Annotated in this window: 418 protein-coding genes, 4 pseudogenes and 1 riboswitch (1 of these 423 cut by a window edge); of the genes and pseudogenes, 246 read left to right on the top strand and 176 right to left on the bottom strand. The window is 63.3% G+C overall.

Going from position 1 to position 455,275, the window contains the following annotated elements; translation table 11 throughout:
- Window positions 1–1,109 carry the 5' portion of a PLP-dependent aminotransferase family protein gene (locus D0Y60_RS12940; protein WP_117370350.1) on the bottom strand. The gene continues 301 nt to the left of window position 1, outside the view, so 1,109 of the gene's 1,410 nt are visible here — the first part of the coding sequence; the start codon lies at window positions 1,107–1,109; its stop codon lies off the left edge, out of view.
- A gap of 155 nt (window positions 1,110–1,264) precedes the next feature.
- Here D0Y60_RS12940 and D0Y60_RS12935 point away from each other — a divergent pair, with 155 nt between their 5' ends.
- The 3 genes from D0Y60_RS12935 (at window position 1,265) to D0Y60_RS12925 (ending at window position 3,661) form a co-directional block, all read left to right on the top strand.
- Window positions 1,265–2,128, top strand: coding sequence for a DMT family transporter (locus D0Y60_RS12935; protein WP_117370349.1), 864 nt, complete (start codon window positions 1,265–1,267; stop codon window positions 2,126–2,128).
- Between the two features lie 122 nt (window positions 2,129–2,250).
- Complete coding sequence (locus tag D0Y60_RS12930) at window positions 2,251–3,270, top strand: GlxA family transcriptional regulator (RefSeq protein ID WP_117370348.1); 1,020 nt, start codon at window positions 2,251–2,253, stop codon at window positions 3,268–3,270.
- A 67-nt stretch (window positions 3,271–3,337) separates the two neighbouring features.
- Window positions 3,338–3,661, top strand: a complete 324-nt coding sequence (locus D0Y60_RS12925; protein ID WP_117370347.1) for a hypothetical protein — start codon at window positions 3,338–3,340, stop codon at window positions 3,659–3,661.
- A 54-nt stretch (window positions 3,662–3,715) separates the two neighbouring features.
- Here the strand turns inward: D0Y60_RS12925 and D0Y60_RS12920 are convergent, their stop codons facing one another.
- Window positions 3,716–4,021, bottom strand: a complete 306-nt coding sequence (locus D0Y60_RS12920) for a hypothetical protein (RefSeq protein ID WP_117370346.1) — start codon at window positions 4,019–4,021, stop codon at window positions 3,716–3,718.
- A gap of 173 nt (window positions 4,022–4,194) precedes the next feature.
- Between D0Y60_RS12920 and D0Y60_RS12915 the strand changes: the two genes are divergently transcribed.
- From D0Y60_RS12915 to D0Y60_RS12905, 3 genes are read left to right on the top strand one after another with little or no spacing between them, the layout of a single operon-like run.
- A complete protein-coding gene (locus D0Y60_RS12915; RefSeq protein ID WP_117370345.1) occupies window positions 4,195–4,956 on the top strand; it encodes an ImuA family protein in 762 nt (253 codons plus the stop codon).
- Window positions 4,871–6,394: a DNA polymerase Y family protein gene (locus tag D0Y60_RS12910; protein ID WP_117370344.1), complete on the top strand. Its 1,524-nt coding sequence runs from the start codon at window positions 4,871–4,873 to the stop codon at window positions 6,392–6,394. The genes D0Y60_RS12915 and D0Y60_RS12910 overlap by 86 nt, the downstream gene beginning before the upstream one ends.
- Window positions 6,391–9,657 (top strand): error-prone DNA polymerase, encoded by a 3,267-nt coding sequence (locus tag D0Y60_RS12905; protein WP_117370343.1) that lies wholly within the window; start codon window positions 6,391–6,393, stop codon window positions 9,655–9,657. Before D0Y60_RS12910 ends, D0Y60_RS12905 begins: the two co-directional genes overlap by 4 nt.
- A 2-nt stretch (window positions 9,658–9,659) precedes the next feature.
- Here D0Y60_RS12905 and D0Y60_RS12900 read toward each other — a convergent pair whose 3' ends face one another.
- Complete coding sequence (locus D0Y60_RS12900; RefSeq protein ID WP_117370342.1) at window positions 9,660–11,660, bottom strand: CocE/NonD family hydrolase; 2,001 nt, start codon at window positions 11,658–11,660, stop codon at window positions 9,660–9,662.
- Window positions 11,661–11,822: 162 nt separating this feature from the next.
- On the opposite strand from D0Y60_RS12900, the pseudogene D0Y60_RS12895 reads away from it, so the two are divergent.
- Both D0Y60_RS12895 and D0Y60_RS12890 read left to right on the top strand, forming a co-directional pair.
- Window positions 11,823–13,244 (top strand): annotated as a pseudogene (locus D0Y60_RS12895) (NAD(P)-dependent oxidoreductase); the annotation flags it as partial.
- A 59-nt stretch (window positions 13,245–13,303) separates the two neighbouring features.
- A complete protein-coding gene (locus D0Y60_RS12890; RefSeq protein ID WP_117370340.1) occupies window positions 13,304–13,675 on the top strand; it encodes a hypothetical protein in 372 nt (123 codons plus the stop codon).
- Here D0Y60_RS12890 and D0Y60_RS12885 read toward each other — a convergent pair.
- The 4 genes from D0Y60_RS12885 to D0Y60_RS12870 are packed head-to-tail and all read right to left on the bottom strand — an operon-like array spanning window position 13,672 to window position 17,620.
- On the bottom strand, window positions 13,672–14,790 hold the full coding sequence (locus D0Y60_RS12885) for a P1 family peptidase (RefSeq protein ID WP_117370339.1): 1,119 nt from the start codon (window positions 14,788–14,790) through the stop codon (window positions 13,672–13,674). The genes D0Y60_RS12890 and D0Y60_RS12885 overlap by 4 nt on opposite strands.
- A 1-nt stretch (window position 14,791) precedes the next feature.
- On the bottom strand, window positions 14,792–15,622 hold the full coding sequence (locus tag D0Y60_RS12880; RefSeq protein WP_117370338.1) for an ABC transporter permease: 831 nt from the start codon (window positions 15,620–15,622) through the stop codon (window positions 14,792–14,794).
- 11 nt (window positions 15,623–15,633) lie between these two features.
- Window positions 15,634–16,536 (bottom strand): ABC transporter permease, encoded by a 903-nt coding sequence (locus D0Y60_RS12875; RefSeq protein ID WP_117370337.1) that lies wholly within the window; start codon window positions 16,534–16,536, stop codon window positions 15,634–15,636.
- Window position 16,537: 1 nt separating this feature from the next.
- Window positions 16,538–17,620 carry an ABC transporter ATP-binding protein gene (locus tag D0Y60_RS12870; protein WP_117370336.1) on the bottom strand — a complete coding sequence of 361 codons (1,083 nt, stop codon included), beginning with the start codon at window positions 17,618–17,620 and terminating at the stop codon, window positions 16,538–16,540.
- 163 nt (window positions 17,621–17,783) lie between these two features.
- Here D0Y60_RS12870 and D0Y60_RS12865 point away from each other — a divergent pair, with 163 nt between their 5' ends.
- The 6 genes from D0Y60_RS12865 (at window position 17,784) to D0Y60_RS12840 (ending at window position 23,859) form a co-directional block, all read left to right on the top strand.
- Window positions 17,784–18,842, top strand: coding sequence for a spermidine/putrescine ABC transporter substrate-binding protein (locus D0Y60_RS12865; protein ID WP_117370335.1), 1,059 nt, complete (start codon window positions 17,784–17,786; stop codon window positions 18,840–18,842).
- Window positions 18,843–18,909: 67 nt separating this feature from the next.
- Window positions 18,910–19,764 carry a MurR/RpiR family transcriptional regulator gene (locus D0Y60_RS12860; RefSeq protein WP_117370431.1) on the top strand — a complete coding sequence of 285 codons (855 nt, stop codon included), beginning with the start codon at window positions 18,910–18,912 and terminating at the stop codon, window positions 19,762–19,764.
- Window positions 19,765–19,799: 35 nt separating this feature from the next.
- A riboswitch (cobalamin riboswitch) is annotated at window positions 19,800–20,033 on the top strand.
- 178 nt (window positions 20,034–20,211) lie between these two features.
- Window positions 20,212–21,249, top strand: a complete 1,038-nt coding sequence (locus D0Y60_RS12855; RefSeq protein WP_117370334.1) for an ABC transporter substrate-binding protein — start codon at window positions 20,212–20,214, stop codon at window positions 21,247–21,249.
- Window positions 21,246–22,274 carry an iron ABC transporter permease gene (locus D0Y60_RS12850; protein ID WP_117370333.1) on the top strand — a complete coding sequence of 343 codons (1,029 nt, stop codon included), beginning with the start codon at window positions 21,246–21,248 and terminating at the stop codon, window positions 22,272–22,274. Before D0Y60_RS12855 ends, D0Y60_RS12850 begins: the two co-directional genes overlap by 4 nt.
- Window positions 22,271–23,077 (top strand): ABC transporter ATP-binding protein, encoded by an 807-nt coding sequence (locus tag D0Y60_RS12845; RefSeq protein WP_117370332.1) that lies wholly within the window; start codon window positions 22,271–22,273, stop codon window positions 23,075–23,077. The genes D0Y60_RS12850 and D0Y60_RS12845 overlap by 4 nt, the downstream gene beginning before the upstream one ends.
- Complete coding sequence (locus tag D0Y60_RS12840) at window positions 23,077–23,859, top strand: class I SAM-dependent methyltransferase (protein ID WP_117370331.1); 783 nt, start codon at window positions 23,077–23,079, stop codon at window positions 23,857–23,859. The genes D0Y60_RS12845 and D0Y60_RS12840 overlap by 1 nt, the downstream gene beginning before the upstream one ends.
- Here D0Y60_RS12840 and phnF read toward each other — a convergent pair.
- On the bottom strand, window positions 23,856–24,599 hold the full coding sequence (phnF, locus tag D0Y60_RS12835) for a phosphonate metabolism transcriptional regulator PhnF (RefSeq protein WP_199564182.1): 744 nt from the start codon (window positions 24,597–24,599) through the stop codon (window positions 23,856–23,858). The two genes, D0Y60_RS12840 and phnF, sit on opposite strands and share 4 nt — an antisense overlap.
- A gap of 93 nt (window positions 24,600–24,692) precedes the next feature.
- Between phnF and phnG the strand changes: the two genes are divergently transcribed.
- The 14 genes from phnG (at window position 24,693) to phnN (ending at window position 36,933) form a co-directional block, all read left to right on the top strand.
- Window positions 24,693–25,172, top strand: a complete 480-nt coding sequence (gene phnG, locus D0Y60_RS12830; protein ID WP_117370329.1) for a phosphonate C-P lyase system protein PhnG — start codon at window positions 24,693–24,695, stop codon at window positions 25,170–25,172.
- Window positions 25,172–25,780 (top strand): phosphonate C-P lyase system protein PhnH, encoded by a 609-nt coding sequence (phnH, locus tag D0Y60_RS12825; protein ID WP_117370328.1) that lies wholly within the window; start codon window positions 25,172–25,174, stop codon window positions 25,778–25,780. Before phnG ends, phnH begins: the two co-directional genes overlap by 1 nt.
- A gap of 2 nt (window positions 25,781–25,782) precedes the next feature.
- Window positions 25,783–26,889, top strand: a complete 1,107-nt coding sequence (locus D0Y60_RS12820; protein ID WP_117370327.1) for a carbon-phosphorus lyase complex subunit PhnI — start codon at window positions 25,783–25,785, stop codon at window positions 26,887–26,889.
- On the top strand, window positions 26,886–27,770 hold the full coding sequence (locus D0Y60_RS12815) for an alpha-D-ribose 1-methylphosphonate 5-phosphate C-P-lyase PhnJ (protein WP_117370326.1): 885 nt from the start codon (window positions 26,886–26,888) through the stop codon (window positions 27,768–27,770). Before D0Y60_RS12820 ends, D0Y60_RS12815 begins: the two co-directional genes overlap by 4 nt.
- Entirely contained in the window at window positions 27,767–28,543 is a 777-nt protein-coding gene (gene phnK, locus D0Y60_RS12810) for a phosphonate C-P lyase system protein PhnK (protein ID WP_117370325.1), read from the top strand. The genes D0Y60_RS12815 and phnK overlap by 4 nt, the downstream gene beginning before the upstream one ends.
- 2 nt (window positions 28,544–28,545) lie before the next feature.
- The gene (phnL, locus tag D0Y60_RS12805; protein ID WP_117370324.1) at window positions 28,546–29,253 is read left to right on the top strand and encodes a phosphonate C-P lyase system protein PhnL; all 708 of its coding nucleotides are present in this window, start codon (window positions 28,546–28,548) and stop codon (window positions 29,251–29,253) included.
- On the top strand, window positions 29,250–29,864 hold the full coding sequence (locus D0Y60_RS12800; RefSeq protein ID WP_117370323.1) for a DapH/DapD/GlmU-related protein: 615 nt from the start codon (window positions 29,250–29,252) through the stop codon (window positions 29,862–29,864). Before phnL ends, D0Y60_RS12800 begins: the two co-directional genes overlap by 4 nt.
- A gap of 153 nt (window positions 29,865–30,017) precedes the next feature.
- Window positions 30,018–30,866, top strand: a complete 849-nt coding sequence (phnC, locus tag D0Y60_RS12795; protein ID WP_117370322.1) for a phosphonate ABC transporter ATP-binding protein — start codon at window positions 30,018–30,020, stop codon at window positions 30,864–30,866.
- 79 nt (window positions 30,867–30,945) lie between these two features.
- Window positions 30,946–31,851: a phosphonate ABC transporter substrate-binding protein gene (phnD, locus tag D0Y60_RS12790; protein WP_117370321.1), complete on the top strand. Its 906-nt coding sequence runs from the start codon at window positions 30,946–30,948 to the stop codon at window positions 31,849–31,851.
- Between the two features lie 80 nt (window positions 31,852–31,931).
- Window positions 31,932–32,888 (top strand): phosphonate ABC transporter, permease protein PhnE, encoded by a 957-nt coding sequence (gene phnE / locus D0Y60_RS12785; RefSeq protein WP_245409167.1) that lies wholly within the window; start codon window positions 31,932–31,934, stop codon window positions 32,886–32,888.
- A 9-nt stretch (window positions 32,889–32,897) separates the two neighbouring features.
- Window positions 32,898–34,400, top strand: a complete 1,503-nt coding sequence (gene phnE, locus D0Y60_RS12780; RefSeq protein ID WP_117370319.1) for a phosphonate ABC transporter, permease protein PhnE — start codon at window positions 32,898–32,900, stop codon at window positions 34,398–34,400.
- A gap of 97 nt (window positions 34,401–34,497) precedes the next feature.
- Complete coding sequence (locus D0Y60_RS12775) at window positions 34,498–35,205, top strand: DUF1045 domain-containing protein (protein ID WP_117370318.1); 708 nt, start codon at window positions 34,498–34,500, stop codon at window positions 35,203–35,205.
- Window position 35,206: 1 nt separating this feature from the next.
- Entirely contained in the window at window positions 35,207–36,340 is a 1,134-nt protein-coding gene (locus D0Y60_RS12770) for an alpha-D-ribose 1-methylphosphonate 5-triphosphate diphosphatase (RefSeq protein WP_117370317.1), read from the top strand.
- Window positions 36,337–36,933 (top strand): phosphonate metabolism protein/1,5-bisphosphokinase (PRPP-forming) PhnN, encoded by a 597-nt coding sequence (phnN, locus tag D0Y60_RS12765; protein WP_245409166.1) that lies wholly within the window; start codon window positions 36,337–36,339, stop codon window positions 36,931–36,933. The genes D0Y60_RS12770 and phnN overlap by 4 nt, the downstream gene beginning before the upstream one ends.
- Here the strand turns inward: phnN and D0Y60_RS12760 are convergent.
- Window positions 36,930–38,369, bottom strand: a complete 1,440-nt coding sequence (locus D0Y60_RS12760; RefSeq protein WP_117370316.1) for a deoxyribodipyrimidine photo-lyase — start codon at window positions 38,367–38,369, stop codon at window positions 36,930–36,932. The two genes, phnN and D0Y60_RS12760, sit on opposite strands and share 4 nt — an antisense overlap.
- Window positions 38,370–38,373: 4 nt before the next feature.
- Entirely contained in the window at window positions 38,374–38,739 is a 366-nt protein-coding gene (locus D0Y60_RS12755; RefSeq protein WP_199564172.1) for a YbaN family protein, read from the bottom strand.
- Window positions 38,740–38,881: 142 nt separating this feature from the next.
- On the opposite strand from D0Y60_RS12755, the gene D0Y60_RS12750 reads away from it, so the two are divergent.
- From D0Y60_RS12750 to D0Y60_RS12740, 3 genes are read left to right on the top strand one after another with little or no spacing between them, the layout of a single operon-like run.
- Window positions 38,882–39,694 carry an N-formylglutamate amidohydrolase gene (locus tag D0Y60_RS12750; RefSeq protein ID WP_117370315.1) on the top strand — a complete coding sequence of 271 codons (813 nt, stop codon included), beginning with the start codon at window positions 38,882–38,884 and terminating at the stop codon, window positions 39,692–39,694.
- Entirely contained in the window at window positions 39,691–41,589 is a 1,899-nt protein-coding gene (locus tag D0Y60_RS12745; RefSeq protein WP_117370314.1) for a flavohemoglobin expression-modulating QEGLA motif protein, read from the top strand. The genes D0Y60_RS12750 and D0Y60_RS12745 overlap by 4 nt, the downstream gene beginning before the upstream one ends.
- Window positions 41,590–41,600: 11 nt before the next feature.
- Complete coding sequence (locus D0Y60_RS12740) at window positions 41,601–42,647, top strand: glutathione synthase (RefSeq protein WP_117370313.1); 1,047 nt, start codon at window positions 41,601–41,603, stop codon at window positions 42,645–42,647.
- Here D0Y60_RS12740 and D0Y60_RS12735 read toward each other — a convergent pair whose 3' ends face one another.
- Together D0Y60_RS12735 and D0Y60_RS25025 are read right to left on the bottom strand one after the other, a co-directional pair.
- Window positions 42,648–42,863, bottom strand: coding sequence for a hypothetical protein (locus D0Y60_RS12735; RefSeq protein ID WP_245409172.1), 216 nt, complete (start codon window positions 42,861–42,863; stop codon window positions 42,648–42,650).
- Window positions 42,837–42,965: pseudogene (locus tag D0Y60_RS25025) on the bottom strand (DUF2934 domain-containing protein); the annotation flags it as partial. The gene D0Y60_RS12735 and the pseudogene D0Y60_RS25025, both read right to left, overlap by 27 nt.
- Window positions 42,966–43,847: 882 nt before the next feature.
- On the opposite strand from D0Y60_RS25025, the gene D0Y60_RS12730 reads away from it, so the two are divergent.
- From D0Y60_RS12730 to D0Y60_RS12700, 7 genes are all read left to right on the top strand, one after another.
- On the top strand, window positions 43,848–46,766 hold the full coding sequence (locus D0Y60_RS12730; RefSeq protein ID WP_117370311.1) for a monovalent cation/H+ antiporter subunit A: 2,919 nt from the start codon (window positions 43,848–43,850) through the stop codon (window positions 46,764–46,766).
- Window positions 46,766–47,104 carry a Na+/H+ antiporter subunit C gene (locus tag D0Y60_RS12725; RefSeq protein WP_117370310.1) on the top strand — a complete coding sequence of 113 codons (339 nt, stop codon included), beginning with the start codon at window positions 46,766–46,768 and terminating at the stop codon, window positions 47,102–47,104. Before D0Y60_RS12730 ends, D0Y60_RS12725 begins: the two co-directional genes overlap by 1 nt.
- Complete coding sequence (locus D0Y60_RS12720; RefSeq protein ID WP_117370309.1) at window positions 47,101–48,744, top strand: monovalent cation/H+ antiporter subunit D; 1,644 nt, start codon at window positions 47,101–47,103, stop codon at window positions 48,742–48,744. Before D0Y60_RS12725 ends, D0Y60_RS12720 begins: the two co-directional genes overlap by 4 nt.
- Window position 48,745: 1 nt before the next feature.
- Complete coding sequence (locus tag D0Y60_RS12715; RefSeq protein ID WP_117370308.1) at window positions 48,746–49,222, top strand: Na+/H+ antiporter subunit E; 477 nt, start codon at window positions 48,746–48,748, stop codon at window positions 49,220–49,222.
- Window positions 49,219–49,500, top strand: coding sequence for a K+/H+ antiporter subunit F (locus tag D0Y60_RS12710; RefSeq protein ID WP_117370307.1), 282 nt, complete (start codon window positions 49,219–49,221; stop codon window positions 49,498–49,500). The genes D0Y60_RS12715 and D0Y60_RS12710 overlap by 4 nt, the downstream gene beginning before the upstream one ends.
- A 5-nt stretch (window positions 49,501–49,505) precedes the next feature.
- Window positions 49,506–49,895 carry a monovalent cation/H(+) antiporter subunit G gene (mnhG, locus tag D0Y60_RS12705; RefSeq protein ID WP_117370428.1) on the top strand — a complete coding sequence of 130 codons (390 nt, stop codon included), beginning with the start codon at window positions 49,506–49,508 and terminating at the stop codon, window positions 49,893–49,895.
- Window positions 49,896–49,965: 70 nt separating this feature from the next.
- Complete coding sequence (locus tag D0Y60_RS12700; protein WP_117370306.1) at window positions 49,966–51,141, top strand: polysaccharide biosynthesis protein GumK; 1,176 nt, start codon at window positions 49,966–49,968, stop codon at window positions 51,139–51,141.
- 6 nt (window positions 51,142–51,147) lie between these two features.
- On the opposite strand, the gene D0Y60_RS12695 is transcribed toward D0Y60_RS12700, so the two are convergent.
- Window positions 51,148–52,638, bottom strand: a complete 1,491-nt coding sequence (locus tag D0Y60_RS12695) for an oligosaccharide flippase family protein (RefSeq protein ID WP_117370305.1) — start codon at window positions 52,636–52,638, stop codon at window positions 51,148–51,150.
- Window positions 52,639–52,727: 89 nt separating this feature from the next.
- Between D0Y60_RS12695 and D0Y60_RS12690 the strand changes: the two genes are divergently transcribed.
- From D0Y60_RS12690 to D0Y60_RS12645, 10 genes are all read left to right on the top strand, one after another.
- Window positions 52,728–53,666 (top strand): ATP-grasp fold amidoligase family protein, encoded by a 939-nt coding sequence (locus D0Y60_RS12690; protein ID WP_117370304.1) that lies wholly within the window; start codon window positions 52,728–52,730, stop codon window positions 53,664–53,666.
- A 177-nt stretch (window positions 53,667–53,843) separates the two neighbouring features.
- Window positions 53,844–54,566: a FadR/GntR family transcriptional regulator gene (locus D0Y60_RS12685; RefSeq protein ID WP_117370303.1), complete on the top strand. Its 723-nt coding sequence runs from the start codon at window positions 53,844–53,846 to the stop codon at window positions 54,564–54,566.
- Window positions 54,563–55,735 carry a PLP-dependent transferase gene (locus D0Y60_RS12680; protein WP_117370302.1) on the top strand — a complete coding sequence of 391 codons (1,173 nt, stop codon included), beginning with the start codon at window positions 54,563–54,565 and terminating at the stop codon, window positions 55,733–55,735. Before D0Y60_RS12685 ends, D0Y60_RS12680 begins: the two co-directional genes overlap by 4 nt.
- 37 nt (window positions 55,736–55,772) lie before the next feature.
- Entirely contained in the window at window positions 55,773–57,032 is a 1,260-nt protein-coding gene (locus D0Y60_RS12675) for a sugar ABC transporter substrate-binding protein (RefSeq protein WP_117370301.1), read from the top strand.
- Between the two features lie 89 nt (window positions 57,033–57,121).
- Complete coding sequence (locus tag D0Y60_RS12670; protein ID WP_117370300.1) at window positions 57,122–58,045, top strand: sugar ABC transporter permease; 924 nt, start codon at window positions 57,122–57,124, stop codon at window positions 58,043–58,045.
- A gap of 4 nt (window positions 58,046–58,049) precedes the next feature.
- Entirely contained in the window at window positions 58,050–58,880 is an 831-nt protein-coding gene (locus D0Y60_RS12665; protein WP_117370299.1) for a carbohydrate ABC transporter permease, read from the top strand.
- Between the two features lie 11 nt (window positions 58,881–58,891).
- On the top strand, window positions 58,892–59,959 hold the full coding sequence (gene ugpC / locus D0Y60_RS12660) for a sn-glycerol-3-phosphate ABC transporter ATP-binding protein UgpC (RefSeq protein ID WP_117370298.1): 1,068 nt from the start codon (window positions 58,892–58,894) through the stop codon (window positions 59,957–59,959).
- 107 nt (window positions 59,960–60,066) lie between these two features.
- Window positions 60,067–62,772, top strand: a complete 2,706-nt coding sequence (locus D0Y60_RS12655) for a DNA translocase FtsK (protein ID WP_117370297.1) — start codon at window positions 60,067–60,069, stop codon at window positions 62,770–62,772.
- Window positions 62,773–63,019: 247 nt separating this feature from the next.
- Window positions 63,020–64,063 (top strand): class II fructose-bisphosphate aldolase, encoded by a 1,044-nt coding sequence (gene fba, locus D0Y60_RS12650; protein WP_117370296.1) that lies wholly within the window; start codon window positions 63,020–63,022, stop codon window positions 64,061–64,063.
- Between the two features lie 221 nt (window positions 64,064–64,284).
- Entirely contained in the window at window positions 64,285–65,433 is a 1,149-nt protein-coding gene (locus D0Y60_RS12645; RefSeq protein ID WP_117370295.1) for an alpha-hydroxy acid oxidase, read from the top strand.
- A 7-nt stretch (window positions 65,434–65,440) separates the two neighbouring features.
- Here D0Y60_RS12645 and D0Y60_RS12640 read toward each other — a convergent pair whose 3' ends face one another.
- From D0Y60_RS12640 to D0Y60_RS12625, 4 genes are all read right to left on the bottom strand, one after another.
- Window positions 65,441–66,475: a histone deacetylase family protein gene (locus tag D0Y60_RS12640; RefSeq protein WP_117370294.1), complete on the bottom strand. Its 1,035-nt coding sequence runs from the start codon at window positions 66,473–66,475 to the stop codon at window positions 65,441–65,443.
- A gap of 2 nt (window positions 66,476–66,477) precedes the next feature.
- On the bottom strand, window positions 66,478–67,866 hold the full coding sequence (locus D0Y60_RS12635; protein WP_245409165.1) for a glutamine synthetase family protein: 1,389 nt from the start codon (window positions 67,864–67,866) through the stop codon (window positions 66,478–66,480).
- Entirely contained in the window at window positions 67,863–69,236 is a 1,374-nt protein-coding gene (locus D0Y60_RS12630) for an aspartate aminotransferase family protein (RefSeq protein ID WP_117370293.1), read from the bottom strand. Before D0Y60_RS12630 ends, D0Y60_RS12635 begins: the two co-directional genes overlap by 4 nt.
- Before the next feature lie 79 nt (window positions 69,237–69,315).
- Window positions 69,316–70,365 carry a helix-turn-helix domain-containing protein gene (locus D0Y60_RS12625; protein WP_117370292.1) on the bottom strand — a complete coding sequence of 350 codons (1,050 nt, stop codon included), beginning with the start codon at window positions 70,363–70,365 and terminating at the stop codon, window positions 69,316–69,318.
- Between the two features lie 262 nt (window positions 70,366–70,627).
- Here D0Y60_RS12625 and D0Y60_RS12620 point away from each other — a divergent pair, with 262 nt between their 5' ends.
- Entirely contained in the window at window positions 70,628–71,500 is an 873-nt protein-coding gene (locus tag D0Y60_RS12620) for a hypothetical protein (protein WP_117370291.1), read from the top strand.
- Here the strand turns inward: D0Y60_RS12620 and D0Y60_RS12615 are convergent.
- The 4 genes from D0Y60_RS12615 to D0Y60_RS12595 all read right to left on the bottom strand — a co-directional run bounded on the left by D0Y60_RS12615 (window position 71,497) and on the right by D0Y60_RS12595 (window position 75,763).
- Window positions 71,497–71,904: a DUF3307 domain-containing protein gene (locus D0Y60_RS12615; protein WP_117370290.1), complete on the bottom strand. Its 408-nt coding sequence runs from the start codon at window positions 71,902–71,904 to the stop codon at window positions 71,497–71,499. The two genes, D0Y60_RS12620 and D0Y60_RS12615, sit on opposite strands and share 4 nt — an antisense overlap.
- A 33-nt stretch (window positions 71,905–71,937) precedes the next feature.
- Window positions 71,938–73,170, bottom strand: a complete 1,233-nt coding sequence (locus D0Y60_RS12610; protein ID WP_117370289.1) for an AGE family epimerase/isomerase — start codon at window positions 73,168–73,170, stop codon at window positions 71,938–71,940.
- A 355-nt stretch (window positions 73,171–73,525) separates the two neighbouring features.
- A complete protein-coding gene (locus D0Y60_RS12600; protein ID WP_117370287.1) occupies window positions 73,526–74,824 on the bottom strand; it encodes a glycosyltransferase in 1,299 nt (432 codons plus the stop codon).
- Window positions 74,825–74,830: 6 nt separating this feature from the next.
- Complete coding sequence (locus tag D0Y60_RS12595; protein WP_158565477.1) at window positions 74,831–75,763, bottom strand: GntR family transcriptional regulator; 933 nt, start codon at window positions 75,761–75,763, stop codon at window positions 74,831–74,833.
- Between the two features lie 204 nt (window positions 75,764–75,967).
- Here D0Y60_RS12595 and D0Y60_RS12590 point away from each other — a divergent pair, with 204 nt between their 5' ends.
- The 10 genes from D0Y60_RS12590 to D0Y60_RS12550 all read left to right on the top strand — a co-directional run bounded on the left by D0Y60_RS12590 (window position 75,968) and on the right by D0Y60_RS12550 (window position 86,056).
- On the top strand, window positions 75,968–77,026 hold the full coding sequence (locus tag D0Y60_RS12590) for a spermidine/putrescine ABC transporter substrate-binding protein (RefSeq protein ID WP_245409164.1): 1,059 nt from the start codon (window positions 75,968–75,970) through the stop codon (window positions 77,024–77,026).
- 174 nt (window positions 77,027–77,200) lie between these two features.
- Window positions 77,201–78,001, top strand: a complete 801-nt coding sequence (locus D0Y60_RS12585; RefSeq protein WP_117370425.1) for an ABC transporter permease — start codon at window positions 77,201–77,203, stop codon at window positions 77,999–78,001.
- On the top strand, window positions 77,998–78,789 hold the full coding sequence (locus D0Y60_RS12580) for an ABC transporter permease (protein WP_117370285.1): 792 nt from the start codon (window positions 77,998–78,000) through the stop codon (window positions 78,787–78,789). Before D0Y60_RS12585 ends, D0Y60_RS12580 begins: the two co-directional genes overlap by 4 nt.
- Window positions 78,786–79,832: an ABC transporter ATP-binding protein gene (locus D0Y60_RS12575; RefSeq protein ID WP_117370284.1), complete on the top strand. Its 1,047-nt coding sequence runs from the start codon at window positions 78,786–78,788 to the stop codon at window positions 79,830–79,832. Before D0Y60_RS12580 ends, D0Y60_RS12575 begins: the two co-directional genes overlap by 4 nt.
- Before the next feature lie 17 nt (window positions 79,833–79,849).
- Complete coding sequence (locus D0Y60_RS12570) at window positions 79,850–81,142, top strand: glycosyltransferase (RefSeq protein ID WP_117370283.1); 1,293 nt, start codon at window positions 79,850–79,852, stop codon at window positions 81,140–81,142.
- Entirely contained in the window at window positions 81,135–81,497 is a 363-nt protein-coding gene (locus tag D0Y60_RS12565; RefSeq protein WP_117370282.1) for a cupin domain-containing protein, read from the top strand. The genes D0Y60_RS12570 and D0Y60_RS12565 overlap by 8 nt, the downstream gene beginning before the upstream one ends.
- Before the next feature lie 33 nt (window positions 81,498–81,530).
- Window positions 81,531–81,878: a cupin domain-containing protein gene (locus tag D0Y60_RS12560; protein WP_117370281.1), complete on the top strand. Its 348-nt coding sequence runs from the start codon at window positions 81,531–81,533 to the stop codon at window positions 81,876–81,878.
- Window positions 81,879–82,029: 151 nt separating this feature from the next.
- On the top strand, window positions 82,030–83,535 hold the full coding sequence (locus D0Y60_RS12555; RefSeq protein WP_117370280.1) for an aldehyde dehydrogenase family protein: 1,506 nt from the start codon (window positions 82,030–82,032) through the stop codon (window positions 83,533–83,535).
- A 282-nt stretch (window positions 83,536–83,817) separates the two neighbouring features.
- Complete coding sequence (locus tag D0Y60_RS24755; RefSeq protein WP_158565475.1) at window positions 83,818–83,979, top strand: hypothetical protein; 162 nt, start codon at window positions 83,818–83,820, stop codon at window positions 83,977–83,979.
- Between the two features lie 319 nt (window positions 83,980–84,298).
- Window positions 84,299–86,056, top strand: a complete 1,758-nt coding sequence (locus D0Y60_RS12550; RefSeq protein ID WP_117370279.1) for an ABC transporter ATP-binding protein — start codon at window positions 84,299–84,301, stop codon at window positions 86,054–86,056.
- A 25-nt stretch (window positions 86,057–86,081) separates the two neighbouring features.
- On the opposite strand, the gene D0Y60_RS12545 is transcribed toward D0Y60_RS12550, so the two are convergent.
- On the bottom strand, window positions 86,082–86,984 hold the full coding sequence (locus D0Y60_RS12545; RefSeq protein WP_117370278.1) for a LysR family transcriptional regulator: 903 nt from the start codon (window positions 86,982–86,984) through the stop codon (window positions 86,082–86,084).
- 268 nt (window positions 86,985–87,252) lie between these two features.
- Between D0Y60_RS12545 and D0Y60_RS12540 the strand changes: the two genes are divergently transcribed.
- The 9 genes from D0Y60_RS12540 (at window position 87,253) to D0Y60_RS12500 (ending at window position 102,617) form a co-directional block, all read left to right on the top strand.
- Complete coding sequence (locus D0Y60_RS12540; RefSeq protein ID WP_117370277.1) at window positions 87,253–88,758, top strand: leucyl aminopeptidase; 1,506 nt, start codon at window positions 87,253–87,255, stop codon at window positions 88,756–88,758.
- Window positions 88,759–88,779: 21 nt separating this feature from the next.
- A complete protein-coding gene (locus D0Y60_RS12535) occupies window positions 88,780–89,685 on the top strand; it encodes a proline iminopeptidase-family hydrolase (protein ID WP_117370276.1) in 906 nt (301 codons plus the stop codon).
- Window positions 89,686–89,699: 14 nt separating this feature from the next.
- The gene (locus tag D0Y60_RS12530) at window positions 89,700–91,361 is read left to right on the top strand and encodes an ABC transporter substrate-binding protein (protein WP_117370275.1); all 1,662 of its coding nucleotides are present in this window, start codon (window positions 89,700–89,702) and stop codon (window positions 91,359–91,361) included.
- Window positions 91,362–91,381: 20 nt separating this feature from the next.
- Window positions 91,382–92,398, top strand: a complete 1,017-nt coding sequence (locus D0Y60_RS12525; RefSeq protein WP_117370274.1) for an ABC transporter permease — start codon at window positions 91,382–91,384, stop codon at window positions 92,396–92,398.
- Window positions 92,398–93,369, top strand: a complete 972-nt coding sequence (locus tag D0Y60_RS12520) for an ABC transporter permease (protein WP_117370273.1) — start codon at window positions 92,398–92,400, stop codon at window positions 93,367–93,369. Before D0Y60_RS12525 ends, D0Y60_RS12520 begins: the two co-directional genes overlap by 1 nt.
- Window positions 93,366–94,325, top strand: coding sequence for an ABC transporter ATP-binding protein (locus tag D0Y60_RS12515; protein ID WP_117370272.1), 960 nt, complete (start codon window positions 93,366–93,368; stop codon window positions 94,323–94,325). Before D0Y60_RS12520 ends, D0Y60_RS12515 begins: the two co-directional genes overlap by 4 nt.
- Window positions 94,322–95,320 (top strand): dipeptide ABC transporter ATP-binding protein, encoded by a 999-nt coding sequence (locus D0Y60_RS12510; protein WP_199564170.1) that lies wholly within the window; start codon window positions 94,322–94,324, stop codon window positions 95,318–95,320. The genes D0Y60_RS12515 and D0Y60_RS12510 overlap by 4 nt, the downstream gene beginning before the upstream one ends.
- 453 nt (window positions 95,321–95,773) lie before the next feature.
- Window positions 95,774–100,882, top strand: coding sequence for an autotransporter outer membrane beta-barrel domain-containing protein (locus D0Y60_RS12505; protein WP_245409162.1), 5,109 nt, complete (start codon window positions 95,774–95,776; stop codon window positions 100,880–100,882).
- A 568-nt stretch (window positions 100,883–101,450) separates the two neighbouring features.
- The gene (locus D0Y60_RS12500; RefSeq protein WP_117370270.1) at window positions 101,451–102,617 is read left to right on the top strand and encodes a GGDEF domain-containing protein; all 1,167 of its coding nucleotides are present in this window, start codon (window positions 101,451–101,453) and stop codon (window positions 102,615–102,617) included.
- A 281-nt stretch (window positions 102,618–102,898) separates the two neighbouring features.
- Here D0Y60_RS12500 and D0Y60_RS12495 read toward each other — a convergent pair whose 3' ends face one another.
- Together D0Y60_RS12495 and D0Y60_RS12490 are read right to left on the bottom strand one after the other, a co-directional pair.
- The gene (locus D0Y60_RS12495; RefSeq protein WP_158565473.1) at window positions 102,899–104,260 is read right to left on the bottom strand and encodes an ATP-binding protein; all 1,362 of its coding nucleotides are present in this window, start codon (window positions 104,258–104,260) and stop codon (window positions 102,899–102,901) included.
- Window positions 104,247–104,924, bottom strand: a complete 678-nt coding sequence (locus D0Y60_RS12490; RefSeq protein ID WP_117370268.1) for a response regulator transcription factor — start codon at window positions 104,922–104,924, stop codon at window positions 104,247–104,249. The genes D0Y60_RS12495 and D0Y60_RS12490 overlap by 14 nt, the downstream gene beginning before the upstream one ends.
- A gap of 167 nt (window positions 104,925–105,091) precedes the next feature.
- Here D0Y60_RS12490 and D0Y60_RS12485 point away from each other — a divergent pair, with 167 nt between their 5' ends.
- The 3 genes and pseudogenes from D0Y60_RS12485 to D0Y60_RS12475 all read left to right on the top strand — a co-directional run.
- Window positions 105,092–105,493 (top strand): hypothetical protein, encoded by a 402-nt coding sequence (locus D0Y60_RS12485; RefSeq protein ID WP_117370267.1) that lies wholly within the window; start codon window positions 105,092–105,094, stop codon window positions 105,491–105,493.
- A complete protein-coding gene (locus D0Y60_RS12480; RefSeq protein ID WP_117370266.1) occupies window positions 105,490–106,260 on the top strand; it encodes a hypothetical protein in 771 nt (256 codons plus the stop codon). The genes D0Y60_RS12485 and D0Y60_RS12480 overlap by 4 nt, the downstream gene beginning before the upstream one ends.
- A 46-nt stretch (window positions 106,261–106,306) precedes the next feature.
- Window positions 106,307–106,408 (top strand): annotated as a pseudogene (locus D0Y60_RS12475) (AraC family transcriptional regulator); the annotation flags it as partial.
- A gap of 314 nt (window positions 106,409–106,722) precedes the next feature.
- On the opposite strand, the gene D0Y60_RS12470 reads toward D0Y60_RS12475, so the two are convergent.
- On the bottom strand, window positions 106,723–107,334 hold the full coding sequence (locus D0Y60_RS12470; protein ID WP_117370264.1) for a glutathione S-transferase family protein: 612 nt from the start codon (window positions 107,332–107,334) through the stop codon (window positions 106,723–106,725).
- A gap of 94 nt (window positions 107,335–107,428) precedes the next feature.
- Here D0Y60_RS12470 and D0Y60_RS12465 point away from each other — a divergent pair, with 94 nt between their 5' ends.
- From D0Y60_RS12465 to D0Y60_RS12445, 5 genes are all read left to right on the top strand, one after another.
- Window positions 107,429–108,148, top strand: coding sequence for a YafY family protein (locus D0Y60_RS12465; protein WP_117370263.1), 720 nt, complete (start codon window positions 107,429–107,431; stop codon window positions 108,146–108,148).
- A gap of 151 nt (window positions 108,149–108,299) precedes the next feature.
- Window positions 108,300–108,734, top strand: a complete 435-nt coding sequence (locus D0Y60_RS12460; RefSeq protein WP_117370262.1) for a GNAT family N-acetyltransferase — start codon at window positions 108,300–108,302, stop codon at window positions 108,732–108,734.
- Between the two features lie 382 nt (window positions 108,735–109,116).
- A complete protein-coding gene (locus D0Y60_RS12455) occupies window positions 109,117–109,749 on the top strand; it encodes a pyridoxamine 5'-phosphate oxidase family protein (protein ID WP_117370261.1) in 633 nt (210 codons plus the stop codon).
- 335 nt (window positions 109,750–110,084) lie between these two features.
- Window positions 110,085–111,236 carry a CaiB/BaiF CoA-transferase family protein gene (locus tag D0Y60_RS12450; protein WP_117370260.1) on the top strand — a complete coding sequence of 384 codons (1,152 nt, stop codon included), beginning with the start codon at window positions 110,085–110,087 and terminating at the stop codon, window positions 111,234–111,236.
- Window positions 111,233–112,369 carry an extracellular solute-binding protein gene (locus D0Y60_RS12445; RefSeq protein WP_117370259.1) on the top strand — a complete coding sequence of 379 codons (1,137 nt, stop codon included), beginning with the start codon at window positions 111,233–111,235 and terminating at the stop codon, window positions 112,367–112,369. The genes D0Y60_RS12450 and D0Y60_RS12445 overlap by 4 nt, the downstream gene beginning before the upstream one ends.
- 9 nt (window positions 112,370–112,378) lie before the next feature.
- Here the strand turns inward: D0Y60_RS12445 and D0Y60_RS12440 are convergent, their stop codons facing one another.
- Both D0Y60_RS12440 and D0Y60_RS12435 read right to left on the bottom strand, forming a co-directional pair.
- The gene (locus D0Y60_RS12440) at window positions 112,379–112,903 is read right to left on the bottom strand and encodes a MaoC family dehydratase (RefSeq protein WP_117370258.1); all 525 of its coding nucleotides are present in this window, start codon (window positions 112,901–112,903) and stop codon (window positions 112,379–112,381) included.
- A gap of 62 nt (window positions 112,904–112,965) precedes the next feature.
- Window positions 112,966–113,757: an IclR family transcriptional regulator gene (locus D0Y60_RS12435; protein WP_117370257.1), complete on the bottom strand. Its 792-nt coding sequence runs from the start codon at window positions 113,755–113,757 to the stop codon at window positions 112,966–112,968.
- A 158-nt stretch (window positions 113,758–113,915) separates the two neighbouring features.
- Here D0Y60_RS12435 and D0Y60_RS12430 point away from each other — a divergent pair, with 158 nt between their 5' ends.
- The 10 genes from D0Y60_RS12430 to D0Y60_RS12385 all read left to right on the top strand — a co-directional run bounded on the left by D0Y60_RS12430 (window position 113,916) and on the right by D0Y60_RS12385 (window position 123,312).
- A complete protein-coding gene (locus tag D0Y60_RS12430; RefSeq protein ID WP_117370256.1) occupies window positions 113,916–115,232 on the top strand; it encodes a sugar ABC transporter substrate-binding protein in 1,317 nt (438 codons plus the stop codon).
- A 127-nt stretch (window positions 115,233–115,359) separates the two neighbouring features.
- A complete protein-coding gene (locus D0Y60_RS12425) occupies window positions 115,360–116,256 on the top strand; it encodes a sugar ABC transporter permease (protein WP_117370255.1) in 897 nt (298 codons plus the stop codon).
- A gap of 13 nt (window positions 116,257–116,269) precedes the next feature.
- The gene (locus D0Y60_RS12420) at window positions 116,270–117,136 is read left to right on the top strand and encodes a carbohydrate ABC transporter permease (RefSeq protein ID WP_117370254.1); all 867 of its coding nucleotides are present in this window, start codon (window positions 116,270–116,272) and stop codon (window positions 117,134–117,136) included.
- A 3-nt stretch (window positions 117,137–117,139) separates the two neighbouring features.
- Window positions 117,140–118,237 (top strand): sn-glycerol-3-phosphate ABC transporter ATP-binding protein UgpC, encoded by a 1,098-nt coding sequence (gene ugpC / locus D0Y60_RS12415; RefSeq protein ID WP_117370253.1) that lies wholly within the window; start codon window positions 117,140–117,142, stop codon window positions 118,235–118,237.
- Between the two features lies 1 nt (window position 118,238).
- Entirely contained in the window at window positions 118,239–119,357 is a 1,119-nt protein-coding gene (locus tag D0Y60_RS12410) for a mandelate racemase/muconate lactonizing enzyme family protein (protein WP_117370252.1), read from the top strand.
- A 3-nt stretch (window positions 119,358–119,360) separates the two neighbouring features.
- On the top strand, window positions 119,361–119,690 hold the full coding sequence (locus D0Y60_RS12405) for an L-rhamnose mutarotase (protein WP_117370251.1): 330 nt from the start codon (window positions 119,361–119,363) through the stop codon (window positions 119,688–119,690).
- Entirely contained in the window at window positions 119,683–120,753 is a 1,071-nt protein-coding gene (locus D0Y60_RS12400) for a Gfo/Idh/MocA family oxidoreductase (RefSeq protein WP_117370250.1), read from the top strand. The genes D0Y60_RS12405 and D0Y60_RS12400 overlap by 8 nt, the downstream gene beginning before the upstream one ends.
- Window positions 120,754–120,766: 13 nt before the next feature.
- Window positions 120,767–121,216: a MaoC/PaaZ C-terminal domain-containing protein gene (locus D0Y60_RS12395; protein WP_117370249.1), complete on the top strand. Its 450-nt coding sequence runs from the start codon at window positions 120,767–120,769 to the stop codon at window positions 121,214–121,216.
- Between the two features lie 21 nt (window positions 121,217–121,237).
- Window positions 121,238–121,972, top strand: coding sequence for an SDR family oxidoreductase (locus D0Y60_RS12390; RefSeq protein ID WP_117370248.1), 735 nt, complete (start codon window positions 121,238–121,240; stop codon window positions 121,970–121,972).
- Window positions 121,973–122,034: 62 nt separating this feature from the next.
- A complete protein-coding gene (locus D0Y60_RS12385; RefSeq protein WP_117370247.1) occupies window positions 122,035–123,312 on the top strand; it encodes an L-fuconate dehydratase in 1,278 nt (425 codons plus the stop codon).
- A gap of 33 nt (window positions 123,313–123,345) precedes the next feature.
- Here D0Y60_RS12385 and D0Y60_RS12380 read toward each other — a convergent pair whose 3' ends face one another.
- From D0Y60_RS12380 to D0Y60_RS12370, 3 genes are read right to left on the bottom strand one after another with little or no spacing between them, the layout of a single operon-like run.
- Window positions 123,346–124,119 carry an anti-sigma factor gene (locus D0Y60_RS12380; RefSeq protein ID WP_117370246.1) on the bottom strand — a complete coding sequence of 258 codons (774 nt, stop codon included), beginning with the start codon at window positions 124,117–124,119 and terminating at the stop codon, window positions 123,346–123,348.
- Entirely contained in the window at window positions 124,116–124,682 is a 567-nt protein-coding gene (locus tag D0Y60_RS12375; protein WP_117370245.1) for an RNA polymerase sigma factor, read from the bottom strand. The genes D0Y60_RS12380 and D0Y60_RS12375 overlap by 4 nt, the downstream gene beginning before the upstream one ends.
- On the bottom strand, window positions 124,666–125,040 hold the full coding sequence (locus D0Y60_RS12370; RefSeq protein ID WP_117370244.1) for a hypothetical protein: 375 nt from the start codon (window positions 125,038–125,040) through the stop codon (window positions 124,666–124,668). Before D0Y60_RS12370 ends, D0Y60_RS12375 begins: the two co-directional genes overlap by 17 nt.
- A gap of 292 nt (window positions 125,041–125,332) precedes the next feature.
- On the opposite strand from D0Y60_RS12370, the gene kdpF reads away from it, so the two are divergent.
- From kdpF to D0Y60_RS12335, 6 genes are read left to right on the top strand one after another with little or no spacing between them, the layout of a single operon-like run.
- Window positions 125,333–125,422 carry a K(+)-transporting ATPase subunit F gene (kdpF, locus tag D0Y60_RS12360; protein ID WP_199564169.1) on the top strand — a complete coding sequence of 30 codons (90 nt, stop codon included), beginning with the start codon at window positions 125,333–125,335 and terminating at the stop codon, window positions 125,420–125,422.
- Window positions 125,423–125,438: 16 nt separating this feature from the next.
- The gene (kdpA, locus tag D0Y60_RS12355) at window positions 125,439–127,148 is read left to right on the top strand and encodes a potassium-transporting ATPase subunit KdpA (protein ID WP_117370243.1); all 1,710 of its coding nucleotides are present in this window, start codon (window positions 125,439–125,441) and stop codon (window positions 127,146–127,148) included.
- Between the two features lie 10 nt (window positions 127,149–127,158).
- Complete coding sequence (gene kdpB / locus D0Y60_RS12350; protein WP_117370242.1) at window positions 127,159–129,195, top strand: potassium-transporting ATPase subunit KdpB; 2,037 nt, start codon at window positions 127,159–127,161, stop codon at window positions 129,193–129,195.
- Window positions 129,196–129,197: 2 nt separating this feature from the next.
- Window positions 129,198–129,767 (top strand): potassium-transporting ATPase subunit KdpC, encoded by a 570-nt coding sequence (gene kdpC / locus D0Y60_RS12345; protein WP_117370241.1) that lies wholly within the window; start codon window positions 129,198–129,200, stop codon window positions 129,765–129,767.
- An 8-nt stretch (window positions 129,768–129,775) separates the two neighbouring features.
- Window positions 129,776–132,472 (top strand): sensor histidine kinase KdpD, encoded by a 2,697-nt coding sequence (locus D0Y60_RS12340; RefSeq protein ID WP_117370240.1) that lies wholly within the window; start codon window positions 129,776–129,778, stop codon window positions 132,470–132,472.
- Complete coding sequence (locus tag D0Y60_RS12335) at window positions 132,469–133,155, top strand: response regulator (RefSeq protein WP_117370239.1); 687 nt, start codon at window positions 132,469–132,471, stop codon at window positions 133,153–133,155. Before D0Y60_RS12340 ends, D0Y60_RS12335 begins: the two co-directional genes overlap by 4 nt.
- Here D0Y60_RS12335 and D0Y60_RS12330 read toward each other — a convergent pair.
- Window positions 133,152–134,171: a LacI family DNA-binding transcriptional regulator gene (locus D0Y60_RS12330; protein WP_117370238.1), complete on the bottom strand. Its 1,020-nt coding sequence runs from the start codon at window positions 134,169–134,171 to the stop codon at window positions 133,152–133,154. The two genes, D0Y60_RS12335 and D0Y60_RS12330, sit on opposite strands and share 4 nt — an antisense overlap.
- 281 nt (window positions 134,172–134,452) lie before the next feature.
- Between D0Y60_RS12330 and D0Y60_RS12325 the strand changes: the two genes are divergently transcribed.
- The 5 genes from D0Y60_RS12325 (at window position 134,453) to D0Y60_RS12305 (ending at window position 140,088) form a co-directional block, all read left to right on the top strand.
- Window positions 134,453–135,499, top strand: a complete 1,047-nt coding sequence (locus D0Y60_RS12325) for a sugar ABC transporter substrate-binding protein (protein ID WP_117370237.1) — start codon at window positions 134,453–134,455, stop codon at window positions 135,497–135,499.
- 80 nt (window positions 135,500–135,579) lie between these two features.
- The gene (locus D0Y60_RS12320) at window positions 135,580–136,398 is read left to right on the top strand and encodes an ATP-binding cassette domain-containing protein (protein WP_117370236.1); all 819 of its coding nucleotides are present in this window, start codon (window positions 135,580–135,582) and stop codon (window positions 136,396–136,398) included.
- Window positions 136,395–137,639, top strand: a complete 1,245-nt coding sequence (locus D0Y60_RS12315; protein ID WP_117370235.1) for a sugar ABC transporter permease — start codon at window positions 136,395–136,397, stop codon at window positions 137,637–137,639. The genes D0Y60_RS12320 and D0Y60_RS12315 overlap by 4 nt, the downstream gene beginning before the upstream one ends.
- Before the next feature lie 26 nt (window positions 137,640–137,665).
- Window positions 137,666–138,394, top strand: coding sequence for an SDR family oxidoreductase (locus tag D0Y60_RS12310; protein ID WP_117370234.1), 729 nt, complete (start codon window positions 137,666–137,668; stop codon window positions 138,392–138,394).
- A 62-nt stretch (window positions 138,395–138,456) separates the two neighbouring features.
- Window positions 138,457–140,088, top strand: coding sequence for an FGGY-family carbohydrate kinase (locus D0Y60_RS12305; RefSeq protein WP_117370233.1), 1,632 nt, complete (start codon window positions 138,457–138,459; stop codon window positions 140,086–140,088).
- Here D0Y60_RS12305 and treY read toward each other — a convergent pair.
- Window positions 140,085–142,685, bottom strand: coding sequence for a malto-oligosyltrehalose synthase (gene treY / locus D0Y60_RS12300; RefSeq protein ID WP_117370232.1), 2,601 nt, complete (start codon window positions 142,683–142,685; stop codon window positions 140,085–140,087). The genes D0Y60_RS12305 and treY overlap by 4 nt on opposite strands.
- 168 nt (window positions 142,686–142,853) lie before the next feature.
- Here treY and D0Y60_RS12295 point away from each other — a divergent pair, with 168 nt between their 5' ends.
- Window positions 142,854–144,365: a malonyl-CoA synthase gene (locus D0Y60_RS12295; RefSeq protein ID WP_117370231.1), complete on the top strand. Its 1,512-nt coding sequence runs from the start codon at window positions 142,854–142,856 to the stop codon at window positions 144,363–144,365.
- On the opposite strand, the gene D0Y60_RS12290 is transcribed toward D0Y60_RS12295, so the two are convergent.
- The gene (locus D0Y60_RS12290) at window positions 144,353–145,210 is read right to left on the bottom strand and encodes a LysR family transcriptional regulator (protein WP_117370230.1); all 858 of its coding nucleotides are present in this window, start codon (window positions 145,208–145,210) and stop codon (window positions 144,353–144,355) included. The genes D0Y60_RS12295 and D0Y60_RS12290 overlap by 13 nt on opposite strands.
- A 131-nt stretch (window positions 145,211–145,341) precedes the next feature.
- Between D0Y60_RS12290 and D0Y60_RS12285 the strand changes: the two genes are divergently transcribed.
- Window positions 145,342–146,538: a cyanate transporter gene (locus D0Y60_RS12285; RefSeq protein WP_117370229.1), complete on the top strand. Its 1,197-nt coding sequence runs from the start codon at window positions 145,342–145,344 to the stop codon at window positions 146,536–146,538.
- Window positions 146,539–146,589: 51 nt separating this feature from the next.
- Here the strand turns inward: D0Y60_RS12285 and D0Y60_RS12280 are convergent, their stop codons facing one another.
- Window positions 146,590–147,426, bottom strand: a complete 837-nt coding sequence (locus D0Y60_RS12280; RefSeq protein ID WP_117370228.1) for a bifunctional allantoicase/(S)-ureidoglycine aminohydrolase — start codon at window positions 147,424–147,426, stop codon at window positions 146,590–146,592.
- A 78-nt stretch (window positions 147,427–147,504) separates the two neighbouring features.
- Window positions 147,505–148,095 (bottom strand): ankyrin repeat domain-containing protein, encoded by a 591-nt coding sequence (locus tag D0Y60_RS12275; RefSeq protein ID WP_245409170.1) that lies wholly within the window; start codon window positions 148,093–148,095, stop codon window positions 147,505–147,507.
- 283 nt (window positions 148,096–148,378) lie between these two features.
- Here D0Y60_RS12275 and D0Y60_RS12270 point away from each other — a divergent pair, with 283 nt between their 5' ends.
- The 9 genes from D0Y60_RS12270 (at window position 148,379) to D0Y60_RS12230 (ending at window position 156,210) form a co-directional block, all read left to right on the top strand.
- On the top strand, window positions 148,379–149,296 hold the full coding sequence (locus D0Y60_RS12270) for a cation transporter (RefSeq protein WP_117370226.1): 918 nt from the start codon (window positions 148,379–148,381) through the stop codon (window positions 149,294–149,296).
- A 121-nt stretch (window positions 149,297–149,417) separates the two neighbouring features.
- The gene (locus D0Y60_RS12265) at window positions 149,418–150,176 is read left to right on the top strand and encodes an ABC transporter substrate-binding protein (protein WP_117370225.1); all 759 of its coding nucleotides are present in this window, start codon (window positions 149,418–149,420) and stop codon (window positions 150,174–150,176) included.
- Window positions 150,177–150,251: 75 nt separating this feature from the next.
- On the top strand, window positions 150,252–150,902 hold the full coding sequence (locus D0Y60_RS12260; protein WP_117370224.1) for an amino acid ABC transporter permease: 651 nt from the start codon (window positions 150,252–150,254) through the stop codon (window positions 150,900–150,902).
- Between the two features lie 3 nt (window positions 150,903–150,905).
- Window positions 150,906–151,565, top strand: a complete 660-nt coding sequence (locus tag D0Y60_RS12255) for an amino acid ABC transporter permease (RefSeq protein ID WP_117370223.1) — start codon at window positions 150,906–150,908, stop codon at window positions 151,563–151,565.
- Window positions 151,562–152,326, top strand: a complete 765-nt coding sequence (locus D0Y60_RS12250) for an amino acid ABC transporter ATP-binding protein (protein ID WP_117370222.1) — start codon at window positions 151,562–151,564, stop codon at window positions 152,324–152,326. The genes D0Y60_RS12255 and D0Y60_RS12250 overlap by 4 nt, the downstream gene beginning before the upstream one ends.
- 44 nt (window positions 152,327–152,370) lie before the next feature.
- Entirely contained in the window at window positions 152,371–153,741 is a 1,371-nt protein-coding gene (locus D0Y60_RS12245) for an aspartate aminotransferase family protein (RefSeq protein ID WP_117370221.1), read from the top strand.
- Window positions 153,742–153,751: 10 nt separating this feature from the next.
- Window positions 153,752–154,681: a 3-keto-5-aminohexanoate cleavage protein gene (locus D0Y60_RS12240; protein WP_117370220.1), complete on the top strand. Its 930-nt coding sequence runs from the start codon at window positions 153,752–153,754 to the stop codon at window positions 154,679–154,681.
- A 9-nt stretch (window positions 154,682–154,690) separates the two neighbouring features.
- On the top strand, window positions 154,691–155,188 hold the full coding sequence (locus D0Y60_RS12235; protein ID WP_117370219.1) for a GNAT family N-acetyltransferase: 498 nt from the start codon (window positions 154,691–154,693) through the stop codon (window positions 155,186–155,188).
- Entirely contained in the window at window positions 155,185–156,210 is a 1,026-nt protein-coding gene (locus D0Y60_RS12230) for a histone deacetylase family protein (protein ID WP_117370218.1), read from the top strand. Before D0Y60_RS12235 ends, D0Y60_RS12230 begins: the two co-directional genes overlap by 4 nt.
- Here the strand turns inward: D0Y60_RS12230 and D0Y60_RS12225 are convergent.
- Entirely contained in the window at window positions 156,207–157,160 is a 954-nt protein-coding gene (locus tag D0Y60_RS12225; protein ID WP_117370217.1) for a LysR family transcriptional regulator, read from the bottom strand. The genes D0Y60_RS12230 and D0Y60_RS12225 overlap by 4 nt on opposite strands.
- A 92-nt stretch (window positions 157,161–157,252) precedes the next feature.
- Here D0Y60_RS12225 and D0Y60_RS12220 point away from each other — a divergent pair, with 92 nt between their 5' ends.
- On the top strand, window positions 157,253–157,669 hold the full coding sequence (locus D0Y60_RS12220) for an acyl-CoA thioesterase (RefSeq protein ID WP_199564167.1): 417 nt from the start codon (window positions 157,253–157,255) through the stop codon (window positions 157,667–157,669).
- Here the strand turns inward: D0Y60_RS12220 and D0Y60_RS12215 are convergent.
- From D0Y60_RS12215 to D0Y60_RS12180, 8 genes are all read right to left on the bottom strand, one after another.
- A complete protein-coding gene (locus D0Y60_RS12215; RefSeq protein WP_199564179.1) occupies window positions 157,666–158,103 on the bottom strand; it encodes a pseudoazurin in 438 nt (145 codons plus the stop codon). The two genes, D0Y60_RS12220 and D0Y60_RS12215, sit on opposite strands and share 4 nt — an antisense overlap.
- A gap of 131 nt (window positions 158,104–158,234) precedes the next feature.
- Window positions 158,235–159,323, bottom strand: coding sequence for a sn-glycerol-3-phosphate ABC transporter ATP-binding protein UgpC (gene ugpC, locus D0Y60_RS12210; RefSeq protein WP_117370214.1), 1,089 nt, complete (start codon window positions 159,321–159,323; stop codon window positions 158,235–158,237).
- Window positions 159,324–159,333: 10 nt separating this feature from the next.
- Window positions 159,334–161,580, bottom strand: coding sequence for a glycoside hydrolase family 2 TIM barrel-domain containing protein (locus D0Y60_RS12205; protein ID WP_117370213.1), 2,247 nt, complete (start codon window positions 161,578–161,580; stop codon window positions 159,334–159,336).
- A 10-nt stretch (window positions 161,581–161,590) separates the two neighbouring features.
- On the bottom strand, window positions 161,591–162,406 hold the full coding sequence (locus D0Y60_RS12200; protein ID WP_117370212.1) for a carbohydrate ABC transporter permease: 816 nt from the start codon (window positions 162,404–162,406) through the stop codon (window positions 161,591–161,593).
- Window positions 162,403–163,299, bottom strand: coding sequence for a sugar ABC transporter permease (locus tag D0Y60_RS12195; RefSeq protein ID WP_117370211.1), 897 nt, complete (start codon window positions 163,297–163,299; stop codon window positions 162,403–162,405). Before D0Y60_RS12195 ends, D0Y60_RS12200 begins: the two co-directional genes overlap by 4 nt.
- Before the next feature lie 99 nt (window positions 163,300–163,398).
- A complete protein-coding gene (locus D0Y60_RS12190; protein ID WP_117370210.1) occupies window positions 163,399–164,664 on the bottom strand; it encodes a sugar ABC transporter substrate-binding protein in 1,266 nt (421 codons plus the stop codon).
- 134 nt (window positions 164,665–164,798) lie between these two features.
- Complete coding sequence (locus tag D0Y60_RS12185) at window positions 164,799–165,845, bottom strand: LacI family DNA-binding transcriptional regulator (RefSeq protein WP_117370209.1); 1,047 nt, start codon at window positions 165,843–165,845, stop codon at window positions 164,799–164,801.
- 249 nt (window positions 165,846–166,094) lie between these two features.
- Window positions 166,095–166,787: a fumarylacetoacetate hydrolase family protein gene (locus D0Y60_RS12180; protein WP_117370208.1), complete on the bottom strand. Its 693-nt coding sequence runs from the start codon at window positions 166,785–166,787 to the stop codon at window positions 166,095–166,097.
- Between the two features lie 130 nt (window positions 166,788–166,917).
- Between D0Y60_RS12180 and hpaR the strand changes: the two genes are divergently transcribed.
- A complete protein-coding gene (hpaR, locus tag D0Y60_RS12175) occupies window positions 166,918–167,418 on the top strand; it encodes a homoprotocatechuate degradation operon regulator HpaR (RefSeq protein ID WP_117370207.1) in 501 nt (166 codons plus the stop codon).
- Between the two features lie 18 nt (window positions 167,419–167,436).
- On the opposite strand, the gene D0Y60_RS12170 is transcribed toward hpaR, so the two are convergent.
- A complete protein-coding gene (locus D0Y60_RS12170) occupies window positions 167,437–168,843 on the bottom strand; it encodes a pyridoxal-dependent decarboxylase (RefSeq protein ID WP_117370206.1) in 1,407 nt (468 codons plus the stop codon).
- 346 nt (window positions 168,844–169,189) lie between these two features.
- On the opposite strand from D0Y60_RS12170, the gene D0Y60_RS12165 reads away from it, so the two are divergent.
- Genes D0Y60_RS12165 through D0Y60_RS12145 form a run of 5 tightly spaced genes read left to right on the top strand, consistent with a single transcriptional unit; the run spans window position 169,190 to window position 174,725 of the window.
- Complete coding sequence (locus D0Y60_RS12165) at window positions 169,190–170,446, top strand: Tm-1-like ATP-binding domain-containing protein (protein ID WP_117370205.1); 1,257 nt, start codon at window positions 169,190–169,192, stop codon at window positions 170,444–170,446.
- Window positions 170,443–171,087 (top strand): HAD-IA family hydrolase, encoded by a 645-nt coding sequence (locus D0Y60_RS12160; protein ID WP_117370204.1) that lies wholly within the window; start codon window positions 170,443–170,445, stop codon window positions 171,085–171,087. Before D0Y60_RS12165 ends, D0Y60_RS12160 begins: the two co-directional genes overlap by 4 nt.
- 12 nt (window positions 171,088–171,099) lie before the next feature.
- Window positions 171,100–172,458: an aspartate aminotransferase family protein gene (locus D0Y60_RS12155; protein WP_117370203.1), complete on the top strand. Its 1,359-nt coding sequence runs from the start codon at window positions 171,100–171,102 to the stop codon at window positions 172,456–172,458.
- Window position 172,459: 1 nt separating this feature from the next.
- Entirely contained in the window at window positions 172,460–173,743 is a 1,284-nt protein-coding gene (locus D0Y60_RS12150; RefSeq protein WP_117370202.1) for an aspartate aminotransferase family protein, read from the top strand.
- A gap of 4 nt (window positions 173,744–173,747) precedes the next feature.
- Window positions 173,748–174,725, top strand: coding sequence for a phosphotransferase (locus tag D0Y60_RS12145; RefSeq protein WP_117370201.1), 978 nt, complete (start codon window positions 173,748–173,750; stop codon window positions 174,723–174,725).
- A 34-nt stretch (window positions 174,726–174,759) separates the two neighbouring features.
- On the opposite strand, the gene D0Y60_RS12140 is transcribed toward D0Y60_RS12145, so the two are convergent.
- The 11 genes from D0Y60_RS12140 to D0Y60_RS12090 form a co-directional block, all read right to left on the bottom strand.
- Window positions 174,760–174,948, bottom strand: coding sequence for a hypothetical protein (locus D0Y60_RS12140; protein WP_117370200.1), 189 nt, complete (start codon window positions 174,946–174,948; stop codon window positions 174,760–174,762).
- 135 nt (window positions 174,949–175,083) lie between these two features.
- A complete protein-coding gene (minE, locus tag D0Y60_RS12135; RefSeq protein ID WP_117370199.1) occupies window positions 175,084–175,347 on the bottom strand; it encodes a cell division topological specificity factor MinE in 264 nt (87 codons plus the stop codon).
- On the bottom strand, window positions 175,344–176,159 hold the full coding sequence (minD, locus tag D0Y60_RS12130; protein WP_117370198.1) for a septum site-determining protein MinD: 816 nt from the start codon (window positions 176,157–176,159) through the stop codon (window positions 175,344–175,346). The genes minE and minD overlap by 4 nt, the downstream gene beginning before the upstream one ends.
- 28 nt (window positions 176,160–176,187) lie before the next feature.
- On the bottom strand, window positions 176,188–176,943 hold the full coding sequence (minC, locus tag D0Y60_RS12125; RefSeq protein ID WP_117370197.1) for a septum site-determining protein MinC: 756 nt from the start codon (window positions 176,941–176,943) through the stop codon (window positions 176,188–176,190).
- A 484-nt stretch (window positions 176,944–177,427) separates the two neighbouring features.
- Window positions 177,428–177,886, bottom strand: a complete 459-nt coding sequence (locus tag D0Y60_RS12120) for an RpiB/LacA/LacB family sugar-phosphate isomerase (protein WP_117370196.1) — start codon at window positions 177,884–177,886, stop codon at window positions 177,428–177,430.
- Between the two features lie 14 nt (window positions 177,887–177,900).
- Window positions 177,901–178,671, bottom strand: a complete 771-nt coding sequence (locus D0Y60_RS12115) for a triose-phosphate isomerase (protein WP_117370195.1) — start codon at window positions 178,669–178,671, stop codon at window positions 177,901–177,903.
- A complete protein-coding gene (locus tag D0Y60_RS12110; RefSeq protein ID WP_117370194.1) occupies window positions 178,668–179,441 on the bottom strand; it encodes a DeoR/GlpR family DNA-binding transcription regulator in 774 nt (257 codons plus the stop codon). The genes D0Y60_RS12115 and D0Y60_RS12110 overlap by 4 nt, the downstream gene beginning before the upstream one ends.
- A 59-nt stretch (window positions 179,442–179,500) precedes the next feature.
- A complete protein-coding gene (locus tag D0Y60_RS12105; protein WP_117370193.1) occupies window positions 179,501–180,445 on the bottom strand; it encodes a sugar-binding transcriptional regulator in 945 nt (314 codons plus the stop codon).
- 73 nt (window positions 180,446–180,518) lie between these two features.
- Window positions 180,519–181,454, bottom strand: coding sequence for a TIM barrel protein (locus D0Y60_RS12100; RefSeq protein WP_117370192.1), 936 nt, complete (start codon window positions 181,452–181,454; stop codon window positions 180,519–180,521).
- A gap of 7 nt (window positions 181,455–181,461) precedes the next feature.
- On the bottom strand, window positions 181,462–182,973 hold the full coding sequence (locus tag D0Y60_RS12095; RefSeq protein ID WP_117370422.1) for a glycerol-3-phosphate dehydrogenase: 1,512 nt from the start codon (window positions 182,971–182,973) through the stop codon (window positions 181,462–181,464).
- A 50-nt stretch (window positions 182,974–183,023) separates the two neighbouring features.
- The gene (locus D0Y60_RS12090) at window positions 183,024–184,574 is read right to left on the bottom strand and encodes an FGGY-family carbohydrate kinase (protein ID WP_117370421.1); all 1,551 of its coding nucleotides are present in this window, start codon (window positions 184,572–184,574) and stop codon (window positions 183,024–183,026) included.
- A gap of 779 nt (window positions 184,575–185,353) precedes the next feature.
- Between D0Y60_RS12090 and D0Y60_RS12085 the strand changes: the two genes are divergently transcribed.
- From D0Y60_RS12085 to D0Y60_RS12015, 15 genes are all read left to right on the top strand, one after another.
- Window positions 185,354–186,004 (top strand): DUF2291 domain-containing protein, encoded by a 651-nt coding sequence (locus tag D0Y60_RS12085; protein WP_117370191.1) that lies wholly within the window; start codon window positions 185,354–185,356, stop codon window positions 186,002–186,004.
- Window positions 186,001–187,542 carry a sugar ABC transporter ATP-binding protein gene (locus D0Y60_RS12080; RefSeq protein WP_117370190.1) on the top strand — a complete coding sequence of 514 codons (1,542 nt, stop codon included), beginning with the start codon at window positions 186,001–186,003 and terminating at the stop codon, window positions 187,540–187,542. Before D0Y60_RS12085 ends, D0Y60_RS12080 begins: the two co-directional genes overlap by 4 nt.
- 13 nt (window positions 187,543–187,555) lie before the next feature.
- Complete coding sequence (locus tag D0Y60_RS12075) at window positions 187,556–188,596, top strand: ABC transporter permease (RefSeq protein WP_117370189.1); 1,041 nt, start codon at window positions 187,556–187,558, stop codon at window positions 188,594–188,596.
- 119 nt (window positions 188,597–188,715) lie between these two features.
- Window positions 188,716–189,663 (top strand): D-ribose ABC transporter substrate-binding protein, encoded by a 948-nt coding sequence (locus D0Y60_RS12070; RefSeq protein ID WP_117370188.1) that lies wholly within the window; start codon window positions 188,716–188,718, stop codon window positions 189,661–189,663.
- A gap of 130 nt (window positions 189,664–189,793) precedes the next feature.
- Window positions 189,794–190,633, top strand: a complete 840-nt coding sequence (locus tag D0Y60_RS12065) for a DeoR/GlpR family DNA-binding transcription regulator (RefSeq protein ID WP_117370187.1) — start codon at window positions 189,794–189,796, stop codon at window positions 190,631–190,633.
- A 68-nt stretch (window positions 190,634–190,701) separates the two neighbouring features.
- Window positions 190,702–192,222, top strand: a complete 1,521-nt coding sequence (locus D0Y60_RS12060; RefSeq protein WP_117370186.1) for an FGGY-family carbohydrate kinase — start codon at window positions 190,702–190,704, stop codon at window positions 192,220–192,222.
- A gap of 13 nt (window positions 192,223–192,235) precedes the next feature.
- Entirely contained in the window at window positions 192,236–193,900 is a 1,665-nt protein-coding gene (locus D0Y60_RS12055; protein WP_117370185.1) for a glycerol-3-phosphate dehydrogenase/oxidase, read from the top strand.
- A gap of 91 nt (window positions 193,901–193,991) precedes the next feature.
- A complete protein-coding gene (locus tag D0Y60_RS12050) occupies window positions 193,992–195,692 on the top strand; it encodes a dihydroxyacetone kinase family protein (protein WP_117370184.1) in 1,701 nt (566 codons plus the stop codon).
- A gap of 311 nt (window positions 195,693–196,003) precedes the next feature.
- Window positions 196,004–196,831, top strand: a complete 828-nt coding sequence (locus tag D0Y60_RS12045) for a phosphogluconate dehydrogenase C-terminal domain-containing protein (protein ID WP_117370183.1) — start codon at window positions 196,004–196,006, stop codon at window positions 196,829–196,831.
- A gap of 123 nt (window positions 196,832–196,954) precedes the next feature.
- Window positions 196,955–197,896 carry a D-ribose ABC transporter substrate-binding protein gene (locus D0Y60_RS12040; RefSeq protein ID WP_117370182.1) on the top strand — a complete coding sequence of 314 codons (942 nt, stop codon included), beginning with the start codon at window positions 196,955–196,957 and terminating at the stop codon, window positions 197,894–197,896.
- A gap of 69 nt (window positions 197,897–197,965) precedes the next feature.
- A complete protein-coding gene (locus D0Y60_RS12035; protein ID WP_117370181.1) occupies window positions 197,966–198,604 on the top strand; it encodes a DUF2291 family protein in 639 nt (212 codons plus the stop codon).
- Between the two features lies 1 nt (window position 198,605).
- A complete protein-coding gene (locus D0Y60_RS12030) occupies window positions 198,606–200,150 on the top strand; it encodes a sugar ABC transporter ATP-binding protein (protein WP_117370180.1) in 1,545 nt (514 codons plus the stop codon).
- Entirely contained in the window at window positions 200,150–201,217 is a 1,068-nt protein-coding gene (locus D0Y60_RS12025; protein ID WP_117370179.1) for an ABC transporter permease, read from the top strand. Before D0Y60_RS12030 ends, D0Y60_RS12025 begins: the two co-directional genes overlap by 1 nt.
- A 2-nt stretch (window positions 201,218–201,219) precedes the next feature.
- Window positions 201,220–202,254 (top strand): Gfo/Idh/MocA family oxidoreductase, encoded by a 1,035-nt coding sequence (locus tag D0Y60_RS12020; RefSeq protein ID WP_117370178.1) that lies wholly within the window; start codon window positions 201,220–201,222, stop codon window positions 202,252–202,254.
- Window positions 202,251–204,113, top strand: a complete 1,863-nt coding sequence (locus D0Y60_RS12015; protein WP_199564166.1) for a hypothetical protein — start codon at window positions 202,251–202,253, stop codon at window positions 204,111–204,113. The genes D0Y60_RS12020 and D0Y60_RS12015 overlap by 4 nt, the downstream gene beginning before the upstream one ends.
- 3 nt (window positions 204,114–204,116) lie before the next feature.
- Here D0Y60_RS12015 and D0Y60_RS12010 read toward each other — a convergent pair whose 3' ends face one another.
- Window positions 204,117–204,833 (bottom strand): transcriptional regulator NanR, encoded by a 717-nt coding sequence (locus D0Y60_RS12010; protein WP_117370177.1) that lies wholly within the window; start codon window positions 204,831–204,833, stop codon window positions 204,117–204,119.
- A 150-nt stretch (window positions 204,834–204,983) separates the two neighbouring features.
- Between D0Y60_RS12010 and oiaX the strand changes: the two genes are divergently transcribed.
- The 3 genes from oiaX (at window position 204,984) to D0Y60_RS11995 (ending at window position 209,444) form a co-directional block, all read left to right on the top strand.
- A complete protein-coding gene (gene oiaX / locus D0Y60_RS12005; protein ID WP_117370176.1) occupies window positions 204,984–206,240 on the top strand; it encodes a 3-oxo-isoapionate-4-phosphate decarboxylase OiaX in 1,257 nt (418 codons plus the stop codon).
- Between the two features lie 3 nt (window positions 206,241–206,243).
- Window positions 206,244–207,545 carry a four-carbon acid sugar kinase family protein gene (locus D0Y60_RS12000; protein WP_117370174.1) on the top strand — a complete coding sequence of 434 codons (1,302 nt, stop codon included), beginning with the start codon at window positions 206,244–206,246 and terminating at the stop codon, window positions 207,543–207,545.
- Window positions 207,546–207,653: 108 nt separating this feature from the next.
- The gene (locus D0Y60_RS11995; protein WP_117370172.1) at window positions 207,654–209,444 is read left to right on the top strand and encodes a diguanylate cyclase; all 1,791 of its coding nucleotides are present in this window, start codon (window positions 207,654–207,656) and stop codon (window positions 209,442–209,444) included.
- Window positions 209,445–209,462: 18 nt separating this feature from the next.
- Here the strand turns inward: D0Y60_RS11995 and D0Y60_RS11990 are convergent, their stop codons facing one another.
- Entirely contained in the window at window positions 209,463–211,046 is a 1,584-nt protein-coding gene (locus tag D0Y60_RS11990; protein WP_117370170.1) for a Na+/H+ antiporter, read from the bottom strand.
- A 210-nt stretch (window positions 211,047–211,256) separates the two neighbouring features.
- Here D0Y60_RS11990 and D0Y60_RS11985 point away from each other — a divergent pair, with 210 nt between their 5' ends.
- The 6 genes from D0Y60_RS11985 to D0Y60_RS11960 all read left to right on the top strand — a co-directional run bounded on the left by D0Y60_RS11985 (window position 211,257) and on the right by D0Y60_RS11960 (window position 216,903).
- Window positions 211,257–212,258, top strand: a complete 1,002-nt coding sequence (locus D0Y60_RS11985; protein ID WP_117370168.1) for a LacI family DNA-binding transcriptional regulator — start codon at window positions 211,257–211,259, stop codon at window positions 212,256–212,258.
- 153 nt (window positions 212,259–212,411) lie between these two features.
- Window positions 212,412–213,446: a sterol desaturase family protein gene (locus D0Y60_RS11980; RefSeq protein ID WP_117370166.1), complete on the top strand. Its 1,035-nt coding sequence runs from the start codon at window positions 212,412–212,414 to the stop codon at window positions 213,444–213,446.
- Complete coding sequence (locus D0Y60_RS11975) at window positions 213,443–213,754, top strand: MocE family 2Fe-2S type ferredoxin (protein WP_117370164.1); 312 nt, start codon at window positions 213,443–213,445, stop codon at window positions 213,752–213,754. The genes D0Y60_RS11980 and D0Y60_RS11975 overlap by 4 nt, the downstream gene beginning before the upstream one ends.
- Before the next feature lie 99 nt (window positions 213,755–213,853).
- Window positions 213,854–215,059, top strand: coding sequence for an FAD-dependent oxidoreductase (locus D0Y60_RS11970; protein ID WP_117370162.1), 1,206 nt, complete (start codon window positions 213,854–213,856; stop codon window positions 215,057–215,059).
- Window positions 215,056–215,895 (top strand): sugar phosphate isomerase/epimerase, encoded by an 840-nt coding sequence (locus tag D0Y60_RS11965; RefSeq protein ID WP_199564178.1) that lies wholly within the window; start codon window positions 215,056–215,058, stop codon window positions 215,893–215,895. Before D0Y60_RS11970 ends, D0Y60_RS11965 begins: the two co-directional genes overlap by 4 nt.
- A 60-nt stretch (window positions 215,896–215,955) precedes the next feature.
- The gene (locus D0Y60_RS11960) at window positions 215,956–216,903 is read left to right on the top strand and encodes an MYG1 family protein (protein ID WP_117370158.1); all 948 of its coding nucleotides are present in this window, start codon (window positions 215,956–215,958) and stop codon (window positions 216,901–216,903) included.
- A 56-nt stretch (window positions 216,904–216,959) separates the two neighbouring features.
- Here the strand turns inward: D0Y60_RS11960 and D0Y60_RS11955 are convergent, their stop codons facing one another.
- From D0Y60_RS11955 to D0Y60_RS11945, 3 genes are all read right to left on the bottom strand, one after another.
- Window positions 216,960–218,306, bottom strand: a complete 1,347-nt coding sequence (locus tag D0Y60_RS11955; protein ID WP_117370156.1) for an amidase — start codon at window positions 218,304–218,306, stop codon at window positions 216,960–216,962.
- A gap of 168 nt (window positions 218,307–218,474) precedes the next feature.
- Complete coding sequence (locus D0Y60_RS11950) at window positions 218,475–219,365, bottom strand: DMT family transporter (protein WP_117370154.1); 891 nt, start codon at window positions 219,363–219,365, stop codon at window positions 218,475–218,477.
- A 166-nt stretch (window positions 219,366–219,531) separates the two neighbouring features.
- Window positions 219,532–220,857, bottom strand: a complete 1,326-nt coding sequence (locus D0Y60_RS11945) for an MFS transporter (protein ID WP_117370152.1) — start codon at window positions 220,855–220,857, stop codon at window positions 219,532–219,534.
- 275 nt (window positions 220,858–221,132) lie between these two features.
- Between D0Y60_RS11945 and cyoA the strand changes: the two genes are divergently transcribed.
- The 6 genes from cyoA (at window position 221,133) to D0Y60_RS11915 (ending at window position 226,489) form a co-directional block, all read left to right on the top strand.
- Window positions 221,133–222,239, top strand: a complete 1,107-nt coding sequence (gene cyoA, locus D0Y60_RS11940) for a ubiquinol oxidase subunit II (protein WP_117370150.1) — start codon at window positions 221,133–221,135, stop codon at window positions 222,237–222,239.
- A 114-nt stretch (window positions 222,240–222,353) separates the two neighbouring features.
- Complete coding sequence (cyoB, locus tag D0Y60_RS11935; protein WP_117370148.1) at window positions 222,354–224,357, top strand: cytochrome o ubiquinol oxidase subunit I; 2,004 nt, start codon at window positions 222,354–222,356, stop codon at window positions 224,355–224,357.
- Window positions 224,358–224,361: 4 nt separating this feature from the next.
- Window positions 224,362–224,985 (top strand): cytochrome o ubiquinol oxidase subunit III, encoded by a 624-nt coding sequence (gene cyoC / locus D0Y60_RS11930; RefSeq protein WP_117370146.1) that lies wholly within the window; start codon window positions 224,362–224,364, stop codon window positions 224,983–224,985.
- Window positions 224,982–225,380, top strand: a complete 399-nt coding sequence (gene cyoD / locus D0Y60_RS11925; protein ID WP_117370144.1) for a cytochrome o ubiquinol oxidase subunit IV — start codon at window positions 224,982–224,984, stop codon at window positions 225,378–225,380. Before cyoC ends, cyoD begins: the two co-directional genes overlap by 4 nt.
- A 2-nt stretch (window positions 225,381–225,382) precedes the next feature.
- The gene (locus D0Y60_RS11920; protein WP_117370142.1) at window positions 225,383–226,117 is read left to right on the top strand and encodes an SURF1 family protein; all 735 of its coding nucleotides are present in this window, start codon (window positions 225,383–225,385) and stop codon (window positions 226,115–226,117) included.
- Between the two features lie 75 nt (window positions 226,118–226,192).
- Complete coding sequence (locus tag D0Y60_RS11915) at window positions 226,193–226,489, top strand: antibiotic biosynthesis monooxygenase family protein (RefSeq protein ID WP_117370140.1); 297 nt, start codon at window positions 226,193–226,195, stop codon at window positions 226,487–226,489.
- Window positions 226,490–226,498: 9 nt separating this feature from the next.
- On the opposite strand, the gene D0Y60_RS11910 is transcribed toward D0Y60_RS11915, so the two are convergent.
- The 3 genes from D0Y60_RS11910 to D0Y60_RS11900 form a co-directional block, all read right to left on the bottom strand.
- Complete coding sequence (locus D0Y60_RS11910) at window positions 226,499–226,882, bottom strand: hypothetical protein (RefSeq protein WP_117370138.1); 384 nt, start codon at window positions 226,880–226,882, stop codon at window positions 226,499–226,501.
- 4 nt (window positions 226,883–226,886) lie between these two features.
- On the bottom strand, window positions 226,887–227,798 hold the full coding sequence (yghU, locus tag D0Y60_RS11905; protein ID WP_117370420.1) for a glutathione-dependent disulfide-bond oxidoreductase: 912 nt from the start codon (window positions 227,796–227,798) through the stop codon (window positions 226,887–226,889).
- A gap of 190 nt (window positions 227,799–227,988) precedes the next feature.
- Complete coding sequence (locus D0Y60_RS11900) at window positions 227,989–229,029, bottom strand: glutamine synthetase beta-grasp domain-containing protein (RefSeq protein ID WP_117370136.1); 1,041 nt, start codon at window positions 229,027–229,029, stop codon at window positions 227,989–227,991.
- A 332-nt stretch (window positions 229,030–229,361) separates the two neighbouring features.
- Here D0Y60_RS11900 and D0Y60_RS11895 point away from each other — a divergent pair, with 332 nt between their 5' ends.
- Window positions 229,362–230,369, top strand: a complete 1,008-nt coding sequence (locus D0Y60_RS11895) for a magnesium and cobalt transport protein CorA (RefSeq protein ID WP_117370134.1) — start codon at window positions 229,362–229,364, stop codon at window positions 230,367–230,369.
- A gap of 52 nt (window positions 230,370–230,421) precedes the next feature.
- On the opposite strand, the gene D0Y60_RS11890 is transcribed toward D0Y60_RS11895, so the two are convergent.
- From D0Y60_RS11890 to D0Y60_RS11840, 11 genes are all read right to left on the bottom strand, one after another.
- The gene (locus tag D0Y60_RS11890; protein WP_117370132.1) at window positions 230,422–232,377 is read right to left on the bottom strand and encodes a methyl-accepting chemotaxis protein; all 1,956 of its coding nucleotides are present in this window, start codon (window positions 232,375–232,377) and stop codon (window positions 230,422–230,424) included.
- Window positions 232,378–232,493: 116 nt separating this feature from the next.
- Complete coding sequence (locus D0Y60_RS11885; RefSeq protein ID WP_117370130.1) at window positions 232,494–233,387, bottom strand: DMT family transporter; 894 nt, start codon at window positions 233,385–233,387, stop codon at window positions 232,494–232,496.
- Between the two features lie 124 nt (window positions 233,388–233,511).
- A complete protein-coding gene (locus D0Y60_RS11880) occupies window positions 233,512–234,435 on the bottom strand; it encodes a LysR family transcriptional regulator (protein WP_117370128.1) in 924 nt (307 codons plus the stop codon).
- A 57-nt stretch (window positions 234,436–234,492) separates the two neighbouring features.
- Window positions 234,493–236,025 (bottom strand): ABC transporter ATP-binding protein, encoded by a 1,533-nt coding sequence (locus tag D0Y60_RS11875; protein WP_117370126.1) that lies wholly within the window; start codon window positions 236,023–236,025, stop codon window positions 234,493–234,495.
- Window positions 236,026–236,030: 5 nt separating this feature from the next.
- A complete protein-coding gene (locus D0Y60_RS11870) occupies window positions 236,031–236,963 on the bottom strand; it encodes an ABC transporter permease (protein WP_117370124.1) in 933 nt (310 codons plus the stop codon).
- 78 nt (window positions 236,964–237,041) lie between these two features.
- Window positions 237,042–238,136: an ABC transporter permease gene (locus D0Y60_RS11865; protein ID WP_117370122.1), complete on the bottom strand. Its 1,095-nt coding sequence runs from the start codon at window positions 238,134–238,136 to the stop codon at window positions 237,042–237,044.
- A 76-nt stretch (window positions 238,137–238,212) separates the two neighbouring features.
- Window positions 238,213–239,193 carry a BMP family protein gene (locus D0Y60_RS11860; RefSeq protein ID WP_117370120.1) on the bottom strand — a complete coding sequence of 327 codons (981 nt, stop codon included), beginning with the start codon at window positions 239,191–239,193 and terminating at the stop codon, window positions 238,213–238,215.
- Between the two features lie 51 nt (window positions 239,194–239,244).
- Window positions 239,245–240,135 carry a BMP family protein gene (locus D0Y60_RS11855; RefSeq protein WP_348627858.1) on the bottom strand — a complete coding sequence of 297 codons (891 nt, stop codon included), beginning with the start codon at window positions 240,133–240,135 and terminating at the stop codon, window positions 239,245–239,247.
- Between the two features lie 158 nt (window positions 240,136–240,293).
- Window positions 240,294–241,589, bottom strand: coding sequence for an amidohydrolase family protein (locus D0Y60_RS11850; protein ID WP_117370116.1), 1,296 nt, complete (start codon window positions 241,587–241,589; stop codon window positions 240,294–240,296).
- A 220-nt stretch (window positions 241,590–241,809) separates the two neighbouring features.
- Window positions 241,810–242,610, bottom strand: coding sequence for an aldolase (locus D0Y60_RS11845; protein ID WP_117370113.1), 801 nt, complete (start codon window positions 242,608–242,610; stop codon window positions 241,810–241,812).
- Window positions 242,611–242,765: 155 nt separating this feature from the next.
- A complete protein-coding gene (locus D0Y60_RS11840; protein ID WP_117370111.1) occupies window positions 242,766–243,662 on the bottom strand; it encodes a LysR family transcriptional regulator in 897 nt (298 codons plus the stop codon).
- 161 nt (window positions 243,663–243,823) lie between these two features.
- Between D0Y60_RS11840 and D0Y60_RS11835 the strand changes: the two genes are divergently transcribed.
- The 11 genes from D0Y60_RS11835 to D0Y60_RS11785 all read left to right on the top strand — a co-directional run bounded on the left by D0Y60_RS11835 (window position 243,824) and on the right by D0Y60_RS11785 (window position 256,951).
- Window positions 243,824–245,224, top strand: a complete 1,401-nt coding sequence (locus D0Y60_RS11835; protein WP_117370109.1) for a nucleobase:cation symporter-2 family protein — start codon at window positions 243,824–243,826, stop codon at window positions 245,222–245,224.
- A gap of 90 nt (window positions 245,225–245,314) precedes the next feature.
- Complete coding sequence (locus tag D0Y60_RS11830; protein ID WP_117370107.1) at window positions 245,315–246,178, top strand: xanthine dehydrogenase family protein subunit M; 864 nt, start codon at window positions 245,315–245,317, stop codon at window positions 246,176–246,178.
- Window positions 246,175–246,657 carry a (2Fe-2S)-binding protein gene (locus D0Y60_RS11825; protein WP_117370105.1) on the top strand — a complete coding sequence of 161 codons (483 nt, stop codon included), beginning with the start codon at window positions 246,175–246,177 and terminating at the stop codon, window positions 246,655–246,657. Before D0Y60_RS11830 ends, D0Y60_RS11825 begins: the two co-directional genes overlap by 4 nt.
- Window positions 246,654–248,960 carry a xanthine dehydrogenase family protein molybdopterin-binding subunit gene (locus D0Y60_RS11820; RefSeq protein ID WP_117370103.1) on the top strand — a complete coding sequence of 769 codons (2,307 nt, stop codon included), beginning with the start codon at window positions 246,654–246,656 and terminating at the stop codon, window positions 248,958–248,960. The genes D0Y60_RS11825 and D0Y60_RS11820 overlap by 4 nt, the downstream gene beginning before the upstream one ends.
- Window positions 248,957–250,132: a GTP-binding protein gene (locus D0Y60_RS11815; protein ID WP_199564165.1), complete on the top strand. Its 1,176-nt coding sequence runs from the start codon at window positions 248,957–248,959 to the stop codon at window positions 250,130–250,132. Before D0Y60_RS11820 ends, D0Y60_RS11815 begins: the two co-directional genes overlap by 4 nt.
- 399 nt (window positions 250,133–250,531) lie before the next feature.
- Window positions 250,532–251,455, top strand: coding sequence for an amidohydrolase family protein (locus D0Y60_RS11810; protein ID WP_117370100.1), 924 nt, complete (start codon window positions 250,532–250,534; stop codon window positions 251,453–251,455).
- A 16-nt stretch (window positions 251,456–251,471) separates the two neighbouring features.
- Window positions 251,472–252,419 carry an amidohydrolase family protein gene (locus tag D0Y60_RS11805; protein ID WP_117370098.1) on the top strand — a complete coding sequence of 316 codons (948 nt, stop codon included), beginning with the start codon at window positions 251,472–251,474 and terminating at the stop codon, window positions 252,417–252,419.
- A 192-nt stretch (window positions 252,420–252,611) separates the two neighbouring features.
- On the top strand, window positions 252,612–253,985 hold the full coding sequence (locus tag D0Y60_RS11800) for a UbiD family decarboxylase (RefSeq protein ID WP_117370096.1): 1,374 nt from the start codon (window positions 252,612–252,614) through the stop codon (window positions 253,983–253,985).
- 6 nt (window positions 253,986–253,991) lie between these two features.
- On the top strand, window positions 253,992–254,573 hold the full coding sequence (locus D0Y60_RS11795; protein ID WP_117370094.1) for a UbiX family flavin prenyltransferase: 582 nt from the start codon (window positions 253,992–253,994) through the stop codon (window positions 254,571–254,573).
- Between the two features lies 1 nt (window position 254,574).
- On the top strand, window positions 254,575–255,513 hold the full coding sequence (locus tag D0Y60_RS11790) for an XdhC family protein (RefSeq protein WP_117370092.1): 939 nt from the start codon (window positions 254,575–254,577) through the stop codon (window positions 255,511–255,513).
- A 685-nt stretch (window positions 255,514–256,198) separates the two neighbouring features.
- On the top strand, window positions 256,199–256,951 hold the full coding sequence (locus tag D0Y60_RS11785; protein WP_245409161.1) for a WecB/TagA/CpsF family glycosyltransferase: 753 nt from the start codon (window positions 256,199–256,201) through the stop codon (window positions 256,949–256,951).
- 4 nt (window positions 256,952–256,955) lie between these two features.
- Here D0Y60_RS11785 and D0Y60_RS11780 read toward each other — a convergent pair whose 3' ends face one another.
- From D0Y60_RS11780 to D0Y60_RS11770, 3 genes are read right to left on the bottom strand one after another with little or no spacing between them, the layout of a single operon-like run.
- Window positions 256,956–258,476, bottom strand: a complete 1,521-nt coding sequence (locus D0Y60_RS11780; protein ID WP_199564164.1) for a hypothetical protein — start codon at window positions 258,474–258,476, stop codon at window positions 256,956–256,958.
- Window position 258,477: 1 nt separating this feature from the next.
- Window positions 258,478–259,596, bottom strand: a complete 1,119-nt coding sequence (locus D0Y60_RS11775; RefSeq protein ID WP_117370088.1) for a cellulase family glycosylhydrolase — start codon at window positions 259,594–259,596, stop codon at window positions 258,478–258,480.
- Window positions 259,593–261,827 (bottom strand): GumC family protein, encoded by a 2,235-nt coding sequence (locus D0Y60_RS11770; protein ID WP_117370086.1) that lies wholly within the window; start codon window positions 261,825–261,827, stop codon window positions 259,593–259,595. The genes D0Y60_RS11775 and D0Y60_RS11770 overlap by 4 nt, the downstream gene beginning before the upstream one ends.
- A 192-nt stretch (window positions 261,828–262,019) precedes the next feature.
- On the opposite strand from D0Y60_RS11770, the gene D0Y60_RS11765 reads away from it, so the two are divergent.
- Window positions 262,020–263,375 (top strand): lipopolysaccharide biosynthesis protein, encoded by a 1,356-nt coding sequence (locus D0Y60_RS11765; protein WP_117370085.1) that lies wholly within the window; start codon window positions 262,020–262,022, stop codon window positions 263,373–263,375.
- Window positions 263,372–264,529 carry a glycosyltransferase family 4 protein gene (locus D0Y60_RS11760; protein WP_117370084.1) on the top strand — a complete coding sequence of 386 codons (1,158 nt, stop codon included), beginning with the start codon at window positions 263,372–263,374 and terminating at the stop codon, window positions 264,527–264,529. Before D0Y60_RS11765 ends, D0Y60_RS11760 begins: the two co-directional genes overlap by 4 nt.
- On the opposite strand, the gene D0Y60_RS11755 is transcribed toward D0Y60_RS11760, so the two are convergent.
- The 7 genes from D0Y60_RS11755 to D0Y60_RS11725 all read right to left on the bottom strand — a co-directional run bounded on the left by D0Y60_RS11755 (window position 264,442) and on the right by D0Y60_RS11725 (window position 269,793).
- Window positions 264,442–265,929, bottom strand: a complete 1,488-nt coding sequence (locus D0Y60_RS11755) for a hypothetical protein (RefSeq protein WP_117370082.1) — start codon at window positions 265,927–265,929, stop codon at window positions 264,442–264,444. The two genes, D0Y60_RS11760 and D0Y60_RS11755, sit on opposite strands and share 88 nt — an antisense overlap.
- Window positions 265,929–266,804, bottom strand: a complete 876-nt coding sequence (locus D0Y60_RS11750; protein ID WP_245409160.1) for a hypothetical protein — start codon at window positions 266,802–266,804, stop codon at window positions 265,929–265,931. The genes D0Y60_RS11755 and D0Y60_RS11750 overlap by 1 nt, the downstream gene beginning before the upstream one ends.
- A gap of 190 nt (window positions 266,805–266,994) precedes the next feature.
- The gene (locus tag D0Y60_RS11745; protein WP_117370080.1) at window positions 266,995–267,456 is read right to left on the bottom strand and encodes a hypothetical protein; all 462 of its coding nucleotides are present in this window, start codon (window positions 267,454–267,456) and stop codon (window positions 266,995–266,997) included.
- Window positions 267,457–267,699: 243 nt separating this feature from the next.
- On the bottom strand, window positions 267,700–268,128 hold the full coding sequence (locus tag D0Y60_RS11740; protein WP_117370078.1) for a DMT family transporter: 429 nt from the start codon (window positions 268,126–268,128) through the stop codon (window positions 267,700–267,702).
- On the bottom strand, window positions 268,125–268,607 hold the full coding sequence (locus D0Y60_RS11735; RefSeq protein WP_117370417.1) for a DMT family transporter: 483 nt from the start codon (window positions 268,605–268,607) through the stop codon (window positions 268,125–268,127). The genes D0Y60_RS11740 and D0Y60_RS11735 overlap by 4 nt, the downstream gene beginning before the upstream one ends.
- A 120-nt stretch (window positions 268,608–268,727) precedes the next feature.
- Entirely contained in the window at window positions 268,728–269,426 is a 699-nt protein-coding gene (locus tag D0Y60_RS11730; protein ID WP_117370076.1) for an LrgB family protein, read from the bottom strand.
- A complete protein-coding gene (locus D0Y60_RS11725) occupies window positions 269,419–269,793 on the bottom strand; it encodes a CidA/LrgA family protein (protein ID WP_117370074.1) in 375 nt (124 codons plus the stop codon). The genes D0Y60_RS11730 and D0Y60_RS11725 overlap by 8 nt, the downstream gene beginning before the upstream one ends.
- Before the next feature lie 221 nt (window positions 269,794–270,014).
- On the opposite strand from D0Y60_RS11725, the gene D0Y60_RS11720 reads away from it, so the two are divergent.
- From D0Y60_RS11720 to D0Y60_RS11695, 6 genes are all read left to right on the top strand, one after another.
- Entirely contained in the window at window positions 270,015–271,664 is a 1,650-nt protein-coding gene (locus D0Y60_RS11720; RefSeq protein WP_199564163.1) for an ABC transporter substrate-binding protein, read from the top strand.
- 17 nt (window positions 271,665–271,681) lie between these two features.
- Entirely contained in the window at window positions 271,682–272,749 is a 1,068-nt protein-coding gene (locus D0Y60_RS11715; RefSeq protein WP_117370070.1) for an ABC transporter permease, read from the top strand.
- Window positions 272,746–273,663: a nickel transporter permease gene (nikC, locus tag D0Y60_RS11710; RefSeq protein ID WP_117370068.1), complete on the top strand. Its 918-nt coding sequence runs from the start codon at window positions 272,746–272,748 to the stop codon at window positions 273,661–273,663. Before D0Y60_RS11715 ends, nikC begins: the two co-directional genes overlap by 4 nt.
- Entirely contained in the window at window positions 273,660–274,493 is an 834-nt protein-coding gene (locus D0Y60_RS11705) for an ABC transporter ATP-binding protein (RefSeq protein ID WP_117370066.1), read from the top strand. The genes nikC and D0Y60_RS11705 overlap by 4 nt, the downstream gene beginning before the upstream one ends.
- On the top strand, window positions 274,490–275,242 hold the full coding sequence (locus tag D0Y60_RS11700) for an ABC transporter ATP-binding protein (protein ID WP_117370064.1): 753 nt from the start codon (window positions 274,490–274,492) through the stop codon (window positions 275,240–275,242). The genes D0Y60_RS11705 and D0Y60_RS11700 overlap by 4 nt, the downstream gene beginning before the upstream one ends.
- Window positions 275,243–275,304: 62 nt before the next feature.
- Window positions 275,305–275,802 (top strand): hypothetical protein, encoded by a 498-nt coding sequence (locus D0Y60_RS11695; RefSeq protein WP_147324524.1) that lies wholly within the window; start codon window positions 275,305–275,307, stop codon window positions 275,800–275,802.
- A gap of 15 nt (window positions 275,803–275,817) precedes the next feature.
- On the opposite strand, the gene D0Y60_RS11690 is transcribed toward D0Y60_RS11695, so the two are convergent.
- The gene (locus tag D0Y60_RS11690; RefSeq protein WP_199564162.1) at window positions 275,818–276,381 is read right to left on the bottom strand and encodes a pyridoxamine 5'-phosphate oxidase family protein; all 564 of its coding nucleotides are present in this window, start codon (window positions 276,379–276,381) and stop codon (window positions 275,818–275,820) included.
- 130 nt (window positions 276,382–276,511) lie between these two features.
- On the opposite strand from D0Y60_RS11690, the gene gcvA reads away from it, so the two are divergent.
- Both gcvA and D0Y60_RS11680 read left to right on the top strand, forming a co-directional pair.
- Window positions 276,512–277,417 (top strand): transcriptional regulator GcvA, encoded by a 906-nt coding sequence (gene gcvA / locus D0Y60_RS11685; RefSeq protein ID WP_199564161.1) that lies wholly within the window; start codon window positions 276,512–276,514, stop codon window positions 277,415–277,417.
- Window positions 277,418–277,521: 104 nt separating this feature from the next.
- Window positions 277,522–278,226, top strand: a complete 705-nt coding sequence (locus tag D0Y60_RS11680; RefSeq protein ID WP_117370060.1) for an SDR family oxidoreductase — start codon at window positions 277,522–277,524, stop codon at window positions 278,224–278,226.
- Window positions 278,227–278,270: 44 nt separating this feature from the next.
- Here D0Y60_RS11680 and D0Y60_RS11675 read toward each other — a convergent pair whose 3' ends face one another.
- A complete protein-coding gene (locus tag D0Y60_RS11675) occupies window positions 278,271–279,038 on the bottom strand; it encodes an SDR family oxidoreductase (protein WP_117370414.1) in 768 nt (255 codons plus the stop codon).
- A gap of 221 nt (window positions 279,039–279,259) precedes the next feature.
- Here D0Y60_RS11675 and D0Y60_RS11670 point away from each other — a divergent pair, with 221 nt between their 5' ends.
- The 5 genes from D0Y60_RS11670 to D0Y60_RS11650 all read left to right on the top strand — a co-directional run bounded on the left by D0Y60_RS11670 (window position 279,260) and on the right by D0Y60_RS11650 (window position 285,587).
- Window positions 279,260–280,450: a GGDEF domain-containing protein gene (locus D0Y60_RS11670; RefSeq protein WP_117370058.1), complete on the top strand. Its 1,191-nt coding sequence runs from the start codon at window positions 279,260–279,262 to the stop codon at window positions 280,448–280,450.
- A gap of 182 nt (window positions 280,451–280,632) precedes the next feature.
- Window positions 280,633–282,855: a methyl-accepting chemotaxis protein gene (locus tag D0Y60_RS11665; protein ID WP_117370056.1), complete on the top strand. Its 2,223-nt coding sequence runs from the start codon at window positions 280,633–280,635 to the stop codon at window positions 282,853–282,855.
- Window positions 282,856–283,006: 151 nt separating this feature from the next.
- Window positions 283,007–283,360 carry a hypothetical protein gene (locus D0Y60_RS11660; protein ID WP_245409159.1) on the top strand — a complete coding sequence of 118 codons (354 nt, stop codon included), beginning with the start codon at window positions 283,007–283,009 and terminating at the stop codon, window positions 283,358–283,360.
- A 152-nt stretch (window positions 283,361–283,512) separates the two neighbouring features.
- A complete protein-coding gene (locus tag D0Y60_RS11655; protein WP_117370054.1) occupies window positions 283,513–285,081 on the top strand; it encodes a hybrid sensor histidine kinase/response regulator in 1,569 nt (522 codons plus the stop codon).
- Between the two features lie 83 nt (window positions 285,082–285,164).
- Complete coding sequence (locus tag D0Y60_RS11650) at window positions 285,165–285,587, top strand: globin family protein (RefSeq protein WP_117370412.1); 423 nt, start codon at window positions 285,165–285,167, stop codon at window positions 285,585–285,587.
- Here D0Y60_RS11650 and D0Y60_RS11645 read toward each other — a convergent pair.
- The 10 genes from D0Y60_RS11645 to D0Y60_RS11600 all read right to left on the bottom strand — a co-directional run bounded on the left by D0Y60_RS11645 (window position 285,584) and on the right by D0Y60_RS11600 (window position 297,951).
- Window positions 285,584–286,324 (bottom strand): response regulator, encoded by a 741-nt coding sequence (locus tag D0Y60_RS11645; RefSeq protein WP_281048140.1) that lies wholly within the window; start codon window positions 286,322–286,324, stop codon window positions 285,584–285,586. The two genes, D0Y60_RS11650 and D0Y60_RS11645, sit on opposite strands and share 4 nt — an antisense overlap.
- Window positions 286,325–286,718: 394 nt before the next feature.
- On the bottom strand, window positions 286,719–289,073 hold the full coding sequence (locus D0Y60_RS11640; protein ID WP_199564160.1) for a polysaccharide biosynthesis tyrosine autokinase: 2,355 nt from the start codon (window positions 289,071–289,073) through the stop codon (window positions 286,719–286,721).
- An 83-nt stretch (window positions 289,074–289,156) separates the two neighbouring features.
- A complete protein-coding gene (locus tag D0Y60_RS11635) occupies window positions 289,157–290,062 on the bottom strand; it encodes a UTP--glucose-1-phosphate uridylyltransferase (protein WP_117370050.1) in 906 nt (301 codons plus the stop codon).
- A gap of 4 nt (window positions 290,063–290,066) precedes the next feature.
- Complete coding sequence (locus D0Y60_RS11630) at window positions 290,067–291,074, bottom strand: glycosyltransferase family 2 protein (RefSeq protein WP_117370047.1); 1,008 nt, start codon at window positions 291,072–291,074, stop codon at window positions 290,067–290,069.
- Window positions 291,071–291,994, bottom strand: a complete 924-nt coding sequence (locus D0Y60_RS11625; RefSeq protein WP_117370045.1) for a glycosyltransferase family A protein — start codon at window positions 291,992–291,994, stop codon at window positions 291,071–291,073. The genes D0Y60_RS11630 and D0Y60_RS11625 overlap by 4 nt, the downstream gene beginning before the upstream one ends.
- Window positions 291,991–292,989, bottom strand: coding sequence for a glycosyltransferase family 2 protein (locus D0Y60_RS11620; protein WP_117370043.1), 999 nt, complete (start codon window positions 292,987–292,989; stop codon window positions 291,991–291,993). The genes D0Y60_RS11625 and D0Y60_RS11620 overlap by 4 nt, the downstream gene beginning before the upstream one ends.
- Window positions 292,979–294,196, bottom strand: a complete 1,218-nt coding sequence (locus tag D0Y60_RS11615; RefSeq protein ID WP_245409158.1) for a glycosyl transferase family 1 — start codon at window positions 294,194–294,196, stop codon at window positions 292,979–292,981. Before D0Y60_RS11615 ends, D0Y60_RS11620 begins: the two co-directional genes overlap by 11 nt.
- A gap of 11 nt (window positions 294,197–294,207) precedes the next feature.
- Window positions 294,208–294,984 (bottom strand): glycoside hydrolase family 16 protein, encoded by a 777-nt coding sequence (locus tag D0Y60_RS11610; protein ID WP_117370041.1) that lies wholly within the window; start codon window positions 294,982–294,984, stop codon window positions 294,208–294,210.
- 2 nt (window positions 294,985–294,986) lie between these two features.
- Window positions 294,987–296,102: an acyltransferase gene (locus D0Y60_RS11605; RefSeq protein ID WP_117370410.1), complete on the bottom strand. Its 1,116-nt coding sequence runs from the start codon at window positions 296,100–296,102 to the stop codon at window positions 294,987–294,989.
- A gap of 370 nt (window positions 296,103–296,472) precedes the next feature.
- Window positions 296,473–297,951 carry a lipopolysaccharide biosynthesis protein gene (locus D0Y60_RS11600; protein WP_117370039.1) on the bottom strand — a complete coding sequence of 493 codons (1,479 nt, stop codon included), beginning with the start codon at window positions 297,949–297,951 and terminating at the stop codon, window positions 296,473–296,475.
- A gap of 123 nt (window positions 297,952–298,074) precedes the next feature.
- Between D0Y60_RS11600 and D0Y60_RS11595 the strand changes: the two genes are divergently transcribed.
- Together D0Y60_RS11595 and D0Y60_RS11590 are read left to right on the top strand one after the other, a co-directional pair.
- On the top strand, window positions 298,075–299,034 hold the full coding sequence (locus D0Y60_RS11595) for a glycosyltransferase family 2 protein (RefSeq protein WP_117370037.1): 960 nt from the start codon (window positions 298,075–298,077) through the stop codon (window positions 299,032–299,034).
- A 24-nt stretch (window positions 299,035–299,058) separates the two neighbouring features.
- On the top strand, window positions 299,059–299,988 hold the full coding sequence (locus tag D0Y60_RS11590) for a polysaccharide pyruvyl transferase family protein (protein WP_117370035.1): 930 nt from the start codon (window positions 299,059–299,061) through the stop codon (window positions 299,986–299,988).
- Here the strand turns inward: D0Y60_RS11590 and D0Y60_RS11585 are convergent.
- Window positions 299,985–300,977, bottom strand: coding sequence for a glycosyltransferase family 2 protein (locus D0Y60_RS11585; RefSeq protein ID WP_117370033.1), 993 nt, complete (start codon window positions 300,975–300,977; stop codon window positions 299,985–299,987). The genes D0Y60_RS11590 and D0Y60_RS11585 overlap by 4 nt on opposite strands.
- A gap of 101 nt (window positions 300,978–301,078) precedes the next feature.
- Complete coding sequence (locus D0Y60_RS11580; protein ID WP_117370031.1) at window positions 301,079–301,402, bottom strand: exopolysaccharide production repressor protein; 324 nt, start codon at window positions 301,400–301,402, stop codon at window positions 301,079–301,081.
- Window positions 301,403–302,112: 710 nt separating this feature from the next.
- On the opposite strand from D0Y60_RS11580, the gene D0Y60_RS11575 reads away from it, so the two are divergent.
- The 4 genes from D0Y60_RS11575 to D0Y60_RS11560 all read left to right on the top strand — a co-directional run bounded on the left by D0Y60_RS11575 (window position 302,113) and on the right by D0Y60_RS11560 (window position 306,432).
- Window positions 302,113–302,790 carry a sugar transferase gene (locus D0Y60_RS11575; protein WP_117370029.1) on the top strand — a complete coding sequence of 226 codons (678 nt, stop codon included), beginning with the start codon at window positions 302,113–302,115 and terminating at the stop codon, window positions 302,788–302,790.
- 93 nt (window positions 302,791–302,883) lie between these two features.
- Entirely contained in the window at window positions 302,884–304,149 is a 1,266-nt protein-coding gene (locus D0Y60_RS11570) for a polysaccharide biosynthesis/export family protein (RefSeq protein ID WP_117370026.1), read from the top strand.
- A 10-nt stretch (window positions 304,150–304,159) separates the two neighbouring features.
- Window positions 304,160–305,413, top strand: coding sequence for an O-antigen ligase (locus D0Y60_RS11565; protein ID WP_117370024.1), 1,254 nt, complete (start codon window positions 304,160–304,162; stop codon window positions 305,411–305,413).
- A complete protein-coding gene (locus D0Y60_RS11560; RefSeq protein ID WP_117370022.1) occupies window positions 305,410–306,432 on the top strand; it encodes an acyltransferase in 1,023 nt (340 codons plus the stop codon). Before D0Y60_RS11565 ends, D0Y60_RS11560 begins: the two co-directional genes overlap by 4 nt.
- Window positions 306,433–306,436: 4 nt before the next feature.
- Here D0Y60_RS11560 and D0Y60_RS11555 read toward each other — a convergent pair whose 3' ends face one another.
- Complete coding sequence (locus D0Y60_RS11555; RefSeq protein WP_117370409.1) at window positions 306,437–307,279, bottom strand: MurR/RpiR family transcriptional regulator; 843 nt, start codon at window positions 307,277–307,279, stop codon at window positions 306,437–306,439.
- Window positions 307,280–307,440: 161 nt separating this feature from the next.
- Between D0Y60_RS11555 and D0Y60_RS11550 the strand changes: the two genes are divergently transcribed.
- From D0Y60_RS11550 to D0Y60_RS11540, 3 genes are all read left to right on the top strand, one after another.
- On the top strand, window positions 307,441–308,901 hold the full coding sequence (locus tag D0Y60_RS11550; RefSeq protein WP_199564159.1) for an MFS transporter: 1,461 nt from the start codon (window positions 307,441–307,443) through the stop codon (window positions 308,899–308,901).
- A 5-nt stretch (window positions 308,902–308,906) separates the two neighbouring features.
- A complete protein-coding gene (locus tag D0Y60_RS11545; protein ID WP_117370020.1) occupies window positions 308,907–309,584 on the top strand; it encodes an aspartate/glutamate racemase family protein in 678 nt (225 codons plus the stop codon).
- 164 nt (window positions 309,585–309,748) lie between these two features.
- Window positions 309,749–310,360: a TerC family protein gene (locus D0Y60_RS11540; RefSeq protein ID WP_117370018.1), complete on the top strand. Its 612-nt coding sequence runs from the start codon at window positions 309,749–309,751 to the stop codon at window positions 310,358–310,360.
- A gap of 67 nt (window positions 310,361–310,427) precedes the next feature.
- Here the strand turns inward: D0Y60_RS11540 and D0Y60_RS11535 are convergent, their stop codons facing one another.
- Window positions 310,428–311,129: a GntR family transcriptional regulator gene (locus D0Y60_RS11535; protein WP_199564158.1), complete on the bottom strand. Its 702-nt coding sequence runs from the start codon at window positions 311,127–311,129 to the stop codon at window positions 310,428–310,430.
- A 124-nt stretch (window positions 311,130–311,253) separates the two neighbouring features.
- Here D0Y60_RS11535 and D0Y60_RS11530 point away from each other — a divergent pair, with 124 nt between their 5' ends.
- From D0Y60_RS11530 to D0Y60_RS11500, 7 genes are all read left to right on the top strand, one after another.
- Window positions 311,254–312,768, top strand: a complete 1,515-nt coding sequence (locus tag D0Y60_RS11530) for an aldehyde dehydrogenase family protein (protein ID WP_117370014.1) — start codon at window positions 311,254–311,256, stop codon at window positions 312,766–312,768.
- 120 nt (window positions 312,769–312,888) lie between these two features.
- Window positions 312,889–313,839 carry a substrate-binding domain-containing protein gene (locus tag D0Y60_RS11525; protein ID WP_117370012.1) on the top strand — a complete coding sequence of 317 codons (951 nt, stop codon included), beginning with the start codon at window positions 312,889–312,891 and terminating at the stop codon, window positions 313,837–313,839.
- 70 nt (window positions 313,840–313,909) lie between these two features.
- Window positions 313,910–314,929 (top strand): ABC transporter permease, encoded by a 1,020-nt coding sequence (locus tag D0Y60_RS11520; RefSeq protein WP_199564177.1) that lies wholly within the window; start codon window positions 313,910–313,912, stop codon window positions 314,927–314,929.
- Entirely contained in the window at window positions 314,929–315,660 is a 732-nt protein-coding gene (locus D0Y60_RS11515) for an ATP-binding cassette domain-containing protein (protein ID WP_117370010.1), read from the top strand. The genes D0Y60_RS11520 and D0Y60_RS11515 overlap by 1 nt, the downstream gene beginning before the upstream one ends.
- A 25-nt stretch (window positions 315,661–315,685) precedes the next feature.
- The gene (gene kduI, locus D0Y60_RS11510; RefSeq protein WP_117370008.1) at window positions 315,686–316,528 is read left to right on the top strand and encodes a 5-dehydro-4-deoxy-D-glucuronate isomerase; all 843 of its coding nucleotides are present in this window, start codon (window positions 315,686–315,688) and stop codon (window positions 316,526–316,528) included.
- Entirely contained in the window at window positions 316,525–317,280 is a 756-nt protein-coding gene (gene kduD / locus D0Y60_RS11505) for a 2-dehydro-3-deoxy-D-gluconate 5-dehydrogenase KduD (protein WP_117370006.1), read from the top strand. The genes kduI and kduD overlap by 4 nt, the downstream gene beginning before the upstream one ends.
- 8 nt (window positions 317,281–317,288) lie before the next feature.
- A complete protein-coding gene (locus tag D0Y60_RS11500) occupies window positions 317,289–317,615 on the top strand; it encodes a cupin domain-containing protein (RefSeq protein ID WP_117370004.1) in 327 nt (108 codons plus the stop codon).
- Here D0Y60_RS11500 and D0Y60_RS11495 read toward each other — a convergent pair whose 3' ends face one another.
- Window positions 317,616–318,581, bottom strand: a complete 966-nt coding sequence (locus D0Y60_RS11495) for a sensor domain-containing diguanylate cyclase (RefSeq protein ID WP_117370002.1) — start codon at window positions 318,579–318,581, stop codon at window positions 317,616–317,618.
- 129 nt (window positions 318,582–318,710) lie between these two features.
- Window positions 318,711–320,459 carry a penicillin-binding protein 2 gene (locus tag D0Y60_RS11490; RefSeq protein WP_117370000.1) on the bottom strand — a complete coding sequence of 583 codons (1,749 nt, stop codon included), beginning with the start codon at window positions 320,457–320,459 and terminating at the stop codon, window positions 318,711–318,713.
- A 272-nt stretch (window positions 320,460–320,731) separates the two neighbouring features.
- Between D0Y60_RS11490 and D0Y60_RS11485 the strand changes: the two genes are divergently transcribed.
- Together D0Y60_RS11485 and D0Y60_RS11480 are read left to right on the top strand one after the other, a co-directional pair.
- Entirely contained in the window at window positions 320,732–321,400 is a 669-nt protein-coding gene (locus tag D0Y60_RS11485) for a DUF2161 domain-containing phosphodiesterase (RefSeq protein WP_117369998.1), read from the top strand.
- Window positions 321,401–321,472: 72 nt separating this feature from the next.
- A complete protein-coding gene (locus tag D0Y60_RS11480; protein WP_117369996.1) occupies window positions 321,473–322,528 on the top strand; it encodes a trifunctional transcriptional activator/DNA repair protein Ada/methylated-DNA--[protein]-cysteine S-methyltransferase in 1,056 nt (351 codons plus the stop codon).
- Window positions 322,529–322,535: 7 nt separating this feature from the next.
- Here D0Y60_RS11480 and D0Y60_RS11475 read toward each other — a convergent pair whose 3' ends face one another.
- From D0Y60_RS11475 to D0Y60_RS11415, 13 genes are all read right to left on the bottom strand, one after another.
- Window positions 322,536–324,080, bottom strand: a complete 1,545-nt coding sequence (locus D0Y60_RS11475) for an MDR family MFS transporter (protein ID WP_348627857.1) — start codon at window positions 324,078–324,080, stop codon at window positions 322,536–322,538.
- Between the two features lie 68 nt (window positions 324,081–324,148).
- Window positions 324,149–325,048, bottom strand: a complete 900-nt coding sequence (locus D0Y60_RS11470; protein WP_117369992.1) for a DMT family transporter — start codon at window positions 325,046–325,048, stop codon at window positions 324,149–324,151.
- Between the two features lie 39 nt (window positions 325,049–325,087).
- Window positions 325,088–326,434, bottom strand: coding sequence for an FAD-binding oxidoreductase (locus tag D0Y60_RS11465; protein WP_245409157.1), 1,347 nt, complete (start codon window positions 326,432–326,434; stop codon window positions 325,088–325,090).
- Between the two features lie 144 nt (window positions 326,435–326,578).
- Entirely contained in the window at window positions 326,579–326,968 is a 390-nt protein-coding gene (locus D0Y60_RS11460) for a DUF983 domain-containing protein (RefSeq protein ID WP_117369990.1), read from the bottom strand.
- Between the two features lie 150 nt (window positions 326,969–327,118).
- Complete coding sequence (locus D0Y60_RS11455; protein WP_117369988.1) at window positions 327,119–328,513, bottom strand: PLP-dependent aminotransferase family protein; 1,395 nt, start codon at window positions 328,511–328,513, stop codon at window positions 327,119–327,121.
- A gap of 123 nt (window positions 328,514–328,636) precedes the next feature.
- Window positions 328,637–329,893 carry an ABC transporter permease gene (locus D0Y60_RS11450; protein WP_117369986.1) on the bottom strand — a complete coding sequence of 419 codons (1,257 nt, stop codon included), beginning with the start codon at window positions 329,891–329,893 and terminating at the stop codon, window positions 328,637–328,639.
- A complete protein-coding gene (locus D0Y60_RS11445) occupies window positions 329,890–330,576 on the bottom strand; it encodes an ATP-binding cassette domain-containing protein (protein ID WP_117369984.1) in 687 nt (228 codons plus the stop codon). The genes D0Y60_RS11450 and D0Y60_RS11445 overlap by 4 nt, the downstream gene beginning before the upstream one ends.
- Before the next feature lie 2 nt (window positions 330,577–330,578).
- Window positions 330,579–331,043: a hypothetical protein gene (locus D0Y60_RS11440; RefSeq protein ID WP_117369982.1), complete on the bottom strand. Its 465-nt coding sequence runs from the start codon at window positions 331,041–331,043 to the stop codon at window positions 330,579–330,581.
- A gap of 78 nt (window positions 331,044–331,121) precedes the next feature.
- A complete protein-coding gene (locus D0Y60_RS11435) occupies window positions 331,122–332,876 on the bottom strand; it encodes an alkaline phosphatase (protein ID WP_117369980.1) in 1,755 nt (584 codons plus the stop codon).
- An 85-nt stretch (window positions 332,877–332,961) separates the two neighbouring features.
- Complete coding sequence (locus tag D0Y60_RS11430; protein ID WP_117369978.1) at window positions 332,962–333,621, bottom strand: class I SAM-dependent methyltransferase; 660 nt, start codon at window positions 333,619–333,621, stop codon at window positions 332,962–332,964.
- 5 nt (window positions 333,622–333,626) lie between these two features.
- A complete protein-coding gene (locus D0Y60_RS11425) occupies window positions 333,627–334,892 on the bottom strand; it encodes a DUF3419 family protein (protein ID WP_117369976.1) in 1,266 nt (421 codons plus the stop codon).
- Between the two features lie 211 nt (window positions 334,893–335,103).
- Entirely contained in the window at window positions 335,104–335,955 is an 852-nt protein-coding gene (locus D0Y60_RS11420; RefSeq protein WP_281048142.1) for a sigma-70 family RNA polymerase sigma factor, read from the bottom strand.
- A 213-nt stretch (window positions 335,956–336,168) separates the two neighbouring features.
- Window positions 336,169–336,474 carry an antibiotic biosynthesis monooxygenase family protein gene (locus tag D0Y60_RS11415; RefSeq protein WP_117369972.1) on the bottom strand — a complete coding sequence of 102 codons (306 nt, stop codon included), beginning with the start codon at window positions 336,472–336,474 and terminating at the stop codon, window positions 336,169–336,171.
- Between the two features lie 218 nt (window positions 336,475–336,692).
- On the opposite strand from D0Y60_RS11415, the gene mprF reads away from it, so the two are divergent.
- The 4 genes from mprF (at window position 336,693) to D0Y60_RS11395 (ending at window position 343,111) form a co-directional block, all read left to right on the top strand.
- Window positions 336,693–339,293, top strand: a complete 2,601-nt coding sequence (mprF, locus tag D0Y60_RS11410) for a bifunctional lysylphosphatidylglycerol flippase/synthetase MprF (RefSeq protein WP_117369970.1) — start codon at window positions 336,693–336,695, stop codon at window positions 339,291–339,293.
- Window positions 339,290–340,660 carry an AcvB/VirJ family lysyl-phosphatidylglycerol hydrolase gene (locus D0Y60_RS11405; protein WP_117369968.1) on the top strand — a complete coding sequence of 457 codons (1,371 nt, stop codon included), beginning with the start codon at window positions 339,290–339,292 and terminating at the stop codon, window positions 340,658–340,660. The genes mprF and D0Y60_RS11405 overlap by 4 nt, the downstream gene beginning before the upstream one ends.
- A gap of 317 nt (window positions 340,661–340,977) precedes the next feature.
- Entirely contained in the window at window positions 340,978–341,391 is a 414-nt protein-coding gene (locus D0Y60_RS11400) for a hypothetical protein (RefSeq protein ID WP_117369966.1), read from the top strand.
- A gap of 208 nt (window positions 341,392–341,599) precedes the next feature.
- Window positions 341,600–343,111 (top strand): DegQ family serine endoprotease, encoded by a 1,512-nt coding sequence (locus tag D0Y60_RS11395; RefSeq protein WP_117369964.1) that lies wholly within the window; start codon window positions 341,600–341,602, stop codon window positions 343,109–343,111.
- Window positions 343,112–343,166: 55 nt separating this feature from the next.
- Here D0Y60_RS11395 and dapB read toward each other — a convergent pair whose 3' ends face one another.
- From dapB to D0Y60_RS11380, 3 genes are read right to left on the bottom strand one after another with little or no spacing between them, the layout of a single operon-like run.
- Window positions 343,167–343,943: a 4-hydroxy-tetrahydrodipicolinate reductase gene (gene dapB, locus D0Y60_RS11390; protein ID WP_117369962.1), complete on the bottom strand. Its 777-nt coding sequence runs from the start codon at window positions 343,941–343,943 to the stop codon at window positions 343,167–343,169.
- 10 nt (window positions 343,944–343,953) lie between these two features.
- Complete coding sequence (locus D0Y60_RS11385) at window positions 343,954–344,988, bottom strand: ABC transporter ATP-binding protein (RefSeq protein WP_117369960.1); 1,035 nt, start codon at window positions 344,986–344,988, stop codon at window positions 343,954–343,956.
- Window positions 344,985–346,475: an iron ABC transporter permease gene (locus tag D0Y60_RS11380; protein ID WP_245409169.1), complete on the bottom strand. Its 1,491-nt coding sequence runs from the start codon at window positions 346,473–346,475 to the stop codon at window positions 344,985–344,987. Before D0Y60_RS11380 ends, D0Y60_RS11385 begins: the two co-directional genes overlap by 4 nt.
- Window positions 346,476–346,782: 307 nt before the next feature.
- Here D0Y60_RS11380 and D0Y60_RS11375 point away from each other — a divergent pair, with 307 nt between their 5' ends.
- Complete coding sequence (locus D0Y60_RS11375) at window positions 346,783–347,784, top strand: iron ABC transporter substrate-binding protein (protein ID WP_117370405.1); 1,002 nt, start codon at window positions 346,783–346,785, stop codon at window positions 347,782–347,784.
- Between the two features lie 5 nt (window positions 347,785–347,789).
- Here D0Y60_RS11375 and ugpC (D0Y60_RS11370) read toward each other — a convergent pair whose 3' ends face one another.
- The 5 genes from ugpC (D0Y60_RS11370) to D0Y60_RS11350 form a co-directional block, all read right to left on the bottom strand.
- Complete coding sequence (gene ugpC / locus D0Y60_RS11370; protein WP_117370404.1) at window positions 347,790–348,884, bottom strand: sn-glycerol-3-phosphate ABC transporter ATP-binding protein UgpC; 1,095 nt, start codon at window positions 348,882–348,884, stop codon at window positions 347,790–347,792.
- A gap of 76 nt (window positions 348,885–348,960) precedes the next feature.
- Complete coding sequence (locus D0Y60_RS11365) at window positions 348,961–350,310, bottom strand: alpha-glucosidase/alpha-galactosidase (RefSeq protein ID WP_199564157.1); 1,350 nt, start codon at window positions 350,308–350,310, stop codon at window positions 348,961–348,963.
- Window positions 350,311–350,450: 140 nt separating this feature from the next.
- Window positions 350,451–351,767 carry a sugar ABC transporter substrate-binding protein gene (locus D0Y60_RS11360; protein ID WP_117369954.1) on the bottom strand — a complete coding sequence of 439 codons (1,317 nt, stop codon included), beginning with the start codon at window positions 351,765–351,767 and terminating at the stop codon, window positions 350,451–350,453.
- A 28-nt stretch (window positions 351,768–351,795) separates the two neighbouring features.
- Window positions 351,796–352,668 carry a carbohydrate ABC transporter permease gene (locus D0Y60_RS11355; protein WP_117369952.1) on the bottom strand — a complete coding sequence of 291 codons (873 nt, stop codon included), beginning with the start codon at window positions 352,666–352,668 and terminating at the stop codon, window positions 351,796–351,798.
- 10 nt (window positions 352,669–352,678) lie between these two features.
- The gene (locus tag D0Y60_RS11350) at window positions 352,679–353,584 is read right to left on the bottom strand and encodes a sugar ABC transporter permease (RefSeq protein ID WP_117369950.1); all 906 of its coding nucleotides are present in this window, start codon (window positions 353,582–353,584) and stop codon (window positions 352,679–352,681) included.
- Window positions 353,585–353,767: 183 nt separating this feature from the next.
- On the opposite strand from D0Y60_RS11350, the gene D0Y60_RS11345 reads away from it, so the two are divergent.
- Window positions 353,768–354,802 (top strand): LacI family DNA-binding transcriptional regulator, encoded by a 1,035-nt coding sequence (locus D0Y60_RS11345; RefSeq protein WP_117369948.1) that lies wholly within the window; start codon window positions 353,768–353,770, stop codon window positions 354,800–354,802.
- Window positions 354,803–354,812: 10 nt separating this feature from the next.
- Here the strand turns inward: D0Y60_RS11345 and solA are convergent, their stop codons facing one another.
- The 6 genes from solA to D0Y60_RS11315 all read right to left on the bottom strand — a co-directional run bounded on the left by solA (window position 354,813) and on the right by D0Y60_RS11315 (window position 360,613).
- On the bottom strand, window positions 354,813–355,958 hold the full coding sequence (solA, locus tag D0Y60_RS11340; RefSeq protein WP_117369945.1) for an N-methyl-L-tryptophan oxidase: 1,146 nt from the start codon (window positions 355,956–355,958) through the stop codon (window positions 354,813–354,815).
- A 12-nt stretch (window positions 355,959–355,970) separates the two neighbouring features.
- Window positions 355,971–357,458, bottom strand: coding sequence for a histidine ammonia-lyase (gene hutH, locus D0Y60_RS11335; RefSeq protein ID WP_117369943.1), 1,488 nt, complete (start codon window positions 357,456–357,458; stop codon window positions 355,971–355,973).
- The gene (locus D0Y60_RS11330; protein ID WP_117369941.1) at window positions 357,455–358,231 is read right to left on the bottom strand and encodes an ATP-binding cassette domain-containing protein; all 777 of its coding nucleotides are present in this window, start codon (window positions 358,229–358,231) and stop codon (window positions 357,455–357,457) included. The genes hutH and D0Y60_RS11330 overlap by 4 nt, the downstream gene beginning before the upstream one ends.
- Before the next feature lie 11 nt (window positions 358,232–358,242).
- A complete protein-coding gene (locus D0Y60_RS11325; protein ID WP_117369939.1) occupies window positions 358,243–358,950 on the bottom strand; it encodes an ABC transporter permease subunit in 708 nt (235 codons plus the stop codon).
- Window positions 358,950–359,675 (bottom strand): ABC transporter permease subunit, encoded by a 726-nt coding sequence (locus tag D0Y60_RS11320; RefSeq protein ID WP_117369937.1) that lies wholly within the window; start codon window positions 359,673–359,675, stop codon window positions 358,950–358,952. Before D0Y60_RS11320 ends, D0Y60_RS11325 begins: the two co-directional genes overlap by 1 nt.
- 95 nt (window positions 359,676–359,770) lie before the next feature.
- Window positions 359,771–360,613: a transporter substrate-binding domain-containing protein gene (locus tag D0Y60_RS11315; RefSeq protein ID WP_117369935.1), complete on the bottom strand. Its 843-nt coding sequence runs from the start codon at window positions 360,611–360,613 to the stop codon at window positions 359,771–359,773.
- Window positions 360,614–360,784: 171 nt separating this feature from the next.
- Between D0Y60_RS11315 and hutC the strand changes: the two genes are divergently transcribed.
- The gene (gene hutC / locus D0Y60_RS11310) at window positions 360,785–361,540 is read left to right on the top strand and encodes a histidine utilization repressor (RefSeq protein WP_117369933.1); all 756 of its coding nucleotides are present in this window, start codon (window positions 360,785–360,787) and stop codon (window positions 361,538–361,540) included.
- Window positions 361,541–361,694: 154 nt separating this feature from the next.
- On the opposite strand, the gene D0Y60_RS11305 is transcribed toward hutC, so the two are convergent.
- From D0Y60_RS11305 to D0Y60_RS11295, 3 genes are all read right to left on the bottom strand, one after another.
- Entirely contained in the window at window positions 361,695–362,000 is a 306-nt protein-coding gene (locus tag D0Y60_RS11305; protein ID WP_117369931.1) for a hypothetical protein, read from the bottom strand.
- Between the two features lie 105 nt (window positions 362,001–362,105).
- The gene (locus D0Y60_RS11300; protein ID WP_117369929.1) at window positions 362,106–363,179 is read right to left on the bottom strand and encodes an ROK family transcriptional regulator; all 1,074 of its coding nucleotides are present in this window, start codon (window positions 363,177–363,179) and stop codon (window positions 362,106–362,108) included.
- A gap of 53 nt (window positions 363,180–363,232) precedes the next feature.
- A complete protein-coding gene (locus D0Y60_RS11295) occupies window positions 363,233–363,883 on the bottom strand; it encodes an SGNH/GDSL hydrolase family protein (protein ID WP_199564156.1) in 651 nt (216 codons plus the stop codon).
- Window positions 363,884–364,146: 263 nt separating this feature from the next.
- On the opposite strand from D0Y60_RS11295, the gene D0Y60_RS11290 reads away from it, so the two are divergent.
- From D0Y60_RS11290 to D0Y60_RS11270, 5 genes are all read left to right on the top strand, one after another.
- Window positions 364,147–365,223, top strand: a complete 1,077-nt coding sequence (locus D0Y60_RS11290) for an ABC transporter substrate-binding protein (RefSeq protein WP_117369925.1) — start codon at window positions 364,147–364,149, stop codon at window positions 365,221–365,223.
- Window positions 365,224–365,284: 61 nt separating this feature from the next.
- Window positions 365,285–366,778, top strand: a complete 1,494-nt coding sequence (locus D0Y60_RS11285; protein WP_117369923.1) for a sugar ABC transporter ATP-binding protein — start codon at window positions 365,285–365,287, stop codon at window positions 366,776–366,778.
- Between the two features lie 15 nt (window positions 366,779–366,793).
- Window positions 366,794–367,765, top strand: a complete 972-nt coding sequence (locus D0Y60_RS11280; protein ID WP_117369921.1) for an ABC transporter permease — start codon at window positions 366,794–366,796, stop codon at window positions 367,763–367,765.
- A 2-nt stretch (window positions 367,766–367,767) separates the two neighbouring features.
- Entirely contained in the window at window positions 367,768–368,718 is a 951-nt protein-coding gene (locus D0Y60_RS11275) for an ABC transporter permease (RefSeq protein ID WP_117369919.1), read from the top strand.
- 27 nt (window positions 368,719–368,745) lie between these two features.
- Window positions 368,746–369,402, top strand: coding sequence for an SGNH/GDSL hydrolase family protein (locus tag D0Y60_RS11270; RefSeq protein WP_117369917.1), 657 nt, complete (start codon window positions 368,746–368,748; stop codon window positions 369,400–369,402).
- Window positions 369,403–369,447: 45 nt separating this feature from the next.
- Here the strand turns inward: D0Y60_RS11270 and D0Y60_RS11265 are convergent, their stop codons facing one another.
- The 4 genes from D0Y60_RS11265 to D0Y60_RS11250 form a co-directional block, all read right to left on the bottom strand.
- Window positions 369,448–369,954: a DoxX family protein gene (locus D0Y60_RS11265; protein WP_117369915.1), complete on the bottom strand. Its 507-nt coding sequence runs from the start codon at window positions 369,952–369,954 to the stop codon at window positions 369,448–369,450.
- Entirely contained in the window at window positions 369,932–370,717 is a 786-nt protein-coding gene (locus tag D0Y60_RS11260; RefSeq protein WP_117369912.1) for a DNA-binding domain-containing protein, read from the bottom strand. Before D0Y60_RS11260 ends, D0Y60_RS11265 begins: the two co-directional genes overlap by 23 nt.
- A gap of 3 nt (window positions 370,718–370,720) precedes the next feature.
- Window positions 370,721–371,575 carry a DUF692 domain-containing protein gene (locus D0Y60_RS11255; protein ID WP_117369910.1) on the bottom strand — a complete coding sequence of 285 codons (855 nt, stop codon included), beginning with the start codon at window positions 371,573–371,575 and terminating at the stop codon, window positions 370,721–370,723.
- 68 nt (window positions 371,576–371,643) lie between these two features.
- Window positions 371,644–371,925, bottom strand: a complete 282-nt coding sequence (locus D0Y60_RS11250; protein ID WP_117369908.1) for a DUF2282 domain-containing protein — start codon at window positions 371,923–371,925, stop codon at window positions 371,644–371,646.
- Between the two features lie 223 nt (window positions 371,926–372,148).
- Here D0Y60_RS11250 and D0Y60_RS11245 point away from each other — a divergent pair, with 223 nt between their 5' ends.
- From D0Y60_RS11245 to zwf, 5 genes are all read left to right on the top strand, one after another.
- The gene (locus D0Y60_RS11245; RefSeq protein WP_117369906.1) at window positions 372,149–372,703 is read left to right on the top strand and encodes a sigma-70 family RNA polymerase sigma factor; all 555 of its coding nucleotides are present in this window, start codon (window positions 372,149–372,151) and stop codon (window positions 372,701–372,703) included.
- Window position 372,704: 1 nt separating this feature from the next.
- Window positions 372,705–373,340, top strand: coding sequence for an NrsF family protein (locus tag D0Y60_RS11240; protein WP_117369904.1), 636 nt, complete (start codon window positions 372,705–372,707; stop codon window positions 373,338–373,340).
- Window positions 373,341–373,363: 23 nt separating this feature from the next.
- Entirely contained in the window at window positions 373,364–373,564 is a 201-nt protein-coding gene (locus tag D0Y60_RS25280; protein ID WP_348627856.1) for a DUF6500 family protein, read from the top strand.
- A gap of 144 nt (window positions 373,565–373,708) precedes the next feature.
- A complete protein-coding gene (locus tag D0Y60_RS11235) occupies window positions 373,709–374,902 on the top strand; it encodes a serine hydrolase (protein WP_117369902.1) in 1,194 nt (397 codons plus the stop codon).
- Window positions 374,903–375,109: 207 nt separating this feature from the next.
- A complete protein-coding gene (gene zwf / locus D0Y60_RS11230) occupies window positions 375,110–376,567 on the top strand; it encodes a glucose-6-phosphate dehydrogenase (protein ID WP_117369900.1) in 1,458 nt (485 codons plus the stop codon).
- 24 nt (window positions 376,568–376,591) lie between these two features.
- Here zwf and D0Y60_RS11225 read toward each other — a convergent pair whose 3' ends face one another.
- Window positions 376,592–377,221, bottom strand: coding sequence for a TetR/AcrR family transcriptional regulator (locus tag D0Y60_RS11225; protein ID WP_117369898.1), 630 nt, complete (start codon window positions 377,219–377,221; stop codon window positions 376,592–376,594).
- A gap of 146 nt (window positions 377,222–377,367) precedes the next feature.
- On the opposite strand from D0Y60_RS11225, the gene D0Y60_RS11220 reads away from it, so the two are divergent.
- The 4 genes from D0Y60_RS11220 (at window position 377,368) to D0Y60_RS11205 (ending at window position 382,466) form a co-directional block, all read left to right on the top strand.
- On the top strand, window positions 377,368–379,404 hold the full coding sequence (locus D0Y60_RS11220) for an NADH:flavin oxidoreductase (protein ID WP_117369896.1): 2,037 nt from the start codon (window positions 377,368–377,370) through the stop codon (window positions 379,402–379,404).
- Between the two features lie 443 nt (window positions 379,405–379,847).
- A complete protein-coding gene (locus D0Y60_RS11215; RefSeq protein ID WP_117369894.1) occupies window positions 379,848–380,258 on the top strand; it encodes a DUF1236 domain-containing protein in 411 nt (136 codons plus the stop codon).
- Between the two features lie 127 nt (window positions 380,259–380,385).
- On the top strand, window positions 380,386–381,828 hold the full coding sequence (locus D0Y60_RS11210) for a sensor histidine kinase (protein WP_245409154.1): 1,443 nt from the start codon (window positions 380,386–380,388) through the stop codon (window positions 381,826–381,828).
- Window positions 381,825–382,466, top strand: a complete 642-nt coding sequence (locus D0Y60_RS11205) for a response regulator transcription factor (protein WP_117369890.1) — start codon at window positions 381,825–381,827, stop codon at window positions 382,464–382,466. Before D0Y60_RS11210 ends, D0Y60_RS11205 begins: the two co-directional genes overlap by 4 nt.
- A gap of 3 nt (window positions 382,467–382,469) precedes the next feature.
- Here D0Y60_RS11205 and D0Y60_RS24750 read toward each other — a convergent pair whose 3' ends face one another.
- The gene (locus tag D0Y60_RS24750; protein ID WP_158565471.1) at window positions 382,470–382,928 is read right to left on the bottom strand and encodes a hypothetical protein; all 459 of its coding nucleotides are present in this window, start codon (window positions 382,926–382,928) and stop codon (window positions 382,470–382,472) included.
- Window positions 382,929–383,150: 222 nt separating this feature from the next.
- On the opposite strand from D0Y60_RS24750, the gene D0Y60_RS11200 reads away from it, so the two are divergent.
- The 3 genes from D0Y60_RS11200 to D0Y60_RS11195 all read left to right on the top strand — a co-directional run bounded on the left by D0Y60_RS11200 (window position 383,151) and on the right by D0Y60_RS11195 (window position 384,782).
- Entirely contained in the window at window positions 383,151–383,909 is a 759-nt protein-coding gene (locus tag D0Y60_RS11200; RefSeq protein ID WP_158565469.1) for a DUF1236 domain-containing protein, read from the top strand.
- 93 nt (window positions 383,910–384,002) lie between these two features.
- A complete protein-coding gene (locus D0Y60_RS24745) occupies window positions 384,003–384,167 on the top strand; it encodes a hypothetical protein (RefSeq protein WP_158565467.1) in 165 nt (54 codons plus the stop codon).
- A 117-nt stretch (window positions 384,168–384,284) separates the two neighbouring features.
- Window positions 384,285–384,782, top strand: coding sequence for a DUF3597 domain-containing protein (locus tag D0Y60_RS11195; RefSeq protein ID WP_117369886.1), 498 nt, complete (start codon window positions 384,285–384,287; stop codon window positions 384,780–384,782).
- 59 nt (window positions 384,783–384,841) lie between these two features.
- Here the strand turns inward: D0Y60_RS11195 and D0Y60_RS11190 are convergent, their stop codons facing one another.
- Window positions 384,842–385,609, bottom strand: a complete 768-nt coding sequence (locus D0Y60_RS11190; protein ID WP_117369884.1) for an SDR family oxidoreductase — start codon at window positions 385,607–385,609, stop codon at window positions 384,842–384,844.
- 105 nt (window positions 385,610–385,714) lie between these two features.
- On the opposite strand from D0Y60_RS11190, the gene D0Y60_RS11185 reads away from it, so the two are divergent.
- Entirely contained in the window at window positions 385,715–386,134 is a 420-nt protein-coding gene (locus tag D0Y60_RS11185; RefSeq protein ID WP_117369882.1) for a helix-turn-helix domain-containing protein, read from the top strand.
- Window positions 386,135–386,224: 90 nt separating this feature from the next.
- On the top strand, window positions 386,225–386,719 hold the full coding sequence (locus tag D0Y60_RS11180) for a ferritin-like domain-containing protein (RefSeq protein ID WP_117369880.1): 495 nt from the start codon (window positions 386,225–386,227) through the stop codon (window positions 386,717–386,719).
- 287 nt (window positions 386,720–387,006) lie between these two features.
- On the opposite strand, the gene D0Y60_RS11175 is transcribed toward D0Y60_RS11180, so the two are convergent.
- The 21 genes from D0Y60_RS11175 to D0Y60_RS11075 all read right to left on the bottom strand — a co-directional run bounded on the left by D0Y60_RS11175 (window position 387,007) and on the right by D0Y60_RS11075 (window position 405,835).
- The gene (locus tag D0Y60_RS11175; RefSeq protein ID WP_117369878.1) at window positions 387,007–388,041 is read right to left on the bottom strand and encodes an ornithine cyclodeaminase family protein; all 1,035 of its coding nucleotides are present in this window, start codon (window positions 388,039–388,041) and stop codon (window positions 387,007–387,009) included.
- Window positions 388,042–388,415: 374 nt separating this feature from the next.
- Window positions 388,416–388,637, bottom strand: coding sequence for a hypothetical protein (locus D0Y60_RS11170; protein WP_117369876.1), 222 nt, complete (start codon window positions 388,635–388,637; stop codon window positions 388,416–388,418).
- A gap of 44 nt (window positions 388,638–388,681) precedes the next feature.
- Complete coding sequence (locus D0Y60_RS11165) at window positions 388,682–389,356, bottom strand: hypothetical protein (RefSeq protein WP_117369874.1); 675 nt, start codon at window positions 389,354–389,356, stop codon at window positions 388,682–388,684.
- A gap of 88 nt (window positions 389,357–389,444) precedes the next feature.
- Window positions 389,445–390,329 (bottom strand): hypothetical protein, encoded by an 885-nt coding sequence (locus D0Y60_RS11160; RefSeq protein WP_158565465.1) that lies wholly within the window; start codon window positions 390,327–390,329, stop codon window positions 389,445–389,447.
- Window positions 390,330–390,573: 244 nt separating this feature from the next.
- Entirely contained in the window at window positions 390,574–390,777 is a 204-nt protein-coding gene (locus D0Y60_RS11155; protein ID WP_117369870.1) for a cold-shock protein, read from the bottom strand.
- 206 nt (window positions 390,778–390,983) lie between these two features.
- On the bottom strand, window positions 390,984–391,895 hold the full coding sequence (locus tag D0Y60_RS11150; RefSeq protein WP_117369868.1) for an ABC transporter permease: 912 nt from the start codon (window positions 391,893–391,895) through the stop codon (window positions 390,984–390,986).
- Complete coding sequence (locus tag D0Y60_RS11145; RefSeq protein ID WP_117369866.1) at window positions 391,892–392,986, bottom strand: ABC transporter permease; 1,095 nt, start codon at window positions 392,984–392,986, stop codon at window positions 391,892–391,894. The genes D0Y60_RS11150 and D0Y60_RS11145 overlap by 4 nt, the downstream gene beginning before the upstream one ends.
- Window positions 392,983–394,500, bottom strand: a complete 1,518-nt coding sequence (locus D0Y60_RS11140; protein ID WP_117369864.1) for an ABC transporter ATP-binding protein — start codon at window positions 394,498–394,500, stop codon at window positions 392,983–392,985. The genes D0Y60_RS11145 and D0Y60_RS11140 overlap by 4 nt, the downstream gene beginning before the upstream one ends.
- A gap of 4 nt (window positions 394,501–394,504) precedes the next feature.
- Window positions 394,505–395,602 (bottom strand): BMP family ABC transporter substrate-binding protein, encoded by a 1,098-nt coding sequence (locus D0Y60_RS11135; protein ID WP_117369862.1) that lies wholly within the window; start codon window positions 395,600–395,602, stop codon window positions 394,505–394,507.
- Between the two features lie 23 nt (window positions 395,603–395,625).
- Window positions 395,626–396,996 (bottom strand): amidohydrolase, encoded by a 1,371-nt coding sequence (locus tag D0Y60_RS11130; RefSeq protein WP_117369860.1) that lies wholly within the window; start codon window positions 396,994–396,996, stop codon window positions 395,626–395,628.
- Between the two features lies 1 nt (window position 396,997).
- A complete protein-coding gene (locus tag D0Y60_RS11125) occupies window positions 396,998–397,657 on the bottom strand; it encodes a glutathione S-transferase family protein (protein WP_117369858.1) in 660 nt (219 codons plus the stop codon).
- The gene (locus tag D0Y60_RS11120; RefSeq protein WP_117369856.1) at window positions 397,657–398,502 is read right to left on the bottom strand and encodes an aromatic ring-hydroxylating dioxygenase subunit alpha; all 846 of its coding nucleotides are present in this window, start codon (window positions 398,500–398,502) and stop codon (window positions 397,657–397,659) included. The genes D0Y60_RS11125 and D0Y60_RS11120 overlap by 1 nt, the downstream gene beginning before the upstream one ends.
- Window positions 398,499–399,140 (bottom strand): Rieske 2Fe-2S domain-containing protein, encoded by a 642-nt coding sequence (locus D0Y60_RS11115; RefSeq protein WP_117370403.1) that lies wholly within the window; start codon window positions 399,138–399,140, stop codon window positions 398,499–398,501. Before D0Y60_RS11115 ends, D0Y60_RS11120 begins: the two co-directional genes overlap by 4 nt.
- 124 nt (window positions 399,141–399,264) lie before the next feature.
- Complete coding sequence (locus tag D0Y60_RS11110) at window positions 399,265–399,498, bottom strand: acylphosphatase (protein ID WP_245409168.1); 234 nt, start codon at window positions 399,496–399,498, stop codon at window positions 399,265–399,267.
- A gap of 135 nt (window positions 399,499–399,633) precedes the next feature.
- A complete protein-coding gene (locus D0Y60_RS11105; RefSeq protein WP_117369852.1) occupies window positions 399,634–400,338 on the bottom strand; it encodes a GntR family transcriptional regulator in 705 nt (234 codons plus the stop codon).
- Window positions 400,339–400,482: 144 nt separating this feature from the next.
- Entirely contained in the window at window positions 400,483–401,199 is a 717-nt protein-coding gene (locus D0Y60_RS11100) for an aspartate/glutamate racemase family protein (RefSeq protein WP_117369850.1), read from the bottom strand.
- A 1-nt stretch (window position 401,200) separates the two neighbouring features.
- Complete coding sequence (locus D0Y60_RS11095) at window positions 401,201–401,923, bottom strand: ABC transporter ATP-binding protein (RefSeq protein ID WP_117369848.1); 723 nt, start codon at window positions 401,921–401,923, stop codon at window positions 401,201–401,203.
- 3 nt (window positions 401,924–401,926) lie between these two features.
- Window positions 401,927–402,709: an ABC transporter ATP-binding protein gene (locus D0Y60_RS11090; protein ID WP_117369846.1), complete on the bottom strand. Its 783-nt coding sequence runs from the start codon at window positions 402,707–402,709 to the stop codon at window positions 401,927–401,929.
- Entirely contained in the window at window positions 402,706–403,677 is a 972-nt protein-coding gene (locus D0Y60_RS11085) for a branched-chain amino acid ABC transporter permease (protein ID WP_117369844.1), read from the bottom strand. The genes D0Y60_RS11090 and D0Y60_RS11085 overlap by 4 nt, the downstream gene beginning before the upstream one ends.
- A gap of 4 nt (window positions 403,678–403,681) precedes the next feature.
- Complete coding sequence (locus tag D0Y60_RS11080; protein WP_117369842.1) at window positions 403,682–404,551, bottom strand: branched-chain amino acid ABC transporter permease; 870 nt, start codon at window positions 404,549–404,551, stop codon at window positions 403,682–403,684.
- 96 nt (window positions 404,552–404,647) lie between these two features.
- Window positions 404,648–405,835, bottom strand: coding sequence for an ABC transporter substrate-binding protein (locus tag D0Y60_RS11075; protein WP_117369840.1), 1,188 nt, complete (start codon window positions 405,833–405,835; stop codon window positions 404,648–404,650).
- Window positions 405,836–406,060: 225 nt separating this feature from the next.
- Between D0Y60_RS11075 and D0Y60_RS11070 the strand changes: the two genes are divergently transcribed.
- On the top strand, window positions 406,061–406,783 hold the full coding sequence (locus tag D0Y60_RS11070; protein ID WP_117369838.1) for a GntR family transcriptional regulator: 723 nt from the start codon (window positions 406,061–406,063) through the stop codon (window positions 406,781–406,783).
- A gap of 176 nt (window positions 406,784–406,959) precedes the next feature.
- Here D0Y60_RS11070 and D0Y60_RS11065 read toward each other — a convergent pair whose 3' ends face one another.
- Window positions 406,960–407,268, bottom strand: a complete 309-nt coding sequence (locus D0Y60_RS11065) for an I78 family peptidase inhibitor (RefSeq protein ID WP_117369836.1) — start codon at window positions 407,266–407,268, stop codon at window positions 406,960–406,962.
- A 395-nt stretch (window positions 407,269–407,663) separates the two neighbouring features.
- Here D0Y60_RS11065 and D0Y60_RS11060 point away from each other — a divergent pair, with 395 nt between their 5' ends.
- Window positions 407,664–408,206 (top strand): flavin reductase family protein, encoded by a 543-nt coding sequence (locus D0Y60_RS11060; protein WP_117369834.1) that lies wholly within the window; start codon window positions 407,664–407,666, stop codon window positions 408,204–408,206.
- 261 nt (window positions 408,207–408,467) lie between these two features.
- Complete coding sequence (locus D0Y60_RS11055; RefSeq protein ID WP_117369831.1) at window positions 408,468–409,238, top strand: SDR family oxidoreductase; 771 nt, start codon at window positions 408,468–408,470, stop codon at window positions 409,236–409,238.
- 3 nt (window positions 409,239–409,241) lie between these two features.
- Here D0Y60_RS11055 and D0Y60_RS11050 read toward each other — a convergent pair whose 3' ends face one another.
- Window positions 409,242–410,717: an NAD-dependent succinate-semialdehyde dehydrogenase gene (locus D0Y60_RS11050; RefSeq protein ID WP_117369829.1), complete on the bottom strand. Its 1,476-nt coding sequence runs from the start codon at window positions 410,715–410,717 to the stop codon at window positions 409,242–409,244.
- 190 nt (window positions 410,718–410,907) lie between these two features.
- Here D0Y60_RS11050 and D0Y60_RS11045 point away from each other — a divergent pair, with 190 nt between their 5' ends.
- The 5 genes from D0Y60_RS11045 to D0Y60_RS11025 all read left to right on the top strand — a co-directional run bounded on the left by D0Y60_RS11045 (window position 410,908) and on the right by D0Y60_RS11025 (window position 414,258).
- Window positions 410,908–411,126, top strand: coding sequence for a hypothetical protein (locus D0Y60_RS11045; protein ID WP_117369827.1), 219 nt, complete (start codon window positions 410,908–410,910; stop codon window positions 411,124–411,126).
- A 23-nt stretch (window positions 411,127–411,149) separates the two neighbouring features.
- Window positions 411,150–411,851, top strand: coding sequence for a thioredoxin family protein (locus D0Y60_RS11040; protein WP_117369825.1), 702 nt, complete (start codon window positions 411,150–411,152; stop codon window positions 411,849–411,851).
- Window positions 411,852–412,035: 184 nt separating this feature from the next.
- Window positions 412,036–412,755, top strand: coding sequence for a polysaccharide deacetylase family protein (locus D0Y60_RS11035; RefSeq protein WP_158565463.1), 720 nt, complete (start codon window positions 412,036–412,038; stop codon window positions 412,753–412,755).
- A 217-nt stretch (window positions 412,756–412,972) separates the two neighbouring features.
- Complete coding sequence (locus D0Y60_RS11030; protein WP_147324522.1) at window positions 412,973–413,512, top strand: hypothetical protein; 540 nt, start codon at window positions 412,973–412,975, stop codon at window positions 413,510–413,512.
- A gap of 152 nt (window positions 413,513–413,664) precedes the next feature.
- Window positions 413,665–414,258, top strand: a complete 594-nt coding sequence (locus D0Y60_RS11025; protein WP_117369819.1) for a YqaA family protein — start codon at window positions 413,665–413,667, stop codon at window positions 414,256–414,258.
- A gap of 9 nt (window positions 414,259–414,267) precedes the next feature.
- Here the strand turns inward: D0Y60_RS11025 and D0Y60_RS11020 are convergent, their stop codons facing one another.
- From D0Y60_RS11020 to D0Y60_RS11010, 3 genes are all read right to left on the bottom strand, one after another.
- Window positions 414,268–416,268, bottom strand: a complete 2,001-nt coding sequence (locus D0Y60_RS11020) for an amidase (RefSeq protein ID WP_117369817.1) — start codon at window positions 416,266–416,268, stop codon at window positions 414,268–414,270.
- Window positions 416,269–416,438: 170 nt separating this feature from the next.
- A complete protein-coding gene (locus D0Y60_RS11015) occupies window positions 416,439–417,524 on the bottom strand; it encodes an extracellular solute-binding protein (RefSeq protein ID WP_117369815.1) in 1,086 nt (361 codons plus the stop codon).
- 59 nt (window positions 417,525–417,583) lie between these two features.
- Complete coding sequence (locus D0Y60_RS11010; protein ID WP_117369813.1) at window positions 417,584–418,606, bottom strand: agmatine deiminase family protein; 1,023 nt, start codon at window positions 418,604–418,606, stop codon at window positions 417,584–417,586.
- Between the two features lie 96 nt (window positions 418,607–418,702).
- Here D0Y60_RS11010 and D0Y60_RS11005 point away from each other — a divergent pair, with 96 nt between their 5' ends.
- The 9 genes from D0Y60_RS11005 (at window position 418,703) to ureG (ending at window position 425,453) form a co-directional block, all read left to right on the top strand.
- Complete coding sequence (locus D0Y60_RS11005; protein WP_117369811.1) at window positions 418,703–419,590, top strand: LysR family transcriptional regulator; 888 nt, start codon at window positions 418,703–418,705, stop codon at window positions 419,588–419,590.
- A gap of 311 nt (window positions 419,591–419,901) precedes the next feature.
- Window positions 419,902–420,750, top strand: a complete 849-nt coding sequence (locus tag D0Y60_RS11000) for an urease accessory protein UreD (RefSeq protein ID WP_117369809.1) — start codon at window positions 419,902–419,904, stop codon at window positions 420,748–420,750.
- A gap of 10 nt (window positions 420,751–420,760) precedes the next feature.
- Window positions 420,761–421,063 (top strand): urease subunit gamma, encoded by a 303-nt coding sequence (locus tag D0Y60_RS10995; RefSeq protein WP_117369807.1) that lies wholly within the window; start codon window positions 420,761–420,763, stop codon window positions 421,061–421,063.
- 20 nt (window positions 421,064–421,083) lie between these two features.
- The gene (locus D0Y60_RS10990) at window positions 421,084–421,662 is read left to right on the top strand and encodes a HupE/UreJ family protein (protein ID WP_117369805.1); all 579 of its coding nucleotides are present in this window, start codon (window positions 421,084–421,086) and stop codon (window positions 421,660–421,662) included.
- Window positions 421,663–421,664: 2 nt separating this feature from the next.
- Window positions 421,665–421,970 (top strand): urease subunit beta, encoded by a 306-nt coding sequence (locus D0Y60_RS10985; protein WP_117370402.1) that lies wholly within the window; start codon window positions 421,665–421,667, stop codon window positions 421,968–421,970.
- Window positions 421,970–423,682 (top strand): urease subunit alpha, encoded by a 1,713-nt coding sequence (gene ureC / locus D0Y60_RS10980; protein ID WP_117369803.1) that lies wholly within the window; start codon window positions 421,970–421,972, stop codon window positions 423,680–423,682. The genes D0Y60_RS10985 and ureC overlap by 1 nt, the downstream gene beginning before the upstream one ends.
- Before the next feature lie 11 nt (window positions 423,683–423,693).
- Window positions 423,694–424,158, top strand: coding sequence for an urease accessory protein UreE (ureE, locus tag D0Y60_RS10975; protein ID WP_117369801.1), 465 nt, complete (start codon window positions 423,694–423,696; stop codon window positions 424,156–424,158).
- Complete coding sequence (locus D0Y60_RS10970) at window positions 424,142–424,813, top strand: urease accessory UreF family protein (protein ID WP_199564176.1); 672 nt, start codon at window positions 424,142–424,144, stop codon at window positions 424,811–424,813. Before ureE ends, D0Y60_RS10970 begins: the two co-directional genes overlap by 17 nt.
- Window positions 424,814–424,841: 28 nt before the next feature.
- Window positions 424,842–425,453: an urease accessory protein UreG gene (gene ureG / locus D0Y60_RS10965; protein ID WP_117370401.1), complete on the top strand. Its 612-nt coding sequence runs from the start codon at window positions 424,842–424,844 to the stop codon at window positions 425,451–425,453.
- Between the two features lie 101 nt (window positions 425,454–425,554).
- Here the strand turns inward: ureG and D0Y60_RS10960 are convergent, their stop codons facing one another.
- Window positions 425,555–427,711: a S8 family serine peptidase gene (locus tag D0Y60_RS10960; RefSeq protein WP_158565461.1), complete on the bottom strand. Its 2,157-nt coding sequence runs from the start codon at window positions 427,709–427,711 to the stop codon at window positions 425,555–425,557.
- 27 nt (window positions 427,712–427,738) lie between these two features.
- On the opposite strand from D0Y60_RS10960, the gene D0Y60_RS24740 reads away from it, so the two are divergent.
- Window positions 427,739–428,602: a hypothetical protein gene (locus tag D0Y60_RS24740; protein WP_158565459.1), complete on the top strand. Its 864-nt coding sequence runs from the start codon at window positions 427,739–427,741 to the stop codon at window positions 428,600–428,602.
- A gap of 320 nt (window positions 428,603–428,922) precedes the next feature.
- Here the strand turns inward: D0Y60_RS24740 and D0Y60_RS10950 are convergent, their stop codons facing one another.
- On the bottom strand, window positions 428,923–429,741 hold the full coding sequence (locus D0Y60_RS10950) for an XRE family transcriptional regulator (RefSeq protein ID WP_158565457.1): 819 nt from the start codon (window positions 429,739–429,741) through the stop codon (window positions 428,923–428,925).
- Between the two features lie 12 nt (window positions 429,742–429,753).
- On the opposite strand from D0Y60_RS10950, the gene D0Y60_RS10945 reads away from it, so the two are divergent.
- From D0Y60_RS10945 to D0Y60_RS10920, 6 genes are all read left to right on the top strand, one after another.
- Window positions 429,754–431,499 (top strand): ABC transporter substrate-binding protein, encoded by a 1,746-nt coding sequence (locus D0Y60_RS10945; RefSeq protein WP_245409153.1) that lies wholly within the window; start codon window positions 429,754–429,756, stop codon window positions 431,497–431,499.
- Window positions 431,500–431,576: 77 nt separating this feature from the next.
- Window positions 431,577–433,421: an ABC transporter ATP-binding protein gene (locus D0Y60_RS10940; protein WP_117369789.1), complete on the top strand. Its 1,845-nt coding sequence runs from the start codon at window positions 431,577–431,579 to the stop codon at window positions 433,419–433,421.
- The gene (locus tag D0Y60_RS10935) at window positions 433,418–434,386 is read left to right on the top strand and encodes an ABC transporter permease (protein WP_117369787.1); all 969 of its coding nucleotides are present in this window, start codon (window positions 433,418–433,420) and stop codon (window positions 434,384–434,386) included. The genes D0Y60_RS10940 and D0Y60_RS10935 overlap by 4 nt, the downstream gene beginning before the upstream one ends.
- Window positions 434,383–435,336 (top strand): ABC transporter permease, encoded by a 954-nt coding sequence (locus D0Y60_RS10930; protein WP_117369785.1) that lies wholly within the window; start codon window positions 434,383–434,385, stop codon window positions 435,334–435,336. Before D0Y60_RS10935 ends, D0Y60_RS10930 begins: the two co-directional genes overlap by 4 nt.
- A gap of 36 nt (window positions 435,337–435,372) precedes the next feature.
- Window positions 435,373–436,671 (top strand): alpha/beta fold hydrolase, encoded by a 1,299-nt coding sequence (locus D0Y60_RS10925; RefSeq protein ID WP_117369783.1) that lies wholly within the window; start codon window positions 435,373–435,375, stop codon window positions 436,669–436,671.
- 15 nt (window positions 436,672–436,686) lie between these two features.
- A complete protein-coding gene (locus D0Y60_RS10920; RefSeq protein ID WP_117369781.1) occupies window positions 436,687–438,495 on the top strand; it encodes an aminopeptidase P family protein in 1,809 nt (602 codons plus the stop codon).
- Between the two features lie 3 nt (window positions 438,496–438,498).
- Here the strand turns inward: D0Y60_RS10920 and D0Y60_RS10915 are convergent, their stop codons facing one another.
- The 6 genes from D0Y60_RS10915 to D0Y60_RS10890 form a co-directional block, all read right to left on the bottom strand.
- Window positions 438,499–439,287, bottom strand: coding sequence for a MurR/RpiR family transcriptional regulator (locus D0Y60_RS10915; RefSeq protein ID WP_117370400.1), 789 nt, complete (start codon window positions 439,285–439,287; stop codon window positions 438,499–438,501).
- Window positions 439,288–439,349: 62 nt separating this feature from the next.
- Window positions 439,350–440,207: an inositol monophosphatase family protein gene (locus D0Y60_RS10910; protein ID WP_199564155.1), complete on the bottom strand. Its 858-nt coding sequence runs from the start codon at window positions 440,205–440,207 to the stop codon at window positions 439,350–439,352.
- Window positions 440,204–441,301: an ABC transporter ATP-binding protein gene (locus D0Y60_RS10905; protein ID WP_117369779.1), complete on the bottom strand. Its 1,098-nt coding sequence runs from the start codon at window positions 441,299–441,301 to the stop codon at window positions 440,204–440,206. The genes D0Y60_RS10910 and D0Y60_RS10905 overlap by 4 nt, the downstream gene beginning before the upstream one ends.
- A 5-nt stretch (window positions 441,302–441,306) precedes the next feature.
- Window positions 441,307–442,989 carry an iron ABC transporter permease gene (locus D0Y60_RS10900; RefSeq protein WP_117369777.1) on the bottom strand — a complete coding sequence of 561 codons (1,683 nt, stop codon included), beginning with the start codon at window positions 442,987–442,989 and terminating at the stop codon, window positions 441,307–441,309.
- Between the two features lie 123 nt (window positions 442,990–443,112).
- Window positions 443,113–444,132, bottom strand: coding sequence for an ABC transporter substrate-binding protein (locus D0Y60_RS10895; RefSeq protein WP_117369775.1), 1,020 nt, complete (start codon window positions 444,130–444,132; stop codon window positions 443,113–443,115).
- A 756-nt stretch (window positions 444,133–444,888) separates the two neighbouring features.
- Window positions 444,889–445,383 carry an Lrp/AsnC family transcriptional regulator gene (locus tag D0Y60_RS10890; RefSeq protein WP_117369773.1) on the bottom strand — a complete coding sequence of 165 codons (495 nt, stop codon included), beginning with the start codon at window positions 445,381–445,383 and terminating at the stop codon, window positions 444,889–444,891.
- 146 nt (window positions 445,384–445,529) lie between these two features.
- Here D0Y60_RS10890 and D0Y60_RS10885 point away from each other — a divergent pair, with 146 nt between their 5' ends.
- Window positions 445,530–447,914 carry a transketolase gene (locus tag D0Y60_RS10885; protein ID WP_117370398.1) on the top strand — a complete coding sequence of 795 codons (2,385 nt, stop codon included), beginning with the start codon at window positions 445,530–445,532 and terminating at the stop codon, window positions 447,912–447,914.
- Between the two features lie 63 nt (window positions 447,915–447,977).
- Here the strand turns inward: D0Y60_RS10885 and D0Y60_RS10880 are convergent, their stop codons facing one another.
- Window positions 447,978–448,460, bottom strand: a complete 483-nt coding sequence (locus D0Y60_RS10880; RefSeq protein ID WP_117369771.1) for an Lrp/AsnC family transcriptional regulator — start codon at window positions 448,458–448,460, stop codon at window positions 447,978–447,980.
- Between the two features lie 304 nt (window positions 448,461–448,764).
- Between D0Y60_RS10880 and D0Y60_RS10875 the strand changes: the two genes are divergently transcribed.
- The 5 genes from D0Y60_RS10875 (at window position 448,765) to D0Y60_RS10855 (ending at window position 455,014) form a co-directional block, all read left to right on the top strand.
- Complete coding sequence (locus D0Y60_RS10875) at window positions 448,765–449,898, top strand: PLP-dependent aspartate aminotransferase family protein (protein ID WP_117370397.1); 1,134 nt, start codon at window positions 448,765–448,767, stop codon at window positions 449,896–449,898.
- A 102-nt stretch (window positions 449,899–450,000) separates the two neighbouring features.
- Window positions 450,001–451,560 (top strand): ABC transporter substrate-binding protein, encoded by a 1,560-nt coding sequence (locus D0Y60_RS10870; protein WP_117369769.1) that lies wholly within the window; start codon window positions 450,001–450,003, stop codon window positions 451,558–451,560.
- 33 nt (window positions 451,561–451,593) lie between these two features.
- A complete protein-coding gene (locus D0Y60_RS10865; protein ID WP_117369767.1) occupies window positions 451,594–452,541 on the top strand; it encodes an ABC transporter permease in 948 nt (315 codons plus the stop codon).
- A 5-nt stretch (window positions 452,542–452,546) separates the two neighbouring features.
- Window positions 452,547–453,362, top strand: coding sequence for an ABC transporter permease (locus tag D0Y60_RS10860; protein WP_117369765.1), 816 nt, complete (start codon window positions 452,547–452,549; stop codon window positions 453,360–453,362).
- Window positions 453,363–453,370: 8 nt separating this feature from the next.
- Window positions 453,371–455,014 carry an ABC transporter ATP-binding protein gene (locus tag D0Y60_RS10855; RefSeq protein WP_117369763.1) on the top strand — a complete coding sequence of 548 codons (1,644 nt, stop codon included), beginning with the start codon at window positions 453,371–453,373 and terminating at the stop codon, window positions 455,012–455,014.
- 134 nt (window positions 455,015–455,148) lie between these two features.
- Here D0Y60_RS10855 and D0Y60_RS10850 read toward each other — a convergent pair.
- Window positions 455,149–455,275, bottom strand: a pseudogene (locus D0Y60_RS10850) (electron transfer flavoprotein subunit alpha/FixB family protein); the annotation flags it as partial.

The following is a 455,275-nucleotide window of genomic DNA, read 5'->3' as shown; positions in this document are numbered from 1 at the left end:
TCGGCCGTTTCGCGCCGCGCGCGCACCAGGCGGCGGCGCAGCTCCTCCATATGCTTGCGATAGAAGCCGCCGGCCAGCATATGGCCGATGATCTCGCTCGAAACCGGGCTCGGGCCGCCAAAATTGGTGGCGATCTGCAAATCGACCAATCCCTCGATCCAGTCCGCCCGCGCCGCGATATAGCCGCAGCGCACGGAGGCCGAGAGCGTCTTTGAGAAGCTGCCGATGCGAATGACATGGTGCAGGCCATCGAGAGCGGCAAGCCGTGTGGTCGGCTCCGGCTCGAAATCGGCAAAGATGTCGTCTTCCACGATGATCGTGTCGCTCGCAGCGGCCGCGTTCAGCAGACGGTGCGCGACCTGAGGCGAGAGCGTCGCGCCGGTCGGGTTGTGCAGCGCCGAATTGGTGATGTAGAGCCGGGGCCGCTCCGCCGAGAGCAGCGCCTCGAACGTCGCGACATCTGGACCGGCCGGTGTGTAGGGAACGCCGATCACCTTGACCTGATGGGCCTTCAAGAGCGCCTGGAAATTGAAGTAGCAGGGGTCGTCGATCAGCACGGTGTCGCCGGCGCGAAGCAGGAAACGGCAGAGGAGATCGAGTGCTTGGGTGCTGGTATTGGTCAGCATCAGCTGCTCGGGGCCGGCAGCGACGCCTTCTTCCGCGAGGCGGCCGAGCAGCAGCCGTCGCAGGGCGTTAGAACCGCGCGTATGGCCGTAATAGGCGAGCATGGCGTCGTCGGCGCGCGCCAGGCTGCGGATTGCCCGGCGCAGCGCCTCGTTGGGCATCCATTCCGCCGGCAGCCAGCCGCAGCCGGGTTTCAGCGTGCCGTCTTCGGCATCGAGCGATTGGCGCGATACCCAGAACGGATCGACCGCGCGCGCCTTCGGCGTTTCGGCTTCCGCCAGCTTCAGCGGCGGCGGGGAGGCGTTGGAGACATAGAAACCGGACCCTCGCTGCGGCCGGATCAAGCCTTCCGCCGCCAGCCGGTCATAGGCCTCGACGACCGTCGACGGCGAGACGCCCGTCGTGGCGGCGAGGCCGCGGATCGACGGCAGGCGATCACCCGGCGCGAGCGCGCGGCCGGCAATGCGGTTTCGGATGGTGGCCATCACCTGTTCGGTACGGCTTCCCCTTGTGGTTTCTGTCACGGTCTTGCTCAAGTGTATGGCTTCTGAAGCTAATACAGTTATTCAAAATTGTATTGTTTTGTTCCTGTCCCCGCCAGCCCCGCACGGGTATTTTCCCGGTAAATGCGAGGTGCGACATGAAAACATCCATGGACGGTTGGGGCAGCGGGCTCGCCGGCGTCATCATCTTCAGCGGGTCGCTGCCGGCGACGCGTATCGCGGTGGCGGATTTTTCGCCGCTGTTTCTGACCTCGGCGCGGGCCGTCATCGCTGCGCTGCTGGGTGCGGCACTGCTCGGCGCGTTGCGCCAGAGCAAACCGTCACGCGACAACCTCTTCTCGCTCGCCATTGTCGCGCTCGGCGTTGTCGTCGGCTTTCCGCTGCTGACGGCGCTCGCGCTGCAATATATCACGTCGGCTCACTCCATCGTCTTCGTCGGCCTCCTACCGCTGGCAACCGCGGTCTTCGCGGTGCTGAGGGGCGGGGAGCGACCGAAGCCGCTGTTCTGGCTATTCTCCGTCATCGGCAGCGCGACGGTGGTGGGCTTCGCGCTGAATTCCGGCGCGGAGGTCTCCCTGACCGGCGATCTCCTGATGGTGGCGGCGATCATCGCCTGCGGTCTCGGCTATGCCGAGGGCGCGAAACTCTCCCGCACACTCGGCGGCTGGCAGGTCATTTCCTGGGCGCTGATCCTCGCCTTGCCGCTAATGGCGGTCATAGCGCTTGCGACCCTGCCGGAAAGCTGGTCCGGCATTGCCGGCGGCGCCTGGGCGGGGCTGGCCTATGTCTCGGTCTTCAGCATGCTTATCGGCTTCGTTTTCTGGTATCGCGGGTTGGCTCTTGGTGGCATTGCGGCGGTCGGGCAATTGCAGCTGCTCCAGCCCTTCTTCGGCCTGCTGCTTGCTGCCTTCCTGCTGCATGAGCGCGTCAGTCCGCTGATGCTCCTGACAACACTCGCCATCGTCGCCTGCGTTGCCGGCGCGCGGAAATTTGCGCGATAAGCCCCAATCCGCACACAAACGCCGTGCAGGGAATGGAGCGGTGAGGCGAAATCTGCTATGGATAGCGTCGGCAGTTCTGGCGGGCGACGATCCTGTCCCCGCAGGCGGTCCGGGAGATGCGGATGACGGTGGATGTGCGGACATCGCGGGACACGGGCAACCATGCAGCGCCCAAGGCGTTGCGCGTCGGTTTCATCCTGTCGAAAAGCTTCACGCTCTCCGCCTTCGCGCTGTTCGTCGATACGCTGCGGCTTGCCAGCGACAGCGAGGATCGCTCCCGCCGCGTCAATTGCGACTGGGATGTCCTGAGTAGCACGCGTAATTTCATCTCTTCGTCAAGCGGCATCCAGGTCGCGCCGACCGCGCCCTTCGCCGATCCCGCCGCGTTCGACTACATCGCAGTGGTCGGCGGCCTGCTCAAGGTCGATGAGCCGATCGACAGCTATGCGCGCGCCTATCTGGCCAAGGCCGCCAAGGCGGGCGTCGGGCTGATCGGCCTCTGTACCGGCAGCTTCATCCTTGCCGAAGCGGGCCTGCTCAAGGGGCATACGGCCTGCGTGAGCTGGCTGCATCATCGTGAATTCCGCGCCCGTTACCCCGATATCGAGGCGACCTCCGAGCAGATCTTCCGCTTCGACGGCAAGGTCGCCACTTGTGCCGGCGGCAGTAGCGTCGCGGATCTGGCCGCAACGCTCGTGCGCCACCATGTCGGCGAGGCGGCGGAGCGCAATGCGCTGGAAATCCTGCAGATTCGTCACCGGCGCGACGCCACCGATCTCCAGCCGCGCAATCCGCTCGGGCTGGAGGCGCGCGACCGCCGCGTACATCTCGCCATCATGATGATGGAGCAGCATACGGAAGACCTGTTGTCCATCGACAGCATCGCCACCATGACCGGCGTCTCCCGCCGCCAGCTGGAGCGCCTGTTCGAGAGCGACATGGGCGCCTCGCCGAGTACGATCTACATGAAGATTCGCATGGCGGCCGCTTTCAATATGGTGGTGCGCACCAACAAGCCGCTGATCGAGATCGCACTCGAGACCGGCTTCGAGAGCCTGTCGCACTTCACCCGCCGTTTCCGCGCGGCCTTCGGCGATACGCCCTCGCAGATCCGCCGCGACGGCCGCCGCCAGGCGAGCTGATTTCGCCCTTTCCGGGAACCAAGACGCCCGCCATCCGTTCGGTCTCCATTCTGATAAGGAGACCGCAATGGCAAGCACTGACGTTCAATCCCAGATTTCCGCTCTTCGCGCCGAGATCGCCACGCTCCAGAAGGATCTCAGCGATCGCGGCAGCGAGGCCTATGAGTCGATCCGCGACCGTGCCGGCAATGCCGTGGATGCGGCCCGCCCGGCCGTGCGCTCGGCCACGAAATATGTGCGCTCCGAGGGTGCTGCCGTCGCGCAGGCCGCCCGCGAGCACCCAGCAGGTCTTTCGACCGTCGTTCTGGCCGCTGGTCTTGCCGGTGTCGTGCTGGGCTATCTGCTCGGCTCTCTCGAAAACGAGCCGCCGCGTCGCCAGCGCTGGTTCTGAATACCGAAAAGCCCGGCAATGCCGGGCTTTTTTAATGCCGCTTGATGGTCGAGATTAGCGGTGGCGCAGGCCGAAAAGGTAACCAATGAAGGCAGCGCCCGCGAGCGTGGCCAGCGGATTGGCCTGGATGGTCTGGCGCAGGTCTTCGCGCAGCGATTCCGCCTTGGCGACGGCAAGCTGGCCCGTGCCTTCGGCAATCAGGCCCGCGGATTCCTTCAGCCGGCTGATCTCCGATTTCAAAGCGTCGATCTGCTCGTTGATCGAGGCTTCCGCTTCGGCGGCGCGAACCTCTTGCGAAATGCTGTCTGCCGCCTCGACGACGCCAAGCGTGCGCTTTCCGGTGCTCTTTTCGTCAGCCATGGACATGTCTCCTGGATTGAATGGAATGGCAAAGGGAAGAACTTCCGCCGCGCCACTTGGTTCCCGCCCATGATTCAAACTGTGAACGTTGCAGCCGGCAGGAGCGATTGACTCTCTGTTCGTTTAGGAACAAAAAGAGAACATATATCCATCAACAAGGAGCCGCCCGCCAAATGTCCGCCTTCGCCGCCAGTGCTGTTGTCGCCGATCTGCGCGACCGCATCCGGCAGTTCGACGGCCGCGCGGCGCGCGACCGGGCGGTACTGCCCTTTGGTGTACCCGAGATCGATGAGCGTCTCCCGGGCGGCGGGTTGGCGCTGGCCAGCCTGCATGAGGTCTGCGGTGGCGGCAATGATGCCGTCGAGGGCGCTGCCGCCATGCTCTTTGCCGCCGGCATCGCCGCGCGCACGAAAGGGCAGGTGCTGTGGTGCCTGACCCGGCCGGACCTCTTCGCGCCCGCCTTAGCGCAAGCGGGGCTGGCGCCCGGCCGTGTCATCTATGTCGAGGCGGGTGATGAAAAGAGCCTGCTCCTCTGTTTCGAGGAGGGGCTGCGCCATGGCGGGCTTGGCGCTGTCGTGGCGGAGGTCGCGCGCCTGTCGATGACCGCTTCGCGCCGCCTGCAACTGGCGGCGGAGGCCGGCGGCACGCTCGGCCTTGCGCTTCGCCGCTTCCGGCATCGGAAGGAGGCGGCCGCTTTCGATCAGCCGACGGCCGCCGTGACGCGCTGGCGGGTGTCCGTCCGGCCGTCCCAGCCCCTTCCAGTTCCGGGCATCGGCCGGGCGCAGTGGTTGCTGGAATTGACCCGGTGCCGGGCGGGCGTCGCGGCGGAATTTGACGTGGAGGCTACCGATGGCGAGGGTTGTATCGCTTTTTCTTCCCGGCTGGCCGATCGATCGCCTGCGGCGCTCTCTCGGAGCCGCGGCGCCACCGGCTGACCAGCGGCTCGTTCTCGTCGGCCGCGATGGCGCCCGCCGCGTTCTCACCGCGGTGAGCCGGGTGGCGGAGCAGGCGGGCCTGCGCGTCGGCATGCCACTTGCCAAGGCCCATGCGCTGGTGCCCGACATTCTCGCCCTGCCGGCCGATCCCGCCGCCGATGCCGCCGCCCTCAACCGCCTCTCCCTCTGGGCCTTGCAGCACTATGCCCCCATCGTCGCGCCTGATCCGCCGGATGGGCTCGTCATCGACACGACAGGCGCAGACCATCTGCATGGCGGTGAGGAGCGCATGCTGACCGGTCTCGTCAACCGTCTCGGCGCTTCCGGCATTTTCGCCCGCGCGGCGGTGGCCGATACGTGGGGCGCCGCACATGCCGCCGCCCGGTTCCTGGCGGCACCCGTCTGCGTTATTGCGCCGGGCGAGACCGGCAGGATCGTGGCGTCCTTGCCGATCCCCGGCCTCAGGATCCCGCCGGAAACCGTGACCGGCCTGCACGTGCTGGGCTTTGCGACGATCGGCGAGGTGCTCGCCGTTCCGCGCGCCCCCCTCGTGCTGCGTTTCGGTGCAGGCCTCGGCCGCCGGCTCGACCAGATGCAGGGCACGATTTCCGAGCCCGTTGATCCCCTGCGCGACCCCGAACGCGTCAGCGTGCGCAAGGTTTTCGGCGAGCCGATCGGCGCGGCCGAGACCATCGCGCGCTACACGTCAGGCCTCGTCGGCGATCTCTGCCGGGCACTGGAGAAACGCGGTCTCGGCGCCCGCCGGCTCGACCTGATCTTCCACCGCGTCGACAATTCGCTGCAAGCCATCCGTGTCGGCACGGCGCGGGCGGTGCGCGATGAAAAGCGCCTCGCCCGGCTGCTCTGCGATCGTATCGAGACGATCGATCCGGGCTTCGGCATAGAGATCATGGAGCTCACGGCGACGCTTGCCGAACCGCTTGTTCTGCACCAAGCCGTCTCCTCGCTAATCGAGGAAGAGCAGGCCGATATCGCCAGCCTGGTCGATGTCATCGCAAACCGGATCGGTGCCCGCCGGCTCTACCGTCTGGCGCCGGTCGAAAGCGACGTGCCGGAACGCTCCATCCACCGCATCGCGCCGCTTGCGCCCGATGACGGTGCGACCTGGCCCGGCCGCTGGCCACGCCCGGCGCGGCTTCTGGCCCGCCCCGAGCCAATTGACGTCATGGCGCTGATGCCCGACCACCCGCCCGCCTTCTTCACCTGGCGCGGCGTGCGCCGGCGCGTGCAGCGCGCCGATGGTCCCGAGCGCATCTTCGGTGAATGGTGGAAACGCGATGCCGAGCTTTCCGCCGTGCGCGATTATTTCCAGGTGGAGGATGCGGAGGGCGAGCGCTTCTGGCTGTTCCGGTCGGGTGAAGAGCAGCACATTATCAACGGCGCGGGCCGCTGGTTCCTGCACGGGATTTTTGCATGACGCCGCGCTATGCCGAACTCCAGGTGACCTCGCATTTCTCGTTCCTGCGCGGTGCGAGCAGTTGTGCGGAACTGTTTGCCCAGGCCAGTGCGCTCGGCATCGAAGCCATGGCCGTCGTCGACCGCAACAGCCTGGCAGGCGTCGTGCAGGCCTATCGCGCGGCGAAGGAAAACGGCGTTCGCCTCGTCGTCGGCTGCCGGCTGGATCTCGTCGACGGCATGTCGCTCATCGTCTATCCGACGGACCGCGAAGCCTATGGCCGGCTCTGCCGCCTGCTCACCATCGGCAAGAAAAAAGCTGGCAAGGGGAAATGCCATCTCGACTGGCAGGATGTCGTCGAATGGAACGAAGGCCTGCTTGCTGTGCTGGTGCCGGACGAGGCAGACGACACCGCCGCCTTCCACCTGCGCCGCCTTTCGGAGACGTTTGCTGGCCGTTGCTACCTCGCCCTGACGCTCCGCCGCCGCCCGAACGACCAGCTGCGCCTTTTCGATCTCTCCAACCTCGCCGCGCAATACCGCGTGCCCACGGTCGTCACCAACGACGTGCTCTATCACGAACCCGCCCGCCGCCTGTTGCAGGACATCGTCACCTGCATCCGCCACAACGTCGTCATCGACAATGCCGGCTTCCTGCGCGAACGCCATGCCGACCGCTACCTCAAGCCGCCGGCCGAGATGCATCGCCTTTTCGCGCGCTACCCGGAAGCGCTCCAGCGCACGATCGATATCGTGGGGCGCTGTAGATTCTCGCTGGATGAATTGCAGTACCAATATCCCGAAGAGAAGGAATACGCGCATCTCACGCCGCAGGAGGCGTTGGAGAAATATACGTGGGAGGGGGCAAAAAAGCGGTATCCCAATGGGGTGCCTGATATGGTGCGCGAAAAACTGAACCATGAACTACAGCTCATACAAAAGAAGAATTATGCGCCGTACTTCCTGACGGTTAATTCAATTGTTCGGCAAGCACGCCAGATTCGCATTCTATGCCAAGGGAGAGGCTCGGCAGCCAACAGCGCGGTCTGTTTTGTTTTAGGGATCACTGCAATCGACCCGACTAAAAATGGCCTGCTTTTCGAACGCTTTGTTTCGGAGCAGCGCGGCGAGCCGCCCGATATCGATGTTGATTTCGAGCATGAGCGCCGAGAAGAGGTCATTCAGTGGGTCTACGAGACCTATGGGCATGATAGGGCCGCGCTCTGTGCCACGGTCATCCGTTATCGCTCGCGCGGTGCCATGCGTGATGTGGGCAGGGTGCTTGGCATGCCGGAAGATGTGCTTAAGGGGCTGTCGTCTCAGGTCTGGGGCTGGTCGAACGATATTCCCAAGGCCGAAATCAAAGACATCGGTTTTAATGTTGACGATCGGCGCATACGGCTTTTGGTCGAGCTTTCGCGACAATTGACCGGTGTGCCCCGGCATCTTTCCCAGCATCCGGGCGGTTTCGTGTTGACGCGCGATCGCCTGGACGACCTCGTGCCGATAGAGCCGGCAGCGATGGACAACCGGCAAGTCATCGAATGGGACAAGGATGACGTCGAATTTCTGGAGTTCATGAAGGTGGATGTTCTGGCGCTTGGCATGCTCTCCTGCATGCGCCGGGCGTTTGAATATCTGGAAGACCTGAAGGGTATCAGTAAAGGCCTGTGGAACATCGAACTGGACGACGATCCGACTTACGAGATGATTTCCAAAGCCGATACCCTCGGCACGTTTCAGATTGAAAGTCGGGCGCAGATGTCGATGTTGCCGCGACTAAAACCGAGAAAATTCTACGATATCGTCATTCAGGTCGCGATCGTTCGGCCCGGTCCCATTCAGGGAGACATGGTGCATCCTTATCTTCGGCGTCGGCAAGGTTTGGAGAAACCGGATTATCCGGATGATGATGGCTTGAAGGCGGTACTCGAAAAAACACTCGGCGTTCCCTTATTTCAGGAGCAAGCCATGCAAGTGGCTATCGTTGGTGCCAATTTTACACCTGGGCGAGCTGACCAACTAAGGCGCGCCATGGCGACCTTCAAGCACACCGGTGGCGTGGACAAGTTCCGCCAGGAATTGATCGATGGCATGACGGCCAACAAATATTCAGTCGAGTTCGCTGAGCGCATGTGTCGTCAATTGGAAGGCTTTGGTTCTTACGGCTTCCCGGAAAGCCATGCCTACAGTTTTGCAATCATCGCCTACGCTTCGGCGTGGATGAAATGCCATCATCCGGAAATCTTCTGTGCGGCTTTGCTCAACTCCCAGCCGATGGGTTTTTATGCCCCGGCGCAGATCGTGCGCGATGCGCAGGAGCACGGCGTTGAAGTGCGCCCTGTCTGCATCAACGAGAGCCGATGGGATTGTACCTTGGAGCCCATGGACGAAAAGGGGCGTTTTGCCGTGCGCCTGGGCCTATGCATGGTCAAAGGGTTGAACAGCAAGGCTTTGGAACACTTCTTTGCAGAACGGTCCGAGAGCCTTTTTGTGTCGGTGGATGATCTCTGGCGGCGTTCCGAGCTGCCGGCTGCGACGCTCGTTGAGTTCGCCGAGGCCGATGCGTTTCGACCTTCGCTCGGCTTGGCTCGCCGCGAGGCGCTCTGGGCGATCCGCGCGTTGCGCGATGAGCCGCTGCCGCTTTTCACGGCTGCTGCAAGGCGGGAAGAGGCGGTGATCGCGGAACTGGACGAGCCCGCCGTTGCGCTGCGCCCCATGACAGCCGGCAACGAGGTGGTGGAGGATTATGGCCATGTCGGCCTGACGCTGCGCGCGCATCCCGTCAGTTTCCTGCGGCAGGATTTAGAGCGGCAGGGAATCCTGTCCTGTCAGGTCGCAACGAACCTTCGGGATCGCCAGCCAGTCGCGTTGGCCGGTCTGGTGCTCGTGCGCCAGCGCCCGGGTTCGGCCAAAGGCGTCATCTTCGTGACGATCGAGGATGAGACGGGCATTGCCAATCTCGTTGTCTGGAAGAAGGTCTTCATGACCTATCGCCCGGTCGTGATGGGGGCGTCCATGCTGGGTATCAAGGGCTATATCCAGCGTGAAGGCGCGGTGGTGCATGTCGTCGTGCAGCACCTCACGGACCTGTCCGGGTTGCTCGCCAGCGTCGGTCGCCGCGATACGCCTTTTCCTCTTCCGCACGGACGGGGCGACGAGTTCCATCATGGCAGTCCCCCACACGATCCGCGCGGTGCACCGAAGCTTGCAAAGGCGCGCAATCTCGTCGATGGCTATGGCCATATCGACGAGATCCGCGTCAAATCCCGTGATTTCCACTGACCCTACATGAAGTCGCGCGGGATGGCCTTTTCGAAGGATTTTTCGAAGATCGGCTCTTCGCCCTCGAAGGCGCGGACATTCGCGGAGATCAGCCAGTCGGTCGCGGTACAGGCAATGGTCGCCGTCGAGACCGTGCGCACGAACCAGCCGGGGCGCTGCATGTCGCAGGTCCAGACGGATGTGCCGGTCATCGAGAGCGGATCGTTTTCGGCAATCGACCAGAGTTCGTCGCGCACCTGCCGGGTCGCAAGGCCCGTGCCGGGGTGCTCGTAGAGGCCGGTGTCCTCGTAGATCGTGTATTCGGTGAGGCCGTTCGTCAGGTCGCGTTCCACGCCGCGCGCCGTCTCGCCGGGCGCAAGCTCGGTGTATTTCGGCAAAGGATCAGGGTTCTGCGGCTCCGGGATGGCGATGACCTGATGGGCACCGAGCTTTGGCAATGCAAGTCCGAGTGAGGCGAGGTCGATCGTCACGCCGGCATCGACCGGCGGCGGCAGCACCATCGGCCAATAGGACGTCGAGAGCGACAGGCGGATACGGTGGCCGGGGCGGAAACGATAGCCCATCGCATCGAGCACGAGGCGGATGCGGACCTTCTCCCCCTTCGGCATGGCTTTGGGTTCGGCATTGCCGTCGCGATGGGCGAGGTTGACGACGCCGAAGGTGACGCGCGTCGCCGTGCCGTCGGGATGGATATCGACGATACGGGCGCAGAGATTGCCGATCTCGGCCTCGGTCGACAGGTCGAGTTCCAGCACGGGCTGGCCGAGGAAATCCTGCGCTTCGGTCAGCGGCGCGGTTTCGATCACGAGCGAGCCGGCATCGTCGAGGCGCTGGTCGAGCGCCATTTCGGCATCCGGCTTCAGCGTGAACCATTCGCCGGCCATGATGCCGGTGTCGAGCGGTGATTTCAGGTAGCGATCGTGGCCCGACGCGCCGGCAATCGGCATGCCGGGGGCAAGCGTGCCGTATGGCTCGACGTAGAAGGTTGCCATGTCGGGCGTCTCCCAGCGGTCCTTCGCCGCCCAGAAGCCGGGATCGAATTCACGACGCAGCGCTGGGCGGGCGGCATCCTGGATATAGGCGCGCACCTGCGGCGTCTTCTCCGCGCCGTTCTGCTCGCCGCGCAGCCAATGGTTCCAGAAGGCGATGGCTTCCGCATGAAAATCCGTGCGTGGCTTCGGCCAGGCGAAATGCGGGTATTTGTGGATCCAGGGGCCGATCAGCGCCTTCGCCTTGTCGCCAAGGCCTTCGACGGCTTTCAGCGGCGTACTGCGATAGCCGTCCGCCCAGCCGGCAATGACGAGGGCCGGAACTGGGAAGCCCGGAAAATCCTCGCAGATGGAGCCGTGCTGCCAGAAGGCATCGCGGCGCTGGTGCTGTAGCCAGGTCTCCAGGAAGAAGGGCTCGTTTTCCAGCCGCTCCAGCCACATCGCCTTCCAGCGGTCGCCAACGATATCGGGATCCGGCGAGCGGGACTGGTAGGCCAGCATGGTCGCGGCCCAGGACAGCTGGGCGGAGAGATGCGTGCCGTTCTTGTAGTGGATGTCGTCGTTGTAGCGGTCGACGGTCGAGGCGATGGAAATGACGGCCTTCAGGGCCGGCGGCTTGAGGCTTGCGACCTGCAGGCAGTTGAAGCCGCCCCAGGAGATGCCCATCATGCCAACCGAGCCATTCGACCAGGGTTGTGCTGCGATCCAGGCGATGAGCTCGCAGGCGTTGGCCAGCTCCAGCGGCGTGTATTCGCCGTCGATGACGCCGTCGGATTCACCCGATCCCCTGATATCGACGCGCACGCCGGCAATGCCGGCGGCGGCGAAGACGGGATAGGTCGATTCATCGCGCGGGCTCGTTCCATCGCGCTTGCGATAGGGCAGGAATTCGAACACGGCGGGCACGGGATCGGTTTCCGCGCCCTCGGGCATCCAGATGCGCGCGGCGAGCCGCGTGCCGTCGGCAAGCATGATCCATTCGTTTTCGATGGTGGTGAAGGCGCGAGATGTCATGGGCAATCCTGTTCTCGGCTCTTTATGGAGCGCGCCCCGAAGCCGGGCAATACGATGGTTTTGACCTTCCATGTCGCTTTTTGCTTCGGCTTGCTCCATCGGCAAAACTCGCCTACGAAAATGGCAGCGAGGGAGGGCGCCATGCAGGAAGATCATACGGTTTCGGACGGACGGCTGGATGACCCGCAGCGCGCCTATAAGATCCTGATCGCCGATCTCGTCGGCCTGCGCTTCGATGCGGAGGGTAATCCCGATCCGAGCGAGGTGCGCGCGCATATCGAGGCCAAGGGCGGCACCTTTCATGACGGTTCCTATCAGCGCGAGACCCTGCCGCCGGGCCTGCATTTCTTCTACCAGCCGGATCTGAGCGCCGAGGCCGAGATCATCGCCCAAACGGCAGACGGGCGCTACGACGCGCTGATCGCGGCGGCGACCTTCATTCCAAAGCAGGCGATCTTTCCGCTCGGCGGCGTGCGCATCGGTGCAGGCACCGGCAATATGGGCTCGGCCTCCTGGGGCGGCGGCAACGGCGAGGGCGGCGCTGCCCCCCTGATGAACACGCCCGGCATCAACAGCCGCGCCACGGCGCAGATGGTGATGAAGGCGATCCTGAAGGTGACGCCGGACCTGCCGGTCGCGCAGCTGCATGCGCGCGTGGTGACGGGTGATTTCGATACCGGCCGCGATCTCAAATCCTATCCGACCGCGAAGCTCGAGGGCCGCCGCATGGCGGTGCTTGGCTACGGCAATATCGGCCGCGAGGTTGCCCGGCTCGCCCAGGCCTTCGGCATGCTTGTGACGATCTATGCCCGGCCGAAGCACCGGCAATGGATCGAGGCCGAGGGTTTTGGCTACGCGGCCTCACCGGTGGAGGCCGCCGACGGGGCGGACGTGCTTTCCGTGCATATCGGCCTCGGCAGATTGGACGAGGCGACGCGGGTCTATGCTAATGCCGGCATCGTCGGTGAGGCGGTCATGGCGGAGATGAACCGGGGCGCCGTCATCGTGAATTACGACCGCGGCGAGTTGGTGGATACGGCGGCCCTCGATCGGGCGTTAGCCTCGTGCCAGGTGCGCCATGCGGCCATCGATGCCGACCTCTTCAGGAACGCGACGAGTGGGGCGCTGAGCGGCCCGATGCTGCCCTATCTCAAACTGGCCGAGCGGCATCCGGAAAAGCTCGAACTGCTGCCCCATGCCGCGGCCGATACGGATCATCCCTCGCGGGTGGCCGGCGCCTGCCAGGCGGTCGACCAGATCATAGACGTCATCCGTTTCCGGCGGGTGACGAACCGCAAGGGCGATCTTCCCGACGGTTATGCCGATGCCGGGGCGAAGGTGCCGCATGGCATTGGCCGCGTGACGACGGCAACGCTTGCTGCGGCGGCGGTCGATCCGCGTTTCGCCGAGCTCAACGGCATTTCCCGCGAGATCGCCGATACGTTCGAGGCGATCGTCGAGGCCGTGGACGAGGGCATGACACACCAGCCGGCGCACGGCGACGTCGCGGCGCTGACCCATCTCCTGTTGCGGCAGCGCCGGCTTCTCGAAGTCTTGGGGCTGGACGGTCCGGCGGAGGACTGAGGAACTTTCTTCCTGCCCGCAAGTTGTTTCCCTGAGAAGCAATTCAGGGAGTGTCCGCCATGACCCACCAGCAAGACGAACGCGGCGATCCGATCACCCGCACGCACGATCCCGTCCGCAAGGATTATTCCGCCCGCGAGACCCGGCAGGGCGGCCCCGGCCGGCCGGTGCTGAAAGTACTCGGCATCAGCCTTGCCCTGGCTGTCATCGCCTGGGGTGCGGTGGAAATTTTTGGCGAGCACATCGATCCCTCCGCACCGGTCGATGCGACGCAGACGTCGTCCACCACCAGCGGTGAGCCGGCGCAGGATACGATCGACAACAGCGTGCCCGGCGGCGGCGAGACGGTGCCGACGGACCGCTCGCCCACGCAGCAGTCCGGTACCGGCGGCGACAGCCAGCGGGTAACGCCTGATGGGACTGCGAACTAAACGCCCCGGCCATACTGCTGCATGACGGCCATCAGCGCATCGTGGTCGATGGCATCGACGCGCAGGCGGTCATGCGGGGTCCCGCCGGCACTTTCCGCTGCCAGCATGGCGTTGACCACCGCTTCCTCCACGCTATCGACCGCCGCCGCATAGACGGGGTCGAGATATTCGTCATTGACCATCTCGATATTGAGCCGCACCGGCGCGCGATGCGCCATGGGCTGCGGATTGGCGGTGGAGAAGGCAAGGAAGATATCGCCGGAATTGTTGCCGCCGGGCGTGCCGTTGCGGCCGATGCCGATCGAGGCGCGGCGGGCGAGGCGCTTCAGCTGGTGCGGCGCCATCGGCAGATCGGTCGCGATGACGACGATGATCGAGCCGCGCTCCTTCAGCTGGCTTTGCGGGGTATTGTCCATGAGGTGTTTGCCGACGGGCACGCCGCAGACCGTCAGCCAGTCGCGCTGGCCGTGATTGGCCTGCACGAGCGTGCCGATCGTATAGTCCCTGTCGCCATAGGAGACGACGCGCGACGAGGTGCCGGTGCCGCCCTTGAAGCCATAGGTGATCATGCCGGTGCCGCCGCCGCAATTGCCTTCGGAAACGGGGCCGCGCGAGAGGTTTTCCAGTGCTGCGCGGGCATCGGCCTCCGTCACCGGCATGCCGTTGATGTCGCTCAAGGCCCCGTCATAGGTCTCGGCAATCACCGGCATCAGCCAGAGGAAATCGCCGATATCGTAGGTCGAGGGATAGCGGTCCAGCATCCAGCGGATCGTCGCGTGATGGGTGATGCCCACGCCATGGGTGTTGGTGATCATGACCGGGCCGAGGAAGGTGCCGCCGTCCTCGATCCAGTGCGTGCCGGTCATCTCGCCGTTGCCGTTGAAGCGGTGCAGGCCGGCATAGACGGGAACGGGCGTTTCGCTTTCGCTGTGCGGCAGGATGGCGGTGACGCCGGTGCGCACCGGGAGCTTCCGGCCGGGCCGGGGCGTTTCCTCGCGGATGGTCTGGAAGCCGACGGCAATGCCTTCGACATCAGTGATGGCATTGAGCGGGCCGGTACGGCCGGTGAAGGGCAGGCCGAGCGCGCGGGCGCGGGGTTTTGTCGTCTGGGTCATGTTATTTCTGCCGGGAACGGAGGTAGAGGCCAAGCGAGGCGATGAGGAAGGAGAAGGTCAGCATCATCACGGCGATGGCGTTGATCTCCGGCTTGATGCCACGCCGGAGCATGGCGAAGATGAACATCGGCAGCGTCGTCACATCGACGCCGGCGATGAAATAGGTGATGACGAGGTCGTCCATCGAGATGATGAAGGCGAGCAGCGCGCCGCCGACGATGCCTGGCAGGAGCTGCGGAAACACCACCTTGCGGAAGGTCGTCCATTCGTTGGCACCCAGATCGGCCGAAGCGTTCTCCAGCGTGCGGTCCATGCCGGCGAGCCGGGCGGTGACGACGATGAAGACATAGGAGATCAGGAAGGTGCACTGGCCGATGATGATCGTCTTCAGGCCGAGATTGATGCCGGAATTGACGAAGAAGATCAGGAGCGCGATGCCGAGCACGATATCGGGCATCAGCATCGGCATGAACATGACGGTGCGGTAGAAACGCCTTCCGAAGAAATCGAAACGGTAGAGCGCAATCGCCATCGCGCTGCCGAGCACGGTGGCGATTGCTGTGGTGGAGGTCGCGATGATCAGGCTGTTCCAGAGCGCCTCGACCAGCTGGCTGGTCGATTCCAGATAGAGCGCGTTTTCCGAAATCTTCGTTTTGAAACCGAGGACCTGGGCGTACCATTCGGTGGTGAAGCCGGTCCAGGTCATCATGTTGACCGGGTTCGCGTTGAACGAATAGACAGCGATCAGCGCGAGCGGGATGTAGATGAAGGCGAAGAACAGCGCGGTATAGGCAATGAGGCTGCCGCGGGCGAGTGTGGCGAAAATCTTCATGGCCGCTCTCCTCAATGTCCGGTCGCGGGGTCGAAACCGCGACGGCCGGAAACGACGACGTGGATGAAGAGCAGCACCAGCATGACGGTCATCACCATCATGGCGAGCGCCGAGCCGAAGGGCCAGTTGCGCGCGGCGAGGAACTGCTGCTCGATGAGATTGCCCAGCATCATCACCTTCGCGCCGCCGAGAATGGCCGGGACGACGAAATTGCCGAGCGCGGGGATGAAGACGATGACCGCGCCGCCGGCAATGCCCGGTGCCGTCAGCGGCAGGATGATGCGCAGGAAGGTGCGGATCGGTCCGGCGCCGAGATCGAGCGAGGCGCGCACCAGCGTCCAGTCGAGTTTCTCGACGCTGGCATAGACCGGCATGAACATGAAGGGGATGAAGACATAGACCATTCCGAGGATGATCGCGCCGTCTGTGTAGATAAGGTCGAGCGGGCGGCTGACGATACCGGTGCCGATCAGCACCTCGTTGGCGAGGCCTGTCGGACGCAGGATGAGCACCCAGACGAACAGCCGCACGATCAGGCTGGTGAAGAAGGGTAGCGTGATCAGGAAGAGACAGAAATTTTTCCAGCGGTCCGAGAGTCGGCTGATGCAGAAGGCGGCCGGATAGCAGACGAGCAGCGTCGCCAGGACCGTCATCGCCGCGATCTTAAGCGAGCGCAGGAAGATCGCGATGTAGATCGGATCGAAATCCTCGAACATGGGATCGGCGAAGCCGAGGATGCGGCCGTAATTGTGCGGATACCAGGTCCACTCCACCCCGCCGTAGAGGCCGGGCGAGAGGAAGCTCGTCACGATCATGATGGCGAGCGGGCCGAGGAAGAAGACCGCCAGGAACAGCGAGACCGGTCCGAGCAGGACGGCAAGCTGGGCGCGACGGCGAAAGGCAATCGACGTCATGTCAGGCCGCCTCCGCCGGAAGGAGGTGCACGGCTGCGGGATCGTAGGCGAGGCGCGCGCGGCGCGTCTGCTCGATCTCGCCGACGAGGCTGCGGCGCATGGCGGGGATCTCCGCGATGACACGCCGGCCGGTTGCCGTGCGGCCGAACAGTTCGAAGGTCGAGCCGACGAAGACGATCTGCTCGAGATCGACGTCGAGGCTCGGCGTGCTGTCATCGGCTTGGGCGATGAAGAACTGCTCCGGGCGGATGAGGGCAGTCGCCGCGCCCGTTGCACCTTGCCGGCCATGGGAAATAGACAGACCGTCCCTGGTGACGAGCTGTCCGCTGCCGGCCTCGCCCTCGAAGAGGTTGCTGGCGCCGACGAAGGTGGCGACGAAACTGTTCTTCGGCTGGTCGTAGATGGCGCGCGGCGTGTCGAGCTGCTGGATGCGCCCGCCCGAGAGCACGGCGACGCGATCCGACATGGTCAGCGCCTCCTGCTGGTCGTGCGTCACGAAGATGAAGGAGATGCCGAGCTCGTGCTGCAGCGTCTTCAGCTCGATCTGCATGGACTGACGCAGGTTCTTGTCGAGCGCCGACAGCGGCTCGTCGAGCAGCAGCAGCTTCGGCCGGGCGATGATGGCGCGGGCGAGCGCCACGCGCTGCTGCTGGCCGCCCGAGAGCTGACGGGGTTTGCGGCCCTCCATGCCCTCAAGCCCGACCATGCGCAGCGCATCGCCGACGCGCTTTGTGCGCTCGGCTTTCACAACACCGGCGACTTCCAGCGCATAGCCGGTGTTTTCGCCGACCGTCATATGCGGGAAGAGCGCGTAGTTCTGGAACACGGTATTGACCGGACGACGGTAGGGTGGCCGGTCGGTCATGTCCTCGCCGTCGATCAGGATGCGCCCGCCATCGAGCTGGACGAAGCCGCTGATCGCCTGCAGCAGGGTGGTCTTGCCGCAGCCCGATGGCCCGAGCAGCGTCAGGAATTCGTTTCGGCTGACATCGAGGTCGATCGCGTCGAGCGCCGTCACGGTCTGGCCTTCCGGTGTGGCAAAGGCCTTCGCCGCCTTGTCCAGGCGGACTATGGAATCTCGCATCGTCGTTCCCCATTTATGTTATAAAAATAACGCTTGTGCGATTTAGATATTTGGATACCATTTGTTTATCCAAGTCAACGGCCGAAAGAAGCCGGGACGGGAAATGCGGCGCAAAGGAAAGCGCCGGGGCCACGACGGGCCGAACCATCAGAGGAGAATATCTATGCCGAAATCGCATGATGCCGGTCTGTCCGGCTTTCGCCGCGCCGCCGTTTCGCTCGCCGTGCTCATGGCCACGACGGGCATGGCCAGCGCCGCCGAACTCAACGTCTATAACTGGGGCGAATATATCAATCCGGAGGTTTTGAAGAAGTTCGAGGAGGAGACCTCGATCAAGGTCAACCTCTCGACCTATTCCTCCAATGAGGAAATGCTCGCCAAGATCCAGGGCGGCGCCACGGGCTACGACATCGTCTTCCCGTCCGTGCACATGCAGGACATCATGGCCAAGCTCGATCTTCTGGAAAAGACCGACATCAACAAATATGAGGGCTTCAAGAATATCGACCCGGCGTTCCTGCGCGCCAAGAGCGACCCGAACGGTGAATATTGCCTGCCCTATGCCTGGGGCTCGGTCGGCATCATGTATAACCGCAAGGTGCTCGGCAAGGATGTCACGGGCTGGAAGGACTTGATCGAGACGGTGAAGGCCAAGGGCCTGAAATTCACCCTGCTCGACGACATGCGCGAAGTGCTGGCGGTCGGCCTCATCCTGAATGGCCACAAGATCAATTCGACGGACCCGGCCGAGCTGCAGCAGGCGGCCGACACGATCATCGCCATGAAGCCCGATGTAGCGGCCTTCACCTATGACGAGCGCCCGATGGTGCAGGCGGGCGACGTTGCCGCCGGTCACGCCTTCGTCGGCGCGATGGTGGATATCTTCGCCAATGAAAAGGACCTGGGCTACGTGATCCCCGAGGAAGGGGCAACCATGTATCAGGAGGACATCTGCGTGCTGAAGAGCGCACCGAACAAGGACAACGCGATCAAGTTCCTCCAGTTCTACACGCGCCCTGAAATCGTCGCTCTCAACGTCTCGCAGCAGACCAACGGCACCGCCAACGTGCCGGCACGGGAATTGACCCCGGAAAAGATCAAGAATAGCAAGGAAATCAACCCGCCCGCCGAGACGATGGCGCGTCTCCAGATATTCGAGGATCTGGGCCCGGCCCTGCGTCAGGTGGACCGTGTCTGGACGCGGGTCAAGACGGCGCAATGAGCATGGTGTGAGTGCGGTTGATCCCCGCCCGTCTTTGGACGGGCGGGATTTCGAAGAGAGGGGCGACGTGTCGAAACGCATTCTGAAGCTCGTTCAGTCCGACGACCTCAGGCGGTCCAAATCCGACAAGCTGATCGCCCATTATATCGAGCGCAACCTCGCCGAGCTGCCCTTCGAAACGGCACGGTCGATCGCTCAGCGCCTCGAGCTTTCGCCCATGACCATTGGTCGCTATCTGCGCCGCATGGGCTTCGACGGGCTCGATGAGCTGAAGAGCGAGCTGCGCCGCGGCAGTTCCAACCCCGCCTGGCAGGTCAAGGGCCAGGTCGGCCGGCTGGAGCAGGATCGCAAGGACGGCAAGCTGCTCGCCGGCCTCATCCAGCAGCAGATCGATAATCTCGGCCAGATCTACGCCATCACTACCGCGCCGGAATGGCAGCAGACGATCGACGCGCTGATCTGCGCGACGGAGGTCTATGTCGCCGCCTATCAGAACGTGCGTGGCATCGCGCAATATTTTGCAAGCCAGCTCTCCTATACCCGCCCGCGCGTGCAGTTCGTCGATGGTGTGAACGGCACCTATGCCGAAGTGCTCGACGGATCCGTCGACGGGCGGCTGCTTTTTCTGCACGACGTGCGCCGTTTTGCCGCCAAGGCCCGGCCGCTGGCGCTGGAGGCCCGGCGCGCCGGCGTGAAGGTCGTGCTGCTGACCGACGAATTCTGCCCCTGGGGGCCCGAGGTTTCCGATATCTGCCTCATCGTGCCCGGCTCGCACGGGCCGTTGTGGGACGGTGCCGCGACCATGACGGCGGTCATGGATCTCATGCTGAGCAATGTCATCGTCGAGATGGGTGACGAGGTGAGCGAACGCGTCGACCGGCTGACGCACCTTCAGGACGTCTTCGGGGATTTCGAAAGCTGATTGTCGCCGTCACCTTGACGCCGCCGAACGGGGCGGACTAAGGATGGGACGACGGTTCCCCGACGGATGACTCCCAGGGGATTAATAGGGAACACGGTGCGGACGACCCAACAGGGACCCATTCCGTGGCTGCCCCCGCAACTGTAGGCGGATTGCCGCCTGTCCTCGTGACGCGTTTCGCGTCATGCCACTGCGCATTTTGCGCGGGAAGGCAGACAGGCAGCAGATATCCGTGAGCCAGGAGACCTGCCGTCAGAGCCGAGAGTGCTGTTTGTCCTGCACTCGAGAATCCAAGTCACGGGCGGGGAAGCCCGGAACAGGAGACGCCATGACGAGCCAGACTGCCGCCCGCGGCAGACCCCAATTCGTTTTCTCCCGACCGCATTCGGTGCGCCCTTCGTGGTCCATCGGCTGAGCCCGCACGCCTTCACTCTCCGGGAGAAATCCATGACCTTGTTTTCCGCGGCCCTGCGCGCCGCATCGCTCGTTTCCGCCCTTGCCGGCGCGGTGACCCTCATCGCCTCCGGCACGGCTCTGGCCGCCGAGACTCAATACCCGCTGACGCTGCAGAATTGCGGCCGTCCGGTCACCTTCCAGAAGGCCCCGACGAAGACCGTTTCGATCGGCCAGAGTTCGACCGAAATCCTCTACATGCTCGGCCTTGCCGACAGGGTGGTGGGCACCGCGCTGTGGGTCGGTCCGGTCCTCAAGGGCTATGAAGATGTCAACGCCAAGATCGACCGTCTGGCCGACAACGAGCCGAGCTTCGAAAGCGTGCTGGCCAAGAAGCCAGATATCGTCACAGTGCAGTTCCAATGGCAGGTCGGCCCGGAAGGCGTCGTTGCCAAGCCCGAGCAGTTCGAGGAACTCGGCATTCCCGTCTATACCTCACCGGCCGATTGCGTCGGCAAGGAGAACAGCGCGGCCAGCGACGGCGTGCGCCATCAGGTCTTCACCATGGAGCTGGTCTATCAGGAGATCCGCGAGATGGCGCAGATCTACAACATCCAGGACAAGGGCGAAGAGGTCGTTGCCGCGCTGAAGGCGCGTGAAGAGGCCGCCCGCGCCAAGGTCGCCGCCGCCAAGGACAAGCTCTCCGCCGTCTTCTGGTTCTCCAGCGCTGCCGATGCCGATCCCTACGTCGCCGGCAAGAACGGCGCGCCGGGCTACATTATGTCGGCGCTCGGCATCGAAAACATCATCAAGACCGAGGACGAATGGCCAACGGTCGGCTGGGAAACCATCGCCAAGGCGGCACCGACGATGATCGTCGCCGGCTCGATGGAACGCCGCCGGTATCCGCTCGACAGCCTCGAGGCGAAGCTCGATTTCCTGAAGACCGATCCGGTCGCGAGCCTGATGCCGGCAGTGAAGAGCAACTATGTCTTCGACATGGACGCCCAGGCGATGAACCCGACGATCCGTACTATCGAGGGCATCGAGCTTCTGGCTGATGCAATCGAAAAGGCCGGTCTCGCCAAGTGATCTCCGATCGCCCCATCCTGCTCCGGACGGGCGCCGCTTTCGCGGCGCTCCTCCTGTTGCTTTTTGCGCTCGGCGTCGGGGCCGCGGTCGGCGAGACGGCTATCCCGCTCGACGTCGTGGCGAAGACGGTGGCGAATCGCCTCTGGCATGCCGGCTATCCGCTGGAGCCGATCGACGAGGGCATCATCTGGAACTATCGGCTGAGCCGGGCGATGGTCGCGGCCTGCTGCGGCTCGGCCCTGGCACTCTGCGGTGTCATCCTGCAATCGCTGCTGCGCAATGCGCTGGCCGATCCCTACATCCTCGGCATTTCCGCCGGTGCCTCGACCGGTGCCGTCAGCGTGGCGATCCTCGGCATCGGGGCCGGCGCCCTGACGCTGCCAGCCGGTGCCTTCCTCGGCGCGCTCGTCGCCTTCGGTCTCGTCAGTGCGCTCGCCCTGCGGGCCGGGCGTGGCACGAGCGCGATCATCCTGGCCGGCATCGCCGGCTCGCAGCTTTTCAACGCGCTCACCTCCTTCATCGTCACCAAGGCGGCGAGCGCGGAACAGGCGCGCGGCATCATGTTCTGGCTGCTCGGCAATCTCTCTGGCGTGCGCTGGCCGGATGTCTGGCTGGCGCTCCCGGTGGCGATCCTCGGCCTTCTTGTCTGCTTGTGGCACGCCCGCGCGCTCGATGCCTTCACCTTCGGCACGGAATCGGCTGCCTCGCTCGGCATTCCGGTGCGCCGGGTCTATGTCGTGCTGATTGCGATTTCCGCGCTGATGACGGCGACCATGGTCTCCATCGTCGGTTCCATCGGCTTTGTCGGCCTTGTCATTCCCCATGCCGCGCGCATGGTCGTCGGCGTGCGGCATGGTCTGCTTCTGCCGGCCTCGGCGCTGATCGGGGCGATCTTCATGATCGCGGCCGATGTGCTGTCGCGTGTGATCATTCCCGGCCAGGTCCTGCCCATCGGCGTCATCACGGCGCTGTTCGGCGCGCCGGCCTTCGCGCTCATCCTCAGCCAGAGGAGATCGGTCCTGTGACGCTGTCCGCCAAAAACCTGCACTGGTCCGCCGGTGGCGCGACCATTCTGTCGGACGTCTCGCTCGATGTGCGCCCCGGCGAATTCCTCGGCATCATCGGCCCGAACGGCTCGGGCAAGACGAGCCTGATGTCGCTGATATCGGGGATCCGCAAGCCGCAGGCCGGTGCCGTCCTGCTCGACGGCAGGCCGCTTTCGGATCATGGGCGGCAGGCTATCGCCCGGCGCATCGCCTTCGTCGAGCAGCAGGCGGAAACCACCGAGCGCATCACCGCGCGCCAGGCCGTGGAGCTTGGCCGCACCCCCTATCTCGGCGCGCTCACGCCCTGGTCTCGGGCCGACGACGCCATCGTCGACCGGGCGCTGGAGGAGGTCGACATGGCGCATTTCGCCGGCCGGCTCTGGCACACGCTGTCCGGCGGCGAGCGCCAGCGGCTGCACATCGCTCGCGCGCTTGCCCAGCAATCGCCGACCCTGCTGCTCGACGAGCCGACCAACCATCTCGATATCGGCCACCAGATCAGTCTGCTCCAGCTGGTGCGCGAGCAGGAGCTGACGGTCGTCGCCGCTCTGCACGATCTCAACCACGCCGCCATGTTCTGCGACCGCATCGCCGTTATGCAGGGCGGGCGCATCGTGGCGCTGGGCACGCCGGCCAAGGTGCTGGAGCCGCAGCGCCTGCTGGAAGTCTTCGGCGTCACCGTGGATGTCGAGCGCGACGGTGCCGGCGGCTGCTTCATCCGCTATCGCCGCCCGGAGCCGCGGCCGCCACGGCTGAAACTCGTGGCGAGCGAGGGCAAGTGATGCACGGCACGCTTTCCAACGATCACCTGAAGGAAGATATCCGGGACTATTGGTCCCGCCGCTCGCAAACCTTCGATCTGGCCTTCGGCCACCGTATTCCCGAAGGCCCGGAATTCGACGCCTGGGTGGCGGCGATCCGCGCGCATCTGGGACCGGAGCCGCGCCGCGTGCTGGAGCTTGCCTGCGGCACGGGGGAGGTGACGCGGCTGCTGCTGTCGCTCGGCCACGAGGTGACGGCGCTCGACTTTTCCGAAGCGATGCTGTCGGTTGCACGCAGGAAACACGCGGGCGCCAAGGGCCTGCGCTTTTTGCTCGCCGACGCGGAAAACCCGATGGAGCCGGACGAAAGCTATGACGCGATCGTCTGCCGCCACCTCGTATGGACGCTGACGACGCCCGGACAGGCCTTTGCGGAATGGTACCGCATGCTGAAGCCCGGCGGCATGCTGCTGTTCTTCGACGGCGACTGGGCCGCCCCGACGTGGCTCGGCCGGCTGGCAAGCCGTGCGATCGCCATGCTCGATCGGCTCATCGGCACCGACCCGCATTATGACGGCGCAATGAGTGAGCGGCATTCCAGCATCATGCAACGCCTGCCCTTTGGCGACGGGCTGACGGTCGAGCGCGTTGTTCCCCTGTTAGAGGCGGCCGGTTTCCGCGATATGATGATCGGTTCCCACGCCCCCATCGCCAGGGCACAACGCCGGACGGCGGACCTGCGCAACACCCTGCGCACGCTGCTTTACCGCCGTTTCATCCTCTGCTGCCGCAAGCCTGTTTAGGCTTCCGGCTCCACTGTCAACTTGACGCGGTCGGCGGCGAAGCGGGTGCGGGAAAACTGGATCGGCGTCCCCGCAAGGTCGGTGTTGATGGCCGTTGCGACGAGGATGATCGCGCCGGGTGACAGCTTCAGGTGCCGGATAACCTCGCCCTCGGCGTGAATGGCCGAGATCTCCGTCGAGCGGCGTACATAGTCGCTCACTCCAAGCGCTTGGAAGGCCGCGGTGACGGAGCGGGTCTGCTCGAAAACCCCGCCGATCTTGCCGAAACGGTCGGCCGGGAAATAATGCGTCGCGCATGAGATCGGACGTTTGTCGGCGCTGTTGACGGTTTCCATGCGCACGCAGAGCGTGCCGATGGGGAGCCCGAGGGCTTCGGCCACGATGGACGGAGCAACCTCCGTTGCCGCCTCCAGCATCGTGTTTTCGATGTCGCGCGCCTGATTGCCGAGGCCTTGCGAAAAACGCGTGCGTTTCGAAATCGGAAAGCGTAGCCGGTCGCGCCGCTCGATGCGGGTACCGATGCCCTGGATGGGGCGCACGATGCCTTCCTCCGCAAGGGCCGCCATGGCGCTGCGCACCGTGTGGCGGTTGACGCCGAAGCGGGCGGCAAGCGTCATTTCCGGCGGCATCATGCCGGTTTCGTCGAAATCGCCGTTGTTGATCGCAAGGCGCATGCGGTCGGCGATCTGCCGCCAGAGGGCCACGCCTGATTGCCGTTCCACCATTTTCGCCCCCGCGATTTCACCCTCTGTCACACCCTTGTCATTCCGGCCGATTAAGACAAGACTTAGATGTTCGGTTGTCTAGATTAATAGACATTTGGAGATGAGGCAATGGCATCAGTGGAAAAAAGGACCGAGGCCGCCGCGAAGGGTGCGGTGGCGGACCGGCAGAGGGCGATGGGCCTGCTTGCGAAGGCGAGCCGAACGGAGTTGCAGGCGGCATTCGACGCGCTCGCAGACAAGCCGGTCGTGCAGCCGGTGCGTGGCCCGGAAACGGGGCTCGTCATGGTGCGTGGCCGCATCGGCGGCGGCGGTGCGCCGTTCAATCTCGGCGAGGCGACGGTGAGCCGCGCCAGCATCCGCCTTGCGGATGGCACGGTCGGCCACGGCCAGGCGCTCGGCACGGATGGTGTCAAGGCCCGGCTTTCGGCGATCTTCGATGCGCTCTTCCAACAGCCGGCGCACAGGGCTGAGGTGGATGCGCTGCTTTCGGCCATCGCGGCACGCATCGCCGATGAGGATGCCGAAAAGGCCCGTCAGACGGCGGCTACCCGCGTCGATTTCTTCACCATGGTTCGCGGAGAGGACTGATGTCATTGGATACGCTCGCCTTTACCGGTGGTTTTCAGGAGCCGGTCTTTGAGGCCCAGGCCGTCTTCCGCACGCTGATGGACTGCATGGCCCGTCCGGGCACGATCGGCCATATCGCCGCCACCGTCGCGCCCCCCAGGCCGATGGCGCCGGCTGCCGGCGCCATCGCACTGACGCTCTGCGACCACGACACTACTGTGTGGCTGACACCGGCGCTTGCCACCTCAGCCTTGCCGGGCTGGCTCGCCTTCAATGCCGGCGCGGTGCTGGCGGAGGAGCGCCAGAACGCCCGCTTCGCCTTCATCGAAAAGGGCGCGATGCTGCCGAATTTCTGCCTCTTCGCGCAGGGCACGCAGGAATATCCGGATCGTTCCACGACGCTGGTCGTCGAGATCGAAGCCTTCGAAGACGGCCGGCCGCTCGTCCTGAAGGGGCCGGGTATCCGCACGCAGGAAGAGATCGCCCCGGTCGGCCTGCCCGAGATGTTCCCGCAGTTTTGGGCGGAGAACCGCCAGAAATTTCCGCGCGGCGTCGATCTGATCCTCGTTGCCGGCGACAGGATGGTCTGTCTGCCGCGCACCACCGTCATCAGCGTGAAGGAGGCGTAACCATGTACGTTGCCGTCAAGGGTGGCGAAGCCGCCATCTCCAACGCCCACCGCTTACTGGCCGACCGCCGTCGCGGTGATCGTTCGCTGCCGGCCATCGGCATCGAGCAGATCGTCGCCCAGCTCGGCCTTGCCGTCGACCGCGTCATGGCGGAGGCTTCGCTCTACGACCGTTCGCTTGCCGCACTCGCCGTCCGGCAGGCGCGGGGCGACATGATCGAAGCGATCTTCATTCTGCGCGCCTACCGCACGACGCTGCCGCGCTTCGGCTATTCCAAGCCGGTCGAGACGGGAGCCATGTTCGTCGAACGCCGTGTCTCTGCGACCTACAAGGACCTACCGGGCGGACAGCTGCTCGGCCCGACCTTCGACTATACGCACCGCCTGCTCGACCCGTCGCTTCTGACGGACGAAGAGATCGATGCCCCGCTCGAGCGCGACGAGGCTGGCGAGCCGGTCATGCGCGTTTCCGACATTCTGGCCGGCGAGGGCTTGGTCGAGGATGACGGCGATATGCCGGATGGTCATGTCGCCGGCGATATTACCCGGGAGCCCTTGGAATTCCCGATGGCCCGCGATCTGCGCCTGCAGGCGCTCGCCCGCGGCGACGAGGGCTTCCTGCTGGCGCTCGGTTATTCCACGCAGCGCGGCTATGCCCGCACCCATCCCTTCGTCGGCGAAGTGCGCATCGGTGAGGTCGAGGTGGAGCTGGATATGCCGGAACTCGGCTTTGCCGTCTCGCTTGGCCGCATCCAGATCACGGAATGCCAGATGATCGCGCAGTTCAAGGGCTCGGCGAAGAACCCGCCGCAGTTCACCCGCGGTTACGGCCTCGTCTTCGGCCAGAGCGAGCGAAAGGCCATGGCCATGTCGCTGGTAGACCGGGCGCTGCGCGCCGAAGAGTTCGGCGAGGATATCGTCGCACCGGCGCAGGACGAGGAATTCGTCATCTCACATTCCGACAACGTTCAGGCGACCGGCTTCGTCGAGCACCTGAAGCTCCCGCATTACGTGGACTTCCAGGCCGAACTCGACCTCGTGCGCCGCATGCGCCGCGAATATGAGGCCGCGCAAAATACCGACACCGATCTTCCGGAGGCTGCAGAATGAGCACGGCAGAACTGGCAACCTACAATTTCGCCTATCTCGACGAACAGACGAAACGCATGATCCGCCGTGCGATCCTGAAGGCGATCGCGATCCCCGGCTATCAGGTGCCTTTCGCCTCGCGCGAAATGCCCATGCCCTATGGCTGGGGCACCGGCGGCGTACAGGTGACGGCGGCGATCCTCGGGCCTGAGGATGCGCTGAAGGTCATCGACCAGGGGGCGGACGACACCACTAATGCCGTCTCCATCCGTGCCTTCTTCCAGAAGGTGGCGAATGTGGCTGTCACAACGAAGACGCGCGAGGCGACGATCATTCAGACGCGCCACCGCATTCCCGAGGAGAAACTGACGGAAGGCCAGACGCTGGTCTATCAGGTGCCGATCCCGGAACCGTTGCGCTTTCTCGAACCGCGCGAGACCGAGACGCGCAAGATGCATGCGCTGGAGGAATACGGCCTCATGCATGTCAAGCTCTACGAGGATATTGCCCGCAACGGCCATATCGCCACGACCTATGCCTATCCGGTGAAGGTCGAGGGGCGCTACGTGATGGACCCATCGCCGACGCCGAAATTCGACAATCCGAAGATGCACATGTCGGAGGCGCTCCAGCTCTTCGGCGCCGGCCGCGAGAAGCGCATCTATGCGGTGCCGCCCTATACCGAGGTCGTCAGCCTCGATTTCGAGGATCATCCCTTCGAGATCCAGAGCTTCGACAAGCCCTGCGCGCTCTGCGGTGCAGAGAACGTCTATCTCGACGAAGTGGTGCTCGATGACAAGGGCGGGCGGATGTTCGTCTGCTCGGATACCGACCATTGCGAAGACCGCTGCGCCCACGGCCATCGTGGTCATCTCGCCTATAACAAGGAGGCTGCCGAATGACCGACATGCCGCTTCTCAAAGTCCGCGATATCTCGAAATTCTACGGCGCGCGCATCGGCTGCCAGAACGTCTCCTTCGATCTCTGGCCGGGTGAAGTGCTGGCGATTGTCGGCGAATCCGGTTCCGGCAAGACGACGCTGCTCAATTGCCTCGCCACCCGCCTGATGCCGACCTCGGGTGCGGTCGAGTACCGCATGCGTGATGGCGAAATGCGCGAACTCTCCCGCATGAGCGAGGCGGAACGCCGCTTCCTGATGCGCACCGACTGGGGTTTCGTGCACCAGAACCCGGCCGATGGCCTGCGCATGGCCGTCTCGGCCGGCGCCAATGTCGGCGAGCGCCTGATGGCCGTCGGCGACCGACACTATGGCAAGATCCGCGAGACGGCCGGCGACTGGCTGCGGCGGGTAGAGATCAGCACCGACCGCATCGACGACCAGCCGCGCGCCTTTTCCGGCGGCATGCGCCAGCGCCTGCAGATCGCCCGCAACCTCGTGACCGCACCGCGCCTGATCTTCATGGACGAGCCGACCGGCGGCCTCGACGTTTCGGTGCAGGCCCGCCTGCTCGATCTGCTGCGCGGCCTCGTCCAGGATCTCGGCCTCTCGGTGATCATCGTCACGCACGACCTCGCCGTCGCGCGCCTCCTGTCGCACCGCATGATGGTGATGAAGGACGGTCTCGTCATCGAGCAGGGCCTGACGGACCGTGTGCTCGACGATCCCCGCGAAGCCTATACCCAGCTCCTCGTTTCCTCGATCCTTCAGGTGTGACCATGGCTACCCCGCTCGTTGTTTCCGAAGTCGCGAAGAGCTTCACGATGCATCTTCGCGACGGCATCCGCCTGCCCGTCATGTCCAATGTGAGCTTCTCGGTGAAGGCAGGCGAATGCGTCGTGCTGGGCGGTCCGTCCGGCATCGGCAAGAGTTCGCTGCTCAAGATGGTCTATGGCAACTACGCCGTCGACAGTGGCCAGATCCTGATCGAGCACGGCGGTCGCCTGCTCGATCTCGCGATCGCCGATCCGCGCACCATTCTGTCGGTGCGCCGGGCGACGCTCGGTTATGTCAGCCAGTTCCTGCGCACCGTGCCGCGCGTCGCGGCCGTCGATGTCGTGGCCGAACCGCTCACGGCGCGGGGCACGTATGCGGCCGAGGCGCGGGAGATGGCGGAAGCGATGCTGGCGCGCCTCAACCTGCCGCGCGAACTCTGGCAATTGCCGCCCGCCACCTTCTCCGGCGGCGAGCAGCAGCGCGTCAACATCGCCCGCGGCTTCATCACCGATCACCGCATCCTGCTGCTCGATGAGCCGACGGCCTCGCTCGATGCGAAGAACCGTGCGGTCGTGGTCGGCATGATCGAGGAGAAGAAGGCCGCTGGCGTCGCGTTGCTCGGTATCTTCCACGACGAGGACGTGCGCGAGAAGGTCGCCGACCACATCGTCGACGTCTCCGCCTTCTCGCCCAGAAAGTCCGCCGCATGACCAAGCTTTCCGAAACGCCGCTGATCCATCCGACGGCCGTGGTCTCCGATACGGTTCTCGGACGCTACACGGAAATCGACGAGAACTGCCGCATCAGCGAGGCCGAGATCGGCGACTATTCCTACGTCATGAACGGTGGCTCCGTCTGGTGCGCGACGATCGGCAAGTTCGCCAATATTGCGGCGTCCGTGCGCATCAACGCGACGAACCACCCGATGTGGCGCGCGACGCTGCATCACTTCACCTACCGCGCCAACGACTACTGGCCGGATGCCGAGCCTGAGGCCGAATTCTTCTCCTGGCGGCGCGAGCACCGCGTCACCATCGGCCATGACGTGTGGATCGGTCACGGATCGACCATCCTGCCGGGTGTCACGATCGGCAACGGCGCTGTCATAGGCTCCGGCGCCGTCGTCACAAAAGACGTCGAACCCTACACGATCGTCGGCGGCGTCGCGGCGAAGGTGATCCGCGAACGGTTCCCGAAAAACATCGCCGAACGCATGGAAAAACTTGCCTGGTGGGACTGGGACCATGCCCGGCTGCGCGGGGCTTTGGACGACTTTCGCAAACTTGACGCAGAAGCCTTTCTCGTCCGTCACGACGGGTGAGAAAGCTCGTGCCGACGCCGGGAAACCAGGCCTGTGGACTGTTATTTTTCCGACATCGAACTGACATCGCTCCTTCATCAACAGCGTTTAGAGCCAGTCCCGAAAACGACAGGACCCGACCTTGGGCCGCAAGTTAAGGAAGAGGGATCCGCCATGTTCCGACTGAAGAATGTGACCCGCCGTTTCGGCACGCGCGTCGCGGTCGACAATGTGACTTTCGATATTCCGCAGGGCCAGATGGTCGGCGTCATCGGCCGCTCGGGTGCCGGTAAGTCCACCATGCTGCGCATGATCAACCGTCTTGCCGATCCGAGCGAAGGCACGATCCATTTCAACGACATCGAGGTCTCGTCGCTGCGCGGTTCCGCACTGCGCAACTGGCAGCGCGACTGCGCGATGATATTCCAGCAGTTCAACTTGGTGCCGCGTCTCGACGTGCTGACCAATGTGCTGCTCGGCCGTCTGAACCACCGCTCGACGGTCATGAGCATCCTGAACCTCTTCACCCGTGAGGAGCGCATCATGGCGATCGCAGCGCTGGAGCGGCTCGGCATCGAGCAGACGGCGCTGCAGCCGGCCGGCACGCTTTCGGGCGGCCAGCAGCAGCGCGTGGCGATTGCCCGTGCGCTGATGCAGAACCCGAAGATGCTGCTCGCCGACGAGCCGATCGCCTCGCTCGACCCGCTCAACGCCAAGATCGTGATGGACGCGCTGCGCGACATCAACGAGCGTGACGGCATCACCGTCGTCACCAATCTGCACACGCTCGATACGGCGCGCGCCTATTGCGAGCGCATCATCGGCATGTCCGGCGGCCGCGTCGTCTTCGATGGCCCGGCACGGGACCTCGACGCGGAGGCCGTGCGCACGATCTACGGCACCGGCGCCGATGGCGCAGAGATTGATGAAAGCCTCACCTCCACGGCGATCCGCAATCCGGCCCGCCAGGACAATATCAAGGAATCCGCCAGCCCGACACCGCTGGCACTGGCCGGGCTTTAACCCCGCCGGGATCGAACGGCCCGCGTGAAGGGCCATAAACTTCAAGGCACGGCAAAGCCGGCCAAACAGGAGAGAGATCATGCTGAAGAAAGTTCTTCTGGGCGCCGTCGCGCTCATCGCCCTTGCCGGTCACGTCCAGGCTGAAGACCTCAAGGAATTCCGCGTCGGCATCATCGGTGGCGAAAACGAAGCCGACCGCCTGCGCAACTATCAGTGCCTCGGCGATCACCTGAAGGCCGAACTCGGCTTCGAGAAGGTCTCGTTCTTCCCGGCCGCCGACTATGACGGCGTCATTCAGGGCCTGCTCGGCGGCACGCTCGACTATGCCGAACTGGGCGCGTCCGGCTTTGCCAAGATCTACCTCGCCAATTCCGATGCCGTCGAGCCGATCCTGACGACCGTCCAGACCGATGGTTCGACCGGCTACCACTCGATCATGATCGCCCGCAAGGACTCGGGCATCACGAATCTCGAAGACCTCAAGGGCAAGAAGCTCGGCTTCGCCGACCCGGACTCGACCTCCGGCTACCTCGTACCGCTCGTCACCCTGCCGGAAACGCTGGGCGCCCCGGTCAAGGAGTATTTCGCTGAAACCGGCTTCGGCGGCGGTCACGAAAACCTCGTTCTCGAAGTGCTGAAGGGCACCTTCGACGCCGGCACGACCTTCGGTTCGGGCGTTGGCGAGTGGAAGGACGGCTACACCTCCGGCAACCTGCACAAGATGGTCGAGAAGGGCATTCTCGACATGAACGACATCGTCGAACTCTGGAAGTCGCCGCTGATCCCGAACGGCCCGATCGTCGTTCGCACCTCGCTCGCCGACGAGACCAAGGCGAAGTTCAAGCAGTTCATGCTCGACCTGCCGAAGAAGGACGCCGCCTGCTTCGCAGCCGTCATGGGCGGTGATTTCACGTCCTTCACGGAAGTCAACGTCGACTTCTACAAGCCGATCATCGACGCCCGCAAGGCAACGATCGGCGGCTGATCGCCACCAGGCATCGGGCGCCGGCCGCTTCCCGGCCGGCGCCTTTTTGATTTCGACTTCGCGGCGGACAGACCATGGCCATGAACACGCTTCACGACGGTTTCAGCGAGAAGGGCGCGCTCATCGAGCAGCACTTCCAGGAGCTGACTGCGCGCCGCCGCCTCTACAGCTGGCTTGGTTTCGCCATTGTCGCACTCGCGCTTTCAGGCTCGCTCTGGTTTGCCAATGAGACCAATGCGGGAAAATTCTTCGACCGCTTGCCCTATCTCTTCGATTTCGTCGGCGACATGGTGCCGCGCGACGGAATGGAAGTGTTTCGCGCGCTGTTCGACCTTCCGTCGCCCTATGACGACGGCAGTTTCAAATACAATTATCCCGAGGGCCGACTCTATATCACCGAGAGCTTCTATGTGCCGGAATACTTCCACAAGATGCTTGAGACGCTGAACATCGCGATCTTCTCCACGGTCATCGGCATGGTCTTCGGCTTCCTGCTGTGTTTCCTCGCGGCAAAGAATCTCGTCGCAAACCGCCTGCTGCGCGGCTTCGTGCGGCGCTTCATGGAAATCCTGCGCGCCTTCCCGGAGGTCGTGCTCGCCGGCTTCTTCCTCGCCATCCTGTCGCTCGGCCCGTTGCCGGCCGTCATCGCCGTGTCGATCCACACCGTCGGCGCGCTCGGAAAACTGTTCTTCGAAGTCGTCGAGAATGCCGACATGAAGGCGGAGGAGGGGCTTCGCGCCGTCGGTGCGAGCTGGATCGAACGTGTCTGGTTCGGCATCGTGCCGCAGGTTCTGCCGAACTTCATGAGTTATTTCTTGCTGCGCCTCGAAATCAATGTGCGCGCCTCGACGATCATCGGCGCCGTCGGTGGCGGCGGTATCGGCGAGTTGCTGCGTCTGTCGATCGGCCAGAACCACCAGGCCAAGACGCTCGCCATCGTGCTCCTGCTGCTCATCACCATCATCGCCGTCGACCAGTTTTCCGCATGGCTGCGCCGCAAGCTCGTCGGCGACCAGGCCTTCCGGCTGGCCCAATAGGAGTGCGCCATGACGACCCTCAATTCCGCACAGATGGATGAGATCGCGGCACGTCATCCGGCCGTGTTCCACCGTTCATTCTGGCAGCGCTTCCGCGTCGCCATCATTGCCGGCGGCTTCGTGCTCTATGCGCTCTATTGCTGGTGGTTCTTCGCCATTGGCCACGTCCTGACCACCGCAAACTGGAACATCGCCGGCACCTATCTCGCCGATTGGGTCTCCTACGAGGTGCGCCCGGAAGTGACGATCGCGCCCGATGGCGCGATGAAGCTCACCTATCCGCGTTTCTCACCACTCGGGCCGAATGCCGAGCCCGACTGGGTCGAGATCGAGCGCGGCACGATGAGCCGCACCACCCCGGCCGCCGGCACCTCGGCCACCACGGCCAAGAAACCCGCTTCCATGGGTTTCATGGGCGAGGGCGCCGTTCTCGGTGGCTCGGATGCGGCCGCTGAAAGCATGGCGACGGCGACGATCCGCGAGGAAGAGGTCGTCAAGCGTGCGGTGATCACGCTCAATTCCTCGACAAGCGTCGAGGTCGTGCCGGATCGCGTGACCGTGCAGCATGCCGGAGAGACGCTGGTTGTCGATCTCGACAACGGCGCCATGGAGGTCGATGGCGCTCTTCCGGCCTGGGCGACGCAGAAGCGGCCGGGCGAAAAGATCACGCTCGCTTTCGGCTTTGCCGGCTGGGGCGAGATCGAAGCTGGCGATGTCTCGATCCGCAAACGCTTCCTCGGCTGGGCCAATTTCCTGTTCGACACCAACTCGCCGTTCCATGGTAAGTCGATGTCGGAGGTCTATTCGCTGATCGCCTCGGGCGACCGGATCGACCCGAAGCAGTCGAACCTCTCGCTCGCCTGGGACAACATCCTCTACAATGCCGAATGGCAGCATCTCGACGTCTGGACCAAGCTGCTCCAGACCATCGTCATGGCCTTCGTCGGCACGCTCTTCGCCATGCTGCTGGCCTTTCCGCTCGCGTTCATGGCCGCCCGCAACATCACGCGCAGCTGGCTGTCCAACCAGCTGACAAAGCGCCTCTTCGATTTCTTGCGCTCGGTCGATATGCTGATCTGGGCGCTGTTCTTCACCCGCGCTTTCGGCCCCGGACCGCTCGCCGGCATGTCGGCGATCTTCTTCACGGATACCGGCACGCTCGGCAAACTCTATTCCGAGGCGCTGGAGAATATCGACGACAAGCAGCGCGAGGGCGTTAAGTCCGTTGGCGCAGCACCCGTCGCCGTGCAGCGCTTTGGCGTGCTGCCGCAGGTCATGCCGCTCTTTGCCTCGCAGGCGCTTTATTTCTGGGAATCGAACACCCGTTCTGCGACGATCATCGGCGCGGTCGGGGCCGGCGGCATCGGCCTGAAACTCTGGGAGGCGATGCGGACCAATTCGGACTGGGAGAACGTCGCCTATATGGTGTTGCTGATCCTCATCGTCGTCTTCATCTTCGACGGCATTTCCAATGCGCTGCGCTCGCGCCTGATGGGCAAGCCGTCGCATTGATGTCGTTCTGGCGGCATGATGCTGCCACACGAATCCCTTCAAGCTCCTGCGTCGCCTCCCAAGGCGGCGTCAAATGACTTTCGGTAGGAATGAGCCTTTGCGTTACGCCCTGTATTTCACCCCTCCCGCCAGCGATCCGCTGACCCTTGCCGCCCAGCGCTGGCTCGGCCGCAATGCCTTTACTGGCGCCCGCCTGGAGCAGCCGGCCGTGAACGGTTTTGACGCCGAGGCGCTTGCGGGCCTGACCGCCGATCCGCGCCGCTACGGTTTTCACGCCACGTTGAAAGCGCCATTTTCGCTGGCCGACGGCCGCAGCGAAGCCGAGCTGATAGCCGAGATCGGCCGCTTCGTCTCGGAGATCGAGCCTTTCGACATCCCCGAAGTCATCGTCGGCCGTCTCGGCTCGTTCTTCGCGGTGGTGCCGGGCGATCACTGCGATCCCCTCCAGGCCTTTGCCGGCGAGGTCGTGCGTCGCTTCGAGCGTTTTCGCGCGCCGCTGAGCTCCGCCGATATCGCGCGCCGCAAGCCGGATGAGCTGACGGCGGACGAGCGCCGGAACCTCGTACAATGGGGCTATCCCTATGTTTTCGACGAGTTTCGCTTCCACATGACACTGACGGGGCGTGTTCCGGACGAGCGCCGCGGTGCCGTCGAAAGCGTGCTTCTCGATCAATTCGCCGAATTCCACGGCCGACCGCTGCCGATCCACGGCCTCGCGCTCTTCCGGGAACCCTCGCGCGGCGCTGATTTCACCGTCCATTCGCTCTTCCCACTGGGTGGGGCCGCCAACAGAAAGACCGCCTGACATGACCCGTGAAACCGTTCTTTCCAATGCCCGCATCGTGCTGGAGGACCAGATCCTCGACGGCACGCTGGTGCTGCGCGATGGTCTCATCGCCGATATTTCCGAAGGCCCGTCGGCGGCCGGCGAGGACATGGAAGGCGACTTCCTGATCCCCGGCCTCGTGGAACTGCATACCGACCACCTCGAGGCTCACTATTCGCCGCGCCCCGGCGTGCGCTGGGGCAAGACGGCGGCAATCCAGTCGCATGACGCGCAGGTCGTGACGTCAGGCATCACCACGGTCTTCGACTGCCTGCGCATGGGCTCGGATGCCGATGGCGGCTTCGAGAAGGGCGAGATGCGCGCCATGGCCGACGCTATCGCCGAGGCGCAGAACGAGGACCGTCTGCGCGCGGAACACCTCATCCATCTGCGCTGCGAGGTCTCGACCGACAATGTGCTCGATCACTATGAGGAATTCGAGAAGGACCCGCTGGTCCGTCTCGTTTCGCTGATGGACCACGCGCCCGGCCAGCGCCAGTTCCAGACGATGGAGCAATATGTGCTCTACTACCAGAAGAAGCGCGGCCTTTCCGACGCCGAATTCGCCGAATTCTGCAAGCGTCAGCAGGACCTGTCCGCCCGATACGCCAAGCCGCACCGCGACGCCATCGCCGCCTCTTGCGCGGCGCGCAACATCTCGGTCGCCAGTCATGACGATGCGACATTGGAGCATGTCGAGGAAGCCATCGGCTACGGCATCCGCCTTGCCGAATTCCCGACGAGCTTCGAGGCTGCCAAGGCCTCGCATGGCGCGGGCATGAGCGTATTGATGGGCGCGCCGAACATCGTGCGCGGCAAGTCGCATTCCGGCAATATCGCCGCGCGCGATCTCGCCGAGATGGGCGTGCTCGACGTGCTCTCCTCCGATTACGTACCCTTCAGCTTGATGCACGCGCCCTTCATCCTCGCCGACGAGGGCATGGATCTCACCAAGTCGATCGCTATGGTCTCCACGACGCCGGCGCGCACCGTCGGCCTCGATGATCGCGGCGCCATTGCCAGGGGGCTGCGCGCCGATATTGTGCGCGTGCGCCGCCCGTCCGGCGTTCCGGTCGTGCGCTCGGTCTGGCGGCAGGGCAAGCGGGTGGCATGAGGATGGACGGCGATATCGTCGCCAAGCCGGTCGCGGCCGGCACGATGGTGGTGGTTGTCGGCCCGAGCGGGGCGGGCAAGGACAGCGTCATGTCCTATGCTTTCAGACACTTCGTCGACGAGGCGCGGGTGAAATTCGTGCGCCGCGTCATCACCCGCCCGGCGGATGCCGGCGGGGAGGCGCATCAGGCTATCGATGCCGATGGATTTCGCCGCCGTCAGGCCGAGGGCGGCTTTGCCGTGTCTTGGGATGCGCACGGCCTGTCCTACGGCATTCCGCGCGAAACGCTCGACGACCTTGCCAGAGGCGTGACGCTGATCGCCAATGGCAGCCGCTCGGCGCTGCCGGCTTTCGCGGCAATCTATCCACGGCTCAAGGTCGTTGTCGTCACCGCGCGTCCGGAAATCCTCGCGGAGCGGCTTGCAGCGCGCGGTCGGGAAAGCGCCGAGGCGATTGCAAAGCGGCTCGATCGCGCGGTGCCGGACATCGTCGTGGCTTCCGATACCGTGGTCATCGACAACAGCGGTGCGCTTGGTGATGCGGGCGAGGCCTTCGTGTCGGTGCTCACGGCGGCGCTGGCGCCGCTGGATTAATCGTCCTTCAGCGCCTTATAGGCGCCAAGTGCCCGTTCGCGTGCCTTGGCATGGTCAACGAGCGGCCTGGGATAGGTTTCTCCGAGCACCACGCCTGCCTTTTTCAGCGCGCTTTCGGGCGCGTCGAAGGGTTTGTGGATGAAGGTGGCATCCAGCTTTTCCAGTTCCGGCACGAAGCGGCGCACATAGGTGCCGTCAGGATCGAATTTTTCGCCCTGCAGGATCGGATTGAAGATACGGAAAAAGGGCGAGGCATCGGCGCCGGAACCGGCAACCCATTGCCAGTTCGCCGCATTCGACGCGGCATCCGCATCGACGAGCGTATCGCGAAACCATCGTTCGCCGCGCCGCCAGTCGATCATCAGGTGTTTGATGAGGAAGGAGGCGGTGATCATGCGCACCCGATTGTGCATGAAGCCGTGTTGCCAGAGCTGCCGCATGCCCGCATCAACGATGGGATAGCCGGTTTCGCCACGCGTCCAGGCCTCGAACTCCTTTTTGCTGCCTTCCCACGGAAAGGCGTCAAAGCGATCGTTCCAGTTCTTCTCCGCCAGCGCCGGAAAGTGAAAATGCAGGTGGTGGCAGAATTCCCGCCAGACCAACTCCTTCCGGAAATGGATCACGTCGTCCGTCGGCGCCTTCAGGCCGCGCGTTGCGTGCCAGACCCGCGCCGGCGAGATTTCGCCCATCGCCAGATGCGGCGACAGCAGGGAGGTAGCATCAATGGAGGGATGGTCGCGTTTTGTCTGATAACCGTCGATAACGCCGTCGGCGAAGGTCTCGAGGCGCTCCAGTGCGGCCTCCTCGCCCGGCGTCCAGACCTCGCCGAATGTGGCCGCCCAGTCCGGCTTGCTGGGCAGCAAGTTCCAGTCATCGAGCGTTTCGGATTTCGGTGCCGGATGCAGAGTGGCAAGTTTTTCCGGCGCATCGACCGGCTCATGCGGCTCGCCGTCCCGCTCGAAGGCACGCCAGAAGGGTGTATAGACGCGGTAGGGCTTCTTCTCGCCTGTCAACAGGCGGGTCGGGTCATGCAGCAACTCGCCCGCAAAACTCTTCGCGGTGAGACCCCGCGCCTTCAGCGATGCCTTGATGTCCGTATCGATCCTGATGCCGGCGGGGTCGTACCGCCGGTTCCAGTAGATCGTCCCAGCGCCGGTTTCCGCAATCAGATCGTCCAGAACCTTGCCCGCTTCGCCGCCGCGTAGGATCAGCGGCGCTCCCAGCGCCTTGAGGGCCTTGCCGAGCGACGTCAGCGAATGGTGCAGCCACCAGGCTTGCGCGGCGCCGAGCGGGCCAGTCCCGTCGGCCGCTTCGCGGATATAGAGCGCTACGACGGGCCGGCCGCTCTCGGCGGCGGCGGAAAGGGCGGCATTGTCGTGCGTGCGCAGGTCGCGGCGGAACCAGACGATGACGGGCGGATTGCTTTTTTCCGTCATTATCTCATTTTCCTTTCGGCAACGGGCGGGTGAGGATGAACAGCGCGCTGCAGGACAGCACGAGGCCGACGATGACCGCCATCAGAACCGAAGGCTTGGTGCGATAGAAGAAGAAGGCGTAGCTTACGACGATCAGGCTGACGGCGGTGATCTTGGCGCGACCGGAAATCGCACCCTCGCGACGCCAGTTCGTCAGCGGCGGGCCAAGAGTCTTGTGGGTCAGCAGCCATTGTTCGAGACGCGGCGAGGAGCGGGAAAAGCACCAGACCGCGACGAGCAAGAACGGCGTCGTCGGCAGGAGCGGCAGGAAAGCGCCGACGATGCCGAGGGCCGTCATGAACAGGCCCGCCATCATGTAGATCGTGCGCAAAGGGGTCCTCGCCGAAAAACGCGTCGTCCGTTCAGATAGAGCGCTTTTCGTCTCCCTCCAAGGGGCAAGCTTCTTGCGGCCTTTGGAACGAAGATGATCGTGAGGCATTCCTGCCGCATCTGGGACTGGAGCACGGCGACGCATGTTGGACGATAGCGAATTTACCGGCGATCATGTGTGGTGGATGACCTCGCGCGGGGCCTCGCCGATCATCGGAACCGCCATCCACAACGGTCATGCTGTCAGGGAAAACCTTCTTTCCAGAATGGCGCTCCACGAGGACGGGCGGTTGCGCGAAGAAGATCCCTTTACCGCCGAAATCATCCATGACCTCGCCAACCGTATCGTCTTCCAGCGCTCGCGCTTCGAGATCGATCTTAACCGCGCGCGGGATGCCGCCGTCTATCAGCGGCCGGAGCAGGCTTGGGGCCTGAAGGTCTGGCGCGAGGCTTTGTCCGACGCCGATCTCTCCGAAAGCCTGGCGCTGCACGATGCCTATTACGGCATGCTGGAAAATTATCTGCGCGGTGTGGAGGCGCAATATGGCGCCTTCGTCGTGCTCGATATCCATAGCTACAACCATCGCCGTGATGGAGCCGCAAGCACGCCGACGGCGGCGGCGGATGCGCCTGATATCAATATCGGCACGATCTCCATGGACCGCGCCCGCTGGGCGCCCGTCGTCGATGCTTTCATGGATTTCTGCGCCGACTACGATTTCCTCGGCCGTCGGCTCGATGTACGCGAGAACGTCGCTTTCCAGGGCCGCGGCGAGCAGACGCGGTTCATCCATGAGCGCTTTCCGGCAAGCGGCTGCGCCATCGCCGTCGAGTTCAAGAAGATTTTCATGGACGAGTGGACCGGCGTGCCGGACTGGCAGGCGATCTCCGCACTCCGCTCTCTCATAGCCTCCTCGGTGCCTGTGCTTGAAAGCGCATTGCGGGAGGTCGCATGACCCCAGCGAGAGCGGCGCGCAAGCCGCGCACGAAAAACAAGGAAAAGACCCTTGTCGAGGACGTCATCGCGGCGCTGGAGGCCGGAAAGCCAGTGCGCCGTGAGTTCGATGGCGGGCGTTTGCATATCGACCGGCCGCAGCCTTTCCTCTGCGTTCATGTCGGAGATCCCGAGCGGCATGTCGTGGCGCGCGAGGTGGCGAGCGCCAATGCCTCCTATCTTCTCACGACCAGTATCGAGGACGCCGTCGAGCTGATCGCACCGATCGCCGCCGTCCTGCGCAAGACATTCGGCACGTTCCTGCTGATCGATATCGACGAACTCGAGCGCGACCGGCTGCTCTGCGATGACGCGCCCTTTCTGCAGCCCTTCGAAGTGACCCTTTCGGCGACACGCGGCTTGGCGGCTGACCGCGCGGTGAAGGCCTTCGAGGCGGCGGTGAAGGCCTTCGAAGCGCGGTTCCGCACGCCGCATATCGATCTCTGTGCGGCGCAGGAGGATCCCTGCGCCCGGCCGGAACTTCTGAAATTGCGCCTGCCGCTCGTCACCCTGCGTTTTGCGCCGATCTATCGCGTCACCGGATCGGAGGAGACCTATCCGGACCTGCGCGAGCGCCTCATTGACAACTTCCTCGATGCCGGCCTGCGTGCCGTCGCCGCCTTTCTCGAGGCCGATGGTTTTCCCAAGCCCGTCACCTACCGCGCGTTTGGCCGAAAGGCCTTTATCGACGCGGTGGAGCGCGCCGATCGGGGCATGGACGACGTCGCCTCCAGTTTCGATTTCCTGCTCTGCGTGACGCCGATCAATGCGAGTGCGGCCTGGCAGGAGTTCAAGGCGAACCGTTATGACAAGCCGCCGCGCTTTCTCTATCGGCCACTGAGCCTGCTGGTGGAGCGGGAAAAGCGCCGGCTCTATGCCATTTCGCTCGACCGCCTCGAAGACCCCGTCCTTCACCAAATCTATCGTGAAAAGCAGCAGGAACTCGACTTGCAGCTCACCCTCATCGGCCACCGGGAGAAGGCGCGCTTCGTCGAATTCGGCCGCGCCCTCTATGGGCCCGTCGAGCCCTCGCTGCTAAACGCAGCGCAGGCAGTTCTCGATGGGGCCGGGGAGGCGCGGCGCGTGCCGGCGCTCAAACCTGACGACGACGAGGTGGTCGACTGTTTTTTCGTCGAGCATCGGGCGCGCACGATGATGTCAGATTACCAGCGGCGCCATGATGGTTTCGACGCGGCGATCGAGCTGCGCGATGACGTGCCACCCGGCCTTCTGGTGTCCGGACCGCGGCTCCTCATTTCTCGCCGCACGCGCATGATGCGCCATCGCGTCGATGCCCTTCTCAGCCATGAGGTCGGCGTGCACCTTCTCACCTATTTCAATGGTTCGGCGCAGGGGCTGCGCGTATTCCGCACCGGCCTTGCCGGCTACGAGGGCATGCAGGAGGGGTTGGCGGTCTTCGCCGAGTTCCTGGCCGGAGGCTTTACGCCCGAACGGTTGCGGCTGCTCGCGGCCCGCGTCGTCGGATGTAATCTGATGCTGGCGGGCGCATCCTTCGTGGAGAGTTTCCGGTTTCTGACGGGGCGCTACGATATCGATGCGGAAACCGCGTTCGGCCTGCTACTCCGCGTTTTTCGCGGCGGCGGGCTGGCGAAGGACGCGATCTATCTGCGCGGATTGCTCTCGCTGCTCAGTCACCTGAAGGGCGGCGGCGCGCTTGATCCGTTCTGGATGGGCAAAATTTCCGCCGCAGATTTCGGTGTGATGGAGGAGCTGGGTGCCCGCGGCCTGTTGAAGGCACCGGTCCTTCGTCCGCTGTGTCTGGAAACCGAACGCGGGCGTGCAAGGCTGGAGCGCGCCCGAGCCGGACTGACCCCCCTTGCCATGCTCGAAGCTTGAGGAGAGCTACCATGCGTATCGCCTTTTTCGTCAATTCGATCGAAGACGAGACCCCGACCTTCACCACGACGTCTCTTGCCATGGCCGCACTCGCGCGCGGCCACGACATTTGCTACCTGACACCCGGCGATTTCGTGCTGCGGGCCGATGACAGCCTTTCGGTGCGCGGCCGCGTGCTGCCCGGCAAACGCTATAAGAAGGCCGAGAGTTTCCACGCTGCCCTCCAGGGCGACGAAGCGACGGTCGAGACGATGGATGTCTCCGCGGTCGATGTGCTCTTCCTGCGCAACGATCCGTCGCTCGACGCGGACGGACGCCCCTGGGCGGCGCATGTCGGGGCGATGTTCGGGCGACTTGCCGCCGCGCGCGGCACGCTCGTCGTCAACGATCCCGATGGTCTCTCGCTTGCGCAAAACAAACTCTATTTTCAGGGATTCCCGCAGGCTGTCCGGCCGCAGACGCTGATCTCCAAGAGCATCGAGGAGATCCGCGGCTTCATCGACCTGCACAAGGAGGGCGTGATCATGAAGCCTCTCCAGGGCTCGGGCGGCAAGAATGTCTTCAAGATCGGCTCGCCCGACGAGGCCAACCTGAACCAGATTTTCGAAGCGGTCAGCGGCGAGGGCTACCTGATCGCGCAGAACTATCTGGCGGCGGCGACCGAGGGCGACATTCGCCTCTTTCTGATGAACGGCCGTCCGCTGGAGAGGGACGGCACCTATGCCGCAATCCGCCGCGTGCCAGCCAAGGGCGAGGTGCGTTCGAACATCCACGCCGCCGGAACAGCGGTGAAGGTGGAGATAACACCGGAAATCCTGGCGATTGCCGAGATGGTGCGGCCGAAACTGGTGGAGGACGGCATGTTTCTCGTCGGCCTTGATATCGTCGGCGACAAGATCCTGGAGATCAACGTCTTCACGCCCGGTGGGCTGAATTCGATGTTTGACCTCTACGGCGTGGATTTCTCCGAAAACGTCATCGCCGCGCTGGAGAACAAGGTCACCCAGCGCGACGCCTATGCGGGCGCGATCGCCAACAGAATCCTGGCGACACTCTGATCAGATCGGCTTGCTGTTTACCGCCTTGACGGATTTCGTTTTCGCGACCGCCTTGGCGGCTGCGGCCGGTTTTTCGCCGTTCGCCGTTTTCTTCTTCGGCTTCGCCGCCTCGGCGTCTTTGCCCTTTGAAATCTGGATTAACGGCTTTTTTGCCGATTTCGCGGGCGTGGTCTCCGGCACGAGGGCCACCCGTTCGAATTCGTCGCGCTCACGCACGGCCTGTTCCCAATGCTCATTGTCTTGGCCATGGGGCCGGCCGGCCTCTTCCCAGATCGAATAGGCTCGTTTGCTAATCCATTCCTTGCGTGCATCCGTCATCGCGTATCCCCGTTTGAGAGTGAACTGATGCCGTGCCGGAATCCTGCGGCAATGCGGGCAGAAACCGGAACACGGAACTCGCTGGACGGCCAATCATTGGCAGGTCCAGATATTCGACGCACCTTTCGCTCCCGGGCGTAAGCCTTGCGGAGCAGGGCTGTTACATGCGATTCGCACCGATAGAATGCGCCCAAAGGCGAGGGGCATCAAGGCGCGCAACCCGCGACAACCTTTCCCGCAAGAGGAATGGTCAAGGAAATCCTTGCGCGAAAGCCGATAAATCGCCGGAATCTCGCAAAAGTTTTCCCTTGCGGGTGGACAGTGCCGATCCCGCCAACGTATTGTCCGGATAAGAGAATATTCAACCTGGACAACGGCATCGAGAGGCAGGGCGTTTGACAGCAACATGGCAGCAGCATCGACCGGTTCGTCGGGCTCTCGGCCTCTTTTGCACAGCGTTCACCTGCCTTCTTCTGTTGATAACCACGCTGCCGGCGCCATCTGCCGCAAGCAGCGCTGCGAAAGTGCTTCGTTATGGCACGCAGAAGCCGGCGGGTTACGTTTCTTCCACGAGTGAGCGGGATTGCCGCAAGCGTAGCAGCGCCGTCAAGGTTGCTCCCGTGTCGACAAAGGGCATCGATTTTGACTGTCCGCCGGGCGCCTTGGCGCATCGCTCGAAGTCTGTGGAGAGTATTGCCGTTGCCACGGTTCCGCCCAGCGGAGCCGGCAGGAGCGCTATCGAGACACGGGGGGCGCGTGCGCCTCCTATGGTTTTCGCCTGACGGCCGTATCGATCAGTGACATCGGTCGTGCGGCTTTCCGATGATGCCGGTTGACGGCATTGTAGAGATGCTCTGACGTTCGAAAGCGATCGATCAAACGATGACAGGTGAAATGATTCTCGTCCTGCTGGTCTGCCTTCCATTCGTGGGAAGCCTGGCTGCGGTCGTTCTGCTGAGGACCGATTCGCGCGTCCTTGCCGCACGTATGGCGGGCGCCGTGACCTTCGTCGCCCTCGTGCTGACGGCGGTGCTCTATCCCTCGGTGCGCGATGGCGGCAAGGTGCGACTCGACCTCGAATGGCTGCCGCAGCTCGGGCTGAATGTGACGCTGCGAATGGATGGGTTCGCCTGGCTCTTTGCGATGCTCGTCACAGGCATCGGTTTCCTCGTCGTTCTCTATGCGCGCTACTACATGTCCGAGGAGGATCCGGTTCCGCGCTTCTTCTCGTTTCTGCTTGCCTTCATGGGCTCGATGCTCGGCATCGTGCTCTCGGGCAACATTATCCTGCTGTCGGTGTTCTGGGAACTCACCAGCATCTTCTCGTTCCTGCTGATCAGCTACTGGCACAACAATGCCGCCGCCCGTGACGGCGCGCGCATGGCGCTCACCATCACCGGCATCGGCGGCTTCTGCCTGCTCGCCGGCCTGCTGGTGCTCGGCCATATCGTCGGCAGCTACGATCTCGATGTCGTGCTGGCCTCGGGTGACCTGATCAAGGCGCATCCGCTCTACCTTACGGCGCTCGTGCTCATCCTCATCGGCGCGCTGACCAAAAGCGCCCAGGTGCCGTTCCATTTCTGGCTGCCGAACGCCATGGCGGCCCCCACACCCGTCTCTGCCTACCTGCATTCCGCGACCATGGTGAAGGCCGGCGTCTTCCTGCTGGTGCGGTTCTGGCCGGCGCTGTCGGGCACGTATGAATGGTTCATGCTGGTCGGCATCGCCGGCATCAGCACGCTGATCCTCGGTGCCTATTTCGCGATGTTCCAGCAGGACCTGAAGGGCTTGCTCGCCTATTCGACGATCAGCCACCTCGGCCTTATCACCACGCTGCTCAGCCTTGGCAGCCCACTCGCGGCGGTCGCGGCGATCTTCCACATGATGAACCATGCAACGTTCAAGGCCTCGCTCTTCATGGCCGCCGGCATCATCGACCACGAGACCGGCACACGCGATATGCGACGATTGAGCGGGCTTCTCAAATACCTGCCGATAACGGGAACGCTCGCGATGGTGGCGAGTGCCGCGATGGCCGGCGTGCCACTGCTCAACGGCTTCATTTCCAAGGAAATGTTCTTCGCAGAAGCCGTGGAGACGCATGCCGATTCCGTGCTCGACCGCATCCTGCCCTATGTCGCCACACTGGCCGGCGCGTTCTCCGTCGCCTATTCGCTGCGCTTCATCCACATGGTCTTCTTCGGTCCGCCGCCGACCGATCTGCCGAAGCCCAAGCCGCACGAGCCGCCGCACTGGATGCGTTTCCCGATCGAGTTCCTCGTGCTGGCCTGCCTCGTCGTCGGCATCATTCCGAGCCTGTCGATAGGCCCGTTCCTGCATTCCGCCGTCATTTCGGTGCTCGGCGACCGTACGCCGGAATACAGCCTTGCCATCTGGCACGGCATCAATACGCCGCTGATCATGAGCCTCATCGCGCTCGTCGGGGGCGCGGCGCTCTATGTCGTGATGAAGGACTATCTCGCCAAATGCGACAACGGGCCGCCGCTCTTCCGGCATCTCGGCGGCCAGCGCATCTTCGAACGCGTCCTCGTCACCGTCTCCTGGAAATGGGCGCGCTGGCTGGAAAGCAATCTCGGCACGCGCCACCTCCAGCCGCAGCTGCGCCTCGTCGCCGCCGCGGGCTTCCTGGCCGGAGCCGTCTCGCTCTATCTTGCGGGCTTCTCGCCGAAGCCGCTGGCCTTCAAGGATGTCGATCCGATCTTCGCCGCCGTCTGGGCTATCGGCGCGTTCTGTGCGCTGGGCGCGGCCTATCAGGCGAAGTATCACCGCCTTGCGGCCCTGGTCCTGCTTGGCGGTGCCGGTATCACGACCTGCATCACCTTCGTCTGGCTGTCGGCGCCCGACCTTGCCATCACCCAGCTTGTCGTCGAGATCGTCACGACGGTTCTCCTGCTCCTTGGCCTGCGCTGGCTACCGAAGCGTTCGGAGAAGGTCGATAACTCCGTGTCGTTTTCTGCGCGCAGCCGTCGCTTCCGCGACTTCCTGCTCGCGATTTCCTGCGGCTTCGGCATGTTCCTGTTTTCCTACGCCATCATGACACAGCCGGTGCCGGATGCGATCGCCAGCTACTTCCTCGACAAGGCCTATAGCGAAGGCGGCGGGCGCAATGTCGTCAACGTCATCCTCGTTGATTTCCGTGGCTTTGACACAATGGGTGAGATCGCGGTGCTGGCCATCGTGGCGCTGACGGTCTTTGCACTGCTGCGCCGTTTCCGCCCGGCGCCTGATAGTATCGAAAAACCCGAGCAGCAGCGCATCCAGAACGCTTTCGATGCGGAGCGCCCCGAGCGTTCGGCGGGCGATACGGTGCGCGACTACCTGCTCGTACCCTCGGTCATCATGCAGTGGATGTTCCCGGTCATTGCGACCTTCGCGGTCTATCTCTTCCTGCGTGGCCATGACCTGCCGGGCGGCGGTTTTGCTGCCGGCATCACCATGGCAATCGCCTTCCTGCTGCAATATCTGGCGGGCGGCGTGCGCTGGGCGGAGGATCGGCTGCGCATCCTGCCGCTCCGCTGGATGGGCTTCGGCCTTATCATGGCGGCGGCCACCGGCATGGGTGCGTGGCTGCTCGGCTATCCGTTCCTGACCACCCATTCGCAATACATAGAGGTGCCGTTCATCGGCAAGGTGCCGGCCGCTAGCGCGCTGCTCTTCGATCTCGGCGTCTTTTCGCTCGTCGTCGGCGCGACGGTGCTGATCCTCATCGCGCTCGCCCACCAATCCGTACGCATGCATCGGGTCCGCGGTCTCGACGCCCCCAAGGCGGAGGAAAACTGATGGAACTCGTTCTCGCAATCGGTATCGGCATAATGACCGGCTCGGGCGTCTGGCTGATCCTGCGCCCGCGCACCTACCAGGTCATCATCGGCCTGTCGCTGCTTTCCTATGCCGTCAATCTCTTCATCTTCGGCGTCGGCGGCGTGAAATCCAACGCCGCGCCGCTGCTTGGCGAAGGCGTCGACGTCTCGACGCTGACGGACCCAGTGCCGCAGGCGCTGGTGCTGACGGCGATCGTCATCGGCTTTGCGACGACGGCGCTGTTCCTCGTCGTGCTGCTCGCTGCCCGCGGGCTGACCGGCACCGACCATGTCGACGGCAGGGAGCAGCCGAAATGAGCGGCTGGCAGCAACACCTCATCATAGCGCCCATTGTCATTCCGCTGATCGCGGGCGCGCTGCTCCTGTTCTTCGACGAGCGCCAGCGCGTCGTCAAGGCCATGATCAGCGTCGTCTCAACGCTGGCGCTCGCCGCCGTCGCCATCAACCTCTTCCGGTTGGCCAACGGTGGCGGCGGCGCAGGAGCTTTCGACGGCGTCTATCTCCTCGGCAACTGGCCGGCTCCCTTCGGCATCGTGCTGGTCGTCGACCGGCTCTCGGCATTGATGCTGGTGCTCGCCGCGATCCTTGCCATTCCGGCACTGGTCTACGCGCTCGCCCGCTGGCACGCCGCCGGCGCGCATTTTCACTCGCTGTTCCAGTTCCTGCTGATGGGGTTGAACGGCGCCTTCCTGACGGGTGACCTCTTCAATCTCTTCGTCTTCTTCGAGGTGATGCTCGCCGCCTCCTATGGACTTCTGATGCACGGCTCCGGCCCGATGCGCGTCAAGGCGGGCCTGCAATACATCGCCGTCAATCTTGCCGCCGCGCTCTGCTTCCTGATCGGCGTCAGCGCGATCTATGGTTCGGCGGGCACGCTCAACATGGCCGACCTCGCGCTACGCATTGGCGAAATTGAGGGCGAGCGGCGCATGCTGCTCGAGGCGGGGGCGGCCATTCTCGGCGTCGTCTTCCTCATCAAGGCCGGCATGTGGCCGCTGAACTTCTGGCTGCCCGGCGCCTATAGCGCGGCAGTCGCCCCGGTCGCCGGCATCTTCGCCATCATGAGCAAGGTCGGCATCTATGTGATCCTGCGCCTCTCGCTGCTCGTCTTCGGACAGGGCGAATCCGCCGGCCTCGGCCTCAACGTGCTGCTCTATGGCGGCATGGCGACGATCGCCTTCGGCACGATCGGCGTGCTCGCCTCGCAGGCGCTCGGCCGCCTGGCGAGTTATTCGGTGCTCGTCTCCTCCGGCACGCTTCTGGCGGTGCTCGGCCTCAGCAATGGCGAGGTCACGGCCGGAGCGCTCTTCTATATGGTCAGCTCCACACTGACGATCGGCGCCTTCTTCATGCTGATCGAGCTTGTTGAGCGAGGTCAGGACGCCGGCGCCTCGGTTCTCGCCGTCACCATGGAAGCCTATGGCGATGCGGACGAGGAGGAGCAGGAGGTCGAGATCGGCGTGACCATGCCGGGAACCATCGCCGTGCTCGGCACCTGCTTCGCGGCCTGCGGCATCCTCCTGTCGGGCCTGCCGCCGCTTTCCGGCTTCGTCGCGAAATTCGCCATGCTGACGGGCATGATCGGCATGGGCGCCAGTGCGGACCAGCCGGTTCCGGCCTCCGTCTGGTGGATTGTCGGCCTGCTCATTCTGTCGGGCCTTGCCGCGCTGATCTCAATGACGCGTGCCGGCATCCGTACCTTCTGGGCCTCGATGGAGGGCACGGTGCCGCGGGTGCTCGTCATGGAAATGGCGCCGGTCATGCTGCTGATTGCGCTGACCCTGACGCTCACCATCAAGGCCGGCCCGGCGATGCACTACATGGAAGAGACCGTGCGCAACCTGCAGCAGCCCCGCACCTATATCGATGCCGTGATCAATGCGCGTCGGGCCGGTGTCGCGGAGGCAAGCGGGCCGGATGGCGGGGGAGGGATCTGACATGCTGCCCTATCCGCTGCTTAGCGCCTCGCTCGTTGTCATGTGGCTCGCTCTCAACGGCTTCACGCTCGGGCACCTCATCCTCGGCAGTGTCGTTGCCGTCTTCGCCTCCTGGGGCATGGCCTCGTTGCGACCGGCAAAACCGCGCATGCCGAAATGGTATCTGCTGCCGAAGCTTGTCGGCATCGTGCTCTACGATATCGTTCGCTCGAACATTGCCGTCGCCTCGATCCTGGTCGCGGGGCGCGGGCGACGCTTCCGGTCCGGCTTCATCACCGTGCCGCTCGACCTGCAGAACCCGACGGCGCTCGCCGTGCTTGCCGTCGTGGTCACCAGCACGCCGGGCACCGCCTGGCTGGAATACAATTCGCTGAGCCGGACCGTGCTGATCCACGTTCTCGACCTTGTCGATGAGGCGGAATGGCAGGCCCTGATCAAGGGCCGCTATGAAGCGCTGCTGATGGAGATTTTCGAATGAGCCACACGATCCTCTCCTGGGCCATGGTGTTTGCGCAGATCTGCCTCGTCCTCGCGATGGCGCTCGCGGCTTTGCGCATGGCGCGCGGCCCCCGCGCGCAGGACCGCGTTCTCGCGCTCGACACGCTCTATGTGAACTCGATGCTGCTTTTGATGGTCTTCGGCATCCGCACCGGCAAGGTCATCTATTTCGAGGCCTCGCTCGTCATCGGTATGCTCGGCTTCGTCGCCACGGTGGCGCTCGCCAAATTCCTGATGCGCGGGGAGGTGATCGAATGAGCAGCATCGAACACGCCGCCGACCTGCCGGCTTGGGCCGCCCTTGCCGTCGCCTTCTTCCTCGTCGTCGGCGCCGGCCTGACGTTGATCGGCACGATCGGTTTCGTGCGTCTGCCGACATTCTACGAGCGCATCCACGCCCCGACGCTCGGCACAAGCTGGGGCACCGGAGGCGTCGTCATGGCATCAATGATCTTCTTCACGGTGCTTTCGACGCGGCCTGTCGTTCACGAGATTTTGATCGGTATCTTCGTGACCGTCACGACGCCGGTGACGTTGATGCTGCTCGCCCGCGCGACCCTGCACAGGGACCGGGCCGAAGGAAATCCGGATGTTCCGGGCGAAGCCCCAGCGCAGGTGTTGGTCGAGGACGGTGCGGCCACCAAGGCGGATTGACCCAATAATGCACGAAAAGTTGCTCGCCTGATTCCAGTAATATTAAGGCTATCGCGTATAACTTTTTGCCATGGACCACAGTCGCTCATTTTCCATCGACCGCGAAACGTCGATCTCGGGGAAGCCGATCCCGGGCGGCCGGGAGATCGTTATCCTGTCGTCGCATGTCTTCCTGGAAGGTTTCCGGAAAGCGAGCATCCATTTCGTGGCGCGCCGCTGGGCGGCGGCTGGCAACGACGTATTCTTCACCACGGTCGGCCATAGTGCGCTGAGCCGCTTCAAGCAAAAGGATCGCTACGAAGCGTTGCGCCGCGAACAGGGCAACCGTTACGCCGCCATCGAGCCGCATCTCTTCGCCGGAGCCTATCTGCCACCCCTTCACGCTTTCAGCACGGCGAAACCGATCGTCAATGCGCTGGTAAAGCCGCTCTTTGCGCTCTACGGCCGGCACCTGCCAGCCTTCGTAAAAGACAAGATTGAAGCCGCCGATCTCGTGGTGATCGAAAGCGGCACACCCGTCGTCTACCTGGATCTCGTGCGCCGTCTGAACCCAAGGGCAAAACTCCTGTACTTCTGCCGCGACTTGCTGCGAAGTGTCGGGGCCGCACCCTATCTGCGGGGGGGCGAGGCGCGGGGCATCGGTCTTTTCGACAGCGTCTGCGTTCCCTCGCGCCGGCTGGGCGAGATGCTGCCACCCGGCGGCAAAGTGCATTTCGTGCCGCAGGGCATCGAAGGCGAGGTGTTCGACCGCGCGGAGGTCTCACCCTATCCGGAGGGCAGCCGCAACGCGGTTGCAGTCGGTGATATGTTGTTCGATCAGGTTTCCGTCGCGGCGATGGCGGCCGCGGCACCCGAGGTCACCTTCCATCTCTTCGGCATTCGCTGGCGCGGTGATGCGCCAACCAATATCCGCGTGCATGGCGAACAGTCCTTCGAGACGCTGGCGGCGTATATCCGCCATGCCGATATCGGTCTGGCACCGTACCGAGTGAACAGCAGCGAGGTCTATCTCGCCGAATCGAGCCTCAAGCTCCTGCAATACGGCTATTGCTGCCTGCCGGTCCTTCTGCCCGACATCATTCCCGTTTCGCGCGGCAACGAGATCACCTATTCGCTCGAGGGGGAAAACGATTGGCGCGCAATTGTCGATGCAGCCCTCGTCTTGCCGCACCACCAAGCCTTTCGTGACGGTATCCTGACCTGGGAGGACGTGGCCCGCCAGACGCTTGCCACGGTTTTTGCTTGAACAGGATCAGTTGGACGCGAGGAGACTGACAAGGCGCCGGGCTAGCGGTCGCAATCGTCCAGGCACTTTCCCCTCGATCATGTCGACGATTCGACGCGCCTCCTCGATGGTAATCAGGCCGAACAGCCGGGCCGCGCCGGCATAGAAGAGCGCACCCAGTATAACGGCGACCGGCAGGCCGATCAGGCCCGGCAGGAGGATCGTCGTTGCGAAGGCGGCGAGGCCGCAGCCACTCGCTGCAAGCAGCGTGCGGAAAAGAGCCTCCCAGGGGACTGTGGGACCGCCGTGGATGCTGACGGCCATCAGGAGAAGGCCAAACGTCAGGCCTTCCGAGAGGATGCGTGCAGCCCCAGCGCCGAGGATGCCACCCGCGGGGACAGTGACGACCAGAAGCAGGAAGAGAAGGGCGGCGGAGACGAGCGTCACGCGCAGCAGGCGGCCGCCTTGTTCATGTGCGGCCAGATAGGCCCAGGGTACGACGGCGAGCCCCGCAGGCACGGAGGCCAGCATGAAAAGTACGGCAGCGCCGGCTGCAGGTCTGAATTCCTCACCAAAGACGATGGGAATGAGCTCAGATATGATCGCAGCGCCGCCAATGCCGAGCGGCATGACGAAGAGGGCGGTGAGCCGAAGGCTGTTGTGGTAGAGCGTATCCGGCGGGGCCTCGCCGGCAGTGCGTGCGGCGAGGCCGACAAGGAAGGCCGGCGAAAGCTGTAACGTCAGCTGGCCGACCAGTCCGGCGAAGACGACGGCGGCGGCAAAGTAGCCCACATCCGCATCGCCCAGGAAATAGCCGACGACGAGGAATTCGATACGTGTCAGAAGCACGATGTCGATTGCATCCGTCGTCCACATGCTGCGTCGGTAGCGGTGCATTTCGGGTGTCAACGCTGCGGAGTCGGAGGGTGTGCGGCGGTCAAGATGATGGGAGAGACTGAAGACCTGTGGGAGGTAGCGCGTCAGCATGCCCAGTAGCGCACCACCCGGCCCGACGAAGACCGCGCCGGCGAAGACGACCGGGACCTGGAGCAGGCTGCCGGCGGCGGTGGTCGCGGCGACTTCACCGAAATGGCCGCGTCCACGCGCGACGGCCGCGGAAAAGGCGGCCAGCACATAGGCGAGGAAAAGCAGGCTCGCGCCGATCCAGATCCACGGAGCCGGAGCGCCCGAGAGCCTGTGATAGAGTCCGAAAGCCAGCATGATCACGAAGGCGAGGGTGACGGAGGGCAGCAGGGCTGAAAGGGCGCGCCGAACGATCGGTGCCCAGGCGTCTTGGCCTGCCTCACGTGCCGCTGCGACGGAACGCAACACCATCTGCGGAAAGCCGCGGTCGGCCACGGCCGCCATGCACACAATGACCCACATGGCATAGGCGACGAGGCCCGAGCCGGCGGGGCCGAGCACGCGGGCATTGATGACGCTGACGAGGAAACCGGCAACCAGCGATACGAGCGTGGCTGCCAGGTTGAGCAGGGAGGAGCCGAGAACGCTGGTCATTCGCCCTTTTGCCACGAAAAGATAACTTTGAATTAAATAAAGCCCGTCATTGGTGAGCTATGATAAAATAAAGGTATTTGGGGGCGATCATGGAAAACCCGGTTCGCAAGGAAACATTCCTTGTTCCCGGCTATCAGCAGCGGACACTCAGGGAGATGTTCCGTCATCTGATCTGGCGTGTGATCGCGCCCTTGCCGGATAAATCTTATCTGAAGCTTAAATACTGGTCGATCAAGGGCGAATGGCCAGATATCGACGACCCTAAGACCTTCTGCGAGAAGGTGCAGGCGCGCAAACTCTATGACCGCAAGCCGATCTACGCCACGTTGGTCGACAAGGCCGGCGTGAAGCCCTTCGTCGAAGAGAAGCTCGGCCCCGCCTATGTCACACCGAGCTATTGGGTCGGAACCGACCTTGCCACTGTCGATTGGTCGACGGTTCCGCTGCCGGCCGTGGTAAAGCCGACCCATGCCAGCGCTCAGGGCCGTTTCCTCTATACGCAGGACGACATAAGCCGGCTGCTCGAAGACAATCCGGTGCCAGGCTGGTTGGCGCTCGATCATGCGCACTACAATCGCGAATGGGCGTACAGCCAGGTCAAGCCGCAGGTGCTGATCGAGGCTATGTTGGTGGTCGATGGCGGCGTGCCGTGGGATTATCGGTTCTTCACCTTCGACGGTGTCGTCTCGCATATCGAGGTGAACCTGCGCATCGACGGCAAGGGTTATGCCTGCCACTACACGCCGGATTGGCAGCGTCTGCCGTTCCACGACCCCGATTACCTGACGCCCTATCCGGGTGAGGTGCCAAAGCCGGCGCGCTTCGACGAAATGATGCGCATCGCGCAGACGATCGGCAAGGGCTTCGATTTCTTGCGGATCGACCTCTATGCCGCCGACGACTGGATCAAGCTTGGCGAACTGACGCTTTATCCAGGCGGCGGCTTCGAACGGTTCGATCCGCCGGAATACGATTGTCTGCTCGGCGACAAATGGACCCTCGGCTTCGAGATACCGAAGGTCGGCTGATCTGCAGGTTTCGCGCGAATTAAACAAGGGCCGGTCCGCGAGGATCGGCCCTTTGTTCGTTCATGGATGATCGATCTACTTGCGGATGATTAACCTCTTGACAGGAGGAGTTCGCCGCATAATGCTAAGATGTCAGACCAATTTGAGAAGCTGACACGAAACAGGGGAACTGGCGTCATGCCATCACAACCGAGCAGCAGGCCGCAGATCGCGCCTTTGCCGCCCATCGACCGCGCGCGGCAGGTGACGGAGGCATTGGCGTCCTATATCGACCGGGCCAGCCTCAAGGCGGGCGACCGGCTGCCGGCCGAACGTGAACTGATGGCGGCGCTGGTGGTCGGGCGCTCGACGATCCGCGAGGCGATCCGCCATTTCCAGGCGCTCGGCGTCATCGAGAGCCGCAAGGGCAGCGGCACCTATCTCCTGAAGCCGATCACCACGGCAACCGTGCACATGCCGCTTTCCTTCGATGCGGCGCATCTGCGCGACATCCTCTTGCAGACGCTGGAGGTTCGCCGCGGTCTCGAATGCGAGGCCAATATGGTGGCAGCCAAGCGCCGTACGGCCGAAGACCTCGTCATCATCGAGGAAAAGCTCAATGATATGGAGCGGGTGCACATCGCCAAGGGCACATCCGGGCCCGAGGATCTTGCCTTCCACCTCGCCATCTACGACGCCACGCACAACCCGCTGTTCAAGCAGCTTCTGGAACAAATGCGCGATGCCTTCGAGCGCTTCTGGGAAGAACCTTTCGACCGGCAGGATTTCGCCCGCCGTTCCTTCCCGTTCCACCGTACGCTCTTCAACGCGATCGCCGCGCAGGATCCCGAGACCGCGCGTATCGAGACGCTCAAGATTCTCGACGTCGTCGAGGAAGACATCAAGGAAATGTCCAAATGACCAACGGAGCCGATCCGTTCGACCTTGCCTCTCTCATCGTGGCCCATGACGAAGCGAACGCCTTCGAGGCGGTGGTGCCGCCCATCGTGCAGACCTCGCTCTTCACCTTCGGTAGCTATGACGAGATGGTCTCGGCCTATCGCGGCGAGATCGTGCGCCCGATCTATACGCGCGGCCTCAACCCGACGGTGCGCGCCTTCGAGGAGATGCTGGCCAAGCTCGAGGGCGGCGAGGATGCCCTGGGCTTTGCCAGCGGCATGGCGGCGATTTCCTCCACCGTGCTCTCCTTCGTCGAGCCCGGCGACCGCATCGTCGCCGTGCGCCATTGCTACCCGGATGCCTTCCGCCTGTTCGGCACGCATCTGAAGCGTATGAAGATCGAGGTGACCTATGTCGACGGGCGCGACGAGGAGGCCATGGAGAAGGCCATGCCCGGCGCCAAGCTGCTCTATCTCGAAAGCCCGACGAGCTGGGTGATGGAGGCACATGACGTGGGCGCGCTCGCGGCGATTGCGAGGCGTCACGGCGCCGTCAGCGTCATCGATAACAGCTGGGCAAGCCCGATCTTCCAAAGGCCACTGTCACTCGGCGTGGATCTCGTGCTGCATTCGGCCTCGAAATATCTCGGTGGCCATAGCGACGTGGTCGCTGGCATCGTCACCGGCTCGAAAGAGCTGGTCGGCCGCATCCGCTCGGAGGCCTATCCCTATCTTGGCGGCAAGCTCTCGCCCTTCGATGCCTGGCTCCTTATCCGCGGCCTGCGCACCCTGCCGATTCGCATGAAGGCGCATGAGGCGGCCGGGCTGGAGATCGCCAAACGGCTGCAGGTGCTCGATATCGTCGAGAAGGTCTGTCATCCCGCGCTCGCCAATCGCCTGCCGCCGGGCCTGACGGGCACGTCCGGCCTATTCTCCTTCATCTTCCGCGAGGGCGTCGATATCAGGGCCTTCGCCGACCATCTCAAGCTTTTCAAGCTCGGCGTCTCCTGGGGCGGGCATGAGAGCCTGATCGTACCGGGCGAGGTCGTTCTGGAGCAGAAGGCCCAACCCAATTCCGCGCATACATTCGGTATCGATGCGCGGTCCGTGCGTCTTCATATCGGCCTGGAGGGAACCGAGGCCCTGTGGAGTGATCTGGAAGCGGCGATAGCGGCCGCGACCGAAACCTGACGTCAAAATCCAAAGCAAACGAAAAGAGGGAACGACCATGAAGACACTTTTGACCGCAGCCCTGTTCACCGCGTTGATGGCGACGAGTGCGCTGGCCGACACGACGCTGAAGCTCGTCGAGGTTATCACCAGCCCCGAGCGTACCGAGACGCTGAAATCCATCGTCGGCAAGTTCGAGGCTGCGAACCCCGGCACCAAGGTCGAAATCATCTCGCTGCCCTGGGGCGAGGCGTTCCAGAAGTTCGCCACCATGGTCTCGGCCGGCGAAGTGCCCGACGTCATGGAAATGCCCGACACCTGGCTGTCGCTCTATGCCAATAACGGCATGCTCGAAAGCCTCGAGCCCTACCTCGCCAAATGGGAGTACACAGCCGGCCTGACGCCGCGTGCACTGGAACTCGGCCGTGACATCAAGGACACAGCCTACATGCTGCCCTACGGCTTCTATCTGCGCGCCATGTTCTACAACAAAAAGCTGCTTGCGGAGGCCGGTGTTTCCGAGCCGCCGAAGACGATGGACGAATTTGCGGAGGCCTCCAAGAAGGTCTCGGCCCTTCCAGGCAAATACGGTTATTGCCTGCGCGGCGGTCCGGGCGGCCTGAACGGCTGGGTGATGTTCGGCGCCTCCATGGCCGGCGACAACAAGTTCTTCAATGAGGACGGTACGTCGACCTTCAACAGTGAAGGTTGGGTCAAGGGCCTGACCTGGGTGATCGACCTCTACAAAAACGGGTATGCGCCGAAGGACAGCGTCAACTGGGGCTTCAACGAGATCGTCGCCGGCTTCTATTCCGGGACCTGCGCCTTCCTCGATCAGGATCCGGACGCGCTCATCGCCATTGCCGAGCGCATGAAGACCGAAGACTACGGCATCATGACCATGCCGAAGGGGCCTGATGGCAAGACCTTCCCGACGATCGGTTTCGCTGGCTGGTCGATGTTCGCCTCCAGCGCCAATAAGGACCTTTCCTGGAAGCTCATCGAAACGCTTGAAGGTCCGGAGGGCAATATCGAGTGGAACAAGCGCACCGGCGCGCTTCCGGTCCACACGTCTGCGGAAAAAGATCCCTTCTATGCCAGCGAGCAGTTCAAGGGCTGGTTCGCCGAGCTTGAGGACAAGGACGCTGTGCCGACCGTGATGCCGACGCATCTTGAGGAATTCGCGTTCTTTAAGGATTCGCTCGTCATCAAGACCTCGCAGGAGGCTCTTCTCGGCGACATCACCCCCGAGGAATTGGCCAACCAGTGGGCTGATTACCTGACCAAGGCACAGCAGAAGTTCCTCGCCAAGAAATAGGTCTGAGGAACATCCGGGCGGAGATACGAGGCTCCGCCCGGAAACATTCACGTTCTTGAAACGCCCCGCCACCTAACGGAAGCGAGACGATGACCCTTGCCGCCCATTCGCACGCCGCAAAACCGCTTCGAAAGCGGATCGCTGACGCGTCGGAACCCTATCTCTACAGCGCGCCCGCGCTGATCCTGATCATCGGCGTCATGCTGGTGCCACTGGTGCTCGGCATTTCCTATGCCTTCCGTGATATCCAGCTTCTGAACCCGTTCTCCGGCGGCTTCATCGGGCTCGACCATTTTCGTGCGCTCGGGCAGGACGAAGCCTTCTTCCGGGCCCTGCGCAACACGCTGTGGTGGACGGGTGCCTCCGTCTTCCTGCAATTCCTTTTCGGCCTGATCCTAGCATTGCTGCTCGACAAGCCCTTTGCCGGCCGCGGTCTCGTGCAGGCGCTCGTTTTCCTGCCCTGGGCGGTGCCGAGTTTTCTTGCCGGCCTCAACTGGGCCTGGCTGTTCAATCCCGTCATCGGCCCGCTGCCGCACTGGCTCTACGCGCTCGGCCTGCTGGATGCGCCCAACAACATCCTGTCCGATCCGCAGCTTGCCATGTGGGGGCCGATCGCCGCCAATGTCTGGTGGGGTATCCCGTTCTTCGCCATCACGCTGCTCGCCGCTCTTCAAGCGATCCCGCGCGATCTGTACGAAGCCGCGAGCATCGACGGGGCAGGGCCGGTGCAGCGCTTCCTGTCGATCACGCTGCCGTTCCTGGCGCCGACAATCGCCATCACCATCCTGCTGCGCACCGTCTGGATCTCCAATTTCGCCGATCTCATCGTCGTCATGACCAATGGCGGCCCGGCGGACCGCACCCAGATCGTCGCCAGCTACATCTTCACGCAGGCCTTCAAGCGTCTCGATTTCGGCTATGCCTCTGCCATCGCCCTCGTGCTGCTCGTGCTCCTGCTCGTCTATTCGCTGCTGATTGTGCTGCTGCGGCAGACGCTGCTCAACAAGGGGTGAGGACATGAGAAGCAAACCTATACTCACCGTCCTGCATCGCCTGGCGATCCTCGCCTATGTCGTCTTCGCGCTCTTCCCGCTGTTCTGGCTGCTGAAGGTGTCCGTGACGCCGAACGACCTGCTCTACAGTGAAGGTGTACGAATGTGGCCGTCGCGCACGACGTTCGAGCACTATTCGTTCGTCATCGCGCACAGTGCCTTCCCGACCTTCTTCAAGAACAGCCTCATCGTCGCCGGCTCCACCGCCGTCACGGTGACGATCCTCGCCTCGCTTGCCGGCTATGCGCTGTCGCGCTTCAACTTCCGGGCAAAATACTGGATCGTCGCGCTGATGCTGATCACGCAGATGTTCCCCTTGGTCATGCTGGTGGCGCCGATCTTCAAGATGCTCTCGCCACTCGGCCTGACGAACAGCCTCCCCGGCCTCGTCCTCGTCTACACCGCCTTTAACGTGCCATTCGCCACCTTCCTCATGCAGTCGTTCTTCGACGGCATTCCGAAGGACCTGGAGGAGGCGGCGATGATCGATGGGGCAACGCAGTTCGTCGCCTTCCGCCAGATCATCCTGCCGCTGACGCTGCCCGGAATCGCCGCCACGCTCGGCTTCGTCTTCACGGCCGCCTGGAGCGAACTGCTCTTCGCGCTGATGCTGATCTCGGGCAACGATGCCTCGACCTTCCCGGTCGGGCTTCTCACCTTCGTTTCGAAATTCTCGGTCGATTTCGGGCAGATGATGGCCGCGGGCGTGCTCGCGCTCATCCCGGCCTGCCTCTTCTTCCTGCTCATCCAGCGCTATCTCGTGCAGGGCCTGACGGCCGGCGCGGTCAAAGGCTGAAAGGTTTTCCCATGGCTTCCATCGATATCCAGACTGTCCGCAAAAGCTTCGGCGCCTTTCCAGTCCTGCACGGCGTCGACCTCACCATTCAAGACGGCGAGTTCATCGTGCTGGTCGGCCCTTCCGGCTGCGGCAAATCCACCCTGCTACGCATGATCGCGGGGTTGGAGGATGTCACGTCCGGCGACATCCAGATCGACGGCAAACGGGTCAACGATCTCGCGCCAAAAGACCGCGACATCGCCATGGTGTTCCAGTCCTACGCGCTCTATCCGCATATGAGCGTCGCCGACAATATGAGCTACAGCCTGCGCCTGCGCCGCTCCGCCAAGGAGAAAATTGCCAGTGCCGTCGGCGGGGCCGCCGTCAAGCTCGGGCTGGAACCGCTGCTGGAACGCCGCCCCAAGGCGCTCTCCGGCGGCCAGCGCCAACGCGTCGCAATGGGCCGCGCCATCGTGCGCCAGCCGAAGGCCTTCCTCTTCGATGAGCCGCTGTCGAACCTCGACGCCCGCCTGCGCGAGCAGATGCGCGCCGAAATCAAGAAGCTACACGGCGATCTTCGTGCGACGTCCATCTACGTCACGCATGACCAGATCGAGGCGATGACACTGGCGGACCGCATCGTCGCGATGCATGGCGGCATCGTCCAGCAGGTCGGCTCGCCGCTCGAACTTTATGACCGGCCGGCCAATCTCTTCGTCGCCGGCTTCATCGGTTCACCCGGCATGAATTTCTTCGAGGGTCGCTATCTCGTTTCCGGCGACCACGCGGATATGAGGCTCCCGAGTGGTACGACGCTGCCCATCCGCAAACGCGACGGTCTCGAATCAGGCTCGGCGGCGACGCTCGGCATCCGTCCCGAGCATGTGATTCTTGCCGATACCGGCGCGCTGGAGGCCGCGGTCGATCTCATCGAGCCGACGGGCTTTGGAATCATCATGCATGTGACGGTCCATGGCATCCCGATGAAAATTTTTACACAGGATCGTCGCATGCTCACTCCCGGCCCTGCCGTGCGCGTCGACCTGCCGCAGAACAGGCTTCACCTCTTCAATGGCGAGGGAAAACGGGTGGACTGAAACAGGATTCGGTAGACGATTTCGGTCGCGTCCAAAGACATTGTTAACCTTCATTTCCTAACCATCTACGCATCCCTATCGGCAATGATCGTCGAGTGTGCAGGTTCATGCGTATTTCCAGAACAAACTTCTATCCCGTCCTCGAAACCGAAGAGCAGAACGACGAGCAATCGGCGTACTCCTCCTATGAAAACAACGCCTTGCCGGAGATGGCGCCGGAAATCGAGGATTGGCACGCCGCGGATGAGCCGGTGGCGAACGACGAGGCCTATCATCCGCGGTTCCGCTCGCCGGCGCTGCGCAGCTACGATCCGGGCCAGTTTTCCGATGGCAGCTGGGAGAGCCATTTCTACATGGCCCCGAACGTTCGTTTCACCCGCACGCCCGACAAGGTCGCCGCCAAGATCGAGGAAGCTGCCGCCGAAGAGGCACAGCAGGCCCAGCCGGCCGCTGAAACGGTCGAGCAGCCGGTTCAGGCAGCGCAGCCGATCCTGACGCCGCAGCTCAGCCAGAGCGAATTGCTCCAGCGCCTGCGCGAGGCCCTCGAGGATCGCCGCCGACGCTCCGAGGAGCAGCAGGCGGAGGCCGCTGCTGTCGGCCCCGCACCGGCCGAACCCGCCCCGCCGCTCGTTCAGGCCGTGGTCGATGCCGGCACGAGCGGCACGCCCGCCAATTCCGCCGTGGTGTTCAAACCCAGCGCGCCGATCGTCCCGCGCATGGCCGCACCCGTCGTGAACGCCGCAAAACCCACCGTGAAGGCGGATGTCCGCGGCGCCATTGCCCGTTTTGCCAATCTCTCGGACCATGCCTTCTGGGAAACGTTCGTTCCCGACGAGGATGCCGTCGAGGTCCGGGTAAAACCTGCCGTGGCCGCAACCGTCGTGCGCATGCCGTTGCCGACACCGGCGCCTGTGGTCGCCCCGCCCGCGCCGACGCTGGTCGCCGAGGTGCGCGAAGAACCGTCCTCCATCGCGTCGCTCTTCCGCGTCGTCGAATGCCGTCCGGCAACGGTCCGCACTATCGTCGCCGAACCCGCCGTTATCGTGCCCGAGGTGAAGGTCGAGCCGGTTGCCGTGGTTCCGGCGCCCGTCGTCGAGCCGCTCGCTGAGGTCGTCCTGCCGGTTTTCGAGTTCAAGCCTGCGCCGTCCGCCGCCGTGTCGCCGGTTCCGTCCGCCGAACCTACGCGCGAAATGCCGTCTTCGGTGCTTTCCCGTGCCAAGCCCTTCCAGGTCACTATGGCAACGCCCGCCGGCGATACCTACGAATATCCGCCGCGTGACCTCTTGCAGGAGCCGCCGCGCACCGTCGGCTTCGTGCTGACGCAGGAACAGCTGGAACAGAATGCCGGCCTTCTTGAAAGCGTTCTGGAAGACTTCGGTGTTCGCGGCGAGATCATCCATGTCCGCCCCGGCCCGGTCGTCACGCTCTATGAATTCGAGCCGGCTCCCGGCGTGAAGTCCTCGCGGGTCATCGGCCTTGCCGACGATATCGCCCGTTCCATGTCGGCGCTTTCGGCCCGTGTCGCGGTCGTGCCCGGCCGCAATGTCATCGGTATCGAACTGCCGAACCAGACGCGAGAGACGGTCTATTTCCGCGAGATGATCGAGAGCCAGGATTTCGCCCGCACCGGCTTCAAGCTGCCGCTGTGCCTGGGCAAGACGATCGGTGGCGAACCCGTCATCGCGGAACTCGCGAAGATGCCGCATCTGCTCGTCGCCGGCACCACCGGCTCGGGCAAGTCGGTCGCCATCAACACGATGATCCTCTCGCTGCTCTACCGCTTCCGCCCGGAAGAGTGCCGCTTGATCATGGTCGATCCCAAGATGCTGGAACTGTCGATCTACGACGGCATTCCGCACCTTCTGACCCCTGTCGTTACCGATCCCAAGAAGGCCGTCATGGCGCTGAAATGGGCGGTGCGCGAAATGGAGGATCGCTATCGCAAGATGTCGCGCCTCGGCGTGCGCAATATCGACGGCTACAACACCCGTGTTGCCGCCGCCCGCGACAAGGGCGAGACGATCTCGATCAGCGTGCAGACCGGTTTCGACAAGGGAACCGGCGAGGCGATCAACGAGGAGCAGGAACTCTCGCTCGATCCGATGCCCTATATCGTCGTCATCGTCGACGAGATGGCCGACCTGATGATGGTCGCCGGCAAGGAGATCGAAGGCGCGATCCAGCGTCTCGCCCAGATGGCGCGTGCCGCCGGCATCCACCTGATCATGGCGACGCAGCGCCCCTCTGTCGATGTCATCACCGGCACGATCAAGGCGAACTTCCCGACGCGCATCTCCTTCCAGGTGACGTCGAAGATCGACAGCCGCACCATCCTCGGCGAGCAGGGTGCCGAACAGCTGCTCGGCCAGGGCGACATGCTGCATATGGCCGGCGGTGGGCGCATCTCGCGCGTCCATGGTCCTTTCGTCTCCGACGAGGAAGTCGAAAAGGTCGTGCTGCATCTCAAGGCCCAGGGTCGTCCGGAATATCTGGAGACGGTGACGGCCGACGAGGAAGAAGAGGAAGAGGAAAAGCCGGCAACGGGCGGTGCCGTCTTCGACAAGGGCGATATCGCTGCCGAGGATGGCGATGATCTCTACGAGAAGGCCGTCAAGGTCGTGCTGCGCGACCGCAAGTGCTCGACCTCCTATATCCAGCGCCGCCTCGCCGTCGGCTACAACCGCGCCGCGTCCCTCGTCGAGCGCATGGAGAAGGAAGGCCTCGTCGGCCCGGCCAACCATGTCGGCAAGCGCGAGATCATCTCGGGCGAGCGCGGCAGCTTCCAGGCGCCGGAACCGGCCGAAGACGACTGAGATTTTCTCCCGAGGCGATTGCCCGATTGTTGGGCATTTGTCGTACTTATTTGAAATGGATAGATTTTCCGGATCCGGCCTGCGCGAGCGGGCCGGATTTTTACCCTGTCCACGAGAAATTTATTTCGCTTATGCCATTTAATCGATTTGCCTTACACTGTGGTCTTTGAGGGCTGTTGCATATGGCGGACTGTTCTGTGAATAGTGCCGCCAACCCGTGAAATCAGCATCCTAAAGGAGGACAGGAATGGCATTGATCACCATGCGGCAATTGCTCGACCACGCAGCGGAGAACGACTACGCACTGCCGGCCTTCAACGTCAACAACCTGGAATATGTCCAGGCGGTGATGCGCGCAGCCGATGCGACGGACTCCCCGGTGATCCTGCAGGCCAGCCGCGGTGCGCGCTCCTATGCGGGCGATGCGTTCCTGCGTCACCTCATCCTGGGCGCGGCCGAAGAATATCCGCATATCCCGGTCTGCCTGCATCTCGACCACGGCGACCAGCCCTCGACCTGCATTTCGGCGATCACCAATGGCTTCACCTCCGTCATGATGGACGGCTCGCTGCTCGCCGACGGCAAGTCAATCGCCAGCTACGAATACAATGTCGACGTCACGGCGGAAGTCGTGAAGATCGCGCATGCGGCCGGCGTTTCGGTTGAAGGCGAGCTTGGCTGTCTCGGTAACCTGGAAACGGGCGCCGGTGAAAAGGAAGACGGCCACGGCTTCGAAGGCAAACTGACGCGCGACGAACTGCTGACCGATCCGGACCAGGCGCTCGACTTCGTCTCCAAGACCGGCGTCGATGCGCTTGCCGTCGCTATCGGCACTAGCCACGGCGCCTACAAGTTCACCCGCGCGCCGGATGGCGACATCCTGTCGATCGAGACGATCGCCAAGATCAACAAGAAGCTGCCGAACACGCATCTCGTCATGCACGGCTCCTCGTCGGTTCCGCAGGACCTGCAGGATCTCTTCACCGCCTATGGCGGCGAGATGAAGCAGACCTGGGGCGTTCCGGTCGCCGAAATCCAGAAGGCGATCCCGCTTGGCGTGCGCAAGGTCAATATCGACACCGACCTGCGTCTCGCCATGACCGGCACCATCCGCAAGAATTTCAAGGAGAAGCCTGATAATTTCGACCCGCGCACCTACCTGAAGCCGGCGACCGCCCGCATGCAGGAAGTTTGCCGCGAGCGTTTCGAAGCCTTTCGCACCGCTGGCAAGGCCTCTAGCATCCGCGTCAAGCGTCTGCCCGACATGGCGAAATTCTACGCGACGAATTAAGCGCGATCGCAGGATCGTTCCGCGCCCTTCCGGTTCCGCCGGGAGGGCGTTTTCTTTTGGCGTCCCGATCCATCCATATCGGCAAAATATTTTTATTGATAAATAGATCATTCATGGAGGATTGTGCGTGCGAACCCTTGCCGCCCCACCATCCTGCTCTTAAAGATTTCACATCCCTATGGACGGAATGTCGTGGCCGCGGCCCGACTTGTGAGGACGAGATGAGCGTAGAGCAGGCCCTGACGATCAGCGACCTTAAAGAGCAGGCACGTCGTCGTGTGCCAAAAATGTTCTTCGAATACGCGGATTCGGGCGCCTGGACCGAAGGTACCTACCGCGCCAACGAAGAGGACTTCCACAAGGTCAAGCTGCGCCAGCGCGTGCTGGTCGATATGAGCAACCGGTCGCTGGCCAGCGAAATGATCGGCGAGAAGGTCTCGATGCCCGTCGCCATTGCGCCGACCGGCTTCACCGGCATGCAGCATGCCGATGGCGAAATGCTGGCCGCCCAGGCGGCCGAGGAATTTGGCGTGCCCTTCACGCTCTCGACCATGAGCATCTGCTCGATCGAGGATGTGCGCTCCGTCACCTCGAAGCCCTTCTGGTTCCAGCTTTACGTGATGCAGGACCGGGATTTTGTGCTCAATCTCATCGATCGTGCCAAGGCCGCCGGCTGCTCCGCGCTGGTGTTGACGCTTGACCTGCAGATCCTCGGCCAGCGCCACAAGGATCTGCGCAACGGCCTGTCCGCCCCGCCGCGCTTCACGCCGAAACATCTCTGGCAGATGGCGACGCGGCCCTTCTGGTGCTTCGATATGCTCGGCACTAAGCGCCGGACGTTCGGCAATATCGTCGGTCACGCCAAGGGGGTCGGCGACCTTTCCTCGCTCTCCTCATGGACCTCGGAACAGTTCGACCCGCAGCTGTCCTGGAAGGACATCGAATGGATCAGGGAACGCTGGGGTGGCAAGCTAATCCTCAAAGGCATCCTCGACGAAGAAGATGCCCGCATGTCGCTCGGCAGCGGCGCTGATGCGATCATCGTTTCCAACCACGGCGGCCGTCAACTCGATGGCGCGGCTTCCTCGATCAGCATGCTGCCGCGCATCGTCGATGCCGTCGGCGATCAGATGGAAGTGCACCTCGACGGTGGTATCCGCTCCGGCCAGGATGTGTTGAAGGCACTGTGCTATGGCGCCAAGGGCACCTATATCGGCCGCCCCTTCCTCTACGGCCTCGGCGCTGGCGGCAAGGCTGGCGTGCGCCGCACGCTCGAGATCATCCGCAAGGAACTCGACATCACCATGGCGCTCTGCGGCGAGCGTGACGTGAAGAACCTGTCACGCAACAATCTGCTCAAGGACGTTTGAGAGCGCCTCAGGCGCCCTCAAACCCCTGCAGTACATTCACCGCGTTGACGCCGAGCGCGTCGACGGCGTAGCCGCCTTCCATGACGAAGAGCGTCGGCAGGCCGAAATCGGCGATGCGGCTGCCGATCGTCAGGAAGTGCTCGCTCTCCAGCTTGAATTGCGAGATCGGATCGTCCTTGAACGTATCTACGCCGAGCGAGATGACGAGGGCGGTCGGGGCGTAGGCGCGGATCTTTTCGTGCGCGTCCTCGAAGGCGGCCTGCCATTCGCTCCAGGGCGTGCCTGAGGGTAGTGGGTAGTTGAGGTTATAGCCTTCGCCCTTGCCGGCGCCGCGTTCGCGGGCATAGCCGAGATGGAATGGAAACTCGAAATCCGGGTCGCCGTGCAGGCTGGCCAGGAGCACGTCGTCGCGGTCGTAGAAGATTTCCTGTGTGCCATTGCCGTGGTGGTAGTCGACGTCGAAGATCGCGACGCGGTCGTGGCCGTTATCGAGGAAGTGCTGGGCGGCGATGGCGGCATTGTTAAGGTAGCAATAGCCGCCGAAGAAATCGCGGCCTGCGTGATGGCCCGGCGGGCGGCAGAGCGAGAAGGCGGCTCGTTCGCCTGATAGCACGGCGTCCGCGCCGGCAAGGGCCGTGTCGGCGGCGCGCTTGGCGGCCTGCCACGTCGTCTCGGTGATCGAGCCTGCCATGTCGAAGGAATAATAGGACAGGCGCGCGTCGAGACCGGAGGGCGGGGTATCGATCATTGGCATGGAGCGGTGGCGCCAGCTATAGGGCCAGACCTCGCCGTCGCGTCCGGCCGCACGCCATTCATCGAATACGTTTTCCAGGAAATCCAGATAGTCTGGTGTGTGGATGCGCTCGATTGCGGCGCGGTCGTAAGGTGCTGGCTCCAGAACCGGCCCGAGGCCGACGTCTTTCACGCGCTTCAGCACGATTTCGGCACGCACCGGCTTTTCGAAGGTTTCGACGATGCGGCCGAACGAAAGCTCCATGCCGCTGTGATGCAGGTGATGATCGGAAGTATAGAAGGTTTTCATCGTTAGACGGTCTCACCGTAGAGCGTACGTTCCAGCGCGGTCACCTCGCTGGCGAAGCGGCGGTATTCTGCGCGCTTGAGGGCGAGGAAGACGTGATGCAGTTTTTCGCCAAGCGCTTCCTTGAGGAAGGCGGAGCGGGTTGCCGTCTCGATGGCACTGCGCCAGTCCGGCGGCAGTTCGTCGCCCAAGGCTTCGGCGTAGGCGGTCGTTTCCGGGCCCGGGTCGGCCTTGGCGAGTAGCCCATTGCGCATGCCAGCCAGCACCGTTGCGCCAACCAGATAGGGGTTGGAATCGATACCGGCGGCGCGTTGCTCGAGATGGCGGCCGGCTGGCGAGCCGGCGGGGACACGCACGGCGACGCTGCGGTTGTTGGTACCCCAGGTCGGCGTGGTCGGCGCATAGCTCTGCGCGGAGAAACGACGCCATGAATTGAAATGGGGCGCGAAGACCAGCATGGATTCGTGCATGGTTTCGAGAAGGCCCGCGATGGCCTGTTTCAGGAGCGGCGACAGTGCCTCGCCCTGGTCTGCGAAGAGGTTGTTGCCTTCGCCATCGGCAAGACTTGCATGGACATGCATGCCGGAGCCGGCGCGGCCGGCAAAGGGCTTGGCCATGAAGCAGGCCATCATGCCGTGACGCACGGCGAGCGCCCGGATAAGCCTTTTCAGCATGGCAATATCATCGGCGGCCCGCAAGGCGCTGCCATGGCGCAGGGTCAGTTCGAACTGGCCCTGGGCATATTCCGAAATCATCGTCTCGACGGGCAGGCCCTGCGCTTCTGCACCCCGATAGACGGCGTCGATGAAGGGTTCCAGCCGGTCGAGTTCGGTGACGCCATAGACCTGAATGCCGTCAGGCCTTTCGCCGGAGAGCGGCAGGCGCAGCGGCTGGAAGGTACCATCGGCGGCGTGTTCACGGTCGAGCAGGTAGAATTCCAGCTCATAGGCAAGAACCGGATGGAAACCATCGGCTTCCAGCAGTTGCACCTGACGCGCCAGCGCATGGCGCGGATCGGCCGCCATCGGCGTGCCGTCGAGTTCGAAAAGCGCGAGGCGGACTTCGCCGCGTGGCGGCGAGGTCCAGGGCAGGGGAACCAGCGAACCCGGTATCGGCCAGGCGCGGCGGTCGGCATCGCCGTCCGCCCAGACGAGGCCGGTTTCCTCTACATCCTCGCCGGTCACGTCGAGACCGAGAATGGAGCCAGGCAGGTGTCGGCCAGAGCGGAAGATCGGCAGCAATTCATGCCGGCGGATGATCTTTCCGCGTGCGATGCCGTTGAGGTCGATCAGCACGAGATCGAAGGATGTGATCTCCGGATGTGCGGCAAGGAAAGCTTCGGCCTCGGCAATGTCTGCGGCCTGCGGCGGGCGGGTGGCGATATCACGGCTCACGCGGCGGCCCTCCGTTCCGCCAGGCGGCCGAGCACGGTTGCGAAGGCCTCGACGAGCCCGTCGGCCTGCTCCTGCGACAAAGCGGGGCTGACCAGTACCATGTTGTGGAACGGCGTCAGGAGATAGCCGAGGTTCAGCATGGAGAGATGCAGCGCGGCCTCGATCACATCGGAAGCGGCGGCGCGGGCCTCGGCGGCGTTGGTGACCGGGACGGGCGAGAAGACGACCTCCAGCCGCGCGCCGACGCGCGAAACCGTCCAGTCGAGACCGGCGGCGGAAATCGCAGCCTTGAAACCTGCTTCGATGCGGTCGGCATTGGCCTGCATCTTGCGATAGGCGTCCTCGGTCATGACGTGCTCGAGGCAGGCGCGCAGGCAGGCGAGCTGGAGCGCGCTGCCGGACAGCGTCGTGCCGATGCCGGAATGGCCGTGGCCGCTCTGCTCGCGGCGGATGAAGTGCAGCTTGTCGGAAATCGCCTGGGTCATGCCCCAGACGCTGACGGGCACGCCGCCGCCGATCGGCTTGCCCATGACGACGAGGTCGGGCTCCAGCCCATGCACCATCGAATAGCCGCCAAGGCCGGTGGAGATCGTGTGCGTTTCGTCGATCAGGAGCAGCGTGCCGGCGGCGCGGGTCAGGCGGCGCAGCGCATCGTGAAAGCCGGGGGCGGGCGGGATCATGCCGCAATTGGTCATGACCGGTTCGGCGAGCACGCAGGCGATGTCGTTGCCGGCGAGCGCCTTTTCCAGCGCGGCTTCGTTGTTGAAGGGAATGGAGACGGTGAGTTCGCCGAGGTCGCGCACCTGGCCGAGCAGGTTGCGGCGCGAAATGGTCTTGCCGTCGACGAGATCGACCAGCGTATCATCCACGGCGCCATGGTAGCAGCCGTCGAAGACCAGAAGCTTGGCGCGACCGGTGACGGCGCGGGCGACGCGAATGGCGAAACGGTTGGCATCACTGGCCGTGGCGCCCAGCTGCCAGCGCGGCAGGCCGAAGCGCTCGACCAGCAAGCGGCCGACGATCTGGGCATCCGAGGAGGGCAGCATGGTGGTCAGGCCGCGCGTGCCGGCGTTCTTCAGCGCGTCGAGCACTGGCGCCGGCCCATGGCCGAACATGGCGCCGGTATCGCCAAGGCAGACATCGACGATGCGATTGCCGTCGAGATCGACGAGCTCCACGCCGCTCGCCTGATCGACGACGAGCGGGAAGGGCGTTGGCCAATCGAGCATCCAGTGCTGCGGCACGCCGTCGAAGAAACCGGATGTTGCCTCATCATGCGCCGCCGCGCAACGCGGCCGCTTCGCGCGAAAAATTTCCGCTTCCGCCTCGACAAGCGCGTGGGCACGCGCCTCCAGGTTCGCCCTCTCCATCCCGATCTCCAGCTGGTTCATACAAGAAATGTGATCACATATTGTTTGATGTGATGTCAGCTGTCAAACGGCAAGATGCTTATAGGGACCCCACGATGCGCAGCCAGTCGTGTACCGAGGCGGCGGTCTGCCGCTCGGTAGCAGTCAGCGCGCGCGGGCCGCGGTCCCCCATGTCGCGCACCTCGCTCGGGCTCATGCCGAACTGGTGGCGGAAGGCGCGGGAGAAGGTGGAAATGTCAGGAAAACCGCAGGCATAGGCGACCTCGCCCACCGTGCGCTTGCCGTCATTCGTCAACATATCAAAGGCGGCGCGCAAACGGCGCGTGCGGATATAGTCCGTCACGCCGCCGACCGGCTCGAAAAGCCGATAGAGCGTAGCGCGCGACAGGCCGAACATCTTGCAGAGATGGTCTGGACCGAGATCCTGCTGGGCCATGTTCTGCTCGATATAGCGCCGGACCTCCATGATGACAGCGCCCCGCACGGTTGGGGCGGGCGGGTTGCGGTTGCTGACCTGCGGCCCGACCAAGTTGGTAACGAGGTTTGCCGTCGCGGCGACGATCGCTGGCGCCTCCGCCTGCGTGATGTCGGAGAGATCGTCGAAGAGCGCGCGAAGATGGCTGCCGATCAGCCGGCCCGTGCTGGTCGAGCGTTTCAGCACGAGACCGTGCAGAGCATCGTTCTGAACGTCCTTGCTGAACAGCATGTGGCGTGGAAGGACGAGCGTCAGGTTGCGGCAATGCCGGGTCTCCGCTTGCATGGGACGAGACAGGTCGAAAAGCGAGATGTCTCCGGCTTCGACCAGGATCGTCTCGCCGTTGACGGTTCGCAGGTCGCTGCCGTCGAGTGTCACCTGCACGAAAATCAGGTCGAGCCCTGTGCGGGCGATCCGGCGCATGTCCCGCGAGAATGCGTAGGTCGTGCCGGTCATGTCGGCGACGAAAAACAGCGCTGGCCCCATGAAGTATGTCGAAAGCTCGGCATGGAAATCGTCCAGCCGCTCTGGTGTCAGCAAGGTCGTGCGGAACACCGGATCGAGCGTTTCGGCGAAGAGCTGACTTGATCGACGAACATCCGCGCCGGCCTCAGCGGTTACGGAGTTGGAGAGCAGCTTGTCGGCAGAACTCATTGCGACTCACGATTGTTAATTTCTGGCATACCTCTCAAGTCCACAGAGCGGACGAAGGTTCCTCAAAAGGTGAAAGGCTATAGGATTTAATGGTTTTGCACTGCGTATCATTCTTTTGTCGCTACGTCTCATATCGCGTGGTCTGACAATTGCCGCGATTGACAGGTCGCTCTTGCTCGAACCCCATGGAAAATAATGGGTCCATCAGGCGCGCGGGCGCGCCGAAATGGAACATCGCGCCGGTTCATATTGGGGAATAGGCATGGATCAGGTCACATTCGACGATTGTTCGGTCGCATTTCGCGTGCCGTCCTATCAGTTCTTGAGCGCGCCTGGCTTTGCCGAGGCCCGCGATGGGCTGATTGCCGGCAAGCTCGCGCTTTACGAGGGAAATCATCTCTTCAATCGGCTGATCCTCGAGGAGGGGCGATTTTTATGCTACCTCGCGGTGCTGGCGCTCCATGCCGCACAGGACATCACGCAGCCCGCTACCTGGCTGACGCTCGGCCGGCTTCAGCGGGAGGTGACGGACCTCGGCATCGCCAGCCGCAACCGCGTCGAGGCCCAGGTCTCGTACCTGCGCAAATATGGCTTTCTCTCCCAGCAACCCCATGCCTCCGACCGGCGCGTGCGCCTGCTCGTGCCGAGCAGCGCGCTTCTTGCGCGCGATGCGAGGGTGCTCGGCCTTCTTCTGAACGGTATCTCGTTGTTCGGCCTGTCACCCACCGAAGGGTGCAGGGGATCGCCGGATGCGGCTCTGCACAAGGGGATGCGCCGCGCGACGCTCTCGCATCTACCCGATATCAGCCGCCTCATCCGCCGGCACTTGCCGTTGGCGCCGTTTTTTGCGCATGACTGCGGCTATATGATCATGCTGCTGCTGCTGCGCGGTGCGCAAGAAAATGACGGTTTTGTCGTGACGACCGGCTATCAGCGGCTGGCGACCCAAACGGGCGTTTCGCGCACCCATGTGCGCCGGATCGTCGAGGCGGCGCGCGATGGCGGACTTGTCGAGACGGATGCGCGTGGCGGTCATGATATCAAGCTGACGCCGCTGATGTGGCATGCGGCCGATCGCTGGTTTGCCGACCAGTTCGCGCTGACCGATCTCCTGCTGCGCGAGGCGTTGGATTAAGCGACGGCGCCGGCTGCGGCGAGCACGATCGCAAGGACGATATGCGTGAGATGATGCAGGCTCTGGTCAAGGCCGAACAGCCACCAGAAGGCTGTTTGGCGAGGCGTCAGTGCGCTCCGGCGCGTTGAAATGCTTTTGAGGCGATCGATGATGCCATGGACTAGCATGTCGGCGAGGCCGAGCCAGGCCAGCGGCGGTGCGACGGCGAGGAAAAGCGCCGCCGTCATCGCGCCATGCACGCCGGCATGGGCGGCAAGCGGCAGGAGCCAGCCTTTCGGCCGGTCCTTGCCTGTCGCCATCCAGTCAGTCTGCAGCAGAAAATCCGCCAGGAAATGCTTGATGAGGAACGCCACCGAGGCGGCGGCGATCCAGGCGGTCGAGATCTGCTCCGGTACGTCGATCATGTCTCTCCCGCTTACCCGGCAGAAAGAGGCGGCCTAGCGGCCGCCGGATTCGATGATGCCCTTGGTCACGCTGCCCGTTGCCGGATAGAGCGGGATCAGGCAGGCTTGCAATGCATGATAGATGTCGCCCTTGCCGGCGAAAAGGGTATAGCTCGGCACGAGGTCTTCCGTCAGTTCCTCATGCCAGCCGCCGCGGTCCTGATCGAGGAAATGGCGGGAAATGCCGTCCCAGATCTTGCGATACCAGGTCTCGTGGAAATCGCTCGGCAGATGTTCGGCAAGGAACGCCGCCGCACCCACGCCTTCGGCCATCGGCCACCACAGCTTGTTGCGCTTGGCGGGTTCGTCGTTCCAGTCGAGCGTGTAGAAGAAGCCGCCTTTTTCGTTATCCCAGCCGAGCGCGATGGACTGCGCAAAGAGCGCCTTGGCCGCCTCCGGCATCCAGTCATGCTTTTTGCCGCCGAGCGCGTAGAGCTGGAGGATGAGACGGGCCCATTCCAGCCAGTGCCCCGGCGTGGTGCCGGAGGGGCGGAACATCTCGTTGCCGCGATAGTCCTTGTCGAGCACCCAGTTTTCGTCGAAATGCTCGGGCACGCGGAAACCGTTTTCACCCGCGCGGCGGCGGATGATGAGGTCGGCGATGCTTTCCGCCTTGTCGAGATAGCTTTTCTCGCCGGTTGCCTCGAAGGCGGCCATCAGGGCTTCGGTCAGGTGCATGTTGGAGTTCTGGCCGCGATAGCCGGGAACCGGCGACCAGTCCGCCTCGAATTCCTCGGCGATGGCACCGTGCTTGGCTTCCCAGAAACGGTTTTCCAGCACGTCGGTAACGTCCGCGATCATCCGATCGGCATCGGGGTGGCCGGCGAGCTTGGCGCTGGAAGAGGCCAGCAGCACGAAAGCGTGGCCATAGCCCTGCTTGCTCGCATCGAGCAGGCCGGAATTGTCGAGCGACCAGTGGTAGCCGCCGCGCTCGTGGTCGCGGTGCTTTTCCCAGAGATATTTCATGCCGTGATCGACGATATCGTCGGAACCCGGCCGGCCGAGCAGGCTGCCGATCGCAAAGCAATGCACCATGCGTGCGGTGGAATGGATGCCGCGGATCGGATTGCCGGCATTGATCGGCCGTCCCTCCACATCGAGTTCGTGGAAGCCGCCGAGCGGGTTGAAGGCCCGGTTCTGGAAGAAATCGAACAGGCGGTTTGCTTCCCGCCAGAGCCATTGACGATGGTAGTCGCGCTTGCGCCAGGCCGTGCCAAGGTGTCCCATGATGCGTTCTCCTTTTTGTCGGTCCGCATTGTCGTTTCCCATGCCGGGGCCAGACCGGAGCGCGGGGGGATTTGCCGTGGCGTGAGAGATCACGCACGGCCCGCAACACTCATGATGACGGCTGGCCTTCGACAGGTGGGGAGCGTTTTATGGCCCAGAACGCATGGCGTCGCAACCCGCGAAGGACAAAGCGCCCGCCGGCTTTGCGCGCAGGGGTGATCTCGGAAATGCGGTGCAGCATTTTTACACGCTCCCGGCCGGCGCGTGGTGCACAGTCTCTTTCGGCGGCGGGTGCGACTACCTTGAACGTGCTCCTCTTGACCGGCGACAGCAGGCCCTCTCGATGGAGAGCTGATCACGCATTCCGGTCTCTCTGCCGGATCGGGGTCTCGCTCAGCACCCTGACGATTTCCTCCGCAGCGCGGGCGACGCCCGCCGCCTTATGCATTTTTGCCGCATTCGCCTTCAGGCGCTTGTGCATGGCCTGATCGCCGAGCAGACCTTCTATTGCGGCCGTGAGGTCGGCATCGCTCCAGTCATAGCGGTCGAGGCGGCGGCCGACGCCGGTTTCGGCGGCGCGCGCCGCATTGTCGTGGCCATCCCAGCAATAGGGCATGACGAGCGACGGCACGCCGTAATAGAGCGCCTCGCAGAAGGAGTTGTTGCCGCCATGATGGATGAACAGGCTCGCCTGCCCGACCACGGAGGGCTGCGGGAACCAGCTGTCGATGAAAACATTGTCGGGCACGTCGCGATAATCCTCGCGCCAGTGCCCGGCATTGACGAGGAAGCGATAGGGCAGCGTCGCGAAGACGGCGATCATGCGCTTCGTCATCGCCACATCCATGGCACCGAGCGAGCCGAAGCTCGTCAGCACGAGCGGGGCATCGTTGTGGCTGGCGAAACGCGGCGGCGTATAGGGCGCCTCGTGGCGCACGCAGCCATCGAGGAAAACGACGTTTTGCGTATCGAGCGGCGCGCGGCGCGCATGGCGGATGATCTCGGGCGCCAGCAGCAGGTTCAGCCACGGGGAGAGATCGAGGAATGTCGGAGCCGCCGGAGCCTTGAGGCCGCATTCGGCCAGGAAGGCGGAAAAGCGTCTGTGGGCAGGGGCGACGGTCTTTTCGTAGCGGCTGGCAAATATGGTCCAGGCCTCGCGTTCGTTGTCGCCGCAGCCGGAGAGATAGGGCGGGATGGTCTCGTCTGGAATTTCCGTTTCGGCGCAGGAGACGACGCGGATCCAGGGCACGCCGGCATTGGCGATGGCCGGGAACATCACGACGTTGTCGAGCACGATCGCATCCGGCTTCAGCCGGGCCAGAAGCTGGCGCAGCGGCTCTTCCACCCGCATCGCGGTATCGACGATCGCTTCCCAGGTCGGGCCGACATAGCTTTCGATCTGGTCGAGCGGCGTCTGGCGGAAGGCGTCCTGGTGGCGTTCGATGAAATCGGTCCAATCCGTCGGTGCGGCGTCCGCTTCGGTCAATTGATATTCGGCAAAACCGTATTCGGCAAAGACGCCGGAAAAGCCCGGATGACAGAGGAAGACCGGGCGATGGCCCATGCGCCGCAATTCCTGGGCGATGCCGACGCAGTTGAGGGCGGCGCCGTAGCTCGCTTCCGGGAAGAGGGCGATGGTCTTTGCTGGCGCCATGGAGGACTAACGCACGACAAGCTTGAAGGCGGGGGGGACGCCGCGGCCGGCGAGCCGGGGGCGCTGCGATTGGGAAAGCTGTATATGCACACGCATCAGATCGGCGGCAAGCTCCATCTGGCCGCGCTCGATCTGCTCGAGGATCTGGATATGTTCGAGGTTCGACTGCATCAGCCTGTAAGCGTTGACGTGGCCGGCCGGTGGGCTGGCGCGGCGGCGGCGGTGGTGGTTGGCGAGCGCTTCCGCCATGAAGGGATTGCCGCAGGAGCGGGCGATCAGCAGGTGGAAATCGTAGTCCGTCCGGTCGAAGAGCTTGCGGTCGAAATTGGTCTCGTTCATGCCGCGCAGGATCAGCATGGACTGGCGCAGCGCCGTCATCGCCGGCATGTCACGCTTGAAATCCGGTAAAGTCAGCGCCAAAGGCTCCGTCGCGAGACGGAATTCGTAGCTCTTCGCCGCCGCATCACCGCTGATGGCAAAATGCTTCAGCAACCATTGCTGGCCGGCGCCGCGTTCGGCGAGGTTTTCCTCCGCCAGTTTCATCAGGGCATTTTGTACCGTCTGGCGCGAGACGTTATAGCGGCGCTGGAGCGCGGCAACGGTCTGGTTTTCGGCAATACGCCCGGCGGCGAGGTCGCGCAGGATCGCCGCATAGATTTCGCTGTCGCCGTCGCCGTCCGTGATGTCTTCGAGCCGCGCTGTCGCGGCCGGATCGACCGCCAGGAGATAGCCACCCTCACTATCCGAGGTTACCATGTCGCGCTCGGCAAGTATCTGCAAAGCCTTGCGGATCGGCGTTCTCGAGACTTTGCAGAGCGAGGCCAGCGCCTGCTCCGCCAGCCGTTCCCCCGGTGCCATGCCGCGCTCGCCGGCGACATCCAGTATTTTTTGCGCCAATTCGACATGGCGGAAATTGGGGCGTTTCGGCTCGGGGCTCATTGTTCGCGTCTGCCTTCCATTGCCGTGCATGCTGCCCTTTGAGCCGTGGTTTCGCAAGTCCGGAAATACGTGGGTCACAAAAATGCATTTGGCCTATTGACGTATTTTTTTTCTAAATAATACTGCCTGGCGACAGGGAATGAGACCGGAGAACCGGCGCGCCCGTCGAAGAGGTTGGAACAACGTAAAACAAGGGAGTCTTCCGTGACCGTGAAGAACCGACTGACTGCGACCTGCGCGGCCGCGGCGCTGGCTGCCGCATGCCTTGCGGCGGGTACGGCATCCGCCGCCGATCTCGTCATCTCGAACTGGGCCGGCTACATGGCCCCCGATATCGCGGAGCAGTTCAAGGCTGCGACGGGGCTGGAAATCGAGGTGGTCAACCACGCCACCAACGAAGAAGTCATGGGCAAGCTGATGGCGAGCGGCGGCAAGGGCTACGACGTCGTCTTCGTCTCCTCGCCCTTCGCCGAAATCCTGAACGGGCAGGGGCTCGCGGCACCGATCGACAAGGCCGCCGTGCCGAACCTCGCCAATCTCTATCCAGAGGCGACGACGCTCGCCTACGATCCCGGCAACACTTTTTCGGTGCCCTATACCTGGGGTACGACGGGCCTTTGCTACCGCTCCGATCTCGTCAAGGACACGCCGGACAGCTGGCTGAACCTGCTCCAGCCGGCCGATGCCATCAAGGGCAAGACGACCATGCTGGCGACCGACCGCTGGCTGATGGCGGCCGGCGAACTCGCCAAGGGCTATTCGGTCAACGAGAAGGATCCGGCGAAGCTCGAGGAGGTGAAAAACCTGCTCATCGAGGCGAAGAAGACGCTGCTCGCCTATGACGACACCACCTTCTACTCCAAGCTCGTCTCTGGCGAGGCGTCGCTGGTGCATGCCTGGGACGGCTGGTGCAATTACGGCATCACCGAAAACAAGGACATCAAGTTCATCGTGCCGAAGGAAGGCTCCGACCTCTGGATCGACACGATCGTCGTGATGAAGAGCTCGGAGAAGCAGGAAGCGGCGATGAAGTTCATCAACTTCATCCTCGATGCCAAGAACCACGCCTGGGCCGCACAGAACATCCTCTACAAGGTGCCGAACAAGGCGGCGATGGAGAGCCTCGACAAGGCGCTGTCAGAGCAATACCCGAACATGGCAATGGCGCCGGCTGATCTCGTGAAATACGAACTGCTGCGCGACCTCGGGACGGCGCAGAAGGACTATTCGCGCATCGTGAGCGAGATCAAGGCCGCGAACTGAGCACGGCCCCTTCCCGTGGCGGCCGCGAGGCGGCCTGCCGCCACGGGCGATTTTCTTCCTGATATCCATTCATGCGCGATGCCGTGACGGCATTGCGGGAGCGAAGCCTTGTCCTTCAATGCCACCAGACCGAACCTGCTCGCCGCGCCCGGCGTCGCCTGGCTCGTCGCCTTCATGGTGGTGCCATGCGTGCTGGTGCTGAGCTATGCCTTCTTCCAGCGCGGTGTCTGGGGCGGGGTGGAATATACCTTCACGCTGGAGAATTTTGCCCGCGTCCTCGATCCGCTCTACGCCAAAATCTTTCTGAATTCCGCGCGCATCGCGCTGACGGCGACGGTAGTGGCCATCCTCATCGCCTATCCGGCGGCTTACGCGATTTCCCGCGCTCCAAGGATGTCGCAGCCGATCCTGCTGTTCTTCGCGGTACTACCCTTCTGGAGCAATTACCTGATCCGCACCTATGCCTGGATCGTGCTGTTGAACCGCGAGGGCCTGATCAACAACCTTCTGCGCTGGCTGGGTTACACCGGCGAGCCTCTCTCGATGCTCTATACGGAGAGCGCCGTCATCACCGGCCTCGTCTATAATTATCTGCCCTTCGTCATCCTCGCGATCTACTCCACGCTGTCGCGGCTGAATCCGGAGCTGATGGAAGCCTCGCGCGATCTCGGCGCCGGGCCGGTGCGCACCTTCCTGCGCGTCACGCTGCCGCTCACCCTGCCGGGCGTTGCGGCCGGTGGCGTCTTCGTCTTCGTGCTCTCCATCGGCAATTTCGTGACGCCCGCGCTGCTCGGGGGCGGGCGGTTCCAGATGGTCGGCAACCTCGTCTACGACCAGTTCCTGACGGCGAACGACTGGCCGTTCGGCGCGGCACTCGGCGCGGCGCTGATCCTAACCATGATCGTGCTGCTCCTCCTGCAGGCCCGCGCCACGGCGCATGCGAGCGGCGAAAGCAAAGGGGAGGCGTCGCAATGAACGCCTCGTTTTCCGGCAAGCTGCCGGGCCGTATCGTGCTGCTTTTGGTCTTCGGCTTCCTCTACCTGCCGATCGCCGTGCTCGTGCTGCTCTCCTTCAACGACAGCGGCCTGCCTACCTCCTGGTCGGGCTTCTCCGTCCGCTGGTACGGCGCATTGCTCGCCAACACCGACATTCTGCGCGCCGCCGGCAACACGCTCATCGTCGCGGTCTTCGCGACCGTCATCTCCACCGTGCTCGGCACGCTCATGGCGCTCGGCATGGAGACGCGGCGCCGCAAGAGCAACGGGCTGGAAGCGCTCGCCTTCGCGCCGATGGTCATTCCCGACATCGTGCTGGCGGTCGCGCTGCTCACCTTCTTCTCGCGGCTAGGGTTGGCGATGGGCCTGCACACCATCGTCATCAGCCATGTCATCTTCGACCTCGCCTTCGTCTGCTCGGTCGTCAGGGCGCGGCTCAAGCATTTCGATTTTTCCATCGTCGAGGCGTCGCGCGATCTCGGTGCCTCGGGCTGGACGACCTTCTGGCGCGTCACCTTCCCGGTGCTGCTGCCGTCGATCGTCGCGGGCGCGCTGCTCGCCTTCACGCTCTCGGTCGATGAGTTCATCATCGCCTTCTTCACAGCGGGCGCCGGGCGCTCGTCCATCACCCTTCCCATGCAGATCTATTCGATGATCCGCTTCGGCATCACGCCCGAGGTCAATGCGCTCGCCACCATCGTCATGGGCGTCAGCGCGACGGCGCTTTTGATCTCGCAATGGCTCAACAGAGAACAGCAGGTCCCATGAACGCATCCAGCAATCCGATCCTGCGCATCGAGGGCGTCGGCAAAGCGTTCGGCCCGGTGACCGCAGTCGACAATGTGACGCTCGATATCAAAGAGAACGAGTTTTTCGCGCTGCTCGGCCCCTCCGGCTGCGGCAAGACCACGCTTCTGCGCATGCTCGCCGGCTTCGAGAGCCCGAATGCCGGCCGCATCCTGCTGGAAGGCGAGGATATTTCGCCGTTGCCGCCGGAAAAGCGGCCGCTCAATCTGATGTTCCAGTCCTATGCGCTGTTCCCGCATATGACGGTGCGGCAGAACCTTTCCTACGGCCTCGAAATGGAGCGGCTCGACAAGGCCGAGATCCGCCGCCGCGTCGACGAGACCCTGGCGACGACGGACCTCACGCAATTTGCCGACCGCAAGCCCGAACAGCTCTCCGGCGGGCAAAAGCAGCGCGTGGCCCTCGCCCGCGCGCTGGTGAAGCGGCCGAAAGTGCTGCTGCTCGACGAGCCGCTCGGCGCGCTCGACAAGAAGCTGCGCGAAAAGATGCAGCTCGAACTGAAGCGCATGCAGCACGAGGCCGGCATCACCTTCATCATCGTCACGCACGACCAGGAGGAGGCGCTGGTCATGGCCGACCGCATGGCGATCCTCAAGGACGGCCGTCTGTTACAGGTCGGTGCGCCGGAAGAGGTCTATGAGCGCCCGGCCGACCGCTTCGTCGCCAATTTCATCGGCGTCATGAATTTCATCGAGGGCACGGTCGGTGCGGACGGTCTTTTCCGCGCGGAAGGCCTTGAGGTGAAGGCAGCGGGCAATGCCGGCCCCGCGACGCTCGCGGTGCGCCCGGAAAACATCGTCATCGGCCCGCCCGGCGACCTGCCGGTATCCGGCGTCATCGTCGATATCGCCTATCACGGTCTCGACCGGGTGCTGCACATCAAAACGGCCGCGACGGCCACGCCGCTTCAGGTCCGCATTCCCGCCAGCGGGGCGGGCAACTGGAAGATCGGCGATGCGCTGAGCCTCAAGATCGATCCGGTGAAATGCCGGCTCTTCCAATGAATAAAGAGGGGAACACCATGTCCAAGACCATCGCATTCTTCCCGGAGGCGGCGTTCGGCCCGGCGCTGAATTCCGTCGGCATCGCCCAGGCCGTCGAAGCGCTCGGCCACAGGGCCGTCTTCCTCTCCGATCCCGGTTTCGTCTCGGTCTATGAGGGCTATGGTTTCGAGGCCCATCCTGTGAACCTCTCCGAACCCATGCCGCCCGAGCAGATGGCGAAGTTCTGGGAGGATTTCATCAACGGTCACATCCCGAACTTCCGCAAATCACCCTATGACCAGGTCGACAACTATGTGAAGGACTGCTGGACGGCGATCGTCGACAGCGCCAAATGGGCGCAGAAGGATCTGCCGGACGTGCTGGCGAAGATCAAGCCGGACCTGATCTGCGTCGACAATGTCATTCTCTTCCCGGCGATCAAGCAATATGGCACGCCCTGGGTGCGCATCATCTCCTGCTCGGAAAACGAGATCGAGGATCCGAAGATTCCGCCGCATCTCTCCGGCTGCGGCGAGAAGGATTTTGCCGGCCACGCGGCCTATCGCGATCACTTCAACGCTGTGATCAAGCCGATCCACGACGATTTCAACGGCTTCCTCGGCGAGAACAACGAAGCGGCGTATCCGATCGGCCAGTTCTTCGAGGCCTCGCCCTTCATGAACCTGCTGCTCTATCCGGAGCCGGTGAAATTCGAGCGCGAGCATCCGCTCGATCCGAACCGGTTCCAGTATCTTGAAGGCTGCGTGCGCAAGGAAAAGCCCTACGAGGTGCCGGCCTTCGCGGAAAACAACGACAAGCCGCTGATCTACATCTCCTTCGGCTCGCTCGGGGCCGGGGATACGGATCTGCTCAAGCGCCTGATCACGACCATTGGCAAGCTGCCGTACCGGGCGCTGGTCAATGTCGGCGATTACAAGGACCAGTACGAGAACCTGCCGGGCAATGTCATCGTCGACAGCTGGTTCCCGCAGCCCTCGGTCATCCCGCAGGTCGATGCGGCCATCCACCATGGCGGCAACAACTCGTTCACGGAGTGCCTCTATTTCGGCAAGCCGGCCATCATCATGCCCTATGTCTGGGACGGCCACGACAATGCGACCCGCGTCGACGAGACCGGCCACGGCTTCAAGATGCCGCGCTATGACTGGACGGATGCCGACCTCGCAGCGAAGTTGGAGGCCTGCGTCAACAACCCGACCATGAAGACGCGCCTTGCCGCCACCAGCGCCCATATGCAGGCCCGCAACGGCCCGAAGAAGGCCGCCGGCATTCTCGACGAACTCGTGAAGACGGGCGCTTACAATGGTTGAGACGACGAAGGCCACCGCGCCGCATATCTACAATGCGACCACCTTTTCCGATCTCGTCGACTGGGGCGATCAGCCGGACAGCCAGGAGGGGCAAACGCATTCCTCCGGCCGGCTCGTCTTCAAGGGGCCGAACAACCAGCCGGAATCTGGCATCTGGGTCTGCACGCCGGGCCGCTGGCGCCTGTCGATCCCGCGCGACGAATTCTGCCATTTCGTGGCCGGACGGGCGGTCTATCGCTCGGATGAGGGCGAGGTGATCGAGGTCGAGGCCGGCACCGTCGTCATGTTCCCCGGCGGTTGGACCGGCGAATGCACCGTCATCGAGACCATGCGCAACATCTACATGCTGGTCTGACGCACAAAGACAATGAATGAAAGGAAACATCCCATGACCGCGACACCCCTGATGCGCAAGCCGCTGGAAGAAACCGACCTCAAGGACTGGGGCATCATCCCCACCATGATCGAGGGCGAAAGCCGAACCTCCGGCAAGGTCATCCACAAAGGCCCGAACGGCCAGTCCGAATGCGGCCTGTGGATCTGCACGCCCGGCAAATGGTTTTGCCATGTCACCAGCGACGAGTTCTGCCACTTCCTCGAAGGGCGCTGCACCTATGTGCACGAGAGCGGCGAGGTGATCGAAATCACCCCCGACACCGCCGCCTTCTTCCCGAAGGACTGGAAGGGCGAATGCACCGTCCATGAGACGGTGAAGAAGGTCTACATGATCCGCTGAGACACGGCCTCGGCTCCTCATCCGCCCGCCGGCACCTTCTCCCCGCAGGCGGGGAGAAGGGACTTGCCGCAACCTCTCGTCTCCCTCGCCCCGCTTGCGGCGAGAGGGTAAAGCGCCGTTCCGATCCGCAGAACGTCAAGGAAATATCGCCATGTTCAACCCCGCCGAACCCGTGTTCTACCGGCATCCGGCCTATCTCCCGAGCCAGGGCGTCCGCCATCAGGTGATCGACCCCGCTACGCTCGCCACTGTTGGCACCATCGCCGATACGACGCTGGAGGACATGGAGGCCGTGCTCGACGCCGCTGCCGCGGCGCAGCGCGACTGGAAACGGCTCGACGCCAAGACGCGGGCGACGATCCTGCACCGCATCGCCAACCGCATCGAGGCGACCGACATGCGGCGCTGCGCGGAACTGATGTCGCGCGAGATGGGCAAACCCTATCCGGAGGCGATCGGCGAGGTGGCGAACTGCGCCGGCGCTTTCCGCTATTTCGCGGAAATGGCTCGCGACGACGGCGGCAAAGTGGCGGGCACGACACAGGCCGGCTCGTTCCAGCACGCACGCTACGAAGCCCTCGGCACCAGCGTCCACATCATGCCGTTCAATTTCCCGATCCTGCTGATGTGCTGGACGGTCGCGGCGTCGCTCGCTTCCGGCAATGCCTGCATCATCAAGCCGGCCCCGGCGACGACGCTTTCGACCCTGGCGTTCATGCCGGTTTTCGAGGCGTTGCCCGAAGGCCTGATCGCCTGCCTGCCGGGTGGCATCGAGCTCGGCAGCGCCTTGATAGCCTCTCCCAAAACCCATGCGGTCGCCTTCACTGGCTCCGTCGCCGCCGGCAAGGCGGTGGCGATGGCCGCCGCAGCGCAGATGAAGCCGGCCGTCATCGAAGCGGGTGGCTCCGACCCGATGATCATCACCGCAAATGCACCGCTCGATGTGGCGGCTGCCGGTGCCGTCACCGCCGCCTTCCACATGTCCGGCCAGGTCTGCACTTCGGCGGAACGGTTCTTCGTCGTCGATGCCGTGCATGATGCTTTCATCGAGAAGTTTGCCGCCGAAGCGCGGCGCCTGCGCATCGGCAACGGCCTCGGCCGTGCCGAGATCGGCCCGCTGGTCAGCGAGGCGGCGCGGGCCAAGGTCGTCCGGCTGGTGGAAGACGCCAAGGCCAAGGGCGCGACGGTCGTGCTGGGCGGAAAGATCCCGGACAGCGAGCCGACGGGCTGGTTCTACGAGCCGACCATTCTCATCAACTGCACGCCCGACATGGCGATCCTGCGCGAGGAATGTTTCGGCCCTGTCGCCGCCGTCATGCGGGTGAAGGATTTCGACGAGGCGATCGAGCGGGCCAATGACAGTGAATTCGGCCTCGGCGCTTCCGTCTTCACCACCTCGCTCGAAGAGGCGATGGAGGCGGCGGACCGGCTGGAGGCCGGCATGGTCTGGGTCAACAATCCGCTGATCGACAACGACGCGCTGCCCTTCGGTGGCTGGAAGAAATCCGGGCTCGGGCGCGAGCTGTCGAAGCTTGGTCTCGATGCCTTCCGCCGCTCGAAAATGGTCATCATCGATCATAAGCCGGTGATCCAGGGCTGGTGGTATCCCTATCCGGATGAGTGGTTCTATGAGGAAGGCGGGCGCAAGCACGTTTGATGGGCTGTGCCTGGAGCGTGGCGACGTGCCGGTTCTTTTCTTCAAAAAGGCCTTTTCGGTTGCAATCCGGGCTTTCAAACGCAAAACGTGGAAATTTCGTATCGTGAAGCCTGCCACATGACGGAACAATGAAACGCGAATTTACGACTGTGGCGAAAATGAGAATAAATACCCTACTAAACTTATAGGGATCCTATATAACTTCCTTTCAGAGAAAGAGGCGGGCATGACTGCACGCCTCCGGAGGACCGGGAAACGGCCTTCAAGAAGGGATGATGGCGAATGAGCAATGCGAAACTCGACGGCCGTTCCACCTATGGCGCACTTGGCGCCATCAATGATCGTCGTGCACGCCGCGCCGAGCGGCAGATCCTCGTCAGCAACATCGCCGTCGTCGGCGCTTTTCTCTTCGTCAGCGCCGTGATTTTCGGCTTCGTCGGCTGATCGACCCTAATCCGGTTTAGCAAGCAGCAGCGCCAGCCGGAGCGACAGAGGCGCTCATCGCGCGCTGCGTTTATTTTCAGATGACATCTTTTGGCTAATGCCGGGCGATTGATTTCTGCTCGTGGGCCTGTGTTCAACCCGGCGGCATGTCTGCGCAAAATTTCTCTCACTCGCTACTCTGGCCGGACCGAGACTTCCCGGAATTAGGCACGCTGCGCGCAAAAAACCCGTTCCCCCCGGACAAAATTTTGTCGCGGATGTGGAAGAGACGGGGTAGTTAATCGTCATAGTCGCAGTGCCGATACTGAAAGCCTGATTGATGTCTGACCTTTTGAAGCGTTTTGCCGGCTATTATAGCCCGCACCGTGGCCTGTTTGCGCTGGATTTCACGTCCGCCGTTGCGGCTGGTTTGCTGGAGCTTGCCTTTCCGGTTGCGGTAACGCTTTTCATCGACCGCCTCCTGCCGACCGGCCAACTCGATGTGATCGCGCTTGCCGCCGTCGGTCTGTTTCTCATCTATCTCTTCAATGCGGGCCTGCAGGTCATCGTTACCTATTGGGGCCACATGCTGGGCGTGCGCATCGAGGCCGAGATGCGCCGCAAAGCCTTCGACCACCTGCAAAAGCTCTCCTTCGGTTATTTCGACAACCAGAAGACCGGCCATCTCGTGGCGCGGCTGACCAAGGATCTCGAGGAGATCGGCGAGGTCGCCCATCACGGGCCGGAAGACCTCTTCATCGCCATCATGACGCTGATCGGCGCCTTCATCCTGATGCTCTGGGTGCATGTGCCGCTGGCGCTGATCACCGCGGTGATCGTGCCGCTGACGGCCTGGGTCACCACGCATTACGGCGCGCGCATGACGGCGACCTGGCACGCGCTCTATGGCCGCGTGGCGGACTTTAACGCACGCATCGAGGAGAATGTCGGCGGCATCCGCGTCGTGCAGGCCTTCGCCAACGAGGATCACGAGCGAAAACTGTTCGCCGAGAGCAACAACAATTATCTCACGACCAAGATGCAAGCCTACAAGGTGATGGCGGCGTCCGCCTCGCTGTCCTACCTCTCTATGCGCTTCGTACAGGTCGTCGTGATGCTGGCAGGCGCCTGGTTCGTGGTGCATGGTGAGCTTTCGGCCGGCGGCTTCGTCGGCTTCCTGCTGCTGATCAACGTGTTCTTCCGGCCGATCGACAAGATCAACTCGATCATCGAGACCTATCCGAAGGGCATTGCCGGCTTTGAGCGCTACACGAAGTTCCTCGATACCGAGCCCGATATCCGTGACCGCGCGGGTGCAAAGGACGTGAACCGTCTCAACGGCGATATCGAATATCGCAATGTCGGCTTCGGCTACAGCGCCGACAAGGTTGTGTTCGACGGGCTGAACCTATCGATCAAGGCCGGCGAGACCATCGCTTTTGTTGGCCCCTCCGGTGCCGGCAAGACGACGATCTGCTCGCTCCTGCCGCGCTTCTACGAGATCACATCAGGCACGATCGCCATCGATGGCATCGACATCAGGGACATGACGCTCCGGTCGCTGCGCTCCAATATCGGCATCGTTCAACAGGATGTCTTCCTCTTTGCCGGTTCGGTGCGCGAAAACATCGCCTATGGCCGGCTCGATGCCACGGAAGCGGAAATCCTGGATGCGGCCCGGCGTGCGCGCCTTGACGACGTGATCGCCAATCTGGCCGACGGGCTCGACACCATTATCGGCGAGCGCGGCGTGAAGCTCTCGGGCGGCCAGAAACAGCGCCTCGCCATCGCCCGCATCTTCCTGAAGAACCCGCCGATCCTCATTCTCGACGAGGCGACATCGGCGCTCGACACGGAGACGGAGCGGGCGATCCAGCAGTCGCTGGCAGAGCTTTCGTCCGGCCGCACGACGCTGGTCATTGCCCACCGCCTTGCCACGATCGCCAATGCCGACCGCATTCTCGTTGTCGACGATGGACGCATCGTCGAGAGCGGCAACCATGCCGATCTCATCGCGAAGAAGAACGGTCGCTATCGCGATCTCCAGGCGGCCCAAAGCGAGGGCGGGTCGGTGCATCCGTTCCAGCTCAAGGGATAAGCGCGAGGCCGTCGCCGGTGCCGTGCTATTCGATATGCATCGCGCGCTTGTGTTCGGCGACCTCGGCAAGCAGCCAGTCCTGGAAGACGCTGGCGCCGGCCTTGTTGCCGACGCTGCGGCGCTGCTGGAGATAGTAGCCGGCCGGATAGGCATGGCGGGCGGCGAAGGGGGCGACGAGCTTGCCCTGCCGCAACAGGTCTTCCGCCATGATCGTATCGGCCAGCGCCACGCCCGCACCGTTCATCGCCTCGCGCATGATGAGTGTGCAATCGTGCAGGGTGGAACTCGCGGGAACGCCGGCGTCGGAAACGCCTTCCTGCTCCAGCCATTGTTTCCAGCGCGTCGTCTCGCATTCGTGGATGAGGTGATGATGCACGAGATCGGCGGGTGAGCGAAGCGGTACCGGCCCCTCGAGCAGGGAGGGTGCGCAGACCGGCGTCAAAAGCAGCGGGATCATCAGGGACAGTGCCGGGCCGGCCTTGTAGACGAATTCGTCGATAATGGCGAGATCGACATTGGTGCGTTTGCCCGAGGTGGAGATTTCCAGGTCGACGTTCGGATGCTGGCGGCGGAAGTTCGGCAGGCGGTCGGCGAGCCACAGATTGAGGAAGGTCGGCTCGCACATCAGCTTGACGCGCTGCGCCTTGTGGCTGCGCGGCCCATCCTGAAGGCTCACATCCTCCGTCGCGCGCCAGATCGTCTCGAAGGCTTCCGAAAGCGTGCGGGCATAGTAGGAGCCACGCATCGTCGGCGTCACCTGCCGGAAGCCGCGTTCGAACAGTTCCTGGCCCAGCGTCTTCTCCAGCGTGCGGATATGCCGGCTGACCGCCGAGGGCGTCAGATGCAGCTCTTCCGCCGCGTCCTTGATGCTGCCGAGGCGTGCCGCGGCCTCGAAAGCGCGCATGCCGTTGAGTGAAGGTAAAGCCATTACCGGACCATGGATTATCACCTGAGTTTTTGTCAATCGATATGGTCGAAATTGACGCTTGAACGCCCGCCCCGTTCAGCGTTACCGATTTGAACCGAGCCTCTAAGTCGCCATGAGAAAACGTTTATTTACTCTGGCACCCATTCGCCATCGGTGATGGCTGGTTTCCGGCACGGCCATCGTTTGCGGACCGGCGAGATACATCGCCCGCGCGGTGGGACATGTCCGTGCAGCCAGCCTTGCGTTGCTGTAACAGGAAGTAGCCTTCATGCCCCAATCGCCCGTCCCGGTCTTCGAAGCGACTGACGCCATCGCCAAGGATGCTCCCGTCATTGTCATCCTGAAAGCCGACGGACAGGGCCTTGGCCCGCGCGCCGCAGAGCTCGATGCCACAGCCGGCGGGATCGTCTTGCGCGCCTGTTCCACCGCTGCCGATGCCGGCACCTGCATCGACCTCGTTCCGCCGCAGGGTGTCGCGGCTCACCGCATTATCGTGCTTTCGCTCGGCAAGGCCGAGGCCATTAGCGCGCTTTCGCTGGCGAAAGCCGGCGGCAGCCTTGCCGCGGATCTGGAAGACAAGGGCGAGGCTGCGGCGACGCTGGTCCTCGATCCCATCGCCGGTGCCGGCCTTTCGGAAGCCGAAATCCTCGCCCGTGTCGCGCTTGGCATGCGGCTACGGCGCTATCGCTTCGACCTGCGCAACAAGCGGCCGATCGCGGCCGACGACAAGGCCTGGAAAATCCAGCTGGTGGGCGCGGACAAGACTGCGCTTGAAGCCGCGCTGGTCCGCGCCAATGCGGTGGGTGAGGGCGTCGAATATGCCCGCACCCTCGTCAACCTGCCGCCCAACCATCTCCACCCCGACAGTTTCGCCGAGCATCTCGAACCGCTGCGCGCAGCCGGCATCGAGGTCGAGGTTCTGGACGCCGACCAACTCAAGGATCTCGGCATGAACGCGATCCTGGCGGTCGGTTCGGGTTCCGTGCGGGCGCCGAAGATCGCGGTTCTGCGTTATCGCGGCGAGGGATCGGGCGAGCCGCCGCTCGCCTTCGTCGGCAAGGGGGTCTGCTTCGATTCCGGTGGCCTGTGCATCAAGGGCGGCGCGCAGATGTTCGATATGAAGGCCGATATGGGGGGCGCCGCCGCCGTCGTCGGCCTCCTCCTGTCTCTGGCACGGCAGAAGAGCCCGGTTCATGTCGTCGGCGTTCTCGGCATCGCCGAGAACCTGCCCTCCGGCACGGCGCTGAAGCCACGCGAGATCATCGCCACCGGCTCGGGCCAGACGGTAGAGGTGTTCGATACCGACGCGGAGGGACGGTTGATCCTTGCGGATTGCCTCTATTACACCGCAACCCGCTTCGAGCCCTCGGCCATCGTCGATCTCGCGACGCTGACCTATTCGGTCATGCGCGGTCTCGGCTCGATCTTCGCCGGCCTGTTCAGCACCGATGACGCCATTGCCGCCCAGATGATTACGGCCGGCGAGGTCGTCGGCGAACGCTTCTGGCGCCTGCCGCTCGACCCGGCCTACGATGAGGGCCTGAAATCGCCGCTCGCCGATCTGCGCCATCATGCCAAGGACATGGAAGACGGCGACGCGCCCTATGCGGCGGCGTTCCTGCGCCATTTCACGGAGGACCGCCCCTGGGTGCATCTCGATATTGCCGGCAAGGAGCTTTTCCCGGAGGATCGTCCGCTCGGCCGGGAAGGTGCCACCGCCTTCGGCGTGCAGATGCTGGAGGAATGGGTGACGACGAACAGACTGGGCGCCTAGGCGGCCATGGGAGGACAGAACATGGCGGCTGACATCACCAGCATCGAGGGACGCGCACCCTTCCGCGGCTATGAAACCTGGTATCGCGTGAGCGGCGATCTCGGCAGCGGCAAGCTGCCGGTGGTGATCCTGCATGGCGGTCCCGGCGTCGCGCATAATTATGTCGATGCCTACAGGCTGCTCGCGCGCGATGGCCGCGCCGTCATCCACTACGATCAGCTCGGCTGCGGCAATTCCACTTTGCTGCCGGAAAAGGGCGCCGAGTTCTGGACGCCACAGCTCTTCATCGACGAGCTGGAAAACCTCGTCGACCATCTCGGTATTCGCGGCGGCTTCCATGTGCTCGGCCAGAGCTGGGGCGGCATGCTGGGCGCCGAATATGCAGTCCTGCAGCCGGTGGGCTTCGCCTCGCTGACCATCGCCAATTCGCCGGCGTCCATGAAGCTCTGGGTCGAGGAGGCGAACCGCCTGCGCGCTGACCTGCCGCAGGACGTGCAGGACACGCTGACGCGGCATGAGACGGCCGGTACGACCGATCATGCCGACTATCAGGCGGCGACCATGGTCTTCTACGAGCAGCATGTCTGTCGCGTCGTGCCGTTCCCGCCGGAGGTGACAGCAAGCTTCGAGCAGGCGGCGCGCAATCCCACCGTCTATACGCTGATGAACGGGCCGAACGAATTCCACGTCATCGGCACGCTGAAGACCTGGAGCGTCATCGATCGCCTGTCTGCGATCGATGTGCCCACGCTCATCATTTCCGGACGCTACGATGAAGCGACGCCCGCGACGGTGCAGCCCTTCAAGGACGGCATCAGGGGCGCGCGCTGGGAGATATTCGAACAGTCCAGCCATATGCCGCATGTCGAGGAGCAGGAAGACTGCATGCGCGTCGTCGGCGACTTCCTCAATCAGAACGATCAATAGAAAAGGGGACAGATATGAAGAAACTGCTTTTGACGGCCTCCGCCGTCACCCTCCTGGCCAGCGCATCGCTCGCCCCGGCCAAGGCCGAATACCTTCAGGAACACCGCGGCGGCACCATGCGCCTGCTTGCCCGCTCGGCGGCCGGCACGCTCGATCCGCATATCAACTACACCGACCAGGGCTGGCAGATGTACCAGCCGATCTATGACGGCCTCGTCGCCTTCCGCAAGGCCGAGGGCATGGACGGCTTCACCATCGTTCCCGATCTCGCCGAGGCGCTTCCCGAAGTCTCCAACGACGGCAAGACGTTCACCTTCAAGCTGCGCAAGGGCGTGATGTTCTCCACCGGCCAGGAGGTCGGCGTGAAGGACGTGGTCGCCTCGTTCCAGCGCATCTTCAAGGTCTCCGGCCCGACCTCCGGCACCTTCTATGCCGGCATCGTTGGCGCCGACAAATGCCTTGCTGACACCAAGAGCTGCACGCTGGAAGGCGGCGTCGTGGGGGACGAGGCCGCCGGTACGGTGACGATCAACATCGTCAAGCCGGATGCCGAGTTCCTCTACAAGCTCGCGCTGCCGCATGCCGTGACGCTGCCGGCCGATACGCCGGCCGAGGACGCGGGCTCCGTGCCGATCCCGAGCACTGGCCCCTACATGATCTCAGCCTTCGACCCCAACAAGGGCATGACCGTCTCGCGCAACCCGCATTACAAGCAGTGGAGCGCCGAAGCCCAGCCGGACGGCTACCCCGACGTGGTGCAGTACGATTTCGGCCTTTCGGAGGAAGCGGCCGTGACGGCGATCCAGAACGGCGAAGCCGACTGGATGTTCGACGCGCTGCCGAGCGATCGCCTCGCTGAACTCGGCACCAAGTACAAGGACCAGCTGCACATCGCGCCGCTCTCGGCCTGGTGGTATGCGCCGCTCAACACGCGCCTTGCGCCCTTCGACAACGTCAAGGCCCGCCAGGCGGTCGCTTTCGCCATCGACCGCAACACGCTGGTCAAGCTCTTCGGCGGCAAAGTGCTTGCCTCGCCGGTTTGCCAGGTACTGCCGCCGGACTTCCCCGGCCATGTCGACTATTGCCCCTATACGAAGAATCCGGGCGCCAAGTGGTCGGCACCTGACCTCGAAAAGGCCAAGCAGCTGGTCGAAGAATCCGGCACGAAGGGCCAGAAGGTCACGATCATCGTCGAGGACACCGCGGTTTCCCGTTCGATCGGCGTCTATCTGCAGAGCGTGCTGACGAGCATCGGCTATGTCGCCGACGTCAAGCCGATTTCCGCCAACATCCAGTTCACCTATATCCAGAACACCAACAACAAGGTGCAGATGTCGGTGACGCAGTGGTACAAGGATTATCCGGCGGCCTCCGACTTCCTGCATATCCTGTTCGGCTGCGCCTCGTTCCGCGAGGGTTCGGACGCCTCGATCAACATTGCCGGCTTCTGCGATGCGAAGATCGATGAGAAGATGCAGAAGGCGCTGGACCTTGGTGTGACTGACCAGGTTGCTGCGGATGCGATGTGGGCCGAGATCGACCGCGAAGTGACCGACCAGGCGCCGGCCGTCGGCCTCTTCACGCCCAAGCGCCTCGACTTCGTCAGCAAGCGCCTCGGCAATTTCCAGTTCAACCGTCAGTTCAACTGGATGATCACCCAGTCCTGGGTGCAGTAATACCCGTCGGAGGGGTTTGCGTGTCGAATGAAGCCGTTGCTGTGCAGCGCCGGACGCGAGGGCCTTGGGCCCTCGCTTTCGCGCGCCTGAGACGCAACAGGGCCGCCATGGCGTCCCTGGCCATCGTCGTCGTCATCGTCCTTTCTTGTCTCAGCGCGCCGCTTTATGCGCGCTGGGCGGGCGTGGACCCGTTCACATCGACGCTTGATGCCGTCATCCATATCGATGGCGTCGAAGTGCCGGTGATGGAGGCCTCCACCGAAGGTCTCGGCCTTGGCTACACGCCGATCGGCCCGACCTGGGAGCTCGGCAACTACTTCCTCGGCGCCGACAACCAGGGGCGGGACGTCATGGCGCGCCTGCTCTATGGCGGGCTGAGCTCGCTGATGATCGCGGCCGCCGCCACGGTCTTCACGCTGATCGTCGGCACCACGGCCGGCCTCGTCGCCGGCTATTTCGGTGGCGTCACGGACACGGTCCTGTCGCGGCTGCTCGATATCCTCTGGGCCTTCCCGATCTATCTTCTGGCGATCTCGCTTTCCATCGTCACCATCACCGCCGGCATTTCCATCGGCCCGATCACAATTGAATCCGGCAGTCTCTGGCTGCCCGTCATCATCATCGGCATCGTCTATGTGCCCTATGTGGCGCGGCCCATCCGCGGCCAGGTTCTGTCGCTGCGCAACAGCGAATTCGTGCTGGCCGCCATCAATCTCGGCGTGCCCGGCTGGCACATCCTCTGGCGCGACATCCAGCCGAACATCACGACGACGCTCATCGTCTTCGTGCCGCTGATGATGGCGCTGAACATGCTGACGGAATCGGCTCTGTCCTTCCTGTCGATCGGCGTGCAGCCGCCGGCCGCGAGCTGGGGCACGATCATCCAGGACGGACAGGCGCTGCTCTACACCCGTCCGCTCGTGGCGCTCGCGCCGGGTATCGCCATTGCACTGGCCGTAATGGCGCTCAACGTCTTCGGCGACGGTCTGCGCGATGCGCTCGACCCGCGCTCGAAGGTTCAACTGGGGCGCACCTGATGATCTACGCCATCCTGCGCCGCTTCGGTCAAATGCTGTTCGTGATGTTCGGCATTTCCGTCATCGTCTTCCTGATATTCTTCGCCACGCCCGGCTCCGATCCCGCCGCACGCATCGCCGGCCGCAACGCCTCGCCCGAGGTGCTGGAAGCCGTGCGCCACTCCTTCGGCTTCGACCGGCCGCTCTATGTGCAGTACGGCCTGATGATGCAGAAGATCTTTGTGACAGGCGATCTCACCTCCTTCGTCAATCGCGGCTGGAAGGTCGTGCCGGCCGTGCTCGACGCCATCCCGGTCACGCTGTCCCTGGTCTTCGGCGCGGCGATCCTCTGGGTCGTGGTCTCCGTGATCATCGGCATTGTCGCGGCGGCCACGCGCGACAGCTGGCTGGACAAACTGCTGATGGCGCTCGGCCTGATCGGCATTTCCATGCCGGTCTACTGGCTCGGCGAGGTGATGAACCTCATCACCCAGAGCCGTTATCACGATACCTGGCTGTTCTCCTGGGTGCCGCCGCTCGGCTACAAGCCGCTGATGAGCGATCCGAAGGGCTGGTTCCTGACGCTGGTCATTCCGTGGATCACGCTCGCCGTGCTCTATATCGGCATCTATGGCCGCGTGCTGCGCGCCGCGATCATCGAATCCATGCAAGAGGACTTCATCCGCACGGCGCGGGCGAAGGGTCTCTCGGAGACGCGCATCCTGCTGCGCCATGCGCTGCGCACCTCGCTGATCGCCTTCGTCACCCTGTTCGGCCTCGATTTCGGCGCGCTCGTCGGCGGTTCGGCACTGTTGACCGAGGTGGTCTTCGGCCTCAACGGCATCGGCAAGCTCACCTATGACGCGATGCAGAACCTCGACCTGCCGATGATCATGGCCACGGTGATGTATGCCTCGATGTTCGTGGTTATCGCCAATGCGGTGGTCGATTTCGTCTATATCCTTCTCGATCCCCGCGTGAGGACGTCATGATGCTCTCCGTGCGTGACCTGAAAGTCTCGTTCCGCACCGAAGACGGCCTTGTGTGGGCCATCGACGGCGTCTCCTTCGATCTCGACGAGGGCGAAATCCTCGGTGTCGTCGGCGAATCTGGCTCCGGCAAGACCGTCTCGCTGCTCGCCGTCATGGGATTGATCACCGATCCCAATGCGACGATCGAAGGCTCGATCCGCTACAAGGGCCGTGAGCTGGTCGGCCTGCCGGCGAAGGAGTTGCGCCGCCTGCGCGGCAACGAGATCGCCATGATCTTCCAGGACCCGATGACGGCGTTGACGCCGGTCTATACGATCGGTTGGCAGATCGCCGAGCAGATCCGCGCCCACCAGAATATCAGCAAGGCGAAGGCGCTGGACCGGGTGGAGGAGCTTCTGGCGGAGGTGAACTTCCCCAATCCGCGTGAGGCCATGTCGCGGTATCCGCACCAGCTGTCCGGCGGCATGCGCCAGCGTGCCGTCATCGCCATGGCGCTTTCCTGCAACCCGGCGCTACTTGTCGCCGACGAACCGACGACGGCGCTCGACGTCACCGTGCAGGCCGGCATTCTCGATCTCGTGCGCAAGCTGCGCGCCACCCACAATTCGGCCGTCGTCTTCATCACGCATGACATGGGCGTGGTCTCCGAACTCGCCGACCGGGTGATGGTCATGTATGCCGGCCGGGTGGTGGAGCGCGGCAGCCGATCCGCGCTGTTTGCCGATCCGCGCCACCCCTACACCCGCGCGCTGCTCGGCTCGATTCCGCCGCTAACCGGCGAGAAGCCGCGCCGCCTGCCGGCCATTCCCGGCTCCCCGCCGTCGCTTCTGCGCCTGCCGCAGGGCTGCGCCTTCGGTCCACGCTGTCCGCTGCGTTACGACGCCTGCGCCGCAGAGAAACCTGCCCTCGGGGATGGCCCCCACGCCGCCGCCTGTCTTCTGGAGGCGCAAGCATGAGCGACACGATGACCACAACGGAAGGCCCCATCCTCGAAACCCGCGCGCTGATGAAGCGGTTTTCCATCGGCACCCGTTTTTCGGCGGAGGGCCGGCGGACCGTGCATGCCGTCGACAATGTCTCGCTGACGGTGCGGCGCGGCGAAACGCTCGGGCTCGTTGGCGAATCCGGCTGCGGAAAGTCGACTCTCGCCCGCTGCCTCGTCCGGCTTTACGACATCACCGGCGGCAAGCTGTTCTTCGAGGGCGACGACATCACCGGCAAGTCGCTGCGCGAGATGCGGCCGCTGCGCCGCCGTCTGCAGATGGTGTTCCAGGACCCCTCCGCCTCGCTCAATCCGCGCCGCCGCGTCGGCGATCTCGTCGCCGAGCCGCTGCGCATCCACACCAAGCTTTCCGCGGCCGAAATCGACAGGCGCGTCGCCGAACTCTTCGATATCGTCGGCCTGCTGCCGGACCACGTCGCGCGCTATCCGCATGAATTTTCCGGCGGTCAGCGCCAGCGTGTCGGCATTGCCCGCGCCATCGCGCTCAATCCGGATCTGGTGGTGCTGGACGAGCCGGTCTCGGCGCTCGATGTGTCGGTGCAGGCGCAGATCGTCAACCTGCTCGCCGATCTCCAGGAAAAGCTCGGCCTCACCTATATCTTCATCGCCCATGACCTCTCGGTGGTGCGGCAGGTCTCGACGCGCATCGCGGTGATGTATCTGGGGTCGGTGGTCGAGGAAGGTCCCGCCGAAGCGGTGTTTTCAGCGCCTGCCCATCCCTACAGCCAGGCGCTGATCTCGGCCGTACCCGTAGTGGAGACGACGCCCGGCGGGTCGCGCAAGCGCATCCTCCTGACCGGTGATGTGCCGAGCCCGCTCAACCCGCCCTCTGGCTGCCGCTTCCATCCACGCTGTCCGATTGCTCGGGATCGCTGCCGCACCGAGCGCCCCGAGCCGCATTCCTTCGGCGCTGATCGCAAGGTCGCCTGCCACTTCCCGACGCTTTAGATGGCGTCTTTCTGGACAAGGATGAAAAGGGAAATATGCAAGCCGGGAGATGCGGATAAAAGCTGAACCATTTTATAGGGTTAGCTTGGCTGGGACTGCGTGAGCCCATCGATAACGTGATGTGCTTTTCATTGTGCCATCGGATGTAAGTACAACTTCCATTTACCATCGATTAACCAAAAAATGGTCTTCTTTGGATAGGTCTGGTTTTGCGTCCTTTTCAGCTTGTTAATATGGACAAGGACGATGCGCAAATTGCAGGGTTCGACGAGAAGCCCAGAATTCCTTTCGGTAGCCCCGATTTGCGGGTTTTCTTTTCATCCATCGCCGATCCGAGCAGGTGGAACGCAGTTCTTGTCGTCAAACTCATCCATGCCGGTGCGAACTGGATACGATCCAGTAGCCGGATGGCGCAATTTATTGCTGCCTCGCGTTGCATTGCTTGGTTGCCTAATGGCTGGCACCGCACACCCTGTATTGGCGCAGACTGCCTGGACCGGAGCATCGGGGAACGACGACTGGTTCGACGCCGGAAACTGGAATACTTCGGCCGTGCCGGATGCGTCGACGTCTATAGAGGTGAACCCTGGCGACGCCGTCATCTCAGGCAACGCTGCTAAAGGGGACACTGTAACCATAGGGTCTGGCGGCACTTTGACCGTGACGGGGGCGGGGTCGACACTGACGACCACGGAAACCCGTGCGGATGGCGGGGCTTTCAATATCGAAAACGGCGGCCTGGTCTCCAACAGCTACGGCTTTGTCGACGGCGTTGCCACGGTGTCGGGAGATGATGGTGGCGGGAACGCCTCGACCTGGATCAACAACAGCTATTTCGTGGTTGGTGAAAGCGCCACTGGCTCACTGAATATCCTCAATGGCGGCAAGGTTCTCGTAAACACGGATGCCTATCTTGGGCTATTTTTCCACGGCGGCGCGCTGGTTTCCGGGACCGGTTCATCCTGGGAAAATACAGGACGGCTGACCATCGATAATGGAAGTTTGCGGATTGAGGATGGCGGGCGTGTCTCAAATACCCTGGCTATCATCGGCGACTTGAATGTCGCGGATGCGGTTGTCACCGGCGGAGCCTCGACATGGGTCAATTCCGGACAACTTACCGTCGGCAGTTACGGCATAGGTACCTTGCTTGTCGAAGACGGCGCCACCGTCACGAGTTCCCAAGGCTATGTGGGAGCAGGTGCCGGCAGCGTCGGAACCGTTACAGTGACGGGAAGCAATTCGAGCTGGGAGGTGACGGACTTCAACCTCAACCTGGGTAATTTCGGTGTAGGTTCGATGACGATCGAAGACGGGGCGCGCGTTTTCGCACAGGGGGGCATTGACCTCGGTGTTTCAGCGACAGATGCGAGCGGGACGCTGAACATCAACGGCACGCCTGGGGCTCGCGGGATTCTGGAAACGAGTGGGTTCAGCGGCGGCATCGGAATTGCGGATCTGACAATTGATGGCGGTATTGTGCGTGCCATCACTGATAACGCCTGGTTCTTTTACGATTACGGCAGTCAGCAGGTCAACCTTGGCGCCGGCGGTGGAATCATCGACACAAATGGTTACAATATCCGCATTGCTCCTGTAATCGCCGGCGTGGGCGGCTTGACCAAGGACGGCCTGGGTACACTGACTCTCACCGGTGAGAACACTTTCGGTGGCGGTACCACAATCGTCGAAGGCATCCTGCGGCTTGGTAACGGGGGGACGACAGGTTCGATCCTTGGCGACGTTACCAATAACGGTATTCTGGCCTTCAACCGCGCGGATTCAGTGACATTCGACGGCGTCATCTCGGGCAATGGCGCGGTTGAAAAAGCCGGTTTGGGTACCACGATCCTGACGGCAGGCAACAGCTATACCGGCGGCACGACGATTACGGCCGGCACGCTCCAGCTGGGCGATGGCAACACGACCGGTAGCATCCTCGGAGACGTCGCCAACAACGGCATCCTGGCGTTCAACCGCTCGGACAATGTGATTTTTTCTGGCCTGATCTCGGGCAACGGCGGCATTGAACAGGCCGGCACCGGCAAGACGACGCTGACCGCTGACAATACCTCTGCAGGCAACACCACGATTGCACGCGGCACGTTACAACTGGGCAACGGCGGCACCACGGGCTCCGTCGCCGGGAATGTTACAAACAACGGTACACTGATCTTTGATCGGTCCAACACCTTAGTGTTCGACGGCGTCATCTCGGGCGGCGGAACGATGGTCAAGAACGGCGCCGGTGTGCTGGAACTGACCGCGAACAACAGCTATCTCGGCGCCACTGCCGTGAATAGCGGTACGCTTTTGGTCAACGGCGACCAGAGTGCGGCGACCGGATTGACCACGGTCAACAGCGGCGCCACGCTCGGCGGCAGCGGCACGCTGGGCGGCGACGTAACGATTGCTGACGGTGCGGTCCTGGCGCCGGGCAACAGTCCGGGCACCTTGACGATCAACGGCGACCTGTCGCTCGCCAGCGGCGCGACATTGAACTACCAGTTCGGCGAAGCAGGCGTGGTCGGCGGCGCCCTCAACGATTTGGTCAATGTCGGCGGTGACCTGATCCTGGACGGGACGCTCAATGTGTCCGTATCGTCCGGCGGCACTTTCGGCAGCGGCATTTACCGCGTGTTCAACTACGACGGCACGCTGACCGACAACGGACTTGAACTCGGTACGATGCCGTTTGGCAGCGACACCATCCTGCAGACGGCGGTGAACCACCAGGTAAACCTGATCAATACGGCAGGGCTGGACCTGAGTTTCTGGGACGGTGGTGCCGGTCTCAAGAATGACGGGACGATCAACGGTGGCGACGGCGTCTGGCATGTTGGTGGCGCCGACGACAATTGGACCGAGGCGACCGGGACGATCAATGCGCCCTATGAGAACGGCAGCTTCGCCGTCTTTGCCGGTGCGTCCGGCACGGTGACGGTGGACAATAGCGACGGTGCTGTGAAGGTTGCGGGCATGCAGTTTGCCACCGATGGCTATGCGGTCACTGGCGATGCGCTGACGCTCGTCGGGCCGCAGGCGACGGTTCGCGTCGGCGACGGGACGGCGACAGGTGCGGGGTATACCGCCACCATCGACGCGGACCTGACCGGCACCAGCCAGCTCGTCAAGACCGATCTCGGCACGCTCGTGCTGCGCGGCACGAACACCTATACCGGCGGCACGGCGATTAACGGCGGCACGGTGCAGATCGCCTCCGACGCCAATCTTGGCGCGGCCACGGGTGGTTTGTCGTTCGATGGCGGTACGCTCAACACCACCGCCGACATCACCTCCGGCCGCAACGTGGATCTGGCTGGCGCAGGTACATTCCGGACCGGCGCAGGCACGACGGCGACGCTCACCGGCAGTGTGAGCGGCGTGGGTTCCCTGATCAAGGATGGGGCGGGAAACCTCGTCATCTCCGGCAATGCAACGCAGACCGGCGGCACGACGATCACCGCCGGAACGCTGCAGGTGGGCAATGGTGCCACCTCGGGCAGCCTCGAGGGTAACGTTACGAACAACGGTATCCTGGCGTTCAACCGCTCCGACGACATTACCTTCAATGGCACGATCACCGGTAGCGGTTCTCTCAACAAGCTTGGTTCGGGTACAACTACTCTGACCGGCGACAGCCGCTATAGCGGCGGGACCAGGATCGCCAACGGCACGCTGGAACTCGGCAACGGCGGCACCTCGGGCTCGATCCGCGGCAACGTCACCAACAACGGAATTCTGGCGTTCAACCGCGCGGATGCCGTGACATTCGACGGCGTCATCTCGGGGGTAGGGCGTGTCCACCAGACCGGCAGCGGGAAGACCGTTCTCACTGCCGACAACACTTATACTGGCGGGACAACGATTGCCGACGGCACCTTGGAACTCGGAGACGGTGGCACGACGGGCTCGCTTCTGGGCGACGTGACCAACAACGGCACTCTGGCCTTCAATCGCACGGATGTTGTGACATTCGACGGTGCAATTACCGGAACCGGCGGCATTGACCAGATCGGCATGGGAACCACCATTCTCACGGGCGACAGTTCTGCCCTGACTGGCAGTTCCCAGGTCCAAAAGGGAGTTCTATCGGTCAACGGCGTTCTGGGCGGATCGATGGCGGTCAAAGGCGGGAGACTTCAGGGCATCGGACAGGTGGGAGAAACCACGAACTTTGCCGGAGGCACGATTGCACCCGGAGATTCGATCGGCATGCTCACCGTCGCCGGCGATTATGTCGGCCGCGGGGGCACGCTGGAAATCGAGACCGTACTTGGCGATGACAGTTCCGCCACCGACAAACTGATCGTTACCGGCAATACGTCGGGCAACACAAATGTGCACGTGACCAACCTCGCCGGTGTCGGGGCACAAACCTCCGAAGGCATCAAGATCATCGATGTCGCCGGCGTGTCGGACGGCAGCTTCACGCTTCTCGGGAACTATGTGTTCGAGGGCGACCAGGCGGTGATAGCGGGTGCCTACGCGTATCGCCTTTACCAGGGCGGCGGGAGCACACCCACCGACGGTGATTGGTATCTGCGCTCGGTCCTGGATGCCGAAACTCCTCTCTACCAGCCGCTCACTCCGATCTACGAGGTCTATGCAGACGTGCTGCAGAGTTTCAACCAACTTGATACGCTGCAACAGCGCCTTGGCAACCGCTCATGGTCAAGCGGCACCACCGTGGCGACCTCGGCGGCCAATGCCGACGGTGCGGGACGCGGCATGTGGGGGCGGATCCTCGGGCGACAGGTTAGTATCGACCCAAGACGGTCGACTACAGGCGCGAATTATGATGTAGACATCTGGCAATTGCAGGGCGGGGCCGATGGCGAGCTCTACTCTGGAGATGCAGGTGATCTGGTCCTCGGTTTTTCCGGGCGCTACGGCACAGTCTCCGCCGATGTGTCTTCGACTTTCGGCGACGGCTCGATCACAAGTACCGGTTTTGGTCTTGATGGGTCGATGACCTGGTACGGGACATCCGGCCTTTATGTGGATGCCCAAGCGAACGCCACCTGGTACGACAGCGACCTTACTTCTTCCGCTGTGGCTAGCGGCCGGATCTCGGGCAATGATGGCTTCGGCTATGCATTCGGACTGGAGGCAGGACAACAGATTGCGCTTGGCGCCAATTGGTCAGTGACCCCGCAGGCGCAGTTGACCTATTCGAGAATCGACTACGACGACTTCACCGATCCCTTCGGCGGTGCGGTTTCACTGAAGGACGCGCATAGGCTCAGAGGGCGCCTTGGCATGTCTGCCGACTACGAGAACAGCTGGGCCGATCGAAACGGCCAGACACGTCGTCTCCATGCCTATGGCGTTGCGAACCTCTACTACGACTTACAGTCGAACTCGGATGTCCGGGTTTCCGGTGTCAAGTTCATGACCGAGCAGGAGGCACTCTGGGGTGGGCTCGGTTTAGGGGGCACATACAGTTGGGGCGATGATAAATACGCCATCTATGGCGAAGCCACGGTCGATACGAGTCTGAATAATTTCGGGCATACCCATACTCTGACAGGGAGAATGGGTCTGAATGTCAAATTCTAGGCTGCCAATATGGCTCGGCACGGAGATAAAATCTCTTAAGCGGCTATATTGAAAGAAAAAGGCTCCAGTAGCCTTTTTCATTGACGTTGCCGTTGCGAAAAAGCAGCGATCATCACCGATGACCGACGCCCATCTTTTTAGGGTCTGTCCGTCCCGCAAGTGACGACATCGCTACCTTGAGCTTCGATGACGTAGGAAGCATTGGCGACCCGGCGGAGCTGTTGCTTCCGGCGGCGACCGAATGTGGCCATCCATCATCTATCCTTTTCATCGTCGCCCTATGGATCTACTTTTGCCCGGCGTCTCGACTGGCATCGCACTGATGTCGTCACCTTTAGTCTGACCGAGTTTGCCGTCGCTTGGCGGAAGTCGCGCCAGTGCTGACGGCGGGTCACCACTGGCCCTTCTGATCGTGGCGGAACTTAAATCCCATGCTTGTTAGGCTATGAAGCGCGCAAGGAAAGGTGGTCCTTTATAGACGCGCTTCACCTGATATTTACGCAGACAGGGTAATCACACTCTCTGCGGATGGACGAAAGGCAAGAGTTTATCTCGACGTGGGTGACATATGAGCTATCAGAGCGTCATCGGACTGCTAAATACAAGCATGTCGGCAATATTTTGCGTGTCGCTGTTCGCTCTGTGGCGCCACCATAGTCACCTTAATTATATCGGAATATTAGTTCTTTCTTATGCGATAAGGGTTCTTTGCTTTGGCATATTCTATTTTGCCTTTGCGTTGGAGAACCCAGTCTTGCGGCTGGTGGCTAACGTATTCCTGATGTTGGCAATGATATTGTTGTCCGCCGGGTTGTCTAATCGGCGCGGACAAAGGCCTCGCTATCAGGTCCTAGTGGCTATAGCTGCAATAGCGCTGGGAGCGCTCTATTACCATCAGTTCGTAGCGGTCAGCCTGCTTGCGCGCGTTATTTATCTCAATTGCGGACTCGCTGCGGTCGGCTTCGTCATGCTGCTTGACGTTGCAAAGCTGTCACAGCGAACTCCTGTCGAACAAGTGCTATTCGGCCTTATAATCATTTCGTGTGCGGGGTTCCTGCTGAGACCCCTGTATTTACTCGCGTCCGGTGTCGAAGTCGGGCAGTTCGAAGGAAGTTATTGGCTGGTCGTCTCCATCTCGGATGCCCTTATCTGCGCGATGACAGCAGTGGGCATATTCGCGGTGATCGCGAGCGACGTCATGGAGGGGATAAAATCGGACGCTCAAGTTGACGCTTTGTCCGGGTTACTCAATCGCAGGGGTTTCGAACCTCGGGCGCGCGACGCGCTGGCGCGACAGACCGCCAGCGCCCCGGTCGCAGTGATCCTGAGTGACCTCGATCACTTTAAATCGATCAACGATCGCTTTGGGCACGTCGGCGGCGACAGGATTATCCAGAGTTTCTCAGAAGTGCTCAAAGAAAAAGCCCCGCGTGATGCGATCATAACCCGCCTTGGCGGCGAGGAATTTGCGGTGGTGCTGCCACCCGGCAAGGCCACTACTGCGCACCTGTTAGCGGAAGAGGCGCGGAAGACATTCAAAGAGGTCGCACCGGGTATCGTTTCGGGAGAAGCACGCCCGACGGCCAGCTTCGGAATTGCAATTGCGCAGGAGGGTGAGCGCCTCGAAGCTCTAATGGATCGTGCCGACCGCGCGCTTTACCAGGCCAAGGCTGACGGACGAGATTGCGTTCGACCCGTTGGCCATAATTCGCGCGCTGGGATGGCTGTCAACTGAAGAGAGGCTAGATACCAGGCTCCGCTTTTGGTCGATCTGCCGGTGCTTAGAATGGCGAGGTGCCGTATCTCCTGTCCATCGACGGTTTACTCCAAGAGTCGATAATGGCCTAACGTCGATTACCTCCTCCGCGGCCAGATGCCCCTCTGCGCGTCGTTGGGCCTGCGCTTTTACAGAGGGAAAACGACCCGTTCGTCGTGAAAGTAATGGGGGCCTTATCGATGCGGCCCTATCCTTGCTGTGCATAGAAATTTTCGCGACGCTCATATCTGTCGATGACGTCACGCCCTGACGCTTCTTTGAAAAGTCAGATCGATCCGTAGCCCAGGCCCTGCATCAGCTAGGACGAGGTCGACGTTGTGAAGGTCAGCCACCGCCTTTACCAGGGCAAGCCCCAGTCCGGTGCCTTCGGTGCTGCGGCTCTTTTCGAGCCGATAGAGACGGCGCAGCACTTTTTCGCGCTCATCGGCTGGGATGCCCGGTCCGGTGTCGCTCACCGAAGCGATTACCCGCTCGGCGGTTCCGCGCACGGCACAGGTGATTTGCGTGCCCGGTGTGCAATGGCGGATCGAGTTCTCGATGAGGTTGGCTAAAGTTTGCGTCAGCAACTCCCTGTCGCCATCTACGAAGGCCGAGCCGGTGACATCGAGGTAAAGGGTATGGCCCCCATCGGCAGCCACATCGGCGTAAATCTCCGCCATGGTCCGCATCAGGGCGGCCAAATCCACCGCTGTGAATTGCGAACGCCGGGCGCCGGTCTCGATCTGGGCGATACGGAGCAAGGCGGAGAACGTCTCGTTGATCCTGTCGCTCTCGGCAATCGCCTCCACCAGATCATCTTCGATGGACAGGCCGTCCGCACGTCTCGTAGCGGCGTTCTCGATCTTGATCCGCAGTCGGTTGAGGGGGGTGCGCAGATCGTGGGCGATGTCAGCACTGACTTGCCGCATCGCCTCGACGTAGCCTTCGAGCCGGACGAGGCTAACATTGATCGCCGAGGAGATGCGGTCGAGATCATCGCCCTTCCCGGAGACCGGCAGGCGCGCGGACAAATCCCCATGCGCCAACAGGGCGACGGCGGCTTCGGCGCGGGAGAGCCGATTCTGAACCCGCGCCGCGAGGATCGCGCCGGCCGCAACGGTCGCCAACCCGGCAACAAGGGCCGCCCAACCGAAGGCGCCGAGAACGATGGTCTGCAATTCCTCCTGATCGGCATCCGTGAGGCCCACGGCAAGGCGGTATCGTCCAGCCGAGCCTGAAAACACCCGGTAGAAATAACCCGTAGAAATGCCCAGTCCTGCGGCGGGGAGGGTGGACCAGCCTGGCGGCAGGGTCACGTTTTTGATATTGCCGGCTAGCACCTCGCCCTTGCCGTCCGTCAGCAGATAGGCGGTCGACCGGTCGGGACTGGCTTTGATGCGGGTGGTGACGGCTTCTATCAGGTCGATCCGGTCATCGAGGAGGCTCGTCTCTGCAATCGCGTTAAAAATCTCGGTCACGCGGGCATCTTGCCGCGCCGCCAGTCGCTCCCGCATCAGGCCGTAGCCAATGGCGCCGGCAAGGATCAGCGTGGTCAGCACCAGCAAGGTTACGCCCAGCGCCAGCCGGAACGAACTGTGCCGCCACAGGTCAGCGGGCCGCATGGAGCGAATAGCCCATATTTTTGACAGTGTGCAGCAAAGCGGTCTCGAAGGGTTTGTCGATCTTGGCTCGCAGGCGGCTGACATGGGTCTCGACCACAGAGGTCTTGGGATCGAAGTGGAAATCCCAGACGCGCTCCAGCAGCATTGTTCGCGTCACCACTCGTCCCTCGTTGCGCATCAGCACTTCGAGCAGCGTGAACTCCCGGGGCAGGAGGTCGATCGGCTGCCCGGCGCGAAAGGCGGTCCGACGCATCAGGTCAAGCTCCAGATCGGCGACGCGCAGCACGGTTTTTACCTCCTGCACTGGCGGGCGGCGGGCGAGTGCATTGACGCGCGCCATCAACTCGGCGAAGGCGAAGGGCTTGGTCAGATAATCGTCGGCGCCTGCTTCCAGCCCGTCGACCCGGTCGTCGATGCCGCCGAGCGCCGTCAGGAACAGAACAGGGGTCTTGCGGCCCGCGGCGCGCAAGGCCCGAACGAGCGACAGCCCGTCCAGCCCCGGCAACATCCGGTCGACCACCAGCACGTCATAGGTCTCGCGCGTCGCCTGAAACAGGCCGTCCGTGCCGTCCGCTAAAACATCACAGACATGGCCCTGTTCGGAAAGGCCGCGCCCGACGTAGGCGGAAACGGAAGGATCATCCTCGATCAGCAGGATACGCATAGGTGCTTTCGGTGGCTCAAGCATGAAGGGTTGTTCCTAGGATCGGGGAACTGCTTCACGCCGGGTTCTCGCCCACTATACAAATCTGTAATCCGGTTGAAAGCTGGGTGGATGGTGGTGTGTTTAAACCGTGGCCAGGAAAAACATCTTTCTACCGGAGCACCTTCATGAAACAGTTTCTCCTGGCCACGGTTTTGATCGCGGTGCCAGTCGCCGCTTTCACTGGCTTTCAGGTCTATCAGAGCCGGGCGAACGCCGCCGCAGGTGTCACCGCCTCCGGTCTAGGCGATCTCTCGGCATTCAATTCCATCGTCACGGACGTGCAAAAGATCGCCGGCACAGGCGACCTGCCGGGTGCAAAGAGCCGGATAAAGGATTTCGAGATCGCCTGGGACGACGCCGAGGCGGGACTGAGGCCGATGGACCCCGCCCGCTGGAGCACGATAGACGAGGCCGCCGACGTTGCGCTATCGGCACTTCGCGCCAAGGCCGCGGATCCAGCAGCGGTCAAGGGAACGCTTGCGGCGTTGCAGGCCGCTTTGATCGACGGGAAGGCGGTGACGCAATGAGCCCGGCAAGGTCCGCTTCCTCCGCCGTAAATCGTGTGCCGGAGGTGACACTGAATTTCTGGCTGATCAAGCTGATGGCAGTCACCATGGGGGAAACCGCCGCAGACTATCTCGCGGTCAATCTCGGCTTCGGCCTGGCGGCGACGTCGCTGGTCATGACAGCGGTCCTAATCTGGGCGCTCGCTCTGCAATTCGGGCAGAAACGTTATGTACCCTGGAGCTACTGGCTGGCCGTCGTATTGATCAGCATCGTCGGCACGCTGATCACCGACAATCTGGTGGACAATTTCGGCGTGCCGCTCATCGTCACGACCATCTTCTTCACCGCCGCACTCGCAGCGACATTCCTTCTCTGGTTCCTTTCCGAGGGGACGCTTTCGATCCATGCGATCTTCACGACCCGGCGTGAAGTCTATTACTGGCTGGCGATCCTGTTCACCTTTGCGCTTGGCACGGCCGCCGGCGATCTGGTGGCCGAGCAGTTCGGTCTCGGCTATCTCTCAACCGGCATCCTGTTCGGCATGATCATCGCCTCGCTCGCACTCGGCTACTTCCTGTTAGGCCTCGATGCAATCCTCGGCTTCTGGCTGGTGTACATCTTGACCCGTCCACTCGGCGCATCCTTCGGGGATCTTCTGTCGCAGCCCGCGCAATATGGCGGGCTTGGTCTGGGCACCGTCATCACCAGCGCTTTGTTTCTTGGCGCAATCAGCGTGATCGTCGGATCGATGAGCCTTCGTCGCGAGGATCCGACCTGCTCAGCATGATATGGCGTTGAATGCCCTTCGCGGAAGCGTCCCTGCGAAACCTGAACGCATCGGCGATATCGCGCTTGAAGTCGGGTTCAGCGACATCTCCTATTTCAATCGATGCTTCAGAAAACGGTTCGGATGCAGCCCGAGAGCGGTGCGGTGAAACGGTCCGAGACAACCGCGCGGCTTACGCCTGCATGGGCTCGTGATTGTCTGGATCGCAGCGCTGGCTTATTGCGCGATGAAGATGATGGAGGAGACGGCGCGTATAGCAGCGCTCAGCCTATGGGGCTTATTCTCCCTCCGCTGCTTGCCCACCCCACCATCCGTCTTGAGTTCGCGCTATGACGTTGCCTATTCGGCAGGCGCCACAACACGCAGCGGCGGGCGATAAGCCTCGATACGACGCACAACCCTGCGCACGCAAGCTGATCTTCTCGCGCGGGGCCGCCCGGTTGGAGCGGTCTGTACTCGCGATCAGGCCGCAGCCGCGATGCGGTCATCGTAGTCGGTGGTCCATTTCAACGATGGCCGCTCGCCGCACCGCCGTATCCAGGTCTTGACCACGTCACTGTTCGGTGTCGCTGCTGGATACCAGGCGAAGGGTGAATGCAGCAGCAGATCGACAGCTGTGTATCGCTCTCCCAGCAGATAGGGGCTGTCCTTGAGTGTGGTCTCAAGGCGTGTGGCCATCTCCGCCGGGCTGCGGAAAGTAAAATCAACGAAAGGATGCGAGATTCCGGCTGCCTGCATTATCAGCACGGGCTCGACCACGCCAGCATACCAGGCGAGCCAGCTGAGATACCGACCGCGCTGTGAATCGCCCGCGCTCGGCGCCATATTTTTGTTCTGGAAGAGATCCGTCAGGTACTGAATTATCGCGATGCTCTCCCAGATCACGATGTCGTCGTGTATGAGCAGCGGCACCTTACCTTCAGGATGTGGGTTTTCCGGATCCTTGCGGCCGCTGCCATCGCCGCGGGTGATATCGACGATCTGGATCGCGACCTTGTCGAGGGCGTCGAGTTCGCGAAGCAGGGTGACGATACGCGACGAGCGCGAGTGGGGCGAATGAAAGAGCGTCAGCATGGTCTGGATCCTCGGTTGCGTTTGGCAATGCGGATCTTGTACAGTCGGCCAACTGCCATTTTTCGTCAGTAGGCGTCCTCTATTTTCCAAAGCCATGCCTCGCAGTGATCGCCTCTTCCGCCTGCTCCAGGCGCTTCGTACCCTTCACTCCCCGGTCACGGCCGCGCGCCTTTCCGAGGAGACTGGCGTGTCCTTGCGCTCAGTCTATCGGGACATCGACGGCCTGCGTACTGCCGGTGCCGTCATCGATGGCGAGCGCGGCTTCGGTTACCGGCTGACGGAAGACATCGCCTTGCCGCCGCAGATGTTTACACGTCTTGAGATTGAAGCTTTGGTGCTCGGCCTCGCGGAGGTGAAACATATGGGGGAGCCGGCTCTTGCGACGGCGGCAGGTGCGGTCCTTTCGAAGATAACGGCAACGCTGCCCGATCGACTACAACGCCAGGCGCTGCACGCCGCCTCACATGTTTATCGCTTCGAACGCCGCGATCCGCCGGTTGCCGATATCGGCCTTCTGCGCGAAGCGTGCTGGCAGGAGCGCGCCGTAGTGATAGGTTATTTGGACGCGGGGCAACAACGGACCGACCGGCAAGTGCTACCGTTGGCGATCGTCTATCTGGAGCGGATGTTGGTGCTGCTTGCCTGGTGTTGCCTCAGGCAGGATTACCGTAAGTTCCGCGTCGACCGCATCGTCGATATCCGCATGACGGAGGAGAGTTTCCGCCCGCGCCGGGTGCCGATGCTCAGGGATTTTGTCGCCGTTCTGAATGCAGGCGCACCGGAAACGTCGAAGATGACCTTGAGCGGACAGTAGCAAAATCGCATTAAGGGCGGGCTCTGTGGAATGACGCGGCGCGAACACAAGCCCGAGATCTGCTGTCAGCTTTGGATCGCCATTGACAAATCACCTGGCTTGAAGTGGGAAGCCTGCTATTTAGGCATTCAACCGAAGGCGACCTTTCTAAATGAAGAGTTCTGAATACTGCACCATCTCCAGGCCTGTGACGGTGGAAGAGTATCTGCACCTTCGTGCCGCCGCCGGCCTCAGCGCGTTCTCTGAAAACGCGGCCCGCTTAGGGCTGGCAGGAACGCTCTATTCAATCGTTGTGATGTATCGCGACGCAGCTGTCGGAATGGGTCGGTTAATTGGCGATGGAGGCTGCTTTTTTCAGGTTGTCGATATCGCCGTACATCCTGATCACCAAGGGCGAGGGCTTGGAAAAGCGATCATGGAGGCGATCATGGCATATGTCGCGCGAGAATTACCTATCTCGTCTTATGTAAGCCTCATCGCGGATGTTCCCGCAAATAAGCTCTATGAGAAATTCGGTTTCAAGGAAACGGCTCCGAGATCATTGGGGATGGCGTATCGCGTAACGCGGTCTGGACACCAAAACTAAGCGGCGTTCTGGTCGTTTTAAGTGCCTTCCTTCATCCCTGTTGGAGCGCCAGCGAACCCGAAACGGGACGATGCATGTCAGGGCTGACTGGGGCTAGGGTTCTCGACGCATGAGGATATCATGCGCGTTTCTCGAGCGCGACGCGTTCACGACGGCTCCAGCACGCTGGCTACACGGCAGGTCCGCTCGATACTAAGCATTGAAACCTGTGTGATATCCGGGCGCCGTAAGAGCCGCCATCCAAAAAACGTTTGGCGATGTGGCCCGAGTTTGGCCCGCAGTTTCGAGTTGGCGCGCCCATCTGACGCCGATGCAGCGGGAGACTCTTGACAATATGAGGTACGTACATCAATGAGGGGTTTGTTCTCAGGAGGGGAAATCTATGGAAGAGAGATTTGTGATCAACGACGAGCAGACACTGCGGGAACTATATCCAGCGACGCATGATCTTGCGGTTCAGAAGATGCAGGCAACTCTTGGCATGCATGCCCAGGAATTCATCCGGCGTTCACCGTTTCTTTGTTTGGGTACTCAGGACCTGAATGGTCGCGCCGATGTGAGCCCGCGCGGCGATCCGCCCGGCTTCGTGAAAATCTTGGACAGCAAAACGCTGGTTATCCCCGATCGTCCCGGAAACAACAGATTGGATAGCCTGTCCAACATCATAGCAAATCCGGCGGTTGGGCTATTGTTCATGATACCTGGCTTTGAAGACACCCTTCGGGTCAACGGGGCTGCCAGATTGGTTACCGACCCGAAACTTCTGGAGACGATGACGGTCAACAATCGAGCCCCGGTACTCGCAATTGTTGTGCAGGTCAAACAGGTCTTTCTGCATTGTGCAAAGGCTCTCAAGCGTTCGCAGCTTTGGGATCCAAGTCAACGCCAGGATCGCAGCCAAATGCCGTCGTTGATTAGGATGATCCTCGATGAAACGACTGGTGCACCAAGCGAGGAGGAGATGCGGGTGATCGATGCAGGCTTGGAGGACGACTACAGGAAGACGATGTACTAGATAGGCTGTTGCGCCTTTCCTTGCAATTCTCTCGCGGTAATCGCGAAAAGGATGCACCGCAGTCCGCTTATGTCCACTCTCGCGCTTGAGTGATGACGGCCTTTAAGACTGAACCGCCGGCATAAAACTTCTACGGGTTTGTGCCTGGCGAAGGTCGTGTAGGAGCTTTTCGGTTTCAAGATCAGTCTCAGCGACGCCGTGTCAGCAAGACATCAGGTTGTTCTGTCTACGGTTCAGCGCGAGCGCCTTGACAGGGTTCAATTTTGCCTCATATATAAAGGAAAAATTCACATAGGAATTATATAGCGCTTTTCGGTTCGGCGCGGGGGGAGAAAATGGACGACAACGGACTGTTGGCCGGCCTGACCGTCGTCGATATGAGCCAGTTCCTGTCGGGGCCCTATTGCTCGCTGCGGCTGCTCGATCTTGGCGCCCGCGTCATCAAGATCGAGCGGCCCGACGGCGGCGATCTTTCGCGGCGGCTTTATCTCAGCGATACCGAAGTGGGCGGGGACTCGACGCTGTTCCACGCTATCAATCGCGGCAAGGAAAGTCTGGGAATCGACCTGAAGAATGCCGAGGATCTGGCTTTCCTGCGCAAGCTGATCGGTGCTGCGGATGTCGTTATCCAGAATTTCCGGCCCGGCGTCATCGAGCGGCTTGGCCTCGATTATGAGGCGGTGAAGGCGATCAATCCGGCTATCGTCTATGCCTCGATCAGCGGTTACGGTGAGGAAGGGCCCTGGGTCATGCGGCCGGGGCAAGACCTTCTCGCGCAGGCCCGCTCCGGGCTGATGTGGCTGAACGGCGACGAGCAGCAGGGCCCGGTGCCCTTCGGTCTCGCGGTTGCCGACATGCTGGCCGGCGCCAATACCTGCCAGGGCATCCTCGCTGCGCTCGTGCGCCGGGGTATTTCGGGCAAGGGTGCGCATATCCAGACCAGTCTGCTGGAAAGCCTCGTCGATTTCCAGTTCGAGGTGCTGACCACGCATCTGAACGACGGCGGCCGCCGGCCGAAGCGCTCCGGTTTCCGCAGCGCGCACGCCTATCTTTCGGCGCCTTATGGCGTCTATCCGGCCAAGGACGGCTATCTCGCCATCGCCATGACGCCGATCGGCCGCTTGCAGGACCTGCTGGGTCTCGAGGCGCTCGCTATCTACCGCGATGATGCCAAGGCCTGGTTTACCGAGCGCGATACGATCAAGCAGATCATTGCGGCGCGCATCGCCACCGAGACGGTCGACCATTGGCTCTCCATCCTCGAGCCTGCCGATATCTGGTGCTCGAAGGTGCTGGAATGGCCGGAGCTTTTGACGAACGAAGGCTTCCAGATCCTCGACATGCTGCAGACGGTGACGCGGGAGGACGATGTCACCATCGGCACGACCCGCTGCCCGATCCGCGTTGATGGTGCGCGGCCGTCCGGCGGCCGTGCCGCGCCGCGCATCGGCGAGCATACCGCGCGCATCCGGGAGGAATTCGCATGAGCGGCATCACGCTGAAGGGCATGACCTGGAGCCATCCGCGCGGTTACGATCCGATGGTCGCATGCTCCGAGGATTGGCTGGAGAGGACAGGCGTTCGCGTCGAATGGGACAAGCGCTCGCTGCAGGATTTCGAGAGCTTTCCTGTCGAGGAGCTTGCCCGCCGCTACGATCTCATCGTGATCGACCATCCGCATGTCGGCCAGATCACGGCGGAGAACTGCCTTGCGCCGCTCGACGTGGCAGGCCGCGAAGCCGGCTTTTCGGCTTTGGCCAAGGGCTCTGTTGGCAAATCGTTCCCAAGCTACAATTGGCAGGGCCGCCAATGGGCTTTTCCAATCGATGCGGCAACCCAGGTTCTGGCCTTCCGGCCGGACCGGCTCGCCGCGCCGCCGACGACCTGGGCGGAAGTCCTCGACCTGGCAAAAGCCGGGGAGGTGCTGTTGCCGCTACGCCCGCCGCATTCGCTGATGTGTCTGTTTTCGCTGTGCGGTAATCTCGGCCGGCCGTGTTCGGTGGAGCGGGACCGACCGTTCGTCGACGCTGAAACCGGCGTGCAGGCGATCGAGATGATCCGGGAGCTGGCCGCGCTCGTCGAGCCCGCATGCATCGGCATGGACCCGATCGTCGTGCTGGACCGTATGGGCGAGGCGGGTTCGCCCTATACCGTCTCGCCACTGATCTATGGCTATGTCAGCTATTCCCTGCAGGACTTCCGGGCAAACCGTGTCGCCTTTGCCGACATGCCGGTCGCCGGCGCGGGCGGACCTGTAGGCTCGGCGCTTGGCGGTACGGGCATCGCCGTCTCTGCCTTCTCGGAAAACCGCGAGGCCGCCATCGATTTTGCGTACTGGATTGCCGGCGGGGCGGTGCAGGCTGATCGCTATTGGCGCTCCGGCGGCCAGCCGGGTCATGCCGCAGGGTGGGAGGACGAGGCGGCCAACGCCGCCACGCTCGGCTTCTACCGAAACACCCGCAATACGTTGGAAGGCGCCTGGCTGCGACCACGCCATGACGGATACATGCCGTTCCAGGAGGCAGCGTCGCAACGCATAAACCAGGCCTTGACGAGTCAGGAGCCGGCCGCGAAAGCCGTCGCCGATCTCAACAATCTCTTCGTGAAGAGCTTTCGGTAGGGCGCGCTCCTACGCCTGCGGTTTGCCGTCCCGGTATTTGACGGTCTGGATGTGCTCGCAATAGAGCACCAGTTCGCCTTCGCCCTTGAAGACCTCATAGCTCGCGCGGATGAGGCCGAGTTCGTCATATTTCGGCTGTTTGTCGAGATTGGTGCGGATCGTGTAAATCGTGTCGCCGATGAAGACCGGCTTGATGAAGCGCAGGCGGTCATAGCCATATGAAAAGGCGTTGACGCAGTTGGTCGCCACAAGTCCGAGCCCGGCCGAAAACACGAAGGCACCCGCCACGAGGCGGCGGCCGAACATGCCCTCCGTCTCGGCGAAGATCTGGTCGCCGACATAGGGGTGCATGTCGAGTACCAGCGCGTTGAACTGCATCGATTCGCCTTCGGAGATCGTGCGGCGCAGCGAGCGTATCTTATGGCCGACCGCGAAATCCTCGTAAAACCAGTTTTCCGAATTCCACACCGGTAGTGCCGCATGCGACTCCGGCATGGTTTTGGGATGGGTGCTTTCGATTCCGACGGTCGACATGATGCTGGCTCCTCTTAACGAGGAGAGCATGCCTCATAAGAATGATCTATTCAAATACGAATTTACTCGTCGCTCGGCTTGAAGTCGGCGCCGGTCATTTCGGAAAGCTTGCTGGTGGTTTCGCTGATCAGTTGGATCGTCGTGGAGATATCCGGCGCCGCCGGCGCATTGATCAGCGTGATATAGGGCACGGTAAGCGCGGCGATTGCAGTGCCATCGGCGCCGAGAACCGGGGCCGAGAGGTTGATGACGCCGGCCGTCTGGGCGCTCGGCATCATCTCGTAACCGCGCGCGCGAATGAGGTCGAGGCGCGCCAGGAATTCCGGCGTCACGCGTCCATCCTCGCCGCCGCTGCCGACATTTTCGGCGATCATGCGCATGCGCTCCTGCGGCGACCGGAAGGCCAGCAAAGCGTGGCCGGAGCCGGTTTCGAATAGACTGATGCGTGAGCCGACGCGGATGGAAATGCCCCAGTAACCGGGCGCTTCCTGCTGGGCGATGACGACGGGATTGCCGCGGTCGAACACGACGAGCTGGTTGGCCTGCCGCGAGGTCTCAGCAAGCTCGCGCATCAGGGGAACCGCGAAGGAGACGAGGCGTCGCACCGGGGCATGGAGCTGGGCGAGGCCGAAGAGCTTGAGCGTGAGCGAAAAACGGTCGCCGTCGATGCGCGTGACATAGCCACGTTTCACCAGGCGATCGAGCATCCGGTAGAATTCGTTCGGGCTGCGGTCGAGCCGCTTGGCAATCTCTGCCTGGGTCAACCCGCCATCCACGGCGGCGAGAAGTTCGAGGATATCCAGGCCCTTGTCGAGCGCCGGCGCCCTGTAGCGATCGTTTTCGTCTTCTGACACGCGCCATCCCCTGTGAATAAGCAATTTCATATACGCATAAGTCACACATGACAATTGGGAGTTTTCAGTTATCACTTGACGACGGATGAATAAATGGTTTGTATATGAATGAAGCTCTTATTGGTAAGGGCTGGCGAAAAGCCACTTGGGAGGAGAAGATGACGAGATTTCTAGCCGGCGTTGCCGCCGGTGCCGTGATCTGCGCGTGGGCGGGGTCTGCGCTCGCAGCCGATCTGCCCGGCAAGTTCGATGGCGTCACCATCGATGCGAAGCTCATCGGCGGTCAGCAGTACGAGGCGCTCTACGCGCGCATTGCCGATTGGGAAAAGGCGACCGGCGCGAAGGTGAACGTTCTCTCGAAGAAGAACCATTTCGAGCTGGACAAGGAGATCAAGTCGGACATCGCGACCGGCAACATCACCTGGTGCGTCGGATCGAATCATTCGTCCTTCGCCCCGCAGTACCCGGATATCTACACCGATCTGAACGCGCTCCTGCCGAAGGAAGAGATCGACGCCTTCGTGCCAGCCAACATCGCGTCCTCGACGCTCGGCGGCAAGCTGGTCATGCTGCCGCGCGCGCAGTTCGACGTATCGGCGCTCTACTACCAGAAGAGCCTCTATCAGGACGATGCCAAGAAGGCGGCGTTCAAGGAAAAGTACGGCTACGATCTCGCGCCGCCGGACACCTGGCAGCAGGTCACCGACCAGGCGATCTTCTTCTCCAGCCCGCCGGATTTCTACGGCACGCAATATGCCGGCAAGGAAGAGGCGATCAACGGCCGCTTCTATGAGATGCTGGTCGCCGAAGGCGGCGAATATCTCGATGCCGACGGCAAGCCCGCCTTCAATTCGGAAGCCGGTGTGCGCGCGCTCGACTGGTTCGTGAACCTTTATAAGGCGAAGGCCGTTCCGGCCGGCACGACCAACTATCTCTGGGACGACCTCGGCCAGGGGTTCGCCTCGGGCACCATCGCGGTCAATCTCGACTGGCCTGGCTGGGCGAGCTTCTTCAACGATCCGAAGTCGTCCAAGGTCGCCGGCAATGTCGGCGTGAAGGTGCAGCCGGCCGGCTCTTCCGGCAAGCGCACCGGCTGGTCGGGTCATCACGGCTTCTCGGTCACGGAAAGCTGCGCCAACAAGGAGGCGGCGGCCTCGCTCGTCTGGTTCCTCACCAACGAGGACAGTCAGAAGCTGGAATCCGCCGCAGGTCCGCTGCCGACGCGCACGGCCGTTTGGGAATACAACATCAAGCAGGCTGAAAGCGATCCCTATCGCAAGGAAGTCCTGAGCGCCTTCCAGGAAGCCGCAAAGCACGCCTTCGCGGTGCCGCAGACGGCATCGTGGATCGAAATCTCCAACGCCGTCTATCCTGAGCTTCAAGCCGCCATCCTCGGCGACAAGACCTCCAAGGAGGCGCTGGATGCCGCCGCTGCCAAAGCGACGCAGATTCTCGAAGACGCCGGCTCGCTCTGAGCCTATCCGGTGGCGCCGCGTTGCGGCGCCACTTGCCACCCCTAGTGACATTTCGGAAAACGAGAGAACGCCGCCGATTTCGGCAGGCGCGGTTTTCCTTGCATTCGTGAAGACAGGAGAAGCCGATATGAAAGGCTGGAGGCCACCGGCACCGTTTCTGCTTCTGCTGCCCGCCATTCTGGTGCTTGCAGCCGTCGTCATCATTCCGCTCATCCTGTCGCTCTATTCGAGCTTCACACCGTTCCGACTGACGCAGCCGGCATCGCTCTTCACGCTGATCGGCTTCCGCAACTATGCGCGCATCCTGACGGACATCGAGTTCTGGACGGCCTTCGGCCGAACCGTGCTGCTGCTCACCGTGGCGCTGAATGTCGAAATGCTGCTCGGCCTTGGCCTTGCCATGCTGGTGGAGAAGGCAACGCGCGGTCAGCGGCTGCTGCGCACCATCATGATGTTCCCCATGATGTTCTCGCCGATCCTCGTCGGCTTCCAGTTCAAGTTCATGTTCAATGACAATATCGGCCTCGTCAACAACGCGCTGCAATCGCTCGGCCTCACGGATCAGGCGATCCCGTGGCTGATCGACGGGTCGCTTGCCTTCTTTGCGATCCTCGTCGCGGAAATCTGGTCGTCCACCTCCGTCTTCGCCATCCTCATCCTCGCCGGCCTGCTTGCCATGCCGAAGGAGCCGATCGAGGCAGCGCGCGTCGACGGCTGCACGCCCTGGCAGACGTTCCGCTACGTCACCTGGCCCTTCATCATGCCCTTCGCCTATATCGCGATGACGATTCGATCGCTCGATGTCGCCCGCGCCTATGACATCGTGAAGATCATGACGGATGGCGGCCCGGCCAAGCGCACGGAACTGCTGTGGACGCTCGTCTCGCGCACAGCCTATGCCGATGCCCGCATGGGTCTCGCCAATGCTATGGCCTATGTCGCGATCCTGCTCTCCATACTCTTCACCGTCTATTTCTTCCGCAAGCTTTCGGCCGCGCGGACCCAGATCGCCGCCGAATGGTAGGAGGAGTGGTCAGATGAACGAGAACGCTAAAGCCCGTTTCAACGGCCTCCTCCTTTCCGCCGCCCACAAGATCGGACTCTTCCTGGCGATGACGGTCATCTGCCTGCCGGGCCTGTGGATCGTGCTCGCCTCCTTCCGCCCGACGGTCGAGATCATGGCGAAGCCGCCGGTCTGGATCCCGCAGGACCTGTCCTTCGATGCCTATGTCGCGATGTTTTCCGGCGTCGGGCAGGGCGGTATCCCGATCATCGAATATTTCCGTAATTCGCTGATCATCTCGGTCACCTCGACGGCGATCGCGCTGGCCATTGGCATGGCGGGCGGGTATGCTTTTGCGCGCTTCCGCTTCAAGGCGAAGTCGTCGATCTTCCTCGGCCTGATGCTGACGCGCACGGTGCCCGGCATTGCGCTCTCGCTGCCGCTGTTCTTCGTCTATTCGAAGCTCGGCATCATCGACACGCATTTCGGCCTGATCACCGCCTATGTGGCGCTCAACGTGCCCTTCACCATCTGGCTGATCGACGGCTTCTTCCGGCAGGTGCCGAAGGATTTGGCCGAGGCCGCGCAGATCGACGGCTGCACGCGCTGGCAGGCCTTCTGGCAAGTGGAGTTTCCGCTCGCCGGCCCCGGCATCGCATCCGCTGGCATCTTCGCCTTCCTCACCTCGTGGAACGAGTTCGCGCTCGCCTCGCAGCTCACCCGTTCCGTCACCTCCAAGACCCTGCCGGTCGGCCTGCTCGACTACACGTCGGAATTCACCATCGACTGGCGCGGCATGTGCGCGCTGGCGGTAATCATGATCATTCCGGCCCTCGTCCTGACCTTCATCGTGCAGAAGCATCTCGTTTCCGGCCTCACCTCCGGCGCAGTCAAAGGATAATCCATGGCAACCGTTTCCCTTGAAAAACTGGTGAAGCGCTACGGCGCGGTCGAAGTGGTGCACGGCATCGATCTCGAAGTGGCGGACCGCGAATTCATCGCGCTCGTCGGCCCTTCCGGCTGCGGCAAGTCGACGACGCTGCGCATGATCGCCGGCCTCGAGCCTGTCTCCGACGGCAACATCAAGATCGGCGGCCGCGTGGTCAACGATCTGCCGCCGCGTGCCCGCAACCTCGCCATGGTGTTCCAGTCCTATGCGCTCTATCCGCATATGACGGTGCGCGAGAACATGGGCTTCTCGCTGAAGATCGCGGGCCAGAAGCCGGAGGATATCGCGCCACAGGTGGAAGAGGCGGCCAAGACGCTCGACCTCACGCATCTGCTCGACCGCCGTCCCTCGCAGCTTTCCGGCGGCCAGCGCCAGCGCGTCGCCATGGGCCGCGCCATCGTGCGCCAGCCGGATGTCTTCCTGTTCGACGAGCCGCTGTCGAACCTCGATGCAAAACTGCGAACCCAGATGCGCGTCGAGATCAAGAAGCTGCATGCCAAGGTGCAATCGACCGTCATCTATGTCACGCACGACCAGGTCGAGGCGATGACGCTCGCCGACCGCATCGTCATCATGCGCGATGGTTATATCGAGCAGGTCGGCACACCGGAGGATGTCTTCCAGCGGCCCAAGTCGAAATTCGTCGCCGGCTTCATTGGTTCGCCGCCGATGAACCTCAAGGATGCCGAGATTGCGGATGGTCAGGTGGTTTTTGCCAACGGTGACCGCCTGCCGCTGCCGGCCCGCTTCAGGGACCGCGTGACGGCGGGTCAGAAGGTGACCTTCGGCCTGCGTCCGGACGATCTCTACCCCGCCGGTCATGGCATTCATTCCGGCGAAGACGCCGATGTGCACAAGCAGGACCTGCGCGTCATCCTGACGGAACCGCTCGGCAATGAAACACTTGTCTTCTCCGATTTTGCTGGTGCCGAATGGGTGGGCCGCATGCTGAATCCGCGACGGCTCTCACCGGGCGAGGCGCTGCCCTTCTGCTTCGACCTGTCCCAGGCGCATCTCTTCGACCGCGAAAGCGGCCGCACGCTGAGGGGCTGACATGGCGAAGATCGAACGCGTCGAACTGAAAATGGTCGACCTTCGCCCGAAGGTCGAGCGCACCGATGCCATCCAGAGTTTCGTTTCGCAGGAAACGCCGCTTGTCATCATCACCGACAGCGACGGTGCTGTCGGCACGGGCTACAGCTATACGATCGGCACGGGCGGTTCATCCGTGATGCGGCTGCTTGCCGACCATCTCGTGCCCCGTATCATCGGCCGCGATGCCGACCGGATCGAGGCGATCTGGCACGAGTTGGAATTCTCAACCCACGCCACGACGATCGGCGCCATCACCTCGATTGCGCTGGCCGCCATCGATACAGCACTTTGGGACCTGCGCGCCCGCAAGCAGAACCTGCCGCTCTGGAAGCTCGCCGGCGGGGCCAAGGACCGCTGCCCGCTCTACACGACCGAGGGCGGCTGGTTGCATATTCCGGTCGAAGCGCTGGTCGAGGATGCGCTGGCCGCCAAGGCACAAGGCTTTACCGGATCGAAGGTGAAGATCGGCAAGCCGCATGGTTCCGAGGATGTTGCGCGCCTCTCGGCCGTCCGCAAGGCGGTCGGCGATGGCTATGAGATCATGACCGACGCCAACCAGGGTTTTACCATCGACGAGGCGATCCGCCGGGCGGAGCGCCTGCGCGATCTCGATCTCGGCTGGATCGAGGAGCCGCTGCCGGCCGACGACATCGACGGCCATGTGCGCCTCAACCAGTCCACATCGACGCCGATCGCTATCGGAGAATCCCTCTATTCGATCCGTCATTTCCGCGAATATATGCAGAAGGGCGCCTGCTCCATCGTGCAGGTCGATGCTGGCCGTATCGGCGGCATCACGCCCTGGCTCAAGGTGGCGCATGCGGCGGAGGCCTTCGACATGCCGGTCTGCCCGCATTTCCTGATGGAGCTGCATGTCAGCCTGACCTGTGCGGTGCAGAACGGCAAATATGTCGAATACATCCCGCAGCTCGACGACATCACCACCTCGCGCCTGAAGATCGAGAACGGCATGGCGCTCGCGCCGACGGTGCCGGGCCTCGGCATTGATTGGGACTGGGACGCCATCCGCGCCCGCTCGATTGGCGAGTTCGAGCGCGAAATCCGCAAGGGAGCCTGAGACATGCAGCGCATCGGCATGGTCATCGGCGTCAAGCCGGAAAAGATCGAAGAGTACAAGCGGCTGCATGCCGCGGTCTGGCCGGACGTGCTGTCGATGATTTCGGCGTGCAATATCCGGAACTATTCGATCTTCCTGAAGGAACCGGAGAACCTGCTGTTCTCCTTCTTCGAATATCACGGCACCGACTATGCCGCCGATATGGCGAAGATGGCCGCCGACCCGAAGACGCAGGAATGGTGGGCCGTCTGCATGCCCTGCCAGGCGCCGCTTGAGACCCGCAAGGAAGGCGAGTGGTGGGCCGGCATGGAAGAGGTCTTTTTCCATGCCTGATTTCGCCCCGACATCACTGGCCCAGTCCTGGCCCCTCCCGTCAAATCCCCGCCCGATCGTCACCTTCGGCGCCGGTTCGATTGTCGGCGACGCGCATTATCCGGCCTATCGCAAGGGCGGTTTCCCGATTGCCGGGGTCTATGATCCCGATCACGACAAGGCCAAGGCATTGGCCGAAAAATGGGGCGTCGCAGCCTATCGCACCGTCGAGGAAGCAGCGTCGGTCGAAGGCGCGATCTTCGATCTTGCCACGCCGCCGGCGGCCCATGCGAAAGTGCTAGCTGCTCTCCCGGACGGTGCGGCGGCGTTGATCCAAAAACCGATGGGCTCCGATCTTGCCGCAGCGACGGAAATCCTGCGCATCTGCCGTGACAAGAAACTCAAGGCGGCCGTCAATTTCCAGCTGCGCTTCGCGCCGATGCTATTGGCATTGAAGGATGCGATCGCCAAGGGCCTGCTCGGCGAGGTCGTCGATTTTGACGTCTATCTGGCGCTCGATACGCCGTGGGAACTCTGGTCCTTCCTCGAAGGCCTGCCGCGCATCGAGATCGCCATGCACTCCATCCACTATCTCGACGCCATCCGCCAGATACTCGGCGATCCTCAGGGCGTGCATGCCAAGTCGATCGGCCATCCGAACCACAAGATGGCGCAGACGCGCACCACCGCGATTCTCGACTACGGCGACCGCGTTCGCTGTGCGCTGTCGATCAACCACGACCACAAATTCGGCCGCCGTCATCAGGCCTGCGAGTTCCGCGTTTCGGGCACCGAGGGTGCGGCCTATCTTCAGCTCGGCGTCAATCTCGACTATCCGCGTGGCGAGCCGGATATTCTCGAAATCTACCCGAAGGGCGGCGAAGGCTGGGTGGCGGTGCCGCTTCAGGGCACGTGGTTCCCGGATGCCTTTGTCGGCCGCATGGCCAATCTCCAGCGTTTCGTTGCCGGCGAAGACGCCGAACTTGTCTCCTCGGTCGAGGATGCCTGGATGACCATGGCGCTCGTCGAGGCCGCCTATGTCTCCAGTGCTGCCCCCGTCACACCGCTTGCCGTGCGACCCTGAACAGGAACAGCAGATGGAACAGGTCAAATATTTCGAGGACTACGAGATCGGTGAGGGGCGCAGGACGAGCGGGCGCACGATCACCGAGACGGATTTCGTCGTGCATGCCGGCCATACCGGTGATTTCTTCCCGCACCACATGGATGCCGAGTTCATGAAGACGCAGCCGTTCGGCCAGCGCATCGCGCACGGCACCATGGTCTTTTCCATCGGCGTCGGCCTGACGGCGAGCGTCATCAATCCGGTCGCCTTTTCCTACGGCTATGACAGGATGCGTTTTGTCAGACCCGTCTTCATTGGCGATACGATTCACACCCGCGTGACGATATCGGCCAAGGAGGACGATCCGAAACGCGCTGGCTCCGGTCGCGTCATCGAGCGCACCGAGGTCATCAACCAGAAGGGCGAGGTCGTCCTCGCCGCCGACCATATCTATGTCGTCGAGCGCCGTCCGAGCGCCTGACGCCCTACGCAAGGAGCAACCATGAGCCTTTCCCTCGAAAACAAGCGTGTCCTCCTCACCGCCGCCGGCCAGGGGATCGGCCGGGCGAGCGCGCTGGCCTTCGCCCGCGCCGGCGCCAAGGTCATTGCGACTGACATCAATGCCGAAGCGCTGAAGAGCCTCGCGACCGAGGCCAATATCGAAACCTACGTGCTCGACGTGCTCGATGCGGACGCCGTCAACCGCGTGGTCTCCGCGACCGGACCGTTTGACGTGCTGTTCAACTGCGCGGGCTTCGTGCATGCCGGCTCGATCCTCGAGATGGCGGACAAGGATCTCGACTTCGCCTTCGATCTCAATGTGCGCGCGATGGTGCGCATGATCCGCGCCGTGCTGCCCGCGATGCTGGAGAAGAAGGACGGCGCCATCATCAACATGGCCTCCGTCGCTTCCAGCATGAAGGGCGTGCCGAACCGCGCCGCCTACACGATCACCAAGGCGGCCGTCGTCGGCCTCACAAAGTCCGTCGCCGCCGACTATGTCGCCCAGGGCATCCGCTGCAACGCGATCTGCCCCGGCACGGTCGAAAGCCCCTCGCTGCAGGACCGCCTGCGCGCGCAGGGCGATTTCGAGACCGCACGCGCCGCCTTCATCGCCCGCCAGCCGATCGGCCGGATCGGCACGCCGGAAGAAATCGCCGACCTCGCCGTCTATCTCGCCGGCGCCACCTATACGACGGGCCAGGCCTACGCCATCGACGGCGGCTGGACCATCTGACCGATCAACGGCCGTCGTCCTTGCGTCGACGGCCAATCCGACCATTTCCAAGGGCCGCTTCCATGACCAAGATCACCAGCCTCCGCTCCATCGACCTGCGCTTTCCCACCTCGCAGAGCCTCGACGGCTCGGATGCCATGAACCCCGATCCGGATTATTCGGCCGCCTATGTCGTGCTCGGCACGGATGAGGCGGGGCTGGAGGGCCACGGCCTCACCTTCACCATCGGTCGTGGCAACGAGATCTGCTGCGCGGCGATCGATGCGATGAAACATCTCGTCGTCGGCCTCGATCTGGACTGGGTGCGCGAAAATCCCGGCCGCTTCTGGCGCCATGTGACGAGTGACAGCCAGCTGCGCTGGATCGGCCCGGATAAGGGCGCCATGCATCTCGCGACCGGCGCGGTGGTCAATGCGGTCTGGGACCTGCTCGCCAAGCAGGCCGGCAAGCCGGTCTGGCGCCTCGTCGCCGAGATGAGCGCGGAGGAAATCCTCGATATCATCGACTTCCGTTACCTCACCGACGCGCTGACGCCGGAGGAGGCGCTGGCCATCCTGAAGAAGGCCGAAGCGGGAAAAGCGGCGCGCATCGCGACGCTCGAGAAGGAAGGTTACGCCTGCTACACGACCTCGGCCGGCTGGCTCGGCTATGACGACGAGAAGCTGCGCCGTCTCTGCCAGGAGGCGGTCGATCAGGGTTTTACCCATATCAAGATGAAGGTCGGCCGTGACCTCGAAGACGACAAACGGCGCCTGCGCATCGCCCGCGAGGTGATCGGCGACGACCGCACCATGATGATCGACGCCAACCAGATCTGGGAGGTCGGCCAGGCGATCGACTGGGTGAAGGAATTGCAGCCCTACAAGCCGTTCTTCATCGAGGAGCCGACGAGCCCGGACGATATTGCCGGCCACAAGGCGATCCGTAACGCGATCCATCCCGTAAAGGTGGCGACCGGCGAAATGTGCCAGAACCGCATCGTCTTCAAGCAGATGATCGCCGGTGGCGCGATCGACATCGTGCAGATCGATTCCTGTCGCATGGGCGGTCTCAACGAGGTGCTGGCCGTGCTGCTGATGGCCGCGAAATACGGCCTGCCGGTCTGGCCCCATGCCGGCGGCGTCGGGCTCTGCGAATATGTCCAGCATCTCTCGATGATCGACTATATCGCCGTGTCGGGCACCAAGGACGGTCGCGTGATCGAATATGTCGACCACCTGCACGAGCATTTCCTCGATCCCTGCCGCATCGAGAATGCCGCCTATATGCCGCCGTCTCTGCCGGGCTTCTCCATCGAGATGAAGCCGGAGTCGATTGCGACCTATACGTTCCGGCCGTAAGCGATCGGCGCTCCCGAAGGGGGAGCGCCCCTCTCAGGTCGGGAATTGCCGGTAACATTCCTCGGCGATCTGCTGAAGCAGGTTGCGGGGAATGTCGCCGGTCACGGCATAACCGAGCGCGCCGTCGATCCAGTAGAAGGTTTCGACATTGTCCGCCGAGGCGAAGCGGAAGCTGGTTTCCCGGTTGTCCTCGTTGCGCCCCACCAGCACGGTGATGCGCTGGCCGGTCTCGTTTTCGTACATGAACATCGCGCCCGGCTTGTCCGCGACGGGCAGCAGGCGGCCGCCGACGAGCTTGAAACCGAGCGCCTGGAGGTTCGGCACCTTCATGTCGTCGATGGCGAGACGTTTTCCGAGCCACGTCGCCAGATGCGCTTCCTGATCGGCGAAGACCTCGACGGGGTGGCGCACTTCGCTTGCATAGATCAGATAGGCGTTGCGCGCTTCCTGCGGCAGCGCCTCTATCGCCGTCCGCGCCATGGGCTTTCCGAAAAGCGATGGCCCGAAATGGCCGGCGAGGCCGCCGAGCGCGAAGACCAGCACGGCGGCGGCCGTCATGGCAAGGCGGCGCGGCGGGCTGGCGGTTTTCGCACCCGCGACGAGCTGGAGATCGGACGGCCGCGTGGTGGCATAGCTGGCAAAGGCATTGCGCAGCCCGTCGTTCTGCGCCTGCCAGTCGGCGACCATGCGCGCCGCTTCCGGGTATTCGGCGAGATGGGCTTCCACGCGTTTGCGCCCGGCCTCATCGAGCAGGCCGTCGGCATAGGCGTGCAGGTCGGCTTCGGCAACGGGATGCATCTCGCTCATCTCGGGCTCCGCAACTGGATCACGTTTTCCTCCTGCAACTTCTGCCGCAGCATCTGGCGCGCGCGCGACAGGCGCGACATGACGGTGCCGAGCGGGATATCCATGATATCGGCGACCTCCTGATAGGAATGCCCTTCCACCGTCACCAGCATCAACACCGCCCGCGCATCATTGGGCAGGTCTTCCAGCGCCCGCACCAGCCGGTTGCGCTCCAGCGGATCGGCCGGAGGCGTGTTCGACGCGATACCCTCCGCCGCTTCGATGCCGACGGAGGGACGGCGGGCAATGGCGCGGCGTGCGTTGAGATGAAGGTTGGTCATGATGCGATAGGCCCAAGCGCGAATATTGGCGCCACGCCATTGCGCGCGGTTGACGAGCGCCTTCTCGACGCAGTCCTGCAACAGGTCTTCGCTCTCGGCATCCGAGCGCGTCAGGCTGCGCGAATAGCGCCGGAGCTGCGGCAGGAGCGCCAGGATCTGGGCGTCGAAGGACAGCGGCGGGAAGGCGATGCCTTCCCGCCTGCTATCCTCGGGCTTCTGCGGCTGGTCAGGGCTTGGCGACATTCCAGACGCCGTTCATGCCGTCGCCGGTCGCGTCGCCTTGCTTCTTATCCTTGATCCAGTAGTAGAGCGGCATGCCATCCTTGGCCCATTGTTTGGCGCCATCCTTGCGGGTGACGAGCGAGTATGCGCCTTCCGCCTTCGCATCGGAAGCGGCGATGGCCGGCGGCCAGTTGGCGGCGCATTTGTCGTAGCAGTAGGATTCGCCCTTCTCGTCCTTCTTGAACGTATAGAGCGTCATGCCCTTGTCCCCGGCGAGAACCTCGCCCTTGTCGGTCTTGACCGTCTTGAAAGGTTCGGCGGCAAAAGCGCTGCCAGCGAAAGCGGCAACGGCGAGTGGCAAAAGGATCAGCAGCTTCATGGTCGTCTCCCATCGTTACGGCGACTTTTTCCGTGCCGCCGATGTCAAGACACCGGTCATCCCGCGATTATTCCATCGTTCCGCGAAAAAATGCGGAGCAGGCGTCTTTATCTTTTCCTTATGCCGCCAGCCCGCCTTCCCAATCGAAACCTGACCCGCGCCGCGCCTAGTCTGTTCTCCGCATAAACAGGAGAACGGACATGTCCGATTTCATATTTCTCGCGCTCGGCTGCGGCACCTTCCTCGTCTTCGCCGCCTATGCCCGCGCGCTCGACCGGCTGTGAGGGAGGCGATGATGCTCGAACCGCTTTTCGGCCTTCTCGTCGCCGTCGCACTTGGCGTCTATCTCGTGGTCACGCTGCTGCGACCCGAACGCTTCTGATTTCCAGGAGAACTTCATGACCATGATCGGGTGGCTGCAGATAGCCCTCTTCTTCCTCGTGGTGCTCGTCACCATCAAGCCGCTCGGCCTCTATATGGCCCGAGTCTTCGCCGGCGAGCGCACCGCGCTGTCGCCGGTGCTGGGGCGCCTCGAGGCAGACCTATACCGCATTTCCGGCATCTCGCCGGGCAAGGAGCAGGGCTGGCTGGCCTATACGCTCTCGATGCTTGCCTTTTCCATCGCCGGCTTCGTCGCGCTCTACGCGATCCTGCGCCTGCAAGCCTACCTGCCGCTCAACCCGCAGGGTTTTGCCGGCATGGCACCGGACCTCGCCTTCAATACGGCGGTTTCGTTCGTCACCAACACCAACTGGCAGAACTACGGCGGGGAAACGACCCTCAGCCATTTCAGCCAGATGGCTGGCCTGACGGTGCAGAACTTTCTCTCCGCCGCGACCGGCATGGCACTGGCTATCGCGCTGACGCGGGCGCTGGCCCGATCCAGGATATCGACGCTCGGCAACTTTTGGGTCGATATGACAAGGGCGACGCTCTATGTGCTGCTGCCGATGGCCGTGGTCGTGGCACTCGCCTTTGTCGCCATGGGCCTGCCGCAGACGCTGGATGCTTCCGTCACGGCAACGACGCTGGAAGGCGTGAACCAGACGATCTCGCTCGGCCCGGTCGCCAGCCAGGAGGCGATCAAGCAGCTCGGCACCAATGGCGGCGGCTTCTTCAACGTCAATGCCGCGCACCCCTTCGAAAACCCGACGGCTTTCGCCAATTATCTCAATATCTTCGCCATGCTGTCGATCTCGGCCGCGCTTGTTTACACGTTCGGTGAACTCGTCGGTAACCGCCGGCAGGGCTGGGCGATCATCAGCGCCATGGCTGTCCTGCTGATCGCTGGCGTCGCCGTGATCTACTGGGCTGAAGCCGCCGGCAATCCGATCCTGACCGCGCTTGGCGTCGATCCGGCGCTGGGCAACATGGAGGGCAAGGAAGTCCGCTTCGGCCAGGCGATGACCGCGCTCTATGCCGCCGTCACGACCGGTCTTTCGGATGGTGGCGTCAATGGCATGCACGGTTCCTTCACCGGGCTTGGCGGCCTCGTGCCGATGTTCCTGATGCAGCTCGGCGAAGTGCTGCCGGGCGGCGTCGGTTCCGGCCTCTACGGCATGCTGGTCTTCGCCCTGCTCTCCGTCTTCGTCTCCGGCCTGATGGTCGGCCGCACGCCGGAATTCCTCGGCAAGAAGATTGAGGGCCGCGAGATGAAATATGCCATGCTCGCCGTGCTCGTGCTGCCGCTCGCCATTCTCGGCTTCACCGCGGTCTCGGCCCTGTTTCCCTTCGCCGTCGCCAGCATCGGTACGTCCGGTCCGCACGGCCTGTCGGAAATCCTCTATGCCTATACCTCGGCGGCCGCCAACAACGGCTCGGCCTTCGGCGGGCTGACGGGCAATACCGTCTGGTACAACACGACGCTCGGCATCGCTATGTTGCTCGGTCGCTTCGCCTATGTCGTGCCGGTCATGGCGATCGCGGGATCCCTTTCCGCCAAGGTCAAGGCCCCGCCATCCTCCGGCACCTTCCCGACGGACGGCCCGCTCTTCGTCGGCCTGCTCATCGGCATCATCCTCATCCTCGGCGGCCTGCAATTCTTCCCGGCCCTCGCCCTCGGTCCCATCGTCGAGCACTTCGCCATGCTCGCCGGCCAGACCTTCTAAGGATATTTCCATGTCAAAGGACCATCACGCCGTAAGCCTGCTCGATCCGGCGATCCTGCTGCCCGCAGCGCGCGACGCCTTCGTCAAGCTCGATCCGCGCCAGCTCGTGCGCAACCCCGTGATCTTCGTCACCGAAGCTGTCGCCGTCGTCGTCACGGTGCTCTTCCTGCGCGACCTCTTCACGGGCAGCGCCGAGGCGGGCTTCTCCGGCCAGATCGCCGCCTGGCTGTGGTTCACCGTGCTTTTCGCGACCTTCGCGGAGGCCGTCGCCGAGGGGCGCGGCCGCGCGCAGGCCGATAGCCTGAAGCGCACCAAATCGGAACTCGTCGCCCGCCGGCTCACCGCTTCGGGCGAGACAGAAACCGTCGCCGCGCCAAACCTCGTCGTCGGCGATATCGTGCTCGTCGCGGCCGGCGAACTCATTCCGGGCGACGGCGAGGTGATAGAGGGGGTCGCCTCGGTCAACGAAAGCGCCATCACCGGCGAATCCGCCCCCGTCATCCGCGAATCCGGAGGCGACCGCTCGGCAGTGACCGGCGGCACGCAGGTACTGTCCGACGAGATCAAGGTGAAGATCACAGTCGCGCCCGGCTCGTCTTTCGTCGACCGCATGATCGCGCTCATCGAAGGCGCGCAACGCCAGAAGACGCCGAACGAGATCGCGCTGTCGATCCTGCTATCCGGTCTCACGCTGATCTTCCTCTTCGTCTGCGTCGCCATCTGGGGCCTGGCCGGCTATTCCGGCACGGTGCTGACGGTGACGGTGCTGGCGGCGTTGCTCGTCACACTCATCCCGACCACCATCGGCGGCCTGCTCTCGGCCATCGGCATTGCCGGCATGGATCGCCTCGTGCGCTTCAACGTCATCGCCACCTCTGGCCGCGCAGTGGAGGCTGCCGGCGACGTCGATACGCTTCTCCTCGACAAGACCGGCACGATCACCTTCGGCAACCGCATGGCAAGCGATTTTCTGGCCGCCCCCGGTGTGGCGCAGAAGGAACTCGCCGAGGCAGCCCTGATCGCCAGCCTCTCCGACGAGACGCCGGAAGGCCGTTCCGTGGTCGCGCTTGCGACAGGCGAATTCGGTGTCGTCCAGCCGGAAGCCCGCTTCGACGCTATCATCACGTTCACCGCAGAAACCCGCCTTTCCGGCGTCGATATCGCCGGCCGGAAGCTGCGCAAGGGGGCTGTCGACGCAGTGCTACGCTTTGCCGGCGTGGCCGAAGGTGATGCGCCGGACGAATTCCGGCAAGCCGTCGAGATGGTCGCCCGCAGCGGCGGCACGCCGCTCGCCGTTGCCGATGGCACGCGCCTGCTCGGCGTCATCCATCTCAAGGATGTGGTGAAGCCCGGCATCAAGGATCGCTTCGCGGCGCTGCGCGCCATGGGCATCCGCACCGTCATGGTGACGGGCGACAATCCCGTCACCGCCGCGGCCATCGCCTCGGAAGCCGGCGTCGACGATTTCCTCGCCCAGGCCACTCCGGAGGACAAGCTCGCCTATATCCGGCGCGAGCAGCAGGGCGGCCGGCTGATCGCGATGTGCGGCGACGGCACCAATGATGCGCCGGCGCTTGCCCAGGCCGATGTCGGCGTCGCCATGCAGACCGGTACGCAGGCGGCGCGCGAGGCGGCCAATATGGTGGACCTCGATTCCAGCCCGACGAAGCTTATCGAGATCGTCGAGATCGGCAAGCAGCTCCTCATGACGCGCGGCTCGCTCACCACCTTCTCGATCGCCAACGACGTCGCGAAATATTTCGCGATCATCCCGGCGCTGTTCGTCGCGACCTATCCGGCGCTGGCCGCGCTCAACATCATGAACCTCGCCTCGCCGCAATCGGCCATCCTCTCGGCCGTCATCTTCAATGCGCTGATCATCGTGGCGCTCATTCCGCTGGCGCTGCGCGGCGTGGCCTATCGCCCGGCAGGTGCCGCAGCCCTGCTGCGCCGCAACCTCCTCGTCTATGGCCTCGGCGGCCTCATCCTACCCTTTGCGGGCATCAAGGCTATCGACCTTGCCGTCAGCGCCCTACATCTGGTGTAACCATGTTGAACCATCTTCGCCCCGCCATCACCCTTATCCTCGCTCTGACCGCGCTGCTCGGGCTCCTCTATCCGCTCGCCGTGACCGGCGTCGCGCAGGCCGTGATGCCCGCCGCGGCCAACGGCTCGCTGATCGAACGGAACGGCGCCGTCGTCGGCTCCGACCTGGTCGGCCAGGCCTTCACTACGGACCGGTATTTCTGGCCGCGCCCCTCCGCGACCGGACCGGATGCCTATAATGCTGCGGCTTCCTCCGGCTCGAACCTCGGCACGACCTCGGCGAAACTGAGGGATCGCATCGCGACCGATGTCGAAAGGCTCAAGGCGTCGGGCCTTGCCACCCCGGTGCCGGCCGATGCGGTGACAACCTCCGGCTCGGGCCTTGATCCGCATATTTCCCCGGCTTTCGCCCGCGCGCAGGTCACGCGTGTCGCAAAGGCGCGGGGACTTTCGGAAACGGAGATAGCGAACCTTGTCGAAAGTCGTATAGAAAGCCGTCTTTTCGGAGTCATCGGCGAACCGCGGGTGAACGTGCTACAGCTGAACCTCGCGCTCGATGCGCGCGGACCTTGAGAGTGAGAATGACGGAAAACGAGCGAGACGACAGTCTGAGGCCCGATCCCGATGCATTGCTTGCCCTGGCGGAGAAAGACCGCCGGGGCAAGCTGACTGTTTTCCTGGGGGCTGCTCCCGGTGTCGGCAAGACCTATGCGATGCTGACGCGCGCCGGCCGGCTGAAGGCCGAGGGCGTGGATGTTGTCGTCGGTCTTGTCGAAACCCATGGGCGCGGCGAGACCGCTGCCTTGGTCGACGGGCTCGAAGTGCTGCCGCGCGCCCGCATCGAGCATCGCGGCAAGGTGCTCGAGGAGTTCGACCTTGACGGCGCGCTCGCCCGGCGTCCGAAGATCGTGCTGGTCGATGAGCTTGCCCATTCCAATCCCGAGGGAAGCCGCCATCCCAAGCGTTATCAGGATATCGAGGAGCTGATCGCCGCCGGCATCGATGTCTGGACCGCGCTCAATATCCAGCATCTCGAAAGCCTGTCCGATGTCGTGGCGCAGATAACCGGCGTGACGGTCCGCGAGCGGGTGCCGGATGTCGTGCTGAAAAAGGCCGACGAGGTTCTGCTTGTCGACCTGCCGCCGACCGAACTGATCGAGCGACTGAAGGAGGGCAAGGTCTATCTGCCCGAAAGCGCCAGCCGCGCCGTGGACCGTTTCTTCCGCCTCGGCAACCTGACCGCACTGCGAGAACTGGCCCTGCGCCGCACCGCCGACCGTGTCGACGAGCAGGTGGTCGATTACCTCAAGCAGAACGCTATTGAAGGCCCTTGGGCGAGCGGCGAGCGGTTGCTGGTCTGCGTCGGTCCGGATGATCTCTCGGAAAAGGTCGTGCGCGTCGCAAGCCGCCTTGCGTCAGGCCTCAATGCGCCCTGGATCGTCGTTTCCATCGAGCGCGCGGACCGGGAGGTCGAGACGACCGAGCGCCTGCAGCGCATGGAAGCGCTCTTCCGGCTCGCCGAACAGCTCGGCGCCGAAACGCGCCGGGTCGTCGGCAACGACTTCGTTGAGGAAATCCTGAAGCTCGCCCGCCGCGAGCATGCGACGCAGATCGTCATCGGCGCGCGGCGTAATCGTGGCTGGCGGAAATTCCTGCTGCCGTCGCTGCCGGATGCCCTGTCGCGCAAGGCCGCCGGCCTCGGCGTGTATTTCGTGACACCCGACAAGACGGAAAAGCCGCCGGCACCCGCCCGCTTCGCTTTGCCGGGCATTGCGTCCTACAAGCAGTCGGTGCTGATTGCCGTGGCGCTCAGCGCGGCCACGGCGGCTGTCGGCAAGCTCGTCTATGTCTTTGCCGAATTGCCCAATATCTCGCTGCTGTTCCTGCTTGCCGTTCTCGGTGCCGCGGTGCTTGGCGGCTATGTCTCGGCCTTTATCGCTGCGGTGCTTTCGGCGCTTGCCTATAATTTTCTCTTCATCGATCCGCTGCACACCTTCACGATCACCGCGCCGCACGAAGTCTTCGCACTGATCGTCTTCCTGTCGGTGGCGATCATTGCCGGGGGCTTTGCGTCGCGCATCAAGGAGCAGGCGGAGGTTGCCCGCGTGCGCGCCACCGCCTTGCAGTCGCTCTACGAGTTCTCGCGCAAGCTCTCGACGGCGGGCAAGTCGGACGACGCGATCTGGCTGGCGGTCTCCCATCTCCAGGCGAGCCTCAAGCGCAATATCGTGCTGCTCCTGCCCGACAAGAGCGACCTCCGGGTCGCCGCCGTCTGGCCGCCGGATACCGAACTTGACGTCACCGATTTCACCGCGGCGCGCTGGACGCGCGACAAGCAGGAGGTGGCGGGTGCCGGCACCGGCACGCTGCCGAACAGCCGTTTCGAGTTCCGTCCCCTGATGGGGCCGCACGGCCTCGTCGGTGTCTGCGGCATCCAGCAGAGCGAAGAGCAGCTTGGCCCCAATGCCGAACGCGCGCTGTCGGCCATCCTCGACCAGACCGCGATTGCGCTCGACCGCGCGCGCCTTTCGGAGGAAAGCCTGCAGCAGGCGGCGCGGCTGGAGGGCGAGCGATATCGCGAAGCCCTTCTATCCTCGATTTCGCACGACCTGCGCACGCCGCTCGCCACCATCATGGGCGCCGTCACCAGCCTTCGCCAGCTCGGCGACAAGATGGAGCCGGAAAGCCGCGACGACCTGTTGGAATCGATCGAGGAGGAGGGCGGCCGCATGAGCCGCTTCGTTTCCAACCTGCTCGACATGACGCGCATCGAGGCCGGCACGCTGAAGCCGAAAAGCGACTGGATCGACGTCTCCGACGTCATTCATTCCGCCGTCGAGCGGGCGCGCAAATATTTCCCGGGCACGGTGATCGAGACGGGCATCGCGCCAGACCTGCCATTGGTCGAGGGCGACAGCGTGCTGCTCGGCCAGGTGCTGTTCAACCTGCTCGACAATGCCGTGAAATTCGGCGGCGAGGAGCCGGTCAATGTCTATGCGCGGCGCGACGGGCAGGATGTACTGATCTCTGTTACCGACCTCGGCAAGGGCATTCCGCCGGCTGAGATCGACCGTGTCTTCGAAAAATTCTACCGGCGCGGCAAGCCGGACGGGCGTTCGCCGGGTACGGGGCTTGGCCTTTCCATCGCCCGCGGCTTCGTCGAGGCGATGGGTGGCAAGATCCAGGCGGAAAGCCCGGCTGTGAAGAAACGCGGCACGCGCATCGTCATCCGCTTCCCGGCGGGCGAGGCGGCAAAGGCTGAAAAGGCGAAGGGATGAGCGAACGCATCCTCGTCGTGGATGACGAGCCGCAGATCCAACGGTTCCTCAAACCCGCCCTCAAGGCGGCGGGTTACGACGTGGTGGAGGCGGCGACCGGCAGCGAGGCGCTGAAGGCCGTGGCGACGGCAGCACCCGATCTCGTCATCCTCGATCTCGGCCTGCCCGACATGGACGGCAAGGACGTCCTTACCAGCCTGCGCGGCTGGACGACGATCCCCGTCATCATCCTCTCTGCCCGCGAACGCGAGAGCGAGAAGATCGCCGCCCTCGATCTTGGTGCGGACGACTATATCGAAAAGCCCTTCGGCATCGGCGAACTCACCGCCCGCATCCGCACGGCGCTGCGCCATCGCGAGCGAGCCGCAGCGGGGCCTGCGGTCATCACCACCGACGGCCTGGTGATCGATACGGTCAGGCGTCTGGTAACGCGCGGCGAGGAGGCGGTGCGGCTGACGCCGAAGGAATACGATCTGCTGACATTGCTGGCGCGCCACGCGGGCCGCGTCGTCACGCACAAGACGCTGCTCACCTCGGTCTGGGGGCCAGCGCATGGCGAGGACCTGCATTACCTGCGCGTCTTCATCGGCCAGCTTCGCCAGAAGATCGAGCGGGACCCGACGCAGCCGGCCATCGTGCGCACGGAGCCTGGCGTCGGCTATCGGCTGGTCATCGATCTCTAGCCGATCTTTTCCACGATGGGCGGTATCTGCACGACCGTGATGTCCGTCGCACCGGAATCGATGATGCCGAAGACGGCTTCCAGCATTTTCGGCACGTCCTGCCGCACCATCTCGATATGGTCGCCGAGCATGGCGACGAAGGGGTCCCAGTCGAAGCAGCCGAGATGCGGCATACGCTCGGCATAGTGGCCGGAACGGCGGATCCAGCGCATCACGCCTTCCAGCGAAATCGTCGAGTTGACGAACATGCCGCGCGGCAGCGAACTCGTGCGCTCGGCAAGCTGTTTCATGACGGTCTCGGCCTTTTCGGGCGCATAGCCGCAGGTCTGTACCAGCGCTTCGTCGACGGGCACGCCGGCCTCCGCATGGGCGTCGCGGAAACCGCGCACGCGCTCCATCGTGTTGTGATCCGTGCCGCGGCCGCCGACGAAGAGGAGAGGGGCCTTTTCGCCATATTCCCGCTCGCAATTGGCCAGCACCCGCCGCGTCAGCTCCAGCGCGCCACCATAATTGTCTGAAATAACGGACGGGGCACGCGAGCCGGGCAGATCAAGGTTGATCGTGCGCACGCCGGCGCTGGCGCAAAGATCGACGATGCGGTCGGGATCGGTGGCGCCGGTCGCGATCAGGCAGTCGACCTGGTAGGACAGCATGGCGCGCGCCGCCTCCACCTCCAGCGCCGGATCGCGCCGCGTGCAGGTGATGATCGGGAAAAGGCCGCGCTCGCGGGCCAGATTTTCGAATTGTTCGACGATGGAGCCGAAATAGCGGTTGTCGTATTTTGGCACGATCATGCCGATGATCTTCGACCGCTCGCGGCGCAGCACGCTCGCCTGCATATTGACCGCATAGCCCTGTTCTTCGGCCAGCTTCGTGATCTTTTCCGCAAGCCTAGCGCTGATGCGCCGCTTCTTCCAGTTTCCGTTGAGAACGGCGCTCACGGCGCTGGCGGATGTGCCTGCCAGCTCTGCCAGATCATAGATGGTCGTCCTTTTTGCGGGCGATGTGCGATTCACATGTCATCTCCATTTCGAAAGCCACCTTGACACCAATCCCGTTTGGTGACAATTCTTGCTTCATCGATTGAGCAAGCATGCTCCATCGATGAAGTTGCCTGAACAGCAAGGCTGACCCAAGGGAGGAGTCAGACGGAGCATCGACGAACCGGACGTTGCGGCATCGCTGCAGCGAACGATGATCTGCGCGCTTTCGGCGTGTGGTGGCGGTCGGGCTTTGTCGCCCTTGGCGGCTTGAGGTCGCCGGCGAACGAACTGAACATCAACTGTGGAGGAACCCTATGAAGACGCTTAACATCCTGCTCGCCTCGACCGGCCTTGCCCTGTCGCTCGGCAGCGCCGCCCTTGCCCAGGAAAACGCGACCGTCGCCTTCCTGATGCCCGACCAGGCCTCGACCCGCTACGAGCAGCACGACTATCCCGGCTTCAAAGCCGAAATGGAAAAGCTTTGCGCCACCTGCACGGTGATCTACCAGAACGCCAATGCCGATGTCGCGCTCCAACAGCAGCAGTTCAACTCGGTGATCGCGCAGGGCGCGAAGGTCATCGTGCTCGACCCGGTCGATTCCGCCGCCGCCGCCGCGCTGGTCGAAATCGCCCAGTCGCAAGACGTCAAGGTCATCGCCTATGATCGCCCGATCCCCGACAAGCCGGCCGACTACTACGTCTCTTTCGACAATCAGGGCATCGGCAAGGCCATCGCTCAGTCGCTGGTTGAGCATCTGAAGGCCAAGGGCGTTCCCGATGGTGCCGGCGTGCTCGAGATCAACGGTTCGCCGACCGATGCGGCCGCCGGCCTGATCCGCGATGGTATCCACGAGGCGCTCTCGGCTTCGCCCTACAAGACGCTTGCCGAATTCGACACGCCGGAATGGGCGCCGCCGAAGGCGCAGGAATGGGCTGCCGGCCAGATCACCCGTTTCGGCGACGAGATCAAGGGCATCGTGGCGGCCAATGACGGCACGGGCGGTGGTGCGATCGCGGCTCTCAAGGCCGCCGGCGTCAAGGAAATGCCGCCGGTAACCGGCAACGACGCGACGATCGCCGCCCTCCAGTTGATCATCTCGGGCGACCAGTACAACACGATCTCCAAGCCGTCGGAAATCGTGGCTGCCGCTGCCGCCGGCGTCGCCGTCAAGCTGCTCAAGGGCGAGACCCCGGAGGCCACCCACAAGCTCTACGAAACGCCTTCGCAGCTGTTCGTTCCGGCGGTCGTGACGGCGGAGAACATCAAGGCCGAAATCTTCGACAAGGGCATCAACAAGCCGGAAGAAGTCTGCACGGGCGAATATGTTGAAGGTTGCCGCAAACTCGGCATCATCAACTAATTCAGCCCAGCGTATCCGGCCGTGGCCTCCCGCGGCCGGATATCCATCAGTCGAAGGTCTTTCTGAAGGTTCTAGGGGCCATGACAGCCACGCACAGTCTTCCCGCCAAGGGGCAATCGGTAATACGTCTCAGCGGCGTATCCAAGAATTTCGGCGCCGTCTCCGCGCTGACGGATATCGAACTCGACGTGAAGGCCGGCGAAGTCGTCGCGCTGGTTGGCGATAACGGCGCCGGCAAGTCGACGCTGGTCAAGGTGCTCGCCGGCGTGCACCAGCCCTCGTCCGGCACGATCGAATTCTGCGGCCAGCAGGTGTCGCTCGACACTCCCGCCAAGGCGCTGGACATGGGTATCGCCACCGTCTTCCAGGACCTCGCGCTCTGCGAAAACCTCGACGTCGTCGCCAATCTCTTCCTCGGCCACGAAATGTCGCCTTGGGCGCTCGATGAAGTGGCGATGGAAGTGCGCGCCTGGACGCTGCTGCGCGAGCTTGCCGCGCGCATACCCTCCGTCCGCGAACCCATCGCCTCGCTCTCCGGCGGCCAGCGCCAGACGGTTGCCATCGCCCGCTCGCTGCTGCTCAACCCCAAGCTAATCATGCTGGACGAGCCGACGGCGGCGCTCGGCGTGGCGCAGACGGCGGAGGTGCTGAACCTCATCGAGCGTGTGCGCGACCGCGGTCTCGGTGTCATCATCATCAGCCACAACATGGAGGACGTGCGCGCCGTAGCGGACCGCATCGTCGTGCTGCGTCTCGGCAAGAACAACGGCATCTTTACGCCCGAATCCTCCAACCAGGACCTCATTTCCGCGATTACCGGCGCCACGGACAATTCCGTCTCGCGCCGTGCCGACCGCAAGGCCGGCGAAGCCCAGGACCATCACGGGGGAGCAGCATGAGCCAGAATTCATCCCAGCCCATGCTGGACCGCAGCGACGAGCGCGTACGCCACGACGACAGCCTCGCGGCCATGGCCAAGGGTTTCATCGACCGCGTGCGCTCGGGCGACCTCGGCATGCTGCCCGTTGCCGTCGGGCTCGTCGTTATCTCCTTCGTCTTTTCCGCGCTGAACCCGATCTTCCTGGCGCCGAACAACCTCGTGAACCTGCTGTTCGACTGTGCCACGGTCGGCGTCATCTCGCTCGGCATCGTCTGCGTGCTGGTGCTTGGCGAAATCGACCTGTCGGTCGGTTCGATGAGCGGCCTCGCCTCGGCCATGGTCGGCGTGCTCTGGGTCAACCAGGGCTGGCCGATCGCCGGTGCCATCCTGGCCGCCCTCGTCGTCGGTGCGGGCGTCGGCCTGCTCTATGCGACGCTTTACAATCGCCTGGGCATGCCGAGCTTCGTCGCCACGCTGGCCGGCCTGCTCGCGCTGCTTGGCCTGCAGCTCTACATTCTCGGCCCGACCGGCTCGATCAATCTGCCTTACGCCTCCGCATTGGTGCGCTTCGGCCAGATCCTGATCATGCCCGACTGGCTATCTTATACGCTGGCGCTGGTGCCCGGCCTCGTGATGATCGGGCGCGGTCTGCGCACCCGCACCCAGCGCCTCGCCGCCAATCTCTCGGCGCAGCCGATGCGCGCGCTGATCCTCAAGGCCGCCGTGCTGACGGTTGCGCTGGAAGCCGCTGTCTTCTATCTCAATCTCGGCCGTGGCATTCCGTGGATGTTCGCCCTTTTCGTCGGGCTCGCCATCATCCTCAACTACGCGCTGACGCGCACGAAATGGGGCCGCTCGATGTTCGCCGTCGGCGGCAACAAGGAAGCCGCGCGCCGCTCGGGCATCAATGTGCGCCGTATCTATATGAGCGCCTTCATGCTCTGCTCGACACTCGCGGCCCTCGGCGGCATCCTCTCGGCCTCGCGTCTTGCCTCTTCCAGCCAGCAGGCCGGCACGGGTGACGTCAACCTCAATGCCATCGCCGCAGCCGTCATCGGCGGCACCAGCCTCTTCGGCGGACGCGGCAGCGCCTATTCGGCCCTGCTCGGCATCATCGTCATCCAGGCGATCTCGAACGGACTGACGCTGCTCAATCTGTCGTCCTCGCTGCGCTACATGATCACCGGTGGCGTTCTCGCCATCGCCGTCATCGTCGACTCGCTCGCCCGTCGCTCCCGCGTCAGCCACGGCCGCGCCTAACGAATACTGGAATGGAGTTTTAGATCATGGCTGACCTCATGAAGGGCAAGATCGCCGCCATCACTGGTGCCGCCTCCGGCATCGGCCTCGAATGCGCCAGGACCCTCCTGGCCGAGGGGGCGAAAGTGGTGCTCGTCGACCGCGCCAAGGACAAGCTGGAGCAACTCTGCAAGGAGCTCGGGCCGAATGCGCTGCCGCTCGTCGTCGACCTGCTGACGCCATCAGACGTCTCCGGCATGCTGCCGCGCATCCTCGACATCGCAGGCGGACTGGATGTCTTCCACGCCAATGCCGGCGCCTATATCGGCGGGCCGGTGGCGGAGGGCGATCCGGACGCCTGGGACCGCATGCTGAACCTCAACATCAACGCGGCCTTCCGCTCGGTTCACGCGGTTCTACCCTACATGATCGAAAAGAAGACTGGCGACATCCTGTTCACCTCATCGATCGCCGGTGTCGTGCCCGTCATCTGGGAACCGATCTATACGGCGTCCAAATTTGCCGTGCAGGCTTTCGTGCATTCCACGCGCCGGCAGGTGGCCCAGCATGGCGTGCGCGTCGGCGCGGTCCTGCCGGGTCCGGTCGTCACAGCGCTGCTCGACGACTGGCCCAAGGAGAAGATGGACGAGGCGCTGGCGAACGGCAGCCTGATGCAGCCGAAGGAAGTGGCCGATGCCGTGCTCTTCATGCTCACGCGGCCGCGCAATGTCACGATCCGCGACCTGGTCATCCTGCCCAACAGCGTCGATCTCTAAGCGAGCGGCAAGCGGCATGACGCCGCTTGCTCCAAGAATTCCTGATTGCAGGCGGTAGACCCATGAACACTCCTTCCTCCGCGCAGCCCCCGGGCGGCGAACGCTACCTTATCGGCGTCGATGTCGGCACGGGCAGCGCCAGAGCCGGACTCTTCGATCTCTCCGGCCGCATGCTCGCCTCGGCAAAACGCGACATTTCGCTGTTTCGCGAACCGGGCGCGATGGTCGAGCAGTCGAGCACGGAAATCTGGGCTGCCGTCTGCGCCTCGGTGCGCGAGGCGGTTGAAAAGGCGGGTGTCGCACCGAAAAACGTTGCAGGTATCGGCTTCGATGCCACCTGCTCGCTGGTCGTGCTCGGGGAAGCGGGCAAGCCGCTGCCCGTCGGCCCCTCCGAGAACCCGGAACGAGACATCATCGTCTGGATGGATCACCGTGCGGTGGATCAGGTCGAGCGCATCAACGCCGGGGGCTATGATGTGCTGCGCTATGTCGGCGGCATCATCTCGCCGGAAATGGAGACGCCGAAACTGCTATGGCTGAAGGAAAACCGTCCCGCGGTTTTCGATGCCGCCTGGCAGTTCTTCGATCTCGCCGATTTCCTGACCTGGCGCGCGACCGGCGATCTTGCCCGCTCCACTTGTACCGTCACCTGCAAATGGACCTATCTGGCGCATGAGAAACGCTGGGATCCCGGCTATTTCCACGGCATCGGTCTCGGTGTTCTCGCGGATGAAGATTTTGCGCGTATCGGCCAGCGCGTCGTCGAGCCCGGCACGCCGCTTGGCCATGGCCTGACCGAGACGGCGGCCGCCGAACTCGGCCTCGTCGCGGGCATCCCGGTCGGCGCCGGTATGATCGATGCCCATGCGGGCGGTATCGGCACAGTGGGTGTCGATGGCCCGCCGGAAAACAATCTCGGTTACGTCTTCGGCACATCCTCCTGCACCATGACCTCGACGCACGAGCCGGTCTTCGTACCTGGCGTATGGGGGCCGTATTTCTCCGCCATGGTTCCGGGCATGTGGCTGAACGAGGGGGGCCAGTCGGCGGCGGGGGCCGCGATCGAGCAGCTCCTTTCTCTCCATCCGGCGGCGGTCGAGGCGAAGGCGCTTGCTCAGAAGCGCGGCCTTTCCCTGCCGGTTCTGCTGGCGGAGCTGGCGTCAGAGAAGGCAGACACGCTTTCCAAAGCCGCAAGGCTTGCAGACGGCCTGCATGTCGTGCCGGAATTTCTCGGCAACCGCGCGCCGTTTGCCGATCCCCATGCCCGCGCCGCCATTGTCGGCCTCGGCATGGAGAGCGATCTCGACAATCTCGTCGCGCTCTACATCGCCGGCCTCTGCGGCATCGGTTACGGTCTGCGCCAGATCATCGAGGCGCAGGCTGCGGCGGGGGCGCCGGTCGACAAGATCATCATCAGCGGCGGCGCCGGCCAGCTCGATCTCGTGCGCCAGCTTCTGGCGGATGCCACAGGCAAGCCCCTGCTTTCCACGCGGGCAGAAGAGCCGGTGCTCCTCGGCGCGGCCATCCTCGGCAGTGTCGCGGGCGGCGCCTTCCCGGATGTGCGGAAAGCCATGGCTGCTCTTTCGGCTGTCGATCGTACCTACCACCCGGCGGGCGAGGAAACCGAGGCCTTGCACGCGCAGCGTTACGATGCCTTCCGGCGTTTGCAGGATCTGGCCCGGGATATCCGCTAAACGCCGAGCAGCAGTGCGACGGGCGCGCCCGAGAGGGCGTCCGTAAGCGGGAGTGCGCCGCCGAGTTTAATCGTGCGGCCATCAAGTGCGGACCGCACGCTACGTCCTTCGTATTCGACCGGGATGGTTATCGAAATATCCTGCATCGCCTCATCGCGCAGGCACATGCGCCCATGCGCTGTCCTGCCAAAGGCAAGCCGGGGCACGATCGTGATCGCGAAGGCCTCCGGCGTGCCGCGCAGAAAGGCGATGGCTTGCCGGCCACCATCGGAAAGCTCCAGCGGGCGATAAGGGCCATCGAACAGCTGGGGTGCGGCGTTGCGCGTGGCAAGCACGGTTGCGGTGAGCCATTGCTTGTAGTCGGCGAAGACTTCGCGAAGGGCGTGCGATTGCTTGGGAACCGTCAGCGAGGCAACATCCAGCAGCGGCCGGTTGTCCGGATCAACGAGGGAAAAGTCGCTACGCTCGCTGCCCTGGTAGATGTCGGGAATACCCGGTGCCGTCAGCTTGATCAGCGTCTGCGACAACGAATTCAGAAGCCCGGCATCGATGAACGGCGACAGCGTTTTCTCGAAATCGGAGAGGAAGGCCTCGTGTCGCAGGATTTCCTCGACGAAGCGCATGACCTTCTGCTCATAGTGGACATCGGGCTGGTTCCAATTCGTGTCGATCTTGGCCTCGCGCAGCGCCTTCTCTACATAGGCGGTCATGCGTTTGCCGAGATGCGCACGGCCGGATATCGGCCAGACGCCTCCAAGCGCCTGATAGATCAGCCACTCGACATCCGGCTCCGGAACGGACCGCCCGTCATGCGGCTGGCGGAAACGGCCGTTGAGGGTTTTCCAGCGCCCTACCCCAGCGATCCAGAGGTTGGGCGCTTCGCTCAGCGTATAAAGGCGTGCTCGCGCGTCCTCGCCGCGTTTCGTGTCGTGGGTCGATGTCGCCGAGAGGCCGCGTGGCATGGTCTCCAGCCGTACCCGCATTGCGGCGTGGAAAGCGGCCGGCCCGCTAGCCGGTTCGCCGGGATTGCCGCCGACCTCATTGGCCGCAATGAACGCGTTTTCGCGATAGAAAAGCGTGTCTTCCAACGCCTTGGCCATAATCGGGCCACTCAGCTGCTGGAAGCGGCTTCGGAATTCGGCGCAGGCTTCATAGGCGCCGGCGACGCAATCGTCGACGAGGATTTCCCAGATGAGGTCGATCGCCTCGTGTGCTTCGGGCTGGGTGGTTCCCTGTGCGGCCTGCCGCGCGGCTGCGAGAAGCTGGCGGTCACGCTCCGTGACCCCTGCGGGCGTGATATAGGTGCGATAAACGGGCAGTGCGATTATGATGGCGCGGATCGCTTCGGTCAGCACGCTGCGCGAAAAGTCGGCTTGGGAAAGGTCGGCAACGCCCTTCGCCAGTGCGGCGAGGCGGTGCATCTCGCCCTCGAAATTGTCGGTGAGCATCTGCTGCTTGCTGGCCTTGGCCTCTTCGGTATAGCTACCGCGATGCTCCTTGTCCTTTAGAGGAAGGAAAGCCGCCGCGAGCCGCCCGCCTTCCATGTTGTCGGCAAGCGCATCGGCAAGTGAGGCGATGAATTCGTAGCCCGTCGCCCCCGCTACCGGCCAGTCCGCAGCGAAGGGCTCGTTTTTCTCGAGAATCTTTTCCACGACGATGTATACATCAGGCCCCACGGCGGCGCGCAGGCGCCCCAGATAGCCGGCGGGATCGGCAAGGCCATCGACATGATCGATGCGCAGGCCATCGACGATACCGGCGCGGACAAGGTCGAGCGTCAGCCTATGACTGTCGTCAAAGACGGCGGGGTCTTCGACGCGCAGGCCTGCCAGCCCGGCGATCTCGAAGAAGCGCCGATAGCTGAGATGCCGGCTCGCCGTCTTCCAGTCCATCAGTTTCCAGGGTTGCGCCGCATGGATGGCCGTGATCCGGTCCGGCTGTGCGGAGAGGGTGTTGAGATGGTTTTCCAGGGTGCTGCGAGCAGCAGAATCAGACAGCGCCGTTGAAAAAGCAGCGTTACCTTGCGGGTCCATAGCCGGAGAAGAAGGGGTGGCTATGATGCCAGCCTCCTGCAAAAGCGCCTGGGAAGTGCTGGGATGCAGGGGATAGAAGGTGTCATGATAGGCAAGCGCGATCGTATCGTGCTGCGGGTCGATGGTGAGGCGGATCGTCTCGTCCGCCAGTTCCTCCGCAAACCCCTTGCCGAGAAAGGGCAGCGTGAGTTTTTGCGACCAGTCGATATCGAAATGGCGGGCGAAGACGCTTTCGGCACCCCAAGCTACGACACTGCGCCACCATGGATTTTCAAGACTTGCCGCCATGTGGTTGGGCACGATGTCGAGAAGGAGGCCCATATCGTGGGTGTGCAGCGTATCCGCCAGCCGGCGCAGCCCGTCAAGGCCACCAAGAGCGGGGTCGATCTCGTTCGGGTTCGTGACGTCATAGCCATGCGTCGAGCCGCTGACGGCGGTCATCAGAGGCGAAGCGTAGAGATGGCTGATTCCCAATTGCTTGAGGTAGGGAACCAGTTGCTGTGCCCGTGCGAAGTCCATGCCATTGCGGAACTGCAGGCGGTAGGTAGAGCGAGGAGAGGTCATAAAGCCCAGAAGATGCGAGGAAAGCCCGCTTCAAAACGCAGATCCACCGGTTTTGTTCCAAACGGCGCCGGCGGGAGCTTGGGGACGGTGCCTCCGTGGCCAAGGTTCCCACTGGCGTGCCCCGCGCACGATGTGACAAGGTGCAGGCAGCAGGGAGAGGACACATCCATGGGCAATCATCTTTTCGACGCGATCCGGGCGGTCGCCAAACCGGACGCCGTTTTCATCGAGACGGCCGATGGCCGGCGATGGACCTATGGCGACATGATTGCTCTCTCTGGCCGGCTGGCGACAACACTTCGGACGCTCGGCGTCCGGCCGGGTGACCGTGTCGCCGTACAGGTGGAAAAGAGCCCCGAAGCCCTGATGCTCTATCTTGCCTGCATCAGGGCGGGCGCGGTCTATCTGCCGCTCAACACCGCCTATACGCTGGCGGAACTCGATTATTTCATCGGTGACGCCGAGCCCGCGCTCGTGGTCGTCGGGCCGAAAGCGCGCGAAGGTGTCGAGGCGATCGCCAGGGCCCATGGCAGTCGCGTCGAGACGCTCGATGCCGCAGGCCATGGCAGTCTCACCGAGCGCGCCACGGATGAGAGCCCCGATTTCGCCGATGTCGAGCGCGGGCCGGACGATCTGGCGGCGATCCTCTATACATCGGGCACGACCGGCCGCTCCAAGGGCGCGATGCTGACGCACGACAACCTGCTTTCGAATGCGCAGACGCTGCGCGATCATTGGCGCTTCACCAGCGCCGACCGGCTGATCCACGCGCTGCCGATCTTTCACACGCACGGCCTTTTCGTCGCTTCGAACGTCACGCTGCTCTCTGGCGCGTCGATGTATCTATTGCCAAAATTCGATGCGGACGAAGTCCTCGGTCTGATGGATACGGCGACCGTGTTGATGGGCGTGCCGACCTTTTATGTCCGGCTCGTGCAGCATCCCGGCCTGACCCATGAGGCGACCGCCAAGATGCGGCTCTTCGTTTCCGGCTCCGCGCCGCTTCTGGCTGAAACGCACCGCGCCTTTTCCGAAAAGACCGACCATGCCCTGCTCGAGCGCTACGGCATGACCGAGACGAACATGAACACCTCAAACCCCTATGACGGCGATCGTATCGCCGGCACGGTGGGCTTCCCGTTGCCGGGCGTTTCGCTGCGCGTCACCGAACCTGAGAGCGGCGCGCCCGTGCCGGATGGCGAGACGGGCATGATCGAGGTGAAGGGGCCGAATGTCTTCAAGGGCTATTGGCGCATGCCGGAAAAGACGGCGGCGGAATTCCGCGCCGACGGCTTCTTCATCACGGGCGATCTCGGCAAGATCGACGCGCGCGGCTATGTGCATATCGTTGGACGCGGCAAGGACCTCGTCATTTCGGGCGGCTACAACATCTATCCGAAGGAAGTCGAGACCGAGATCGACGCCATGCCAGGCGTGATCGAGAGCGCCGTCATCGGCGTGCCGCATCCGGATTTCGGTGAAGGCGTGACGGCGGTGGTGGTGCGTGAGAAGGACGCGGCGCTGGACGAGAAGGCGGTGCTGGACGGCCTGAAGGACCGGCTGGCGCGCTACAAGCAGCCCAAGCGCGTGCTTTTCGTCGACGACCTGCCGCGCAACACGATGGGCAAGGTTCAGAAGAACGTGCTGCGCCAGACCTATGAGGATCTCTACAAGGCCTGATCGTAGGCGAAATGTCGCCGCAGGATATCGAGCACCTCGGTTGCAAGCTCGCCAACGATGCCGCCCCGTTCCCAGGAATAGAGCGAGGCGACGACGGGCGGTTCCGGCGCGAAATCGGCCAGCGGCTTGATGCGCCATCCCTTGGCGGCGTCGATCGGCAGCATGGAGAGCCCGAGCCCGGCTTCGATGGCCATCAGCACGTTGCGCAGGCTGGCGGACGTGAAGGCGACGTACCAGCGTCGCCGCTCGCGCTCCAGCCGCTCGAACATCGCGTCACGATAGAGCCCGCCAGGCGGGAAGGTGACGAGCGGAACGGGATCGGGAAGGTCGCTCGCCGCGTCCACGGCCGTGTACCAGGCGATCGGCTCGGCAAAGCTCGCCCAGGCGTCGGCGGTCGGCGTGTCCTCCTTCAAGACCACGATGTCGAGTTCGCCGGCCCGGTAGCGCCGCGTCAGGTCGGAGCGCAGGCCGGTGGTGACGTCGAGCCGGGCTTGCCTGTGGCGCTTGGTGAAGGCGGCGAAGACGCGGGCCATTTCAGGGGTCGCGATGTCGTCGGGCATGCCGATGCGCACCGAGGTCGTGCCTGAGGTCTCGGCCACCAGCGTCAGCGCCTCGCTTTGTAGCGTGAGGATGCGCCGGGCATGGCCGAGCAGGCGCTCGCCCGTCACCGTCAGGCGTACGGGGCGGGCGGCGCGATCGACGAGGTCGCGGCCGATCGCCTCCTCGAGACGGGCGATCTGCTGGCTCATCGTCGACTGGGTCATATGCAGGCGGTCGGCGGCGGCGGTGAAGCTGCCTGCATCGGCGACCGCCACGAAGGCCCGGAGCAGGCGCGGATCGAGCACGATGCCTCCATCGAAAATCGGAATGATGGGTATCTAAACATGTAATTTGCGCATGATTCAAGCGGATGGTAGCGATAGCGGGAGGGTGGCGCGATCCCGCGAGCCGCCCGGCATCCGCAGAAAGTCGAACCATGGCAGATACCACGCAACCGCGCCCCGCTCGTGATTGGGCAATGCTCGGGCTGGTCGTCCTCGTCGCTCTCAACCTCCGTCCCTTCATCGCCGCGCCCGCACCCATTCTCAACGAGATCGTGGCGGATACGGGCCTCGAATTGGAGGGCGTGTCGCTTCTGACGCTGCTGCCGATGTTTCTGATGGGTGCCGGCGCCTTCGTGGCGCCCGGATTGCAGGTGCGCATCGGCACGCGGCGGGGCTTGCTCGTGGCGCTCGCCATTCTCCTAGCCGGCTCGGCGCTGCGCTTCTATGCCGGGAGCGGTGTCGCGCTGATTGCGACGGCCGGGCTCTGCGGCATCGGCGTCGCCTTCATCCAGGCGGCCTTTCCCGGCATCATCAAGGCGCGCTTCCCGGCAAGCGTACCCGTTGTCACCGGCCTCTATTCCGCGATGATCATGGCAGGCGGCGCCTTCGGCGCGCGGCTGATGCCAGTTCTCACCCATGCCGGTTATTCCTGGCGGGCGGCCCTTGCCTGGCTCGCCGTACCGGTCGCCATCGCTCTTGCCGCCGCCTGGCGCATCCTCTCGGACGTGCAGGCGAGCCGCCCGGATGGAACGTTGACGCGCAGGCTTTTGGCACGGCCGCGCACCTGGGTGCTGATGGCCGCCTTCGGCCTCGTCAATGCCGGTTACTCCTCGATGATCGCCTGGCTCGCGCCTTACTATCAGGCGCAGGGCTGGACAAGCGCCGACAGCAGCGGCCTCGTCGCGGTCATGGCCGCCTGCCAGGCGGTCGCGGCTCTCAGTCTGCCGACATTGGCGCGTGGCAATATCGACCGCCGCCGCTGGCTGTGGCTGACCATCGCCTTCCAGCTCATCGGCTTCTTCGGACTGGCCAGCATGCCGGGGGCCGCACCCGCGGTCTGGGCGGGGCTTTGCGGCGCCGGCCTTGGCGGTAGCTTTTCGCTGGCCATCGTCACCGCGCTCGATCATCTGCCGCGACCCGAACAGGCCGGCGCGCTGGCCGCCCTCATGCAGGGCGGCGGGTTCCTCATCGCAGCACTCGGCCCCTATGCGGTTGCCCTGCTGCATGACTGGACGGGCGGTTTCGCCGCCGGCTGGCTGCTGCATTTCGGCTGCGTGTTGGTGACGGCGCTGCTCTATCTGCGCTTCGATCCGCGCCACTACGCCGTGGCTATGCCATCGGCCGGCTGAACGAAAAAGCCCGCGCCGGTGACGGCGCGGGCTTCAAGGTAATTGCCGGTATCAGCGACGGCCGCCGAACGGCTTCAGCGCCGCATGGCGGTTGACGTCCTTGTAGAGCAGGTAGCGGAACGGGCCGGGGCCGCCGGCATAGCAGGCCTGCGGGCAGAAGGCGCGCAGCCACATGAAGTCGCCGGCTTCCACCTCCACCCAGTCCTGGTTGAGGCGGTAAACCGCCTTGCCCTGCAGCACGTAGAGACCGTGCTCCATGACATGGGTTTCGGCGAAGGGAATGACGGCGCCGGGCATCAGCGTGACGATGGTCACATGCATGTCGTGGCGCAGGTCGTTCGGATCGACGAAGCGGGTCGTCGCCCAGCCGCCATTTGTTCCGGGCATTTCCGACGGCTTGATGTCCTTTTCGTTGAGGATCAGCGGCTCGGGATGCGGCAGTCCCTCGACGGCCTCATAGGACTTGCGGATCCAGTGGAAGCGGGCATGGGCGCCGGAGCGGTTGCGCAGCGACCATTTCAGTCTCGGCGGCAGGAAGGCGTAGCCGCCCGGCTCCAGCGTGTGCGTGCCGGTCGGGATCGTCAACTCCACCGTGCCATCGACAACGAAGAGCACGCCTTCGGCATCGGGATCCTGTTCCGGATTGTCGCTGCCGCCACCCGGCGCCACTTCCATGACATATTGCGAGAAGGTCTCGGCGAAGCCGGAAAGCGGGCGCGCGATGACCCAGAGCCGCGTATTGTCCCAAAAGGGCAGGAAGCTTGTGACGATGTCCTGCATCGTGCCCTTGGGCAGCACTGCATAGGCTTCGGTGAAGACGGCGCGGCCGGTTAGGAGGTCGCTCTGCGGCGGATGGCCGCCGAGGGAGGAATAGTAGCTGCGTTGCATCGTCTCAGGCCCTTTGCTGTGAGTGTTTCCGATTTTTTTATGGGCGCGGCCTGGGCTGCCGCGCCGATCTTGAAGGCGTTATTTCGCCCCTGCCTTTTCAAGAAGCGCGACGATCTTGCTATAGCCGCGCCCGCGCGCATGCTTGAGGGGCGTCACGCCGTCATTGTCCGCGAGGTTCACATTAGCGCCGGCCTTGATCAGCAGATCGACGATCTCGACATGGCGCTGGCCGCCGTCGCCGAGGATGATGGCCTCGAGAAGCGCCGTCCAGCCGAGCCGGTTGACGTGGTCGACGTTGACGCCGGCCTTGATAAGAGTCTCGACTGTCTCGACATGGCCGCGCTCGGAGGCGGGAATGAGCGCCGTGCCGCCGTAACGGTTGATGCTCTTGAGATCGGCACCGTGGGCGAGCGTCAGTTTCAGGATTTCCAGATGGCCGCGCGCACCGGCATAGAGATAGGCGCTGTCCTCGATGCCGTCCTTGGCGTTGACGTCCGCACCGGCCTCGATCAGCACGCGGGCGGCATCGATTTTATTCGCGTGGGTGGCGACGAGAAGGGCGGTGGCACCGCTGCCGTCGCGCGCGTCGATATCGGCCCCCTTGCCGAGCAGGGCTGTGATCGCGGCCACATCATTGGCGGCGGCGGCCTTGTGCAATTGAAGGTCCATGACATCACCGGCGGCACGAAGGGGAGACGAGAGGGCTGCGAGGAAGAGCCAGGCCGACAGCAGGGAGAATTTCAGCATGCGCCATCCCGTGAGTTTGTGCCGGCGAAATTAGCAAACGGGCGCGCCATTTGAAAATTAAATGTACAAATCCCTATCATGCAGAAGATGGAATTTGTCAGTGCGCGGCGCTGGCGCGCCAATACCCCCTCCAGAAGGTCCGTAGCCACCTTTCCGGTAAGTGTTCTATAAGCATAGACCATCACAAGCACAGAAAGACTGAACCATGCAGACGGAACAGGGGCTGTTGCGCATTTCGATTGCGGTCACCATCGTGCTGGCCGGCGTCGGCATCCTGTTCGGCATCCTCTCGGGCTCTTTCGCCATCGTCTTCGACGGCGTCTATGCGCTGACGGATGCGGTCATGACGATTGTCGCCCTGCTCGTCTCCAATCTCATCGCCGCTTCGGCCTCCGGCAGCGGGCGTTTCGTCAAGCATTTCACCATGGGCTTCTGGCATCTGGAGCCCATGGTGCTCGGCTTGAACGGCATCATGCTGACGGGTGCGGCGATCTACGCCTTGATCAACGCCATCGGCTCGATCATGGATGGCGGCCGGCCGCTCGATTTCGACCAGGCCATCATCTATGCCGTGCTCACCATCATCGTCACCGTCGTCATGGCAATCGTCGGCACGCGGGCGAACCGCACCATCCAGTCGGATTTCGTGGCGCTCGACGCTAAGGCCTGGATCATGTCGGCGGGGCTGACCAGCGCGCTGCTCGTCGCCTTCGTCATCGGCTATTTCATCCAGGGCACCGAGCACGAATGGCTGTCGCCCTATATCGACCCGGTGGCGCTGGCGCTCGTCTGCCTCGTCATCATTCCCATTCCCGCCGGCACGATCCGCCAGGCGCTGGCCGATATCCTGCTCGTCACGCCCTCGGACCTGAAAGGCCATGTCGATACGGTCGCAAAGGCGATCGTCGAGAAGCACGGTTTCCTGTCCTACCGGGCTTACGTCGCCCGCGTCGGCCGCGGTCGTCAGATCGAACTCTATTTCATCGTGCCGGAAAATTTTCCCGCACAGAAACTGCAGGACTGGGACGATATCCGCGACGAAATCGGCCTCGCCATCGGCGATGAAGGGCCGGATCGCTGGCTGACCATCGCCTTCACGACCGATCCGGAATGGGCGGACTGATCATTCCTTTATGGAATGCTTGGTATTGTGACTATCTATTTGTGTAATGCATGACCATGGCCGATCTTCCCCTCAGCCAACCAAGGGGAACGACATGCTCAAAAGCCTTCTATCCTGCGCCATGGCCGCCGGCCTTGCTTTCTCCGTTCTCGCGACGCCCTTTGCGGCGAGCGCCGACGACCTGGAAACCATCAAGGCCGCCGGTGAATTCAAGTTCGCCAACAGCGGCGCCTATCCGCCCTTCAGCTTCGTCGACGACAGCAACCAGACCGTCGGCTTCGACGTCGATATCGGCAACGAGATCGCCAAGCGCCTCGGCGTGAAGGGCACCGGCCTCAGCACCGCCTGGGACGGCATCATCGCCGGCCTGCTCGCCGGAAAATACGATTCGGTCATCGGCAGCATGACAATCACGCCCGAGCGTGAAAAGGCCGTCGATTTCGTCGGTCCCTACTACAAGTCCGGCCGAGGCGTCTTTGTGCTGGATGGCTCCGACGTCAAGTCGATCGACGACCTCAAGGACAAGACCATCGGCGTGACGCTCGGTGAAACCCACGAAAAGTGGGCCCGCGAGCGCGGCGGCTGGGAAATCCGCACCTATAAGGGCCTGCCCGAACTCTTCCTCGAGCTGAAGGCCGGCCGTATTCAGGCGATGATCGTCGATGCCGTTCCGGTGTCAATCGCCATCAAGGAAACTGGCGAGAAGTTCACCAAGCTCGACGTGCCGGAATTCGCCGGCACCGAGGACAAGATCGGCATCGCCATCCGCAAGGGCAATCCCGAACTGAAGGCCGCCATGCAGAAGGCGCTCGACGACATGATGGCCGACGGCACCTATGAGGCTATCGCCATGAAGTGGATCGGCTCGGACATCCGCTGATCGTTTTCGCATCCTGAGACGGCTGGCCGGCGGGAAAACCCGCCGGCGGCCTGACCGACTGCCGAGGATCCGGGAATGGACATCGCTCTCATCGGCCGCATCATCCCTGTCTTCGTCCAGGCGGCCTGGACGACCGTTCAGATTTCGCTGCTTTCGCTGGTCCTCGGCCTTGCCGTGGCAGCGCTGATCGCGAGCCTGCGGCTTTCTCATCTCGCGGTGTTGCGCTTCTTCGGGGCTGCCTATGTCAGCGTCTTCCGCGGCACGCCGGCGCTTCTCCAGATCTTCCTGCTCTATTTTGGCGGTCCGCAACTCGGCATCCAGCTCGAACCGTTTGCGGCAGGCGCCATCGCGCTTGGCCTCAACATCGCGGCCTACATGGCGGAATCGATCCGTGGCGGCGTGCTGTCGGTCGATCGCGGGCAGATGGAGGCGGCGCGCTCGCTTGGCTTCGGCGAGGGTCAGTCCATGCGCTGGATCGTGCTGCCGCAGGCGGCCAAGCTGATGATCCGTCCGCTCGGCGTCAATGCCGTGGCGCTGGTCAAGGGCACGGCGCTCGTCGCCACCATCTCGGTGGTGGAACTCACCTATACGGCGCAGCGCTTCATCGGCTCCACCTACAAACCCTTCGAGATCTTCGCGGTGACGGCAGTGCTCTACATGATCATGGTCTATGGCTTGACGCTCGTCATCGACTGGCTCGACCGCGCCTATGCCGAGGAGGCGTAAGCCATGCAGGGTCTCGATTTCAGTATCGTACCGGAATACCTGCCGCTGATCGGCAAGGGCCTGTGGTGGACGGTCGTCATTTCGGTCGTCTCCGCCCTCTTCAGCATCGTCGCGGGCATGGGCTTTGCCCTTATCGTGCTCTATGCCTCGCCCCTGGTGCGCTATCCCGTGCGCCTCTTCATGTGGCTCTTCATGGGGACGCCGCTGCTCTTGCAGCTGTTCCTGATCTATTTCGGCCTCGTGCAGATCGGTATCGACATTCCGGCTCTCTGGTCCGGCATCATCGGCCTCAGCCTGCATTTCGCCGTCTACAATGCCGACATCTTTCGCGCCGGCATTGCGTCGCTCGACAAGGGGCAGACGGAGGCGGCACGCTCGCTCGGCTTCGGCGCCTGGCAGACGCGGTTCTATATCGTCGTGCCGCAGGCGCTGCGCAACACGGTGCCGGCCGTCGGCAACATGATGATCGCCCTGCTCAAGGAGAGCTCGATCGTCTCGATGATCGGCATCGCCGAACTGGTTCACAGCGCTCAGCTCGTCATCAGCGAGACCTACCGGCCCTTCGAATTCTACCTGACGGCGGCCGCCCTCTATTACGTCCTCAATCTCATTCTTGAAGCGGTCCTTAGGGGGATCGAACGGAAAGTGGAGCTTTCGCGATGACCGATGTCCGTCCGATGATCGAGGTGCGCGGCGCGCGCAAATTCTTCGGGCCGCTGGAGGTGCTGAAGGGCATCGATTTCAGCGTGGCGCGCGGCCAGATCGTCGCCGTGATCGGCCCGAGCGGTTCGGGCAAGAGCACGCTGCTGCGCTCGATCAACCATCTCGAAACGCTGGATGGCGGCGAGGTGTGGCTGGATGGCGTGCAGGTCAACCAGACGCTTGCCCGCCGGGCCTTCGAAAAGCACATCAACAGCGTGCGCCAACAGATGGGCATGGTGTTCCAGCATTTTAACCTCTTTCCGCATCTGAGCGTGGCGGAAAATATCGCCATCGCGCCGATGAAGCTGAAGGGCATGGCGAAAGCGGATGCCCGAGCGCTTGCGCTCAAGATGCTCGACAAGGTGGGTCTTGCCGACAAGATCGATGCCTTCCCCGCTCGTCTCTCCGGCGGCCAGAAGCAGCGCGTCGCCATTGCCCGGGCACTCGCCATGCAGCCGAAGGTGATGCTGTTCGACGAGGCGACCTCGGCGCTCGATCCGGAGCTGGTGGACGAGGTGAACCTCGTCATGAAGCAGCTTGCGGCCGAGCACATGACCATGGTGATCGTCACTCACGAAATGCGCTTTGCCGCCGAAGTCGCCGACCGGGTGATCTTCATGGCGGATGGCGCGGTCGTCGAGGAGGGCAAGCCCGACGATCTCTTCCGAAATCCGGTGCAGGAACGCACCCGCAGCTTCCTCAAGAAGTTCCTCAACGGCTAGACTGTCTCCGGCCGCTCAATTTTGTCTTTTTCAATGGATCGATCATGAGCCAGCAATCGACTGCGCCCGGTGAACGCCCGGCATCGCACCTCTTCTACCAGTCCCGCATGCGCCGGCCGCTCGCCGACCGCGCCGAGGGCATCTATATCTGGGACGAGCATGGCCGGAAGGTCATCGATGGCTCCAGCGGCGCCATGGTCGTCAATATCGGCCATTCCAACCGCAATGTGCTCGACGCCATGAAGCGGCAGATGGACAAGGCGACCTTCGCCTATCGCCTGCATTTCGAAAACCAGCCGGCGGAAGACCTGGCGCGCCGGCTCGCCGGCCATATGCCCGAGGGGCTTGACCGGGTGTTCTTCGTCTCCGGCGGTTCGGAGGCGGTGGAATCCTGCCTGAAGCTCGCCCGGCAATGGGCGCTCGCCACCGATCAGCCGGAGCGCTGGAAGGTCATCTCGCGCTTCCCCTCCTATCACGGCTCGACGCTCGGCGCGCTCGCCGTCACCGGCTACGATGCGCTGAAAAAGCCTTTCCTGCCGATGCTGCGCGACATGCCGCACATCAAGGCCCCGACCACCTATCTCGACCGCGACAATTTTTCGATGGAAGAGCGCGGGCTGCGTTATGCCGACATGCTCGAGGAGAAAATCCTGGAGGAGGGGGCCGAAAGCGTGCTCGCCTTCATCATGGAGCCGATCGGCGGCGCCTCCACCGGTGCGCTGGTAGCACCCGACAGCTACTATCCGCGCATCCGCGAGATCTGCGACAAATACGGCATCCTGCTGATCCATGACGAGGTGATGAGCGGGGCGGGCCGCACCGGCCGCTATCTCGGGGGCGACCACTGGAACTGCCGGCCTGACATCATCGCGCTCTCCAAGGGCCTTGGCGCCGGCTATTGCCCGCTCGGCGCGATGATCGCCCATTCGAAGCTGGTCAAGCCCGTGCTCGACCGCGGTGGCTTCGCCCACGGCTATACCTATGCCGGCAATCCGCTGGCCTGCGCCGCGGGCCTTGCCGTGCTCGACGAGATCGAGCGGCAGGATCTGCTCGGCAACGCCAGCCGCATCGGCGACCTGATGAAGGCCGAACTGGAAGGATTGGCGGAGCGTTATCCCTTCATCGGCGACGTGCGCGGCAAGGGCTTGCTGCTCGCCGCCGAATTCGTCTCGGATCGCGAGACCATGGCGCCGTTGCCCAAGGCGCTCGACGCCCACCAGCGCGTCGTCGATATCGCCTATGAGCGCGGCCTGATCATCTATTCCCGCCGCACGCGCGGTGGTGTGGAGGGCGACCATTTCCTCGTCTGCCCGCCGATGATCACGACGCAGGAACAGGTCGGCGAGATCGTGGCGATCCTTGATGCGACGCTGGCGCAGCTTGCCGGCGAGCTGTCGCTGCCGGTGCGGAAATAAGGGGCGGGCCATGAAATCCAAGAAGGTCATCATCACCTGCGCCGTGACGGGCTCGGTGCATACGCCCTCCATGTCACCGCATCTACCCTACACGCCGGAGGATATCGCCGCGCAGGCCATCGAGGCGGCGCAGGCCGGCGCCTCGATTCTGCACCTGCACGCCCGCGACCCGGAAAACGGCCGCCCGACGGCCGATCCGAAAACCTTCATGCGTTTCCTTCCCGTGATCAAGCAGGCGAGCGATGCGGTGATCAACATCACCACCGGCGGCTCCTCGCTGATGACACTGGAGGACCGCATGGCGGCGGCGCTCGCGGCCGAGCCGGAAATGTGCTCGCTCAACATGGGCTCGATGAATTTCGGTCTCTACCCCATGCTCGACCGGCCGCGCGACTGGCACCATGCCTGGGAGCCAGAGCTTCTGGAGGCGACGCGCAACACGATCTTCCGCAACACGTTCGGTGATATCGAGACGATCCTGAAGCGCCTCGGCGAGGGCTGCGGCACGCGCTTCGAATTTGAATGCTACGATGTCGGCCATCTCTACACGCTCGCGCATTTTCGCGATCGTGGCCTGATACCGGGCACGCCTTTCATCCAGTTCGTGCTCGGCATCCTCGGCGGCATCGGGGCCGATCCGGAGAACCTCATGCATATGAAGCGCATCGCCGACAAGCTGTTCGGTGACGATTATCGCTTCTCGGTGCTGGCCGCCGGCCGCAAGCAGACGCCGATGATCACCATGGCCGCGACCATGGGCGGCAGCGTGCGCGTCGGGTTGGAGGACAGCCTGTTCGATGGCCGCGAGCTTGCCACCTCCAACGCCGTGCAGGTGCGCCGCATCCGCGCGATCCTCGAAGGCCTGTCGCTTGAGGTCGCGACGCCGGATGAGGCGCGCGCTATGCTCGGCCTCAAGGGCGGCGATCGCGTCGCATTCTGAGGAGACACCATGCAGGATGAAATCCGGATAAGGCCCGCTGCCGTCGATGATGCCGAGACCATTCACGCGGCCTTGCGCGTGATGGCCGAGGACATGAAGGCGGGGCCGAAATTCGTTTCGACGGTCGAGGATATCAGGCATTACGGCTTTGGGGCCGTGCCGGCCTTCGAAGTGCTGATCGCAGAGACGGATGGCGCTGCCTTCGCCGGCCTCTGCCTGACATTCCCTAGCTTTTCGACCTGGATGGGCACGCCCGGCATCTATGTGCAGGACCTCTTCGTCGCCGATGCCTTCCGCGGCCGGCGCATCGGCGAGCGGCTTCTGCATGCCGTCGCAAGGCGCGGCCGGGAGAAGGGCGCGCGTTACATGCGCCTCTCGGTCGATGTCGAGAACCCGAGGGCGCAGGCCTTTTACGACCGGATCGGCATCCGCCATTCCCGCGATGAGCTGATCCACATGATCAAGGGCGCGGATTTCGACGCCTTCGCCGGTGAGGACAAGACATGAAGACCTTTTTTGCCGAAGAACAGAAGCGTCACGACCCGAGCTTCTTCCTATCGAGCGGGGCGCCGCAGCCGAACCCGGAACAGCCGGAGCGCGTCGAGCGTCTGCTCGCCGGCGCCAGGGCTGCGGGCACGGAAATCCTGCGCCCGAAGGACCATGGCCTCGGCCCTGTTTCGGCCGTGCACACGCCGGAATATCTCGACTTCCTGCGCCGCATCTATGAGCGCTGGCAATATATCGAGGGCGCGTCGGCGGAGGTCATCCCCAACATCCATCCCATCGCCCGCACCGGCAGCTATCCCGCCTCCGCCGTCGGGCAGGCTGGCTATCACATGGCCGATACGTCCTGCCCGATCTCCGAACACACCTGGGAAAGCGCCTGCTGGAGCGCCTCGACCGCCGTTTCGGCCGCCGAAGCCGTCATGGCCGGCGACGCCTGGTCCTACGCGCTTTGCCGCCCGCCGGGTCACCACGCCTTCCGTGATGTTGCCGGCGGCTTCTGCTTCTTCAATAATTCCGGCATCGCCGCGCAGCACCTGCTGCAACAGGCAAAACGCGTCGCCATCCTCGATGTCGACTTGCATCACGGCAACGGTACGCAGGGCATGTTCTACGAGCGGGCCGATGTGCTGACCGTGTCGATCCATGCCGACCCGGTACGCTTCTACCCGTTCTTCTGGGGCCATGCGGACGAGCGCGGCGAGGGGCTTGGTCTCGGCTACAATCTCAACCTGCCGCTCGCCCGCAAATCCGGCGATGCCGTCTATCTCGAAGCGCTTGCAGCCGCGATCCGCCGTATCGAGGCGTTTTCGCCGGATGCGCTGGTCGTGGCGCTTGGCCTCGATGCCTTCGAGAAGGATCCGTTCGGCGGCCTCTCGGTCTCGACGCCCGGCTTCGCCCGCATCGCCGAGGCGATCGCGACGCTCCGGCTGCCGACGGTCATCGTGCAGGAGGGCGGCTATCTCTGCGACGAACTCGGCGACAACCTGACGGCTTTCCTCACCGGTTTCGGCACGACGGCTTAAAGGTAGGTCCGTTGCTCGAAGGGGATCGTCGCAATCGCCTGGCGCAGCTCCGCCAAAAGGAGGTTCTCGGCCCGGCTGCGGCGGGCGGCACCGTCATAGACGACATGCACGTCGATGACGGGCGTGTTCTCGTAAGGCGGCAGGCGCCAGAGGCGGCCGGCGCGCACGTCTTCTTCGACGACATGGATCGGCAGCGGCCCGAAGCCGAAGCCGGCGATGATCAGCCGCTTGACCTCCTCGAGGTTCGAGGAGGTGCCGACGGTCTGGCCCTCGAAACCCTCTTGCTGGCGCAGCAGCGCCACCGGCCAGAGCGCGCCGGACATCTGGTCCGTCTTGAAGGAGACATAGGGCTCCTGCCGCAGGGCGGAGATCGGCAGGTCCTTCACGCCGAACAAAGGATGCCGCCTGCCGCAGAAGTAGCCGAAGGTTTCGCGGAACAGCACGTCGTATTCCAGCCGCGGATGGCGCTCCTGCATCAGGCAGATGCCGAAGCAGACGTCGCGGTTCAGCACGGCTGCCACCACGTCATTGCTGGAGGCGACGGAAAGCGACAGCGTGACCTGCGGAAAGGCGCGGTGGTAGGCGGCCAGCGCCTCGTCGAGGATCGGGCAGACGACGTGGCTGGCGAGCGCGATCTCGATATGCCCCGTCAGGTCGCCCGGCTGCTCCTCCATCTGCTGCGGCAGGCCGGAAACGATATCGAACAGCGCGACGCATTCGCTGTAGAGCCGCTGGCCGGCCGGCGTGACGGCGAAATGCGAGGCGTTGCGCTCGATCAGCCGGCTGTCCATGTGGGTTTCGAGCCGCTTCAGCGCATTGCTCACCGTCGGCTGCTTCAAGGAAAGTTTTTCGCCGGCTGCCGTCAGCCCGCGCTCCTGCACGATCACCATGAAGGTGCGCAGCAGGTTCCAGTCGATTTCCCAGACGAAACGCCGTCTTTGCCGGGCCATGCGTATCATTCCCCAAAACTATGCTCTCGGAGAAAGCTATTGCATGGTGCGATCCGGCATCAAAGTCCCATGACGGGCAAAGGAGGTTTGCCGTGCCGCTTCTGACCTATCAGGGTGTGGTCTATCCCGCGCAATGCGATGCGATGGGCCACATGAACGTGCAATATTATATCGCAGCCTTCGACCAATCGTCCTGGCACCTGATGGCCGCGGCCGGCTATTCGGCGGACTGGATCCGGGATCGCAGGGAAGGCTGGGCGGATCGCCGCTACGAGATCGATTTCCGCCAGGAATTGCCGGTGGGCAGCCTGTTCGAAATCCATTCTTCCGTGGTGAAGGTGGGGCGCACGTCGCTCACCACGCGGCATAGGCTGACGAACAAGGTGGATGGAGTGCTCTGCGCGGAGCTGCTGGCGGTCTCGGTCTATTTCGACCTTGCCGCGCGGCAATCCCTGCCGTTGCCGGCCGCTATCGTCGCTGCGGCCGGCAATCTCGTCGAGCCTGCTTAGAGGCCGGCGGCAGCGATGGCGGCGTCGAGGCGTTCGCGGGCCTTCTTCGGCAGCTTGCCGGTCTTGATGGCGTTGAGGTTGGCCGGCGCGTCGCCGACGACGACAAGGCCCACCATGCCCATGCCGACATGCGGCGTGCACTTCACGCCATAGGCGCCGGGCTTGTCGAAAGTGACCTTGTAGGTCTCGTTCATCTTGCTCTTGAAGGCTTCCGCGCCCGCGGGGATGAAGTCCTTGATCGTTTCGACATTGTGGCCCTTGTCCGTGGGGATGAAAGTGACCGTATCGCCGGGGGCGACCTTCACGAAGGCGGGCTCGAACACCATGGCGCCCGCAGCACCCTTGTTGAGCATGTGCACTTCAAAATCTTCCGCACCGGCGGGAAGGGCGAGCGTGAAAAGGACTGCCGCTGCGCCGACGATGCTCTTTGCCATGATACGCACTGGAATTCTCCTTGCTGACGAACGTCAATCGTTCATGCGCAAGGGATAGGCCCGCGAGGGACCGCCTTCTTTGACTTTGGTCAAACAAGCCGGCGATGCGGCGTGGCGAGCTGTCGCAGGCGTCAGCGGATGCGGATGCCTGCGCTGTCGAAGAGGAAGGATGTGCCGGCGGAAAGGCCGACAGTCAGCCGGTCGCGGTTGTCGGCGCCGCGAAAACCCTCGTGCTCGACGATGATGCGCTCGTCCGGCGAGACATTGGCGTAGACATAGCTGGTATTGCCGAGATGTTCGGCTACATCGACATCGAGCACCAGATCCGCATCGCCCCGGCCGGCCGGCCGGAAATGCTCCGGGCGAACTCCGAGGCTGACCTCGTCACCGGGTTTCGCTGTGCTCGATTGGATGGGAAGGCTGAGTTTCACGTCGGGCTGGTTGATCAAGGCGACCGTGACGTATCCGGCGTCGGTGGCGTCCACGCGGGCCTTCAAAAAGTTCATGCGTGGCGAGCCGATAAAGCCGGCGACGAAGATGTTGTTGGGATCGTCGTAGAGATCAAGGGGCGCGCCGACCTGCTCGACGATACCGGCGCGCAGCACGACGATCTTGTCGGCGAGCGTCATCGCCTCGACCTGGTCGTGGGTCACGTAGATGATGGTCGATTTCAGCGTCTTGTGCAGCTTGGCGATCTCGACGCGCATGTGGACGCGCAGTTCCGCGTCGAGGTTCGACAACGGTTCGTCGAAGAGGAAGACATCGGGATTGCGCACGATGGCGCGGCCGATGGCGACGCGCTGGCGCTGGCCGCCGGAAAGCGCCTTCGGCTTCCGCTCCATCAGCGGGCCGAGTTCAAGAATGCGGGCTGCATCGTTGACGCGCCGCTCGATCTCGTCCTTGGCCATGCCGGCAAATTTCAGCGCGAAACCCATGTTCTCGCGCACCGTCATATGCGGATAGAGCGCATAGGACTGGAACACCATGGCGATGCCGCGCTTCGACGGATCGACATCGTTCATGACCGTGCCGCCGATGGTCAGCTCGCCGGAGGTGATGTCCTCCAGGCCGGCGATCATGCGCAGCAGCGTCGATTTTCCGCAGCCCGACGGGCCGACGAAGACGACGAATTCCCCCGTCGTGATCGAGAGGTCGACGCCCTTGATGATCTCAAGGGAGCCGAAACGCTTGCGAATGTCGGTAAGGCGAACATCGGCCATGGGCTCAATCTCAGCTGACGGTGAAGGTGATGGACTGCGGCAGCAGACGGCGGGTCGAGACGGTCAGGTAGAGCTTGCCCTTCTCGTCGCCGGCCTCCACCCAGAAACCGGTCGCGCCGCCTTTCAGCGTGTGCTCGGCCGGGCCGATGATGCGGCCGGGGCCGGAGAGCACAAGCGATACCGGTTCCTCGAAGTAGGGTAGCAGATTGCCGCACTGGTCGAGCACGCGCACGACGACGCGCACCGCATCCTTCTCGCCGGCGCGTAGCGCCGTATCGTCGGCCACGACTTCGAGTGTCGTCGGCACCGGATCGGCCGGCAGCGTCATGGTGGTCACCGCCTTGCCGTCGACATAGCCGGTGAAGGTGCCCTCGCGCCAGACACGGCCCCAGGTGCCGAATTCCTCCGGCGTGACGGAGCGCAAATCGAGCACGACGGGCGGGTGCGCCAGATGCGGATAATTTTCCTTGTCCGGATAGACGCGCTTGGCCGGCCATTCGCCGAACGTCACCTCGACATAATCGCAGTTGGTGAGAATGATCAGCGGCAGCACGCCGCCGATATTGCGCTCGCCGCGCGCCCAGAAGGTTACGGGCTGCATCACGACCTTGTCGGCCGGATCGCCCTGCGAGGCATAGGCGAAAGCCGCGAATTTCGGGATACGGTACATGTCCAGCACGCCGTGATAGCAGACGCGGTCGCCGGAGCCGAAATCCTTGTGCGTGTTGTAATCGAACATGCACCAGCCGGTCGAGCCGGAAATGTCGCTGTCGCCGGCCACGGCGTTGAGGATCAAGAGGTGGCGGGTGACGTGCTCGGCCTGGCGCTGCTCCTGGTCGAAGCGCTTGGTCGGGTACATGTGGCCGTTATATTCGGTGATCATGTAGGGGATCGGTTTGGTGATGCCCGTCGTCTCCACCCGGTCGCGCAGCACGACGCGGCCGCGGTTGTTGCCGGGCATTTCCTCCTGGCCGAGGATGAAGTCGTTCATCGTATAGACGTCTTCGAGCATCTCCGAATTGGTGATGAAGCGCACGCCGCCCGTCTGGCGCGTCGGGTCAAGTTCGCGGGCGAGGCGGTTCGTCTCGGCGTAGAAATCGTGGTTGTCCTGGCTCTCGTTGATGCGCACGCCCCAGATGATGATCGAGGGATGGTTCCAGTCGCGCTCGATCATGCGGCGCACGTTGGCGATGGATTCCTGCTGCCAGGTCTCTCCGCCGATATGCTGCCAGCCGGGAATTTCCTCGAAGCAGAGCAGGCCGATCTCGTCACAACGCTCGATGAACCATTTCGACTGCGGATAGTGCGAGGTGCGCACGATGTTGCAGGCGAGGTCGTGTTTCAGGATGTCCGCATCCTTCTCCTGCGCGCGCCGGCCCATGGCATAGCCGGTATGCGGCCAGGCCTGATGTCGGTTGAGGCCGCGCAGCTTCAGCGGACGGCCGTTGAGCAGGAACCCGTCAGGCGTGAACTGCGCGGTGCGGAAGCCGAAACGCTGCGTCACCACATCCTCGCCATGGGCGGTGGTGAGCTTCAGTGACAGGGCGTAGAGGGCGGGGTTGTCGATATCCCAAAGCTCCAGGCCGGTGAGGCCGCTGAAGGTCAGCGTCGCCTCGTTGCCGTCGATGGCAACGGAACTGGCCGCGACATCGCCGCCGCCTTTGCGGCGGATTTTCGCGTCGAGCGCGCCGGAGATGGCGAGACCCTGCGGATTGGCGAGGAAGACGCGGGCGGTGACGGTCTTGGCGTCGGCCAGCGCATCCGGCGTCTCGATCTTCACATTTGCGATGGAGACGGGACTTGCCACCTTGAGCCAGACGTCTCGATAGATGCCGGCATAGCAGAGATAGTCGATCTGGCCGCCGAAGGGCGGGATCTCCGGGTTTTCGGAGCCGTCGATCTTCACGGTGATGAGGTTTTCGCCCTCAATCAGATGCGGCGTCAGCCGTGCCGTGAAGGGCGTGTATCCGTCCTTGTGAGCGATGATTTCCTTACCGTTCAGATAGACAACGCTGTCGGCCATGGCGGCGTCGAAGACCAGCGAGACTTCCCGGCCCTCGAAATCCGGGCGCCAGTCGAGCACCTTCTGGTAGGTGAAGGGCTTCTGGTATTCCGTTTCGTCGAAATAGTTATAGGGCAGCTCGACGGCGCTGTGCGGCAGGCGCACGGTCTCGCCTTCCTGCACCACGCCCGCGCGGGCGGCGTCGAAACCGTGGCGGAAGAGCCAGTTGCCGTTGAAGTTTTCGGTGATGCGCATGGGGGTATTCCTATTTGACCGAGCCGAGCATGCCCTGCACGAACTGGCGCTGCATGACGAAGAAGACGAAGAGGGTGGGGAGCGTGGCGAGGATTGTGCCGATCATGACCACGCCGTAATCAGGGTAGTAGGCGGAGGCGAGCGAGGAGACGACGAGGGTGATCGTCTTGGTCTCGTTCGACTGGAGAACGATGAGCGGCCAGAGATAGTTGTTCCAGTTCGTCATGAACACGATGACGAAGGCGGCCGCATAGGTGGACCGCATCACCGGCATGTAGATGTAGAAGAAGATCTGCCATTCCTTCAGCCCGTCCACCTTGGCCGCGTCACGCAGTTCGGTCGGGAAGGCTTTCGTCGACTGGCGGAAGTAGAAGATGATGAAGGCCGAGGCGATGGTGGGCAGCATGATCGCGATATGCGTGTTGATGAGCCCGGTCTTCGCCATCATCATGAACAGCGGGATCATCAATGCGCCGAACGGGATCATCAGCGTGAGCAGCACCAGCGAATAGACGCGCTCGCGCGCCTTAGACTTGAACATCTCGAAGCCGTAGCCCGCAAGCGAGGAGACGACGATGGTGAGAACGGTGGCGAGCACCGCGACCTTGGTCGAGTTCCAGAAAACCAGGGGCACGTCGACCTGCGTGAAGAAGTTCGTCACGTTGGTGCTAAACGCATCACCGAAGCTGGTCTTGCCGCCGATGATGTCGATCGATGTGTTCGAGGCGCTGATCACCATCCAGAAGAACGGGAAGATCGAGAGGAAGGCGGCAAGCCCGAGAAAGGCATATTGCAGCGCCGTGCCCAGGATACGCGAGGCGTTCATGACCGGTCCCTCGCGGCATAGAACTGGAGGAAGGAGAACAGCGCCACCATGATGACGATCACGTAGGAGATGGTCGCCGCGTAGCCGAAGCTCGGCATGAAGCGGAAGGTGAGGTTGTAGATGTAGAGCGACAGCGTGATGGTCGAATTGGCCGGGCCGCCCTTGCCTTCGGTGAGGTTGTAGACCTCGTCGAACAGCTGGATCGTGCCGATGGTGGAGATGATCGTCGTGAAGAGGATCACGGGTTTGAGCATGGGGATGGTGATGTAGAAGAACCGTGCCCAGGCCGGCACACCATCGATTTTCGCCGCTTCATAGATCGACTTGTCGATGTTCTGAAGGGCAGCGAGATAGAAGATCATGTTGTAGCCCGTCCAGCGCCATGTGATGGCGAGGATCACAAGCACCTTGGCCCAGAAGGGTTCCGTCAGCCAGCCGATCGGCGCGCCGATCAGGCCGACCGCCATCAGCGCCTGGTTTACGACGCCATCGACCGAGAACATGCTCTTGAACAGCACGGAATAGGCGACCAGCGAGGCGACGCAGGGCAGGAAGATCGCGGTGCGGAAGAAGCCGATGAACTTCAGCTTGTCGTTGTTGAGCACGGCGGCCAGCATGAGTGCCAGCAGGATCATGATCGGCACCTGCACCACGAAGAAGGTGACGGTGTTGGTCAGCGCCTGAATGAAGACGGGGTCGTTCCACAGGCGGACGACATTTCCGAAGCCCGCGAACTTCATCATCATGCCCTTGCCGGAGAAGAAGGACAGATAGAGCGAGCGGAAGATCGGATAGACGAGGAAAACGCCAATCAGCAGGACGGACGGGGCGATGAACAGCCAGCCGTTCAGATCGTGATAGCGCTTCAATCCGCCTGTTTTGCCGGAAGCCATGGGACGACCTTCGTTGCAAGGAACAAGGACCGGACCTCCCGCCCGAGGGCAGGAAGGGCCCGGGAGAGGGGCGGGCGCCTGGCGCCCGCCGGGAGGATCTTACTGGATCTGGCCCTGAGCCTGGCTGTCAATCGCCTTCAGGACTTCATCGACATTGGCACCCTGGCCGAGCGACGGCAGATGCGCCGTGACGGCGGTGTCCACCTCATTGGTGAAGACGCCGTAGTTGACGGCCGGAACCTTGGCGAGCCAGTCCGAAAAATTCTGCCAGACCTTTTCGCCGCCGAAGAAGGCGTCGGCCTCGGAATAGGCCGCACCCGTGCGGGCGGCGAGCAGCGAGCCGACGGCGCCGCGTTCGGTCAGGATCTTCTGGTAGAAGTCGATGTCCTTGGCGTAGACCTCGTTGAGGAAGTCGATCGCCTCGTCCTTCTCGGCAGAGCCCGCCGTGACGTACCAGCTGGAGCCGCCGAGGTTGGAGGCGTGGCCCGCACCTTCGACGTTCAGCTTCGGAATGGGGGCGACGCCCCACTTGCCGCTCTGGTCGGCCTGCGCCTTGACGGTGCCGGTGATCCACACGCCCGTCGTGACGGTCGCGACATCGCCCGAGGTGAAGGTGTTGACCCACTCCGTCCAGCCGGCAGCCGGCTTGTGGATATTGGCCTGCAGGATCTTCTGCTCGGTTTCAAGCGCCGCCTTCAGCGCGGCATTGTCGGCGATCGAGAGGTTGCCGTCCTTGTCGAAGTACCAGCCGCCGGCCGACTGCATCAGGATGCGGATGAAGCCGGCATCGTTGATGTCGAGGCCGAGCATCTTCTTGCCGGTCTTGGCTTCCACCGCCTTGCCGATCTCGATGAAGCGGTCCCATGTCAGGTCCTGCATATCCTCGGGCTTGAAACCGGCCTGTTCGAGATAGTCCTTGCGGTAGTAGAGGCCGGTGACGCCGGAATCGAAGGGCATGCCGTAGACGGCGCCGTCGAGCGTCATCAGCTGGACCTTGTAGGGCGCAAAGCCCGAGAAATCGATCTTGCTCGACAGTTCGGCGAAAGCGCCGGGGAAGGACTGGAGGTATTTCTGCGCGCCGTAATCCTCGATCAGCACGATATCCGGCAGCGCGTCGGTGGTGCCGGACGACAGGCCCGTCTGGAGCTTCTGCTCGACATCGGCCTTGGCGAAATCGACGATGTTGAAGGTCGTATCCGGATGTTTCGCGGTATAGCGCGCGGCGGCTTCCTTCATGATGGCGACGTTGAAGTTCGGGTCCCAGCACCAGACGGTGACTTCGCCGGCAAAGGCGGCCGTGGATGCCAAGAGGCTCGCACCGGCAAATAGGCCGGCGGCAAGGCGCGACAGAATCATCTTGTTCATCGTTTCCTCCCAAGAAACCTATGCGGCAGGGATCTCCTCTCCCGCCGTCGGAGGGAAGATTTACCGAATTTCAGGAAACGCGCAAGGAAAATTTAGTAAATATTTATTGCGCCTGCGAAGGCTTTTGAAAAGCACTACAAATCCAATGGCTTGCGGCAGCTGTCGCGCCAGATCAGTTCGGTGGCGATGCGCACCTGCTTGCCGTAGCTGCGCCCGGAAAGGCGTTCGAGCAGGAGGTCGACCGCCGTCTCGCCGATATGCTCACCATGAATGCGCACGGTGGTGAGCGGCGGAGTGAGGAACTGCGCGACGGGGATGTCGTTGAAGGAGATGACGGCAATATCCTTGGGGATGGAGAGGCCGGCTTCCTGTAAGGCACGATAGGCGCCGATCGCCATGTTGTCGTTCGAGGTGACGATGACGTCGGGCCGTTCCGCCAGCGCGAGGAGGTCCCGGGCGAGGCGGTAGCCGGTGTCGAGCCGCAGGCTCTGGCCGTTGGAACAGTCGGCGAGCACCAGAAGGTCCGGATCGAAGGTGCCGTTCTTCTTCTGCCATTCGATGAAGGCGACGCAGCGTTTTTCCGCAAAATGCTGCACGCTGCCGTTCAGGCTTTCATGGCTGCCGATGAAGCCGACGCGCTTGTAACCGCTGGATTTCAGGGAATCGAGTATCTTCTGTGTGGCGAGCCCGACATCGGAGAAGACGCTGTCGAGGTGATCGCTCTTCGGGTCGAAATCGGCGAAGACGACGTGGCGGGCATGCTGCCTGAGCCAGGCGATTTCATGATCGGAATGTTTGCCGATGACGATGACCCCGGACGCGCTTTCGAGCAGCGCCGCCTCCGGCAGGTCGTCGGAATGGAAGACCTTCACGATCTCCGTCTTGAGATCGCGGCAGCGCGTCTCGATGCCAAGGCGCACGCCGACATAATAGGGGTCGGCGATTTCGTCCGACGGCTCCAGGAAATGCACGATGACGAGCTTGGTGAGCAGACTCGGCGCGACGGGGCCGTTCGCCTTGTTGCGGTTGCGCGGCGTCTCGTAGTTGAGCGCCTCGGCCGTCTCGATGATCGCCTGCCGCTTGACGGGCGAGATCGACAAACCAGGGTCGTAGTTCAAAACGCGCGAGACCGTAGCGGAGGAGACCCCGACGGCTTTGGCGATTTCCTTTATCGTCACCATTCCGGCATTCCGTTCCTTGCTCGCCGCAATGTGACACGGATTTGGGAAAATCGAAATCGCTTTCAGTAAATTTTTACTTCGGCGCGACGCGCGAAAAACCCGCCCGGACGGCGATAACGGCGTGAATGCCGTATGTTGCCGGTATAGCCAAGCGGTAAAATCTTCTCAAGGTACGGCGAAAGATCGACGCGGGAATGGCCAAACGGCTGCCGGTGGTAAAAAGCGCTCGTAAAGCTCTTCGCGCGGTGTTCAGAGAACGGTGACCGAGATTGTGCCGAGCCCGTCGATTTCACCACGCATCACATCGCCCCGCTGTACGGCCCCGACGCCGGCCGGCGTGCCGGAGAAGATCAGGTCGCCGGGCTGCAGCGTAAAGAGGCGCGAGAGATAGGCGATCATTTCCGGCACCTTCCAGATCATCTGGTTGAGATTGCCGTCCTGACGGACAACGCCATTGATCGAGAGCCGGATCGCGCCTTCGCTGAGGTGCCCGATATCGCTTGCGGCATGCAGCGGGCCGCAGGGCGCGGACTTTTCGAAGGCCTTGGCGACCTCCCAGGGGCGGCCGTGTTTCTTCGCTTCCGCCTGGAGATCGCGCCGCGTCATGTCGAGGCCGATGGCATAGCCGAAGACGCAGTCGAGCGCTTTTTCCACCGGAATGTCGCTGCCGCCGCTTTTGAGGGCGACGACCAATTCGATTTCATGATGCACGTCGGTGCTGGCGAAGGGATAGGGAAAGCCGTCGGCGGGCGCCACCAATGTGTCGGGGTTCTTCTGGAAGAAGAACGGCGGTTCCTTGTCCGGGTCATGGCCCATCTCGATCGCATGGTCGGCGAAGTTGCGGCCGACGCAATAGATGCGATGCACCGGGAAAAGCGCCGTGCTGCCCTCAATCGGCAGGGTGGGCACCGCGGCGGGGGCGAAGACATAGGCTTGGGTCATGGCGGCTGCACTTTCGAGAGGCTGATTTGCGGCGGACCGTAGCATGGCGCCCGGCGGCAATCGACCCGTTCGTCCTGGCCTATTCGGGCTTGCGATTGCGCGAACTCTAAAAATCGCGGATAGAGGCAGAATGACGAAGGATGCCTCAGTGGACATGACCAATCCCAACACGACGGACAAGCCGCGGCGCGAACGCCGGCGGTCGCTGGCAATCGGCCTTCTCAAGGCACGTGAGGCCGTCATGAGCCATTTCCGACCGATTCTCGCCGATCATGACGTAACCGAGCAGCAATGGCGCGTGCTGCGCACGCTGTCGGATGCCGGCCTGCTCGATGCGACTGAGGTGGCGGAGAAGGCCTTCATCCTGGCGCCGAGCCTGACGCGCATGCTGCGCTCGCTGGAAGAGCGCGGCTTCATCAGCCGCCACAAGGACAAGGCTGATGGTCGCCGCGTGCTGCTTCGGCTTGAGCCGGCAGGGCAGGCGGTCATCGACGAGGTGATGCCGGATTCGCGCCGTGTCTATGCCGATCTCGATGCCCGCTTCGGCGGCGAGCGGGTCGAGCAGCTGCTCGACATGCTGGAAGAACTGGCCGCCCTCAAGCTCGAGGGCAAGGCGGGCGGCGAGGAGTAACCCCGCCGCCGCGAGGGCTTACGTCAATCTGCGAGCGATTTCGGTGATCACGGTGAAAGCCGTGTCGGCGTCGTCGCGCGTCATCTCGAACTGGCCGGCCTGGAAGCGGATGGCGATGCGGCCATCCACACGCGTCTGTGTGAGATAGATGCGGCCATCGTCGTTAATGGCGTTGGTGAGCGCGATATTGTGCTGGTCGGCATCCGCGCCGCCGGTGTGGCGGAAGGAGAACAGCGACAGGACCGGCGCGCTGACGATCTCGAAATCCGGTTCCTTCGCAAGGCGTTCGGCCAGTTCCTCGGACCAGGCGACATGGTTGCGGATCATCGTGCGCAGGCCTTCCAGCCCGTGGTAGCGCATCAGGAACCACAGTTTCAGCGCGCGGAAGCGGCGGCCGAGCGGCACGGACCATTCGGAATAGTTGATGATGCCGTCATGGCCGTGGGTCTTGAGATATTCCGGCTGGATGGCGAGCGTGCGCACCTGATCCTCGGGGCTCCTGATGAACTGCACCGAGCAATCGAAATTGGCGCCGAGCCATTTGTGCGGATTGAAGACGATCGAATCGGCCTCCTCGACGCCGTCCCAGAGCGTGCGGAATTCCGGGCAGATCATCGCCGAACCCGCCCAGGCGGCATCGACATGCAGGTAGAGGCCATGCGCCTTGACGACGGCGGCAACGTCTCGGATCGGGTCGCAGGCGCCGATCGATGTGCCGCCGGTGCAGGCGATGACGCCGGCCGGGATATGGCCGGCGGCGAGATCGGCCTTGATGGCGGCGTCGAGCGCTTCCGGATCCATGCCGTTGAGCGGGCCCTTGGTCGGGATGCGCACGAGGTTCGCCTCGCCGATGCCGGCAATCCAGATCGCCCGGTCGATGGAGGTATGCACCTGCTTGGAGGCATAGACGCGCACGGCCTTGTGCGCGGCAAGCCCCTCGCTGTTGCCCTTCCAGCCGAGCGCCTTCTCGCGCATCACGAGGACGGCGGCAAGCGTTGCGGTGGAGGCGGAATCCTGGATGACGCCGGCAAAACCGTCCGGCAGGCCCATCGCCTGGCGCAGCCAGTCGACGACGCGGGTTTCCAGTTCGGTGGCGGCGGGGGATGTCTGCCACAGCATGCACTGGGCGGCGACCGAGGTCACGAGGTAATCGGCAATCACCGAGACCGGCGCGGCATTGGCCGGGAAATAGGCGAAGAAGCGCGGATGCTGCCAATGGGTCAGGCCATCGGGAATGATGCGCTCGAAATCCGCGAAGATCGCCTCCATCGCCTCGCCGGCCTCGGGCGCGGCCTCGGCAATCTGCCTGAAAATGTCGCCAGGCTTGGTCTGCGCGCGGACGGGCCGCTCACGCAGGCCCGCACGGTAGTCCGCACCCCAATCGGCCACCGTTCGCGACCATTGACGGAATTCTTCGCTCTCCATGTCTCACTCCCCAGTCCGGTTGCCTTTCTCGGCGGTCGGATGCGCAATTGCAATGCCCGATTTGAATGCTGATGTTGTTTAACATGTTAAAAATATATTGACGCTGTCAAGCGGAAGTGTGGACAGGCGCCCGTCGCCCAATCAGCTGCAACGCCGAGGCTGAGTAACGGTTTAATATGTGAACCATCGCTTCAAAATATGGACTTGCCAAGCGCGACTCTTCCTGCCAGATTAATTCTCATGTTAAGTAATTCGCAGACTATCGTCGGAGGGACGGGGCTTGCGAGATCGGGTTTGACGCCGGAAAGTGGATGCTCCGCCCGACTAAAACGAGGAGGAATGGTCGATGAGCCTGAGCGCCCGTCCGCCGAAGATTCTGGTGATCGGTACTGGCGACACCAAGAGCGAGGAGCTGCTTTTCATGGCCGAGGTCATCACCACGGCCGGCGGCGTTCCCGTCATGGTCGATGTCAGCGTGCTCGGTGAGCCGCCCTATGCGCCCGCGCATTCCAAGCACGATGTCGCAGAGGCCGCGGGCACGAGCATTCAGACCATAATCGACAGCGGCGATGAAAACACCGCCATGTCCCTGATGGCGAAAGGTGCGGTTGAGCTGGTGCGCGGGCTTTCGGAGGCCGGCGAGGTTGACGGCATGATCGCGCTCGGCGGTTCGCTCGGCACGGATCTCGCGCTTGACGTCGCTGCCGTGTTGCCGCTCGGCGTGCCGAAGTTCATCGTCTCGACCATTGCCTATTCGCACCTCCTGCCGCCGGAGCGTATCGCGCCCGACCTGATGATGATCCTGTGGGCCGGCGGGCTCTACGGCTTGAACCCGATCTGCCGCGCGGTGCTGTCGCAGGCCTGCGGCGCGGTCGTCGGCGCGGCGAAGGCAGCCGAACGGCCGGATCGTGCGCGGCCGCTGATCGGCATGACCTCGCTCGGCTCCTCCTGCCTCAAATATATGAAATTCCTGAAGCCCGAGCTGGAAAAGCGCGGCTATGACGTCGCGGTCTTCCACTCCACCGGCATGGGTGGCCGCGCCTATGAGGCGGTGGCCGCCGACCGGGGCTTTGCCGCCGTCTTCGATTTCTGCATCCAGGAGGTCACCAATGCGGAAAACGGCTCTGTCGTCACGTCGGGCCCGGATCGCCTGGAAAATGCCGGCCGCGCCGGCATCCCGCAGATCGTCGCGCCCGGCGCCGTCGATATGGTGGACATGCCCGCCTGGCAGGACACGCCCGTGCGCTTCGCCGGCCGCCCTTATCACGCCCACAACCGGCTGATCGCCTCCGTCACCGTCTCGCCGGAGCAGCGCCGCGATGTCGCCCGCGTCGTCGCCGACAAGATGGCCGGCGCGCTGGCCCCGGTCGCCTTCCTCCTGCCGACGCAGGGCATTCAGGAATGGGATCAGGAGGGCGAACCGCTGCACGAGCCCGCAGCGCTCGAGGCCTTTGTCGACGCGATGCGCAAGGCCATGCCGGCAAGCGTCATCTTCGAGGAGGTGGATACGCATATCAATGCCCCGGACTTTGCGGTGAAAGCTTTGGAGGTCTTCGATCGCTGGGTCGCCGAGGGTGTCGTTGCGAAAGGGCGTATCGCATGACCAAGGCATTGATCCTCGATTTCGGCGGTGTCGTCACCCGCACGCTGTTCGAGACGCATGACATCACCGAGCGTGCGCTCGGCCTGCCGGTCGGCACTCTGACCTGGCGTGGTCCGTTCGATCCCTCGACTGACCCGCTCTGGGTGTCGATGCAGGCGCGCGAGATCACCGAGCGCGATTACTGGATGACGCGCACACGCGAAGTGGGCGCGATGCTCGGCGAGGACTGGACGGATATGAAGACCTTCGTGCAGCGCGCCCGCGGCGCGGATGCCGAGCTGGTGCTGCGCCCGGAAGCGCGCGACGCGATCCTGAAAGCCAAGGAGGCCGGCCTGAAACTCGCCATCCTCTCCAACGAACTCGACCTCTTCTACGGCGTCGAATTCCGCAAGCGCTTCCCGCTGATCGAGCTTTTCGACGTCATCGTCGATGCCACCTATACGAAGATCCTGAAGCCCGATCCGCGCGCCTATGAGCAGGTGATCGCCGAGGTCGGCATCGACCGCGCCGACTGCGTGTTCGTCGACGACCAGTTGAAGAACATCGAGGGCGCGGCTGCCGTGAACCTCCCCTATGTGCATTTCGACGTGCTCCAGCCAGCGCAATCCTATGCGCAGGCGCTGAAAATGCTTGGACTCTGAAAGGATATCCCCATGCGCGATTCCAACTTCCTGATCGAGAACAACGCCCGCCATCTCTGGCACCCCATGGCGCATCCCGCCGAAATGCAGGCCAAGCCGCCGCGCATTATCAATGGCGGCGCGGGTGTCGAGGTGGTGGATATCCACGGCAAGACGGTGCTCGATGCCGTCGGCGGCCTGTGGAACGTCAATCTCGGTTATTCCTGCGAGCCGGTGAAGCAGGCGATCCGCGATCAGCTCGACGCGCTGCCCTACTATTCGACCTTCCGCGGCACGACCAATTCGCCGCTGATCGAACTGTCCTACGAGCTTGCCGAATTCTTCAAGGAGGACGGCCTGACACGCTCTTTCTTCACCTCAGGTGGTTCGGATTCGGTCGAGACGGCGCTCAGGCTCGCCCGTCAGTACCACAAGATCAACGGCCAGCCGGAGCGCACGAAATTCGTGGCGCTGAAGAAGGGCTATCACGGCACGCATTTTGGTGGCGCCTCGGTCAACGGCAACGCCAATTTTCGCCGCAACTACGAGCCGCTGCTGCCCGGCGTCTTCCATCTCGCCGCACCGTTCCCCTACCGCAACCCCTTCAATACGACCGATCCGGCCGAGATTGCGCAGGCGATCGCCCGCCAGTTCGAGGACGAGGTGGCCTTCCAGGGCGCCGATACGATCGCCGCCTTCATCATGGAGCCGGTGCTGGGAGCCGGCGGCGTGATCGTGCCGCATGAGACCTTCATGCCGCTGATGCGCGCCATCTGCGACAAGCATGGCATCCTGCTGATCGCCGACGAGGTCATCACCGCCTTTGGCCGCACCGGCGCCTGGACCGGCTCGCGCGGCTGGGGCGTCAAGCCTGACATGATGACGACCGCCAAGGCCATCACCAACGGCTACTTCCCCTTCGGCGCCGTGATGATCTCCGACAAGGTCGCAACGGCTTTCGAAAGCAACAAGGACTCGTTCGGCGCCATCGGCCACGGCTACACCTATTCCGGCCACCCGGTCGGTGCCGCGGCTGCCCTTGCGACGCTCAAGGAAACCGCCAAGGTCAACACGGCCGCCAATGCCGCCGCCCGCGGCGTCGAGCTGATGGCCGGCCTCGAAGGCCTGAAGGCGAAGCATGAACTGGTCGGCGACGTGCGCGGCCGCGGCCTGATGGCGGCGCTGGAGCTCGTTTCGGATCGCGCCAAGAAGAGCGGTGCCGCCAAGGATGTGGTGCAGAAGGTCTACGATACCGCCTACGAGGCCGGCGTTATGGTCCGCACTTCGGGTTCCAACGTCATCATCTCGCCGCCGCTCATCATCACCGCCGCCGATGTGCAGAAGATCGTCTCGGCGCTCGATGAAGGCCTCAGTGCTGCGGAAGGCAAATAAGATGGCGGGCGAGGACGCTCTGCGCGCGCGGCGCGAAAAACTGCTCGGCCGTAACATGTCGCTCTTCTACGAGGACCCGGTCCATCTAGTGAAGGGTGAGGGCGTGTGGCTGTGGGATGCGGACGGCAAGAAGTATCTCGACTGCTACAACAACGTGCCGCATGTCGGCCATTGTCATCCGCGGGTGGTGGAGGCGATCTGTCGACAGGCCTCGACGCTCAACACCCACACGCGCTACCTTCACGAGGGCATTCTGGACTATGTCGAGCGCCTGACCGCGACCTTCGATAAGAGCCTCGATACCGCGATCCTGACCTGCACCGGCAGTGAGGCGAACGATGTGGCGCTGCGCATGGCGCAGGCCGTGACCGGCAAGACGGGTGTCATCGCCACGGACTTCACCTATCACGGCAACACGACGGCGGTGTCGCAGCTTTCGACCCGCATGCCGCCGGTCGGCGGTTACGGCGGCCACGTTCGCCACGTGCCGGCGCCCGATGCCTATCGTCCGCTCGGCGGCGAGGGCGGGGCGGCTTTCGCAGCCGCCTGGGCGGCGAAGGTGGAGGAGGCCATCGCCTCCCTGCGGGAGAGCCCCTTCGGTTTTTCCGCGCTGATCATCGATCCCTTCTTCGCCAATGAGGGTTTTCCCGACCTGCCGGAAAACTTCCTTGCGTCGGCCGTGGCGGCGGTGCGCAAGGCGGGCGGCCTCGTCATTTGCGATGAGGTGCAGCCCGGTTTCGGCCGCACCGGCACCCATATGTGGGGCCATCAGAAGGCGGGCATCGTCCCCGATGTCGTCACGCTCGGCAAGCCGATGGGTAATGGCCATCCGGTCGGCGGCGTTGTTGCCAATTCCGAGACCTTGAATGCCTTCCGCAAGGCGTTTCGCTACTTCAACACCTTCGGCGGCAACCCGGTTTCCTGCGCGGCGGCCATGGCCGTTCTCGATGTGCTGGAAGACGAGAAGCTCCAGGCCAATGCACTCGACGTCGGCACCTATGCCCGGCAGGGTCTGCAAAAGCTTGCGGAAAGGCACACGCTGATCGGCAATGTGCGCGGCTCCGGCCTGTTCTTCGGCGCCGAACTGGTGCTCGATCGGGCAGAAAAGACGCCGGCCTCCGACATCGCCACCCGTGTCATCAACGGCATGCGCGAACGCGGCGTGCTGATGGGCAAGCTCGGCATTCACCAGAATGCCACGAAGATCCGTCCGCCCATGCCCTTCTCGAAGGACAATGCCGACCTGATGCTGTCGACCCTCGACGACGTGCTGGGCGGGCTCTGAGCCGATGAGCGGCATGGAGGAGATGCTGACGCAGCGGGCCATTGCCGCCCTTGCCCATTGGGATCTGCCGGAGCAGGTGCCTGAGCTGATCAAGTACCGCGAAAACGCGGTCTTTAAGGTGGAGCTCACCTGGGGCGATCCGGCAGCGCTTCGGCTGCATCGCCCGGCCTATCATTCGCAGGCGGCCCTTGCCTCGGAACTCGCCTTCATGGCGTATCTGCGCGACCGGGGCCTCGCCGTGCCGCAGCCGATCCCGGCGGCGAACGGTGCCTTGCTCGTCGCCTTCGGCGACGGGCCTTATCACGCCGACCTCATCGGCTGGATCGATGGCGAACCGCTCGGCGAAACCGGCGTTCCCCTGGTGCAGGAAGGCCGCGACCTCCAGGCGATATTCCGCTCCATCGGCCGGGAACTCGCGCTGCTGCACGGTGCAGCCGATGCCTTTCGCCAGCCGGTGGGCTTCGAGCGCCCGGCCTGGGATGCCGACGGTCTACTGGGCGAGGCACCCTTCTGGGGGCGGTTCTGGGATTGCGCCGTGCTGTCGGCCGAGGACCAGGCCTATCTGACGGCCCTGCGCGCAACGCTGACCGCACGCCTCGCGGCCATCGCGCCCGGGCTAGACTACGGCCTGATCCATGCCGATATCGTGCGCGAAAACATCTTCGTACGCAAAGGTACCGTCGCCTTCATCGATTTCGACGATTGCGGCTTCGGATTCCGCCTGTTCGATTTGGCGACGGCGCTGTTGCGCAACCGGCGCGAACCGTCCTATCCGGCGCTGCGGCAGGCGCTGCTTGAAGGCTACGCTGCCGTGCGGCCGCAGGCAGAAGTGGATTTCGTGCATTTGCCGCTCTTTTTGCTGCTGCGCGCGCTCACATATATCGGCTGGGCCGCCGCCCGGCCGGACCTTGCAGACAATGCCGCCCGCCTGAAACGCTACGTTGCCGACGTGCGCGCTCTCGCAGCGGATCTGGGTGTCTGAAACAAAAAACCCCGCCGGAGCGGGGTTGTTTGTTTCAAGCCTGATGTTGGATGGGATTGTCCGCAGGCTGGTGCACAATTCCGGCCCCTTGCTCACAGACTTCCACGTGCCGTGTCAGCGCCTGATTGGAGAGGATGGCGCTGATCGTGGTGATGTCACGGCCCTGGTATTTGGGCATCTTCTGGGCGACTTTCAGTCTCTCCAGCAACGCTAAACGGCTCATGACAATCTCCTTTTCAGTGGTTTAAGAATGCGGCATCCGGCCTTTGCAAAACGGCCGATGGTCCGGGTTGTGGTCCTTCTTCGGGGTTGCCCGACACCGCACCTCGAAGGGTGCGGTGGTTGAAACGGTGGTCGATCAGGCGGCCTTCTTGCCGGCGTCGAACGGGATCTCGATGTCGACGGCAAGCGTCGAGACCTGAGCGCCGCGCTCCATCTTGATCGAAACCTTCTCGTCATCGACCTGCATGTGCTTTGAAATCGCCTTCAGGATTTCGTCGCGCAGCTTGTTGACGAGATCGACGTCGCCGGTGGCGGCGCGCTCGTGGGCGAGCAGCACCTGCAGCCGCTCGCGCGCGGCCGGTGCCGACTGGCCCTTGGAAAAGAAGCGGAACAGGTTCATGCCGCCTTCCTTCCGAAGATCTTGCCGAAGAACCCGCGCTTGTCGCCGGGAATGGTGATCGGCAGGTTCTCGCCCTTCAGGCGGCGCGTCGCTTCGAAATAGGCAAGCGCCGGGGCGCTGCGGGTGTCGGCAAGCGTCACGGGGGCGCCGACGTTGGAAGCGCGCAGCACATCCATGCTCTCGGGGATGATGCCGAGCAGCGGGATGGAGAGGATTTCGAGCACGTCGTCGACCTTCAGCATGTCTCCACGCTCAGCGCGCACGGCGTCGTAGCGGGTGAGCAGCAGGTGCTTTTCGACGCGCTCGCCGTTTTCCGCCTTCAGGGTCTTGGAATCGAGCAGGCCGATGATCCTATCGGAGTCGCGAACGGACGACACTTCCGGGTTGGTCACGACGATGGCGATATCCGCATGGCGCATGGCGAGCGTGGCGCCACGCTCGATGCCGGCCGGGCTGTCGCAGATCACCCAGTCGAAGGCGTTCTTCAGCGCCGCGATGACCTTCTCCACGCCTTCGGGCGTGAGGTTGTCCTTGTCGCGGGTCTGGGAGGCCGGCAGCAGGTAGAGCGTCTCGACGCGCTTGTCGCGGATCAGCGCCTGGGTCAGCTTGGCTTCGCCCTGGATGACGTTGACGAGGTCATAGACGACGCGGCGTTCGGCACCCATGACGAGATCAAGATTGCGCAGGCCGACGTCGAAATCCACGACCACGACCTTTTCGCCATTCTGCGCGAGCGCCGCGCCGAGGGCTGCCGACGACGTCGTCTTGCCGACGCCGCCCTTGCCCGATGTGACAACGATTACCTTACCCATGTACCTCTCCAGTGGTTGGGAATTCTGTTCAGCCGAGTGTCGCGGCTGTGATTTTTTCGCCTTCGAGCCAGATCTGCGCCGGCTTGCCGCGCAGTGCGTCTTCCATGTCGTCGGCCGTCTTGTAGAAACCGTCGATGGCGATCAGTTCCGCTTCCAGCTTGCGGCAGAAAATGCGGGCGCTGGCATTGCCCGTCGTGCCGGCCATGGCGCGACCGCGCAGCGGGCCATAGACATGGATCGAGCCGCCGGCGACGACTTCCGCGCCCGAAGCGACCGAGCCGATGATCGTGACGTCACCCTCCGGGAAGAAAATCGACTGGCCGGAGCGCACGGGGCGCGAGACGACGAGCGACGGCGTGACGGTGGCCGGCACCGCCACTGGCTCGACCACGCCGGCCTCCACCGGATCGGCCGATTTCGCCTTTTTGGACACGGCCGTATCGTCTGTCGCAGGCGCCTCGAAATCGGCGGCCGGGCGGCCGTCGGTCATGGCGGGCGGCATGTCGGGCCCGAGCTGCGAAGTGCGCGCACCCTCGATGCCCATGACGCGCACATTGCGGTTCGAAAGTTCGCTGACGAGATCGCGCAGCTCCTGACGGTCGATGTCGAGGCCATCGACGTCGAGCACAACGGGCCGGCGAAGGAAGAACCCGGCCGAACGGGCGGCCAGATCGTCGAGCCGAACCAGCCAGTCCTGGACTGGCAGTTCAGGCGTCAATGCGAGCGCAAGGAAGGACCGCCCCTTGAGGCGGATCGGCCGGGGTTGAGTTAACACGTCAGTCATCTTGGTTAATTTTCGGTTGCTCCGGTGTAGCCGTGAAATGGTTAACAAATGGTTAATTTACAGCGCTGGCTGGTGCGAGGCATGCCTTGCCACAATGTGCCATTTTAAAGCGGGGCGGCGCAGGTTCGCCGTGTGGCGAACAGTTTAAATGACTGAATAAAAAGCCGTTTCATGCATATGTGAAGGGTCGGCGTTTATACGTTGCCCATCAAAAAGGGCTTCGGACGCGAGGACGGCTTTGAAGAAAAGCAGGGAAGTTCGCAAGCTTCATAAGGCGATGTCTGGGAATGAACCCGGATGGGTAGCATCAGTCGCCTGATGCTCGCGGCTTCGCGTCCAATAGTGCCGGATTCGGAGTATGCGTGCCCCAAAACGTGATTCGGCAGTGTTGCGCGGGAATCGAAACGCGGATTGTTTTGCGGGCGAGGCGGGAGAATAGGGTAAGGCCGGCGCACCTCATCGGATGCGCCGGCCGATGACGGCCTTACTTGCCGGCGTTGTATTTGGCGTCGACTTCGTTGATCGCCTGGACGTTGCCGGCCGAGCGGCCGTTCTCGTCGAAGGTCTGGGCGAGATAGGCGTCGGCGATAGCCTTGGCCAGTTCCGAGCCGATGACGCGGGCGCCCATGGTGATGATCTGGGCATTGTTGGACAGGGCGGCGCGCTCGGCCGAATAGGTGTCGTGCGTCAGCGCGGCGCGGATGCCGGGCACCTTGTTGGCCGAGATGCAGACGCCGATGCCGGTGCCGCAGACGAGGATCGCACGATCGTATTCGCCGGCGATGACGGCCGAAGCGACGCGGTCGGAGAGGGTGGCGTAGAAGGCATCTGGGCCGGCATCGGTGCGCGAGATTTCGTGCACATCATGGCTGGCCTTCAGGTGATCGGCGAGAACCTTGGCGAGGCCTTCGCCCGCGCTGTCACCGGCAATAGCGAGTTTCATGGTACGTCTCCTTGTTAGATGGTAACGGCGCAGCGCGCCAGGATGTCGAGATAGCCTTCGACCTTCCAGGCCGAGCGACCGATGAAGAGCCCGTCGATGTCTGGGCAGGCGATCAGTTCTTCGCAATTCCCAGGGTTCACCGAGCCGCCGTAGAGGCAGGGAATGCGCTGGCCGAGCACATCTTCCGCCACCTTGGCGATCTCGGCATGGCGCGCGTTGGCGTATTCGGCCGTGGCGGGAATGCCCTTTTCGCCGATTGCCCAGACGGGCTCGTAGGCGAGCAGGATTTCGGCCTGCTTCTGGGCGCCCTGGAGCTTGCCGAGCGCGCCGCGTACCTCTTTGGCGAGCACCTCGTCCGCACGGCCGCTTTCGCGATCGGCCAGTGTTTCACCGATGCAGATCAGCGGCACGAGGCCGTGTCGCACGGCCGCTTCCGTCTTGAGGCCGACCGTTTCGTCCGTCTCGCCGAAATGCTCGCGGCGCTCGGAATGGCCCAGTTCGACGAGGTCGAGATTGCAATCCTTCAGCATGACGGGCGAGACCTCACCGGTCCAGGCGCCCTCGTCGGCCCAGTGCATGTTCTGCGCGCCGACCTTGACGGAAGTATCGGCGAGCAGCGCCTTGACCTCGCGCACGGCGGTGAAGGGCGGGATGACGAAGCGCTGGATGCGGGGATTGCGGCCGCCATCGGCGGCCTTCAAGCCCTCGGCGAAGACTTTCGCTTCCGCCAGCGTCTTGTTCATCTTCCAGCTCGTGCCGACCCAGAAGTTGCGGCCTTGGCTCATGGTGTTGTCTCCCTGGCGATGTGCACCACGGTCTTGCCGCCGTCAAGCGCGGCGGATGTGTCGTGGGGCAGGTTCTTGTCTGAAATGACGGTGTCGAAATCGGCGAGATCGGCGAGCACGTGCAGTGCCGTGTGGCCGAAGCGGCGGCTGTTGATCATGAGGCAGGTCTGGCGGCTGGAGGCCATCATCGCCCGCTTGGTGCGCACCACGGCCTCGTCCATGTGGTAGGCGAGCCGGCCGGATGCGGCGGGCGCCGAGATGAAGGCGATGTCGGCGCGGAGGCGCGACAGGGCTTCTTCCGTGACGATGCCGAAATAGGCGTTAAACTTGGAGGAGTAGACGCCGCCGAGGCCGATCAGCGTCACGCCGGAAAGGCCCTTGGCGCGCTCCATGATCGCGGCATTGTTGGTGATGATGGTGATCGGCTTCTTGTCCGCGAGCACATCGCCCAGCACAGAAGCCATCGATCCGTCATTGATCATCACGGTCATTCCCGGCTCGACAAGCTCGGCGGCCGTTTCGGCCAACGCCCGCTTGACGTCGGCCTCCTGAAGCTCGCGAAAACGGAAGTCGCTTTCGAACTGCGTGCCGGCATCGATCGTCGCGCCGCCACGTACCTTGCGCAGCACGCCGGCCCGTTCGAGATCGTCGAGATCGCGGTGGATGGTCATCTTGGAGACGCCGAAGCGCGCTGCGATATCATCGAGTTCGACGGCCCGGCTTTCGACGAGCAGATTGATGATTTCCTGCCTGCGCTCTTCCCGTTTCACCGCGTCCTCCCACCGTCCGCACAGCACATTATAACACTAAAATTGTGATTTTGTGATTTTTATGTCGAGCTTTGCAGCAGCGTGCGCGCCGTCCGTTCGTCGGTGATCAGTCCGTGGAGCTTGTGGCTGTGCAGCACGGCGCGGATGGCTTCCGTCTTGGAGCGGCCGCCGGCAATGGCGACGACCCGGTCGCCGCCTTTCTCCGAGAAGGAGGCGGCCAGCGTGCGTGCCGTTACGGATGTTTCGAGAATGCGGCCCTTGCTGTCGAAGAAATGGCCGAGCAGTTCTCCGACACCGCCGAGGGCTCTGATCTCCTCCAACTCGTTCGGCTGCAACATGCCCGATGTGACGAGATGCGCCTGATTGTCGACCGTGCCGATGCCGACGAGCTTCAGATCGGCATTGCGGGCGAGATTGAACACCTCGCTGACCCCGCGCTGGGAGAGCAGAACTTCGCGGTCCTCCTCCGTATTGGCGAAGAAGGGCACGGGCATCACATAGGCCTGCGTGCCGGTCTTGGCCGCCAGACGATGCATGACATCATAGGGATTGGCCGCATAGTTGCGGGTAAGGCCGCCGAGCAGCGAGACGAAACGCGTGCCGCTGGCACTGACACGGGGCAGATGATGCACGGCGGCCGACAGCGTGCGCCCATGGCCGAGGCCGATGACGGCGACTTCACCGCGCTCGATCTCGCGCCGCAGGAAATCCGCGCCGACATGGCCAAGGGTCGTCAACGCCAGCGCATCGTCATCGACATCGGGTGCGACTTCACAATAATCGAGGCCGTAGCGCTTGGAGAGTTCGACCTCCAGATTGACGCACTCGGCAATATCGCCGTCGATGCTGACCTTCACCACACCCTCGGCGACCGCGCGCGCGATCAGCCGATGCGCCTTGACCGAGGGAATACCAAGGCGCTTGGCGACGGCAGATTGCGTGAACCCCCCGATGTAATGCAGCCAGGCGGCGCGGATGGCGAGAGAATCTTCATTGTCGGTCATCGGCGATGTCCTGTCCTGCTCCAGCAAGCGAAAGCGCTTTCAGGTCCAGTCTTAGCAAGCAGCCCTGTTATGGTCAGCCCAGCTTGAGATCGGATGCGCCGGTATCGATAAACGGCGCCCAGAAGGCTATGCTTTCGGCGATCTGCGGAATGACCTGCCGGTCGTTCGGCTCGCGCTCCTTGAAGGAAAGTTCGAGGCAGATCTCGTTGTCGACAGCACCGCCCTCGGCGAAGGCCTTCAGCAACGGTTCCGGCTGGATGCGGCCCTTGGCGTTGAATTCCGCCGTGAAGGGGCGGTGGCCCCCCTTGTCCATCAGGCTCTGCTTGATGTGGATGATCGGCGACACCTTCGGCACGGCGCGCGCCCAGGCATAGGGTTCAAAATCGTCGGGATTGCTGGAGGTGACGTCGCCATGGTCGATATCGGCCATCATCCACATGGGAATGGCCATGTCGGCGGCGGTCAGGCGGTCCTGAAGTTTGATGCATTCAGCGATCGTCTCGCCGAATTCGCGACCGACGCTCATCGGCTCCCAGAACACATAGGAAAGCCCGGCACCTTTGGCGTGCTCCGCCACCTCCGCCCAGCAATCCACGGCGATCCGGATCAATTCTTCGCGGCGAACCGGATCGTCGAAATCCTTGTAGGTGAAGATGGCGAATTGGGTGCCGACGGAGGTGCCGCCGAGATCGCCAATGATATCGGCGAAGGTCTTGAACCAGTCGACATAGTAGCGGCGCACATCCGCATCGGGATGGCCGAAATGGTTGAGGCGGCCATAGGGACCGGTCATGCCCGACGTGACGCGCACGCCGGTGCGCTGAAGCGCCTTATCCATCTGGCGGGTCAGCCGGCGGATCGTCGCGGCATTCCAGCTCGGATTGATGAATTCGTGCGTGAGCTGGAGATCGCGCAGTTTCAGGTCGCGTGCGACGGTCTCGATGAGATCATCGGGATCGGCGAAGCGGTTGACCAGCGGATTGGTGTTGAGCGAGAGCGTGAGCGGCATGGGAACCTCAGGCCGCAGCTAGGCGGGCAGTATTGAACCAGTCGGCGAAGGCCGCGCGTTCGGCTTCCGTCAGATGCAGGTAGTGTTTGGTGCGGCGATAGAGCACGTCTTCCGCTCTTTGCGCCCACTCATTTTCGACGAGGTAGCGCGCCTCCGCCTCGTAGAACTGGCCGCCGAAATGCCGGCCGAGACCGTCGAGACTGGTGGCGCTGCCGACGATCGCTTTTGTGCGGGTGCCATAGAGGCGGCCATAATGCTGAACCAGCTTGCGCGGTATCCAGGGATAGCTCTCGCGCAGGCTGTTGGCGAAGGTCTCGTAGTCGGCGCCTGGCATATCGCCGCCCGGCAGCGGCGCCTTTTCCGTCCAGTCACCGCCCATGTTGGGGAAGATGTGCTGGAGGCGGTGCATGCCGCGCTCGGCCAGTTCGCGGAAGGTGGTGATCTTGCCGCCGAAGACGTTGAGCAGCGGCGCGCCGCCGGTTTCGTCGAGATCGAAGACGTAGTCGCGCGTGACGGCGGAGGGGTTGCCCTTGCCGTCGTCGAACAGTGGGCGCACGCCGGAGAAGGAATGCAGCACATCCTGCCGTCGCAGCTTCTCCTTGAAGTAGCGGTTCACCGCCTTCAGCAGGTACTCGATTTCCGCCTCGTCGGCCGCGACATCCTCGGCACGGCCCTCATAGGCGATATCGGTCGTGCCGATCAGCGCCTTGTCGCCCTCGTAGGGGTTGATGAAGATGACGCGCTTGTCGTGGTTCTGCACGAGATAGGCATTCGCGCCCGCCCAGAATTTCGGCACGATGATATGGCTGCCCTTGACGAGGCGCACATTGCGCGACGAGTTCGAGCCGGCGACGCGGTTGATGACGTCGGAGACCCAGGGGCCGGCGCAGTTGACGAGGCATTTGGCGCGGAAGGTTCTCGTTTCGCCGGTTACGCTGTTCTTCGTCGTGACCGTCCAGGCGCCGTTTTCGCGGCGGGCGGAAGTGGCGGGCGAGCGGGTGAGCACGAGGGCGCCCTTTTCGGCGGCGCCGATGGCGTTCAGCGTCACGAGGCGGGCGTCATCCACCCAGCAATCGGAATATTCGAAGCCGCGCGTGTATTGGTCGAGGATCGGCGTACCCTCGGGATCGCGCTTCAGGTCCAGCGTGCGGGTGCCCGGCAGCTTCTTGCGGCCGCCGAGATGGTCGTAGAGGAAGAGGCCGAGACGCACGAGCCAGGCGGGGCGATCCTCAGGGCTATGCGGCAGCACAAAGCGCATGGGCCAGATGATGTGCGGGGCGGCATTGAGCAGCACTTCGCGCTCGATCAGCGCCTCGCGCACCAGGCGGAACTCGTAATATTCGAGATAGCGCAACCCGCCATGCACCAGCTTGCCGGAGCGAGAGGACGTGCCCTCGGCCAGGTCGTCCTTCTCGCAGAGCACGACCTTCAATCCGCGGCCCGCCGCATCGCGGGCAATGCCGGCGCCGTTGATGCCGCCGCCGATCACGAAGAGGTCAATAAGCTCGGGCTCGTTCATTTGGGTCTCCTTCAGCGCCATCCGGAAAGGGCGGCGCATTCGTCGTTTCGTCAGCGTGCGGCCAGGATGTCCCAGGCCGGTGCAATGCCCCGGCGCACCTCGGAATAGGCGGCGAAGAGGCGGTTCATGCGTTCGGTGTCTTCGGGTTTGGGCTGCTCGGCATCGCCAAGCTCGGGCGTCACCCAGTCGGCGATGCAATCGTCCATCGTGCGATAGGCGCCGATGGCGACGGCTGCCATCATCGAGGCGCCGGCCGCACCCGCTTCCTCGCGGGTGCTGACGCGCACCGGCGCGCCAAGGGCGGCGCCCAATGTACCGCGCAGCGAGGCCGAACGGGCCGCGCCGCCACTAACGCGGAGTTCCGAGGGCAGGGCGCCCATGGCGGCGTAACAGTCGCGCGTCGCCATGCCGAGGCCTTCGACGACGGCGCGCACGAGATCGGGATAGCGGTGGCGGCTGGCAAGGCCTGTGAAATTGGCGCGGGCGCGGGCATTGACGAACGGGCCGCGTTCGCCGGCCTCGGATATATAGGGGTGGTAGAGCACATTGCCCGGCTTGCTGGCGGCAATCCACTGGTCGACGCGACCGATCATGTCGTTGAGGCCGACGGTCACGCCAAATTCGCCAAGCAGATCGGCGCCGAGCTGGAGCAGCCAGTCAAGGTTGATCGTCGCGCCCATATTGGTCTGCACTTGGGTGACGATGCCAGGGATTGGCAGCGCGATGACATAGCCGGTGCGCTCGGCATTCAGCACGACATCGGCGACGGACTTCGCCTGGAGGTGCACGCCCGTCGAGCCGATGGCGGAACATGCGGCGTTGCGGCCCTCGCTTCGCACGCCGGCACCCAGTGCCGTCATGCACATGTCGACATAGCCGAGGCAGACAGGCGTGCCGGCCTTCAGGCCCGCGGCCGCGGCGGCGTCTGCCGTCAGCGGATGCGTGGTTTCGGTGCCCTCGAGCACTTCGGGCAGCAGGTTGCGGCGGTGCGTCAGGCCGAGCGCGGAGAGCACGTCGCCGTCATAGCAGCGGGTGCGGAAATTGCCGAAGGTGAAGCTCACCTCGGACGGGTCGGTGGCGCGCACGCCCGTCAGGTTGAGGTAGAGCCAGTCCTTGCAGTGCATGGCGGCTTCCGCGCCGGCAAGCAGTTCCGGGAAATGGCGGTCCATATGGGCAAGCTGCGTGCCCTGCTGGCAGGTATTGAGGCCGGTGCCGGTCGCCTCGAAACGCTGGCGGTCGGCCGCGCTGGCGGCAAGCCACTCGACAGTGGGGGCCGCACGCGCATCGAGCCACAGCCAGGCATCGCCGACGGGGCGGTTGCCGGCGCCGACGAGCCAGGTGCCGTCGCCCTGGGCGGTGACGGCAATGGCGGCGGCGCGGCCGGCAAGGTCCGGGACCTTTTCGCCGAGACCGCGCAGGGCGCGCGCGCAATCGAGCCATGTCTGGTCGAGGGATTGCGTGACGGAGCCGTCGTCGCTGGTCTTGTAGCTGTTGCGCACGGAGGCGCTGGCGATCTGGCGGCCGGAAAGCGTGAAGGCGACGGCCTTCATGACGGAGGTGCCGGCGTCGATGCCGATGATCAGGTCTGCCGTCTCAGCCATGGTGCGCACCCGCGCAGCCTGCGACAGCAAGCGTCGCTTCGCGTGATCCGAAACAAAGCATTCCATCCTCCCGATCGTCTTTCGCTGGAGCGCGCGGCGTTCCGGCAGGTCATGGCGACCTTTCAAGGAATGTAGCACGGGATCTCGCGAACCTCACGAGAAAACATACCATAAAGTTATCACATGTCTCGTAAAATTTTTCGGACAGCGAATTATTTTTCAGTTATACTGAATAGCAAAGAGAGGCCTTTTCGCAGAGGGCAGGCCCTGTCTTTGCTGTGTACGCCCTGCTTTCAAATCGTTCGACTGTTGGATATCTCGGTCTCGTGAGGGCTGAGGTAAGCCTAAATTTTGTGAATAAAAACAGTGAATTTTTGCTTTCGCCGCAGCTTCGAAGCGTTCATTCGAGCGTTCGGTCTCTCGGATGAAGACTCATATGGGGTGTCTGTGCGATGCGGGTACGCGTGTGAGAAAAGAAACTGAGTTGTTTCAAGGTGGCCGAAAAAGATCGATTGACAGCCTGTGTTAAATTAACATACATATTGGGACATATCACACGCTTATATCGCAAATGCGAAAAAGTGTGCACTGCAGCGCAAGGTGGATGAGGAGATCCGGCCGGCGCCGTTCATGGGGAGGACATCATGACATGTTCTGTTTGGAAGAGATCGATATCAGGCCGCAGCGCCATAGAAGTGTCTCTCAGCCCTTTCCCGTCGCCGAACCCCTCCCGGCGCCACCGCTGACGCTTCCATCGTTCAACCGCAAGGCCAACCGACATGACTGACGCCACGCTCCCGAAATCGTCCCAGCCTGCCCGCAGCTATCGCTGGATCGGCATCGCCGCCGCCGTCGTGCTGGTCGGCGCCATGGCCTTCGATACCAAGATCGTGCAGATCGGCTCGGAAGCCGACGTACAGGTTCAGAAATTCTCGCCGGAAGCTTTTGGCACGGAGCAGTTCCCGCTCATCAAGCAGAGCGTGGAAACGCGGGCGGCCGATGCGGCCGAATTGGCTCAGGCCATTGCCGCCGACAAGAAGGCAGCCAGCGATAAATACGGCGTCAAGACCTCCACTGGACCGGTTTTCCCGGTCAAGTTCACCGGCGTGATCGGTGAGCGCAAGGCGAACTACAATCTCATTGCCGTCGAGGGCCTTCCGACCGAGCTGACGGTACGCGTCCAGACCGGTCCGGCGCTGAACGGCACGGACCTGCGCGACGCGACCGGCCAGATCGAATTCGGCCAGTTCAAGAACCAGATCGAATACCAGGACGCCGGCTCGGCCATCAACAACGAGGTCAAGAAGGTTGTTCTCGGCGGCATCGACCCAGCCGCCCTTTCCGGCAAGACCGTTTCCGTCATCGGCGTGTTCAAGCTCGTCAATCCGAAGAGCTGGATCGTCACCCCCGTGAGGTTCGACGTCCAATGAACGCGATCCCGGAAGCCGGCCCGAAAAGCGAAGTGGTGCTTGCCGCGCGCAACGTGGCGAAATCCTATGGCAGCGTCCATGCCCTCAAGGGCGTGAATTTCGATATCCATCGCGGACAGGTGACGACCCTGTTCGGCGAAAACGGCGCCGGCAAGTCGACGCTGATGAAAATCCTGTCCGGTGTGGTCAAGCCGACATCGGGCGACATCATTCTCGATGGGGAATCGGTCGTTTTCGCGTCATCCTCCCAAGCACGTGACCGCGGCATCTCCATCATCCATCAGGAGCTCAGCCTCGCCCCGAACATGAACGTTCGCGACAATATCTTCATGGGTCGCGAAATCATGACCTCCACGGGCGTGGACTTTGCTGAGGAAGAGCGCCAGACGCGCCTCCTGATGGAAGAACTTGAAGAGGACATCGATCCCCTGACGCCCGTCGAGGACCTGCGTCTTGGCCAACAGCAGATCGTCGAGATCGCGCGTGCGCTCTCGGTCAATTCGCGCATCCTGATCATGGACGAGCCGACTTCGGCGCTGTCGGCTTCGGAGGTCGAGGTGCTGTTCAAGGTCATCCGCGACCTTACCAGCCGCGGCGTCTCCATCGTTTATATCTCGCATCACCTCGAAGAAGCCCTGCAGATCACCCATCACGCGGTGGTGTTGCGCGACGGCACGATGACGGCCTATGCCGAGCGCAAGGACATCGATCTCGAATGGATCGTGCGCCACATGGTCGGTGACAATTTCGACCTCGGTTCTCCGCCGACTGGTTATGATATGGGTCCCGTCTCGCTCGCGATCGAGGGCCTGACCGTTCCCGATCCGGGTGGTGCCGGCTATTCGGTCGTCGATGGCATGTCGTTGTCGGTGCGCGCGGGCGAAATCGTCTGCATCTACGGCCTGATGGGTGCCGGGCGCACGGAACTTCTCGAGACCGTCGCGGGCCGCCTGAAGGCCACGGCTGGCAAGGTCGTGCTGAAGGGCAGGGATGTCACCGGCCAGACGATCGCGCAGTGCATCCGCGATGGCCTCGTGCTGGTGCCGGAAGACCGGCAGCGCGACGGCCTGGTGCAGACCATGACCGTCGGCCGCAATCTCTCGCTTGCCAGCCTCGGCGCTTTCACGCGCGGCCTCTTCACCTCGACGTCGCGCGAAGCCGGGCTCATCGATAGCGCGATCCGCAAAGTGCATATCAAGACGGATGGCGGGGCAGCCCCGATCGGCTCGCTCTCCGGTGGCAACCAGCAGAAGGTCGTCATCGGCAAGATGCTGGCGACCGACCCTGACGTCATCCTGCTCGACGAGCCGAGCCGCGGCATCGACATCGGCGCCAAGGCAGAAGTCTTCAAGCTGCTCGCCGAGCGCGCCAGGCAGGGGCTTGCCGTCGTTTACACGACCTCGGAAGTCGGCGAGTGCCTCAGCATCGCGCACCGCATCATCGTCATGCGGCGCGGCCGCATCTCCGCCGAATTCGGTCCCGACGTGACCAAAGAACAGATCATGGCCGCCTCGGGCGAAGCCGTGCATGCCCATTAGGAGCGCTGAAGCCATGTCAGTCACACCTGCAATCCAGACCAAGGCAGCGGCAAGCGGCGGCAAGCGCAAAAAGAGCCTGATCGAGCTTCTGTTCGAGGGCCGCGCCTTCTTCGCGCTGATCGCCATCATCGTCGTCTTCTCGCTGATGTCGCCTAACTATTTCACGGTCAGCAACTTTCTGATCATGGCTTCGCATGTTGCCATTTTCGGCCTGCTCGCCATCGGCATGCTGCTGGTCATTCTCAACGGCGGCATCGATCTCTCCGTTGGCTCGACGCTCGGCCTTGCCGGCGTCGTCGCGGGCTTCCTGATGCAGGGTGTGACGCTGCCGCAGCTCGGCATCATCCTCTATCCCTCGGTCTGGGTCGTCGTGGTGCTGACCTGCCTGCTCGGCGCCGTCGTCGGCGCGGTCAACGGCGTGCTCATCGCCTATCTGCGGGTGCCGGCCTTCGTCGCGACGCTCGGCGTGCTCTATGTCGCGCGCGGCATCGCGCTTCTGATGACCAATGGCCTGACCTACAACAATCTCGGCGGCCGCCCGGAACTCGGCAATACCGGCTTCGACTGGCTCGGCTTCAACCGTCTGGCCGGCGTGCCGATCGGGGTGCTCGTGCTCTTCGTCTTCGCCATAGCCTGCCATATCCTGCTGGCCCGCACCGCCTTCGGTCGCTGGCTCTATTCCTCTGGCGGTAACGAGCGTGCGGCGGAACTGTCGGGCGTGCCGGTCAAGCGCGTCAAGATCACGGTCTATGTGCTCTCAGGCATCTGCGCCGCCGTCGCTGGACTCGTTCTCTCCTCGCAGCTGACCTCCGCAGGCCCGACCGCCGGCACGACCTATGAACTGACGGCCATCGCTGCCGTCGTCATCGGCGGCGCGGCATTGACGGGCGGTCGCGGCACGGTCATCGGCACCATGCTCGGCGCCTTCGTGATCGGCTTCCTCTCGGATGGCCTCGTGATCATCGGCGTCTCGGCCTATTGGCAGACGGTTTTCACCGGCGCCGTCATCGTTACCGCTGTTCTCTTGAACAGCGTGAAATACGGTCGCCGCTGAGACCAGCGGCGACCGACACCAACGGACTGCTATCGGGAGAGGCGGACCATCCAGTGGCCCGAGAGCGGAAAGTATTGCCGAAAATCGGCGTAACCGAACTCAACAAAGGGAGTGAGACCATGTTTAAAAAAGGTATGCGAGTCCTCTTCGCGGCAACTGCCGTCATGCCGCTGCTGTTCAGCTCTGCCTGGGCTGAAGGCCTGATCACTGTCATCGTCAATGATCCGTCGAACCCCTACTGGTTCACGGAAGGCGAAGTTGCCAAGAAGACCGCTGAAAGCCTCGGCTACACGGCCAATGTCGGCGCCCACAAGGGTGACACGAACACCGAAAGCAACCTTGTAGACACCGCCATCACCAACAAGTCGGTCGCCATCATCCTCGACCCGGCAAACGCCGACGGTTCGGTCGGCGCGGTGAAGAAGGCCGTTGCCGCCGGCATCCCGGTCATTCTCGTCAACGCCGAGATCAACCAGGAAGGCCTTGCCAAGGCGCAGCTCGTTTCGAACAACGCCCAGGGCGCAGCGCTTGGTGCCCAGCAGTGGGTCGAAGCGGTCGGCGACAAGGGCAAGTATGTCGAACTCTTCGGCGCTCCCTCCGACAACAATGCCGCAACGCGTTCGAACGGCTACGAAACCGTGCTGACGCAGTACCCGGACCTCGAAAAGTCCGGCAAGGAAGTGGCTGACTGGGATCGTACCAAGGGCCACGCCAAAATGCAGTCCCTGCTGCAGGCCAACCCGGACATCATCGGCGTGATCAGCGGCAACGACGAAATGGCTCTCGGCGCCATTGCAGCGCTCAAGGAAGCCGGCAAGCTTGAGCAGGTCAAGGTCGGCGGCTTCGACGGTTCGCCGGATGCGGTTGCCGCCATCAAGGCGGGTGAACTGCAGTATACCGTTCTCCAGCCGGTTGCCGTGTTCTCGGAAGCGGCCGTCAAGCAGGCCGACAACGTCATCAAGAACGGCTCGACCGGCGTCGACACCGAAAAGCAGCTCTTCGATTGCCTGCTGATCACCAAGGACAATGTCGACAAGTACACCGCTCCCTTCGTTCTGAGCGAGTAATCGATATCGGGAGCGCCTCTTCGGGGCGCTCCCACCTTTCAGACCGGGGCCTCCCGGCCCAGCTTGGCATTTTCCTTGCCGCCCGATACGAGATACGAAAACTCTATCCTCGAAGAATGGCAGGGCCACGGTGAACAAGAAAGTCGACGTCAAGGATTTGCTTTCGGAGGAGCTGCCGAGCGACAGCCGGCATGCGCGCCAGCTCGTACGTCGCCAGATGATCGCCGAGACCGTCATTGCCGAGGGCTCCATCCGCATCGAGGACCTGACCGAGCGTTTTGGCATCAGCCTGATGACGGCGCACCGCGATGTCGACGATCTCGTCAGTCGCGGCCTTTTCCGAAAGACGCGCGGCGTCGTCTCGGCGGCACCCACCAGCCTGATCGAATCCTCCGATGCCTACCGCGCCACCAAGCAGGCCAAGGAGAAGAAGGCGATCGCCAGGGCCGCCATGCAGTTCGTCGAGCCGGGGCAGGCGATCTTCATGGATGACGCCACCACCGTGCACGAAATGACGCGCTTCCTACCGGCCAAGGTACCGCTGACGGTGATCACTAACTCGCTCGTCCTGATCAACGAGCTGAAGGAGGTTGTTGATCTCAATCTCATCTGTCTCGGGGGGCAGTTCTACCATTGGTGCAATGCCTTCATGGGGCACATCACCAGCAACGAAATCCGCCGACTGCGCGCCGACACCGTGTTCATGTCGCTCTCGGCCATTGTTGACGACGTGGTTTACCACCAGTCGCCGGAAACGGTCGCGACCAAGCGGGCGATGTTCGAGAGCTCGTCGAAGCGCGTGCTGCTGGCCGACCACACCAAATTTGAGCGGCGCGCGCTGCACCACTTCGCGACGCTCGAAGAGTTCGACGCCGTGATCGTCGATGAGGATATCCCGATCTCTCACCTGTCGCGCATGCGCTCGAAGGGGATCAACGTCATTGTGGCGGACGGAGAGCGGTCCGGCTGAAGGGTCCGCTGCTGCGGATAACCCAATGCTCGGTGCCGTTTCTCCTTCGCTTGAGAATGGAGACAGCGATGCCCTGCATCATGGGTATAGACAGCGGCCTGACGGTCACCAAGGCCGTGATTTTCGATACGGATGGAACGGTGCTGGCAATTGCCCGCCGCCGCGTTCCCCAGCTCATTCCGGCTCCGCAGCATGTCGAACGCGACATGGATGGCCTGTGGGCCGCGACGGCGGATGCCATCCAGGAGGCGCTGGCCGCCTGTGGCCGGCCGGCTGCCGATATCGTCGCGATTGCCGCGACGGCGCATGGCGACGGCATCTATCTGCTCGACGGTGACAAGCGGCCGCTCGGCAATGCCATCGTGTCGCTCGATACCCGCGCCGATGCGATCGCCGATGCATGGAACGAAAGCGAGATTGGTGAGCAGTCGCTGACGCTGACCGGCCAGAAGCCGCACGCCTCCGCGCCATCCGCCATCCTGCGCTGGATCCGCGATCACGAGCCGGAGCGTTATGCGCGTATCGCCCATTTCATCGCCGCGAAGGACTGGCTGCGCTTTTGCCTGTGCGGGACAATCGGCACCGACCGCACGGAAGCCAGCACGTCCTTCACCAATGTTTTCACACAGGACTATGCCGACGACGCTTTCCGCCTCTTCGGGCTGGACCGCCTCGCCGGGCGACAGCCGCCGATGGCAGGCTCGACCGAGATCGTCGGCGGCGTGACGGCGGAGACTGCGCGCCGGACCGGACTTATCGCCGGCACGCCCGTCATGGCCGGCCTGCACGATGTCACAGCATCCGCGCTCGGCATGGGCGGCTACGGCGAGGGCGTGGTGGCGGTCATTGCCGGCACCTATTCGATCAACGAGACGGTTTCTTCGGTGCCGAAGGTCGATGGCCGCTGGTTCTGCCGCAACGGCATTCTGCCCGGCGAATGGAACAACATGGCGATCTCGCCCGCTTCGACCGCCAATTACGACTGGTTCATAGACCAGTTCTGCGCTGCCGACGCCAAGGCGGCGGAGGTCGCCGGCGAGAGCATCCACGCGATCCTCGGCAAGGAATTCGAAGTCGCGCGCGAACGCCCCTCCAGCGCCTTCTTCCACCCCTATCTCTTTGGTTCGCCGTTCGGCGGCGCCTCCAGCGCCGGCTTCTACGGTCTCAACGCCTGGCACGACCGCGGCGACCTGGTGCGCGCCGTGCTGGAGGGCATCGCCTTCAATCACCGCGTTCATGTCGATGCGCTGCGCGACGGCTTTGCGCCCGCGACCGCCCGCCTGACCGGCGGCGTCTCGCGCAATCCCGCCATGGCCGGGCTGTTTGCCGACATTCTCGGCCTGCCGGTCACGGCGACACGCACGGAAGAGGCCGCCGCCTGGGGAGCGGCGCTTTGTGCCGGTGCCGGCGCCGGGCTCTTTGCCTCGCCGACCGACGATCCGCGCGATCTCGCGTCGATCGAAACCACCTACCAGCCGGATCCCGACAGACGGAAAGCCTATGACGAGAAATACCGGGTCTTCCTCGATCTCGCCGGGGCCATGAAGCCGCTCTGGCCGGTGCTGCGGCGCCTGGGCGCAAAGAACTGACAGGAATGCCATCATGACGGATACAACGGTCGAGACTTTCGACGTCATCATCCTCGGCGCCGGTATAAACGGGGCAGGGCTCTTTCGCGATCTCTGCCTGCAGGGCCTGAAATGCCTGATCGTTGACAAGGCGGATTTCGGCTCCGGCACGAGTGCGGCCCCCTCGCGCCTCATCCATGGCGGCATCAAATATCTGGAGACCGGCGAACTCGGCCTCGTCGCGCAATCGACGCTGGAGCGCAACCTGCTTTTGCGCAACGCGCCGCATTGCGTCGAGGCGCTGCCGACCTTCATTCCCTCCTTCTCCCTGATGAAGGGGGCGTTTGCGGCCCTGCGCACGCTGTTCGGCTCGACGACGGCCCCGCGCAGCCGCGGCGCCGTGCTCATCAAGATCGGCCTTGCGCTCTACGACCTCTACGGCGCGCGCCACCGCGTCATGCCGAAGCACCAGTTCTTCTTCCGCCGCAAGGCGCTTGCGGAAATGCCGGAAATCACCCCGCGCATCGTCGCGGGCGGCATCTATTACGATGCCAAGATCAGCCGGCCGGAACGCCTCGTATGGGAACTGGTGCGTGATGGTCTCGATGCCAGCCCTGCTTCGGTTGCAATGAACGACACCACGTTGCTCGGGCAGGAGGAGGGCGTGCTGCGCCTTCGGGGTCCGAAGGACGGTGAACGCAGCGTTCGCGCTGGCATCGTTGTCAATGCGGCCGGCCCCTGGATCGATGCCGTCAACGCGACGCTCGGCATTTCGGGAAAACTGATCGGCGGCACCAAGGGCTCGCATATCCTGCTGAAGCATCCCGCGCTGGTGAAGAGCCTGAAGGGCCGGATGATCTATTTCGAGGCGGACGATGGCCGCATTTGCCTCGTCTATGATTTCCTCGGCCTCGCGCTCGTCGGCTCGACGGATATCAAGGCCGATAACCCGGAGACGGTCCGCTGCGAGGAGGACGAGGTCGATTATTTCCTCGCCAGCCTCAGTTCGCTTTTGCCGAGGCTGGACTTCAGCCGTGACCAGATCGTCTACGCCTATAGCGGCATCCGCCCGCTGCCGGCGTCGGATGCCAGCAATCCCGGCCTGATCAGCCGTGATCATTCGGCCCCCGTCGCGGAGCCGGGCGAGGGGCGGCCGTTCCCGGTCATCTCGCTCGTCGGCGGCAAATGGACGACCTTCCGCGGCTTTGCCGAGGAGGTGGCCGACACGATCCTCGCGCGCATCGGGCGCAGCCGGAAGACCAGCACGCAGATGCTGCCGATCGGCGGCGGCCGCGGCTTCCCAGCCGATGACGCGGCGCGCCGGGCGTGGATTTCGGAACGCGCGGCGAAGAGCGGCCTGTCTACCGAGCGCATCGAAGCCCTTCTTGCCCGCTACGGCACGACGGCCGATGCGGTGCTGGCCCATATCACGCAGATCGGTGATACGCTGCTGCCCCATGTCGATGGCTACGGGCGCGCGGAGATCGACTGGATCGCCCGCAACGAAATGGTCGAGCATCTCGCCGACATCGTTCTGCGTCGCACGACGCTCGCCATCGAAGGCAAGGTCACCGCGGCCGGCTTGAACGAGATCGCCGATATCGCGGCGGTCGCGCTCGGTTGGGATGAGGCGCGCCGCGTCCAGGAAATTGCCGCGATTGCCCAGCATCTGACGGCTTTCAACCGCGTAAGCCTCTGAGGTTTCACAGCTCCACCGGTGGCGCTTTGCTCTTTTCTCCGCGCCGTCCCTGTTGCATCTTCAAGGGCATGATTGCCTGCGGGAGGAACCAGTGACCAAGATCGTCGACGACCCCGAAACCTTCGCTGCGTCCGCCCTTGCGGGCTTTTCGCGTATCTACGGGCGCTATGTCCGGCTGGTTAAGGGCGGCGTCGTTCGTTCGACGGCGGTGCCGCAGGGCAAGGTCTCGGTCATCGTCGGCGGCGGCTCCGGGCACTATCCGGCCTTTGCCGGCTATGTCGGGCCGGGCATGGCGGATGCGGCGGTTGCGGGGGAAATTTTCGCCTCGCCTTCGACGGCGGCGGTTGCCCGCGTCTGTCGCAATGCGGACAATGGCGGTGGCATTCTGCTCGGCTTCGGCAACTATGCCGGCGACGTGCTGAATTTCGGCGTGGCGGCCGAGCGCCTGCGCGCCGAGGGCATCGATGTCCGCATTGTCACCGTCACGGACGACGTTGCGAGTGCACCGGCTGACCAGTATCTGCGGCGGCGCGGCATCGCGGGCGATTTCGTCGTCTTCAAGGTCGCGGGAGCTGCGGCGGAGGCGGGGCTCGATATCGACGCGGTCGAGCGCATCACCCGGCATGCCAATGACCGGACGTTCTCCTTCGGTGTCGCCTTTGGCGGCTGCACGCTGCCGGGCGCCACGGAACCGCTCTTCACCGTGCCGCGCGGCATGATGGCGCTTGGCCTCGGCATCCATGGCGAACCCGGCATCCGCGATGCGCAAATCGTACCCGCGCGCGCGTTGGCGGAATTGCTTGTCGACACTATCCTGGCTGAGCGCCCGGCCGGCGCGCGTCGCGCGGCCGTGCTGCTGAACGGTCTCGGCGCTACCAAATATGAAGAGCTTTTCGTTCTCTGGGGCGCGGTGGAAACTCTGCTTCAGGCGGCGGGCGTCGATCTCGTGGCGCCCGAGGTCGGCGAATATGTCACGAGCCTCGACATGCAGGGCTGCTCGCTGACGGTTCTGTGGCTGGATGCGGAACTGGAGCGTTATTGGTTGGCGCCATGTGACACACCGGTCTTCCGTCGCGGCGAAACCTTTCGCACGGAGCCGGCTGCGGTTCGCGCGGGTACTGAAGATGAGGCACCGGGTTTTGGCCCGGCCTCCCCGGCGTCGCGGGAGAGTGCCCGCTGCCTTGCCGGCATTCTCGACGCCATGGTCTCGGCGCTGAGCGAGGCGGAGGCCGAGCTTGGCCGGATCGATGCCTTTGCCGGCGATGGTGACCATGGCCAGGGCATGCGCCGCGGCGCGACTGCCGCCCGCGAGGCGATTCATCAGGCCGTGGCGGCCGGTGCCGGTGCGCGCAGCGCGCTTGCGGTGGCCGGTGATGCCTGGGCAGACCGTGCCGGCGGCACGTCCGGCGCCATCTGGGGTTTGCTGCTACGCTCCTGGAGTTCCGCCTTCTGCGATGAGGGCAAATTCGAAGATGCCGATGTGATCCGTGGCGCGCGGGTTGCGCTCGACGATGTGATGCGTCTGGGCGGCGCAAGGCCCGGTGACAAGACGCTGGTGGATGCCTTCGTGCCCTTCGTCGCCGCGCTGGAAACCGCCAAGGCAGACGGTCTCTCGCTGAAGGGCGCCTGGCAGAAGGCGAGCGCGACCTGCCGGCAGGCGGCGGAAGCCACTGCGCCGCTCTCGCCACGTCTTGGCCGCGCCCGCCCGCTCGCCGAACGCAGCATCGGCCATCCCGACGCCGGCGCCGTCTCGCTGGCCCTCATCGCCGCGACGATTGCCGCCCGTCTCTGACGGTTTGGGCGCCCAGGCCGCATCGAACATCTCATTCCAGGTGTGACATTGAGCCGAACGTCCCGTGACGTTCGGCTCTTCTTCGTTTTCATCTTTGGGAAAAGTCGTTTTATTCCGGATAGTTAAATCCTGCTGTCGCCGCAGGCGATGATAGGGCGCCTATGTGATATTCACATAAACATCACATATCCACACAGATAGTTATTGACTTGTTATACCAGTTGGGAAATATAGACCCACACCGGGCGACCGGCGGAGGAAATTTCCGGCTGGACGGATCTGTCCAGTCGCATGCATCAGGGAGGTCTTCGATGACATCGATCGCGTTGTTCGGCGCCGGCGGCAAAATGGGCTATCGGCTCGCCAAGAATCTCAAGGGTTCGCGCTTCGATGTCCGTCATGTCGAGGTGAGCGACGCTGGCAAGAAGCGCCTGTCGGATGATCTCGGTATCTCCTGCGTCTCCGCTGATGAAGGCCTCGACGGCGCTGACGTCGTGATTCTCGCCGTGCCGGATACGGCGATCGGCAAGGTTGCTGCCGGCATTGCCGACAAGCTGAAGCCGGGCACGATGGTCGTGGCGCTCGATGCCGCCGCCCCCTTCGCCGGCCACCTGCCGGCGCGCGCCGACCTTACCTATTTCGTCACGCACCCTTGCCATCCGCCGATTTTCAACGACGAGACGGATCCGGCCGCCAAGCGCGATTTCTTCGGCGGTATCGCCGCCAAGCAGCACATCGTTTCCGCCCTCATGCAGGGCCCGGAGGAGGCCTACGGCCTCGGCGAGGAGATCGCCAAGGTCATCTGGGCGCCGGTCATGCGCTCGCACCGCGTCACCGTCGAGCAGATGGCGCTCTTGGAGCCTGGCCTGTCCGAGACGGTCTGCGCCTCGCTGCTCGTCGTCATGCGCGAAGCCATGGATGAGTGCGTGCGCCGCGGCGTTGCAAAGGAGGCCGCCCGCGACTTCCTGCTCGGCCACATGAACGTGCTCGGCGCGGTCATCTTCGAGGAGACGCCCGGCGTGTTCTCCGATGCCTGCAACAAGGCCATCGAGTTCGGCAAGCCCGTGCTGATGAAGGACGACTGGAAGCGCGTGTTCGAGCCCACAGAAATCGCCGCCAGCATCCAGCGCATCACCTGATTTTCCGGCGGGCATTGCCCGCTGCTGCCGGCGCTCAGCGTGCCGGACGAAGATTGCACCGGCGCGGCCATGTTCAATGGAGGGATGGTCGCAGGGAGCCGGTGTCTAACCGGGAGGAGACATATGAATATTACCCGTAGACTGATCACCGTCGGTTTTGCTGCCGTCATGGCCGCAGGCGTCGCCATGCCGTCCTTTGCGGCTGACCTCATCGCTATCATCACGCCGAGCCATGACAACCCGTTCTTCAAGGCGGAAGCCGTCGGCGCGGAAGCCAAGGCCAAGGAACTCGGCTACGACACGCTGGTTCTGGTGCATGACGACGACGCCAACAAGCAGTCGCAGCTGATCGATACGGCCATCGGCCGCGGCGCCAAGGCAATCATCCTCGACAATGCCGGCTCGGAGGCTTCGATCGCCGCCGTCCAGAAGGCAAAGGATGCGGGCATCCCGTCCTTCCTGATCGACCGCGAAATCAACGCCACGGGCGTCGCCGTCTCGCAGATCGTTTCGAACAACTACCAGGGTGCGCAGCTTGGCGCCGAAGAGTTCGTGAAGCTGATGGGCGAGAAGGGCAACTATGTCGAGCTGCTCGGCCGCGAAGCCGACCTCAATGCCGGTATCCGCTCCAAGGGCTACCACGACGTCATCGACGAATATCCCGACATGAAGATGGTCGCCCAGCAGTCGGCCAACTGGAGCCAGACTGAAGGCTATTCCAAGATGGAGACCATCCTTCAGGCAAACCCGGACATCCAGGGCGTGATCGCGGGCAACGACACGATGGCCATGGGTGCGATCGCTGCCCTTCAGGCCGCTGGCCGCAAGGATGTCATCGTCGTCGGCTTCGACGGCTCGAACGACGTGCGTGACTCGATCAAGGCAGGCGGCATCAAGGCGACCGTCATGCAGCCGGCTTACGCCCAGGCCCAGCTCGCCGTGACCCAGGCGGACACCTACATCAAGACCGGCAAGGGCCCGGCGGAAGAGAAGCAGCTGATGGACTGCGTGCTCATCACGGCCGACAACGCCGGCAAGCTCGAAACCTTCGCGCTCTCGGAATAATCCTCCCGCGATGGCGCGAGGCGGGGCTCGTCCCTGCCTCGCGTTTTCTATTCAAGACGGAGACTGGGAATGCCAAGGTTTCAGGCTGCCTGTACACTCGTGCTCGCCGGCGCGCTTGCGCTTTCCGGCTGCAAATTCGTCAAGACCGAGGACGAACAGAAGCAGGCCGCGGCCGGTGCTTTCAATCCGGATAAGCTGGTTGCCGATATCTGGGATGCCAAGGTCGTGCCCTTTCTTCAGGAGCGTGCGGGCACCTTCCAGGAGGTTTCGGCGCTTGCGACCAGCAATCTCGATGCGGCTGCCGAAAAATACGGACACAAGGAAAAGCAGGGCAATGCACCTTGGACTTTTGCCGCGAAAATCGACGGCGTGATCGTCGGCGAGGAAACCAAATCCCGCGCGGGCTATGTCGACGTCGATGTGGATGGCGATCAGAAGGCTGACGTGCGCGTCGCCATCGGCCCGGCCATTCGCGGCACGGCGATCCGCGACAGCCTGAAATTCGTGAATTTCAACGAGTTCAAGAACCAGATCGAGTGGGCGCAATATGGCAAGTCGTTCAACACTCACGTGAATGGTCTTCTGCTCGAAAAGCTGCCGCGCGAAGGTCTGACGGGCAAGACGATCAAGGCACTCGGCGCCTATCCGCTGCCGGCCAAGGGCCAGCTGCCGCTTTTCGTGCCCGTCACCATCACGGTCGGAGGCTGACATGAACGCCACCGACGACGGCGACGTCATTCTCGAACTGAAAGACATCACCAAGGCCTATTCCGGCATCGTTGCGCTGAAGAAGGCGAACCTGAAGCTTCGGCGCGGCGCGGTCAACGTGCTGGTCGGCGAGAACGGTGCTGGCAAGTCCACCATGATGCGCATCATCGCCGGCGTGGAACGCCCTACCCTGGGAGAGATCTGGATGGATGGCGAGCGCATCCATCTCAACAGCCCTGCCGACGCGGTGCGCCACGGCATCGGTATCGTCTTCCAGGAGCTGAACCTCTTCGGCAATCTCTCGGTCGCCGAAAACATCTTTGCCACGCGCGAGATCACGCGCGGCCTGCGCGGCATCGACCACAAGGCGCAGGTCGAGAAGGCCAACGAATTTCTGAACCGCCTCGAAGCCGGCATCTCCGCCGATACGCTCGCGGAAGACCTGCCGATTGGCCAGCAGCAGCTCGTCGAGATCGCGCGCGCCGTGTCGCTCGATACGCGCATCCTCATCATGGACGAGCCGACTTCGGCGCTGAGTGCGGCGGAAGTCGACGTGCTCTTCCGCGTCATCGCCGATCTCAAGGCGCGCGGTGTCGCCATCGTCTATATCTCGCACCGGCTGGAAGAGCTGATGCGTATCGGCGATTACATCACCGTGCTGAAGGACGGTCAGATCACCGGCCATGCCATGGTCAAGGACATCGACACGCGCTGGATCGTGCGCTCGATGATCGGTTCGGACGCCAAGGATTTCGCCAAGCAGGTCGAGCACGAGCCAGGTGCGGAAGTGTTCCGCACGGAAGATATCTGCCTGCCCCGCGCGCAGGGCGGCTATGCCGTCGATCATGTCTCGATCGGCGTGCGCAAGGGCGAGATCCTCGGCATTTACGGCCTGATGGGTGCGGGGCGCTCCGAACTCTTCGAGTGCATCATGGGCCGCCACGAGCACTATACGGGGAAAATCTTCGTCGAGGGCGAGGAGCTGAAGGGGCGTGACACGACCCGGCGCATCCGCGAGGGCCTGTCGCTGATCCCGGAGGACCGGCAGCGCGAAGGCCTTGTGCAGTCCATGTCGATTGCCGACAATCTTTCCATGGCAAGCCTTGGCCAGTTCCTGAAAGCCGGTTTTCACATCGACCTGAAGCGGGAGAAGGAGGCGATTGCCAATGCGATCCGCAACCTCTCGATCAAGGCGATGAACCCCGACCTCGACGTCACCTCCATGTCCGGCGGCAACCAGCAGAAGGTCGTGATCGGCAAGGCGCTGATGACCGGGCCGAAGGTTCTGCTGATGGATGAGCCGAGCCGCGGCATCGATGTCGGCGCCAAGGCGGATGTTTTCCGCACTATGCGGCGGCTGGCGGGCGAGGGGCTGGCGATCTTGTTCTCAACCTCAGACCTCGAAGAGGTCATGGCGCTCTCAGACCGCATCGCCGTCATGAGCAATGGCCGGCTGGTGATGGTGGTCGACCGCAAGGACGCTACCGAGGACATGGTGATTTCGGCCTCCGCAGAGGGACATAAAACCAAAAGGATGCATGCGTGATGACGACAGCAACGCAAACTGCCGCCACCGGCAACCACCTCTCCACTGGCGCCGCCCTGCTGACGCTCATGAAGCTCCGCACCTTCATCGCGCTCTTCGCGGTCATCATCTTCTTCTCGATCTTCGCGCCGAACTTTCTATCGACCGCCAACATGATCCTGATGTCGAAGCATGCGACGCAGAACGCCTTCCTTGCCATCGGCATGACCTTCGTCATCATCACCGGCGGCATCGATCTGTCGGTCGGCTCCATCGTCGGCCTCTGCGGTATGATCGCCGGCGGCCTCATCATGTATGGCGTGGCGCTGCCGCTCGGCTATACCGTCTATTTCAACGTGGTCGAGGTGGCTGTTATCGTTGCCATTGTCGGTATCGTCATTGGTGCGGTTAACGGCCTGCTTATCACCCGCCTCAACGTCGCGCCCTTCATCGCGACGCTCGGCACGCTCTACGTAGCGCGCGGCATGGCGCTGCTTTATTCCGACGGCCAGACGCTGCCCAATCTGACGGGACGCGAAGACCTCGGCAACCAGGGCTTTGCCTATCTCGGCTCGGGCTCCATCCTCGGGCTTCCGGTTTCCGTGTGGATCCTCATCGTCGTGGCGCTGGGGGCGGCCTATTTCGCCCGCTTCGTGCCGCTCGGCCGGCATATCTTCGCCGTCGGCGGCAATGAGCGCGCGTCGCGCATGTCCGGCATCCGCGTTAACCGCGTGAAGATGTTCGTCTACATGTTCTCCGGTTTCTGCGCGGCCATCGTCGGCCTTGTCATCTCCTCGGAACTGATGGCCTCGCATCCGGCGACCGGCACGAATCTCGAACTGAATGCCATTGCGGCGGCGGTTCTCGGTGGTACATCCATGTCAGGCGGGCGCGGCACGATCGGCGGCACGATCATCGGCGCCTTCGTGATCGGGATTCTCTCGGACGGACTTGTGATGATGGGGGTCAGTTCCTTCTGGCAGATGGTGATCAAGGGGCTCGTGATCATCGTGGCCGTGGTGGTCGACCAGGCGCAGCGCCGCCTGCAGCAGCGCGTCACCCTGATGCAGATGGCAAAGGCAGGCTGAGCATGACGAAGACCAAGGGTGCGCTGATCGGCTGCGGCTTCTTCGCCGTCAACCAGATGCATGGCTGGCAGGATCTCGATGACGTGGAGATCGTCGCGATCTGCGACCGTGATCCCGAGCGCCTGCGCATTGTCGGCGACCAGTTCGGCATTGAGAGGCGCTACCAGTCGGCGGAGGACATGTTCGCCGATGGCGGCTTCGACTTCGTCGATATTGCAACGACCGTCGGCAGCCACCGCGCGTTGGTCGAGCTTGCCGCCAGCCACAAGGTGCCGGCGATCTGCCAGAAGCCCTTCGCGCCGACGCTGGCGGATGCCAAGGCCATGGTCGCCGCTGCCGATGCCGCCGGCATCCCGCTGATGATCCATGAGAATTTCCGCTGGCAGACCCCGATCCTCGCCGTCAAGGCGGTGCTGGACAGTGGCGTAATCGGTGAACCCTTCTGGGGACGCGTCTCCTTCCGCTCTGGCTTCGATGTCTTCTCCGGCCAGCCTTATCTTGCCCAGGGCAAGCGCTTCATCATCGAAGACCTCGGCATCCATTCGCTCGACATCGCCCGCTTCCTCTTCGGCGATGCCAGCCGCATGACCGCCCGCACGCGCCGCGTCAATCCTGAGATCGCCGGCGAGGATGTCGCGACCATGCTGCTCGACCATGACAATGGCATCACCTCGATCGTCGATGTCAGCTATGCGACGAAACTGCCGGAAGAGCCGTTCCCGGAAACCTTCGTCGAAATCGATGGCACCAGGGGCACGCTGCGCCTGGGCAAGGATTACAAGCTGACGGTTCATGGTCCAGAAGGCACGGTACAAAGCGTGGTCGCGCCGAACCTGCTGCCCTGGGCGTCGCGGCCCTGGCACAACATTCAGGAAAGTGTCGCGCTCATCCAGAAACACTGGGCGGAACGGCTGGCGGAAGGCCGCGAGCCGGATACGTCCGGCCACGACAACCTGAAGACCTTCGCCCTCGTCGAGGCCGCTTATTTGAGCGCGGAGCGCGGCGAGACCATCGTGATTGCGGATCTGCTGGCATGAACGGCGACTTGCTCAGGCTGTACGGTACAAACGAGCGCGAGCCCGAAAGCCGCACGCTCGTCGCCGGTGATCTGAGTGTGACGCTTCAAGACGGCAATCTGCGCACCCTGCGCTTTCGCGGGCATGAGGTGCTGCGCGCGGTGGCGTTCCTCGTGCGGGACAAGGACTGGGGTACCTGCGGCGCCGAGATTGCCGATCTTCAGATCGGGGCAGCAGGGCCGGGCTTTTCCGTTTCCTACAAGGCTCGTTTCACCGCGCCGTCCGGCGCCCATCTCGATTGCGCCATCACGATTACAGGCACGGAAAAGACTGTCACCTTCTCCGCCGACTGCGTCAGCGATGCAGATTTCGAGACGGCGCGGGCGGGCTTCGTGGTGTTGCATCCCGTTATCGGTGTCGCAGGACAGCCCGTTACAGTCTGTCACGGCGATGGCGGTGTCGAGCATGCGCACTGGCCCGACCAGATCGAGCCCTGGCAGCCGTTCAAGGAGATTTCCGCGATCACCCATCAGGTGGCGCCGGGCATTTCGGCGGTGACGGAATTCGTCGGCGATATCTTTGAGATGGAAGACCAGCGCAACTGGACCGATGGCTCCTACAAGACCTATGTGCGCCCGCTGGCGCTGCCCTGGCCTTATAGCGTTCCGAAGGATGAACCCTTCAGCCAGAAGGTCGTGGTCGCAATCAAAGCCGCCGCCGATGCGGTTCCGGCTGCCGGTGCATCGGGTGCCATCGCGCTGCACCTGACGCCGACGAAGCAGCGTTTTCCCGAGATCGGCGTCGGCCTGCGTCCGGAATGCTTGGGGCAGGAACGGGCAGCGCTCGGAATCCTTCAGGCCATCGGCGCACGACACCTCATCGCGCATTTCGATCCCGGTGCTGGCCATGGTTTGCCGGCTCTGAAAGGCTATGCCGAGCTTGCCGAACGCTCCGGCCTCAAGGTGACGCTCGAGGTTGCAGTGCCCTGTAAGGCCCCGTTGAACGCGGAGATGGCCGAGCTTGCCGCGCTCGTGCGAAAGGCCGGGCTGGTGCTCGACACGCTGTTCGTCTGCCCTGCGGTCGATCGCCAGTCGACGCCGCCGGGCAGCGTCTGGCCCGACTGCCCGCCGCTTGCGGATGTCTATGCAGCAGCACGCGCTGTCTTTCCGAGGGTGCGCCTCGGTGGCGGTATGATGAGCTATTTTACCGAGCTCAACCGCAAGCGTGTGCCCGGCGACCTTATCGACTATGTCAGCCATTGCACGAACCCGATTGTGCATGCGGCCGACGATCTTTCGGTCATGCAGACCTTCGAGGCGCTGCGTTTCGTCGTCAGTTCCACCCGCGCAATCTATGGCGAAAAGCCCTATCGCATCGGCCCGTCGACAATCCCCATGCGGCAGAACCCCTATGGCAGTTCGACGAAGGACAATCCCTCCGGTTGCCGCATTCCGATGGCGAATGTCGATGCCAGGCACAATGGCCAGTTCGGCGCGGCCTGGACGCTTGCCTATGCTACGACGGTCGCAACAACGGGGCTTGAGGTCCTGACGCTTTCGACGCTGGCCGGTTCGTTCGGGCTGGTTGCCGGCGAAGGCGAGGCGGTGGCGCAGGGGAAATTGCGGCCGCTCGCGCGTGTCCTGGCCCGCCTTGGCGCTTTGACGGGGCAGGCGGTTCACGCCGTCGAGACGTCGCGGCCGGATGCGGTGCTTGGTCTCGCGTCGGAGGAATGCCTGCTTTTGGCAAACATCACGCCGGAGGTGCAGACGGTGATCCTGCCGTCGACACCGCGTGCGGTGACGCTGATTGGCGAAGACGCGTTGCCCGTGGCCGGACAGGTTTCCCTGCCGCCCTATGGCTGCATCGAGATCGTGCTCTGACCCTTACTTCTGCCCCTTGAGGGCATAGAGCGCGCGGGAGCGTTCGAGATGCTTGATCATCGCCTTTTCGGCAAGGTCCGCATTGCCCTTCTCGATGGCGCGGATGATTTCCTCGTGCTCGGCGAGCGTGAAGTTCTCGCGGCCGGTCCAGATGAGCATTTCGGTATGATAGGACTTCAGCCAACCGAGCATCGCCCGGCTGACGGCCACGAAGATCGGATTACCCGAGATCTGGGCAATGCACTGGTGGAACTCCATGTCGGCATCGATGAAGGCGTCGGCGTCGCCGAGGCTGGCCTTCTGCTTGTCGACGAGGGCGCGCAGTTCGGCGATATGCTCGGGCGTCGCCCTGGTGGCGGCCTCGCGGACCATGCCACGTTCGAAGAAGATGCGGGCGCTCTTCAGGTGTTCAAGGGAATCGGAGGAGCCGGACAGCATCATCTTGGCCGGCAGATCCACCTGGCGGATGATGGATTCGGCGGTGATGCGCAACACCTTGGCGCGCTCGCCCTGCGAAATCTCGACGAGACCCTTGCCGGCAAGCGCCTGCATGGCCTCGCGGATCGCCGGACGGCCGACGCCGTAGCGCTCCATCAGTTCGCGCTCGGAGGGCATGTCGTCGCCGGCTTTCAGCTCGCCGGTCTCGATCATGGCCTTCAGCCGCGCGAAGACTTCGTCGGAGAGTTTTTTGCGGACGATCGGTTCGGAAACGACGTTCATGAGTCACCTGGTTTCGACAGGTTTGAATATGCACCAAGTTCCTTCGCCGCAACAGCTTTCGCGGCAATCGACTTGCAATAACATAAATACTCATTATACCAGTTGTGGGGCCTTAACAAGCGCCATGGCATGACTGCGGGAGGAGAAAACGTGATCCGTCTGACCTATCGGATAGAGACGCCGGGCTCGGTGGACAAAATGGCGATGAAGATCGCCAGCGACCAGTCGACCGGGACCTTCGTGGCGCTGCCGGGCGAGACGGAGGAGCTAAAGGCGCGCGTCGCCGCCCGCGTCGTTGCCATCCGCCCGCTGCCACCGACGGACCGCGCCTCCTTCCCCGATGAGGCGGGCGATGCCGTCACGTTCAACCGGGCGGATGTCGATATCGATTTTCCGCTGGATGCCGTGGGCACCGATCTCTCCGCACTGATGACCATCACGGTCGGCGGCGTCTTTTCTATCAAGGGCATGACGGGCATCCGCATCGTTGACATGAAGCTGCCGCCGGAATTTGCCGCCGCCCATCTCGGCCCGCAGTTCGGCGTCTCCGGCAGTTTTGCGCTGACGGGTGTCAAGGACCGGCCGATCATCGGCACGATCGTCAAGCCGGCGCTCGGCCTGCGGCCGCATGAAACGGCCGAGATGGTCGGTGAACTCATCGACGCCGGCGTCGATTTCATCAAGGACGACGAGAAGTTGATGAGCCCGGCCTATTCGTCGTTGAAGGATCGCGTCGCGGCGATCATGCCGAAAATCCTCGATCAAGAGCAGAAGACCGGCAAGAAGGTCATGTATGCCTTTGGCATCAGCCATGCCGATCCGGACGAGATGATGCGCAACCACGACATGGTGCTGCAGGCCGGAGGCAATTGCGCCGTCGTCAACATCAACTCGATCGGTTTCGGTGGCCTCGCCTTCTTGCGCAAACGCTCCGGCCTCGTGCTGCATGCTCACCGCAACGGCTGGGATATCCTCACCCGCCATGCCGGCCTCGGCTTCGAATTCTCGGTCTGGCAACAGTTCTGGCGCCTGCTCGGCGTCGATCAGTTCCAGATCAACGGCATCCGCGTGAAATACTGGGAGCCGGACGAGAGTTTCGTGCGCTCCTACAAGGCGGTGACGACGCCGCTGTTTTCGCAGAAGGATGTGGCGCTTCCGGTCATCGGTTCCGGCCAGTGGGGTGGGCAGGCACCCGATACGATCGCGGCGACGGGCGGCTCGACGGAGCTGCTCTATCTCTGCGGCGGCGGCATCGTCAGCCATCCGGGCGGGCCGGGGGCAGGGGTGAAGGCGGTGAAGCAGGCCTGGGAGGCGGCGGCTTCAGGCGTGCCGCTCGCGATCTACGCAAAGGACCATCCCGAACTTGCACAATCCATCGAAAAATTTGCCGACGGCAAGGCGGCCTGAGACATGACGCGTCCTCTGATCAGCTACTATGGCGACGATTTCACCGGTTCGACCGATGTCATGGAGGCGCTGGCCTCGAACGGCGTCGAGACCGTGCTTTTCCTGAAACGACCGGATGCGGACCTGCTGTCGCGCTTCTCCGGTGCCCGCGCCTATGGGCTGGCGGGCACCAGCCGCAGCGAAACGCCCGACTGGATGGATGTGCATCTCAGCGAAGCCTTCGGCTGGCTGAAGACGCTGGATGCGGAACTCTGCCACTACAAGGTCTGCTCGACCTTCGATTCCGCGCCGGATGTCGGTAATATCGGCCGGGCCATCGAGATCGGCCGCGCGGTCTTCGGCGAGGCAACGGTGCCGCTCATCGTCGGTGCGCCGCAAATCCGTCGCTACACGGCATTCGGTGAACTCTTCGCCGCCTATCAGGGCCGCAACTACCGCATCGACCGTCACCCCGTCATGTCGCGCCATCCGGTCACGCCGATGGACGAGGCGAATGTGCTGCTGCACCTCGCACGTCAGACGACGCTTTCGTCGGCACTGGTGGACAATGTCGCGCTGCTGGGCACGCCTGAGCCGGAGGCTGCCGATATCCTGCTGCTCGATGTGCTCGATGCGCCGACGCAGGCAGCGGCGGGTGGCTTGCTCTGGAACCGGCTGCGCGCGGAAAGCCTCTTCGTCTGCGGCTCCTCGGGCGTCGAATATGCCCTGATCCCCGCCTGGCGGCAGGCGGGGTTGATCGGCGGCAAGCCGGTCTTTGCCGATGCCGGACCGGCCGACCGTATCGCCGTCGTCTCCGGCAGCGTGTCGTCGACGACCGAACGGCAGATCCGCCATGCGCTTGCCCATGGTTTTGCCGGCGTGACGCTGGATGCGGTCGCCCTGTCGAGCCCGGACAATGCCGCGACGATCGCGGCCGCCATCGAAGCGGGCCTCCGGGTCTTGGAGGGCGGGGAGAGCGTCGTGCTCTACACCGCGCTCGGACCTTCCGCCGATCGGGGCGGCGAGCTGGATTCGTCTCTCGGTGCGCGCCATCGCCTCGGTCGCGCGCTTGGCCGCATTCAGGCGGAACTCGTCGCGCGCGCCGGCCTCTCGCGTGCCGTGGTGGCGGGCGGCGACACGTCGAGCCATGCGCTCGGCGAAATGGGCATCGCCGCGCTCACGCTGAAGATGCCGCTGCCGCAGACACCGGGCTCGCCGCTCTGCATCGCTCATGGCGGCCCTGCGGATGGCTTGCAGATCGCGCTCAAGGGCGGCCAGGTCGGGGGCGACGACTATTTCAGCATGATCCGGGCGGGTGCTGCCTGATTTCGCGGTTCAGCTTCCTCTTGTCTCCTCTGCACGCGTGCTGCCCATAGCTGCAATCTGCAATGGTTTCTTAATCTTCGCTCAAGCCGCTGCTGGCAATGTAACGGCATGCGAATAACCACGATCACCAATTGGGCCTATGGCATCACGGTCGTTCTGACCGCTCTGTCGGGTGGCGCCTTCATTCTCTCGTCGCGAAGCGCGCTTGAAGAGCGTGCGGCTGCCGAGCAGCACCTCATGCTCGATACGCTTGCGGAAGAATTGGCCGTCGGCGCCGAAATGACCAGCGACGAGGCACGGCTTTATGTGATGCGCGGCGAGGCGCGTCATCTCAATGCGTTCCGGGCCGATGAGGGGGAGGAGCGTCAGCGGGAGGCCGCAGCCGCCAAGCTCGCCGCCCAAATGCTCACGCCCGCGGAAGCGCAGGCGCTGAGTGCCGTCGATGCCGATGCGGAGGCGCTTGACGAGATCGAACGCTCGGCCATAGACGCCTATCAGCGGGGAGACAAGGCCAAGGCGCAAGGCATTCTGTTCGGGCCGGAGCATGAGCGGTTTCAAAACGCACTCCTTCAGACCGTCGCTCATTTCCGTGATCTGACGGCCGCGCGAACGGCCGGTGAGCTGGATGCGGCCCGCGCGCGCAGCGATGCCTGGAGCTTGGTCGCGAAGATCATGCTGGCGGTGACCGGAGCCCTGTTCGTCGCTGTGCTCTATTTCGTTCTGCGGCGGCGCGTTGCCATGCCGCTGAAGCGCATGACGGGCATCGTCAGCCGCCTCGCCAAACAGGATTACACCGTTGAAGTCCCGGTCGATCGGCGCGGTGACGAGATCGGTGAGATGAATGAAGCGATCGAGGTCTTTCGCGCCAACCTGATCGAGCGCGAACGCCTCGATGCCGAACGGCGGGCCGACCAGCACACCAAAGATCTCATCCTGCAAATGATGCACCGCGTGCAAGCTTGCCAGAACCAGGCGGAATTGACCGATGTCATCGTGCGTTTCGCTCCGCAGATATTCCCTGGTCTCGCTGGCGGTCTCTATGTGCTCAGCGAAGCCAATACATCGTTGCTGCGGGCCGGAGCATGGCTAGAACCGCAACATTCGCCCACCGTGTTTCCAGCTGCCGAGTGCTGGGGGCTCCGGCGCGGACGCTCCCACTACAGCAGCGGGAACGGCTCAGACGTACCATGCCAGCACATCGACCCGCCCGGCGTGACCGCGCTCTGCGTGCCGCTGACGGCACAGGGCGACATGATCGGCCTGCTCTATCTCGAGGAGCGGGAAGCCGAAGCGCTCGGACCGGCAGGCCCACGTCTCTATCTCGAACTGATCGCTGAAAATGTCGGTCTGGCGCTTGCCAATCTGCAACTTCGCGAAAAGCTGACGACGCTTGCCGTCAGCGACCCGCTGACCGGCCTCTTCAACCGTCGCTTCCTCGACGAGACACTGCAACGGCACGCCCGCGACCACAGGCACGATCCACTCGCCTGCCTGATGATCGACATCGATCATTTCAAGCGCTTCAACGACCAGTTCGGCCATGATGCGGGCGATCTCGTCATGCAGTTCGTCGGGCAGACGCTGCGGGAAACCTGCGCTCCGGTCGGCAACGCGTTCCGCTTCGGCGGGGAGGAGTTCACCGCGCTCTTGCCGTATCTTGAGGAGGCGGACGCCGCAGATCTTGCCGATACGCTCCGGAGCAGGATCGGCAGCGTCACGCTCTCCCATACCGGGCAAATTCTCGGCACGGTCTCCGTCTCGGTGGGCGTGGCGGCTTCTCCGGCCGGCGGCTCCGTGGAGACATTGGTCACCCGCGCGGACGCCGCCCTGCTGGAAGCCAAGGCCAAGGGACGCAACCGGACGGTCGCGGCGAGTACTCTGAAGAAGGGGCTCGCCTGAAGCGCTATTCCGTGGTCGTCAGCCTTTTGCGGAAATCGCGCTCAGTTCTTCGAGATCGAGGTCGCGTTCCAGTTCGTGCAGCGTTTCGTCGTCGATATCCCCGGCGCGGTGGAGGCGGATGAGCTCGCGGCGGCCGCTCGCCACGACTTCGAGAACCAGATCGAAATGGGCGTGCAGCAGCGGCGTGTAATGTTCGGTGCGTTCGGCATAGTCGACGATCGCGACCGCGCGGCGCTGGTATTTGTCGAGCAACTGCGGATGAATGAGCTTGCCGTCGCTGTCATAGGCGCGCTCCTGCACCGTGGCGAACTGGACCTGTGCCATGGTCATTTCGGCTTGGCTCATCGAGAGGCGCGGTTTTTCCGAGATGGATTCGCTGAGGCCGGCCCATTCGATCACCGTGCCGAGCGTCATGCCCTGGATGAGCACGGTGCCGAGAATGACCGCGAAGGACGTGACAAGGATGAAATCGCGGCCGGGGAAGCCCTCGGGCACGCTGAGCGCCAGCGCCAGCGTCACCACACCGCGAATGCCCGCCCAACTGAGCACGATGCCGCCGCGCGCGCCGACTGGCGTGTAGCGCTTGATGCCGAGCGCGTTGCCGGCGACGATCGACAGGTCCGAGGCGAAGACCCAAGCGAAGCGCGCCAGCGTCAGAGCGACGAGGATGATGAGGATCGGCGCGCCCCAGGTGGCGGTGACCACGTCGAAACCACCACCGCGTTCCACCACGCCGCGCAGCGACAGGCCGATCAGGATGAAGACGGCCGCCTCCATCAGGAAGACGACGACGGTCCAGAAGGAGGTGCCGCGCATGCGCGTCGCGGCCGAAAGCACCGTATGCTGGTGCCAGTTGGCAATGAGGCCGGCCATGACGGTGGCGATGACACCGGAGACATGGAGATATTCGCCGAGCAGATAGGCGGTCCAGGAGAGGAGGGCGGTGGCGGCGATCATCAGATATTCGTCGCCAAGCCGGCGCACGACCACGACCCAGGCCATGCCGACGGCAAGGCCGACCAGCGCGCCGCCGATGGCCAGCACGAAGAAGCTGCCGACGGCCTCCGAGGCGCTGAAGGCGCCGGTGACGCCGGCGGCGATGGCGAAGCGGAAAAGCACGAGCCCGCTCGCGTCGTTGAGCAGGCTTTCCCCTTCGAGCAGGATTTGCAGGCGTCGGGGCAGTTTCACCCGTTGCAGGACGGCGCGGGCGGAGACGGCATCGGGTGGCGAGACGATTGCGCCGAGCGCCGCGCAGGCCGCCCAGGGCAGCGAGGGAAACAGGAGATGCGTGACGACGGCGACGACAGCCGCGGTGAAGAACACCGCCCCGACGGCGAGCGAGAAGATACCGATCAGATGCCGGCGCAGCCGCCCGACGGCGATGGTCCAGGCGCCGTCCAGCAGAAGCGGCGGCAGAAAGATGACGAGCACCAGTTCCGGATCGACCTCGATGGTCGGCAGCCCAGGCACGAAGGCCAGCATTGCGCCGCCGGCCAGAAGGGCTACGGACGGCGGCAGGCCGAGCCGGTGGGCGGCATAGTGCAGCGCGATGATCGCCACGAACATGCCGATCACGAGCTCGAAAAGATGGGTCGGATCCATGGGCCTCTCCGTGGCGGTTTTAGGGTCAAGCAACCCTTGGAGCTCAAGCCCTTTTTATCAGCGCGTTTTACGCAAACGCAATTGTATCGGAGCGGCCGACGGCGGGAACGCACGGAAATCGCGTGGTTGGGCTGATCTGCGTCGCGATTGCTTTCGGGGCTTGGCTCCGCGTAGGATTTGCCACGAGGCTACACGTTTCGGGGAGCGGGATTGAGCAAGGCAGGCTACAAGGACATCGCGCGTGCGGCGGGCGTAGGCACCGCGACGGTCGAGCGGGTGCTGAACGGGCGCGGGGGCGTCAGGCCGGAGCTTGTCGAGAAGGTCGTCGTTGCCGCGCGAAGCCTCAACTATCCACGCCTGCTGCCCGATACTCATCGCGGTCTGCTGCGGGTCGATGTCCTCATGGTCCGGCCTGAGACCACCTTTTACCGGCGCCTCTCCAAGGCCTTCGAGCAGATCGCCCACAGCATCGATCCGCTCGTGGTTGTCCATCGGCGCTTCGTCGATGAGATGAATCCCCAGGAGATCGCGAAGGCGATCGCGTCGGCGGATCATCCGCGCGCCGGGCTCATTCTCGCCGTTCCCAACAGCCCCTTGGTCAAGGCGGCCGTAGAAGGCCTGGCCGGCAGAGGCCTGCCCATCGTCCATGTGGTCACGCGCGCCTCCGAACATCGGGTCGAATTCGTCGGCATCGACAATTATGCGGCGGGCCGCACGGCGGCGCATTTCATCAGCCGCATGGCGCGGGCCGAGGGACCGGTCGTGGCGCTCTGCCATCCGATCTATCAGGTGCACCGCGACCGGGTGCGCGGTTTCTCGGATTATTTTCGCGACCACCCTGGCCCGATCGGTTTCGAATGGCTTGGCTTCACCCGCGACGAGGAGCATTTCAGCGCCGAGACCTTGGCGATGGCGCTGCGGATGTATCCCGATCTCGTCGGCCTCTACAATGTGGGTGGCGCAAACTCGGCCGTCATCGATGTCCTGCGCCGCAGCGGGCGCGGCAAGGATCTGCTGTTCATCGGCCACGAGCTGACCGACTACACCCGCGCGGCCTTGCGTGACGGCATCATGGATGTGGTGCTCGATCAGGCGCCGGAGGCGCAGGCGCAGCGTGCGCTCGATATCATTCTGCGTAAGGTTGGTCTCACGGAGATCGAGCCGGACCGCAATCCCATTCGTTTCATCACGATCACGGCCGAAAGCCTTTGATCTATTTTGATCAATGAAGTCTTCGGTGCGCGTGGCTCTTCCTGATAATCTTCAGATCAGGAGGAGGGACGGGTGCCGCAAGCGGCGGCCTAAGCAAGGCAACCCTGCACTCTCCATTACCGTGACGCGGGCGAAAGCCCGAAGGAGAGCGCAATGGACGACCTCAAATACGGCACGCGCAACAAGCGCGGCGACTGGGCGCCGAACACGCCGGTGGAAACTGCGCCGCTGTTCGCCTTCCCGCCGAAGCTGATGGCGGTTCTCAAATGGCTGCCGCATTACTTCTTCCCTTGGAATGCCATCTTCGCGGCCTCGGCTGTCGCCTACTGGGCCTGGGTCGTGCCCTCGGTGGAGACGATGCAGACCCTGAGCGTGGGCTGGGCGTTCTGGCTCTACGCGGTGAACGCCGTCTGCGTCTTCCTGTTTTACGGCGCTTTCGAGCTTCATCTCTACGTGCTGAAGCGGCAGGAAAATCGCTTCAAATACAACGGCAAGTTCCCCGCCGACCAGAAGAACAGCGTCTTCTGGTTGGACCGCCAGAACATCGATAACATGCTGCGGACGTTTCTGTCGGGCGTGACGATCTGGACGGCCATCGAGGTCGCCATGCTCTGGGCATATGCTAGTGGCTATGCGCCCTGGCTGAGCTTCACGGAAAATCCGTGGACGCTGGCGCTGGTGGCCCTCGTCGTGCCCGTTATCCACGAGTTCCATTTCTTCTGTATCCACCGGCTCATCCACGTGCCGCTCCTCTACAAGTGGGTGCATTCGGTCCACCACAATTCGGTGAACCCGTCGCCGTGGTCGTCGCTGTCGATGCATCCGGTCGAGCATTTCCTCTATCTCGGCACGGCCTTCTATCACCTGGTCCTGCCGTCCAATCCGATCCTGATGCTCTACCAGCTTCACTATGCCGGTTTCGGCGCCATTCCCGGCCATGTTGGTTTCGACAAGGTGGAAGTGGGCGAGGACAAGCTGGTCGATAGCCATGCCTATGCGCACTACCTGCACCACAAGTATTTCGAGGTGAACTACGGGGATGCGCTGATCCCGCTCGATAAGTGGTTCGGCACCTGGCACGACGGCTCGGCCGATGGCGAGGCCCGCATGCAGGAGCGCTACCGCAAGCGCAAGGAAAAGCTCGCCGCCCGCAAGGCCCGCACCGAAGTTCAAGGAGCAGCAGAATGACCTGGGTACCCGTTTGCAAATTCGAGGACATCGAACAGGAAGGCGCCATCCGCTTCGATCACGGTGGCCGCACCTATGCCATCTACCGCGGGCCGGATGACGGGATCTATTGCACGGCAGGTCTCTGCACCCACGAGGCGATCCATCTCGCCGACGGGCTGGTCATGGATTTCGAGGTGGAATGTCCCAAACATTCCGGCGCCTTCGATTATCGCACCGGCGAAGCGCTGCGCCTTCCCGCCTGCGAGAACCTGAAGACCTATCCGGCCGAAGTGGTCGATGGAGAGGTGCGCGTGGCCCTCGGCTAGGACGGGGCGGCGAAACGCGGCCGGCAACATGGCCGGTGACGCAAGCAAGACATCACTTTCCGGCGCGCGAAGGCGCCGGCCCTTTCGGAGGAGGCCCGCATGAGCGGCATGGTCATTATTGGCGCCGGTGAAGCTGGCACGCGGGCGGCCTTTGCCCTGCGCGAGGCGGGTTTTACAGGGTCGGTCACGCTGGTCGGCACGGAGCCGCATCTGCCCTACGAGCGCCCGCCGCTCTCAAAACCGCTTGACGGTCTCGTGCGGATGAAAGCGATCTGCTCGGCCGAAGCGCTTTCGGCCGCCGGCATCGATTACCTTTACGGCATCTCAGCGACACAGATCGACGCCGCCCGTCACAACCTTCTCCTCGGCGACGGGCGCACCCTTTCCTATGACCGCCTGCTCCTCGCAACAGGCGCGCGGCCGCGCCGCCTGACCTGCCCGGGCGCGGAACGGGCGCTCGATTTCCGGACCTTCGCGGATGCCGATGCGATCTTTTCGCGCGTGATGACCGGCGGAACCGTTGTGATCATCGGCGGCGGGCTGATCGGCATGGAGCTAGCGGCGGTTCTGCGCGGCAAGGATATCGGTGTGCATGTCATCGAGATGGCGCCCAAGCCGCTCGGACGTGCTGTGCCGCCGCGATTTTCGGCGCGCTTGCAGGCGAGGCATGAAGAGGAGGGCGTTCATTTTCATCTCGGGCAGGGCCTTGCCGGAATCGGGCCGGATTCCGTCGTTCTGGCCGACGGTACCGTGGTTCCGGGCGATATCGTCGTCTCCGCCATTGGCGTGGTACCGGATATCGGCATCGCGGAAGCGGCGGGGCTCAGCGTCGGTAACGGCATTCTGACGGACGCCTATCTGCGCACCAGCGATCCGCATATCTTCGCTGCCGGCGATTGCGCGGCAGTGGCGCAGCCGGGCGGTGGCCACATTCGCTTCGAAAGCTGGTGCAATGCGCGCAGTCAGGCCGAAACCGCCGCCCACAATATGGCGGGTGCAGCCGAAACCTTCGGCGCGATCCCCTGGTTCTGGTCCGATCAATACGATCTCGGCTTGCAGGTTACCGGCCTGCCGCAGCCTGGACACCGCAGCATCCTGCGGCCGCTGGCACAGGGCGAGCTGGAATTCTACCTCGAAGACGGCAGGCTCGTCGCTGCTGCCGGTCTCGGTGCCGGCAACAGTCTCGCCAAGGAGATCAAGCTCGCGGAAATGCTGATTGCCGCCGGCATCAACCCCGATCCGGCAGACCTCGCTGACCCCGCGGTGAACCTGAAGGCGCTCCTTAAAAGCGCGCGGGCCGCCTGATGCAGAGGCTCGACATTTACCAGTCGCTCTGGGCCATGGAGCGTCGGCATACGGACGGCCACGAGCGCAGCCTTGCGGAAAACATCGCCATGATCGCGGAAGCCGGCTTCGACGGCATCAGCGCGCATTACACCAAGCGGACGGACGTTGTTTCGCTCAACGACATTGTCCGGGGCACCGGCCTCACGATCGAAGGCGTGTGCTTCCCGCAGTCCGTCGATGACCTTCGCCTGTCGCTGGAACTGGCGGCGGAATTCCCGGTCAGCCACATCAATCTGCAACCCGACGTGCGGCTGCGGCGGGTCGAGGACTGCCTCCCCTTGCTCGACGGCTGGATGCGCCTTGCCGAGGACGCCGGCATTCCTGTCTTCATCGAAACGCACCGCGACCGCATGACGACGGATCTCTTTTTCACCCTCGACCTTCTCGATCGGCGCCCGAACCTGCCGCTTCTCGCCGATCTCTCGCATTTCCTCGTCGGTCGTGAATTCGCCTTTCCGGTCGTGGAGGAAAACCATGCGCTGATCCAGCGTATTCTGGATAACGCCCAGGCCTTCCACGGCCGTGTCGCCTCGCGTGAGCAGGTGCAGATCGAAATTTCCTTCCCGCATCATCGCCCCTGGCTCGATCTGTTCCTCGGTTGGTGGGACTACGGTTTCCGCCAATGGCGTGCCCGATCCTCCGAAGATGCGACGCTCGCCTTCACCTGCGAGCTCGGCCCAAAGCCGTATGCGATCACCGGCCGCAACGGCAACGACACGACTGACCGCTGGGCCGAAGCCCTCATGCTTCGCGATATGGTCCGTGATCTCTGGGAAGCGAGCATCGGCCCTTGAAACCCGGACGCCCAATCGCTATCCGACCTCTCAAGACGAACTCTCGATAGGTTGAGCTGCATGGCCCCCGACTTTCTCGTAACGCATTCCGGCGGCTTCCATGCGGATGAGCTGCTGTCGAGCGTGATCCTGACGCGCCTGTTTCCGGACGCGCGCATCGTGCGCAGCCGTGCGCCGGAGTGGATCACGCCGGCAGGCGACAAAATCATCTATGACGTCGGCGGCGCCTTTGATCCGGCCGCCGGGATTTTCGATCACCATCAGCGCGGCGCGCCCTTGCGCGACGACGGTCAGCCGTTCAGCTCCTTCGGGCTGGTTTGGCGCCAGTTCGGCCGGGACTATCTGAATGCCACCGGTATTCCCGCCGACGATATCGACGCCCTGCATGCGAGCTTCGATCTCGACTTCGTGCTGCCGGTGGATTTGATGGATAATGGCGCCCTGAGCCCCGCGGCGGCCGGCGTGCTGGCCAAGCTGACACTGCCCGTCCTGCTGGAAACGCTGAAGCCCGTCTTCGACGACAGAGAGCCCGGTGCCGACGACCGGGCCTTCCACGACGCTCTTGCGATCGCCCGCGGTTTCGTGGAGGCTTCGATAAGGCAGGCGGCGGCGAAACTGCGGGCGGAGTCGATCGTGCTTCGGGCGATTACGGCGGCCGGCGACGGGCGGGTGCTGGAGCTTCCCATGGGCATGCCGTTCCGTCCCGCGATCGTGAAGGCGGGAGCCGATCACCTGCTGTTCGTCGTCCATCCGCGAGACACCGACTGGTGCCTGACCGGCATCCGGCGGGCGAGTGACGGGTTCGAGCTGCGCGCCGATCTGCCGGCGGCCTGGGCAGGGCTGACCGGGGAGAACCTGGCGGCGGTCTGCGGCGTGGCCGGCGCCACCTTCTGCCACAACGGCCGCTTCATCGCCGCGGCGACGACGCGAGAGGCCGCGCTCGAAATGGCGCGGATCGCGGTCGCCCATGCTCTTGCGCCGCAAAGAACGGGCGTTGCCGCGCCGTAACAGCCGAGCCACCTTTGGCGGGGGCCGCGATCCTACTGACGGTAGACATCGGGCTTTTAACGCCCCAGCGCCTTTTCGATCGCCCGTGCGTTTGCAAACAGCACCGCATCGCGCCTGCCCGCGGCCGCCAGCATCAGGCCGACAGGGGCTTCGCCCTTGACATGCACCGGTAGCGAGATGGCGCAGCCGTCGAGCATGTTGATGAGCGTCGGGTTGCGCAACAGCGTCAGGTTGGTCTTCACGAAAAGATCGTTGTCGGCTTCGAGCGACGCGATGGAGGGGGCGATCATTGGGACGGTCGGCATGGCGAGCATGTCATAGGGCGAGATCGCGCGGTTCGTTTCTTCGATATAGGCACGGCGCAGGTGCAGCATGTCGATATAGTCGGCCGCTGTCTGCTCCCTGGCGCGCAGAATGCGGGCGCGAACGCGTTGATCGTAGTTATCGCCATGTTCTTCCAGCAGGTCGCGGTGCCAGGACAGGGCTTCGGGTGCTGGGAAGCCACCCTTGCCATTGATCTGGGAAACCATCTCGAACTGCTTGAGCGCGATCTCTGTCACGATCGCGCCGGCATCGGCGAGGCGCTTGATGGCGGTTTCGAAAGTGTTGGCCACCTGTGGTTCAATGCCATCGAAGACGACGGATTGCGGCACGGCGATGCGCAGACCCGCGACGGGGCGTTCGCCTTCGCTGGCGAGCGTCATGCCGCTCAGAATTTCGTGCAGGCTGGCGCAGCAATCGACACTGTTGGCAAGCGGGCCGATGGAATCGAGCGTGAAGGAGAGAGGAAGCGCACCCTTGAGCGGCACGGTGCTGGCGGTCGGCTTGTAGCCGACGATGCCACAGAGTGCAGCGGGGATGCGGCAGGAGCCGCCGGTGTCGGAACCGATCGCCGCCGCCGCCATGTCGTCTGCCACGGAAACGGCCGCGCCCGAGGAGGAGCCGCCCGGAATGCGGCCGGTAGCACGATCGTACGGGTTGGCGGGCGTGCCATAATGCGGATTGATGCCGACGCCGGAGAAGGCGAATTCGGTCATGTTGTTGCGGCCGATGACGATGAAGCCGGCCGCCTTGAGGCGCGCGATGGCGGGCGCGTCCGCCTTGGCCGGTGCGGCTTGGCTCAGCACCTTGGAGCCAGCCGTCGTCGGCTCGCCTTCGAGGTCGAACAGATCCTTCACCGCAATCGGAATGCCGGCGAAACGCGAGGGGGCGAGGCCCGCTTTGCGCAGTTCGTCGGCAGCCTTGGCAGTGGCGCGGGCTTTGTCCTTATGGACCTTGACGAAGGCGCGGGCGCCTTCGCCTGAAGCATCGGCAATGCGCGCGAGCAACGCCTCGACCAGTTGCGACGAGGTAATCTTGCCCGTCGCCAGATCCGCTGCACGTTCGTTCAGTGTTGCGCGCATTGTTTGTCTCCTGCCTATATCCGAATCAGACTGGATCAAAATAGTGAATTTCAAGCAGCATGCAGCCCTTCTTCGACTTGAGGGCCACGCTGCGTGTGCTCTCGCTACTCCACCTGTCGGCCAATGTGCCGACGTGGTGGAGGCGCAGCAATGGGCGTCAGATAGGCTTCAGGCTGAGGGTGTTGTCGTCGACGTGCGTTTCGCCAGCTGGTGCTCACGCCAGATGGTGAAAAGGCCTGCGCCAACGACGATTGCCGCGCCGATCACCATGTTGGGTGTGATGATCTCGCCGAACAGCGTGACGGCTAGGATCACGTTGAGAACCAGCTGGAAATAGGTGATCGGCTGGATTTCCGCCGCTGGCAGGAGGCCATAGGCGCGGATGAGGAAATAGTGGCTGAGAGTGCCGCAGATGCAGAGTGCTGCCAGCGCGAACCAGTCAGAGCCGGCGACCTCCGTCCAGTAGAATGGGCCAATCAGCGAGATCGCCACCGCACCTGCGGTGCCGGCATAAAACAGGCTGGTGACGGCGGAATCCTCGCGGCTGACGGCGCGTGTCGCAATGCTGTAGAGCGCGAAGAGCACGGAGGCGCCGAGCGGCAGTAGCAGCGACTGGTCGAAATGCACGTCGACGGGATTGATGATGACGAGCACGCCGACAAGGCCGACCAGCACGGCCGTCCCACGTCGCCAGCCGACCGCCTCGCCCAGCAGCGGGATCGACAGGATCGTGATGATGAGCGGCGTTGCCTGGAAGATCGACTGGCTCATGGCAAGGCCGGCATGCACATAGGCGAAGACGATAAGGACGATTTCAGCAACCAGCAGGAGCCCGCGCGATATCTGCAGCCACGGGCGGCGCGTCTGGATCGCCTGGCGCAGGCCGCCCGGTGAGGATGCGGCAAAACCGGTGACAAACAGCGCGAAGGCCCAGAAGCGGATCATCGTGATGAACAGCGCGGGGTAGCGATCGCCAAGATATTTCGTGATCGCGTCCTGCCCGGCAAAAATGCAGATGGCCAGGAAGGTGAAAAGATAACCGCGGGTTTTGGGGTTCATAGCATCGACAGGCTCAGAATCAGTGTGCCGTTGATAACACGGAGCGGCGACTTGGACTCGGCCAAACGAAGCTGAGCCATGCCTTTCTGTTCCCAAGTTATTTTTGAGCTGCGTCGGCCGCCGCAAGGCGGGCTTCACAGCCCGCCGCGGGATCGACCTCTTATCCTCAAGGCTGAATCGCGCGGGTCAGCGTTAGCGCCGCTATGGTGCAGATCGCGCCCGAGATGAGGTAGCCGCCGATGAAGACGATGCCGAAGGTGCTGGCGAGGCCGAGCGCCACGAGTGGCGCGAAGCCCGCGCCGAGCAGCCAGGCGAGGTCGGAGGTCAGCGCCGCGCCCGTATAGCGGTATTGCTGCGTGAACCGCGAGGAGACCGCCCCCGAGGACTGGCCGAAGGTGAGGCCGAGGATGAAGAAGCCGATCAGGATATAGGCATCCTGTCCCTTGCCGCCTGCATCGAGCAGGAACGGTGCGGAGAAGGAGAAGATCGCGATCAGGATCGCCCCGACCATCAGCTGATTGCGCCGGCCGATGCGGTCGGCCATGACGCCTGAGAGAACGATTCCGACAGCGCCGATGGCCGCACCCGCCACCTGCACCCAGAGGAACTGCGCAGCAGACTGGCCGCCTGTCAACGTGACCCAGGAAAGCGGGAAGATCGTGACGAGGTGGAACATGGCGAAGCTGGCGAGCGGCACAAAGGCGCCAAGCAGCACGTCCATCGCATGTTTGCTTAACATTTCGAAGATCGGCCGGGCCTGAAGCTCCTGCGCTTCCATGGCCGCGCCGAATTCCTTGCTGGCGACGATGCGCAGGCGCGCGAAGAGCGCCACGACGTTGATCGCGAAGGCGACGAAGAACGGATAGCGCCAGCCCCAAGCGAGGAAGTCGGCTTCCGAAAGATTCGTGACGAAATAGGCGAAAAGAATGCTGGCCAGCGCAAAGCCGAAGGGCGCGCCGAGTTGCGGGATCATCGCATACCAGCCGCGGCGGTTTTCCGGCGCGCTGAGATTGAGCAGAGACGCCAGCCCGTCCCAGGCGCCGCCAAGGGCAAAGCCCTGTCCGAGCCGGAACAGGGCCAGCAGCGCCACGGCCCAGTAACCGATCGTGTCATAGCCGGGCAGGAAGGCGATCGAAGCGGTGGAGCCGCCGAGGATAACGAGGGCCGCGGTCAGCTTCGTGCCACGTCCATAGTTGCGGTCGATCCACATGAAGACGAAGGAGCCGACTGGCCGGGCAAGGAAGGCCAATGGGAACAGCGCAAATGACATCAGGGTCGCCGCAACCGCGCTCGATGCAAAGGGAAAAATCAGCTTCGGGAAGACGAGGATCGAGCCGAGGCCGTAGACAAAGAAGTCGAAGAATTCGGAGGTACGGCCGATGACCACACCAATGGCGACATTGCCCGGCGACAAGGGCTTGTCGTCGTGATGCATGCGACGGGCATCCCGCTCCAGGCCGGACGATGTGGGATGTTGGGTGGCCGAACTCATGAACTCCTCCGCGCGGATTTGCGTCATGTGGTTAGAATGTTGATCAATCGGCGTCCGATATCAAGGACAGATGACGAACCGGAGCACATTGTCCTTCCGGGTGCCGGAATTGATACCGGGCATTTCTAATGCGCTAGTACAAACGCGCATCGACAGATAGTCCCTGATTGACTAACCTCCTGCGACAGAATGCTGCGCTGCGACGATGGACCTCATTTCCAACCGTGGTCGTGCCCGATTATTGCCGACTAGACAGAACGCAAGTTGAGGCCGAGATGCCGAAGCAATTCAGTTTAGCCCGAAGATTGACTCTTTTAGCCCTTATGATGGCCACCCTTTCGGGGTGCAACCTCGTCGTTATGTCGCCTTCGGGCGATGTTGCAGTGCAGCAAAGAGATCTGATTGTCGTATCGACGATCCTGATGCTTGTCATCATCGTGCCCGTGATTTTCCTGACGCTGTTCTTCGCCTGGCGCTATCGCCAGTCGAACACAGCGGCTAAATATGAACCCGAATGGCATCATTCGACCGGCCTCGAAGTGATCATATGGTCGGCACCGCTCGCCATCATCATCGCGCTCGGGGCTATCACCTGGGTGAGCACGCACAAGCTCGATCCCTATCGCCCGCTCGACCGGATCGATGCGGCCCGGCCGGTCACCGACGCGGTGAAGCCGATCACGGTCGAGGTGGTGGCGCTCGACTGGAAGTGGCTGTTCTTCTACCCGGAATACGGCATCGCCACCGTCAACGAGATGGCAGCCCCCGTCGATGTGCCGATCAACTTCAAGCTCACCGCCTCATCGGTGATGAACGCCTTCTACGTTCCTGCCCTTGCCGGCATGATCTACACGATGCCAGGCATGGAAACGAAGCTGCACGCGGTCATCAACAAGGCCGGCGAATATGAGGGCCTTTCGTCCAACTACAGCGGCGATGGTTTCTCCCACATGCGTTTCAAGTTCCATGGCGTGGATCAGGCCGGTTTCGATGCCTGGGTCGCCCGCGTGAAGCAGAACGGCACCGCGCTCAACCGCGATGCCTATCTGAAGCTCGAAAAGCCTAGCACCAAGGAGCCGGTGCGCTATTACGCGACCGTCGAGAACGGGCTTTACGAAGCCGTGCTCAACATGTGCGCCCGCGAGGGTCAGATGTGCATGAAGGATATGATGCATATCGACATGATGGGTGGTGCCGGCAAGGAGAGCCACGAGAACAAGGCCAAGCTCGAGCACGACAACCGGCACACCGCGAAAGAGGCGCCCGCCGCCACCTTCCCGGAAACCGGCAACCCTGCACGCAGCGAAGAGCCGGCCGAAGGCGTCGACGAGCGGCAGGAGGAGCCGGCCACGATGAACCACGACGCGCACCAGTCGCACTAGAGCATTTCCGGCCGAAGCGGCATCGCTTCGGCGTTAGATAATGCGGTCAAACCAGGATTTCATGGCACCCGCGCCTGACGCGGATGCGCACTCGATAAGCTATTGGACGATCCCATGTTCGGTGACATCAGCCTCACGAAATTCCTCTTCGGTCGGCTTTCCCTTGAAGCGATCCCCTATCACGAGCCCATCCTCGTCGTGACTTTCGCGGCGGTTGCCATCGGCGGCCTTGCGGTCCTGGCGCTCATCACGAAGTTCAAGCTCTGGGGCTATCTCTGGCACGAATGGTTCACGAGCGTCGATCACAAGAAGATCGGCATCATGTACATCATCCTCGCCATCATCATGCTGCTGCGCGGCTTTGCCGACGCCATCATGATGCGCATCCAGCAGGCGATCGCCTTCAACGGCAACGAGGGCTACCTCAACCCGCACCACTACGACCAGATCTTCACCGCCCATGGCGTGATCATGATCTTCTTCGTGGCGATGCCCTTCGTCACCGGCTTCATGAACTATGTGGTGCCGCTGCAGATCGGCGCACGCGACGTCTCGTTCCCCTTCCTCAACAACTTCTCCTTCTGGATGACAACGGCCGGCGCCGTCATCATCATGATGTCGTTGTTCGTCGGCGAATTCGCGCGCACCGGCTGGCTGGCCTATCCGCCGCTGTCGGGCGCCGATTACAGTCCGGGCGTCGGCGTCGACTATTACATATGGGGCCTGCAGGTGGCCGGTGTCGGCACGACCTTGTCGGGCATCAACCTGATCGCGACCATCGTGAAGATGCGCGCTCCCGGCATGACCTTCATGAAGATGCCGATCTTCACCTGGACGTCGCTCTGCACGAACATCCTGATCGTCGCGACTTTCCCGATCCTGACGGCAACGCTCGCGCTCCTTTCTCTTGACCGCTACGTCGACACGAACTTCTTTACGAACGATCTCGGCGGCAATCCGATGATGTATATCAACCTCATCTGGATCTGGGGCCATCCGGAGGTCTATATCCTCATCTTGCCGGCCTTCGGCATTTTCTCCGAAGTGGTCGCCACCTTCAGTGGCAAGCGTCTTTTCGGCTATGCCTCCATGGTCTATGCCACCTGCGTCATCATGATCCTGTCCTATCTCGTGTGGCTGCACCACTTCTTCACGATGGGCTCGGGCGCATCGGTGAACGCCTTCTTCGGCATCACCACCATGATCATCTCGATCCCGACGGGTGCGAAGATGTTCAACTGGCTCTTCACCATGTATCGCGGGCGCATCCGTTACGAGGTGCCGATGCTGTGGACGATCGGCTTTATGGTGACCTTCGTCATCGGCGGTATGACGGGCGTGATGCTTGCGATCCCGCCGGCCGATTTCGTGCTGCACAACTCGCTCTTCCTGATCGCCCACTTCCACAACGTCATCATCGGCGGCGTGCTGTTCGGCCTGATGGCGGGCGTCGTCTACTGGTTCCCCAAGGCTTTCGGCTACAAGCTCGATCCATTCTGGGGCAAGATGAGTTTCTGGTTCTGGCAGATCGGCTTCTTCTTCGCCTTCATGCCGCTCTACGTGCTCGGTCTGATGGGTGTTACCCGCCGCGTCAGCCAGTTTGAGGACCCGTCGCTGCAGATCTGGTTCATCATCGCTGCCTTCGGTGCTGGCCTGATCGCCATCGGCATCGCCTCCTTCGTCATCCAGCTCGTCGTCAGCTACCTCAAGCGTGACCAACTGCGCTGCGACAGCGGCGACCCCTGGAACGGCCGCACGCTGGAATGGTCGACCTCCTCGCCACCGCCGGATTACAATTTTGCCTTCACGCCCGTCGTGCATGACCATGATAGCTGGTACGACATGAAGAACCGCGGCTACGAGCGTCCGACGGAAGGCTTCCGACCGATCCACATGCCGAAGAACACCGGGACGGGCGTCATCCTCGCCGGTATCAGCATCGTGCTTGCCTTCGCGCTGATCTGGTACATCTGGTGGCTGGCAGCGGTTTCCTTCATCGCCATCATCGCGGTGTCGATCGCCCATACCTTCAACTACGATCGTGACTTCTTCATCCCCGCCGAGACCGTGACGGCGACGGAAGATGCGCGCACGACGCTGCTTGCAGAACGGACCTGAGCCCATGAGCGCGACCCAAGTCCATAATCCCGACGGAAAGCCGGTCTTCTACCTCAAGGAAGACCATCATCCGGAAAACAGCACCATGCTGGGTTTCTGGCTCTACCTGATGAGCGACTGCCTGATCTTCGCCGTGCTCTTCGCGACGCATGGCGTGCTTGGCCGCAACTATGCCGCCGGTCCGTCGCCGGCCGATCTCTTCGACCTCAATCTCGTCGCCATCAATACCGCGATGCTGCTCCTCTCCTCCATCACCTACGGCTTCGCGATGCTCCAGATGGAGCGCAACGCCAAGATGGAGACGCTGGTCTGGCTCGGCATAACAGGCATTTTCGGCGCAGCCTTCCTAGGCCTAGAACTCTACGAGTTCTATCACCTGATCCTCGAAGGTGCGGGCCCGACCCGCTCAGCCTTCCTGTCGTCCTTCTTCACGCTGGTCGGCACGCACGGCCTGCACGTCACCTTCGGCACGATCTGGCTGATCACGCTGATGGTGCAGGTCAAGAAGCGCGGCCTGACACCTGAAAACCGCCGCCGGCTGATGTGCCTCTCGATGTTCTGGCACTTCCTCGACGTCATCTGGATCGGCGTCTTCTCCTTCGTCTATCTGCTCGGAGTCCTCGGATGAGCGCGAACCCCACCCACGAAAGCGCGCATGACGCCCATCACGCCCACAGCGACGGACATGGCGCAGGCCACGGGTCGTTCCGGGGCTATATGATCGGTTTCGTACTCTCGATCATCCTGACGGCCATTCCGTTCTGGCTGGTCATGGGTGACGTGCTCGACAGCAAGCTCTTCACCGCCGTTCTCGTCATGGCGATCGGCGTGGTGCAGATCGTCGTGCACATGGTCTATTTCCTGCACATGAACACCCGCTCGGAAGGCGGCTGGACCATGATGGCGCTGATCTTCACGCTGATCATCGTCGGCATCGCGCTCGCCGGCTCGCTCTGGGTCATGCATCACCTCAATGCCAACATGATGCCGATGACCCACGAGATGATGAAGAACATGCCCTGACGATGAACGCGGATCACGTGCCGGGCGGAGGCGACAAGCCGTCCTCCCGCAGCCGACTGGCCTTGACTGTTTTGCTTCTCTGCCTTTTTGCGGTTTTCGCCGCGCTCGGCAGCTGGCAGGTGCAGCGTCTGTTCTGGAAGCTCGACCTTATCGCCCGCGTGGATGGGCGCATCCATGCCGATCCGGCGCCCGCGCCTTCGGGTGTTATCGATCCGGCGGAAGACGAATATCGCCGCGTCACCGCCACGGGCCTCTTCGATCACGAAAAATCCGTGCTGGTGCAGGCCGTCACGGAGCGCGGTTCCGGTTTCTGGGTGCTGACACCGCTGCGGCAGGCCGACCGTTCGACCGTTCTCGTCAATCGCGGGTTCGTGCCGGTGGACAAGCGCTCCCCCGAGGCGCGCCTTGCCAGCGAACTGGCCGCCGGTCCGGTCTCCGTGACGGGGCTTCTGCGCCTGAGCGAGCCCGGCGGCGCCTTCCTGCGCGCCAACGACCCGGCAGGCGACCGCTGGTTCTCCCGCGATGTGGCGGCGATCGCTGCGGCGAAGGGACTGGCCAATGTGGAGCCCTATTTCATCGATGCGGATGCGACGCCCAATATGGGTGGCCTGCCGATCGGCGGCCTGACCGTCGTGACCTTCCGCAACAGCCATCTGGTCTATGCGCTGACCTGGTATGCATTGGCCATCATGAGCGCGGGCGCCGGCTATCTCGTGCTCCGGCGCAAGGCATTTTAGCTTTTTCTCATTCTTTAGGCGTGGTAATCTGGCGGCTTGGGGACAACATCGTTTTCAATCGCACCGGAGGCTGCCATGACTGCATTCAATGTCGTGCGTTTTAAAGTCAAGCCGGGCATGGAGGCGGCCTTCCTCGATGCCCATCGTGGCGTCGCCGGCAATTGGGAGGGCTTGCGTCACGCCAATATCATCCAGTCGGGCGAGGGGCGTTACTGCATCGTCGCAGAATGGGAGAGCATGGACGCGATGGCGGCGAGCCGGCCGCAGATGATTGCCACGCTCGACAGTTTTCGCGCGACCCTCGAGGATCTCGGCGGCGGGCTCGGCGTGACCGACCCGGTGGCCGGGTCGGTGGTTCTTGCGTTGAAGTAGCTTTGCCACTCAGACTTCGAACACGTCGTCGAAGGCTTCCGGGAAGCTCTGGCGGGCGACGCGTTCGTTGATCTGCAACATCGCCTCATAGGACAGCGGATCGAATTCCTTGTCCGCCGCCACGACCTCACGGCCGAAGAGCAGGCTGAGACGGGCGGCATCGAGATTGCCGCGCTCGAAAGGCTCGGCGCCGAAATGATGCCAGAGCGCATGCACGAAGGCGGCGTCGATCCGGTATTCGGCCGTTCCCGCGCGTGCCTTGCGGGGCAGCGCCTTGATGGGCGTTACCCCGCGCGGATTGGCGCGGCGGATGGTGAATTGCACACCGGTGCCCGGCATGCCCGAGGGAAAGCCGCGGTGTTTGATCATGTCGGGCAGGGTCGCTTTTCCCATGTCCTCAGCTTCCGTTCTGGCCGATCTTGTCCTGCGTCTTCGTGTCGAAGTCGGAGGCGTCGTGGCGTTCATGCAGCTGCTCGGACGGATCGCCGGTCAGCTTGTTGACCATGCGGCCGCGCTTGACGGCGGGGCGTGCGGCGATTTCGGCCGTCCAGCGCTGGACGTTCTTGTAGCTCTGCACGTCGAGGAAGGTGCCGGCGTCGCCGTAAGCCTGCCCGAGTGCGAGAGCACCATACCACGGCCAGATCGCCATGTCGGCGATCGTATAGTCGGCGCCGGCCATATATTGGTTGTCGGCGAGATGCCGGTCGAGCACGTCCAACTGGCGCTTCACTTCCATCGCGTAGCGGTCGATGGCGTATTTGATTTGGATCGGCGCATATGCATAGAAGTGACCGAAACCGCCGCCGAGGAAGGGCGCGGAGCCCATCTGCCAGAACAGCCAGTTGAAGGTTTCCGTGCGGGCGCGCAGGTCGCTCGGCAGGAAGGCGCCGTATTTTTCCGCGAGGTAAAGCAGGATCGAGGCGGATTCGAAGACACGCACCGGCGCGCCGCCGCCCTTCGGCGCATGGTCCATCAGCGCCGGGATCTTGGAATTCGGGTTCACGTCTACGAAGCCGGAACCGAACTGGTCGCCATTGCCGATGCGGATCGGCCAGGCATCATATTCCGCATCCTTGTGACCGGCAGCGAGGAGCTCCTCCAGCATGATGCCGACCTTCACGCCGTTCGGTGTGGCCAGCGAATAGAGCTGCAGCGGGTGTTTGCCGACCGGTAGGTCCTTGTCTTGGGTCGCGCCGGCGGTCGGGCGGTTGATATTGGCGAAGGCGCCGCCGTTGCCCTGTTCCCATTCCCAGACCTTGGGCGGCTGGTAGCCGGCGGGAAAATTGTCGCTGGGTGATTTTTCGGTCATGAAATTCAACCTTGTTTCGCGGGAGGAAATCGATCTGCCGGAATCGGCACGTTTCCATATAGGAACCCTATCGGCTTTTACTCACCCTTCCCGCGCTTGCTTTCAAGAGATGTTTTTTCATATCCGCTTCGACAAACGAAAACGCCCCGCAAGATGCGGGGCGTCCGTTGTCGATGCGACTTGGGTAAGATCAGGCGGCCTGACGGTTTTCGACGTCGGTCGGGACCGTGGCGATGGTCTTCAGGATCTGCGAAGCGATCTGGTAGGGGTCGCCCTGCGAGTTCGGACGGCGATCTTCCAGGTAGCCCTTGTAGTCGTTGTTGACGAAGCTGTGCGGGACGCGGATCGAGGCGCCGCGGTCAGCCACGCCGTAGCTGAACTGGTGGATCGAGGCGGTCTCGTGCTTGCCGGTCAGGCGCATGTGGTTGTCGGGACCGTAGACGGCGATGTGGTCGGCGCGGGCTTCGGCGAACGCCTCCATCAGGTCTTCGAAATAGGCCTTTCCGCCGACTTCGCGCATGTACTGGGTCGAGAAGTTGGCATGCATGCCCGAGCCGTTCCAGTCGGTGTCACCGAGCGGCTTGCAGTGATATTCGACGTCGATGCCGTACTTTTCCGTCAGACGCTGCAGCAGGTAGCGGGCAAGCCAGATTTCGTCCGCGGCCTTGCGCGAGCCCTTGCCGAAGACCTGGAATTCCCACTGGCCCTTGGCGACTTCGGCATTGATGCCTTCATGGTTGATGCCGGCGGCCAGGCAGATGTCGAGATGCTCTTCGACGATCTTGCGGGCGACGGAGCCGACATTGCTGAAGCCGACGCCGCAGTAATACGGACCCTGCGGCGCCGGGAAGCCGGCTTCCGGGAAGCCAAGAGGGCGGCCGTTCTGGTAGAAGAAATATTCCTGCTCGAAACCGAACCAGGCGCCCTCGTCATCAAGGATCGACGCGCGGGTGTTGGAGGGATGCGGCGTCTTGGCGTCGGGCATCATGACTTCGCAGAGCACGAGAACGCCGTTCTTGCGCTCCGGATCCGGATAGGAGGCGACCGGCTTCAGCACGCAGTCGGAGCTGGAACCTTCGGCCTGCTGGGTCGAGGAGCCGTCGAAGCCCCAGTTCGGGAGCTGGTCGAGCGTCGGGAAAGCGTCGAATTCCTTGATGAGGGTCTTGCCGCGCAGGTTCGGGGTGGGCTTGCAGCCGTCGAGCCAGATGTATTCGAGCTTAAACTTGGTCATTTCGTTCTCTCACGTCACGCTTGGTTCCAAGACCACCGGACATCCTGTCGGCAGCCACTGAGCTGTTATATGCATGCACCGTGCCAGATTGAGATCGGTGCGGAAATTGGCGGGTTTTTCTACTGCGCAGCGACCTTTTCTGCGTCGAGCGCGCTGAGAACGCGGAAGGAAGAGGCGGTCTGCTTAAAAATTAGGCGACGCGGTGTGTGGTGATAGGCAGAACTGATTCCCGCTTGGCAAAGATCAAGCTTTTTCTCGAAGCATTGACGAATCTACGCTAAATTAGCGACCGACGACCACAGCCCATTGGCGACGGTCGGACGGAGGGGATGATGGATCATGCGCGCACATTCACACCCGTCTCGCCGCAAGAAGGCATTGTTGCTTCCAGCGTCTACATGGCCGGGAGACGCATCGCCGATATTCCCATCGAGGAGGCCGGCGCCTGGGCGGCAAAGGAAGGCCATGTCGTCTGGATCGGGCTTCTGGAGCCGAGCCGCGAGCTTCTCTTGCGTGTGCAGGCGCAATTCCACCTGCACGATCTTGCCATCGAAGACGCGGAGCACCCGCATCAGCGCCCCAAACTCGAGCAATATGGCGATGCATTGTTCATCGTGGCGCGCACCGCACAGCTGATCGACCGCCGCGTCATCTTCGGCGAAACTCATCTCTTCGTCGGCAAAGGCTATATCGTCAGCGTGCGGCACGGCCCCTCGACCTCCTATGCCACTGTCCGCCAACATTGGGAGACCTGCCCGCATTCCCTGGCGAAGGGTGAGGACTTCGTGCTCTACGCGATCCTCGATTTCATCGTCGACAACTACATGCCGGTGCTGGAGCAGCTCGAATACGAGGTCGAGGAGATCGAGGACAAGGTGCTGCTGAAGCCGATGACCGGGCCGGAAATCGAGCGGCTCTACATGATGCGGCGTGATCTCTTACGCCTGCGCAACGCCGCGCTGCCGCTGGTGGAGGTCTGCCGGCGGCTGACGAGTTCCGATCTGCCGCAAATTCAGGCAGCCATGCATCCGCTGTTTCGCGATGTGACCGACCATATCCGCACTGTGCAGGAAAAGATCGACAGCCTGCGCGAAGTGCTCGCCTTCGCCTTCGAGGCGAGCCTGTTGGTCGGCCAGAGCCAGGAGACGGCAATTTCCAAGAAGCTCGCATCGTGGGCGGCTATCCTTGCCGTGCCGACGGCGCTCGCCGGCATCTACGGCATGAATTTTTCCGATATGCCGGAACTCAGGATGGAATACGGCTATCCGATGGTGCTCACCGCCATCGTGGCGACGTGCAGCTTCCTCTACTGGCGGTTCCGCAAAAACGGCTGGCTGTAAGAATGCTGCATCTCGCCGGGGTGACAGGCCCCGGCGAGACTGATGTTTTCGCTTAGAATTCGTCCCACTCTGCTTGTGCTGCGGGGGCGGCAGCACCGCCGCCGAAGGCACTTGCGATCTTGCCGACCATGCGGCGGGCAGGTGAGGCGACGGCACGCGAGGCGTTGCCGGCCGCTGCGACCGATGTTCTTGCCTGAGCCGGCGCGCGGCCAACGGCCGCACCGACCTGGAACTGGCCGACGAGTTGGCGCAACCGCTCGGCTTCCGTGGCAAGCGAGGCGCTGGCGGCGGTCGACTGCTCGACCATCGCTGCGTTCTGCTGCGTCGTCTGGTCCATCTGGTTGACGGCGGCGTTGACCTCGGCAAGGCCGATCGACTGTTCGCGGGCGGATGTCGCGATGGCGTTCAGCTGGCCGTTGATGTCGTTGACATGCTGGCCGATCACCTTCAGCGCCTCGCCGGTTTCCGTCACCAGGCGGACGCCGCCTTCCACTTCCGTCGCGGAATGGCGGATGAGCTCCTTGATCTCTTTCGCCGCCTGCGCCGAGCGCTGGGCAAGCTCGCGCACTTCCTGCGCGACGACCGCAAAACCCTTGCCGGCCTCACCGGCGCGGGCGGCTTCGACACCGGCATTCAGCGCAAGAAGGTTGGTCTGGAAGGCAATCTCGTCGATGACACCGATGATGTTCGAAATCTGGCGCGAGGAGTCCTCGATGCGCTGCATGGCCGAGACGGCATCCGAGACGACCTTGGTTGAAAGATCGGCCGAACCGGTCGCTTCCAATGCCTTCGCACGGGCCTCTTCGGCACGCTTGGACGAGTTGGAGACGTTGGCGGTGATCTCGTCGAGGGCGGCGGCCGTCTCTTCGAGGGCCGCGGCCTGCTGCTCGGTGCGGCGCGACAGGTCGTTGGCGGCCTGGCTCAGTTCGCGCGAGCCGCTGTCGATAGCACCGGTGGCCTCAGAGACGGATTGCAGCGTGGTGCGCAACTGGCCAACGGCGGCGTTGAAATCCTGGCGAAGCGCCTCGAATTCCTGCGCGAAGGACTGGGTCAACTCGCAGGCGAGATCACCACTGGCCATGCGCTTGAGGCCGCCAGCGAGACCTTCGGTGGCCTCGGCCATGGCGGCGGCGCGCAGGCGATCGACCTCGGCACGGCGCTCGCGCTCGGCTTCGGTCGCGCTGCGCTGGGCCTCGGAGGAGGCTTCGAGCGCGCGAGTGCGCAGGCCGTTGTCCTTGAAGACCTGAACGGCGCGGGCCATGCCGCCCACTTCGTCGCGGCGCTCGATCTCGGCGACAGCCACATCGAGATCGCCATTGGCGAGCGTGGTCATAGTGCCGGAGAGAATGTTCAAGGGGCGGGCGATCCAGGCGCGGATGGCGAAGAAGCCGGCGACGAGCATGGCCGCGAGGCCAATGATGACGGCGAAGATCGTCGTCAGAATGGTGGTCCGCGTGGCGTCGACAAGGGCTTGATGGCGCGCTTCGCCGACGGCGGTGATCTTGCCGATCTCGTCGGTGATGTCGTTGATCACGGTGGCGAAGGCGGGTTTGCAGGTTGCGTTGAAATCGGCCTGGGTGCGGGTGATCGCAGCGTCATCCAATGCCGTGCCGGCGTCGGCGATCAGCGCACTGCACTGGCTGTTCAAGGCATCGAGCGCTGCCGTCTTGATGGCTTTGATCCGCTCGTTGGCGGGCGCGGCGGCGCTGGCCGTATCCATCTGCTTGGAGAAGAAGCCTTCGCTCAGCTTTATATCCGCGACGGCGGCTTCCTTGGCCTCGGGCGTGCGCGCAATCAAAATGTCGGCAATAGCCGAGCGGACGGAGACGAGGCTGCGGCTCGCCCGCGCCAGCATCAGGGTTGCGGTGGCTTCTTCGTTCAGCAGCGTGGAATAGGACGTATCGATGAAGGCGATACGCGAGGTACTGTAAGCGGTCACGCCGGCGACGAACAGGCCGAAAGCGCAGAGGATAACGAGGAACTTGCCGATGATAGGGATATTGCGCATGGCGGTTGCCTAAGCTGGAGAAACTGTTCCAGTCGTAGGCCTCGACCGTTAGATTTCGCTTAAAGTTTTATCCACCATTCGGCACAGCAGTTATTCGCACTGGGCATGAATAAGCGTTAGCGAATGAAGATCAGCCCCATGCCGAGAATGACGAGGGCTGCCCCGGCCCAGGCGCCCGCCGCCGGGCGTTCGCCGGTCCGCAGCCATAGCATCGGCAAGATGATGGCAGGGGAGGTGGCCGAAAGCGTCGAGACGATGCCGACCTTGCCGCCCGAAAGCGCAAACAGCAGCAGCGTCATGCCGATGGCAAGCGCGGTAAAGCCGGTCAGCGCCGTCATGGCCAGCACTTTTGGGGTCAGCGGTCCCTTCGGCTTGACGGAGGCGATCGGCAGCTGCGCCATGACGCTGAGACAGGCGGCCGCGATGCCGACGCGCAGCAGCGAGGCGACGAACGGATCGAGACCGGTCTCCATGACGGGTCGCGCGATGATCGAGCCGATGGCCTGACCGGTCGCGGCACCCAGCCCAAGCAGCACGCCGATCCACAGCGGCCCCTTGATCGTCTCCCACTCATGCATCTGCGCCTTGCGCTTGCCGAAGATGATAGCGAGGAAGACGCCCATGGCCGTCACCGCGATGCCGGCGACAGCCGAGACGGACAAGGCCTCGCCCAGCACCAGCCAGCCCAGCAGGGCGGCGATCGGCGCATTCAGCGCGAAGAGGATGCCGGAGCGGCGCGGGCCGACGCGGTTGAGCGTCGAGAAAAGCAGGGTGTCGCCGATGAAGATGCCGATGAAACCGGACAGAAGCAGCGGAGTGATCGTCGTCGCGTCCAGCTCGCGCCATGCGCCGGTCACGAGGACGTAGAGCGTCAGCAGCCCCGTAACAAAAATCTGGCGGACACGATTGAAGGTCGGTGCGCCGAGATGGCCGGCAGGCCCCGCGGAAATCAGTCCCGTCAGGGCCCAGCAGGTCGCGGCCCCAAGGGCTGCAAGTTCATGAATTGGCATTGTCGTCCGATCGGCAGGCTGAAGGACGGAAATCGCGTTCCGCACGCGCCGTTAAAGCGTGATCACGGGTATGCCGTCCAGCCGCATTCCAAGGGATCAACAGGCTTTCCATACAAAGGAAAAGCTATTCCTTGCCGTCGCGGTCCAAAAAGCCCGTGCGTTCGGCGGCGCTCGCGATGAACACGGCTTTCAGATGCTCTGCGGCCGGCGACAGGCTGTGATGGCGGCGCTGCAGAAGCGAGACGTCGCGCATGACATGCGGATCGACAAGATCGACCGCGGTCACGCGCACGGCGGAAGCAAGCTGGCTCGAATTCTCCGGTAGCACGGCGACGCCCATGCCGGCGGCGATCATGCTGATGGCGGTCGTCGAGAAGCGCACCTCGTATTTCGGCTTGTAGTTCGGCACCACGCGGATGAGATTGTGCTCGACGATGCTGCGCAGCGGATTGGCGGCGGCAAGCGTGATGAGGGTCTCGTCCTTCAGTTCCGCCCAGCGCACGGATTTGCGCCGCGCGAAACGATGGTCCTCCCTGCACATGAACATCAACTTGTCGCGCAGGAGCGGCGTCGCGGTGATTTCCGGGTCGTCCTCCGACAGGGTGCCGACGGCAATGTCCACCTCGTTGCGCTTCAGCGCAGGCGTAATCTGCTCTTCCGGCATGTCCCTGATATTCACGGAGATTTCCGGATACATGCGCAGGAAGCGCGCGATGATCGGCGGCACGATCGTGGCAGCGAGCACGATCGCCGCCGCGATCGTCACCTGGCCGCGCTTCAGCGAGGCATTGTCACGCACGTCGCCGACGGCCAGCTCCAGATCCTTCAGGATCTTTCGCGCCTGTGGCAGGAATTCCTGGCCGACGAGTGTGAGCGAGACCATGCGCGTATGCCGGTCGAACAGGCGCACGCCGATTTCGGATTCCAGATCGCGGATGAGGATGCTGACCGCCGACTGGGTGAGATGCAGGTTTCGGGCGGCGAGATTGAACTGGCCGAGTTCGGCCACCGCGATGAAAGCCCTGAGTTGCCGCAGCGTGATATTCATGGACGCGCGGCCCTCCTGTTATACTGTTCCCATCAAACCTTGCCGCTCCCGTCCTGTCTAGCTCGCAAGCGCCGGTTGCTCCGTCTGACCCGCCATCAGCAAGCCGAGTTCGTCGAGGCGGGTGCGGTCCGGTGGCAATTCGCCGAGGATCTCGCCGTGGAACATCACGAGGATGCGATCGCAGATCGCAAAGAGTTCCTCGAGTTCGGTGGAGATGAGCAGGATGGCGCGGCCGTTGTCGCGCTGCTTCAGCATCTCCTCCATGACGAATTCCATGGCGCCGATATCGATGCCGCGGGCGAGCTGGTTGACGAGGATGAAATCCGGGTTGCGGGCCAGTTCGCGCGCCACGACCAGCTTCTGCTGATTGCCGCCCGAAAGAGAGCCGATCGCCTGGTTCTCGTCGCGGCTCTTCACGCGAAAGCGCTTGATCAGGTCGCGGGTGTGTTCGCCGATCACGCCGCGGTTCAGCATGCCGCCGCTGGCGAAGGGCTTCTGGTCGTAGCGCTGGAGGATGGTGTTTTCGCTGAGCGACATCGAGACGACGATGCCGTGTTTGTGGCGGTCCTCCGGGATATGGGAGAAGCTGCTGGCATTGATCGTGGCGGGGTCGAGGCCGGTAATGTCCTTGCCGTTCAGCATCACGCGGCCGCTATCGACCGGCAGCAGGCCGGACAATGCGAGCGACAATTCCGTCTGGCCATTGCCGGAGACGCCGGCAATGCCGACGATCTCGCCGGCGCGCACATTGAGGCTCACACCGCGCACGGCGGGCAGGCCGGTCTCGGCGCGGCAGGTCAGGTTTTCCACCGAGAGCACGGTGCGGCCGGGCGGCTCGGGGCTGCGCGGCAGCTCCATGCGCACGTCGCGGCCGACCATCATGCGCGCGAGCTCGCGGGCATTCGTCTCGCCGACATGGACGGTGTGCACCACGCGCCCGTCGCGCATGACGCTGATGCGATTGCTGACGCGCATCACCTCGTCGAGCTTGTGCGAGATGAAGACGACGGTCTTGCCGTCCTTAACGAGATCGCCCATCAGCGAGAGCAGCCGGTCGGTCTCCTGCGGGGTCAGCACGGCGGTCGGCTCGTCGAGGATCAGAAGGTCGATGCCGTGGAACAGGACCTTGAGGATTTCGACGCGCTGCTGCTCGCCGACCGAGAGATCCTCAATGATGGCGTCGGGGCGCACGTCCAGCGCATAGCGGTCGGAGAGTTCGCGGATCTTGGCGTGGACCTTGTCCATGTCGTTGATGACGCGCAGCGCCGAGCCCTGGCCGAGAATGTAGTTTTCCGCGACCGTCAGGTTGGGCACGAGCATGAAGTGCTGGTGCACCATGCCGATGCGCTGGCGGATCGCCTCGCGCGGGCTGTTGAAGCGCACGGTCTCCCCTTTGAAGACGATCTCGCCTTCGTCAGGCCGCACCATGCCGCAGATCATGCTCATCAGTACGCTCTTGCCGGCCCCGTTCTCGCCGAGCAGCGAGTGGATCTCGCCCTCTTCGATTTCGAGCGACACGCCGTCGCTGGCGATGATGGGGCCGAAGCGCTTGCGGATGTTTTCGATGCGCAGGAAGGGTTTCTGGGACATGTCCGTTACCTCATCTCGTAGGGCTGGCCGAGCTTGCTGGGAGCGGCTCCCTTGCCGCGAACCACGACGAGCGTGACGATCGTCATGATGTAGGGAAGCGCCTGCAGCACCTGGTAGGGCACGACGATGGACGCCTGCGCCTGAAGCATCAGCTGGAGTGCGTAGAACAGGCCGAAGAGCAGCGAGACAAAGAACGCCCCGGTCGGCGACCAGCGGGCGAAGACCACGACGGCGAGCGCGATGAAACCGCGCCCCGACGTGATGCCTTCGACGAACTGGTTGGAGTGACCGAGTGTCAGGAAGGCGCCGCCGAGGCCGGCAAGGCCTGTTCCGACCAAAACGGCAGCGTAGCGATAACCCGCGACATTGCGGCCGGCGACGTCGACGGCTTTCGGATGTTCGCCGACGGCCCGCAGCGTCAGCCCGAAGGAGGTACGGAACAGAACGAGGCTGGCGAGGATCGCGACGAGAACCGTCGAATAGACGATGAGGTTTTGCCGGAAGAAGGCTTCGCCGAGGAAGGGGATGTCGCTCAGGAAGGGGATATGTACGGGTTGGGCGATCTCGATGCCCTTGCCGGTCGAGACGTAATAGGTGCGGAAAAGGAAGGCCGTGAGACCCATGCCGAGCAGGTTGAGGGCTGCGCCCACCACGATCTGGTCCGCCTTGATGGTGATCGTGAAGAAGGCGAAGATCAGGCCGAACAGCATGCCGCCGGCAACACCAGCCAGCAGGCCGAGAAGGATGCTGCCGCTCGCAAAGGCCGCCGCGAAGCCGCAGAAGGCGCCGACCAGCATGGTGCCTTCCAGCCCGATATTGAGCACGCCGGCCCGCTCGGAAAACACCTCGCCGATCGAGGCGAAGATCAGGGGCGTCGCAAGTCTCCAGGCGGCGCCGACGAGCGTCGCGAGGAAGGTGAGAAACATCATGTCGTCCATGGGGAACCCCTTCGGGATTGTCGCCTAAGGTTTTGTTTTCCCGCAGGGCTCAGGCGCCCGGCGGGAGTTTCCATTCTTTCAGGCCACGATCCTGAGGATGTCGCGCAATTTGGCGAAGGCGACGACCGAGAGGATGACCATGCCTTGGATGACCAGCACGAGGACCTGCGGGACCTGCGAGGTGATCTGGAGCACTTCCGAGCCGGAGCGCAGCGTCGCAAAGAGCCCGCCCGAGACGATGGCCGCCAGGGGATTGTTGGCGGCCAGCAGCGCGACCGCGATACCTTCGAAACCATAGCCCGGCGAGATGTTCTGATAGAGCCGGTGCGTGACGCCAGCCACTTCGAACGCGCCGGCAAGGCCGGCCATAGCGCCGGAAATGCACATGGCGATCATGACGTTGCGGGCGACCTGCATGCCGGCATAACGGGCGGCATGCGGATTGAGGCCGACGACGCGCAGGGCAAAGCCGCGGCTGCTCCTTTGCAGGAAAATATAGAGCGCGACCGCCAGCACGATGGCGACGAGGATGCCGATATGCAGGCGCATGTCGGAGACGATGCGCGGCGTCCAGGCTTCCCGGATCAGGCGGGCGGATTGCGGATAGGCCGCACTCGCATCGCGCATTGGGCCGGTGACGAGATAGCTCGTCAGGATGAGTGCGATATAGTTGAGCATGATCGTGGTGACGATCTCGCTTGCCTGGAAGCGCACCTTGAGATAGCCGGCAATTCCGGCCCAGGCGGCACCCGCGAGCGCTCCGGCCAGCAGGACGAGGGGCGCATGCACCCAGATGGAAAGCCCGTCGAAGTTCGTTCCGACCAGCGTCGCGGCAATCGCGCCGGCATAGAGCTGGCCTTCGGCGCCGATATTCCAGATCGAACAGCGGAAGGCGACGCAGAGGCCTGCGCCGATGAGGATGAGCGGCGTCGCCTTCAGCAGGATCTCACCCACCGAGCGCATGTCCTGGAACGAGCCAAAGATCATGACGGTGACGACGTCGCTGCCGTTGAAGCCGTTCAGCCATAACAGGAGGGCGCCGAAGGCGAGGGCGACGAGGACCGCCGCGATCGGAGTCACGGCGCTGATCGCGATCTGCGAGAGCGTCCGGTAGAAGGTCTGGGCTGCTTGAGGATACATGGTCTCGCGCACTCCCTGGTTTACCTGTGCCATAGGATCGGTCCGGATGTTTGTGTGGCATTCGCCGGAGCAGGCCGCGGCCGAAGGATCGGCCGCAGCGCAACCCCGTTTATTGGCCGTCCGTCTTGATTTCGCCGGCTGCGATCTTGTCGCTGATCGCCTTCACTTCCGCGCGGATCTCGGCCGGCACGGAGACCGGGCCGTCATCGCGGAAGGTGAAGGAGATGACCTTCGGATCCTTCAGGCCGAAGACGACGTTTTCCGTCGGCGGGGTGCCGTCCTTGATCGATTTGACGACTTCCACCACGCCCTGGGCATAGTCGGCGACATAAAGGCCGAGGATGTTGTTGGGCGCGACCGGTGTGAAGTCGCTGAAGATCGAGAAGGAGCGCACGTCCTTGCCGGACTCGGCAATCGCCTGATAGCCGCCCACTGTCGCGCCCGAAGCGTTCGGCACGACGAAATCGGCGCCCTGCGAGATCATGCTCAGCGCCGCTTCCTTGGCCGCCGTCGTATCGGTGAAGTTGCCGATATAGGCCTCGCTGATCGGGAAATCCGGATTGACGCTTTTCGCGCCGTTCTTGAAGCCGGTAAAGGCCTGCTGGATCGGCGGGATTTCCATGCCGCCGACGAGGCCGGCCTTCTTGCCCATTTTCGCGGCGATCACGCCCATCAGGTAGAAGGGCTGGCTGGTATCGGTGTTGAGGCCGATGACATTGCCTTCATGGATGCTGCTCGACGAGATCAGGAAATAGGTGTCGGGATAGTCGAGCGCGACTTCGAGCGCCGCGTCCTGGAATTCGAAGCCATGGCCGAGAATGACCTTGTAACCCTGGCTCGCATAGTCGCGGAACGCCTTTTCGAAGGAGGCCGGGTTCTGCTGCAGCTCGACATAGCTGATCTTGGCGCCGAGCTGGCTTTCCACGCCCTTCAGCGCGTTGAAGCCGATGCGGTTCCAGCCCTCTTCCGAGACGCTGCCGGGCACGAGAAGGCCCATCTTGAAGTCATCTGCCTGTGCGATGGCGGGGATGGCGACGGCGATCGACAGAGCGGCCACGCCTTCCAGGAACAGTCTTCTTGAAAATTTCATTGCATTTCCTCCCATTGGTTGATTTTCCGAGACCCGCGCCGGATCTTGGCGTCACTTCGCGCGGGTCTGGATGTCGCCTGCGACGATCTTCGCGCTCACGTCGTCGACGAATGTGCGCAGCTCCGCGGGCACCGGTCGGTTGGCCGCGTCGTTGTAGGTGAACTTGATGACGTCGGTGTCCTTCAGGCCGAAGTCGACATTGCTGTCCGGCACCTTGCCGTCCTTGATGCCCGAGACGATGCGCACGATGCCCTGGCCGTAATCGGCCAGGAACGTGCCGAGCACATTCTGAGGGGCGGCGTGGGTATAGTCGCTGTAGACGCTGAAGGTACTGGCCTTGCCGCCCGATGCTTCCCGCGCGGCCTGGATGACGCCCATGCCAGCCGAATTGGCATTGGGAATGACGAAATCGGCACCCTGCGAGATCACGCTTAAGGCAGCTTCCTTCGCCGCGCTCGCATCGGTGAAACTGCCGAGATAGATGGTCGAGACCGGGAAATCCGGGTTCACGCTTTTTACGCCGTTCACAAAGCCTTCGAAAGCCTGCGTGATGGGCGGGATTTCCATGCCGCCGATGAGGCCGGCGCCCTTGCCAAGCTTCGCGGCGATCACGCCCATGAGATAGAAGGGTTGGCTGGCATCGGTGTTGAGGCCGATGACCTTGCCCTCATGGATACGGCTCGACGAGATCAGGAACACGGTATCCGGAAAGTCCTCCGCCGCCGTCAGCGCCGCATCCTGGAACTGGAAGCCGTGGCCCAGCACGACCTGATAGCCCTGGCCGGCATAGTCGCGGAACGCTTTTTCGAAGGCGGCCGGGTTCTCCGGCAGCTCGACATAACTGATCTTGGCGCCCAGCTCCTTCTCGACCCGTTTCAGCGCGTCGAAGGCGATCCGGTTCCAGCCTTCTTCCCCGATGCTGCCGGGCACCAGAAGGCCCATCTTGAAGTCTTCGGCATGGACGGGCGCCTGCCACAGCGGTGAGGCGGCAACGGTGAATGCGATGGTGGATGCGAGCAGCGAACGACGTGAAAATGCAGTCTTGTTCATTTCATTCCCCCCTTAGATTGACGTTCAATCCCCCCGGAGTCGCTGCTCGGTTATGCCTCCTCCTGAATACGGACCGTGTCGGTCGCGCTCTGCGAGACGAGACGGCCCTTCGAGAAGACGAAGGCGCGGTCCGGTCCGCCGGCCACCAGTGTGTCCGTGTCGATGCAATCGGTGACGACGAAATCGGCGCGGGCACCGGCCTTCAGGCCATGGTCCTTGCCGAGGCCCATCAGGCGGGCCGGGGCCGTCGTGATCATGCGGTGAGCGGCGGCCAGCTCGTCGCCGCGCAGATGGCCGGCCAGCAGCGTCCAGCGCGCGATTTCCAGCATGTCGCCGGAGCCGGTCGGCACGAACGGGTCCTGGATGTTGTCCGACGCCGTCGCGATGGTGACACCGGCGCGATAGAGCTCGGCGACACGCGTCAGGCCGCGCGGCGGCAGCATCTCGGCGTCGCGGCCCTGCAGATAGAGGTTCGCTGCCGGCAGTGTCACGACGCCGACATCGAGCGCCAGCAGGCGTTCGGCGATGCGCTGGAATTCCGAGCGGGGCAGCGCACTCAGCACGGAGACATGGCTGAACACGGTGCGGCCCTGCATGCCGAAGCGCTCGACCCTTTCGAGGGCGGCATCGAGCAGATGCACGTCGGCCTTGAGGTGTTCGTCGAGATGAAGGTCGACCGGCTTGCCGGCCTTCACGGCGGCGGAAAAGATGAGGTCGAGATACCGTGGCGGGTCTTCGGAGACCGCGGGCGTGCCGCCGACGGCATCGGCCAGCGCCACCGCGCCGTCGATATTCTTGCCGAGCCAGTCGAAGTCCTGGCCGGGATGAGGCGTCATGAAGGCGACGAGCTGGAGGGTGATGCGGTCCTTTTCCGCGTCGCGGATGCCGGCCAGCGTTTCGATGCCGTGGAAGCCGGCATCCTTGTCCACGTTGATATGGCTGCGGATGCCCGTCGTGCCGCGGGACAGACATCGTTCGACGGTGCGCGTGGCACGCTTGTGGATGTCATCGGGGCCGGCGGTGCGGGCATATTTGGCAAAGGCGTCGCGGGCGCCCTGCAGCGTACCGGACGGATTGGGCGTGAAGCGCAGCACGCCGGTCTTGTCGAGATGCTGGTGGGCATCGAGGAAGCCGGCGGTGACCAGCGTGCCGGTGATGTCGACGGTGGCGCCGCAGGCTGATGTGTCGAGATAGGGTTCGACGGCGGCGATCCGCCCGTCGGCTCCCACGATGATGTCGCTGACCGACTGCGTGCCATCGTCAAGAATGACGGTTCCGCCTGTAAGTGCAAAAGACTGGCCGGCGGCCAGATTTGCGAGCGACGCTGTTGCAGTGTCTCGTACCATTCGTTCCCACCTTCTCGTTATGGCGGAAAACTAAGCATGGGCGATTAGTTCAAACAAATTCATTATTTCAATTGTTTGATGAAATATCCGCACTAATCGCAGGTGCTAAGTTCTCTCGCATTCGCAAAATCGTTCGAAGAAAAACACAGAAAATTAAAGCATTGCTATCTCGAAGAGCGGCCGCCGCCGCTCGATGCAATGGCGGCCATTCTTCAAAAATTCAGTGCCGATATTGTGGTTCTTCCGCGTCCAATTGCCGGCGAATGGCCGCAAGATGGGCCCTGGCAGACTCCGCATCGCCTTCGCGCATCTGCCGGTAGGCGGCTTCTGCAATGGCGGGATCGACCGGCGAGACCGTGCGGCCAGTCGACATGGCGAGCACCTGCACTTCGGCGGCGCGCTCGAGATAGTAGAGGTCGTCCCAGGCCTCCGCGATGGTGGGGGCAAGCACCAGCACGCCATGGTGCTTCAGGAACACGATGTCGGCATCGCCGACCGTGCCAGCGATGCGCGCACCCTCGGCATAGTCGAGCGCCAGGCCGTTGTAATTCTCGTCGACGGCGGTGCGGCCGTAGAATTTGAGGGCGGTCTGTCCGGCCCAGATCATCGGCGGCCCGTCCGTCATGGAGAGCGCCGTCGCATAGGGCATATGCGTGTGGAAGGCGACCTTGGCGCGCGGCAGGCGGCGGTGGATTTCGGCGTGGATGTAGAAGGCGGTGGCCTCCGGCGCGCCGTCGCCGTCGATGACGTTGCCGTTGAAATCGCAGATCAGCAGCTTCGAGGCGGTCAGTTCCCGGAAGGCGTAGCCATAGGGATTGACGAGGAAGAGATCGTCATGACCGGGTACGACCGCGGAGAAATGGTTGCAGATACCCTCCTCGAAGCCGTTGCGCGCCGCCATGCGGAAACAGGCGGCGAGATCTTCCTTCGCCGTGCGGATGGCATCGGTTGAAAGGTCGGGGCGGTTCGGCCTTATGGTCTCGCTGGAATTTACGGCGTGGTCGTTCAGGGAATGAGCCATGGATGCTCCTGGTCTGGCGTGGCTGGGAGCGGCGGCTGGCCGGAAGGCGCATCATGCGCCGGCCTCCGCGCACAGCGTCGAGCCGCTGCGCCCTGCCTGCCCGCACCTGGCGCGGTCCAGCAGCGCTTTCAGATAACGCCGGAATTTTGACCGGGTCAATGGACCGATTTCAGCAGGAAATCGCGAAAGCGCCGCGCGGCCGGCGACAGCGAACGGCCACGTTTCTGGATCAGGCTGACCTCGCGCTTGATGTGCGGTTCCTTCGGCGTACGTACGACGAGGCCCATCGAGGTGGCAAGCCGCGTGACGGCCGAGGTCATGATCGCGACACCCAAGCCGCCTTCCACCATGCCGATGATCGTCAGCGGCAGCGCCACCTCCTGCATCGACTTGTCGAGCGGCAGGATGATGCCGTTGCGCGCCAATTCGTTCTCCAGCCGGTCACGGATCGGGTTGCCGCGCTGCGGGCCGATCAGCTTGCAATCGGCAAGGTCCGTCCAGCGCAGCTCGGAGCGTTTGACCAGGGGATCGTCGGCATGCAGCACGACGAGGAATTCGTCCGTGGTAAGCCGTGTGCCGACGAGCTCGGGGTCGTCCTCCGGCACCGTGCCAAGCCCGAGATCGACGGAACCGTTCGCCACCTGCTCAAGCACGGTCTTCTCCGCCACGTCATGCAGCGCGACGGCGATTTCGGGATAGAGCTTGGTGAAGCCGTGCACGAGCTGCGGCAGCATCAATGCCGCCTGCACCGTGCCGGCCGCCATGGTGACCTTGCCGCGGCGCAGCGCCGTCAGCTCCTGCGAACTTTCCACCATGCCCTCGATGTCGGCGACGGCACGCGCTGCGATCGGCAGGATGTCCATGCCCGCCTGGGTGAGGCGCAGGAGCCGCGTGTGCCGGTCGAACAACCGCAGGTTCAGGTTCGTCTCCAGCTGGCGCACCAGTGTGCTGACCGCCGATTGCGAGGAGCCGAGCTTGTCGGCGGCAAGCGTGAACTGCCCGAGATTGGCCACGGTGACGAAGGCGCGAAGCTGTTTGAGCGTGATGTCCATGCCATCAATTCATTCAATTACCAGATGAATAAATATAATTATGCCGATTGTTTGCTGATTTGGTCAACAGCATGATCGGCCTTGTACGGCGTGCGGTGCCAAAACATGAGGCCAAGATGCCCCCCACCGCGCCGGAACACTATTCGCTGGGAGGAAAGCGAATGTCCAATTCCGATACGACGGATCCCGTCGAGAAGAAGTATCCTGTCCCGAGCCTTTTTGCTCTCGGCCTGCAACACGTTCTCGTCATGTATGCCGGCGCGGTCGCGGTGCCGCTGATCGTCGGCACGGCGCTTCACCTGTCCAAGGAACAGATTGCGCTGCTCGTCAGCGCCGACCTGTTCGCCTGCGGCATCGTCACCATCATCCAGGCGCTCGGCATCTGGAAAATCGGCATTCGCCTGCCCATCATGATGGGCGTCTCGTTCACCGCCGTGCCCTCGATCATCGCGACCGGCACCAATCCGGAACTGGGCATGCCCGGCGTCATCGGCGCCGTCATCGGATCCGGCATCTTCGTCCTTCTCGTGGCGCCGTTCTTCGGCCGCTGGGTGCGTTTCTTTCCGCCGATCGTTACCGGCACGGTCATGCTGATCATCGGCCTTTCCCTGATGCGCGTCGGAGTCAACTGGGCGGCCGGCGGCCAGCCGATGATCAAGGGCCCTGACGGCATGATCCCGAACCCCGCCTATGGCGCACCCTTCGGGCTTGCCGTCGCGGCCATCGTGCTCTTGTCGATCCTGCTGCTCACCCGCGTTCTCAAGGGCTTTCTATCCAATCTCGCTGTGCTGATGGGAATCGGCATCGGTTTTGCCATCGCCATTGCCGCCGGCAAGGTGGATTTCCACGGCGTGGCGGACGCCGACTGGCTGCGTGTCATCCACCCGCTCGCCTTCGGCTGGCCGGTCTTCGAATTCTGGTCCATCCTGTCGCTCTGTGCGGTCATGGTGGTCATGATGATCGAATCGACCGGGCAGTTCCTGGCGGTCGGCGACATGGCCGGGCGCAAGATCACCCAGCGTGATCTCACCCGCGGCCTGCGCACGGACGGCGTCGGCAACATTATCGGCGGCCTGCTCAACACCTTCACCTATACGACCTATGCGCAGAATGTCGGACTGCTCCAGATCACCGGCGTCATGAGCCGTTTCGTGGTCGCAGCCGGCGGCGCCATCCTGATCCTGCTCGGCGTGCTGCCGAAAGTGGCCTTCATCAGCGCGTCGATCCCGAGCTACGTCGTCGGCGGTGCCGCCATCGTGATGTTCGGCATGGTCTCGGCAACCGGCGTGAAAATCCTGTCGAAGGTCGATTTCGCCGCCAACCGCCGCAACCTCTACATCGTCGCGGTCAGCGTCGGCCTCGCCATGGTGCCCGTCGTCGCCGACAACATCTTCGACCAGCTTCCCGCCGCCGCCAGCAAATTCCTGCACAGCGGCGTGCTGGTCGGCACCTTCGCGGCGGCACTCCTCAACATCCTCTTCAACGGCATGCCCGCGAAAGAGCCCGATGAGGCCGAGGAAGGGCAGGGCGTGCCTGCCCCTGCCGCAGCCGACCTCGCCTGAACCAACACCTATTAGTCCGGCGGCGATGCGCCGCCGGAGCCCAGAGCCTCCGGCCCGAGTGTCCGGAAGCCAGAATTCAAGAGGAACGCCATGAGGCGCTTTGACTATCACGGGGCGGAAACGCTGGAACAGGCGTCCCGCCTTCTCACCGATCTCGGCGACGATACCTTCCTGTTCAACGGCGGCACGGACCTGCTGGTCGAGATCCGCGAGCGGCTGCGCCGCGTCCGCAACGTCGTCGATATCAAGGGCATTCCCGGTCTTTCCGATATCACCTATGACGAAACCCGCGGCCTGACTTTTGGCGCACTGGTGACGGTCGGGCGCCTGGAGCGCCTGGCACTGGTGCGCGAGCGTTATCCCAACCTGCGCGATGCACTTGCCTCGCTCGGCTCCATCCAGGTGCGCAACCGCGCGACCGTCGTCGGCAACGTCTGTCGTGCCTCGCCATCGGCCGATACGATCCCGCCGCTGATCGCCGACGGCGCCTTCATCCACATCTACAGCCGCACGAATATGCGTGTGGTTCCGCTCGCCGAATTCTTCACCGGCCCCGGCAAGACCGTGCTCGCCAAGGGTGAGATCGTCACCGGCATTACCGTGCCGCCGGCCGGCGACAATTCCGGAAAGGCCTATATCAAGCATGGTCGCCGTAAGGCGATGGAGCTTTCCACCGTCGGCGTCGCTGTCAGCCTCTCCATGGATGATGGCGTGTGCAGTGATATCCGCATCGCGCTCGGTGCGGTCGGCGCGACCGTCCTGCGGGCACCCGCGGCGGAAGCCATTCTGCGCGGCACGAGGCTCGACGCCGCGACCGTCAAGAGCGCCGCCGACAAGGCGATGGAAGAGTGCACGCCGATCAGCAACGTGCGCGCCAGCGCCGATTACCGCCGCGACATGGTCGGTGTCCTGACCGGCCGCGCGATCACACAGGCATTGGAGGCATCAGCATGAAACGGATCGTCGAACTCACCATCAACGGCGAACCGCGCGACATGACGGTTGAGACCTGCTGCTCGCTGCTCGACGCGTTGCGCGACGATGTCGGCCTCACCGGCACCAAGAAGGGCTGCGACGTCGGCGATTGTGGCGCCTGCACCGTCATCGTCGATGGCCAGCCGGTCAATGCCTGCCTCATGCTCGCCGTCGAGGCCGAGGGCTGCACGGTCGAGACCGTCGAAGGGCTTCAGCCGGGCGTCGATACGCTGCATCCGTTGCAGGATGCCTTCATGCGGCACGGTGCTTCGCAATGCGGCTTCTGCACGCCGGGCATCCTGATGATGGCCAAGAAGCTGCTCGACGACAATCCGCGCCCGACCGACGAGGACATCCGTTTCGGCCTGAGCGGCAATATCTGCCGCTGCACCGGTTACACCAAGATTTTCGACGCGATCAAATCCGCCGCGCTCGAGATGGAGGCTGCAAGATCATGAACATCAACACCCCTATCGAAGAGCGCGAATTCAAGATCGTCGGCAAGAGCGTCAAGCGCGACGACGTGCTCGAAAAGGTGACGGGCGAGGCCGAATATACCGGCGACGTCAAGCTGGCCGGCATGCTGCACGGCAAGATCAAGCGCGCTGCGATCGCGCACGCCCGCATCAAGAGCATCGATGTCAGCAAGGCGCTCGCCTATCCCGGCGTCAAGGCCGTGCTGACCCACGAAAACGTGCCGCGCGTGCTGCATTACGGTTCGCCGCATCCGCGCTCGGCCTCCTGCACCAAGGACCAATATATTCTCGACGACAAGGTGCGCTTCTGGGGCGAGGGCGTCGCTGCCGTTGCCGCCATCAGCGAGGAGATCGCTGACGAGGCGCTGGACCTGATCGAGGTCGAATACGAGGCCCTGCCGGCGGTTTTCGAGCCGGAAGACGCAGCCCTTCCGGGCGCGCCGCTCATTCACGATGTCGGCCCCGGCGGCAATCTCGTGCTCGATCCGGTGCGCGTCAACCGCGGTGATGTCGAGGCCGGTTTCGCTCAGGCGGATTTCATTCTCGAAGGTACCTTCTCCGGCGGGCGCCCGCATCCGGCCTATATGGAGCCGAATGTCTGCATCGCCGATTGGGACGGCTCCAACAAGCTGACCTTCTGGACGTCCACCCAGACCTCCTTCATGGTGCGCGGCATCCTGGCGGAAGTGCTCGGCCTGCCGCTCACCAAGGTGCGCGTGCTCGTCGACCACATGGGCGGCGGCTTCGGCGCCAAGCAGGATTGCTTCCAGCACGAATTCCTTTGCGCTTTGCTGGCGAAGGAAACGCGCCGGCCGGTGAAGATGGAGTTCACCCGCCACGAGACCTTCGTCGCCGGCCGTGCCCGTCATCCCTGCAAGGTCTGGCTGAAACAGGGCTTCAAGAACGACGGCACGCTGGTCGCCCGCGACATGAAGCTGGTCTACGATTCCGGCGCCTACGGCTCGCACGGTCCGGGCGTCACCATCGTCGGCACGACGGCCGCGACCTCGCTCTACCGCTGCGAGAACGTGCGGCTGGAAGGCCGCTGCGTCTATACCAACACGCCGATCAACGGCGCGTTCCGCGGCTACGGCGTGGTGCAGAGCTACTACGCGCTCGATATCCAGATGGACGAAGCGGCCGAACGGCTCGGCATGGACCCGGCGGACCTGAAGCTGAAGAATGTGGTCCGCGCCGGCGATATCGCGCCGTCCGGCCACCCGATCGTCGGCCATGGCCTCGAAATCTGCCTCCAGCACGGCATCGACGTGCTCGACTGGAAGAGCCTGCGCAATCGTGACCGCACGCCGGATCCGAAGCGCCCGCATATCCGCAAGGGCTGGGGCATCGGCTGCGAAATGCACGGCTCCTCCGCCTATCCGGGCATCAAGGAGCAGGGCAACGCCACCGTGAAGGTCAACGAGGATGGTACGGTGACGCTGCTTACCGGGGCGGCCGGTCTCGGCACCGGCGCGCACACCGCGCTGGCGCAGATCGTTGCCGAAGAACTCGGCGTGCGCTTCGAGGATGTCGGCGTCATCCACGGCGATACGGACGTCGTGCCATGGGATATCGGCGCCTTCGCCAGCCACACCACCTATCTCGTCGGCACCGCCGCCAAGATGGCCGCGACCAAGGTGCGTGCGTCCGTTCTCGAACGCGCCGCGATGAAGCTGCAGGTGAAGGCCGACGAACTCGACCTTTCCGAAGGCAAGATCTTCGTCACGGCCGAACCGGGCCGCTTCATGTCGGTCGCGGAAGCCATGGGTCCGTCCCGTGGTATTCCCGCCGCCAACATCGTGGCGAACGGCACCTACGAGCCGACGAAGTCCTACTCCTTCGCCGCCCACTTCACCGAGGTGCATGTCGATACGGAAACGGGCATCGTCGAGGTCAAGCGCGTCGTGCCGGTGCACGATATCGGCCGGGTCATCCACCCGATCGCCGCGCAGGGCCAGATCGAGGGCGGCATCCAGCAGGGCATCGGCCACACGCTGACCGAGGACTACGTTATCGACAAGAAGACCGGCCGGTCGCTGAATGCCGGCCTCGTCGACTATAAGATGCCGCTCTCTATGGACATGCCGGACATCGAGACGATCATCCTGGAAGCAGCACCCGATCCGGGCGGCCCCTGGGGCGCCAAGGGTGTGGGCGAAGACCCGATCATCGCCATCGGTCCGTCGATCGCCAATGCCATCTACGACGCCATCGGCGTCCGCTTCCATCACTATCCGATTACCCCGGAAGACATTCTGAAAGCCTTGAGGGAGAAGGGCGCATGAACATGCACATCGAACCAGCCAGCAAGAAACTCCCGATCACGATCCTCACCGGCTTCCTTGGATCGGGAAAGACGACGCTGCTCAACTACATCCTCACCGAGCGTCACGGCCACCGTATCGCGGTGATCGAAAACGAGTTCGGTGAAGTGGACGTCGACAGCGACCTCGTGCTCGCCTCGGACGAAGAGATCTTCCAGATGCAGAACGGCTGCATCTGCTGCTTCGTCGATGTGCGCAACGACCTCATCGACGTGATGAAGAAGCTGCTCAGCCACAAGGACAAGTTCGATCACATCATCGTCGAGACCTCGGGCCTCGCCGATCCGACCCCCGTCGCCACCGCCTTCTTCGTCGACCGCAGCGTCGCCGACGAGGTGGAGCTCGACGCTATCGTGACGCTGGTCGATGCCATGCATATCGACCAGCACCTCTACGATCCCGTGCTCGACGGCAGCGACAACCAGGCGGTCAACCAGATCGTCGCGGCCGACCGCATCCTCGTCAACAAGGTCGACCTTGCCTCCGAGGAAGGCCTCGGTGAGCTGGAGGGCTCGCTGCGCAAGCTCAACCAGACCGCGCCGATCTTGCGCTCGACCTATGGCAAGGTGGACCTGTCCAACATCCTCGGCGTCAAAGGCTTCCGGCCGTCCTACGTGCGCGAGCGCGCGGAAATCCTCGACATAGACATGGATGACGACCGCGATGCGCACGGCCATCACAGCCACGATTGCCATGACGCGGCCTGCGCCCATCCGGACCACGATCATCACATCGAATGCCACGATGCGGCCTGCGATAATCCGGACCATCACCATGATCACGGCCACAAACATGATCATGCCCCGGCAACGGCGCTGCGCCCGCACCGCCACGATGCGACGGTGAAGTCCCATTCCTTCGTCTACCCGCAATCCTTCGACGGCGAGAAGCTGGCGGGCTTCCTGAAGAATTATCTCGGCGAGCACGGCGACGATATCTTCCGCACCAAGGGCATCGTCTCGGTGGCGAACGACGACCGGTTCTTCGTGCTCCAGGCGGTGCACAAGCTGGTTGATTTCCGGCCGGATCACGCCTGGGGCGAGGATACGCCGAAATCGAAATTCGTCTTCATCGGCCGCAACCTCGACCGTGACGGCATCGACAGAAACTTGCGCGCATGCCTGGCGGCCTAGCGGCGCTTCTCCTGCCGCTGACCACTTAGCTCAAGACCTTCTGTCTGAACCGCCCGCGCACCCTCCAGCGCGCGGGCGGTCGCTGTCGTTTTTCTAAAAATATCTTTTAAAAATAATGGCTTAGATTGATATTTTTATTGACATAAAGCCACCGTCATGGTCTTTTTGGCCTCGAGTAGAAGCACCGACAATTGCTCACCGTCTGTTGGAAGATGAGGCTGCGATGTCGATGCTGACTACGAAAGGAACACCCGCCGTTTGTGCCCCGTTCGGGGCCCCGGCCGTTCTTCTCCGTCATCGGCGTTTCCTGAGTTCGCGGATCCACGCCCGGCGCCAGCCGGCATGGCGTTCATCGCGCGGCCCCGCATCGACCGGACCCTCTACGACAGGAGAACAGGAATGATAATCGACCTAAGCTGCTACCCCACCGACCTGGTGGACCTGGCTTGGCGCCACGATGGACCGCCCTTCACCGGCGACAAGCTTTTGAAGATGATGGACGGCCCGTATTATGTGAACGGCAAGCCGCGCCGTGTGGACAAGGCCTTCATCCAGCCCCCGCAGGGCAACACCATCTACACCCACGAGATCATGGACCTGGAAGGCAAAGCCGCCATCCGCCAGTACATGGGCTATACGGAAAAGATGGTGACCGAGCATCCCGACCGGTTCCTCGGCTGCTTCGTCTACAATCCGCGTTACGGCGTGCAGAACGGCGTCGACGAAATCGAACGCTATGCCAAGGAATTCGATTTCAAGATGGTCCAGCTGCAGGCGAACATGCACGCCTACCGCCCGGACCGCGCGCTCGACTGGCTGCGCCCGGCCATGAAGAAGTGCGCCGAACTCGGCCTGATGGTGAAGGTGCATACCGGTGACGGTCCGTACTCGATCCCGACCGAATTCTACCCGATCATCCGCGAATTCCCGGAGATCAACTTCATCCTCGCGCATTTCGGCGTCCAGACGGGCGGCGTCTATGTGTTCGAGCCGATGCAGATGGCGCTGGACACGCCGAGCGTCTACGTCGAATCCGGCTGGTGCCTCCAGTCGCGTATCGTCGAATTCGCCAAGGTCCTGCCCAAGCACAAGATCCTCTTCGGCTCCGACACCCCGCCGAACGAGCCGGGCATGTGGATCAACCTTCTGGAAGTCCTCTGCCACGAGCCGCCGCAGGGCCTGAACCTCTCCGAGGACGACCTGGAAGACTACCTGGGCAACAACCTCGCCCGCATGATCGGCCTCGAGCCGACCAAGCCGCCGGCAACCGTCGAGGAAGCCGAGGCGTATCTGCGCCAGCACGGCGTCCAGATCGCCGCGTAAACGAACGGAGTGAACAATGATCATTGATACCCATCTTCACCCGACCAACCTCGTCGACGAGGCATGGCGCCATACGGGGACGCCCTTCACCGGTGAGCGCATGCTCAAGCTGATGGACGGCCCCTACATGATCAACGGCAAGCCGCGCCGTATCGACATGGGCTTCATCCAGCCGCCGCCGGGCAACACGGGCTACCGTGACGGCAACCGCAAGGGCCGCGAGGGCATTCGCGACTACATGGCCTATATCGCCGAGCTGTGCGAGAAGTATCCGGACCGCTTCATCGGCAACTTCAACTACAACCCGCGCTGGGGGCCTGAAAACGGCGCCGCGGAGCTGGAATTCCACGTCAAGGAATACGGCTTCAAGATGCTGAAGCTGCATGCCAACATGCACGGCTACCGTCCCGATCGCGCACTCGAATGGCTGCGTCCGGCGATGAAAAAGTGCGCCGAACTCGGCGTCGTCGTCCTCATCCACACCGGCGACGGCCCGTACACGATCCCGACGATGTTCTACCCGATCATCCGCGAGTTCCCGATGGTCAACTTCATCATCGGTCACTTCGGCATCCAGACGGGCGGCAACTACTCGTTCGAATCCTTCTGGATGGCGATGGATACGCCGAACGTCTACTGCGAATCCGGCTGGTGCTTCCAGTCGCGCATCGTGGAGTTCGCCCAGCAGCTGCCGAAGAACAAGATCGTCTTCGGCACGGACAGCCCGCCGAATGATCCGGGCATGTGGCTGCGCGAGCTGGAAGTGCTCTGCAAGGAGCCGCCACACGGCATCAACCTCTCCGAGGATGATCTGGAAGGCTATCTCGGCAACAACATCGCCAAGCTCGTGGGCATCGACCCGTCGCCGCCACCGCGCGACCTGAAGGACGCCCAGGCGCGCCTGACGGACAGCTATGCCGGCGTCGACCGCGCCACCGGCAAGCACCTGCTGCAGCCGGCTTGATCTGAACGAAATGCCAGCCGCTCTCCGGCGGCGGGCTAGACCCCTTATCCGGTCTTAGGCCACCTTTTCTCCGTGAGAGGGAAGTGCGGATTTTCCTTTCTCTGCAAGGAGATGGCGCCGAAGGCGGATAAGGGCGTTTTTACATGTCGGGCGGCCTGATGCGCCGCCAACCCCGAGCACCGAGGCCGAGATATGAGCCAGTACCACAAGCAAGACGTCCGCCGTTTCCTGGCCGATTACAGCGCCGAACATCCCGAGGACGTCATCACCATCGACCGGCCGGTCTCGGACGATCAGGACGCCACGGCGCTGATCTGGACGCTTGCGGACAAGGGCCAGCACCCGATGCTGCACCTCAAGAATGTCAGCGGCATCGGTGCCGAAGTGGTCTGCAACATCTTTGCCTCGCGCGACCGTATTGCCCGCTTGCTCGGTTCGACCGCAGACAAGCTGCACGAGGCCTATCAGGCCCGTTCGAACAGGCCCTTCACGCCGGAATTGCTGGAAAGCGGCCCGATCACCGAAGAGATCATCTCCGGCGACGACGTCGACCTGAACACGCTGCCGATGCTGAAGCACTTCGACACCGACCGCGCGAAATACATCACATCGGGCATCATCATCGGCGAGCACCCGGAAACCGGCGCGGGGAATCTCAGCTATCACCGCGCGATGATCCATTCGAAGAATTCGCTGGCGACGTCGCTGCATTCGCGGGGCCACCTCTGGCGGCTGATGAACATGGCCAAGGAGAAGGGCAAGCCGATGCCGGTGGCCATGGTGATCGGCGGCCATCCGCTGTTCATGATCGCCGCTTCCGCCCGCCTTGCCTTCGGCGAGGACGAGCGCGACGTGGCCGGCGGCCTGATGGGCGAGCCGCTGCAGGTCGTGCGCACGCCGAAATACGGCATTCGCGTTCCCGCCCATGCCGAGATCGTGCTGGAAGGCGTGATCGATCCCGCCGCCCATGTGGAGGAGGGGCCGTTCGGCGAGTTCACCGGTTATTCCTCCGACCGCTCGACCAACAACCTATTCACCGTCGAGACCATCATGCGCCGGCGCGATGCCATGCTCGTCTCCGTCGCGGGCGGCAATTCGGCCGAGCACCTGAACCTCGGCCGCGTGCCGCGCGAGGCCGAAGTGGTGGAGAAGCTGAAGGCCCGCTTCCCCTCGATCACCGCCGTCCACTACCCATCCTCCGGCACGCATTTCCACGCCTATATCGCGATGAACCAAACCCGCGAAGGCGAGGCTCGGCAGGTGATGCTCGGCTTGCTCGGCTGGGACCAGTACTTGAAGAACGTCGTGGTGGTGGATGCGGATGTCGATATCACCAAGGACTCGGAAGTCCTCTGGGCGCTCGCCACCCACTTTCAGCCGCACAAGGACGTCGTCATCATCGAGGGCCTGCCGGGCAATGCGCTCGACCCCTCGGCCAGCGGCATCGGCACGACCTCGCGTATGGGCCTCGACGCCACGCGCGGCCCTAATTTCCATGGCGTGCGCGCCCGCATCAGCGATGAGGCGTCCGCGCGTGCCGCAGCCCTCCTCAAATCAGCGGGATAACAGGTCATGACGCGGCCAAGACGCATGATCATCGGCATTTCGGGGGCGTCCGGGGTCATCTACGGCAAGCGCATCCTCGAAGTGCTGCGCGACCTCGAAATCGAGACGCACCTGATCATGTCGCGCGCCGCCTGCATCACGCTCGCGGCCGAGGCGGATTTTACCAAGCAGGACCTGGAATCGCTGGCGACGACCACCCATTCCAACAAGGATATCGGCGCGGTCTGTTCCTCCGGCTCCTACAAGACGCTCGGCATGATCGTCGCGCCCTGCTCGGTGAAGACCATGGCGGAGATCGCGACGGGCACGACGGACAACCTGCTGTCGCGCGCCGCCGACGTGGTGCTGAAGGAACGCCGCCGCCTTGTCCTGATGCTGCGCGAGACGCCACTGCATCTCGGCCATATCCGCAACATGGCGCAGGTCACGGAGATGGGCGGCATCATCTATCCGCCCGTCCCGGCCTTCTACGCCAGGCCGAAGAGCCTTGAAGAGATGGTCGACCATACGGTCGGCCGGGTGCTTGATCTGTTCGATCTCGACCCCGGCATTGTTCGCCGCTGGGAAGGAACGCAAGGAGGGGAATGATATGGCCGCCCGCATCGCCGAGAACCCGGACTGGATCGCCCCGGAACCCCGCGCGGCCTTCCTCTCCGACGATGCGATCGACATCCTCACCTTCGCCGCCGATGCGCTTGACGATGGCTATTCTGCAGCACTGGTCACGCTGGTCGAAATCCGTGGCGGTGCTGCCCGCGCCATCGGCGCGCAGATGGCGGTTCGTGACGATGGCCTCTATTGCGGCTTCGTCTCCGGCGGCTGCACGGAAGCGGCCGTCGCTGCCGACGCCGTCATCGCGCTGAGCAAGGGCATGGACCGCAATCTCCGCCTCGGCGAAGGCTCGCCTTTCTTCGATATCGTGTTGCCCTGCGGCGGCGGCATTACGCTTGCCATCCATGTGCTACGTGCCGGTTCGGTGCTGCGCAGCGCGCTGAGGGCGCTTCGGCACCGCATCCCCGTGCGCCTGCGCTACCATCCCGGCACACAGGCCTTGTCTTTCGAGCCGGGCGAGGGCACCAGCGGCTGGGAGGGCGATACATTCGTGCGCGCCTACCGCCCAAAGCCGCGCTTGCTTCTGGCCGGCACGCCGATGGAGGCGAGTGCAGTGGCACGGATCGCGACGGCCTCCAGTTACGAGGTCGTGACCATCGAGCGCGGCCAGACACCAACACCCGATCAGTTCGATGCCGATACGGCCGTCGCGCTGTTCTACCACGATATCGACCGCGAATTGCCGCTGCTCGACGCAGCGCTTTTTTCGCCCGCCTTCTATATCGGCGCACTCGGTAGCCGGCGCACCCATGCCAAGCGCTGCGAGGCGCTGCGCGGGCGTGGACACGGCGAAGACGATCTCGCCCGCATCAAGGCGCCGATCGGCATTTTCGACAAGGCCCGCGACGTCAACGCGCTGGCGCTGTCCGTTGTCGCCGATATCGCCGAGACTTATCTGCACGCCGCGCGCGTCTAAGCGTAGCGCCTTCAATGCTTCCACCATCGCGCCTACCATAACCCGGCGAGAATCGTCGCGGGGACGCAAGCATCACGATCGGCCAAGCCATCGTCATGGTCAGACGCGTGGTCTCGACGTGCGGGTAAATTGATTTTCCGCCTCGCATCGGGACATGGTTTTGGTTCATTTTGAATTTTATGCGATGCATCTTATGAGTGTGCAGACGATTTTCTGTCGGTCAATGGCATGCTCGCTCGCGCAAATTTTCCGAACGTGTGCTTTTTAAGTGTAAATTTCCCCTAATGATTGCGTCGTTTCCCAATAGGTTTTACGTCGTTTGCGCCGCCTCTCACGTGCAAATATGCTGAATCGAGGATTATCGTTTTAAAACAGCAGAATACGATATTTCATCTGTTTTGTTCTCTAATCTCGAGCGCAACCTTAAGATTTATAAAAGTTTAATCTATCTTTATCAGTTAACTAACGATTCATGATGTGCTTAACTCTTATGGTAGTATGACTTAAATCATATCAATCGGAGGTGGTTGATATGGGCAAAATCGACAAGGACACCAAGGCCAAGACTTCATCCCTGGATACACGCATAGGAAGAGTAAGATTGAGCCCGCCTTCCCTCTGCCCGGCAGGGGATTTGGACGGGATGGCAGGGGGGCGGCCAGACGATAGCAGCGCCGAGGCCGCGATGGCGCCATCGGTCGCGCAGGTCACGCTGGGAGGCTTGCCAATCGCCGTCATCGACCGGCACGCGGCGGCGGCGCTGCTGATCGCGGCGGCACACCGGCGGGGCCGAAAACCCTTCTATTCCACTTCCGCCAATGGCGAGGTCATCGCCAGGGCCCATGCCGACAAGGCCATCGCCCAACTCTTTCGCGGCGCCGACCAGATCCTTGCGGACGGCCAGCCCCTTGTCTTCGCTTCGCGTTGGCTCTGCCGGCAGAAGCTGCCCGAGCGCGTGGCGACGACCGACCTCTTTCACGATGTGGCGAAGATCGCGGAGCGGGAGCGGGTAAGCTTCTATTTCCTCGGGGCGAGCGAGGCGGAGAACAGCCGGGCCACCGCTGCGGTGCAGCGGCTCTATCCGGCGCTTCTCATCATCGGGCGCTGCCATGGCTATCTGACGGGCAGGGCGCTGGAGCAGAAGATTGAGGAAATCAACCGCCTGGCGCCGGATATCCTGTGGCTCGGCCTCGGCGTTCCGCGCGAACAGCTGTTCGTGCGCGATTTCGTCAGCCGGCTCGACCGCGTCGGTGTGATCAAGACCGCGGGGGGATTGTTCGATCATCTGGCGGGCAAGACGCCGCGTGCGCCGCTCTGGATGCAGCGCACCGGGTTCGAATGGCTCTGGCGGGCATCGATGGAGCCGCGCCGGCTGTTCTGGCGCTATCTGACGACCAATCCGCGCGCGCTCTACCTGCTCCTGCGCTACTCCCAGTGAGCGGTTATCGGCCCGCAGCCTCACGGATATGCGTGCCGAAGGATACACCGGTGAGAAGCAGGGCAAGGCCGAGCGCCAGCGGCGAGAAGAACGCCTCCTCCTGCAGCACGGCATTGGCCGAGATGGTGACGATCGCCACGAAGGCGAAGAGGAAATCCGGCCGGCCGCTCTCGACGAGCCGCCGGCCGGCGTTGACGGCAAGGGCGATGAGGAAGCCGAAGAACACGAAGCTGCCGATGCCCATCTGGTAAAGCATCACGCCGACGGCACTTTCGACCGGCACCGCCGCGGCACCTTCGCCCTGCGCGCGGTCCCAATCGAGATTGACGCTGGTGCTGGAGAGGTTGCCGCCAATGCCGAGCCCCTGGCCGAGCGGATTGCCGAGGAAGTCGCGCACGCCGGCAATGAGGCCGAGCACGTGGTAGTCGCCGTGCCGCGCACCATAGGCCGTCGCCGCCACCGTCCAGACGGTCGCGATAAGCACGACGGCGGCGAGCGTCAGCCGGGGCCGTGCGGGACGGTAGGTCATGCGGGCGGCGAGGGCGACGGCCAGCAGGAAGGCCGCGCCCTTGGAGCCTATGATCAGCAGCAGTGGGAAGGCCGTCAGAGGCAAGATCCAGCGGCCGCGAAACAGCAGCCAGGCGGAAGACAGGCTCAGCACATAGGCATAGCTGATCGGATGAAAATTCGGCCCGCCATTGCGGAAGATGCGCGGCAGCGCATCGCCGAAGAAGGCGGTGTTGAAGAAGGTGGCGGTCATGGTGTCTTCCAGCCCGCGCAGCACGAAGCCGGTTTCGCGCAGCGCCTTTTCCCAGGCGCCCGCTTCGATCTGCTCTTTCAGGCCGCGCTGGACATAGAGATCGCCATGGAAGAGCGCCAGAAAATCCATGCGGAATATCTGCTCCAGATAACCGTAGCCGACCGCGATGGCGCAGAGGCAGGCGACGGGCAGGCGCATGTCGACCCGGTAGAGGCTGGCGGCGAGAAGCGCGATGTGGAAACAGGCGAGCGGCGTGATCGTGTTGCGGAAATAGATGACCGCATCCTTCGGCCCGCCGCGCACCGCGCCAAGCGCCAGATAGAGCGTGATGACGGTGCAGAGCGCGAAGATTAGGTGCAGCCAGGGCCGAAGCTCGGGCAGGGCGCGCACACGTGCCTGAAACGCTGCGGGCAGGAACAGGCCGAAGATCGTCATCAGGATGACGAAATTGGCGCCGCGCAGCGCGTCGAACGTGGCGTCGTCGGGCACGAAGGGCGTGAGCCAGGCGACGACGAGGTTCTGGAACAGGAAGGCGCAGGCGATCACGGTCGGCATGCCGGCCGGCACGCTGACCGCAAGCACGGCGGTGATGAGGACGGTCGCGACAAAGCCGAAGGGCGTCCAGACGGCAAAGGCCGCGACCGCCGCGATGATGGTCGAAAAGGCAATAAAGAGGTGGAAGGCGGCGTCGGAGCGCTGATCGGCGCTTGCTGCTGGCGGAACGGCTGCGTGTCGGGTTTCGAACGAGGGGAAACCAACCATCATCTCACGGCCCATCCTCGAAAAGCGCTGCGAGCATCGCTTCATCGAAGCCCTCGGTGCGCGTGCGGTCCTTGATCAGGCCGAAGCCTTGGTCGAGTTCCCACCAGGCCCAGCCAATGCCGTGCGCCTCCGCCGCACGCCGCACCGCGCGTGTCCAGGCCTGGCGGCTGGCGGCATCGACGCAGAAATCGAGCACGCCGAATTCATTGAGCATGACCGGGCAGTGGGTGGCGGCGGACCATTCGGCGGCCTGGCGGAATTGCGCGCGGATGACCGCTTCCGTCCAGTCCGTTGCCAGCTGTGCTTCGAGGAGCTGGGCTGCTTCCGTATTGCCCGCGCTGCGAAGGGCGACGATACTCTTCCTGATGGCCGGCATGTCGCGTGTCGCGGGGAAGGGCAGGTCGCGAATGCGGGCGAGGGGGGACGCGCCCCATGTCTGGCACTGATGGGTGAAGGCCGTCGGCGCATAGAAATGCACCGCGGCGATCTGCCTGGCGTCATCGAGCGGCGGCGTGTCCGGGAGTTGCCAGATGCCCTGGTCCGGTGCCGGTCCCCAGACGATCGTGTGTTTCGGGCACGCGGCGCGCAGGATGGCGGCCAGCCGGTCGCGGAGGGGCAGCCAGTTGGCGGGTGCCATCGGCGGCTCGTTGAGAAGTTCCGGATAGACCCGGTCTGCGGGCAGATCGGCGATGACGGGGCGGAGCGCCATCCAGGCTTGCGCCACCCGTTCTCCGCCGGCCACGGGATCGGTGCGGAGTGCTGTGTGAAGCGGGCCGGCGGGATGCAGGTCCGCCAGGACGGCGAAGCCGGCGGCAAGAAGCGTCTCGATGCCCTGCCGAATGGCTTGCAAGGCCGGCGCACCGGCAAGGGTGACATCGCCGTCGATGGGAAGGCGCACGGTTTCGAAACCTGAATGGCGGAGCTTTTCCAGCACCGTAGCCGCAGGGGCGACGCCATCCTCCTTGTCGAACCAGCCGGCTATATTGATACCGCGCGAGGGTGCTGCGGTTTTGGCGCGGGCGAGATGTGAGCCGGCCACGGCAAGTGCAACGGCCCCCGCCAGAGACAACAAGCTGCGGCGTGTCAGCACGCCGTGGCTGGCGATGCCGCATGCCGGCGTCACGAGGCAGCTCCGGGCACAGCGAAGGTCATGCCGGCTGTCTCCCCTGCGGCGATGACCAGCGTGGCGCTGCGTCCGATGTTCTTTGCGCCGAGGTGTCGGCGAAGCTGATTTTGCGCCTTTTCAAGTGTTTCGGCAGGAGGAAGGGCGAAGAGCATCAGATCGGCCGCGGCGAAGAAAGCGGTATTCCAATCCCGGTTGGCAAGCGATGGAGCGAGCAGCAGAACGAAGTCGAAATCCGCGGTGAGCGTTTCATCGAGGGCGAAAGGCCGGTCGCCGCCGAGAGGGCACACGATCGTTGCCAGGCCGCTGGCGCCGTTGATGAAAATGCCGCTCCTGCCGCCGTCCTGAAGCCGGTGGCTTGAGAATTCAACGACGAGCACGTTTTGCACGGCCTGCTGAAGGCTGATGCCGATCATTGCGCAAGCAAGCCGCGCCTCGGCCGGATCGCGCAATGAGGAGACCAGCAGCATATGCGGCGCGGCATCGTCGGTAAGACGCGCGGCAATGCGCCGGACAAGCGCCAGCAGGCTTCGGGAAAACGCTTCGCCGCCCTGCCGGAGAAAGCGTCGTCGCAGGGTTCGGATGCGGGCGGGCACCGCCATGCCCGCAACACCGGGAAGGTCGTAGCGCCCCAAATCTTCAGGGCGTGCCCCGGCAGAAGCGTCGTCCTCATTCTCTGCCGCGTCGTTGTCTTCCGAAACCGCGCCCAAGGAGGTTCGTCCGCTTCGTGCCTTGTCGGGGAAAGACTGGGTGAGCACCTCCTGTCCCTTCATCCTGCCCTCCCTATCAGTCTCTTCGCGGGGCGCGGACAAAATAGGCTGCAACGCGGAGATACCGGTCGTTGCATGCTTGCCGTTCCCGGTGTCCACACCCTCGAAGTCCCGCTCTCTCGCGCCGACAGGCCCTCCCGCCACAGCAAGGCCACAGCCGACGAGCAGGCCGAGGGCGGCGCTGACGGGCAGGAGAAGCATCGGCGTCGGCCACGTCGGCTGCACGGGCGGTGCGGCGACGCCGATCACCCGGGCTTCCGAGCGCTGAAGTCCCCGCATCTGTGCGGTTTCCTCCGCCCGCTTGAGCATATCGTCGAGCACGCTGCGGGCAGCTTCGGCCTTCGCTTCCAGCCGCCGCAATTCCACCTGCGCGGCATCGGCCGCCTGCGTCTGGCTGCGCAAGGCCGCAAGCTTTGCCTCGATCGTCGCAACCGCCTCGTTGGCGAGGTCGCGCTTGGCCTTCAACTCGCGGGCGATGCGTTCTGCCTCCTTGCCCATCAGCGTCTGCGTGCGGGAAAGCTCCGAGCGCAGGCGGCGGATCGTCGGGTGGCGTGCCTGATAGATGGCTTCGGCATTGGCAAGTTCGGCCGCGCGCTGGTTGTAGTCGGCGCGCAGGCGGTCGATTGCAGCGGAGGAGACGATGTCCGACAGTTTCTCGAGCGCCTCGGGAGATGCGCCTGCCGCGACGGCCTGCTCGTAGCGCCCGGTCGCCTGGTTGGCGCTCGTGCGGGCGTCGATCAGCTGGGTGGTAAGCTGGTCGATCTGGTCCTTCAGCGTGCCGCCGGCAGCGGGATCGAGAATTTCATGCGCGATGCGGAAGGCGCCCACCGCACGGTCCGCCTCCGTGACGTTCTGCTGCAGGGCGGCCGTTCGCTCGGCGAGCCTGGTGTTGACATCCGCATTGGCGCTTTCGCGCTCGTCCGAAAGGCCGGCCCTATAGCGTTCGACGATGGCATTGGCGATCCGGGCCGCCTTTTGCGCGGAGGAAGACTTGAAGCTGACGTCGATGACATAGGTCAGCCCCGCCCGCTCCACCGTGACACGCCGCTCGAAGCGCCGGAAGACCGCATCCTTCCCCGGCTTGTCTGTGCCGCCCAAAAAGGAGAACAGGCCGTGACCGGCAAACTCCGGATCCTCGGCGATCCGCTCGCTCTCGAAGACGGCCATCAGCAGGTCGCGCGATTGGATGACGAAGACCTGGCTCGCCACGGCCGCACTGTCGGCGCCGATGCCGGGCAGCACGGTTTCGAAATTGGTGGAGCGCGCATCGCGAGGGTCGATCAGCAGGGAGGCGGTGGCCGTATAGGTCGGCTTGGTCACGGCGAGGTAGACAAGCGCAAGCGCCAGCGCACCGGCAGTCAGCGCAAGAATCCTCAGGCGGCGACGCCACATCCGCGCGCCCACGGCCCCCACGTCGAACAGGGGCGGAAACAGGTTCCCGGTTGAATCCAGCGCTGCCATGCCTGCCGTCTCTGCCTTTTACACCTGCCCGAACGGTCAGGTTGTCAAAAGAGTTACTACCACAGGTATGGTTAAAGATTTCGAAAGTAACCATTGCGAGCGTTTTCGATAGCGCCGCGGCGGGATTGAGTCTATCCCGGAATGCGCGCATTGAGCGCATCGTGACAGAGAATTCCATTTATAGGGTATTTCGTGTCCAAAGGCGAACGACTTCCGATCCGCACGCTCGTCCGGCACGGCGCCGCTGCCGGCATCATTAAGCTTGCGAGCGCCGGCCTCACCTTCCTGCTCTTCATGGCCGCGGCCATGGTGACGGATCAGCGGCAATTCGGACTGTTCAGCACGGCCTATGCGGGGGCGAGCCTTGTTTCCTTTTTCTCGATTGTCGGCCAGCACGCCGCCGTCTTGCGCTTCTGGCCGCAATATGCCGGCATCGGGGATATCGCATCGGCCAACGGCCTGATGGTCCGAGCGATGCGCCTGACCCTGATAGGCCTTACCGTTTCCACGCTGCTTGTCGCGGCGGTTGCGCTTATGCCCATCGCCGGCGTGCCGGAATGGCAGTCGCTCATTCTGGCAACCGCCGGATTGACGCTTGCGCTCGGCTGGTCGGAATTCACAGCCTGCGCCCTGCGCGCCAAGAACGACCTCTTCGGCGGCCTCTTGCCGCGCGATATCGTGTGGCGCGTGGTGGCTATCCTGGTCTTCGCCTTCTCCGGCTTTTTCGCGCAGGGCCTGAGTGCGGTCACTGCGACAACGCTCTCGGCAGGGCTGCTTCTCCTTTGCGTTCTGCCACAGACGATCATTCTCCTGCGCGACACATACCGCAACTTGCGCGGACCGCTGACGCCGGCGCAGAAGGCAGAGTTCAATACGGTGACGCTCGGTCTCTGGGGTGTCACGGCGCTGCCGCCGGCGCTCGGGCAGGCGAGCACGCTTCTGGTCGCGGCGATCCTCGGGCCGGAGGCGGCGGGCGGGATTTTTGTCGCCGACCGCGTCATGCGTCTTGCGGTGCTGGCGTTGAACGGCATCAACCAGGCGGTTGCACCACAGATATCAGGTGCCTTTCACCGGGGCGAGCGCGAGCATGTGCAGCGCCTGACCGGCCTTGCGGCCATCGGCGGTTTTGCGCTGGCTCTTGCCATGCTTGTCGTGTTCGTGCTGTTCGGTCGGCCCATCCTCGCCATCTTCGACCCCGCCTATGCGACCGGCACGCTGCACGCTGCGCTGATCCTTCTCGGCCTCGGCGCCGTCATCGGCACGGCCTGCGGGCCGACGGAGCTCACCATGCAACTGACGGGCCTGCAGCGGGAGCTTTTTCGCACGCTGGTCGTCGTCAACACGCTCGGCCTTGCCGTCACGGCCGGGCTGACCCTTTTGCTCGGTCCGGTCGGCGCGGCGCTCGGCATGGCCGGCACGATGGCGGCCTGGTGCATGCTCGGCGCGACGATCACCCGCCGGCAGATCGGTATCGATCCGTCCGTCTTCGGGTTCTTCACCGGGCAGGACGCCACCGCCGTCCGCCTTCTACTGAAAGGCCGCTCATGAAGATCATCCAGGTTCAGACGCAGGCGGAAGCCGGTGGGGCGCAACGCATTTCCGATATGCTGGGCGAGGGGCTGCGGGCGCGTGGGCACGACGTGCGGACGGTCTTCCTCTACCGCAAGACCGATGTTTACAACAGCGATCCACATGCCGATTTCATCCTCGCCGAGCCGCCACGGGGAGCGTTTGGCCAGATGCGCGCGGTGCTTGGTCTCGTCGGCTATATGCGCAAGGCGCGGCCGGATGCTGTCCTCTCGTTCCAGCATTACGGCAACATTGCCGGCACGCTCGCCGCCCGGTTTTGCGGCGCCGCCACCATTGTCGCCAACCAGAGCGGCGCGCCGCAGGCGCATGGCATGCGCGGGCTGCTGACGCGGATCGATCGGCTGATGGGGAGGGTGGGTCTCTATCATCGCAACGTCGTCAATTCCGCGTGGACGCAAACGCAGTTCGATGCCTTTCCGGCGGCCTATCGCGAACGCCTGCATCGTATCGATCACGGCGTTGCCGCTCCCACCAGTGCTTTCGACCGAACGGTTGCGCGTAAAGCCTTCGGCCTGCCGCACGGGGCCACGATCGTGCTGTCCTCCGGCCGCCTCGCGCCTTCCAAGAACCAGGCGGCCCTCGTTCGCGCGCTGGCGCTGATCCCTGACGTGCACCTCGCCATCGCGGGGGCGGGGCCGGAGGAAGCGCACCTTGTGGCGCTTGCCGAGACCCTTCATGTGCGCAGTCGCCTGCATCTCGTGGGCGAGGTGCCACCGGCCCGGATTTTCGAGTTTCTCGCCGCAGGGGACGTCTATGCTTTCGCCTCGATGACGGAAACCTTTGGCCTTGCCGCCGTCGAGGCCGCGGTGGCCGGCCTGCCGGTCGTTGCGGCCGATCTGGATGTGCTGAAGGAGGTGCTGACGACAGCCGAGGGGGCGCCGTCTGCACTTTTCGTGCCGTCGGATGCGGACGGTTTCGCTGCTGGGCTGACCGCTCTTTTCTCGGATCCGAAACTGGCTGCCAGTCTCTCCGTCGCCGGACGGCGGCTCAGGCAGCAATATGCGCCCGACGGGATGTGCGCGGCCTATGAGGCTCTGCTGCTGCCCGGCCGTTTGCGCACCACGGCAATGCCGTCGATCACCTCGAGCGGTCCGGAGCGGTTGAGCGTGTGAATGCGCTGATAGGGCCAGTCGCCGTCCGTCCGGATGGTGCGCGGTTCGGAAAAGCGGACCGTGGTGTCGTCGAGCGCCAGAAGTTCCGCAAGGCCAAGTCCGCCGCCATAGCCGAGCGTTCCGTCCTGCACCGGCAGAAAAAGGCGTCCCGATCCGTCCCGAATGAAGGCGCCGCCCGGCCGCGCCCGACGCCGGTCGATGAGGATCGGGTTCAACGCGTGCGGCTTCCAGGGGCCGGTGAGAACAGGGGCGGAAAACACCACGAGCGTATCGGATGTGCTGCCGTGGCCGTCGCGATGCGTGGCGAACAGCCAGAGTTTCCCGCCATGTTCGAGCAGGGTCGCGTCGGAGATTTCACCTTCGAGCAACACCGCTTCTGCCGTCCATCGATCCGGAAAATCCACGGCGCGGTAGAGGACGAGCCGTCCGCCCGCGCTTGCTTCCGGAAGCATCCAGACTGCGCCGTCCCGTGCGAAGACCTGCGGATAGGAAAGATGGTGCGGTTCTTCCAAAACGACTCTTGGAGCCTGTGATTTTCCCGTGTCGTCGAAGGGCACGACGGAAATTGCAGCTTTGCCGATGGCATGGACGTAGTCCTCGACGAAGAGGTAGGCGCGACCTTGCCAATGGAAGGGGAAGGGATCGGCATAGAAGCAATTGCCGTCGTCCGGCAGTATCTGCCAGCCCGTGCCGAGCTGTCCGGTTTCAGCGACGCCTTCCCCGTCGCGACACCGGTAGCCGATCCGCCAATGGGCATGCCGGAAGCGCAGGCGACGCCATGCCTCCCGGCCCAGGCGCGGCAGGGACCGCAGGACATAGGCGCGTGTGAAACCCACCGCCGCGTGCGCTGGTACGGGTGTACCAAGAGAGACAAGGCGCCTTTCGGCGAAGGCGCGCACCATTGACACAAGCAGCGTCACCGCTCGTGCGAGCACGTCTTCAAGGCCGAATACGGTTGTTTCGCGCCGGTCGATCATGGGAAAGGCCCGTCCGACTATGGTTTTTCCGTCGAGGACGGCTTCAAGGGCCGGAAGTCGTCCCATGGCGACGCAGACGGCGACGGCCAGATCGAGGACAGCGCCATCGAAGCGAAGCGTTAGCGTCGGTACATCAACGGAAACCGCATCGCCGGTCAGATCGAGGCGCAGAGCGGGCAGGCGTTGCCGGGGCATTTGCGCGATGGTGTTAAGGCGGACGGAAAGTGCCTTTCCCGGTTTGCGCAACAAGGTTCGTTCCAGTGAAAGAAGGATATGCACCGCGGCCGGCCAAGGCTTTGCCGTCTTGTCGTGCAGCACGGCGACGTCATGCCCTTCCGCGATAAGCCGCTCTATCAGCACGCGCTGCCAGCGGCGCGGTTTTTCCCGTGGCACGATGACGTCTATGGCAAGATTGTGCACCATCACGAGCCGAAGACGACGAATTCCGTAAAGGCGAGATCGCCGGGCCAGGGTGGGTTCGGCCCCTTGGCATATTTCGGCCCGACGCCGGCAAAGTAACGGCCCAACAATCCCTGTATCGGCCCGCAGGCATCGACGATGCCCAAGATCTTCCCTTCGCGCAGAAGGTGCCGGCCCAGTGCACCGGCACAGAGGCTGAGATCGGCGTGTGAGCGGCAGTAGATGACCTGGCTGCACGGCACGAGCCCGCGCAGCACGCTTCGCGCCTTGAAAACGAAGGGATAGGTGACGCCGTTCCTGATACAGACGAACGCGTCGCAGCCAAGCGCGGCGTGTTCGAGCAGGATATGGCGCTCGTTTTGCGTCAACGCATCGAGCTCCGGCGTATCCGGCCGCGCCGCGACCGTTCGGCCGCCTCCTGAAAAGCTCAGCAAGGGCAGGAATGCGTGCTGCCCCTCGGCAAAACGCTTGAAACGCAGCGCCTCCGTCACCTTCAAGGTTACAGGCGCCGGCGTAATGCTGAGATAGGTTACATCGCGGCGACGCATCGCCGTCATGATCAGCTTGCCGGCATAGGCCCGAAACGCCTCGTCGACGGCCCAGCTGGAGAGATTGCAGCGGATGCCTTCATCCGCGCCATGGCGAAAGAACAGGGTCAGCATGACGCCGACGATCTGCCCGGCAGTGTCCAGAACATAGCCGTATTGCGGCAGGTCATCCACAACCGGCCGTCGCCCCATGCGCGCAAGCGCCTTCTGCCAATGATGTCTTGGTCGCTCGGGAAACCCCCGCTCCAGGCAGCTTATCACATCATCGAAATCGGCTCCGTCGATGGGCCGGCAAACGAGACCTTCCGGGAGGGCGCCAAGAATGCTCATCCATGTCATCCAAACTTATAGTTGTGAAATTATAAAGACACAATTATAGAGTGTTTTGACTCGTGTAAATGCCTTCTTTGAAATCGTACGGCTGCACATCATCGGGTCACGCGCAGTAGCGCGCGAATGCGAGTGGAATCGCCGCCGCATCCTCTCGAGGGGCGGCGGATTGCCAAGGCGTGCGAAAATCTTAGAGGAGGGGCGTGATGGCGAGTGGCAGGCCTACGACGATCATGAGGCTCAGAATCAGGGCGGAAACCAGTTTCAGACGGTTGCGCTTTCGGGTGGATTCGCCGGTCCAATCATACGCCATACTCTTCCCCTCATAGGCATGCGTGTCGCGATTGCATTCGCGAGCCGGCAAATCTGTCTGCAACGGCGCATTACGGCAACCCCTGAAATCTTTAGGTTCTTCCGGAACATGCGCGCTCCGGCAGAGGCGATGTTCAGCAGTCTGGCCGGCGTTCCCCGTTTCCCGACAGCGGTTGAGCGCGTCCTGCAGGATGCGGCGGGCGCGATAGGCGCAGAACGGAATGGTTTGACCGTTGCCGCGTGCCTGCTCCAAGCGCTTGTCGATATTGCGGATGGCACGGGCTAGGCGTTCGGTGGGCGGCATTTCGGGTAGGGGCGAGCGGAAGCGTCGCTGCGGCATGTTCATTTCCTCGAATCGGCGCCGTCATGGCGCCGCGTGGACCCTAACCGGCTCGCCGACCGAACCAAGCTACTCATGATTGCGAGGCGTGTCGCGGTGCGCAAACCCTCAAGGCCGATCAGAAAATTTGAATCGAATGCCAGCGATCGGCGGACCGCAGGCAATGCGCGGATGCCGCCGTGCCTCATTTCGAGACGGGGTGCCGGGCTGTGCGAATATCGATGATGGGATCGCCTTTGGGGTCTATTCGCGCGGCCGGCGCTGAGCGACCACCATGCCGGCCATGATGAGCACGACGCCGAGGCTTGAGAGCCAGAGCGAGAGCCGACCGGACTGAAGCAGATCGATAGCAAGGCCGCACACCATCTGGCCGCCGATGATGAGAAGTGCCGTATTGACGGCACCGATGCGGGCGACGAGCCAACTGCTGAGCGCCACGAAGACGACGCCGATCGGGCCCCCGAGATAGGCGTACCAAGGCGCATTCAAAGCGCCGGCCGGCCACAGGCCGCCGACGGCAAGGCCGAGTAGCGTCAATGCGATGAAGCCGACGACGTGATTCCAGAAGGAGGCGATCAGCGGCGAGGTCGAGAGGCTGAGACGGCCGTTGAGCTGGCGGCTGAGGCCGACGAGCAGGCCGGCAGCACCTACAATCAGAATAAACGGGCTCATGCTGCGCCCTTCCCGGCCAGAAGGATCAGCAGGCTGCCGGCGAGCACGAGGGCGAGGGCTGCGAAATCCCTGAATGTGATACGCCGTTTCGGCAGCCCGAACAGGCCCCAGCCATCGGCGACGAGACCAAAGAGCAATTGCCCTGCGAGCCCAAGCGCCAGCGTGCCAGGCAGGCCGGCGGGCGAATTGACCGCCATGGAGGAGAGCACGACGGTTGCCGCGCCCGAGAGGCCGCCGAGATAGGCCCAGAGCGGCGCGGGCGGCCTTGGTTGCGAAGATGGGCGCCGACGGGGCAAAACGAGGAGAAAAAGCAGTGCCGCGACGGTCCCCGCCGCATGGGCGGTCCAGGAGGCGAACAGCGAATTGCCATAATGGGCAAGCGCACCGTTGAATTGCACCATCAGCGCCAGCAGGCCACCGGTGCCGAAGGCTATGAGGAAGCCAAGCGGGTGGGCATGGTTCTGGGGAGTGGAATGCATCATCGGCCTCCTGACGGTGCCGACCCGATCGTCCGCACCTCCCGGCTCCTGTCAGCAAAGCGGCCGAAGATCAAGCAGGCTCTTGGCTGGAGACGTCTATGGGCGCCGCCTTCGCTGCGGTTAGAGGAAGAGATGGACGATCAGCGAGGTCAGGACGGCGTTGAGGCCCATGGCGATGCCGGAAAACAGACCCGCGACCGGATCCACGGAATAGGCGCGCGCAGTGCCGATGCCGTGCGAGGCAAGGCCGACGGCAAAGCCGCGGGCGCTGTAGTCCTTGATGCGCATGGCGTTCATCATCGGTGTGACGATGATGGCGCCGCAGATGCCGGTGAGCACGACGACGGCGGCGGTCAGCGCCGGATCGCCGTTGAGGCCGGAGGAAATCGCCATAGCGACGGCCGCCGTGGTGGATTTCGGCGCAAGCGACGCGACGACGGACGAGGAGAAGCCGAGAAGATGGGCGAAGAAGACCGTCGCGCCGACGGCGGTGAGGCTGCCGGCAATGAGGGCGGCGAGCATCGGCACCAGATTGCTCTTCACCAGCGAGAGCTTTTCGTAAAGCGGAATGCCGAGCGCGACGGTCGCCGGCCCGAGCAGAAAATGGATGAACTGCGCGCCCTCGAAATAGGTCTTGTAATCGATACCGGCGAGGCAGAGTACCATGGCGATGACGGCGATCGTCAGCATGATCGGATTGAGCAAGGGATTGCCGGGACGCAGGCCCGCAATGGCGGTTGCGGCCAGCCAGACAACCAGCGTTCCCGCCAGCCAGAGCAGGGGAGAGGTGGCGAGATAGACCCAGAGCGCACTATTCATCGGCGTAGCAACCGGTCAGACGCTTCACCAGAATGAAGACCCAGACGGTCACCGTCAGCGTGATTACCGTCGACAGCAGCACGATGGCGAGCAGCGCAAAACCCCGGTCGCGGATAAGATCGAGATGCTGGATGATGCCGACGCCGGCCGGCACGAAGAGGATGCCGAGATTGGCGAGGATGGACCGCGACGTCTCCAGGGTCTGCTGATGCGCCGGTTGAAGCGTCTTCACGCCACCGGTCAGCGTCAGCACCACGGCGATCATGGCCATGCCGATGACCGGGCCAGGCACGAAGCCGCCGAGAAAATAGGCCGCCACTTCGCCGATCAATTGAAAGACCAGCAGGACCGTTATTCCGACAATCATGCGTTTCCCCTCACTCCATGCACCCGGCGCAGGCTGCGCTCCGGTCCATGGAAGGAGTAAAGACGTTTTGCCTCGAAATCCATGGCTCTCGGGCGGCTGTTTTCGATGGATGGGGACGGCCAGAAAGAGGGGTTGTCTTTTCCGCCAATTGTATGATTGACTTACGAAAATGACATCCGGTCATCGGATGCCGAGTCATCGTCAAAGAACGGGGAACGGAAATGAACAGGGAAACGATTTCGAGCCGAATGCGTCCGCTGCTCGCAGGTGCTGCCTTCTCGCTGCTGCTCGTCTCGGGCGGCATGGCGCCGGCCTTCGCCGAAACGCCGGCCGATACGCTCGTCCAGGCCTGGGCGATCGACGATACGATCACGCTCGATCCGGCAGAATCCTTCGAGTTGTCGCCGGCCGAATTCATCGGAAACGCCTATGATATGCTGGTGCGCCTCGACATCAACGACACGACCAAGGTCAAGGGCGGAGTTGCCGATAGCTGGACCGTGTCCGACGACGGCCTCACCTATACGTTCAAGCTGAAGCCGGGCATCAAGTTCGCCTCCGGCAATCCCGTCACAGCCGAGGATGTCGCGTGGTCCTTCGAGCGCGCCGTCAAGCTCGACAAGAGCCCCGCCTTCATCCTGACCCAGTTCGGCCTGACAGGCGATAATGTCACGGAAAAGGCCAAGGCCGCCGACGAGAACACCTTCGTCTTCACCGTCGACAAGGCCTATGCGCCGAGCTTCGTGCTGAACTGCCTCACCGCTACCATCGGCGCCGTCATCGACAAGAAGCTGGTGATGGAGCATGCCGAGACGAAGACGCCGAGCGACGAATACAAATACGACACCGATTTCGGCTATGGCTGGCTAAAGACCAACTATGCCGGCTCCGGACCGTTCAAGATTCGCGACTGGCGCGCCAATGAAATCCTCGTGCTTGAACGCAACGACAATTATTACGGCGAAAAGCCCGCGCTCGCCCGCGTCATCTACCGCCACGTCAAGGAAAGCGCCACGCAGCGCCTGATGCTGGAAGCCGGCGACGTCGATGTCGCGCGCAACCTGGAGCCGGGCGATCTCGACGCCGTCTCCAAGAACGCCGATCTTGCGACGACCAGCGCGCCGAAGGGCACGGTCTATTACATCAGCCTCAACCAGAAGAACGCCAACCTTGCGAAGCCCGAGGTGCGCGAGGCTTTCAAGTATCTCGTCGACTATGACGCGATCGGCTCGACGCTGCTCAAGGGCATAGGCGAAATCCGCCAGACCTATCAGGCCAAGGGCGTGCTCGGCGCGCTGGAGGCGAGCCCCTACAAGTTCGACGTGGCGAAGGCCAAGGAACTCTTGGAAAAGGCTGGCCTGAAGGACGGCTTCTCCGTGACCTTCGACGTGCGCAACACGCAGCCGGTGACGGGCATTGCCGAATCCTTCCAGCAGACAGCCGGACAGGCCGGCGTGAAGATCGAGATCATTCCTGGCGATGGTAAGCAGACGCTGACCAAATACCGCGCCCGCAACCATGATCTGTATATCGGCCAGTGGGGCATGGACTACTGGGATCCGAACTCGAACGGCGAGGCCTTCACGTCCAATCCTGACAATGGCGACGACGCTTCGGTCAAGACGCTCGCCTGGCGCAATGCCTGGGACATTCCCGAACTGACGGCGCAATCCAAGGCCGCGCTTCTGGAGCGCGACAACGGAAAGCGCGCCGAAATGTACCAGAAGCTGCAGCAGGAGGCGCTGGAAACCAGCCCGTTTGTCATGATCTTCCAGCAGATCGAAGCGGCGGGTCTGCGCGGTTCGGTGAAAAACTATAAGCTCGGTCCGTCTATGGATACGAACTTCCTCGCGCCCGTGACCAAGCAGTGAGCTGAAGGACCAGCTCCTTGAGCGCTGTTGCAAGTCAGAAGTCTGCAAGGCGCGCCAATCGGCGCGCCTCCGCGAGGCTGAAATCGGTGGCGGGTTTCCTCGTGGTCGTCGCCACCACTTATCTTGGCCTGCTCGCCGTAACCTTTTTCATCGGCCGCGTCGTGCCGATTGATCCGGTGCTGGCGATCGTCGGCGACCGGGCGCCTGCACATGTCGTCGAGCGCGTGCGGCTGGAGATGGGGCTGGATTTGCCCTATTACCAACAGTTCTGGCTTTACATGAAGGGCGTACTGAGCGGTGATTTCGGCACCTCGGTGCTGACGACAAATCCGGTTATGACCGATATCCGCCGGGTCTTTCCAGCGACGATGGAGCTTGCCACCGTCGGCACGGTCATCGGTGCGCTGATCGGCGTTCCGCTTGGCGTTCTCGCCGCCGTCCGGCGCGGCAGTTTCACCGACCAGGTGGTCCGCATCATCGGGCTCGTCGGCTATTCCGTGCCGATCTTCTGGCTCGGCCTGCTGACGCTGCTTGTTTTCTATGCCCGTCTCGGCTGGGTTTCCGGCCCCGGCCGCATCGATGTCGTGTTCGAATATACGTTTACGCCGATCACCGGCTTCTTCCTGCTCGATGCGATCCTCAATCGTGATTGGGCGGCCTTCCGAGATATCGTCTCGCACATCATCCTGCCGGCTTCACTGCTCGGCTATTTCTCGCTCGCCTATATCAGCCGCATGACGCGCTCCTTCATGCTGAACGAGCTTGGCCAGGAATATATCGTCGCGGCGCGCGCCAAGGGCCTGTCGGAGACCCGCATCATCTGGGGCCATGCCTTGCGCAATGCGGCGGTGCCACTCGTCACCGTCATCGCGCTGTCCTATGCCGGCCTGCTCGAAGGCTCGGTGCTGACGGAGACCGTCTTCGCCTGGCCGGGCCTTGGCCTCTACATCACCAATTCCCTGCAAAACGCCGACATGAACGCGGTGCTCGGCGGCACCATCGTCATCGGCTCCGTCTTCATCGCCATCAACCTGCTCTCCGACGTGCTCTACCGCATGCTCGATCCCCGAACGAGGTCCCGATGAGCGAGACCACCATGACCCGCCGCGAATGGCTCCTGACCGACAGGCCGCAATCGCGCCTTCAGGCGCGGCTCGGCCGCGCCTATGTCGCCTGGCGGCGGTTCACCGCCAACAAGCTCGCCGTCATCGGCCTCGTCATCATTCTCGGCCTCGTCTTCCTGGCGATCTTCGCGCCGTTGCTCGCGCCCCATTCGCCTTATATCGGCGATCTTGCCAAGGCGCGGCTGCTGCCGCCGGGGTCGGTTCACTGGCTCGGCACGGACGACCAAGGCCGCGACATCCTCTCGCGCCTCATCTACGGTTCGCGGCTGACCTTACAGGTCGTTCTGCTGGTCGCGGTCATCGCTGCACCCATCGGCCTTCTCGTTGGCACGGTTGCCGGCTATGCGGGCGGCTGGGTGGATGCGGTGCTGATGCGTATCACCGATATCTTCCTAGCGTTTCCTAAACTCGTTCTGGCGCTCGCCTTCGTTGCCGCGCTCGGGCCGGGCATCGGCAACGCCATCATCGCCATTGCTATCACCTCGTGGCCACCCTATGCCCGCATTGCCCGCGCCGAGACGCTGACAGTGCGCAATTCCGACTACATTCAGGCGGTGCAGCTGATAGGCGCATCCCCCTGGCGCATTGTGCTGCGTCATATCATGCCGCTCTGCATCTCCTCGCTCATCGTGCGCGTGACGCTCGACATGGCGGGCATCATCCTGACGGCCGCTGGTCTTGGCTTCCTCGGCCTTGGCGCGCAGCCGCCGCTGCCGGAATGGGGCGCGATGATCGCCTCGGGCCGCCGCTTCATCCTCGATCAATGGTGGGTGGCCGCCGCTCCAGGTGTCGCCATTCTCATCGTCAGCCTCGGCTTCAACCTGCTCGGCGACGGCCTGCGCGATGCGCTCGATCCGCGTGGGAGCGGCCAATGAGTGCGCTTCTCAACGTCGAAGACCTGCGCGTCACCTTCCCGACACGCACGGGTGTCATCGAGGCGGTGCGCGGCGTGTCCTTCACACTCGGCCGCGAGCGGCTCGGCATCGTCGGTGAGAGCGGCTCCGGCAAGTCGCAGACCGGCCGCGCCATCATGGGGCTCACCGCCGAACACGGTATCATCGATGCCAAACGGCTGGACTTCAATGGCATCGATCTCCTCAAGGCCTCGAAAGCCGAGCGGCGCGCGCTGCGCGGCAAGCGCATCGCAATGATCCTGCAGGATCCGAAATATTCGCTGAACCCGGTCATGACCATCGGCCGGCAGATCGTCGAGACGTTGCGCACGCACGAGCCGGTCGGCAGAGCGGAGGCCCGCAAGCGCGCGCTCGACATGCTCGCCGCCGTGCAGATCCGCGATCCCGAGCGCGTCTTCGATCTCTACCCGCACGAAGTCTCCGGCGGCATGGGCCAGCGCGCGATGATCGCCATGATGCTGATCGCCGGCCCCGAACTGCTGATCGCCGACGAGCCGACCTCGGCGCTCGACGTGACGGTGCAACTCGACGTGCTTGATATCCTCAATCGCCTCGTCGCCGAGCGCGGCATGGGGCTGATCTTCATCTCGCATGACCTGCGTCTCGTGTCCTCCTTCTGCGACCGCGTCATCGTCATGTATGCCGGCCGCATCGTCGAGGAGCTGCCGGCGGCAAAGCTCTCCCAGGCGCAGCACCCCTATACGCGCGGCCTGCTCAATTGCATGCCCGAGATCGGTGCGGATCGGCATCCGTTGCCGGTGCTCGACCGCAAACCGGAGTGGAGAACATGACGCCGGCTCTCGCCATAGACGGCCTCAGCGTCGAGTACGACGAATTCGTGGCGCTCGACGATGTCAGCCTGACGGTTGCGCCGGGCGAATCCTTCGGTCTCGTCGGTGAATCCGGCTCGGGGAAATCGACGCTGCTACGCGCCGTCGCCGGGCTTGCGCCCGTCTCGTCCGGCACCATCGCCGTCGATGGCCAAAAGCTCGGAGCCAAGCGCGACAAGGCCTTTTACCGCAAGGTCCAGATGGTCTTTCAGGACCCCTACGGCTCGCTGCATCCGCGCCAGACGGTCGACCGCTTGCTGCTGGAACCGCTGGCGATCCATGGTTTTGCCGATACCGAGGGTCGCATCGTGCGGGCGCTCGACGAGGTGGGGCTCGGTGCGAGCTTCCGATTCCGCTATTCGCACCAGCTGTCCGGCGGCCAGCGCCAGCGTGTGGCGATTGCCCGTGCGCTGATCCTCGAACCCTCCATCCTGCTGCTCGACGAGCCGACCTCGGCGCTCGATGCCTCAGTGCAGGCGGAAGTGTTGAACCTGCTCGAACAGCTGCGCGCAACCCGCAACCTCACCTTCGTCATGGTCAGCCACGACCTCGCGGTCGTCACACATATGTGCGACCGGCTGATGGTCATGCAGAGCGGCCGTGCCGTGGAAGAGCTCGCTTCCGACGATCTCGCCGCCCGTAGGGTAACTCAGGACTATACGCGGGGTCTTTTGACCGCCAGTGAGGGTTTTCGGCGCGATAGCGCTTAAAGCGGTTTGCTGCCGGAGACCTGCATGCTAGGCAGACGGCACTTTGTGACCGGATGAAGCCGATGCCCGTTTCTTTCTACGCCGATGCTATCGCGGAACTGCGTACCCTGTTTGCGCAACTGGATCGCAATCCCGATCTCTTCCAGACCTTCGACATGCGTCTGGAACTGGCGGCGGCCGGCAGTCTCGTCGTCTACGAGACGAAGCGCCGCAAGGGCCAGACGGACAGTCTTTATTACGGCCGCCCGAGTGCAGACGACGCCAACCGCCAGATTTCGCAGGCCGCGGCCTTCGCCGCTATCGACCGTTTCTTTGCGCTCGGCCAGTTCATCGCCCTGACCGGCGAGGCGGCGCAGGCGCTCGATACGCAATACCCGCACTGCGCCGTCAACTTCTCCTATCGCAAGAAGGGGCATCCGGCCGCGCGCTCTATGCTGATGGTCTTCGTCGGGTTCAACGACGAGGCGGATGCCGCGGAGTATGTCGCGAAGGCGGAAAACTCCGCGGCCTTCATCTCCGAACGTCCGTATAAATCGGCGAAGGCCTACGAGTGGAAATGACGCGCCAACGTTAATTCACGGCGCAAGCCATGCGCCGTGCCAAGTAGTCCCTTGCCGTTCGAACGCGCAGCGGACGTGGTTTGCCGGGGACAGGTCGAGCCATTCGAGCCGGTTCAGCGTCACGGTGATGAGCGCAAAACGCGCGTAGGGCTCTTCATCCGACGGTTCGCCGGCCTGCAACGGCTGGCCGCTGTCGTCGAGAACGGTTCCCGGCGCATGCGGCGCGTCGAACAGGATCAGCGTTCTTTCCCGGAGCGATTGCCACATCTCCAGCTTTTCCGCTTCATCGTCACTGATTGCGGCGACACCGGAAAGGCGCAACTGAACCGACGCGGCTGGATCGAAGCCGACAAGAGAAACACGCGGATCGTTGCGGATCTCCCGGATTTTTGGAGAGCGCATGTCGGTGATGAAAGATAGCGTTCCGTTGGTGGCATCGCAGCGCCTCAGCACGATGGTGCGAAGCTGCGGCGCGCCGTCGAGCCCCGCTGTGGCAAGCTGGAGGAAGTTGAACGGCGAGCGGCTGGTCGCGGCAGCGCCGAGCTGGTCCCAGATTTTCGCCAGAAGGGTTGCCGTCACGATCTGCTCCGCTGCATGTGTTTGCGATTTTCTAGCATGCAGCCCGGATGCTGTCGAAAGAGTTCCTCTTTTCCCATGCGATAGAAAATCTGTTATGAGGGAAGCCCTTCTCTTTGTTCGGATTCCCGTCATGGCCGACCGCATCGGAAAATTGCCGTCACTCAACGGCGTGCGCGTCTTCGAAGTCGTGACGCGGCATCTGAATTTCCGGCTCGCGGCGGAGGAGCTTGGTGTGACGCAGGGCGCGGTGGCGCAGCAGATCCGCGGACTGGAGGCAGAACTCGGCCTGAAGCTTTTCGAACGCCACCCCAGAGCCCTGGCGATGACCGAGGCGGGCCGCAGCTATGTTGGCAGCATCCGCCGCGCCTTCGAACTGATCTCCGAGGCGACGGAGACCCTGCGGCCCGAGCCGCAGCATCTCACCATCAGCGTCACCCCGACCTTCGCTTCGAAATGGCTGATCCCGCGCCTGCCGGACTTCACCGCGGCGCATCCCGACATCGATCTGCGCATCCTCGCCACCGATAGGATCGCCAATTTTCAGACGGATGCCGTCGATCTCGCCGTGCGCTACGGCCGCCCCCCTTTCGGACCCGGGCTGCAGGCGGATCTGCTCTTCGAACATGTCGTGATTGCACTCGGCAGCCCGCTGCTCATCGATAAATTTGGCCCTCCGGAGTTGCCCGGCAATCTCGACCGATATGCCCTGTTGCACGACGCGCATAATTTCTGGCCGCAATTCCTGGAGCTTGCCATGGGGCAGGCCGCACCGATCATGGCGGCGAAGAACATCCGCTTCAACCAGACGTCGCTTGCACTGGAGGCGGCGATCGGCGGGCAGGGGCTGGCGCTCGCCAGCAGCTTCTTCATCGAGGAGGATATCGCGGCCGGCCGTCTCGTGCCCTTGTTCGGCACGCAATTGCGGGTCGGCGTGGATTTCTATGTCGTCGCGCCGCGAAAATCCCGGCATGCCGCCTCCGTCCATGCCGTGCGCACCTGGCTTCTGCAGGAGAGTGCGGCGTTCAAAGGTATCTGATGCAATAGATTTTCTACAGGAAGAGCAGCGCATTTTTGTTTGGTCGCGGATGGGGTCGCCGTGCCAGAATGCGGGCAATCAATCATTCGGGAAAGGATAGTTCGATGGCAGAACAGAAGGTCGCATTGATCACCGCCGGCGGCAGCGGCATGGGCGCGGAAGCCGCACGGCGGCTGGCAGCGGATGGCTTCAAGATCGGCGTGCTCTCGTCGTCCGGCAAGGGCGAGGCGCTGGCGGCGGAGTTCGGCGGCTTCGGCGTTACCGGCTCCAACCAGTCGAATGACGACCTGAAGCGTCTCGTCGATGGCGCCATGGAGCGCTGGGGCCGCGTCGATGCACTGGTCAACAGCGCCGGCCACGGCCCGCGCAAGCAGATCCTCGAACTCACCGACGAGGACTGGCACGCCGGGATCGACGTCTATTTCCTCAATGCGGTGCGTCCGACGCGCCTTGTGACGCCGATCATGCAGAAACAGAAGTCCGGCGTCATCATCAACATCTCCACCGCCTGGGCCTTCGAGCCGAGCGCGATGTTCCCGACCTCGGCCGTCGCCCGCGCCGGCCTTGCCTCCTTCACCAAGATCTTCGCCGACACCTATGCAGCGGACAATATCCGCATGAACAACGTGCTGCCCGGCTGGATCGACAGCCTGCCGGCGACGGACGAGAGGCGCGACGGCGTACCGATGAAGCGCTACGGCACGAGCGCGGAAGTCGCCGCGACGATCTCCTTCCTCGCCTCCGAAGGTGCCGCCTACATCACCGGCCAGAACATCCGCGTCGATGGCGGCATCACGCGCGCCATCTGATGCGCGAAAACACGACGGCGCCGGGAAGGCGCCGTCGTCAAATGTCAGATGGCGGTGAAGCCGTTGTCGACGAAGAGGTGCGTGCCGCTGACGAATTCCGACTCGTCGCTTGCCAGATAAAGAGCGGCGCGCGCGATATCCTCCGGTTCGCCGATGCGGCCCTGCTGGGCGGCGAGCGCGGCATCTGACACATCCACGCCATAGCGGTTCAGCGCCTCGATCTCGCGGTTGCCATGCGGCGTGCGCACGAAGCCGGGGCAGACGGCGTTGCAGCGGATGTTGCGATCGCGGAATTCCACGGCGATCGCGCGGGCGAACATATGCACCGCGCCCTTCGTCGTGCCGTAGAGCACTTCCATTGGCGTCGCCGCCACGGCCGAAATCGACGAGGTGCAGACGATGGACCCGCCGCCGCGCGCAATCATGCCGGGCAGCACGGCACGCGTAACGAGGAACATCGACCGTACATTGATCGCCGTCAGCCGCTCCCATTCCTCCAGCGTGGTTTCGAGGAAGGGTTTGACGATGATCGAGCCGGCATGGTTGAACAGCACATTGGCGGCGCCATAGCGATCCTCGACGGCCTTGATGGCCGAGATGACGGCGTCCTCGTCCGAGACATCGGCTGTGAAGGCCTGCGCATCGCCGCCCTGGGCGCGGATATCCGCTGCCGTTTCTTCCGCTGCGGCCGTATTGTAATCGACGATTGCAACGCGCGCGCCTTCCCGGGCGAAGAGGCGAGAGGCTGCCCCACCCATGCCGGTCGCGCCGCCGGAAATGATTGCCGTTTTTCCCTCAAGTCTGCCCGCCATCGTTTCACGCTCCTTCAACTGTCCGCAATATGCGGGTTTTCGAGCCCGCTGGATTTACGCGGTAAATTCCTCTGCCTCTCGTCGCAGGAGTCAATGGGAAAGGCGTTTCCGCGACGCGATCCCTGCAATGGGAAGCGATGGAAATCGTACGATTTTAGGTACTTGTTCAGTATTCTTGCCTAACGTTAGGCCAATCGTTCTGCATGCGGGGACCTTCGACGATGAACGTCGTGACACTGGACCAAGTGGAGCGTCAGAGGGCGCGGGGTTTCCGTTTCCTGCGTTTTTGCCCCGAAATCGAGGCGCGTTTCCGTAAGGATTATGCGGCCGAACGCGTACGGCTCGCCGTTATCTGGGGCATCATCGGCACGCTGATCTACGATCTCGTCTATTTCGGCGACCGAACGATGATGGCGGATGTCTTTTCCGGCCTCCTCACGGTGCGTTTCTTCATTTTCACACCCTTCGTGATCGCCTGCATCCTCGCCGTGCGCCGCTGGCCGAATGCAGCGCTCTATGATGCTCTCTCCGTCGCCATCGCCGTGCTCGGCGTCACGCTGCCGATGGCCGTCGCCACAGACAGCCAAAGCCCCTATCTCTTCGTCTATCAGAATGGCAATTCCGCGGCCTTCCTGTTCTTCGTGATCGCGCTTCGCCCGCGGTTTCCCGCCATCTTCATCGGCCTCGTGCTGATGTGCGCCTCGCATTTCACCACGACGTCGTTCACCGGCGCTTTCGATGCAGTCACCTATTCCGGCATCGTCACCTTCTACGTGACGCTCTCCATCTTTCTCGCCGTCAGCGCCTATTTTCTGGAGCAGAAGGATCGCCAGAATTTTCTCAACCAGCTGCGCGGCAGCCTGCTTTACCAGCAGCTGGAGCACAATGCCGATCGCGACGAGTTGAGTGGTCTCCTGAACCGCCGTTCGCTGGCCCGCGTACGCGATGTGCTGTGGAGCGCCGCGGCGCCCGGCATTGCCGCCATCCTGCTCGATATCGATCATTTCAAGCGCTTCAACGACGTGCACGGTCATATCGAGGGCGATGCCTGCATCCACGCCGTATCGCAATGTATTCTGGCAAATGCGGATGAGGGTGCTTTCGTGTTCCGTTTCGGTGGCGAGGAAATCCTGGTGCTTTCGGCGGGCCGAACCGCGCTGCAAGCCCTTGCACAGGCTGAGCGTATCCGCGCCGCCATCGAGGCGCTCGCCATCCCGCATCGCGGCCTCGACGACGGCTGTGTGACGGTCAGTCTTGGGGTCGCGCTGGCTTTCCCGCCCGTCACGACGCTGGAGCGTCTTTTGCAGGACGCCGACGCTGCGCTCTATGAGGCCAAGCGCCTCGGTCGCAACACCGTCGCGCTGGCGGATGGTCTTGTCCCATCGGCACGAGGGGATAGTGCTGCCGCCTGACGACCCGCTACAATCCGAGAGTTGCACGGCAATTTCCGAAAATTGTAACAATCGGCGGGGCTTCCGCTGAGGAGGGCCTGATTTGCCAGAAAAATTTTATTACTTATTAAGTTAAATACCGCAACGTCAGCAGCACTCTATTGCAACCATCACCGGTATCTTGGCGACACAGGATCGACCTTATGGCTTCAACATCTGCTGCGCGCTCGAAATCCTCCCGCTCGCTGGCGGTCAAGCTGCTCTCCGTGAGCGCTGTCGCCATTGCCTGCGTTCTGGCGCTAACCTTCCTCGTCGTCATCCTTCAGGTCCGCGAGCGCACCGTCGCCATCACGCTGAAGCAGGCGGAAGCCGAGGCCGAGGCGACCGCACAGGCGATGAGCGGGAAGATAGACGCACTCTCGGGCGCGACACGCAGCCTGGCTGGTCTTGTCGAGCGCGGCATTGCCGCCGGCAAGCTGGATCGGGCTGCGATCACGACCATGCTGCCGGCGCAGGTCGAAAAGTTCGATCTCGTTTTCGGCGCCTGGATCGTCGATACCGAGCAGGGTCTCGACGGCAAGCTCGGACCGAAGGACGATGCGGTACAGGGCACCAATGCCGATGGTGTCTTCACGCCCTATTGGGTTCGCGGCGCGAGCGGTCTGGAACTCATGCGCCCCGTCGTCGATCGCAATGCGGAATACTATCGCTTGGCCGCAACGAGCAAGAGGGGTGCTGCGACCGAACCGTATGAAGAGCCGTCGGCCAACAATCTTCTGATGATGACCGTGACGCAGCCTATCATCATCGACGGCCGTCTCGCCGCTGTAACCGGTCTCGACGTCGCGCTCGGCTCGCTGGCCGATTCGCTAAAGTCGGAACGCCCATTCGGCGAAGGCCGGGTCTATCTCCTGTCGGGCACCGGCAAATGGCTGGCGGCTCCCGACGCCGCGCAGGTGATGAAGGAATACGCTGCCGAAGGCACCGATCAGGTGAAGACGGCGCTTGCCGACGGCAAGACCGTGACGCTCAACGATGTCGTCGGCAGCGACGGCGGCTCGGTCTACCGCGTCGTCTATCCATTCGATCTGCCGGGTCTTAACGCTCGCTGGGCCGTGGCGGTCGATGTGCCGGTGGCAGCTGTCTCCTCCGTCGTCAACGAGCAGACGAAAATCCTTGTTATCGGCGGCATGTTCATTCTCGCAGCCGTGATCGGCGCTCTGCTTCTGGCCGTGCGCACCTTTGTGCAGCGGCCGATGGCCTCGCTGCTCGGTGATGTCGGCCGCATGTCGGAAGGACAGCTGGAGCAGCCGGTCGCCGGCCAGGAACGCAGCGACGAGATCGGCAAGGTGGCCGTCGCGCTCGAAGCCTTCCGCTATCGCCTCGCCGATGGCCATCGTCTCGAGGCCGCCAATGCCGAGCAGCGGCAGTTGACAGAAAGTGAACGGCGCCAGGCCGAAGCCGAACGCGCCCGCGCCGCAGAAGAGCAGCGCAAGGTCGTAGAAGCGCTCGGACGCGGTCTCGCTAACCTTTCGCGCGGCGACCTGACGAGCCGCATCACGGAAAACTTCCCGCCGTCCTATGTGGAACTGCGCGACAATTTCAACGACACGATGGACAGCCTTGAACGCACCATCCTGCAGCTGAACCAGACCGTGCATTCGCTGAATGCCGGCATCGGCGAGATCAGCCGCAGCTCGGACAATCTCTCGCGCCGCACGGAACAGCAGGCCGCAAGCCTGGAGGAAACCGCCGCCGCGATGAACGAGATCGCCGAGCAGATGCACACCAGCACCCGTAATGCCGGCGAAGCCGCGTCGAAGGTCAATGAGGCCTGTTCGGATGCCGACCGCTCCAATGCCGTGGTGCGCAAGGCGATCACCGCCATGGAAGGCATCGAGGATTCGTCCCGGAAGGTCAGCCAGATCATCGGCGTGATCGACGAGATCGCCTTCCAGACCAACCTGCTGGCGCTGAATGCCGGTGTGGAAGCGGCACGCGCCGGCGAGGCCGGCAAGGGCTTTGCGGTCGTCGCGCAGGAAGTGCGCGAGCTTGCTCAGCGTTCGGCGCAGGCGGCCAAGGAAATCAAGGCCTTAATCTCCGCCTCCAGCGCGCAGGTTCAGGAGGGTGTTTCACTGGTCGGCGAGACCGGCAGCGCATTGACGCGCATCGGCGAGCAGATCCTCTCGGTCAACAAGCTGATCCAGGATATTTCCGCCTCGGCGCGCGAGCAGTCCTCCGGCCTTCAGGAAATCAACGTCGCCGTCAACAATATGGATCAGGTGACGCAGCAGAATGCCGCGATGGTGGAGGAAACCACCGCCGCTGCAAACCTGCTGAATGACGAGGCGCATACGCTGCGCGACATGGTGATGCGCTTCTCTGTCAGCACTTCCGGCGAAACCTCGCACCGCCGCGCCGCCTGAGACATGAATGGACCGCCCTGCAGGTTCTCTTGATGAGGACCGGCGGGGCGGTTGCTTTTCACGATCCTCGAAACCTTGCTGAAACAAGCGCGGCGTACGGCTGAAACCGTCGTCTGGCAGGATGACTTCAGATCAAGGAGAGGATCATTCCATGTTTGCAGTCATTCGCCCTATCTTTGCCAAGGCCCTCGTCATGGGGCTCGTTGCCGGTTTCGCCGTGCCCGCCTTTGCGGCGGAGAGTACAAAACTGTTCAGCTTTGTCAGCGAGAACGAGGAAATCGTCGCCGCCCTGACGTCTGGTGATGCGACGCTCGGCGCGGATGCCGGCGCTATCGGCGAGGCGCTCCACGACCGCGGGACCCTGACGGTCTGGCGCTATGCCGTGCGCAAGGCCAAGGATGGCGAGCTGGAACAGGCGCCGCTGAAGCAGATCAGCGTGCAGGCCCAGGGAACGCTCCGCGTCGAGCCCTATACGACACCGCTCAGGGTCGTGCCGCTGCAATAGGCCAGCTAGGGCCGCTTGCCAGCTCTTCGTGACCTCCAGCACAGGCGCTGAAACACAAGCGAAACACTTGGCCGCTACCCTTCCGCAGCTTACGCCCCTCTCGGGCAATCCCGGTCGACCGGGATTGCCCCAGCTCCCGGGAAGGATTTTGCATGAACACACCGTCGGAGTTTCGCGAACTCGAAGCCTATCACGCGGCGGTGGTTCGAAGGGCACTCGACGGCATCGTCGTCATCGACGGCGATGGACTTGTCGTCGATTTCAACCCGGCGGCAGAGGCGATCTTCGGTTACGCGCGCGACGCCGTCATCGGCGAGCCGATCGCCGAACTGATCATCCCCCCCGAGCACCGTGCCGCCCATGAGCAGGGTCTTTCCCGCTATCTCGCGACGGGCGCCGGAAATGTGCTCGGCAAGCGGCTCGAACTGCCCGCCATGTTGGCGACGGGCGAATTGATCCCCATCGAACTCACCATCACGGATGTCACGCTCGGCGGCAGGCGGCTTTTCGCCGCCCATATTCGCGACCAGCGCGCCGCGCGGCGTGCCGAGGCGGAGATCCGCGAGCAGCGCAACGCACTCCACCAGAAGGAAAAGCTCGCGGCGCTCGGCTCGCTTTTGGCCGGTGTCGCCCACGAGCTCAACAACCCCCTTTCGATCATCACCGGCCAGGTGCTGATGATGCGCGAGGCGATGGAGGAGCGGGCGGTCACCGACTGGAACGGCCTCGTGCGGCGCTGCGAGCGCATCTCGACGGCGGCGGACCGTTGCGCGCGCATCGTCCGCAGCTTCCTCGACATGGCGCGCCAGCGCGAAGCCGAACGCACGCCGACACGGCTGGAAACCGTGGTGGAGGAGGCCGTCGAACTTCTCGGCTACACGATGGGAGCGGCCGGCATCACCGTGGAGCGCCGGTGGGCGGACGATCTTCCCGTTCTGTCGCTCGATTCTAGCCAGATCCACCAGGTCGTTCTCAACCTGCTAGTCAACGCCCAGCAGGCTTTGGAACAGGCGGGGGGCGAAAACCGCAAGATCACCGTCGGCGTCGAGGCGGATCGAGACAAGGGGATGGTTTCGCTGACCATCGACGACAACGGCCCCGGTGTGCCGGAGGCGATCCGCAGCCGCATATTTGATCCCTTCTTCACGACCAAGCCGCAAGGTGCGGGCACCGGTATCGGCCTTGCCGTCTCGAAGGGACTGGTGGAAGCGCATGGCGGCAGCCTGACGCTCGGCGACGCGCCGGATGGCGGCGCGCGCTTCGTCATCCGGCTGCCCTATGAGCCGGCGGCGGCGAGCGAAGCGGAGACTGCGCGGCCTGCGGCTAAAGCCGATCGACCCGCACCGAGCCGGCATTTGCTGGTAGTCGACGACGACGTGGCGATCGCCGAACTGGTGGCGGAGATTGCCGGCCGCCTCGGCTATGCCGTCACCGTCACGCATGGTGGCAACGAAGCACGGGGTAAGATTGCCGCGCGAGACGGTAAGTTCGATGCGATCCTCTGCGATATCCGCATGCCATCCGGCGACGGCCCCGGCCTTTACGACTGGCTGTGCGAACACCATCCCGTACTTGCCGGGCGGATCGGTTTTGTGACCGGCGACACGCTCGGGCCGCTCGCCGGCCGCTTTCTCGCCCGCTCGGGCTGTCCGATGATCGAAAAACCCTTTACGCCCGGCGATATTGCCGCCTTCCTCGACGATCTCACGGCGACACGTTGAAACAGTTGAAACACAGGGGAACGAGGCAGGAAACAGCAGCCGTCTAGAGTGGCTTCATCGAACAACCGATGGAGCCCCGTGTCATGGATGACCGCAAGATTGCACTGCTTGAAACCACCTTCGCCGAAGTCCGCGCCTCGCAGGATGCGGCCGCTGCGCTGTTCTACGAGCGGCTCTTCGTCAACGATCCGTCGCTGCGCCGGCTCTTCACGTCATCGGACATGGCCGCGCAGGGCCGCAAGCTGATGGCGGCGCTTGCGCTGGCCGTCAATTCGCTGCGCAAGCTCGATGCGCTGGTGCCCGTTCTGGAAGGGCTGGCGGTGAAACATGTCACCTACGGCGTCGAGCGCGGCCATTATGAGACGGTCGGCAAGGCGCTGATCGAGACCCTTGCGCTCTCCTTCGGCGACCGCTTTACCGCCGAAGTGCGCAATGTCTGGACGGAGACCTACCAGCTCGTCGCCGGCGTGATGATGCGCGCGGCCTACGAGGCGGAGGCGGCCTAACTGCCGCGGTTGGTGACGAACATATAGCCGACGCCGCGGATGGTCTTGATGGTCGTCGGCTTGGCGGGGTCGGCCTCGATCTTCTTGCGCAGGCGCGTGATGCGCACGTCGATCGAGCGATCATAGGGCTCGTTGTCGCGGTTATGGGCAAGGTCGAGCAGGCGGTCGCGGCTGAGAACCCGGTTCGGATGCTGCGCCAGTACCCGCAACAGGTCGAATTCCATTGCCGTCAGCGTGTCGCGTGTGCCGTCCGGCAGAATGAGGCAATGGCCTTCGAGATCGAGATGGGCGCGGCCGAAGCTCACGAGGTTCTTGCTGGCCGCCGGGGCGGGCTGGGCCGCAGGTTGTGCCGGCTGCGTCGCGCCGCGGCGCAATACGGCGCGGATGCGCGCTTTCAGCTCGCGCAGGTCGAAGGGCTTGGTGACATAGTCGTCCGCACCCATTTCCAGACCGACGACCCGGTCCACCACGTCCGCCGCGCCCGTCAGCATGATGATGGGCACGGCGGAGCCGGCCCGGATGCGCCGGGCGATCGAGAACCCGTCCTCGGACGGCAGGTTGAGATCGATGATCAAAAGATCGGCCGGCCGCTCGGCGAGGGCGGCATCGAGCGCCGCGCCGCTGGCGACGCCGCAGACGGAAAATCCCTGGCCGGCGAGATAGTCGGAGACCATCTCCCGCAGGTCCTCGTCGTCATCGGTCACGATGACGTGGGGCAATATCGCATGTTCGTTCAAGGGTGTGGCCCGGCGCAGTATGTTCTTCCTCTAGTTGAATATAGCGGGAAGAGGCCGGTCTGTCGCGGTCTGTGAGAAGTGATGCAGGGCTAATACAACCAAATTTTTCCAAACGTGTCCTTCTTGCCGCGTTGGTGATGGCGCGCCGAAAAGCGTTGCGGAAAGGGCTGCGATGGCAGGGCGAGAAGACGCTTTTCATGCATTCAGGTGTTGTTAGGCTCGCCGCGAAGAGCTTTGGCCCTCAGAGGTTTCGTTTTGGTCTTAAACAACGCTTTCGCCCATGCACTGATACAGGCGACTTGCCGGGCGAATAATGGGGAGGATCATCGAAAGGAAGCGGTACAAAGCAGCGCGACTGGCCGGGTTGGAAATCCGGCCAGTCGCGCCGGGCGGCTTAGCGGCTCATGGCCTTCATACTGTCTGTATAATATTGTTCGTAGAGGTCTCGATACTGCTCCGCGCCGCCGGCATCGCTGTAGCGGCTGAGGGCGCCCATGTCGGTCTTGTTCAGGATGACGCCAAGGGTTTTGCCTTCGATGCGGTGTTCGGCCGCGAGCAGGTCGCGCACGAAATTCGCCGACGTCTTCCCCCATTCGACGACGAACAGGAAGCCATCTGCCAGGGGCTCAAAGGCCTTGGCATCGACGACGGGTCCAAGCGGCGTCAGATCGACCACGACATAGTCGAAATGCTGGCGCGCATCCTCGATGAGTTCTTTCATTGCATTGGACGACATCAGCTCGTTTGCTTCGGTGTGACGCGTTTCGCCGGGGCACAACGCGATCGGCAGGATGGTAAGCTGCGAGCGTCGATCGGTCTTGACGGCCTGCATCCAGGGAAGCTCGCCGCGCAACACCTCGACCAGGCCGGTCTGCGGGGCAGGCTTCATCATGGCGCTCAGGCCCGGCCGGCGTACGTCGGCGTCGATCAGCAGCGTGCGTTTACCGCTGATGGCCAGCAGTGCTGCGAAATTGGTCGCGACGGTGGACTTGCCTTCGCCCGGTAAGGCCGAGGTGACGCCGATGACCCGGTTCTGCCGGCCGTGCAGCATGGTCTCTGCGGCGAGCTTGGCGTTGCGCAGGGTCTCGGTGAAGGCCGAGCGGGGGGCGTCAAGTACGACGCGCGTCATGCGCTCGAGCGGGATGACGTCATCGTCTTCTGCGCCGGACGGAGGTTCCGTCTTAAGCGCCTTGGCGCCGATCGTTGCCGGCTTGCGTTTGCGCGGCGCACCACCGACGAGCGGCAGGTAGCCGAGCGGTTTCAGGCCGAGAATGGTGCGCACATCGTTTTCGAGACGGAAGGCGCGCTCGCGCATTTCCTGCACGAAGGTCAAGGCTCCGCCGGCCATGAGGCCCAGCACGACGGACAGGCCGAGTACCATGGTCTTGCTCGGGCTCGAGGGGGAGACGGGTACGCCCGCATCGGAAATCACCCGCGCCTTGGCGATCGGGAAGGACTGTTTCTGCGAGGCCTGCTCAAAGCGGCTGAGATAGCTTTCCGACAGTGCCTTCAGCGCCGTCGCCTTCTGTTCCAGCTCGCGCAGTCGCACGGAGGAGCGGTTTGCCTCTGCATTGTTGCCGGCGACCTTCTGGATGTTTTCGCGGAGCGACGTTTCGCGCGAGCGGGCAACGTCATATTCGTTGCGGTAGCTCGTCGCCAGTTGCTGGAGCTCCCGGTAGATCTGACCCGCGAGGTCTTCCTTTTCGGCCCGAAGGGCGGCGGCTTGCGGGTGATCCGCACCGAAATTCTTCGTGATGTCCTGCGCGCGCTTGACGACGGAATTGTAGCGGTTGCGCAACGCCTGAAGCGCCGAGGCGTCCGTGCCCTGGGTCGGAATGGTCGCGTTGTCGATGGCCTTGTCCGGCCCCTGCTCGACGATTGCCTTGAACTGCGCGTAGCGTGCAGACGCACTCGCGGCATCGGCTTGGGCCAGGATGAGCTGGCTGTTGAGGTCGGCGAGCTGCTGTTCCGACATCAACTCGCCGCGGGCGGTGGTGAGGCCGTTTTCGGCGCGGTACTGCTCCACTTCAAGGGCAGCTTCCTGCGAGCGCGCTTGAATGTCCGTCAGCCGCTCTTGAAGCCAGCTGGATGCCTGTTCCGTCGCGGTGAAATTGGCGCTCAGCTGATCCTCGAAAAAGGCTTCCGCGTAACGTTTGGTCACGGCCGCCGCGAGTTGCGGATCGGTCGAGCGGAAGGACACGGCGAGCACGGCGCTGCGTGAGACACGCTCGACGGTCAGCGCCTGTTGCAGCACGGCGGCGGCCTTTTCGCGGCGGCCATTGGCGAGCGCCTCTTCCGATGCCTGCGGCCCGGCCGCGCCGAAGGTGGCGATCGCCTTGATCCATCCCTTGGCGACGGCGACGGGCGATTGCGGCGGGTTGATGATCGTCGCGTTGTCAGCAAGCTTCAGGTCATCGACGACCCGCAGCGCCAGGCGGCCGGATTTCAGGATTTCGGCGGCACTCGCAATGCGCATGTCGACCTGCTGGCTGCTCTGCGGCCCCGGCTCGCTTTCTTCCGCATAACGCGACAGGTCTTCGTCGAGCAGGATCTGCGTCATCGACGTATAGATCGGGGTCGCAAACACGAGATAGGCCACGCCCAACGCCACGGCGAGCGCGACGGACAGGCCGATTAGCCGCCCCCGGCGAACGAGGATCGTCAGCAGGCGGTTGAGATCAATGAACGAGTCGGACGGATCCGGTTCCCGTCGCAGAATGCTGCTGTGCGGTACGGTGCGTTGGTGCATGGGGCTCCGTTCTGCCTTTCGGCGCGATGGAAACTCTGTCCTCCCGAATTCGGCCCCGGATCCTCCCATCCGGGGCCTGTGGTTTATGCCGCGCGAATCCGGCCCTCATGCGACGACATCATGTCACGCAGCGATTGGTAGACCGCGCCGCCGATATCCGGCCGCGCGAGCGCGAAGGCGACATTGGCCTCGATGAAGCCGTGTTTGGAGCCGCAGTCATAGGTCCGCCCCTCATAGACATGGGCGTGGAACGGCTGGGTTTCCGAAAGCTTTAGCATACTGTCTGTCAGCTGGATCTCGTTGCCCGCGCCGCGCTTCTGGCGGGCGAGGTGGCCGAAAATTTCCGGCTGAAGGACGTAGCGGCCGTTGAGGAAAAGATTGGACGGCGCATCGCCTGCTTTCGGCTTTTCCACCATATGCGTGACGGCGAAACCGTGCTGCACGGCAGCGCCCTTGCCGACAATGCCATATTGCGAAACCTCGTCCTGTGCGCAGGGCTCGACGCCGACGACATTGCCGCCCACCTCGCGATAGAGGTCCATCAGCCCGGAAAGGCAGCCGCGCGGGCCGTAGGAGATCATGTCCGGAAGCAGAAGCGCGAACGGCTCATCGCCGATGAGGTCGCGCGCGCACCAGACGGCATGGCCAAGCCCAAGCGGCGCCTGCTGGCGGGTGAAGCTGACCGATCCGGCCTGCGGCAGGAGCTCGCCGAGTTCGCGAACCTTGTCGTCCTTGCCGGATTTTTCGAGCGAGGAGATCAGTTCGGGCGTGTCGTCGAAATGGTCCTCGATGACCTGCTTGTTGCGGCTGGTAACGAAGACGACATGCTCGATGCCGGCTTCGCGCGCCTCGTCGAGCGCATATTGCACGACGGGACGATCGACGATGGTCAGCATTTCCTTCGGCATGGCCTTGGTGGCCGGCAGGAAGCGGGTTCCGTTGCCGGCGACGGGAATGACGGCCTTGCGGACCGTTCTGTTTCGCTCCATGGCATTATCCTTTGTTCTCTAGCGCATAATCCTGCGCTGTCGCGGGGGAGGAGGCCGCGCGGAGCGCGGCCGTCGTGCGATGGGATGGTGTCACGAGACGACGCCACCGGGCGGCAACCGGCATCGCCAGATGCCGGAGTGCGACGGGATCGCCGAGCGCTACCTTGAGGGCATGCCCGAACGACCGGTTCTTCAGATGCTGGACGAGCGCCAGAAAGGCGCGCGTTTCCTGCAGATTGCGCGTGCGGCGGCGTTGGGCGGCGGCGGCTTCGCCTGTCAACGGGAAGCGGGCGAGGAAGCGCCGGTCGCCGGCCAGCATGGCCTCGACATGGTGGAGGTGCAGCACGCGCGAAATCGAGCCTTCGCGGATGTGATAGACATAGCCGGGCACCGGCGTGACCACGCAGCGGCCGCCGGCCGCAAGGGCGCCGGCGAACAGCAGGTAGTCCTCGCCGATCCGCAGCGCCTCGTCATAGAGGAGATCGTTGTCCTCCAGGAAGGCGCGCCGGAAGACCGGCTTCATGTAGCCGAAATTGTGCGTGCTGCGGAAAATCCGGTTGGAATCGATGAAATCGGCTAGCGTGATCTGCGGCGTGCAAGCGAGAAGATCGTCCGGAAACATCGTGTCGATCCGGCCATCGGTATCGAGCACGAAGAGATTGTCGACCGCGAGGGCGGCGTCATCCCGTTCGGCGGCCGAGATCATGCGGCAAAGCCGGTCCGGCTGCATCGTGTCGTCGGCATCGAGCACGGCGATCCAGCGGCCGCACGCGGCGGTAAAACCGGCATTGCGCGCACCGCCGGGGCCGCGATTGCGCTCAAGGGCGACAAGCCGGACGGCCGGGTCGCCAAGGGTGGCGACGGTGGCGCGCGTCGCATCCGTCGAACAATCGTCGGCGACGATTACCTCGACTATCACGCCCTGCTGGGCCAGGGCGCTGCGGATGGCACGCTCGATCGTCTCGGCCGCATTGTAGGCGGCGATGACGACGCTAACATCGGGGCCGGTCATCGTGCGGCCTCCAGCTTGCCATAGGGTTCGATGGTGCGCGCGCCGAAGAGGCCACCAATGGCGCCGGCATGCAGCAGGCCGCGCAGCAGGAACCGGTTGCGGCGGATGGGGAACAGTGCGAAGGCGGCGGCACCCGTGAAGCAGGTGCCGCATTTCGCGCCGGCAAGGGCGGCCGCCTTGATGCGCGCCGGACCGTCGCACCGTTTGGCGAGCAGCCGGCCATGGGTCTGGCCCATGCGCAGCCGGCGCTGCGCCAGCCATGCGAAGCGTGCGCGGGCGGCGGGCACGGGCTCCTCCACCCAGGCATCGGCGGCAAAGGTGATGCGGCCGCCGGCATCGTAAACGCCGCTGAAGAAGGCGGAATCCTCGCCGCCGCTGCGGCCGAGCGCAAGATCGAAACGCCGGCCGGCAATGGACGGAGCGGCAAGCCGCATCAGCACGTTGCAGGTATAACCGGTGCGGATTTCGCCCCTCACCCAAACGGGGCGGGTGGCGTGAAAATCGCCGCGCCGCATCCAGTCGGGCGCACCGGGCGCATAGAGCGCGCGGACGGGGCCGAGCACGACATCCGCGCCGTTGAGCTCCGCCGCATAGAGGAGCCGCGACAGCCATTGGGGCTCTACCGTCTCGTCATCATCGACGAAGGCGAGGAAATCGGCATCGCTGTTGTCGAGGCAGGCATTGCGGGCAAGCGAGATGTTGCCAGCCGGGCAATGCACATAGGCGACCTCGACGGGCATCCAGTCCGCGGCCGCCGCGACACGCGGATAGGCGCTCGGCTCGACGTCATTGTCGGCTACGAGGACGCGCAGGCTGACGTTCTGCGGCACCTTCAAGGTTGCGAGCGAGGCGAGCGTCTCCGTCAGCATCTCGCGGCGGAAGGTGCAGACGCCGATATCGATCTTGAGGGGTGCGCTCATGCCGGCACCCTCCGCTGGCGGATGTCGAGCAGTTCGCGCCAGAAGCCGGCGGACCAGGCGAAATGCATGATCATCGCCGAGATGGCGGCAAGCGGGCCATAGGGATTGCGCTGGCCGAGCGCCATCCAGGCGCCATAGCCGAGGCAGGCGGCAGCCCACAAGGCGAAAGGCACGGCGGCGATCCACGTCAGCGCGGCCAGAAACGCGCCCACGGCGACGGGTGCCACCATCAGGGGCAGCATCTGGCGCAGGCTTGGCCGTGCACGGTGTTTCAGGAAGTTTCGCGCCCGGCCGCGGCCATAGCCGAAATACTGCTTGAAGAGCGGCAGCGCGCTGGCGCGGGGATAGTAGATCATGCTGGTGCGCGCCGTCATCCAGATGCGATAGCCCGCCTTGTTGAGCCGGTAATCGCATTCCGCATCCTCGTTTGCGGTAAAGCTCTCGTCGTAGCCACCCACGGCGCGGAAAGCGGCGATGCGCATCAGCGCGTGGTGGCCGTGATCCGTCCAGTGGCTTTGGGCGCCGACACGATGCTTGGCGCCGCCATTGCCCAGTACCGAATTCTGCGCGACGGCGGTCGCCTTCTGGAACGTGCCGAAGCCGACGGTCTGCATGGCGACCACAACGGAATCCGCCCCCGTCTCCAGCGCGTCTTCCACCAGCACGCGGCAGTAATCCTTCGGATAGGTGCCGTGTGCGTCGATGCGGATCATATAGTCGTGCTCGACGCCGAAGGCCTCGACGGCGAGGTTGATGGCGGCGCTCTGGATGCGCTTGGGATTGTCGAGCACATGCATTTTCGGCAGCCGGGCGGCGAGGCTGCGGGCGATATCCCGCGTGCCATCCGTGCTGCCGCCATCGACGACGACCAGCGTCGCGTTGAGCTCCGCAAGCGTCGGTTCGAGCTGGCTCACCAGCGATTCGAGATAGGGCGCCTCGTTGAGGCAGGGGATCACGATCAGGCAGCGCACGGCTGCGGCTTCATCAACGCTCATGGTAGTTTACCTCGCTGGCCACTTTGCTGGCGATGAGGGAAGGGGTGGGATGCGGCGTTGCCGTCTGCTCTGCCGGCTGGCGCAGCGCTGCGAGGCGCTGGACGAAGGCGGCGCAATCGGCGCGGTCGAGAATCCAGGGCCGGGGGCCGGCCGCGATGAGATTGGCGTGAAGGACGTTGTAGGTGGCTTCATCGAAGCTGGAGAGACGGTCGATCAAAGTATCGAGCCGGTCGTCGGCAAGCGCGATGCTGACGCCGCGTTGCGTGGCCAGCCGCGCCGTCTCGGTCCCGTCGAGAACGATCGGCAGGGCGCCGTGGCGGCAGCCCTCATAGAGTCGGTTCGGCAGGAGCCAGAGCGAGTTCTGCCCCTCCTCGAAGAAATCCACCGCCCAGGTGAAATCGACATCCGCGTAGATCGTGGAAAGGTCTTCCGGATTGCGATAGGGGCCTTCGAAACGCAGATAGGGTTCGCGGGCGACAAGGCCGTCGAAGTCGTCAAATTCGCTATGCACGGCCCGGCCGCGCAGGATGACCTCGAAACGCCCCTCCATGCGGCGCGTGAAGGAGGCCAGCAGATCGAGAGATTTGCGGCAGCGGATCGCCCCGAACCAGCCGATGCGCCATGGCGCGCCGGCCGATCGGGAGCGTGGCTGCATGACCGTTCCACCGCCATCGAGCTCCAGAACCTGGTTTTCCAGGAGGTGAATGGGCGCCCGGATGCCGGAAAGCGGCTTGAAATAGTGTTCCACAAAGGCCGGGGAGCTGGTGACCAGCAGGCGGGCATCGCGGCCGAAATGCCGCTCCGCCCCGCGCAGCGCCATGCCGGCAACGCCGTTATCGAGCAGCAGGCGGTGCACGTCGAGGCACTCATAGGCGATCGGCACGCCGTCGAAATGTCTGGAGGCCCGGTTGGCGAGCGCCAGCATTTCCAGATTTCGCGCCAGAATGACATCCGGCCGTTCAACGCCAGCGAGCAAGCGCGGGAGTTTGACCGCCGCCCCGGCCACCGCGATGAGGCGCTGCGCAAAGCGGGCATCCGCGGTCGCGCCGAGTTCCATCGGCGCAACACCGTCGATATCCGCGAGGCGGTTTTCGCCGCGCCGGAAGCCGGCGAGCGTAACCGTCGCGCCTCCCGCCGTCAGCATCAGTACCCGGCGGCGGACGGCGGGATCGGAAAGGTCGTGAACGAGGTAGAGGACCCGGATCATCGGCGTCTCCGTCAATTCACGAGGCATGCGACGGAGCCGTCGAATTGGCATGGGGCGCCTTCGGCGGTGAAGGCGAAGCGCTCGACGTCGAGCGCCGCCTTGCCGGCAAAGGCGAAACGGCCCATCCAGTCGGACAGCGTGTCGGTGCCCCAGAGCGAGAGGAAGATTTTCTGGGCGTTGGTCGGCAGTTTTGCCGGGTCCGTTACCTCATGCACGAGCGCGCCGTTGACGTAGTAGCGCAGGCGATCCTTCTGCCAGACGAAGGCGTAATCGTTGAAGGCGCTGTCCGCCCCGCCTGCCACCGGCACCAGCTTCTCGTTGCCGCCCTTGCCGGCGACATACTGGTTGAGCTGCACGCGGCTCGTATCCTTGCCGAGAACCTCGAAGTCGATCTCGTCATGCGGCTTCTTGTCGGCGGGGCCGATATAGCTGAAGAAGGCCGAGTTGAGGCCCGAGCCGGTCGCCGCCTTCATGCGCACCTCGTAAGTGCCGTAGCCATAGCGCTTGCGGGTCTGCACCTCGCCGCAGGAATATTGTCGTTCGCCCGCGGGTTTTGCATCGAAGGAGAGCGTCAGCTTGCCGTCCTGGACCGCGACCTGATCCTTCGACCAGGTGCAATTCTGGTGCTTGCCGTTGTTCCAGCCGTCGGAAACATACCATCTGTCGCTGTCGAGCGTGTCGAATTCCTCGACAAAGGAGGTGCCGCTCACGCCGTCCTGCGCGGCGAGCGGGCCGGCGGAAAGGATAAAGGCTGCGGCGCAGAGCGCCGTTTTCGGGAAATCGGTCATGTTCACCTCCGTTGGGCGATGGAGCCGTCGGGCTTCATCTGCGGATGGCCGGCCACGGGCCGTTTCGGACCGCCTGCACGGCGGCCGGTGAGGATAGCGGCAAAGCCGGGGGTAAAGCGCCGCGCCGTGGCGTGGGTGGAAACGAGGATGGCGAGCGCCAGAACCGGGCTTGCGGCGTAAAACAGCGGGTAGTCGGCGATGCCGAGCCGGTTCCAGACCATCCAGAACAGCACGAGCACCGGATAATGGCCGCAGAAAATCCAGAAGCTCAGGCCGCCAAGCCGTGACAGGGCCTGGCCTGTGGCGGTGCGGATCAGCAGGGCCGAGAGCGCCCAGGCGCCGAAAATGCCGGCGATGGCGGCGAGGCTGCGCAGCATGTCCAGCCAGACCGGGAATTCCGGGCCGAAGGCGTAGAGCGCAAGAGACAGCAGAAAGGCCATCGCCAGAACGGCGGCGACGATGGGGGCAGCAAAACGGTCCAGGCGCTTGATGTCGACGCGGTGCAGCGCCATAGCTGCACCGAAGCTGAAGCCGAAGAGGATGGATTTCTTCAGGAAGATGCCGTTCGGCAGTGGCAAGACCGCATAGGCCAGCATCAGCGCGAGCGTGGTGCGCGGATAGCGCAGGACGAGCAAGGCGATGAGCGGCGACAACAGCAGGCAAAGCAGGAGATCGCGTAGGAAATAGAGCGGGATGTTGATCGGCCAGCTTTCGATTGCCAGACCAAGGTTCATCCAGTCGCGTGGGCCGGCATGCAGGACGTCGGGCAGGTAGCCGAAGCCGATGCCACGCGATTGTGCGCCATAGACCAGTACAAGAAACGCCGTGTTCCATAGCAGGAACGGCAGGAGAATGGTCGAGGCCTTGCTGCGCAGGGTCTTGCAGTAGTCGAAGCCTTCAATGCCGCGATGGAAGAGCAGGTAGCCGGAGATGGCGCTGAGGCAGGGCACGCCGATACGGAACAGGCTGTCGGCGAGGAACACGCGCAGCCAGTCAAGCCCGCCGAACGTGCCGAGATAGGGGCTCGTCGCCGGGTCGTGCGGAACATGCACGAAAATGATCCCTGATATCAGCACGATGCGCATCATGTTGATGCGCGCTGAAACGGTCGCGTCGATAGTCACGGTGTCCGTCACCCCTCTGGTGAGCCGATCCCCCCGGACGGCGTTCAAACAAGAGCAGACTGGCGCCTACGAAGAGGAGTGTGGGTGACGGGACGGCAAAAAATATGGCGGCGCAGCAAAATTGACGGCGTCGAAGGTTGCATTGCAGCATATGTGGTGCTGCCGGTGATGAGGAAAAACCTTCTGTTTCGACGATCGGACGAAGTTCGATCCCCGGCACCGCAATACTTAGAAGCCTATTCGAATATACTGATCTGGCCGCAATTTTGGGGTGCATGTCGCACAGAAAGTTTTTTGTGGTTCCCTTTGCTCTCTGCCGCCGATCGATGCGATTGCGGCGACGCCTCGGCCAATTGGGGCAGCCTCAAGGCACGCCGACGACGGTAGCGATCTTCGGACGGCGAACGAGATTGAGGAGCTTTTTCAGGAGCGGCCGCTCGGTCAGAAGGGTGAGGGCTGCGTAGATCACGCCGCCGAGCGCAATGCCGAGGGCAACCTGCATCACGGGGTGAAAATGCGGTGCGATAGCGTGGTCGAGCGCTGCGCGCACGGTGAGGGCCATCAGGGCGGCAGTCAGCATCGGGCGGATCGAACGGTAGAAACCGGAGAAGAACGGCGTCTGGTCCGCACGAAAAACGACCCAGGAATAGCCGACCAGCACGACGGTGTTGACGAGGCAGAGCGCCACCATAGCTTCGACCAGCGTGCCGTTATAGGCGCCGAAGACGACCGCGGCGGTCGTCGCGACGGCACGGCCGATGGCCCACCAGAACAGCGCACCGCCATGGCCGGCGCCCTTGAGATAGGGAATGAAGGTGCTGCAGGGGGTGAGCAGCCCCTTGGAGAGCGCGAGCAGCCCGAGCGCCGGCCAGGCGGCCGCCCATTGCGGGCCGAACAAGAGCAGCATGGCGGGTTCGGCAAGCGCCCAGAGGCCAAACATCATGGGGGCGAGCAGAAGCGTCGTCACCTGCGTGCTCAGCATCAGCGCCTGCGAGCGGCGCGCCCGATCATGCATCATCGCGCTGAAGGCGGGAAACAGCACGCCCATGACGCCCGACAGCACGACTTGATTCGGAATGCTGGAGAAGCGGTTGGCAGCGGAATAGGCGCCGGCGTCGGCAAGACCGAGGAAGCGCGAGATCACCACCATGGGCGACTGGAAGGTGACGAAATTGGCGACTTCGGAACCCATCAGGCCCAGGCTGAACCGCCCCAGTCGGATGACGCCCGCGGCGCGGAACCGGAAGCGCGGCAGATAGCGCGATACGAAGAACAGGCCTGCGAGCCGGATGATGCCCGCGATGAAAAGCTGGGCCACGAGCGCCCAGACGCCGAAACCGGCCAGCGCCAAGAGGACGGCGGCGATGGCGGCGATCGATTCGGAGATCATGCTCCACAGCGCATCACGGCTGAACTGCATGCGCCGCGCGACCAGCGCATAGGCAACGTCGCCGGCAAGCTGGAGCGGAATGAGCAGGCACATCAGGCGCAAAAGATAGGCCGCATCCGCCGCGCCGAACCAGCCGGCGAGCGGTTCGGCCCAAATATAAAGCCCCGCCGCCATCAGGCAGGCGAAGGCGAGATTGGCCCAGAAAACCGAGTGGATCGTCTCTTCGTTTTCATCGGGCTCAAGGATCAATGCTGAGGCGAGACCCGCTCCACCGATCATCGCAAGAAACTGCACGACGGCCAGGGCGACGGCCACGCCGCCGAACTCCTCGGGCGTCAGCAGACGGGCCAAAATCGGCACGGTGACAAATTTAAGCCCGAATGTGCTTGTCTTGGATAGGACACTCCAGCCGACATTTCGGGTAACCGATTTGGCATTCACGGACGGGGACATAGCGGAATCCTGTATCGCGATTGGAGCTTTGACGACGACGACAAGCCTGCGCCGGAAACGGCCGCGCCCCGGTGGGAGGAGACCAGACGAACGTCTTTCTAGAGAGAACACAGGGACGAAAACATGGCGAAGCTGACAGTTATTATTCCCTTCTACCAGAAGGAACCGGGTATTCTCAGGCGTGCGCTGACGTCTGTTTTTTCTCAAAGTTTCAAAGACTTCGATATCATCGTCGTCGACGATGAATCACCCTATCCGGCCGATGGCGATATCATCGGATTTTCCGATGAGGAGCGTGCCCGCCTGACCATCGTGCGGCAGGAAAATGCCGGTCCGGGCGGGGCGCGCAACACCGGGCTCGACCATGTCGCCCCGGAAACCGAGCTTGTCGCCTTCCTTGATTCAGACGATGTCTGGACGCCGGATCACCTCCAAAACGCCGTCAGCGCGATGTCGCAATTTGACGCGGACTGCTATTTCGCCTCGATCACCGGCAGCGACGCGTTCTACTACCATTTTGGTGTCGCCGACCTCGAAAAGGCCGTGGCCGTGGTGCGCCTTTCGGACGATCCGCTCATCATCGAAATCCCCGAGCTGACGCAGGTCATGCTGAAGAACTGGAGCTTCCTTCATCTCTCCGCAATGGTCATCGGCCGCCCGCTGATCGAGCGTGTGCGTTTCGATGCGGCACTCCGGCTTGCGGCGGAAGACGTGCTGTTCTTCTGCGATTGCGTGCTGGCCGCCCGACGTATCGTGTTAAGTGCAGAGGCCGGCGCGGTGCGTGGCGAGGGGCTCAATATCTTTCACGGTGTCGATAACGATTCACCGCAGTTCCTGCGCCAGCAGTTCAACACCTGGGTGGCGCTCGACAGGCTGGAGCAGCGTTTCGCCGAGCGTCCGGCGGAGATCGCCTCGTTGCGCTCCTACAAGCAGACGGCGCGGCGCCAGGCGCTGTGGAGCCAGGCGCGGCGCGTGCGCCACCGCAAACTGCCGCAGTTCGACATGCTCGCCCGCTGGGCCGTGCGCGATCCCCGGCTCTTCACCAGCGTTTTGGCGCTTGCCGTCGGCAAGTTTTCCCGCTGATCCCACCGTTTCCAAGGAGAGGACATGAAGCCCTATTACTGGGAATCTCAGCACGGCAACTTCGGTGACGACCTCAATCTCTGGCTCTGGGATTTCCTGTTGCCGGGGTTTCGCGAGGTTCATCCGGATGTGCTGCTCGTCGGCGTCGGCACGGTGCTGACCAAGACCCTCCTGCCGGAGGAGGGACGAAAACTCGTGCTCGGCAGCGGCTTCGGCTACGGCGTTCTGCCCGATATGCGCAACCAGAGTCTCTGGGATATCCGCTGCGTGCGTGGGCCGCTGACGGCCGGGAAAGTCGGCGTGGCGGAGCATCTCGGTATCGTCGATCCGGCGGTTTTGGTCGCCGACATGCCGGAATTCGCAAACCAGCCGAAGCGCTACTCTTGCGCCTTCGTGCCCCACTGGGAATCGGCGGTGGCGGGGCTATGGCCGGTCGTCTGCGCGACTGCGGGCATGCATTACATCGATCCGCGCGGCGAGGCGAAGGACGTGATCCGCGAGATCGCGCAATCCGAGCTGATCGTCGCCGAATCCATGCATGGCGCGATCCTGGCCGATGCCTTCCGTGTGCCGTGGGTCGCCGTCAGCACCTCGGCCAATATCAACAGCTTCAAATGGCAGGACTGGGCAGCGACGCTCGGCGTCGAGCATCGGCCGCGCCGCATTCCCATCTCCACCCGCGCCGAGGCGATCATCAAGGGCGCCCGCTTCTGGGGCGTCGATTATGACGGCGCAACCTTTGCCGGAACGGGGGAGGCCGCCGTTGCCGTCGCGCAGGCCGCGCCACGCAGGGGGCTGCGGCATGCGGCCAAGCAGATGCTTGCCGCGCCCTCGACGCTGGCGCTCTGGCAGGCAAGCCGCGCGGAACCCCAGCTCAGCACGGATGCGCGCCTGTCCGAACGCAAGGATCGGCTCTATGCGGTGCTGGAGGATGTGCGGCGCGACTATTTTTAGTCTGTCGTGAGCAGATAGCGCAGCCCGGCCTGCGGGGCGGGCTGGCGGGGCCGAACGCGGCGATGGGCGGCGTCGAGCTTGTCGCGGACAATACCACCGGTGATGGCCGGCATGGCGGCCGGATTTTCCAGCGCATAGGCAAGGGCGGCTCCTGCGCCACCTTCGCGCTTGCGATCGAGGAAATGCCGCAGCGCATGGCGCCGGCCGATCTGCCGGCAGTGGCGGCGCAGGGCTTCGGCAGCATTCGGAGGCACATTGCCGGCTGAGAGGAGGCTGCGCTCGGCCTCGAACAGTGTCTTGAGATCCTGGGTGCGATGCTGGCCGCTTAGCGAATTGGCCCGCACGACCGCGCCATAGCCGCAGCTTTCGATGACCGTGTAACGCGCGCCGGCGATCAGCGCACGGACATAGAGTTCGTAGTCCTCGCCGAGCCGCATGTCCTCGCGGTAGCGCAGGTCATGCGCGTCGAGAAAGGCGCGGCGCATGACCGGTTTCAGGAAGCCGAGCTCGCCGCGCGGGGCGCCTCGGCGCGAGATGTTGCCGAGCACGAAGGCCTCGAGATGCAGCCGGCGCGGGTTCGGCGCGAAATCAGCGGGCGGATGTGTCGGATCGGCCTTTTCCATGAAGGCGATGTTGTCGGCGATGAAGTCCCAGTCCGTGCAGGCGAGCATGCGGCGGAAGCGGCCGGGAAAGAAGAAATCGTCCGCATCGAGAATGGCGATCAGCGGCGCGCGGGAAATGGCGATCGCGTGGTTGCGCGCGGCCGATGGCCCGCGATTGACCTTGAAGCGGATGACGTCGAGCCGCTTGCTGCCATCATCGGCTTCGGCAGCGATGGCCATGGTGCGGTCGTCCGAACTGTCGTCGACGACGACCACCTCGGCCACTTCAGGCTCGGCAAGCGCCGAGCGCACCGCACGGCCGATCGTGTCCTGCGCATTCCTCGCGGCAATGATGACGCAGACCTTGTCTTCCTGGGGCACGACAATTCCCTTTCACGCGTTGAACCGTTCGCGGAGGAACCCGCGCTGCGATGCAGCATGAAAGGTGAAAGGGGCACAAAAACGGCTCGGTCGAGATGGCGGCGCAGTCAGGATTGCGAGTGGCCGGGCTCGTTCATCGATACGGGTACGGAAGGCTTGGTGCTTTCCAGCCCGGTTTTGCCGCGGGCGGCGCCCTCCAATTCGACCTTGCGGGCCTTTGCGGTGCGCCAGGTCAGGAAAAGCAGGGCGAGGAAATAGCCGATCTGGATCAGCACGGCGCAGACGAGCGTCTGGATCGCCGTCGTCGCAAGCGACCCCGTGGAGATATAGGTTACGATCGCGAAGGCCACGAGCGCGAAAAACATGCTCAGGAAGAAGCGTGGCCCAAAGGCCGGGCTATCCCGCCATTTCGTTTCCGGCGCACGTTTCATCGGTGGATCTGCCTTCTCCTCTGAGGCTCACGAGAGACTATACGGGGCCGCCGTCTGCCGTGCAATCACTGGTATTAGCCAGTCGTATGCGGCCCTGGTTCCTCGTTTTTCGCCCAATTGTGTTGTGCTTCCGTTACCGCGGGCATCTCCTGATAGAATCATCTGCCCCCGTCCTGCCCTTATTCCGACACGGTTGGATAAAGTCGGGATCATCATCTATCCGATGGCGGGAAATCATTGTTTTGCGCTGCACCCGATGGGTTGCGCGCGCAACCATCTGTAATCAACTTTTGTTACAATTTGAGCGACTTCTAACGGAAAATTTTGCAATGCAAAATAATATTGCAATGCAAAAAATCGCTTGAGGTGCACGTTTATTGTCCGGCAAGGACGCATGCCATTGCGTAGTTTCAGGTAGAAGTATGTAAAATCGCCAAGGCCGGTCTCGTCAAAAGAAGTGATGGAAGCAAAGCGCAGCGACTTCTATGCGTGAAAAAGGCGAAAGATGCTTTCGCCTAGGGACCAAAGATACTGTCTGGTAGAGAACAAAATCACAAAATTAGGAGATGATGATCTTCTGAAATTCCAGCGATGCATTCTTTGTCCACCGATCACGCTTCAAAAAACAAACTGTGACCATACACTCTCCGTTGGATGTGGGAACGCGTCCCTAGGACCCGACCAAATCGCAATCCAATGGAGCCATCTCTATGAAGTCCGCGACCCGATCGGCCAGTTCGCCGTTTTTCAGTTCGTCAATATCCGGCGCTCCGCCGGTAGGCGGGATATCGAAACGGAGCTTCGACATTCTGGTGGCACTGGCCGCCCTCATCCTGCTCAGCCCGATCTTCGTGCTGATCATGGCCCTCGTGAAATTCTCCGATGGCGGCAAGGTCTTTTACGGACACCGCCGCGTCGGCTACAACGGATCGAGTTTCCGTTGCCTGAAGTTCCGCACCATGGCGGAAAATGGCGATGCTCTTCTCCAGGCCTATCTGGAGGATAATCCGGCTGCCTATGAGGAATGGCGCACCACGCGCAAGCTGCAGCACGACCCGCGCGTCACCGTGGTCGGGACCGTGCTGCGCAAGCTGAGCCTGGATGAACTGCCGCAGCTCATTAACATCGTCCGGGGCGAAATGAGCCTCGTCGGTCCGCGCCCGGTGGTGGAGGACGAGCTGGAACTCTATGAAGGTTCCGCTGTCTATTATCTCCAGACCCGCCCGGGCCTCACCGGCCTGTGGCAGGTGAGCGGCCGCAACGACGTGTCCTACGAGACGCGCGTCGCCTTTGACACCCATTATGTGCGCAACTGGTCGCTGGTCAGCGATCTCGTCATCGTCGCGCGCACTATCCCGGCCGTCTGCCTTTCCCGCGGCAGCTACTGATCCGAAGCGCTTCCGCACCCCAAGGGGTTGCGGGAAATCTTGAGCCCGTCCGGCAAGCCGGATGGGCGAAAACGCTCGAAGAGAGGGGTTTTCATGAAGACGAATTCGACCGCGGCCTCTGCCGCGACCGCCTTTCCTGTCAAAATCCTCGGCGGGCTTTGCCTCGCCTTCGCCTTGGCCGCGCCTGCTTCCGCCTCGGCGGAGGAATACCGGCTCGGTGTGATGGACAAGCTGCGCATTCGCGTCGCCGAATGGCAGACCGCAGAGGGCGCCATCCGCGACTGGAGCGCCGTCAGCGGCGATTACGCCATCGGCGCCGACGGCGCACTCTCGCTGCCCTTCATCGGCCAGCTGCCGGCGGACGGGCGTACCTCCGCCGAACTTGCCGAGGATATCGGCATGAAGATGCAGGTCCTCTTCGGCTTGAAAGACCTTCCCTCCGCCTCGGTGGAGATCGCCGAATACCGGCCGGTCTATCTCTCCGGCGAGGTGCAGACGCCCGGCGCCTATCCCTTCGCGCCGGGTCTGACTGTGCTCAAGGCCATCAGCCTTAGCGGCGGTCTCAAGCGCGGCGATCCCGGCCAGCGTTTCGCGCGCGATTTCCTGCGCTCGGAAGGCGAGGCGGCCGTGCAGGTCGCCGAGCGCAACCGGCTCCTCATCCGCCGCGCGCGGATCACGGCCGAGATGAGCGGCGCAAAGGAGATCGTCACGCCCAAGGAGCTTGGCGCGTCGCACGAGGCGCGCGCGATCCTCGAAAGCGAGAAGGCGCTGATGGCCTCGCGTGAAAAGCGGCTGCGGCTGCAATTGACCGCTCTCGCCGACCTGAAATCGCTGCTCACCAACGAGATCGATGCGCTCGGCAAGAAATCCGAAACGCAGACGCGCCAGTTGGAGCTGGTACAGGGCGACCTTTCCAAGGTGGATTCGCTGGCTGAGAAGGGGCTTGCCATCAGCTCCCGGCGGCTTGCGCTGGAACAACGCGCGGCCGATCTGCAAGCCGCGCTGCTTGATATCGACACGGCCTCCCTCAAGGCGAAACAGGACATCAACAAGGCGACGCAGGACGAGACCAATCTGCAGAACGACTGGGACGCCACCCTGGCGCAGGAGTTGCAGAACACCGAGCAGGAACTGGACACGCTGACGCTGAAGCTCGGCACCAGCCGCGACCTGATGTCGGAGGCGCTGATGCAGTCAGCCGATGCCGCCTCGCTGAAGGGCGGGCTGCGTGCGGAGAATATCGGCTATTCGATCCTGCGCACGGTGAAGGGCAAGGCCGAGCAGATCCGAGCCACTGAAACGACGCCGGTCCTGCCGGGGGATGTCGTGAAGGTGGAGCTCAATCTGGCGACGCAGTGAGGTCCTGCCGATGCGGATTGCGAAGACACGCCTGATCGGACCCGATGGCAACGAGGCCTATGCCGCGTTCGCCATCGCCGTATCCTTCTTCGTCTTCGCCTATTCCTTCCGCTTCGGGCAGGTGTCCATCCTGGCCTACTATGCACTGTGGATGCCGCTTGTCGCCGTCGATTACCGGCGCGTGCTCGGCAACTACGCGCGCTATGCGTGGATCTTCGCCTTCGCGCTTTTCGCCTGCCTCTCCGTCTTCTGGTCGCAGGCGCCCGACACCACGGCGCGGGCCGGCGTGCAATATCTCTCGCATGTCGTCTGCGCGCTGATCGCCATGCGCGTCGTCGACACCCGCACGCTGGTGCGCGGCGGATTGATCGGCACGGGACTGGTGCTTGTCTATTCGATGGTCTTCGGCGTCTATCACCTCGATCCGCTCGACGGCACCTACAGTTTCGTCGGCGCCTTCGCCTCGAAGAACCAGCTCGGCTTCTACGCCTCGCTGGCGGTGCTCTTCGCATTCGCCGCCCTGTTTCTCGGCGTTGAGCGCGGCCCGTGGAAGCTCGCCGCCATCGGCTGCGTGCTGGTCGCGCTCTATTGCCTCAAGGCCTCCCAATCGGCGACCTCGGTGCTGACGACCGTTGCGATCGCCGGCCTTTGCCTTGCGCTCAGGATGCTCGAACTGCTTGCGCCGCGCCATCGCAAGATGCTGTTCCTGGCGCTTGCCGTGCTGACCATGCTCATCGTCATCGCCGGCGCCTATGGCGGCGGCTATGAAATGGTGCTCGGTGCTTTCGGCAAGGATGCGACGCTGACCGGGCGCACCTATCTCTGGCAGCAAGGTATCGAGACGGCGGGCCAAGCGCCGTTTGCCGGCATCGGCTATCAGGCGTTCTGGGTGCAGGGCTTTGCGCTTGCGGAAAAGCTCTGGGCGGATTTCTTCATCTCCGGCCGCAGCGGCTTTCATTTCCACAACACCTTCATCGCCGCCACCGTCGAAACGGGCCTTGTCGGCTGCCTGCTTCTGACGATGGTGCTCGTCGTCACCCTTGCCGGGCATCTCGGCCGGCTGCTTTCGGCTGTACGAGACGAAGAGGCGCTGGTGCTTTTCACCATTGCAGCGCTGCTCGCCGTGCGCACCTTCGTGGAGATCGATATCCTCAATCCCTACCATGTCGGCTCGTTCCTGCTCTATTTCGCCGCCGGCAAACTGGCCGACGGTCGGCGACATCCCGTCCAGAGGACCGTTTCCTACAAGGCGGCCTTCGCATGACGGCGAAGCCAGCGGCCGGCACGCTTTACGGCATCCAGTATCTGCGCGCCTTCGCGGCGTTGGCCGTCGTCGTCTTCCACGCCGCGGAGCGCACCGGGCATGCCTTTGCCGTCGGGGCGGCTGGCGTCGACGTCTTCTTCGTCATCAGCGGGTTCATCATGTGGGTGATCGTCGAGCGGCGCCCGATCTCGCCCGGCCGATTCCTCCTCGATCGCTTCCGCCGCATCGTGCCGGTCTATTGGCTGGCGACGGGTGTCATGGTTGCGGGGGCTCTGGCCGGGCTCTTTCCCAATCTCGTGCTGACGGCTGGCCATGTCATTGCATCGCTGGCCTTCGTGCCGGCGCGCTCGCCGAGCAGTGGGGAGATCTGGCCGGTGCTCGTGCAGGGCTGGACGCTGAATTACGAGATGTTCTTCTACCTCGTCTTCGCCGCCTGCCTTGCCCTGCCGCAGCGGTTGCGGCTTTTGAGCATGGCCGGACTGTTCGGCCTCCTGGTCGTGCTCGGTCTTCTGATCGAGAGCGATGCACCGCTTTTCCTGACCTATACCCGCCCGATCATTCTCGAATTCGTTGCCGGTATGCTGATAGCCCGGCTGTGGCTCGATGGCCGGGTGCCGGCCCGCCCGCTGTCCTTCGCGCTCATCGGTCTCGGTCTTGCCGGTTTTGCAGCCATCGGCATGCTTCGGCTGCCCTTCGACGAATGGACCTGCGGCCCGCTCGCCTGCGCGCTGGTCTATGGCACGGTCGCCTTGGAAAGGCAGGGCGACATTCCGCGTCTTGCGCTTCCCGTCATGCTTGGCGACGCGTCCTATTCGATCTATCTCTGGCACACATTCGCGATTTCCGTCACCGCCAAGGCCGGCACGCTCATCGGCATGCCGCCCGCGATCGCCTTCGTCCTTTCCGCCTGCGCCGGCCTCGCGCTCGGCCTTGCCGCCTATCGTCTCATCGAGCGGCCGCTGTTGCGGGCCGGCAAGGAGGGATGGTTCATCCGTCGGTCGGTCAGGGCGGCGGGCTGATCGCTCACAGTTCTTCGAGCGTATCGCCGAAACGCTCGATGCCGCGCAGGCGGGTGCGGCCGGCGGGGCCGGCGCGTTCGATGGTGCGCGTCGTGATGAGGTGGCAGACGGCCATGACCGAGACGTGGTTGAACAGGGCGCCGGGTGCCAGCGTCTGACAGCGGAAGTGCCACGCGGCGCTGGCGCGATGGGAGACGCCTTCGTCTGTGATGTAGAGCAGCTTTGCGCCGCTCTTCTCGATGGCCGTCAGGATCGTCTCCATCTGCGCGACGCGGCGGCGCAGGCCGAAGACGATGGCGACATCCTCGCCGGTGACGCTGACGAGATGTTCGCCGAGCGTCTGGCCGGCGCCGGGGATGGCGACTATATTTTCGACCACCTGCGTCATCTGCCATTGCAGGTAATCGGCAAAGGCGTGGCTGCTGCGAAAGCCGAGGACCCAGGTCTTGCGCGCCTTGAGGATCGCGTCGGCGACCGCATCGACCTGCGCGTCGGTGATCGTGGCGAAGGTACCTTCGAGATTGGCGATACCCTGCGCGGCATGAGCGGCGACGGATTGCTCGGCAGCCGCATCGGTGGAGGCAGCGAGGAACAGGCGGGAGCCGGTCTGCCGCTCGTCGCGCGCGTGGCGGCGGGCCTCTTCATAGGTCTCGTAGCCGAGCCGGCGCACGAAGCGCGTCACCGTGGCGTTGGAGACCTGCGCCAGCTTGGCGAGCTCGGAGGCGGAATAGCTGGCAAGCTCGCCTGGAAAGTCGCAGACGAAATCGCCAAGCCGTCGCTCGGCCGGATGCAGGTCGTCGAGCGCGTCGCGCACGCGAAACAGAAACGACCGATCCGTGGAACCCATCTTGCTCACCGCCTTCTCCCGATAAATCAAGGTTGTAGTCGACCCGGCGGACTTCGCAAGGCGCGGTGCGAAATGCGTTGCCGAAGTTTCTTGTAAAATTATTTTCATGATAGTAGTATGTGAAAATTCATTTTCATACTGATGCCAAAGAGGAGGAGACTATGGCAGCAGAAGGCATGGTACAGTCCGGCAAATCATCGCCGGCTGTCCGTCAACTGGAGGGCGCGCTGACCCGCATCGGGGTCACAGGCGCACACAAGCAGATCATCGCGCTGGTCTTGATTGGTTGCCTGTTCGATGCATTCGAGCAGAACACCATCGGCGTATCCGGCCCGCTCCTGAAGGAGCATTGGGGCCTGACCGGCACGGATATCGGCTTCCTGAACACGATCACCTTCGGCAGCGCGGCCATCGGTCGTCTGCTTTCGGGCATTCTCGGCGACCGCTATGGCCGCCGCGTCATGCTGACCATCAATCTGCTGCTGTTCTCGCTCGGCTCGGCCGCCTGCGCGCTGGCACCGGACTTCATGTTCCTGTGCATTGCGCGTGCGATCGTCGGCTTCGGCGTCGGCGGTGAAATCTCGACCGCCGTCACCATGCTGTCGGAATTCTGCTCGCCGAAATTCCGCGGAACGGCCGCCGGCCTCGTCAATGTCGGCGCGGGCGGCTTCGGCAACTTCCTGGCGCCCGTCTACGGCCTGATGATCTTCAGCATCTTCCCCGGTGAGGACAGCTGGCGCTGGCTTTTCGCTTCGCTCGCGCTGCCGGCTTTGCTCGTCGTGTTCTATCGCCGCTTCGTGCCGGAAACGCCGCGTTTCCTCGCTTCGCAAGGGCGCATCGACGAGGCGAACCAAGTGCTCTCGGTGCTGGAATCCGGTTCGCTCCGGCCGAAAAACCTCGTCGTCCGCGAATATCTGTCCAAGGACAACGAGCAGGATGCGCCGCGTGCCAAGGGCGGCTGGAAGGAACTCTTCCGTGCGCCGTTCCTCGGCCGTATCGTGCCGGTATCCATCGCCATCCTGATGAGCTACGGCGCACAGCTGTCCGTTCTGACGCTGATGCCGGTCATCTTCGTCTCGATGGGCTACACGCTGCAGGGCAGCCTGCTCTACAGCATGATCATCCAGTCCGGCAGCGTGCTCGGCGCCATCGCGGCCTCGATGTTCGGCTACTACTTCCCCCGCAAGCGGGTGTTGACGGTCGGCGCGGTCTGCGCCTGCCTTGCCGCACTCTCCATCCTGCAGTTCGGCACCACCATCTATCTGGTGCTGTTCTTCGGGGCGCTCTTCCAGTTCTTCGTGCTTCTTCTGAACACCTCGATCTGGATCTATGCGCCGGAACTTTTCCCGACGCGCATCCGCGCCTTCGGCGTCGCCTTCATCCTGGCGACGGGTTCTGCGGCCGGCTCCTTCGTGCCGACCATCTCGGGCGCCCTGTTCGACCACTACGGCATGGGCGGCGTGTTCGGGCTTGCCGCGGCCATGTACGCGGTCTTCGCGGTCTGCATCCAGCTCGGCCCGGAAACCTACGGCATGTCGATGGAAGACATCACCCAGCGCGCGGATACGGCAGGGACGGGCGAAAGCATCCCCGCTGTCGAACCCCTGAAGGCAGGAGCATAACGGAAATGGCCCCGCATATACTGTTGATCAATCCCAACAGTTCACACGCCACGAGCGACATGATGCAGACGATCGCCCTCAAGGCGGCCGGCGGCAGGCTCGACGTCAAGGCCGTGACGGCGGATCGCAGCCCACCGATGATCACGACGCCCGAGCAGCTGACGGCTTCGGCCGCCCAGGTGGTCGAGCTCGGCACGGCGCATGAACGCGATTGTGCGGGGATCATCGTCAGCGCCTTCGGCGATCCCGGCCTTGCCGAGCTCCGCCGCAAGGTCAATGTGCCTGTCGTCGGCATCTGCGAGGCCTCGATGATCGCGGCTTCGCAGGGCGGGCGCCGGTTCGCCGTCGCCACCTCGACGCCTGATCTCGTCGAGGCCATCGATCAGCGCGCGGTCGATCTCGGTCTCGGTCATCTCTATGCTGGCGTGCGCTGCACGGCGGGCGATCCGCTTGCCCTTGCAGCCGATGCCGAACTCCTAGCCGAAGCACTTGCCGGTGCAGTGCGCGACTGCATCGATCTGGCCGGAGCCGAAGCCGTGATCATCGGCGGCGGCCCGCTTGGTCAGGCCGCCGAACAGCTGCGCACGCGTTTCGGCAAGCCGGTGCTTGGGCCCATTCCCTGTGCGGTGGAACGGGTCTTCGGGCTAATCGAACGCGATGGGGTTTTGCCTCAGGCTATCTGAGGCGCTTTGTTGCGCATCGTGCGATCGGCGGGCAGTCCCGCCTATCGGCATTTTCACGGAATTGTGTATTCGCCTTGCAAAGCGCAAATCCAAAAGGGTACTGATCGGAATCAGACGGGCAGGGGACGGCCCGTTTCGGCCTCGCGTATCGGAAGGTGGGACGCATGGAAATTCTGACAGCTGCCGGTCTGACGGCGCTCCTGCAGGTTATCGCAATCGACCTGGTTCTTGCCGGCGACAATGCCGTCGTCATCGGCCTTGCCGCCGCAGGTCTCGATCCGGCGCAGCGCAAGAAGGCGATCCTCGTCGGCATCATCGCGGCGACCCTGCTGCGCATCCTCTTCGCGACGGTGGCGGTGCATCTGCTCGCCATCATCGGCCTGCTGCTCGCCGGCGGCTTGCTGCTGCTTTGGGTTTGCTGGAAAATGTGGCGCGAGCTGCGCGGCGGCCATGGCGGCGCCGAGGAGGCGAGCCTCGAAGACGCGCCGAAGAAGACCTTCTTCCAGGCCGCGACCCAGATCGTCGTCGCCGACGTCTCCATGTCGCTCGACAACGTTCTGGCCGTCGCGGGTGCCGCCCGCGAACATCCGAGCGTGCTGATCATAGGCCTGGCCCTCTCCATCGCGCTGATGGGCATCGCCGCAAACTTCATCGCCAACCTGCTCAACAAGCATCGCTGGATCGCCTATGTCGGCCTCGCGATCATCCTCTATGTCTCGCTCGATATGATCTATCGTGGTGTGCTTGAGGTCATGCCCTATGTCGGCGCCGGCTGACGTCTTTCGCGTCAGCCCAACCGCATTTCCCGGCGCGCGATGAAAATCGCGCGCCTTTTGCGTTTCGTCACTCGAACAGGTCCGGATTGGACGCCTCGATCTGCGGCAGGTCGGTGAGGATGCCGTTGAGGTGGCTGCGCATCGCGGCCTCGGCGGTATCGGCGTTGCGGGTGTCGATGGCGTCGATGATCGCCTCGTGCTCGGCAATCAGCCGGCTCATGGAATCGGGGTGGCGAAGCTGAAGATTGCAGACCCGGTCCATATGCGCCTTGATGTCGGAGATGGCGTTCCAGGCAAGCCCGCAGCCTGCACCCTCGGCGATGGCGATGTGAAACTGCTCGTCCTCGCGGCGGAAGGCGTTGTGATCGTCGGCGTCGCGGGCGGCCTTCTGGCGGGCGAGGATCGTGTCGATCTTGCGCCGCGTCCAGCTGTCGAAACTCTCGCTGGCGCGGCGGGCGACGGCTGTCTCGATCGCCTCGCGCACGAAGCGCGCTTCCATCATCTGCCGTGCCGAGATGCGCACCACGACGGTGCCGCGGTTCGGCCTGATATCGACGAGCTTCGATTTGCCGAGCGCGATCAGCGCCTCGCGCACCGGTTGGCGTGACACGCCCATGCGGGTGGCGATGTCCTGTTCCGATAACCGCATGCCGGGCGCGAGTTCCAGGCGGATGATGGATTCGCGCAGGTCCCGCTCCACCTGCGCTGCGGCGGTTTCGCCCGTGTCGATCTTCAGGGATTCAAGGTTCACGTCTTTTCCCGCCATCATGCGTTGACATCCATTTGGAGCCACCATACAGTACCATACAATTCATGTGCAACAGAAATCCGGTGGCCTGAATACCGGATCAATAGGGAGGGGCTGGCGCGCTACTGCCGGCCGGAAGACGATATTGCTGTCCAATTTCATTGCACCCGATTCCCGTGACCCGCGGCTGAATATTAAAGCCCGCTATCAGATGCTTGTCGATGGCAAGTCCGTCGATGCGGCATCCGGCCGGACGATTGATCGGGTAAGCCCCGGCCATGCCGGAGCGGTTGTCGGCACCTGGCCGGAAGCCTCGGCGGATGACGTGCGCCTGGCGATTGCCGCCGCACGCCGTGCCTTCGATACCGGTCCGTGGCCGCGCATGTCGGGTGCCGAGCGCTCGCGCCTGATGTTCAAGGTGGCGGACCTTATCCTTGTGCATCAGGAAGAACTGGCGCTGGCCGAAAGCCTGGAGGTCGGCAAGCCGATTGCCCAGGCGCGCGGCGAGATCGGCTTCTGCGCTGACCTCTGGTCCTATGCCGCCGGCCAGGCGCGCGCGCTGGAAGGCCAGAGCCACAACAATATCGGTGACGACAGGCTTGGCCTCGTGCTGCGCGAACCGGTCGGCGTCGTCGGCATCATCACGCCGTGGAATTTCCCCTTCATCATTGCCTCCGAGCGCGTGCCGTGGGCGATCGGCGCCGGCTGCACGGTGGTGCTGAAGCCGTCGGAATTCACCTCGGGCACCTCGATCCGCATGGCGGAACTGGCGCGTGAGGCCGGCATTCCCGATGGCGTCTTCAACGTCGTCACCGGCTACGGCGATCCGGCCGGCCAGGTGCTGGCAGAGGATCCCGGCATCGACATGGTCGCCTTCACCGGTTCGGTGCGTGTCGGCACCAAGCTCGGCGAGATTGCAGCCCGCAGCGTCAAGCGCGTCGGTCTGGAGCTGGGCGGCAAGGGTCCGCAGATCATCTTTGCGGATGCGGATCTCGAAGCTGCCGCCGACGGCATCGCCTACGGCGTCTATCACAATGCCGGCCAGTGCTGCATTTCCGGCAGCCGCCTGCTGGTCGAGGAGAGCATCCGCGATGCGCTGATGGAGCGCCTGCTCGACATCTCGCGCAAGGTCACTTTCGGCGATCCGCTGAACGAGCGCACCAAGATCGGCGCGATGATCTCCGAGGCGCATGCCGACAAGGTGCATTCCTATGTCGAGGCGGGCGTCGCCTCCGGCGCGAAGCTTCTGCTCGGTGGCGAGAGGGTCGGCAGGGAGGCCGGTCTCTACTACGCGCCGACGGTGTTTGCCGGTGTCACGCCCGACATGTCGATTGCCCGCGAGGAGATTTTCGGGCCGGTGCTTTCGACGCTGACCTTCAAGACGGCGGACGAGGCTGTTTCGATGGCTAATGCCACGGAATTCGGCCTTTCGGCCTCGGTCTGGTCCACCAATCTCGAAAACGCGCTGCAGAGCATCCGCCGCATCCGCGCCGGCCGCTGTTGGATCAACAGCGTGATCGACGGCACGCCGGAACTGCCAATCGGCGGCTACAAGAAGAGCGGGCTTGGCCGCGAACTCGGCCGCTACGGCTTCGATGAGTATTCCCAGTTCAAGGGCGTGCACGTCACGTTCGGGCGCCCTGCGCCCTGGTTCGGGTAAGTCGCTGCTGTTGTAGCGAGAGGAGGAAAACCTCGGCTGGCGAAATCTTTGGTCGGAGCCCGCCAGCCGAGACTTGGGTCTTTTGGACCCGCATTGCACATCCAAAGGGAGGATACGCAAATGAAAATGACCAGGTTGAAAGCCGCGGCAATGGCCGCCGGTCTTGCCACCATGATGGCATCTACGGCGCTGGCCGCAGACGTCAAGGCCACGATGATCATCTACCTCGATCCGAGTGTCCAGTTCTTTAATCCCGTGGTGAAGGGCGCGCAAGACGCAGCCAGCCAGTTCGGCGTCGATCTCGACGTGCAATATGCCAACAACGATCCTGTGCGCCAGAACGACCTCATCGAAAGCGCGACGGCGAGCGGCGTCGACGGCATCGCCGTCGCCATCTCCTCGTCGGATGCCTTTGATGAAAGCATCTGCGCGGCAACCAAAGCCGGCATCATCGTCATCGGTTTCAACAATGACGACCTCGAAGGCGCCAAGGGCAATTGCCGCCAAGCTTATGTCGGCATGGATGAATTTGCCTCCGGCGTTGAGCTCGGCGAACGCATGATCAAGGAATTCGGCCTCAAGTCCGGTGACGTCGTCTTCAACCCGCGCGAAATTCCGGAAGCGAGTTTTGCGGTTGCCCGTGGTGGTGGCATCGAGAAGGCAATGACGGATGCCGGCATCAAGGTAGAGACGGTGCGTGCCGGTCTCGATCCGGCCGAAGCGCAGAACATCATCGCGCAGTTCCTGATCGCCAATCCGAACGTGAAGGCCCTGTTCGGCACGGGCTCGGTCACCTCGACAGTTGGTGCTGGCGCCATCAAGGATGCCGGCGTCAACATTCCCTTCGGCGGCTTCGATCTTGCCGTCGAGATCGTCAATGCGGTGGAATCAGGGGCGATGTTCGCCACCATGGACCAGCAGCCCTACCTTCAGGGCTACTATCCGATCGCCCAGATCGCGCTTGCCAAGAAGTACGGCCTGACCCCGACGGACGTCGACACGGGACAGGGCGCCTTCCTCGACAAGTCGCGCATCAGCTCGGTCAAGCCGCTGATCGGCAGCTACCGCTAACCGGAATGCGCAGGAACCTGCCGGCGTGCCCGGCAGGTTCCTTCCCCCGAAAAAGATCGAGTGCCAGACCGTGACACCTATCCTTGCCGACAGTGCCGCGCCCCGTTCGCGCACGCAAAGACAATCCATTCTCAAACAGATCATGGGCATGCCCGCCGGAGCGATCTTCCTCGTCTTCATGGCGTTGCAGATCGTCTGCATCGCCGGCGCGCTGCTCTATCCCAATGAGTTCCGCTATCTCTCGCCGCAGAACCTGACGATCCTGATGAAGGCTGTTCCGGTGCTCGGCTGCCTGGCGCTCGGCGCCGGTGTGCTGATGATCGCAGGCGAATTCGACCTCTCCATCGGCTCCGTCTACACCTTCACCGCCGTGCTGATGGCAAGCCTTGTCGGCGCTGGCGTAAGCGCCTTCGTCGCCGCCCCGCTCGGCATTCTGGCCGGTGTCCTGATCGGTCTTCTCAACGGCCAGATCACGATCCGCTTCGGCCTGCCGTCCTTCATCGTGACGCTCGGCGGCCTGCTGTTCTGGCGCGGTGCCGTGCTGCTCTACAATGGCGCGGTGCAGGTGCGCTTCGATCCAGAGCCGGTCTTCACCAGCCTGTTTTCCGGCACGCTGCTCGGCATCAACGCCGCCTTCATCTGGATCGTGCTCTTCGTCGTCGGCTTCCATTTCCTGCTGCACCGTCACCGCTTCGGCAACCATGTCTTCGCGACGGGCGGCAATCGCGGCGCGGCCGAGGCGATCGGCATCAACACCAATCGCGTCAAGCTCATCGCCTTCGCTATAGCCGGCGGCATGGCAGCCGTGGCCGGCATTCTCGCCACCGCCCGCGTCGGCAGCGTGCAGCCCGGACAGGGTGCGGGCCTTGAACTCCAGGCGATCGCCGCCTGTGTCATCGGTGGCCTGTCGCTGCGCGGCGGTCGCGGATCGATCATCGGCATCTTCCTCGGCGTGCTGCTCATCCACACCATCACCGACGTGCTGCTGCTGCTGCGTGCACCCGGTTTCTATCTCGATATGTTCATCGCCACGCTGATCGTGCTGGCCGCCATCTTCAACCATCTCATCGAGCGGCGGGGTGTTGCGTGATGTCCAATCTTCTCGAACTGCACAACATTTCCAAAAGTTTTGGCGCCCTGACGGCGCTGCGCAATCTGAGCTTCCATATCGGCGAAGGCGAGGTGGTCGGTCTGCTCGGCGACAACGGCGCGGGCAAGTCGACGACGGTCAACCTGATCTCCGGCATTCACAAGCCGACGGACGGCTATCTCAGCGTTGATGGCCGCAAGACGCTCTTCACCTGCCGCTCGGATTCCGCCGATGCGGGCATCGAGACGATCTACCAGCATACCGCCCTGGTCGACAGCCTATCGATCACCCGCAATATCTTCATGGGGCGCGAACTGACGGATCGCTTCGGCTTCCTGCGGCAGGCCGAGATGCGCGAGATCGCCATGGAAGTCCTTCAGAACGCTGTGCATATCTCGGGCATCGACAGCCCGGATACGCTGGTCGGCAATCTCTCCGGCGGTCAGAAGCAGGCGGTCGCCATTGCGCGTGCCGTCTATTTCAAGAAACGCGTGCTGCTGCTCGACGAGCCGACCTCGGCGCTCTCCGTGCGCGAAACGGAAGCCTTGTTGAACCAGGTTTTGAAGCTGAAGGCAGAGAACGTCTCCAGCGTGCTGGTGACGCACAACATCTACCACGCCTACCAGGTCTGCGACCGTTTCGTGATCATGAGCCACGGCACCAAGGTCTTCGATGTCGCCAAGGCCGACACGACGATCAACCAGCTCACCGACTATGTCGTGCTCACCTGATACCCATTTTTGAAAGGCATATGCCGTGACACTTTCCGTATCCGTTCGCCAGGTCGTTGGACCTGAGGACGCCGCAAGGCGCAACACGCAGGGTCTCCGCGACGGCTTCGTCATCGAGACGCTGTTCCAGCCGGGGGAGGTCAACCTCACCTACAGCCATCTCGACCGCATGATCATTGGCGGTGTCGTGCCGACCGGCGAAAGGCTTACAATCGACCATGTCGCTGAAACCGGCACGGATCAATTCCTCGAGCGCCGCGAGGCGGCCACCATCAATATCGGCGGTGCCGGGACGGTCAGTGTCGGCGGCAAGGATTATGCACTCGGCTTTCAGGAGGGCGTCTATATCGGTTTGGGTGAGGGCGCGATCGGCTTTACCAGCAATGACCCCGCCGAGCCGGCGCTGTTCTATGTCCTGAGTGCGCCTGCGCACCGAACGTGCCCGACGGTGCATATCACCCGCGACATGGCGAAGAAGGTGCATCTGGGTTCGGCGGAGGAATCCAACCACCGCACGATCAACCAGTATGTGCATCCCGATGTCTGCGAGAGCTGCCAGCTTCTCGTCGGCCTCACCATGTTCGAACCGGGCTCCGTTTGGAACACCATGCCGGCGCATGTGCATGACCGGCGCATGGAGGTCTATCTCTATTTCGGCATGCAGGAGGCGACGCGGGTCTTCCATTTCATGGGCGAACCGAGCGAGACGCGCCATGTCGTGCTGAAGAACCACGAGGCGGTGCTGTCGCCCGGCTGGTCGATCCATTCCGGCGCCGGTACAGGCCGCTATGCCTTCATCTGGGCCATGGCGGGTGACAATATGAGCTTCACCGACATGGACAAGGTGCCGATGGAAGCGCTGCGATGAGCCCCTTCGATCTTTCCGGCCGCTGGGCGATCGTTACCGGTGCCAATACCGGCATCGGCCAGGCCATCGCCTTGGGATTGGCGAAGGCGGGTGCCGATATCGTCGGCGTCGGTCGCTCGGCCATGACGGACACCGAAGCGGAGGTGAAAGCGGCCGGCCGGCGGTTCGTGACCGTGAAGGCGGACCTTTCCATATCCGGCAGCGCTGCCACGGTCCTCTCTCAAGTTCTCACTGCCGGCGCAACGCCTGACATCCTCGTCAACAATGCCGGCATCATCCGCCGGGCGGATTCGCTCGATTTCACGGAGGAGGATTGGGATGCGGTGCTCGACACCAACCTGAAATCCGTCTTCTTCCTTTGCCAGGCCTTCGCCAAGGCGGCGATTGCGGCCGACCGGCCGGGGAAGATCATCAACATCGCCTCGATGCTCTCCTTCCAGGGCGGTATCCGCGTGCCGTCCTATACGGCGGCGAAGAGCGGCCTTGCGGGTGTCACCAAGCTTCTGGCAAACGAGTGGGCGGCGCGGGGCATCAACGTGAATGCCATCGCGCCCGGCTATGTCGAGACCAACAACACGACGGCGCTGCGGGCCGATACCGAACGCAATGCCGATATCCTGAAGCGCATTCCCGCCGGCCGCTGGGCGCGGCCGGAAGACATCGCCGGCGCCGCGATCTTCCTCGCGAGCCCGGCATCCGATTACGTCCATGGCGCCATCCTGCCCGTCGATGGCGGCTGGCTTGCCCGATGAGAGGACCCATGCAACCTTATACGCTTCCCGAAAACACTGTCTGGACCGAAGTCGCCCCCGGCAATCGCCGCGCGGTGCTGAGCCACCGCCCCGAACTCATGCTCGTCGCTTTCCGTTTCGAGGAGGGCGCCATTGGCGCGTTGCATTCCCATCCGCATACGCAGGTGAGCTATGTGGCCGAAGGCGCATTCGACGTCACGATTGATGGCGTCACCACGCGCCTCGCCCAGGGAAGCAGCTTCATCGTGGCGCCTGACCTCGTGCATGGTGTCTTGGCCCTCGCACCCGGCTTGCTGATCGATACCTTCACGCCGTGCCGTGAGGATTTTCTCTGATCAATCCGAAGATGCCGCGTTGGTCGAACCGAGGCGCCGGTCTGGCTGGATCTCGATACTGATCTGGTCGCGCCCGCGCATCTTGGCGGCATAAAGCGCGAGATCGGCGCGGCGGTAGACGGCGCCGGGATCGTCGCCGCGCGCGACCCAGGCAAGGCCGGCCGAGAAGGTATAGCGGAAGCTCGCCTGTTCGGGCACCGGCCGGGAATGGCGCACGGCGACCAGCATGCGCTGGACGATCGCCTCGGCGTCCTCCATCGTCGTGTTGGGCAGGATGAGCAGGAATTCCTCGCCTCCGACGCGGCCAAGGATATCCGTCTTGCGCACATGGCGCTGCAGCGTGACGCCGAAATCCCTGAGCACGGCGTCGCCTATGCCATGGCCGAACCGGTCGTTGATATACTTGAAATTGTCGATGTCGAGCACGGCCAGGCAGCCGACATCCTGCCCGCTGTCGCCGGCTGAGCAGACGAGTTCGCCTAGCTTGCCCATCACGTAGCGCCGGCTCGGGAGCCCGGTCAGCTCGTCCGTCTGGGATGCCCTGATCGCGATGTTGCGATCCTGCCGCAACGCCCGCTCGTCGGGCCTGATGGAGCTGATGTCGCTGGCGACGCACAGCATCCAGCCGTCGGTCTGCACAGTCTCGGCCATCCAGAGCCATCGGCCGTCATGGAGATCGGTCTCGAAGGCGCGAAAACCGCTTTTTCCGCGCCGCGCCTGCGTTGAATGCAGCCAGGTCTCGAAATTCGGTGTCTCCACGACCGTGCCGCGCCGGGCATGATAGTTACGGCGCATCAGATCGGACCAGAGGGGCTCTTCGTCATCCTCGATGAACCAGGCGGCGCGAAACGCCCGGTTGGCAAACCGCAGGCGATCCTCCGGGTCGAACACCGCAATGAGATTGCCGGCGTGTTCCATCAGCTGCGCCAGTTGCAGCATCATTTGCGTAGCTACCAAGGGCGTCATGTCCTCAGGATGATTCTCGCCGGAAATCTAGAGGTGACGGATAAACAAAGTCTTAGATGACATTCTGCCGAAGGTGCCGTTTCGGACGCGCATTGCGCCACAATGGAGCAGGCCGGCGCCCTGCGCGCCTCAATAGTCGACCAGCTGCATGGTCTCGTCCGGGTCGCCGAAGCGGGGTTGCACGCCGAGCAGCGGAGCGACCCGGCTGATAATGGCCTTGATCATCGGCGCTGCGGTGGAGGCGGCGGTGCGGCCGCCGTTTTCGCCGGTCCGGGGTGCATCGATGATCGACAGAACGATATAGCGCGGCTTGTCCATCGGGAAGGCGGCCACGAAGGCGTTGAAATTCATGTCGCGCGCATAGCGCCCGTTGATCACCTTGTCGGCCGTGCCTGTCTTGCCGCCGACATGGAAACCCTCGACCTGCGCGTGGCGGCCGGACCCCTTGACGCCGTTCCAATCATAAAGCGTGCGCATATCGGCACTCGTCTTGTCCTTGATGACGCGGGTGGCCAGCGCCAGCGCCTCTTCCTTCGTGCGGGGCAGAAAGGTCGGCGGCACAAGATAGCCGCCGTTCATAAGGGCGGCGGCAGCGACCGCCGTCTGCAAAGGTGTCGTCGCCACGCCATGGCCGAAAGAAATCGTCACGGAATTGATCTTCTTCCATGTTCGCGGCTGAGTGGGCGTCGCGACGCCTGGCATTTCCGTTTCCATTTTCGAGAGCAGGCCAAGTCGGGTCAGGAATTGCTGGTGGCCGTCGATGCCGACCATGTCGGCCACCGCGGCGGTGCCGATATTGGAGGAGTACTGAAACACTTCGGGAATGGAGAGCGGGCGGTTCTTGCCCTTGAAATCGCGAATGGTGAAGCCGCCCATGCGGATGGGCCGGGAGGCATCGACGACGGAATTGAGGTTGATCTTGCCTTCGTCCAGGCCCATTGCCAGCGTGAAGCTCTTGAAGGTCGACCCCATCTCGAAGGTCGCGTTGCTGATGCGGTTGAACCAGCCCTTTTCGTATTCCTTGTCGACGCTGCCGTCGGCTAGCCGCCGCGAGGGTTCGTTCGGGTCATAGTCTGGAACCGAGGCCATGGCGAGCACTTCGCCGGTCTCGACATCGACGATGACGGCGCCTGCCGCTTCCGCCTTGTAATCGACCATCGCCTTCGCGGCGACCTCGCGCACAATGTTCTGAACACGCAGGTCGATGGAGAGTTTCACCGGCTCGAGCCGCGTGTCGTTGGTAAGGCCCGCCGCGCGCAAATCCGCAAGGCCCTGGCTGTCGATATAGCGCTCCATGCCGGCAAGGCCCTGGTTATCGACATTGACATGGCCGACGACGTGGGAGGCGGTGGCGCCGCCCGGATAGATGCGCCGCTTTTCCGGCCGGAAGCCGATGCCGGGCAGGCCGAGCGCCAGGATATCGGCCTGTTGCTTGGGTGTCAGTTGCCGCCGTAGCCATTGAAAGGCGCTTTGCGAGCGCAGTTTCCTGTGCGTCTCGCTCCAGTCGAGGTTCGGTATGACCGAGGCGAGTTTTTCCACCACCTCGTCGGCATCGATGATCCGACGCGGTTCGGCATAAAGCGAGACCATGTTGAGATCGGTTGCGAGCAGCAGTCCATTGCGATCAACGATGTTGGGACGCGAGGCGACGGCGTGGCCAGCCCCGATCGAAGCGGACTGGATGGGTTCCGAAATACCGTACTGGATGAGCCGCGCGCCGAGAACGACATAAGCGAGGGTGAACAGGCCGATCATGATGGCGAGGCGCTGGCGTGCCTGCTTGCGGCGACGGGCATTGGTGCCCAGAAGATGCGCGCCGTGTTGCGGTGCGACGACGAAATGCGCGCGACTTTTCAGCCGCATGATGAAAGCGATCATTTCCCACCTGCACGAGAACGTGAACCCACCGGACAGCGTGTCGCGTCATCCGGCAGAGGCAAGCCTGCGGGCAAGGATGGCGGAAAACCAAGGAAAATGTCCGTGATCGGCGGCAGATCATTAAACTTGCATTAATATACATTTAAAGTTGCCTCATGCCGGTTAACGCCTGATTTGCGATTTTCGGCACGTCCCTTAGAGCAGCGGGAGGTGACCCGCGCGGTGTGATCGCTATAGTCGGCGGATGATTCTCCGCATCGATCTTTAGGACCATGGAAACCTCGCTCTACCTGCCCGTCAAAGGCTTCCTCGAAACGGCGGGCTATGTCGTCAAGGGCGAAATCGGCGGCTGCGATCTGGTCGGCCTCAGCGCCGACGATCCGCCCGTCGTGGTGATCTGCGAACTCAAACTCACCTTTAATCTGGAGCTCATCCTGCAGGCCGTCGATCGGGCGGCGGTTTCCGACGAGGTCTGGATTGCCGCGAAGGTTTCGGCCAAGGGACGCGGCCGAGAGGCCGACAAGCGCTATCGCGACCTCTGCCGTCGGCTCGGCATCGGCATGCTCGGCATTTCGGATGCGGGCGATGTCAGCGTCATCGTCGGCTCCGTGACGCCAATGCCGCGGACCAATCCGAAACGCCGGTCGCGGCTGATGCGCGAGCACCAGAAACGGCGGGGCGATCCGGCACTCGGCGGCAGCACGCGCACGCCTTTGATGACCGCCTATCGCCAGCAGGCGCTTGGTTGCGCGATAACGCTGGTCGATGGGCCGCTGCGGGTCCGCGATATCCGCGCCGGCGTGCCCGAGGCGGGCAAGATCTTGCAATCGAATGTCTACGGCTGGTTTGAGCGGCTCGACCGAGGCATCTACGGCCTGACGGATGCCGGCCGCGAGGCCTTGGCGCGATGGCCGCAACCGTCGCCGGAGGCGCGGGGCTAAGCCGGTCCAGCATTTTGAATAGACGCCCGATTTTCGACCGACTGCCGTCGAAAGCAGTGCTATCAGGATGTCATGCTGTTTACCCTTCCAGATCACGACACCCTCTATCAGGCGCTTGTCACCCGCGATGAACGCTATGACGGGCAAGCCTATGTCTGCGTCGCCTCTACCGGCATCTTCTGCCGCCTGACCTGCCCGGCCCGCAAGCCGCTGCCGGGCAATTGCACCTTCCGCGCGACGATCGGCGAATGCATCGAGGCGGGGTTCCGCGCCTGCAAGCGCTGCCATCCGCTACAGGCTGCCGCGAATGCCGATCCGGCGATCGGCGCCCTGTTGGCGGCGCTCGACGAGCGGCCGGATATCCGCTGGTCGGAGGAGCATGTCGAGCGGATGGGCTATGACCTTTCGACGGTCCGGCGCAGCTTCAAGCGGCAATTCGGCATGACATTCCTTGAAATGGCCCGGCAACGGCGCCTCCGCGAGGGTTTCGAGGCCCTCTCGGACGGAAGCAGCATCATTGCCGCCCAGCAGGAGGCGCGGTTCGACAGTGCCAGCGCGTTTCGCACCGCCTTTGCAAAAATCCTCGGCTGTGCACCCGCTGCGCTCAAGCAGGACGGCCTGCTGCGCGCGAGCTGGATTGCCACGCCGCTTGGCGACATGGTCGCCGTGGCCAGCGAAACCCATCTGCACTTGCTGGAATTCATCGGCCGCAAGGCGTTGCCGAAGGAGCTGCGCAAGCTGCGCGCCGCCACCAAAGATGGCATCGGCCTTGGCCGGACGCGGGTGATTGAGCAGGCAAGCGCCGAACTGGATGCCTTCTTCGCCGGCCGCTCCGCCGTCTTCGAAACGCCGCTGCACCAGGCGGGCAGTCCGTTCAGCCAGGAGGTCTGGGCCGAGCTTCGCCGCATCCCGGCCGGCACGACGCGCAGCTATGCCCAACTCGCACGGCAGATCGGATGCCCCACCGCCACGCGCGCCGTGGCGCGAGCGAACGGTGCCAACCAGATCGCGCTGATGGTGCCGTGCCACCGCGTGATCGGCGCGGATGGTGCGCTCACCGGTTATGGCGGCGGCCTTTGGCGCAAGCAGCGTTTGCTGGAGATCGAGCGCGAATACCGTTCTGTGTGAAGCGGGGTTATTCGATGATCGCGGCGATCTCGTTGTCAGCCCGGCCACGCAGCGGCTTTTCCGGCATCAGGTGAAAGAGCACCAGTGACAGGGCGGTCGCGGCGGCGCAGGCGATGAAGATATAGGTGAAGGGCAGGGCTTCCTTGGTGCTCGCGGCAACCGCCTGAATATGCTCGCCTCCGAGCGGCAGGCCGTTACTGAGCGCAATGGCCCCGAGCATGGCGACGCCCAGCGCGCCGCCGAGCGAGCGCAGGAAGGTCAGCACGCCTGTCGCGACGCCGAGATGGGCCTGATCGACGCCATTCTGCACGGAGATGGTGGCGACCGGGAAGGTCATGCCAGACCCGAAGCCGACGCCGAAGGTTAGAAGTTCCAGCGTGAAGAGCGTCGTGCGTCCCGTCAGGAAAGCCAGCGCGACGAGGCAGAGGACGCTGAAGGCGCCGCCGCCGATCGCTAGTCGCTTATAGTGCGTGAAGCGCGGAATGGTCCGTCCGCTGGTCGTCGCGCCAAAGACGGTGCCGAGCAGCAGCCCGAGCATCACGATGCCGGAGCTGCTGGCCGAAAGACCATGGAACGACTGCCCGTAAACCGGGATATAGACGGCAAGGCCGACATTGGCGGTCTGGCCGAGGAACATGGCGAGCGTGCCGTAGCGCACGATCGGATTGGCGAGAACCTCCAGCGAGATCAGCGGTTCGGCGGCGCGGCGCAGGCGGAGCGCGAATAGCGCCCAGAAGAGGGCCGAGCAGCCGAGCAGGCCGAGGATTTCCGGGGACAGCCAGGCATAGCGGCTGCCGCCCCAGTTGAGCGCCAGGAGCAGAAGTGCGGTGGCGGTGATGAGCAGGGCGGCGCCCGCGCCGTCGATGCTGTGCGCGCGGCCGACGACCGGCAGCTTCTTCAGGGGATTGTTGATGATGAGAAGTGCGGCGATGCCAAGCGGAAGGTTGACCCAGAAGATCACGGACCAGTGCAGGTGTTCGGCGAAGGTGCCGCCCATCAGCGGGCCGGCAATGCAGGCGACGGCCCAGGTGCCGGAAATCCAGGCGGCATAGCGCGCCCGTTCGCGCGGCGGGACGAGGTCGCCGATCACGATCTGCGCGAGGGCAAACAGGCCGCCACCGCCCAGGCCTTGCACCGCGCGGCCGAGGATCAGCACCAGCATGTTGGGCGCCAGCGCGCTGATCAGCGAGCCGAGAAGAAAGATGATGATGGCGCCGAAGATCGTCGGGCGGCGTCCATAGACGTCGGAGATCTTGCCATAGAGCGGCGCCATGGCGGTTGCGGTCAGAAGATAGCCGGTGACGATCCAGGGCAGGTAGTCGGCATGGCCGAGCGCCTTGCCGATCGTCGGCATAGCGGGTGCCACGATGGTCTGGTCAAGGGCAGCGAGCAGCATTGACAGGAGGACGCCCGCGATGATGACATTCTTCTCCGGCTCCGACAGGGTAATGGCCGTCGCCTGGGTTTCGTTCACGCGGGTGGTCTCATTCATTCTGGCAGTCCGATCACGGTCCATGGCCGCAGCGACCAATGCATAGTCAAAGATGGGCAGGAAGCCGGATAGTCAACCCTTGCGGCACGAGGTCGCGGCAAAAGGCTAGATTTCGCCTCGCGAAGCCGTCAGGAAACCGCGCCGTCCCTGGCGGCGATTTCCACGCGACGTTCCCAGAAGACGAGCACCAGGCTGGAGGCAACGATGAGGATCGCGCCGATGAAAACGTTCAACGCCGGAATTTCCGCCCAGATGGTATAACCATAGACAAAGGCCCAGATGAGGCCGGTATATTCGACGGGTGCCAGTGCGGAGGCCGGTGCGTAGCGAAATCCTTCATAAAGCAGGAACTGACCGAGCGTCGCGACGAGGCCAAGCCCGATCATCAGCATCCAGCCTTCCATATCCGGTGTCTTCCAGATCCAGGGGAAGGAGGCCGCGCAAGCGAGGCCGAAGAGCAGGCTGGTCGCAAACATCTGCGTCAGCGTGCTTTCGCTGCGACTGACGAGCCGGATGAGGATGGTGCTCCAGGCCCAGCAGAAGCCGGCCACTAGGCACATGGCGGCGGGTATGAGGTTCGGCGAATGCGACGGGTTGGCGGCAATCACAACGCCGACGAAGCCGCCCACGCAGGCAATCCACCGCCCGGCACCGACGGCCTCCTTAAGCACGACGATCGACAGGAAAACGGTGATGATCGGCGCGGAAAAATAGAGCGTCGTCAGCTCCGCTAGGCCGAGATAGCGCGCGGCATTGTAATAGAGCAGCCAGGCGATCAGCATCAGCGCGGCACGCAGCACCACAGTGCCGCGATAGGGGCTCTTCAGAATGGACGGGTGCCGGTAGAAGCGCAACAAGACGCCGGACACCAGCACGATCACGAGGCTGCGTATGAACAGGATCTGCGGAACCTCGTATGTTGTGACCATCCACTTCACCAGGGCATCCTGCAGGGCAAAGCAGGCATAGCCGGCAGAGGCGAGCGCAATACCCGCCAGTGGCTTCGTGTCGATCAGTCCGGAACTCATGATGGCCTCGAATGCAATCTGTTTCGTCCGCCCGGCAGACTAAAGTGCGGGTCCCAGCCGTAGAGCGCTTCCGTCGCTGAAACGGGAGAAGCGGAAGCGCTGCAGGTCGTGACCGGGGTCGTTGCCCTGGATGAGATCGGCGACGACGCGGCCGACGCCCGGGCCGATACCAAAGCCATGGCCGCTCATGCCGGTGGCCACGAACAGGCCGCCGATCGCCGCAGCGCGGTCGATGATCGGGACAACATCGGGCATGGCATCGATCATGCCGGCCCAGGTCGCCTTGAAGAGAATGGAGCCAAGCTGCGGGAACAGCGCCTTGAAATTGTGCTCGATCGACCGCAGGCCCGAGGCTTCGGGCGCGGGGTTGAGAACGCGCATCTTCTCGAACGGGCTTATCGTATCCGGTTGCCAGTCGCGCGGCGTCGACCAGCTGTCCGGGTAGGATGCGGGTGCGGCCGGTGCGTAGCGGGTGCCCAGCGGATTGGCCATCAGGGCGGGAAGATAGGTCGTCGCATGCCGAAACGCATCCGGACCTATGTAAAGCAGGCTGCTTCCGCCGGGGGCGAGCGTATAGCCGCCGTCCTGCCGTCGGCGGAAGGCTACGTTCGAGTCGGCCGCCGCACCCGAATGAATGTCCGGCAACGGCACGGTAGCAGCCACCGTTGCCCGCACGCTGAGCTGCGGAATGGAAATGCCGTGCTTGCGCAGGAAGAGGGAAGACCAGGCGCCACCAGCCACCAACACGGTGGAAGTGGCGACGCGGCCCGCTTCTGTCCAAACACCGGTGATCCGGCCGGCCGACACATCCAGGGCGCGGGCGGCACAGTTTTCAACGATCGTCACGCCGCAGCGGGCAGCGAGGCGGGCAAGGGCCGGCACCGCAAGCCATGGCTCTGCGCGCATGTCGGATGGGGTGATCATCGCCCCGGCATAGCGCTGCGTGATGCCCGTGAAGAGCTTTGCGGTTTCGCTGGAATCCAGCAGGCGGGTGTCGAGCGCATGTTCGGTGGCGATCTTCATGAAGCCACTGAACTTCGCCAGATCCTTTTCACTCCGGGCGAGATAGGTCACACCGGTCTGTGCGAGGCCGATATCCTCGCCGCATTCTTCCGCGAGTTGCTTCCAGAGCCTGCAGGCCTCGACGACGATCGGCAGCTCGTCCGCATCGCGGCCCTGCTTGCGGATCCAGCCCCAGTTTCGCGACGATTGTTCCGCCGCGATCCGCCCCTTCTCAACCAGCGTGACGGAAATATTCCGCTTTGCCAGAAAGAGGGCGGTCGCGACGCCGATGACGCCACCGCCGATGATTACCACGTCCGAGCCCTTGGGAGGCGGACCGGGGTGGAGAACGGGGTCTGTTTCGGAAAGCGGGAAGCTGAGCACGGGGCGCATTCTGGAAGGCAGGCGGGATTGATGCTTGTGTTTTGGGCGTAGCAGATAAAGCCAATCCAGACCACCGGAATCCATCAAATCGTGCGCAATCCTCCCAGCAATCTCCGTCGCGCGGGCCTTGCCATCCGGACGCAGTTAGCTTGGGTCGGGCGCCCGGCGAACCAGCTTGCCCTCTTCGGCCTTGTAAAAATACTGGCTGGCGACGAGCCAGCCCTTGAGGGGCCTGAGCGGCGGAACGCAGGTCAAAAGCATGAACGGGCCGGTCACCAGGAACTGCGTGAGCAGCGAGGCGCCGAAAGCGACTTCCAGCCACACGGCCAGCGCCACGCTAGGCACGCAGGCGAAACAGATGACAAAAAAGGCGGGGCCGTCGGCCGGATCGGCGAAGGAATAGTCGAGCCCGCAGGCCTCGCATTTCGGCGCGAGCGTCAGGAAGCCGTTGAACAGATGACCCTGGCCGCAGCGCGGGCAGCGGCCCCGGACGCCGGTCTGCATCGGGGGAAGCGCGGGATAGTCCTTGTCCATGATGTGCACCTTTCTTGATGCCATTCAATACGTTCATTTATTGCGGTAATATTGATGAATCAATCCATTCAATATGTCCAGCAGACATACTGACGCAGCCCCGCTCAAGGCCGTTCGCCTGATTTTCCAGGATGGAGCAGGATCGGCGGATTAGAAGAAAGAGCCGGCCATTTCGGGCGGGCCTTCCAGCGCATGCGCCATGAATTCGAGGGCGGTCTGGAGTTGCAGACGGCCAATCGGCCCGCCGAGGCAGACGCGGACCGCCTCGGGTGGTGTACCGTCGACGGCGAAGGCATCGCTTGCGACGGTGCCGAGGCCGGAGGCGCGCATATGGGCATTGAACGTGGAGCGCGTCCAGCCATGCGGCAAGGGCAGCCAGATGTTGAAGCTGAGTTTGTCGGCCCGGTAGCTGCCCGGCGGAAGCAGGCTCGCGACCATCGCCTGGCGGGCAGCAGCTTCCTCGCGCAGGAAGTCGAGCATGGCGTCTGCTGTACCGTCGCCGATCCAGCGGGTGGCGAGCGCAGTGGTCAGCGGTGAGGCCATGACATTACCGGACCGCATCGCACCGGCAAAGGACCAGAGGGCGCGGCCGTCTTCGGGCGCGACGATGTAGGCGAGGCGCAGGCCCGCGCCGATGCATTTCGACAGCCCGCCGATATGCCAGGTAAGATCCGGCGCAACGGCGGCGACTGGTGTGGGACCGTTCAGGGGTAGGAAGCCGTAGGCGTCATCCTCGATGATCGGCACACGATATTTTTGCGCAATGGAGGCGATATCCGTCCTCCGCGCTGTCGGCATGGTGAAGGTCAGCGGATTTTGCAGGGTCGGATTGAGGTATAGCGCCTTCGGGGTTTCCCGTTCGCAGGCCTCGGCAAACGCTTCCGGCAGGATACCATGATCGTCCATGGCAAGGCCGGCAAGCCGTAGCCGCAATTGCGCGGCTATCGAGCGCATGCCGGGATAGGTGATAGTTTCGGACAGCACCGTTTCGCCCGGTTTTGCCAGTGTGCCGAGGATGGCGAGCAGCGCCGGATGGGCGCCGGGCGTGATGAAAATGCGCTCCTGCGAGGGAGCCAGGCCGCGCCGGCCAAGCCACAGGGCGGCCGCCTCCTTGTCCATCGGCGCTCCGCCGAATGTCTGGTAGCGCAGGAGTGGCACAAGATCGGCGGCAAGCGCTGAAAAACCAGCGCGCATCCGCGCGACGAGCGCGGGATCGTCCGGTTCGGGCGGCATGTTCATAGAGGGATCGACGATGACCGCGCGGCGGGCATCCGGCTGGACTGTTTCTGTGGCGGTGCGTGCGGCGCCGGTCACGAAGGTGCCGCGGCCGACATGCGCCTGCACGAGGCCGCGCTTCTGCGCTTCGACATAGCCGCGAGCGACGGTGGTGACGTCGATGGCAAGGCGTCCGGCGAGATCGCGATGGGTCGGCAGCTTGTCGCCGGGCGAAAGCGTTCCACGGCGCAAATCCTGCTCGATCGCCTCGGCAAGCGCCATATAGAGCGGGCTGTCGCTCACGCTGAGATCGGGATGCCATGTCTTCATGCGGGAGATTCCAGGCTGCGCGAATATTGACTGTATATTGCCTGTATTCGCGCTTGTCATCCACCGGACGATGGGCAAAGCGTCGCGGGCGCACAAGCATAGTGCAAGGGAACCGGTAGCAGATCAGCTTCTCAAGGCGCGCGCCGGGCTGAGACGAAGCGTTGAGAGTGCCGGGAGGATCGATACCAGAACGGCGAGCCCGACGAACCAGAAAGCCAGCGACAGGTCTTCCCTTGCAAACTCCACCGGCATGCGGATGGCGATCGTTGCGGTGAGCGTGGCCGATATGAGATGTGCCGTGCCATAGCCGATCACCAGGCCGGCGGCGAAGCCGGCGAGGAAGAGCAGAAAGAGTTCTCCCCAGACGATGGCGACGACAGCCCGGCGCGGCGCGCCAAACGCCCGAAGCGCCCCGATCTGCCGCTGACGGGCACTGACATGCATGATGGTAACGAGCAGCACGGCGGCGATCACGATGATCTGCGTGCCGATAGCGATGGCAAGCAGCAGGCCGCGCGCATCGCCCAACGTCGCATAAAGACGGGTCAGCACCTCGGCGGGGAAGACGGCCAGAGTCGCCTCGCCGCGATATTCCTGGCGCAAGCGGTAGGCGTCGGCGATGGTTTTCGGCTTGACGAGAACGGCGGGAATACCGGGTGTCTCGACATCGAAATGCTCGTCTATCGCGGCATCGACCGAGACGTGCGCTTTGTGCTCGTGACCCTCCGGCTCGACGCTTCCATGCGTTTCGTCGCCATGGTCATGTGCGTCGTACGAAGACATGCCATGCAATTGCCAGACGGCACGGATCGGCACGAGGATCGCGCGGTCCCAGGCGGTGCCCGTCGGCGCCATGCGGCCGGTCACCGTGTAGACGATCTCGGTGTGGGTATGACCGCCTTCCTCGGCGCCACCATGCATTGGCTTGATCTCTGCACCGATCCGCTTGGGCACATCAGCGCCGATGACAGCGTCGCCGAGACTGGCGAAAGCGGCGCCCTGGGCAAGAGCAGGGGAGAGGGCGGCGATCAGCTTACTCGTCGTGCCGACGACGGGATGACCATCCGCGTAATCGCCGAAGCCGACCGGGGCGGCGAAATCGACGCGCGGGTCAACAGATAGCTTTGCCAGGACGCGGCCCGACATCAACGGCAGGGGTGAGGGCTGGAGGAACTCGGCGGAAAGGGCAAGCTGCGTCTCGCTGCCCGCCGCGCCGACCAGAAGATCGAATTTTTCCGCCGCCCGCGCGCTGCCAAGGCGCACGGCACGCTCCTGCAACGTGACGGTCACACTGAGTGCGACGGACAGCGCGATCAGGATGACGACGGCGAAGGCGCCGGCCTTGAAGCGGTTTAGATCGGCAAGGATGAAACGGATCATGCCGCGCGCACCTCCGCGCTGTCTTCGACGATGCGGCCGCCGTCGAGCGCAATGCGCCGATCGAGCCGCTCCATCAGGGCGAGGTCGTGGGTGACGACGACGAGCGTCGCGCCCTCCTGCCGGGCAAGGCGGACGATCAGTTCGGAGACGTCCTCGCCGGTACGGCGGTCGAGGCTGGCGGTCGGTTCGTCCGCGACGATCACGCCGGGTTTCGACAGCAAGGCCCGTGCCACCGCCACACGCTGCATCTCGCCGCGCGAGAGAGTTTCGATATTTTGGTGCGGTCTCGCAATGCCCGTCGTTTCGAGAAGATGTAATGCGCGCTCGCGGGCGGCCGGCGTCAGTCGACGCGAAAGACGTGCCGGCAGCATGACATTTTCGAATGCCGAGAGCCCGGAAAAGAGATGGAAATCCTGCATGACCAGTCCGATATGGGTGGCGCGGAACGCATCGCGCCGGCCGGTGGGGAGCGCGGAAATGTTCGTCTCTCCCCAGGAGACGGAGCCGCTCGTTGCGGTTTCCAGCCCCGTGATGGCGTTGACCAGCGTGCTCTTGCCGGAGCCGGAGGCGCCGGTGACGGCAAGCTGCCGGCCCGCGGGAAGGTGGAGCCGGGGAAGGGAAAGCACCGGCGTATCGAGGCCGGGAAACCGCATTTCAAGGCCGGAAATATCGAGCGCCAACATGGTCAGACCGTGTTGAAGGCTGCTTCGCGCAGCCGAAGCTGGCTGCGGAAGCCGGTTTCCGGATCGGTCCAGGCGCCGTATTCGAGCACGCCATGCACCTCGATCGGCGCATTGTACTGCACGAAGGTCTGTTTTTCCGAGAGATAGACGACGAGGATATTGTCCGGCCAGTCCGCATCCGAGGAGCAGAAGGGGCAGAGCGACATCGGGATTTCGGTGAGCACGAAGAAGTTCGCCTCGGCCTTCAGCGGCGGCGCCATAAAGCCCTTTACGGTGACATCCTCACCGTTCAGCCGTTTCACCTTGTCGGAGAATTCCAGACCCAGCACGCCGAAGCTTTTGTAGAGTTCGCCGAAGCCGAGCTTTTCGCCGGCAAGTGCCGGGCGAGCCAGCGACAGCACGGGCAGGGTCGCAAGCGCCGAGAGCATCCGCCGCCGGGTGAGAGACATGCGGTGGGTATCCGTCATGGGCCTGCTTCCTTGTTCCTTCACGATGGCATGGACAGGCGGCGCAGGGCCGCCTGTCCATTTCGGGGCAAGAAGCCCTTAGTCCTTGGCCGTGCCGAGCGCGAAGGTATCGGCGAGCACGCGATAGACGTCGCTCTGTTCCATATAGCCGCGGAATCCTTCCGAGCCGGGACCGGCCGCCTGGAGCACGATGTCGTCGACGGCATGAACGCCGCTATCCTCGTCCTTCGGAATGTTGCCCTGCACGAAGACGGCGCCGGGGACATCCTTGTATGCTTCGTTGGCGATATATTCCTTCGCCTCGTTCTGGACGGCCGGAACGAACGGGCCGTCAAGCTTCGGGCGGAAGGTCTCGTAATGGTCGGGGCCGTTGTTGGCGGCTATAAACAGACGGCGCGAGACATCGACGCGATCGGGGTAACCGTCGCCGTCCTTGTCCTCGTAGTTCGGGAAGCCGGCATTGTCGTAGGTGCCAACCTTCTCGCGCATCTCCGTACCGGGCTTTTCGTCATCGACCGTGCCGATGATGGAGACGCCGTGCGTGTGGTCGCCCGTGACAACGATCAGCGTGTCGGGGTTCTTGTCGGCGAATTCGCGGGCCACGGCGACGGCCTTGTCGAATTCGATGGTTTCGACGAGGGCGCGATCCCAATCGAGCGGGTGGCTCATCTTGTCGACCGAGGCGGCCTCGACCATCAGGAAGAAGCCTTCCGGGTTCTTGGAGAGCTTGTCAAGCGCGGCCTTGGTCATGTCGACGAGGCCCGGCTGGTTGGGGAACTTGTCGACCGTGCCCTTCTTGAGGAATTCGCGATCGAGCGTCACGTCCATGTTGCCGGTGTGGAAGAGGCCGAGCAGCTTCTCATCGTTGGCGCCGGCGGCTGCGGCCAGCTCCGTCTTGTCGATGGCAAGGGCATAGCCGGCATTCTTGAACTCGGCGATGTAGTCCTTGTCATCCTTGCGCTTGGAGCCGGGAACGTCCTTGCCCAAGAAGTAGGCCGAGCCGCCGCCGAACAGCACGTCGGGCTTGACGTCGAGCATCATGCCGACGATCTCGGCCTTGTCTGCGCGCTTGCGGGTGTGGGAGACGAGGGCGGCCGGGGTGGCGTCCTCGACCTCGGCCGTTGTGACGATGCCGACGGACTTCTTCGTCGTGCGGCGCAGCGCTTCTGCAATCGTTTCGACCTTCGGGTCGTCGAGGCTGTCGGGCGTGCGGTCGGCATAGACGCCGAGCGCGTTGACGCGCGACTTGTGGCCGGTCATGTAGGCCGAGGCCGTGTTGGCGCTGTCGGTGGCGATCGAATGCGTCGAGGAGGTGCCGATGAAGGCGACCGGCGGGATGTCGTCCATGGCGAGGCGGCCGTTTGCCTTGCCCTCGGTCATGCCCTTGGACATGATGCGCGCGCCCGTGCGGTGGGCGACGGACAGGCCGTCGGCGATCATGAAGATGATGTTCTTGGCCTTCGGCTGGGCGATGGTCTCATAGACGTCCCAGGCGACGGACTTGGCTTCGCTGCCGGCGGAAACTTCGATCTTGTATTCACCGGCGGCGGCGATCGTCAGGTCACGCAGGATGAGTGCGGAACCCAGAACCTTGTCTTCCTCGCCTTTTTCTTCGGCAACGAATTCAGCCTTCCTACCGAAAACGGCTTCGTAGTCCTGGCCGTTGACCGTGACCTTCACGTCTTCGGGCTTCACGACGGCATCGAACTCGACCTTGAAGTCGAAGGGGGAGCCGACCAGGATAGTGGCGCGGTCGAGCGGATAGACGGTGGCGGCCTGGGCGGCGCCTGCGAGCATCGTGGCCGATGCCAAAGCGAGGAGAAGTTGACGCATGGGAGTGCCTCTCTAAAGCGGTGCGTTGCCCTCTTGCGATAAGAAGCCTGCGTGACAGGCGTATTACAAGAGGGGTGTTCTTCGGTCAGTCCCTGCGGATGGTCACGAGCCAGGAGAAGCCGCGATGTAGGCGGTGTACCTTGATGGCGCCGCCATGGGTTGCGGCCAGCTGCGACGACATCTCGAACAGGTCGGCGCGCGGGGTGACGTGGTGCCAGCCGAGCCAGGTGTCCACGGCGCTCTTGAACCAGCGGGGAAGGTGCTGCATGTCGCCGAAATCGGCGACATGCAATTCTCCGCCCGGCGACAGGCCGGCGACTGCGGCTTCCATGACGCGTTGCCATTGCGGAATCATCGATACGGCATAGGAGATGAAGATGCGGTCGTAATCGGCGTGCCCGAACAGCGATTGCGGGTCGAGGTTCGCGGCATCGGCACGGGCCAGGCGCACCCGATCGTTCAGCCCGGCGCCGTCGATGGCCGCCTGAGCCGCCATCAGCATTTCCTGCGAGATGTCGATGCCGTTGAAACGGGCCTGCGGATAGAGCCGTGCGGCTTTCACGAGGTTGCGCCCCGTGCCGCAGCCGATCTCTAGAACGCAACTGCCGGGGGGCGGGTCAAGGCCGGCAATCAGCGGGTCGCGGCCGAGCAGGTAGTATTTGCGGGTGGCGTCATAGATGCCGAACCGCCGTTGCCAGCGGTAGATGCGATCCATCAGAAGGGCATGATCCGAGACGGTGTTCATCGTGCTCACCCCTTGAAGGAATAGAGGTGGAAGCCGCCATAGATCGACGACCGGTCCTTCTCGTGCAGGGCCCGCGATTCTGCCGCGTGGTAGGCCCAGCGGTCGAGAATGGCCTGCGCAACACGGCCCGGCAGCAGGCTTTCGGCCGGCGCGGTGCGGAAGATGACGCGGGCACCCGGCGTGGCGGTGCGGGTGATTTCGCTCCACAGCGCATTGAGCTGCGCATTCGTCATCCAGTCCTGCGCGTCGAGCAGAATGAAGCGATCGACTGTCTGCGGCGCCTTGGCCGCGAGGAATTCCGTCAGCGACGTGTTGGTGATGGAGATGCGGTCGGCGCGGCTGCGAACCGTTTCGAAATTCTGTCGCAGCAGATAGGGCGGCAGGGGCGCCTGTTCGTCCTTGCCGTAGCTGCGGCCGAAGGCCTGCCAGGCGAAATAGTTTTCCGAAAGCGGAAAGCCGCAGGCGAGCTTTTCGACGCGGGCGCGAAGGATTTCGGCCATGCCGTTACCGGCGCCCGACAGGGCGTCATATTGCTGCGGGGGAATGCCGAGGCCGAACAGCGAGCTCTTGCGCCCCGTTGCCCAGCGGATCAGCCGCTTGTCGAACAGCGGCGACAGCGTCTCGTCGAAGAAGCGCTTCTGGTCTTCCAGCGTGCGGGCTTCCAGGAGGCCACGCGGGTCGGCGCCATAGAGGCGGGCCATCGTATGGCCGAGGCCGATGAAGCCGCCGAGCAGGCCATGGCGGTAAAGCCTGCGGTGGAAGATGGAGATGCGGCGCCGGCCGGTCAGCGTGCGGCTTTCCCAATAGTCGCGCGTCTCCTCATCGAGATGCGGGCGAAGATGGAGTTCGTAGGCGTCAAGGTTCCGTCGGTCGTCGCCCTTGCCGTAAAAACGGTAGAAGGACTCGTAGTCGGGCAGGTGGCTGGCGGCCGTGAATTTCAGGCGGTTGAAGGCGACATGCGCTGGGTTGAGATCGACGGCCTCGATGCGGGCAGGGTCGGCGATCAGATAGGACATCGCGTTGCAGCCGCCCGAGGCGATGGTGACGATGGTGTTGCCCGGCGCGATGTTCAGCGCGGTCATGTCGACATCTGGATCTTCCCAGATCTGTGCATAGACGAGATTGCGAAACAGCCGTGAGAAGACATATTCCGAAAGGCCCGACGCTGATAACAGCGAGTTGCGCCGCACGGCCCGGTTCAGGCGCTTGCCGACCGCCTCCTTGCGCGCCGTGACGGGGGAGAGGGCGGGAGAAGCGACCGTTTCGATCATCGGGCTTGGTTCCTGAGCTGGACTGTCCTTAACCACCGCGCTGTCTTCAGACCCGCGACGCGTGTGCCTGTCATGCAACGGACATTCCCGGAGCGGAGCTGTCACATTTGCCCGACGGCATGGGGCAGCGTTTCAGCAGACTGCGATGACACGGGAATGACATCGGCTTTTCGATCCGCTGCTGTAGGCTTGGAATGGCCTACACAGGACGCTAGCCGAGCCGCACCCAGTCCACGGCCTCGAGCACATAGGGCGCGAAAAGGAAATCCCGGATCCCGGTGATTCGCTCGTCCGACCATTCGATCAAGACGAAATGGGCGGGGCTCTCCATCGTGCCGGTGCCATCGAAAACCAGCATGGCCGGCTGCCCTTCCACCGCGCCCACGGCGAAGCGCCATTTCGCCACTTCCGCATAGCGCGTGAAATAGGGGGTGATCTTCTCGCGTCCCTGCAGGTGGAGCCGATTGACCAGTTCGAGCTTCACGTCGTCGGCAAGCATGGCGCGGATCGCGTCGAAATCGCCGCTGCGGAAGAAATCGACATAGGCCGTGATCTTCCGCCGGTCGATATCGGACATCAACGGTAGTCTTGTGTCTTCCCGTTCCGACGCCAGCAGCCTGAGCGCACCGCGCCCACGCTGGAGCGCCGATTTGGCCGCCGCCGGAGAGCAGTCGGCGATATCGGCGATCTCCTCGACCGAATGTCCGAGAACGTCCTTGAGGATCACCGCGCAGCGCTGAAGCTCCGGCAACCGCAGAAAGGTCTGGAAGCCGACGGCCACGATATCGGTGCCGGGGAGAGGAGCGGCTTCGATCTCCTCGGTCAGCGGGACGACCGTGTTGCGCGCCCGGCTGCGCAGGAAGTCGAGGCTTGTATTGTGGGCGATGCGAAACAGCCACCCCTCGATGTTGTCCACCGCGACACCCTGGTTTCGCGCCTTAAGCGCCTTGAGCAGCGTGTCCTGCAGGACATCTTCGCCGCTGACGGCCGATCCCGTCATCCGCGCGCAATACCGGTGGAGGCGCGGCCGAAGTGCCTTAAGGTGTTCCTCGAACTCTTCCATATCCATTATCATCCCTGCCTGCCCGCTTTGACCACGATGTCGGTGAAGATTTTCACCAGATTGGCCGGTTGCCACAGCGCTGCTGCGATTTGCATCAGGGCACCTTCTCGTCGACGAGATACATCTGAACCCCCGAACCGTCAGACGCAAACAGCCGGCGGTGTGCGATAGATCACGACCATCTGAGCCATGGTGTTCCCCTGTCTTGATTGCCTAGCGCGCCGCACCCGACACGACCGAACCGAGAAGCGAATCCAGACTTGCCAGTTCCGCGATCCTCGGAAAATAGGCCTGCATGCGCGGATCGTTCCGCATCGCCTCCACGGCTGCCAAGGTCTCCCATTCGGAATGAATGACGACACCTGAGCCATCGGCGGCGCTGATCAGTCGGGTGGCTTTCCAGCCGTCCAGCGTGCGGATCACCGTGTCGATGTTCTCGCTGAGAAGCGCGATGAGCGCATCTTGCTTTCCCGGCCTCACCCGGAGCAGGTTGATCAAAATAAAAGGAACGTCGGTCATGGCATGTCTCCTTCAGCTTCGGATGCGCCAAGGACGATGAGGCGCATGAAAACGGATCGCGACGCGGAAGATTTTTTGGAGAGTTGGTCGAAAAGGTGCTTCGAGACGCGGACTGGATAATACGCCGCAGCCAATTGCGGCATGCCGGCGAAAGGCTGCCCGATATTTGCCACAACCTGCGCCAGTATTGCGGTCACCAAATCAAGGCTGGGCAGAACATGTCGGAAGAGAGCAGTGCGGTCGTCGATGAAGCCGGAGGGTCGCGGCTTTTCCGCCTGTTCCTGATCTACCGCCTTTATATTCTTGCGGCCGCGAGTCTCCTCGTTTTCGCCCTCGTTGCGCTGGGCATCTACCGGCTGACGGCGGAGGTGCGTTACGACGATGTGCTGGCGGCGCTTTCGGCGACTTCCTGGAGTGACATCGCGCTCGCGGCGGGGTTCACCCTGTTGAGCTTCCTGGCGCTGATCCTCTACGATGCCAATGCGCTCGATTATATCGGTCGCAAGGCGCCGTTCCCCTCGGTCGCGGTGACGGCCTTCATGGCCTACGCGGTCGGCAATACCGTCGGCTTCGGTCCCTTGAGCGGCGGGGCGATCCGGTTTCGCGCCTATTCGCGTCTTGGGCTTGCGCCGGGCGACACCGCCCGCGTCATCGCCTTCGTCACGCTCGCTTTCGGCCTCGGACTCCTGTCCGTCAGCGCGCTTGCGGCGCTCGCCGTCGCGCCGCGCGTCGCCAGCATTCTCGGTGTCGATGCGTTCTGGCTGCGCGCCGCCGCGCTCCTGATCCTCCTCGTCCTGATCGGTCTGTTCTACAGCGGCCGCAACGGGCATGTGCTGCGCTTCAAGGGGTTCGAGCTGCGGCTGCCGGACAGCCGAACCGCATCCCGGCAGTTCCTCGTCTCGGCCTTCGATATCGCTGCTGCCGCCTCGGTGCTCTATGTGCTGCTGCCCGACACCCAGGTCGGATGGCCGACCTTCCTTGCGGTCTATGCGGTGGCGATCGGCTTCGGCGTTCTGAGCCACGTTCCGGCCGGCCTCGGCGTCTTCGAGGCGGTCATCATGGCCGGGCTTTCCAATGCGATCAGCATCGACCAACTGCTCGGCAGTCTCGTGCTCTATCGCCTGATCTACTACGTGCTGCCGCTCCTGCTGGCGACCGTGCTGCTGTTGATCACCGAGATGCGACAGCTTGTGTTGCGGCCCGGTGTGGCCGAGGCGGCGCAACTCGCCGGCAAGCTGGCGCCCGCGCTGATCTCCACGCTCTCACTCTTACTCGGCGCCATGCTGATCTTTTCCAGCGTGGTGCCGACGCCTGATTCCGATCTCGATTTTCTCGCAGGCTACCTACCGCTGCCGATCGTCGAGGGCGCGCATTTCCTGTCGAGCCTGCTCGGCCTGCTGCTGCTCGTCGCGGCGCGCGGGCTTGGGCAGCGGCTGGATGGCGCCTGGTGGGTGGCGCTGGCGGGCGCCTCGGTCGCCTTCGCCTTCGCGTTCCTCAAGGCCATCGCCGTTTTCGAGGCGGGGTTGCTTGCGCTGTTCATCGTCGCGCTGCTTGCCAATGCCCGCGCCTTCGACCGGCATTCCTCTCTGCTCCGGCAGGCGCTCGGGCCGTCCTGGCTTGCGGCGATCGCCGTCATCATCGTCACCGCCACGCTCATCCTGCTCTTCGTCTATCGCGATACGGAATATGCGCATGAACTGTGGTGGCAGTTCGAATTCTCCGAGGAGGCGCCGCGCGGTCTGCGTGCCCTGCTGGGGCTTGCCATCGCGTCCTCGGCGCTCGCGCTGTTCAGCCTGCTGCGGCCGGCGCATTTCCGAACGGAAGGGCCGACGCCGGCAGAGCTGGAACGGGCGGTGGCCATCACCATGGGTCAGGATTTCGCCGATGCCAATCTCGTGCGCATGGGCGACAAGCGGCTCTTGTTCTCGCCGTCGGGCAAGTCCTACATCATGTACGGCATCCATGGCCGGTCCTGGATTGCGCTTGCCGATCCGATCGGCCTGGAGGAGGAATTCCCGGAGTTGGTCTGGCAATTCGTCGGTGCCGCACGGGCCGGCGGTGGGCGGGCGGCCTTCTACCAGATCTCGCCAATCCTGCTTTCGGCCTGTGCGGATGTGGGTCTGCGCGCCTTCAAGCTTGGGGAACTCGCCATCATCGATCTTCCGCAGTTCGAGATGAAGGGCAGCCGTTTTGCCAATCTCCGGCAATCGCACAATCGCGGCCTGCGCGACGGGCTCACCTTCACCGTCGTGCCGCCGCATGATGTCGCGGCACTTCTGCCGGCGTTGCGCGCCGTCTCCGACGGCTGGCTCGCCCATCACAATGCCAAGGAAAAGACCTTCTCGCTCGGCGCTTTCGAGGACAGCTATGTGCTTGAGCAGCCCGTCGCCGTCGTGCGGCTGGAAGACAGTATCGTCGCCTTCGCCACGCTCATGGTGACCGACACGAAGGCGGAAGCGACCGTCGACCTGATGCGCTTTGCGCCCGAGGCGCCGAAGGGCACGATGGATTTCCTCTTCGCCAGCATTCTCGACTATCTCAAGGCCGAGGGATACCGGCAGTTCAATCTCGGCATGGCGCCGCTGTCCGGCATGGCGCAGCGCGAAGCAGCTCCCGTGTGGGACCGCGTCGGCGGCGTGCTGTTCGAGCATGGTGAACGGTTTTACAATTTCAAAGGCCTGCGCGCCTTCAAATCGAAGTTCCATCCGCGCTGGGAGCCGCGCTATCTTGCGGTCTCGAATGCCACGGGCGCGGCGCTGGCCCTGATGGACGTGACCTTCCTCATCGGCGGCGGCGTCAAAGGAGTGATTTCGAAATGAAACTTTCCCGTCCTCTCGCGCTTGCCGCCCTGCTCGCCTGTGCCGCGCCCCTCATCGGCTTCGCGCAGGAGGCCGACAAAAGCTTTACGACCGGCATGATCCCCGCCGATCACATTCTCCTGCCGGATGACGCGCCGAGCGCCAGCGTCTTCCTGATCTCGGATGCGAACGGTTGGGGGGCGGACGAAGACAAGGAAGCGGATGCCCTCGTCGAAAAGGGAGCGGCCGTCGTCGGCATCGATTTTCCGTCCTATCTCAAGGCCTTGCAGGCCGATGACGGGGATTGTGTCTATATGATCTCCGACGTGGAATCGCTCGCCCATCAGGTTCAGCGGGCCGGCGGGGCAACGAGCTACAATCCACCCATCATCGCCGGTATCGGTGAGGGCGGTGCGCTGGCATTAGCGATGATCGCCCAGAGTCCCGCCGCGACGATCGGCGAGGCAATTGCGGTGGACCCCCAGGCCGGCATTCCGCTCGACAAGGTTCTCTGTACGCCTGCCTCGAAGACAAAGCTCGACGGACGCACCGTCTATGGTCTCACCGACGGCGCGCTGCCGGCGCCGGTGACGGTGCTCTTCACCGGCAATGCGCCGCAGTCGGGGCGCGATCACGTTGCAGCGTTGCAAAAGGCGCATGCCGATATCGATGTGCGGGACGAGACGGCATCCGCCGCAGACATCCTGGCCCAGACCCTTACCGATCGCATCGATGCGGCCGGCGATGCCGAGAGCCCGCTTGGCCTGCCGCTCGCCGTTCTCAAGGCAGCGCCGGCCTTTGATACGATGGCCGTGGTCTATTCGGGCGATGGCGGCTGGCGCGATATCGACAAGCAGGTGGCCGGTGCGCTGCAGCAACGCGGCATCCCCGTCGTCGGCGTGGATTCGTTGCGGTACTTCTGGTCCGAGCGCAAGCCGCAGGAGACGGCGGATGACCTGTCCCGAATCATCGAGTCCTTCCGCAAGGAATGGAACGTCAAGCACGTCCTGCTTGTCGGTTATTCCTTCGGCTCGGACATCCTGCCGGCGACCTACAACCTGCTTTCGCCCGAGGACCGCGCCCGCGTTCCACAGCTCACGCTGATGGCGCTCTCCCACCAGGTCGATTACGAGGTTTCTGTCACCGGATGGCTGGGTGTGGCAGGCGCGGGCGCGGGCGGTGACCCCGTCGATGATATCGCCAAGATCGACCCCAAACGGGTGCAGTGCATTTCCGGCACGGAGGAAGACGACGATCCATGCCCGACGCTCAAGGCTTCAGGCGTGGAATCGATCGCCATCGAGGGGGGGCATCATTTCGACGGCGATTACGAAGCTCTGGCTGATCGCATCGTCAACGGGCTCAAGGCGCGGCTTCCAGCGAACTGAACCTGCAAGGCGCAATGCCCTAAAGATTACAGATCCGTCATGCAGCAGGCTGCACCTTTCTCCGGCGCGTTTTTGGGTAACCCTTTGAACGGAAAGTCGTTCCGCGGAATTTCGCTCAGGAGAATTCCTCAATCCCGGCAATACTTTGGCAAAAATGCCGGCCGAAACTTTATTTAATTGTAACATGACCTGGGCCGATCGGCGAGCTTATAGATGGTGACAGGCTGGATGCCGCCGGCGGGAAGCAACCGCGACGCGACGACACCGGACAGCCTGCCGGGGACGGAAAATTCCCCATTTCATCGAGGATACGCATCATGCGCTCGACATTCAAAACCATCGCCTTCGCCACCATCGCACTCTCGCTAGCCACCGGTGGCGCCTTCGCCGCCAGTGGGCACCAGGGTGCCGCCATCGGCATGGGCGGGCACGATTCCGAACCGCTCGTCCAACCGACGCCGGCCATCGTCACGCCGACGCAGGTCCACAAGCCGCGTCTCAGCCAGGTCCTCGCTGAAATCCGCGCGACCGACAGGAAGATCGAGCGGGACGAGGCCATGCACAAGCTTTCGGCCAGCGCCGCACGCAAGTACGAGGGTGAGGCCAGCAGCATCCGCAGTCACGCCCTGGCGGTTGCCGACATGCACAGAGGCGCGATCCCGAAGGCTACCTTCCTGCGCCTCAAGGGCGACATCCGCGAACTCAACCGGGATGTTCCCCGGATGAGCTGACGCTCACAACCGGCGGGCGACCCCGCGCCCGCCGGATGAACTCGCCGCCTCCGCTCTAGGGGCCGGCGTCAAATCTGGGCCTCGCCCTGGAGGCCGCCGGGATTTCCATCAACCACAAACGAGATCGGCCGCCCTGCACCTGCGGTCCGGTTTCGTGCGCTCCGGCGCCGGCGCTAGGCACCGGGGCGCCGAACAAAGGAAGACGACCATGACCAGAATTCTTGAAAAATATCGTGTCGCAGCGCTTCTCGGCGTTGCCCTGCTGGTGGTGCCCGTGGCCGCCTCCAGCCTTCTCGGCACGCAGGCCGCGCAAGCCGCCGCGCCGCAAAGCTTCGGTTCGGTCCTTGCAGACGGCTCGTTTGCAGCCATCGTCTCGGCCGACAAGCCCGCCGTCGTCACCATCACGACCACGCTGAAGGCCGAGAATGCCTCCGCCGACGGCACCTCGCCCTTCGGCGGCGACAGCCCCTTCGACCAGCAGTTCCGCGACTTCTTCGGCGAGCGGCAGATGCCGGTGCCCGATCAGCGCCCGAGCGGTAAAGCCGAGGCGCTCGGCTCCGGCTTCGTCTTGACGCGCGACGGCTATATCGTCACCAACAACCACGTCATCGACAAAGCGAGTACGATCAAAGTGACGCTCGACGACGGCACGGAACTGCCGGCCAAGCTCGTCGGGGCCGATCCGAAGTCCGACCTAGCCGTGGTGAAGATCGAGCCGGACAAGCCGCTTGCCACCATCGACTGGGGACAGTCGGACAAACTGCGCGCTGGCGATCCGATCCTGGCCATCGGCAACCCGTTCGGCATCGGCACGACGGTGACGGCCGGCATCGTCTCGGCCCGCGGCCGCGACCTGCACAGCGGTCCGTATGACGATTTCATCCAGATCGACGCGCCGATCAACCACGGCAATTCCGGTGGCCCGCTCGTCGGGATCGATGGCAAGGTGGTCGGCATCAACACGGCGATCTATTCGCCGAATGGCGGCAGCGTCGGCGTCGGCTTCGCCATCCCGTCCGATCAGGCGCAGACCGTCGTCGCCAAACTGATGAAGGACGGTTCGATCGAACACGGCTTCATCGGCGTGCAGATCCAGCCGGTGACCGCTGATGTTGCCGATGCGATCGGATTGGCCAAGCCGGCCGGCGCGCTGGTGGCGCGGGTCGATGACGGTACGCCCGCCGCCAAGGCCGGCATCCGCTCCGGCGACGTCGTCACGGCGCTCGGCGGCAAGGCGGTAACCTCGCCGCGCGATCTCTCGCGCATGGTCGCCGATCTCTCACCCGGTGAAAAGCAGGGCCTGACGGTCTGGCGCGATGGTGCCGACAAGAACCTGACGATCACCATCGGCGCGAATGACGGTGGCGGCGGGCAGGTTCTGGCCGATGCCGGCGGCAAGTCGGGCGAGGCCGGCCAACGCGTGCCGACCATCGGCGTCCAGCTCGGCGACCTGACGGCGGACATGCGCCAGTCGCTCGGCCTGCCGAAGGGTGAAAACGGTGCCGTCGTCGAGGGCGTCAATCCGGACAGGCCGGCCGCCGATGCCGGGCTGCAACCCGGCGATGTTATCCTCTCGGTGAACCAGAAGCCGGTGGCCTCGGCGCGTGAAGCGAAGACGGCCGTGGCAGAGGCCGGCAAGGCCGGACGCAAGGCCGTGCTGCTTCTCGTCCAGCGCCAGGACGAGCAGACCTTCGTCACCGTGCCCTTCTCGGTCGGTTAGTCGCCGGAGATCGTGAAGAACACCGTCCGGTTTCCGCAGGGCGGTGTTCGTGTGTTCAATCCCTGGATCCGGCCGGATCGAGCACATCTGCCATCGTATAGGCGCCCGGCGGTCTGCCGACGATCCAGCGGGCCGCCGCCAGTGCGCCGCGGGCGAACATGCCGCGTCCCAGGGCGGAATGGGAGATCGTGATCACTTCTTCCTCGGCGGCGAAGATTACGCTGTGTTCACCGACAATGCCGCCGCCGCGGACGACCGAGAAGCCGATCTCGCCCTCGGGCCGCATTCCCGTCATTCCATCGCGGCTGCGCCGTTCCACGCTGTCGAGAGAAACCGCACGTCCCTCTGCCGCCGCCTCGCCCAGCATGAGCGCGGTTCCGGAGGGGGCATCGACCTTGCGGCGGTGATGGGCCTCGGTGATCTCGATGTCCCAGGTGTCGGGCGGCAGGATGGCGGACATCTGCGCAATCACCGTCGTCAGGAGATTGAGACCGATGGAGAAGTTGCCGGAGCGCAGGATGGCAATCCGGCTTGCGGCTGCAGCCATTCTGTCTTCCTCGTCCCGGTCGAAACCCGTCGCGCCGATGACCAGCGCCGGACCGCTGCGACCGGCACATCGCTCGGCGAGTGCGGCGGCGGATGCCGCCGTTGAAAAATCGATGATGACGTCGGCGGTTTCAAATGCCTCTTCGATAGGGAGGAAGCCGGCTTCGTCGTGCTCGGACCTGCCGATCCCGCCGATATAGTGAAACGTCTTGTCCGCCTGCGACGCCGCGACGATCGTCTGGCCCATCCGTCCCCGCGATCCAGCGACGGCAACTTTGATCGGCATTTCGCGCTCCCTAGGCGAGGACATGTGCACGGCCGGCAATGTCCAGCTGGACGATATCGCCGGGGCTGGGAAGGGCGATGCCGGATGTACGGATCAGTACGGGCGGCAAGGAGGTATCGGGCAGCGCGATTGCGACCGTCGAGACGGCACCGCCGAACTGGACATCGACCACGCGGGCGCCGGTCTTCGGCGCGGCGTTGTCGACGGCGATGCTGATCTGCTCCGGCCGCAGCATGATATCCGCCTTGCCGGTGTGATTGCCGTCGATGGCGACGCGTCCGAGCGCGCAATCGGCAAAGCCATCCCCGACGGTGGCCGGCAGGAGAACGGCGTCACCGAGGAAGAGCGCCGTTTCCCGATCGCGGGGCTGCCGATAGAGGGTCTGCGGCGGGCCGGACTGAATGAGCTTACCCTCCCGCAGCACCGCCACCTGGTCGGCGAAGGAAAGCGCCTCCGTCTGGTCGTGGGTCACGAGGATGGCGGTGATGCAGGCGTTCTGCAGGACCCGCGCGACGGCCTTGCGCATGGCCTCGCGCAGGCCGGTGTCGAGGGCGGAAAAGGGCTCGTCGAGCAGCATCAGGCGCGGCTGGCGGCCAAGTGCGCGGGCCAATGCCACGCGCTGCTGCTGGCCGCCGGAGAGCTGGTGCGGTCGGCGGGTGGCCATGCTGCCGTCGAGTTCCACCATGTCGAGCAGATCGGCGACGCGCTTCGCATGGTCGGCCTTGCCGCGCTCGAAGCCGAAGGCGATGTTTTCGGCGACGCTCAGGTGCGGAAACAGCGCGCCGTCCTGCGAGACGATCCCGATGCCGCGCTTGTGGGCGGGCACGCCGGCAGGTCCTTCGGCCAACAGCGCCCCATCGCAGGACACGCGGCCGCTGTCGGGGAACTCGAAACCGGCGATGATGCGCAGCAGCGTCGATTTGCCCGATCCCGAGGGGCCGACCACGGCCGTGCGGCTGCCCGGTTTGACCGTTAGGCTGACGCCATCCAGGGCCTGGACTTCGCCGTAGCGCTTGCTGATGGCTTCAAGGGAGAGCAGCGTCATTGGCCGGCCGTCCGTTTCGATTGGGCATGGAGAAGAAGGGTCAGCGGCAGCGAGAGCACCACCATCATCGTCGCATAGGGGGCCGCGGCGACATAGTCGATCTCGCTGGTCAGCGACCAGAATCGTGTCGCCAGCGTCTCGACGCCGTTCGGCGCAAGCATCAGGGTCGCGGTCAGCTCGTTGGTGATGCCGAGCGCGACGAGGGCGACACTGGCCGCCGCACCGGGGGCGGCGAGCCGCAGCGTAACCTGCCGCAGCGCCTGCACGGGTGTGCGCCCGAGCGCCATTGCAGCGCGTTCCAGTTCGACGGGCGCCTGTGCGATGCTGGCCCGCAAGCCGATCATGGCGCGCGGCAGAAACAGCAGCACATAACCGGCCAGCAGCATGGCAAACGTCTGGTAGAGCGGCAACAGAAAGCGCACTGTGATCGAGACGAGCGCTAATGCAACCACGACGCCGGGCAGTGAGCCGACATAATAGTGGCAGGCTTCGAGAAGCCGCTGCAATCGTCCGGGCGCGCGCACCGAAAGCCAGGCCATGGGAACGGCGACAGCCGTCGCGAGCACACCGCCGGCCAGAGCCAGCAGCAGGGTTTCGCTGACCGCGCCGGTGACCGTGCTGTCCCAGATGCCGGCGCCGCCGAGCCAGAGCCAGCGGCCGAGCGTTATCAGCGGCACGCCGAGAGTCAGCGCTGCAAGTCCCACCGGCAGAAGCAATGCAGGCCCGGCGAGGCGGCCAAGCCGCCGCCGTTCGGCCGGCCGCGCCGCACCGGTGCCGACGCGCGCATATCGCTCATTGCCGCGCAGCAGCACTTCCAGCGCAAGCAGGAACAGACAGCAGCTGACCAGCACGCCGCCGATCATGTTGGCGGCGGGGCTGTTATAGGAGGACTGGAACTGATCGACGATGGCGGTGGCCAGCGTGTCGAAGCGGATCATCGCGAAGAGGCCGTATTCCGACAGGAGATGCAGGCCAATTAGCAGCGAGCCGCCGCAGATGGCGAGCCTGAGTTGCGGCAGCACCACGCGGAAGAACACGGCGATGGGGGCGAGGCCGAGCGAGGCGGCAGCATCCTCGACAGCGGGGTCGAGTCGCCGCAGCGCGGCTGCGATCGGCAGGTAGAGAAACGGATAATAGGCGAGCACCGCGACGAAGGTGCCGCCGGCAAGACCCCGCAGGCTGGGCAGGAGGCTGACCCAGGCATAGCTGTGCACGAAGGCGGGAACGGCAAGCGGCGTGATCCCCAGCCACGCCCACAGGCGGGCGCCGGGAATGTCGGTGCGCTCGGTCAGCCAGGCCATGGCGACAGCGACCGCAATCGACAGCGGGATCGTCAGGAGTTCGAGGTAGACGGTGCTGAGAACGAGTTCGCCTACGCGCGGCCGGAAAACCAGCGTCTTCACCGTCTCCCAGCCGACATCGTAGGTCACCCAGCCGATGAAGCCGAGCGGTACGAGGCTGAATAAGGCCACCAGCCCTGCAAGCATGGTGATGGAGACATTCGGCAGCGACGCGCACAAGCGCCGCCGGGCCGGCCACGGCCGGACGACTATCTGAACTGTACTATCCTGCAACAAGGCCCATGCCTTCATGCCATGAGAACGAACGGACGATCGTTTCGCACGCGGCGGACCATCCGCTCCTGCCCTAAGGATTTGTTGAGTGAAAGGCAATGGTTTTCGCTTTGCCTGCGGCGTGGTGACACTGGCGCGGGACGCGATGCCGCGATAAGTAGAGTGCGCTTGCCCAGTTTTCGGGCGGTATCTCGGCCTTGTGAAGGAGACTACCATGACCCTGTCGATCCGATTGACCTTTGCCGCCCTGTCGCTTGCCGCGGCCGCTCCGCTGGCCTCCGGCGCCAGCGCGCAGGATGCCGGCGAACTCGTCATCTACAATGCCCAGCACGAGGGGCTTGGAAAAGCGTGGATCGACGCGTTCACCAAGGAGACCGGCATCAAGGTCGTCGTCCGCAAGGGGAGCGACATGGAATTCGCCAACCTCATCCTGCAGGAAGGCGACCTGACGCCGGCCGATCTCTTCCTGACCGAAAACTCGCCCGCCATGGCGCTGCTCGACGCGGCCGGGCGGTTTGCGCCCGTCGACAAGGAAACGCTCGACCAGGTGCCGGCGGACTATCGTCCGGCGGATGGCATGTGGACGGGCATTGCTGCACGCTCGACCGTCTTTGCCTATGACAAGACGAAGCTCACCGAAGACCAACTGCCGAAATCGATGCTCGACCTTGCCGATCCCGCCTGGAAGGGACGCTGGGGTGCTTCGCCGAACGGCGCGGATTTTCAGGCGATCGTCGGTGCGCTGCTCCAGCTGAAGGGTGAGCAGGCAACGGCGGCGTGGCTGACGGCGATGAAAGAGAACGCGACGCCCTACAAAGGCAACAGCGTGGCCATGAAGGCGGTCAATGCCGGTGAAGTCGAAGGCGCCGTGATCTATCACTATTACTGGTTCGGCGATCAGGCGAAGACCGGTGAAAACAGCAGCAATGTCGCGCTGCATTATTTCAAGAACCAGGATCCGGGTGCCTTTGTCAGCATTTCCGGCGGCGGCATCCTGAAGACCAGCACGCACCAGAAGGAGGCGCAGGCCTTCCTGAAGTGGATCACCGGCAAGGCCGGCCAGGCGATCCTGCGCGACGGCACATCCTTTGAATATGCGATCGCCGGCGATGCCAATCCCAAGCTCGTGCCGCTCAAGGATCTGGATGCCCCGAAGGTCGAGGCCTCCACGCTCGACAGCAAGAAGGTCGTCGAGCTGATGACGGCCGCCGGTCTGCTCTAAGATCCTTATCGCCGCGTGGCGGCAAGGCTCAACCCCTGCGCATCGAAGACGTGGGGCGCGCCGATGCAAGCAAGGGGCAGGGCATCCCCGGGGCACAGTTCTGCGCGTCCTGATGTCGCCATCACCAGCGAATTTCCGTCGCTCGTGCGGGCGTGCACAATCGTCGATCCGCCGAGATGTTCGGTGATTTCGACGGTTGCCGTCAAAACGGGATCAGTGGCGTCGATCCGGAAGGATTCCGGGCGCAAGCCGAGCGTGACGGTGCTGTTGACATCGGGGAGATGCGCGAAGGGTCCGGGGATCGTCTGCGGGCGGGCGAAGGCGGAGGAGGAGACGCGGATTTCCGCATCGCCAGCCGCCTCGATCCGGCCGGGAAGGAAGGTCATGCGCGGCGAGCCGATGAAGCCTGCGACGAAGAGATTGGCAGGCCGGTCGTAGAGTTCGGCGGGCGAGCCCACCTGTTCCACAAGGCCGCCCCGCAGCACGACGATGCGGTCGGCGAGCGTCATCGCCTCGACCTGGTCGTGGGTGACGTAGATCATCGTCGCGCCGATCTCCTGATGCAGCTTTGCGATCTCCACGCGCATCTGTGTGCGCAGTTCGGCATCGAGATTGGACAACGGCTCGTCGAACAGGAAGATTTTGGGCTTGCGCACGATGGCGCGGCCGATGGCGACGCGCTGGCGCTGGCCGCCGGAGAGCTGGCGCGGCTTGCGCTCGAGCAGCGCCTCGATCTGCAGGATGCGCGCCGCCTCCAGCACGCGGGCCTTGATCTCGGCCTTCGGCACTTTGTTGATCTGCATGCCGAAGGCGATGTTGTCATAGACCGACATATGCGGAAACAGCGCGTAAGACTGGAACACCATCGCCACATGCCGATCGGCCGGGTCGGCATGGGTCAGGTCCTCGCCGTCGATGGAGATCGTGCCTTCGGAGGTCTCCTCCAGGCCGGCGATCATGCGCAGCAGCGTCGACTTCCCGCAGCCGGACGGGCCGACGAAGACGATGAACTCGCCCTTTTCCGCTTCGATGGAGACGCCTTTGACGACCTGGAGGTTGCCGAACTGCTTGATGACATTGTCGATCGTCAGGAAGGACATGGTGTTTCGCCTGTTCTTGCCGGTTTTCACGTAGAGGCGACGGGCCGGATGCCGGCCCGTCGCGGAAAGGGTGGTCTCAGCCGCGCGCCCATTCGGGCAGCCACGCGCCATGGGCGGCGGTCAACTGGTCGACGAGGCTCCAGATCTGGTCGAGATCCAGTTCGGCGGCGGTGTGCGGGTCCATCATCGCGGCGTGATAGATGTGCTCGCGATTTTCCGTCGTCAGCGCCTTCACCGTCAGTTCCTGCACGTTGATATTGGTGCGGATCAGGGCGGTGAGCTGGGTGGGCAGTTCGCCGATATAGGTCGGCTGGATACCGTTCTCGTCGACGAGGCAGGGCACTTCGGCCGCGCAATTGGCCGGCAGCGAGGTGATGCAGCCATTGTTGCGCAGGTTGCCGTAGATGACTGAGGGCTCGCCGGTCCAGACCGAGTTCATGATCGAGGAGGCATATTCGTGGCTCTCCTTCACCTCGATCGTGTCGCTGCCGGTCAGCGCGCGCGATTCTTCCTTCCAGCGGGCGATCTGCTCGACGCAGCGCTTCGGATATTCGTCGAGCGGAATGCCGAACTTCTCGATCAGGTCCTCGCGGCCCTCCTTGATGAACCAGGGCGTATATTCGGCGAAGTGCTCCGAGCTTTCGGTGACGAAGTAACCGAGCCGCGTCATCATCTCGTAGCGCACCTTGTTGGGGCAACGCGGGTTCCAGTGGCTGGGCTTGGGGAAGCGGCCGTCGCGGTAGCCGGCGAGAAGGTCCGGATACAGGTCGCGGTAGCTGCCGTCGGCCTGGCGATGCTCGAACTTCAGGAAGAACGCCATGTGGTTGATGCCGGCGGCGCGGTAGCGGATCTCGCTGACGGGGATGTCGAGATCGCGTGACAGTTCATAGGCTGTGCCCTGCACCGAATGGCACAGACCGACCTGACGGATGGCGGGGAACTTTTCGGCGATCGCCCAGGTGTTGATCGCCATCGGGTTGACGTATTGCAGGAGGATCGCGTTGGGGCAGACCTCCATCATGTCGGCGCAGATCGCCCAGAGATGCGGCACGGTCCTGAGGCCGCGCATGATGCCGCCGATACCGAGCGTGTCGGCGATCGTCTGGCGCAGGCCGAACTTTTTCGGGATTTCGAAATCCGTGACGGTGCAGGGCTCGTAGCCGCCGATCTGGAAGGCGACCACGACGAAATCCGTGCCGGCAAGGGCGGCGCGGCGATCCGTATGCGTCTCGATCGTGGCGCGCGCGCCGAGCGTCTTGATGAGCTTGCCGGCGACGATCTCGCTTTCGGCGAGGCGTTCGGGATTGATGTCCATCAGGGCGATGACGGCGTCCTTGAAGGCGGGACGATGCAGCACGTCACCGATGATGTTCTTCATGAAAACGGTGGAGCCAGCGCCGATGAACGTAATTTTGGGGCGTCGCATGACGGATCCTCGAAAGATGATGTTGCGGTCAAGTGTGGAATGATCCACCGGCATCCGGGAGGATGATGCCGGTGGATGCGCCTGCCGCAGGACGCGCCAGGAGCGGGAGCGTGAACGCCGGGGAGGCCGGCGCCTATATTTCAGAACATGCCGTTGACCTGGTCGTTGGCGTCCTTCAGCAGGGTCGCCGGGTCGCCCTTGTCGAGCAGCACGTTTTCCACCGCCGTTGTCAGGACGGTGGAGATTTCGGAGGCATAGTCCGAGATCGGGAAGGGGAAGGTCGTCTCGGGTGTTGCCAGCATGACGAAGGCGGAAACGTCTAGATTTTTCGCCTTGTGCGCCTCTTCGGCCGCCGTCACGCCTTCCGGGCGCGCCGGGAAGACGACGCCGGCCTTGCCGACGATGGTCTGGCATTCCGAACCGCTCAGATACTTCACCCACTTCCAGGCCTCGTCCTGATGCTGCGAGCCGGACCAGATGCTGTCGGCCAGGCCGTTGAACATCGAGCGGCGGCCTTCCGGACCCTTCGGCACCGGCGCAAAACCGATCTCCATCTTGGAGGCGTCACGATAGGTGCCGATGTTCCACGAACCGTCCGGTACGATCGCCGCCTTGCCGGCCGCGAAGATGGCGGTGGCGTTCAGCTTGCCGGTCTGCTCCTGGCTCAGCGCAAAGCCCTTCTTCAGCGCAAGGTCGCGTTGCCAGGTCAGCGTTTCGGCAAGGGCCGGGCTGTCATAGCCGTATTGCGTGCCCCATGCCTTGTCGATCGGCTTGAAGCCGTTGGAAACCGCAAGGAAGCTCCACTGCGTCTGGCCGTAGCCATCCGTCCGGTCCGTGGCCCAGCCGTAGACGGCGACCTTGGACTTGTCGAAGCCCGGCTCGTCGCCGCGCTTGCCGTTTTGGTCGAGCGTCAGATGGGCCAGCAGCTTTTCCAGCGAGCCGCCGTCCTTCGGGTTCCAGTCGAGGTTCTTCAGGTCCTCTTCCTTGATGCCGGCGTCGGCGATCATCTTCTTGTTGTAGACGAGCGCGATCGTATCCCAGTCCTTCGGCATGCCCCACTGCTGGCCGTCCTTGTTCCAGACTTCGGCGAGGCCCGGCAGATAGGCGTTCATGTCGACCTGATCGGCGGCGATGCGCTCGGACAGATCGACCATCACACCGTTTGTCAGGAATTCCGGGAAGCGGCTCAGGTGGTTGACGAAGACGTCCGGCGCGGTGCCGGAAACGAAGGACGTCGTCAGCGTGGTCCAGTAATTGTCCCAGGCGTCCTGCGAGATCTTGATCTTGATGCCGGGATTGGCCGCCTCGAACTTGTCGGCGCACTGGCGGTAGACGGGCGCCTGGTTGCCGTCCCACATCGTGTAGGTCAGCGTCACGTCCTCGGCAGAGGCGGGCAAAGGGCTGAGGCTGGTAAGGGCCGTCGTGGCGGCGATGGCGCCGATCAGGTGTCGTTTCATTGTTAGTCTCCTCCTTTTGATTGTCGATTTATTTCATGCCGCTCGTCTGGAGCGATTCCACGATCTGCCGGCCGAACACGACGAGCAGGGTGATGACCGGAATGATCGAGAGCACGATGGCCGCCATCAGCCCGCTCCAATCGGGATTGCCGCGGCCGGTCTGGCTCATGAAGTCCGAGAGGGCGACGGCCATGACGCGCACGCTGGCATCGCGGCCGACGAGAAAGGGCCAGAAGAACTCGTTCCAGGACTGGATGGCGAGCAGGATACCGAGCGTGGCGATCGGCCCCTTCTGGATCGGCAGCGCGATGCGCCAGAAGATCTGGAATTGCGAGGCACCCTCCAGCCGCGCCGCCTCGTCCAGTTCCTTCGGCGATGACAGGAAGAACTGCCTGAGGAAGAACACCGCGAAGGGTGTCATCAGGATGGTCGGCGCGACGAGGCCGGTGAAGGTGTTGAGAAGGCCGAGCTGCTTGACGAGAATGAAGTTCGGAATGAACAGCACCATGCTCGGGATCATGGTCGCGGCCAGGAAGGCGAAGAACAGCAGGTCGCGGCCCGGAAAGCTCATGCGGGCGAAAGCGTAGGCAGCCAGCGCCGAGAAGAAGATCTGCCCGGAGACCGTCAGCGCCGTGTAGATCACGCTGTTGCGCAACGCGAGCATGAAGTCGATCGGCGAGGCGCGGGAGGCCGTGAGCTCGATATCCGAGGGAAGGCCCATGACGCGCAGGAAGTTGCCGAGTGTGAAGGTCTCGGGCGTCAGGCTCGCGGCGCTGGTGTAGACGTCGCTCGGATGCGTCAGGGCGATCTTCAGCGCCATCCATAGCGGCAGCAGCGAGAGGAAGACGAAGACGGCGAGCACGAGATAGCCGAGCGCGGCCTGCGGGGTGATGGTCTTCATGGCCGCCTCCTCAGGTTAGATCCGACTGATCCGCCTTCAGCAGCCGCATCTGCAGCAGCGTGACGAGGATCAGCGTGACGAAAAGCACGACGGAGATTGCGGAGGCATATCCCATCTTGTTGAATTTGAATGCATTCTCGTAAATGTACCAGAGGATGACGCGCGTCGAGTTGGATGGGCCGCCGGCCGTCGCCACCGCAATGACGTCGAAGACCTGGAAGGAGCCGATGAGGCTCGTCACCAGCACGAAGGCGAGCACGGGGCGCAGCAGCGGCAGCGTGATGCGGTGGAACATCGTCCACTCGCCCGCCCCCTCCAGCCGCGCGGCCTCATAAAGATGACGCGGGATGGCCTGCAGGCCGGCATAGAAGAGCAGGGCCGTCAGGCCCGTATGCCGCCAGGTCGAGATCGCGGCCACCGAGACCATTGCCTGGTCCGGCGAGGCGAGAAAACCCTGACGGCCGATGCCGACGATCTCCAGGAAACCGTTCACCAGGCCAAGGATCGGATCGAGCATCATCAGCCAGACGAGGGCGGCGACGACATTGGAGATGAGATAGGGCGCGATGATCACGGCACGCAGGGATACAGCGCGGGCGAGCCGATCGGACAGCACGGCGAGCAGCAGGCCAAGCGCCGTCTGGATCGGGATGTTGTAGAGCACATAGGCGAACGTGACCCAGGCCGAATGCCAGAAATTCTCGTCGCCGAGCAGCTTGGTATAGTTGGCGAACCCTACGAATTTCGGTGCGCGCATGAGGTTCCAGTCGGTCAGGCTTATCTGGATCGCCCGGAGCGTGGGCAGGAGATAGAACACGAGGAAGCCGACCAGTGCCGGGGCGACGAACAGGAGGCCCGTCAGGGTTTCCTTCCGCCGTCTCCGGGCGCGCGACACGTTGCTGCCCGCCTTCATCATGGCCATCCTCCCGCCGTTGACACGTGTTACTCCTCAAGAAATCCCTTACTAACACGTGTTAGTTTTGAATAGCGGGAGGATATTCCTGTTGTCAAGCACGCAGACAGGCGCTACCTCTCTGGAAGGGCGAAGAGATTGAAGACGCTTGGAAAAAATTTGCGCTTGGCGCGGTTGGGGAGTGGAATGGCAAGCAACCGCGTGACCAGTCACGATGTGGCCCGTCTGGCCGGCGTATCGCGCGCCACGGTCTCCCTCGTGCTCAACCGTTCGGAAAGCGTGACGTTGAGCAAGGAGACGCGCGAGCGGGTGATGCAGGCGGCGGCCGAGCTCGGCTACAAGCCCAATTCGGCGGGGCGGATGCTGGTCAGTGGGCTGACGGAAACGATCGGCCTCATCGTCTCCGATCCGTCCATCCTGCTCGTCGACCAGTATATTCCGCAGGTTCTCTACGGCATCGAGAAGGCTAACCGGCAGATGGGGTTCCATGTGCTCGTCGAGGGGCTGGAGGCGGGCGGCAGGACCAGGGCCTATGACAATCTTGTGGAATCGCGCCGCATCGACGGGCTGATTGTCGTCAACCCGCGGGCCGGCGACCGAGCGCTTATCTCACTGATCGAGAAGGATTTTCCGGTCGTTCTCGTCGGTTCGGTGCGTCATCCCGCCGAGGTCTCTGTTACCTTCACCACGCGCAACGTCATCGGCCAAGCGGTGGACCATGTGGTCGGTCTCGGCCATCACCGCATCGGCGCCATCACGTTTTCGCCGCGGGATTTCGTGTCGACCAATGCGCGCCTGACGGCGCTGTCCAGCGGGCTGGCGCGGCACGGGCTGGCGCTCGACGAGGACGCGGTGGGTGACGGCAATTTCAGCCCCGAGAGCGGCTATCGCGCGGCAAAGGCCCTGCTCACCCGCCGGCCTGACCTGACCGCCATCTTCGCCGGCAACGACACGATCGCGATCGGTGTGCTGAACGCCGCCCATGAACTCGGCCGCAGCGTGCCGGCCGACCTCTCCATCGTCGGCTTCGACGACCTGCCCTTCGCCCGCTGGCTGACGCCCCCACTTACCACCATCCGCACGGATGGCGTGAGCCAGGGCAAGCTGGCCGCCGAAATGCTATTCGCCCGCCTTCACCGCCGCCCGCTGGAAAACAAACGGGTGCGCATGGAGCCGGAACTCGTCGTGCGGGATTCGACGCAGACGGCACCCACGGGCTGAGTGCCGGCGATCAGCCCTTAGAGCCGAAATGCCGCTCGAAGGTGAAGAGCGATGTCGGCAGCGCCGAGCCGCCATCCAGCGCGAGATCGGACAGGATTTCGCCGATGACGCTGGTGAACTTGAAGCCATGGCCGGAGCAGGCGGAGGACACCACGACATTGCGGTGGGTCGGGCTGTAATCGATCAGAAAGTCTTCGCTCGGCAGCATCGTGTAGCGGCAGGTCGTGGCGCGCATGCGCGTGCTGGCCACCTTCGGCAGGCGTTTGCGGGCAAAACCGTCGAGCAGGGCAGTGTCCGCCTCGTTGACCGGCGGATTGGCGGCGGTCGGATCGATCGGTTCGCGAAAATGCGCGTGGCGGCCAATCTTCACGCCATCGATGCCGATGGCGGGGAAGCCGAAATAGGAGCCGTTCTCGCCCTCGTCGCGCAGGAAGCAGGGCATGCGGCCCGGTTGGGCGGCAAAGCCGTCTTCCGGCTGATACCAGGCGACGACCTGGCGGATCGGTACGGCATGGGCGGCAAGTTCCGGCACGAGTTCCGCAATCCAGGCGCCGGTCGCGACGATCACTTTTCGCGCCCGGTAGCGTCCGGTTGTAGTCAGGATATCGACACCGTCCTCGTCTGGTTCGATCGCCGTCACCCGCTCGCCGAAATGCAGCTCAGCGCCGTCTTCAGCCGCGAGCTTGAGATAGCCCATGATCGCCGCCTCGGGCCTGATATAGCCGCCCTGCGGATCGAGCAGCCCAATCTCGTCGTCCTCCAGCGCGAAAGCCGGGTAGCGCCGGGCCATCTCGGCCTTGTCGAGGATTTCGTGCGTCAGGCCGTGCAGGTCGCAGGAGGCCTTCGTGCCGCTGACGATCTTGCTGTCGGGCCGGCCGATCTGCAACACGCCGGTGACGGTCAGAATATCCGCGCGCAACCGCGCCTCCAATGATCGCCAATTTTCATAGGCGCGACGCAAGAGCGGCACATAGGACTGGTCCTCGAAATAGCCGAGCCGGATCAGCCGGCTGTCGCCGTGCGAGGAACTGAGCGCATGGGCGGGAAAATGCGCCTCGATGCCGAGGACGCGGGCGCCGCGGGCAGCGGCAAAGGATGCCGCCGCACTGCCCATGGCGCCGAGGCCGATGACGGCGAGGTCGAATTCTGCTGGCATGGTCCCTCCCGGTTAGGCTGCCGGCTTTTCGTCTGCGATCAGGGCTTTCAGCGTCTCGATATCGGCGCCGAGCGGCCGGTCGTCCTCGTAGTGCGCCACCCTTGCACGGACCATGGCATGCAATGCCGTCGTGCCGGGAGCGCGTTCGGCAGTGCCGGTCAGGAAGTCATGCGCCTGGACCGCGGCCATCAGTTCGATGGCGAGGATATGTTCGGCATTGTCGAGGATGGCGAGCAGCTTGTTGGCCGCCGCTGTCGGATGCGCGAGGAAGTCCTCCTGCAGGCCGGAGGTGATGCCGCCGTCCATGGCAGCGGGCGCGGCAAGGCGGCGGTTTTCATTGCTGAGCGCCGTTGCGGTATATTGCGCAATCATGAAGCCGGAATGGCTGCCGGCATCGCTCGCCAAGAAGGGCGGCAGGCCGCTGACCAGCGGATTGACCAAACGGTCCATGCGCCGCTCGCTCATCGCCGCGATCTGAGCAATGGCGGTCGCGAGACTATCGGCCGCTTGTCCCAGCGCGGGCGCCACGGCATGAGCCTGGGACGACACGACCGGCTGGTCCGGCGTGCCGGAGACGGCGGGATTGTCCGTAACGGAAGCCAGCTCGCGATCGACGACCGCGCCGCTCTGCTCGAACACATCCCAGGCTGCGCCATGCGCATGGGGAACCGCGCGCAGGCTGAGCGCATCCTGTGTGCGCTTGCCGATGGCCGCGGCGATCAGGCCGCTGCCGGCAAGCCGTTTGCGCAGCGTCGCGCCGACTCTGGCGATGCCGGCGGAGGGGCGAAGCGCGAGAACGGCCTCGTCGAACGCCGCCATCTGGCAGCCGACCGCCTCCAGCGTCAGCGCGGCGATCGCATCGGCCCATGCGAGCAGGTGTTCGGCACGCGCAAGCGCAAGTGCGGAAAGACCCGTCGCGCAGGCCGTGCCATTGACGAGGCTCAGGCCCTCCTTGGCCTCGAGCACCAGCGGCGCAAGGCCGATCGCGGCAAGCGCCTCACGCCCGGTCATCCGCTTGCCACGCACCACGGCGTGGCCCTCGCCGATCAGGACCAGCGCGGTATGCGCATTGTGCGTGAGGTATCCCGCCGAGCCCTTGGAGGGCATCTCGGGAATGCAATCCTGTGCCAGAAAGGCGGTGAGATGGCTGACGACGACAGGACGCACGCCCGAATGGCCGTGGCTGAAATTGGCGATCTGGGCGGCGATGATCGATCGCACCGAACGCGGCGGCAGAAGCGGGCCGACGCCGCAGGCATGGCTGAGCACGATGTTGCGCGATAGCCGGCTCTGCGAGGCGACATCGACAACCGTATCGGAAAGCGCACCAACGCCGGTATTGACGCCATAGGCGCGCATGCCGGCCGCCACGATCGCCTCGACGATCCTGCGCGCATGGGCGACGCGGGACATAGCCTGTTCGGAGAGGACAAGCGTCTCCCCATCACCAATACGGGCGACATCCCGCCAGGACAGTCTGCCGTCGAGAACGACGCTCATTGCTCACCGCCGAAATGGCCGATGAACTGGCGGAAGGCGGGCGATGCGCCGCTGCCGAACATGTCGTCCGGCGCGCCGCTGCTGTCCACCACGCCCTGGCGCATGAAGACGACGCGGTTGGAAACATTGCGCGCAAAGCTCATTTCATGCGTGACGACCAGCATCGTCATGCCATCTTCGGCCAGCGCGCGCATGACGCGCAGTACTTCGCCGACCAGCTCCGGATCAAGCGCCGAGGTCGGTTCGTCGAACAGCATGACCTTCGGTTTCATGGCGAGCGCGCGGGCAATCGCCGCGCGCTGCTGCTGACCGCCGGAGAGATGGGCGGGATAGGCATGTCGCTTGTCGGCGATGCCGACTTTTTCGAGCAGCGCTTCCGCCTCGGCGATGCATTCCGCCTTCGGCCGCTTCAGCACATGGACGGGGCCTTCGATGACGTTCTGCAGGATCGTCATATGGGACCAGAGATTGAAGCTCTGGAAAACCATGCCGAGCTCGGAGCGGATGTGATCCACCTGCTTCTGGCTCTCCGGCCGGTTCTGGCCGTTCTTCTTCACCATGCGGATCTGCTCGCCATCGACGAAGATTTCCCCGTCGCTGGCGGTCTCCAGCAGGTTGATGCAGCGCAGGAAGGTCGACTTGCCGGAGCCGGAAGCGCCGAGCAGCGAGATGACGTCACCGTCTTCGGCGTCGAGCGAAATGCCCTTCAGCACCTCATGATCGCCAAAGCTCTTGCGGATATTGCGGACGGAAAGGCGAGTCACACCAGGCATCGGGATCTCCCTCAGGCTTTGACGGCCGACGGCGGGGCCGCGCGGCGATGTTTGGAGAGTGAATATTCAAGCAGCGCCATGCCCTGCAGGATCAGGAAATTCAGCACGAGATAGATGAGGGCCGCACAGAGGAAAACCTCCATCGTGCGGTAGGTCTGCGAGATCAGCCGCTGGGCGACACCGGTGACTTCCCAGACGGTGACAAGGCTGGCGAGCGCGGTCGACTTCATCATCAGCACGATTTCCGTCGAATAGGCCGGAAGCGCATGGCGGAAGGCGATGGGCGCGATGATGCGGCGCACCAGCAGGAAACCGGACATGCCGATGGCGCGGGCTGCCTCGATCTCCTTTGGCGAGACGGCACGGATGCCGCTTCGGAAGATTTCCGCCGAATAGCCGGCCGTGCAGAGCGCCAGCGACAGCACGGCACAGACCACCGGTTCGCGTAGGAACGGCCACAGGAACGAATAGCGGATGACGCCGAACTGGCCGAGGCCGTAGAAGACGAGGAACATCTGGATCAAGAGCGGCGAGCCGCGGAAGACGAAGATGTAGCCCTTGGCGAAACCAGAGAGGAGCCGGTTGCCGGAAACCCGCATCGTGACGATCACCAGCGCCAGAAGGCCGCCGAAGAACACCGAGAGCGAGAACAGGAGAAGCGTCATGGGCACGGCCTTGAGGAGCGTGACCATTGCGGAGGAAAGGAAGGCGATATCCATCAGGCCTGCCCCATGGCTGCGGCCGGCATGCTGCGGTTCGCGCGCCGCTCGGCGCGGTTGAACAGCCGGTCGGAAAAACTGGTGAGCAGCAGATAGAGAACACCGCCGACGATGTAGAACAGGAAATATTGCCGGGTCGAGCCGGCCGCCACCTGGCTGGTGCGCATCAATTCGGCAAGGCCGGTGACCGAGATCAGCGCCGAATCCTTCAGCGTGAGCTGCCAGACATTGCCGAGGCCAGGAATGGCGTAGCGCAGCACCTGGGGCATGACGACACGGCGCAGGCGCAGCATACGGTTCATGCCGATCGCCGAGGCCGCCTCGAGTTCGCCCTTGGCGATGGCGAGATAGGCGCCGCGATAGACTTCCGCCTGGTAGGAACCGGAAATGATGCCGACCGCAAGCGCGCCGGCCGCAAACGATGGCAGGCCGAGAAAGCCTTCGTAGCCGAGCCACTGGCCGACCGCGGTGACCGCCGAGGAGCCGCCGAAATAGATGAGATAGATGATCAGCAGTTCCGGCACGCCGCGAAACACGGTCGTATAGACATTGCCGAGGCCGACCAAAAGCATATTGCCCGACAGTTTGGCGGTCGCCACCACGGTGCCGAGCACGGCCCCGATCAAAAGCGCGGTCGCCGTCACCGCCAGTGTCATCAGCGTGGCGACCAAAAGCAGCGCGCCCCACCCATTCTGGCCGAAGCCCAGCAGTTCCAAGGTTGCCATGTCCGTTTCCCGTCGAATGCGGCATCAAGACAAATGCGATACGGACCTCCGGCGTCGTTGCCGGAGGCCGCAATCGCGACGACGTATGCTGCGGCTTACTCCGCCGGGCTGACGTCGACCTTGAACCACTTCATCGACAGTTCCTTCACGGTCCCGTCCGCCAAAGCCGACTTGATGGCCTCGTTGAACTTGTCGCGCAGATCCGTATCCGCCTTGCGGATGCCGAGGCCTTCGCCTTCGCCCCAGATCGGGCCGACGATTTCCGGACCCGTGAAGGCCAGCGCGCCGTTGGCGGCGGCAAACGCGTTGCCGAAATAGACGGCGTCGTCGAAGCCGAGGTCGATGCGGCCGTTCTGGAGGTCGAGATCGCGCTCGGCGCCCGTCTTGTACTCACGGATTTCGGAGGTCGCGCCGAAATTGTCGTAGATGAACTTCGCATAGACGGTCGCGGCCTGGATGCCGATCGTCTTGCCGGCGAAGGCTTCCTTCAGCGCGTCGATTTCTTTCACGCCGGTCTGGCCGGCCGTCATCTTGATGATGGCGCCGGTTCCCGCCGCCTTGGCCAGCGGGCTATCGGCCGCCGTCGCGAAGGCTGCCGGGGTTGCGGCATAGGGAATGGTGAAATCGATGATCTGCTTGCGCTCTTCGGTGATCGACAGCGCGTCCATGATCACATCGAACTTGCCGGCGTTCAGCGCCGGGATCATGCCGTCCCAGTCGGAGGCGACCAGCGTGCATTCGATCTTGGCGCGCTCGCACAGCACCTTGGCGAGTTCCGGCTCGAAACCGCCGAGCGTGCCGTCGGCATTGGTGAGGTTCCAGGGCGCATAGGCGCCTTCGAGCGTGATCGTCGCCGTCTTCCAGTCCTTGGCGAGGGCCGGGGCAGAGAGCGTGGCCAAAGCAGCCGCGCCCGCAAGAATAACTTTCCGCAGTTCCATGTGAAGACTCCTCTGAGGTTCGTTGATCGTCATTGCATACCGATCTGCGCCGGCTTGCCGCCATCGCTTAAGCTTTGGAGGTTGTATATGGTACCATAAGAAAAAATTTGTGTTATGCAAGATGGAAGTTTAGATTTTTGGAAATTGACCGGGAGATCGGGGGATGCAGCGATGAAGCGTGGCGGCGAAATGCGCAGGGAGCTGGCGGAGAATGACGCGACGCCCCTTTATGCCGGCGTCAAGCAGATCATCCTCGACCGCATACAAAGCGGCGAATGGCCACCGAAACACCGCGTGCCCTCGGAAAACGAACTGGTGGCCGAACTCGGCGTCAGCAAGATGACGGCCAACCGGGCGCTGCGCGAACTGGCGAATGAAGGCGAACTCGTCCGCATCCAGGGCGTCGGCTCCTTCGTCGCCGAGCGCAAGGGCGTCTCGGCTCTGTTCGAGGTGCGCAACATCGCCGAAGAGATCGCGGAACGCGGCCATATCCACGAAGCCAAGGTGGTTGCGCTGGCAAAAGCCTCGGCGCCGCCGGATGTTGCTGATGCCCTGGGGCTGGAGATCGGTGCGCCGGTCTTCCACTCGCTGATCGTCCACAGCGAGGAGGGAGTGCCGGTGCAGATCGAGGATCGCTACGTCCATCCCGGTGTTGCGCCCGATTATCTCAGTCAGGATTTTTCCGTCATCACGCCCAATGCCTATCTCTCGGCTATCGCACCGCTCAGTGGTTCGGAGCATGTCGTCGAGGCGACGGTGCCGCAGCCCTGGGAATGCAAGCTGCTGATGATCCTGAAAACCGAACCTTGCCTGATGATCCGCCGCCGGACCTGGTCGGATCGCAGCATCGTCTCGACCGCCCGGATCATCTATCCCGGCCAGCGCTATCGGCTGGAGAGCCGCAGCGGGACCATACCAGTTCCTTGATTGTATATGGAACACGTGGTTGTGCACACGATTTGCGCATCCAAGACGGGCGTTGGCCATGCATTGCTGGAGCGGTGAGATCAGAATCCGCTAGGGCTAGTGGAGATTCAGACAATTTTGGCCGCGAACCCGCTGCACACTTTTCCGGAACGCTCTAGATTCCGGACCCGTCGAGCTGCTGGGCATCCTCGCCTTGCCAGGGAGAGGGCGCTGAAGCGCGGCTGATGTTGGCCGAAGGCATTGGCATCCAACATTTCAGTTCGGGTTCGGCATATTCGATGATGCAGCCGGGGGCGGAATCCGAGGCGCGCCAGCCTTCCGCGCCGAACCGGTCGCCATGCGACCAATAGGCGACATCGACTTCGGCTGCCCCCTGTTCCGACGAGCGGACCGTGACGAGGATCCGGCTGCCGTCCCTCGGCGCACTTGCCATATGACGCCACCGCTCTGGCTGATCCATCGTCTTTCCTCCTGCCTCGTTACGGGCAGTGTCGCGCCGCCGCCAAACCGGGTCAACCCAAACTTCGCACAGTCCCGTTGGTTTCTTTCTGACGCGGCCGGGCCTTTAATGCACCATGAAGCGGGAGCTGAACGGCAGGCTGGCGGCACCGACGGCCTTTGGGGCCGCGAATGTCCGACCGATGACGGCATCGATGGACGGAATCTCCTGCCGGACGAGCTTGCACAGCGTGGTACATATCTCGGGCGGAACGAAGGACGATAGTAGGACGGTTTTCAGCTCGATGAATTGCAGCAGCGCCTGCGTCGATTTGATGAGGCTCTCCGCGCAGGCCTGCTGCCAATCGGTGAAGGCCGACCCCATCGGCGGCCAGGAGGGATGTTGTTCCCAGAGCTTCGCCGAAATCGGGTCGCCGGCCGGCAGGGCGCGTTCCAGCGCCAGCACGCCGACATCGTAGCTCAGCGGCGAATTGCCGTTGTAGATCTGATGGTTGAGTACGAGACGGCCATGCAGGCGGGCGCCAAGATAGAAGAACAGGAAATCCTGCAATTGCCTCGCCGCGCCGAACAGGCTTTCGCCGCCGGCCGCCGCCGTGATGTCGTTCTGCACGAAAACGGGGAGGCCCAGCTCGGTCTCCAGGTAGCGGTGCAACACGTCATGATCCGGGCCTGAGCGGATCGGTGGAGTGGGCAGTGCAAGGCCGACGCCGGCAATACGGCCCTGCCGGCTTTCTGAAAGACCGGCGATGGCCTGGTGGATTTCGAGTGCCAGCGCCTCCGGCACATCGAACGTGTCGGCGGTCTTGTGCGGCATCACGCGCTGATGCTGCACGTTGCCGATGAAATCGACGACGACGATATGGGTGTTGCGATAACCGACGCTGACGCCGACCGAATAGGCACCCTCGGAATTCAGCATCAGCGGCGTGGTGGGAGGGCCGACACGGCCCTTCTGCGCCTCGCCACGCACGACGAGCCCTTCCTGCTCGAGCGAGCGCACGATGACGGAAATCGTCTGCGCGGAAAGGCCTGTCTTCTCACCGATTTCGAGCCGGGTCGTCGCCTCGTTCTGCAGGAGCAGCGAGAGGACCAGACGCTCGTTGTGGCTGCGCACGCTTAGCGAATTCAGACCGCTCGCGCGATCGGCGATGCGAAGCGGGTTGGGCGGCGCGAAACGCATGTCAGGCAAGGGGGCGCTCCTTCCGAGAAAGGGCGATGTTCAGGGAGCAGGGCTTACGCATCGGCCCACCCGATAGCCAGAACTTCCTGTGCCAGCGCGTCGCCGAGCTGGCGATGCGCTTCCTCGTCGATATGGAAACCGTCGGCCGGCGAGCATTGGCAGACCATGCCCGCATCGAAGAAATGCGCCTCCAGCGAATCCGCCATGATCTCGAATTCGAGCGCCAGCTTGCGGGATTTCTCCTGCGCGCCGGAGAAGATAGATTCCCATTCGCGCAGGTCATCGAGCATCGGCGGCGGGGCGACGATCATGATTTCCGGGTCGTGGCCGGCGGGGCCGGGCGAGAGTTCGCGGATATCGTGCACGAGGCAGCCGATGCCCATGGCGACCTCCGATGGTGGCATGTTGAAGCGCCGCTTCAGGTCGTTGGTGCCGAGCATGATGATGATGAGGTCGAGTGGCGTGTGGCTTTGCAGGCAGGGGCGCAGATAGGTGCGGCCATTTTTCAGCGCGCCCTCGATCGGGTCGTCATGCACGGTCGTGCGGCCGCTCAGGCCTTCCTCGATCACCTGCCAGCCGGGGCCGAGCAGGCTTTCCAGCACACCGCCCCAGCGCTGCCCGCGGGCATAGCGTTCAAGCGGCCCGCGGCCTGGAATCTGGCCGTGCGTGTTGGAATCCCCGAAACAAAGAACGGTCCGCGTCACTGTCTCCTCCACCGGGCCGCATGCCCGCTTTTCGGGTTCAGACTTCGCATCCAGAGGGGCGATTTGCAAGGATGACCTATTATTCATTCAGTCTGAATAACTATTGACAGGCGAAAGCGCCAGTGCTTTTGTGATGCTCGGAGGAAAGTTTCAGGTCGTTTCAAAGGCTGTGCACGAGCACCGGACATGCGTCGCGGGCTGACGACGCCGCATGCCTTCGACGGACCTTCCCCCTCGTTGGACGCCTGCTTTGGAGGAGAAGTATGAGCAGCATCATCAGGAAAATCGGCCTGTCGGTTCTTTTGGCCGGCGTGGTCTTTGCCACGAACAGCTTTGCGCAGGAGGCGCCGCTGCTCGAAGGCGTCACGACCCGTGCGGAGAACAACCCGACGGTCGAAGAGGGCAAATACAAGAAGGATGCGCCCTGGGTCATTGGTATGAGCAGCTTCGGCGTCAATGCCAACACCTGGACCGTGCAGGTGGCGCATGAGGCGCAGGCGGCCGCCGACCGCGACAAGCGCATCACGAAGTTCGTGCTGCTCGATGCCGGCTTCGACCAGAAGAAGCAGGTCGCCGATATCGAGGACCTGATCGCCCAGAAGGTGGATGCGATCATCGTCCAGCCGGTCACCTCGACCTCTGCCAATGCCAGCATCGAAAAGGCTATCGCCGCGGGCATCCCGGTCGTGCTGCACACCGGCCGCATCGAATCCGAGGCCTATACGACGGAGATCCAGGGCGGTGCCGAGCATTTTGGCAAGGTCATGGGCGACTTCCTCGTCAAGGAACTCGGCGGCAAGGGCAATATCTGGGTGCTGCGCGGCCTGGCCGGCCATCCGGAGGACACCAACCGCTACAACGGCCTGAAGCAGTCGCTCGAAGGCACAGAGATCAAGATCGCCGCCGAGGAACATGGCGACTGGCAGTATGACAAGGCCAAGAAGGTCTGCGAGACGCTTTACCTGAACGATCCCAATGTCGATGGCATCTGGTCGTCGGGCGCGGACATGACGCGCGCCTGCGTCGATGTCTTCAAGCAGTTCGGCGCGCCGATCCCGCCGATTTCGGGCGAGGGCAACAACGGCTTCTTCGGCCAGTGGATAGCTGATGGCTTCAAGTCGATCTCGTCGGAATACAGCCCCGCCCAGGGCGCTGCCGGCATCCGCGCAGCCGTCGCTCTTCTCGAGGGCAAGGCTCTGCACAAGCACTACGACTACAACCCGCCGGGCTGGGATCTCGACAAGGTCAAGAAATACTACCGCGACGACCTGTCGGCCAACGTCTGGTGGCCGTCGGAACTCTCTGAGGAACAGCTCAAAGAGTTCTACGCCAAGCAGTAAGGCGGACCACGCCGGGAGGCGGGCGCTCGCCTGCCTCCCGTCATCCGGACAGAGGAAATCCATGTCGCATCCTATTGAAATGGCCGGGATATCGAAGGCATTCGGCGGCAGCGTCGCGCTTCGCGATGTCTCGCTGGCGCTGACGCCGGGCACCGTGCACGCCCTGATGGGCGAAAACGGTGCCGGCAAATCGACGCTGATGAAGATCCTCGCTGGCGTGCACCAGCCGGATAGCGGCGAGATCCGCCGCGCGGGCCGTACCGTCAGCTTCGCCAATCCGCGCGCGGCTCTGGAGGCCGGCATATCCACCGTCTTCCAGGAGCTTTCGCTGCTTCCGAACATGACGATTGCGGAAAACATGTTTCTCGGCCGCGAACCCCTGGGGCGGTTTGGCGGTATCGGCCGGCGGCGCATGCGCGAGGAGACGAAGGGTGCGCTCGCGCGTCTTGGCCTCACGCTTGATCCCGACACGCTGGTCTCGGACCTTTCAATCGCCGAGCGGCAATTCGTCGAGATTGCCCATGGCATCGACGCGGATGCTGACGTCTTCATTCTCGATGAGCCGACCGCAGCGCTCAATGCGGCTGATGTCGATGTGCTCAACCGGCATATCCGGGCATTGCGCGAAGCCGGCAAAGCCATTGTCTATATCTCCCACCGCATGGATGAGATTTTTGCCATCTGCGATGTGGTGACGGTGCTGAAGGACGGCCAATTGGTCGGGACGCGACCGCTCACCGAAATGACGCCGGCCTCGCTGATCGCGATGATGGTCGGGCGCGAGCTGGAGGCTCTTTTTCCAGAGCGTGGCGAGGGAGAGGGCGCGGCCGCACTCGCCGTATCCGGTCTCAGGCTTCACGCGGATTCAAAACCCTTCTCCTTCACGGTGAAGAAGGGCGAGATCGTCGGCTTTGCCGGGCTCGAAGGACAAGGGCAGCAGAAGGCGCTGCGCGCGCTGGTCGGGCAGTTTTCGCCGGCCGAAGGCACCGTGTCGCGCCGTGGAAACACCATCCGGCTTCCCGTGCCGGAGGAAAGCGGCGTGCGGCGCTGGCAGGCGCTCGGCGGTGCCTTCGTGCCGGAAGACCGCAAGGACGAGGGCCTGTTCCTCGATCACTCCGTCGGCCAGAACATCGTCGCTGCCTTGCATGCCGCCCGCCCGGCCCTGAAGGCGGCAAAGCGTTACAGTGCCGTGATTGCGGAAACGATGCGCCGGCTGAACATCAAGGCGTCGGGACAATCCGCCACGGTCGGCGCGCTCTCCGGCGGCAACCAGCAGAAGGTGCTGCTTGGGCGCTATCTCGCCACCGATGCCGACCTGCTGCTCATCGAGGAGCCGACGCGCGGCGTCGACGTCGGCGCCAAGGCGGAAATCTACCGGATCCTGCGGGATTTCGCGAAAGCGGGCGGTGCGGTGCTCGTTCTCTCGCGCGAGACGCTCGAGCTGATCGGCCTCTGCGACCGCCTCTACGTGATCCACGGCAACACGATCGTATCGGAAATGCGCGCTCAGGAAGCAACCGAGCACGGTATTCTCGATGCGGCGCTGAGCGCATGACGGACGGAAAACCTGATGATATCCTCTTCTTCCACCTTCGGAAAATTGCTCACCGGCCGCGGCAGCCGGCAGGGCCTGTGGTTTCTGCCCTTCCTCATCGCGCTCGCCATGGCGCTGTGGCTTGCCGCCACGACCAGCCAGTTCGGCCAGTGGAGCAATCTCGCCAATCTCGTCGCGCAGGGCATGCCCTTGCTCATTACAGCCGTCGGACAGATGTTCGTCGTGCTCGTCGGCGGGCTGGACCTGTCCATCGGCTCCGTCGTCAGCTTCACCACAGCGGTCCTCGCGCTCGACCTGCCGGTCACTGTCACGATACCCGGCGTCTTTCTGCTCGCCGGCCTGATCGGCGCCACCAATGGCTACTGTGTCACGCGGCTCAACGTGCATCCGATCGTCGCAACGCTCTCCATGCAATATGTCGTGCTCGGCATCACCCGCGTGCTGCGCCCGGTCTCCGGCGGGAGCGTACCGGACAGCGTGCGCTGGCTGGTCGAGGGCTCGCTCTTCGGCCTGCCGCTGCCGGTCTTCTGGGGGATCGTCACGCTCCTCGTCGCCTGGAAGCTGCTGTACGGCTCGCGTTACGGCCTGCATCTCTCTGCCATCGGCGGCGGCGTTGCCTCTGGCTCGAACGATGCCGCGCGCAATTTCGGCATTCCCGCCAATCGCAACATTCTGCTCGCCTATGTGATCTGCTCATTGTTCGCCGCCCTTGCCGGCGTGTTCCTTGCCGGCCGCATCGTCTCCGGCGATCCGAATGTCGGCCTGCTGATGGAACTCGATGCGATCACGGCGGTCGCGATCGGCGGCACGCAGCTTTCCGGTGGCGTCGGCAGCCTGCATGGCACGGTCATCGGTGTTGCGGTTCTCGCCTTGCTCTCCAACGGCATGAACCTGCTCAACATCACGCCTTTCGTACAGACGGCGATCAAGGGCGTGCTGCTCATGGCCGTCGTGGCGCTCCAGTCGCGCAAGAAGATCGGACTCTGATCATGTCGGCTCTCGTCAATTCGACCCTCTTCCGGCGCGTCTCCAAGATCCCGCCGTCCTACTATCTGCTCGTCGCGCTGCTGGTGATCCTCTTCGCCGCCCGCCCGCAGATGCTCAATGCCAATGTGCTCGGCGTCTTCGTCCGCCAGGTCGTGCCGCTCGGCATTCTCGTGCTCGGCCAGCTGCTGGTGATGCGGGTGAAGTCGATCGACCTCTCCGGCGGCGGCGTCATCCTGCTGATCAATTATTGCATCTCGTCCGGCATCTTCCCGGGCGCCTCGCTCGGCTTCTATATCGTGCTGGCGCTGGCGATCGGCCTTGCCGTCGGCCTGTTCAACGGCGTGATGGTCGCCAAGCGCCGGGTTTCCGCCGTCATCGTCACGCTGGCGCTGTCCATCGTGCTCGTCGGCTTCGTGCAGTATCTCTCGAGCGGCAAGCCGCCGGGCGACGTGCCGAAGATCTTCGCCGAGCTGTTCAACACGCGCTTCATCGGTCTGCCGAGCCCGGTCCTGTTCTGGATTGCGCTCACCGCGCTGATGGCGCTGCTTCTGTCGCAGACCGTCTTCGGCCGCTTCGTTGCCGCCGTCGGGGAAAGCATGCCGGCCGCGCATTTTTCCGGCGTGCCGGTGGAGCGCACGGTCATCCTCGCCCACACGCTCGCCGGGATTATGACCGCCATCGCCGCCCTCGTCCAGACGGCATCCATCGCCGTTGGCAGCGTGCGCGTCGGGCTTGACCTGCCGATCCTGTCGGTCGCCGCGACCATTCTCGGCGGTGTGGTCTTCGGGCGGGGCGAGGGCGGCGTCTGGGGTCCGTTCTTCGGCGTGCTCTGCTTCGCCTTTCTCTTCGTCGTGATGACGATGTTCGGCGTGGGCGATGCGGGAAAACTCGTCGCCCAGGGCCTGATCATCCTGTTTGCGGCCATCTTCTACGGCCTTCGCGCCGGCAAGTGACATCAACAGCCATTCAAGGAGGACCAAATGGCCGAAAAGCGCTCAATCCTGTGCTTTGGAGATTCTTTGACCTGGGGCTGGATCCCCGTGAAGGAATCCGCCCCCACACTGCGCTATCCCTACGAGCAGCGCTGGACCGGCGCCATGGCCGCGAAACTGGGGGACGGCTACCACATCATCGAAGAGGGGCTCAGTGCCCGCACCACCAGTCTCGACGATCCGAACGATCCGCGGCTGAACGGCAGCGCCTACCTGCCGTCCGCACTCGCCAGCCACCTGCCGCTCGATCTCGTCATCATCATGCTCGGCACCAACGACACGAAATCCTATTTCCACCGCACGCCCTATGAGATCGCCAATGGCATGGGCAAGCTGGTCGGACAGGTGTTGACCTCGGCTGGCGGCGTCGGCACGCCCTATCCCGCGCCGAAGGTGCTGGTTGTCGCCCCGCCGCCGCTCGCACCGATGCCTGATCCGTGGTTCGAAGGCATGTTCGGCGGCGGTTACGAGAAGTCGAAGCAGCTCGCCGGCCTCTACAAGGCGCTTGCCGATTTCACCAAGGTCGAATTCCTGGCCGCCGGTGATCACGTTGAAACCGACGGCGTGGACGGTATCCATTTCTCCGCCGATACCAACATCAAACTCGGACATGCCATCGCGGACAAGGTTGTGGCGCTGTTCTGAGCAAAGCCACTCCGGCGCCTCCCTTGCCGGAGTGGTCTTTTCGCCTTATGCGGCGCTTACACGACTAGAAGCGGTCGCCGGACGCCCCATCCGCCGCGCCACGAGAGCATCCAGCGAAAACAGTCCCGGCCCGCGCGTCGCGATGAATAGCAGGCAGGCGGCCCAGGTGCCGTGGGTCGGCCAGGCGGCGGGATAGACGAAGATCTCGATGACCAGCGTCATTCCCAAAAGCGCCAGCGCGGACAGCCGGCTGGCAATGCCGATGACCAGCAGAATCGGGAAGACGTGCTCGGCGAAGGCGGCGAGATGGGCCGCGAGCCAGGGATCGACGAGCGGTAGCTTGTATTCGTTCTCGAAGAGATAGAGTGCGTTGTCGGAGAGCCTCCAGCCCTCGACCTTCGTCTGTCCGGACTGCCAGAAGACGGCAGCGATGGAGAGCCTGGCGATGAGCGCTATGAGATCGTTCGGAATGGTGTTCAGGGCTTTCAGGCCCTGATCGAAAAGCCGGTACGGTAGGGGCTGGGCGAGATCAGGCATGGTTTGGGTTTTCATCGGAGTCATCCTGGTTGATGGCGGTGAAGGCTCCTGAGCGGAGTAGCACCGCGAGATTGTCTGAAAGATCGAAACCGGAATGTTCACTCATCGCGCTTTCCGCCGCGGTGGCGAGCGTCGCGCCGGTGGTGAGCCGGCGAAAAAACACCGCGCCGCCGGGAGATAGGGGGGTCACCTCGACGGCCAGGTGCGGGCGGGCGACAAGGGCGTGTTCGTCTCGCCAGTCATCGATTGGGACAAGCGGCCGTTCACCGGCATTCATCGCCCAGATCGTCACCATCGGATAAGGCGAGGAGAGGATCGACAAAGTGGGGTGCGGCGTGAAAACAAGCGCGCCGAGCCGGGCGGGATCGATCGCGGCGAGCACCGTTGGATCAAGCGGCGGAATATCGGCCGCGTGATAGGCCTGCCCGCGGGCGATTTCGAGCCGCATGACGTCCGGCAGATAGACGAGATCCCGCGCGGGCGCAAAGGCGGCGACGAAATCCGGGAACTCGTCGCCATAGGCGAGTAGGACCGGAGAGCGTGGCGGATGGGCCGCGACGAAGGCTCGCGCCATGGCTCGGAAGAAATCCGGTCCGACGATGTTTTCCGCTGCAGGAAAGCGCGAAGCGAGCGCCGTAGTCAGGCTTGCTGTGACATTGTTGCGATAGACGCCGTAACGCCGTTCGGGCGTGGCTGTGTTCCAGGCCGCCAGCCCGACGGGTGCGGGTGTCGTGCCGAAAAGGCCTGAGGCGAAGGCGCTCTGGAAGGTGGCGGACATGGCTCAGGCTGCCCTTCTGCGCGTGGCCGCATCGAGCAACTTTTGCGCCGAGATGGCCTCGGCACGCAGCACCGGCCAGGCGGGCACGTCGTTGTCCCATTCGATAAGACTCGCGACCGGGCCGATCCGGTCGAGGACGGTTTGATAGAGCGCCCAGACGGGGTCCTTCACCGGCGTATCGTGGCTGTCGATCAGCAGCGGCGCTCCGACGTCGTCGACGCTCTCCGAATGGCCGCTCAGATGGATTTCGCGCACGGCCGCCAGCGGGAAGCGGGCGATGTAGTCATGGGGATCGAGATTGTGGTTCGTTGCGGCGACGAAGACATTGTTGACGTCAAGCAGCAGGCCGCAGCCGGTGCGTTGCACGATCTCGGCAAGGAAGACGGTCTCCTCGATCGTGCTTTCCGCGAAGAGCAGATAGGTGGCGGGATTTTCAAGCAGCATCTGGCGGCCCAGAACCGTCTGAACCTGATCGACATGCTCGACCACGCGGGCGAGGGTCGCCTCGGTATAGGGCAGCGGCAGGAGGTCGTTCAGAAACACGCTGTCATGGGTCGACCATGCAAGATGTTCGGAAAAACTCTCCGGCTGGTAACGGTCGCACAAGACCCGCAGCCGTGCGAGGTGATCACGGTCGAGCGGCTGCATAGAGCCGATCGACAGCCCGACGCCGTGGACGGAGAGCGCATAGTCCTCGCGCAGCCGGCCGAGCTGGGCATGCGGCGGGCCGCCGGCACCCATGTAGTTTTCCGCATGGAACTCAAAGAAGCCGACAGGCTGCGGCTCGGCCAGGATATCGGCGAAATGCTCGGGCTTGAAACCGGCACCGGCGCGGCGCGGAAGAGCGGAGGCAAACATGGGGCACCTTTCTGGAGGGAAGCGACGGCGCCGGCTGGCGCCGTCCGTCGGGTGGCGGGCCGTGGCGATCAGGCCGGCGCCATGCCCGGCTCGAGCATGCCGTGACCGGTGGGCGTCTTCATCGAAACGCAGGTGCCCTTCGGAACCAGTTTGAAGACGTTCTGCTGATAATCGATCTTCGACGTGCCGGCGCAGGTCGTGCCGGTGCCCGCGGCGCAGTCGTTCTGGCCCTTCATCGCGATGCCGTAGCACTTTTCCTTGCTGTCATCGGCGGTGGCGGGGGTTGCGATGGCGGCAAGCGCGGATGCGAGCGAACCGGCAAGGGCGAGGGTGGCGATCGTGGTTTTCATTCTCTGTCTCCGTTTTGGGGCAGCCGCGATTGGCTGTGCATGGACGGCTACGGAGAGGGGGCGCGCTTCGTTACAAGGCCGATGCGGATTTTCCGCGGGCCTCTTGCGAAGCGGTCCTTGGTGTAAGAAAAAAGCCTTGCGTATCAGCCTTTTGGGCGTGTTACAGGTTTCTTTCCGCAAGCACGGTAACAAAATCGTGTTGCACCGCGTAGGGTAGGCAACGGTGAAGCAATCGACGCGCGAAGAGGAATGGGCAGCTTGGCTGCGCCTCGCCATCAAGGGCGACGCGCAGGCCTATAACCGTTTCCTCGTCGCCGTGACGCCGCAATTGCGCCGCATGGCGCGTCGGCGGTGCGATCAGTTCGGCGCACCGGCAAGCGAGGCGGAGGATGTGGTGCAGGAAGTGCTGCTCGCCATCCATCTGAAGCGCGGCACCTGGGATCCGTCCCGGCCGCTCGGGCCGTGGCTGACGACCATCGTGCGCAACAAACTGGTCGACAGCCTGCGCCGCCGCGGCCGGCATGTGAATGTGCCGATCGAGGATGTCGCCGATTTCCTCGAGGCGGGCGACGAGACGCATGAGGCAGCCGACCGGCTCGACACGGAAACGATGCTAGCACGGCTGAGAGATCCGCAGCGTGATATCGTTCGGTCGATCTCGATCGAGGGGCATGGTATCCGCGAAACGGCGGCACGGCTGAAGATGACGGAGGTCGCGGTGCGCGTCGCCCTCCACCGGGCGCTGAAATCGCTGGCCGCCCTCTATCGGAGCGAATGAGATGAAGACGGACGACCTGATCACCCTGATGACGCATGACGCGCCCGTCGGTATGCGCTACGGCCGCGCACTCACGCTTGCGCTCGGCGCGGGCATCGTCGTCTCGACCGTGCTGCTTGTCGTCACCGTCGGCCTGCGGCACAATATGGTGAGCGTTTTCGAGACGACGCGTGTGCTCTTCAAGATCGTCGTCACGCTCATGCTTGCCGTTCTCGCTGCCCGGCTCGCCATGCGTATCGGACGGCCGGGAGCGGTGACGCGGTTTCCCGCGCTCTTGCTCGGCGTGCCCCTCGTCATGGTGGCCACAGCCGTCGTCACCGAGCTCTCTGTGCTGCCGGACAATGCATGGCGGGCGAACCTTGTCGGGCAAAACGCACTGTTCTGCCTCTTCTTCGTGCCGGTCCTGTCGCTGGCGCCGTTTGCCGGTCTGTTCTGGGCGCTGAAAAAGGGCGCGCCGCGGAACCCCGCAGCCGCCGGCGCCGCTGCCGGCCTCGCCGCTGGCGCTATTGCCGCCGCAATCTACGCCTGGCATTGCCCGGATGACAGCCCGCTGTTCCTAGCCACCTGGTATACCATCGCCATTGCTGGCGTCACATCCGTGGGCGCGCTGCTTGGCCGGCGCTGGCTGCGCTGGTAGCCGACTGTTGAATCGCGAAATCAATGCTGAGGACAAGGCCATTTCAGTGCGATGAAGATCGCCAAGAAGGGCGAGGCCGTCTGCCTGTCGTTCTCGCCTTTGCGAACAGGAATACAGACCTGGATCGGCGGACGGAAGCGGCGGTATGGTGGATCAAGAGGCATCGCCTCAATCATTTCGAAAACGCGACGAAGATCCGCGCGATGATCACGTCGGGCTTGTGAAAAACTCAGCGCCGTTGCTCGCCCTTCGGACGCAACGCAGCTATGGCGGGTGGCAGGGCAGCCTTTTCGGGGATTTCTTCGGCGGCAGCTAGCTTCGCCGCAATGACTGAGCGAGGATCGGTCAACCGCAAGCGAGAGCCTATCATGACCAGCACACCGCCCTTCCGTGATCCCGCCGCCCCCGGAAACCTCATCATTCCGCGGCAGGAATGGGACCGCGCGCCCTGGAATCGCTGGACCTTCCAGTATGTCCGCGACATGATGCCGACCACGCAGGTCTGGCGCGGAGCAGGGCCGGCGAGCCCGCTGCCGGTCAATCTGCAGCCTGTCGACGCCATTCCCTTCGAGGTGGATGGTCAGTACCTGACCATCGGCAGTTTCTTGGAGATGGCCTATACGGACGGCCTGTTGGTGCTCCATCGCGGCAGCATCGTTGCCGAGCGCTATCTGAACGGCATGGCGTCGCATAGCCAGCACCTGTCGCAATCCGTCGCCAAATCGATCGTCGGCACGCTGGCGGGGATTCTGATCGGCCGCGGCCTGGTCGATCCTGCTGCTTTGCTGACCTATTACCTGCCGGAACTAGAGGCGACGGCCTATCGCGGCGCGACCGTCCAGCATGTGCTGGATATGACCAGTGGCGTGCTGTTCGACGAGACCTATACCGCGCTCGATTCGCACATGGCCCAACTGGATGTTGCCAGCGGCTGGAAGGATCGCTGGAACCCGGAATGGCCAAGCCATGTCTGGGACCTGATCCTCTCTCTGAAGGTGCTGGAATGCCCGCACGGGGCGTCTTTCCGCTATCGTTCGATCGAGACCGATGTTCTGGCCTTCGTGCTGCAACGCGCGACCGCCACGCCGCTCGCTGAGCTTGTCAGCCGCGAATTGTGGGCGCCGATGGGGGCGGAGGAGGATGCGTATTTCACCGTGGATTCCGCCGGCTACGCGCTGGGCGACGGCGGCTTCAACGCGACGCTGCGCGACTATGCCCGTTTCGCGCTGCTTCATCTTCGCGGCGGCGAGGTCAACGGCCGGCGCATCGTGCCGGCCGATTGGATCACTGGCACGCGTTTCGGCGCCGATCCGACACTCTTCGGCGGCGTCTATCACGACACGCTGCCGGCCGGCGCCTATCACAACCAGTTCTGGATCGAGGATACCGCGCGTCGTGCTTATATGGCGCGCGGCGTTTTCGGCCAGCTGATCTATATCGATCCCGAGGCCGATTTTGCTGCGGTGATCCTGTCGAGCTGGCCGGAATTCGTAAGCACGGTGCGCACGCGAACGGCGCTTGCCGGCGTTAGGGCCATCCGCGATGCTTTGTCCGCGAAGTAGATCGCGCTGGCTGCTCTTTAGCTTTCGGCTGGGTGGCCCTTTCGCCGCTTGATCCCCTTCGCAAAGCAGTCTCTACTCGACCTGCAATTGGGGTGAGGATCTGGTGTGGCGACCTCAGATAAGAGGAAGACGGCTTCGCGGCGGCGTGGGCCAAGTGCGACCAGAACCACGCCGCAGGGTGTAACTCAAGATTTTGGGACGGGTGCTTTGCGCAAGAATTCCACACGGGTTGGTCCCGGCTTTCCACAGGTTGTCGTGCTGTTCGGCGCAACGGGGGATCTATCCCGTCGCAAGCTCCTTCCGGGGCTGTTTCATCTCATCAATGCCGGCTTCATTCCCGGCTGCCGGATCGTAGGTGTCTCGCTCGACGATATCGATGTCGACGGCTTCCGGACCATCGCCCGTGAGGCGCTAGACAACTTCCTGACCCGCAAGTTCACGCAGGCCGAATGGGAGGCTTTCGCCGCATCGCTCGATTATGTGCCGCTGAATTCCGGCGCCGGCGCGTTGCGGAAGGCTGTCGAAACAGCCGAGCAGGCGCTTGGCCCGGAAACGCGGCGCGTGCACTACCTGTCCGTGCCGCCGAAGGCCGCTCTTCCCGCCGTTCAGCTTTTGGCCGAGGCGGAACTGGTGGAACGCTGCCGCATCATCATGGAAAAGCCGTTCGGCACGGACCTCGCCAGCGCCGTGGAGCTGAACAAAAAGCTCCACGAGGTCTTCGACGAGAAGCAGATTTTCCGCATCGACCATTTCCTTGGCAAAGAGCCGGCGCAGAACATCCTGGCTTTCCGCTTCGGCAATGGCCTGTTCGAGCCGATCTGGAACCGCAATTTCATCGACCACGTGCAGATCGACGTGCCGGAGACGCTCGGCCTTTCGACGCGCGCCGCCTTTTACGAGACGACGGGCGCCTATCGCGACATGGTCGTGACCCATCTCTTCCAGATCCTGGCCTTCATGGCGATGGAGCCGCCAACCGCACTGGAGCCCGCGCCGATCTCGGAGGAGAAGAACAAGGTGTTCCGCTCCATGCTGCCGATCGAGCCACGCGACGTGGTACGTGGCCAATATATCGGTTACCGCAAGGAGCCGGGGGTCGATCCGGAGAGTGACACCGATACGTTCATCGCGCTCAAATGCGCGATCGACAATTGGCGCTGGGCTGGCGTGCCCTTCTTCCTGCGCACGGGCAAGCGTCTGGCCGAGGGGCAACGCATCATCTCCATCGCCTTCCGCGAGCCGCCGAAATCGATGTTTCCACCGGGCTCGGGCGTGGGCGCGCAAGGCCCCGACCACCTGACCTTCGATCTGGCCGATGCCTCCAAGGTCTCCCTTTCCTTCTATGGCAAGCGTCCCGGCCCGGGCTTCCGGCTCGACAAGCTGTCGCTGCAATTCGCCATGAGCGAAACCGGCCTGATCGGCGAGGTGCTGGAAGCCTACGAGCGCCTGATCCTCGACGCGATGCGCGGCGACCACACGTTGTTTACCACCGCCGAGGGCATCGAGCGGCTCTGGGAGGTTTCCCAGCCGCTGCTCGACAACCCGCCGCCGGTCAGGCTCTACGATCAGGGCAGTTGGGGTCCGAAGTCGATCCACCAGCTCATCGCGCCGCATGCCTGGCGTCTGCCGTTCGAGCGCGCCTGGCGGGATTCGTCGAAGGGGTAGGCGGTCAGCCGTTTCGGTACCGGCTCAGTCGGGCCGGTAACCGTGGCGGGCGAAGAAGCGGTCGAGTTCGTTCCGGCGCGGCGTCTGGCCGGTATAGATCGCGATATATTCCGGAATACGCTTCATGCGCAGCGCGATGTCCTCCTGCGCCTGCATGGAGATGTAGCCGATCTGGACGAGGTAGGTCGTCCGCGCGCGGACGTCTGCGGCCGTTTCGTCATAGCCGAAGCGCATGAACATGCGGATGAGAGCTTCCAGCCGCGTCTGGTCGGCCCGCCGAACCTCTTCGAGGATATCTTCCGATTGCAGCGCCCAGCTGCGAACGGCGAATTCGAAGGGTGAATCAAACAGATTCTTGTCGAGCCAGCAGTCGAAGACGTTCAGCATGGCTTCGGTCAGCGATTCCGCATAGGCCTCCGACCGCTTCACCATATTGCCGGTATTCTTCTCCCGCCATCGTGCAATCAGCGCGTTCAGCAGTTCCTCCCGGTCCTTGAAGAACCAGTAGAAGCTGGTGCGGGAGAGGTTAAGCCGCTTGGCGAGCGGCAGGATCTTTACCGAATCCACACCGGATTCGAGCAGGGCCTCATAGGCGGCCTCCAGCCATCCCTCCTGGGAGCCGCGCCAGCCGCTGTCGATCATTGCCTGTTCCATACAGCCTCCTAACAAAGACGGTCCAGCTTGGCAAGTAAATGTACATATATGTCAATTTTAAAGACTATAGTGTTTTCATCGTTGACATAAGTGTACATTCTCACCTAGCGTTGCCTTGAAACCCGTCAAATCCGGAGCCTTGACGCATGTCGAACGATCCCCTCCTTCAGCCCTATCAGCTCAAACATCTGACGCTGCGCAACCGCATCATCGTTACCTCACACGAGCCGGCTTACCCGGAAGATGGCATGCCGAAGGGACGCTACAGGGCCTATACTGTGGAGCGCGCGCGAGGCGGGGTGGCGCTCACCATGACGGCGGGCTCCGCCGCCGTTTCCAAGGACAGCCCGCCGGTCTTCAACAACCTGCTCGCCTACAAGGACGAGATCGTTCCGTGGATCCGCGAGATGACCGACGCCGTGCACGAAGAGGGCGCGGCGATCATGATCCAGCTCACCCATCTCGGCCGCCGCACGCGCTGGGACAAGGGTGACTGGCTGCCCGTCGTCGCGCCCTCGCATCAGCGCGAGGCGGCACACCGTGCCTTCCCGAAGAAGCTGGAAGACTGGGATATCGAGCGCATCATCAAGGACTTTGCCGATGCGGCCGAGCGCATGAAGGCCGGCGGCATGGATGGTGTCGAACTTGAGGCCTATGGCCACCTCATCGACCAATTCACCTCGCCGCTGACCAATGAGCTCGACGGTCCCTATGGCGGCTCGCTGGACAATCGCCTGCGCTTCTGTTTCGACGTGTTCAAGGCGATGCGCGAGCGGGTCGGAAACGATTTCATCCTCGGCGTGCGCTACACGGCCGATGAATGTCTTCCCGGCGGGACCGGAAAGGCCGAGGGCCTGGAAATCTCCCGCCGTCTCAAGGAAAGCGGCCTGATCGACTATCTCAACGTCATTCGCGGTCATATCGACACGGATCCCGGTCTGACCGACGTCATCCCGATCCAGGGCATGGCGAGCGCGCCACATCTGGATTTTGCCGGCGATGTGCGGGCGGCGACCAAGTTCCCGACCTTCCATGCGGCGAAGATCCAGGATGTCGCCACCGCGCGTCATGCGATCGCGTCCGGCAAGGTCGACATGATCGGCATGACCCGCGCCCACATGACTGACCCGCATATCCTGCGCAAGATCATCGAGAAGCGCGAGGATGACATCCGTCCCTGTGTCGGGGCGAACTACTGTCTCGATCGCATCTACCAGGGCGGCCTGGCCTTTTGCATCCACAACGCGGCAACCGGCCGTGAGGAGACTATGCCGCACAGCATCCCGAAGGCGGATGTGCGCCGGAAGATCGTTGTCGTCGGCGCCGGCCCCGCCGGTCTGGAGGCGGCGCGCGTCTCTGCAGAGCGCGGGCATGACGTCGTCGTCTTCGAGGCCGCGAATAATCCGGGTGGCCAGATCCGCCTGACGGCGCAGAGCGAGCGCCGCCGCGAAATGATCGGCATTGTCGACTGGCGCATGAGCCAATGCGAGAAGCTCGGCGTCACATTCCACTTCAACACCTGGGCGGATGCAGATGCGATCAGGGCGGAAAACCCCGATGTCGTGATCATCGCGACGGGGGGCTTGCCGCATACCGACGTGCTAACCAAGGGCAACGAACTGGTCGTCTCCTCCTGGGATATCATCTCGGGCGACGTGAAGCCGGGCACCAATGTGCTCATCTATGACGACGCCGGCGATCATGCCGGCCTGCAGGCCGCCGAGTTCATCGCCAAGGCGGGCGGTAAGGTCGAGATCATGACGCCGGACCGCTCCTTCGCGCCGGAGGTCATGGCCATGAACCTTGTGCCCTATATGCGCTCGCTGCAAAAGCTCGACACGACCTTCACCGTCACCTACCGGCTGGAGGCGGCGGAAAGGAGCGGCAACCAGCTGATCGCCCATGTCGGCAGCGATTATGGCGGCGTTTCCAAGCAGCGTACCGTCGACCAGATCGTCGTCAACCACGGCACCATTCCGTTGGATGAACTCTACTTCGAGCTGAAGCCGGGGTCGAAAAACCTCGGTGAGGTGTCTTATGACGAGCTTTTGGATGGCGCACCGCAGACCGTCGAGCGCAATCCCGATGGCGTCTACCAGCTCTTCCGCATTGGCGACGCCGTTGCCGCCCGCAACACGCACGCGGCGATCTATGATGCGCTGCGCCTTGCCAAGGATCTCTGACGGCGGCGTAACGCGGGCGGCGCGATTATTCCATCTCGCGCCGCCCGCCGACTTCCAAGGATCGAGGCGATAGATAACGCGCGTTCAAGTCCCTGCGCTGAATACGTGCTGGAGAAGGCGTTGAAGCCGCGTCGTCCTGCAGCTCGCCGAGTTCTATACCGACTTCGACCACCTTGTGGCCATGGGCTTTCCCAAGGAGATGCAACACGCCCTGATATCCACTCGACGTCACTTCGGGCGGCAAGGCGAAGGGCAGGCTTGCGGCGACCTCGAACGACGCGATTGACGATCTCACATAGCTGGTGCCAGCTCCCATGAGAAGATGAACATCTGGAAGAGGATGCCGACGGACTTTGGTCCGATGGAATTCTGCAAAGGTCCTACCCCGGAACCAAGGGGTGGAGCATCGCCTTTCCCTGACGTCTAAGGAAAAGGAGACAGCCATGTTTACCAAAATCGCTCTTTCAGCGGCAGTCGCGGCAGTCCTTACCGCTGCACCTGCCTTTGCAGACGACAACAACAGTGACGGCGCTGCCGTCGGTGTTGTCGGTGGTGCTGCCACAGGCGCCGTCGTTGGCGGTCCGGTCGGTGCGGTCGTGGGGGGCGCCGTGGGCGCCATTGCAGGGGCCGCGCTTGATCCGCCGCCGCGCAAGGTCGTCACCTATGTGGAACAGCAGCCTATTCCGGCCAATCCGGTTGTCGTCGAGGAGGTCGTCGAGGTCGGTCGTCCACTGCCTAAAACTGTGGTTCTTACCCCGGTTCCCGAAGATCCGACCTATTCCTATGCTGTGGTCAACCAGAAGCGGGTGATCGTCGATCCGAACACCTATACGGTTGTTCAGGTCTTGAACTGATCGCTTAAGCGCCTGCCTATTTTGCCTTACCCGGGCAGGCGCGTGAAGGAACCAAACACACCTCCTCGTGGTTTCGGATCGCGCAAGGATCGACTGACGCCTTGCCCCGGAATGCGAGGAGGAGTGCTTGCTGTCACGCACAGATATGGAGAGCCGATCTCGCCGTCGTCGTACGCAGATAATGCTCGTGCATTGGTGGCGCAAACAGTCACTGGCCCAGCAGTTTCTCTGCGTCGGAAGCATTTTTACGATTGGCGCCATGTTGCTTGTCGGGCTTCTTGTGACCAGGCTTATCGAGGAAGCCGTGACACGCAACGCCGCCGCTTCCACGGCCCTTTATGTTGATAGCGTCATTGCCCCGCTGCTTCCCGATATGGCGAAAGCAGAGCCGCTTGATGAAGCAAGCCGGCGTGCTCTCGACGAGACGCTCAGCCAGGGAGCGCTTGGCCGGCGCCTCGTGACTTTCCGACTTTGGGCCAGCGACGGGCGTATTCTCTATTCCAGCGATGGCGACCAGACCGGTCGACAATTTCCCCCGAACGCGGATTTGCAGGCAGCGCTTAACGGGCGACTGATTGCCGAATTCGACAAGATCGATGATGTGGAAAGTGTAGCCGAACGGGAAAGCGGTTTGCCGCTTCTGGAAATCTATAGCCCGGTTCTGCAGCCATGGTCCGGGGAGGTTGTCGCCGTTACCGAATTCTATGAACGTGCCGATGACCTGGAGAGTGATCTTTATCGGGTCCGTATGCAGAGCTGGAGCGCTGTGGCAGCGGTGACTATCCTGTTTTTCTTCGGTCTTTCCACCATTGTCGTTCGCGGCAGCCAGACCATTAGCCGGCAGCGGCTGGAGCTGCAAAAACAGATAGAAAAGCTCTCCCATCTGCTCGAACAGAACAGCGCCCTTAAAGACCGGATTCAGCGCGCCTCCGCGACGACGGCTGCACTTAATGAAAGTTACCTGCGCAAACTCGGCGCAGATCTGCATGACGGCCCGGCGCAGCTCGTAGCCTTCGCGGCGCTGCGTATCGACAGCGGCATCCTGTCAAAGGCGGAGACGCCTCCCGAACGCAGAAATAGGGAGGTTCGTGTCATCAAGAACAGCCTCGACGAGGCGATGCGTGAAATTCGCGACATTTGCACCGGCCATGTCTTGCCCCATGTCGAGGCTGCGACATTGCCTCGCATCCTGCAAGACCTCGCGGCCTCACATCGCGAGCGAACAGGCAACGAGGTTGAGCTTCGCGGGTTGGATTTGCCTGAGGAGATTCCGACAGCCGCAAAAATTTGCACCTATCGCTTCGTGCAGGAGGCCTTGAACAACGGGTTCAAACATGCCGGCGGCCAAGGGCAGTGGCTTGATGTGCGAGGCGACCGCCACACGATCACGGCAGTGGTCGGGGATGCCGGACCGGGCTTTTCCACGAAGACCGGAGATGGTGGCGTCGGCCTGACCGGCATGCGCAGCCGGGTTGAAAGTCTCGGCGGCACATTCGACGTCGTTTCGAGCAAGGCGGGAACTGTCGTGACGATGACGCTCCCTCTTCAGGATATGGAGAAAATAGCATGAATGACATACGAATCGCGATCGTCGATGATCATCCGATGTTCCGCGAAGGCGTCGCAAGCTGTCTCGGCGACATCGGTGGGTTCGATCTTGTCGGCGAGGGCAGTTGCCGTGATGACGCCGTTCTGCTTGCTGAGCGGATGGAGCCGGACGTGATGCTGCTGGACATTTCAATGCCGGGTGGCGGGCTGGATGCGGTCTCAAGCATCATGGCGCGGCGGCCGACACAGAAGATCGTCATGCTGACCGTCTCCGAATCCAACACGGATGTTGCGACCGCCCTTCGGACCGGAGCCAAGGGCTATGTACTGAAAGGTGTGGGCGGCCGCACGCTGGCGGACGTACTGAAGCTGGTTTATGCCGGGGACATGTATCTTTCGCCTGTGCTATCCGCCCGCATGGTCGCGGGTATGGCGCAGCGTGACGGTGATGCGAAGCCGCGCATCGACGACCTGACAGAACGCGAGCAGGAGGTGTTACGCCTTGTTGCCGCCGGCCTCAGCAACAAACGTATCGGCCGCGAACTGGACCTGCATGAAAAGACGGTGAAGCATCACATGACGCGTATTTTCACCAAATTGAAGGTGAGCAATCGCACGGAAGCGGCGATGATGCTGCGGGATGCTTCCGAGAGAGCGTGAGGCTCATCGGGTGACCTGCTTCAGCCAGAGGCGGATGCGGTCGACCGGCGTCGCACGACGGTTGATAATTGTTCGCCCCTTGGCATCATTCATGATGAAGCGGCCCTTGGAGACCTTCTCCCGATAACCGTTACGATAGCGAATTCCCACGGAATCCTTGCCGACCTGCTTATCGATGACGGCATCGGCAGCCTCGGCGCTGCGGCCAAGGGCACGACCATTGTTTCCCTTTTTGCCGCTGTTTCCATTGTTGCCTTTGCCATGGTTTCCGCTGTTATTCCCGTTCCCGTTCCCGTTCCCGTTCCCGTTCCCGTTCCCGTTCCCGTTCCCGTTCCCGTTATTGCCATTCTTGGCTTCGGCATGGTGAAGACCAAGTTGTGGCGTCGGGCCTGACCAGTCCACGCGTAACGGCGCGCTCACGGCAAGAAGGGTCGTCGCCACCAGGATTGCTGCCTTTCGCATCGTGCGCCTCCCTCTCCATACAAATCTGTAACGCGCGAAAATCCTTTCCGTTCGGCAAGACTTTGGTCCTGTTCCTTTTTCGCATTGGTCGGTGGTTGGCGCGACTGAAGGCCGTCGTCAGGAACAGCCCTCCCGACCCTCCGTTGTGGGTGTGGTCCGACGCCGATGGAAGTTCCGGCTTTCGACGGCGTCATACCCATCCCTCAACCAAGGAGAAAAATCATGAAGACCTCTATGCGCAGAAACCTCGCCATTGTCTTCCTGAGCGGCACGACCGCTCTTGCGGGCCCTGTGTTCGCCCAGCAGGCTGATACGACCACTCCGCTGGTACAGCAAGGCCAGAGCCAGGGTTCGGCCGACACGGGAGGCAGCGCCGGCGCCAATGCCCAAGCGGAAACCTCTGGTGCCGTCGAGCAGAATTCGGCCGAGATCAACGCTACGGCAGGCGGCGAGACCGAAACGCAGGCGAGCCAGAAACCTTTGGAAAACAAGACAGAGCAGGACGCCGCACAATCGAGCGACGGCACAGCCAAGACTGATCGCCAGACGACGGCGGAGGGCGAAAAGGCCAAACAGGGCGGCAAGACGATGGATAACGCCCAGTCGACCACGGGCCAGTCTACCACGGAAGAGGAAACGAAAACGCAATCGGCATCCGGCACCTCGAATTCCGAGGAGACTCAGGATGCTGCGCAGTCGGGCACCTCCAACGAGACGACCGCCAGCATCGACATCAGCGCGGAGCAGCGGACCGAAATCCACAATGTGATTGTGGAAAGCAAAGCAAAGCCAGTTGATATCGATATCGACGTCAATGTCGGTGTCGTTGTGCCGCGCACCGTCGAGTTGCTGCCCTTGCCGCCGCGGATCGTCGAGATCGTCCCGGCTTACAGGACCTACAAATACATCCTCCTCGCCGACGGCAGAATTCTGATCGTCGAACCGTCGAGCCTGAAGATCGTCTACGTGATCACAGGATAACGGCTTTGAAACGAGGCGGCGACAATTCGCTTGCCGCCGCCTCGTTTCAGTGGATCGGCAGTCACCCTGTCCTTGCCAATGATGGAGACATGCATGCGGAAAGATCGTTTTGAACAACCAAGCGACCCCGACTTTGGCGTGGGTTTTCCCGTGGCCGTGATCGCGTTTTTCATGCTTACAATTACGGCCTATCTCGTTGCGCTCGATATCCAGATCCCGCCGCCGCAGACAGGCGTTTATCTAGCATCGGATAGATAGGCCGCTCCCAAAGAGGCTCGGCTTGTCGATATGCAGCCGCGGGACACATATTCACGAGCCTTGAAACGCCGAGGAGCGGCCCTACTCTTCTGGCGTCACGACCAAAGGAGCCGATCAATGAGCATTTTCAGCCGCATCAAGGAGAAACTTTTTGGACATCCGGCCGCAGAGCCGGATCATGCCGTAACCGCTGGTGCGGAAAAGCCCGCCACTGCAGATATGGCAGAGACCCCCACCCTCGGGGGGCAAGCGGATCAAGGCAAGGCGGAAAAGGTCGCTACACCGGCTCTCGGTGATGATGTCACTGCGACGCTTTCGGGAGCTCATTCCGACCCTGCGACCTCGAAAATTACGGGTTCTGTCGATGTCGCGGCCATCATGGATGCCGCCGTGAAGAAGAACGGTCAGAAACTCGACTGGCGGCGGTCCATCGTCGACATGATGAAAGCGCTCGATCTGGATTCCAGCCTGTCAGCACGCAAGGAACTGGCCGCTGAACTGGGGTTCAAAGGCGACAAAAATGATTCCGCCACGATGAATGTGTGGCTGCACAAAGCGCTGATGAAGGCCCTCGCCGATAATGGCGGCAAGGTGCCGGCGGAACTGCTCGATTGAGGCAAGCATGAAGGCGCCCGGACATCGGGCGCCTTGATCCCCGGGCGTGAGATCTCGTTTCACGTCTCCGCGCGGGCCTTGCGGGCAAAGTCGTTGATCGCCGCGACGGTGGCGTCGAAACGCTGTTCTGCCTCGGCATTTCTCAGGAAGCCGACACGTTCCACAAGAATCTCCGCCGGCGTGGGCTTCCGCTGGAAAAGTGACATGACCTCATCGATGAAGTCCTCGAGCGGAAGATATCCCTCGCGTGTCGATTGGCCCGGTGTAAGTTCGGTCTGAACGGCCGGCGGCACCAATTCTATCACCTCGATCTTGTCTTTCAGCACCTCGCGAAGCGAAACGGTGTAACTGTGAATGGCGGCCTTCGTGGCGGAGTAGGTCGGTGTCGCAGTCAAAGGCACGAAGGCGAGGCCTGAGCTGACATTGATGATCGCGGCATCGGATTGCGTGCTCAGGTGGTCGACAAGGGCGTTGGTCAGGCGGATCGGGCCGAGCAGGTTGGTCGTTATCGTGGCCTCCGCATCCGCCAAATTGCGAAACCCCTCCAACGCCTCCACGCGCATAATGCCGGCATTGTTGACCAGCACGTTCAGGCCGGGAAAATCGACGATGACCTTTTTGGCAAATGCCGAGATGCTTTCTGCGCTTTCGACGTCGAGCTGAAGGGCGTGGATGTTCGGACGGTCTCCGATAGCCTGCTGCAACGTCTCCAGCCGCCGTCCTGCGATGATGACGGTGTTATCGAGATCGTGGAATCGATGGGCGAGTGCTTCGCCAATGCCCGAGCCGCCTCCGGTTATGAGAATGGTATTGTTGCTTATCTGCATGGTCGTGAACCTCGTTGCTGTTGTTCTCCAGCAAATTAGGAACCATACTCTCCATCCCAAAGTAGGCACCCAAAAGATTTGTACGCACCAAAAGGAGAGTGTCTGATGCGCCGGGCAATTATAGACCCTGAAATGGAAGAACAGCTGCAGAGTCCCGTTCCCGACCATGTCGATCCAGAGATCGAGGCGCTTGTCGACGATATCATCGGCAAGGTCGCCGACAAATGGACGATGCTGATCCTGGAGGCTTTGCAGGAACAGGGAACGCTACGCTTCACCCAGCTTGGCAAGTCTGTTGGCGGCATCAGCCAGAAAATGCTGACCCAGACGGTGCGGCGCATGGAGGAAGATGGCCTTGTCCGCCGCACCGTGCATCCCGTCATCCCCCCGCATGTCGATTATACGCTGACGCCGCTTGGTGAAAGCTTGAGCCAGGCGTTTTGCGGCGTCTGGATTTGGGCGGAAAAGCACCATGACGCGATCAAGCAGGCCCGTCAGACCTTTGCCAGGAACAGGAAAGGCTAACCTTCCGCATCCAAGACAATTCTCGCAATCGCGGAACGATTGCGCCCCTCGTTGATTTCTCCGGCGCATTCATGCGGAAGGAGAAACACCATGAAATCGCTATCCGATATTTTCGAGCATACGCTGCAGGACGTCTACTACGCTGAAAACGCCATCACCAAGGCTCTGCCGAAGGTCGCCAAGGCTGCCAAGAGCGCCGAGTTGAAGAAGGCGGCGGAAGAGCATCTTGCCGAAACCAGAGAGCAGATCACCAAGCTTGAGCAGGTGTTCAAGTCCATCGGCAAGAAGGCCTCCGGCGAAAAATGCGATGCCATCGAGGGATTGATCAAGGAAGCCGATGGCTTGATGAAGGAAGCAGAGGGCACGGCGCTGGATGCCGGACTGCTGGCTGCCTGCCAGGCTGTCGAGCATTATGAAATCGCCCGTTACGGTTCATTGCGCGAATGGGCGAAGGATCTCGGCCACGATGAGGCGCACAAACTTCTCAGCGAAATCCTCGACCAGGAGAAGGCGACGAACAACAAGCTTACGAACCTTGCCGTGACTGCGATCAACAAAACGGTCGCCAAGGCGAAGGCTGCCTAACGCCGGCCGGGTGACACTGCGCGCCCGATATTCCAAAAGAGTAAGAGATTGTGTGGTGATGCAGGATATTCGGCTCGTCGATCCTGCATCACCAAACTCCGGGGCCTCTTCTCGCTTGTCGAGGACGTGCTGATGTCAAGGATGACTGCGATCACTCCGTAGCCATAGACGAGTGGCTTGGCATGCTCTTGCGCGAGGCCGACCGTCACGACGGCGATCCGTAAGTCGAATTCTACCCCGAGGCAGCCCCGCCTTTCTCCACAGCATAGTTTTCGTTCCGTGCGACCTCAGGCTGTGAGGTCTATTTCCCGACCGACGCCTCTCGCGCGGGCGCTGGCGACGATCAGGTTGCCGATCGCAAGATCCTGAATCGCAAGGCCGACGGAATTGAACAGGGTGATGTCTTCGGCGGACGTCCGGCCCGTGGCCGCGCCGGTGATCACGTCGCCGATTTCGGTGGAGGCCTGTTCTGCGGTGATGGCACCGTCTGCGATGGCCAGAAGCAAGTCGCCTGAATCGTGCATGGCCATTGGCACACTGTCGAGGAAGACCCGAGCCCGCGCCATGCCGGCGGAATCGATCTCCCGATGGTCCGGGCGCGGCGGTGCGCCGACGGCGTTGATATGCTGTCCAGGTTTGAACCAGGCGCCCTTCACATGCGGTTCGCGGGAGGGCGTCAGCGTGCAGACAATATCGGCTGCCGCGAAGACGTCTTCCGGCGCAGCGGCGCCTTCCAGAGCGAGATTGGGGAAATCGCGGCCGACCCGTTCGATGAAGCGGGCGACGGTGACCTGCGAACGCGACCACACCACGACCCGTTCGATTGCACGAACTTCGCGGATGGCGCGCACATGCTCGACGGCGAGATCGCCGGCGCCGATCAGGCCGAGAACGCGGCTGTCGGCGCGGGAGAGGTGGTGTGTCGCGACGGCGCTGGCGGCGGCTGTGCGAATGCGGGTGGGAATCTGGCCGTGGAAGATTGCCACCGGCGCGCCGGTATCCTGCGAAACCAGTAGGGCCACCGACCGCTGCATCGGCAGGCTCCGCGCGGTGTTGTCGGGAATGTCAGCGAGCAGCTTGACGACGGCGAGGCCCTGACGATCGGCCAGTGCTGGCATTGCCAGAAAGGCGCCGCTGCCGGAAAGCAGTTTCATTGCTACCGCCGCCGGCTGTGCGGCCGTACCGCAGGACATGTCGGCATGGGCCTCTTCCACGGCTTCGATTACCTCGGCCATGGTCACCAGTCCCTCGATTTCGGACCGGGACAGCACGAGGGTCGTGCGCGGGGAGAGGTGGCTGCCGGTTCTACTATCGACGCGCATCGACATTCTCGCTGACTTTGGTGACGTTGAAAGTCTGTCGTCCGGAAGAACCTTGTGTCCTTCTCGCGCTATGATGCTATGACTATATTGTATGCAATGTCAACAAATGTTGACTGACATATATCGACAGAATTCGCTCGCTACACCTCAGCGAAAATATCTGCAGATGCGTCTTTTGGGTTTCTCGCGGTACGCCGGCAGTCCCTGCCGGACAGCTGTTACCGCGGAGCCTTAAAGTCGGTTCGCTTAAAACAGAAGGCCGGTCGACGGCTCCTGCGAAAATCGAGCAGCCTATTTTCGAAGTGTCGTGATCGACAAAATAGCATGCAAAACTGTATCCCATTTGTCATGGGAAAGTCAGGGCAGGCGTGCGACTATTCCGGCGAAACCAGTCCGTCGAAAACCTCGACAAGCGCGGTGACTATGGCCTGGCCCAATGCATTCGCCGTATCGGCGATTTGCGCATCGTCGCCGTCGCGGGCGGCAAGCGCTAGGTTTCCGCCTTCCTCTGCGACGATTGCCTTGGCACGCTCGATGGCCCATTGGGCGAAATCGCTGCGGCTGGATATCGTCATCACTTCCGATTGCTCAATCATTCTGTTCTTTCAGGTTCGAGCCGGGCAACACAACGCTCGGGCTATTAGCGTCTGGTCGCCATCCATATGACATGGCGTGCGCCGCTGTTTTTGGTGCTGGCGCGCACGCGTACCTCGTCGGTGGCAAAACCCGCCTCACCCAATCGGCGGGTAAAGGCGCTGTCGGGTGCTGACGACCACACAGCGAGTACGCCGTTCGGGCGCAGGGCAGCCTTGGCGGCGCGCAGGCCCTTATGGCCGTATAGGCCGTCATTGGAGGCGCGCGTCAGCCCATCGGGGCCGTTGTCCACATCCAGCAGGATGGCGTCGAATGCGCCCGTCTTCGCGCGAATGAGATCGCCCACATCGCCCACACGGATATCGACACGGGGATCGTCGAGTGTGCCGGCATGCAGATTAGCCATCGGTCCGCGTGCCCATTCGACGACGGCTGGCACCAGTTCGGCAACGACGACGGATGCATCTTGCGGCAACGCGCCGAGGGCCGCCCGCAAGGTGAAACCCATGCCGAGACCGCCGATCAGCAAGCGGGCGTTCTTCCGGCCGGCAATGCGCTCGCAGCTCAGCGTCGCCAAGGCTTCTTCCGAACCGCTCAGCCTGCTGTTCATAAGCTCCGTGGAGCCGAGCATGATGGAAAATTCGCTGCCGCGTTGCTTAAGGCGCAGCTCGCCGCCATCACCGGGAATGGTTGCACGATCAAGCTGGATCCAGGGAAGCATCGGGGTATCTCAAGGCCTTGTTCGGTGCGTCGTAGCATGGCGGCAGGACCGAAGATATCCCATTGTTTGCTAACTCTGAACACCCAACCTACTCGGTTCGATTCAGCCCCGCCGGAACGCGATAAGCGGAAGCTTCATAGCGTAGCCGATAGCTGTTGCCGCCTGTCGTCTCGGTATCGATGCATGCGCCATCCTTGCCCGGTGTGCTGATGGTCGTCGTGTTGATCTCATCGACCACGATATCGGCGACGGCACTGTCGGCGGAGGGCGCCATGGAGAGGGTGCGCTCGGTGGTGTGGAACTCGCCGGCACAGTTCGTATCCCATTCCCCCTGGTTGCTCGAGACGATCAGGCTGTCCAGAACCGGCGCAAGTTGCTCCTTGTCGTTAATCCGAAACAGCCAGAGCGTCGTTTCGCCGAAGGGATTTGGGCGCGAACTGCCCTGCAGCGACACGCGCAGCCCGAACGCCATATCGCCGGGTGCTAGGCGATAGCGCGCCGTGTCGAACGCGATACTGGAAATGTACAGGGCGTCATCATTCATGAGATGCGGCAGGCGCAATCGGTGCCTTACTGCGGAATCGCTGCTGCTGACGACGAGCAGTTCGAGATCGCCCTCGTTGCTGTCATCGGATTGACGCGTCATCAGCGGCACGGCCACCAGCGTGAGCTCTGGCCGGGCCGGCCAGACCCGGCAAATGACTGCATGCGGGTCGTTGTCGGCACTCGCGGAAACCTTAATGGTCGCCCCATCGACCGCAAAACTCTGATCGGGGAGCTCTTGCGCCGCCGGATAGGCATTTTTGACGATAGCGGTGCCTTGGGAGCCGCAGTCGTCTTTCGCGGCCAGCGCCATTGGCGTGTCAAAGCCGAAAGCGAGGGCGCTCAGGACTATCCATACGAACGATCGGGCGAAAAGCGGTAAAGATTGTCCCCTGCTGTGCATATCCATGTCCCCGCAATGGTCGATCATGTGACGGAACATACAGACGATCTGAAGGCGTCACAAACGACTCGTGCAACCTGGATAGCGGCCTGGAACCAAAACGCGTGTTGTAAAGGGGATTGTTTGCATGCCGCGCATATCGGCAAGAGGTGGAATGTCGCACTGAACATTCCGGGGCGACCGAATCGCTCATGTTTAAAGGCGGCAATTGCCTTGTCTGGCGGACGCCCTTTGGATAGGGGACGGCGAGGCCGTCCCCCAAAAGTCACGCTTAGACCAAGCGAACGTTTTCGGCCTTGGACTTGCCGGTCTTGCGGTCTTGGCCGATGTCGTAGCTGACCTTCGTACCGTCGCGGAGCGAATCGCCTGCCTGCACTGCGGAAACATGGACAAAAACGTCTGCCCCGCCATTGTCGGGGGTAATGAAGCCGAAGCCCTTATCCTGGTTGAAAAACTTTACGGTGCCGGTTGCCATGTTATCCTCGTGATCTCAGTGCCGTTGTGGCCACTGCTGTAGCTTAAGCATCGTCCGGCGCCCCTGCAACCGCTTATTCGCGTTGTGTTGGCAAGGCCGGGACAATCCTATGGATTATAGTCTTACGCGCGATGCAAATCCATTCAAGCCCGCCAGTGGCACAACAAGGGACCTTGATGGGAATATTATTGCTATTGGCATGAAAATTATCGTTCGAAAGGTTCTCCAAGCGAGGCAACGCCGTTGAGCTTGAGCAGGCGGCGGTCGGCGGAAATGATGCCGAGCACGATGATGGTGACGATATAGGGCAGGCTCGACAGGAGCTGCGAGGGCAGATCGAGGCCGGTCGTCTGGGCGGCAAGGCTCATGAGCGAGACCGCGCCGAAAAGGCAGGCGCCGAGGAAGACACGGCCCGTCAGCCAGGTTCCGAAGACGACGAGAGCAATCGCGATCCAGCCGCGGCCGGCGATCATGCCGTCGGCCCAGAGCGGCGTATAGACCACCGAGGCATAGGCGCCGGCAAGGCCGGCCATCATGCCGCCGAAGGCGACGGCGGCGACGCGCACGGCGATGACGGGATAGCCGATGGCATGCGCAGCCTTCGGGTTTTCGCCAACGGCGCGAATGACGAGACCGGTCTTGGTGAAGGCGAAGGTCGCCCAGATGCAGAGCGTCGCCAGCAAGGATAGCCAGACGACACTATCCTGAACGAAGAGGCCGCCGATAACAGGCAGGTCGGCAAGACCGGGAATGCCGATCTTCGGCAGGCCCTTCACCGTCAGGCTCTCGTAGCTCTTGCCGAAGAGGGCGGACAGGCCTTGGCCGAGAATGCCGATGGCAAGGCCCGTCGCGACCTGATTGGCGCGGAAGCCGAGCGCGATGAGGGCGAAAACGAGCGAAAGCAGCGCGCCGCAGATCCCGGCGGCGATGAAGGCGATGAAATGCCCGCCGCCATGATAGACGATGATGAAGGCGATGACCGCGCCGAAGGCCATCAGGCCCTCGACGCCGAGATTGAGCACGCCGGCCCGCTCGACCACCAGTTCGCCGAGGGCTGCGAGCAGGAAGGGCGTTGCCGCCGCCAGCATGCCGGCAAGAATGAATTCGACGGCGTTCATGACGGGCTCCGCGCTGATATCTGCGGCCATTCGAGGCGATAGCGCACGAAGGCGACGGCGACGAGATAGGCAAGCAGCAGGCTGCCCTGGAAGACGCGCACGGCGGCAATCGGCAGGTTGGCCGAGACCATGGCATTGTCGCCGCCGATCGAGATCGCCGCCATGACCAGCGAGGAGATGACGATGCCGATGGGATGCAGGCCGCCGAGATAGGCGACGATGATCGCGGAATAGCCGTAGCCGGTGGAGATCGAACGCTGGAGCTGGCCCAGCGGCCCTGCGACTTCCGCCGCCCCGGCAAGACCTGCGGCGAAACCGCCGATGAGCAGCGACAGCCAGATCGCTCCGCCCTCGCTGAAGCCGGCATAGCCGGCAGCGCGCGGGGCAAGGCCGCCGACCTGCAGCTTGTAGCCCATAAAGCTTCTCTGCATGAAGACCCAGGCGGCGAGCGACAGTGCGAGCGCGATCAGGAGCGAGACGTTGACGCGCGTGCCGGCAAACAGCGTCGGCACCATGGCGTCGTACTGGAACATCACGGATTGCGGGAAATTGAAGCCGTTCGGATCCTTCCAGGGGCCGAGCAGCAGGTAATAGAGGAGTTGCGCAGCCACCAGGCTCAGCATCAGTGAGACGAGGATTTCGTTGGCGTTGAGCCGCACACGCCAGAAGGCGGTGATGCCGGCCCACAGCGCGCCGCCGATGGCGCCGATCAGGAGCATGGCAGGCCAGATCCAGCCGCCAGTCGCTTGCGGAAACCAGATCGGGATGGCGGAAGCGAAGATCGCGCCGAGGATGAACTGCCCCTCCGCGCCGATATTGAACACCTTGGCGCGGAAGCCGATGGCGAGGCCCTGCGCGATGAGAAGCAACGGCCCGGTCTTCAGCAGTACTTCGGAAAACGACGACCAGGAGAGGAAGGGCTCCAGCAGCATGGCATGCACGACGGCAGCTGGATCGCGCCCCATCAGCACATAAAGCGCGAGATTGAGCAGGATCGCGGCGGCGAGCGCCAGCGGCGGCGCAAGCAGCATCGCCTTGCGCGAGGCACGTTCGCGGCGCACGAGATTGGGCACGAAATGCGTCATGCTCATGCGTCGGCCTTTTCCGGCTTTGCGCCCATCATATAGCGGCCGATCTCTTCCGGCCGCGTGTCACGTGTCACCAGCGGCGGGCTGAGGTGGCCATGATAGAGCACCTGGATCGTATCGGCGAGTTCGAACAATTCTTCCAGCTCCTCCGATATGACGAGGATCGCCATGCCCGCATTGCGCAGTGCTATCAGCCGGCGGCGGATGGCCGAGGCCGCGCCGATATCGACACCCCAGGTCGGCTGGGCGACGAAAAGCAGTTTCGGTGCCAGCATGATCTCCCGGCCGACGATGAATTTTTGCAGATTGCCGCCGGAAAGCGCCCCGGCTTCCGCCTGCGGGCCGGGCGTGCGTACGTCGAAGTCGCGGATGCAGGTCTCGGCGAAGGCAGTGGCCCCAGCCTTGTCGACGAGGCCGTTTTTCAGGAGCTTCAGCGGATGGGCGGTCAGCAGCCCGTTCAGCACCAGCGACATTTCGGGCACCGCACCGCGGCCGAGCCGGTCTTCCGGCACGAAGGCGAAGCCGCGCGCGCGGCGTGCCGCCGGGCCAAGCTGACCGACGTCGGCGCCCATCATGAAAATACGATCCTTTTCATGACGGGAAAGCCGGTTCTCGCCGGAGATCAGGGCAGCGAGTTCGCTCTGGCCATTGCCGGAAACGCCGGCGATGCCGAGGATCTCGCCGGCACGCACCGTCAGATTGATATCGGCGAGCGGCACGGCGAAGGGATCGTCGGGCGTATGGTCGAGGCCGACGATCTCGAGCTGCTTGTCGCCGCCGCTCCGGGGTTCGGCCGGCATCGGCTCGGGCATATCGCGGCCGATCATCATGCGGGCAAGATCATGCGCGTCGTGCTCGCGCGGATCGACATTGCCGGTCACGCGGCCGGCGCGCAGGATCGTTGCGCGGTCGCAGATCGCCCGGATTTCCTCCAGCTTGTGCGAGATGAAGAGAATGGACACGCCGCCGTCGCGCAGGCGCCGCAGCGTGTCGAAGAGCTTTTCCACCAGTTGCGGCGGCAAGACCGAGGTCGGCTCGTCGAGGATCAGCAATTTCGGATTTGTCATCAGGCAGCGGATGATCTCCACCCGCTGACGCTCGCCGACCGAGAGCGCATGCACATGGGCGAGCGGATCGACCTCCAGACCGAAATCGCGTCCGAGCGTGCGGATGCGCTCGGTCAGTTCAGCCTTCTTGCCGGGCACGACGAGGCGGATATTTTCCACCACCGTCAGGGTCTCGAACAGCGAGAAATGCTGGAAGACCATGCCGATACCCTGCCGCCGCGCCTCGGCGGGGGAGGCGAGGGCGAGTGGCTCGCCCTGCCAGGTCGCGGTGCCGTCGTCCGGCTGTTCGACGCCGTAGATGAGTTTCATCAGCGTCGATTTGCCCGCCCCGTTCTCGCCGAGGATCGCGTGGATCGACCGCTCGGCCACATCAAGATCGATGCCCTGGTTGGCCTTGATCGGTCCGTAGCTCTTCGAGATGCCGCGCAGCGACAGGAGGGGCGGGGTCATGGGCTTACTTCGGCAGCGGGGTGGCGACGCCCTTGACGTGCCAGTCCATCGCGATGATCTCGGGGTCGGTCATCGTGGCGCCAGCCGCGACACCCTCGCTCCCGTCGGCCTTGGCGATCGGGCCGGTGAAGGGCGAGAAGCTGCCGTCGGCGATCTTGGCCTCGGTTTCCTTGATCTTCGTCATCGCGTCGGCAGGGATCGCAGGGTTCCAGTCCGTAACCTGAACCACCTTGTCGGCCACGCCGAGGAAGGCATTGGCACCCTTGAAGGTGCCGGCGAGATGGGCTTCGACCGAGGCCAGGAAGAAGGGCGACCAGTCGGTCGCGACGCAGCCGAGATAGGTCTTCTCGGCATATTTCTTCATCGAGGAGTTGAGGTTGAAGGAATAAACGCCGGCATCCTCGCAGGCCGCCACGACGGAGGGCGTGTCTTGCGCGTTAGAGAAGATCACGTCGCATTTCTGCGCGATCAGGGCCTTGGCCGCTTCCTGTTCCTTGGCGGGGTCGAACCAGGAATTGACCCAGACGACGGAGACCTCGATATCCGGGTTCACGGCCTGGGCGCCGAGCGTGAAGGCGTTGATCGAGGTTATGAGTTCGGGAATGGCGAAAGCCGAGACGGAGCCGAGCTTGCCGGTCTTGGAGAGCGCTGCCGCGGCCATGCCGAGCAGGTAGGTGCCCTGGAAATATTTCGCGGCGAAGGGCGAGAAGTTCGGCGCAACCTGGAAGCCGGAGGCATGCAGCACGGTGACGCCGGGATCGCGGCGGGCGACCTGCAGCGCGCCGTTCTGGTAGCCGAAGGAGCCGGCGATCAGGAACTTGTTTCCGTCAGCGACGGTCTTGGTCATGATGCGGTCAGCGTCTGGGCCTTCCATGATGTTTTCCAGCACCGTGACCTTCACCTTGTCGCCGTACTTGGCCTTGACAGGCTCCAGGCTGGCGGAAAGCGCGTGGCCCCAGCCCACATCGCCGATCGGCGAGGGCACGACGAGCGTGATGCCGAGCGGCTCGTCGGCGGCGAAGGCAAGGCGGCTGCCGAGCACGCCGGCAAGGCCGGTGGCGGCCGCGGCCTTCATCAGGTTTCTGCGGGTCAGGTTGGTCATGATGGTTCCCTCTGGTTGGTTTTTTAGAATTCTACGGTGGCGAGCGCGGCTTCCGCATCGGCGGCAAGCTTCGCCTCGTCGAGGCCCGGAAACGCGCCGTCCTGCCAGACGATGCGGCCATTGATCATCGTCATGTCCGTCGCCATGCCGATGCCGACACGCGGGATCAGGCTGACGGGATCATGCCGCGTGCCGACATAATCCATGCGGCGCGTGTCGATGGCGAAGAGATCGGCGGCCATGCCGGGCGCGAGCCGGCCGATATCCGGCCGGCCGAGCAGGCTCGCGCCGCCCGTCGTGCCATAGCCGAGGAAATCGACCGGATCGGGCACGGGATGCTTGCGCGTCGAGGCGACGAGGCATTGCAGCATATAGGCCGAGTGCAGGCAGTGCATCAGGTTGGAATTGTCGTTGGAGGCCGCACCGTCGCAGCCGAGACCGACGCGCAGGCCGAAAGCCGCCATGGCGGGGATGTCGGTCACTTCCGCGCCGACGAGATAGACAGGCTCGGGGCAATGCGACACGCCGGTGCCGCTTGCCGCCATGGTCTTCAGCTCATCATGCGTCAGTTCCCAGCAATGGGCATAGAAGGCATCCGGGCCGGCAAAACCCAGTTCCTCCAGATAATCGACCGTGCGCTTGCCGTGGCGCGCCGCGATAACAGGGCTTTCGCCCTCGCCGACATGGGTGTGCAGGTAGACGCCGCGATCGCGCGCCAGCGCTACGGATTCCACGAAGGTCTCGCGATAGCAATTCACCGGCTGGCAGGGCGCGACGACGACCTGGCGCATGCTGAAGGGCTTTGCGTCATGATAGGTATCGATCAAACGGGCGCAATCGGCGATGAACTCGTCCGTCGTCTCCAGCATGGCGTCGGGGATGGTCGATCCTTCGGATTTCGGTAGCGTGTTGCCGCCGCGGCCTGCGTGGAAACGCATGCCGAGCAGGTCGGCGGCCTCGAACTGCCGGTCGATCAGCCGCTTCCCGGCATGACGCGGGAAATTGTACTGGTGGTCGAAGGCGGTGGTGCAGCCATGCTTGATCAGCTCGGCCATGGCCGTGACGGAGGAATGGTAGAAGCATTCCTCGTTGAGCTGCGAGAAAATCGGATAGATGCGGTCCAGCCACTCGATGACGGAGAGTTTCGTCCAGTCGAGATCGGCGCGGTTGCGCACGAAGCACTGGAAGAAATGGTGATGCGTGTTGACGAGGCCGGGATAGACGAACCAGCCGGTGGCGTCCTGCACCTCAATGCCGGGGCCGGCGGACAGGTTCTCGCCGATCGCCTTGATGGCGGGGCCCTCGGTGAGGAGGTCGACATTGCGCCGGACCGTCGGGCCATTGCCGTCATTGACGATGACGGCGGCGCAGTTCTTCAGGAGATGGCCGGTCATGTCACGCCTCGCCCGTTTCGAGCTGCGGCTCGGGCTTCAGTTCGTGCAGCCGGTGGATGCCGGGCATTTCGATGAAGCCGGGAAGCGAGCGGAGCCGGCGCGACCAGAGGCGGATCGCCGGATAGGGATCGAGCGGCACGCCGCCATCGGGCGCCAGCGCCACGTAGGGGAAACAGGCGATGTCGGCGACGGTCGGCCGGTTCGCTGCCAGGAAGTTCTGTCCGCGTTCCGCCTGCTCGACGAGGCCGAGTTCCAGTTCGCGAAGGGCGGCGATGCCCGATGCCCGAAGAGCGTCGATATCACCCGGGCGCAGCAGCATTTCGTGCAGACGCGCACCGCCGAGGCTTGCCGTGAGCCGGCCGGAGAAGGACAGCCATTGCTGCACGCGGGCGGCTTCTTGCGCATCGCTGCCGGCAAGCCAGTCCGGGGCGGCTTTCGCCGCGAGATAGACGAGCATGGCGGAGGATTCGGTCAGGAGCAGATCGCCGTCTTCAAGGATGGGGATCGAGCCGGCGGGATTGAGCGCCAGCAGTTCCGGACCGCGATGTTCGAGGCCGGGATGGAAATCGACGGCGCGCAGGTCGAGCTTGACGCCTGTCAGTGCCGCCATCAGGCGCACCTTGTAGCAGCTCGGTGAGAGAATGTAGTCGTAAAGCTTCATCATTGCGCCACCAGCTGCGCACCATAGGTAAAGTTGTGACGCTTCAACCAGCGCCGGTAGGCGACGGAGGTCAGGTCCGCGCGCGTCGGCATTTCCATGCCGGGATCGAGCGGCAGGAGGCGCGGCACCTGGTTTTCCAGGATCGAGCGGTCCTGTAGGAAGATCGTCTGCTGGAAATGGATGAGATCGGTCATCGGCGTGTCGTCGTCGAACAGCGCCATCCAGGGCCAGACGTCGCAGAGATCCTCGGTGAGCGGCTGCACGAAGAGCGTGATAACGTCCCATTCGCTCGGCTTCGGCGGGCAGGTCTTGTAGAGCACGGTCGAGGTCGGTCCGGCCACGCGGTACATATATTGCGTGGTGATGCCGCCACTTGCCGATTTCGCCGCCTGCGGCTGGTAGAACTGCACCTGCGTGGCCCAGACCTCATCGACATCCTCGCGGATTTCGACCTTGTAGGCCTGCACTTCCGTATGCGGCTCGGCGCCGAGAATATCGGTGTGCACGAAGGGGAAGTGGGCGATGTCCAAAAAATTCTCGACGGCGCGAAGCGGCGAGCAGCGCACCCGAACAACGCCGACATCGACGAAGCGGCGGCCCGGCTGGTCGGCCTCAGGGATCGCAAAGAGTTCTTTTTGCGGATCGCCAAGCGAGGTCCAGACATGGCCGTAGCGCACGCGCACCGGCAGGCTGCGGCCGGTGCTGTCGGTCACCCTGGCGTCGCCGTTTCCATTGCGCGCGACCACGATCGGTTCGCCCATCAGCATGGTCTTGCGGCCGGCTTCGTCGAGCTGGCCGAAGATGCCGACCGGGTACCATTCATCGAGCATGGGGCCTACGATCATCGGGCGGCTCCCTTCTTGTAGATATCCTCGGCCTTGCGGCGCAGACCTTCGGCGATGCGCGCCGCCGCAATACGGGCGGCAGGACCGGCATCGGCCGAGACCAGTACATGGATAAGAGTTTCGCCATCTCGGGTGGATGACAGCAGGAGGCGGATATCTCCCGCGTTCACCAGCCCATCGGCCGTCGCCTTGACTCCGGCGGCCGCCTCGATTGCGGCAATGTCGGCGAAGGCGGTGAGCGAGCGCAAGGGCACAAGGCCGGCAAGGCCCGGGGGCGCGGCAGTGGGTTCGTCGACGGCGACCCAGACCACGCCATCGGCCTCTGTCACCGGATGGGTGACAGTGCGGATCGCGTCAGGCGGCGTCAGTCCGGGATGGGCGGGGATGCGCAGACAGTTCCCGGCCTGCCCATAGCTCCAGCCGTGATAGATGCAGGAGAGCGTCTCGCCCCGCACGAAACCGTGCGAAAGGCTCATCCCGCGGTGTGGACATCGATCCGCCGAGGCGGCGACACGGCCGGACTGGCTGCGCCAGAGCGCGAGCGCGCCTGCGGGAATGCGCGCCGGCAGGACGGTTCCCGCCGGTAGATCCGAAGAAAGGGCGACCGGAACCCAAGAGCCCGTCGGCCCTGCAGGTATGAGGATATTTTCCAAGTGACTTCAACCGCTTGATTTTGCAGAAGACGAAAGATCCCTTCTACGTTTGCACAAACAATTCCGCATTGGCAAGTTTGATCAAATATCAGAATGGCGGCTTTTCCGGCTATCCACCGGCATTGCTGACGCGCCTGCGATCGATGGTTTCAACCCATACGTTAATCGGCCCCAACAGGCAGCCAACCTCCATCATATCGATGAGCTCCGGCGCACCGGCAAGGTCCACTTCGATGCGGTCGGGACCACTATGAACGATGTCCTGGAAAAGGCCGAGCTTACTGGCATGGCGGCGGATCCACGGCAGGAAACTGTCCGCGTCAAGCTCGCCGCGGATCGTCATACGTTCTCGCAAGAGAGTATAGGTTTCACCCGGCACGGAGGGCTCCAACAGCGTCGTCATTTCCGCAGAATAGCGGCTCGATCGGCTTGTGATAAGGGTTTTGGGCGGCACGACAGAGCGGGAAGGCCATGCAGGTCAGAGCAGGCCTTCCGCAACAGCATAGTCCGACAAGACGTCCTTCATGTCCCGGTCGCTGTCGCGGGGGAGGAGCGCGCGGGTCGAGATTGCGTCGAGATGGTGCATCATCAGCTTGGAGGCGGCATCCGTCTCGCCGGCGATGAGATGGCGGAGAATTTCCTGATGCTCGGAGACGGCGCAATCCGACGAATGCGGCCGCCCGTAGAGCGCCAGGATGAGGGAGCTGCGGGCGACGGTCTCGTTCACATAGCGGATCAGGCTGGCATTCTCGGTCATCTGCGCGAGGATCGTGTGGAATTCCCCGGCAAGGCGGATCGACACGGCATGCTCCGGCTTGGCGGCCTCTTCCGCTGCGATATGTGCGGTCAGCGTTTCGATCTGCGCCTTCGTCAGCTTGCCCGAAAGCGATTCCACGACAAGGCGTTCGAGGGCCATGCGCGTGATGAAAAGGTTCAACCCTTCCTCCAGCGTCGGCCGCGCAACCGTCGCGCCCTTGTTGGGGGTGAGGTCGACCAGGCCTTCTTCACTGAGGCGCACCAGGGCTTCGCGCACGAGCGTGCGGCTGACCCCGAGACGTTCGCCGAGCAGATCTTCCGGAAGCTTCGCGCCGGGAAGCAGCGCCTGATCGAGGATTGCGCGCTTCAGGGCACGATGAACGGCCGGCGAGCGTCCCCGGCTGGAATTGGCTGCTTTCGGCGCCATGCGGCAATCTCCTGTCCGAAAATACGCCCGCAAATTGCATGCGCAGGCCGGCTATGTCCATGGTGAATAAGCCGAACAAGCGCATGAACAATACTATAATTGCAGCCTATGTTTCATCCAGGGCACGATGCCGCGAAGCCGCGTTTAGGCTCCAAATATACGCTCCAGCTTGCTGGAGGGCGGCGGGGCGTAGCCGCCACGGCGGGAGGTGCGCATGTTGAGACCGGCCATGGCTTCGGCCATCTTCACCGCGCAGGATACGCCGTCGAGCACGGGCAGGCCGTGTTCGGCAGCAAGATCGGCCGCGAGGCTCGCCATGCCGGCGCAGCCGAGCACGATGGCTTCGGCGCGATCCTCCGCGACGGCGACGCCGATTTCCGCGCTGATCTTCTGCCGTGCATTCGAACCGGGCTGCTCCAGTTCCAGCACGGCGACTTCGGAGGAACGTACGCGGGCGCAACGCGCGTCAAGGCCGTAGCGGGCAAGGTTATGTTCCAGCGCCGGGACGGAGCGGGCCAGCGTCGTGACGACGGAGAACTTGTTGGCGATCATCGAGGCGAAGTGATAGGCGGCTTCGCCGATGCCGATGACCGGCTTGTCGGTGAGGCAGCGAGCGGCGTCGAGACCGGTATCGTCGAAACAGGCGATGACGACGGCGTCGCAATCGGGGTTGCGGCGGATGGTATCGAGCAGGCCTGCAAGGCTCATCGCCTCGTCGAAATAGCCTTCGATGGAGACGGGGCCGTGCGCCGGGTTGACGGCAGTAATGTCGGTGCCGGGAGAGGCGGCGGCGCGCGCCGCCTTCCCGATATGATCCGTCATCGAGGCGGTCGTGTTGGGGTTGATGACGAGGATTTTCATGTCAGAGTTCGCCTCCGAGGTAGGCAGCCTTGATGCGGTCGTCGTTCATCAGCTCTTTCGAATTGCCTGACAGCGCGATCGACCCGGTGGAGAGCGCATAGGCTCGGTTCGAGATGGAGAGGGCCATGCGGCTGTTCTGCTCGACGAGGAGGATGGAGACCTTCTCGTCGCGGCTGATGGCGACAATGGCGCGGGCGATGTCCTGCACCAGCTTGGGCGCGATGCCGAGCGATGGCTCGTCCAGGAGCAGGAGCTTCGGGCGCGCCATCAGCGCGCGGCCGATCACCATCATCTGCTGCTCGCCACCCGACATGGTGCTGGCCTGCTGGTGATAGCGTTCGCGCAGGCGCGGAAAGCGTGTCAGCACGTTTTCCAGCGTCTGCTCGATCTCCGCCTTGTCGGTGCGGGTGAAGGCGCCCATCAGCAGATTGTCCTTCACCGACATCAACGGGAAGGCGCGCCGCCCCTCCGGCACCATGGAGATGCCGCGCCGTACGATCTCGGCCGCCGAGGTGCCGTTCAGCTTCTGCCCTTGATAGAAGATCTGGCCCGACTTGACGGACCGGAGCCCGGTGATCGCCCGCAGGATCGAGGATTTGCCTGCCCCGTTCGCGCCGATCAGCGCGACGGTTTCGCCTTCATCCACATCGATCGATACGCCCTTCAGCGCATAGATATGGTCGTAGTAGAGTTCGATATTCTCAACGCTCAATATCTTGGTCATGGCTTACATCCCGATCGCCGCATCTTCGGAGCCGAGATAGGCTTCGATCACCTTCTCGTTCTCGCGGATTTCCTTGGGCGTGCCCTCGGCGATCTTCTGGCCGAAGTTGATGCACACGATCCGGTCGCTGATCTTCATCACGGCGGGCATGTCGTGCTCGACGAGGAGAACAGTGACGCCACGCTCGTCGCGAAGGCGGCGGACGAGCCCGACCATCTTCATCGTCTCGTCGTGGTTCATGCCGGCGAAGGGCTCATCGAGCAGGATGACCTTCGGATCGGTGGCAAGGCCGATGGCCATGCCGAGCGCGCGCAGGTGCCCCTGCGGCAGGTTGGAGGCGAGCTCGTTGCGGATCGCCTGAAGCCCCAGGAAATCGACGATGTCGTCGGCCGACTTGGCGAAGGCCGCCTCATCCTCCTTCGCCTGCTTGGTGCCGATGAAGAAGCCGAAGAGGCTCGCCGTCGAGCGCAGGTGATGGGAGACGATGATGTTTTCGCGCACCGTCATGGAGCGGAAGATCGTCGTTTCCTGGAAGGTGCGCACCACGCCCATCTGCGCCACCTTGTGCGGCGCGAGGCTCGAAATGCGCGTGCCGTTGAACAGCACTTCGCCCGATGTCGCCGGCACGAAGGAGGAGATCAGCTTGAACAGCGTCGATTTGCCGGCACCGTTCGGGCCGATCACCGAGAGGATTTCCCCCTTGTTGACGTCGAAGGTGACGTCGTTCACCGCCGTCAGGCCGCCATAGCGCTTGGTGATGTTCTTGATCTGCAGGATCGGGGTCATGCCCGGCCCTCCTTCTTGTCGAGAAGGCTGAGGACACCGTTCGGCAGGACCAGCATGAGCAGGATCATGACGCCGGAATAGATGAGCAGCTGGTATTCCTTGGCGATCGACAGCAGATCCCAACCGAAATAGAGCAGCAGCGTGCCGAGCATCGGGCCGAAGACGTAACCCAGGCCGCCGAGGAAGCAGTAGAGCATGAAGTTCACGCTGTCGGCGACCACGAAGGACGACGGGTAGATCGACTGGGCGATGGAGGCGAACATCGCGCCGGCAATGCCGCCGAAGAACGAGGAGATCGCATAGGCGAGAAGGCGCAGATAGGCGGTGTTGACGCCGATCGAGGCCGACAGTTCCTCATTCTGCTGGAGGCTGCGGCAGAGATGGCCGAGCCGCGAGTTCACGATGCGCCAGAGCACCAGATAGGTGATGATCATCAGCACCACGGCCATGACGTAGAAGCCGACGCGTGGATTGGAGAGCGTGGCGAAGTCCGGGATGATCGTCAGGCCGAAGAGCGAGAGCTCGCCCGGCTGCGGGATCGAGGTGATGCCCTTGGCGCCGTTGGTAATGGGTAAGGCGAGGGCGGACAGGCGGGCGACTTCCGTCAGAACCAGCGTGACCATGGCGAAATAGACGCCGCGCAGCCTGAGGATCGGCAGGCCGATCAGCACGGAGATGAAGGCGCAGAACAGGCCAGCCAGCGGCAGCGTCCACCAGAAGGAAACACCGGCCTTCGTGACGAGGATCGTCGAGACGTAGCCGCCGACCAGCGCATAGGCGCCCTGGCCGATATTGATGCGGCCGATATAGAAGGTGAGCCAGACACCGGCCGCACCCACGGAGAGCAGGGCGACGGAGGTCAGCGTGTAGTAGAAGTCCCAGCGCCCGGTCGCGTTAATGAACAGCGGGACGAGAACGAAGACGGTGAGTAGGAAGGCTGCGAAGCCGAGAAGTCTTTTCGTGTTCATGACCTTAACCCCACGGCTTGCCCATCAGCCCCTGCGGGCGGACGGCGAGGAAAACCATCAGCGTGGCGAAGATGACGAGATAGGTGATGTCGCCATAGGCCGAGAGCACGGTCAGGCCGACGCTCTCCATCATGCCGAGGATGAAGCCGCCGGCGATCGCACCGGAAATGACACCCGCGCCGCCGATCATGATCATCAGGAAGGCCTTGACCGACGTCGGGCCGCCCATGCCGAGATTGACGCCGGTGATGGTGACGAGAAGGCCGCCGACGAGGCCGGCGAGCATGGCGCCGAGCGCAAAGCCGATCATCGAGTAGCGGGCGACGTTCACGCCCATCAACTGCGCCGCCATCTTGTCCTGGGCGAGCGCCCGCATGGCGCGGCCGGTCTTGGAATAGTTCATGAAGCCGATGAAGACCACGATCAGCAGGATGGCGAGCACGCCGATCAGGATGCGGTCATAGGGCATGATGATGCGCATATCGAGGTTGAGCACGCCGTTGACGACCTTCGGCACGCCGCGCTGCTTTTCGCCAAAGAAGAGCAGGATGACCGCATCGAGGAAGAAGGCGACGCCGGCTGCCAGCAGCATGGTCGATTCATCGCGCTTGGAGCGGCGCACGACCGGCGCGAACAGGAATTTTTCGATGGCCGCCCCCATGATCGCCAGCACCACCGCCGACGCGAAGAGGCCGACGATGAAGGGCAGGCCGAGCTGGACGACGACCGTATAGGTGACAAAGCCGCCGAAGACGTACATCTGCCCGTGGGCGAAATTCAGCACGTTCATCAGCGAGAAGATCAGGGTCAGTCCGAGGGCGATCAACGCATATTGCGCCCCGAGATAGAGACCGTTGGCGATTATCTGTTCCATCGTGAGCCTCCAATGGAAGGACGTTCAGGCAAGAGGGATCCGGCCGAACGACGCGGCGGCGTCCGGATCCCTGTCTCATCGATGCCTAGGCTCCGATCAGTCGACCTGGCCGACGAACATCGTCTCGAACTTGCCGCCCTTAAATTCGTTCACCACGAGCGGGACGGAGACCTGACGCTTCTGGCCGAAGGAGGTCATGCCGACATAACGCAGCTTGGCGTCGCCCTTCATGAAGGGGTTCGGCGCTTCAAACGTATCCATGGTCTTCTTGTATTCCTCGACATTGTCGATTGCCGCCGGGTTCGCCTTCAGCGTCTCGAGGATGTATTCGAGCGCATAGACCTTGGTGTTTGACTCGTCGTTGTACTCGCCGAACATCTTTGTATAGCGGTCGACGAATTCCTTCATCGTGTCGCTGGCGAGTTCCGGCGTGGACGCGCCACCGACCGAGATGAAGCCTTCGGCAAGTTCGCCTGCACCTTCCTGCAGAACGGTCGCGTCCTGTCCCGTTTCCGTGGAAATGAAGCCGGTATAGCCGAGCTCGCGGGCAGAGCGGATGAGCTGCGGCGCATTGGCCGGCGAAACGCCCGAGAGAACGAGAAGGTCGGGCGAGGCCTGGATGACAGGCAGCAGGACTGGCGTGAAGTCGGTCGTGTCCACCTGGTAGGTCACATTGCCGGACACTACTTCGAGGCCGAGACCCTCGGCGGCGGCAATGCCGGATTCACGCTGGCTGAGCGGGTCGGATTCGTTGGCGGCAACGAAGGCGATCTTTTTCACGCCCTTGTTTTCCTTGAGATATTTGTAGATGGCCGGGCCAGACTGGTAGTTTGCCACCATGCCGAGGATCGCGTTTGAGGCCGGTGCCGTGAAAAGCTCTTTCGGGAAGGCGTAGGGGAAATACATGATGCCGTTGTGCTCGGCGACCGGGCGCACCGCTGCGGCGCCGTCATCGACGTTCGGGCCGACGACATAGTGCACGCCGTCCTGTGCCATCTTCTCCATGCCGGCGATGGCGCGCTTCGGGTCCTTCTGGTCGTCGAAGGGCACGATCTCGATGTCGTAGGTCTTGTCGCCGATCTTCACGCCGCCGAGTTCGTTAAGCCAGGCAGCACGCGCTTCCATCGAGCGCTGGTTGGAAATACCCCAGGCCGCGGCCGGGCCGGAGGTGACGCCGACGAAGCCGATCTTCAGCTTGGCGTTCTCGGCATGCGCCATCAGCGGCAGGGACAGGAAGGTCGCTGCTGCGAGGGCGGAAAACTTCAGGAATGTACGCTTGTGCATATTGTTCTTCCTCTGGGCCATTGATTTATTTTCTAGTGGCGAGCGGGCTGCGAGGGCGGCCACGTCACGCCTTGGCCAGAGCATTCAATGCATTGTTAACAATCCTGTCAAGCCGTCGTGCACAACACGGAACCACTTCATCAACGAAATCGCGACTTGTTGGTTGATGAAATCGGCTCTATTTAAAAACGAAGTGCAGTAGAGTGCGCATATCGAGGTGGTGCGGTGGTTGATTTGGGGCGGGAAAATCCGGTCGAGGCGGAGGAAATCGACGAAAGCGATATCGTGGAACGCATCTTCGAAGCCGTGGTCGAGCAGCGACTGCCGCCGGGTACGAAACTCTCCGAGTCCGCTTTGTGCGAGGCTTTCGGCGTCGGACGCATGCGCATCCGCCGCTCGCTTCTGCTGCTGGCCAGCCGGGAAGTGGTCGAGCTTCATGCCAATCGCGGCGCCTTCGTCGCCTCACCGACGCCCGATCAGGCGCGTGAAGTCTTCGAGGCGCGGCTTGCGCTGGAGCCGAACATCACGCGCCTTGCCGTCCAGCGCGCCGGCGAGGACGACCTCGCGGAGCTGAACCGGCTCCTCGAAATGGAATATGTCGCGCACAAGGAGCGGCACCGGCACGACGCGATCCGTCTTTCGGGCCAGTTTCACACCATGCTGGCGCAGATCGCCGGCAATGCGATCCTCATCCGCACGGTGAAGGAACTGGTGACGCGGACCTCCCTCATCATCGGACTCTTCGGTGCGCCTGGCCTGAACAGCTGTCGCGATGACGACCACGCATCCATCGTGCATGCTTTCCACACGGGTGATGCCGAAAAGGCGGCCTGGATGATGACGCTCCACCTGAAGCACATCGAAAGCCATCTCCAGCTGGATGCCAAGCCCCATGAGGCGGTTGATCTCGTTCAGCTGTTCACGCAGAAGAGTCTCGTCGAGCAATAGCGACCGGCGGTCCGGGCGCCGCCACCGCCCGCCGGCAGTCCTCTGCTGATGACGACGGTGCCGACGACGCTGCCTGGAATACGGCGGCGCAAAATCGGTATGCGAACAAACGCGCAAAAAAGGGGAGGATTCCGTATGGATCCTCCCCTTTTTAAGGCCGTCGAAACGGCGTTCGGTCAGCCGCACATGGCGCGGGTGATTTTTCCCGTTGCCGGGTCTGTCTCGATTGTCACGCGCTCCTGCCGCAGGTCCATGGTCACGCCGTCGCCCGGCTTGATCTGGCGCACGATCGTCGCACCCGTCAGCTTCATCGCCTCGGCATCGGAAATCTTGTCCTTGCCGACGAGGGTCTCGGCCGCTTCCCGCTTGCAGATGCCGGATTCGACGGCGGCAGCGGCTTCGGGCTCTTTCTCCTTCTGGCAGCCGGCGGCGAGGAGAGCGAGAGCGGTGGCTGCGAGGGCAGCGGTGTGGCGAATGGGAAGCAAGGCGTATCCTTTCTGTCGAAAGGTGCCATCAAGCAGTGGAATACGGCGACAGATGGGCGTGGTGTGAAACGCGGCGCAGCCTCTATCCCTTGGTGACTGCGGCAAGAGGCGGTGGCCTCCATCGGCATCCTGCGGCCATCTCAGTGGTAAAGGCGCGCTGAAGTCGCCCCAGACCGGCACACTGCAGGCAGGGTGAATAGGGACCCTCCGAAGTCGTTGACTATGAGGCGGCCCTCTCCATCGGTTTGGTCGCGGGCGATGACGATATAACAATCTCGGCTTTTGAAGTGCATATTTTCTATAAAAACAGTCAATTTAAGAAAGCCGTGCCTGCTTCCCTTCGTTTTCGTTTGTTATCCCTAGGCGCATCAGATGATTGCAGTGGAGCGGGACGGATGAATGCTCATGCGGAGAACACGCATTTCAATACCCACAGCACGACCTTGCTCGACCACCCGGCGGATGCCGACCGCCTGAAGGCGGCGTTGCGGACACTCGGCGGCGGTGTCAGCATCATCACGGCCGGTGAGGGCGAGGCCCGCACTGGCGCCACCGTCACGTCGGCGACCGCGCTTTCGGTCGAGCCCGCGCGCATGCTGGTCTCGCTCAACCGCTCCTCCTCCACCTGGCCCGTCGTCGAGCGCTACGGCCATTTTGGCATCAACATCGTCGGTGCCGAGCACGAGACCATCGCCAACCAGTTCGCCGGCCGCGGTGGTCTGCGCGGTCCGGACCGCTATCGCGGCGCAGAATGGACCACGGCGCTGAGCGGCGCCCCGCTGCTGATCGATGCCGTGGCCGCGATCGATTGCACCGTCGAGGAGGCCATCGAGCGGCACAGCCATGTGATTGTCATCGGCAAGGTTTTGGCGATCCGCCTCGGCACCGGCCACTCGCTGCTTTATCAGGACGGCCGCTACCACGCTGTCTCCCGCTAAGGGCTCTTCTAGCATCTCGAAATGCTGCCATCCGACGCAGGTGGGGTCGTGCGAACGATGCCGCCTCATGTGTCCCAGTGCATGCCGCTAGGTCCAACGCGCCGGGCTTCGTACGGTATCGCTTGGAACTGCCCAACTTCTTCAGTCTAAACTGGCGCTAGATGATCGCCGCTCCCTCCCGATCCTCGCCTTCACGCCGCGGATCGGTTACCACGGTGGATCTTCCGAGGATCGGTTTCTCGGCACGTTCCGGAGCAGGCCATGAGCACCAACACCTTGTTTTCCCTTGCCGGGCGGGTCGCCCTCGTCACCGGTTCGAGCCAGGGCATCGGTTTCGCTCTTGCCGACGGTCTGGCGCGGCAGGGGGCGACTGTCGTGCTCAACGGCCGGAATGCCCCGGCGGTGCAGGCGGCTGCGGCCACCCTTCGTGACAACGCTTACCCGGCACATGCCGCGACATTCGACGTCACGGATCCTGCGGCGATCGCGCCGGAGATCGAGCGGATCGAGAATGAGGTCGGGCCGATCGATATCCTGATCAACAATGCCGGTATGCAGTTTCGCACGCCGCTCGAGGATTTTCCCGTCGAGCGCTGGGAGCAGCTTTTGACGACCAATATATCGAGCGTCTTCTTCGTCAGCCAGCCGGTCGCCCGTCGCATGATCGCGCGGGGCCGCGGCAAGATCGTCAATGTGGCTTCCGTCCAGAGCGAATTGGCAAGGCCGGGTATCGCGCCTTACACCGCAACGAAGGGCGCGGTGAAGAACCTGACCCGTGGCATGTGCGCCGACTGGGCGAAACACGGATTGCAGATCAACGCCATCGCGCCAGGATATTTCCGCACACCGCTCAATCAGGCGCTGGTCAACGATCTGGACTTTTCTGCCTGGCTGGAAAAGCGCACGCCGGCCGGGCGCTGGGGCAATGTCGAGGAGCTGGTCGGCGCGGCTGTGTTTCTGTCGAGCGACGCATCGTCCTTCGTGAATGGCCACACGCTCTATGTCGATGGCGGCATCACCACGAGCCTTTGATCGTCAGATGCCGCCCATGCAGAGATATTTCATCTCCAGATAGTCCTCCAGGCCGTGGCGGGAGCCCTCGCGGCCCATGCCGGATTGCTTGACGCCGCCGAAAGGCGCGGCCTCGGAAGACATGCGGCCCGTATTGATGCCGACCATGCCGTATTCCAAAGCTTCGGCCACCCGCCACACGCGGCTGAGATTGGAGGCGTAGAAATAGGCGGCGAGACCGTAGATCGTGTCGTTTGCCTCGCGCACCACTTGGTCGGCATCCGTGAAGCGGATGATGGGCGCGAGCGGACCGAACGTCTCTTCCTGCGCGATGCGCATGTCGCGGGCGATGCCGGTCAGCACCGTCGGCGAGAAGAACGTGCCGGCGCCCTCGATCCGCTTGCCGCCGCAATGCACGCTGCCACCGCGCTCGACCGCGTCGGCGACATGCGCTTCGATCTTGGCGAGCGCGCGTGTATCGATCAGCGGCCCGATCGCGACATTGGGATCAAATCCGTCGCCGACGGAGAGCGTCCGGACGCGGGCGGTGAACTTTTCGGCGAATTCGTCGTGGACGCCGGCCTGCACATAAAGGCGGTTTGCCGAAACGCAGGTCTGGCCGGCATTGCGGAATTTCGCCTGGATGGCGCCGTCGACGGCCGCATCGACATCGGCATCGTCGAAGACGATGAAGGGGGCGTTGCCGCCCAGTTCCAGGCTGAGCTTCTTCACCTGGTCGGAACATTGACGCATCAGGAGGCGGCCGACTTCCGTCGAGCCGGTGAAGCTGATCTTGCGCACCTGCGGGTGGGTACAGAGTTCGCGGCCGACCGCATCACCCTCCGAGGCATAGATCAGGTTGACGACACCGGGCGGAAAACCGGCCTTCTCCGCCAGCGCGAACATCGCGCCCGCCACCAGCGGCGTCTGTTCCGCCGGCTTCAGCACGACCGTGCAGCCGGCAGCGAGCGCTGGAGAGATTTTGCGCGCAACCATCGACGCCGGGAAATTCCACGGCGTGATGGCGCCGACCACGCCGATTGGCTGCTTGATGACGATCATGCGCCGGTCGCGTGAGGGGGCGGGAATGGTCTCGCCATAGATGCGGTTCGCTTCCTCTGCATACCATTGAAGATAGGCGGCGGCGTGCGACACCTCCGATTTCGCCTCGGCGAGCGGCTTGCCCATTTCAGCGGTCAGGATGGCGGCGAGATCGTCGGTGTGGCGCACGATCAGCTGGTGCCAGCGCCAGAGCGTGTCGGACCGTTCGCGGGCCGTGCGGGCAGCCCATTCCGTCTGCGCCTCGGTGGCGCGCTCGATGGCGGCCCGTGTGTCGGCGACGCCCATATCCGGGATTTCCGCGAGCAGTTCGCCCGTAGCGGGATTGAAAACCTCGAAGGTTGCGCCGCCGAAAGGCAGGCCGAGCCATGCCGGGTCGGTGATCGCCGCAAAAAGATCGGGGTTCTGGAGGCGGCGAAGGAGATTTTGCGTCAGGGCCACGGGCGTCCTCCCGGTCACGATATTGGTGACGCAGAGATATGAGAGCGCAAGGGTGTTCGCAATCGAACAATTGTATCGATTGTCAGCCCGTGACCGCTCCAACGCAATCCCGTCACACTTGTAACTCTCGCGCAGCGCTTGGGTGCCGTAGCCTGTCCCCGGATCGATCATTCGGAGCAGGACGACAACCATGATGGCAAACACCACGAGCGACGGCGTCCACTGGCTCGGCCTGGCGGCAGCGCCGACCTTCGCCGTGATGGCGGCGGTTTCGCTGTCTGACGGGTCTCAGGCCTCGATCTGCGGCTCCGGTCCCGATCTCTCGCCGCTCGGCAGCATGACGACGATGTACCTGCTGATGGCTCTTTCCCACCTGGCGCCCTGGCTGAAATTCGCCCGGCGCCGCTGACGTCCCAATCAAGGAGAAAGACGATGCAACACGAGATTGTTTCCCGCGCTGAATGGCTCGACGCGCGCAAGGCGCTGTTCGACAAGGAACGCGCCATGACCCACGCCCTCGACGAGCTGCGCGCCGAGCGCCGCCGGCTCCCCTGGGTGCGGGTTGAAAAGGACTATGTCTTCCAAGGGGCGGACGGGCCGGTCACGCTCGACGCGCTGTTTGGCGAGCGCAGCCAGCTCGCCATCTATCATTTCATGCTGACGCCGGGATCCGATCACATTTGCCCGGGCTGCTCCTACACGGCAGACCATGCCGATGCGGCGCGGCAGCATTTCGAGCATGCCGACCTCTCCTTTGCCGCCGTGTCCCGCGCGCCCGTCGAGCGTATCGAGGCCGTGAAGGCGCGCATGGGCTGGACCTTTCCGTGGGTTTCGGCCGGCGACGGCGATTTCAACTATGACTTTGGCGTGTCCTTCACACAGGAGGATCGGGACGCCGATCGCGCCCTCTACAACTACGGCCTAACGACCATCAAGCGCAGCGCCGACATGTTCGGCCTCAGCGTCTTCGTGAAGGACGAGGACGGGGCAATCTTTCACAGCTACTCGACCTATCATCGCGGGACCGAGCTGCTGATGGGGGCATTCAACTGGCTCGACCTGACGCCGAAGGGGCGAAATGAGGTGGGCGGCATCATGAGTTGGGTGCGGCTGCACGACCAATACGGAGCCTGATGTTCGGTACAGGATAGAGGAGCCCACCCGTGCACCGCGGGTGGGCTTACCTCGTTTTTTTCATCTCGCATCACGCCCTCGCGCCATAAAAGGACATAATTTCGTACCGGGCCGGTCATACAGCGGCGATGCGCTCTTCCAGCGGTGTCCTTCCGCCACGGGGATGCGCCTGGGAAAACGCTTCATGCGGTTTGGATTCGTCGTCGTTCTGTTCGCGCTCATTTCTCCTGCCATGGCCAAGCCGCTGCATGAGCCGCGCCTGACCATCGCCAAGGGCGGGCCGGAGCATCCGCAGGTCGCGCTCACCTTCGATGCCTGCAGCGGCGGCATCGACCGTCGGATCCTGGATACGCTCATCGACAACCGAATCCCCGCAACGCTGTTCGTGACCCGTCGCTGGCTTGCCCGCAACGGCCCGACCGTCAGGGTACTGGCCGGCCATCCCGAGCTTTTCGAGATCGAGGATCACGGTGCCGAGCATGTGCCGGCGGTGCTGGGCAGCAAGGCGGTCTATGGCATCAAGCCGGCGGGAACGCTGGCGGCCGTCGAGGCGGAGGTCGAAGGCGGAGCCGGAGCGATTGCCACGGATCTCGGCGTACGGGCCGGCTGGTTTCGCGGTGCGACGGCGCTCTATAGCCCGGATGCGCTGGCGCTGATCAAGTCGCTCGGTTTCCGCATTGCCGGCTATTCCGTCAGCGGCGACGAGGGCGCCACGGCGTCGGCCTTCAAGGCGGCGAGGACCATCGGCCGGGCGAGGGACGGCGACGTCATCATCGCCCATATCAACCAGCCGAACCGCATGTCGGGGGAGGGCGTCGCGAAGGGCATTCTCGAACTCAAGGCCAGAGGTTTTACCTTCCGGCTTCTCAAGGACGTCGAGACGGCAGAGGACGACAACAGCTGACGGCCGGGACCGTGTGCCGGCAAGGGAAGAATAAACGGCTTTCATCACCCGTATTGCGAGAACGCGGAGCGAGCGGGCGGCCGTTTGCAACCTGACCGCAGCCTCACCTGATGAAGGTGGCCCGGTTGATGAAGGGCTCGTCCGGCGGTGTTTTGCATGTTTCTTGAGGAGGGCGACGTTGGTGAGGACCTTTTTCTCAAGATTATTTCGATGCCCCGTGAAATCTGGCACGCTGCCGATGGCGCTGTTTGCCGGCCTTTTCCTCTCCAGCAGCCTCGCTCATGCCTGTGAGCCGGATGCGCAGCCCATCTTCAGCTGCGAGGCGGATGACGGGCGCAAATTCATCGAATTGTGCGCCTCGGGCGAACCGGGCGGCGCGCCGTCTACGCTTCAATATCGCTTCGGTTCCCAGACGCCGGAGGGCAGGGATGATGCGGTGGAACTGGAATTTCCGGACAGGCCGGCCGGCTCTCTCGGCCGGTTCTTCGGGGCTGTTTACACGCACAAGGGTGTCTATACGCAATCCGTCCGCTTCAAATCCGCAGGCTTCAGCTACACGGTCTTCACGGAAAGCTGGCCGGATGCGGATTCTGCCGAGGGCGCTGCCGGTTCCGCCGGCGTGACGGTGCGCAATCTGCGCACCGGCAAATCGAACACCGTGAATTGCAGCGAGCGCCCGCGTTTCTACATTTTCGAACTGCAGAACGTTCTCGCATGCGATCCCGCAACGCCGGTGGGCAAGGCTTGCATCCAGTAGGCCGGGACACGCGGAGTAGGATCGCTGAAACGTAAATTTAGATGGTGCCAGCGACAATGCCGAGAATGTGGGCTATGCGGAGGCAAGTGCTTCGGGCGGCTCCGCACAGCCCCTCTCCTTGAATCGCATTGAAAGAGAACAACAGACCGCCAATGCTGCGACGATTGTACAAGTGGGTTCTGTCCCTTTCCGCCCGCCCGACGGCGCAGATCTGGCTTGCCGTGATCGCTTTCGTCGAAAGCTCGATTTTCCTCGTGCCGGCCGATGTTCTGCTGTTGCCGATGGTGCTGACGCAGCCGAAGAAGGCCTATCGATACGCCGCCATCGCAACGGTGGCTTCGGTTCTGGGTGGCATCGCGGGCTGGGCGCTCGGCTATTTCGCCTATGAGACCGTCGCCAAGCCCATCCTGTCCTTCTATGGCAAGCTGGCCGAATTCGAGCATTTGAAAGCCTCGATCGATGACCGCTGGATTCTGCTCCTGATGATCACTTCGGGGATCGCGCATCTGCCGCCGATCAAGGTCGTGACGATCCTGTCGGGCGCGGTGCATATGGCGCTGCCGGTCTTCATCCTCTGCGCCGCGGTGACCCGCGGAGCGCGCTTCTTCCTCTTTGCCTATCTTGTGCGCCGCTACGGTGAGGCCGTCGCGCTTTTCATCGAGCAGCGGCTGAACCAGATCGTGCTGATCGTCGCCGCGCTCGCGGCGGCCGCCATTCTCCTGTCGGGCCGGTTCGTAACGGTTTGACCGCGCAGGTCAGGCCGTGCCGCCCAGGCTGGCGAAAACGGCCTGCCCATTGGCGCAGGCGATGACGATATGCCCGTAGGGTGCACGCCACTCGCTGTGGATATGAGTGTTATCGTCCAGATCGAGGCTTGCGCTGACCTCAACGCCCTCCTGCCGGAAAGCGACCGGCTGGCCGTTCACCGTCAGCCACGAGAGCGGCATCGTGCTCTGCAGCTGTATCGACAGCCGCTGACGGCCATGCTCGATAGGGACCAGTGACACTGAAAGCCGAAGCTCGGCCGTATCGGTTGGGCCTGTTGCTGCGGCGGTTGACAGGTCTTGAAGCTCCGGCGTTCGCGTCGGCGCTTCGCGATAGGCGCCGGTCTTTTCGAAGGCGCAGGCATAGGCGAGAAGGGCCGTGTCGTCCCAGGCCCGACCGGCAAAGGTCAGTCCGGCCGGCATTCCGATATCGGCCAGCATTCCCATCGGCACGGTCACCGTGGGAATGCCGAAATGCCGGATCGCCAGATTGCCGTTCGCCACCCAGGTGCCGTTTTGCCAGGCGAGATCGGCCGAGGCGGGGTTCACATCGGCATCGGCCGGGCCGATATCGGCGACGGCCGGGAAGATGACCGCGTCCAGCCCCAGTTCGTCCATCCACGCTTCCAGATCGATACGGCGGGTTTCCTCAAGTCCGCGAAACCCTTCGGCAAGGCCTGGAATATCCTCGAAGGAGGCGACGCCGTGGTTGCGCCTATGCGCGGGGTAGTCGGCGATGTGATCGTCGAAGCCGTGATAGCGGTCGGGCAGGCTGCCCTTCGGGGAGGGGAAGATGCGGCTGCCATCGACATCGGCGAGCCGCGACAGCTTCGGGTCCGCATTGGCCGCCAGAAAATCGTCCCACGACCAGGCGGAGAGATCGACGATCTCGCGGTGAAGATAGTCGGCGCTCACAAGGCCGCGCGTCGCGATGGTCGGCGCACCCGGCCGGTCGCCCTCGTAGTTGCTGACGACGGGAAAATCGGTGACCACCACCTCCGCGCCCGCTGCTTCCAGTGCGGCGCGCGCCGCATTGCATAGCACGATCATCGAGGCGCGGGTTGCGATCTTCTGGCCCGTCGCGCCACCGATCCCGACCTTTTCGCCAGTTCCGGCCTGTGGGTCCGCGTTGATATACATCGCCGGCAGGCCGAAGCGTTTGCCCGAAAGGCTCGCCGTCGCGGCAATATCCATATAGGACCGCGGCCGGATCTCGGAGGCCTTGGGGATGGCAATCCAGGTCTGTCTGCGCCAGAGATCGCCACGCGTCTCGGGATCGTCGGCGACGATGATGTCGAGCAGTTCCAGCATGTCGGCCATCGAGCGGCTGTGCGGCACCACGACATCCATGGTCGGCACGAGCGGCCAGTTGCCGCGCACCGAGATGACGCCGCGGCTCGGCGTATAGGCGCAGAGCCCGTTGTTGGCGGCGGGCGCCCGCCCGCTCGACCAGGTTTCTTCGCCGAGCCCGAAGGCGCCGAAGCTTGCGGCCGTCGAGGTGCCCGAGCCGTTGGACGAACCGGACCCGAAGGCGGCGGTCAGCCAGTCGGGATTGTAGGGCGATTCCGCGCGGCCATAGACGCCGCGCTGCATGCCGCCATTGGCCATCGGCGGCATGTTGGTGAGGCCGATCAGCACGGCACCGGCCGCCCGCAGCCTGGAGATCGCAAAGGCGTCTTCCGTGGCGATCAGGTCGGCGAAGGCCGGCGAGCCGGAGGCGACGCTCAGCCCCTTCACCTTGTAGCTGTCCTTGGCGGTATAGGGGATGCCGTCGAGCGGGCCGAGGGTTTCGCCGCGCGCACGCCGCAGATCGGCGGCACGGGCGTCAGCGAACATGTCAGGATTGAGCACCGGCACTGCGTTGAGCGCAATACCATGCCGGTCGTAGAAGGCGATGCGGTTCAGATAGGCTGCTACCAGACCGACGCTGGTCGTCTCTCCCGTCTCCAGTGCTTCGCGCAGCTCGGCAATCGACGCCTCGACAACCTTCATGATGATCTTCCTCCAAGGGGTATGCGCGTGGATGATGAATGCCCGCCATCGGCGGGCATCGCCTGTTGCGCAAGGCTCACCATCCGCGATGCCATCGCATCGGTTCTAGCCTTCGGTCTTTTCAGCGGCAATGTCCCATCTGGGACAGGCATCGCTTCCCGCGGGGGCGACTAGCGCACACCCTTCGCGCGGTCCCATGCCTGGGTCCACATCTTCAGGGCCTTCTGGCTCAACGCCTTCGGCAGGTGCAGGCGCTTCTGGTCTTCTTCGGAAGGATAGAGGTCGGGATTCGTCCTGAGCTTCTCATCCAGCAAGGCGAGTGCGGCCTTGTTGGCGGTGGAGAAGCCCGTTTCCGTAGCCGCGACCGCCGCGATTTCCGGGCGCAGGAAGAAATCGATGAAGGCGTGCGCGGCTTCAGGATGGGCCGCGTCGGCCGGGATGGCGAGGACGTCGACCCAGACGAGATTGCCTTCTTTCGAAAGGCGATAGGCGATACTGAACGGCTTGCCTGCCTCTTTTGCCCGACTGCTGGCAATCAGCATGTCCCCGGAAAAGCCGATGGCGAGGCAGAGACCGCCGTCGGCAAGATCGTTGACATAGCTGGAACTGTGGAACTTGCGTACATAGGGGCGCACCTTGGCGACCACCTCGACGGCTTTTTCCAGTTCGGCCTTGTCGGTCGTGTCGGGGTTCAGCCCGAGATAGATGAGGGCAAGGCCCAGCACCTGCTCGGCATCGTCGAGCATGCCGACGCCGCAGGAGGCGAATTTTTCGACGATGGCGGGATCGAAGACCATGCGCAGGCTGTCGACCGGCGCATTCGGCATGATCGCCTTCACCTTCTCGACATTGTAGCCGACGCCGGTCGTGCCCCACATCCACGGCACGTTATGGGCGTTGTCATGATCGACCTCGGCCCCGCGGGCGAGAACTGCGGGATCGAGATTGCCGAGATTGCTGAGACGCGCGCGATCCACCGGCGCCCAGATGCCGACGGGCAGCTGGCGCAGGAAGTGTGGTGAGAGATTGACGGTGACGAGGTCGTAACCCGACTTGCCCGTCAGCATCTTGGTCTCGACGATGTCGTTGGAATCGAACAGGTCGTAAGAGACCTTGATGCCCGTCTCCTTTTCAAAGGCGGCAATCGACTGGGCGCTGAAATAGGATTCCCAGGAGTATAGGTAGAGCACCTTTTCCTCTGCCCAAGCCGAGGTCGTGAAAAGGCATGCCGTCGCAAGCGCGAGCCAGCGTTTCATCGTCTTTCTCCGTTTCTGATGGCAGGTTATCGGGTAGCTGTTGCGTGCCGCGCCTGCGGTTAAAGCGGCTGTTCCTGCGTGATGCAGTGGATGGCTCCGCCGCCGGGGGCGACGGCGCCCATGTCGACCGTCACGATCCGCCGGTCCGGGAAGGCACGGGCGACCGCTGCCTTGGCCTCGTCGCCGGACGGGCGGCCGAAGGTCGGCATCACGATGCCGCCATTGGTCAGGGCGAAGTTGATGTAGGAGCGCGCGAAAATCTCGCTGGTCGCTTCCACGTCATAGGCTTCCGGGATGGGGATGACGTCGAAACTGCGGCCGCGTGCATCCGTCTGGCTTTTGAGCGCCGCCAGATTGTCGGCGAGGATGCGGCCGTGCAGGTCGCTCGGATCGGGATTGTATTCGAACATCACAACGCCGGGCCGCACGAAGCAGCACATGCCGTCGACATGGCCATCCGTCTCTAAATCGAGCGGATCGCCGGGCAGCCAGACGACCTTCTCGACGTTGAGCATGCGCGTGAGTTCCTGCTCCACCCAAGCCTTGGAGAGGCCAGGATTGCGGTTGGGGTTGAGCAGGCTCGTTTCGGTGACGATCAGGGTGCCGTCGCCGTCACAGGCGAGCGACCCGCCTTCGCAATGCAGGAAGGAGCGGACGATATCGGCCTCCTCATAGGCCAGGACACGGCCGGCGAGCGCATCGTCGGCATAGAAGGGCGCGTGTTTGCCGCCCCAGGCATTGAAACGCCAGGAGACGCCGGCAAGGCCGCCATCGGTGCGCTTGAGGAAGGTCGGCCCGGAATCGCGGATCCAGCAATCGTCGATCGGCAGGGCGACGATCTCGATGGCATCGGCAAGCAAGGCGCGGGCGCCCTGCGTGTAATCCGGATGGACGACCATGCTGACGGGCTCGAATTGCGCAATAGCCTTGGCGACATTAGCGTAAGCGCGCTGCATGTCCGGCAGGCGCGCGCCGTAGAGATCCTGGCGGTGCGGCCACGCCATCCAGGTCTTGGCGTGCGGCTCGAATTCGCCCGGCCGGCGCAGCTTCACATTCGGTTGCAGCCGTGTCGTCGTGTCCATGATTGACTCCTATTCATGTATGGCGATCATTATTGACCTCGGTTTCCGCCGATACAAACGAGAAGCATTCCTATTTTCGATGAATGGATTTCATGGATGGTCAAGTTCCGTCATATCCCGCCGACCCAGTTCATGAAGGGGTTCGAGGCCGCGGCGCGGCTTGAGAGCTTCAGCCGGGCGGCCGAGGAGATCGGCCTGACGCAATCGGCCGTCAGCCATCAGATGCGTCTGCTTGAAGGGCAGATCGGTCAGCCGCTGTTCCTGCGCATCGGTCGCGAGGTGCGTCTCACCGATGCCGGTCGCGACTATCACCGCACGGTGCGGCGTTGCCTGGAGATGATGGAGGAGGGCTATCGGCGATTGGAGCCCTATCGCAAGCCCGGCAGCGTGGTCATCTACGCTCCGCGTGACGTGACGCGGCGCTGGCTTCTCCAGCGGCTACCACTGCTCAAGACGGCTGTCCCAGCCTGTGAGCCTTGGCTGGACACCAGTGGTGCCGCCATCGATTTCGAGACGATGGAGGTCGATATCGCCATCATCCACGCGCATGAGCCACCCACAGGTAGCGAGAACCTGCTCCTCGTCCGTAGCCATGTTTCCCCGGTCGCCGCACCGGCACTGGCGCGGACGCTGCGCCACCCAGCCGATCTTCAGAACGCACCCCTGATCCATGAAGAAGGCCCCATCGGTTGGGCTGATTGGCTGGGCGACGGGGGGATGGCGTCTGATGGCGTTTGGCGCGGCAGCAATTTCAGCGATGGCGATATTGCGCTCGCCGCCGCCGAACTCGGCCAGGGTGTCGCCCTCGCCAGCGTGTTCCTCGCCGGTGACGCAATCGCAACCGGCACACTGGTGCGGCCCTTTGCGACGACGATCGAGACCGGGCGTGGCTGGTATGCCATCTCCAGCCCGGCGCGGTTGAAGGACGACGATGTGCGGGGCGTGTGGGATTGGCTGAAAACGCAGGCCGACGGAGACCAGTAAGCAGACAAGGGCTTGGAATACCAACGGGGGCGATCTTGTTCGCTTCGCGGCCACGACGTGACAGAGATGGTCGTTTGGACGCGGAAGGTTCCTTGAGGATGAAAAATTGTGCGCATGCATAATTTTCGGGCTTCACCGGTCCTGGAACGAAAGCAGGCGCTGTTCCGGAAGAGGCACTTTGCTGTTTTCCTGCCTCCTGGATGAATGGCATGGCCTTTGCATCGTGGTTGGAAAGCCACCGGGACCTGCAAGCCATGCGCGATTTCGACCGTTTTCTCCTATCCGATCGTCCGGTTTGATAGGCAGGTCCGTTGATTGTCTTTCCCGCGCCAAGACTTGTCGATCCTTCCGCCACGCCGTTGCGGCTGCAGCGGGCCGAAGGCAATGCACGGCTTGCCCTTCACCGTCGCCATGGCGAAACGCGGCTGAAGACGCTCTATCAGGAAGGCTGCGTCAAAATCCGCCTGCCGCGACCCTTGCCGGGCCTGCCGCCCGAAGCGATCCTGATCAACACGGCGGGCGGGCTGGCCGGTGGCGACCGTATCGCCACCGAGATCGCCATCGCCGAAACGACGGCCGCGACGATCACTACGCAGGCCTGTGAGCGCGTCTATCGCTCGACGGGCGAGGTCGCGACGGTGACGAACCGGCTGACGGTCGGTGCCGGGGCGCGCCTGGCCTGGCTGCCGCAGGAGACCATCCTGTTCGACGGCGGACGTCTCTCCCGCCGGCTGGAAGCCGATCTCGAAGGCGATGCCGAGCTGGTGGTCATGGAGGCCGTGCTGTTCGGCCGTACCGCCAGGGGCGAAATACTCTCGCATGGCGCGCTGCATGATCGCTGGCGCATCCGCCGCGACGGCCGGCTGCTCTTTGCCGAGGATTTTCGCATTTCCGGCGAGATCGCCGCCCAGCTTTCCCGCCCCGCCTTGCTGGCCGGCCGCACCGCCATGGCGACGGTCCTCTACGCTGCCCGCGAGCCGGAGCGACTGCTGGACGCCGTCCGGATCCTCATAGGCGATGCCGGTGGGGCAAGCGCCTGGAACGGCAAGCTGCTGATCCGCCTCGTCGCTCCATCCGGCCTTGCGCTGCGCCAGCGCCTCGAACCGCTTCTCTCGCTTCTGCTCGGCGGCCATCCGCTGCCGAAAGTCTGGCAACTATAGGAACAAATCCATGAATCTCACCCCCCGCGAAAAGGACAAGCTGCTGATCGCTATGGCCGCCATCGTGGCGCGCAAGCGCTTGGAGCGCGGCGTCAAGCTCAACCATCCCGAGGCGATCGCGCTGATCACCGATTTCGTCGTCGAGGGCGCGCGCGACGGTCGCTCCGTCGCTGACCTGATGGAGGCCGGCGCGCATGTCGTCAACCGCGACCAGGTGATGGAGGGCATCGCCGAGATGATCCACGACGTTCAGGTGGAAGCGACCTTCCCCGACGGCACCAAGCTGGTGACCGTGCACCAGCCGATCCGCTGATTTCTAGAAAGGATACGCGAATGAAAAGACTGTTTCTCGCCACCCTGCTCATGGCAGGTGCAATTGCGAGCCCCGCCTTCGCTCATCTCGATCCCATCGCGCACGGCTCGCTCGGTGCCGGCTTCTCCCATCCGCTGACCGGGGCCGATCATCTGCTCGCCATGGTCGCCGTCGGCCTCTGGGCTTCCCTGATCGGCGAGCGGGCGCTGTGGGCCGTGCCCGCCGCCTTCGTCATGGCCATGAGCCTCGGTTTTCTGGCCGCGCTCGGCGGTTTCCATCTGCTCTTCGTCGAGCCGGCGATTGCCGCGTCGGTCGTGGTGATCGGGCTTTTGGCGCTGGTGGCGCTTCAGGTCCCGACGGCAATCGGCATGGCCGTGGTCGGTTTCTTCGCGCTGTTTCATGGCTATGCCCACGGTCTGGAGCTTGGCGGCGCGAGCGGTTTTGCCTTCATGGGCGGTTTCGTTGCGGCGACCGCGCTGCTGCATGGCGCGGGCGTGGCGCTCGGTCTCGGCATCGGCGGTCGTGCCGGCCGGATCGTCGCGCGGTTTGCCGGCGGCCTGACCGCACTTGGCGGCCTCTGGTTGGTTGCGGGGGCATGACCATGATCCCGGGCGAAATCCTCACCGCCGAGGGCGAGATCGTGCTGAATCCCGGCGCCGAGACCGTGACGCTGACGGTCGCCAATACCGGCGACCGTCCGGTCCAGGTCGGCTCACACTATCATTTCTTCGAAACCAATCCGGCGCTCGCCTTCGACCGCGCACTGGCGCGCGGTATGCGCCTCGACATTGCCGCCGGCACAGCCGTCCGCTTCGAGCCGGGGCAGGAGCGGCTGGTCCGGCTCGTGCCGATTGGCGGTAAACGCGAAATCTACGGCTTTCGCCAGCAAGTGATGGGGAAACTCTGATGGCCGCAACTCTCTCCCGCGCCGCCTATGCCCAGATGTACGGCCCGACCGTCGGCGACCGTGTACGCCTGGCCGATACGGAACTCTTCATTGAGGTCGAGAAGGATTTCACCATCTACGGCGAAGAGGTGAAGTTCGGCGGCGGCAAGGTGATCCGCGACGGCATGGGGCAGAGCCAGGTGACCCGTGCCGAAGGGGCGGTCGATACCGTCATCACCAATGCGCTGATCGTCGATCACTGGGGCATCGTCAAGGCGGATATCGGCCTGAAGGGTGGCCTGATCGTCAAGATCGGCAAGGCGGGCAATCCCGATACCCAGCCGGGTGTCGATATCGTCGTCGGCCCCGGCACGGAGGTGATCGCGGGCGAGGGACGTATCCTCACGGCCGGCGGCGTCGATGCGCATATCCACTTCATCTGCCCGCAGCAGATCGAGGAGGCGCTGATGTCCGGCGTCACCACCATGCTGGGTGGCGGCACCGGCCCGGCACACGGCACGCTCGCCACCACCTGCACGCCGGGGCCCTGGCATCTGGCGCGGATGATCCAGTCCTTCGATGCCTTCCCGATCAATCTCGGCCTCTCCGGCAAGGGCAACACCTCGAAACCGGCTGCACTCGTCGAGATGATCAAGGGCGGGGCCTGCGCCCTCAAGCTGCACGAGGATTGGGGCACCACGCCGGCCGCCATCGACAATTGCCTTTCCGTCGCCGACGACTACGACGTGCAGGTGATGATCCACACGGACACGCTGAACGAAAGCGGCTTCGTGGAGGATACCATTGCTGCCTTCAAGGGCCGCACCATCCATGCCTTCCACACGGAAGGGGCGGGCGGTGGGCATGCGCCCGACATCATCCGCGTCTGCGGCCTTTCCAATGTCATCCCGTCCTCGACCAACCCGACGCGCCCCTACACGAAAAACACCATCGCCGAGCACCTCGACATGTTGATGGTCTGCCACCACCTGTCGCCATCGATCCCCGAGGATATCGCCTTTGCCGAAAGCCGCATCCGCAAGGAGACCATCGCGGCGGAGGACATTCTCCACGATATCGGCGCTTTCTCGATCATCTCTTCCGACAGCCAGGCCATGGGGCGCGTCGGTGAGGTGCTGATCCGCACATGGCAGACGGCGCACAAGATGAAGGTGCAGCGCGGCCGGCTGCCCGGCGAGGCGGGCGACAACGATAACCTGCGCGTGCGCCGCTACATCGCCAAATACACGATCAACCCGGCCATTGCGCAGGGCCTTTCGAAGCACGTCGGTTCGGTCGAGCCCGGCAAGCGCGCCGACCTCGTCCTGTGGAACCCGGCCTTCTTCGGCATCAAGCCGGATATGGTTCTCGTCGGCGGCACCATCGCTGCCGCGCCCATGGGCGATCCGAACGCTTCCATCCCGACGCCGCAGCCGGTGCATTACCGGCCGATGTTCGGCAGCTATGGCCGCGTTCCGGCGCTTTCCTCCGTCACCTTCGTCAGCCAGGCCGCGTTGGCCGGCGGGCTGAAGGCGCGGCTCGGCGTGACGAAGGACATGGTGGCGGTCGAGAACACCCGCGGCGGCCTTTCCAAGGCGTCGATGGTGCTCAACGATGCGACCCCGCATGTCGAGGTCGATCCGGAAACCTATGAAGTGCGCGCCGACGGAGAGCTTTTGACCTGCGAGCCTGCTACTGTGCTGCCCATGGCGCAGCGCTACTTCCTGTTCTGAGAGAAATCGTCTTGCCTTATCGCTCCACCGAAATCCTGCCATCCGGCGCCGGCGGCGATCGCCTGCCGATCGACGTGGTCGTGCTGACGCACGACCAGCGTCATGTGCGCCGCAAGCTCCTGCACATGCAGCATGACGACGTCGTCATGCTCGACCTCAAAGCGCCGGTTCTGCTTGCCCACGGCGACCTTCTCCTGACGGAGACCGGCGAGACCATCGAGGTGATCGCGGCAGAAGAGCTGCTCTACGAGGTGACACCGCGGGACAGCCTGCATCTCGTCGAACTCGCCTGGCACCTCGGCAATCGTCATCTGTCGGCGCAGATCGAGGAGGCGCGCATCCTCATCCTGCGCGATCACGTCATCCACGACATGCTGACGGGGCTCGGCGCTACAGTGCGCGAGATATCGGAACCCTTCCATCCGCTGCGCGGCGCCTATCACGGCCAGGGGCACCATCATCACGGCCATGGCTGAAACAAGAGACCTCATCCGGCTGATGACCTGGCTGTCGCCCGCCTTCCCGATTGGGGCCTTCTCCTATTCCGGCGGTCTGGAACAGGTCGTGGCGGATGGCGATGTGCGGGATGCCGGCACCTTGCGCGATTGGCTGGAAAGCCTGCTTGCGCAGGGTAATCTCTGGAATGACGCCGTGCTGTTTGCCCAGGCGCACCGCGCTGCCGGTGACGCAGATCGATTGGCGGAGGTTGCGGCGCTGGCGGAGGCGCTGTCGGGCTCGGCAGAGCGGCATCGCGAGACCATGTTGCAGGGCGAGGCCTTTCTTGCTGCGGCGGCAGGCTGGCCGCATGCGGTTCTCGATCATCTCAGCGGCGCGGCGGCCTATCCCGTCGCCGTCGGCGCCGTTGCGGCCGCCCATGGTATTGCGGCGGAGGCGGGGCTTGCCGCCTATCTGCATGCCGTCACGTCCAATCTCGTGTCGGTCGCCATCCGCTGCGGCGTCATCGGCCAGACGCATGGCGTGGCGGTGCTGGCGGGGCTGGAGGCGCGGATCGTGACGTTCGCAAACGTGGCCGCAGGTTCCACGCTCGACGATCTCGGCGCGGCGACCATGCGGGCGGAAATCGCGAGCCTGCGGCACGAAACCCTGCCGACAAGGCTCTTCCGCTCATGAGCGGGCAAGAAATTCAATGGAGGTTCCCATGACATCGAAGAACGGCCCCCTGCGCGTCGGCATCGGCGGCCCCGTCGGCTCGGGCAAGACGGCGCTCACCGAAAAGCTCTGCAAGGCGATGCGCGAGCACTATTCCGTCGCCGTGGTGACCAACGACATCTACACCAAGGAGGACGCGGAGGCGCTGATGCGCATGCAGGCGCTGCCGTCGGACCGCATCGTCGGCGTGGAAACCGGCGGCTGCCCGCACACCGCGATCCGCGAGGACGCCACGATCAATCTCCAGGCAATCGCCGATCTCTCCCGGCGGTTCCCCGATCTCGACGTGGTCTTCATCGAATCGGGCGGCGACAATCTGGCGGCGACCTTCTCGCCCGATCTGGCGGACCTGACGATCTACGTTATCTCCGTCTGCCAGGGCGAGGAAATCCCGCGCAAGGGCGGACCGGGCATCACCCGCTCCGACCTGCTCGTCATCAACAAGAAGGATCTGGCCCCCTATGTCGGCGCGGATCTGGAGGTGATGGAACGGGACGCGACGCGCATGCGCGCCGAGCGTCCATTCGTCTTCTCCGACATGAAACGCGGCGACGGTCTGGCGCCGATCATCGATTTTCTGCGTCTGCAGGGCGGCTTGTGAGGCATCGGCGCGCTTGCGCCGACCCGTCTGGCCTGTAGATCCCGGCGGCGCGATATCGATGGCGACTGCCTGACGATGGTGCGACGCCGGGTTGAACGGTTTTAGAACTTGAGGCTCAGGTTCGCTGCGATCGTATGGCTGACTGTGTCGCTGTTCACGCTGGCACGATAACTCAGCTTTCCCTCGAGCGCCGAGGTCGAGCGGGCAAACAGCAGATCCGTCTCCAGAGCCACCCGGTTTTTATCCGGATCGATCTTGCTGACGATCGGGGAACCCATGAGCTCGAGGGTACGCTTGAAGTCGCCGAAGCTCCGGCCGTAGGCGATGTTCAGCGACGGCGTCACGTCAAGGCCGCTCAAAACGACAGGTGCCGTGCTGACTTTCATGCCGAACCCGACTTCGCCGGTCGTCTCAGTGGCGCTGGCGGCGTTCAGCACGAGAACGCTGGTCCCGGTTTCATTCACGCCGCCCAGATGCTGGCGCACCATCCTGCTGAAGACATAAGGCGAAAGCTTCAGGTCATCGAGCGCAAAGTGGCTGCCGATGCGCGTGGTCGCCCACAAAGCACGGTCGCTCTGATCGCCGGCGATGTCGAGACCTGCGAGGCCGAGGATCGTGTCGTCCATGCCCGGTGCCCGCACGCGGCGCGTTTTGCCGGAGAAGAAGCTGGCGCCGACTGTGGCATCGGCAAAGAACGTATCGTCATCGAAGCCTATATAGGGCGCCGCATGATAGCTCGTGTCTTCGACGCGATTACCATTGTCGGCGGTGAACCGGTTCTGGCTGAAGCCGACGGCAGCCCCCACGGTCCAGCGGTCGTCGATCGCGTAGTCGACGCCACCGATCAGGCCGCCGGTCGTGTAATCTCCCGAGAGGCCGGCACTTCCGAGTGAGAGACCTGCCCGGCTGGCAAACGGAGTGAGCCAGATGCCGTAGCCATCCGTCTCGGCGTGCGCCGGATGGCTTTCGATCACATCGGCGATCCGGTTCACGGTCGTTGCGTGAGACCAGGCCGCCTGCGCATAGATCGCACCCGCTTCGATTTCATTTGTCGTCACCAAATTGCCGACATTGAGTAGACCCCAGCCGTAGATGTCATCAAGACCCGCAGCGCCGATATCAGTGGCTGTCTGGAACACCAGCTGGGCGAGTTCCTGCTCGCTGGCATTGGGATAAAGCTGCTTGGCGATGGCAAGCGCGCCCGTCACGTGCGGCGCTGCCATGGAGGTTCCTTGCTCACCAAGATATTTCCCGTCGAGCCAGGTCGAGTTGATCAGGCCTTCTTCGCCGTAGGTGTCGTCGCCACCCGGCGCAGAAATACAGAAATATTTCGTGCCGCCGCCGCAGCCCTGCGAGTACCAGGCGAGTTCTGCATCGGGATTGACAGCGGCGACCGTCATCCAGCCGCGCTGCAACTCGGGGAAGAACATCGGCAAAGCGCCGGGAACGCTTGGCTCCGCCCAGCTGTCATTACCAGCCGCTACAACCATGACACCGCCAGCATTGACGACCTCGCGGTAGACATTCAATTCGCGCCCGGCGAAGGACTCGATCATTTCCGGGCTGTAATCGGTGAACGGGCCGGGATAGCCATAGGACGCGTTGAAAATGCGCACGCCTTGCTTGAGGGCATAGCGATAGGCGGTTTCAGCTGCGACTTGCTGTTCCTCCAGAGACGCGCCGTCCAACAGCACTCTCATGGCGACGATTTCGGCGCCCGAGGCGACGCCCATCATGCCCTCGCCATCCCGGCTGGCGGCGATGATGCCCGCCACATGGGTTCCATGACCGTTATCATCGTCGAGGCTGCCGCCGAAACCATCAATGCCGAGGCCGCGGAAGCGTCCGACCAGCTCAGGATGCAGCTTGTCACCGATCTGCAGGCCTGTATCGGCCACGCCGACTCGAACACCCTTGCCGTCGAGACCCTTTTTGAGCGCCTTGTCGACGCCGATCATGCGCAGGCCCCATTGGTTGTCGAACTCGGCCTGAAAATCCTGCGCGCTGGCGACAGAGGACATGAGCAAGGCGATGGCGCAGCATGCGCGCAAGCGATAAGAAATTGATTTCATAATGTTTCCCCAGATGTTTAGGCACTCATAGCGAGAGGGGGAAGGCGGGATCAACCGAGGAAGCCGGCGATATCGGGGTGCACCCAAAATTGAGTCACCCGCGGGACGCACTGACATACCGATGCGAGGCTGCACTGGTAGGAAGACGGAAACGCGTGCCATAACGCCCGAGATGAAGCGCATCATCCAGGTTCGAAAAGTGATTTTAGTGCGATGAAATGGAACGGCGATTCGACATATTTCGCGGTCTTGCGCGATGCGGCGGAACAGCTGCTTGCCATGCACGACACCGCACCGCGTGTGGTCCGCTATGTGGCCAGCAGGCAGAAATGGCTGATCACCCAGGCAATCGTCGCCTTGCATTTCGAGCGGAAGCACGACGAGGCGCGGCCGCCGCTCACCGCCGGATCGCTGATCGATTTCTTCGCCGAACACCAACCCTTCAGCAAGAACACGCTCACCGCGCATCTTGCGGAGCTGCGCACCTATGGACTGCTCGTGCCGCTGGAGAGCCGGGACAAGCGCGTCAAGCCGCTGCAACTCAGCCCATACGGCGAGGCGCTGGTCGGCCAGTGGCTGGAAAGCCATCTATCGGCCCTCGACCGGATGGACGGCGGCAACCGCACTCCGACGCTTACTGGAAATCCGCACCTGCTGGCCCGCATCCATCCACTGGCGATTCGCGCTCTGGTCTTCGATCCCGCTTGGGCGGAGCCCCCCGCGAGCGTGGACCTGTTCGTCCGCACGGAATCAGGAAGCAACATTCTTCACGAGCTGATCTGCCGCCTGCCCACCGACATAACGAGCATGGCGGATCCGATCCGCCTCGGCCCGCTCCACGCAAGCGAGGTCTCGACCCGGCACACTTTGTCGCGCGGTCATGTGCAGAGGGTGTTCTCGCGGGCGCGGGCGGAAGGACTGCTGGTCTGGAGCCTGCCGGGTAACCAGGGCGACCTGTTTGTCTCCGGCAAATTGCTTCAGGACTACGCCAGCTGGCAGGGCGTGAAATTTGATGCGATCTCGGAGGCTTACGAGAGAAGCCGATACACTGCTCCTGACGAAAATACGGGTGTTTAGCGATCTGCTGTTCTCTTCGAGCAGCCAAGGGGCGTCGAGCCAATCGATCGGATTGGCCGCGAGGGCGCCGACATCGGCGATAGTGGTAACTCGGAACGGAGCCGTCTTAAACACATGATGGGTGCTGCGCATCGGGTTCGACAGGTTGCGAACTTCGCGAGTGCGATGGCGTGCACCGCGGAGGCGCCCACTGCCGTTAACGGGCGGCGTGAGAACGTACCCCGCAGCATGGGGAGTGGTTTTGCCCAGATACATCCTGGGCTCAATTCATTAGCACCCAAAAGACAGCGGGCAGCTGCTGACGATTTTTCGGATTGAGGTCACGAGAAAAGCGGCTGCGTTCGAACCCATAATTCCAAGGTCGTTTCACCGCCGAGCGTGGCGGAACGATGCGGAAGATGGGACTGGAAGTGCATGGAATCGCCTTTGTTGAGGATATGGCGTTCGCCGCCCACCTCCAGCAAAATGCAGCCTTCCAGCACATAGACGAAGTCTTCGCCCTCGTTGTGCATGATCTCAGACACATGCCCCGGCGGGCGGCGTACGAGGGTTGGATGCAGTTTGGCACCGGGAAAACCGGCGCCAAGCAACTCATAGGTCCGCCTTATGTCCCCGAGGCTGAAGGTTTCACGCTCGCCGGGACGCGACACGGAACCCGACTGGCGCGGGGCCTTGATGAACGCATCGACGTGCGTGCCCAGCGCTTCGGCGATGTTGCACAGCGAAGCAAGCGACGGCGTCGAGGTGCCGCGCTCGACCTGTGACAGGAAGCCGATGGACAGTCCGACGCGCTCGGCAACCTGCTGCAACGTCATGTCCATTTCACGTCGACGTTTGCGTATCTTCTTGCCGAGGGCTTCTTCCGCAACGCTCTCTGCCACGTCCTTCTTTCTCGCTTTCGCCTCTGGCGACATCACAACACCCGTGTGCGGATCGGTTCGAAATCCGCCGAAATATGAGCCATGCCATCGGCAAAGTCGATGCACGCCATGGCGCTCGTCCAGCGAATTGCCGCGCTTTGCGCCGCATCGCTGCCCGCCGTTTCGTACTCCTATAAAAATTTTACCACAAGTCCTCAATTTCTTTTGCATTGGTTCAATTTTTGAGTAACAACTCTGCCCGGTGAGGATAGAGCTCAAGGGAGGAGCCCCATGCGAATGCACAAGAACTGGACGATTCTGATGGCGACGGCGGCCGTGCTCGGCGGGTTGCAGGCCGGTACCGTACTGGCGCAGGAGGAGCCGCAGACCGGTGGCGTGCTGCGCATTCTGGCGACGGGCGAGCCCGACCATATGGATCCGACGCTTGCCGGCATGGTGACCACGAACAATCTCATGCGCGCCATTTCCCGCCAGCTCGTCAGCTACGAGGCCTCCACCGACCCGACCGTTGCGATCACGCCGGTCGGCGACCTTGCGACCGAAATCCCGCAGCCGACCGATAACGGCCTGACCTACACCTTCACCCTGCGCGACGGCGCGATGTGGAATGCGCCCTCCGGCGCGCGCCAGATCACCTCGGCCGACGTGGAGCGCGGTTTCAAGCGCCTCTGCAATCCGCATATGCAGGCGGCGACGCTCACCTATTTCACCGCCCTGATCTCCGGCCTGACGGAATTCTGCGACGGATTTGCCAAGGTCGAGCCGACGCCGGCGGCGATGAAGGCCTACATGGAAGGCAACGACGTCTCTGGCATCGAGACGCCGGACGACAAGACCGTCGTCTTCAAGCTCAAGGAGCGGGCGGGCGATTTCATCTACATGCTCTCCCTGCCGATGCCTGCGCCGACCGCCATCGAGACGCTGGACTACATTCCCGACAGCCCGGAATATCGCGCAAACTTCCTCGGCAGCGGCCCTTACACGCTCGGCGAATACACGCCCGACACCAGCCTGAAATTGGTGCGCAATCCGGCCTGGAAGGTGGAGAGCGATCCGCTGCGCAAGGCCTATGTCGACGAGATCGACATCACCATGGGCATGCAGGCCGATGCGATCATGCAGCAGCTCCAGTCGGGCGACGGCGATCTCGCCTATGACATCAACGTGCCGACCGCGATCCTCTCGACGCTTGCCGCCACCGGCGACGAGAAGCTGACGGCCATGTCCGCCGGCAACACCAATTTCCTGTTCATCAACACGGTCTCGGACAACAACAACGGCGCGCTGAAGGACCTGCGCGTGCGCCAGGCGCTGCAATATGCCGTCGACAAGGCCGCGATCGTGCAGCAGTGGGGTGGCGCGACGGTGGCGGAGCCCGCCAACGGCATCTTCGGCATCGGCGTGCTCGGCCACCACAAATTCGACCTTTATCCCTCGGCGGATGCCAAGGGCGATCCGGAAAAGGCGAAGGCCCTTCTGAAGGAAGCCGGCTTCCCTGACGGCATCACGCTTAAGATGCCCTATCGCAACAAGGACCTTGAAGTGGCGACCGCCGCGACGATCCAGGCAAGCCTTGCGCGCGCCGGCATCACGCTGGAAATGACGCCGGTCACCGCGGCCGACTACTATTCAAAGTTCATAACCAACCCGGTCAACACCAAGGACGGCACCTGGGACATCGCGCCCGTGGGCTGGACGCCGGACTGGGTGGGTGGTGCCGCGCGCTCGGTCTTCCAGCCGCAGTTCACCTTCGACGGCACGCACCAGACCTACAATTACACCGACTACAACAACCCGAAGGCCAACGAGATCGCCGCCAAGGCGATCAACGCCACGACGCCGGAGGAGACGGGCAAGCTCTGGGCCGAAGTCGACGAACTCGTCATGGCGGATTCGCCGGTCGTGCCGCTGATCGCCAACAAGAACCCGCGCTACCGCAGCGAGGCGGTCAAGAACTTCCAGCCCTATGCGCTGGGTGTGGAAGGCGACTGGACCAATCTTTGGATCGAGCGCTGATCATTTGAAACCGTAGCCGGCGCCGGACGGTGGTTCCGACGTCGGCCTCCCTCTTCCGCAGGCAAACGGGTTCTGACTTGGCCATTCTCGAAGCGAAAGGTCTTACCGTCGGTATTCCGACGGAAGACGGCACCGTGCATGCGGTGCGCAATGTCTCCTTCTCCATCAAACCGGGATCGCTGTTCGGCATTGCCGGCGAATCCGGCTCGGGCAAGAGCGTGCTCACCCAGGCGGTGATGGGGCTGCTGCCCAATGCCGATATCGGCGGCGAGGTCTGGTTCGAGGGGCGCAATCTCATCGGCCTCTCCCAGGAGGAGATGCGGCGCCTGCGCGGCGGGCGCATCGGCATGATCTTCCAGGATCCGCTGTCGAGCCTGCATCCCTTCTACACCATCGGTGCGCAGATCGCCGAGGTGCTGCATGCGCATGAGACGATCAGCCCGGCGGAGGCGCGGGCGCGCGTCGTCGACATGCTTGGCAAGGTCGGCATTCCCGCACCGGCCGAGCGTTTCGACGATTATCCGCACCAGTTTTCCGGCGGCATGCGCCAGCGCGTGATGATCGCCATGGCGCTGATCCTGAAGCCGGCGCTCGTCATCGCCGACGAACCGACCACGGCGCTCGACGTCACCGTGCAGGCGCAGATCGTGGCGCTGCTCGACACGATGCGCCGCGACTTCGGCACGACCGTCATCCTCATCACCCACGATCTCGGCCTGCTGTCGAGCGTCGCCGACGACGTGATGGTGATGTATGCCGGGCACAGGTTGGAATATGGACGGGCGGAGGATGTGTTTCGCGCACCGGCGCATCCCTATACCGCCGGCCTCCTACGCTCGACGCCGGCCAGCTACCGGCCCGGCACCGAGCTGGCACCGATCGGTGGCCGCCCGCCGAGCCTGCTCGCCACGCCCGCCGGCTGCGTCTTCGCGCCCCGTTGCACCGAGGCGCTGCCGCGCTGTTCCAGCGAGCCGCCGCCGCTGCGCCGCTACAGCGACGGCGTCGAAGCCCTGTGTTGGCTGGAGGAGGGCGCCAGTACCGTTCGCCCGACGGCCAAGACAGCAACGATTGCCGTGAAGGCCGCACCGCCCGAGCCCGTGGCGGAGATCGATGATGTCTGCCTAACCTATCAAGTCGGCAGCTTCTTCGGTCCCAAGCGTGCGCTGAATGTGCTGAAGGGCGTCAACCTCACCGTCGGGCGCGGTGAGACGATCGGGCTTGTCGGCGAAAGCGGTTGCGGAAAATCTACGCTGGCGCGCATCGTTGCCGGGTTGGTGCCGGCCACCTCCGGCCGCGTGCGCGTGCTCGGCCGCGACATGGGAGCGCTTGATGCACGGCAATGGCGGGAGATGCGCCGGGAGGTGCAACTCGTCTTCCAGGACCCCTTCGGCTCGCTCAATCCACGCCGCCGTGTCGGCGCCATCATCGGCGATCCCTTCCGTCTACATGGCCTTGCCAAAGGCGACGAGCGGCGGGAAAAAGTGCGGCATCTGATGGAACGCGTCGGGCTCAACCCCGAACACTACAATCGCTTCCCGGCCGAATTTTCCGGCGGGCAGCGCCAGAGGATTGGCATCGCCCGGGCGCTGGCGCTCAATCCGGCGCTGATCATCTGTGACGAGCCGGTTTCCGCGCTCGATGTCTCGATCCAGGCGCAGGTGCTCAACCTGCTGCGCGAATTGCAGCGCGATCTCGGTCTGACCTATCTCTTCATTTCCCACGACCTTTCGGTGGTGCGCCATGTCTGCGACCGCATCGCGGTGATGCAGGGCGGACGCATCGTCGAAATGGAGACGGCCGAACGGCTGTTTGCCGATCCGCAGCACGACTATACGCGGACGCTGCTGTCGGCCTCCAAGACGCTGCCGGCCTTTGCGGAAGCCGGCCGCCGATCGCTGGTCGAAACACGGGTGGCATCATGAGCGACGTGACGACGAAAGAACCTTCACCGCAGACCGAAGTCGTCCAGCGCGGTTCCTTCGCGCTGACGGTGCGGCGGCTCCGGCGCGACACGGCCAGCATGGCCGCACTCTGCGTGATTTTCGCAATCATCGTGCTCGCCATCGTCGCGCCCTGGGTGGCCGATATCACCGGCCATTCGCCGATCGAGCAGTTCCGCGAGACCGGCCTTTCGCCGGCCGGCATTCCGGTCGGGCCCGGCAGCGAGTTCTGGTTCGGCACCGACCAGCTCGGCCGCGATGTGCTGGTCCGGCTGGCCTATGGCGCGCGGGTGTCGTTGCTCGTCGGCGTCTTCGCCGCCCTGCTTGCCTCGCTGATCGCGGTTGTCGTCGGTACGACGGCGGGCTATTTCGGCGGCACGGTCGATCTGGTCCTCAGCCGGCTGACCGACCTCGTCATGAGCGTGCCCTTCCTGCTCTGCGCGCTGGCGCTCGTCTCGGCCTTCGGGCCGAGCCTGACGCTGTCCGTCGCCGTCATCGTCTTCTTCAGCTGGGCGCCGATGGCGCGTGTCATCCGCGGCCAGGTGATCTCGCTGCGCCGGCAGGATTTCGTGCTGGCCAGCCGTTCGCTCGGCGCCGGGCCGTTGTCGATCATGGTGATCGATATCCTGCCCAATCTCGCCGTGCCGATCATCGTCTACACCACCATGCAGATTCCCAATTCCATCGTCTTCGAGGCGACGCTGTCCTTCCTCGGCATGGGCATCGTGCCACCGACGCCGAGCTGGGGCGGCATGCTGGCGGATGCATCCTCCAACTCGCTCTATCTCGTCGCCTGGTGGCTGATCTTCGTGCCCGGCACCGCGCTCTTGATGACGACGCTTGCCTTCAACATCCTCGGCGACGGGTTGCGCGACGCGCTCGACCCGAAAAGCGCCCGCACCATGCGCCGCCTCAAGCGGCGGCCGAAGGCAGGAGCCAAGCCATGATCCGTTTTCTCACCCATCGCGTCGGTTTTGGCGCGGGCGTGCTGCTCGTCCTCTCGGCCTTCGTCTTCTTCCTGTTCTTCGTCGCGCCCGGCGATCCCGCCCGCATGATTGCCGGCGACAAGGCGACCGAAAGCCAGCTCGCGCAGATCCGCAAAAATCTCGGCGTCGACCGGCCGATCGTCGTGCAATACGGCGTCTTCATGCAGAAGGCGCTGTCGGGCGACCTCGGATTCTCCTACCGCAACCAGCAGCCGGTCGCGCCGATCATCCTGCGGCGCATTCCCGTGACGCTGTCGCTGGTGCTCGGCGGTGCGGTGCTGTGGCTTTCCATCGGCGTGCCGATCGGCATCATGTCGGCCCGGCATGTCGGCAGCCTGCGGGACCGGTTGGGGCAGGCCTTTATTCTCGTCGGCCTTAGCTTCCCGACTTTCGTGCTGGGCATGATGTCGCTCTACCTGCTCTATTTCATGCCGAAACAGGCCGGTTTCACGCTGTTTCCTGCTGGCGGCTACAAGGCGCTCGCGTCCAATCCCGCACTCTGGGCCTGGCATCTCGCTCTGCCGTGGACGACGCTGGCGATGACCATGGCGGCGATCTATGCCCGTCTCACCCGCGGACAGATGCTCGACGTGATGGGCGAGGACTATATCCGCACCGCCCGCGCCAAGGGCCTGACGGAACGCCGGGTGGTCTGGAAGCATGGCATGCGCGCCGCGCTGACGCCGCTCGTCACGCAGCTCGGCGCCGATATCGCCCTTCTGCTGGGCGGCGTCATCGTCATCGAGCAGGTCTATGGTCTGCAGGGCGTCGGCGCCCTCGCCGTGCAGGCGGTCGCAAATCAGGACCGGCCGATCATCATCGGCGTCGTGCTGTTGGGCGGCTTGTTCATCGTCATTGCCAATATCGTGGTCGACCTGCTTTACGTGCTGCTCGATCCGCGCGTTCGTTGAATTCGTCGCGCTACAGGCGGCAAAGAGGAAATTTTGATGATCGTCTCCGAATACACCATCCCCGGCCTGCATGTGCGCGATCATGTGGTGACCGTGCCGCTCGACTGGTCGAAGCCCGAGGGCAGGACCATCGAATTCTTCGCCCGCGAGGTGGTCGATCCCGCTCGCAAGGACGAGGCGCTGCCGCTCCTCTGCTTCCTGCAGGGCGGACCGGGCGGCAAATCCCCGCGCCCGACGAAGAGCAGCCCCTCCTGGCTCGCCAAGGCGCTGAGGACGCACCGTATCATCCTGCCCGACCAGCGCGGCACAGGTCGCTCCACACCGGTCGACGCGGCGACCATCTCCCGTTTCGACGGTGAAGCGGGTGCGGACTACCTCGCCTGCTTCCGCGCCGATTCCATCGTCGACGACCTCGAGCATTTCAGAAAGACGATCTTCGGCGGCGAGCGCTGGCAGACGCTCGGCCAGAGCTATGGCGGCTTCCTGACGCTGACCTATCTCAGCCGCGCGCCGGAAGGCCTGTCCGCCTGCTATGTCGCCGGCGGCATCCCGAGCCTCGATCCCTCCGCGGACGAGGTCTACCGGCACACCTATCCGCGCGTGCGCGCCAAGAACGAAATCTTCTACAAGCGCTATCCCGATGACAAGGCGCTGGTCGCCCGCATTGCGGATTTCATCGACGCCAATCCCGTCATGCTGCCGGATGGTGACCGTCTTTCGGTGCGTCGTTTCCAGAGCCTCGGCTTGGACTTCGGCATGGGGCCGGGCTTCGAAAATATCCACTGGCTGCTCGACGAAGCCTTTGCCGCGCCCGATCGCCTGTCGGACCAGTTCCTCGGCTCGGTCATGCAAGCCACGGCCTATCACGGCAATCCGCTGTTCGCAGTGATCCACGAGGCGATCTACGGGCAGGGAGAGGGCGCGACCGCCTGGTCGGCCGAGCGGCTGCTGGCGGAATTCCCGGAATTCGACGCCAAGGCACGGCCGCTGCTCTTCACCGGTGAGATGATCTATCCGTCGATGTTCGAGGAGGTCGCCCTGCTCAAACCCTTCCACGCCGCCGCCGAGGCTTTGGCCCGCCGTCCGCGTCACAGCCAGCTCTACGACAAGTCGCGCCTCGCCGAGAACACCGTGCCGCTCGCAGCGGTCGTCTATCACGACGACATGTATGTCGATGCCGGAATCTCGCTTCAGACCGCTAGCGCCGTCGGCAACATGGATGTCTGGATCACCAACGAATTCGAACATGACGGCATCCGCCAGTCGGGTGCGGTCTTCGACCGGCTCGTCGCGATGGTGGCCGAAAAGGGCGGTCCGCTGAAGACCGGCCGCTGAACGAAAGTAAAAGACATGACGATGAATGACCGTGCGCCGGTGCTTGCGGCGCTTCGCGGCTGGCTCGACGCGTCCGGATTGGACGGATTGATCGTGCCGCGCACCGATGCCCACCAGAGCGAAGTGACGGCGCCGCACGACGATTGCCTGCGCTATCTCAGCGGTTTTTCCGGTTCGGCCGGATTGGCCCTGGTGTTGAAAGACCGGGCGCTCATCTTCGTCGACGGGCGCTATCAGGTGCAGGTGCGGCGGGAGGTCGATCCCTCCCTCTTCGAGGTACATCACCTGCACGACGATCCGCTCGACCGCTGGCTCGGCCAGCATGCGCAACGCGGCTGGCGCATCGGCATCGATGCTATGCTGGTGGGCGGCAGCCTTTACGATCGTCTGCTCACCGGCTGTGCCGCCGCCCATGCGGATCTGGTTGCGCTTGAGGCCGATCCCTTCGATGCGGTGTGGCGAGATCGTCCGCTCCGTCCGCTGGGCGCGATCAGGGCGATGCCGGCGCAGGTCGCTGGGGAGACCGCGTCGGACAAACGGGCGCGGATCGCCCAAGGCATTCGGCAGCGCGGGACGGACCTTCTTGTCGAGACCTTGCCCGACAATATCGCCTGGCTGCTCAATGTGCGCGGCTCGGATGTCCCGATGAACCCGGTGCCGCATTCCTTCCTGCTGCTCAGGGCGGACAACGACCTCGAATGGTTTGTCGACCGTCGCAAGCTCGGCAACGATCTCGACGCCTACGAACTGGAGGGCGTGACCCTATTGCCGCCGGAGCGTTTTCTCGATCGTCTTGCCGAGGGGACGGCGGAAAAGACCGTAGCGATCGATCCGGATTTCGCACCGCAGGCCGTACGGGCCGCGGTGCTTGCGGCCGGCGGCCGGATTGCGCCGCAGACGAGCCCGATCACCCTTGCCAAGGCCATGAAGACGCCGGCCGAATTGCAGGGGTTTCGCGATTGCCATCTGGAGGACGGCATCGCCGTCACCGAATTCCTTGCCTGGCTTGCATTGGAAGTGCCGGCCCGGCTCAAGGAGGCACACCCGCTGACCGAGCTTGGCGCCGAAGCCCAGCTTCTGGCGCTCCGGAAAGAGCGGCCGGGTTTCCTCGAAACGAGCTTCCGCACCATCTCGGCCGCCGGCGCCAATGCCGCCATGTGCCACTATGCAGCCAGCGCAGAGACCGATGCGCCGATCGACGGAGCAGCACCCTATCTGGTGGATTCCGGCGGGCAATATCTCAACGGAACGACCGATCTGACGCGCACCATCATGCTGGGTGAGCCGACTGCGGAGATGCGGATTGCCTATACGGCCGTGCTCAAGGGTTTCATCTCCCTGATGTCCGCGCGTTTCCCGGTGGGAACGCAGGGCCACCAGCTGGATGCCTTCGCACGTCGCCCGCTCTGGGATGTCGGCCTCGACTACGACCACGGCACCGGCCATGGTGTCGGCCACAATCTGCTGGTCCACGAATATCCGCATCGCTTCGATCGCAAGCCGAACCTCCACGTGCTGGAACCCGGTACGATCATGACGGTAGAGCCCGGTTACTACAAACAGGGTGCCTTCGGCATGCGGATCGAAAACCAGGTGGAGGTCGTGACGGACGGTTCGGGCTTCTGCCGCTTCGCCTCGCTGACGCTTGCGCCCATCGATCTCACGATGGCCGACCTCGATGCGCTCAGCCCCGGCGAAATCGCCTTCCTGGACGACTATCACGCCCATGTGCGGGAGGCTCTGCTCGCCCATATCCGCCCGCAGACACGCGCCTTTCTTCTGGCGCAGACACGGCCGATTGTCGAGCAGCGTGGGGCCTGTTGACCGCTATGCGAGGGCTGCGTTTTGCCGGCGTGCCAGAAGCGCGAAAAGCACGTCGAGCATCACATACATCGGTGCTCGTCCGGTCGGCACGATGAGCGGGTGGCCGGATGCGCGGTAGGCGTTGAGGTTGATGTTCTCGTCGGCGAGCGAGGCGACGACGGAGCCGCCTGGCGCGACGGAGAGGATGCGGGCGCCCGCCTTCCTGGCGATTTCCATGTTGGAGATCAGATAGCTCGTCCGACCCGAAAAGGAGAGCACGAAGAGCACATCTTCGGTGGTCAGGCGCGGGGCAGAGACCATCTGCAGGGTGGGGTCCGCATAGGCGACGCTCGCCATGCCGAGCGAGGCAAGGCGGTGCTGGGCCTCGCTGGCGAGGAAGCCAGATCCGCCATAACCGTAAATGTCGATCCGGCGCGCCTTGGCAAGCATATCGACGGCACGGCGCAGGCCCTCGAGATCGAGATCGTGACGGGCCTCGCGCAGCGATTCGATGGCGCGGTTGAAGACGTCGTCGACAAGGCCTGTGAATGGATCGTCGCCGGCTTCCGACTGGCTTGCCGGCGCCTGGCGCACGGCCAGTTGTTGGGCAAGCTTCAGGCGGAAATCCGGAAAGCCGTCGCAATCGAGCCGCCGGCAGAAGCGGATGATCGAGGGCTCGCTGACCTTGGCGATGCGGGCCGCATCCGTGATGGACCACGTGATGGCCGTGCTCGGCGTGTCGAGGATCGCTTCGGCGATCCTGCGTTCGGCGGGCGTGAACTGGGCGAGGGACTGCCTGATCAGGTCAAGCATGAGGCCCACCGAGATTTGGCGTCGGGATGGCGCGTATCATGGAGCAGCCTTCTGTTCAAAAGCTAGAGAACCCCGTCGGCCATCTGCTTGGACAGGTTGGAAGATTGATAGTCAAAACCGGCCTGCGCGACAACGAGCCTTTTCACCGATCCCAAGGCATTCTCATGCGGTTCGATGCTACCGCCTTCAGCGTTCTGCACGTTGACCAATCCGCCGGCGGCCTGAACGAGCTGGATGCCGGCGGCGATGTCCCAGGCGCTGAACTTCGATTCATAGCAGACCGCTACGCGCCCGACAGCGACATAGGCCAGATGCAGGGCGCAGGAGCCGAGGCGGCGCACCGCGCGGAAGGAATTGACGAGATCGGCATGGGCTTCCTGCGCTGCGCGCGAGGGGCGTTCGCCCTCATAAGGCGCATTGGTCAACACCTCGACCTCGCGGTCGGTGCGCCCGCGCAGGAAGGGCTCGACCTTCTTGCCGTTCAGCGTCAGGCGCCCCTGGTTTGCCATGAACAGCTCTTCGCGCACCGGATCGTAGACGACGCCGCAGACGGGTTCGCCCTTGTGGTAAGCGGCAATCGAGACGCAGAAGAAGGGCAGGCCAGAAGCGAAGTTGCTGGTGCCGTCGATCGGGTCGATGATCCAGGTCGTGTCGCCTTCACCCTGCCAGCCGCCTTCCTCGCCGAGGATGCGGGAGGCGGGGATACGCGACCAGATTGTGTCGCAGGCGGCCCGCTCGGCTGCCTTGTCGGAGGCCGTCACGATATCGAAGAAGCCGGCCTTCTGTTCCGTCGCCAGCGTTTCAGGGCTGGCATTGACGAAGCCCCGATGCGCCACCATGCCGGCGGCGAGCGCGGCCTCGCAGGCGACGGTCGCGATCATGTCGTGGAGATCGTTGCTCATGGGCTTGATGAGGATCATGCGGCTTTTCCCAATGCGTTGGCTTCATTTTCCGGCAGGATCCAGACCGGCCGGCTATCGATTGCGAGTTTCACGGTCTGGCCGACCTCGGCGACGCCGGACTTGTAGTAATCCGTGTCGAGGAAGACGCATTCCTGGCCTTCGAGATCGGTGAGATATTCGACATAGGCGCCCTGGAAGACGACGCGGCGCACCTTCGCTTCCATCGTGCCGGCGACGTCGACACGGATATGTTCCGGCCGCACGACGCAACGCACGTCCTGCCCGATCTTGAAGGCGCGATCATTGCGGGCGAGCGTGAAGGCGACCGTCGAGGCGATGCGCACACGCACCGTCGTGTCGTCCACCGCCTCGACCTTGCCTTCGAGAATATTCGCTTTGCCCATGAACTCGGCGACGAAGCCGGTGCCGGGGCGCGAATAGACGTTGAGCGGGCTGTCGTCCTGCTCGATGGCGCCATTGCGCATGACGACGACCCGGTCGGAGATCGCCATGGCCTCGCTCTGGTCGTGGGTGACGTAGAGGCTGGTGATGCCCAGCCGCAGCTGGATGGCGCGTAGTTCGTCGCGCATGCGCTCACGCAGCTGCGCATCGAGGTTGGACAGCGGCTCGTCGAACAGGAGGACCTTCGGCTGGGTGACGACGGCGCGGGCGAGCGCCACGCGCTGCTGCTGACCGCCGGAGAGTCGCGAGGGCGAGCGGTCGGCATAGTGCGCGAGCGCCATCGTTTCGAGGATGGTGTTCACCCGATCCTTCATCTCGGCCTTTGGCAGATTGAGCAGGCGAACGCCGTATTCGACGTTTTCGCGCACCGTCATGTGCGGGAAGAGGGCGTAGCTCTGGAACACCATGCCGACATTGCGGGCATTGACCGGGACGTTGGTGACGTCGCGACCGCCGATAGTGATGGTGCCGTCCGACGGAGTCTCGAAGCCGGCGAGCATGCGCAACGTCGTCGTCTTGCCGCAGCCGGAAGGGCCGAGCAGGGTGACGAGCGTGCCTTCCTCGATGGTGAGGTTCAGCTTGTCCACGGCGGTGGCGCCGGCAACACCGGGAAAGCGCTTGGTGATATTGGAGAAGATGACTTTCGACATGGGGCTTACCTCTTCGATGTCGAATTGAGAACGAGCTGCATGACCGCCAGGATGGCAAGCACGACGAAGACGAGGATGCTGCAATAGGCCGCCGCGACGCCGAGCTTCAGCGTTTCCACCTGCGAGAGGATGGTGACCGTGATCAGCGTCCAGTTGGCCGAGACGAGGAAGATCACCGCCGAGAGCGTCGTCAGCGAACGGGTCAGCGCATAGGAGAGCGAGGTGAACAGCGCTGGCTTCAGCAGCGGCAGCGTGACCTGGAAGAAGGTGCGCGTGTTCGAGGCGCCGAGGATGGTGGAGGCTTCCTCGATCGACTTGTCGATCTGGCGCAGCTGGTTGGAACCGGCCTCGATGCCGACCTGCAGGTTCTTTACCACCATGGCGGCGACGACGATGAACGCGGTGCCGGTGAGAAGCAGCGGTGCTGCGTTGAACGTGCTGACATAGCCGATACCGAGGATCGTACCGGGGGCGGCGAAGGACAGCAGCGTCGCCCAGCGCAGCAGGAAGCTGCCCGGGAAGGCCTTGCGGATGAGAAGATAGGCGATGAGCATGCCGGCGACGGCGGTGATCGGCGTGGCGATCCCGGCCAAGAGCAACGAATTGGTGAGGGTCTGGAAACCGGCGGTGAAGACGGTGGCGTAGTGATCCAGCGTCAGCGTGTTGTTGACGCCGGGCAGCTTGGTGAAGGAGACATAGACCACCGTCAGATAGAACAGCAGGATGGCGAAGACGATGGCGTAGCAGCCGAGCGCCAGTGGTACCACGACCCCACCGGAAATACGGATCGTCTGGGCGGACGGCTTGCCGGTCACGGTGACGTAGCTGCGCTTGCTCACCCAGTAGCGGTGGATGAGGAAAGCGGTCATCGACGGCACCAGCATGAGGCTGGCGAGCAGCGCACCGGCCTGCAGGTTGAAGTAGCCGACCATCTGCGAATAGGCCTCGACGGCGAGCGTGTTGTAATTGCCGCCGATCAGCATCGGATTGCCGAAATCCTCCACCGACTTGACGAAGACGAGCAGCGTCGAGGAGAGGATCGCCGGCGTCACCAGCGGTAGCGTCACCCGTGAAAAAGTCGTCCAGCGCGAGGCGCCGAGCGAGGCGGAGGCATCTTCCAGCGCCGTGTCGATCGACTGCAGCATGCCGCGGATGTTGAGATAGGCGATGGGCGTGAAGGCCAGCGACTGGATCAGGACAAGACTATGGAAGCCGTAGACATTGGCGTTGCGGATGCCGAGCAGCTCGCGGGTGATGAGACCCGAGCGGCCGAACAGGATGACCACCGCCAGCGCCATGACGAAGGGCGGAGAGATGATCGGCAGCAGCGCCACGCCATGCACGAAGGTCTTGCCGGGCATGGTGGTGCGGGTTGCTGAAAAGGCGAGCAGGAAGCCGGCGGCGGTGGCGACGATCGCCGACACAAGGCCGAGCAGCAGCGTGTTGCCAAGCGAAGTCCAGACGAAGGACTGGGACAGCGTTTCGATGAGCACGCCGAGATCGAAACCGTGATCGGTGACCACGGCCTGTTTCATCACCACGAAGATCGGCAGCGCCGCGAAGATCAGAACGGAGAGCGTGACGAGGACGAAAATGCCGAACAGCCAGGGGTCGACAACGATCTTGCGCAGGAGGGCCGGCGACGATCGGTCCCTGACGGACGGCGTCGCTTGCGAGACGAGGGTCATGGAAGGCTCCTAGGGCAATTCCAGGAACGGTTTCCGCTCGGAATCGCATATGACGAAGGGATAGAGCATTCCGCTTCGGAGAAAAGCGGAATGCTCCTGCCTGCTGTGTGGGGCGTGGCGTGGTTACTTGGCGTCAGCCTTGTGACGCACGTCGTTTTCGTAGCGCTCCAGCAGGCGTGCGCGGTTCTCGCCAGCCCAGGTGAAGTTGTAGTCGATCATCTTCACATTGGAGAGGTCGATCTTCGCCTCCGGGTTTTTGTATCCTGGCACGATCGGACCGCGGAACGTGGCGCCGATGGCGGCCTGGCCCTTTTCGGTCAGCACCCAGTCAAGGAACGCTGCGGCACTCTTGGCCTGCTCTTCCGGGGCATTGGCGATGGCGGCGGCGGCATTCACCTCGAAGCCGGTGCCTTCCTCCGGGAAGGAATAACCGACGGGATAGCCTTGTGCGAGAGCCGCCTCGATGTCCTGCGTATAGGCCATGGCGAGCGCGATCTCGTTGTTGGCGACCATGCGCGAGGGGGCGACGCCCGAGCGGGTGTATTGCACGACGTTCTTGTCGATTTCCTTCATCAGTTCGAAAGCCGGCTCTTCACCGAGAAGCTGGACGATCGAGGCGAGCGCCACATAGGCGGTGCCGGAAGAGGCCGGATGGGCGAGTGCAATACCGTCCTTGAAGACTGGATCGGCGAAGGACTTCCAGCTCGTCGGCGGCTTGGCGCCGATCTCGTCGAGTACCTGCTGGCTATAAGCAAAGACGATGGGCGACAGCGAGATCGGCGTCCAGCGGCCTTCCTTGTCGGTGTAGCGCTGGTCGACCTTGTCGATGCCGGCAGTCTTGTGCGGTGCTAGCAAGCCTTCGGATGAGGCTTGGATGAAATTGTCGGCGGCACCGGCGAGCCACAGGCCAGCCTGCGGATTGGCCTTTTCAGCGCGGATACGGGCCAGAATTTCGCCTGCACCGATACGCACAAATTGCGCTTCGATGCCGGTATCGTCCTTGAACGCCTTCAGCACGGCGCCGCAATCGTCTTCCGACATCGGGCAATAGACGGTCATTCCCGCAGCCTCGGCGCCACCGGCCGAAAAGACGTGCGAGCACAGGACTGCAAGCGCTGAAGCCAGCGCGAAACGGCGTTTCATTGTTGATTTCCTCCAGGTGAACGCACGGCCCCTGCCTAAGCCTTCTGGCTTTAAGGTCTCGCTCACCGTGCGTGATCATGGGTATAGTGAAGAAATCTACATTTGTCAAAAGAAATGTAGGTAAGCTACATTTCTTTTTTTCTCTGTAGTTGCCGACATATCCCCGTGCGCTCCGCCGTCACCCGGAGCCCTGGATAACAACATGTTGGAGGGGATCCGAGATAAGCGGTAACCGCTCAAGGTCATAGTCTCGCTTGTTGGAAATGTCAGTTGCCGGTCGCTCAAGGAGGTTGCTGCCCCGGAAGAGGCGAAAGGCCCATATCAGGTTTTCCCGCCATGCGGGTCACTAGGCAAGCTCGCCGTTTTGCACGGTGTTTGCCGTTCTGAAGAAGATACAGCCGTTGCCCGGATCATAGCTTCAGCATCACGGCGCCTAGCGTGGTGGCGGATGGCGGCATCAAAGTTATGCAGCTCTTTGTGATCTTCTCCGCGTCGCTCATCGTCGCAGTTTGTTGGCGCCATGAAAGGGGTGGGTTCATAGACCGTAACTGCGATCTTTGAATTGGTTCATCAGGAATGTTTGTATTTCTTCCGTCGCGCACCGATGAGCGAATGTTCCATAATGTTGATTATGTGATGTCTCGCCGGCCATGGCCCATTTTATTCTGAAATTCGACGATGCGTTTTTTCGCCTTGGCGAAGAGAGTAAAGACCTGTCGTTCGCGAAAACCAGCGGCGTTCAGAGATTAACGGAAATCACTTCTTCCCTCTGAGATGCTCCGTCGGCAAGGCCGTCGTGTATTTGATCTGGCTCAGTGCAAAGCTCGACCGGATGTTGGCGACACAGGGGATCAGCGTGAGGAAGTCAACAACAAGCGCCTGGAACTTAGAAAGATCCTCCACGACAACGCGCAGCATGTAGTCCGCCTCGCCCGTCATCAAATAGCATTCGACGATTTCAGGCTTCGTGCGGATGGCGGCGTCGAAGATATCGAGGGACTGCCGGTCCTGCTGTTTCAGCGACACCTGCACGAAGACATTGACGGCCAGTCCCAGCGAAGGTGCATCGACCAGCGCCACCGTACCCTTGATGACACCACTCTCTTTCAGCTCGTTGATGCGTCGCCAGCAGGGAGAGGCCGACAGACCCGTAGCTTCAGCAAGGTCCGCGATGCTCATTTCGGCATTTTCCTGCAGCAGGTCGAGAATACGGACGGAGGCAGGATCGAGCACTGACTTGGAAGCTGGCATGTTTTACCGGAAAATATTGCAAGACAGGTTATTTTATTCGCATTCTCCTCGAAATCCGTCAACTTAGATCAGATTTTCCCTGAAAGCCTGGATAGCTTTCCTCCCAAAACAGCGAGGAGGATATGCTGATGAAGGAACCGGCTTTGATGCCAGACATCTTGGCGCGCCTAAAGGAACTGGAAAAGCAGATTCTGTGGCACGCTTGCTGGACAATCCACAATGCCAATCATCTGCGCGAAAAGGGCGAAGTGAAAGTCGGAGGCCACCAGGCCTCGTCCGCATCCCTCGCCTCGATCATGACGGCGCTCTATTTTCATGTCCTGCGGCCGGAAGACCGCGTAGCGGTTAAGCCGCATGCCTCGCCGGTCTTTCACGCCATCCAGTATCTAATGGGCAATCAGACCCGTGAAAAACTTGAAAATTTCCGCGGCTTCGGCGGTGCGCAATCTTATCCGAGCCGCACCAAGGATATCGATGACGTCGATTTTTCCACGGGTTCCGTCGGGCTGGGCGTCGCGATCACCGCCTTCGCCTCGATAGTGCAGGATTACATCGCCGCGAAATCGTGGTCAAAGGACCGGCGACAGGGGCGCATGATTGCTTTGGTCGGTGATGCCGAACTCGATGAGGGCAATATCTACGAATGCCTCCAGGAGGGCTGGAAACACGACCTGCGCAACACCTGGTGGGTGATCGATTATAACAGGCAGAGCCTCGACGGCGTGGTGCGCGAAGGCCTCTGGCAGCGCATCGAGGGCATTTTCACAGCCTTCGGCTGGGATGTGAAGGTGCTAAAATACGGCGCGTTGCAGCAAGCCGCCTTCCGCGAGCCTGGCGGAGCGGCGCTGCGCGACTGGATTGATCGCTGCCCGAACCAGCTTTATTCGGCGCTGACCTTCCAGGGCGGTGGCGCCTGGCGCAAGCGGCTGACCGACGAGATCGGCCACGAACCGGGCGTCGCCGGTCTTCTCGCCGCCCGCAGCGACGAGGCGCTTTCCGACCTGATGAACAATCTCGGCGGCCATTGCCTGGAAACGCTGATCCGCACCTTCGAGAGCATCGATCACGACCGGCCGACCGTCTTCGTCGCCTATACGATCAAAGGCTGGGGCACGCCGCTCGCCGGGCACAAGGACAACCATGCCGGCCTGATGACCAAGGCGCAGATGGAGCTGTTCCAGAGCCGCGTCGGCGTCGCGCCCGGCCGGGAATGGGAGACGTTCGGCGCAATCCCCTCGCCTGAACCGGTGCGGGCGTTCCTGAAGACCGTGCCGTTCTTCGCCAGGGGCACCCGGCGCTTCGCCTCCCCCGCTCTGCCCTCCGCCGGCCCCGTCTTCCTCGACGATCGCGAATTGTCGACCCAAGCCGGCTTCGGCAAGGTCCTCGATGCGCTGGCAAAACGCGACGACGCCCTTTCGGCCCGGATTGTCACCACCGCGCCCGACGTCACGGTTTCGACCAATCTCGGCCCCTGGGTCAACCGGCGCGGCCTCTTTGCCCGCGAGCGGCAGGCCGATACGTTCCGCGACGAACAGGTGCCCTCGGTCCAGAAATGGGAATTCGGCCCGGCTGGGCAGCATATCGAGCTTGGCATTGCTGAAATGAACCTCTTCCTTCTGCTCGGCGCTGCCGGCCTTTCCCATCAGCTGTTCGGCGAGCGCCTGCTGCCGATCGGCACCGTCTATGATCCCTTCGTGGCGCGCGGCCTCGATGCGCTGAACTATGCCTGCTACCAGGATGCGCGCTTCATGATCGTCGGCACGCCCTCGGGCGTGACGCTGGCGCCGGAAGGCGGCGCGCACCAGTCCATCGGCTCGCAGCTGATCGGAATGAGCCAGGACGGCCTGGCGAGTTTCGAGCCCGCCTATCTCGACGAACTGTCCATCATCATGGACTGGTCCTTCGACTATATGCAGCGCGACGGCGAAGGCACGCATGACACGCGCACCTGGCTGCGTGACGGCACCGGCGGCTCGGTCTATCTGCGCCTGACGACGCGACCGCTGGAGCAGATTGCGCTGCGCCGCGAGGATCCCGCCTTCCGGCAAGGCGTGATCGACGGCGCCTACTGGCTGCGTGCACCCTCAGCCCGCACCCGCATCGTGCTGGCCTATCAGGGCTGCATCGCGCCCGAGGTGCTGATGGCGGCTGGGCGGCTGGCCGGGCGCCACGGCGACATCGCCGTGCTCGCCGTCACCTCCGCCGACCGGCTCAATGCCGGCTGGACGGCGGCGCAGCGCGCCCGCCGCCAGGGCGACACCACCGCCCGCAGCCATATCGAGGCGCTGTTCGACACCATCTCACGCAGTGCGAGCCTGATCACCGTCACCGACGGGCACCCTGCAACGCTCGGCTGGCTGGGTTCCGTTGAGGGACACAGGACCGTCTCGCTCGGCGTCGAGCATTTCGGCCAGACCGGCACGATCGCCGATCTCTACGCGCATTTCGGCATCGACACCCAGGCGATCATCGAAGCGGCGGAGTCCGTCGCAGGGCGGGACGCCGGCCCGCGGCAAGCCAACGCCGGCTGACACGGCCGGAAACGACGACGACAAAAAGGGCGGTGTCCACGGCACCGCCCTTTTTCGTCCGGGTCAGGTCTCGTCGAAGAGATAGACGGGATTGAGCTTCACCCGCTGCGCCACCGTGATCGACCTGTAGGTCTTGATGATCGGGCACCGCCGCATGAATTCGCGCGTCACCTCGCGAAACTCGTCCATATCGGCCACGGTGATGCAGGCGAGGATATCCGTATCGCCGGTGATGACATCGCAGCAGGACACATAGGGCGAGGTTCTCAGTACCTCGATGAGCTCGTTGAACATCTTCAACTCGTGCGACGAGAGCGAGATCTCGATCCAGATCGCCATGCGGCGCTCGGCATAGGCGGGATTGACGAGCGAGACGTCGCCGGCGATCACGCCGGCATCGCGCAGCCGATGAATGCGGCGATGGCAGGCGGGCTGGGAAATGCCGACCTTGTCGGCAAGCTGCTGGAAGGTGGACATGCTCGACTGCTGCAACAGGTTGAGCAGCTTGCGATCGATACGATCGAGGCTCACTTTCGACGAGGACATCACGCGCTCCCAACAACGGACCTGCTCTAAAGCATTTTGCCGCCAAGTGAAATCACCTGGCGCCGCCCAAATGCGGCAAACGGGAAGATTGCCGCGATCCCGTTTCCTGTACCCCGAAATCCCGAAACCGACCGTTTCGAACAGGTGAGAGTTTTATCCGCAAAAGCCGTCGCGCGGTTATAAATTTCTCATCGAGAGCCGTGAGAACGAGAAATCCATCACCGGCAAGGGTGCCATACTCGCCTTGAAAACAGGGATTACCGGTGCGGTGATCCGGCTTCTTCAGGCTTTGTGGCGGCTTCGCATGCGTCAATATATTCCCGATACGATCCTCGCCCAGGGCACCTGTCACGACCCGGATTCGACGGGCGCCGTCATCCCGCCGATCCATCTCGCCACCACCTTCCTGCGCCCGCCGGAAGGCTATTCCGCCACGGGCTGGAGCTACAGCCGCTATGGCTATCCGGGGCTGGAGCAGCCGGAAGCCACGCTGAAGGCGCTGGAGGGTGCTGCGGACTGCCGGCTGTTCAGCTCCGGCATGTCGGCCATGACCGCTGTGATGCTGGCGCTGAAGCCCGGCGCACACTGCATCTTCCCGATCGACATGTATCACGGCATGCGGACCTGGCTGAAACGCTACGCCGCCCATTGGGGCATGCGGATCGAGCATGTCGACATGACCGACCTCGACGTCGTGCGCGCCGCCGTCGTGCCGGGCACCACCGCCATCGTCTGGGCCGAGACGCCATCCAATCCACACTGGTACCTCTACGATCTCGCGGCCCTTGCCGACATCGCCCATGCCGCCGGCGCGCGGCTGGTGGTCGACAACACGGTCGCGACGCCGCTCCTGACGCAGCCGCTTGCCTTCGGTGCCGATATCGTCGTGCATTCCGCCACCAAATATCTCAACGGCCACAGCGACGTGCTGGCCGGCGCGGCCATGACGGCGGCGACGAACGAGTTCTGGGAGCGCGTCTGCTTCAACCGCGATTATCACGGCGGCATTCTCGGCCAGTTTCCGGCAGCACTTCTGATGCGCGGCATGCGCACGCTGCACCTGCGTATCGAGCGCGCCAGCGAAAGCGCGATGGCCATCGCCACCGCCTGCCTCGATCATCCGCAGGTGGAGACGGTCTACTATCCCGGCCTGCCCTCGCATCCCGGCCACGCCCTTGCCCTTCGCCAGATGGCGGGCGGCTTCGGCGGCATGGTGTCGATCGTCGTTAAGGGCGGGCTGGAGGCGGCCGAGCGCGTGATGACGCGCACGCGCATCTGGAAGCCGGCCACCTCGCTTGGCGGCGTCGAGAGCCTGATCGAGCGGCGCGCCGCCATCGAGGGCGCGGATTCGCATGTCGAGCCGGGCCTGCTGCGCCTTTCGGTCGGCGTGGAGGCCGTGAGCGACCTGATCGACGACTTGAAGACTGCGCTCGGTTGACGCGGCCGCCGCAAACCGGCACCTGCGCCGGGCGAACGGCGTCACACGAATTGCCTCGGCAGACCACCCGCCGACAGAACAGATGACAACGGGAGGAATGGAATGAAACGGATCGGTCAGCAATCGCGGCGCGATTTCTTGAAGACGGCGGCAGCACTCGGGCTTTCCGCCACGGCCGCACCCTATATGGTGCACTCCGCCTTCGCGCAGGAGACGCCCAAGAAGGGCGGAACCCTCAGGATCGGCATGCGCGGCGGCAGCACCACCGATACGCTGAACCCGACCTCCTATTCCAACGCGGTGCCGCTCCTTGTCGGCTATGCCGTCATGAACGGCCTGATCGAGATCGACGAAAAGGGCGTGCCGCAGCCGGAACTGTTCGAAAGCTGGGAAATCGGCGCTGAGGCCAAGGAGTGGGTCTTCAACGTCCGCAAGGGCGTGACCTTCCACAACGGCAAGGAAATGACCGCCGCCGACGTGCTCTACTCCCTCTCGCTGCACACCGGCAAGGACAGCAAGTCGCCCGCCGCCGGCGGCCTGAAGCACATCAGCGAAATCCAGAAGCTCGGCACGCACCAGATCAAGATCGTGCTGTCGTCCTCCGACGTCGACCTGCACTATGCGCTCGCCGACTACCATCTTCTCGTCGTTCCGGAAGGTTTTACCGACTGGGCAAAGCCGGTCGGCACCGGTGCCTTCACCGTCGAGAGCTTCGATCCGGGCGTGCGCTGCGTGCTCAGCAATGCCGGCAACTACTGGAAATCCGGCCGCGGCAATGTCGAGCGCATCGAGATCACAGTCGTCAACGACATCGTGCAGCGCATGAACGCCTTGGTGGCCGGCCAGGTCGACGTGATCAACGACGTCGACAAGCGCGCTGTCGATCTCTTCCGCGCAGCCCCCGGCATCGAGCTCGTACAGGCGCCCGGCGGCTGGCACACGATCATGGCGATGCAGAGCGACGTCGCGCCCTTCAACAACCCGGACTTCCGTCTCGCACTGAAATATGCCTGCGACCGCGAGCAGATCCTCAACGCGCTGTTCAACGGCTTCGGGCGGATCGGCAACGACCATCCGATCCCGGTTTCGGACCCATTCTTCAACGCGGCCCTGCCGCAGCGGGCCTTCGATCTCGACAAGGCGAAGTTCCATCTGAAGAAATCCGGCCTTGTCGACACCACCATCACGCTTTCGGCTTCCGATGCCGCCTATGTCGGTGCCGTCGACATGAGTGTGCTGTTCCAGGCCTCAGCCGCCAAGGCCGGCCTCACGATCGATGTGAAGAAGGAGCCGCATGACGGCTTCTGGAGCAATGTCTGGCTGAAGGCGCCCTTCTGCACCTCCTATTGGGCCGGCCGCGCCTCGGCGACCGATATGCTGGCTTCTGCCTATTATTCCGGTGCAAGCTGGAACGAGACGCACTGGAAGAACGAAACATTCGATCAGCTTCTCGCCGCCGCAAAGGCCGAGGTGGACGAGGCCAAGCGCAAGACGATCATCGGCGACATGCAGACCATGCTGTCCGACGACGGAGGCGCACTGATCCCCGTGTTCTCCGACTGGCTCGACGCGCACCGCTCGCATGTGAAGGGACACACGCCGCACACGCAGTTCGATCTTGCCAACGGCCGGCTGTGCGAAAAGGTCTGGCTCGACGCCTGATCCGGCCGCGCCGTACAACAGGAAGGGGGAACCGTGCTCAATCTCGTGCTCAAACGGGCGGCACTCGGGCTGATAACCTTGTGGGCCGCATCCGTGCTGATCTTCGCCGGCACCCAGATCCTTCCGGGGGATCTGGCGCAGGCGGTTTTGCAGAACAATGCGACCCCCGAGAACGTCGCCGCGCTGCGCGAGGAACTTGGCCTCGACCGGCCGGCCGTGGAGCGCTACGCCGAATGGCTCGGCAATGCCGTGCACGGCGATCTCGGCACCTCCCTCGTCAACCATCGCGACGTGGCGCAGGATCTTGCGCCGCGTCTCTACAACACGTTCTTCCTGGCGCTCTATGCCGCTATCATCGCGATCCCGCTGTCCGTCGGGCTCGGCGTGCTTGCCGCCGCCTGGCAGGGCAGCGCCTTCGACAGCGCGGCCAATGCCGTGACGCTGCTCGCCATCTCGCTGCCGGAATATTTCCTCGGCTATCTGCTGATCAAATGGGTGGCGGTGCAGTGGGGCCTCTTCCCGGTGCTGGCAAGCGTGACACCCGAAACCTCCTTCACTGAGCGGCTCTACATGACCTTCCTGCCGATGCTGACGCTCGTGCTGGTCATCATGGCGCATATCATGCGCATGACGCGCGCCTCGGTGATCTCGGTCATGTCCAGCCCCTATATCGAGATGGCCGTTCTCAAGGGGCTGGCGAAATGGCGCGTCGTGGTCGAGCACGCCTTGCCCAATGCGCTGGCGCCGATCATCAACGTGGTCGCACTCAACCTCGCCTATCTCATCGTCGGCGTGGTGGTGATCGAGGTCGTGTTCGTCTATCCAGGCCTCGGCCAGTCCATGGTGGACGCCGTCTCCAAGCGGGATGTTCCGGTCGTGCAGGCCTGCGGCCTGATCTTTGCCGCCGTCTTCATATCGCTCAACATGATCGCGGATATCCTGGCCATCGTCAGCAATCCGCGCCTGCGGCATCCGAGGTGACATCCATGCGGCTTTTCGGTCATAAGATGTCGCTCAAGGCGCAAATCGGCCTTGCCATCGTCGTCATCAACGCGTTCGCGGCCCTCCTCGTCCCCGTCATCGCCCCCTATCCGGAAGCGGACGTGCTCGGGCGCGCCTGGGCAGGTCCCTCCGCCGAACACTGGCTCGGCCTCGACAATCTCGGACGCGACGTGCTCTCGCGCCTTCTCTACGGCGCGCGGCTTTCCATCGGCCTCTCGCTGCTGATCACCGCGCTCTCCTTTTCGCTCGGCGTGTTCGGCGGCTTTTCCGCCGCCGTGCTCGGCAAGACGGCCGACATGGTGCTCTCGCGCATCGTCGACCTGTTCCTGTCGATGCCCGCCCTGATCTTCGCCATGGTCGTCCTGTCGGTGCTCGGCACCGATCTTGTCGTACTCGTCGTGACGATCTGCCTGCTCGACGCCACCCGCATCTTCCGCGTCAGCCGGGCGCTGGCGATGAACATCGTCGCGCTCGATTTCGTCGAGGTGGCACGGTTGCGCGGCGAAGGCCTGTGGTGGATCGTGCGCCGCGAGGTGATGCCCAATGCCGTTCTGCCGCTCGTCGCCGAATTCGGGCTGCGCTTTTGCTTCACCTTCCTCTTCATCTCGGCCCTGAGCTTCCTCGGCCTCGGCATCCAGCCACCCAGCGCCGACTGGGGCAGCATGGTGAAGGACTATTCGGCCATGATCATGCTCGGTGTTCCCACCGTCTTCTATCCCGCCGGCGCCATTGCCCTCCTGACCATCGGTATCAACCTCGTGGTCGACTGGCTCACCTCGCAAACCGCAGCCGAACATTGAGAACCGCTATGAATGACAGGCAACGAGATACGACACTGCTGGACGTGCAAGGCCTGCGCATCGAGGCGCTAACGCCGTCGGGTGCCGCGGCGGTTCTGGTCGAAAACGCCAGCTTCACGCTGAAGCGCGGCGAGGTTCTGGGCCTCATCGGCGAATCCGGCGCTGGAAAATCGACCATCGGCCTCGCCAGCATGAACTATACACGGGCTGGCTGCGCAATCACCGCCGGCCGCATCCTCTTCGACGGCCGCGACATCCTGAATCTTTCCGAACGCGAGGGACGCGCCCTGCGCGGTGCTCGGATCGCCTATATCGCGCAGAGCGCGGCTGCCTCGTTCAATCCGGCGCTGACGATCGGCCGGCAGGTCTGCGAGGTGGCGATACGCCACAAGATTCTCGGCAAGGCGGAGGCAAAACAGCGGGCGGTAGATCTATTCCGCACGCTGGAACTGCCTGACCCGGAAACTTTCGGCAACCGCTACCCGCACCAGGCCTCCGGCGGCCAGTTGCAGCGCGCGATGGCCGCCATGGCGATGATCACCGAGCCGGACCTGCTGGTCTTCGACGAACCCACCACCGCGCTCGACGTCACCACCCAGGTGGAAGTGCTCGCCGCTTTCCGCAAGCTCATCCGCGACCGCGGAACCGCCGCGCTCTACATCACCCACGACCTCGCCGTCGTCGCCCAGATCGCTGACCGCATCATGGTGTTGCGGCATGGAAAGACGGTCGAGACGGGCGATGCGGACGATATCCTGCAACACCCGCGGGAGACCTATACGAAGCAGCTTGTCGCCGAGCGGGCCGCCGCCATGATCGGGCATTTCATTGCCGATAATCACGCGGGAGAAGCGCCTGTTCTCAGCCTGAAAGCCGTCGTGGCAAGCTATAGCAGCCTGAACCGTGCCGTCAGCGATGTCAGCCTCGAGCTGAAGCGTGGTGAAACGCTGGCCATCGTCGGCGAATCCGGTTCCGGCAAGAGCACGCTGGCACGCGTCGTCGTCGGCTTGCTGCCGCGCGAAAGTGGCGATATCGACTTCAAGGGCGAGCGCCTGCCGCCGGCGCTGCACGAGCGCTCGCGCGATACGCTGCGGCGCATCCAGATGATCTACCAGATCCCGGATCTCGCGCTGAACCCGAAGCAGACCTTGCTGGAGATCATCGGCCGGCCGATCGAATTCTATCTCGGCAAATCGAAGGAAGAGGCGCGCGAGCGGGTGTTGGCGCTTCTCCGCCAGATCGAGCTTCCGGAAAGCTATCTTCTGCGCAAGCCGCCGGCCCTGTCAGGCGGCCAGAAGCAACGCGTCTGCATCGCACGCGCCCTTGCCGCCGAGCCGGACATCGTCATCTGCGACGAGGTCGTCTCCGCCCTCGACCCGTTAGTGGCTGAGGAAATTCTCGGCCTTCTACGCCGACTGCAGGAAACGCTCGGCCTCGCCTATCTGTTCATCACCCACGATCTCAGCACCGTTCGCCGCCTCGCAAACAAGGTAGCGGTCATGCGAAAGGGTGAGGTCGTCGCCTATGGAGAGACGTCCGAAATATTTTCACCGCCCTATCATCCCTATACCAAGCTGCTGCTTTCCTCGGTTCCGGAAATGCGCTCAGACTGGCTCGACGAAGTTCTTCAGATGCGCTCTTTCCGAGACTAGTGCATGTCGTGCGATAGTGCCCAGAAACTCTTCAAAAACGATATGCGCAAGAAGAGATGAATCGAAGGGAGCTTGATCGCCCATCTGGCATTCGCTGAGTGGGATGATATTGGGCGCACCCCTTGCAATGCCTGTCAAAGCGCCTTGTGCAATTCCGGCAGGGCTTCGAAGAGGTCTGCGACGAGACCGTAGTCGGCGACCTGGAAGATCGGTGCTTCCTCGTCCTTGTTGATCGCGACGATGACCTTGGAGTCCTTCATG

This window comes from Shinella sp. WSJ-2 (assembly GCF_003432075.1).
Taxonomy (GTDB): Bacteria; Pseudomonadota; Alphaproteobacteria; order Rhizobiales; family Rhizobiaceae; genus Shinella.
Note: the sequence above shows the minus strand (reverse complement) of the source record. Positions and strands in the feature narration are given on the sequence as shown.

What these genes read in the sequence shown, in the direction of transcription:
- D0Y60_RS12935 (WP_117370349.1), top strand. Translation starts at nt 1,265, where the DNA reads ATGAAAACATCCATGGACGGTTGGGGCAGCGGGCTCGCCGGCGTCATC.
- D0Y60_RS12930 (WP_117370348.1), top strand. Translation starts at nt 2,251, where the DNA reads ATGACGGTGGATGTGCGGACATCGCGGGACACGGGCAACCATGCAGCG.
- D0Y60_RS12925 (WP_117370347.1), top strand. Translation starts at nt 3,338, where the DNA reads ATGGCAAGCACTGACGTTCAATCCCAGATTTCCGCTCTTCGCGCCGAG.
- D0Y60_RS12920 (WP_117370346.1), bottom strand. Translation starts at nt 4,021, where the DNA reads ATGGCTGACGAAAAGAGCACCGGAAAGCGCACGCTTGGCGTCGTCGAG.
- D0Y60_RS12915 (WP_117370345.1), top strand. Translation starts at nt 4,195, where the DNA reads ATGTCCGCCTTCGCCGCCAGTGCTGTTGTCGCCGATCTGCGCGACCGC.
- D0Y60_RS12910 (WP_117370344.1), top strand. Translation starts at nt 4,871, where the DNA reads ATGGCGAGGGTTGTATCGCTTTTTCTTCCCGGCTGGCCGATCGATCGC.
- D0Y60_RS12905 (WP_117370343.1), top strand. Translation starts at nt 6,391, where the DNA reads ATGACGCCGCGCTATGCCGAACTCCAGGTGACCTCGCATTTCTCGTTC.
- D0Y60_RS12900 (WP_117370342.1), bottom strand. Translation starts at nt 11,660, where the DNA reads ATGACATCTCGCGCCTTCACCACCATCGAAAACGAATGGATCATGCTT.
- D0Y60_RS12890 (WP_117370340.1), top strand. Translation starts at nt 13,304, where the DNA reads ATGACCCACCAGCAAGACGAACGCGGCGATCCGATCACCCGCACGCAC.
- D0Y60_RS12885 (WP_117370339.1), bottom strand. Translation starts at nt 14,790, where the DNA reads ATGACCCAGACGACAAAACCCCGCGCCCGCGCGCTCGGCCTGCCCTTC.
- D0Y60_RS12880 (WP_117370338.1), bottom strand. Translation starts at nt 15,622, where the DNA reads ATGAAGATTTTCGCCACACTCGCCCGCGGCAGCCTCATTGCCTATACC.
- D0Y60_RS12875 (WP_117370337.1), bottom strand. Translation starts at nt 16,536, where the DNA reads ATGACGTCGATTGCCTTTCGCCGTCGCGCCCAGCTTGCCGTCCTGCTC.
- D0Y60_RS12870 (WP_117370336.1), bottom strand. Translation starts at nt 17,620, where the DNA reads ATGCGAGATTCCATAGTCCGCCTGGACAAGGCGGCGAAGGCCTTTGCC.
- D0Y60_RS12865 (WP_117370335.1), top strand. Translation starts at nt 17,784, where the DNA reads ATGCCGAAATCGCATGATGCCGGTCTGTCCGGCTTTCGCCGCGCCGCC.
- D0Y60_RS12855 (WP_117370334.1), top strand. Translation starts at nt 20,212, where the DNA reads ATGACCTTGTTTTCCGCGGCCCTGCGCGCCGCATCGCTCGTTTCCGCC.
- D0Y60_RS12840 (WP_117370331.1), top strand. Translation starts at nt 23,077, where the DNA reads ATGCACGGCACGCTTTCCAACGATCACCTGAAGGAAGATATCCGGGAC.
- phnG (WP_117370329.1), top strand. Translation starts at nt 24,693, where the DNA reads ATGGCATCAGTGGAAAAAAGGACCGAGGCCGCCGCGAAGGGTGCGGTG.
- phnH (WP_117370328.1), top strand. Translation starts at nt 25,172, where the DNA reads ATGTCATTGGATACGCTCGCCTTTACCGGTGGTTTTCAGGAGCCGGTC.
- D0Y60_RS12820 (WP_117370327.1), top strand. Translation starts at nt 25,783, where the DNA reads ATGTACGTTGCCGTCAAGGGTGGCGAAGCCGCCATCTCCAACGCCCAC.
- D0Y60_RS12815 (WP_117370326.1), top strand. Translation starts at nt 26,886, where the DNA reads ATGAGCACGGCAGAACTGGCAACCTACAATTTCGCCTATCTCGACGAA.
- phnK (WP_117370325.1), top strand. Translation starts at nt 27,767, where the DNA reads ATGACCGACATGCCGCTTCTCAAAGTCCGCGATATCTCGAAATTCTAC.
- phnL (WP_117370324.1), top strand. Translation starts at nt 28,546, where the DNA reads ATGGCTACCCCGCTCGTTGTTTCCGAAGTCGCGAAGAGCTTCACGATG.
- D0Y60_RS12800 (WP_117370323.1), top strand. Translation starts at nt 29,250, where the DNA reads ATGACCAAGCTTTCCGAAACGCCGCTGATCCATCCGACGGCCGTGGTC.
- phnC (WP_117370322.1), top strand. Translation starts at nt 30,018, where the DNA reads ATGTTCCGACTGAAGAATGTGACCCGCCGTTTCGGCACGCGCGTCGCG.
- phnD (WP_117370321.1), top strand. Translation starts at nt 30,946, where the DNA reads ATGCTGAAGAAAGTTCTTCTGGGCGCCGTCGCGCTCATCGCCCTTGCC.
- phnE (WP_245409167.1), top strand. Translation starts at nt 31,932, where the DNA reads ATGAACACGCTTCACGACGGTTTCAGCGAGAAGGGCGCGCTCATCGAG.
- phnE (WP_117370319.1), top strand. Translation starts at nt 32,898, where the DNA reads ATGACGACCCTCAATTCCGCACAGATGGATGAGATCGCGGCACGTCAT.
- D0Y60_RS12770 (WP_117370317.1), top strand. Translation starts at nt 35,207, where the DNA reads ATGACCCGTGAAACCGTTCTTTCCAATGCCCGCATCGTGCTGGAGGAC.
- phnN (WP_245409166.1), top strand. Translation starts at nt 36,337, where the DNA reads ATGAGGATGGACGGCGATATCGTCGCCAAGCCGGTCGCGGCCGGCACG.
- D0Y60_RS12760 (WP_117370316.1), bottom strand. Translation starts at nt 38,369, where the DNA reads ATGACGGAAAAAAGCAATCCGCCCGTCATCGTCTGGTTCCGCCGCGAC.
- D0Y60_RS12750 (WP_117370315.1), top strand. Translation starts at nt 38,882, where the DNA reads ATGTTGGACGATAGCGAATTTACCGGCGATCATGTGTGGTGGATGACC.
- D0Y60_RS12745 (WP_117370314.1), top strand. Translation starts at nt 39,691, where the DNA reads ATGACCCCAGCGAGAGCGGCGCGCAAGCCGCGCACGAAAAACAAGGAA.
- D0Y60_RS12740 (WP_117370313.1), top strand. Translation starts at nt 41,601, where the DNA reads ATGCGTATCGCCTTTTTCGTCAATTCGATCGAAGACGAGACCCCGACC.
- D0Y60_RS12730 (WP_117370311.1), top strand. Translation starts at nt 43,848, where the DNA reads ATGACAGGTGAAATGATTCTCGTCCTGCTGGTCTGCCTTCCATTCGTG.
- D0Y60_RS12725 (WP_117370310.1), top strand. Translation starts at nt 46,766, where the DNA reads ATGGAACTCGTTCTCGCAATCGGTATCGGCATAATGACCGGCTCGGGC.
- D0Y60_RS12720 (WP_117370309.1), top strand. Translation starts at nt 47,101, where the DNA reads ATGAGCGGCTGGCAGCAACACCTCATCATAGCGCCCATTGTCATTCCG.
- D0Y60_RS12715 (WP_117370308.1), top strand. Translation starts at nt 48,746, where the DNA reads ATGCTGCCCTATCCGCTGCTTAGCGCCTCGCTCGTTGTCATGTGGCTC.
- D0Y60_RS12710 (WP_117370307.1), top strand. Translation starts at nt 49,219, where the DNA reads ATGAGCCACACGATCCTCTCCTGGGCCATGGTGTTTGCGCAGATCTGC.
- D0Y60_RS12700 (WP_117370306.1), top strand. Translation starts at nt 49,966, where the DNA reads ATGGACCACAGTCGCTCATTTTCCATCGACCGCGAAACGTCGATCTCG.
- D0Y60_RS12695 (WP_117370305.1), bottom strand. Translation starts at nt 52,638, where the DNA reads ATGACCAGCGTTCTCGGCTCCTCCCTGCTCAACCTGGCAGCCACGCTC.
- D0Y60_RS12690 (WP_117370304.1), top strand. Translation starts at nt 52,728, where the DNA reads ATGGAAAACCCGGTTCGCAAGGAAACATTCCTTGTTCCCGGCTATCAG.
- D0Y60_RS12685 (WP_117370303.1), top strand. Translation starts at nt 53,844, where the DNA reads ATGCCATCACAACCGAGCAGCAGGCCGCAGATCGCGCCTTTGCCGCCC.
- D0Y60_RS12680 (WP_117370302.1), top strand. Translation starts at nt 54,563, where the DNA reads ATGACCAACGGAGCCGATCCGTTCGACCTTGCCTCTCTCATCGTGGCC.
- D0Y60_RS12675 (WP_117370301.1), top strand. Translation starts at nt 55,773, where the DNA reads ATGAAGACACTTTTGACCGCAGCCCTGTTCACCGCGTTGATGGCGACG.
- D0Y60_RS12670 (WP_117370300.1), top strand. Translation starts at nt 57,122, where the DNA reads ATGACCCTTGCCGCCCATTCGCACGCCGCAAAACCGCTTCGAAAGCGG.
- D0Y60_RS12665 (WP_117370299.1), top strand. Translation starts at nt 58,050, where the DNA reads ATGAGAAGCAAACCTATACTCACCGTCCTGCATCGCCTGGCGATCCTC.
- ugpC (WP_117370298.1), top strand. Translation starts at nt 58,892, where the DNA reads ATGGCTTCCATCGATATCCAGACTGTCCGCAAAAGCTTCGGCGCCTTT.
- D0Y60_RS12655 (WP_117370297.1), top strand. Translation starts at nt 60,067, where the DNA reads ATGCGTATTTCCAGAACAAACTTCTATCCCGTCCTCGAAACCGAAGAG.
- fba (WP_117370296.1), top strand. Translation starts at nt 63,020, where the DNA reads ATGGCATTGATCACCATGCGGCAATTGCTCGACCACGCAGCGGAGAAC.
- D0Y60_RS12645 (WP_117370295.1), top strand. Translation starts at nt 64,285, where the DNA reads ATGAGCGTAGAGCAGGCCCTGACGATCAGCGACCTTAAAGAGCAGGCA.
- D0Y60_RS12640 (WP_117370294.1), bottom strand. Translation starts at nt 66,475, where the DNA reads ATGAAAACCTTCTATACTTCCGATCATCACCTGCATCACAGCGGCATG.
- D0Y60_RS12630 (WP_117370293.1), bottom strand. Translation starts at nt 69,236, where the DNA reads ATGGAGAGGGCGAACCTGGAGGCGCGTGCCCACGCGCTTGTCGAGGCG.
- D0Y60_RS12625 (WP_117370292.1), bottom strand. Translation starts at nt 70,365, where the DNA reads ATGAGTTCTGCCGACAAGCTGCTCTCCAACTCCGTAACCGCTGAGGCC.
- D0Y60_RS12620 (WP_117370291.1), top strand. Translation starts at nt 70,628, where the DNA reads ATGGATCAGGTCACATTCGACGATTGTTCGGTCGCATTTCGCGTGCCG.
- D0Y60_RS12615 (WP_117370290.1), bottom strand. Translation starts at nt 71,904, where the DNA reads ATGATCGACGTACCGGAGCAGATCTCGACCGCCTGGATCGCCGCCGCC.
- D0Y60_RS12610 (WP_117370289.1), bottom strand. Translation starts at nt 73,170, where the DNA reads ATGGGACACCTTGGCACGGCCTGGCGCAAGCGCGACTACCATCGTCAA.
- D0Y60_RS12600 (WP_117370287.1), bottom strand. Translation starts at nt 74,824, where the DNA reads ATGGCGCCAGCAAAGACCATCGCCCTCTTCCCGGAAGCGAGCTACGGC.
- D0Y60_RS12595 (WP_158565477.1), bottom strand. Translation starts at nt 75,763, where the DNA reads ATGAGCCCCGAGCCGAAACGCCCCAATTTCCGCCATGTCGAATTGGCG.
- D0Y60_RS12585 (WP_117370425.1), top strand. Translation starts at nt 77,201, where the DNA reads ATGGTGGTGCCATGCGTGCTGGTGCTGAGCTATGCCTTCTTCCAGCGC.
- D0Y60_RS12580 (WP_117370285.1), top strand. Translation starts at nt 77,998, where the DNA reads ATGAACGCCTCGTTTTCCGGCAAGCTGCCGGGCCGTATCGTGCTGCTT.
- D0Y60_RS12575 (WP_117370284.1), top strand. Translation starts at nt 78,786, where the DNA reads ATGAACGCATCCAGCAATCCGATCCTGCGCATCGAGGGCGTCGGCAAA.
- D0Y60_RS12570 (WP_117370283.1), top strand. Translation starts at nt 79,850, where the DNA reads ATGTCCAAGACCATCGCATTCTTCCCGGAGGCGGCGTTCGGCCCGGCG.
- D0Y60_RS12565 (WP_117370282.1), top strand. Translation starts at nt 81,135, where the DNA reads ATGGTTGAGACGACGAAGGCCACCGCGCCGCATATCTACAATGCGACC.
- D0Y60_RS12560 (WP_117370281.1), top strand. Translation starts at nt 81,531, where the DNA reads ATGACCGCGACACCCCTGATGCGCAAGCCGCTGGAAGAAACCGACCTC.
- D0Y60_RS12555 (WP_117370280.1), top strand. Translation starts at nt 82,030, where the DNA reads ATGTTCAACCCCGCCGAACCCGTGTTCTACCGGCATCCGGCCTATCTC.
- D0Y60_RS24755 (WP_158565475.1), top strand. Translation starts at nt 83,818, where the DNA reads ATGAGCAATGCGAAACTCGACGGCCGTTCCACCTATGGCGCACTTGGC.
- D0Y60_RS12550 (WP_117370279.1), top strand. Translation starts at nt 84,299, where the DNA reads ATGTCTGACCTTTTGAAGCGTTTTGCCGGCTATTATAGCCCGCACCGT.
- D0Y60_RS12545 (WP_117370278.1), bottom strand. Translation starts at nt 86,984, where the DNA reads ATGGCTTTACCTTCACTCAACGGCATGCGCGCTTTCGAGGCCGCGGCA.
- D0Y60_RS12540 (WP_117370277.1), top strand. Translation starts at nt 87,253, where the DNA reads ATGCCCCAATCGCCCGTCCCGGTCTTCGAAGCGACTGACGCCATCGCC.
- D0Y60_RS12535 (WP_117370276.1), top strand. Translation starts at nt 88,780, where the DNA reads ATGGCGGCTGACATCACCAGCATCGAGGGACGCGCACCCTTCCGCGGC.
- D0Y60_RS12530 (WP_117370275.1), top strand. Translation starts at nt 89,700, where the DNA reads ATGAAGAAACTGCTTTTGACGGCCTCCGCCGTCACCCTCCTGGCCAGC.
- D0Y60_RS12520 (WP_117370273.1), top strand. Translation starts at nt 92,398, where the DNA reads ATGATCTACGCCATCCTGCGCCGCTTCGGTCAAATGCTGTTCGTGATG.
- D0Y60_RS12515 (WP_117370272.1), top strand. Translation starts at nt 93,366, where the DNA reads ATGATGCTCTCCGTGCGTGACCTGAAAGTCTCGTTCCGCACCGAAGAC.
- D0Y60_RS12510 (WP_199564170.1), top strand. Translation starts at nt 94,322, where the DNA reads ATGAGCGACACGATGACCACAACGGAAGGCCCCATCCTCGAAACCCGC.
- D0Y60_RS12505 (WP_245409162.1), top strand. Translation starts at nt 95,774, where the DNA reads ATGGCTGGCACCGCACACCCTGTATTGGCGCAGACTGCCTGGACCGGA.
- D0Y60_RS12500 (WP_117370270.1), top strand. Translation starts at nt 101,451, where the DNA reads ATGAGCTATCAGAGCGTCATCGGACTGCTAAATACAAGCATGTCGGCA.
- D0Y60_RS12495 (WP_158565473.1), bottom strand. Translation starts at nt 104,260, where the DNA reads ATGCGGCCCGCTGACCTGTGGCGGCACAGTTCGTTCCGGCTGGCGCTG.
- D0Y60_RS12490 (WP_117370268.1), bottom strand. Translation starts at nt 104,924, where the DNA reads ATGCGTATCCTGCTGATCGAGGATGATCCTTCCGTTTCCGCCTACGTC.
- D0Y60_RS12485 (WP_117370267.1), top strand. Translation starts at nt 105,092, where the DNA reads ATGAAACAGTTTCTCCTGGCCACGGTTTTGATCGCGGTGCCAGTCGCC.
- D0Y60_RS12480 (WP_117370266.1), top strand. Translation starts at nt 105,490, where the DNA reads ATGAGCCCGGCAAGGTCCGCTTCCTCCGCCGTAAATCGTGTGCCGGAG.
- D0Y60_RS12470 (WP_117370264.1), bottom strand. Translation starts at nt 107,334, where the DNA reads ATGCTGACGCTCTTTCATTCGCCCCACTCGCGCTCGTCGCGTATCGTC.
- D0Y60_RS12465 (WP_117370263.1), top strand. Translation starts at nt 107,429, where the DNA reads ATGCCTCGCAGTGATCGCCTCTTCCGCCTGCTCCAGGCGCTTCGTACC.
- D0Y60_RS12460 (WP_117370262.1), top strand. Translation starts at nt 108,300, where the DNA reads ATGAAGAGTTCTGAATACTGCACCATCTCCAGGCCTGTGACGGTGGAA.
- D0Y60_RS12455 (WP_117370261.1), top strand. Translation starts at nt 109,117, where the DNA reads ATGGAAGAGAGATTTGTGATCAACGACGAGCAGACACTGCGGGAACTA.
- D0Y60_RS12450 (WP_117370260.1), top strand. Translation starts at nt 110,085, where the DNA reads ATGGACGACAACGGACTGTTGGCCGGCCTGACCGTCGTCGATATGAGC.
- D0Y60_RS12445 (WP_117370259.1), top strand. Translation starts at nt 111,233, where the DNA reads ATGAGCGGCATCACGCTGAAGGGCATGACCTGGAGCCATCCGCGCGGT.
- D0Y60_RS12440 (WP_117370258.1), bottom strand. Translation starts at nt 112,903, where the DNA reads ATGTCGACCGTCGGAATCGAAAGCACCCATCCCAAAACCATGCCGGAG.
- D0Y60_RS12430 (WP_117370256.1), top strand. Translation starts at nt 113,916, where the DNA reads ATGACGAGATTTCTAGCCGGCGTTGCCGCCGGTGCCGTGATCTGCGCG.
- D0Y60_RS12425 (WP_117370255.1), top strand. Translation starts at nt 115,360, where the DNA reads ATGAAAGGCTGGAGGCCACCGGCACCGTTTCTGCTTCTGCTGCCCGCC.
- D0Y60_RS12420 (WP_117370254.1), top strand. Translation starts at nt 116,270, where the DNA reads ATGAACGAGAACGCTAAAGCCCGTTTCAACGGCCTCCTCCTTTCCGCC.
- ugpC (WP_117370253.1), top strand. Translation starts at nt 117,140, where the DNA reads ATGGCAACCGTTTCCCTTGAAAAACTGGTGAAGCGCTACGGCGCGGTC.
- D0Y60_RS12410 (WP_117370252.1), top strand. Translation starts at nt 118,239, where the DNA reads ATGGCGAAGATCGAACGCGTCGAACTGAAAATGGTCGACCTTCGCCCG.
- D0Y60_RS12405 (WP_117370251.1), top strand. Translation starts at nt 119,361, where the DNA reads ATGCAGCGCATCGGCATGGTCATCGGCGTCAAGCCGGAAAAGATCGAA.
- D0Y60_RS12400 (WP_117370250.1), top strand. Translation starts at nt 119,683, where the DNA reads ATGCCTGATTTCGCCCCGACATCACTGGCCCAGTCCTGGCCCCTCCCG.
- D0Y60_RS12395 (WP_117370249.1), top strand. Translation starts at nt 120,767, where the DNA reads ATGGAACAGGTCAAATATTTCGAGGACTACGAGATCGGTGAGGGGCGC.
- D0Y60_RS12390 (WP_117370248.1), top strand. Translation starts at nt 121,238, where the DNA reads ATGAGCCTTTCCCTCGAAAACAAGCGTGTCCTCCTCACCGCCGCCGGC.
- D0Y60_RS12385 (WP_117370247.1), top strand. Translation starts at nt 122,035, where the DNA reads ATGACCAAGATCACCAGCCTCCGCTCCATCGACCTGCGCTTTCCCACC.
- D0Y60_RS12380 (WP_117370246.1), bottom strand. Translation starts at nt 124,119, where the DNA reads ATGAGCGAGATGCATCCCGTTGCCGAAGCCGACCTGCACGCCTATGCC.
- D0Y60_RS12375 (WP_117370245.1), bottom strand. Translation starts at nt 124,682, where the DNA reads ATGTCGCCAAGCCCTGACCAGCCGCAGAAGCCCGAGGATAGCAGGCGG.
- D0Y60_RS12370 (WP_117370244.1), bottom strand. Translation starts at nt 125,040, where the DNA reads ATGAAGCTGCTGATCCTTTTGCCACTCGCCGTTGCCGCTTTCGCTGGC.
- kdpF (WP_199564169.1), top strand. Translation starts at nt 125,333, where the DNA reads ATGATGCTCGAACCGCTTTTCGGCCTTCTCGTCGCCGTCGCACTTGGC.
- kdpA (WP_117370243.1), top strand. Translation starts at nt 125,439, where the DNA reads ATGACCATGATCGGGTGGCTGCAGATAGCCCTCTTCTTCCTCGTGGTG.
- kdpB (WP_117370242.1), top strand. Translation starts at nt 127,159, where the DNA reads ATGTCAAAGGACCATCACGCCGTAAGCCTGCTCGATCCGGCGATCCTG.
- kdpC (WP_117370241.1), top strand. Translation starts at nt 129,198, where the DNA reads ATGTTGAACCATCTTCGCCCCGCCATCACCCTTATCCTCGCTCTGACC.
- D0Y60_RS12340 (WP_117370240.1), top strand. Translation starts at nt 129,776, where the DNA reads ATGACGGAAAACGAGCGAGACGACAGTCTGAGGCCCGATCCCGATGCA.
- D0Y60_RS12335 (WP_117370239.1), top strand. Translation starts at nt 132,469, where the DNA reads ATGAGCGAACGCATCCTCGTCGTGGATGACGAGCCGCAGATCCAACGG.
- D0Y60_RS12325 (WP_117370237.1), top strand. Translation starts at nt 134,453, where the DNA reads ATGAAGACGCTTAACATCCTGCTCGCCTCGACCGGCCTTGCCCTGTCG.
- D0Y60_RS12320 (WP_117370236.1), top strand. Translation starts at nt 135,580, where the DNA reads ATGACAGCCACGCACAGTCTTCCCGCCAAGGGGCAATCGGTAATACGT.
- D0Y60_RS12315 (WP_117370235.1), top strand. Translation starts at nt 136,395, where the DNA reads ATGAGCCAGAATTCATCCCAGCCCATGCTGGACCGCAGCGACGAGCGC.
- D0Y60_RS12310 (WP_117370234.1), top strand. Translation starts at nt 137,666, where the DNA reads ATGGCTGACCTCATGAAGGGCAAGATCGCCGCCATCACTGGTGCCGCC.
- D0Y60_RS12305 (WP_117370233.1), top strand. Translation starts at nt 138,457, where the DNA reads ATGAACACTCCTTCCTCCGCGCAGCCCCCGGGCGGCGAACGCTACCTT.
- treY (WP_117370232.1), bottom strand. Translation starts at nt 142,685, where the DNA reads ATGACCTCTCCTCGCTCTACCTACCGCCTGCAGTTCCGCAATGGCATG.
- D0Y60_RS12295 (WP_117370231.1), top strand. Translation starts at nt 142,854, where the DNA reads ATGGGCAATCATCTTTTCGACGCGATCCGGGCGGTCGCCAAACCGGAC.
- D0Y60_RS12285 (WP_117370229.1), top strand. Translation starts at nt 145,342, where the DNA reads ATGGCAGATACCACGCAACCGCGCCCCGCTCGTGATTGGGCAATGCTC.
- D0Y60_RS12280 (WP_117370228.1), bottom strand. Translation starts at nt 147,426, where the DNA reads ATGCAACGCAGCTACTATTCCTCCCTCGGCGGCCATCCGCCGCAGAGC.
- D0Y60_RS12275 (WP_245409170.1), bottom strand. Translation starts at nt 148,095, where the DNA reads ATGGACCTTCAATTGCACAAGGCCGCCGCCGCCAATGATGTGGCCGCG.
- D0Y60_RS12270 (WP_117370226.1), top strand. Translation starts at nt 148,379, where the DNA reads ATGCAGACGGAACAGGGGCTGTTGCGCATTTCGATTGCGGTCACCATC.
- D0Y60_RS12265 (WP_117370225.1), top strand. Translation starts at nt 149,418, where the DNA reads ATGGCCGCCGGCCTTGCTTTCTCCGTTCTCGCGACGCCCTTTGCGGCG.
- D0Y60_RS12260 (WP_117370224.1), top strand. Translation starts at nt 150,252, where the DNA reads ATGGACATCGCTCTCATCGGCCGCATCATCCCTGTCTTCGTCCAGGCG.
- D0Y60_RS12255 (WP_117370223.1), top strand. Translation starts at nt 150,906, where the DNA reads ATGCAGGGTCTCGATTTCAGTATCGTACCGGAATACCTGCCGCTGATC.
- D0Y60_RS12250 (WP_117370222.1), top strand. Translation starts at nt 151,562, where the DNA reads ATGACCGATGTCCGTCCGATGATCGAGGTGCGCGGCGCGCGCAAATTC.
- D0Y60_RS12245 (WP_117370221.1), top strand. Translation starts at nt 152,371, where the DNA reads ATGAGCCAGCAATCGACTGCGCCCGGTGAACGCCCGGCATCGCACCTC.
- D0Y60_RS12240 (WP_117370220.1), top strand. Translation starts at nt 153,752, where the DNA reads ATGAAATCCAAGAAGGTCATCATCACCTGCGCCGTGACGGGCTCGGTG.
- D0Y60_RS12235 (WP_117370219.1), top strand. Translation starts at nt 154,691, where the DNA reads ATGCAGGATGAAATCCGGATAAGGCCCGCTGCCGTCGATGATGCCGAG.
- D0Y60_RS12230 (WP_117370218.1), top strand. Translation starts at nt 155,185, where the DNA reads ATGAAGACCTTTTTTGCCGAAGAACAGAAGCGTCACGACCCGAGCTTC.
- D0Y60_RS12225 (WP_117370217.1), bottom strand. Translation starts at nt 157,160, where the DNA reads ATGGCCCGGCAAAGACGGCGTTTCGTCTGGGAAATCGACTGGAACCTG.
- D0Y60_RS12215 (WP_199564179.1), bottom strand. Translation starts at nt 158,103, where the DNA reads ATGGCAAAGAGCATCGTCGGCGCAGCGGCAGTCCTTTTCACGCTCGCC.
- ugpC (WP_117370214.1), bottom strand. Translation starts at nt 159,323, where the DNA reads ATGGCCGATGTTCGCCTTACCGACATTCGCAAGCGTTTCGGCTCCCTT.
- D0Y60_RS12205 (WP_117370213.1), bottom strand. Translation starts at nt 161,580, where the DNA reads ATGCGCATCACCGAAAACTTCAACGGCAACTGGCTCTTCCGCCACGGT.
- D0Y60_RS12200 (WP_117370212.1), bottom strand. Translation starts at nt 162,406, where the DNA reads ATGAACGCCTCGCGTATCCTGGGCACGGCGCTGCAATATGCCTTTCTC.
- D0Y60_RS12195 (WP_117370211.1), bottom strand. Translation starts at nt 163,299, where the DNA reads ATGGCTTCCGGCAAAACAGGCGGATTGAAGCGCTATCACGATCTGAAC.
- D0Y60_RS12190 (WP_117370210.1), bottom strand. Translation starts at nt 164,664, where the DNA reads ATGAACAAGATGATTCTGTCGCGCCTTGCCGCCGGCCTATTTGCCGGT.
- D0Y60_RS12185 (WP_117370209.1), bottom strand. Translation starts at nt 165,845, where the DNA reads ATGGTGACGATAAAGGAAATCGCCAAAGCCGTCGGGGTCTCCTCCGCT.
- D0Y60_RS12180 (WP_117370208.1), bottom strand. Translation starts at nt 166,787, where the DNA reads ATGACCCAAGCCTATGTCTTCGCCCCCGCCGCGGTGCCCACCCTGCCG.
- hpaR (WP_117370207.1), top strand. Translation starts at nt 166,918, where the DNA reads ATGACGAAGGATGCCTCAGTGGACATGACCAATCCCAACACGACGGAC.
- D0Y60_RS12170 (WP_117370206.1), bottom strand. Translation starts at nt 168,843, where the DNA reads ATGGAGAGCGAAGAATTCCGTCAATGGTCGCGAACGGTGGCCGATTGG.
- D0Y60_RS12165 (WP_117370205.1), top strand. Translation starts at nt 169,190, where the DNA reads ATGAGCCTGAGCGCCCGTCCGCCGAAGATTCTGGTGATCGGTACTGGC.
- D0Y60_RS12160 (WP_117370204.1), top strand. Translation starts at nt 170,443, where the DNA reads ATGACCAAGGCATTGATCCTCGATTTCGGCGGTGTCGTCACCCGCACG.
- D0Y60_RS12155 (WP_117370203.1), top strand. Translation starts at nt 171,100, where the DNA reads ATGCGCGATTCCAACTTCCTGATCGAGAACAACGCCCGCCATCTCTGG.
- D0Y60_RS12150 (WP_117370202.1), top strand. Translation starts at nt 172,460, where the DNA reads ATGGCGGGCGAGGACGCTCTGCGCGCGCGGCGCGAAAAACTGCTCGGC.
- D0Y60_RS12145 (WP_117370201.1), top strand. Translation starts at nt 173,748, where the DNA reads ATGAGCGGCATGGAGGAGATGCTGACGCAGCGGGCCATTGCCGCCCTT.
- D0Y60_RS12140 (WP_117370200.1), bottom strand. Translation starts at nt 174,948, where the DNA reads ATGAGCCGTTTAGCGTTGCTGGAGAGACTGAAAGTCGCCCAGAAGATG.
- minE (WP_117370199.1), bottom strand. Translation starts at nt 175,347, where the DNA reads ATGAACCTGTTCCGCTTCTTTTCCAAGGGCCAGTCGGCACCGGCCGCG.
- minD (WP_117370198.1), bottom strand. Translation starts at nt 176,159, where the DNA reads ATGGGTAAGGTAATCGTTGTCACATCGGGCAAGGGCGGCGTCGGCAAG.
- minC (WP_117370197.1), bottom strand. Translation starts at nt 176,943, where the DNA reads ATGACTGACGTGTTAACTCAACCCCGGCCGATCCGCCTCAAGGGGCGG.
- D0Y60_RS12120 (WP_117370196.1), bottom strand. Translation starts at nt 177,886, where the DNA reads ATGAAACTCGCTATTGCCGGTGACAGCGCGGGCGAAGGCCTCGCCAAG.
- D0Y60_RS12115 (WP_117370195.1), bottom strand. Translation starts at nt 178,671, where the DNA reads ATGAGCCAAGGCCGCAACTTCTGGGTCGGCACGAGCTGGAAGATGAAC.
- D0Y60_RS12105 (WP_117370193.1), bottom strand. Translation starts at nt 180,445, where the DNA reads ATGACCGACAATGAAGATTCTCTCGCCATCCGCGCCGCCTGGCTGCAT.
- D0Y60_RS12100 (WP_117370192.1), bottom strand. Translation starts at nt 181,454, where the DNA reads ATGCCGCTCACGCTCTCGCTCAACACCAATCCGCTGGTCAACCGCTTC.
- D0Y60_RS12095 (WP_117370422.1), bottom strand. Translation starts at nt 182,973, where the DNA reads ATGAACGAGCCCGAGCTTATTGACCTCTTCGTGATCGGCGGCGGCATC.
- D0Y60_RS12090 (WP_117370421.1), bottom strand. Translation starts at nt 184,574, where the DNA reads ATGGCTGAGACGGCAGACCTGATCATCGGCATCGACGCCGGCACCTCC.
- D0Y60_RS12085 (WP_117370191.1), top strand. Translation starts at nt 185,354, where the DNA reads ATGACTGACGCCACGCTCCCGAAATCGTCCCAGCCTGCCCGCAGCTAT.
- D0Y60_RS12080 (WP_117370190.1), top strand. Translation starts at nt 186,001, where the DNA reads ATGAACGCGATCCCGGAAGCCGGCCCGAAAAGCGAAGTGGTGCTTGCC.
- D0Y60_RS12075 (WP_117370189.1), top strand. Translation starts at nt 187,556, where the DNA reads ATGTCAGTCACACCTGCAATCCAGACCAAGGCAGCGGCAAGCGGCGGC.
- D0Y60_RS12070 (WP_117370188.1), top strand. Translation starts at nt 188,716, where the DNA reads ATGTTTAAAAAAGGTATGCGAGTCCTCTTCGCGGCAACTGCCGTCATG.
- D0Y60_RS12060 (WP_117370186.1), top strand. Translation starts at nt 190,702, where the DNA reads ATGCCCTGCATCATGGGTATAGACAGCGGCCTGACGGTCACCAAGGCC.
- D0Y60_RS12055 (WP_117370185.1), top strand. Translation starts at nt 192,236, where the DNA reads ATGACGGATACAACGGTCGAGACTTTCGACGTCATCATCCTCGGCGCC.
- D0Y60_RS12045 (WP_117370183.1), top strand. Translation starts at nt 196,004, where the DNA reads ATGACATCGATCGCGTTGTTCGGCGCCGGCGGCAAAATGGGCTATCGG.
- D0Y60_RS12040 (WP_117370182.1), top strand. Translation starts at nt 196,955, where the DNA reads ATGAATATTACCCGTAGACTGATCACCGTCGGTTTTGCTGCCGTCATG.
- D0Y60_RS12035 (WP_117370181.1), top strand. Translation starts at nt 197,966, where the DNA reads ATGCCAAGGTTTCAGGCTGCCTGTACACTCGTGCTCGCCGGCGCGCTT.
- D0Y60_RS12030 (WP_117370180.1), top strand. Translation starts at nt 198,606, where the DNA reads ATGAACGCCACCGACGACGGCGACGTCATTCTCGAACTGAAAGACATC.
- D0Y60_RS12025 (WP_117370179.1), top strand. Translation starts at nt 200,150, where the DNA reads ATGACGACAGCAACGCAAACTGCCGCCACCGGCAACCACCTCTCCACT.
- D0Y60_RS12020 (WP_117370178.1), top strand. Translation starts at nt 201,220, where the DNA reads ATGACGAAGACCAAGGGTGCGCTGATCGGCTGCGGCTTCTTCGCCGTC.
- D0Y60_RS12015 (WP_199564166.1), top strand. Translation starts at nt 202,251, where the DNA reads ATGAACGGCGACTTGCTCAGGCTGTACGGTACAAACGAGCGCGAGCCC.
- D0Y60_RS12010 (WP_117370177.1), bottom strand. Translation starts at nt 204,833, where the DNA reads ATGAACGTCGTTTCCGAACCGATCGTCCGCAAAAAACTCTCCGACGAA.
- D0Y60_RS12000 (WP_117370174.1), top strand. Translation starts at nt 206,244, where the DNA reads ATGACGCGTCCTCTGATCAGCTACTATGGCGACGATTTCACCGGTTCG.
- D0Y60_RS11995 (WP_117370172.1), top strand. Translation starts at nt 207,654, where the DNA reads ATGCGAATAACCACGATCACCAATTGGGCCTATGGCATCACGGTCGTT.
- D0Y60_RS11990 (WP_117370170.1), bottom strand. Translation starts at nt 211,046, where the DNA reads ATGGATCCGACCCATCTTTTCGAGCTCGTGATCGGCATGTTCGTGGCG.
- D0Y60_RS11980 (WP_117370166.1), top strand. Translation starts at nt 212,412, where the DNA reads ATGGACGACCTCAAATACGGCACGCGCAACAAGCGCGGCGACTGGGCG.
- D0Y60_RS11975 (WP_117370164.1), top strand. Translation starts at nt 213,443, where the DNA reads ATGACCTGGGTACCCGTTTGCAAATTCGAGGACATCGAACAGGAAGGC.
- D0Y60_RS11970 (WP_117370162.1), top strand. Translation starts at nt 213,854, where the DNA reads ATGAGCGGCATGGTCATTATTGGCGCCGGTGAAGCTGGCACGCGGGCG.
- D0Y60_RS11960 (WP_117370158.1), top strand. Translation starts at nt 215,956, where the DNA reads ATGGCCCCCGACTTTCTCGTAACGCATTCCGGCGGCTTCCATGCGGAT.
- D0Y60_RS11955 (WP_117370156.1), bottom strand. Translation starts at nt 218,306, where the DNA reads ATGCGCGCAACACTGAACGAACGTGCAGCGGATCTGGCGACGGGCAAG.
- D0Y60_RS11950 (WP_117370154.1), bottom strand. Translation starts at nt 219,365, where the DNA reads ATGAACCCCAAAACCCGCGGTTATCTTTTCACCTTCCTGGCCATCTGC.
- D0Y60_RS11945 (WP_117370152.1), bottom strand. Translation starts at nt 220,857, where the DNA reads ATGAGTTCGGCCACCCAACATCCCACATCGTCCGGCCTGGAGCGGGAT.
- cyoA (WP_117370150.1), top strand. Translation starts at nt 221,133, where the DNA reads ATGCCGAAGCAATTCAGTTTAGCCCGAAGATTGACTCTTTTAGCCCTT.
- cyoB (WP_117370148.1), top strand. Translation starts at nt 222,354, where the DNA reads ATGTTCGGTGACATCAGCCTCACGAAATTCCTCTTCGGTCGGCTTTCC.
- cyoC (WP_117370146.1), top strand. Translation starts at nt 224,362, where the DNA reads ATGAGCGCGACCCAAGTCCATAATCCCGACGGAAAGCCGGTCTTCTAC.
- cyoD (WP_117370144.1), top strand. Translation starts at nt 224,982, where the DNA reads ATGAGCGCGAACCCCACCCACGAAAGCGCGCATGACGCCCATCACGCC.
- D0Y60_RS11920 (WP_117370142.1), top strand. Translation starts at nt 225,383, where the DNA reads ATGAACGCGGATCACGTGCCGGGCGGAGGCGACAAGCCGTCCTCCCGC.
- D0Y60_RS11915 (WP_117370140.1), top strand. Translation starts at nt 226,193, where the DNA reads ATGACTGCATTCAATGTCGTGCGTTTTAAAGTCAAGCCGGGCATGGAG.
- D0Y60_RS11910 (WP_117370138.1), bottom strand. Translation starts at nt 226,882, where the DNA reads ATGGGAAAAGCGACCCTGCCCGACATGATCAAACACCGCGGCTTTCCC.
- yghU (WP_117370420.1), bottom strand. Translation starts at nt 227,798, where the DNA reads ATGACCGAAAAATCACCCAGCGACAATTTTCCCGCCGGCTACCAGCCG.
- D0Y60_RS11900 (WP_117370136.1), bottom strand. Translation starts at nt 229,029, where the DNA reads ATGACCAAGTTTAAGCTCGAATACATCTGGCTCGACGGCTGCAAGCCC.
- D0Y60_RS11895 (WP_117370134.1), top strand. Translation starts at nt 229,362, where the DNA reads ATGGATCATGCGCGCACATTCACACCCGTCTCGCCGCAAGAAGGCATT.
- D0Y60_RS11890 (WP_117370132.1), bottom strand. Translation starts at nt 232,377, where the DNA reads ATGCGCAATATCCCTATCATCGGCAAGTTCCTCGTTATCCTCTGCGCT.
- D0Y60_RS11885 (WP_117370130.1), bottom strand. Translation starts at nt 233,387, where the DNA reads ATGCCAATTCATGAACTTGCAGCCCTTGGGGCCGCGACCTGCTGGGCC.
- D0Y60_RS11880 (WP_117370128.1), bottom strand. Translation starts at nt 234,435, where the DNA reads ATGAATATCACGCTGCGGCAACTCAGGGCTTTCATCGCGGTGGCCGAA.
- D0Y60_RS11875 (WP_117370126.1), bottom strand. Translation starts at nt 236,025, where the DNA reads ATGTCCCAGAAACCCTTCCTGCGCATCGAAAACATCCGCAAGCGCTTC.
- D0Y60_RS11870 (WP_117370124.1), bottom strand. Translation starts at nt 236,963, where the DNA reads ATGGACGACATGATGTTTCTCACCTTCCTCGCGACGCTCGTCGGCGCC.
- D0Y60_RS11865 (WP_117370122.1), bottom strand. Translation starts at nt 238,136, where the DNA reads ATGGCACAGGTAAACCAGGGAGTGCGCGAGACCATGTATCCTCAAGCA.
- D0Y60_RS11860 (WP_117370120.1), bottom strand. Translation starts at nt 239,193, where the DNA reads ATGAAATTTTCAAGAAGACTGTTCCTGGAAGGCGTGGCCGCTCTGTCG.
- D0Y60_RS11855 (WP_348627858.1), bottom strand. Translation starts at nt 240,135, where the DNA reads ATGGGCCTTCTGGTGCCCGGCAGCATCGGGGAAGAAGGCTGGAACCGG.
- D0Y60_RS11850 (WP_117370116.1), bottom strand. Translation starts at nt 241,589, where the DNA reads ATGGTACGAGACACTGCAACAGCGTCGCTCGCAAATCTGGCCGCCGGC.
- D0Y60_RS11845 (WP_117370113.1), bottom strand. Translation starts at nt 242,610, where the DNA reads ATGGCTCATTCCCTGAACGACCACGCCGTAAATTCCAGCGAGACCATA.
- D0Y60_RS11840 (WP_117370111.1), bottom strand. Translation starts at nt 243,662, where the DNA reads ATGGACATCACGCTCAAACAGCTTCGCGCCTTCGTCACCGTGGCCAAT.
- D0Y60_RS11835 (WP_117370109.1), top strand. Translation starts at nt 243,824, where the DNA reads ATGTCCAATTCCGATACGACGGATCCCGTCGAGAAGAAGTATCCTGTC.
- D0Y60_RS11830 (WP_117370107.1), top strand. Translation starts at nt 245,315, where the DNA reads ATGAGGCGCTTTGACTATCACGGGGCGGAAACGCTGGAACAGGCGTCC.
- D0Y60_RS11825 (WP_117370105.1), top strand. Translation starts at nt 246,175, where the DNA reads ATGAAACGGATCGTCGAACTCACCATCAACGGCGAACCGCGCGACATG.
- D0Y60_RS11820 (WP_117370103.1), top strand. Translation starts at nt 246,654, where the DNA reads ATGAACATCAACACCCCTATCGAAGAGCGCGAATTCAAGATCGTCGGC.
- D0Y60_RS11815 (WP_199564165.1), top strand. Translation starts at nt 248,957, where the DNA reads ATGAACATGCACATCGAACCAGCCAGCAAGAAACTCCCGATCACGATC.
- D0Y60_RS11810 (WP_117370100.1), top strand. Translation starts at nt 250,532, where the DNA reads ATGATAATCGACCTAAGCTGCTACCCCACCGACCTGGTGGACCTGGCT.
- D0Y60_RS11805 (WP_117370098.1), top strand. Translation starts at nt 251,472, where the DNA reads ATGATCATTGATACCCATCTTCACCCGACCAACCTCGTCGACGAGGCA.
- D0Y60_RS11800 (WP_117370096.1), top strand. Translation starts at nt 252,612, where the DNA reads ATGAGCCAGTACCACAAGCAAGACGTCCGCCGTTTCCTGGCCGATTAC.
- D0Y60_RS11795 (WP_117370094.1), top strand. Translation starts at nt 253,992, where the DNA reads ATGACGCGGCCAAGACGCATGATCATCGGCATTTCGGGGGCGTCCGGG.
- D0Y60_RS11790 (WP_117370092.1), top strand. Translation starts at nt 254,575, where the DNA reads ATGGCCGCCCGCATCGCCGAGAACCCGGACTGGATCGCCCCGGAACCC.
- D0Y60_RS11785 (WP_245409161.1), top strand. Translation starts at nt 256,199, where the DNA reads ATGGCGCCATCGGTCGCGCAGGTCACGCTGGGAGGCTTGCCAATCGCC.
- D0Y60_RS11780 (WP_199564164.1), bottom strand. Translation starts at nt 258,476, where the DNA reads ATGATGGTTGGTTTCCCCTCGTTCGAAACCCGACACGCAGCCGTTCCG.
- D0Y60_RS11770 (WP_117370086.1), bottom strand. Translation starts at nt 261,827, where the DNA reads ATGGCAGCGCTGGATTCAACCGGGAACCTGTTTCCGCCCCTGTTCGAC.
- D0Y60_RS11760 (WP_117370084.1), top strand. Translation starts at nt 263,372, where the DNA reads ATGAAGATCATCCAGGTTCAGACGCAGGCGGAAGCCGGTGGGGCGCAA.
- D0Y60_RS11755 (WP_117370082.1), bottom strand. Translation starts at nt 265,929, where the DNA reads ATGGTGCACAATCTTGCCATAGACGTCATCGTGCCACGGGAAAAACCG.
- D0Y60_RS11750 (WP_245409160.1), bottom strand. Translation starts at nt 266,804, where the DNA reads ATGAGCATTCTTGGCGCCCTCCCGGAAGGTCTCGTTTGCCGGCCCATC.
- D0Y60_RS11745 (WP_117370080.1), bottom strand. Translation starts at nt 267,456, where the DNA reads ATGCCGCAGCGACGCTTCCGCTCGCCCCTACCCGAAATGCCGCCCACC.
- D0Y60_RS11740 (WP_117370078.1), bottom strand. Translation starts at nt 268,128, where the DNA reads ATGAGCCCGTTTATTCTGATTGTAGGTGCTGCCGGCCTGCTCGTCGGC.
- D0Y60_RS11735 (WP_117370417.1), bottom strand. Translation starts at nt 268,607, where the DNA reads ATGCATTCCACTCCCCAGAACCATGCCCACCCGCTTGGCTTCCTCATA.
- D0Y60_RS11730 (WP_117370076.1), bottom strand. Translation starts at nt 269,426, where the DNA reads ATGAATAGTGCGCTCTGGGTCTATCTCGCCACCTCTCCCCTGCTCTGG.
- D0Y60_RS11725 (WP_117370074.1), bottom strand. Translation starts at nt 269,793, where the DNA reads ATGATTGTCGGAATAACGGTCCTGCTGGTCTTTCAATTGATCGGCGAA.
- D0Y60_RS11720 (WP_199564163.1), top strand. Translation starts at nt 270,015, where the DNA reads ATGAACAGGGAAACGATTTCGAGCCGAATGCGTCCGCTGCTCGCAGGT.
- nikC (WP_117370068.1), top strand. Translation starts at nt 272,746, where the DNA reads ATGAGCGAGACCACCATGACCCGCCGCGAATGGCTCCTGACCGACAGG.
- D0Y60_RS11705 (WP_117370066.1), top strand. Translation starts at nt 273,660, where the DNA reads ATGAGTGCGCTTCTCAACGTCGAAGACCTGCGCGTCACCTTCCCGACA.
- D0Y60_RS11700 (WP_117370064.1), top strand. Translation starts at nt 274,490, where the DNA reads ATGACGCCGGCTCTCGCCATAGACGGCCTCAGCGTCGAGTACGACGAA.
- D0Y60_RS11695 (WP_147324524.1), top strand. Translation starts at nt 275,305, where the DNA reads ATGCCCGTTTCTTTCTACGCCGATGCTATCGCGGAACTGCGTACCCTG.
- gcvA (WP_199564161.1), top strand. Translation starts at nt 276,512, where the DNA reads ATGGCCGACCGCATCGGAAAATTGCCGTCACTCAACGGCGTGCGCGTC.
- D0Y60_RS11680 (WP_117370060.1), top strand. Translation starts at nt 277,522, where the DNA reads ATGGCAGAACAGAAGGTCGCATTGATCACCGCCGGCGGCAGCGGCATG.
- D0Y60_RS11675 (WP_117370414.1), bottom strand. Translation starts at nt 279,038, where the DNA reads ATGGCGGGCAGACTTGAGGGAAAAACGGCAATCATTTCCGGCGGCGCG.
- D0Y60_RS11670 (WP_117370058.1), top strand. Translation starts at nt 279,260, where the DNA reads ATGAACGTCGTGACACTGGACCAAGTGGAGCGTCAGAGGGCGCGGGGT.
- D0Y60_RS11665 (WP_117370056.1), top strand. Translation starts at nt 280,633, where the DNA reads ATGGCTTCAACATCTGCTGCGCGCTCGAAATCCTCCCGCTCGCTGGCG.
- D0Y60_RS11660 (WP_245409159.1), top strand. Translation starts at nt 283,007, where the DNA reads ATGTTTGCAGTCATTCGCCCTATCTTTGCCAAGGCCCTCGTCATGGGG.
- D0Y60_RS11655 (WP_117370054.1), top strand. Translation starts at nt 283,513, where the DNA reads ATGAACACACCGTCGGAGTTTCGCGAACTCGAAGCCTATCACGCGGCG.
- D0Y60_RS11650 (WP_117370412.1), top strand. Translation starts at nt 285,165, where the DNA reads ATGGATGACCGCAAGATTGCACTGCTTGAAACCACCTTCGCCGAAGTC.
- D0Y60_RS11640 (WP_199564160.1), bottom strand. Translation starts at nt 289,073, where the DNA reads ATGCACCAACGCACCGTACCGCACAGCAGCATTCTGCGACGGGAACCG.
- D0Y60_RS11635 (WP_117370050.1), bottom strand. Translation starts at nt 290,062, where the DNA reads ATGGAGCGAAACAGAACGGTCCGCAAGGCCGTCATTCCCGTCGCCGGC.
- D0Y60_RS11630 (WP_117370047.1), bottom strand. Translation starts at nt 291,074, where the DNA reads ATGACCGGCCCCGATGTTAGCGTCGTCATCGCCGCCTACAATGCGGCC.
- D0Y60_RS11625 (WP_117370045.1), bottom strand. Translation starts at nt 291,994, where the DNA reads ATGAGCGCACCCCTCAAGATCGATATCGGCGTCTGCACCTTCCGCCGC.
- D0Y60_RS11620 (WP_117370043.1), bottom strand. Translation starts at nt 292,989, where the DNA reads ATGAGCGTTGATGAAGCCGCAGCCGTGCGCTGCCTGATCGTGATCCCC.
- D0Y60_RS11615 (WP_245409158.1), bottom strand. Translation starts at nt 294,196, where the DNA reads ATGATCCGGGTCCTCTACCTCGTTCACGACCTTTCCGATCCCGCCGTC.
- D0Y60_RS11610 (WP_117370041.1), bottom strand. Translation starts at nt 294,984, where the DNA reads ATGACCGATTTCCCGAAAACGGCGCTCTGCGCCGCAGCCTTTATCCTT.
- D0Y60_RS11600 (WP_117370039.1), bottom strand. Translation starts at nt 297,951, where the DNA reads ATGTCCCCGTCCGTGAATGCCAAATCGGTTACCCGAAATGTCGGCTGG.
- D0Y60_RS11595 (WP_117370037.1), top strand. Translation starts at nt 298,075, where the DNA reads ATGGCGAAGCTGACAGTTATTATTCCCTTCTACCAGAAGGAACCGGGT.
- D0Y60_RS11590 (WP_117370035.1), top strand. Translation starts at nt 299,059, where the DNA reads ATGAAGCCCTATTACTGGGAATCTCAGCACGGCAACTTCGGTGACGAC.
- D0Y60_RS11580 (WP_117370031.1), bottom strand. Translation starts at nt 301,402, where the DNA reads ATGAAACGTGCGCCGGAAACGAAATGGCGGGATAGCCCGGCCTTTGGG.
- D0Y60_RS11575 (WP_117370029.1), top strand. Translation starts at nt 302,113, where the DNA reads ATGAAGTCCGCGACCCGATCGGCCAGTTCGCCGTTTTTCAGTTCGTCA.
- D0Y60_RS11570 (WP_117370026.1), top strand. Translation starts at nt 302,884, where the DNA reads ATGAAGACGAATTCGACCGCGGCCTCTGCCGCGACCGCCTTTCCTGTC.
- D0Y60_RS11565 (WP_117370024.1), top strand. Translation starts at nt 304,160, where the DNA reads ATGCGGATTGCGAAGACACGCCTGATCGGACCCGATGGCAACGAGGCC.
- D0Y60_RS11560 (WP_117370022.1), top strand. Translation starts at nt 305,410, where the DNA reads ATGACGGCGAAGCCAGCGGCCGGCACGCTTTACGGCATCCAGTATCTG.
- D0Y60_RS11555 (WP_117370409.1), bottom strand. Translation starts at nt 307,279, where the DNA reads ATGGGTTCCACGGATCGGTCGTTTCTGTTTCGCGTGCGCGACGCGCTC.
- D0Y60_RS11550 (WP_199564159.1), top strand. Translation starts at nt 307,441, where the DNA reads ATGGCAGCAGAAGGCATGGTACAGTCCGGCAAATCATCGCCGGCTGTC.
- D0Y60_RS11545 (WP_117370020.1), top strand. Translation starts at nt 308,907, where the DNA reads ATGGCCCCGCATATACTGTTGATCAATCCCAACAGTTCACACGCCACG.
- D0Y60_RS11540 (WP_117370018.1), top strand. Translation starts at nt 309,749, where the DNA reads ATGGAAATTCTGACAGCTGCCGGTCTGACGGCGCTCCTGCAGGTTATC.
- D0Y60_RS11535 (WP_199564158.1), bottom strand. Translation starts at nt 311,129, where the DNA reads ATGATGGCGGGAAAAGACGTGAACCTTGAATCCCTGAAGATCGACACG.
- D0Y60_RS11525 (WP_117370012.1), top strand. Translation starts at nt 312,889, where the DNA reads ATGAAAATGACCAGGTTGAAAGCCGCGGCAATGGCCGCCGGTCTTGCC.
- D0Y60_RS11515 (WP_117370010.1), top strand. Translation starts at nt 314,929, where the DNA reads ATGTCCAATCTTCTCGAACTGCACAACATTTCCAAAAGTTTTGGCGCC.
- kduD (WP_117370006.1), top strand. Translation starts at nt 316,525, where the DNA reads ATGAGCCCCTTCGATCTTTCCGGCCGCTGGGCGATCGTTACCGGTGCC.
- D0Y60_RS11500 (WP_117370004.1), top strand. Translation starts at nt 317,289, where the DNA reads ATGCAACCTTATACGCTTCCCGAAAACACTGTCTGGACCGAAGTCGCC.
- D0Y60_RS11495 (WP_117370002.1), bottom strand. Translation starts at nt 318,581, where the DNA reads ATGACGCCCTTGGTAGCTACGCAAATGATGCTGCAACTGGCGCAGCTG.
- D0Y60_RS11490 (WP_117370000.1), bottom strand. Translation starts at nt 320,459, where the DNA reads ATGATCGCTTTCATCATGCGGCTGAAAAGTCGCGCGCATTTCGTCGTC.
- D0Y60_RS11485 (WP_117369998.1), top strand. Translation starts at nt 320,732, where the DNA reads ATGGAAACCTCGCTCTACCTGCCCGTCAAAGGCTTCCTCGAAACGGCG.
- D0Y60_RS11480 (WP_117369996.1), top strand. Translation starts at nt 321,473, where the DNA reads ATGCTGTTTACCCTTCCAGATCACGACACCCTCTATCAGGCGCTTGTC.
- D0Y60_RS11470 (WP_117369992.1), bottom strand. Translation starts at nt 325,048, where the DNA reads ATGAGTTCCGGACTGATCGACACGAAGCCACTGGCGGGTATTGCGCTC.
- D0Y60_RS11460 (WP_117369990.1), bottom strand. Translation starts at nt 326,968, where the DNA reads ATGGACAAGGACTATCCCGCGCTTCCCCCGATGCAGACCGGCGTCCGG.
- D0Y60_RS11455 (WP_117369988.1), bottom strand. Translation starts at nt 328,513, where the DNA reads ATGAAGACATGGCATCCCGATCTCAGCGTGAGCGACAGCCCGCTCTAT.
- D0Y60_RS11450 (WP_117369986.1), bottom strand. Translation starts at nt 329,893, where the DNA reads ATGATCCGTTTCATCCTTGCCGATCTAAACCGCTTCAAGGCCGGCGCC.
- D0Y60_RS11445 (WP_117369984.1), bottom strand. Translation starts at nt 330,576, where the DNA reads ATGTTGGCGCTCGATATTTCCGGCCTTGAAATGCGGTTTCCCGGCCTC.
- D0Y60_RS11440 (WP_117369982.1), bottom strand. Translation starts at nt 331,043, where the DNA reads ATGACGGATACCCACCGCATGTCTCTCACCCGGCGGCGGATGCTCTCG.
- D0Y60_RS11435 (WP_117369980.1), bottom strand. Translation starts at nt 332,876, where the DNA reads ATGCGTCAACTTCTCCTCGCTTTGGCATCGGCCACGATGCTCGCAGGC.
- D0Y60_RS11430 (WP_117369978.1), bottom strand. Translation starts at nt 333,621, where the DNA reads ATGAACACCGTCTCGGATCATGCCCTTCTGATGGATCGCATCTACCGC.
- D0Y60_RS11425 (WP_117369976.1), bottom strand. Translation starts at nt 334,892, where the DNA reads ATGATCGAAACGGTCGCTTCTCCCGCCCTCTCCCCCGTCACGGCGCGC.
- D0Y60_RS11420 (WP_281048142.1), bottom strand. Translation starts at nt 335,955, where the DNA reads ATGGAAGAGTTCGAGGAACACCTTAAGGCACTTCGGCCGCGCCTCCAC.
- D0Y60_RS11415 (WP_117369972.1), bottom strand. Translation starts at nt 336,474, where the DNA reads ATGACCGACGTTCCTTTTATTTTGATCAACCTGCTCCGGGTGAGGCCG.
- mprF (WP_117369970.1), top strand. Translation starts at nt 336,693, where the DNA reads ATGTCGGAAGAGAGCAGTGCGGTCGTCGATGAAGCCGGAGGGTCGCGG.
- D0Y60_RS11405 (WP_117369968.1), top strand. Translation starts at nt 339,290, where the DNA reads ATGAAACTTTCCCGTCCTCTCGCGCTTGCCGCCCTGCTCGCCTGTGCC.
- D0Y60_RS11400 (WP_117369966.1), top strand. Translation starts at nt 340,978, where the DNA reads ATGCGCTCGACATTCAAAACCATCGCCTTCGCCACCATCGCACTCTCG.
- D0Y60_RS11395 (WP_117369964.1), top strand. Translation starts at nt 341,600, where the DNA reads ATGACCAGAATTCTTGAAAAATATCGTGTCGCAGCGCTTCTCGGCGTT.
- dapB (WP_117369962.1), bottom strand. Translation starts at nt 343,943, where the DNA reads ATGCCGATCAAAGTTGCCGTCGCTGGATCGCGGGGACGGATGGGCCAG.
- D0Y60_RS11385 (WP_117369960.1), bottom strand. Translation starts at nt 344,988, where the DNA reads ATGACGCTGCTCTCCCTTGAAGCCATCAGCAAGCGCTACGGCGAAGTC.
- D0Y60_RS11380 (WP_245409169.1), bottom strand. Translation starts at nt 346,475, where the DNA reads ATGCTTGCAGGGCTGGTGGCCTTATTCAGCCTCGTACCGCTCGGCTTC.
- ugpC (WP_117370404.1), bottom strand. Translation starts at nt 348,884, where the DNA reads ATGTCCTTCCTGACGATCGACAATGTCATCAAGCAGTTCGGCAACCTC.
- D0Y60_RS11365 (WP_199564157.1), bottom strand. Translation starts at nt 350,310, where the DNA reads ATGCGACGCCCCAAAATTACGTTCATCGGCGCTGGCTCCACCGTTTTC.
- D0Y60_RS11360 (WP_117369954.1), bottom strand. Translation starts at nt 351,767, where the DNA reads ATGAAACGACACCTGATCGGCGCCATCGCCGCCACGACGGCCCTTACC.
- D0Y60_RS11355 (WP_117369952.1), bottom strand. Translation starts at nt 352,668, where the DNA reads ATGAAGACCATCACCCCGCAGGCCGCGCTCGGCTATCTCGTGCTCGCC.
- D0Y60_RS11350 (WP_117369950.1), bottom strand. Translation starts at nt 353,584, where the DNA reads ATGATGAAGGCGGGCAGCAACGTGTCGCGCGCCCGGAGACGGCGGAAG.
- D0Y60_RS11345 (WP_117369948.1), top strand. Translation starts at nt 353,768, where the DNA reads ATGGCAAGCAACCGCGTGACCAGTCACGATGTGGCCCGTCTGGCCGGC.
- solA (WP_117369945.1), bottom strand. Translation starts at nt 355,958, where the DNA reads ATGCCAGCAGAATTCGACCTCGCCGTCATCGGCCTCGGCGCCATGGGC.
- hutH (WP_117369943.1), bottom strand. Translation starts at nt 357,458, where the DNA reads ATGAGCGTCGTTCTCGACGGCAGACTGTCCTGGCGGGATGTCGCCCGT.
- D0Y60_RS11330 (WP_117369941.1), bottom strand. Translation starts at nt 358,231, where the DNA reads ATGCCTGGTGTGACTCGCCTTTCCGTCCGCAATATCCGCAAGAGCTTT.
- D0Y60_RS11325 (WP_117369939.1), bottom strand. Translation starts at nt 358,950, where the DNA reads ATGGATATCGCCTTCCTTTCCTCCGCAATGGTCACGCTCCTCAAGGCC.
- D0Y60_RS11320 (WP_117369937.1), bottom strand. Translation starts at nt 359,675, where the DNA reads ATGGCAACCTTGGAACTGCTGGGCTTCGGCCAGAATGGGTGGGGCGCG.
- D0Y60_RS11315 (WP_117369935.1), bottom strand. Translation starts at nt 360,613, where the DNA reads ATGGAACTGCGGAAAGTTATTCTTGCGGGCGCGGCTGCTTTGGCCACG.
- hutC (WP_117369933.1), top strand. Translation starts at nt 360,785, where the DNA reads ATGAAGCGTGGCGGCGAAATGCGCAGGGAGCTGGCGGAGAATGACGCG.
- D0Y60_RS11305 (WP_117369931.1), bottom strand. Translation starts at nt 362,000, where the DNA reads ATGGATCAGCCAGAGCGGTGGCGTCATATGGCAAGTGCGCCGAGGGAC.
- D0Y60_RS11300 (WP_117369929.1), bottom strand. Translation starts at nt 363,179, where the DNA reads ATGCGTTTCGCGCCGCCCAACCCGCTTCGCATCGCCGATCGCGCGAGC.
- D0Y60_RS11290 (WP_117369925.1), top strand. Translation starts at nt 364,147, where the DNA reads ATGAGCAGCATCATCAGGAAAATCGGCCTGTCGGTTCTTTTGGCCGGC.
- D0Y60_RS11285 (WP_117369923.1), top strand. Translation starts at nt 365,285, where the DNA reads ATGTCGCATCCTATTGAAATGGCCGGGATATCGAAGGCATTCGGCGGC.
- D0Y60_RS11280 (WP_117369921.1), top strand. Translation starts at nt 366,794, where the DNA reads ATGATATCCTCTTCTTCCACCTTCGGAAAATTGCTCACCGGCCGCGGC.
- D0Y60_RS11275 (WP_117369919.1), top strand. Translation starts at nt 367,768, where the DNA reads ATGTCGGCTCTCGTCAATTCGACCCTCTTCCGGCGCGTCTCCAAGATC.
- D0Y60_RS11270 (WP_117369917.1), top strand. Translation starts at nt 368,746, where the DNA reads ATGGCCGAAAAGCGCTCAATCCTGTGCTTTGGAGATTCTTTGACCTGG.
- D0Y60_RS11265 (WP_117369915.1), bottom strand. Translation starts at nt 369,954, where the DNA reads ATGAAAACCCAAACCATGCCTGATCTCGCCCAGCCCCTACCGTACCGG.
- D0Y60_RS11260 (WP_117369912.1), bottom strand. Translation starts at nt 370,717, where the DNA reads ATGTCCGCCACCTTCCAGAGCGCCTTCGCCTCAGGCCTTTTCGGCACG.
- D0Y60_RS11255 (WP_117369910.1), bottom strand. Translation starts at nt 371,575, where the DNA reads ATGTTTGCCTCCGCTCTTCCGCGCCGCGCCGGTGCCGGTTTCAAGCCC.
- D0Y60_RS11250 (WP_117369908.1), bottom strand. Translation starts at nt 371,925, where the DNA reads ATGAAAACCACGATCGCCACCCTCGCCCTTGCCGGTTCGCTCGCATCC.
- D0Y60_RS11240 (WP_117369904.1), top strand. Translation starts at nt 372,705, where the DNA reads ATGAAGACGGACGACCTGATCACCCTGATGACGCATGACGCGCCCGTC.
- D0Y60_RS25280 (WP_348627856.1), top strand. Translation starts at nt 373,364, where the DNA reads ATGCTGAGGACAAGGCCATTTCAGTGCGATGAAGATCGCCAAGAAGGG.
- D0Y60_RS11235 (WP_117369902.1), top strand. Translation starts at nt 373,709, where the DNA reads ATGACCAGCACACCGCCCTTCCGTGATCCCGCCGCCCCCGGAAACCTC.
- D0Y60_RS11225 (WP_117369898.1), bottom strand. Translation starts at nt 377,221, where the DNA reads ATGGAACAGGCAATGATCGACAGCGGCTGGCGCGGCTCCCAGGAGGGA.
- D0Y60_RS11220 (WP_117369896.1), top strand. Translation starts at nt 377,368, where the DNA reads ATGTCGAACGATCCCCTCCTTCAGCCCTATCAGCTCAAACATCTGACG.
- D0Y60_RS11215 (WP_117369894.1), top strand. Translation starts at nt 379,848, where the DNA reads ATGTTTACCAAAATCGCTCTTTCAGCGGCAGTCGCGGCAGTCCTTACC.
- D0Y60_RS11205 (WP_117369890.1), top strand. Translation starts at nt 381,825, where the DNA reads ATGAATGACATACGAATCGCGATCGTCGATGATCATCCGATGTTCCGC.
- D0Y60_RS24750 (WP_158565471.1), bottom strand. Translation starts at nt 382,928, where the DNA reads ATGCGAAAGGCAGCAATCCTGGTGGCGACGACCCTTCTTGCCGTGAGC.
- D0Y60_RS11200 (WP_158565469.1), top strand. Translation starts at nt 383,151, where the DNA reads ATGAAGACCTCTATGCGCAGAAACCTCGCCATTGTCTTCCTGAGCGGC.
- D0Y60_RS24745 (WP_158565467.1), top strand. Translation starts at nt 384,003, where the DNA reads ATGCGGAAAGATCGTTTTGAACAACCAAGCGACCCCGACTTTGGCGTG.
- D0Y60_RS11195 (WP_117369886.1), top strand. Translation starts at nt 384,285, where the DNA reads ATGAGCATTTTCAGCCGCATCAAGGAGAAACTTTTTGGACATCCGGCC.
- D0Y60_RS11190 (WP_117369884.1), bottom strand. Translation starts at nt 385,609, where the DNA reads ATGCAGATAAGCAACAATACCATTCTCATAACCGGAGGCGGCTCGGGC.
- D0Y60_RS11185 (WP_117369882.1), top strand. Translation starts at nt 385,715, where the DNA reads ATGCGCCGGGCAATTATAGACCCTGAAATGGAAGAACAGCTGCAGAGT.
- D0Y60_RS11180 (WP_117369880.1), top strand. Translation starts at nt 386,225, where the DNA reads ATGAAATCGCTATCCGATATTTTCGAGCATACGCTGCAGGACGTCTAC.
- D0Y60_RS11175 (WP_117369878.1), bottom strand. Translation starts at nt 388,041, where the DNA reads ATGCGCGTCGATAGTAGAACCGGCAGCCACCTCTCCCCGCGCACGACC.
- D0Y60_RS11170 (WP_117369876.1), bottom strand. Translation starts at nt 388,637, where the DNA reads ATGATTGAGCAATCGGAAGTGATGACGATATCCAGCCGCAGCGATTTC.
- D0Y60_RS11165 (WP_117369874.1), bottom strand. Translation starts at nt 389,356, where the DNA reads ATGCTTCCCTGGATCCAGCTTGATCGTGCAACCATTCCCGGTGATGGC.
- D0Y60_RS11160 (WP_158565465.1), bottom strand. Translation starts at nt 390,329, where the DNA reads ATGATCGACCATTGCGGGGACATGGATATGCACAGCAGGGGACAATCT.
- D0Y60_RS11155 (WP_117369870.1), bottom strand. Translation starts at nt 390,777, where the DNA reads ATGGCAACCGGCACCGTAAAGTTTTTCAACCAGGATAAGGGCTTCGGC.
- D0Y60_RS11150 (WP_117369868.1), bottom strand. Translation starts at nt 391,895, where the DNA reads ATGAACGCCGTCGAATTCATTCTTGCCGGCATGCTGGCGGCGGCAACG.
- D0Y60_RS11145 (WP_117369866.1), bottom strand. Translation starts at nt 392,986, where the DNA reads ATGAGCATGACGCATTTCGTGCCCAATCTCGTGCGCCGCGAACGTGCC.
- D0Y60_RS11140 (WP_117369864.1), bottom strand. Translation starts at nt 394,500, where the DNA reads ATGACCCCGCCCCTCCTGTCGCTGCGCGGCATCTCGAAGAGCTACGGA.
- D0Y60_RS11135 (WP_117369862.1), bottom strand. Translation starts at nt 395,602, where the DNA reads ATGACCAACCTGACCCGCAGAAACCTGATGAAGGCCGCGGCCGCCACC.
- D0Y60_RS11130 (WP_117369860.1), bottom strand. Translation starts at nt 396,996, where the DNA reads ATGACCGGCCATCTCCTGAAGAACTGCGCCGCCGTCATCGTCAATGAC.
- D0Y60_RS11125 (WP_117369858.1), bottom strand. Translation starts at nt 397,657, where the DNA reads ATGAAGCTTTACGACTACATTCTCTCACCGAGCTGCTACAAGGTGCGC.
- D0Y60_RS11120 (WP_117369856.1), bottom strand. Translation starts at nt 398,502, where the DNA reads ATGATCGTAGGCCCCATGCTCGATGAATGGTACCCGGTCGGCATCTTC.
- D0Y60_RS11110 (WP_245409168.1), bottom strand. Translation starts at nt 399,498, where the DNA reads ATGACGATCCGCGGCGAGCTTGACGCGGACAGTTTCCTGCCGTGGATC.
- D0Y60_RS11105 (WP_117369852.1), bottom strand. Translation starts at nt 400,338, where the DNA reads ATGGCGCCGAAAGCAGCCAATTCCAGCCGGGGACGCTCGCCGGCCGTT.
- D0Y60_RS11100 (WP_117369850.1), bottom strand. Translation starts at nt 401,199, where the DNA reads ATGAAAATCCTCGTCATCAACCCCAACACGACCGCCTCGATGACGGAT.
- D0Y60_RS11095 (WP_117369848.1), bottom strand. Translation starts at nt 401,923, where the DNA reads ATGACCAAGATATTGAGCGTTGAGAATATCGAACTCTACTACGACCAT.
- D0Y60_RS11090 (WP_117369846.1), bottom strand. Translation starts at nt 402,709, where the DNA reads ATGACCCCGATCCTGCAGATCAAGAACATCACCAAGCGCTATGGCGGC.
- D0Y60_RS11085 (WP_117369844.1), bottom strand. Translation starts at nt 403,677, where the DNA reads ATGAACACGAAAAGACTTCTCGGCTTCGCAGCCTTCCTACTCACCGTC.
- D0Y60_RS11080 (WP_117369842.1), bottom strand. Translation starts at nt 404,551, where the DNA reads ATGGAACAGATAATCGCCAACGGTCTCTATCTCGGGGCGCAATATGCG.
- D0Y60_RS11075 (WP_117369840.1), bottom strand. Translation starts at nt 405,835, where the DNA reads ATGCACAAGCGTACATTCCTGAAGTTTTCCGCCCTCGCAGCAGCGACC.
- D0Y60_RS11060 (WP_117369834.1), top strand. Translation starts at nt 407,664, where the DNA reads ATGAATGCTCATGCGGAGAACACGCATTTCAATACCCACAGCACGACC.
- D0Y60_RS11055 (WP_117369831.1), top strand. Translation starts at nt 408,468, where the DNA reads ATGAGCACCAACACCTTGTTTTCCCTTGCCGGGCGGGTCGCCCTCGTC.
- D0Y60_RS11045 (WP_117369827.1), top strand. Translation starts at nt 410,908, where the DNA reads ATGATGGCAAACACCACGAGCGACGGCGTCCACTGGCTCGGCCTGGCG.
- D0Y60_RS11040 (WP_117369825.1), top strand. Translation starts at nt 411,150, where the DNA reads ATGCAACACGAGATTGTTTCCCGCGCTGAATGGCTCGACGCGCGCAAG.
- D0Y60_RS11035 (WP_158565463.1), top strand. Translation starts at nt 412,036, where the DNA reads ATGCGGTTTGGATTCGTCGTCGTTCTGTTCGCGCTCATTTCTCCTGCC.
- D0Y60_RS11025 (WP_117369819.1), top strand. Translation starts at nt 413,665, where the DNA reads ATGCTGCGACGATTGTACAAGTGGGTTCTGTCCCTTTCCGCCCGCCCG.
- D0Y60_RS11020 (WP_117369817.1), bottom strand. Translation starts at nt 416,268, where the DNA reads ATGAAGGTTGTCGAGGCGTCGATTGCCGAGCTGCGCGAAGCACTGGAG.
- D0Y60_RS11015 (WP_117369815.1), bottom strand. Translation starts at nt 417,524, where the DNA reads ATGAAACGCTGGCTCGCGCTTGCGACGGCATGCCTTTTCACGACCTCG.
- D0Y60_RS11010 (WP_117369813.1), bottom strand. Translation starts at nt 418,606, where the DNA reads ATGGACACGACGACACGGCTGCAACCGAATGTGAAGCTGCGCCGGCCG.
- D0Y60_RS11005 (WP_117369811.1), top strand. Translation starts at nt 418,703, where the DNA reads ATGGTCAAGTTCCGTCATATCCCGCCGACCCAGTTCATGAAGGGGTTC.
- D0Y60_RS10995 (WP_117369807.1), top strand. Translation starts at nt 420,761, where the DNA reads ATGAATCTCACCCCCCGCGAAAAGGACAAGCTGCTGATCGCTATGGCC.
- D0Y60_RS10990 (WP_117369805.1), top strand. Translation starts at nt 421,084, where the DNA reads ATGAAAAGACTGTTTCTCGCCACCCTGCTCATGGCAGGTGCAATTGCG.
- D0Y60_RS10985 (WP_117370402.1), top strand. Translation starts at nt 421,665, where the DNA reads ATGATCCCGGGCGAAATCCTCACCGCCGAGGGCGAGATCGTGCTGAAT.
- ureC (WP_117369803.1), top strand. Translation starts at nt 421,970, where the DNA reads ATGGCCGCAACTCTCTCCCGCGCCGCCTATGCCCAGATGTACGGCCCG.
- ureG (WP_117370401.1), top strand. Translation starts at nt 424,842, where the DNA reads ATGACATCGAAGAACGGCCCCCTGCGCGTCGGCATCGGCGGCCCCGTC.
- D0Y60_RS10960 (WP_158565461.1), bottom strand. Translation starts at nt 427,711, where the DNA reads ATGATGCGCTTCATCTCGGGCGTTATGGCACGCGTTTCCGTCTTCCTA.
- D0Y60_RS24740 (WP_158565459.1), top strand. Translation starts at nt 427,739, where the DNA reads ATGAAATGGAACGGCGATTCGACATATTTCGCGGTCTTGCGCGATGCG.
- D0Y60_RS10945 (WP_245409153.1), top strand. Translation starts at nt 429,754, where the DNA reads ATGCGAATGCACAAGAACTGGACGATTCTGATGGCGACGGCGGCCGTG.
- D0Y60_RS10935 (WP_117369787.1), top strand. Translation starts at nt 433,418, where the DNA reads ATGAGCGACGTGACGACGAAAGAACCTTCACCGCAGACCGAAGTCGTC.
- D0Y60_RS10930 (WP_117369785.1), top strand. Translation starts at nt 434,383, where the DNA reads ATGATCCGTTTTCTCACCCATCGCGTCGGTTTTGGCGCGGGCGTGCTG.
- D0Y60_RS10925 (WP_117369783.1), top strand. Translation starts at nt 435,373, where the DNA reads ATGATCGTCTCCGAATACACCATCCCCGGCCTGCATGTGCGCGATCAT.
- D0Y60_RS10920 (WP_117369781.1), top strand. Translation starts at nt 436,687, where the DNA reads ATGACGATGAATGACCGTGCGCCGGTGCTTGCGGCGCTTCGCGGCTGG.
- D0Y60_RS10915 (WP_117370400.1), bottom strand. Translation starts at nt 439,287, where the DNA reads ATGCTTGACCTGATCAGGCAGTCCCTCGCCCAGTTCACGCCCGCCGAA.
- D0Y60_RS10910 (WP_199564155.1), bottom strand. Translation starts at nt 440,207, where the DNA reads ATGATCCTCATCAAGCCCATGAGCAACGATCTCCACGACATGATCGCG.
- D0Y60_RS10905 (WP_117369779.1), bottom strand. Translation starts at nt 441,301, where the DNA reads ATGTCGAAAGTCATCTTCTCCAATATCACCAAGCGCTTTCCCGGTGTT.
- D0Y60_RS10900 (WP_117369777.1), bottom strand. Translation starts at nt 442,989, where the DNA reads ATGACCCTCGTCTCGCAAGCGACGCCGTCCGTCAGGGACCGATCGTCG.
- D0Y60_RS10895 (WP_117369775.1), bottom strand. Translation starts at nt 444,132, where the DNA reads ATGAAACGCCGTTTCGCGCTGGCTTCAGCGCTTGCAGTCCTGTGCTCG.
- D0Y60_RS10890 (WP_117369773.1), bottom strand. Translation starts at nt 445,383, where the DNA reads ATGCCAGCTTCCAAGTCAGTGCTCGATCCTGCCTCCGTCCGTATTCTC.
- D0Y60_RS10885 (WP_117370398.1), top strand. Translation starts at nt 445,530, where the DNA reads ATGCCAGACATCTTGGCGCGCCTAAAGGAACTGGAAAAGCAGATTCTG.
- D0Y60_RS10880 (WP_117369771.1), bottom strand. Translation starts at nt 448,460, where the DNA reads ATGTCCTCGTCGAAAGTGAGCCTCGATCGTATCGATCGCAAGCTGCTC.
- D0Y60_RS10875 (WP_117370397.1), top strand. Translation starts at nt 448,765, where the DNA reads ATGCGTCAATATATTCCCGATACGATCCTCGCCCAGGGCACCTGTCAC.
- D0Y60_RS10870 (WP_117369769.1), top strand. Translation starts at nt 450,001, where the DNA reads ATGAAACGGATCGGTCAGCAATCGCGGCGCGATTTCTTGAAGACGGCG.
- D0Y60_RS10860 (WP_117369765.1), top strand. Translation starts at nt 452,547, where the DNA reads ATGCGGCTTTTCGGTCATAAGATGTCGCTCAAGGCGCAAATCGGCCTT.
- D0Y60_RS10855 (WP_117369763.1), top strand. Translation starts at nt 453,371, where the DNA reads ATGAATGACAGGCAACGAGATACGACACTGCTGGACGTGCAAGGCCTG.